Source organism: Variovorax sp. SG517, from assembly GCF_013376045.1.
Lineage (GTDB): Bacteria > Pseudomonadota > Gammaproteobacteria > Burkholderiales > Burkholderiaceae_C > Variovorax.
This window is the reverse complement of record NZ_JABMJG010000008.1, coordinates 54,607-383,821: the sequence shown is the minus strand read 5'-3', so window position 1 is coordinate 383,821 and position 329,215 is coordinate 54,607. Positions and strand designations below refer to the sequence as shown.

Genomic DNA, 329,215 nt, shown 5'->3' with positions numbered 1-329,215 from the left:
GCGGGCTCGGGCGGCGGCCCGCCCCCCCCCGCCCCCCCCCCCGCCCCCCCCCCCCCCCCCCCCCCGCCCCGCCCCCCCCCCCCCCCCCCCCCCCCCCCCTGGGCGCTGGAACTGGAAGCCTCGTTGCGTTGAAAGCCGATGTGCCCCCACCCCGACCCTCCCCCAGCGGGGGAGGGAGGCATGCGACGAAGCGCGCGGAGCAGGGCGAAACCTTGGCCAAGCAGCTGGCACTGGTCATCGACCTCAACGTCTGCGTCGGCTGCCACGCCTGCGTCACCTCGTGCAAGCAATGGAACACCTCCGGCAGCGCAGGCCCGCTGGCCGACGAGCGGCCCTATGCGGCCAACCCCACCGGCACCTTCTTCAACCGCGTGCAGACCTACGAGGCCGGCGCCTTCCCGGCCACCGAGACCATCCACTTCCCCAAGAGCTGCCTGCACTGCGAAGACCCGCCCTGCGTGCCCGTGTGCCCCACGGGCGCGAGCTACAAGCGCAAGGAGGACGGCATCGTGCTCGTCGACTACGACAAGTGCATCGGCTGCAAATACTGCGCATGGGCCTGCCCCTACGGCGCGCGCGAGCTCGACGAGGAGCGCCAGGTCATGACCAAGTGCACGCTGTGCGTGGACCGCATCCATGACGAGCAGCTGCCCAAGGAAGACCGCAAGCCCGCCTGCGTGAAGGCCTGCCCGACCGGCGCGCGGCTCTTCGGTGACGTGAAGGACCCCGAGTCGGAAGTGTCGAAGGCGATCCGCGAGCGCGGCGGCTACCAGCTGATGCCCGAGTGGGAGACCAACCCGGCCAACCGCTACCTGCCGCGGCGCATCACATCGTCGACGCAAGGGCTGGAGTAGGCCGCACCATGCATCCCGCGTTCTCGATTCTTTTCTTCACCACGCTGGCCGGCGCTGCGCAGGGGCTGGTGGTCGCGCTCGCGCTGGCCGTGCTCTTCGGGCTCGAACTCGCGCCGGGCTTCCTGGGCCTTGCGCTGGGCGTGGCCGAGGTGCTGCTGGTGGCGGGCCTCGCCGCATCCTTCATGCACCTGGGCCACAAGACGCGCGCGTGGCGCGCGGTGCGGATGTGGCGCACCTCGTGGATGTCGCGCGAGGTGATCGTGCTGCCGGCCTTCATCGCGCTGGTGGCGCTGTGGTGGCTGTCGCTGCGGGCCGGCATGGGCGCGCCGTGGTCGTGGCTGCTGCCCTTGCTCACGCTGTGCGGCGCAGTGCTGCTCTGGTACTGCACCGCGATGATCTACGCCTGCCTGCGCTTCATCGAGGAATGGGCGCATCCGTTGACCATCGTCAACTTCACGCTGATCGGGCTGTCGTCGGGGCTGGTGTTGGCCTGCGCGATGGCGGCGCTGGCCGGCGAAGCGCGCTTCGTGCAGGTGTTCGGGCCTTGTGCGCTCGTCGCCACCCTGGCGGCGTGGGCTGCACGCGGCACTGCGCTGCGGCGCAACGCAGGCATCCGGCACAAGTCGACGCTGCAGTCGGCCACTGGCATCCGCGCGCAGAAGCTGGTGCAGAAGTCGATGGGTATGTCGGCCGGCTCGTTCAACACCCGCGAGTTCTTCCATGGCGCTTCGCTCGCCGTGCTGGGCAACATGAAACTCGGCTTCCTGCTGCTGGCCTTCGTGCTGCCCGCGTTGCTGCTGGCGTGGGGCATGGCGGGTGCGGGCGCACTGCCGTGGGTGCTGGCGGTGCTGGTGCAGGCGCCGGGGCTGCTGGCCGAGCGCTGGTTCTTCTTCGCGCAGGCCCGGCATCCGCAGAACCTGTACTACCAGGTCGTTTCCTAGGCCTCGAAGTTCAGCGCGAGGCCGGGCGTGGGCCAGTCGTCGATGGCGATCAGCCTTCCGCTGCCCGAGAGCGTGACGTAGGCCGTGCGCCGCTCGCGTCCGCCGAAGCAGATGTTGGTGGTGTAGCGGTCGGGCAGCGGCACGTGTTCGACCGTGCTCCCGTCGGGCGCCACGATGCTGATGCCTCCGTGCAGCAGCGTCGCCACGCAGAGGTTGCCCAGCGCGTCGACCGCCATCGAGTCGAAGCGCTGGTAGTGCCCGCCTGGCGAGGCGCAGAGCATGCGGCCGCCGTGCGGCGAGGGCCAGCCGTCCTTGCGCACGCGGCCCGGCGCGGTGATGTCGAAGGCCCAGACGCGGGCGCCCTCGGTCTCGGCGTAGTAGAGCGTGCCGTCGTCGGGCGAGAGGGCGATGCCGTTGGGCGTCATCACCGGCCGCGCGATCACGCTGGCGGCGCTGCCGTCGGCGTGGCCGTAGAAAAGGCCGCCGCGGTCCATGTCGCGCTCGCGCACCTTGCCCAGGTCGGTGAAGTAAAAGCCGCCATGTGCGTCGAACACGATGTCGTTAGGGCCGCACAGCGCGCCGCCGTCGATCGTGTCGTACAGACGCTCGACGCCGCCAGTGGCGAGGTTCACGCGTTCGATGCGGCCGCCCGAATAGTCTTCTGCCTGGCCAACCGGCCGCAGGCAGCCGTCGGCCTCGGTGTGCCACCTGAAGCCGCCGTTGTTGCAGACGTAGACCGCGCCGTCGGGCCCGATGGCCGCGCCGTTCGGCCCGCCGCCCAGCTCGGCAACCACCTGCACGAGCCCGTCGGCGCGCACGCGGGTGAGCGTGCCGCGCGCGATCTCGACCAGCAGCACGGAGCCATCGTCCATGGCGATCGGACCTTCTGGAAACTGCAGGCCGGTGGCGAGTTCGCGGATGCGCATCGGGGGCTCCTCGGGGATCGGGCGGCCTCCAGTTTGCGCCAGATCGGTTTGATGCGTGCCGGTCGGGGATGCGCGTTCACCGTCTCGTCATCCCCGGCGGACAGCCGGCCGCGGCTGGAGCCGTCGATGCTACTTTTTTGCGCCCTGCATGCGCGCGATGATCTTCGAAGTCTCGTTGCCTTCCCGGCGGCCATCCGGATAGATGCGCATGTAGTCGAAGACCTTGGCCTGCGAGACCTTCACCATCTGGCCGGCGCGCAGGTCCGGAACATCGACCGGGTCGTTCTTCAGCAGGCCCTCGATGGCGTCGCCGTTCCAGCGGGCGACCTCGACCCACATCCATTCGTTGCCGCCGCCGGTCGTGGTGAACGGGGCCTTCACCAGGATGTACTCGCCCGGCTGCAGGCCCTTGGCAAAAGCCTCACGCAGTTTGGGCAGCTGCGCATTCGCAGCCTTGCTGGCGGCAAGCAGTTCGTCGTTGTGCTTGAGGCGGGTGACCGAATCTTCGTCGGCGCCGAACACCGAGACCAGCATGGCGGTCTGCTGCGCGTAGCGGTCGGGACCCTTGTAGCGGTCGAAGCGGATCTCGTAGAGCCTGTTCTGCGGATCGCCGCTTTCCCAGGTGCCATTGACCAGCGAGAGCCTTGCCACAGTGGCAGCGTTGGACTTCAGTCCTGTGAGCAACGGGTCGCGCGCACCGGCATGCCTGAGCGCGCGCAGGTCCATGTCGAACTGGCCGGGCTTCGCCAGCGTGATGCCCTCGGCCATCGCCTGCGAGAAGGCGTTGACGAGGCTGCCCATGGGCCGGTTGCTCGACCACGAGAAATCGCTCACCACCACTTCGGGCAGGCCGAACTTGCCCATGCCGAGCGTGATGGCCCGCACCATTTCGCCGCTGCGGTAGGCGTGGATGGTCATGTGCTGCGAAACGTCGGGCAGGCCGCCGGCCCAGGTGTCGATGCGCCGCTTCTGCCATTCGTCGGGCGAGAAGACTTCGCGCGTTTCCTCGTCCCACAGAAGGCCGCCGGTGTCGCGTGCGACCTGCAGGACGACCTGCAGCGCCTTCTGCATGGCGGCGGAAGACTGCTGCGCGGGGTGCGCGAAATCGAGGATCAGCGCCTTGTCGGCCTTCTGCAGCGCTTCCGCCTGCTCGCGCGAGATGCCGCGGCCGAAGCGCTGCAGCGATTCCATGTCGGGTGCGCGGTAGTCCTTCAGCACCGTGGTGGTGTTCCAGTTCGCGAAGACCAGGGGCGCGGTGACCGAGGAGGGTGTCGGAATGGACGCCAGAAGCTTCGGGCTGCCGCCGGTCTTGCCGAGCGCGCCGCGCAGCGCGGCCATCGGGTCGGTGGCTGGGGCCTTTGCGTAGTAGATGGCGAACTGGAAGCGGATGGGGCCGGTCTGTTGCGGCGAACCTGCGGCCACCGGCGTGCCGGGGACGGGTTTGGCGGCGGCCTGCGTTGCGGCCGGCGGCGTGGCCGACGTCGCGGCGAAGGGGGCGGTGCTCATCGAGAGAACGAGCGCGGTGAGTGCGAGGCGAAACGGCAGGTTCATGTTCGTGTTGTTGTCGTCGTCGTTATCGTCGGGAGCGCTAGCCCCGCCGCGAACCCGCGGCGCGCGGCGTGCCCGGAAGCAGGTGGTCCAGCGGCAGCGCGGTTTCCGACTTGATCTCGCGCAGCACGATGCTCGAGCGCACGTGCGTCACGCCGGGCAGGCTGAACAGCACCTCGTGCAGGAAGCGCTCGTAGTGCTTCATGTCGGGCACGGTCACGTTGAGGATGTAGTCGGCCGGGCCGGTGGCCGACACGCAGCGGATGATCTGCGGGCTGGCGGCCACGGCCTCCTCGAAGCGCTGCACCATCGTTTCGCTGTGGCGGTCGAGGTTCACCTCGGCCACGGCAGATACGTGCAGGCCGACGAGTTCGGGGTCGACCAGCGTGGTGTAGCCGCGGATGACGCCGGCGGCTTCCATGTCCTTGATGCGCTTCCAGCAGGGCGTGGGCGAGAGGCCGACGGCCTCGGAGATCTGCTGCACGGTCTGGCGGCCGTCGTGCTGCAGCGCGGAGAGGATCTTGAGGCAGTGCTCGTCGAGGGAAACAGGGCCGGCATTCATCGCGGGTAGTGGGGTTCGGGGGATCGGATGCCGATCCCGGCCGTCGTCGCGATTCTCCTTGATCGATGCGGCAGCGCAATGTCGCGCCCCGGCCACCGGCGGCGCTCCTGCTATGCGTCGGAGGTGCGCGCGAATTCCACCGGCAGGTCCTTGAACTGCTTCTTCAGCGAGGCTTCGGGCGAGCCGCCGACCACGATGCGCGCGAAGGCATCGAGCGGGCTGAAGAAGGCGGGGCGCAGCGTGCCGAGCTTGCTCTCGTCGACGATCAGGAAGCTCTGCGACGCGCTGCGGATGGCCGCCTGCTTCACCGGCACTTCGTGGAAGTTGGAGCAGCTCGCGCCGCGTTCCACGTCGATGCCGCCCGCCGAGATGAAGGCCTTGTTCACGCCGAGCCTGGCGAGGTATTGAAGGCCCTCGTCGGAGAAGAAGGTGGCGGAGGAGGGGTGGTACAGGCCGCCGAGCAGCATCAACTGCGTATTCGGGCGGCGGCTGAGCACCTGCGCGATGTTCGTGGAGTAACACACCACGCTCAGCGGCATCTCGGGCGGCAGCGCCTCCGCGAAATGGACCATGGTGGTGCCGCAGTCGATGAACAGGCTGTCGTGCGGCTGCACGAGTTCGGCGGCGCGCTCGCAGGCCAGGCGCTTGTTGGCCGCGTGCTGGTCGCTGGCCTCGTCGAGCGAGTAGCGCTCGGCGCCCGGCAGCGTGGTCGCGAGCACGTAGCCTCCCAGAGCGGAAAGTGGCGATTCGGCCGACGCCAGGTCGCGGCGGATCGTCATCTCCGTCACCTCGAGCTGCTGCGCCGCCTGCTTGATGGGCAGCGGGCCGCCGGCTTCCACGAGTTCCTGCATCCTGGCCAGGCGCACAGCCCGGGCCTCCGCTCCGGCGGTTCTTCTCATGTTCGGTTTCCTCAGGTCCACCTGCCGGAGTATCGGGCATTGCATGCCGTTTAAATGTTGTTTGAAAAACAAATTGCGCGTATAAATGTTGTTGTAATAACATTTACGCCAACACGAACACCAAGGCCCGCCGCGATGCGATGCGACGGGCCCCGGAGACAAAAGACATGCCCCTTGCCGTCCCGCCGCACTCGCGGCACTTGCGCGCCACGGCGCCCGCCCATCCATGACCTCCACTTCCCTCGTTCGCCCCAGCGGCGCGGTGCGCTCGCGTCCGGCTTCGCCTGCGGCCGCGCCCCAGGCGCCCGCCGAGACGCCTGCGCAGACCCACACCGCTGCCGCGCGCAACACCGCCCAGCCATTCGACCTCGGCTGGATCGACGGCATCCGCTTCAACCTTTCCGCCGCCGAGCGCCGCGTGGCCACGCTGCCCGGCCGCCGCTCGGTCAAGAAGGATGCGCAGGCCGGCTGGCTGCTCAAGGCCATCACCTGCATCGACCTGACAACGCTCAGCGGCGACGACACTGCCGAGCGCGTGAAGCGGCTCTGCGCCAAGGCCGCGATGCCGGTGCGCCCCGACCTGCTGGCCGCGCTGGGTTTTGCCGACCGCAAGCTGCACACCGGCGCGGTGTGCGTGTACCACCGCTTCGTGTCGACGGCCGTCGAGGCGCTGGCGGGCACCGGCATTCCGGTGGCGGCGGTGTCCACGGGCTTTCCGGCGGGGCTGATCCCGCACGAGCTGAAGCTCAAGGAGATCGAGGCCTCGGTGCGCGACGGCGCCTCGGAGATCGACATCGTCATCACCCGCGAGCACGTGCTCGCGGGCCAGTGGAAGAAGCTCTACGACGAGATGCTCGACTTCCGCCGCGCGGCAGGCGAGGCGCACGTGAAGGCGATCCTCGCGACGGGCGAGCTCAAGACGCTGCGCAACGTCGCGAAGGCCTCGATGGTCTGCATGATGGCCGGGGCCGATTTCATCAAGACCTCCACCGGCAAGGAGGGCGTGAACGCCACGCCGCTGGTCACGCTGGCAATGCTGCGGATGATCCGCCAGTACGAGGCCCGCACCGGCCTGCGCGTGGGCTACAAGCCCGCTGGCGGCGTCTCCACCGCGAAGACCGCGCTCGACTACCAGGTGCTCATGAAGGAAGAGCTGGGCCGCGACTGGCTCGAACCCGACCTGTTCCGCATCGGCGCCTCCACGCTGCTGGCCGACATCGAGCGCCAGCTGGAGCACCACGTCACCGGCCGCTACTCGGCCTACAACCGCCACCCGATCGGATGAGCCCGATGAGCAACAACAGCAGCAGCAGCAGCGTCGCACGCTATTTCGACACCATGGACTACGGCCCCGCGCCCGAGAGCGACACCGACGCGCGCGAATGGCTCGCGCGCCATGCCGAAGGCTTCGGCCACTTCATCGACGGGCGCTTCACGTCCGCTGTCGAGGGCGCGCATTTCGACACGGCCGAGCCGGCCACCGGCCAGCGCCTCGCGCGCATCGCACAAGGTTCGGCGAAGGACGTCGACGCCGCAGTGGCGGCCGCGCGCGCAGCGCAGCCCGGCTGGTTCGCGCTCGGCGGCCATGGCCGCGCACGGCATCTGTATGCGCTCGCCCGCATGGTTCAGCGCCATGCGCGCCTGCTCGCGGTGGTGGAGGCGCTGGACAACGGCAAGCCGGTCCGCGAGACGCGCGACCTCGACGTGCCGCTGGCCGCGCGCCACTTCTATCACCACGCCGGCTGGGCGCAGCTGCAGGAGCGCGAGTTCGCCGACCAGGTGCCGCTGGGCGTGGTCGGCCAGATCATTCCGTGGAACTTCCCGCTGCTGATGCTCGCGTGGAAGATCGCGCCTGCGCTCGCACTGGGCAATACCGTGGTGCTCAAGCCCGCCGAGTTCACGCCGTTGAGCGCCTTGCTCTTCGCCGAACTCGCTGCGCAGGCCGGCCTGCCGCGCGGTGTGCTCAACGTGGTGACGGGCGATGGCGCCACCGGCGCTGCGCTGGTCGCGCACGAGGGCGTGGACAAGATCGCGTTCACCGGCTCGACGGAAGTGGGGCGGATCATCCGCACTGCCACGGCGGGCACTGGCAAATCACTCACGCTGGAGCTGGGCGGCAAGTCGCCGTTCATCGTGTTCGACGACGCGGACATCGATGCGGCGGTGGAAGGCGTGGTCGATGCGATCTGGTTCAACCAGGGCCAGGTGTGCTGCGCCGGTTCGCGGCTGCTGCTGCAGGAAGGCATTGCGGACGATTTCATCGCGCGGCTCAAGCGCCGCATGCAGACCCTGCGCGTGGGCTCGCCGCTGGACAAGGCGATCGACATGGGCAGCCTGATCGACCCCACGCAGCTGGAGCGCGTGCGTTCGCTCGTGGCCACCGGCGTGCGCGAGGGCGCGAGCTGCTACCAGGCGCCGGGCGCGCTGCCGCCGGGCGGCAGCTTCTTCCCGCCGACGCTGCTGACGGGCGTGCAGCCGGCATCCACCGTTGCGACCGAAGAGATCTTCGGTCCCGTGCTGGTGACGATGACCTTCCGCACGCCCGACGAAGCCGTCGCGCTGGCCAACAACACGCGCTACGGCCTCGCGGCCAGCGTGTGGAGCGAGACCATCGGCCTCGCGCTGGGCATCGCGCCGCAGCTGCAGGCTGGCGTGGTGTGGGTCAATGCGACCAACCTGTTCGACGCTGGCGTGGGCTTCGGCGGCTTCCGCGAATCGGGCTACGGCCGCGAGGGCGGGAGAGAGGGCTGCTACGAATACCTGAAGCCGCGCGCGTGGGCCGAGCGCAAGCCGCGTTCGTCTGCAGTGGCTGGTGCAGCCACTGCAGCGAACGAAGCGGCAGCGGACGCGAAGAACGAGCCTGTGCTCGCGCTGCCTGCCATCGACCGCACCGCCAAGCTCTTCATCGGCGGCAAGCAGGTGCGGCCCGATGGCGAGCTCTCGCGCCCGGTCTTCGCCGCAAACGGGCAGCGCGTGGGCGAGGTGGGCGTCGGTAACCGCAAGGACATCCGCAACGCAGTCGCCGCCGCGCGTTCGGCTGCAGCCTGGTCGAGCGCAACGCCGCATCGCCGCGCGCAGGCGCTGTACTACCTCGCGGAGAACCTCTCGGCGCGCGCAGGCGAGTTCGCCGCGCGCATCGCTAGTCTCACCGGCGTTGCGGCGAAGGCCGCGCAGTCCGAGGTCGATGCATCGGTGAGCCGCCTCTTCGCCTACGGCGCCTGGGCGGACAAGTACGAAGGCACGGTGCATGTGCCGCCATTGCGCGGCGTGGCGCTGGCCACGGTCGAGCCGATCGGCGTGGTGGGCGTGGTGTGCCCCGACGAGGCGCCGCTGCTGTCCTTCGTGAGCCTGCTGGCGCCCAACCTCGCCATGGGCAACCGCACGGTGATCGTGCCGGGCGAGAAGCACGCGCTGGTCGCCACCGACTTCTACCAGGTGCTCGAAACCTCCGACCTGCCGGGCGGCGTCGTCAATATCGTGACCGGCCCGGCCGCGAGCCTCGTGCGCACGCTGGCGGAGCACGACGACGTCGATGCGCTCTGGGTCTTCGGCGCGAAGGAACTGTCGCGCGATGCCGAGCGGCTGTCGGTGGGCAACCTGAAGCGCACGCTCGTCGACCACGGCCTGGCCACCGACTGGCACGACCCTGCATCGGCCGAAGGCCCGGCGTTCCTGCGGCATGCCACACAGGTCAAGAACATCTGGATTCCCTATGGCGAATGAGCGTGCAGCCCTCGTTCCTGTTATCGAAACCAAGGGAAATCCCCGAGAAGCAAACGTTTGCGCAAACGTTTTCTTTATCTAAGATCGCAACCGCGAAAGCCATACCAATTCAGGAGACCGAATGCTGAAGTCCATCCATCCGCTGCTCAATGCAGACGTGCTCTACGCCCTGCGCGCGATGGGCCACGGCGACGAGCTGGTCCTGTGCGACGCCAATTTCCCGGCCGATTCGGTCGCCCGCCAGACCTCGCTGGGCCGGCTGCTGCGCATCGACGGCGTGGGCACCACCGAGGCGGCGCGCGCCATTCTGTCGGTGCTGCCGCTGGACAACGCGGTGGACGATCCGGCGCGGCGCATGGAGGTCATGGGCGCGCCCAATGAGATCCCGCCCGTGCAGCAGGAGATGCAGCGCGAGATCGACGCGGCCGAAGGGCGCCCGCGTCCGATGGGCTCCATCGAGCGCTTCGCCTTCTACGAGGCCGCGCGCCGCGCGTACTGTGTGATCGCCACCGGTGAGCGCCGCTTCTACGGCTGCTTCGTGTTCAAGAAGGGCGTGATCGCCCCCGAGGCCTGATCGCGATGAGCGCCGTTTCCTCGTATCAGCACCAGCAGCGCGGCGTCGCCGTGCTCGGCATCTTCGTGGCCGACCTTGCCTTCCGCGCGGCCGACCTTCCGGGCGTGGGCCAGACCATCGCGGGCTCCGGCTTCGCGATGGGGCCCGGCGGCAAGGGCTCGAACCAGTCCGTGGCCGCCGCGCGCGCCGGGGCGCAGGTGACCTTCATCTCCAAGCTCGGGCAGGACGCCTTCGGCGCCGACGCGCTCGCACTGTGGGCGCAGGAGGGCATCACGCCGCGCGTGCCACAGGTGACGACGCAGCCGACTGGCGCTGCCTTCATCTACGTACACGAAGTCACGGGCGACAACGCCATCATCGTGGTGCCCGGCGCGGCGGCGCTCATCGATTCGGCCGACGTGGATGCGGCCGCCGACGCCATCCGCGGCGCGCGCGTGTTCGTCACGCAGCTGGAACAGCCCGCGGGCGCCGCGCAGCGCGGCCTGGAACTCGCACGCGCCGCAGGCACGGTGACGGTGTTCAACCCCGCGCCCGCGTTGCCCTTCGACGATGCCGTGTACCCACTGTGCGACTTCATCACGCCGAACGAGCACGAGGCCGCGGCGCTCAGCGGCATCGTCATCGAGACCGTCGAGGACGCGCGGCGTGCAGGCGACTTCTTCCTTTCCAAGGGAGTGGGCTGCGCGCTCATCACGCTCGGCGAGAAGGGCGCGTTGCTGCATAGCGCGAAGGAGTCGGTGCACCTTCCCGTGTTCCATGCGGGCGCGGTGAAGGAAACGGCCGGTGCGGGCGATGCCTTCAACGGCGGCTTCGCGGCTGCGCTGGCCGAGGGCGCGTCGCCGCTGGAGGCCGCGCGCTTCGGCTCGGCCGTGGCCGCCATTTCCGTCACGCGCGCCGGCACCGCGCCCTCGATGCCCAAGCGCATCGAGGTCGATGCGCTGCTGAACCGCGCGGCAGCCTGAGACGCGAGCCGCAAAGGAGCCTTCCGTGAAATTCAGGTTTTCAGACCGCGAGCTCAACTTCCTGGTCGGCATCAACGTCGCGATCCTCGTCGTCGCCACGGTGCTGTCGAAGGGCGACTTCCTCGACGTCTACAACTTCCAGTCGATGGGCGGCCAGCTGCCCGAGCTCGGCCTGCTGGCCATGGGCGTGGCGCTGTCGATGATCTCCGGCAACGGCGGCATCGACCTCTCGGGCGTGGCGCTGGCCAATCTCTCGGGCGTGGTGGCGGCCACGCTGGCGCCGATGCTGGTCGATGCCGATGCTGCGCCGTGGGCCTACACCGGAGCCTTCGCCGCGGTCGCGCTCGCGACGGGGCTGGTGGGCGGGCTGCTCAACGGCGTGCTGATCGCGCGCGCCGGCCTCACGCCCATTCTGTGCACGCTGGGCACGCAACTGCTCTACACCGGCCTGGCCGTGGTGCTCACCGGCGGCTCCAGCCTGCGCGTGGGCAACGCGGAGCCGCTCTCGGCCATCGGCAACGAGAACGTGCTGGGCGTGCCCATTCCCTTCGCGATCTTCATCGCGATGCTGCTGGCCGTGGGCTGGCTGCTCAAGCAGAGCCCGTTCGGCATCCGGCTCTTCCTGCTGGGCACCAACGCCAAGGCGGCGCGCTACGCGGGCATTCCGCAGGGCCGCATGCTGATCGCCACCTATGCGCTGTGCGGCGTGCTGGCGGCGGTGGCGGGCGTGATCATTGCGGGCCGTACGGCCAGCGTGAAGTCGGACTACGGCAACTCCTACCTGCTCATCGCCATCCTCATCACCGTGATGGCGGGCGTGCGGCCGCAGGGCGGCTACGGGCGCATGGTGTGCCTGTTCTTCTCGGCCGTGGCGCTGCAGCTGCTGTCGAGCACCTTCAACCTGCTGGGCATTTCCAACTTCTTCCGCGACTGCGCCTGGGGCCTGCTGCTGCTGTTCTTCCTGGCATCGGCACGCTTCAGCCTGAGCGACCTTCGCAGCTTCATTCCCGCTTCGCGCAACAGCGCACCGCCGCATCAGCCCCCTCCTGGCGCGACGCAGAGAACCACCGAGGGCTAGGAGACAAAACGAACATGCTGAAGAAAACCAAGATCGCCTGCACCGTGCTGGCACTGGGCACCGTGGCCTTCGCCTCGGCGCTCCATGCGCAGGGCAAGCCGCAGGACATCGTCACAGTGGTGAAGATCACCGGCATCAGCTGGTTCAACCGCATGGAAGTGGGCGTGAAGGAGTTCGGCAGCAGCACGCCGGGCGTGACCACGCGCCAGATCGGCCCGGCCCAGTCCGACGCCGCCCAGCAGCAGCGCCTGGTGGAAGACCTGGTGGCCAAGAAGGTCGACGCGATCGCCATCGTGTCGATGGACCCGCCCACGCTGGAGCCGGTGCTCAAGCGCGCGATGGAGCGCGGCATCAAGGTCGTCACGCACGAGGCCGACAACCAGAAGAACACCATGGTCGACATCGAGGCCTTCGACAACACGGCCTACGGCGCGCGCATCAACGAGCGCCTGGCCGCCTGCATGGGCCAGCAGGGCAAGTGGACGTCGCTCGTGGGTTCGCTGGGCAGCCAGTCGCAGGTGCAGTGGGCCGACGGCGGCGCGGCCAACGCGAAGAAGTACCCCAAGATGCAGCTTGTCGATGCCAAGAACGAGTCGCTCAACGACGCCGAGAAGGCCTACGGCAAGGCCAAGGAAATGCTGCGCAAGCACCCGGACCTGAAGGGCTTCCAGGGTTCGTCGTCGCTGGACGTGCTGGGCATCGGCCGCGCGGTGGAAGAGGCCGGCCTGGCGGGCAAGATCTGCGTCTTCGGCACCGGCCTGCCGAGCGAGGCGGCCAAGTTCCTCGAGTCGGGCGCGGTCGGCGGCATCGCCTTCTGGGACCCGAAGGACGCCGGCCTCGCCATGAACAAGGCGGCCAAGATGCTGCTCGACGGCAAGACCATCACCGAAGGCACCGACATGGGCGTGCCGGGCTACAACAAGGTTTCCGTGAAGAAGGGGCCGGGCGCCGGCATCGTCGTCACGGGCCAGGCCTGGGTCGAGGTCGACAAGAAGAACTACAAGAACTACTCGTTCTGACGCTACGCAAGCCATGACCTTGACCGCGCCTTCCACGCAAGCAAGTCCGGCCGGCTCCGCGAGCCCGGCCGGGCGCCGGGTGTTCCTCGAGGTGCAGGACGTGCACAAGCGCTTCGCGGGCGTGCACGCGCTGCGCGGCATCGACCTGCGCATCGAGGCCGGCGAGATCTACCACCTGCTCGGCGAGAACGGCTGCGGCAAGAGCACGCTGATCAAGATCATCTCGGGCGCGCAGCCGCCGAGCCAGGGGCGCATTGTGATCGACGGGCAACCGTACGACTCGCTGTCGCCGCTGCAGGCGCTCAGCCTGGGCATCGAGACGGTCTACCAGGACCTGTCCCTGCTGCCGAACATGAGCGTGGCCGAGAACGTCGCGCTCAGCGAGCAGCTCGTCGCCACCGGCGGCAGGCTGGCTCGCCGCTTCGACCGCAAGGCGCTGGCGGCCACGGCTGCGCGGGCGCTGGAGGCGGTGAAGCTGCCGACCGACGCGGCCTTCCTTGCGCGGCGCGTGGACGAGATGCCCATCGCCACCCGCCAGCTCGTGGCCATCGCGCGCGCGGTGGCCACCCGAGCGCGCATGGTCATCATGGACGAGCCCACCACCTCGCTCACGCAGAAGGAAGTGGACAACCTCGTGCACGTGGTCGAAGTGCTCCGCGAGCAGGGCGTGGCCGTGCTCTTCGTGAGCCACAAGCTCGACGAGTGCATGGCCATGGGCGGCCAGGCCATCGTGTTCCGCGACGGCACGAAAGTGGCGCAGGGCCCGATCCGCGATTTCACCAAGGCGCAGATCGCGCACTGGATGACCGGCAAGCACCTCGGCGGCGAGCGCTATCGCCACGGCACGCACGGCGGCGACGAGCTGCTGAAGGTCGAAGGCCTGGGCCGCGGCCACCAGTTCAGTGACGTGAGCTTCGCGCTGCGCAAGGGCGAGATCCTCGGCGTGACCGGGCTGCTGGACTCCGGCCGCAACGAACTCGCGCTGGCGCTGGCCGGCGTGCAGGGCGCCGACCGCGGGCGCGTGCTGCTCGACGCGAAGGAGATCGTGCTGAAGACGCCCACCGACGGCATCCGCCAGGGCATCGGCTACGTGCCCGAAGATCGGCTCAGCGAGGGTCTGTTCCTCGACAAGCCGATCCGCGACAACATCGTGACCGCGGTGCTCAACCGGCTGCGCGGGCGTTTCGGCGCGCTCGACGCCAATCAGTGCCAGGCACTGGCCGAGCGCACCGTGAGCGACCTGCAGATCGCCACCCCCGACGTCGACCGGCCCGTGCAGTCGCTCTCGGGCGGCAACCAGCAGCGCGTGCTCATCGGGCGCTGGCTGGCCATCGGGCCGCGCGTGCTGATATTGCACGGCCCCACCGTGGGCGTGGACGTGGGCTCCAAGGACACCATCTACCGCATCGTGCAGCGGCTGGCCGAGCAGGGCCTTGGCGTGATCCTGGTGAGCGACGACCTGCAGGAGCTGCTGCAGAACTGCGACCGCATCCTGCTGATGCGCAAGGGCCGCATCGCCAACGACTTCGACGCGCAGGGGCTCGCCGAGAGCGACCTCTACCACGCGCTGGTTTCCGACACACCTTCCCCCGCATTCTCATGACGGCTTCCACCATGCAAGCGCAGTCCGCACCGGCCGCGCCGGAATCGGCTCCGCACCCGCCGCAGGCGCGGGTCTCGCTGCGCGCCTGGCTCGCGCAGCGCCCCTCGGTTTTCACGCTCGCACTGATCGTGCTGGCGAGCCTGGCCGTGGGCGCCATCAACCCGAGCTTCTTCCAGCTGCCGGTGCTGTTCGACATCGTGCGCGCCTGCACGGTGCTGGGCCTGTTCGCACTGGGCGTGCTGATCGTGCTGGCCGCCGGCGGCATCGACGTGTCGTTCGCGGCCATTGCCGCGCTCACGATGTACAGCATCACCAAGCTGGTGCTGAACTACTTTCCGGAAGCGCCCATCGCGCTGCTGCTGGTCGCGGGTGCCGCCAGCGGCGCGCTGCTGGGCGTGATCAACGGGCTGCTGGTGCACTGGCTCAAGGCTCCTTCGCTGATCGTCACCATCGGCACGCAGTACCTCTACCGCGGCATCCTGCTGACCTTCGTGGGCACCGTGTTCTTCATGAACGTGCCCGCGCCGATGGACGCCTTCGGCAAGCTGGCGCTCTGGCGCTTCGACACGCCGCAGGGCCTGCACGTGGTGCTGCCGGCCACGGTGCTGGTGCTGGCGTTCGCGGCGGTGCTGACCTGGTGGCTGCTGAACCGGACGCTGATCGGCCGGGCGGTGTACGCCATCGGCGGCAGCCTGGCCATTGCCGAGCGGCTGGGCTACAACCTGCGCACGGTGCACGTCTTCGTGTTCGCGTACGCGGGCTTCCTCTCTGGTCTCGCGGGCATCGTGCACGTGTCGAGCACGCGGCTGGCGAACCCCTTCGACCTGGTAGGCAACGAGCTGGACGTGATCGCTGCGGTGATCCTCGGCGGCGCGCGCATCACCGGCGGCAGCGGCACCGTGGGCGGCACGCTGCTGGGCGTGGTGCTGGTCACGCTGATCAACAACGTGCTGATCCTGGCCGGGGTGCCGAGCACCTGGCAGAAGGTGATCATCGGGGCGTTCATCCTCGTGGCCGGCGGCTTCTTCGCGATGCGCTCGCGGGACTGACCCTGCGGATATGCGGCCGCTTGGTCTTGTGGATCGCAATCGAATGTCCGACGCCAATGCCACCGTTCTCTGCGAGGAGCCGAGCCCGTTCGCGGGGCGAAGCTTCGACTCCCGGAGCTGCCTCCACGACCACGAACTGCACCTGATCGGAAGCGCTCCGGCATGCCTGCGCGTCGGCAGCGGCGCGAGCGAAGAGACGCACGCGCTTGCGCCGGGCGCGGTCGTTCTGCTCGGGCCGCTGCTGCCGCACACGCTGAGGTTTGCGCAGTGCGTGGAGCCGGACGACGGGCTGGTGCTGCGCTTCAGCGACGAGCCGCTGCGGCGCGGCGCGGCGATATTTCCGGAGCTGTCGGACGTCGGGCCGCTTCTTTCGCGCGCGCGCCAGGGCGTGCATTTCGTCGGCCTGGGGGCCGAGACCCTGTCCAAGCTGCGGCGCGTTTCGACGCTGCACGGGCTGGCGCGATTCTCGGCATTCACCGCCGTGCTGAACGAGCTCTCGCAGTGGACCGACTTCCGGCTGCTGGCCCGAACCCCCGTGCACGCCGATGCCGCCGGCCCGGGCCGCACGCTGCACGTGCAAAGAGCGCTGCATCACATCCGGAACAACTATGCGGAGCCGCTGTCGCTTTCGGAGGTCAGCGCGCTCGTGGGCACGAGCAGGACTTCGCTCTCGCGCAGCTTCCGCCGCGCGACCGGCAAGACCTTCACCGACTTCATCATCGGCCTGCGCCTGGCGAAGGCCTGCCGCCTGCTGACCTCCACGCGCCAGCACGTGAGCAGCATCTGCTACGAGGTGGGCTTCAACAACCTCTCGAACTTCAACCGCCACTTCCGGCGGCTGGAAGGCATGACGCCGGGCGAGTTCCGGGCCCGGCACGCGGGTGCGGGAAGATGAGGTAGCGCCGGGAGACAGGTGTTTTCTCCGGATTAGACGAATTAAAAAAGAAAATCTTCTTTTTGGCCGATTTGGAAGTGGATTCTTCTCGAAACAAGGGTCTGCGCTAGTGCATTGAAGAAGCACTTACCTGCGCCGCGGCAGAACAATCCCGGGCATGAATGCCCCACTCGATGCCACCGCGATCAGACGGCCCGGCTACCAACTCTCCGACAACATCTGGGCCGAGTCCGGCTCGGTTTTCCTGACCGGCACGCAGGCGCTGATCCGCGTGCTCGTGATGCAGGGCCGGCGCGATGCGCAGCGCGGCCTGCACACCCAGGGCTTCGTCAGCGGCTACCGCGGCTCGCCGCTGGGCATGGTCGACCAGGCGATCTGGAAGGCCGGCGAGCGCTTCAAGCAGACGGGCATCCGCTTCGTGCCGGCCGTCAACGAGGAGCTCGCGGCCACGCAGGTGCTGGGCACGCAGCGCGTGGAATCGGACCCCGAGCGCACCGTCGATGGCGTCTTTGCCATGTGGTACGGCAAGGGCCCGGGCGTGGACCGCGCGGGCGACGCGCTCAAGCACGGCAATGCGTACGGCTCCTCGCCGCACGGCGGCGTGCTGGTGGTGGCGGGCGACGACCACGGCTGCGTGTCGTCGTCGATGCCGCACCAGAGCGACCACGCTTTCATGGCCTGGCGCATGCCCATCCTGCAGCCCTCCAGCGTGGCCGAGTACCTGGAGTTCGGCCTGTACGGCTACGAGCTCTCGCGCTATTCGGGCGCGTGGGTCGGCATGGCGGCGCTGTCCGAAGTGGTGGAGAGCGCGGGCACCGTGGACCTTGACGCGATCAACGCCCGCGTCGAGGCCTGGGAAGACGCCGACGCGGTGAGCGCCGCCACCGGCCATCGCCCGCCGCCCGACGGCCTGCATTACCGCTGGCCCGACCTGCCTTCGCTGCGCATCGAGTCGCGCCTGGAAGACAAGCTCGCGGCGGTAGCCGCATTCACCAGGCGCAATAGCATCGACCGCCACGTGATCGTCAGCGAGCACGCGAAGGTCGGCATCGTCACCTGCGGCAAGGCGCACCACGATTTGATGGAAGTGCTGCGCCGGCTCGAGCTTTCGCCCGAGCAGCTGGCCCGCGCTGGCGTGCGGCTCTACAAGATCGGCCTGAGCTTCCCGGTCGAGCAGACGCGCATCAAGGCCTTTGCGCAGGGGCTGGAAGAGATCCTCATCGTCGAGGAGAAGGGCGCGGTGGTGGAGACGCAGCTGCGCGACATCTTCTACAACGCGCCGCCCGAAGCGCGCCCCGTGCTCGTGGGCAAGCACGACCGCGACGGCCAGCCGCTGGTGTCGGCGCTGGGCGAGCTGCGGCCCTCGCGGCTCATCGAGCTGGTCGCGCACTGGCTGGCCGTTCACTTCCCCGAGAACCACGACCTGGGCGATCACCTGCAGCACGTGCGCGACTTCACGCCGCCCGAGCTGCTGGCCAACGCGAGCGACGCGGTCAAGCGCCTGCCGTACTTCTGCGCCGGCTGCCCGCACAACACCAGCACCAAGGTGCCCGAGGGCTCGACCGCGCGCGCCGGCATCGGCTGCCACTTCATGGCGAACTGGATGGACCGCAGCACCGCGGGCCTCATCCAGATGGGCGGCGAGGGCGTGGACTGGATCTCGCACGCCATGTTCACGAAGACGCCGCACGTCTTCCAGAACCTGGGCGACGGCACCTACTACCACTCGGGCTACCTTGCGATCCGCCAGGCCGTGGCGGCCAAGGCCACGCTCACCTACAAGATCCTCTTCAACGATGCGGTCGCCATGACCGGCGGGCAGCCGGTCGACGGCGTCATCAGCGTGGACGCCATCGCGCGGCAGGTCGAATCGGAAGGGGTGAGCAAGGTGGTGGTGGTGAGCGATGCCATCGGCAAGTACGACGCCATCAAGGACCGCTTTCCCAGTGGCACCGAGTTCCACGACCGTGCCGCGCTCGACGACGTGCAGCGCCGGCTGCGCGAGATGGCGGGCGTGACGGTGCTCATCTACGAACAGACCTGCGCCGCCGAGAAGCGCCGCCGCCGCAAGAAGGGCGAACTTGCCGATCCGCCCAAGCGCCTGTTCATCAACGAGGCCGTGTGCGAAGGCTGCGGCGACTGCACCGTGCAGAGCAACTGCGTGGCCGTGCTGCCGCACGAGACGCCGATGGGCCGCAAGCGCAAGATCGACCAGACCAGCTGCAACAAGGACTACTCCTGCGCCAAGGGCTTCTGCCCCAGCTTCGTGGGCGTGACGGGCGGCAAGCTGCGCCGCAAGAGCGGGGCGCTCGCCGCGGGGCGAGATGCCTTCCTGCACCGCGTGGCCGCGCTGCCGCATCCGGCCGAACATGCATGGACCGGCCCGTACGACCTGCTCGTGACCGGCGTGGGCGGCACCGGCGTGGTGACCGTGGGCGCGGTGATCGCGATGGCCGCGCACCTCGAAGGCAAGGCCGCGAGCGTGCTCGACTTCATGGGCTTCGCGCAGAAGGGCGGCTCGGTGCTGAGCTTCGTGCGGCTGGCCGATTCGCGCGATCGCCTGCACCAGGTGCGCATCGACACGCAGCAGGCCGATGCCATCCTCGCCTGCGACGTGGTGGTGGGCGCATCGGCCGACGCGCTGCAGACCGTGCGCCACGGACGCACGCGGGTGCTCGCGAACGTGCACGAGATTCCGGTGGCCGAATCGCTGCGCAACCCCGATGCGGACCTGCACGTCGACCTGTTGCTGGAGAAGATGCGCTTCGTGGCCGGCGAGGAGCAGGTCGAGACCTTCGACGCGCAGAGTCTGGCGGAAGAGTTCCTCGGCGACACGCTGGCAGCCAACATCGTCGCGGCCGGCTATGCGTGGCAGCGCGGGCTGGTGCCGCTGAGCCTGGAGGCGCTGATGCATGCGATCGAGCTCAATGGCGTGGCGGTGGCCGCGAACCAGTCGGCCTTCTCGCTGGGGCGGCTTGCGGCCGGCAACCCCGAGGCGCTGGACTCGCTGCGCGCGGCGCCTGCCGATGCGCAGGCTGCTTCCGTCGACGAGCGACCGCTCGACGTGCTGATCGCCGAGGCGCGCCGGCACCTCACGGGCTACCAGAACGCCGCATGGGCGGACCGCTTCGAGGCGCGCATCCGCAGCCTTCGCGAGCGCGAGGCTGCACTGCAGGGCGGCGATGCGAGCCTGCCCTTCACGCGCAATGCGGCGCGCAGCCTGCTGAAGCTCATGAGCTACAAGGACGAATACGAAGTGGCGCGGCTCTACACCGACGGCGCCTTCCTGCAGAAGCTCAACGAGCAGTTCGAAGGCGACCTGAAGCTCGAATTCCACATGGCCCCGCCGGTGCTCTCGCGCGCCGCGCACGGCAAGGCGCCCGCCAAGATCCGCATCGGAAGCTGGATGCTGCCTGCGATGCGCTGGCTGGCGCATGGCAAGCGGCTGCGCGGCACGGCGTTCGACATCTTCGGGCGCACCGCGGAGCGGCGCATGGAGCGCGAGCTGATCTCGCACTTCGACGGCCTGCTCGAAGCGATGGCGGGCGAACTCTCGGCGGGCAACCAGGCGACGGCTGCGCGCATCGCGGCGCTGCCGCTGTCCATTCGCGGCTTCGGCCACGTCAAGCTCGTGAACTTCGAGGCCGCGAAGATGCAGGAGGCCGAGCTGCTGCACCGCTTCGCGCCGGCGCGCTATCCGAAGCCGGAGCGGGCGCCCTCGGCGGGGCAGATCAGGGGAATCGCGATCGTGGCCGGCGCGCGCTGAGCTCCGGGCTCAGCCCACCGCCTTGATGAGCTTGTCGCGCCCCGCCTTCGCGAGCATGGAGGCGACGGCACACGAGGCGAGCCGCGCCGGTTCCGAATCGGCCCGGCTCGTGAGGATCACCGGCACCTTCGTGCCCAGCACGATGCCCGCCGCATAGGCGCCGCCGAGGAAGGTCAGGCTTTTCGCGAGCATGTTGCCCGCGTCGAGGTCGGGCACGATGAGCACGTTGGCGCGCCCCGCCACCGGCGAGACGATGCCCTTGATGCGCGCGGCCTCGGCGTCGATGGCGTTGTCCATCGCGAGCGGGCCGTCGAGCACCGCGCCGGTGATCTGGCCGCGATCGGCCATCTTGCAAAGTACTGCGGCGTCGAGCGTGGAAGGCACCTTGGCGTTGACCGTCTCCGTCGCGGAAAGAATGGCGACGCGCACCGCCGGCATGTGCAGCGCGTGCGCAAGATCGATCGCGTTCTGCACGATGTCGGCCTTCTCCTCGAGCGTGGGCGCGATGTTGATCGCCGCGTCGGAAATGATCAGCGGCTGCGCGTGGCCCGGGATGTCCATCACGAAGCAATGGCTGATGCGCCGCGAGGTGCGCAGCCCGCCTTCGCGGCGCACGACGGCACCCATGAGCTCGTCGGTGTGCAGGCTGCCCTTCATCAGCGCATCGACCTCGCCGCGCAGCGCCATGGCCACGGCCGCGTCGGCCGCGGCGTGGCTGTGGGGCGCATCGACGATCGCGATCCTGGAGAGATCGATGCCGGCCTCTTGCGCGGCCGCCTCGATCTTCGCGCGCGGGCCCACGAGCGTCGGCACGATCAGGCCCAGCGATGCCGATGCCAGCGCAGCTTCCAGCGACGCCGCGTTGGCAGGGTGTACCACCGCGACCCGCAGCGAGGGCAGGCCGCGTGCGGCGGCGATCAGGCGGTCGTAGTGCGGGTGGGCAGCGGGTGTGGAAGACGCCATGCGGGCTCCTGGATGAATGGGACGGTGCGCCTGCAACAGTACAGGATGTGATTCCGGGAGCCAAACGCCGGCTCTGGTAGTTCTTTTTACGCATGCCGTTCGGCACTGGTTGCGCACGAACCCCTCGATTAAGGTGCGTGCGCTGAAGCGTTGTGCTCCAGAAAAAAGGCCGCCGCCACTGTGTCACCAGCGCCGGCACCGCCTGACCGTGATTCGTTGCCGTCCTCCAGCAGGGAGGGCGGCTGGTTCCAATGTGCCCCGGCGGGCACGCAATTTTCGAGGGAGTTGATCTCATGGCAGTAGACATGTTCATGCGCGTCGAGGGCGCGAACGGCGAATCGAAGGACTCGAACCACAAGGAGTGGACCGACATCAAGTCGTTCGCATGGGGCGCCACGCAGCCCGGCAACATGGTCAGCGGCGGTGGCGGCGGTGTCGGCAAGGCCAGCTTCAACGACCTGCAGGTTCTGGCGCGCATCGACAAGGCGGCACCCTCGGTGCTGAAGAACTGCGCGAGCGGCAAGCACCTGAGCAAGGTGGAAGTGTCGGTGTGCAAGGCCGGCGGCTCGCAGATCGAGTACACGCGCGTGACGCTCGAAGAGGTGCTGGTGACCTCGGTGCAGTACACGGCCGAGCAGGGCTCCGACGCGGTGTTCGTGCAGTACGCCTTCCAGGCCGCGAAGGTGAAGCAGCAGTACTGGGAACAGACCGACAAGGGCGGCAAGGGCGCCGAGACGGTGCTGGGCTGGAACATCAAGGAAAACAAGGAGGCCTGAGCTCCCTTTGCCCGGCGCGGTTTGCCGCTTGCGCGGCACGCGCCGGGATCGCATTGACCAGGGAGCTTTACAGGAATGACCCGCAGTTTCATCGCCCACAGTGCGCTGGGCGAGCGCCTGAAGTTCCGCTCGATGACGGGACAGGAGCGCATTTCCACGCTGTTCGAGCACCGCGTGCGGCTCATCAGCGACATGCCCAACATCCAGCCCCGGAGCATGCTGGGGGAGGACATGAGCATCGAGGTGAACCTCGCCACCGAACTCGGCGGCGCCGGCAGCCGCTTCCTGAGCGGACAGGTCACGCGCTTCGCCTACATCGGCAAGGACGACGGCGACATGTGTGTGTACGAGGCCACGCTGCGCCCCTGGCTGTGGTACGCCACCCGTCGCTCCGATTTCAGGATATTCCAGTTCAAGACCGCCCCGCAGATCCTGCAGGAGGTGCTCGCGCCCTACGGCTTCGCCATCGACGCGCGTCTGAGCGGCAGCTACCGCACCTGGGACTACTGCGTGCAGTATTCGGAGAGCGACTTCGACTTCGTCAGCCGGCTCATGGAGCAGGAGGGCATCTACTACTTCTTCTCGCACGCGCAGGGCAGCCATCAGCTGGTGCTGTGCGACGGCGCCGACTCGCACACCGACCTGCCCGCCGGTCCGGTGAGGGTGCCTTATCACGCGGGCGTGCTCGCCGCGCAGATCCTCGAGCAGGACTTCATCGACAGCTGGAGCCATTCGGAGGACATCGCATCGGGCAACTTCGCGGCCGACGACTACGACTTCAGGAAGCCGAACGCCGAGATAGACACCGTGCGCCAGCAACCGGCCGGCCACAGCCGCGACAGCTTCGAGATATTCGACTGGCCCGGCGGCTACACCGAGCTGGCCGACGGCGAGAACTACGCGCGCCTGCGGCTGGAGCAACTCGCTGGGCGCCGCGAGCTGGTGAGCGCCGAGGGCAACCTGCGCCACATGGCGCCCGGCTACCTGTTCGAGCTGGCGCGCCACCCCAACGCACAGGAGAACCGCCGCTACCTGATCGAGGCTGTGACCTACGACTTCCAGGAGAACGCGCTGCGCGTGGTCGGCGCGCCGGACGCGGCCTACAGCGAGTCGACCAGCAGCACCAGCTATCGCCAGAGCTTCGAGGTGCTGCCCGACAGCGCGCCGTACCGCCCCGCGCGCGTCACGCCGAAGCCGCGTACCACCGGGCCGCAGACCGCGGTGGTGGTCGGCCCGGCGGGCGAGGAGATCCACACCGACCAGTACGGCCGCATCAAGGTGCAGTTCCACTGGGACCGCTACGGCAAGCGCGATGAGAACTCGTCGTGCTGGATCCGCGTTTCGCAGACCTGGGCCGGCAGCAACTACGGCGCGATGCACATCCCGCGCATCGGCCAGGAGGTGATCGTCGACTTTCTCAACGGCGACCCCGACCATCCGATCGTCACCGGCTGCGTCTACAACGCCGCACAGATGCCGCCGTGGGAACTGCCGCGCCACAAGACCCAGACCGGCTTCCAGACCCACTGGAGCAAGGGTGGCGGCGGCAAGCACATGCTGCGCTTCGAGGACAGCCGCGGCACCGAGCACATCGAGCTGTCGACCGACCACGGCAACACCCACCTGCACATGGGCTACCTGATGAACCAGGGCTCGGGCGTGCAGCGCAGCTACGGCTTCGAGCTGCGCACCAACGAGTGGGGCTCCATCCGCGCCGACAAGGGCCTGCTGCTGACCACCTACACGCAGGACTTCGCGCAGAAGACCTCGCGCGACAACCCCGACGGGCACGAGCAGATGGGCGCCACGCTCGCGCAGAGCAATGCGCTCATGCAGGCGGCTGGCCAGGCCGTGGCTGCCACCAAATCGCTCGTGAGCGCCATGGCCCAGGGCAAGAACCAGACGCTCTCGGGGCTGGTGCAGGGCGTGCAGTCCCTCGGCGGCATGTCGCAGGCCGTTGCCGCGCTGGCGGCCGGCGGATCTCCCGAGGCCGGCGTGTCGGACGACCCCGATCCGGCCATGGCCGACGCGCAGCAGATGCTCGACCTCTCGCGCAAGATCGACAAGCCCGTGGTCTCCATCGTGAGCCCCGAGGGCCAGACGATGATCAGCCCCCGGCCGATCGTGGTGAGTTCGGGGCAGAGCGTGTCGATGCGCTCCGTCTCCGCGCTGACCATGACCACCGGCGCCCAGCTCACGCAACTCGCCGCCAAGGGCATGCTCACGCAGGTGAGCGAGGGCGGGCAGATCAACGTGGTGTCAGACGGCGACATCGTCTCGCACGCCAGTGCCGGTGCGATCAACCTCGTGTCGAAGACCGACGCCTCCGTCACCTCCACCGCGGCCAATGCGAACCTCATCGGGCAGAAGTCGGTGGTGATCCAGGCGGCGGAGCAGGACGTGTTCGTCACCGCCAAGACCAGCATCTCGCTGATCTGCGGCAAGTCGTCGATCGTGCTGCTGGCCGATGGCACGGTGAAGATCAACGGAGTGAAGGGGCTGGTGAACTTCACGGACAACCTCGACCAGCGGGGCGGGAAGATCTTCCTGAACTGCGATGCGCCCATCGGCAGCCAGGCCGAAGAAGCCGTGGCGGAGGAGGACGTGCCAGTGGCGCCCGCGGCCGCTGCCACGTCTGCGCAAGCCTCGGAGCATGCCCTGCCCGCGGCGTCGCCGCCGGGCTATGTGACCACCGGCCTCGGCAAGGGCGTCGATGCGATTGCAGCGCGGTCACCCACGCTGCAGCGGCAGCTCAAGTTCCTGCAGGGCGACAAGTGGTCCATCAGCTACGGGCCTGCGGGCGGGGGCACCTATGCCAATACCAATTCGGGCATCAAGAAGATCGTGATCGACGGTGCCTATCAGAAAGACCCGTACAAGACCGCCGCGTCGCTGTCGCACGAGGTCGGGCACGCGATGTATTCGTACAGCTTCAAGCCCGATATTTCCTCGAAGACCGCGTACGTCAACGGCATGCTCGGTTCCGAGGGCGAGGCTGCGCTGAACCAGATCCAGGTGCGGCGCGAGGTCTGGCGCGCGGCCAAGGTCGACATCCTCAAGGGGGCCGACCCCGCGAACGTGGAAGCCTTCAACGATGCCTACAACATCTGGGCGAAGGGGGGCACCCGCGAGGCTGCGAGGGCCGCGGCCGGCAAGTACTACGGCACGCTCACCACATCGACCACCGGCGAGCAGTACACGCAGTACTACGGCAAAGGCTATGACAAGAAATATGCCGGCAAGCACTGAACCATGAATCAACAAGCTACGACGACCCTCACGCTCTGGCAGGCCATCGGGACGCTTGCTGCGCAGTTGCCGTTCTCCACGCAGAACGTGGGCCGCACGTTGTCGACCACCCTGGCCGACACGCATGCCGCTGGCGGCAACGTGTTCCAGTTCTTCGAAGGCACGCCGGTGCACCTTGCGGATGGCGCCGAGCTGGCGCGCATCGACCTGCGCATCAAGCGTGAAGACGCAAGCCAGGGCTTTCTGGTGCTGGAGCTGAAAGGGCGCTGCGTGCCGCTGGCCGAAGTGCGCCAGCACTACGCCGCGCTCGAAATCACCGACGTGCCGCGCGGCCGTTCGCTCGACGAGGCGACCACTTTCACGGCAACGCCCGACTGGGGCCGGCTGTCTTTCGGCTTCACCGAGCGCAACCCGGACTGCCTGGCTTTCGTGGCCTTCGATCCCGCATAGAACACCCGCATGGAACACTGCAAGAAAGCAGCCCGATGAAGTACCACATCCAGGAAGGCCAGTTCGACATCCCCGAAGACGGCCGCATCGACCGCTCGATGAACATCCTCGCGATGCCCGACGGCTCGGGCACCACGCTCATCGTGAGCCGCGACGCGCTGCGGGCGCAGGAAACCCTGCCGCAGTTCGTCGCGCGGCAGATGAACGACCTGACGCGCCAGGTGAGCCAGCTCAAGGAGGTGTCGCGCACCGACATCGCCGTGGGCCCGGCCATCGCGAGCCTGCATGCCATCGAGCTCGTGACGCAGTTCAAGCAGAACGGCCAGGCGCTGCATCAACGCCAGGCCGTGTTCCTGCTGCCGCAGAACCCTGGCGGCAGGAGCGTGCTGATCCTCACGGCCAGCAGCCCCGTGCCTTTCGATGCCGAGGCGATCGCGCTGTGGCGGCGCGTGCTCGAAAGTTTCCAGCCGAGGGCCTGAGGCGCCATGGCCGGCCAACCAGCTGCACGCCTGCACGACCCCATTGCCCACACCAACGCGCACGCGCGCTTCTGGGCCAAGTTCGCGGGCGGGCTGATCGGCGGCATCGCCGTGGGCTTCGCGGTGGGCGTGGCGGCGGCCGCGGTAGTCGGCACCGGCGGGCTTGCCGGGCCGCTGGTGGCGGGCGCGGTGGTCGTGGGCGCGCGCATGGCCGGCGGCTACGTCGGCGCGAGCCTGGGCGAGTCGATCGCCGATGCGCTGGTGCCCGAGACGCTCACCGTGACCGGGATCATCACCAGCGGATCGTCGGACGTGTTCATCGGCGGCAAGGCCCTGGGCGCGGCCCGGGCCTCGCCCGATGCTCCCATGGACACGGTGAGTTGCAAGAACGACTCGCCGCAGATTCTTCTTGCCGAGGGCGCGGAGACCGTGTTCATCAACATGGGCGTGGCCTCGCGCAAGGACGACCACACAGAGTGCGGCGCGAAGGTCTGCGAAGGGGCGCCCACGGTCTTCATCGGCGGCCCGACGGCGCGCGTGCGCGATGTGGCCGACGAGGTGCCGCTCATCTCCAAGGTGCTGGTGACCATCTTCAACGTGGTCATGATCTACCGCGGCCTGCGCTGCCTGCCCAAGCTTGCACGGCAGGGCAAGAACGCGCTGCCTTGCCTGATCGAAGGGGCGGTGGGGCTTGGCATGGGCATCCACGGCATGGTCAGCTCCTTCGGCAACCCGGTGCATGCGGCCACGGGCGGCAAGTTCCTGGGCGGCGAGAGCGAACTCGACTTCAGCCTGCCGGGGCCGCTGCCCATCGCATGGCAGCGCTTCTACAGCAGCCACGACCTGCGCCGCGACGGCCCGTTGGGGCAGGGCTGGAACCTGCCCTATTCGATGGAACTGCGGCTGGGCAGCGACGACGAAGGCAAGCCCATCGTCACGCTCATCGACGAGCAGGGCCGGCCGATGGTGCTGCCCGACATCGAACCCGGCGCGCGGCAATACAGCCTGCGCGACGGGCTCGACCTGTGCCGCAGCGAAGGCGGCCACTACTTCATCCATGTGCCGGGCGGGCTGTTCTTCCTGTTCGAGCCGCCGGTCGATGGCGAGCCGCGCGCCCGGACGCTGAAGCTCGCGCGGCTGGAAGACCGCAACGGCAATTTCATCGACCTGCGCCACGACGCGCTGGGCCGGCTGGTCGAGCTGACCGACAGCACTGGCCGGCTGCTGGCGCTCGAGTACGCGGGCGAGAGGCGCCGGCTGGGTGCAGTGCGACTGGCCGCCGGCGCACCCGGCGAGCTGCCGGGTCTGCTGGTGGCCTACAGGCACGACGCCGAGGGCCGGCTCCTCGACGTGACCGATCGCAACGGCGTGGTGGTGCGCCGATTCGGCTACGACGCCCAGGGCCTCATGAACTTCCATGCCGACGCGGCAGGGCTGGAGTGCCGCTACGAGTGGCGTGGCGAAAGTGGCGAAGCGTACGTGGTCCGCCACTGGACCAATGACGGCGAGAGCTACACCGTCCAACGCATCCCGCCTGCCGCCGATGACGCACTGGGCGAAACACTGGTCGTCGATCAGGTCGGCCGCGAGTACGCCTGGCACTGGAATGCCGACCATCAGGTCACCGACTACATCGACGCGGCGGGTCGTCAATGGCATGCGCAATACAACGAGCTGCGCCAGCTCGTCGCCATCACCGAGCCCGGCGGTGCCACCACGCGCTGCACCTACGACCCCATGGGCTTCATCGCCAGCCGCACCGATGCGCTGGGCCGCACGCAGAGCACCGGCTGGACCGAATCCGGCGAGCCCTGGCGCCAGACCCTCGCGGACGGCAGCACCTGGACCTACGCCTACAACGACCAGGGCAACCTGGTGCGCGAGACCGACCCGCTGGGCCACACCACCGAGTACGCCTATGACAGGCGGGGCCTGCCGATCGTGGTGACCGACGGCAAGGGCGGCACCAACCGCATGACGTGGAACGATTGCGCGCAGCTGCTTTCGCTGATCGACTGCTCCGGCAAGACCACGCGCTACACATACGACGGCTGGTGCCACCTGCAGACCGTGACCGACGCCATGGGTCAGCGCACGCGATTGACGCACGACGCCATGGGGCGCCTGCTGTCGGTGTCGCAGCCCGACCAGAGCCACCAGTCGTTCCGCCGCGATGCGGTCGGCCGCATCGTCGCCGCCACCGATGCGCTGAGCCGCAGCACGCAGTTCGCGCTCGGCCTGCGCGGCCAGCCGCTGGTGCGGCAGGACGCCGAGGGTCGCCGCATCGCCTGGCACTACGACAGCGCCCAGCGCCTGCAGGCGCTCGTCAACGAGAACGGCCTGCATTTCGAGTTCGTACGCGACGCCGCCGACCGCGTGGTTGAAGAGCGCCGCGTGGGCGGCACGCGCGTGCAGGTGGAATACGACGCCAACGGCTGGCCGGTGTGCATCACCCATGTACCGGGCATCGGTGACGACGACCTGGCACTGCATGACGGCGCCGAGCCTCATCGGCCGGCCGGACCCCTGCGCACCGAACTGCTGCGCGACGCCGTGGGCCGCCTCGTCGAGAAACGCACCGGGAGCCACCGCTACCGCTACAGCTATGACCAGCTGGATCGCCTGACCGAAGCAACGAAGCTGGAAGCGCCGCAACCCGGTAGGGGCGGCGAGCCGCGTGCGCTGCACCGCACCGTGTTCGTCTACGACAAGCTCGGGCGGCTCGTCGAGGAGACGGCCATCGACGAGCTCACCGGCGAGACCCACATCCTGCGCCACGCGCACGACGAACTCGGCAACCGCACGCAGACCGTGCTTCCCGCCATCGCGTCGCAGCCGGGCGTGCAGCGCGCATTGAACTACCTGTACTACGGCTCCGGGCATCTGCACCAGGTCAATCTGTCGCGGCAGCATGGCGACGCGCCCGTGGTGCACCAGCTGATCAGCGACATCGAGCGCGACGATCTGCACCGCGAAGTGGCGCGAAGCCAGGGTGCGCTGCACACGCGCTTTGCGCTGGACCCACAGGGCCGGCGAACCGCGTCGTGGTGCCGGCCCGGCGGGCTGGATGCGGCATTCACCACGCAAGACCCGAGCTGGCGCCAGGCCATCGACGCCGCGGGCACCCCTGGGGCTCGCCTGCTCGACGGGCTGATGAAGGAATACAGCTACGACCCCGTGGGCGAACTGCGGCAGAGCCGGCATTCGCTGCAGGGCACGACGGGGCACAGATACGACGCCACCGGCCGCATCGAAGAGAGCGTGCGCAGCGCGGCTGCCGCTAACAGCGAGCGCTTTGCCTACGACCCAGCAGGCAACCTGCTCGACGCATCAACCGCGCCCGGCTACGTGCGCGACAACCTCGTGCGCGTGTTCGAGGACAAGCGCTACAGCTACGACGGCCACGGGCGGCTGGTGCGCAAGCTGTCGGGCAGGCACACCGACCAGCGCTTCGAATGGGACGACGAAAGCCGCCTCGTGGCCGTGCACACCACGCGGCGCCCGGGCACGCCCGAAGCCACCACGCAGGTCACGCGCTTCGACTACGACGCGATCGGGCGACGCGTGGCCAAGCACGATGCGTTCGGCAGTACGCGGTTCATCTGGGAGGGGATGCGGCTGATCGAGGAGCGCAGGGGCTCGCATGTTGTGAGCTATGTGTACGAGCCAGATAGCTACGTACCGGTGGCGCGGCTGGATGCGAAGGCTGAGCCCGCCCAGGCATCGGCCGGGGCGCAGGTCCTTCACTTTCACAACGACACCGCTGGCCTGCCGGAAGAACTGAGCACCAACGAAGGCCAGCTATGCTGGCGCGCGAGCTACAGGACATGGGGCGCGACCGTTGCCGAGCAATGGGAAGTCACGGCCTTGGACGGCCGGCCGACACCCGGCGCGCACAGCGCAACAGAAGCCATTGCGCAGAACCTTCGCTTCCAGGGCCAGTACCTGGACCGCGATACAGGCTTGCACTACAACACGTTCCGCTTCTACGACCCGGATATAGGGCGCTTCATCAGCCCTGACCCGATCGGGCTTGCGGGTGGCGATAACCTGCATAGCTACTCGCCAAATCCCGTTGGCTGGATCGATCCGCTCGGGCTGTCGCCAGATTATCCGGTCTCAGCGAACACCGCACTTCCTGACGTGCAGACCCGTGGCATTCACGTCAACGTCGGCGTTCCCAACAGCAAACCCATTCACGTGGGGTTGCGGCCCGACCATACTGGCGGCATCGGTCTGGTGCCGGCCGACCCGAGAGCGAGGGCCATTGCGCAAAAGAACCCGGCGCAGTGGTCGAAAATCCAGCAGTCCGTCAACTCTTGGCTCCAGAATCCTTCGAACGCCAAGAAAATGGCGGACACCGCGGGCGCGGCAAAGTCGGCATTCACGCGCCAGGGGGCCGAGTTCGCGCACCTGGAGCGCAATCTCAAGAAAGGCATCGGATGTTGAAGCAAACCATTGCGGGGCAACTCGACCTGATGCGCTACCTCGAACGGGGCGCCGTGCATCTGGCTGCCGGCATGAGCATTCCGCAGGAGGCCGCTTGCGAGCAAGAGGCAGACGAGCAATGGCGAACGGGCTCGGGGGTCGTCTACACCTTCGACTTCGACGGCTGGAGCGTCAACCTTCACTTCGACAGTGACGGACGCTTTTCGCACGACACTATCGACTTTTTCGGCGATTGCGACTTGCCCGGCTTCGCGGACATCGCTGGACCGTCGCAAGTCGCGTTCGCCGTCGAGGGTGCGGCAAGCTTCGACCTGGGCGATGAGCAGGTGGTTCTGCTTCCATCTGGCGTCACGGCTCATTTCCGCAAAGGGGAGGGCGACGTGCTGGTGCTGACGAAGCTTGCTGGTGTTCTGCTTCCATACATTGCGCTCGCGGACTATTACCGCTCGATGCTGCAGCGTTGAGCGTGGCCCCCGATGCACCCATGGAGAAGAGCTCTTTGAAGAACACGCTGCCGTCGATGCTTCCACCGTTCATCATGGACGCGATTGCACAGCCCATCGGCTGCGTGCATGAGCACGCGCTGTTGGTCGCCGGCTTGGGTGCTGCGCTGTCGAACGGCTTGGGCATTGCATTCGTTCTGGACGACGACATGAACTACAACCCCGCGCAGTCGCTGACGTGCAAGCTGTCGGGCCGGGATGCGGTGTTGAAGAAGCGTTTCGAATTCGATGTTCGCTTCTACATCTCGTCGAAGGCGCCACTGTTTGCCGTCTACTGCTTCGACAGGAAGTGGGGCATGGTTGACCGAGGCGATGCCAATCATCCGATCGATTCGGCGAGGTTGCCTGAAGTGGCGAGGGCTTCGATCGACAAGGGCCGGGCCGTGCTTGCGGCGCAGGGGCTGCAGGAAGTGACCCACCCGTATTTCTTTCTGCCTTCACCGGGCTGTACCACGCAGCTCGACGGCTTGCCGGCGAATGTGCTTGAGAGCCTGTTCGCCGAGATCGTTTGATGAACCTCTGAACTTGCCATGGCGGCGCGTTCTGCGACTGACATTCAACTCCATGAGCGCACGACCCCTGCACTGCCGTCATTGATTGCGGACGCCCTGTTGAAGCCCACAGACAGTGCGCAGGGCTACGCGGCACTCGTCATCGCATTGAAGGCATCGTTGTCCGCCGCTTGCTGCAACAGTGCTTGAAAAAAGTTTAACCAGGCAGTTGACGATTGTGTAAAGACTATTTACAGTCCATCCCACTCAACGCCAACAGGACCCAACGTGAACGCCGCAACGATCCGCATCTACAGCACTTGCCCCGCATCCGGCAACGTGTTCGTGCGCGTCGCTTCGCACGATGGCCTCGGCCTGCAGCCGCTGCTGCAGCAGCAACTCAATCAACTCCCGTATCCGATGTCCAACCCGCAGGCCGACCTGTGGCCGTGCGATTACCAGGATCAGGTGCAACCGGGTGGAGGACGCGCATAGGCGCAGACCTCCCAAGCTCTCTTTCTCTCGAACAGAAGAGGCCCGGACACCGCGAGGTTCCGGGCCTCTTCGTTTTCATGTCATTCGTTCACGAGCAGCGATCGTGCTGCCCGCGCAAGGTTCGAACCTTGTGAGTGCTCCTTAAAAATTCGCAGCAGCCACAAACATTTTCTTTTCAGCCCCGGTGACGCAACTGGTAGACGTGTCCGCCTTAGAAGCGGAATTCTGGGAGTTCGAGTCTCCCCTGGGGCACCAATTTCTCTGGGTGTAGTGTCAATCTGGTAGACGGCCTGCCTTGGAAGCAGGAGGCTGCAGGTTCAAATCCTGCCACCCAGACCATCTTTTCTCTTTCGCTTTTTCTTGTGCGTGTGTAGCTCAACTGGCAGAGCACTGGACTCCAAACCCAACGGTTGAAGGTTCGAATCCTTCCGCGCGCGCCAACCAATTTTTGCCGGCCCTTCGCCTAGTGGTCCAAGGCACCGGGTTTTGATCTCGGGATCCAAGGTTCGAATCCTTGAGGGCTTGCCAGCTTTTCTTCTCTTTCTCTTTTTTCGTTCCGCTAACTCAGTGGCCAGAGTGCCTCCCTGTCCAGGAGGAAGCCAGGGGTTCGACTCCCCTGCGGAACGCCATTCATCGATCGACTTTTCCTTTCGATGGATCGTGAGCAGCACTGGCGACTGCAGCGGGCCGTAACCCCGTCTCCTTCGGGAATACTTCGTTCGACTCGAAGACGATCCACCACCAACGCCATCAGCAAGCTCGATCTCGGCGCGATAGCAAAGCGGCAGTGCAGCGGATTGCAAATCCGTCCAGCCCGGTTCGACTCCGGGTCGCGCCTCCATCCATAGATATCCTTCAACCCATTTTTCCCCGGTAGCTCAGCTGGTAGATGCGGCGTACTGTTAATGCGCAGGTCACACGTTCGATTCGTGTTCGGGGAGCCAACCAACAACTCAACGACAGCAACGCAGAAGGAGCGCCGAAGCATGAAACCCCAGGTTCAGCCGAACAAGATCGTCGTGCTTTCGGGCTCCGGCGTCAGCGCCGAGAGCGGCCTGCCCACCTTCCGCGATGCCAAAGGCCTGTGGAACAGCTACTCGTGGCAGGAACTCGCCAGCCCCGAAGGCTGGCAGCGGCACCCGGAGGCGGTGCTGGCCTTCTACAACGAGCGGCGCGAGAAGGCATGGCAGGCGCAGCCCAACGCGGCCCACATGGCCATCGCGTCGCTCGAGGCGGCATACGAAGTCGTGATCGTCACGCAGAACGTCGATGCGCTGCACGAGCGTGCCGGGTCGCGCAACGTGGTGCACCTGCACGGGCAACTCGCCTACGCGCGGGGCACCTCGGAGCCCGAGCCGAAGCGCTATCGCATCGATGACAATCCCATTGCCATGGGGCAACTCTGCGAAGACGGCACCCAGCTGCGGCCCGACATCGTGTGGTTCGGCGAGGCGGTGCAGCACTTCGAGGAAGCCGAGGAGCACGTGGCGACTGCGGCGCGCGTGTTGGTGGTGGGCACCTCGCTCACGGTCTATCCGGCAGCGTCGCTCGTGCGGTACGCGGACCGCGGCGCCGAGAAAGTGCTTGTCGCGCTCGACATCGAAGAGGTGCCGCGTGGCTTCACCTTCCTGCAGGGCAGGGCGACGGACATGGTGCCTGCGCTGGCTGCCAGGTGGTTGAGCGAAGCGGGCTCGTAGTTCATTTGGATGCCTGCAATCAAAGGCCCGTCATCGTTTCGATGGCGGGCTTTTTGCGTTTGGCGGGAAATGGGCGAGGGACCATTGCATTTCCATTCGTCGGACTGCAGCAACCAGTTCGTCGCTCGCACTTTCTTGTGTTGATCCGAGTTTCAGGGGGCGCGCCTGATAGGCGCAGCGCCGTGATTTGCCTCCTGACCGTCGCTACCGAAATTCTTGTGCTGATTCCGTGAATGGGTTCACGACGCTGCACGATTAGAATATACGCCAATGGCGTACTCTTGCGCGCATGCTCACCGTCGTTGAAACCCCAACCTTCCAGAAGCTATGGCCGAACTACTGGACAGAGGAAGAGCGAGATGAGTTTGCAGCCTACATCTCCGAGAACCCTGATGCCGGAGATCCCGTCCAGAGGTCGGGGGGCGTGCGCAAGGTCCGATGGAGCCGAGCCGGATCGGGCAAAAGCGGCGGAGTGCGGGTTGTGTACTTCAACCGCAAGAAGCCCGGTGAAGTGGTCCTGTTGTTGATCTACGCCAAAGCGAATCTCGATTCGATCTCCGGCGAAACCTTGAAGGAGTTGCGCGATGCCGCAGAAAAAGCCAATGAGTGATGCCGAGCTGGCCGCTTTCGAAGCGAGCCAGGACTTGGAGGCATTGCTTGTGCAGTCGGCACGCGAAATGGGTGCCGGGAAGACGCGCAAGGTATATACGCCTGTCGTTGCTGCACGCGAGAACACTGGCCTGTCGCAAGCCGGCTTTGCCAAATTGCTCGGCGTGTCGGTGCGCACTCTGCAGCAGTGGGAGCAGGGTCGCCGCGAACCGACAGGCGCCGCAAAGACGCTGATCGCCATTGCAGAGAAGATGCCTGAGGCACTCAGGGCGGTCGATCCGGACTACAAGGCGCCGAGACGTGCACTTGGCCGTGCGAAGGCCAGGCAGATCAAGGCCTGAGCGCCAACCCCGCGACGATCGCAGTCATGCGCAAAGTCGGCGCGATCCCCAATTTGTTCACTGCATGGAGCCGTCCGCCAGCACGGTTCTCCCATACATTTGAACGACCGCCGCGCCTCACGGCGGGACATCGATGCACACCGCAGCGATGTCGATGTGAGGCACAAAAGGCGACGGCCAAGGTGCGCTAACACCATGGCCGTCTGACCAATCAACGTGCATAACCTTCGAAAGAGAGCACATCAAGTGGCTGATCAAATTATCGCCGGGCAAGACGCGCCCACCTCCCACGGCGCAATCGCCTCATCCGACGCGGCAGATCTTCTTGAGAAAAAGTTGTCCCAATTGCAATCTCTGCTGAAGTGTTGCTACGGGGACGGATGCGATTGGTTCGACGCGATCGGAGCGACGCACCGAGACCGCGTCATGTGGATCGCCGCAGACTTGGCTGACGATGCGGCGCAGCTCTCTCAGGAGCTGCTGAAGCAGATCAATGCAGGCGACCCGCCCGGGGCCATGAGCGCATCTGCGGCTTCGGCCTGATCTCCGATATGCGGCCCGGCTTGAGGGCTGCAAACAAAAAGCCCCGCTATCGAAAAAATAGCGGGGCTTTTGATTTGGTGCCGGAGAGATGAATCGAACACCCGACCTTCTCATTACGAATGAGCTGCTCTACCGACTGAGCTACACCGGCGAAGCCTCAGATTATAGCCAAGAAATCAGGCCTTCTCTGCGTGGTACTGCGTCAAACGCTCAACTTCGTTTCTAGAACCCAACATCACGCTCACCCGCTCGTGCAGTTTGGTGGGCTGCAGGTCCAGGATTCGCTGCTTGCCGTTGGTGGCGGCGCCGCCGGCCTGCTCGACCAGCCAGCTCATCGGGTTGGCCTCGTACATCAGGCGCAGCTTGCCGGCCTTTTCGGGCTCGCGCTTGTCCCAGGGGTACATGAAGACGCCGCCGCGCATCAGGATGCGGTGCACGTCGGCCACCATGCTGGCGATCCAGCGCATGTTGAAGTCCTTGCCGCGCGGGCCTTCCTTGCCGGCCAGGCATTCGTCGATGTAGCGCTTCACGGGCTCGTCCCAGTGGCGCATGTTGCTCATGTTGATCGCGAATTCCTTGGTGTCGGGCGGAATCTGGATGTCTTCCTGCGTCAGCACGAAGCTGCCCTGCTCGCGGTCGAGGGTGAACATGGCCACGCCGTTGCCCACGGTCAGCACCAGGGTGGTCTGGGGGCCGTAGATGCAGTAGCCGGCGGCCACCTGCTGGGTGCCTGCCTGCAGGAAGTCGCTTTCCTGCACGCCGGGGTGGTCGTCGGGCTTCTTCAGCACGCTGAAGATGGTGCCGATGCTGACGTTCACGTCGATGTTGCTGCTGCCGTCGAGCGGGTCGAACATGAGCAGGTATTCGCCCTGCGGGTAGCGGTTGGGCACCACGTGGATGGATTCCATTTCCTCGCTGGCCATGGCCGCGAGGTGGCCGCCCCATTCGTTGGCCTCGATGAGCACTTCGTTGGCGATGATGTCCAGCTTCTTCTGGATCTCGCCCTGCACGTTCTCACTCTCGGCCGTGCCGAGCACGCCGCCCAGTGCGCCCTTGTTGACGGCCTGGCTGATGCTCTTGCAGGCGCGCGCGACCACTTCGAGCAGCAGGCGCAACTGGCCGGGAATGAGGCCGTCGGCGCGCTGCTGTTCGACGAGGTAGCGGGTGAGGGAAATCTTCTGGGCCATGGGATATGTCCTATGCAATGTTGAGGGTCTGTTCGCGAAACACCGCGGAACCGGCTTTGCCGGGCCGCAGGTGTTGCCCCCTGCAAGGGGGTTGGCGAAGCGACACGAAGTGCGCGAAGCCTGGGGGTGTGCTCAATTTCCTGCAAGAGCGCGGGTCACCACTTCGTGCGTGTCCTTGCTCAGGTCCGGCTTGGCCGCCACACGGGCAATCGCCTCGCGCGCGGCGCTGCGGTAGGGCTCGGCCAGCTTGCTCCAGCGGTCGAGCGCGCGCGCGAGGCGGGCGGCGACCTGGGGGTTGATGGCGTCGAGCTCGATCACGCGCTCGCTCCAGAACACGTAGCCGGCCGCGTCCGGGCGGTGGAAGGCGCCGGGATTGGCGCTGCAATAGCTGAAGATCACGCTGCGTGCGCGGTTCGGGTTCTTCAGCGAGAAGTCGGGGTGCTTCATCAGCTGCTTCACCAGCGGCAGGATGTCGCCGCCGCGGTCGGGGGCGCCGGCCTGCAGCGAGAACCACTTGTCGATGACCAGCGCCTCGTCCTTGAAGATGGCGTGGAAGCGCGCGAGCGCCTGTGCCGCCAGCGTGTGGCCCGACGACACCAGCGCGTTGAGCGCGTTGAAGCGGTCGGTCATGTTGCCCGCGTCCTTGAAGCGCTGCAGCGTCTTGCCCGGCCACACGACGTCGCCCGAGGAGCGCGCCGCCAGGCACAGGAAGTTGAGCGCCATGCCGGCCAGCGCGCGGCGGCCGGAAGAGGTCGGATCGGGGCTGTAGGCGCCGGTGTCGTGGTTTTGCTCGTAGGCCCACTCCCAGTCGGCAAAAAGGGCCGTGGCCAGCTGGGCGCGCATGGCTTCGCGCACGAGGTGCACGCGCTGCGGGTCGACCACGTCGAGCTGCTCGGCGATGTAGGTTTCCGAAGGCAGCGTGAGCACCAGTTCCTTGAAGGCGGCGTCGAGCTGCGGGTTGCGCAGCACGCTGCGCATGGCGTCGATGTAGGCGTCGTTCAGCACCGGCGTGGTGTCGGTGGCGAGCGCGGCAATGCCTTGCAGCGCGGCGCGCAGGCCCAGGCGCTGGCCGGCTTCCCAGCGGTTGAACGGATCGGGGTCGTTGGCCAGCAGGGTGAGCAGCTGGGCGTCGGTGTACTCGAAGTCGAGGATCACCGGTGCGCTGAAACCGCGCAGGATGGAGGGCACCGGCTCGGCATCGAGGCCCGTGAAGGTGATCTGCTCGCCAGCGCGGGACAGCACCACGGTGCGGGTGCCGTGCGTCGCTTCGCTCTCGCCTTCGAGCTGTAGCGGCAGCTCGCGCCCGCTGGCGTCGAGCAGGCCGATGTTCACCGGAATGACGAAGGGCTCCTTGGTCGGCTGGCCCGGCGTGGGCGGGCAGCTCTGCACCACGCTCAGGGTGTAGCTGCGGTTCTGCGCGTCGTACACGCCGTGGGCGGCGAGGCGCGGCGTGCCGGCCTGGCTGTACCAGCGCTTGAACTGGGGCAGCAGGCGGGCCAGCTCAGATTCAGGGTTGGCGTCGGCGATCGCCTGCGCGAAGTCGTCGCAGGTCACGGCCTGGCCGTCGTGGCGCTCGAAATAGAGCGTGATGCCCTTCTCGAAGCCCTTGCGGCCGACCAGCGTCTGCATCATGCGCACCACCTCGGCACCCTTCTCGTAGATGGTGACGGTGTAGAAGTTGCTGATCTCGATGTAGCTGTCGGGCCGCACCGGGTGGGCCATGGGGCCGGCGTCCTCGGGGAACTGGGCGGTGCGCAGCACGCGGACGTCCTCGATGCGCTTGACGGCGCGCGCCGACGCGTCGGCGCACAGGTCCTGGCTGAACTCCTGGTCGCGGAAGACGGTGAGGCCCTCCTTCAGCGAGAGCTGGAACCAGTCGCGGCAGGTCACGCGGTCGCCGCTCCAGTTGTGGAAGTACTCGTGGCCGACCACGCTTTCAATGTTGCTGTAGTCGGCGTCGGTGGCGGTGGCCTGGTTGGCCAGAACGTACTTCGTGTTGAAGATGTTCAGGCCCTTGTTCTCCATGGCACCCATGTTGAAGTCGCTGGTGGCGACGATCATGAAGCGGTCGAGGTCCAGCGGCAGGCCGAAGCGGGCCTCGTCCCACAGCACCGAGTTGATGAGCGAGTTCATCGCGTGCTCGGTCTTGTCGAGGTCGCCGGCGCGCACGTACACCTGCAGCAGGTGTTCCTTGCCGCTGCGCGCCTTGATGCGCTGCTCGCGCGCCACCAGCTTGCCCGCCACCAGGGCGAACAGGTAGCTGGGCTTCTTGAACGGGTCGACCCACTTGGCGAAGTGGCGGCCCTCGGGCAGCTCGCCCTGCTCGACCAGGTTGCCGTTCGACAGCAGCACCGGGTAGGCCGCCTTCGAGGCACGCAGCGTGACGGTGTACATCGCCATCACGTCCGGACGGTCGAGGAAATAGGTGATGCGGCGGAAGCCCTCGGCCTCGCACTGCGTGAAGAAGGTGTCCTCGCTCACGAACAGGCCCATCAGCTTGGTGTTCTTGATGGGGCAGCAGGTGGTGAAGATCTCGAGCTCGAAGCTGTCGGGCAGGCCGTCGATGACGAGCTGCTCGCCCTCCATGCGGAACGATGCGCCCTGGCCATTGACCAGCACGCGCGCCAGGTTGAGCTCGTCGCCGTCCAGGCGCAGCGGCTGCACCGGCACCTCGGGGTTGCGGCGCATCTGCATGCGGTTGAGCACGCGGGTCTTGGCGGGGTCGAGGTCGAAGGTCAGGTCGACGGTGTCGATCCAGTAGGCCGGAGCGGCGTAGTCTTCGCGGCGGATGGCGATCGGTTGGCCTTGGGCACCGCGAACATCAGGTAGCAGCATCGAGGGTCTCCAGAAATTTCGAATGGGCGAGTTCGTCGTAGTCGCGAACCGCGGCGATCACATGGGGGCCGGCCAGCTCGGCGGCGGTATGGGTGCTGCAGACGGCCACGGCGCGCATGCCGCCGCGGCGGGCGGCCTCGATGCCGAAGGGGGCGTCCTCGAAGACGATGCAGCGCTCGGGCGCAATGCCGATGCGGCGCGCGGCTTCCAGGAAGATGGCGGGCGTGGGCTTGCCGGAGAAGCCTTCGTCGCCGCCCACGATGGCCAGCGGCAGCGGGTCCATCTTCAGGCGCGACATGGCGAACTCGATGTTGTGCCGGTCGCCGGCCGTGCCGACGGCCACCTTCAGGCCACGCGCAACAGCTGCCTTGGCGAAGGCCGTGAAGCCAGCCACCTCGGTGAAGTTGTCGCTGAACATGGCGCGGTAGATCTCTTCCTTCTCGTGCACCAGCGTCAGGCACTCATCGTCGGAGAGCTCGCGCTGGAACAGCTCGCGCATGCACTCGGCGCCGGTGCGGCCCGTGGTGCGCGCCAGGATGTCGCTCACGTCGAGCTTCAGGCCGTGGCGCGCCACGAATTCGACCCACGACCGCGCATGCCAGGGCATGGAGTCGATCATGGTGCCGTCCATGTCGAAGATGAAGGCTTCGACCTTGCCACCCTTCAGGCCTTGCAGGCTCATCGGTATCACACGCCCTGCTTGAGGGAGGCCTCGATGAACACGTCGAGGTCGCCGTCGAGCACCTTCTGCGTGGCCGAGACCTCGACGTTGGTGCGCAGGTCCTTGATGCGGCTGTTGTCCAGCACGTAGCTGCGGATCTGGTGGCCCCAGCCCACGTCGGTCTTGCTGTCTTCCAGCTTCTGCTGTTCTTCCTGGCGCTTGCGCATCTCGTGGTCGTACAGGCGCGAGCGCAGGCGCTTCCAGGCCACGTCGCGGTTGCTGTGCTGGCTGCGGCCGTCCTGGCACTGCACCACGATGCCGGTCGGGATGTGCGTCAGGCGCACGGCCGAGTCGGTCTTGTTGATGTGCTGGCCGCCGGCGCCGCTGGCGCGGAAGGTGTCGGTGCGTACGTCGGCCGGGTTGATCTCGATCTCGATGGAGTCGTCGATCTCCGGGTACACGAAGATGCTGGCGAAGCTGGTGTGGCGACCGCCCGAGGAGTCGAAGGGCGACTTGCGCACCAGGCGGTGCACGCCGGTTTCGGTGCGCAGCAGGCCGAAGGCGTAGTCGCCTTCCACCTTGATGGTGGCGCTCTTGATGCCGGCGGTGTCGCCGGGGGTTTCGTCCTCGAGCTGGGCCTTGAAGCCCTTGCGCTCGGCGTACTTCGTGTACTGGCGCAGCAGCATGCTGGCCCAGTCGCAGGCCTCGGTGCCGCCGGCGCCGGCCTGGATGTCGATGAAGGCGTTCAGCGGGTCGGCCGGGTTGTTGAACATCCGGCGGAATTCGAGCTGCTTGATGTCGGCTTCGAGCGTGGCGGCGTCATCGGCGATGGCCTGCAGGCCGGCGATGTCGCCGTCTTCCTTCGACATCTCGTAGAGCTCGGTGTTGTCCGACAGGCCGCTGGTGAGCCGGTCGAGCGTGACGACCACGTCGTCGAGCGCCTTCTTTTCCTTGCCCAGCTCCTGGGCCTTCTTCGGGTCGTTCCAGACGTTGGGATCTTCGAGCGATGCGTTGACCGTCCTCAGACGTTCGGCTTTTGCATCGTAGTCAAAGATACCTCCGTAAATCGACCGTGCGGGCGCTCAGGTCCGCGAGCATTGCGCCGATTTGGTTGATTTGTTCTGCGTCCATGGGGTGTCCTGACTGTCTTGCTATGTAGGGGAGGGTGTCCCGGGGGAACCCGCCATTTTCTCACGGGTGACAGATGACCCCGGAAGCAGCGTTATTCAAGCTGGAAGTCGACGCTGATCGTGGCCGTGATGCTGATCTGGCCGACCGACAGGTCGCCTTCTGCGCTTTCTCCGCCTTCGCCCTGGCCGCCGGAGCGCGGGGCGACCTGCATCACGTTCTGCTGCATCAGCTGGCCCTCGTTTCGGTAGCGGCCGGCCCAGCCGCCCCAGTTCCAGCCGGAGCTCTCGCTGATGCGCATCGCGCGGCCGCGCTTCACGCCCAGCTGGGAGGTCAGAGCGTCGGCCTTCTCGCGCGCCGCGATCACCGCCAGCTCGCGGGCCTTGTCGCGGTGCTTGCGCATGTCGGTGTTGCGGAATTCGATGTTCTCGACCTGGTTGACGCCCACCGCGTACAGGTCGGTCAGCAGCGGCTCGAAGGTGTCGAGCTTCGTCACCTTGATGCCGATGCTCTTGTGGGCCACGTAGGCCTTCGGGACGGTATAGCTGCTCTGGTAGTCGTACGTGGGCTGGACGTCGATGTAGTTGACCTGCACGCTCTTCTCGGGGATGCCGTAGCGCTTGATGACCGCCAGCGCCTTGGCGATGCGCTCCCGGTTGTCGGTCGTGGCGACCTGCAGGTTCTTGTCCCGGCTCTCGACGCCGACCGTGAGGTAGACCTCGTCCGGCGCCACGCGCACGGCGGCCGAGCCGCTCACGCTGATCTGGCCGGGCGCCAGGTTGCCGGCTTCTCTGAGCGCGGGCTGCGCCGGAGCGGTGGTCGCGGCGGCCAGCGCGAGGGCGCCCAGGCCGGCGGAAAAGGTGCGTCGAGAGAACATGGAAAGGACCCTCCGGGTTGATGAAGCCCGAAAGATACCTTCAGACACATGTCAAGCGTAAAAAGAAAAGCCCCCGGGGCGCGGCGCGGGCGCACAGGGGGCAAGGGGGACAACCGGGGTGCGTGTCAGAACGCCGGAACCAGCGAGCCCTTGAACTGGGTCTCGATGAAGCTCTTCACCTCCGGCGACTGGTAGGCCGCGACGAGGCGCTTGGCCCAGGGCTTGTCCTTGTCGGCGCGGCGCACGGCGATCAGGTTGGCGTAGGGGCTCTTGGGCGATTCCTTGATCACCGCGTCCTTGTTCAGCGACAGGCCGGCCTTCTCGGCGTAGTCGTTGTTGATGGAGGCGATGGTCAGGTCGTCCAGCGAGCGCGGCAGCTGGGCGGCGTCGAGCGCGACCAGCTTCAGCTTCTTGGGGTTGGTGACCACGTCCAGCGGGGTGGCGTTGTTGTTCTTCACCGCCTCGGGCTTCAGCGTGATGAGGCCGGCCGACTGCAGCAGCAGCAGGGCGCGGTTGCCGTTGGACGGGTCGTTCTGGATGCCGACCGAGGCGCCGTCGGGCAACTGGTCGATGGACTTGATCTTGCGCGAATAGAAGCCCAGCGGGGCGGTGATGGTCAGGCCCACGGGCACGATGTCGAAGCCGCGCGCCTTGTTCTGGTTGTCCAGGAAGGGCTGGTGCTGGAAGGCGTTGGCGTCGAGGTCGCCAGAGGCCAGGGCGGCGTTGGGCAGCTGGTAGTCGTTGAACACCACGACCTGGATGTTCAGGCCGTCCTTGGCGGCGACCTTCTTGACCACCTCGAAGATCTGCTCGCCGTTGCCGACGGAGACGCCGACCTTGAGCGTGTTCTTGTCCTGCGCGAAGGCGGTGTTGCCGGCGAGGAGGGCGGCAGCCAGGGTGGCGAGGGCGAGGGTACGGCGGCGGAAATTGGTATGCATGTGCTTGCGCGAATCGAAAAAAACGAAGGCGCGAATGTGGCATTGCCCGGGGCGGAAGGGAACGAACCAATCTGCATATCGATATGGCATGTCGCGCTCGCCACAGACTTCTCTTATGTGCATATTCGTATAAACAGCATCCTTTTTGTTCGTTCCCTTTCGCTGCGTTTCTTTTCATACTCGGCACCTTTTTGCGAACCTACGCGACCTGCGCCACCCGCGCGGGCCGCGCTTCTTCTCCATGACCCACCCTACGCCTGACCAGGGCCGCGGCGATCACGCGGCGCCAGTCATCCGTCTCCAATCGGTGCAGAAATCCTTCGCCTTGCCCAACGGCGAGGTGTTCGACGCCGTGCAGTCGCTGTCGCTCGACATCCAGCAGGGCGACGTGTTCGGCCTGATCGGCAAGAGCGGCGCCGGCAAGTCCACGCTGCTGCGCCTCATCAACCTGCTGGAGCGGCCCGACGCGGGCCGCGTCTTCGTCGGCGGGCGCGACCTCACCACGCTCTCGCGCAGCGAACTGCGCGACACGCGCCAGAACATCGGCATGATCTTCCAGCAGTTCAACCTGCTGCAGAACGCCACGGTGTTCGACAACGTGGCCTTCCCGCTGAAGATCCACGGCCGCCACTCCAAGGCCGAGATCGACGCGCGCGTGCGCGAGTGCCTGGCCCTGGTCGGCCTGGCCGAGAAGATCGACACCTACCCGGCCCAGCTTTCCGGCGGCCAGAAGCAGCGCGTGGCCATCGCCCGCGCGCTGGCGCCGCGCCCGCAGGTGCTGCTGTGCGACGAGCCCACCTCGGCGCTCGACTCCGAAACCACACGCTCGCTGCTGGAGACGCTGCGCGACATCAACCAGAAGATCGGCGTGACCATCGTGATCGTCACGCACGAGCTGTCGGTGGTCGAGGTGCTGTGCCGCAACGTGGCCATCCTCGAAAAGGGCCGGCTGGTGGAGCAGTTCGCGGTCGACGCGGCCGGCGAGGCCGAACGCAAGACCGCGCTGGGCCGCGAGATCGACGAGCTGGTGCGCCGCCGCGAGCGCGAGGCGCGCGAATCGCGTTCCGCGCAGCCGTCTGCCCAGGTTGGCGCACAGGAGCTGGCCTATGTTTGAGAACATCGCCCCCATCCTTCCCGAGCTGTGGGTCGCCACCGGCCAGACCTTCATGATGCTGGCCATCGGCCTGTCGGCTGCCGTGCTGATCGGCGGTCCGCTGGGCATCCTGCTGTTCCTGCTGGGCCCAGGCCAGTCGCTGGAGAACAAGCCGGCGTTCCTGGTGCTCAACTGGCTGGTGAACACGGTGCGCTCGTTCCCCTTCATCATCCTGCTGGTGGCGCTGGTGCCGTTCACGCGAGTGATCGCGGGCACTTCCATCGGGCCGCTGGCGGCCGCGGTGCCGCTGTCGTTCGCGGCCATTCCCTACCTGGCGCGGCTGGTCGACCAGTGCCTGCGCGAAGTGCCGCGCGGCGTGATCGAGGCGGCCCACGCCATGGGCGCCACCGAGCTGCAGATCGTCTGGCGCGTGCTGCTGGTGGAGGCCCGCTCTGGCCTGGTGCTGGCGCTGACCGTGCTGGCCGTGAGCTTCCTCTCGTACTCGGCCGTGGCCGGCGTGGTGGGCGGCGGCGGCATCGGCGACCTGGCCATCCGCTACGGCTACTACCGTTTCCAGACCGATGTGATGGTGCTCACCGTGGCGCTGCTCGTGGTGCTGGTACAGATCCTGCAATTCGCCGGCAACGCCACGGCACGCAGGCTCGACAAGCGTTGATTCCTCTCTTTTTCCTTCCAGCTTTTCCAATCTCATGAAGACCGTTTTCCTGCGCCGTTCCGTTCTCGCCCTGTCGCTGGCAGCCCTTTCCCTGGGCGGCCTCTCGCTGCAGGCCCATGCGCAAGACCCCGCCAAGAAGAACCTGGTGATCGGTGGCACCGCCGGCTCCAACACCGACCAGCTCAAGGCCGGCATCGTGCCCATCCTCGAGAAGAAGGGCTACAAGGTGAAGCTGGTCGAGTTCAACGACTACGTGCAGCCCAACCTCGCGCTGGCCCAGGGTTCGCTCGACGCCAATTTCTTCCAGCATCAGGTCTACCTGAAGAAGTTCGCGGCCGACCAGAAGCTCGACCTCGCCGAACTGGTGCAGGGCCCGATCGCGCCCATGGGCGTGTACTCGACCAAGCGCAAGACGCTGGCCGACGTGAAGGAAGGCGACCGCGTGACGCTGCCGAACGACCCCAGCAACCTGGCCCGCGCGCTGGTGCTGCTGGAGCAGAACAAGCTGCTCACGCTGAAGACCGGCATCGACCCGCTGCGCGCCACCGAGAAGGACGTGGCCGAGAACCCGAAGAAGCTGAAGTTCATTCCGCTCGAAGCCGCCCAGCTGCCGCGCTCGCTCGGCGACACCGAGTACGCCATCGTCAACGGCAACTTCGCGATCTCCTCGGGCCTGAAACTCACCGAGGCCGTGGTGCTCGAAAAGACGCCCGACTACTACCTGAATGTGGTCGCCGTGAAGACCGCCGACAAGAACACCCAGTGGGCCAAGGACATCGCCGATGCCTACCGCTCGAAGGAGTTCAAGGCGGTGGTCGACAGCAAGTTCCAGGGCTACGCCAAGCCCAGCTTCCTGCAGTAATCCTCCTTTCAAGAAAGGCTCCCCATGCCCGTTCTGGCCGTATTCGATGCTCAGGGAAGCTGGCGCGACACGCACGTGTGCGACGGCTGGATCACCGAACACCTGGCCGGGCAGGGCGTGAGCTGGGGGCGCGGCAGGAAGAAAGGGCAGCGCGTGCTCGACAGCGCGGGGCTCTTCTATCTGCCGACCGCCGACGGCTACATCGGGCTGCTGCTCGAGGCCGGCGAGTGGGCTTCCATTCCAGCGGGCAAGACGCATTTCTTCGATGCGGGTGAAGCCGAATCGCTCGAAGGATTGCCGGCCTCGCTGCCGCTGTTCGAAGGCTTCGTCGAAGAAGTCCTGGCTCTGACTGGGAACGACGCCGACGAAGAGTGAGGCGGGTGGTTTCCGGGGCGCATGCACAGGCCGCCGGGTACTCCCCTCCGCGAATGTCCCCCGGGCCTGCGGCCCTCCTCCTTTATTTCGCTGCGGGGAGCACCCGACGCCCTGTGCACATGGGCGCTCTGCTTGTTACGGCCGCATGAGCGCTGCGTCCATCGATCACGACGATGGGGTGCCTTGCGCAGCGAAATAAAGGAGGAGGCCGAAGGCCGGGGGACATTCGCGGAGCAAGGTACCCCGTCGGCGTGATCGCACCCCTGAACCGCAATGCTCCCTATGCCGCCAGCCGCTGTGCTGCTCGCCCGCCTGGCCGTGCCAAGCCAAGGTGATCGCGCAGCGTGCGCCCCTCGTACTCCGTGCGAAAGATCCCGCGCTTCTGCAGGATCGGCACCACCCCGTCGACAAAATCCTGCAGCCCATGCGGCAGCGCGTCGGGCATCAGGTTGAAGCCGTCGGCGGCGCCGGCCCTGAACCAGCGCTCGATGTCGTCCGCGATCTGCTCCGGCGTGCCCACGATCACGCGGTGCCCGCCGCCGCCCGCGAGTTCACGGATCAGCTGGCGTACCGTGTAGCCGTGCGTGCGGCCGGCTGCGACCACTGCGTTGAAGAAGGTGTGGTTGCCGTTGCCATTGGCGGGCAGCGGCAGGTTGTCGGGCAGGCGCTCGTCGAGCTTCAGGCGGTCGGGCGTGATGCCCAAGGTGCCGGCGATGCGCGTGAGGCTGTAGTCCCAGGGAATCAGGTCCACCAGCTCGTCGCGCCGGCGGATGGCTTCGGCCTCGGTGGCGCCGACGATGGTGGTCAGGCCCGCGAGCACCTTCACCGCGTCGGGGCCGCGGCCCAGTTCGGCGGCGCGGGTCTTGAGCGCTCGGGCGTATGCCAGCGATTCCTCGAAGGACTGCGAGGCGGAGAACACCGCCTCCGCATGGCGCGACGCCAGCTCGCGCCCGTCGGCCGAAGCTCCGGCCTGCACCAGCACCGGGTGCCCCTGCGGCGAGCGCGGCAGGTTCAGCGGGCCCTGCACCGCGAAGTGTTCGCCGCGATGCGCAATGGCTTGCACCTTCGCCGTGTCGATGAAGCTGCCGCCGGCCTTGTCGCCGACGAAGGCGTCGTCCTCCCAGCTGTCCCACAGCGCTTTCACGATGTCGGTGAACTCCGAGGCGCGCGCGTAGCGCTTCGCGTGGTCGGGCACGGCGTCGAGGCCGAAGTTGCGCGCCGAGGGCAGGTCGGCCGTGGTCACCACGTTCCAGCCCGCGCGGCCGCCGCTCACATGGTCTAGCGTCGCGAAGCGGCGGGCGATGTTGTAGGGCTCGTTGTAGCTGGTCGAGGCGGTGGCGATCAGTCCGATGTGCGTGGTGGCTGCGGCCACGCAGGCCAGCAGCACCGTGGGCTCCAGCGCGGTGATCGGGCGGAAGTGGATCTGGTCGACGATGGCCGCGTTGTCCGCGAGGAACACCGCGTCGAGCTTGCCCGCCTCGGCGATCTGCGCGGTGCGGATGTAGTGCTGGACGTCGGCGAAGGCCCACGGATCGCTCTCCGGCAGGCGCCACGCCGAGGGCACGAAGCCCGAATGCAGGATGTTGACGTTGAGGTGCAGCTGCCGCGGCGCGGTCTTGTTGTTCGAAAGGCTCATTGGGAGAAGTAGTCGGGCAGCCGGTAGCCGGCCCATGCCGGGTTGGCCCTGAAGAAGCGCTGGAATTCGGCCGACTGGTAGGCGGCCGCGATGTCCTGCGCGAACTTCGCGTTCTCGTTGCTGCGCTTGACGGCCACCACGTTCACGTAGGGCAGCGTCATGTTCTCCAGCTTCAGCGCCTCGGTGAGCTTCAGGCCCGAGGCGATGGCGAAGTTGCCCTGCACGGCGGCGATGTCGGCGTCGGCCAGCGAGCGCGGCGCCTGCGCCGCCTCCAGCGGCACCAGCTTCAGGCGCTTGGGATTGGCCACGATGTCGCGTTCCGACACCGAGAGCGGGCTCACGCCCGGCTTGAGCGTCACCCAGCCGATGCCCGCGAGGATGTTGAGCGCGCGCGCCGCGTTCACCGGGTCCGAAGGCAGCGTGACCGTGGCGCCGTCGGGCACGGTGTCGAGCGACTTGTGGCGCTGCGAGTAAAGGCCCATCGGCGGCGTCGGCACATGCACCACCGGCACCAGGTCGAAGCCCTGCTGCTTGTTGGTGGCGTTGAGGTACAGCGTGTGCTGGAAGATGTTGGCGTCGATCTGGCCGCGCTCCACCGCGTCGTTGGGCTGCACGCCCTGGCTGAATTCGACGTACTTGACGGTGTAGCCCAGCTTCTTCAGCTGGGGCTCGATGCCGTTGGTGAAGGCATCGCGGTAGGGGCCGGGCATGAAGCCCACGCGCAGGTCGGCGGCGTGGGCGGAAAGCTGCACCGCCAGGCTCAGGGCGAAGCCGCCGAGCAGCGGTGCAAAGCGGCGCAGCCACGACGGCGCGCGCGAAGGGGAAGACATGACGACAACTCCAGGGGACGGCGAAAAGGAGTTGGGCACTCTAGGGCGCGATGCCTGTGCGGCGAACGAAGATTTGCGCGCTTCCTTATCCGCTGGCCGGATATGGGATGCCGGCCCGGCTCCGGCGGCCCCCCGGTTTCAGGGCGAGAGGATCATCACCTTGCACTGGCTGGGCACGATCCGCATGCCCACCATGTTGCCCCGGTTCTGCGTGCTCAGGCTGGTCATGCGCGTGGCCGGCGTGCCCTTGACCAGCACGGTGAACGCGCCGGTCACGTGCCGCGACTGGCTCATGAAGGTCTGCGAGACGATGCCGCCGCCCGCGCCGGTGGTGTCGCCCAGCGTGATCGGCGTGGTGGTTGCCATGTTGTGCGCGGGCATGCACATGAAGAGGATGTTCCAGGCATTCGGCACGGCCGTGGGGCCGAACGCCATGTTGGGATATGGAATGGGCGCCATCGCGGCGGGCGGCGTCTTGCAGACGTCGGGAAAGGCGAGGTCCATTCCCATCAGCTGGCAGTTGGCGAACATGGCGGTGCTCCTTTGGGTGGGGGTCAGCCCATGTGGATCTGTGCGCCATCGACCTTGACGAGGTCGCTGGCCGTGACCACGGTGTGCTTGGCGTGCATGCGCGCCGTGCCGCCGGCCTCGCAGTCGAGATGGCCGACGCGGACCTGCTCGGTCTCGTCCACCACGCGCAGCACTCTGCGCGCCATCTGCACCACGCGGTCCGCCACCGATTCGAAGACCTGGCCGACCAGCCGCAGCCGGCCCACCGTGGCGTCGAGCGCCTGGCCGGTGAAGCGCATGTCGTCGACGCGGCACTGGCCGCTGTCGGCCTGCAGGTTCCATCGAGCGGCCCGCATCTGCAGCTCCGCGCCGCTGCTCAGCCGCAGGCTGGCCGGGCTTTCGATCGACAGCGCGCCGGCCGCATCGAGCCGGCTGACCGAACTGTCGGCCTGTTCGAGCACGGCGATCAGGTACACCCGCGCGCTGTCGGGGCCCGAGAGCAGCACGGTGTCGCCCGCTTCGGGCCGCAGCAGGCAGCTGGCCGCCCGGCGGCAGCGCCAGGTTTCGCCGTGGTCGTCTTCCACCTCGAAGTTCGAATCGGGCAGCGAGGCCGTCAGCCGGCCGACGAAATGGACCGGCACGGCGGTCGTCGCGAGGCCGGGGCGCAGTGGAACGACATTCATGGCTGATTCCTTCTCGATGTGGGTTGGTGTGTTTCTCGGAAAAGCTGGCTGTCGGAGGCGGGGCTTAGTGCGGCCCGGACCAGGCCTGCGCCTGGAAGAGTTCGGGCTCGTTCTCGATGATTCCGGCGCGGCTGGAAAACCGGGCGCCTTGCTGCTGCGCGCGATGCAGGCGGGTGCGCAGGAAGTGCGCGCCGCCGAGGTCGGCGCCGCTGAGATCGGCATACGAAAGGTCGGCGTCCTGCATCGCGGCGTCGCGGAAGCTCGCGCCGGTGCAGCGTGCGCGGTGGAACACGCATAGCGGCAGGCGGGCTCCCGAGAAGTCGGTGTGCTCCAGCAGGGCCTCCGCCCAGATCGACTGGTCGAAGCGTCCGCCGCTGCAGTCGGCGTCGCCTAGGTCGGCCTCGGGGAACAAGGCCTGGCATGCATCGGCGTTCGAGAAGTTCGCCCGCTTCAGCGTTGCGCCCTTGAAGTTGGCCTGGGTGAGCGTGGCGCCGCCGAAGTCGGCGTCGTCCAGGCGGCTGTCGGTGAACTGGCACATGGGCAGCGAAAGGCCGGCAAAGCGCTGGCCGCTCAGGTCGCACTCCAGGAACATCGCGTTCATGGCCGACGCGCCCCGGAAGACGGCAGTCCTCAGGTCGAGCCGATGGAAGGTCACGTAGGCCAGCACCGCGCCGCTGAAATCGGCCTGCCCGAGCTGCGACTCCATGAAGCTCGCCCGTTCGAAGCGGGACGACCCCAGCCGGCTTTCGGTCAGTTCGCAGCGAAAGAACCTCGCGAGGTCGAGCCCGGCCTGCGCGAAGCTGGCCCGCGCCGCATGGCATTCGGCGAAAGAGGCTCCTTCGAGCTCGGCGGCCTCGAAGCGCGCGGCATCCATGCGGCTGCGGAAGAACTGCACTTCCTTCAGGCGGGCGAAGGAGAAGTCGCAGCCCGAGAGCGTGCAATGCGACAGCGAGCTGCCCTCGAGGTTGGCGTGCGAGAAGTTCGCGCCGCTGAAGTCGACGTCGTCAATCATCGCGCCCGAGAGGTCGAGGCCGCTCAAGTCCCACCCCCTGCAGTCGGCGCTGCCGACCTGGATGCCGTGGCGGACCTTGTCGACCAGTTCATCGCGGGTCATTCGGCGGCGGGGGCGCGTCGCGCGGGCAAGGTTCGGGCGTGCCGCGTGTAGGCGCCGAGCAGATGCGTGGTGCCGTCGATCAGGCTTTGCGACACGTCGGTGCGGAACAGGTTGGCACCGCTCAGGTCGGCCTGCGTGAAGACGGCCTTGGAGAAGTTGGCATCGATGAGGTTGGCGCCGCGCAGGATGGCGCCGGTGAGGTCGGCGCGCACGAAGAGGCTTTCGCCGGCGATGAGCCGCTCCAGGTTGGCTTCCTGCAGCGCGCATTCGGAGAAGTCGCAGTTGTCCAGCCGCGCATGCGCCAGGTCCGCGCGCGTCAGGGGCGTGGTGCGCAGCCCGCAATGCTTGAGCACGCAGCGGCGCAGCACGGCTGTGGCGAGCGTGCTGCCGTGCGCGAAGCTGCAGGCGTCGAGCCGCGCGTCGGAGAAGTCGGCCGACTGGCTGCAGTCGGTGGTGACGAAGCCGCAGCGCACCAGCGACGCGTTGACGAAGCGCACGTCCGCCAGCGTGCATTCGAGCCACACCACCTGCCGGAACGAGGCGCCGTCGAAGGCGATGCCGTTCATGTGCAGCTTCGTCAGGAACACCTGGTGCCAATCGGAGCCGCGGAAGTCGCACCGGCTGATCACGCTCTCGCCCAGGCGCGTCTGGTCGAACGTGGTGTTGGCCATGTTGCACGACACGAAGCGCGTCTTCTCGCAGTTGGCTTCGCTCAGATCGGCGCCCGAGAAGTCCGCGAACTCGCATTGCGCGCCGCCGAGGTTGGCGCCGCGCAGGGTCGCATCGGCCAGCGAGGCGCGAGACAGCCTGGCGCGCGCCAGCACCGCGCCATTGAAGTTGGCGTTTGCGAGCAGGGTTCCCTCGAGGTTGGCGTCTTCGAGGGCGGCACCGGAAAAGTCTGCGCCGCTCAGGTCCATGCCTGAGAGGTCGGCGCCGACGAGCCGCATGCCGCGGAAATCGCGCGCGCCGGGAGCCGCCGCCTCCAACTGCCGGCGCAGCTTCGCCGAGCGGAACGAAGGCATGGGCGGCGCGGGGTCGAAGAGGTGGGCGCCGTGGAGGTAGCCCTGCCTGATCTGCACCGTCATCCGCTCCCTGGTTCCGGCGGGCAAGAGCACGGGGGCGGGGCTCGTGGTGGCCGACGAGGGGGCGGGCGGGGCGGCGAGCTGTTCGAGCTGCCGGATGAGCGCATCCGGGTCGAAGCGCTGCGGCTGCTCGCGGCTCTTGTTGAGCAGGGCGGGGTCGATCTCGTCTTCCTGCCTGCGGCGCATCTGCGCGCTTTTCGCCTCGAGTCTGCTTCGGGCTTCCATCATTTCTCCCTGCATGCGCTCGAAATGCTCGGGCACGTCGTCGAAGGCCAGCGGCGCGGCCGGGGGCTGGGGCGCTGGCAGGTATTTGTCGGGGTCCACGCCCAGTGCGATGAGCTCGGCGCGCCGTTTCTCGTGGTCGCGCAGCTGTCCGGCGCGGAGGTTGCGCACCAGCGGCCGCTGCATCGGGTCGGGTGCGTCGAGGACGCTCCAGTTGCCCAGGACCTCCTTCGGCGCGAGATCGCTGTCGCGAAAGGCGAGCAGGCCGCCGCGGGCGGTGTCCAGCCGCTGGAGCAGCACGGACTGGTAGTGCTCGGGCGTGCGCGGCTGCCGGGGCAGCTCCAGCGCCGGCATGATGTGCCGCACGTCCGCCGCGTCGTCCTCGCGCACCGGCAGCACGCCGTGCCAGACGAGCGCCACGCGCTCGCGATGCGGAAAGAACCAGGCGGTGGTCAGCCGCAGGCCGATTTCGCGCAGCCCGTTGCCGTCCTTGTCGAAGCTCGCGAAGCAGCGTGCGCGCCAGTCGGGCAGGGTGCCGGCGAGCACCGGCTTCTCGGGGTGCATGTTGAGGATCTCGTAAGGGGCGCCGGGCGGCAGCTCCTGCAGGGCGGGCCAGCGCTGGTCTTCGGGCGCGGCGTTGAAGAAGCGCCAGTCCATGTCCGCAGCGAAGCCGGGGAAGTGACTGTCCAGCCAGTGCTGCCCGAAGCTGCTGCCCATCAGGGCCATGCGCCGGGGGCTGTCGATGGGCACCGGGCCGAAGCTGGCGGGCGCCACCTCCTGCCCGCGCGAGCGCACGCGCCCGTGAACGGCTTCCACGTTGGGCGCACGGCGGGTGTGCACGCCGTTGACCGTCTCGTCGAACGCGCCGATGCCGCCCGGGTTTTCCGGCACGTTCGGGCCGCCGTAGGCATGCGCCCAGTCCAGCGGCATCGCGTCGAAGGGCTGCGGTGCGCTCAGGCGGCCGTCGAGCCAGTAGCGGTCGCCGGATACGTGCAGGGACTTTTCCAGCCCGGCCACGCGCAGGCGCACGGCGCATTCGGTCTTGTCCTGCTGGTGGCGGGTGTAGGCGTGGCCGCTCGCGAGCACTTCGGGCATGGACTTGGGTACGCCCATGTCGAACACGCCCATGCCGCCGACTTCCTCGCCGACGGTCTGCCACAGCTCCTGGTCGGCCATGAGCTTCGGTTCCGCTTCCAGGCTGGCGAGCGCCGTGACGGCCACGCCGAGCTGGTCGGCGCCCTGCCAGCGATACGGCCGGGTGAGGATGCCCAGGCGCAAGGGCTTGACGGTCTTCATCGGCCGGGGGCCTCCGTGGACGGGCGAAGGCGGGTGAGGTCATCGCCGTGGTGGGCCGGGAAGTCGCCGCTGCGCTCCAGCACGACTTCATGGCTCGCCGGGTCGAAGCGCACAGCTAGGGTCTTTCCGGCCGCGTGGCCTGGCAGTTCGGGCAGGGCGATGGCGGCGGTCTGATCGACCTCGAAGGCTTCGCTGCCCGCCGTGGCCTGCACGCGAAGGTGCAGCTTCGCGATCGCCCAGGTGGCGCTTTCGCCCGAGCGGCGCTGGCCGGTGTCGGACAAGGAGATCACCAGCGCCATGGCGGGCGTCCCGTTCGCGAGGATGTCGGCGGCCCTGCGCGTGCGCGCGAGTCCTGCCGCGTGCTTGCGGCGTTCGCGCACGAGCGTGACGCACAGGGTGAACGCCAGCCACGCAAGCAGCGGTGCCAGCACCCACCAGATCGAGAAGGAGACATCCGGCATCCGGCCTTGCGCTCAACCGAAGAGCACGAAACCCTTGAGCGCGCCCCAGAAGCCGCCGGCGTGCTCCTCGGCCACCACGTTCGAGAAGCTCACCGAACCGAAGTTGGCCTGGTGCGCGTACATGTTCATGATCTGCGCGGTGGCGTCCATCTTCTTGATGTTGCTCGTGAGCGTGAGGCCGGCGTTGCTGTTGTTCACGCCGTAGGTCGCGCTCGACAGGCCGGTGGCCGTCACCGCGGTCGGCGACCAGTCCCACAGCAGCACGCGGTTCACGCGCTTGACGTGGTTGCCCTCGAAGGTGAAGTCGCCGCTGGCCTTGATGTCGACGTCGCCCGCCGTGGCCTCGATGGTCACTTTCTTCGCCTTGCCGTAATAGTTGCCCGCCGAAACCGTCGAGTTGTGGTCGCCCGTCTCGATGGTTTCCTCCAGGCCGCCCTTGATGTTGTCCTTGCCGCCGCCGCCCACCACGGTGCGCTGCCAGCCGGTCTGGTAGGTTTCCTGCCGGTTGCCGGCGAGCGTCTTCAGTATCGAGTTGCCGGTGTGGACCTCCTCGTCCATGCCTTCCTTCACGTCGACCAGCAGCCCCTTGTCGAAGGTCTCGTGGCGCAAGCCCGCGTTGACGACGACCTCCGACTGGCCGCTGAGCACCGTCTCCTTCGAACCGAGCTTGGTGGTGGTCTCGATGCGGTTGTCGAAGAAATGCTCGGTGAGCGCGCCCGAGACGGTGAGCTTCGAGCCGTTGCGGTACTCGGCGGTGTCCTTCTGCTTGACGATGGTGTCGCGGGTGCGGTCGACGGTGAGCGTGTCGGTCTTCAGCACGTGGGTGTTGCGGTGGCCGTCGATGGTCTCGGTCTCGTCGTTCTCGACGTGGATCCGCAGGTCGTTCTCCACGTCGATCTCGAAGTCTTTCTCGGCGTGGATGCGCACCAGCTCGCAGCCTGGCGCGTCGTCCAGGATGAACTCGTTGGCGTTGGCGGCCGAGCCGTCCCTGCTGCGGCTGACGAAGCCGCTGACCGTGACCTTGGCCGGCAGCTCCAGCGGCGGCATCTGGTCGGCGTTGTAGACGCGGCCGATGATGATCGGCCGGTCGGGGTGTCCCCCGATGAAGTCGACCACCACCTCCTGGCCCCTGCGCGGATGGTTCACGGCGCCGTAGTTCGAGCCGGCCCATGCGCTGGATACGCGCACCCAGCACGAGCTGTTCTCGTCGCTCTTGCCGTAGCGGTCCCAGCGGAACTGCACCTTCACGCGGCCGTACTGGTCGACCCAGAACTCCTGCCCCGCCTTGCCCACCACCGTGGCCGTCTGTGGGCCGTTGGCGCGCGGCATGGGCGTTACGCGCGGCGCGCGGAAGGCGCAGCTGGCGGGCTGCACCGCGAAGTCGAAGCTGTAGGAGCCCGGCTCGCTGCCGCTCGCATAGCCTCCCTCGCGCAGCGCGTAGGAGACCGACACTACGAGGTACTCGCGGTTGTCGTCTTCGCGCGGGCAGTTCTGCATGGTGAAGCGGTAGCCGGGCGCCATGCCGCGCACGTTGGTATGGCCGGTGTCGCGTTCGGCCTGGGCCTGCGCCTCCTCGAGGCGGATGCGCGCGTAGTGCTCGCCCTGCTCGGACTCGCTGAAGCCGCCGAGCCATTCGTACATCTCGTACTGGCCGTGGTCGCCGCCGCGCGGCTGGTTTCGCACGTTCATGAGGTCGGCGCGCGGCTTCTTGAAGTCGAAGTCGTCCACCACGTAGCTGCCGGGGCGGATCTCCTCCGTGACCTGCCATTGGTCGATCACTTCCTGGAAGGGGGCCAGGTCGCGGTCGGTGGCGAGGTAGCTGATCTTCGGATAGGCCGGCAGCGGCTCGTGCGCGCCGATGTCGTCGGCCAGCACCAGCGTGTGCTGGCTCTTGCCGTGCTCGAAGAAGTAGTAGATGCCTTCGTGCTCCATCAGCCGGCTGACGAAGGCGAAGTCGGTTTCCTGGTACTGCACGCAGTACTCCCACTGCCGGTAGCTGCCGCCGAGCCTTTTCTCGAAGGCGAAGCCGTAGTCGGCGAACACCTCCTCGAGGATCTCGACCACCGACTTGTTCTGGAAGATCTTGCAGTCGCTGCTGCGCGTGAGATACCAGAGCCAGGGCCGCACGCTCGCGCGGTAGACGATGTGGCGCGAGGTGTCGCCTTCCTTGCCGATCATCGTGAAGCGGACGATCTGGCCGTTGAGGAAGCGGGGCTCCCCGGCCGTCCGTATCTCGAGCGCGAGAGGCTTGCCGAGCACGGCCTTCATGTCGATCGACATGCTCGGGCTCAGCAGGTCGACCTCGAACTCGAACAGTTGCGACAGCCCTTCCACGCCGCGCATGGAACGGAACATGAGCTGCTCTTCGCCCAGCGGCGTGTGGGCGCGTACGACTCTGGTCATTCGAGGACTCCCTTTCGCTCAAGATCACCCAGGACGTGCTGGCTGCACCAGCATCGACCACCGCGCGTGCACCCGCAGGCCGTGTTTGCGAACTTAGGTGTGAAACGTTTGCTCGCCTGGGCGCGCACGCGCACCACGGTCTGCCTCATCGTTGTGCCAACGAAGCGGCGTGAGGCTTTCTTTGCAAGTAGCAGGCCAAGGAGCCGCGCCGGCCGCACCGGCCGCACCGGCCGCACCGGTCGCACCGGTCGCGATGTCGTGCCGCGCGTGCGGAAGGAAGGGAGCGGAGGAGTACCGGGCCGCGGCCGGCTTCTTCAGGCGATGAACTCTTCGATCATCCGCGCGACGATCCGCGGCTGGTCGTGATGAAGCATGTGGCCCGCATCCTCCAGCCTCTCGATGCGCACGTTGCCCACCGACTTCAGCCGCTCGTGGAATTCGTCGAGCGTGTAGCGGTTCTTCCACCAGCCGTGCAGGCTGTCGTCCGAGGCTTCCACCATCAGCAGCGGCGCGGTGATGCGCGCATAGAGCGCCAGCGTCTCGTCGACGCGGAAGATGTGCGCGTTGACGATCTTGTGCGCCGCCTCGCCCAGGATCTGCCAGCGCTCGCTGCCGTCGGGCTGAGCTTGGCTTGCCGACCAGTGGCTGGCGAGCCAGGCGGCCTTGTCGGGCGTGAGGCGCGGGTTGGTCTTCATGAGGCGGCGGGCCACGCCGTCCACGGCCGAGTAGCCGGCCAGCGCCATCTCGCCGCGGTGCAGGCGCTTGAGCTCGTCGATCCACTGGCCGTAGCGCGCGGGCGCCTCGTCGGGCTGGCGCGCGGGCATGCCGAAGCCTTCGAGGTTGACGAGCCGGCGGATGCGCTGCGGCCGCACGCCGGCGTAGTGCATGGCGACGTTGCCGCCCATGCTGTGGCCGACCAGGTCGACCTGCCGCTCGTTCTCGCCTTCGCCCGCGTAGTGGTCGAGCAGCCATTCGAGGTCCGCCAGGTAGTCGGCCATCCAGTAGTTGTCGACGCCGCCGCCGTCGGTGAGCCCGAAGCCGCGCCAGTCGGGGGCGATGATGAAGCGCTCTTCCTCCATCGCATCGACCACGAACTGCCACGACGCAGCCACGTCCATCCAGCCATGCGCCAGCACCAGCGGCGGGCGCTCATCGGAAGGTTGACCCCACAGGCGCACGTGGTAGCTGAGGTTGCGCACGGGCACGAATTCGCTGCGGGAGGGGCGGAGGGCTTGGTACATGGGCGCCGATGATAAGGAGGCCTTTGTACTGACGCAGTCCGGCACAGGACAGCTCCCGCCCGCGCGGCGCTCGGGTTTTGGCGCGTCGGCCGGCGGGCCGCGGACCGGGGCGGTAGCATCCCGCGCATGAAAAAGATCCAACTCGGTCAAAGCGACCTGCACGTCACCCCGATCTGCCTCGGCACGATGACTTTCGGCGAACAGGTCGACGAGCCCACTTCCCACGCCATCCTGAGTCGCTCGCTGGAGCGGGGCGTCGATTTCATCGACACCGCCGAGATGTACTCGGTGCCCGCGCGCAAGGAAACCTATTCCGTCACCGAGACCATCATCGGCAACTGGTTCGCCGCCAACCCCGGCGCGCGCCAGAAGCTGGTGGTCGCGACCAAGGTGGCCGGCCCCTCGCGCGGCATGCCCTGGGTGCGCGAAGGCAGCGGCATGACGGCCGCAGACATCGAGGCCTCGTGCAACGCCAGCCTGAAGCGGCTGCGCACCGACGTCATCGACCTCTACCAGATCCACTGGCCCGAGCGCCACGTGCCCGCCTTCGGCAACATCTACTACGACCCGGCCAAGGAAACCTCGAAGACCTCCATCCACGAGCAGCTGGAGGCGCTGGGCAAGCTGGTGAAGGCGGGCAAGGTGCGCGCCATTGGCCTGTCGAACGAAACCCCCTACGGCGTGCACGAGTTCGTGCGGCTTGCCGAGCAGCACGGCCTGCCGCGCGTGGCGACGGTGCAGAACGTCTACAGCCTCATCAGCCGCGGCCACGAGAACGGCCTGGACGAAACCATGCACCGGCTGGGCGTGTCGCTGCTGGCTTACTCGCCGCTGGCCTTCGGCCTGCTGACCGGCAAGTACGACCAGAGCGGCATCGAAGGGCCCGATGCGCCGAAGGGCGCGCGTATCTCCAGCTACGAATCGGTGCGCAAGCAGCGCTGGGGCCGCCCCGATTCGCTGCGCGCCGCGAAGCGCTACAACCAGCTCGCCCGCGACAACGGCCTGACGCCCACGCAGCTGGCGCTGGCCTTCTGCTACACCAAGTGGCAGGTGGCGAGCACGATCATCGGCGTGACCTCGCTGGCGCAGCTGGAAGAAGACCTGGACGTGTACGGCACCACGCTGTCGCCCGAAATCCTGGCCGAGATCGACAAGATCCGCTGGGACATCCGCGATCCGGCGGCCTGATTCGTCAGCGCCCGCATTCGCCGTTCGCGGCGGCCAGGGCGAGCGCGGGCAGGCTCAGCAGGCCCATGCCGCCGCCCTTGAACTCGCCCTTGGCGCAGTCGCCGCGCGCGGCACCCGAGATGCCGGCGCTCAGCCTGGAATCGAAGGCTGAGCGCGAATTGCCGTTGATTTCCTGACCGGCTCGCTCGGCGAAAGAGTGTTCGCGGCCGATGTCGCGCAGGGCGCGGCGGGTGCTTTCCGAGTGGAGGATCAGCGGCGGCGCGGGTGCATCGCTTGCGGCTTGCGATGGTGCAGCGGTGGCGGCGGGTGCTTCGGGCGCGGCGATCGATCTGGCGCGAACGGATTGCGGCGGGCGCCTGACGGCAGGGCGCGGCGACGGTGCGGAGGGCGGCGATGCCGCTTCCGTTTTCGCTGTCGCTTTCGCGGGAGGCTCCGCTCGCACCATTTCAACGACGATGCGTTTCGCAGCACCGGCAATGCGCCCATGCGGCTTCGTCGCGATCACCAGCAGCCAGAGCACCGCCGCGTGCATTGCCGCGACCGCCAGCACGATCGCCGCGAGAGCCGGGCGGCGCAACGGGGGGAACGGAATCGCGCCCACCGGGGCTGGCGTATGCTGCATGGCTCGACCGGAATTCAAGTGGTGCGGCAGATTCTTGCTGCAGAGCACCAGGTTTTCTGAAGTGATCCTGAATCCGAAATTGCCACCGAGATGGCCAAGAAAAGCACCCACACCTCCGAGACACCCGCCACGCAACTGCTGCGCGCGCACAAGATCGCCTTCACCGAGCACCCCTACGAATACGTCGAGCACGGCGGCGCACAGCGCGGCGCCGAGATGCTGGGGCTGGACCCGTTCACCGTCATCAAGACGCTGGTGATGCAGGACCAGGACGCCAAGCCGCTGATCGTGCTGATGCACGGCAACCGCACGGTATCGACGAAGAATCTCGCGCGCCAGATCGGCGCCAAGTCGGTCGAGCCCTGCAAGCCCGAGGTGGCGCAGCGGCACAGCGGCTACATGGTGGGCGGCACCTCGCCCTTCGGCACGCGGCGCGAGATGCCGGTGTACATGGAATCGACCGTGCTCGAGCTGCCGCGCATCGTGCTCAACGGCGGGCGGCGCGGCTACCTGATCGGCATCGACCCGCAGGTGTGCGTGGCGCTGCTGGGCGCGAAGCCCGTGCAATGCGCGCTGGCAGAATAGCCGCCGCCATGGCGACATCACCGACTTGCGATCCCGATCGCTCTTTCGGGCGGTGATCGCGCAACAGAACAACAACCGTCCCACGCGGAGTGCCGTCTTGAGCTTCACCTTGCCTTCCATCATTGCCATCGTGGCGTCTTACCTGATCGGCTCGCTTTCCTTCGCGGTCATCGTGAGCAAGGCGCTCGGCATGGCCGATCCGCGCAGCTACGGCAGCAAGAACCCCGGCGCCACCAACGTGCTGCGCTCGGGCAACAAGGGCGCGGCGCTCGCTACGCTGCTGCTCGATGCGCTCAAGGGCTGGGTGCCGGTGTTCCTGATCCACCAGTTCGGCACTCAGTGGGGGCTGGGGGAGGGCGTTGCCGCGGTGGCCGGCGTGGCCGCGTTCCTCGGGCACCTGTACCCGGTGTTCTTCGGCTTCCAGGGCGGCAAGGGCGTGGCGACGGCCGCCGGCGTGCTGGTGGGCATCGCGCCGTGGCTGGGGCTGGCCACCGGTGCTACCTGGCTGATCATCGCGATCTTCTTTCGCTACTCGTCGCTGTCGTCGCTGGTGGCCGCCTTCTTCGCGCCGGCCTACTACCTGATCGGCGGCGGCATCGCCTGGCCGCTGGACCGCACGGCGCTGGTTGCGATCATCGTCATGAGCCTGCTGCTGATCTGGCGGCACCGCGAGAACATCCGCCGGCTGGCTGCCGGCACGGAGTCGAAGCTCGGCTCCAAGAAGAAACCAACCTGAACCCAAGAAAGAACACGCTCCATGGCTTCCATCACCCGCTACCACGTCGGCCCCCGCCTGTCGGAGACGGCCGTGCACAACGGCACCATCTACCTCGCGGGCCAGGTGCCCGACGACACCACGCAGGACATCCGCGGCCAGACCACGCAGGTGCTCGGCATGGTCGACCGCCTGCTGGCCGAGGCCGGCAGCGACAAGTCGCGCATCCTCATGACGCAGATCTTCCTGGCCGACATCGACGACATCACCGCCATGAACGAGGTGTGGGACGCCTGGATCCCGGCCGGCAACACGCCGCCGCGCGCCACCGTGCAGGCCAAGATGGCCAATGCGGCCTACAAGATCGAGATCGTCGTCACGGCCGCGCAGGCCTGAGGCTCAATAGCGTTTCTCAAGGACCATCTGGTCCGCGTCGCGCCGCATCGAGAAGCGGTTGATGAAGCTGTTGCCCAGCAGCACGAAGGGCATGGCCTGCTGCGAGACGATGGCGTCGATGTCGTAGACCTCCACGTCGCCCACGCGCACCGACTGCAGGCGCAGCTTGTAGCCGGTGGCCGTGCCGTTGGCGGTGTTCATCAGCACGCGCTGGCCCTTGCTGTAGTCCAGGCCGATGCGCTGGGCATCGTCGGCCGACAGCGCGATGGCCGTCGCGCCCGTGTCGAGCATGAAGGTGACCGGCCGGCCGTTGATGGCGCCCTGCGTCATGAAGTGCCCGCGGCTGTCGGCCGACAGCACCACGCGGCTCCCGCCCCCGCCCGACCCGCCACCGCCGCCGATGCTCACCGGCGTGTCCATGCGCAGGTTGACGCGCTTGCCCTCCATCTCGACCACGGCCTGCTCTGCCTGCAGCGAGATCAGCTTCACGCCCTGGTAGCTCTCGCCGACCGCCACCGTCTTGGGCGGATTGCCGTTCACGATCAGGATCGCGCGGCTGCCGATGCTGCCCGTCAGGGTGACCGAGCCGGCCGCGTGCGCCACGGCGGCGGCAGCAAACAGCTGCGCTGCGACGAGAAGATGTTTCATACGAGGCTTGCTGCTCCAAGTGCCAAATATCGGTCGTGCGACCCGAATAGACCAGGAATACTGCGGAACCGGCTCCGCCGGTCCGCCGGTATTGCCCCCGGCGAGGGGGTTGGCGGCCACACGAAGTGGGCAAGCCTGGGGGAGTACCTGTTTCAGTCCCTGAAGTTGTTGAACGTGAGCGGCATGTCCGGCACGTCCTTCTTGATCAGGGCCATGGCCGCCTGCAGGTCGTCGCGCTTGGCGCCGGTGATGCGCACCGCGTCGCCCTGGATCGCGGCCTGCACCTTGAGCTTGCTGTCCTTGACGATGCGGGTGATTTTCTTGGCCTGCTCGCTCTCGATGCCGCTCTTGATCTTGATGACCTGCTTGACCTTGTCGCCGCCCATCTTCTGGACGTCGCCCTTGTCGAGGAAGCGCACGTCGACGCTGCGCTTGGTGAGCTTGTTGCGAAGGATGTCTTCGACCTGAACGAGCTGAAACTCCGCGTCGCCGATCATGGTGATTTCCTTGTCCTTGAGCTCGACGGCGGCGGCCGTGCCCTTGAAATCGAAGCGCGTTGCGATTTCCTTGGCGGTGTTCTCGACCGCGTTCTTCACCTCGGGAAGGTTGGGTTCGCAGACGGTATCGAAGGACGGCATGGACTCTCTCCTGAATTCTTCACGGGTGCAGATGCGACAATTCTCCCATGATCGTGGAGTCCAACGTCCCGCTGCAGCCCTACAACAGCTTCGGCATCGTCGCGCGCGCGCAGAACCTCGCGCGCATTGCCGGCGAGGCTGATCTGGCCGCGCTGCATGCCGATCCGGCATGGCGCGACGCGCCCCGTTTCGTGCTGGGCGGCGGCAGCAACATCGTGCTGACGGGCGACGTGAAATCGCTGGTGCTGAAGGTCGAGATCAAGGGCCTGCGGCTGCTCGAGGAAACCCCGCGCGCCTGGATCGTGGAGGCTGGAGCCGGCGAAACCTGGCACGACGCCGTCGAATGGATGGTGCGCAGCGGCTATCCGGGGCTGGAAAACCTGGCGCTCATTCCGGGCACGGTCGGCGGCTCGCCGGTGCAGAACATCGGTGCCTACGGCGTCGAGCTGCAGGACCGCTTCGATTCGCTCGACGCCTTCGACCTCGAAACCGGCCGCAGCTTCACCCTCGATGCCGCCCAGTGCGCCTTCGGCTATCGCGACTCGGTCTTCAAGCACGTGCGCAGCGGCCCGAACGACTTCGGGCTGGCGGGCAGGGCGGTGATCACCCGGGTGCGCTTTCGTCTGCCCAAGCCCTGGAAACCGGTGGTCGGCTACCTCGATCTCGAGCGCAAGATGGAGGAAACCGGCAATTTCACGCCGAGCGCGCAGGACATCTTCGACTGGATCTGCGCCATCCGCCGCGCCAAGCTGCCCGACTGGCGCGTGCTGGGCAATGCCGGCAGCTTCTTCAAGAACCCGACGGTCACGCCCGAGCAGTGCGCCGACATCATCGCGCGCGACCCGAAGATCGTTCATTACCCCATGGACGACGGCAGCATCAAGCTGGCGGCCGGCTGGCTCATCGACGCCTGCGGCTGGAAGGGCAAGTCGGTGGGCAATGCCGGCGTGTACGAGCGGCAGGCGCTGGTGCTGGTCAATCGCGGCGGCCGCGAGAACCCGGTGACCGGCGGCGAGGTGATGACGCTGGCCAAGGCCATCCAGACCAGCGTGTACGAACGCTTCGGCATCCGGCTGGAGCCGGAGCCGGTGGTGGTCTGACGGACCGTCGGGCGACATGGACCTCGACTTCCTCCACCTGAATTTCCGCCGCCGCATCGGCGCCCTCGTCTGGGCTCGCCGGGCCGTGCCCGTGGTCGCGCTGCTGGCGCTCTTCCTCGGAACGCGGCGCTGGGGCTCGATGGTGGCGGTGATCGTGTTCGCGCTGCTGTTCGCGGCGGTGCTCAAGTTCCTCGAGACCAGCCTGCGGCGCCAGTTCATCCGCGAAGCGCGGCTGCCGCCCTTCCTGGTGGGCAAGCTGTGCCAGGCACATCCGCAGCTCAGCCGGCGCGATGCCGAACTGGTGCTGCGCGGCCTGCGCCAGTTCTTCATGGCGCACCTGCGCAGCGACCGAAAGTTCGTGGCCATGCCTTCGAAGGTGGTCGACACGGCCTGGCACGAGTTCATCCTGCACACGCAGGGCTACCAGAACTGGTGCAAGGCGGCCTTCGGCGGCATGCTGCACCACAGCCCGGCGGAGGTGCTGGGCAGGGACGCCAAGCGCAACGACGGCCTGCGCCGCACTTGGTACTGGGCCTGCAAGGAAGAGAGCATCGACCCGCGCAAGCCGGCGCGGCTGCCGCTGCTGTTCGCGCTGGACATCAAGTTCGCCGTTGAAGGCGGCTTTCACTACGTGCCCGACTGCCGTGCGGTGGAGCGGCACATCGGCTCGGATGCCCATTGCGGCACGAGCTTCGGGGAATCGTCTTCGTCGGACGGCGGCAGCTCGGGCGACGCAGGCGGCTTCGGCGGCAGCGAGTCGAGCAGCAGCGGCGGTGGTGACGGCGGCTCCGGCGACGGTGGTTCGTCCGATGGCGGCGGTGGTTGCGGGGGCGGCTGCGGCGGAGGTGGCGGAGACTGATCTTCTCCGCGCGCTTCACCCATGAAAAACGGGCCCCGAGGGGCCCGTTGTCATTGGAGCGGGCCGTTGCCGATCAGCTAGCGTCGCCGTCGTTCGCCAGCTTCGGCAGCGAGGCGCCTTCGCTCGACGACAGCAGGCCGACCTGCGTGTAGATGCCCAGCTTTTCGCGCGTGTCGGCGATGTCGAGGTTGCGCATCGTGAGCTGGCCGATGCGGTCCAGCGGCGTGAACGCGCCCTCGACCTTCTCCATGCTCAGGCGCTCGGGCTTGTACGTGAGGTTGGCCGACTCGGTGTTCATGATCGAGTAGTCGTTGCCGCGGCGCAGCTCGACCGTCACCTCGCCGGTGATGGCGCGCGCCACCCAGCGCTGGGCCGTCTCGCGCAGCATGATGGCCTGCGGGTCGAACCAGCGGCCCTGGTAGAGCAGGCGGCCGAGCTTGCGGCCGTTCTCGCGGTACTGCTCGATCGTGTCTTCGTTGTGGATGCCGGTGACCAGGCGCTCGTAGGCGATGAACAGCAGCGCCAGGCCGGGAGCCTCGTAGATGCCGCGGCTCTTGGCCTCGATGATGCGGTTCTCGATCTGGTCGCTCATGCCCAGGCCGTGGCGGCCGCCGATGCGGTTGGCTTCGAGGATCAGCTCGACCAGGTTCGAATAGCGCACGCCGTTCAGCGCGACCGGCACGCCCTCCTCGAAGCGCACCGACACGGTCTCGCGCTTGACTTCGACCTCGTCCTTCCAGAAAGCCACGCCCATGATGGGCTGCACGATCTGGATGCCGCTGTTCAGGTGCTCGAGGTCCTTGGCCTCGTGCGTGGCGCCGAGCATGTTCGAGTCTGTCGAGTAGGCCTTCTCGGCCGACATCTTGTAGGCGAAGCCGGCCTTCTGCATGAACGCCGACATCTCGGCGCGGCCGCCCAGCTCGTCGATGAAGACCTGGTCGAGCCAGGGCTTGTAGATCTTGAGGGCGGGGTTGGTCAGCAGGCCGTAGCGGTAGAAGCGCTCGATGTCGTTGCCCTTGTAGGTGCTGCCGTCGCCCCAGATGTGGACGTCGTCTTCCTTCATGGCCGACACGAGCATCGTGCCGGTGACCGCGCGGCCCAGCGGGGTGGTGTTGAAGTAGGTGACGCCGGCGGTGGTCACGTGGAAGGCGCCTGCCTGCAGGGCGGCGATGCCTTCGTTGGCCAGCTGCGCGCGGCAGTCGATCAGGCGGGCGTTCTCGGCGCCGTAGAGCATCGCCTTGCGGGGGATCTCGTCGTAGTCGGGCTCGTCGGGCTGGCCGAGGTTGGCGGTGTAGGCGTAGGGAATCGCGCCCTTGTTGCGCATCCAGTGGAGCGCCGCGCTGGTGTCCAGGCCGCCGGAGAAGGCGATGCCGACCTTCTGGCCGGCGGGAACGTTTTGGAGGATGGTCGACATGTCTGGGTAGTCCGGTTGGCGTTGTTTCGGGCGGCTCAGCCGAAATGACAGATGTAGCTGTAGGGCTCGCCCGCTACGCGGATCTTGAAGCTGGAGTTGCCGGGCACGTTGAACTTCTGGCCGGGGCCCGAGGCGATCCATTCGTCGGAGCCCGCGAGCTGGTATTCGCAGCTGCCGGCGGTGCCTTCCATGATCTCGGGGGCGCCGGTGTTGAAGGTGAGGGTGGACGGCAGGATCACGCCGACCGATTTCTTGGTGCCGTCCGCCAGGGTGAGGCTGTGGCTCACGCACTTGCCGTCGAAATACACATTGGCCTTGGTGGCCACTGCGGCGCTGTTCAGAGTGTCGGTAGTCGTCGTCATTGGGTGGCGCCGGCGCCTTGGCGGCCAGCGAATCGAGGACGCACCGCACCAGCGGCGCACCCGTCAAGGGTTGGAAAAGCCCTCGATTTTAGGGGCTCGGGCGCTGCAGCCCGCCAGCCGGCGCCTCAGCGGTGCCAGCCGCCGCGGTAGCCACCCCAGCCGCGATAGCCGTAGCCGCGGTAGTAGCCGCCGCCCCAGCCGCGCGAATAGCCCAGATTCAGCGAGACACCGACCGGCGGGTAGACGTAGGGGTAGGCATAGGGGTACGCGTAGGCAGGCGCCACGTAGACGGGTGCGGGAGCGGCGTAAACCGGGGCCGGCTGGTAGACCGGTGCGGGGGCGCTGGAAACGACGACTCCCGGCTCGGGCACCACGTTGTCCCACGGCGAGCCGCCGGACTGAGGGGCATAGCCGCCGCCGTTGTTGGCCTCGACCGGATAGGGCTGCAGCTGCGGCTGCGGCGCCACCGGGGAGGTCGTGGCGCCCGTCACGCCCGTGACCCCGTAAGCGCCGGCCTGGATCGGGATCGTCGCGCCGGGCCGGCTGTTCATGCGGGTGGTGTACTGGCGGCCGTTGTATTCGTAGGTGACGTTGTAGTTGACGTCGCTGCCGGTCGTCTCGCGGATCGGGGTGGCGGAGATCACCCGGGCCTGGACCACCTGGTTCTGCTGGGCATGAACGAGGCCGGTGCCGGCGGCCAGCATGCCGGCGACCGAAATGCCGGCGAGAAAGCGAAAACTGCGATTTTTCATGGTGTGTCTCTCATGCGGATCGAAGTTCGACGCCGGGTGGCAGGTCGGGTTCCGCGGTTTACACGGCGTTGACAGCCCAGGTTTCGGCGTCGAACCCCGTCGTAACGGGCTTTTTCGGGCCCCAGTTGACCACCGGCCGCTTGATCAGGCTGGGGTTGGCCAGCAGCACGGCACGCGCCGACGCGGCGTCGACCACGCCCTCGCGGGTGGCGTCGTCGAGCTTGCGCCAGGTGGTGCCCTTGCGGTTGACCAGTGCCTCCCAACCGGGCTTCTTCAGCCAGTGGTCGAGCTCGGCCTCCGGCACGCCCTGTTTCTTGAAATCGTGGAAGGTGTATTCCACGCCGTGTTCGTCGAGCCAGGCGCGGGCGCGCTTGACGGTGTCGCAGTTCGGGATGCCGTATAGGGTTGTCATGGCCGCGATGATGCCCCGGTCGACGGGTCGGCGACAATGCCCGCCTCCATGGAAACCCTGAACGACTGGCTCGAGCGCGCCGAGCGACTCCATCCCAAGAACATCGAGCTCGGACTCGAGCGCGCCAAGGAAATGGCGCAGCGTCTCGGCCTGCGTTTCGGCTGCCCGGTGATCACTGTGGCTGGCACGAATGGCAAGGGCTCGACCTGCGCCATGCTCGAATCGATCCTGACGCACGCGGGCTACCGCACGGCGGTGTTCACCTCTCCGCACCTGGTGCGCTTCGAGGAGCGGCTGCGGCTCCTGGGCGAGGCCGTCGATGCTTCCAAACTGATAGCAAGCTTCGAAGTGGTGGAAAAGGCGCGCGGCGAGATGCCCCTGACCTATTTCGAGTTCACCACGCTCGGCATCCTGCACTGCATGAGCGAGCAGAAGCCCGACGTGGCGATCCTCGAGGTCGGCCTGGGTGGCCGGCTCGACGCGGTCAACATCATCGACACCGACTGCGCGGTCATCACCAGCATCGACCTCGACCACATGGAATACCTCGGTCCCGACCGCGAGAGCATCGGCTTCGAGAAGGCCGGGATCATGCGCCCGGGCAAGCCCGCCATTGTGAGCGACCCGGTGCCGCCGCAGAGCGTGGTCGACCACGCCAATGCGATCGGCGCCGACCTGTGGCGCTTCGGAACCGACTTCAACGTCTCCGGCGACAAGCAGCAGTGGGGCTGGTCGGGCCGCGGGCGGCGCTACAGCGGGCTGGCCTATCCGGCGCTGCGCGGCGCCAACCAGCTCATCAATGCGGCCGGCGTGCTGGCGGCGCTCGAGGCGCTGCGGCCGCAGTTGCCGATCACCGCGCAGGCCGTGCGCAACGGGCTCGCAATGGTCGAACTGCCGGGCCGCTTCCAGATCGTGCCGGGCGAGCCGGCACTGGTGCTCGACGTGGCGCACAACGCGCACGCGGTGGCCGCGCTGGCCGAGAACCTCGACGCGATGGGCTTCTACCCCACCACGCATGGCGTCTTCGGCGTGATGGCGGACAAGGACCTGGCGCCGATCCTCGCGCGCATCGGACCGCTGATCGACCGCTGGTACTTCACCGACCTGCCCACGCCGCGCGCCGCCAAGGCGCCGGATCTGCTGGCCGCCTGGCAGGCGCAGAACAAGCGCACCGACGCCTCCGGCAGCGTGCACGCGAGCCCCATGGAGGCGCTGGACGCGGCCATCGGGCAGGCAGGGGCCGCTGATAGAATCGTGGTCTTCGGATCGTTCTTCACCGTGGGTGGCGTGCTCGAAAACGGCACCCCCCGGCTGCAAGCCAAACACCTGTCGCCGGGCGGCTGACCGTCGGGCCGTACACACCTTCTGGCGCAAGCTCGCTGCACTCCTTCAGGGATCGAACTTCATGGCGTTTTTCAAGTTCCGCACGCGCGGCCCGCAAGGCAACGAAGGACGAGGCGCCCCGGCAGCCGTCCCCGCGGAAAGTGTCGAAACCATGCGTCGACGTGCGCGCCACCGGCTGCTCGGCGCGGCTGTGCTGGTGCTGCTCGGCGTGATCGGCTTCCCCCTGCTGTTCGATACCCAGCCGCGGCCCGTGTCGGTCGACATCCCCATCGAGATTCCCGACCGCAACAAGGTCAAGCCGCTGCCCGTTCCCGCGACGCCCGCGCCTGCCGCGAGCACCTCGCCGGCGGCGGCGCCCGACAACAGCGGCAGCTCGCGCGTTGCCTCTTCCTCGTCCAGCGGCATGATCACCGAGACCGCCGACGGCACCGTGATCGACCCCGGCAAGCCCGTGCCCGCCAAGCCGCCCGTCGCGGCCGTGGAGCCCAAGCCCGAACCGAAGCCGAAGCCCGAGCCCAAACCGGAGCCGAAGCCGGAACCAAAACCCGAACACAAGCCGGAACCCAAGCCCGAGGCCAAGCCGAAGCCGGAAGCCAAGCCCGAAGCGAAACCCAAGCCCGCTGCCGTCGACGATGGCGCTCGTGCCCGCGCGCTGCTCGAGGGCAAGCCCGCCACCGCTGCCGCGGCCAAGCCTGCCGCAGCCGACGATGCCGGCCGTTTCGTGGTGCAGGTCGGCGCCTTCGCCGATGCCGACAAGGCGCGCGAGGTGCGCCAGAAGCTCGAGAAGGCCGGTCTCAAGACCTATGTGCACGTTGCGAAGACGGCCGACGGTGAGCGCACGCGTGTGCGTGTCGGTCCCTTCAGCTCGCGTGCCGAGGCCGACCGCGCTGCCGAGAAGGTCAAGGGCTTGTCTTTGTCGGCCGCGATCCTCACGTTGTAAGAGTCGTCGCCTTCCGTTGCCGTGGCCTTGCTCGACTGGATCGCCGTCGCGCTCATCGGGGTGTCGATGCTTTTCGGCCTGGTGCGCGGGCTGGTGTTCGAGGTGATTTCGCTGATCGGATGGGTGGCCGCCTTCATTGCAGCCCAGTGGCTGGCGTCGGGCGTGGCGGCATGGCTGCCGTTCGGCGACCCGCAGGGAGCGTGGCGCTACCCGCTGGCCTTTGTGCTGGTGTTCGTGGCGGTAGTGTTCGGCGTGGGGCTGGTGGCAGCGCTCACGCGCAAGTTGATCACGGTCGTGGGTTTGCGGCCGGTGGACCGGATTCTGGGCGCGGCGTTTGGTGCGGCGCGGGGCGTGGTGGCCCTGCTCGTGTTCGCCGTCGTTGTCCATTTGCTGGTGTTGAGCGACAGTGCCTGGTGGCACGAATCGCGCAGCGCCGTTGTTCTCGATGCGGCATTGCAGGGCCTCAAGCCCTCCCTGCCTGAAAAGTTGGCCAGCTACCTGCCCTAAGGGGAATCGTTCATGTGTGGAATCGTCGGCGTTGTCAGCAACGCACCCGTCAATCAGCTGCTCTATGACGCGCTGCTGCTCCTGCAGCACCGCGGCCAGGACGCCGCAGGCATCGTCACGCTGCAGGAACGCAAGTTCTTCATGCACAAGGCCAAGGGGATGGTCCGCGACGTGTTCCGCACGCGCAACATGCGCGCGCTGCCGGGCAGCGTGGGCCTGGGCCAGGTGCGCTACCCGACCGCCGGCAACGCCTACAGCGAGGAAGAGGCCCAGCCCTTCTACGTGAACGCGCCCTTCGGCATCGTGCTGGTGCACAACGGCAACCTGACCAATGCCCACGCGCTGCGTTCGGAGCTGTTCTCCACCGACCATCGCCACACCAACACCGAGAGCGACTCCGAAGTGCTGCTCAACGTGCTGGCGCACGAACTCGAGCGCGCCTCGCGGGGCGTGCCGCTGCATCCGGCCGAAGTGTTCGCTGCCGTGAAGAGCATGCACAAGCGCCTGCGCGGCTCGTATGCCGTGGTGTCGCTGATCGCCGGCCATGGCCTGCTGGCCTTCCGCGATCCGTACGGCATCCGGCCGCTGTGCATGGGCCGCAGCGCCGACGGCACCGTGATGGTGGCGAGCGAATCGGTCGCGCTGGAAGGCTCGGGCCATACCTTCGAGCGCAACATCAATCCGGGCGAGGCGGTGTTCATCGACCTCGAGGGCAACGTCCATTCGATGCAGTGCGCCGAGTCGCCGACGCTCAACCCCTGCATCTTCGAATTCGTCTACCTGGCCCGTCCGGACTCGGTGCTCGACGGCATCTCGGTCTACCAGGCACGCCTGAACCTGGGCGAGACGCTGGCCAAGCGCGTGGTGTCGACGGTGCCGCCGAACCAGATCGACGTGATCATCCCGATTCCCGAGTCGAGCCGCCCGAGCGCCACGCAGCTGGCACACCTGCTGGGCGTGCCGTACCGCGAGGGCTTCGTGAAGAACCGCTACGTCGGCCGCACCTTCATCATGCCGGGGCAGGGCGTGCGCAAGAAATCGGTGCGCCAGAAGCTCAACGTGATCGGCAGCGAGTTCAAGGGCCGCAACGTGTTGCTGGTCGACGACTCCATCGTGCGCGGCACCACCAGTCGCGAAATCGTGCAGATGGCGCGCGACGCGGGCGCCCGCAAGGTCTACCTGGCCAGTGCCGCGCCGCCGGTGCGCTACCCCAACGTCTACGGCATCGACATGCCGACCAAGGACGAACTGGTGGCACACGATCGCAGCGTCGAGGAAATCCGTGAACTGATCGGCTGCGACGCGCTGATCTATCAGGACGTCGACGCCATGAAGCGCGCCATCGGCTCGCTCAACGGCAAGCTCGACGGCTTCGACGCATCGTGCTTCGACGGCGTGTACGTGACCGGCGATATCGACACCGAAGCCATCTCGCGCATGAACGGCAACCGCCCGCGCATCGAAGAGACCGAAGAGGACTCTTCGCGCCTCGCGCTCCCCAATCACAGCGAGTGAGGGCAGCCGAAGTGACCGACGACGATCGAACACTGCCGCCCGGGCTGCACCCCGAGACGCTCGCGCTGCGCACCGGCCTCGCACCGAGCCAGTACGGTGAGCATTCCGACGCGCTCTTCCTGACCAGCGGCTTCGTGCAGCCCGATGCCGAGACCTCGATGCGCCGCTTCGCCGGCACCGAGCCGGGTTTCACCTATTCGCGCACCTCGAACCCGACCGTGACCAGCTTCGAGCAGCGCATCGCGGCGCTCGAGGGCACGGAAGCGGCCATCGGCGCATCGACCGGCATGGGCGCGATCCTCATGATGTGCATGGGCCTGCTGAAGGCCGGCGACCATGTGGTCTGCTCGCGCTCGGTGTTCGGCTCCACGCTGAACCTGTTCGGCAAGGAGTTCGCCAAATTCGGCGTCGAGACCACCTTCGTGTCGCAGACCGACGTGGCCGAATGGCGCGCGGCCGTGAAGCCCAACACGAAGCTGCTGTTCGCCGAGACGCCGACCAATCCGCTCACCGAGGTCTGCGACATCCGCGCGCTGGCCGACGTGGCGCACGCCGCGGGCGCGCTGCTGGCGGTCGACAACTGCTTCTGTACGCCGATCCTGCAGCGTCCGGCGGCACTGGGCGCGGACCTCGTCATTCATTCCGGCACCAAGCATCTCGACGGCCAGGGCCGCGTGATGGCGGGCGCGATCTGCGGTCCCTCGAAGCTCATCGTCGACGTGTTCGGGCCCATCGTGCGCACCGCCGGCATGGCGCTGGCGCCGTTCAACGCGTGGGTGGTGCTCAAGGGCATCGAGACGCTGGGCATCCGCATGAAGGCGCATTGCACCAATGCGATGGAGATCGCGCAGTGGCTCGAGAAGCAGCCGGGCGTCTCGCGCGTGTACTACCCCGGGCTCGCATCGCATGCACAGCATGAGCTGGCCATGCAGCAGCAGTCGGGGCAGGGCGGCGCGGTGGTGTCGTTCGACGTGGTCGGCGACTCGCCCGAGACGGCGCGCGCCAATGCCTTCCACGTCATGAACAGCACGCGCGTGGTGAGCCTGGCCACCAACCTCGGCGACGTGAAGACCATCATCACGCACCCCGGCACCACTTCGCATGGCCGGCTGACCGAAGCGCAGCGCCAGGCCGCGGGCATCGGCCAGGGGCTGATCCGCCTCGCGGTGGGCCTCGAGCACGTCGAAGACATCAAGGCCGACATCGCGCGCGGCCTGAGCACACTGAATCCACGATAACGAAATGACCGGCAAAGTACGCACCCGCATCGCACCATCCCCCACGGGTTTTCTTCACCTGGGCACGGCTCGCACGGCCCTCTACTCGTGGGCCTATGCGCGCCACTACGGCGGCGAGTTCGTGCTGCGCATCGAGGACACCGACGTGGCGCGTTCCACGCAGGACTCGACCGACCAGATCCTCGCGTCGATGCACTGGCTCGGCCTCGAATACGACGAAGGCCCGATCTACCAGATGCAGCGCCTCGAGCGCTATCGCGAAGTGATCGCGCAGATGATCGCGGCGGGCACCGCCTACTACTGCTACTGCACCCCTGCGGAACTCGAGGAGATGCGCGAGGCGCAACGTGCACGTGGCGAGAAGACGCTGTACGACCGCCGCTGGCGCCCCGAGCCGGGCAAGGTGCTGCCGCCCGTGCCTGAAGGCGTGCCGCCAGTGGTGCGCTTCTGCAACCCGCCCGAAGGCGACGTGACGTGGAACGACCTCGTGAAGGGCGAGATCACCATCAACAACCGCGAAATCGACGACCTGATCATCCTGCGGCCCGACGGTGTGCCGACCTATAACTTCGCCGTGGTGGTCGACGACTGGGACATGAACATCACGCACGTGTTCCGCGGCGACGAGCACATCAACAACACGCCGTGGCAGATCAACATCTTCCGCGCGCTGGGTGCGCCGCTGCCCGAGTTCGGCCACGTGCCGGTGATCCTCGGCGACGATGGGCAGAAGCTCTCGAAGCGCCGCGGCGCGGTGAGCGTCACTGCCTACGAGGACAACGGCTACCTGCCCGAAGCGATGTTGAACTACCTCGCGCGCCTCGGCTGGAGCCATGGCGACGACGAGCTATTCACGCGCGAGCAGATGGTGAGCTGGTTCGACGGTTCGCACCTGTCGAAGAGCCCCGCGCAGTGGGATGCGGCCAAGCTCGCGTGGGTCAACGCGCAGTACATCAAGGCGAAGAGCGGCGATGAACTCGCGCCGCTCGTTGCAGCACAGCTGCAGAAGCGCGGCATCGTTGCAGATGAGCGTCTGCCAGCGATCTGCGCGCTCTTCAAGGATCGCTGCGAGACCACGGTCGCGCTGGCCGACTGGGCTTCTGCGTTCTATGCGGACATCACCGTGTCCGAAGCCGATCGCGCGCAGCACATCACCGATGCAGTGAAGCCCGCAATCGCAACGCTCGCAGAAAAAATGATGACGGTCGCGTGGGATAAGGTCTCGATCGCAGTTATGATCAAGGAAGTCCTCGCGACACACGCATTGAAGATGCCAGTGTTAGCGATGCCAGTACGAGTGCTTGTGATGGGAACACCGCAAACACCGTCCTTGGATTCAGTCCTCGAAATTTTTTCCCGCGAAAAAGTTATCGAACGATTGAGAAAGGCCTGAAATTCGGGCTATAATCTGAGGCTCGACACCCACACGGGGGTATAGCTCAGCTGGGAGAGCGCTTGCATGGCATGCAAGAGGTCAGCGGTTCGATCCCGCTTACCTCCACCAGAGTGTCGAGATGGTTTGAGATGCTGATCGCAGCACGTCCAAGGTTTTGACCCTATCGTCTAGAGGCCTAGGACACCACCCTTTCACGGTGGCTACCGGGGTTCGAATCCCCGTAGGGTCGCCAGTTTCACTTCGGTGAAGCCGGCACGAGTCGTCAACACTCGGTTCCGCAAGGAGCGAACGTTGTCTACCAGGAGTGGTAGTTCAGTTGGTTAGAATACCGGCCTGTCACGCCGGGGGTCGCGGGTTCGAGTCCCGTCCACTCCGCCAGTCAGAAGCCCCTGCAGTCAAAAGCTGCAGGGGCTTTTCACTTTCTGGCTTCTTCCTTTTCTTTGCTCTCCCGATTCATTCATTGGTCTGCGTGCGCCTGTTGCATCACGGCTACGGGCGCCGTGCGCTCGTCGCATGGCAAGTGCGGCGTATCGAATGAATGCGTGATCAGGTTCCGGGGGCGAGCTCACGATGCGCTTGCTCACGAAGAGCATCGGTAGAGACGCCCGATGCTTGGCCCGCCGATGCTGTTGGAGAACACCGTAGCGGACGCGCGCTCGATACGTAGTTTTGTAGCGACGGTAGTGTCGCCATCACAGCAGCATCGATGAACCGCAGCAGCCCTTGCAAGCACGGTGTCATCAAATCTCATCGGAGAACTTCGTCATGGCTCGGCGTCCTTGTCATTACACCGAGTTCGATCTTTCTCGCCGATAGATGGTCATCCGTGAGCTGGATCGCCCGCGCGATGCCCCGCAGCGCACGCCGACATGCGAGCACAAGACCTCCTCGAAGACCGAATGAGGCAAATCAACGACAGCCCGAAGCGACCGCGTTACATCCGGGCTCTCGCAGTCGAATAAACTCCCGCCCGCTTGCAGCGTGATTCGTGCTGCGCCGCCATAGGCAACATGGCGAAATCAAACCTACTAGGAACTCAGTTGAACCGCATCGAACTCGTCGAAAAAATCGCCGTCGCCCACAACCTCAGCAAGGCAGAAGCCGCGCGCGTTCTCGAGACCATCACCAGCTCGATCGTCGCCGCCGTGAAGAAGGACGATCCCGTCCAGATCGTCGGCTTCGGCACTTTCAAGCAAGTGGCGCGCGCCGCACGCTCGGGCTTCAACCCCAGCGCCGGCACCAAGATCAAGATCGCCGCACAGAAGGTGCCGAAGTTCGTGCCGGGCGCAGCCTTCAAGGCCGCCGTGGACCCCAAGGCTGCAAAGCGCAAGGCCGACAGCAAGGCTGCGACTGCCAAGCCCGCAGCGAAGAAGGCCGCCGCACCCGCCAAGAAGGCCGTGGCTGCCAAGAAGAAGTAAGAACGGTGACGCATGCATTGCAGTAGCCGCAGGCTGCGGATGCAGAGCAAACGAAAAACGGCCCTTCGGGGCCGTTTTTCATGGGCGGCGCAACTGCCGCCGGCAAACAAAGTGAGTCTTCAGTCGGGCTGGATTACGCCCTCGTTCAGGTAGCGCTGGTATTCGGCGATCGGGATCGCCGTCGTCTGCATGGTGCCGGCATCGCCCCAGCTCAGCACGGCGCTGTCGGGCGCCAGCTGGATCTCGATGGGGCCCTGGGGAATGAGGATCAGGGGGCCGTCGCCGGCCCGGTATTCGACATTTCCTGTGACTTTCGCATTGGCTGCCATGTTCGTTCCTCGGGGTGTTGGGGAATGCGGGGGACGGAACTCAAGCGTATAGGAATCCGGTGCTCAGCGGGTGCGCCGGCATGCGTTTATCCGTGTAGGCCGAATGGCTGTCGGCCGGCTGCAGGCGGGCGTCACACCGGCGTCATGCCTGGCGTGGCACGCTCATGCCTCCAATGCCAAAGCGGATCAAGATTCTCGCGGCGTCGATCGCCTGCGTCGCCATCCTGGCGGCGGGCATCGCGTGGCACCTGATCGCTGCGGGCGAGGCGCAGGCCAGCGCCGCCAGGGCAAGCCCTTCGCTCGAAATCCGCTGGCACGGTGGCGGCATCGTGTTGCAGGGCATGGTGCGCGATGCCGCCACGCAGCAGGCCCTCGCCGCGAGCGCGGCCGCACGCCTGGGCGGCGAGAGCGAGCAGGTGATCGACTGGCTCGACATCACGCCCGCCGCGCCGCCGGTGGCAGATCCAGCCGCGCTCGCCCGGCTCATCCTCCTCGGACAGGAGGGCTGGCATCTGCAGCGCCGGCCGACCGAAGGCTGGCTCGCAGTGCAGTTCCCAGCCGACGAGCGCAGCCTGCAGGGCAGGGCGCTCCTGCAGGCCGCCTTCGGCCCTGGTGTCGCGATTCGCCTCGTTCAGTTGCCCTGAGCCCGCGACCGATCTCCTTGCGAAGCGATCGGGCCTTCATGGCTTCGTCATGTGCCATGTCCAGCATCCGCTGCATTCCAAACAAAGGAGAGAGGTTCCCATGCGCTCATCGTTGAAGCACTTCGCCCTTGCCGGCGTGGTGGCGGCTGCCCTGACTGCCTGCGGTGGCAGCGACAGTTCGAACAATTTCATTCCGTTCGTGCCGCCTCCCACGGCCGCCAATCCGCCGGCACCCGCACCGGCACCTGCAGTACCGGGCACCATCGACGTGAAGCTCATCGCCTTCAACGACCTGCACGGCAACCTCGAGCCGCCGAAGCTGTCGATCACCGCGCCTGCCAAGGCGGGCGGCACGGTGCCGGTGCCCGCCGGCGGCGCTGCCTACATGGCATCGGCCATTGCCTCGCTGAAGGAAAAGAATCCGAACAACGCAGTCGTCTCTGCCGGCGACATGATCGGCGCGTCGCCGCTGGTCTCCGCGCTCTTTCTCGACGAATCGACCATCGAAGCCGTCAACGCGATGAAGATCGACTTCAACGCGGTCGGCAACCACGAGTTCGACAAGGGCCAGACCGAACTGCTGCGCATGAAGAACGGTGGGTGCGCGAAGAACACCGCGCTCGAGCCCTGCCGCGTGAACAAGAGCTTCCCGGGCGCCAACTTCGGCTTCCTCGCCGCCAACACGGTGAAGGGCGACGGCAACACGCTGTTTCCCGCCACCGGCATGAAGACCTTCACGAAAGATGGCGCCACGGTGAAGGTGGCCTTCATCGGCATGACGCTGAAGGGCACGCCGAACATCGTGACGCCGGCTGGCGTCGCGGGCCTGAGCTTCAAGGACGAGGCGGACACGGCAAACGCGCTGATTCCGCAGCTGAAGTCGCAGGGCGCGGACGCCATCGTCGTCGTCATCCATGAAGGCGGCACCACAACCGTGGGCTACAACGACAAGAGCTGCACGGGCCTGAGCGGCGACATCCTGCCGATCCTCAACAAGCTCGACACGGCGGTCGACGTCGTGATCTCGGGCCACACGCACCGCTCCTACGTGTGCGACTACGGCAAGACCAATCCGGCCAAGCCCTTCCTGCTGACCAGCGCCGGTCAGTACGGCACGCTGCTGACCGACATCAACCTCACCATCGACACGCGCACGCGCAAGGTGACGGCCAAGGCCGCCGACAACGTGATCGTGCAGGGCGAGGCCTACACCAGCGGCTCGACCACCGTCGCGCTGACCGACCAGTACCCCGTCTTCGGCAAGAACCAGGAAGTGGCCGCGCTCATCAGCCAGTACCTCGCCATCGCGGGTCCGCTGGTACAGCGCGTGGTGGGCTCGCTGACGGCAACGGCCACACGCACGCAGACTGCGTCCAAGGAAAGCGTGCTGGGCAACCTGATCGCCGATGCGCAACTGGCCGCAACAAAGCCCGCCGGCAAGGGCGAAGCGCAGATCGCCTTCATGAACCCGGGCGGCGTTCGCGCCGACCTCGCGCCTGCCGGCGACGGCAGCGTGACCTACGGCCAGATCTTCGCCGTGCAGCCCTTCGGCAACAGCCTGGTGGTGAAGACCATGACCGGCGCGCAGATCAAGGCGGTGCTGGAGCAGCAGTTCAACAGCGGCTCCAACAGCACGACTTCGCCGAAGGTGCTGCTGCCTTCGGCAAGCTTCACCTACAGCTACAGCCTCTCGGCGCCCGCCGGTTCTCGCATCAGCAACATGTCGCTCAACGGCACCGCGATGGCCGACGGCACCAGCTACCGCGTGACCATGAACAGCTTCCTGGCCACAGGCGGCGACAACTTCACCGTCTTCAACCAGGGCACCGATGCGCTCGGCGGCGACCAGGACGTGGATGCCCTGGAGGCCTACATCAAGGCGAACAGCCCGCTGACGCCGCCGGCCACCAACCGCATCACGGTTCTTCCCTGAGCAGGTGACGGCGAACGGGGCGGGCCGCTTTCAGCCGGCTTGCCCGCCGAGACGAACCCGCTCGAGCGCCGCGGGGCGGGATCTCGCCAGCCACATGCAGCTGAACACGGCCTGCAGCACGGCGATCGCGACACTAGGCACGGCAACCCCCAGCAGGAGCCCGAAGCGCGGCTCCAGCACATGGAAAAGGCCAAGTACGAATAGCACCTGCACAAGGTAGTTCGCCGACCAGATGCACCCCATCGGGGAGAGCTTGCGCAGCCATCGGCGCCAGCGCAGCTGCTGGAACATCAGAACGAATGCTGCGATGCAGATCGCGAACAGGGCCAGTACGAGCGGCGCGCCGCCTTGCGGCAGTGCGACCGCGACAAGGCCGGCGGCAAGTGACGCCTGCAGCAGGCGAACCCACAGGTGCCGATATGCGACGGACTCCTTCAGCATGCGTCGCGCGATCAGGCGTACGGCCCCGGGCTTCTCGCCGGGGCCGTCGACACGCGTCGCGAAGCTCACGCCCAGGAGCAACGCGAGCAGGGCGGCTGACATCACCGCGAACTCGAGCGCCGAAGTGCAAAGCAGGTCGAGCACGGGCGCGCAAAGCAGTGCGAAGCCGCGCAGAGCGTCGGGCAGTTCGAGGCGGCGGACGCTCCCGGCGCGTGATTGGCGCGGGAGCCTTGCGAGATCGAGTGTCATGGGAGGGCGCGAAGTCGGTTCGATGCCAGATCGCGGACGGCCGCGTGCAGCCGCCCGCTCCTGAGCCGCGATGCTACGAACCAGCATTGCACGAACATTGCGCTAGATGCGGTAGGACGAACGGCCATCGGTTCATCGAGGCCGTGACCTTGCGTAGGCCGATGCCTTCAACCGGTTTTGCCTGGTTTTTGCGGAATTAGCATGGGTCGATCCATGTTCTCTGCAAGGAAAGGATTCCGTCATGAAAGCCATGAACTTCCGAACGCTGGCGTTCTCGTCCATCGTGGCGGCGTGCAGCCTGGCATTCGTCGGGTGCACCACCACGCGGCCGCAGGACCAGGCCAGCAGCGCGTCTTCGCGCACTTCCATCGACGCTCAGGTCGATGCCTCGCTGTCAAAGCTGTACGACTCCGTGAAGGGCTCGCGTGAGCTGGTCGCCAGGTCGAGCGGCGTGCTGGTGTTCCCCGCCGTGGTTGGCGCCAGCATGGGCGTGGGTGCCGAATACGGGCGAGGTGCCCTGCGCGTGAACGGCCGCACGCAGGCCTACTACAGCACGACCGCCGGCTCGGTGGGATTCCAGGCCGGCGCGCAGTCGAAGGCGGTGATCTATCTCTTCACTACGCAGGCGGCGCTCGACCAGTTCCGCAACAGCAAGGGCTGGACGGCCGGCGCGGATGCCACCGTGGCGCTCGCGACCATCGGAGCCAACGGCAGCATCGACACGAACACCCTTCGCCAGCCCGTGGTGGGATTCGTGATGACCAACGTGGGGCTGGAGGCCGGCGTTTCGCTGTCGGGCGCCAAGATCAGCGCGATCCAGCCCTAACTAGTCAGTCTTGATAAAGAAAACCCGTCGGTCCTGAGCGGACCGGCGGAGATTTCAATGCGCGAGCTGCGCCTGCAGTTCGGCGACCTGCCTGCGCAGCGATTCGTTCTCGGCCGTGAGCTCTGCCACGCGCTGCTGCAGCGCCTGCACTGTGTCCGTGCTGCCCTCGTCGTCCGGCGAGGCTTCGGCGGATTCCACGCGCGGTTTCTTCTTCGACTCGCGAACGCGCTTGGCCGCTTGCTTGAGTTCGTCCTTGCCAGCGTTCGCGGCCGACACTTGCTCTTCAGCCGGCAATGTGGCCACGGCCGCCGCGGTGTTGATCGAGATCACGCCCGATTTCACGGCTGCCACCAGTTCCGGCGCAGCCTGCTTCTGGATCTTCTCGATCATCACGACTTGGCTGCTGCTCAGGCGCGCGGCCCGGGCGATGGCTTCGCGGCTGTTGAGCGGTGCGGGCGGCGGCAGGGGCGCCGTAGCCGCATCGTCTTCGGGCGTCGCGTCGGCGGGCGGATCTGCGTCGAACGGCGCGTCCGACGAGGAGGCTGCCGACTCCGCCGGTGCCGTTGCGGAACGGCTGCGCTGCTGGTCGACGATGTCCTTCTTCCTTAGCGCGAGCACGCCGCGCAGATAGTCCGAAATGCTGCGCCTGCCCAGGTGCTGGTCGATCATCCAGAGGTGCACGTCCTCGATGGTCTTGAAGCGCGGGTTCTGCACGGTCTTGAACGGCAGGCCGTGCTTCTGGCAGATGCCGTAGCGGTTGTGGCCGTCCACCAGCACGTCGCCCCAAAGCACGAGCGCATCGCGGCAACCCTCGGCCAGGATGCTCCGCTCCAGCGCCTCGTGTTCCTCCGGTGTCATGGGGTCGATATAGGCTTTGAGTTCTTCGTTGACGACGATGTTCATGGGGCGGGGATCGGGGAGAGGGCGGGATTCTAGATGGGCGGGCGTAGCGCGATGGCACCGACCGCACCGGCGCTTGCGTCTGCAGGCAACTATGCCGGTCGCGTGCGAAGTGGAAGGGGTCTGTTTCGCGGCCCCGTGCAAGTTCACGGACGATTACATCGCGCGAAGTGGACTATCATCGCGGTCCCCACCTGAGCGATGCCGGTCTCCGCGTTTCTGCAGAGCTTCCGGACCAAGCGATTCGCCGCGCCGAATGCTTCTGGGGCCCCACACATTGTTTTGAACGTTGACGCGATAGGTCAACAGGGCGCCTCGAAGTTTGTATATAAATAGAAATGATTCTTGTTTAGATTTGTGCATCAAAAGTAGTAAATCGGACTTGCGGCCCCTTGGGGCTCGCTCACAGGAGGAAGAGGTGTTCAACATGCCAGTGCATTCGTCCGAGTCTCCGCTCGGGGAGGTCTTCATTGCCAATCGCGCGCAGCTTTGGCGCGTGGCCCGCAAGATCGTCAATACGTCGGATCTGGCCGACGACGTGGTGCAGGACGCCTACCTGAAGATCGTGGACGGCCCTTGCGTGCGGCATGCCGAGCGGCCCATCGGCTACTGCTGCCAGGTGGTACGCAACATGGCCCTGGACTACTGCCGCCGCCACCGCGTCGAAGCGAGCTATCGCACCTTCGATGTCGACGTGGAACTGCTCGACGTGCAAGCCGTCGGCACGCCCGACCGCGTGATGTGCGAGCGTCAGGTCATCAGCGCGATCGACAGGGTTCTTTCCGGACTCGCGCCGAGAACGCGCCTCGTGTTTGAGCTCTATCGGTTGGAAGGCCTGACACAGCGCGAGATCGCGGCGCGCCTGGGCTGTGCGCTGGGGCTGGTGAACGGCCTGATCGCCGAGGCTGCGACGGCCATCAAGTCGTGCGGCCACCTGCTGCTCGAAAGAGACGTGATCTAGAGGCACGCACCACAGCTTGCGGGAAGGGGCCGGCCCGTTTCCCGCGAGAATGCGCGGATGGGTGCATCGGCAGGGGCGCTCGAGACCCGGCCTGCACGGAAAACGCGAGCGGCTTCAATGACTCAAGAAAAGAACGATCCCATCTGGAACACCGCATGGGAATGGGTACAGCGTGAACACGACCGCGAAAATTTCGACGACGCGGCGCGCTCCGAAATGACGGCTTGGCTCCTGGCGCAGCCCTCGCATCGCCATGCCTATGACAAGGCCGCGCAGCTCTGGCTGCTCGCGGGCTTCGTCCCGCCGGTCAATGACCTCGGCGACGGTGACGAGCCGTCCGACACCTCGCCCCGGGCCGACAGCTAACTCCCGCTCCTTTACGAGCCCGTGAACGCGCGCCGCGCCGCGCGTTCCTGCGGTTGCCTCGTCGATAACAGCCCGACGAATGCGACAGTGCCGGCAGGTGCATCGTGAAATGAACAGATTCGGCCGCCAAGCGTCCTGTCAGCAAGGGCGCCGCGATTCGATCCGGTCCACGACCGGACATCGGGCGCTCCTTCTGTTCAATCACACGAGGATGCACCGATGTCGACCAGCTGCTTCGACCGCGAAGACGAAACCTTCATCGTTCTGGTCAATCACGAAGACCAGTATTCCATCTGGCCGCACTGGAAGGCCGTTCCTGGCGGATGGTCTGCCATCGAGGGCGTGCGCGGAGACAAGAAAACCGTGCTTGCCTACGTCGAGAGCCACTGGATCGACATGCGCCCGCGCTCGCTGCGCGAATGGATGCAGCAGCAGGAAAGAGAAAACGCACAGGCAACGCAGCGCGCGGCCGGCTGATGTCCACGCACGCGCCTCTCTCGCTTCTGTGCCTGCCTTGTGCCGGCGCGAGCGCTGCCATGTACCTGCGCTGGCGTCGCTTCCTTCCGCCGTGGATTCGCGTCGTGCCGGTGGAGTTGCCGGGGCGCGGCGCGCGGATGGGCGAGGCCTTCGTCGAAGACTTCGACGCCCTGGTCGAGCGCATCTGCGTCGAGCAGGGCGAAGCGATGCGCGGCGGCTTCGCGATCTTCGGCCACAGCATGGGCGGGTTGCTGGCCCATGGCCTGGCCCGGCGGCTCCAGGCATCTAGGCGGCCGTTGCCGCGCGCGCTGCTGGTGTCGGGTTGCGCAGCCCCTTCGCGGCGCGACCCCTCGCGCTTTGACGGCGGAGAAGACGACGCCTCGCTGATTGCCGAGTTGCGCAAGCAGGGCGGCACGCCCGAGGAAGTGTTTGCCAGCGACGAGCTCATGCGCATCACGCTTGACACCTTGCGCGCCGACCGCCGCGTCTGCCGCAGCCATGTCGACGACACCGCGGGCATGCTGCCACTGCCGTTGCCCATCCATGCCTTCGCGGGACGTCAGGACGACATCGAGGCCTCGGCCATGGCGGCCTGGTCTAAAGAAACCGCTGGCGCTTTCACGCTCGACTGGTTCGATGGCGGGCACTTCTTCCTGCGGCAGCACGAGACCGGATTCCTCGCGGCGCTCGCGAGGTGCCTGTCCGCGCAGACGCATCTTCACGCGCACTAAAGGCTCGATATGAATCAATTGCTCGCGACGGAATCCGCCGGGCGGCAACCGCGCAACTTCGTGGCGCACCTGCGCGCACTCGCCGAACAGCGCGCAAACGACGTCTGGCTCACCGTGGTCGACGAGGTCGATGGCGTCTACAGCGAGCAGACTTTTACCTACGCCGTCTTCGAGCGCCGCGTGCGCGCGCTCGCGGCGCGCCTGCAGCAGCAGTTCGCCAAGGGCGAGCGCGCGCTCGTCATGCTCGATAACGGAGACCACTATGCCGTGAGCATGCTGGCCTGCTTCTATTGCGGCGTGATCGCCGTGCCCGTGTTCCCGCCCGAATCCACGCGGCCCCAGCACCTGGCCCGGCTCACGGGCGTGGCGGCCGATTCGCAGGCGCGCTGCGTGCTGACCTCGACCGCGTTCGGCAATGCGATGGCCGGGGCCGGCAGCCAGTTCGGAAACCTGACGGTCATCGCCGTGGATGCGGTGGATGCGGCGCTCGCCGATGCGTGGCAGCCCTTCGAGCCGGCGGACGAAGACGTCGCCTTCCTGCAATACACCTCTGGCTCGACCTCGGCGCCCAAGGGTGTCATCGTCACGCATGGCAACCTGATGGCCAACGAGCACGCCATCCAGGTCGGCATGGGCATCGGCCCCGACGACAAGTTCGTCTCGTGGGCGCCGCTGTACCACGACATGGGCCTTATCGGCGGCCTGATGCAGCCGCTGTACAGCGGCATCCCGCTGGTGCTGACCTCGCCGCGCTACTTTCTCCAGCGGCCCGTGCGTTGGCTCGAACTGATCTCGCGCCATCGCGCCACGCTCAGCGGCGGCCCCGACTTCTCGTTCCGCCTGTGCCTGGAGCGCGTGAAAGATGCGCAGATCGCGCAACTCGACCTCTCGAGCTGGCGCGTGGCCTACACGGGTGCCGAGCCGGTGCGCGCCGACACCGAACTCGACTTCATCGAACGCTTTGCCGCCGCCGGTTTCGATCCCGCAGCGGTCTACGCCTGCTATGGCCTCGCCGAAGCCACCCTCTTCGTGACGGGTGGCCGGCGCGGCGGCGGCATGGTCGCGCGCTGCTTCAGCGCCGAGGGCCTGGCCAGCGGGCAGGGCATGCCGAGCGAAGGCGGCACATTGCTGGTCGGCTGTGGCGCGGTGGCTGTTCATCACGACGTCGAGATCGTCGACCCTGCGACCTTGTCGGTGGGGGCTCCTGGCCGCATCGGCGAAATCTGGGTCCACGGACCCAGCGTCGGCGCTGGCTACTGGGGCAAGGAGCGCGAATCGCGCGAGACCTTCGTCGAGCGGGAAGGACGCCGCTGGCTGCGCACCGGCGATCTCGGTTTCGTCTGCGACGGCGAACTCTATGTGACGGGCCGCATCAAGGACCTGATCATCGTTCGCGGCCACAACATCTATCCGCAGGACATCGAGCGTGTCATCGAAGCCGAGGTCGATGCGGTGCGCAAGGGCCGCGTCGCGGTGTTTGCGGCCAGCGGGCCCGATGGCGAAGGCATTGGCGCCGCGGCCGAAGTGTCGCGCAGCATGCAGAAGCTGGTGCCTCCGCAGGTGCTGGTCGAAGCGCTCGGTGCCGCAGTCAGCGAAGTGTTCGGCGAGCCGCTGTCGGCCGTGCTGCTGCTCAACCCGGGCGGCATGCCCAAGACCACCAGCGGCAAGCTGCAGCGCAGTGCGTGCCGCGCAGGCTGGCTGGACCGCAGCGCCGACGCCTATGCCATCTACGAGCGCGGCGCTTTCGTCAAGGGCGGCCCGGTGGAGGCGAAAGCCGAAGCGCCCGCGCTCGACGACACCGAACGCGCGGTCGATGCCATCTGGCGCGAAGTGCTCAGGCCCGCCGACGCGAAGCCCTTTGCGCGCGATGCTCACTTCTTCACGCGTGGCGGCAGCTCGCTCACGGCCACGCAGGTGGCGGCTCGCATATCGGGCCACTGGAACATCGACTATCCGGTGCGCCTGATGTTCGAACACCCGCGGCTGCACGAGAGCGCGGCTGCCATCCGGGAGCGGCTGGCGCAAGGTGCGCGCGCACGGCCCGCGCCCATCGCGGTGTTGCCGGCCGAGCGTCGGGTGTATGCGCTGCCGCTGTCGCATGCGCAGGAGCGCCAGTGGTTCCTCTGGCAACTCGACCCGGGCAGCGCGGCGTACCACATGAGCGGCGCGCTGCGCCTCACCGGGGCACTGCAGGCCGATGCGCTGCAGGCCGCGCTGAACGATCTCGTCGCGCGCCACGAATCGCTGCGCACCGTGTTCCACGCTGGCAGCGACGGCGTTGCCGCGCAGTGGATCAATCCGACCGGCACTCTGGCGCTGGAAGTGCTCGACCTGCGTGCCGTGCCCGACGGCCAGCGCGACGAACAGCTGCAAAAGGAAACCCGCCGCATCAAGGCCGCTCCATTCGACCTCTCCCAGGGCGGGCTGCTGCGCACAGCACTGTGCCGCCTGGCGGACGACACGCATGTGCTCGTCGTGGTGATGCATCACATCGTGTCCGACGGCGCCTCGATGCAAGTGCTGATCGACGAGCTCGCCGCTGGCTACGCCGCGCGCCTGTATGGGCGTGCGGCGGCGCTGCCCGTGCCGCGCGTGCAGTACGCCGACTTCGCCGCATGGCAGCGCGATTGGCTCGCCGCCGGCGAGGCGGAGCGCCAGCTTGGCTGGTGGCGAGCGCAACTCGGCGAAGAGCACCCGGTGCTCGAACTGCGCACCGATCACCCACGCAAGCCGCAAGCCAGCTACCGCGCGGCCCGCCATGCCTTCGAGTTGCCCGCGCCCTTGCTCGGCCGGTTGCGAGGCGTGGCCCAGGCCGAAGGCGGCACGCTGTTCATGGTGCTGCTCGCGGGCCTGCAGGTGCTGCTGCACCGCTACACCGGTCAGGAAGATATCCGTGTCGGCGCTGCCGTTGCGAACCGCAACCGCGTGGAGTTCGAGAACGTCATCGGTCTGTTCGTCAACACGTTGGTGCTGCGCAATTCGATCGAAGGCCGCAAGCCGCTGTCGCGCGTGCTGGCGCAGGCCAGGGAAACCGTGCTTGGTGCGCAGGCCCACCAGGACCTGCCCTTCGAGCAGCTGGTGCAGCGCCTGCAGCCCGAGCGCAGCATCAGCCACAGTCCGCTGTTCCAGGTGATGTTCAATCACCTGTTCGAAGACCACCGGGCGCTCCAGCGCCTGGACGGCATCGAGGTGAGCGACCACGCGCTGCCCGATCTCCAGACCCAGTTCGACTGGGTGCTCGAGGCCCGCGAGCGGCCCGATGGTCGCCTGATGCTCGACGTGATCTACGCCGAAGACCTGTTCGAGCGCGAGACCATCGCGCGCATGGCGCAGCACTACGTGGCGGTGCTGTCCACGCTCTGCGCAGACGCAAGCCGCGCAGTGGGAGACATCGACCTGCTGGGTGCCACCGAGAAATCGCAGCTTGCGCAGTGGAGCGTGAACACCCGGCGCGAACCGCAGCCGCAGCCCGTGCACCAGCAGATCGCCCGGCACGCACGGCAGCAGCCCGAAGCCATCGCGCTGATGTTCGCAGACGAGGCCTTGAGCTTCGCCGAGCTCGACCGCCGCGCCAATCGGCTTGCGCACCGGCTGATGGCGCTGGGCGTCAAGCCCGACATGCCCGTGGGCATCGCCATGGAGCGCTCAGTCGAGATGGTCGTGGGCATCCTGGCAATCCTGAAGGCCGGTGGCGCCTATCTGCCGCTGGACCCCGACTACCCGGTGCAGCGCCTCGCCTACATGGTCGAGGACAGCGGCATCGAACTGCTGCTCGTGCACCGGGCCACGCGCGGCCACATTACCGGGCGCAGCGGCCTGGTGGTGCTCGACATCGACACCATCGACCTGTCGGGCGAACCCGTCACCGACCCGTGCGTCGCGCTGCATGGCGAGAACCTGGCCTACGTCATCTACACCTCCGGCTCCACCGGCAAGCCCAAGGGCTCTGCAGTGCGCCACGATGCGCTGCACAGCTGCATGGCATGGATGCAGCAGACCTACCGCCTGACCCGTGCCGACACCGTGCTGCACAAGGCGCCGTTCGGCTTCGACGTGTCGGTGTGGGAAATGTTCTGGCCCATGACCGCGGGCGCGCGGCTGGTCGTCGCCAACCCTGGCGATCACCGCGATCCCGCTCGGCTGGTCGAGCTGATCCAGCGCCACCAGGTCACCACGCTCAACTTCGTGCCTTCGATGCTGCAGGCCTTCCTGGCGCACAAGGACATCGAGGCCAGCACGCGGCTCAAGCACATCATCGTGGGCGGCGAAGCCATGCCGGCCGAGACGCAGAGGGAAACGCTGCGGCGCCTGAGCGGCGCCACCTTGCAGAACCTGTACGGCCCGACCGAGACCACCATCCACGTCACCCGCTGGACCTGCTGCGACGACGGGCAAAGCCTGGTGCCCATCGGCCAGCCGATCAGTGAGACCAGCGCCCGCGTGCTCGACGCCGAGCTGAACGAGGTGCCGCGCGGCGTGGCCGGCGAGCTCTACCTTGGCGGCGTGAGCCTGGCGCGGGGCTACCTCAACAAGCCGGGCCTGAGTGCCGAGCGCTTCGTGGCCGACCCTTTCGGCAACGGCGACAGGCTCTACCGCACTGGCGACCTGGTTCGCTGGAACGCCGAAGGCCAGCTCGAGTACCTGGGCCGCATCGACCACCAGGTGAAGATTCGCGGCTTTCGTATCGAGCTCGGAGAGATCGAGGCGCAGATCCTTGCGCAGCCCGAGGTGCGCGAAGCCGTCGTCGTGGCACGCGAGGGTGTCGCCGGGGCCTCGCTGCTGGCGTACGTCAGCGCCCATGCCGGCCGGTCTGTAGATGGCGCCGCGCTGCGCGAACGCCTGGCGCAGGTGCTGCCCGACTACATGGTGCCACGCGCCATCGTCACCTTGCCCGCGCTGCCGCTGAACGCCAACGGCAAGGTCGACCGCAAGGCGTTGCCCGAGCCCGAGGGGCTGGGCCGTGCGACGGCCTACGAAGCGCCGCAAGGCCATGTGGCGCGCACGCTCGCAGCCATCTGGTCGGAGGTGCTGAGGGTCGAACAGGTCGGCCTGCACGACAACTTCTTCGACCTGGGCGGGCATTCGCTGCTGCTCATCCGTGCGCACCGGCTACTGGAAGACCGGCTACAGGCCACGTTCCCGCTGGTCAGCCTTTTCAAGTACCCCACCGTCGAATCGCTGGCCCGCTGGATCGAGCAGGGCGGCGCGCAGGCCGCTGCCGCATCTGCCGCGGGCGGTGACGAGCGCGCGCTGCGCCAACGCGCCGCGATGCTTCAACGCCGCAAAGCGGCAGAGAGAGTCAGCTGATGTCCATCTACAACGAACCTGCAGAGCCAACCGGTCTGGAGATCGCCATCGTCGGCATGGCCGGCCGCTTTCCCGGCGCCGATGACGTCGATGCATTCTGGCGAAACATTCGCGACGGCGTGGAGTCGGTGTCGACCTTCACCGACGACCAGTTGCGCGAGCGCGGCGTGCCGCAGGCTCAGCTGAACGACCCCGACTACGTGAAGGCCGGCGTGCTGTTCGACGGCTTCGACCAGTTCGATGCCGGCTTCTTCGGCTACACGCCGCGCGAAGCCGAGAACCTCGACCCGCAGCAACGCATCTTCCTGGAATGCGCCTGGGCCTCGCTGGAGCATGCGGGCTGCGACCCCGAGCGCTGGCCCGGCAAGGTCGGCGTGTATGCGGGCGAAGGCACCAACGTCTACCTGATCCGCAACCTGCTGCCGTCCTTCGGCCTGGGCGCACATACCGGCATCGCCGACCTGCTGGGCCTGATGAGCGGCAACGCCGCCGGCTCGCTGTGTACGCGCGTGGCCTACAAGCTCAACCTGCGCGGCCCGGCCGTCACCGTGCAGACCGCCTGCTCGACATCGCTCACGGCCGTGCACACCGCTTGCCAGGCCCTCCTGAGCCACGATTGCGACATGGCGCTGGCCGGCGGCGTGTGGCTCAACCTCCTGCAGGAAGGCGGCTACCGCTACCAGACCGGCGCGATCCTTTCGCGCGACGGCCATTGCCGCGCCTTCGATGCCGATGCCAACGGCACCGTGATCGGCAGCGGAGCGGGCGTGGTCGTGCTCAAGCGCCTCGACGAGGCACTGCGCGACGGCGACACCATCCACGCCGTCATCAAGGGCAGCGCGGCCAACAACGATGGATCGGCCAAGGTGGGGTTTACTGCGCCCAGCATCAACGGGCAGGCCGAAGTGATCCGCGCAGCGCAGCTGATCGCGGGCGTCTCGGCCGACACCATCGGCTATGTCGAGGCGCATGGCACCGGCACCACGCTGGGCGACCCCATCGAGATCGCGGCGCTCACGCAGGCCTTCCGGGCCGACACCGAGCGGCGCGGCTTCTGTGCCGTGGGCTCGGTCAAGACCAACGTCGGCCACCTCGATGCCGCGGCCGGCGTCGCGGGCCTGATCAAGGCCGTGATGGCGCTCAAGCACCGCACGCTGCCGCCGAGCCTGCACTTCACCAAACCCAATCCGCAGATCGACTTTGCCGGCAGCCCGTTCTACGTGAATGCGCAGTGCCAGCCCTGGCCGGAAGGCAGCACGCCGCGCCGCGCGGGGGTGAGCTCGTTCGGCATCGGCGGGACCAACGTGCACGTGGTGCTCGAAGAGGCGCCTGCGGCGCAGGAGACGGCGAAGACCTCGCAATGGCAGGTGCTGCCGCTGTCGGCCAAGGACGAAGCAGCACTCCGCCAGGGCCGCGTGCAACTGGCGGCGCATTTGCAATCGCACGGCGAGCAGCCGCTCGAAGACGTGGTCCACACGCTGCAGAGCGGGCGGCGTGCCTTCGCGTGGCGCAGCGCCGTGGTGGCCAACCAGACTGCGCTGGCCGCGGAGATGCTCGCTTCGCCGGCGGCCGCTGCGATCCGCGCGCCGGCTTCTGCGCCCAGCGTGGTGTTCCTGTTCCCGGGCGGCGGCACGCAGCATGCGCTGATGGGGCAGGCCCTCTATCGCAACAGCGCCGTCTTCCGCGAAACGCTCGACCGCTGCGCCGCATTGCTGAAGCAGGATGTGGGCATCGATCTGCCCGGCCTGCTGTTCCCGGCCGATGGCGACGAGCAGACGGCCAACGAGCGCCTGGCCCGCATCGAGTTCGCGCAGCCCGCGCTGTTCGCCATCGAGTACGCGATGGCGCGCTGGTGGATGCACCGCGGCGTGACGCCGTCGATGATGCTGGGCCACAGCCTCGGTGAGTACGTCGCCGCCTGCGTGGCGGGCGTGTTCTCGCTGGAGGACGCGTTGCGCATCGCCGCCGCGCGTGGCCGCCTGATGCAGACCATGGCGCCCGGCGCCATGACTGCCGTGTCGCTGACCGAAGCTGGGCTCGCGCCCTATCTCTCGGACGGCTGTGACCTGGCGGCAGTGAACGCCGAGCAACTGTGCGTGCTCGCGGGCCCGCTCGATGCCATTGCGCGCGCCGAAGACGCGCTGCGCGCCCTCGGACACCAGCCGCGCCGGCTGCATGTGTCCATCGCCTCGCACTCGCGCCTGGCCGACCCTATCGTCGCCGAGCTCGAAAGCCTGGTCGCCTCCGTGCCGCGCCACGCACCGAGCATTCCGTTCATGTCGAACCTCACCGGTCAGCCGATCACAGCGGAAGAAGCGACCAGCCCCGCCTATTGGGGGCGGCACCTGCGTGGCACGGTGCGTTTTGTTGACGGCCTGCGCGGTCTCTTCGCCACGCCGGGGCGCGTGCTGCTCGAAGTCGGGCCTGGCGAAACGCTCGCCGGCCTTGCGCGCCAGCACCCGGGCAGCCCATCGGCCGCCGGCATCTGGGCCAGCCAGGCCCATCCGCAGCAGCATGCGCGAAATGAGCAGCAGCTTGCGAACGCGGTCGCGGGCCTGTGGACCGCTGGCGTGTCGATCGACTGGGACGCCGCTCGCGAAGGCACAGTGCGCCGCCGCGTGCCGCTACCCACCTACGCCTTCCAGCGGCAACGCTACTGGATCGAAGCCGGCGAGGCTGCTCGATCGTCTTCTTCGTTGGGGCTCTTCTATGCGCCGACGTGGCGGCGCGCTTCGGCCGCACCGCCATCCGAAGCCAAGGCCGCGCCCCAGGGCTGCACGCTGATCCTCGGCGATGCCGACAGCTTCACCGACAGGCTGGCTCGCGTGCTGCGTGCCCGGGGCGACCAGGTCGTGCTGGCGTTGCGCGGCAAGAAGTTCGCGCGCACGGCAGAGCTGCAATACGCAATGCGGACGGCCGAGCGCGCCGACCACGAAGCCCTGCTGCGCGAAGTCGAAGCCGAGGCTGGCCCTGTCGCGCGCGTTTTCCATCTCTGGAGCCTCGACGGCGACAAGCCGGCTCCGGCGACGCACGCTGCGACCTTCGAGGCGTGCTACTTCAGCCTGCTCGCTCTGGCTCAGGCGCTCGATGCCGCCGGTGCGGCAAGCCGCCCACCGCTGGCACTCACCGTGGTCACCGATCGCGTCGAGGACGTGGCGGGCACCGAACCTTTCGCGCCCGAAAAAGCCACCGTGCTCGGCATCGCCAAGGTGTTGGGCCAGGAGTCGCCTTCCGTGATATGCCGTGTCGTCGACGTGGTGCTGCCCGCGCCGGAAAGCACGGCCGAAGCCGACCTGGTGCGCCGCGTCGTGGAAGAGGCGGGTTCTTCGGCCGACGATTTCGTCGTCGCCTACCGGGGGCCACACCGCTGGACCAAGCACTACGAACCGGTGCCCGCGCAGGCGGCGGGCACGCAGCGCCTGCGCCAGGGCGGCGTCTATCTCATCACCGGTGGGCTGGGCGGCGTTGGCCTGGCGATGGCACGCCATCTCTGCAAGCACTGGCAAGCGAAGCTCGTGCTGATGGGCCGCACGCCGCTGCCCGCGCGCGCCGACTGGGAACGCCTTGCCGCGGCCGCGGACCAGCCTGCGTCGCTGCGGCGCAGGCTGCAGCAGCTGATTGATCTCGAAGCCGATGGCGCGCAGGTGCTGGCGGTGGCGGCCGATGTCACCGACCCGGCGCAACTGCGCAATGCGCTGGCCGAGGTGCATGCGCGCTTCGGTCCGGTGAACGGCGTGATCCACGCGGTCGTGCAGCCCGACCGCGGAATGATCGCGCAGCGCACGCGGGCGCAGGTCGAAGCCGCGTTCGCACCCAAGGTCGCGGGAACGATCACGCTGCTCGATGCACTGCGCGCCGAGCCACTGGACTTCGTGCTGTTCTGCTCCTCGGTCGCCAGCCTGATCGGCGGCCTTGGCCGCAGCGACTATGCCGCGGCCAACGCCTACCTCGACGCTTTCGCGCATGCGCACCGGCGCCACTCCGTATTGCCGGTGTTCTCGGTGAACTGGGACGCGTGGCGCGACGTGGGCGTGGCCGTCGACATGGACATGCCCGAGGGCGTCGGCCTGGACGAACGCACCGGCGTGCTGGCTTTCGAGCGCATCGCCAACGGCCCCGACCTGCCGCAGACCGTGGTGTCGATCACGCCGCTGGCGCCGCGCCTGCGCCCGCTCGAAGGCCTGCTCGACGCGCTGGACGACGATGCCGCCAAACCCATCGCCGAAAACCGTACCAGCCATTCGCGCCCGGTGCTGTCGACCGCCTACCGCGCGCCCGAGGGAGACCTCGAAGAGGGGCTGGCCGAGTTGTGGCGCGAAGCGCTGGGCGTCGCACCCATGGGCGTGGATGACAACCTGTTCGAACTCGGCGGCGATTCGCTGCTCGCGATCCGGCTGCTGGCGCGTGTGCGCAAGGCCTTCGGCGTCGAGCTGCATCCGGCCGCCTTCTTCAAGGCACCCACCATCGCCGAACTGGCGGTGTTGGTCGAGATGCGGCTGATCGAGGAGATCGAGCGCGAAGCCGAATCCGAGGCTGCGAAGGCCGATGTCGCCGACGTCACCGATGCCGCAAGTTCCACCACGAGTTTTCCGTCATGAGCCAAAGCAAGGATCTTTTCGAGCGCCGCGCAAAGCTGTCCCCGGCGCAATTGAGCGCACTGCAGCAGCGGTTGCGCGGCAGCGGTGACGCCGCCGCCGCGCCTGCGCGCCCACAGCGCGATGCCATCGTGCACAGTGTGGACGACGGTGCTGCCATGCCTGTGTCCTTCGCCCAGCAGGGGCAGTGGTTCCTGTGGCAGCTCGATCCGGGCAATACCGCCTATCACGTCGGCGGCGGCCTGGGCTTCTCCGGGCCGCTGGACGTTGCCGCACTGCAGGATGCGGTGCACGCGCTGGCGATGCGCCACGACACGCTGCGCACCGTCTTCAGGGCAGGCCCTCACGGTGTACCCGAGCAGCGCGTCGAGCCGACGAGCACGCTCGCGATTCCCTTCGTCGATCTGAGCACGCTGGACGCTCAGGTCCGCGAAATGCGCTACGGCGAGATCGTGCGCGAGGTCTGCCGCACTCCCTTCGATCTCACGATCGGTCCGTTGCTGCGCGGCACCTTGCTGAAGATGGGCGATGGGGACCATCAACTTCTGCTCACCATGCATCACATCGGTTCCGACGCGTGGTCGGTCGAGTTGATCCTCGATGATCTGGCTCGCCTCTACGCGCAGCGGGTTGGGGCGGCACAAACCGTCGCAGTGCCCGAGCCCGAAGTCCGCTACGTCGACTTCGCTTCGTGGCAGCGCAAGTGGATCGAAGGCGCCGAGGGTGAGCGGCAGATGGCCTACTGGCAGCGGCGGCTCGGGGGCAGCCAGCCGGTGCTGGAGCTCACGACGGATCGGCCGCGTTCGGCCGATGCGAAGTACAGCGCAGCGCAGCATCTGCTCGAAGTACCGGCGGAGTTGGCGCGCGAACTGAAGCGACAGGCCCGGGAGCAGGGCGGCACCTTGTTTCAGGTGCTGCTTGCGGCCTTCCACGCCTTGCTCTTCCGCTATACCGGGCAGGACGAGATCCGTATCGGCGTGCCTGTGGCAGGCCGCAACCGGCCCGAGACGGCAGGTGTGGTGGGCGCCTTCATCAACACCGTGGTGATGGATGCGCGCCTGGATGGACATATGCGCCTGTCCGAGCTGCTGGCACAGGTGCGCGACACTTCGCTAGAAGCGCAGGCGAACCAGGAGCTGCCCTTCGAGCGGCTTGTCCAGGCGCTGCGACCGGACCGCACACACGGCGGATCGCCGCTGTTCCAGGTCATGTTCAACCATCTGGGCGAGGGCGACAGGCCGCTGCGCGGATGGCCCGGCCTGCAGGTCCGGCGCATCGATCTGGCGGAACGCGCCGCGCCGTTCGAGCTGATCCTGGAGACCATCGAGTGCGAAGACGGCGGCATCCGTGCAGCGTTTCGCTACGCGGCGGAACTGTTCGAGCCTGAGACGATCGGGCGGCTGGCGGGCCATTACCAGCGCGTGCTCCGCGCCTTCGTGGCCGAGCCGGTATGCGCGCTGGGGGATCTGCCGCTGCTCGACGAGACGGAGCACGCGCAGCTCGCCAGATGGGGCGCCCGTGCGCAAGGCCGGGCAGAAGCCGCCACCGTGCACGGCCTGATCGAATTGCAGGCGGCAGCGCGCCCCGACACCATCGCGGTGGTTTTCGAGAACGAAGCGCTCAGCTATCGCGAACTCAACCAGCGAGCCAACCGGCTGGCACATCGGCTGATCGAGAACGGTGTGCGTGCCGAGACCAAGGTCGGCGTGATGCTGGAACGTGGCGTCGAGCTGGTGGTGGCGCTTCTTGCAGTCATGAAGGTGGGTGGCGCCTATGTGCCGCTGGACCCGGAGTACCCGGTCGACCGGATCGCCTACATGGTGGAAGACAGCCGGCTTGCGCTGGTTCTCACGCGGGCTCATCTGCAGGATCGCATGCAGCTGCCTGCGGGCATCTCCACGCTGGCTGTCGATGCGACGGATGCTGGCGAATACACGGCGACCAATCCCGAGGTTCCGTTGAGCGGCGACAACCTGGCCTACGTGATCTACACCTCAGGCTCCACCGGCAAGCCCAAGGGTGCGCAACTGTGCCATCGCAACGTGACCCGGTTGCTCTCCGCCACCGAGTCATGGTTCCAGTTCGGGCCGCAGGACGTGTGGACCATGTTCCATTCGTACGCCTTCGACTTCTCGGTCTGGGAGATTTTCGGAGCGCTGTGCACGGGTGGCAGGCTGGTCGTGGTGCCTTTCTGGGTGAGCCGCTCGCCCGCCGACTTCCTTCAACTGCTACGCGATCAGCGTGTGACGGTGCTCAACCAGACGCCGTCGGCGTTCGGCCAGTTGGTTGCGTTGCCTCAGGCCCATGAAGGAGGCCTGTCGCTTCGCACCGTGATCTTCGGCGGAGAGGCATTGGAGCCGCAACGCTTGCGCACGTGGATCGAGCATCACGGCGACGAGCAGCCTCAACTGATCAACATGTACGGCATCACCGAAACCACGGTTCATGTGACCTGCCGCCGGATCACGGCGGCGGACCTGGGGCAACAGCGAAGCCCCGTCGGCACCGCCATTCCCGATCTGGGCCTGCAGGTGCTCGATGCGCGGCTCGATCCTGTGCCAGTCGGCGTGGCTGGAGAACTGCATGTGTCGGGGGCCGGCCTGGCGCGCGGCTACCTCGACCGCGCGGCCCTCACGGCGGAGCGTTTCATCGCGATGGAAGGCGGCGACCGGCTCTACCGCACCGGTGACCTGGTGCGCTGGACCGCGCAAGGCCAACTGGAGTACCTCGGGCGCATCGACCAGCAGGTGAAGCTACGGGGTTTCCGCATCGAACTGGGGGAGGTCGAGGCGCAACTGCTTGCGCAGCCGGAGATTCGCGAGGCCACCGTCGTGGCCAGGGAGCACGCAGGCGCGACGATGCTCGTGGCTTATCTGTCCGCGCGGGCGGGGCAGGCGATCGACACCGCCCAGGTGCGTTGGCGACTGGGCCGCGTGTTGCCAGAGTACATGGTGCCCGGCGCCATGGTGGTTCTGGATGCGCTGCCGTTGAACGCGAACGGCAAGGTCGACCGAAAGGCGTTGCCCATGCCCGGCATCGACAGCGAACGCGCCTATGCCCCGCCGCAAGGCGATGTGGAGAGTGCACTGACGCGAATCTGGTCCGAAGTGTTGGGTGTGGAGCGCATCGGCCGCAACGATCATTTCTTCGAGCTTGGCGGCCATTCGCTCATGTCGATGCAGGTCGTGGCCCGCGTGCAGGCCGCGATGCATGCAGACCTCACGGTCAAGAACATTTTTCAGCACCCCGTCCTGATGGACATGGCCCGGTCGATCTCGCAGGCTCGCGCACGCAAGCCGCATGCGCAAGCCTTGTCCGAGATTGACTCCTTCATTGACAGCCTCGAGACCACCTGATGGAAATCACGGCCACCCACGACCATATCGGCCGGCGCTTCCTGCGCCTGACCCCGGCGCAGCGCCGCGCGGTGTATCAGAAAATCCGCGCCGAGGGCCTCACGATCGGGCAGTTTCCGATCATTGCGCGCGACGAGGCTGCGCGGGCCGCGTGCCCGCCTTCGTATGCGCAGATGCGGCAGTGGTTTCTGTGGCAGCTGGAGCCCGGCAGCTCGGCGTATCACATCTTGGGTGGATTGCGGCTCGACGGGCGGCTCGGCATCGAGGCGCTCAAGGAGAGCTTCGACGCGCTGGTTGCGCGCCACGAGTCGCTGCGGACCGTGTTCGGCGTGAATGCCGAAGGAGAGGTCGAGCAGCGCGTGCAGGCGCATGCGGCGCTGGACATTCCGATCGTCGACCTGACCCACCTGCCGGACACTGAGCGCGAGGCCTCCGCGCGCGAGGAGGCGCTGCGCATTGCGGACGCGCCTTTCGACCTGACCACTGGCCCGCTGCTTCGCGTCGTGCTCATCCGCATGGGCACCGAGGCGCACATGCTGGCGGTTGTGATGCATCACATCGTCTCCGACGGATGGTCGATGCGGATCGTCGTGGACGAGTTCGTGGCTGGATACCAGGCACGGGTGCAGGGCCAGGCGCCCGTGCGCGATGCGTTGCCAGTCCAGTACGCCGACTACGCGATCTGGCAGCGCCACTGGCTCGAGGCGGGCGAACAGGAGCGGCAGCTCGACTACTGGAAGAAGCAGTTGGGCACCGAGCACCCGGTGCTGCAACTGCCGGTGGATCGCATGCGGCGTGCCGACGGAAAGTACCGTGCGGCGCGCCATGAGACGGCGCTGTCGCCGTCGCTGGTCGAGTCGCTGCGCCGGCGCGCGCAGGCACAGGGCGCGACGCTGTTCATGATGCTGCTCACCGGCTTCCAGGTGCTCCTGAACCGCCATACCGGGCTGCAGGATGTGCGCGTCGGCGTACCGATTGCCAACCGGCACCGCGTGGAGTCTGAACGTGTCGTCGGATTCTTCGTGAACACGCAGGTGATGCGCAATGTGATCGGCAGCCGGACCCGCCTGCACGAGGCGCTGGCCGCCACGCGCGAGGCAGCGCTGGGTGCGCAGGCGCATCAGGACCTGCCGTTCGAACAGCTGGTCGAAGCCCTGAAGCCCGAGCGCAGCCTGAGCACCGCTGCGCTGTTCCAGGTGATGTTCAATCATCTGCAGCAGGACCACAGTGCGCTGGACAATCTGCCCGGCCTCGCATTGCGGACCTGGGAGTTCGGCGAGCAGGCGGCACAGTTCGAGCTGACGCTGGGTGTGGTCGAGGATGGCCGTGGCCAGGTGCAGCTGAACTTCCACTACGCGCGAGAGCTCTTCGATCCGCAGACCATCGAGCGCATGGCGGGCCACTACGCGGCGATCCTCGATGCGCTGGCTGGCGATGCCGATCGCATGATCGGCGAGATCGATCTGCTCGGAGCGACAGAGAAGGCGCAGCTCGCTGGCTGGAGCGAGAACACGCAGCTGGAGCCGGATGCGCAGCCGGTGCATCAGAGCATCGCGCGCCACGCACGGCTGCGACCCGATGCGACGGCCATGCTGTTCGACGAATCGTCGCTGAGCTACGCCGAACTCGACGGCCGCGCCAATCGCCTGGCACACCGCCTGATTGCGCTGGGCGTTCGCCCCGATATGCGCGTGGGCATTGTGATGGAGCGCTCCCTCGAGATGATGGTGGGCATCCTGGGAATCCTGAAGGCCGGCGGCGCCTACCTGCCGCTGGACCCGGAGTACCCGGCACAGCGCCTGGCCTACATGGTGGAAGACAGCGGCATCGAACTGCTGTTGACGCACCGCGCCACGCGCGAGCACATCGCGCCGAACGCAGGACTCGTGCAACTGCAACTGGACACCCTGGACATCTCGGGCGAGCCCGACACCGACCCGCAGGTCCCGCTGCACGGCGAGAACCTGGCCTACGTCATCTACACCTCCGGCTCCACCGGCAAGCCCAAGGGCGCTGCAGTGCGCCACCAGGCGCTGCACAGCTGCATGGCATGGATGCAAAGGGCCTATGGCCTGGAGCACGACGACACCGTGCTGCACAAGGCACCCTTCGGCTTCGACGTGTCGGTGTGGGAGATGTTCTGGCCCCTGACCACCGGCGCGAGGCTGGTGATCGCCAACCCCGGCGACCACCGCGACCCCGAGCGGCTGGTGCAGCTGATCCAGCGCCACCAGGTCACCACGCTGAACTTCGTGCCCTCCATGCTGCAGGCCTTCCTGGCGCATCCGGGCATCGAGGCCAGCACGCGACTCAAGCACATCATCGTGGGCGGGGAGGCCATGCCCGCGCAGACGCAGAAGGAGGCGTTGCAGCGCCTGGGCGGCGCCACCTTGCAGAACCTGTACGGCCCGACCGAGACCACCATCCACGTCACGCGCTGGACCTGCAGGGACGACGGGCGAAGCCTGGTGCCCATCGGCCAGCCCATCAGCGGCACGCGCACCTACATCCTGGATGCAGAGCTGAACCTGGTGCCGCGCGGCGTGGCCGGCGAGCTGTACCTCGGCGGCGTGAGCCTGGCGCGCGGCTACCTCAACAAGCCTGGCCTGAGCGCGGAGCGCTTCGTGGCCGACCCCTTCGGCAACGGCGACAGGCTCTACCGCACCGGCGACCTCGTGCGCTGGAACGCCGAAGGCCAGATCGAATACCTGGGGCGCATCGACCACCAGGTGAAGATCCGCGGCCTGCGCATCGAACTGGGGGAGATCGAGGCCCAGCTGCTGGCGCAGCCGGAGATCAGGGAGGCGGTGGTCGTGGCCCGGGAGATCGCGGGCGCGATGGCCCTGATCGGCTATGTGGCCGCCCACGCGGGGCAGGCCATCGACGCGGAAGTGCTGCGCGAGCGCCTGGGCAGGCAGCTGCCCGACTACATGGTGCCGCGCGCGGTCATGGTGCTGCAGGCGTTGCCGCTGAATGCCAACGGCAAGGTGGAGCGCAAGGCGCTGCCCGAGCCGGAGCTGGTGCAGGGCCGGGGCTACGAGGCACCGCAAGGCGAGCTGGAAGAAACCCTGGCAGCCATCTGGGCCGAGGTGCTGGGGCTGCAGAGGGTGGGGCGCGGGGACAACTTCTTCGAGCTGGGCGGGCACTCGCTGCTGGCGCTGCGGCTGCTGGAGCGCATGCGAGCGCGGGGCCTGCAGGCGCAGGTGCGCACGCTGTTCGAGCACCCGGGGTTCGCGGCGTTTGCAAAGGCGCTGGCGCAAGACCAGGGGCGCGCGCAGGTGCAGGTGCCGCCCAATGGCATTCCGGCGGGGTGCGAGGCGATCAGCGCGCAGATGGTGACGCTGGTCTCGCTCGACGAGCAGGAGATACGGCGCATCGAGGCGGCGGTGCCGGGGGGAGCGGCCAACATCCAGGACATCTATCCGCTGGCTCCATTGCAGGAAGGCATCCTCTTCCATCACCTGATGCAGGCCGATGGAGACGTCTACGTGACGCCGCAACTCCTTGCCTTCGAATCGAAGGCACGGCTGGAGGCGTTCATCGGGAACCTGAACCAGGTGATCGCGCGCCACGACATCCTGCGCACGGCAGTGCTGTGGGAGTCGTTGTCGGAGCCCGTGCAGGTCGTCTGGCGAGAAGCCCGACTGCAACTCGAATGGCTGGACGTGGCCGCTGGCGACGACGTGCTTGCTAGCCTGAATGCCGCCGCGAGCCGCCGCCGCATCGACGTGCGCCATGCCCCGATGATCCGTGCCATCGCGGCCGAGGATGCCGATCGGCAGCGCTGGCTGCTGCAACTGCCGAGCCATCATCTGGTGCTCGACCACGCCACGCTGCAGCTGATCGTCGAAGAAATCGCCTTGCTTGCGAACAACCGGCATGAGGCGCTGCCAGTACCCGTGCCGTTCCGGCGCTTCGTGGCACAGGCCCGGCTGGGCGTGAGCCAGGCGGAGCACGAGGCCTTTTTCACCCGGATGCTAGGCGACGTGGACGAACCCACGACGCCCTTCGGTTTGCTGGACGTGCGAAGCGATGGCGCTCGCGCCCAGAAGGCTGTCCTGCCGTTGGAGGCGGACCTTGCCGCCTCGTTGCGGCACGAGGCTCGGCGGCACGGCGTGAGTGCGGCCTCGCTGTTCCACCTGGCCTGGGCGCTGGTGCTGGCTCGGGCCACGGGCAAGGACGACGTGGTGTTCGGCACGGTGCTCTTCGGCCGCATGCAGGGCGGTGCGGAAGCGGATCGGGCTCTGGGCCTGTTCATCAACACGCTGCCGCTGCTCATTCGCCTTGGTACTCTCGGCGTCGAGCAGTGCGTGCGGGAAACGCATGCGGCGCTGACACAGCTGCTGCACCACGAGCATGCAAGCCTGTCGCTGGCGCAACGCTGCAGCGCGCTGCCGGGAAGCACGCCGCTGTTTTCGGCGCTGCTGAACTATCGCTACAGCGCCGCGATCGAGAAGCAGGATTTCGCCGCCTGGCAAGGCATCGAGTTCCTGGGCGGGCAGGAGCACAGCAACTATCCGTTCGACATGTCGGTGGACGATCTGGGCGAAGGCTTCCAGCTGACCGCACAGGTGCATGAGTCGGTCAATGCCCGGCGCGTGTGCGGCTTCATGCATGTGGCGGTGCGCGCCATCGTGGAGGCATTGGCCGCGCAATCGCAGCAGCGCGTGTGCGAACTGGATCTTCTGTCAGACGAGGAAAGGTGCTGGCTCGCACGCTGGAGCGAGAACACGCAGCTGGAGCCGGATGCGCAGCCGGTGCATCAGAGCATCGCGCGCCACGCACGGCTGCGACCCGATGCGACGGCCATGCTGTTCGACGAATCGTCGCTGAGCTACGCCGAACTCGACGGCCGCGCCAATCGCCTGGCACACCGCCTGATTGCGCTGGGCGTTCGCCCCGATATGCGCGTGGGCATTGTGATGGAGCGCTCCCTCGAGATGATGGTGGGCATCCTGGGAATCCTGAAGGCCGGCGGCGCCTACCTGCCGCTGGACCCGGAGTACCCGGCACAGCGCCTGGCCTACATGGTGGAAGACAGCGGCATCGAACTGCTGTTGACGCACCGCGCCACGCGCGAGCACATCGCGCCGAACGCAGGACTCGTGCAACTGCAACTGGACACCCTGGACATCTCGGGCGAGCCCGACACCGACCCGCAGGTCCCGCTGCACGGCGAGAACCTGGCCTACGTCATCTACACCTCCGGCTCCACCGGCAAGCCCAAGGGCGCTGCAGTGCGCCACCAGGCGCTGCACAGCTGCATGGCATGGATGCAAAGGGCCTATGGCCTGGAGCACGACGACACCGTGCTGCACAAGGCACCCTTCGGCTTCGACGTGTCGGTGTGGGAGATGTTCTGGCCCCTGACCACCGGCGCGAGGCTGGTGATCGCCAACCCCGGCGACCACCGCGACCCCGAGCGGCTGGTGCAGCTGATCCAGCGCCACCAGGTCACCACGCTGAACTTCGTGCCCTCCATGCTGCAGGCCTTCCTGGCGCATCCGGGCATCGAGGCCAGCACGCGACTCAAGCACATCATCGTGGGCGGGGAGGCCATGCCCGCGCAGACGCAGAAGGAGGCGTTGCAGCGCCTGGGCGGCGCCACCTTGCAGAACCTGTACGGCCCGACCGAGACCACCATCCACGTCACGCGCTGGACCTGCAGGGACGACGGGCGAAGCCTGGTGCCCATCGGCCAGCCCATCAGCGGCACGCGCACCTACATCCTGGATGCAGAGCTGAACCTGGTGCCGCGCGGCGTGGCCGGCGAGCTGTACCTCGGCGGCGTGAGCCTGGCGCGCGGCTACCTCAACAAGCCTGGCCTGAGCGCGGAGCGCTTCGTGGCCGACCCCTTCGGCAACGGCGACAGGCTCTACCGCACCGGCGACCTCGTGCGCTGGAACGCCGAAGGCCAGATCGAATACCTGGGGCGCATCGACCACCAGGTGAAGATCCGCGGCCTGCGCATCGAACTGGGGGAGATCGAGGCCCAGCTGCTGGCGCAGCCGGAGATCAGGGAGGCGGTGGTCGTGGCCCGGGAGATCGCGGGCGCGATGGCCCTGATCGGCTATGTGGCCGCCCACGCGGGGCAGGCCATCGACGCGGAAGTGCTGCGCGAGCGCCTGGGCAGGCAGCTGCCCGACTACATGGTGCCGCGCGCGGTCATGGTGCTGCAGGCGTTGCCGCTGAATGCCAACGGCAAGGTGGAGCGCAAGGCGCTGCCCGAGCCGGAGCTGGTGCAGGGCCGGGGCTACGAGGCACCGCAAGGCGAGCTGGAAGAAACCCTGGCAGCCATCTGGGCCGAGGTGCTGGGGCTGCAGAGGGTGGGGCGCGGGGACAACTTCTTCGAGCTGGGCGGGCACTCGCTGCTGGCGCTGCGGCTGCTGGAGCGCATGCGAGCGCGGGGCCTGCAGGCGCAGGTGCGCACGCTGTTCGAGCACCCGGGGTTCGCGGCGTTTGCAAAGGCGCTGGCGCAAGACCAGGGGCGCGCGCAGGTGCAGGTGCCGCCCAATGGCATTCCGGCGGGGTGCGAGGCGATCAGCGCGCAGATGGTGACGCTGGTCTCGCTCGACGAGCAGGAGATACGGCGCATCGAGGCGGCGGTGCCGGGGGGAGCGGCCAACATCCAGGACATCTATCCGCTGGCTCCATTGCAGGAAGGCATCCTCTTCCATCACCTGATGCAGGCCGATGGAGACGTCTACGTCTACCCGCTGCTGCTGAGCTTCGACAGCCGCGATCGCCTGGCGCGTTTCATCGAAAGCTTCGACCGGGTGATCGCGAGGCACGACATCTTGCGCACCGCGATCGCATGGGAAGGGCTCAGGGAGCCGGTGCAGGTGGTGTGGCGGGAAGCCAGGCTGCAACTGCAATGGCTCGAAGACGACGCGGCATCGGCGGGCATGGACGTGGCCGAACGGCTGAACGCCCGCGTCGACCCCATCGGCTACCGCATCGACGTGCGGCGCGCGCCGATGGTCGAGGCGGTGGCGGCGCACGATGCGGCAAACCGGCGCTGGCTGCTGCAGCTGCCCTGCCATCATTTGATCTCGGACCACACGACGCTGGAGTTGCTGATGGACGAGATCGCATCGATCCAGCAGAACCCGGAAATCGAACTGCCTTCGCCCGTGCCGTTCCGTGATTTCGTGGCTCACGCGAGGCTGGGCTTGGGCGCGGACGAGCACGAGGCCTTCTTCAGACGGATGCTGGGCGATGTGACGGAGCCCACCACGCCCTTCGGACTGACCGACGTGCGGGGCGATGGCTCCGACGTCGACGATGCCCGGCTGGCGCTGGACTCGGCGTTGGCCTCGCAGCTTCGACGCCAGGCACAGCGCCATGGGGTGAGCCCGGCGACGCTGTTCCATCTCGCGTGGGCGCTGGTGCTGGCCAGGGCCACGGGCAAGGATGACCTCGTGTTCGGCACTGTGCTTTTCGGCCGCATGCAGGGCGGCGAGGGCGCCGAACGTGCGATGGGCCTGTGCATGAACATGCTGCCGTTGCGCATCCGGCTGGGCGCGCTCAGCGTCGAGCAATGCGTGCGGGAAACGCATGCCGCACTGACGCAGCTCATGCATCACGAGCACGCGAGCCTGTCTTTGGCCCAACGCTGCAGCGGGCTGCCGAAGGGCGCGCCGCTGTTCTCTTCGCTGCTGAACTATCGCCACAGCCCCAGGCGCGCATCCTCGGGCGGCTCCGATTGGGAGGGCATCGAGTTTCTCGCGGGGCAGGAGCGCAGCAACTACCCGCTCGGCCTGTCGGTGAGCGATCTGGGCGATGGCTTCGCATTGACGGTGCAGGTCAGCACGTCCGTGGGCGCCGAGCGTGTCTGCGAGTACATGCGTGCAGCAGTCGCCGAAGTGGTCGACGCCTTGGTCCATCGCCCCGGGCAACTGGCGCTCGAGATCGATGTGATGGCAGGGCTGCAGGTGCGATCCCCTGCTGCATTGCCTCCAGTGGCGCCTGTTGGCCCCAAGGCGCATGAGGCGCCGCGAGACGACGCGGAGCGGACGCTGGCGGCAATCTGGGCACAGTTGCTGGGCGTGCGGCGCGTCGGCCGCCATGACAACTTCTTCCAGCTGGGCGGTGACTCGCTGCTCAGCCTCAAGATGATGCTCGCCCTTCGGCAGCAGCGGCCCGGCAGCCGGCGGCTGGCCCTTTCGGAGGTGATGCAGGCCGATACCCTGAAGGAGCTCGCGGCGCTGTGTTGACGGGCGCAGCCCGATCCGTTGGCGAGCTGGCGAGTAGACAAAAACAAAGGCCCGGCGCAGTGAATGCGGCGGGCCTTTCGTTTCAGCGGCTCGTTTCATCGAGCCGATGGCGCATCGGCGCCACGTTCCTTACCAGCGGTACGTTCCCGTCGCGATGATCGAGCGCGGAGCGCCGTAGTAGCACTTGCCGTACTGGTCGCAATTGGCGATGAAATTCTTGTTGGTCAGGTTGCGCAGGTTGAGCGCGAGGCTCCAGCGCTCGAAGTCGTAGCCGACCATGGCGTCGTACACCGTGGAGGCCGGTACCTTGTTGGGCGCGAGTTTTTCTCCGTCGCCGTAGCTCGAGCCGGTGTAGCGAGCGCCCAGGCCGACCTTCAAGCCGTTGCTGAAGCGGTAGTCCGCCCAGACCGACAAACGGTTCCTTGGCACCGCATTGGCCTGCTTGCCGATTTCAGCCGGGTTGGCGCTGGCGGTGACGATGGCGCGTGGCGTGTAGCCGTAGGCGGCCGTGATGTTCAGGCGCGGCATGATTTCGGCCGTGGCTTCCAGCTCGAGCCCGCGAACCTGGATCTCGCCCGTCTGCTTGGGCATGAAGTTGGCGTCGTTCGAGATGTAGTTCTGGCGCCGCAGATCGAAGATGGCCGCGCTGTAGCTCTGCTTGGTTCCCGGCGGTTGATAGCGGATGCCCGCCTCGTACTGGCGTCCCGTCTCAGGCTTGAACGGCGCGCGGGTGATCGGGTCGACCTGGCCCGTGGGCGCGAACGACTCCGAGTAGCTCAGGTAGGGCGCCAGGCCGTTCGGGGCCAGGTAGACGAGACCGGCTCGCTTGGTGAACTTGTTCTGGGATATCTCCGTGCTTTTGCCCGTCAGCCTGTCGAACACGTCGCTCTCGGCTTTGTCGTAGCGGCCACCCAGCGTGAGGGACCAGCGGTCGCCCCACTTGATCTGGTCCTGGATGTACAGGCCGGTCTGGGCCAGGCGCATGTTGGAGTTCATCCATGGCGCGCCTTCGACGATCGGGCCGCTGTAAACCGGTGCGTAGATGTTGATCGTCGGCGCGGTGCCGGTCGAGAAGCTGTACTGGTCGATGCGATTGCGCTGGTAGTCCAGGCCGATCAGTAGCTTGTGCTGCCAGTCGCCCGCGCGCAGGTCGGCCTGCACCTGGTTGTCGATGCTGAGCGTCGAGACTTTCTCGCGGCTTCCGGTGGGATAGCGGCCGAGGAACATGAAGTTGAGCGGGTTCGACGGATTCTTGCTGTCCACCGTGGTGAGGCGGCGCAGGGGCCAGACACCTGCGTAGTCGACCTTCAGCTCCCCATAGCGGGCGTTCTGGCGCAGCGTGACGGTGTCGTTCAGCCGATGCTCGAATTCGTAGCCCAGCATCCACTGGTCGTTGTTGAAGTGGTCGTAGTTCGGGTCGCCGGTTTCCAGCGTGGCTGGGATGCGGGTGCCGATCGAGGTCGGGATCACGGAGCCGACTTGCGGCCGGATGCGGTTGTAGACGCCGGCACGCGTGCGGTCGACTTGCGCATACATCGTCAGCTTGGTGTCCCCCGACATGCGCCAGGTCAGGGAAGGTGCGAGATAGAGGCGGCGGTCGGGCATCTTGCCGGCTGGCAGGTCGCCATCGCGCAGCAGGCCGACCACGCGGTAGAGGACCTTGCCGTCGGCGTCGAGCGGACCCGAGAAGTCGCCGGCGATCTGCTTGCGGTTGTGGTCGCCGATCTGCATCTGAAGCTCATGCAGCGGCTCGGCCGTGGGCCGCTTGCTAACGACGTTGACCACGCCACCCGGGCCGGCCTGGCCGTAGAGCACCGAGGCAGGGCCGCGCAGGAGCTCGATGCGCTCGGCGCCGTAGTTCTCGGTGCGCCAGACGCCCCAGTTGCCGTTGTTGCGCAGTGGCAGGCCGTCCAGGTAGAAGCCCGGTGCATAGGCATCGAAGCCGCGCAGCGTGAGCCAGTCGTAGCGGGAGTCGGCGCCGAAGGTGGTGATCGCCACGCCGGGGGTGTAGCTCAAGGCGTCCTTGAGCGTGACCGCTCCGGTCGCCTGCATACGATCGGAGGTGATCACCGAGATCGACTGCGGTGTCTCGATGATCGGCGTGTCTGTCTTGGTACCCGTTGCGCTGCGCTTGGCCACATAGCCGGTCACGTGGCCGGTGCCGCTTTCCTCCGCATCGGCATTTACCGTTACCGCGGGCAGCGTCGCGCTCGTTGCCTGGTCTGTGGCGGTTGCCGGCGCCGTGACCGACGTTTGCGCATGGCTACCGAGGCTCGAGAGAACGGCGGTGGTTCCGAAGGCCGCCACGAGCGATGCATGCAGCAAGCGTTGGCGAGGGAGGGGGGATGTGTGCATGAAAGGACTTTGAAAGTATTAGAGGCGTCCGAATCTTAATGAGAATTGCTCTCATTACAAAGTTGTAAACGTCAAACGGACCCACCGCTACCTGATTTGCGGACCCAGGACGTGGGGTGCCAGCAACGCCATGCCTTTGTGCATGGCCGGAAAGAGGCTCCGGTTGAAGTTGTTCCAGCGCAGCTCGAGGATGGTGTCGTCCGGCCCGATGGGGGTGTCGAGCACGTCGAAGATGACTTCGCCCGAATCGATCCCGTTGTCCACGTAATGCAGTGAGGCGCCGGTCTTGTCGATCACCGGAACACGCTGCTTGGCCATCGTCGTCCAGTCCACCACCTTGTTGCCCTGCGCGCCATGCAGCGCATCGAGCGTGGCGTAGGCCCCGCGGCGCTGGTAGGGCGACTCCAGCCGGGTGATGCCGGGATGGATGTTGACGATTTTCCGGTAGTAGCGGCTTCCAGGCCGCACGAGTTCGTCGAGGATGACGAGCAGCCCATCGAGCAGCACGACGTCGGCACCCAGCGTGAGCAGCTTGTCGAGCAGCGCGCGCTCGAATGCGCTCTTGCCCGCGACGCGCCCGGGCTCATCCATGGGCATTCGGCGGTAGGCCGAGGGCACCGGATGCAGCATGTCCCTAAGCAGCCTGCCCTGCGCGCGCAGGTCCGCGGGAAAAATCCATTTGCGATCGGGATGCCATCCGAAGCCGTAATCCCGGAGGGCGGCCTGGTCCCGCGGCGACTGCGCGTCGTCGTCGTAGACGATGCCTTCGAGCGAATAGGCGTCGCCCAGCGGCGTGGTGTCGAGCGCCTCGGCCAGGTATTCGAGCGGCGACTTCATGTAGCGCTGCTCGCCCTTGTAGTCGATGTGCTGGCCGGCTCTGTCGGCTGCGGCGTTTCTCAAGGACAGGATGTAGACGAGCTTTGCCTTGGACATGGTGTGCGATGGATGAGTGGGCTTCATTGGAGGGGCGGCGCGGAGCGCGACGATGCGGGCATCCTCGATGCGCCTCCACCACAGACGCAATGCGGCGCGATCTGTTCATCGGCGCCCTCAGGTGCCGGCGTTGCGATGCTGCGGCGCGAGAGGGCATGCGCCGCAATAGCCTTCCTCGGGCAGCAGGTAGTGGAGACAGCATTGCCGGTGCAGCCTCATCACGACCCGTCCGTCGCCGTCGACGCGATGCACCTTGCGCTGCCGGCCGAAGAGCGGGTTGGGCTCCGGCGCGCTGCCGTGGCCGCTTGGCCAATCGGGACTGTGCAGCAGACGTGCCTGATCTTCGGCGATCGACGCCGAGCCACCGGTCAGTGCCAGGGCCTGGCCTAGGATCGGGTCGAGTTGGCGCGCGGCATTGCCCCAGAGGATCTTGGGCGCGAGCCGGGTGAGCTCGGAAAGGGTTGCGAACAACGGCCGAAGATGCCGGCCCAACAGTGGCCCATAGCGCTGCGCGGTGCCGGTGCCATGCATTGCCTCGCCGATCTCGCGGATGTGGAAGCTCGCGGGAAAGCCGTCGTCGTCCAGCCGCACCCAGACCTGCTCGGCGGCCATCGGAAAGACATGCTGCAGCACGCTCGCCGCCGCGGCGACCGGCGGCAACAGCGCGGCCACGTAGCCGAGACACCATGCCGAGGCGACGGGCCGCAGGTCGTGTCCGGTGCTCTTCCTGAATCTCGCGTGGCGCTGCAGCACCTCGGTCAGCAACTCGTGCGAACGCAGCAGGTCGGCAACGTGTACGGCATCGGGCGGGACTGTGTTCGCGAGCTGGAGTTTCTCTCCCAGCGGGGCCAGCTCGCCCTGGAAGATCGGCTCCAGCAGCGGAATCATGGCCCTGCCCGCCGCGAGGCGATGGAACGGTGCGCAGGGTGCATCCACAGGAGACGCGCTAGCACCCTCGATGTTCATTCGCGGCGTGCTGGCCCCGGCCGATGAACATCGGCGACGCCCGGCCGTCTATGCAGAAGGGTGGCACGGTGCCGCCGGGCCGTGCACATGGGGCAAGGCCGTTCTCCAGCCGTTTCACGGCTCGGCCGCGGATGTTTCGCGCCCGGGTCGCAGTCGCCCTTCGGGGCGGAAAGAGTTCGTGCATGACATCCACCAAAGACGCCACCGGCCACCGCGGAGAAATCAGGCGCCTGCTGAAGCCATTCTTTCCGTGGATCGTGCTGTCCGCGGTCGCTGGTGTCGGCGCGGGCGCCGCCACGGTCGCGCTGCTGCGCACCATCAACCAGGTGCTCAATCAGGAGGGCGGCATGGCGGGCGGCCTGCTGCTGACCTTCATCGCGTTGTGCGCGGTCGCGTTGTTCGGCCGGATGGCCTCGGATGCGTCGACCAACTTCGTCGGCCAGCGCCTGGTGGCGCAGGTGCGCAAGAGCCTGGCGCAGAAGATTCTCTCGGCACCCATCGATGCGCTGGAGCGCTACCGCACGCACCGCCTGATGCCGGTACTGTCGCAGGACGTAGACATGATCAGCGACGCCGCCTTCGTTTTGTCCTCGACGCTGATCGCGGTGGCCGTCGCCTTCGGCTGCCTGGCCTACCTGGCGTTCCTGTCGCTGCCGTTGTTCTGCCTGCTGGTGGTGGCGCTGGCGCTCGGCGCGACGATACAGACCATGGCGCAGACCCGCGCCCAGGCCGGCTTCTGGAAGGCGCGCGAGCACGAGGACCAACTGCACAAGGCCTACCGCGCGATCAGCGAAGGCGCGAAGGAACTGCGCATGCATCGCGACCGACGCACGCGCATGTTCGGAGGCCAGGTCGAGCGCATCGTCGACGACATCCGCCGCGTCAACAGCCGCGCGATCAACACCTACGTGATGGCGACCGCCTTCGGCTCGGCGCTGTTCTTCCTGCTGATCGCGCTGATCCTCGGTTGGGCGGCATTCCGCAGCACCGAGCCCGTGGTGCTCAGCGGATTCGTGCTGGTGCTGCTGTTCCTGAAGGGGCCGATCGACGTCATCGCCGGCGCGTTGCCCAACGTGGGCCGTGCCAGGGTCGCGTTCGAGCGCATCGGCGATCTCTCCGCGCGCTTTGCCACGCCGGAGCCGCACCTGCACCTGGAGCGCCCGTCGAGCATCGCCACGCTCGAGCGCGGCATCGGCATGCGCGGCGTGCGCTACGCCTTCGCCGCGCCGGACGGCGCAGAGCCCTTTGTGCTGGGGCCGATCGACCTGCAACTGCGTCGCGGCGAGATGGTGTTCGTGGTGGGCGACAACGGCTCCGGCAAGACAACCCTCATCAAGCTGCTGCTCGGCCTCTATGCGCCCCAGGAGGGCGAAGTGCTGCGCGACGATGCGGTCGTGACGCCCGAGGCGCGAGACGACTACCGCCAGCTGTTCACCACCGTGTTCTCCGACTTCTACCTGTTCGAGGACCTGGCGGCCGGCGAGAAAGGCGAGAGCGCGCTGCCGCAGGCGGCCTTGCCATACCTGCAGCGCCTGGAGATCGCCCACAAGGTGAGCATCAAGGACGGCTCCTTCAGCACCGTCGACCTCTCGACCGGCCAGCGCAAGCGGCTGGCGCTGGTGCATGCCTACCTCGAAGGCCGCCCGGTGCTGGTTTTCGACGAATGGGCGGCGGACCAGGACCCGACCTTCCGTCATCTCTTCTACACCGAGCTTCTGCCGGAGCTGCGTGCCAAGGGCCACCTGCTGGTGGTGATCTCGCACGACGACCGCTATTTCCACCTGGCCGACCGCGTGATCACCATGAATGCCGGACGTATCCAGGAAGACCGCGCGCGCGCCCCGCAAGGGCTGGCCGCGTGAGGCACCGCCCGTTCATCCGCATCCAACACACAGAGCACCGAGGAGTTGAAATCGCATGCAGCACATCCATGACCTGATCGGGATCGGCTTCGGCCCGTCGAACGTCGCGCTGGCCATCGCAATCGATGAGAAGCGCCACGGCGCCAAGCCGCTGGACGCCCTGTTCATCGAACGGCAGCCCAGCTTTGCCTGGCATCCGCACATGCTGCTGGACCAGGCGCACATGCAGATCTCGTTCCTGAAAGATCTGGCGACGCTGCGCAACCCGACCAGCCGCTTCACTTTCGTGAACTACCTGTACGAGAAGGGGCGGTTGACGGACTTCATCAACCTCAAGAGCTTCTTCCCGAGCCGCCATGAGTTCAACGACTACCTGGGCTGGGCCGCGGGCCAGTTCGAGGACGCCTGCCGCTACGGCGAGGAAGTGTTCGAGGTGCTGCCCGAGAAGCAGGGCGGCGAGGTGTCGCTGCTGCGCGTGCGCTCGCGCGACGGAAGCGGCCGGGTGCAGGAGCGGCTCGCGCGCAACCTGGTGGTCGGCATCGGTGGCGTGCCCAACATTCCAGAGTGCTTCCGCGCGCTTCGCGACGACCCGCGTGTCTTCCATTCGAGCAGCTACCTGAAGGACATGGCGGGGCATCCGCAGGCCCGCAGGGTGGCCATCGTGGGCGCTGGCCAGAGCGCGGCGGAGATCTTCATGGACTTGCAGGGCCGCCCGGGCGCGCCGCAGGTCGACCTGATCATGCGCGCGCGTTCCATCCGGCCTTCGGACGACAGCCCGTTCGTGAACGAGGTGTTCAACGCCGACTACACCGACTACATGTACAGCCGCGACAGCGACGAGCGCGCCGCGTTGCTCGACGAGTTCTCGCAGACCAACTACGCGGTGGCGGACCTCGACCTGATCCAGCAGATCTACAAGGTCTTCTACGACCAGAAGGTGGCGCGCGGAACTCGCCTGCGCATGCTGCGCCAGCACGAGGTGCGCTCGGTACGCGCCTCCGCGGACGGCGTTCACCTGACGCTGCTCGACCGCGACCTGCAGCGCGAGAGCACCGTGCGCTACGACGCGGTGGTGCTGGCCACCGGCTACGCGCGCGACCAGCACAAGGACTTGCTGCTGCCGCTCACCCCCTACCTCGGCGGCTACGAGGTTGATCGCTACTACCGCCTGAAGGCATCGCCCGACTTCCATCCGGGCATTTACCTGCAGGGCGCGTGCGAAGACAGCCACGGCCTGAGCGACACACTGCTTTCGGTCACTTCCGTGCGTACCGGGGAAATCGGCAACGCGCTGCTTGCCGCCCAATCGCGCACGCGCAACACCGCGCGGGACGACGCCCAGGCGGTCCGGGTCTAGCCGGCCACGGGTGAGGCGGCCGACGATGGCGATGGTCGAGAGGACCCCGGCTTGCACGAAGACGGCCGTCGACACCGCGTGGGCGCTTTTTTGTCGGCTGCATGACACGCCTTCGCGTGACCATGCAAGCCAGCTGATCCACTGGCTGGGCGAAGATCCCCGCCATGTGCGTGCGTTCGACGAGGCGCTCACGCTGTGGGCACTGGCGGGCGCTGCCCTGGTCAGGCCCGTGCTCGAAGATGTGCGGCGCAGCGGCCCCGATCTGCAGTAGGCCGATCCTCCTGGCGGGCTGACCCTGGATTGGTCCTAAACCCGGATCACCCGCCCCGGATTCAGTATGTTCTTCGGATCAAGCCCCCGCTTGATCGCCCGCATCATCTCCAGCGCCACCGGCGACTTGTGCTTCTCGAGCTTGTCGACTTTGAGCGAGCCGACGCCGTGCTCGGCAGAGAACGAGCCGCCGAACTTCTCGACCGCGTCGTACACCAGCGTGTTGATGCGCTCCTCCTCGTTCTTCAGGAAGGCCTTGGTATCGACGTTCTCCGGCGCCTGCACGTTGTAGTGCAGGTTGCCGTCGCCCAGGTGGCCGAAGTTGACCAGCCGCACGCCGGCGATCTCGCGCGCCAGCAGTGCATCGGTTTCCTGAACGAAGGCCGGGATGCGCGAGACAGGGATCGAGATGTCGTGCTTGATGTTCAGGCCTTCCTCGGCCTGTGCGAGCGGAATGCTCTCGCGGATGTACCACAGCTGGTGCGCCTGCGTGAGGTTCTCGGCAACCACCGCGTCGGTCACGCAGCCGTCTTCGAAGGCGGTTTCGAGCAGCGCTTCGAAGCGCGCGCGGGCGTGGTCTTCGGATTCGCTGTCGGAGTTCTCCAGCAGCACGCAGTAGGGCACTGCATCGTCGGAAATGAAGGGCACGCGCAGCTGGGGCATGTGCTTGTCGACCAGGCTCAGCGCGAACTTGCCCATCACCTCGAAGCCGGTGAGGCCCGAGCCCAGGTGCTTGTGGGCGAGGCCCAACAGGGTCACCGCATGGTCGAGCGATGGCACCGCGGCCCAGGCGGTGAGCTGCGCGGCGGGCAGCGGGTAGAGCTTCATGGTCGCCGCGGTGATGATGCCCAGCGTGCCCTCGCTGCCGACGAACAGGTCGCGCAGGTCGTAGCCGGTGTTGTCCTTGCGCAGGCCGCTGGTGCCTTCCCAGATCTCGCCCTGCGGCGTGACCACCTCCAGGCCCAGGCACAGCTCGCGCGTGTTGCCGTAGCGCACGACCTGCGTGCCGCCCGCGTTGGTCGCGAGGTTGCCGCCGATGGTGCAACTGCCCTCGGCCGCGAGGCTCAGCGGGAACAGGTAGCCGGCTTTCTCGGCCGTCTCCTGCAGCGTTTGAAGAATGCAGCCGGCTTCGACCGTCATGGTGAGGTTGGCGGCGTCGATGGTGCGGATCGCGTTCAGCCGCTGCAGGCTCAGCACCACCTGCGTGCCGCTGTCGTCCGGAATGGAGCCGACCGCGAGGCCGGTGTTGCCGCCCTGCGGAATCACCGCCGTGCCGGCCGCGGCGCAGGCCTTGACCACGTCGGCCACCTGCTGCGTGTTGGCCGGGCGCACCACGGCCAGCGACTTGCCGCGCGAGCGCTTGCGCCAGTCCTGCTCGTAGGCGGTGAGGTCGCCCTCGTTCAGCACATGCGATGCGCCGACGATGGCGCGCAGTTGTTCGATCAGGTCGGTGGAAGAAGTCATTGGGCGGAAGCCTCCAGTTGGCGGGCAGCGTTCTTGGCGTGGCGCAGGCGAAGCCGCACATGCCAGGCGCAGGCGGCGAAGAGCACGAGGCACAGCAGCACCTCGACGAGCGCGAGCACCTGGCTCACGCCGCTGGTGTCGCTCCAGACGCGCACCACGCCCTCGGTGAAATAGAGCCAGATCATCAGGCTGACCCAGCGGTAGGTGTACATGCGGTTCTTCCACAGGCCCGCGAGCGGAACGACCAGCGGCAGCACCTTCAGCGCCATCAGCGAACCGCCGGGCCGCAGAGGCGCAAGCCACAGTTCCCAGGCCAGGCCCAGCACGATCAGGCCGACGACGCTGCCCACGGCGGCCCAGCGGGTGGCGCGGACGGAAGATGGAGTAAGCGGGTTGTCGGACACGGTGGGCGGCGGGCGCTGCGAAAAGGGCGGATGGCATGATACCGGCCATGAATCGCAGGCAACTCTGGAGGGATCTTTCTCGCTTTCCGTGGCGCAACACCGCAGCGGTGCTGGGCGAGCGCTTCCGCGAAGACCGGCTCGGCCTCACGGCCAGCAGCCTGACCTTCACGACCACCATCGCGATGGTGCCCTTCTTCACGGTGGCACTGGCTCTCTTCACGGTGTTCCCGATGTTCGCGAAGATGCAGGGCCGCCTGCAGCGCTGGCTCATCGAGAGCCTGATTCCCGACAACATCGCGCGGCAGGTGCTGGGCTACCTGAACCAGTTCGCGAGCAAGGCCAGCGGGCTGGGCATCGCGGGCCTGATCGTGCTGCTGATCACCGCCATCGCGCTGATCCTCACCATCGACAAGACGCTCAACAATATCTGGCGCGTGCGCTCGCCGCGGCCGTTCGCGCAGCGGGTGCTGATCTACTGGGCGGCCATCACGCTGGGGCCGATCATCCTCGCGGTGAGTCTCTCGACCACTTCCTACGTGGTCTCGGCCACCAGCGACGTGGTGGGGCGCGGCATGGTGAAGCTGTTTTTCGACACCTTCGAGTTCATGCTGCTCGCGGTCGGCATGGCGTCGCTCTACCACTACGTGCCCAACACCAACGTGCGCTGGTCGCATGCGTGGGCCGGAGGCATCTTCGTGGCCGCGGCCATCGAGATCGCTAAGCGCGTGCTGGGCTACTACCTGAGCCTGGTGCCGACCTACTCGGTGTTGTATGGCGCCTTCGCCACGGTGCCGATCCTGCTGGTGTGGATCTACGTGGCCTGGGTGATCGTGCTGCTGGGCGCGGTCATCGCGGCTTACCTGCCCAGTCTGCTGACCGGTGTCGCGCGGCGCGGAGGCTCCGCCGGATGGCCCATGCAACTTGCCATGGAAACGCTGCAGCACCTGGCCCGCGCGCAGGCCACGCCGGCCAAAGGCATGGGCGCGACCGAACTGGTGACGCGCATGCGCGTCGATGCACTGCAACTGGCGCCGGTGCTCGAGACGCTGGTGGCGCTCGACTGGATCGCGCCGCTGGCGGAAGAGCCCGCCAATGAAGACCCGCGCTACGTGCTGCTGGCCGATCCCTCGACGCCGATCGAACCGCTGTTGAAGGAACTGCTGATGCCCCGGGCCGAGCCGCTCGAGGACCTCTGGCAGAAGGGGCCGCTGCGCTCCCTGAGGCTGGGCGACGTGCTCTTGATCTAGATCTTCACCCGCCCCAGCCAGACATCGCGGTACATCGCCCAGTCCCCCATGAAGGAATAGAGCGGCCGCTTGAACGAGGCCGGCTTGTTCTTCTCGAAGCCGAAGTGCCCGACCCAGGCGAAGCCGTAACCCGCCACGAGGCCCGCCAGCAGCCACCACGGATTGAGCGTGACTATCAGCGCCAGCAGGCACAGCAGCGAGATGGTCGAGCCGGTGAAGTGCAGCCGCCGGCAGGTGAGATTGGCGTGCTCGGTCAGGTAGAAGGGATAGAACTCCGCGAAGCTCTTGAACTGGCGCGGATCGACGGCAGATGCGGGGGCGGTCGTGGTGTTCATCGTGCGAGTCTCCTGTACCCTGCGGGAGGGCTTTGTCCATAATAGCCACGACCTCCCGGCCGCACCATCCGGCCTTCCGATCACACCACCGACGCATCAGCCTTGAGCGCTCTTCCAAGCCTTCCAAGCACTCCATCCGCCGATCCGGCCGGCGACGCGCCCTGGGTCGTCTGCCTCTGCGCCGAATGGTGCGGCACCTGCCGCGACTACCGGCCGCTGCTCCAGGAAGTGGCGCGCGCGCATCCGCAGTTCCGCTTCGCCTGGGTCGACATCGAGGACCACGCCGACATCGCCGACGCCTTCGACGTCGAGACCTTCCCCACGCTGCTGGTCGCCGGCGCCGACGGCACGCGCTTCCTGGGGCCGCTCTTGCCGCATGCCGAAACGCTCTCGCGCATGCTCTCGGCGCTGCAGGCGCCGCAGCCCTCCAGCCTCGACGTCGACCTGCTGCTGGCCGTGCTGAACAAGAAGCCCGCAGTCTTCGCGGTCTGACCGGCCGGAGTCCTTCCCATGAAAGTCCTGATCTTCGGCGCCACCGGCATGGTGGGGCAGGGCGTGCTGCGCGAGTGCCTGCTGGCGCCCGACGTGGAAAGCGTCGTCGCAATCGGCCGCAACCCCACGGGGCAGCAGAACCCGAAGCTGCGCGACCTGGTCCACAGGAACATGTACGACTACGGCGACATCGAATCGCAGTTGCAAGGCTTCGATGCGTGCTTCTTCTGCCTCGGCGTGTCGTCGGTGGGCATGAAGGAGCCCGAGTACAGGCGCATCACCTACGACCTGACGCTGGCGGCAGCCACCGTGCTCGCGCGGCTCAACCCGGGAATGACCTTCACCTATGTGACGGGCGCCGGCACCGACAGCAGCGAGCGCGGCAGCAGCATGTGGGCGCGCGTGAAGGGCGCGACCGAGAACGCGCTGCTGCGCCTGCCGTTCAAGGCGGCCTACATGTTCCGCCCCGGCATGATCCAGCCGCTGCACGGCATCCGCTCGAAGACGCCGCTGTACGACGCGGCCATCGTCGTGCTCAAGCCGGTGCTCGGGCTGGCCTTCCGCCTCTGGCCGAACCGTGTGACGACCACCGAGAAGGTGGGGCGCGCGATGCTGGCGGTGGCGCGCAACGGCGCGCCGAAGCCGGTCCTCGATCCGGCCGACATCAACGCCCTGGGCTGAACTCTTTCTTCGTTGCGCCGGAAGCCTGCGGGCGTCCCAGCTTGCGGCGCCCCGCGCCGGCGATGGCTGAGACCAGGTGCCGAACGAAGTCCTGCGCCAGCGGCGGCAGCGTGCGGCCTTCGAGCGCCAGCACCTGCAGTTGGCGCTGCTGCAGCGGCGCTTCCGCGAACGGCCGGGCCACCAATGTGCCCTCGTCGATCAGGTGCATCACCGTGACCAGGCCCGACAGCATCACGTCGGGCGTGCGCAGCAGCGGCAGCAGTACCGACGAGAAGTTGCTCACGAAGAGCGCGCGGTACTGCAGCCCCTGCAGGCTGCAGGCCTGGTCGAAGAGCTGGCGGGCGGTCACGCCCTTGTCGCCCACGGCCAGCGGATAGCGCACCGCCTCGGCCACCGACACCACGCGCTGGCGCGCCAGCGGATGGTCGGGTCGCAGCACCGCATACACCGGCGCGGTGGCCGAGTGCTCGATCTTCAGGCCGGGCTCGGGCGCGACCACGTACTTGAGCGCGATGTCGGTCTCTCCGCGTGCCAGCAGCGCGCTCACGCCGTCGGGCGAGCCCACGTGCAGCTCCAGCTGGCAGCCGGGGTTGGCCGATTCGAAGCTGCGCATCACCAGCGGCATGAAGTGCCCCGCGAAGCCTTCGGTGCAGGCCATGCGGATGCGCCGCGCGCTCTGGCCGCCGAGGTCGCGCACCTGTTCGATCACCTGCTCGATGTCGATCTGCGCATTGCGCAGGTGCGCCGCCAGCCGCTCGCCGGCGGCCGTGAGCGCCATGCCGCGTGCATGCCGTTCGAAGAGCGGTGTGCCAAGGCTGGCCTCCAGCTTGGCGATCTGCCGGCTGACCGCCGACGAGGCCACGAAGAGGCGCGCCGCCGCCTGGTTGACCGAGCCGCTGCGCGCCACTTCGAGGAAGTGCCGCATCGGGATGCTGAGGAGCGGTAGCGTCATGGCGAAGCCCTGGGTGTTGCCTTCAAGGCAATGGTAGCTTGCCAAAACGATGCTGGAAGCATCGGCCTTCAGGCCTTGTACTTGCTCCACCCGATGGACAGACAGACAAGGACCTCCTTCATGCCACGCAAAGACAGCCTCGCCGCTGCAGCCGCCTATTTCGACGCAGGCGGCTTCTTCGCCGACCTTCAGCGCCGCGTCGCCTTCCGCACCGAGAGCGACACCGGCGCCGCCACGCCCGCACTCGAGGCCTACCTGCGCGAGGAGATGATTCCGCCGCTCGTGGCACTCGGCTTCGCCTGCGAGGTGGTCGCCAACCCGGTGCCCGGCGGCGGTCCCTTCCTCATCGCACGCCGCGTCGAGGATCCGTCCCTGCCCACGGTGATGACCTACGGCCACGGCGATGTGGTCAGCGGGCAGGACGCGCACTGGGAAGAGGGCCTCGCCCCCTGGGCGCTGACGGCGCGCGGCGAACGCTGGTACGGGCGCGGCACGGCCGACAACAAGGGCCAGCACAGCATCAACCTCGGCGGCCTCGCGGCCGCGCTGGAGGCGCGCGGCGGCAGGCTTGGCTACAACGTGACCTGGCTCGTCGAGATGGGCGAGGAAGCCGCCTCGCCCGGCCTGCACGCAGTGTGCGAGCAGCAGCGCGACAAGCTGCGCGCCGACCTGTTCATCGCCAGCGACGGCCCGCGCGTGAGCGCCGCTCGGCCCACGTTGTTCCTCGGTTCGCGGGGTGCGGTCAACTTCAGCCTGAGGCTGCGCGCCCGGCCGCGCGGCTACCACTCGGGCAACTGGGGCGGCGTGCTGGTCAACCCCGGCACGGTCGTCAGCCATGCGGTGGCATCGCTGGTCGATGCGCGCGGGCGCATCCTCGTCGAGGCGCTGCGCCCGCCGCCGGTGACACAGGCGGTGCGCAATGCGCTGGCCAGCATCGCCATCGGCGGCGGCGCGGACGACCCCGAGGTCGACGAAAGCTGGGGCGAGCCCGGCCTGAGCCCTGCCGAACGGCTGGTGGCCTGGAACACCATCGAGGTGCTGGCGCTCGGCGCGGGCTCGCCGCAGCGGCCCGTCAACGCGATTCCCTCGGAAGCCGTGGCGCACTGCCAGCTGCGCTTCGTGGTCGGCACGCCGTGGCAGGACCTGCGGAAGATCGTGCGCGCGCACCTCGATGCGCACGGCTTCGGCCAGGTCGAGGTGGAGGTCACGCTGACCGGTGCCGCGACACGGCTCGACGTGGAGAACCCCTGGGTGGGCTGGGCACGCCGGTCCATCGAGGAAAGCAGCGGCCAGCGCCTGGACCTGCTGCCTAATCTCGCCGGCTCGCTGCCCAACGACGTCTTCGCCGACCTGCTCGGGCTGCCCACGCTGTGGGTGCCGCATTCGTACCCCGCATGCGCGCAGCACGCGCCCAACGAGCACCTGCTCGCGCCGCTGGCGCGCGAGGGCCTGCAGATCATGGCCGGCCTGTACTGGGACCTGGGCGAGCCGGGCCTCGCACCCTGGGCCGCCGGCCGGCTTGCGCAATCCGCTTCCACTCTCTCCTGACACGCACCATGGACAACGCCATCTCCCGCCGCCGCTTCGGCCTGCTGCTTTCCGCCGCCGCCGTCCTGGGCGCCCATTCGCCCGTCTTCGCGCAGGGGGCCTGGCCCGAGCGTCCGATCAGGCTGGTCGTGCCGTTCCCTCCGGGCGGCGGTACCGACCTGGTCGCGCGGGCGATGGGGCAGACGCTGTCGGAGCAGCTCGGCCAGCCCGTCGTGATCGACAACAAGCCGGGCGCCTCCACCATCATCGGCACCGACGCGGTCGCCAAGGCCGCGCCCGACGGCTACACGCTGCTGCTGTCGGGCTCGACCAGCTTCAGCGTGAACCCGGCCCTGCGCGCCAAGCTGCCCTACGACACGGTGCGCGACCTCGCGCCCATCGCCATCGTGGCGCGCACGCCTCTGGTGCTGGTGGTGGGCAAGGGCCAGCCCTGGCAGTCGCTGCCCGAACTCGTCGCGGCGGCCAAGGCGAAACCGAAGAGCATCCGCTACGCCACCTTCGGCTCGGGCTCGGGGCCGCACCTGTCGGGCGAGTTGTTCGCTTTGGCCGCGGGCATCCAGCTGCAGGACATTCCGTACAAGGGCAGCAGCCAGAGCGCGCTGGCGGTGATCAGCGGCGAGGTCGAGATCGCCATCGACACCGTGGCAGCCGTGGCGCCGCACGTGCGCGCGGGCAAGCTGCGCGCGCTGGGCATCGCGGGCGCGACGCGCTCCAGCATGCTGCCGGAAGTGCGCACGCTGGCCGAGCAGGGCCTGCCCGAAGCCACCTTCGACGCCTGGTACGGCTTTGCCGCCCCTGCGCGCACGCCGGCACCGGTGATCGACAAGCTCGCCCGCACGGTCGTCGCGACCATGGGCCACTCGGCGCTGCAGGCCCAGCTGCGCGCGCAGGGCATGGAGCCGGTGGCCATCGGCGCGGCGGCCTTCCGCACGCAGATGGAAGGCGAGATCTCGCGCTACCGCGCGCTCGCCCACCGGGCGGGCATCGCGGCGGAGTAGGTCAGGTCGACACGAAGTCGCGCAGCGCGAACAGCACCGCGTCGGGCGCCTCGCTCATCAGCGAATGGCCCGCATGCACCGTCACCACCTTCGCGTTGCGGGCCTTGCCGACCAGCGCCCTGGTCGCGCGCGGCGGCGTCATCTGGTCGGCATCGCCGAGCAGGAAAAGCACCGGGCACTGCACCTTCTCCATGGCCGCCTCGCCGTTCGCGTAGTCGTTGCAGGCCTTGAAGCCGATGTGGAACACGTTCGCCTCGCGGTTGCTCGCGAGCACGCGGCGCATCAGCGCGCGCGAGCTGCCGTAGAGCCAGGTGCCCGGGCCGAGCGAGGAGGGCGGCGGCGCCAGCAGCGAATGCGAGAAGGTGTTGACCATGGCAATGGCGCGCTGCGGGTCGCTCACCGAGCTTTCGAGCAGCGCGGGCGAAACCACCATCGGGTAGGCCGTGCCGACCATCGCGAGCTGCGTGATGCGCTCCGGCGCACGCGAGGCCGCCTCCAGCGCGATCAGCGAGCCGAAGCTGTGGCCGACCAGCGCGGCCTTCTGCACGCCGGCCGCGTCGAGCAGCGCGATCACGAACTGCGCCGCCTCTTCCACGCTGGCCGGCGGCGGGCCTTCGCTCTTGCAGTGGCCGGGCAGGTCCACCGCGAGCACGTTCCAGCCGTGGTTGGCGAACCAGCGGCTCTGCAGGATCCACACGCTGTGGTCGTTGAGCACGCCGTGGATGAAGACGACCGTGGGCTTGGCCGCATCGAAGGGCTTGCCGCCGGTGTAGCAGTAGGTGGTGTGGCCGTTGACGGTGTAGTTCATCTCAGGCACCCGCCTTTTCCGCGGCCTTCAGGGCGCGCTTCAGGTCGTCGATCAGGTCGGCCGGGTCTTCCAGGCCGATCGAGAGGCGGATCGTGCCCTGAGAAATGCCCGCGCCCGCCAGCGCCTCGTCGGTCATGCGGAAGTGCGTGGTGCTCGCGGGGTGGATCACCAGGCTGCGGCAGTCGCCCACGTTGGCCAGGTGGCTGAAGATCTTCAGCGTCTCGATGAAGGCCTTGCCCTGCGCGCGGCTGCCCTTGATGTCGAAGCTGAACACGGCTCCGGCGCCGCGCGCGCCATGGCGCAGCAGCTTCTGCGCGAGCGCGTGGCTCGGATGCGATTCGATCAGCGGATGTCCCACGCGCGACACGAAGGGATGGCTCGCGAGGAACTCGACCACCTTCTGCGTGCTGTCGATGTGGCGTTCCATGCGCAGCGGCAGCGTCTCGATGCCCTGCAATATCAGCCAGGCCGTGTGCGGGCTCATCGAGGCGCCGAAGTCGCGCAGGCCCTCGCGGCGGGCGCGCAGCAGGAAGGCGCCGACCGTGCTTTCCTCGCTGAAGACCATGTTGTGGAAGCCGTCGTAGGCCTGGGTCAGCTCGGCGAACTTGCCCGACTTTTCCCAGTCGAAGCTGCCGCCGTCGACCACCACGCCGCCGATGACGGTGCCATGGCCCGAGAGGAACTTGGTGGCCGAGTGGTAGACCAGGTCGGCGCCCCAGTCGAAGGGCTTGATGAGGTAGGGCGAGGTCAGCGTGGAATCGACCAGCAGCGGCACGCCGGCCTCGTGGGCGATGTCGGCCACGGCCGGGATGTCGAGCACGTCGAGTCCGGGGTTGCCCACCGTCTCGCCGAAGAAGAGCTTGGTCTCGGGGCGTACCGCGGCGCGCCAGCCGTCGAGGTCGCCGGGCTTGACGAAGGTGGTCTCGATGCCGAAGCGGCGCATCGTGTAGTGCAGCAGGTTCTGCGAGCCGCCGTACAGGGCCGTGCTGGCCACGATGTGCGAGCCCGCGCCCATCAGCGTGGCCACCGACAGGTGCAGCGCCGCCTGCCCGCTGGCGGTGGCGATGGCGCCGATGCCGCCTTCGAGCGCCGACACGCGCTGCTCCAGCACCGCGTTGGTCGGGTTGCTGATGCGTGAATACACGTGGCCGGCGCGCTCCAGGTTGAAAAGGGCGGCGGCGTGGTCGCTGGATTCGAAGACGAAGGAGGTGGTCAGGTGGATCGGCACCGCCCGCGCGCCGGTGGCGGGGTCTGGTGCGGCGCCGGCGTGCAGCGCGAGGGTGTCGAAACCGGGGTCGGAATATCCGGGCATGAGGGCCTTTCTGGGTCTGAGCTGTTGTCTCCTGGCAAAGCCCCGTTACGTCTGCAATTCATGCGTGCGCGACAGGGGCGCTCAGGTCGGCGTCGATTGTGGGCTATATTCAAAAACGTAACCCCCGCCCAGATAGCCGGGATCGAGTTCGAGAGGAGCACACGATGAAAGTCAGCGACATCCTTCGCGTCAAGGGCAATACGCTCTTCACCATCACGCCAGACGACCTGCTGGCAGAAGCCGCCAAGACGATGGCGGAAAAGGACATCGGCTCGCTGGTGGTCATGGAGCACGGCGACCTGGTCGGCATGCTCACCTTCCGCGAAGTGATCGTCACCATCGTCGCCAACGGCGGCCAGGTCGGCACCACGCAGGTCCGCAAGGCCATGGACGACGCCCCCGTCACCTGCACGCTGGAAACCGACCTCGACGAGATCCGCCGCATCATGCTGGAGCGCCACGCGCGCTACATGCCCGTGATGGACAAGCGCATGCTGATGGGCGTGATCAGCTTCTACGACGTGGCCAAGGCCGTGGTGGACAGCCAGAACTTCGAGAACAAGATGCTCAAGGCCTACATCCGCGACTGGCCCGAAGAAGACGAAAAGGCCGGCTGAGCTGCCGGCCTCCCCCAGCGCGGCGGGCCCTGCTCAGGGCAGCCGCGCGATCTGCGCCTGCAGCAGCGCGTAGAAACCCTCGGCATCGGCCTCGCTGATCCACAGCGTATTGGGCGTGCGGCGGTTGTAGCCGCGAAAATCGACCACCGTCGCGCCGGTCGTGAATTCCCCCTTCGTCTCCACATCCACGCTCACCTTCGCGCCCTTGAAGAGCTCGGGCTTGAGCAGGTAGGCGATCACGCACGGGTCGTAGATCGGGCCGACGGCCACGCCCCGGCGGCGCAAGCCATAGGCCATCATCGAATCGAAGATATCCGCCACCACCTTGCCGGCGTTGTTGCCCATGGTGCGGAAGGGCGCGATGCGCTCGGGCGTCAGCAGCACGCGGCGCGCTGCGTCGTGCGACATGGCCGTGACCGGCACGCCGCTGCGGAACACGATCGACGCGGCCTCGGGGTCGGCATACACGTTGAAGGTGGCGGCCGGCGTGATGTTGCCGCCCACGCCCCAGGAGCCGTCCATCACCACGATCTCGGCAATGGCCGGCTTGATGTCGGGCGCCGAGTTGAGCGCGGCCGCGAAGTTGGTGAGCGGCCCCAGGCCCACGAGCGTGATGCTCTTCGGCGGCGCGGCGCGCAGCGTCTCGATGATGTACTGCACCGCGTGGGTGGGCATCAGCGGGCCGCGCGGCTCGTGCAGCGTCGGGCCCTCCATGCCGGTCTTGCCATGCACGTCGTCGGCGAAGATGGGTTCGCGCACCAGCGGGCGCGGATAGCCGGCGTAGACCGGGATCTCGGGCCGGTTGGCCCAGTCGCGCACGATGCGCGCGTTCTTCTCGGTCACCGCCAGCGGCAGGTTGCCTACGCTCACCGTCAGCGCCTTGATGTCGAGCCGGTCGGTGGCGGCCATGGCCATCAGCAGGGCGATGGCGTCGTCCTGGCCGGGGTCGGTGTCGATGATGACCTGGCGCCTGCCCGTTGTCGGAGGCAGCCGGGTGGCCGGGGTGCCTGCGAGCGCCTGCGCCAGTTCGGCGGGGCTCGGGCTCTGGGCCCATGCCATGCCCGCGAGGCCGGCGGCGGATGCGCCCAGCAGCAGGGCGCGGCGGGACAGCAAAGGCCTGGTCATGCGCTCACTCCTTGATGTTGGCGGTCTGCACGATCTTCTGGTTGCGCGCGTACTCGGCCTGCACGAACTTCGCGAACGACTCCGGCGTGCCGCTGCCCGGCAGCGCGCCCTGTTCCACGAGCTTGCTGCGCACGCTTTCTTCCTGCAGCACCGCATTGAGCTCCTGGTTGATCTGCGCGACCACGGCCGGCGGCGTCTTGGCGGGCGCGAAGATGCCGGTCCAGCTCACCATGTCGAAGCCCTTGAGGCCGGGCATCTCGTCGAAGGTGGGCACGTTGGGCAGCGCGGCCAGCCGCTTGCTGCCGGTGATGCCCAGCGCCTTCAGCCGCTTGCCGTTCACGTGCGGAATCGCGCTGGTGCTCACCAGCATCGCCAGGTCGACCTGCTCGCCGATCACGTCGGTGGCGATCTGCGCGCCGCCGCGGTAGGGCACGTGCGTGACGAAGATGCCGCTGCGCTCCTTCAGCAGCTCCATCGCCAGCTGCAGCACGGTCCCCACGCCCGAGGTCGCGTAGTTGTATTTGCCGGGCTTGGCCTTGGCCAGCTTCACGAAGTCGGAGAAGGTCTGGGCCTCGAGGCCGGGCCGTGCCACCAGCACCATCGGCGCCGTGTTGAGCATGCCCACCGGCGCCAGGTCCTTCAGCGGATCGAAGCGGAAGGCCGAGGGGTTCACCAGCTTGCCGATGGCGATGGCGCTGTCGGGGCCCGCCACCAGCGTGTAGCCGTCGGGCGCCGCGTTCACGGCCTTGGCCACGCCGATCGCGCCGCCCGCGCCGGCCACGTTCTCGACCACCACCGACTGCTTGAGCCGTTCGCCCAGGCGCTGGGCCACCAGGCGGGCGTTCACGTCCACGCTGCCGCCGGCGGTGAAGGGCACGATCAGCGTGATGGGCTTGGCCGAGGGCCAGGCCTGCTGCGCGAGGGCCATGGTGGGCAGGGCGGCGCAGAGCCCAGTGGCTAGCAGCAGGCGGCGGGGCGTGTTCATGGCGTGGTTCATTCGTGGTTGGCGGGGGAGGGCTCGCTGTCGAGCCGGGCGCGCAGGGCGTCGAACTCGGCGCTCCATTGCGTGCGCCATTCGCGGCGCTGGGCGTCGTCGATCCATGCGCCGTCGAGGCCGTTGAGCATGAAGCCGCGCAGGTCGTCCAGGCCGAAGCCGAAGTCGCGCACCATCATCAGCCAGGCCTGCGTGGGCGTGACCTTGTGCAGCGTCGGGTCGTCGGTGTTGGGGTGGATGCGCAGGCCCAGGCCGGGCATGCGGCGGATGGGGTGGTCGATTGCCCAGCGCTCGGGCGGCAGGGTGCGCAGGTAGTAGGAATTGGTGGGCACCACGGTGAAGATCACGCCGCGCTCGGCGCACTGGCGCGCGTAGTCGGGCTGGTCGACCACCGTGTAGCCGTGGTCGATGCGGTCGACCTGCAGTTCGTCGAGCGCCGTGCGCACGTTGGTCCACGGCATGCCGAACTCGCCCGCGTGTGCGGTGGTCTTCAGGCCGGCCTTCCTCGCATCGGCATAGGCCCGGGCGAACATCTCGGGCGGGCGGTCGACCTCGCGGTAGTCGATGCCGATGCCGATCACTTCGTCACAGCGGTGGGCCTTCACCCACTCGACCATCTCCACGGCCGCCTCGGGGCTGGCCTCGCGGTCGATGGCGGCGATGAGGCGGCCGGAGATGCCGAACTCCTGCTTCGCGTCCTGTATCGCTCTCACGATGGCACCCTGCGCGAGCGGGTAGGCGATGCCCGACTCATGCACCGTGCCGGTCGGGTTCCAGAAGAACTCCGCGTGGCGCACGTTGTGCGAAGCCGCGTCCTGCAGGTATTCGAGCGCGAGCTGGTACAGGTCGCCAGGGCTGCGCACCAGCTGGGCGTCGAGCGCGCGCAGCACCCGCAGCACGCCGACGGGCTTCTCGCCGCGCGTGTAGAAGCCTTCGATCTCGTCGTCGGCCAGCGGAGAGCCGGCGCGGCGGTTGAGCTGCTTGAACGTCTCGTGGCGCACGGTGCCGAACAGGTGGCAGTGCAGCTCGGCCTTGGGCATCGCATGCAGCATCGCCTCCAGCGTGAGGGGCGCTGCGGAGGCAACGGGCGCGGACGTGGGGCTGATCATGGCGGGCAGTCTAGTAATGGCGTGCCTATAAGGAAAATTTTGAATTTCTATAATTTGATTCACTGAATCAATAACCAGGGATTCGCCATGGCCGCCTTGCCCCTGCGCGCGCTCACGCTGCGCCAGCTGCAGTTCTTCTCGGTGCTGGTGGAAGAAGGCCAGTTCGGCAGGGCCGCGCGGCGGCTGGCCATCACGCAGCCGGCCCTGAGCAACGCCATCAAGCAGATGGAAAAGCTGCTCGGCGCCGAGCTGCTCACCCGCTCCACCCACCGGCTGGAGCTCACGCCCGTCGGCGCCGAGGTGCTCGCGCGTACCGACTTCCTGGTCAACACCTTCGAGGTGGCGCTGCGCGACATCGAGAGCACGGTGCAGCGCGGCCGGGCCTATGTGCGCATCGGCGTGATCCCCTCGGCCAGCGCGCGGGTGGCGGCTGCGGCGAGCGAGTTCCTTCAGGACGGCCATCGCGAGGTGGAGCTGTCCTGGCGCGATGCCCCGTCGAACACCCTGCTGGCCGAATTGCGCAGCGGCCAGATCGACATGGCGGTGGCCGCCATCACCGAGCCGCCGGGCGGCCTCACCTGCATCGACCTCTTCCGTGACCCGTTGGTGCTGGTGGTGCGGCGCGACCACCCGCTGGCGGCGGCCGGCGACGCGAGCTGGGAAGCCATCGGCAAGGAGCGGCTGGTGCTCTTCGAGAGCGGCAGCATGCCGGCGCTGGGCAATCCGGCGCGCGCGCAGTTCGCGCAGGGGCCGCAGCCCTATCGCGTGAGCTATTCAGAAACGCTCTATGCGCTGGTGCGCGGCGGGCAGGCGCTGGGTCTGATGCCGCGCCTTTACACCTCGTCGCTGCGCGACCCCGAACTGGCCGTGGTGCCGCTGCTGAAGCCGCGCGTCGAGCGCCGCGTGGTGCTGGCCTACCTGCCGGGCCCGATGCGCAACGTGGTGGCGCAGGAGCTCATCGCGTTCCTGCGCGAGCGCCTGCCGCAGGCCGGCGAGGCGACGGTGCGGCGCGTGAGTGGCAAGGGGGCGCGGGGGCGGCGGTCGTCTTAGACCTGGCTCTAGCCCAGTTCCGCGGCAGCGTGGATCGTCTCGCGCACGCGCGGATAGATCTGCGCGTTCCACTTGCTGCCGCTGAACACGCCGTAGTGCCCCACGCCGGCCTGCAGGTGATGCGCCTTCAGGTAGGGCCGGATGCCGGTGCAGAGGTCTTGCGCCGCGACCGTCTGGCCCACGGCGCAGATGTCGTCGCGCTCGCCTTCCACGGTGAGCAGCGCGGTGCGGCGGATGGCGGCCGGGTTCACGGTGCGCCCGCCCACGGTGAGCTTGCCCAGCGGCAGGTCGTAGGTCTGGAACACGCGCTCGACCGTCTCCAGGTAGAACTCGGCCGGCAGGTCGTTCACCGCCAGGTACTCGTCGTAGAAGGTGCCGATGGTGCGGGCCTTCTCGACGTCGCCTTCGACCAGGTGGGTGTACATGTCCTCGAACTGCTTCTTGTGCCGCTCCGGGTTCATGCTCATGAAGGCCGACAGCTGCAGGAAGCCGGGGTACACGCGCCGCATCATGCCGGCGTGCGGCCATGGCACGTGGCTGATGAGGTTGCGCCGGAACCAGTCGATGGGGCGGTCGGTCGCGAGCTTGTTCACCGCCGTGGGGTTGATGCGGCAATCGACCGGGCCCGCCATCAGCGTCAGGCTGCGCGGCGTGGCGGGGTTGCCGTCCTCGGCCATCAGTGCGGTGGCGGCCAGCGCGGCCACGCAGGGCTGGCACACGGCCACCATGTGCACGCCCGGGCCCACGGCCTCCAGGAAGCTGATGAGCTGCAGCGTGTAGTCGTCCAGGCCGAAGCCGCCGTGCCACAGCGGCACGTCGCGCGCGTTGTGCCAGTCGGTCAGGTAGACGTCGTGGTCGCGCAGCAGGGTGCGCACCGTTTCGCGCAGCAGCGTGGCGAAATGGCCCGACAACGGTGCGGCCAGCAGCACGGGCGGATGCACCGCATCGGTGTTCTTGCGGAAGTGCAGCAGGGTGCCGAAGGGCGAGACGAGGGTTTTCTCCTCGTGCACGGCCACCTCGACGCCGTCGGACACCACGCTGTGGATGCCGTAGTCGGGCCGGGTGTGGGTCAGGCGCATGCGCGAGAACACCTCGAACTGGGCGGCCATGCGCCGCAAGATGGTGCGCTCGGTGCCTTCCTGCCACAGGGCCTTGGCGAGGTACTGCGCCGCAAGCCGCGCCGGGGAGAGCAGGTCGGCTTGGTTCTGGTAGGCCCGGTACAGCATGAATCTCGCGCAGGCAAGTTGCGGGCCAGCCGCATGGCATGGGGCTTGCACGCGGCACGGGCAAAGGCGCAACGCCCAAGGAGAGTTCCGAGATGGCCAAACCCGTACTCACCATCAGCAGCAAGAACTACGGCGCCTGGGCGCTGCGCGGCTGGCTGATGTGCAGGCTGGCGGGGCTGGACTTCAGCGAGAAGGTGATCCCGCCCGACGATCCGGCCATGAAGGCCGAGATGCTGCTGCTGTCGTCGTCGATGCTGGTGCCCTCGCTGCAGCACGGCAGCGTGAAGGTGTGGGACACGCTGGCCATCGGCGAATACCTCAACGAGATCAAGCCCAAGGCCGGCCTGCTGCCCGAGGACATCGCCGCCCGCGCCCATTGCCGCGCCATCTGCGGCGAGATGCATTCCGGCTTTGCCTCGATGCGCGGCGCGCTGCCGATGAACATCAAGGCCCATTTCAAGAACTTCAAGGTGTGGTCGCGCGCGCAGGCGGACATCGACCGCATCGTCGCCATCTGGCGCGAGTGCCTGAAGGCCTATGGCGGCCCCTTCCTGTTCGGCAAGCAGCCGGGCATGGCGGACGCGATGTACGCGCCGGTGGTCACGCGCTTCCTGAGCTACGACGTGGCGCTGGACGCGGTGTGCGCGGCCTACTGCAAGCGCGTGATGGAACTGCCCGCCATGAAGGAATGGGTGGCGGCCGCGAAGCAGGAGCCCGACGAGATCGACGAGCTCGACGCGGAGTTCTGAGCCGCGCGCTTCATGAACTTGCAGGGGGCGGTCCGAAGCCTGCCTGCGTCAGCTTGCGCTCGATGCTCTGCGCGGCCTGCTGCAGGTCCCCCAGGTGGGCCGACACGATCTCGCGCTCGCTCTTCACTGCCGGCAGCCAGGCGCAGCTGAGGCAGCCCACCACCCGCTGGCCCTGGCGCAGGGGCACCGAGATCGCGCCGAAGCGGTCGGGCGAATCCATGCTGGTCGAGGTCGGGTCGCGCGCCACGTAGCCGAGGTCGCGCGCATGCGCCACCATGCGGCGGATGTTCTCGGGGCGCCGCGCGCTGCGGTCGAAGTCGTTGGGCGAGCGCGCCAGCGCGGAGAGGATCTCGCGGCGCTCGTCTTCCGGGCAGAACGAGAGATAGCAGCGCCCCAGCGAGGACAGCAGCATCGGCGGTCTGAAGCCCAGCGCCCGGTAGTTGACCGCCAGCCCGTTGCGCGGCCTGTCGGTGTCGAGGATGAGCATGGCCGAGCCGTCGCGCACGCCCAGATCGATGGGCCATGGCACCACGCGCTGCAGCGTGGCGCGCGCCGGCGCCGCCAGTGCCGACAGTCGCGTGCGCCATGCCGCCGCAGCGCCCGACTGCCCCGTGGCCGAGGTGGGCACGTAGCGCCGGTCGTGCTCGCTGCGCTCGGCCCAGCCCGCCTGCTGCAGCGTCTTGAGAATGCGCAGCAGCGTGGCCTTCGACAGGCCGGTCTGCCGGTGCAGCTCCTGCAGCGTCACGGCCGAGGAGCGCTGGATGGCCAGCATCACGTCGAGCCCGCGGCGCAATGCGTCGATCGATTTCACGCTCTGCGCGCCCGCGGTGTCCGACATGCCGGTCTCCGAAAAAAGGTTCACTGCGTGAAACTATATCTTCTGGCTTCGCGGCCCCGTTCCTACAGTGCGGACGACACCAACGTCGTCCCACCGAGAAGGAAAAGAGCATGTTGTTTCACCCGCGAAACGCGGCCCGAGCCGCTGCAGCAGCCGTTCTTTCGCTATGCGCCGCCGCCGCGGCCATGGCGCAGTCCTGGCCGTCGAAGCCGATCACCATCGTCGTGGCCTATCCGGCCGGCGGCGACACCGACGCCATCGCGCGCACCTATGCGGAGAAGCTCTCGCAGCGCACCGGCCAGCCGGTGCTGATCGACAACAGGCCCGGCGCGAGCGGGATGATCGGCAACGCCTGGGTCGCGAAGGCGTCGGCCGACGGCTACACGCTGCTGTTCACGCCCAGCACCTTTCCCATCGCGCAGCACGTGCTGAAGGCCGGCCCCGGCGTGGCGCACGACGTGGTGAAGGACTTCACCCCCATCGTCAAGACCGGCAACATCCCGCTGCTGCTGGTGACCGCGCCGGTGACCGGCATCCGCAGCGTCGCACAGCTCGTGGCCGGCGCGAAGGCGGGCAAGGCGCTGAGCTACGGCACGCCGGGCGCGGGCTCGCCGATGCACATCGCGGGCGAACTCTTCAACAAGGACGCGGGCATCGCGGCCACGCACGCGCCGTACCGCGGCGTGGCGCCGGTGGTCAACGACGTGCTGGGCGGCCACGTGGCCGTGGGCTGGATCACGCCGGGCGCGGTGGCGAGCCACATCGCCGCGGGCAAGCTGGTACCGCTGGGCGTCGCGGAGCGCCAGCGCACGAAGCTGATGCCCGAGGTGCCCACCTTCGTCGAGCTGGGCTTCAAGGACGTGGACGTGAGCGCATGGATGGGCCTGCTCGGCCCGAAGGCGATGCCGCCCGATGTTGTGCAGGCGCTCAACAAACATTTCAACGAGATCCTGAAGATGCCCGACGTGCAGGCAAGGATGGCCGCGCTCGGCATCGAACCCGTGGGCGGTGCGCCCTCGGCGCTGGCGCAGCAGATCGCGGACGACGACCAGCGCTTCGGCAGGCTGGTGCGCGAGTTCGGCATCCGCGCCGACTGACCGATGAAGAACACGAGCGACAAGCAACGACAAGGAGACTGCGCATGTTGAGCGAAGAAAAGAACCGCCTGCTGACCGAAGTGGGCCCCGGCAAGCCGATGGGCGACTACCTGCGCCGCTACTGGCACCCGATCGCGGGCGCCAGCGAGTTCGACGACAAGGCGGTGAAGCCGCTGCGCATCCTGGGCGAGGATCTGGTGCTCTACAAGGACCTGAGCGGCAACTACGGCCTGGTCGACCGCCGCTGCCCGCACCGCAACGCCGACATGTCGTACGGCTACGTCGAGCAGTGCGGCCTGCGCTGCAGCTACCACGGCTGGCAGTACGACCAGAGCGGCCAATGCGTGCACCAGCCCTTCGAGGAAACGCTGGACCCCGGCGCGCGCATGCGCAGGAACACGAGGATCAAGGCCTACCCGGTGCAGGAGAAGGCCGGCCTGCTGTGGACGTACATGGGCCCGCAGCCCGCGCCTCTTTTGCCCGACTGGGAACTCTTCAACTGCGCGAACGGCTTCGCGCAGGCGGTGTTCGCCGAGATCCCGTGCAACTGGTTCCAGTGCCAGGAGAACTCCATCGACCCGGTGCACTTCGAGTGGACACACAACAACTGGACCACGCGCCTGCAGGGCGAGGAAGGGCCGTACGTGCCGACGCACCTGAAGCTGGCCTTCGAGGAGTTCGAGCACGGCTTCGTCTACAAGCGCCTGCGCGGCGGCGAGCGCGAGGACAACGTGATGTGGACCACCGGCCGCGTCACGCTGTGGCCCAACGGCTTCTTCCTGGGCCATCACTTCGAATGGCGCGTGCCCATCGACGACCACAACACGCTGAGCGTGCTCTGGGTGCTGAGCCGCGTGCCCAGCGAGCAGGAGCCCTACGTGCAGGAGCGAATCCCGTCGTGGTACGGACCCATCAAGGACCCGGCGACGGGCCGCTGGATCACCAGCCACGTCGCCAACCAGGACTTCGTGGTGTGGGTGGGGCAGGGCGCCATCACCGACCGCACGCGCGAGAAGCTGGGCCAGAGCGACAAGGGCATCGTGATGATGCGGCGCCGCTTCTTCGAGGAGCTCGAGGCGATGCAGGCCGACCCGGCCCACGAGCCCAAGGGGCTGATCCGCGATCCGGAGAAGAACCGCAACGTGTTCCTGCCCTCGGCCTGCCGCGACGAGATGATCAACGGCCTGCCGCGCAGGGAGCTGGCGGCGCATCCGCTGCTGGGGCCGTACCTGAAGGACTTCTTCGGCCAGGCCGGGCAGCCTGACGAGGTGCGCGTGGCCTACGAGAAGGCCATCGGCCAGAAGGTGGAGGGCGCCACCTTCTTCAAGGTGCACGGCGCCGGCATCGAGGAAGAGGCCCGGAAAGAGGCCCGGGAAGAGGTCTAGCGCCGGAACATCCGCAGGTCGAGCTCGCTTTCCTCGCCCAGCCACATCGCGTGCGTCGTGTGGTCGGCGAGATCGTCGCCCGTCACGCCGTGCACGAACACGTCGAGCCCGTCGCGGTTGGCCTCGAGCCAGCCGATGACCTGGTAGAACTCGGCGGCGTCGAAGGCAAGCTGGCAGCTCCAGTGCGGATGCGGGCCCACCAGCCGCTCGTGCACGCGGCCGACCACCACCATCAGCTCGCGGCCCGCGCGTTCGCAGAGGGCCTTGGCCTGCGCGAGCGTGTCGGGGCCGAAATAGACGTGGGCGTGGTACTGGGCGTAGAGGTTTTCTGGGCGGCGCGGCATGGTGCGCTCATTGTGATCCCGTTCGCGCTCCGAGGCGGAAGCGCCCGCTGTAGCGGAATACGTCGCCGAACCAGCGGTGGCGCAGCAGCATCCTCATGGTGAAGCGGTCTGCATCGGCGGGATCGGGGCGCTCCTCCACGTAGGCCGCGCCCATGAAGAGCCCGAGCGGCAGCGGAATGCGCAGCCCCGCGACCCGCCAGACATAGCCCAGGTCGCGGAACACCAGCGCGCCTTCTTCGGCGCTCACCGCGAGGCGCATGCCGATGCCGAAGCGCACGTACTCGATCACCTCGCCGGCATGGCCTTCCGCAAGCTCCATGTGCGAGCGGAAATGGAAGGGCGGCCTGCCCGGGAAACTGAAGATGCGGTCCCAGTGGAGCGTGGCGTTGCCGGGGCGGCAGCGGTAGTGCACTTCGATCGGCACGTCCTTGCCCTGGTGCGGCACCAGCGCGCCGAAGAGCCGCCCGAAGGGCATCAGCAGCGCGGCCCACGGAGCATGCCAGACCTCGCTCATGGTGCCGCGCACGCAGACGTGGTCGTCGGAGAACGGCCGCATCGCATAGTGGCGCCGGATGACGCCGCCCAGCCGGTCCCAGGCGGGGCCGAGCGCCTGCTGGAAGACGGGCTGCATCGTCATTGGGCTTCAGCTACCGCCGCCGTCACGGCCGCCTCGCTGCGCGCCTTGTAGAAGCGCAGGATGTTCTGCGAGGCATCCGCCAGCATGAGATGCATGACGCGGTCGGCATACCAGTTGAAGCTGGTGCTCATGCGCCACGAGACAGCCACGCGCAGCTCGGTGCCGCCATCGCGCGGCGTCAGCGTGTAGGTGGCGTCGCGCAGGTCGAAATACTGGCCGCCGATCATCACGTGGTCGTCGAGCGCACCGGCCGGGAAGGAGTCGGGCGAGAAGCGGAAGCGCCACTTCAGCAGGCGGTCGGGCTGCCACTCGGTGATGACTTCCTCGAAGTGCACGTTCTTCTGCCACTGCACCTGGCGCACGCGGCCCTCGGGCGTATCGACCGTCACGCCCGACACCGGCATCGGCACGCCGATGCGGTAGGCCCAGGCGTCGCCGACTTCGGAGGGTCGGATGTCGTACGCGGCGTTGAGTTCGTGCCACACGCGCTCGGGCGGCGCGGCGATGAAGAGCGAGCGCGAGGTGTCGGAGTAGCGGTCGGGGTTGGGCAGCTGGGGCTCGATGGCGCCCAGCACCAGCGGCAGCATCGCGAAGCTGTAGACGGCCTGCTTCGGCCAGTTGGTGATGCGGCACACGATGCCCATCGCCAGCCCGCCGACGCTGCCCATGGTGGCGAACAGCGGCACGATGACGATGGCGCAGATCAGCCCTTCGATGAACACCAGCAGCGTGCCGCCGACGAAGAGCGAGGTCGCCACCCACGGCGCCCAGATGTAGTAGCCCCAACTGCGCCGCTCGACGCGCTCGGCCATGTAGACGGTGACCGCGCCGCACACCGCCGGCACGAAGTACACGAAGGAGCCCAGCATGGCCGAGTAGGGCTTGCCGGGTGCACTGCTGAAGACGATGCGCAGCACGAGCGCAATCGCGGCGCCGGACGCCATGGGCCAGAACCAGCCGAACGGCATGCCGCGAACGGGCTTGGGCCGCGCTTCTTCATGTGCGGGCTGCTCGATGGGGGCGAGTTCGGAAAACCTGCTTTCTTCGGAGTCTTTTTGCATGCGGGAACCTCTTCTTCTCCTCGTTGTGTCGTTTCGGGGGCTGCCTGTTCAGTCGCAACGGCGCGTGGCGGTGACCATGCAGTAGTCGAAGTCGCGCCAGAACATGCCCAGCGCCAGTGCGCAGTAGCTGGCCACGATGTGCTTGCGCCGCCACGGGCTGAGCCTGCCGCGTGCCTTCCACAGCTCGGCCAGTGTGAAGCGCGTGGCCAGCACGGGAATGTGCAGCGCGCTGGGTGCGACGCGCCAGCGCAGCGACTTCACTTCCACGCTGTCGAAGCCATTTGCCCGCAGTGCCGCGACGAAGTCGTCGCGCACGGCCAGCGTGGGCACGGCCCAGCTGTCGGCCCACAGGCGGTGCAGCCAGTTCGCCACGCGGCCGGGCCGGTGCCGCAGCAGGAAGCCGTCGACCACGGCCAGCCGCGCGCCGGGCTTCAGCAGCCGTGCGGCTTCGCGGACGAAGTCGGCCTTGTCGGTGCCGCCGGCATAGCAGGCGCTTTCCAGGGCCCAGGCGCCGTCCGCCTGCGCGGCGGGCAGTCCGGTGCGGGTGTAGTCGGCTTCGATGTGCGCCATGCGGTCGGCCACGCCGGCGGCGGCGTCGAGCTTCGCGGCGATGCGGTTCTGCACGGCGACGTTGGTCACGGTGACGGCGTAGAGCGATGCGTCGTCGCCGACCAGCGTGCGCGCGGTGGCGCCGGCGCCGCAGCCCATGTCGATCACGCAGCGGCGCCTGTCGCTGGCCTGGGGCGCCTCGCCGAGACGCAGCGCGCGGCCGACCATGCGGTTCATCTCGACGAGCATGCCCTCGCGCCGCAGCGGGTTCAGGCCCGCGCGCCAGAAGCCGAAGTGCATGTTGTAGCTGGGGCTCCAGGCGCTGTAGTCGGTCGCGACCTCGGTGAAGTAGTCCTGCGTGTCTTCAGTTGTGACGGTGTTCTCGGACTGGCTGCGCGCGAGCGTCTCGTGCGGCACGCGGAAGTCGGGCTGGAAGACGGTCGGCATGGCGGTTCCCTCGTTGGTTTGTTCGTCGGTTTCTTTTCGGGTCAGATGCGGCAGTTGTCGTCGCATGAGGGCGCGACGCGCCCGGCGAGCCTCGTGGCCAGCCAGCGCGGAATGCGGTAGCGGTTGCGCGCCAGCAGTGCATAGGCGCGGTCGGCCAGCGGAGCGACGACCGGCAGGTCGAGCAGGAAGCTGCCGCTGGAGAGGCCCACCGCCGTGCGGCAGATGCGGATGGCCGGCACGCCGACGCGCAAGCGGCCCTCGGCGTCCGACACATGGATGGCCGCCATCAGCGCCTCGCGCGGTGCCGGGCCGCCGCTGAACGTGGCCGGCGAGCAATCGACCATCCGCAACCGGCCCGCCGTGTCGCGCGCCTTGAGGCTGCCCATCTCGGCCGAGCAGATCGCGCAGCTCGCGTCGAAATAGACCGTGAGTGGATAGGCTGGGGTGGGGATACGGCTCATGGTGTTCTTTGTTATCGATATTTCTGTCAAAACAGAAACTAATGGGGAAAAAAAGAGACCTTCAGATCATTGGGAGGCTGGCGTGGTGTGCATCCGGGTCTTCGCCCTTGCCTGTGCCCTTGCCGCCCTGCGACGAATCGCCGCGCACGAACTTCTGCACGCTCGCGCCCAGCGTCATCACCTTGTCGAGCGTGCCGGGAGACAGCCTCAGCATTTCGTCGGCCCAGGTGGCGAGCTTTTCCATGAGCTCCATCGTGGAGCGGATCCGGTCCTGCGCGTCGGCAGGCTCCTTCTGGAAGTCGGGGCTGGAGACCAGTTCGCGCAGCACGCGTACGGTGGGGTCGAACTCGCGCTCCTTGCGCTCGCGCACCACCGTGCGGAACAGCTCCCACACGTCGACGCTGGTCTCGAAGTAGTCGCGCCGGTCGCCCAGCGTATGGGTCACGCGCACCAGGTTCCAGGCCTGGAGCTCCTTCAGACTGTTGCTGATGTTGGAGCGGGCCACGCCGAGCGTGTCGCACAGCTCCTCGGCGTTCATGGGCTTGCCGTGGGCGAAGAGCAGGGCGTGGATCTGCGAGACGGTGCGGTTCACGCCCCAGAGGGACCCCATTTCGCCCCAGTGCAGGACGAACTTGCGTTGGATGTCGGTGAGTTCCATGGCGCCGAGTTTAGGATTCTCGAAATTTCTGTCAAGAAAGAAATTAAAAATTCGGCAGTGACGGTGAATCGGTGGAATACTGTATGAATAAACAGTAAATTGAACAGCAAACCGAGTTGCCAAGGAGTCGCCGACCATGCCAGCCGCCTTCATTCCCATCCACGCCATCAAGGGCCGCGGCGCGGCCACGCACATCGCGCACCGGTTCTCCAAGGACGAGCGCAACGCCTTCGACGACGGCTGGGGCACGCTCGAGGAAGGCGCGGCCGAGGCCGAGGAACTGCAGCCCCTCGCCACCGAAGTGCGCTTCGAGGACGTGAAGTCGGCCCTCAACGAGAACGACTCGCCCGACATCTCCTTCGACCGCTCGATCAACCCGTACCGCGGCTGCGAGCATGGCTGCATCTACTGCTTCGCGCGGCCCACGCACAGCTATCTCAACCTGTCGCCGGGGCTCGACTTCGAGACCAAGCTGATCGCCAAGCGCAACATCGTCGAGGTGCTGCGCACGGAGCTCGGGCGCCGCAGCTACCGGCCGAGCCACATCGCCATCGGTACCGCCACCGATTGCTACCAGCCCATCGAGCGCGAGCTGCGGCTCACGCGCTCGGTCATCGAGCTGCTGCGGGAAGCGCGTCATCCGTTCGCGCTGGTCACCAAGTCGAGCGCCGTCGAGCGCGACCTCGACCTGATCGCGCCCATGGCCGCCGACCGCCTGGCGGCCGTGTACGTCACCGTGACCACGCTCGACGGCGACCTCGCCCGCAAGCTGGAGCCGCGCGCCGCCGCGCCGCATCGCCGGCTGCGCACCATCCGCACGCTCACGGAGGCCGGCGTGCCGGTCGGCGTGAGCGTGGCGCCGCAGATTCCCTTCGTGACCGAAGACATGGAACAGGTGCTCGAGGCCGCATGGGAGGCCGGCGCGCGCAGCGCCTTCTACACGGTGGTGCGCCTGCCTTGGGAGGTGGCGCCGCTCTTCAAGGAGTGGCTCGCGCTGCACTACCCGCAGCGCGCCGACCGCATCATGGCGCGCATCCACGACATGCGAGGCGGCAAGGACTACGACGCCGACTTCGCCACGCGCATGAAGGGCTCGGGCCTCTGGGCCGACCTGATCCACCAGCGCTTCCAGAAGGCCACGAACCGCCTGGGCTACAACCGCGAGCGCATTCCGCTCGATGTGTCGGCGTTCCGCCCGCCGGGTGCCGTGGGGCAGGGCAGCCTGTTCTGACGAGTCGAGGGCCGTCGGGCCTTCTCTCTTTCTTTTTTTCTTCTAGACGTAGCTCAACGGTAGCGCCGTCGTCTGCTTCAGCTCCTGCATCGCGAAGCTCGAGCTGACGTCGTGCAGGTTGGTGCCCGCGATCAGGCGCTTGTAGACCGCGTCGTAGGCCGCGATGTCTGGCACTACCACGCGCAGCAGGTAGTCGACGTCGCCGCTCATCCGGTAGAACTCGACCACTTCCGGAATGGCATGCACCGTGGCCGTGAAGCGGTCGAACCACTCCTGCGAGTGCGTGCTGGTGCGCACCGACACGAACACCGTCACCGCCACGTTGACCTTGCGCGGATCGAGCAGCGCCACCGAGCGCGTGATGACGCCGGCTTCCTTCAGGCGCTGGATGCGCCGCCAGCACGGCGTGGCGGAGAGGCCGACCTGCTCGGCGATCTGGGCCACCTGCAGCTCGGCATCGCGCTGCAGGAGATCAAGAATTCGGATATCTATGGAATCCAATTTCACTAATTATTCAGAAAAGAGCATCAGATTCCAATCTTATAGATATCGCCTGTGCAAAAGGCAAGCCGATTCCCAAGCCCGGCCGGCAGACTCCTTCAGGAGCGCGGCACCCCGCCGCGCCGCCCCTTTCGCCGGAATCACCTCAATGGACATCTACCTCGACGCCAACGCCACCACGCCCGTGCTGCCCCGCGCACGGGCCGCGGCACTCGCAGCCATGGCCGACGACTTCGGCAATCCCAGCAGCGTCCACAGCACCGGGCTGAAGGCGCGCGCGCTGATGGATTCGGTGCGCTCCCGCGCGCGCCGCCTGCTCGGCGCTCCTACCGGCGACCTGCTCTTTCTGAGTGGCGCCACCGAAGGCATCCAGACGGCGGTGCTGTCGGCACTGAGCTCGCTGCGCGGCCGCACGGACGTGGACTGCATCCTGTACGGCGCGACCGAGCACAAGGCGGTGCCGGAGGCGATCAGGCACTGGAACCGGCTGCTGGGCCTGGACCTGCGCGTGCTGCCGATCCCGGTCGGCCGCGACGGCCGCCACGACCTGCAATGGCTGCGCGCGCATGCCGGCCGGGCCGGCCTGGTCTGCACCATGGCCGCCAACAACGAGACCGGCGTCATCAGCGACCTGGACGGCATCGAGCAGGCATTGGCCGGCAGCCCGGCCCTGTGGATGGTGGACAGCGTGCAGGCGCTGGGCAAGCTCGAACTGCGGCTCGCGGCCCACCGCATCGACTACGCGCCGTTCTCGGGGCACAAGCTCTACGCCCCCAAGGGCATCGGCCTGCTCTACGTCCGCGAGGGCGCGCCGTTCACGCCGCTGATGGCAGGCGGCGGCCAGGAAGGCGCGCTGCGCTCCGGAACCGAGAACATGTCCGGCATCGCCGCGCTCGGCACCGTGCTGGAGGCGCTCGAGGACGGCCAGACCTTCATGGGCAGGCGCACGCTGGAGGCGTACCGCGAACGCATCGCCGCCGCGCTGAAGAGCGCGTTCCCCGGCGTGGTGTTCAACGCCCCCTTCGATCTGAGCCTGCCGACCACCCTCAATTTCTCGGTGCCCGGCCTGGACTCCAAGCTGCTGCAGGACCTGTTCGACGCGGCCGACGTGCGGGTGAGCGGGGGCTCGGCCTGCGGCGCGGCCAAGGCGCTGCCCAGCCACGTGCTGCAGGCAATGGGCCTGCCCGCCTGGCAGGCGGCATCGGCCGTGCGCCTGTCCTTCGGCCCGGCGAGCGATCCGGCCTTCATCGACGAAGCCTGCGCGCGCATCGGCTCCTGCGGCGCTTCGCTGCGCGCCAGCTGCCTCAGTACCTCGGAAGAAGCGCCGCGCCCGGGCAGCGCGCTCGATGGCCTGACACGGTTCGTGGTGGGCGGTGCCTGCTGCTACCTCGTGGCCGACGCCGAGAGCCGGCGCTGCGTCGTCATCGATCCGCTGCCGGAGCTTACCGGGCGCATCTCGCAGCTGCTTCGCTGCCAGGAGTACACGCTGGTCGCCGTACTCGACACGCACAGCCATGGCGATCACGTGTCCTCGGGCGGCGAACTGCGTGCGGCGCTTCCCGTGCGGCTCCTGGCCCAGGGCGGGGTCGATGCGCTCGGCTGGCCGCTGGGCGTCGATGCGATCTGCCTCGGTGCGCAAATGCTGACCCGGCTGGCGACGCCCGGGCACACCGCCGACTCGACCGCCTACCTGCTGCACGACGCGCAGATGAACATCCGCCTGGCTTTCGTGGGCGACACCGTGATGCCCGGCGCGCTGGGCCGCAGCGACTTCGCGCAGAGCGCGCCGCTGGCATTCGGCTCTTCGCTGAAGAGGCTGCAGCAGGCCGTGGGCCCGCACACGCTGCTGCTGTCGGCGCACGACTACGACGAGCGCTTCGCGAGCACCCTGGCCCGCGAGTGCGCCGCCCAGCCGCTGCTCGCGCAGGTGCTCGCCGGCAGCATCGACGACGCGCACTTCGCGGCGGCGAAGGCCGAGCTCGAAGAAGGGCTCGCGCTGACCGAATACCAGACCCTGGCATGCGGCGCGCGCGTCGACGGCGGCTGCGCCGGTTCGGGCCATGAGGCTGGCCATGAGATGGGCGCCGCCGAAGCGCAGCGGCTGCTGCGCGAAAACCCGGGCCTGCTGCTGGTGGACGTGCGCGAGCCCTACGAGCAGCGCCTGAGCGAATCGCTGCCCTTCGGCGCCGGCGCGCATTGCGAGGCCGTGCCGCTGTCGGGCCTGCTCAATGCCTTGCCCGCATGGCTGGCGCTGCCGGCTGCGACGCCGGTGCTTTTCTACTGCCGAAGCGGCAACCGCAGCGCGCAGGCCGCCAAGGCGCTTCGTCGCCTCGGCCATGCGCAGGCATGGAGCCTCTCGGGCGGCCTCGCGTTGTGGCCTGCGCGCGGCGTTGCCGAAGAGCCGGGCGCCGTAGTGCATTGATGTGCCTGGCCGGCTGCAGCCGAGGGTGAGGCAGCCGGCGCCGTGCACAATCCTGCGCATGTCGATCACCGTCCCGCAAGCATGCGGGCGCTTTCCTGCCCCAGGCGGCACATGCGAATCCACGAACTGAAACAGCGGCTGAGAAAGGCCGGAGCCGGCCCCAGCCACGAGCAGCGCATCCTGCGCCTGTGGTCACACGCGCTGCCCAGGAACAGCGGCAGGCGGCTGCCCGCGAGCTTCTTCCCCGCCTCGCTGATGGAGGAGCTACCGTCCATCGAGGCCGAGCTGGCCGGGCTCGCGCGCGTCGTCGCGGCGCATCCGGGCGCCGACGGTTCCGAGCGGCTGCTGGTCGCTCTCGCCGACGGCCAGACCGTGGAGAGCGTGCTGCTGCCGCGCGACGGCCTCTGCGTCTCTTCGCAGGTGGGCTGCGCCGTCGGTTGTCAGTTCTGCATGACGGGCCGCGACGGCCTGCTGCGGCAGGTTGGAAGCGCCGAGATCATTGCGCAGGTCGCTCTCGCGCGCATGCGCCGGCCGGTGCGCAAGGTGGTGTTCATGGGCATGGGCGAGCCGGCGCACAACATGGACAACGTGCTCGAAGCCATCGAGCTGCTGGGCACGGTTGGCAACGTCGGCCACAAGAACCTGGTGTTCTCCACCGTGGGCGATCCGCGCGTGTTCGAGCGGCTGATGAAGGAGCGCGTGAGGCCCGCGCTGGCGCTCTCGCTGCACACCACCAAGGCCGAGCTGCGCAGGAAGCTGCTTCCACGCGCGCCCGGCATGACGCCCGAAGAACTGGTAGAGGCGGGCGAACGCTATGCGCGCGCCAGCGGCTACCCCATCCAGTACCAGTGGACGCTGCTGGAGGGCGTGAACGACGGACAGGACGAGATCGACGGCATCGTGCGGCTGCTCTCGGGCAAGTGGGGCGTGCTGAACATGATTCCCTTCAACGCGGTGGACGGCGTCGGCTTCAGCCGCCCGTCGCTGGAGCGCTGCGAAGAGATGGCCCGCACGCTGCACCAGCGCGGCATCCTGACGAAGCTGCGCCACTCGGCCGGGCAGGACGTCGATGGCGGATGCGGCCAGCTCAGGGCACGCACCGCCGAAGCGGCGATACCGATCCGCAGGATCGAAGAACTGCGCGTCAGCTGAAGGAAGCCATCCAGTCCAGGACCTGGGCGGGCGCCTCGACCATCACGTTGTGCCCATGAGGGCCGAGGTCGCGCGCATCGGCGTCTAGCGAGCGGGTCTGCTCCAGCGTCACCATCGCGTCGTTGCCTCCGCGCGCGAGATGGACCGGGCAGCGCGCCAACGCCATCAGTTCGGACAGCGGCGGCTTGCCGACCGCATTGGCGCGCGGATCCATCGCCAGGCGCCAGCCGTCGCCTTCACGGGCGACGCCTCGCGCGGCCACCGGTGATGCCGCGCCGGCAACCGCCGCGAGGCCCGACACCTTCAGGTAGCGCTCCTGCGCCTGCGTTTCCGTCGGGAACAGCTTCGCGGGCTGCAGCGCGAGCGAGTCCATGCGCTGCACTTCCTCGTCGCTCCACGCGATCTTGATGCCCGCCGCGAACACGCGATGCGGCACGAGGCCGAACCAGCCGGTGGCGAGCGCGAGGGCGATCACGCCGCCGAGCGAATGCCCGAGCACCACGAGGCGTCCCCCAGGCTGTATGTGCGGCAGCACCGCGCGCGCCACGCTCGCGGCGTGCTGGCCGATGGCATAGGAGTCCTGTGCGGCGGAGCGGCCGTGGCCGGGCAGGTCCGGCGCCAGCCAGCGGCCTTGCCAGCGAGCGCTGGCGCCGGTGCGCATGTCCGCGCACAGAGGCGACCACACCGCGCCGGTCGCGCCCATGCCGTGCAGCATGAGAAGCAGGTCGGGGCCTTCGCCGCCTTGTTCCATGAAGATATCCACCGCCTTGTCTCCGTCGGGTCTTCGATGGCCCGGGAGGATACCCGCGCAGCCGCCGCCCCTTGCATGGGCGGTTGCTGCGCGCCGGCACGGGGTCAGCCGGCGTCCACCAGCTCCCAGTGATTCGCCAGGTGCATGAGATGCGCCCGGGTGTACTCCGGCTTGCTCAGCGCGCCGTAGGCGAAGTGCGACGCGAGCGCCAGGCCGTGCCGCCCGAAGCGGCCCAGTGCGCTCATCAGGTGCTCCACGGCCGCATCGAGGGGCTGGCCCGAGGCGATCGCCGGTGCGCCGGGGATGGGCTCTTCGAGCCCGTGGCTCATCTTCCCGCGTGCCGAGAACACCGCGAACGCCATGCTGCCTACAGAGGCTCGGAACCACGCGGGCTTGAGCTGCGGAAAGCCGTCCAGCGAGTACTCGATGCTCTGCGCGCTGTGGTGCAGCACCTGCGCCAGGTCCCAGCCGGAGCGGGTGCGCAGCGGCGTGGTTCGCAGGCGTTCGAGAGTGCGCATGGCGCGGGGAAGGTCGGAGAAATCGGCCATGGCGATGGGCTGGTCGGAGTGGGTGAGGACGTAGCCGGCACCCGCGGCCGCCGCGCCCGCGAGCAGCGCGCCGCCGGTCAGCAGGGCGCGCCGGGTGCGGCGGACGGGATGGTCATTCTTGGTGTCGGTGTTCATGTGGTGCCGGATGGTAGGCACCGGGCAGCGCCGGAACTGTCAAATTTCCGACGATCTCCGAACGATCGCGCTTCGGGCCCGCTCAAGCGCTGCGGCCCGGCCACCTGTGGCGGGTGCCGCCCGAGCGCCGGTCGGCCTTCTCGGGCACCGCGCCCAGCGCGCTCAGTTCCTTGCCTCGCAGCTCGAGCCGGTGCAGGCACATGAGGAAGACGTCGAGGTGCTCTTCGTCGATGACGTCGAGCAGGTCCATGTTGAGGCGCGCGATCCGCGGAAACACCGTATCGCACAGCTCCCGGCCCGCGGCGCTCAGCCGCACGTGCACCTCGCGGCCGTCGTCGGCATCGCGCCTGCGCTCCACCAGCTTCTTCTCGGCCAGGCTGCGCAGGCCGCGCGAGGTGCGCACGCGGTCGAGTTGCAGGCGCTCGGCGAATGCCGAGGAGGTGATCTCGCCGATCTGCGCGAGCATGCCGATCATTCCCCACTCGCGGTGCGTGATGCCGAAGCCGCCTTCGACGAGGCGCGTCGCCATGCCGCTGCCCGGGCGCATGGCACGGTGGAGGCGGTACAGGAGCAGGTCGTCCAGGGAGCGCGGGGCGCGCAGTGCCTGGGTATCGGTGAAAACTTGCATGGGTAATCCGAAGGCGAGGTCGTCTGTCGGCCAACCGACCTCGATGGTGGGTGATGGATTAGATCAATCGTTTGTCGAAATTTATAAACAGCCGGGCAATGAATATTGCCGCAATGTCATTGAGATTCGCGGCATTTTTCGATAGGGCGTCCGCCAATTGCGGAAAGTCAGCCAGTGCTCAGTGTTGGCCGCCGTGCTTCTGCGCGGGATCGGCATATCGCCCCGCTATTCGCTCTGAATTGATCTCGATTTGAATATCGATCGATAGCAATAAAGGAATTGAGCAGGCTTTTTGCAGCAGTCATCCAAGAAAGGAATCTCTTGCTCGATCTGAACGAAGTCGCCATGTTTGTCCAGGTGGCGCGCCTGGGCAGCTTCGCCGAGGCCGCGCGGCACCTGCGCATGCCCTCGGCCACGGTGAGCCGGCGCATCCAGCAGCTCGAGGCACGCCTGGGCACCCGCCTGATGCAGCGCTCCACCCGCAAGCTCACGCTGACGAGCGCCGGCCAGACATTCCACGAGCGCTGCGGCCCCGCGGTCGAGGAGCTGATAGAGGCCGGGCAGTCGCACGTGGCGGTCAGCAAGGAACCCAGCGGCGCGATCCGGGTGGCGGCTTCGACCTGCTTCTTCGAGTATTTCGACATAGGCTGGGTGTCGGCCTTCATGGCTGCGCACCCGCTGGTGCAGATCGACTTCGTGCTCAGCGACCTGCCGGCCGACCTCATCGCCGATCGCATCGACGTGGCGTTCCACATCGGGGCCCTGGAGGATTCGAGCTACGTGGCGCGCCGCATCTTCACGAGCTACGGCGGCCTCCTGGCCAGCCCCGCCTACATCGCGGCGAATGGCGCGCCGCGCGACCTGCGCGAACTGGGCGAGCACGAATGCGTGACGCAGCCCCCGGCCACAGGCAGCTTCGCCACCTGGCGCCTGCAGGGGCCAGACGGCTCCGAGGAGGACGTGCGCGTGCGGGGCCGCTTCAGCAGCAACACGCACGTGGCGCTGCGCGATGCGGCCTGTGCCGGACTGGGCATCGTCGCCCTGCCGGCGGTCCTGACCTCGGCCGAGGTGGCGTCGGGCCGGCTGGTGCCGGTGCTGCCTCGATACGTGCGGGCAGGGCGCGGCATGAGCGTGGTCTACCCGAGCCGCCAGCAGCGCCCGCTGGCCGTCACGGCGTTCGTCGACATGGCCATCGAAAAGCTCAGCCAGCGGGAGTGGACGCCTCCTCCGGCCGAGGCGATGTGCGAGAGCCAATTGGAGCGGCAACTCGATTCCCTGGTCTGCCGTTGAGCGCCAGGGCGTAATTTCCTCCGATCCCGCTCCCTATTCGTTTGCACCACATGAGGGCTATTTGCCTTTATTTGGTGCAAATCATTCGACAGGGCTGTGCGGATTGCATCGAAAGCTGATCGGCTGAAACTCATTTTGTGCGCTAGTCGAGTGCGACAAAACTCGTAAACAATTGTCACGAGCAGTCTTTTGATGGACATGCAAATTCGGCATGTCTGCATCGAGCTTCAAGCAAAGAATTCATTCATTTTCATGATTCCCGGACAAGGGAATGGATCTTGTGGATCACAGGCAAGGGGAACGGGTTGAAAACACGGCGGCCGAGTGCGGCGAAACAACACGCAGGACAACGACTTTCGCGTCGCGCCAAGGGCGTCACTCTGGTCGAAACAGTGGTCCTCCTGGCTTGCATGGCCGTGGCCGCATCCGCTGCGTTGTCCAACTGCAGGTACGACGTGCCGAGTGGACGACCGCTTGGCGGTTCGGACGGACTCCTGGCAGTCCATATCGGGATGGACCGCTTTCATCGAGCCGCCGTCGCGATGGTGGATCGCATCTTTGTGCCGCGCCTGCAAGGCCTGCGCGACGTAGCCGCGCTGGACTGACCGGGTACGCCCGCGGCGGAAAGGACACATCCATGCTGAGGCTCGGCGTCCACAAGCTGCCCATGGCAGAGGTGGTCTTGATCAGCACGATCATGAGGCTCTCGGCGAGCCAGCCCGGCTTCGCCTGGCAGCTGGTCGATGCGCCGCCTTACGACGCGCTGCTGGTCGACAACTCTTCGGCGGAACATGAATATCCCGGGGTGGTCGGCAGCATGGCCGCCGCAGTGCTCAGGCTCACGCGCATGAACACGGGCGGGCAGCCCGGCACCATGGAGCGGCCGATCCGTGCCGACAGGCTGCAGCAGTGGCTTTGCAGCATCGAGCAGGCGCTGCGCGAAGCGCAGCCCGGCGGCCTCATGCCGCACGAGCAGACGGCGCTGGAAGTCGAGGTGTCCGACGCGGAGTACTTCATGTTGCGCCGCTGGCCGCCGACCCTGCTGCTGCGCAACGACCTCGACAACATCCGCATGGCGAGCCTGCTGTCGCGCCGCGCATTGAACGCGACCGAGCTGTCGGACATCAGCCAGCTGCCTTTTTCCCAGTGCGTGGCCTTCCTGCTCGAACTGCGCAAGGCCGGCGTGCTGGAGCTGCACGTGGCACAGGCCCTGCCGCCCGTCATGCCCCGGAGCGACAAGACGGGGGGCGGTGGCGATTTCGCGCGCAGCTTCATCAACGGCATTCGCCGCCGGCTGGGCCTGCGCGTGCCATGAGGGAATACAAGATCCTCGTCACGGGCACCGTGGGTGCCGGCAAGACGACGGCCATCGGCCTCGTGAGCGAGACCGCGCCGGTCGTGACCGACGTGCGCAACTCCGACACGACCATCGACAAGGCCCGCACCACCGTCGGCCTGGACTTCGGCCAGCTCACGCTGGACAACGGCGACATCGTCCGCCTGTTCGGCACGCCCGGGCAGACCCGCTTCGACTTTCTCTGGAAGATCCTCGCGAGGAACGCGCTGGGCCTGATCGTGCTGATGGACAACTCGCGGAGCGATCCGCTGGCCGACCTGTCCGTCTACCTCGAGGGCTTCGCCGAGCACCTTCGGACGCTGCCCTGCGTCGTGGGCGTGGGACGGATGCAGTCCCACCCCGTGCCCACCCTCGACGACTATGCCGACCGGCTTGCATCCACCGGCCGGGTGTTTCCCATTCTCGAAGTGGACGTGCGCCGCAGGAACGACGTGCTCCTGCTGATCGACACGCTGCTCATGCAACTCGAAGCCGACATGCGGGGAGACAAAGAGTGAATTCAAGACACGGCCTTTCCAGGACAGCCACGGCGCACGCGCAGCGCGAAGTGCGCAAGCTCGTCGAGGAGCTGACCGGCGTGACGGCGGCGGTGGTCGCCACCGCGGACGGCTTCGACGTGGCCTCCGCCTCCGCCGGCGATGCAGATCCGGCGCGCGTGGCCGCCATGGGCAGCTCCATCGTGGCGATCGGCGACGTGGTCTCGCAGGAGGCCCGCCTCGGCCGCCGTGAGAGCGTGATGGTGCTCACGGACTCGGGCTTCGCGGTGTTCCACAGCGTGCATCGCCGCGACGCGGAGCTCGTCATCAACGTCCTGGCGCGCGACAGCGCCGTGCCCGCGATGGTGGCCTACCGCGCCGCACAACTCGCCAGGACCCTCGCCGAGGCATGACCACCGATCTTCCCGCGCGCGGCTGCGTGGCGCGGGTGCATTCCTGTACGCAGCAACCTCAACTTTCAACTGTTCCACTGGAGAAAAACTTGGCTTCCATCAAGCAGACGCTCGAAGACATCCTCACCATCGACGGCGCCATGTGCGCGGCCGTCGTCGACGCCGGCAGCGGCATGATCCTCGGCAGCGTGGGGTCGGGCGTGGACATGGAGATCGCCGCGGCCGGCAACACGGAAGTGGTGCGCGCCAAGCTCAAGACCATGCGCGCGCTGGGCCTGAACGACGTGATCGAGGACATGCTCATCACGCTCGGCAAGCAGTACCACATCCTCCGGCCCTCGGCCGCGAAGGAGGGGCTCTTCCTATACGTGGTGCTCGACAAGCAGCGCGCCAACCTCGCGCTGGCACGCCGCAAGACGATGGAAGTCGACAAGCTGATGGACTTCTGAAAAAGCACAGGCAGGCAGTTCCCGGTGCTGGATCTCAACGAAGTCGCCATGTTCGTGCAGGTGGCGCGGCTCGGCAGTTTTGCCGAAGCCGCGAGGCACCTGCGCATGCCCTCCGCGACCCTGAGCCGGCGAGTGCGGCAGCTGGAGGCGCACCTGGGCACCCGCTTGCTGCAGCGCTCGACCCGCAAGCTGGCGCTGACGAGCGCCGGGCAGGCTTTTCTGGAGCGCTGCCTGCCCGCGGTCGAGGAGCTCATGGGTGCCGGGAAGCTGCAGCTCGCGGGCGGCCAGGAGCCGAGCGGCCCGGTGCGGGTGGCCGCGCCGGCCAATTTCTTCGATTTCTTCCCGATGGAGTGGGTGTCCGCCTTTCTGTCGGCGAATCCGCGCGTGCGGCTCGACTTCGTCCTCAGCGACGCGGTGGCCGACCTCGTCGCGGAGCGCATCGACGTGGCTTTCCGCGGTGGTCCGCTGCGGGATGCGAGCGATGCGAAGCGCCGGATATTCGCCAGCTACGGCGGCCTCTTCGCGAGCCCCGGCTACGTGGCTGCGCACGGCCAGCCCGCCAGCCTGGATGAACTCGGCGAACACCATTGCGTGACGCCGCCGCCGGACACGGGCCGACTGTCGACCTGGCTCCTGCAGGACGCCGAAGGCGTGGAGCACGACGTGCACGTGTGCGGCCGCTTCGTGAGCAACATGGAGGACGTGCGGCGCAAGGCCGCGTGCGCCGGCCTGGGCATCGCGGCGCTGCCCTCGATCGTGGTGGCTTCCGACCTGGCCGCCGGCCGGCTGGTGCGCGTGCTGCCGCAGTACAGGCGCGCCGGACGCGGGCTGAGCGTGATCTACGCCAGCCGCCATCACATTCCGCACGCGGTCTCGGCCTTCGTCGAGATGGCGATGGAGAAGCTTGCCGCCAGCCCGGACTGGAGTCCGGCTTCTCCGGGGATGCCCGCCGGCTGAAACGCCGGCCGGCGACGATCAGTCGGCCTTGGCGGTGCGGTCGGCGCCGGGCGCGAGGCAGTTCGCGGGCGCACCGGACACATCGGCGCCGCACCAGTCTCCTCCCAGCGCCTTCACGAGGAACACCGATGTCAGCAGCCGCTGCCCCTGCAGCTGCGCGGCCTGCCGCTCCACCGTCAGCAGCGACTGCTGCGCGGTGATCACGTCGAGGTACGTCGAGGCACCGCCTTCGTAGCGGCTGGTCGCCATGTCGAGCACGCGCCGAGCCGCCGTCACGGCCGACTGTGCCTGCGTGGTGGCGCTGTCGAGCGCCGAGAGGCCGGTGATGCCGTCTTCCACCTCCTGCATCGCCGTCAGCACGGTGCGGCGGTAGTTGCCGACGGTGGCGTCGTAGCCGGCCTTCGCGAAGTCGACGTTCGCGCGGACCCGCCCGCCATCGAACAGCACCTGCGTGGCCGACACGCCCACCGACCACAGCAGGCTGGGGCCGTTGAAGAGCGTCTCGATCATGCGGCTGTCCACACCCACGGTGGGCGAGATGACGAAGCTCGGGTAGAAGGCGGCCGTGGCCACGCCGATCTGCGCGTTGGCAGCGGCCATCGCGCGTTCGGCCGAGGCCACGTCGGGGCGGCGCTGCAGGATCTCGGACGGCACGCCCAGCGGCACCGCGGGCGGCCGGATCTCGCGCAGGTCCACCGGCAGCGAGAAGTTGGGCGCCGGTGTGCCGGTGAGCGTGGCCAATGCGTGCTCGTACTGTGCGCGCTGCTTCTTCAGCACGTCGACCTGCGTGAGCGTGGTCTCGAGCAGCGCCTGCTGCTGCGCCACGTCCAGCCCTGACACCGCGCCCAGGTCGTGGCGCGCCGTGACCAGCTCCAGCGCGCGGCGCTGCAGGCCGATGGAGCGCGAGAGCACGTCGAGTTCGATATCCGTGGAGCGCAGGTTGAAGTAGTTGCTGGCGAGTTCGGCGCTCAGAAGCAGCCGGGTGTTCGCGAGATCGGCGGCCGATTGCTCGGCGGAGGCGGCCGCGCCCTCGACGGTGCGCTGCACGCGGCCCGCGAGGTCGATCTCGTAGCTCGCGTTCAGCGAGAGGGCGAAGTCGTTCTGCACCGTCGACGAATTGGCGGTGGCGTAGTTGGTGAGAGGCCGGTTGGCCGAGATCTTCAGGCGCGAGGCTCGCGCGCCCAGGCCCAGTTGCGGATAGCGGCTCGCCGACGTGGCCGCCAGCGTGGCGCGCGCCTGTGCCAGCCGCGCGTTGGCGATGGCCAGCGTGGGACTGCCGGCCAGAGCCTGCGCCTGCAGCGTGTCGAGCGTGGCGTCGTCGAAGCGCTTCCACCACGGGCCCTTGTCGGCGCCGTCGCTGGGCGCGCTCAGGCGCCAGGGCTCCTCGAGCTTCCAGCTGACGGGCAGGGGTGTATCGGGCGTCTTGTAGTCGGGGCCGACGGCGCAGCCGGCTGCGAGTGCCAGCAGCGCGGCCGCGCAGGGCAGTCGAAGGAGCTTCACGCCGGCTCCTTCTTTGCCCCGGCAGGCGCCGCCTTGGCAGGAGGCTGGTCAGGCGCGACAGCCACGACGTCGCCGTCGGCCAGCGAGTCGGACGGGTTCAGCACCATGCGGTCGCTGCCCTGGAGCCCGTCGATCACTTCCACGTTCTCGCCGTAGTTGCGCCCCAGCGTCACCGCACGCAGGGCGACGCGGCCCTGCGCATCGACCACCGCGATGCGCGTGCCCTCGGCGCGGAACAGCAGCGCGTTCGCCGGCACGGTGAGCGTGCGGCTCGCGGCCAGCGGCAGCGACACCTGCACGTAGGCGCCGGGCAGCAGCGCGCCGTCCTTGTTGGGCAGCGAGACCTCGACCTGCATCATCCGCGTGGTCGTGTCGATGGCGCCGGAGGTGCGCGCCACCTCGCCCTTGAAGCTCTGGCCGCGCAGCTCGGCCTGCGTCACCACCACCGGCTGGCCGGCCTTCACCAGCTGCGCGTAGGCCTGCGGCACGTTGACGTACACGCGCAGCGGATCGGTCTGCGCCAGCATGAAGAGCGCACGCCCGGCGCCGCCGCCCGCGCCGGCGTCGATCAGGTCGCCTACGTCGACGTTGCGCCGTGTGATCACGCCCGCGAACGGCGCCACCACGCGCTTGAAGCCCTCGGTCTGCTTCAGGCGCTGCACGTTGGCATCGGCCGCGGCCACGTTGGAGGTGGCTTGCGCGACGGCGCTGCGGCGCTCGTCCAGGTCCTGCTGCGAAACCACGTCCTTCTTGCGCAGTGCCTCCCAGCGCTCGGCGGTGCTGCGCGCCAGCTCCAGCCCCGAGGCGGCCTGCGCGCGCGCGGCCACGGCCTGCGAGAGCTGCTGGTCGATCTCGGGCGTCTCGATCTCGGCGAGCAGCTCGCCCTTCTCGACGCGGCTGCCGATGTCCCTGGTCCAGCGCTTGAGGTAGCCGCTGGCGCGCGCCGAGATGGGCGACTGCACGAAGCCCTGCAGCGTGCCGGGCAGAGAGAGCGTCTGGCCCGCGGTGGGCACGCGGGGCAGGGCGGTCTGCACGTACTGCTTTGCGCGCTCGGCGGTGCCGGCTTCCAGCGCGCGGGCGTTGGCGATGCGCACGATGACGGTGCGCGCCGCGCCCAGCGCCAGCAGCACCAGCACGACCAGCACCAGCCAGCGCGTGCGCCGCACGATCTGCCGGCGGCGCAGCAACTGCTCGCCGTCGCCTTCCTCGGCGGCGATGGGGTGGATGGCCAATGCCGAATGGCGTTGCTCCGTCATGGAATCAGTTCTCCTGGGGGGCGACCGTGCCCGCTGGCGGTTGATGCTGGTGCTGCGCGGCCTCGCGCGCCGCCCGGCGGTGCGCAAGCCGACTGTGCACTCCCGCGAACACGGCAGGCACGAAAAACAATGTCGACACCGTGGCAAAGACCAGGCCGCCGATCACCGCGCGGCCCAGCGGCGCGTTCTGCTCTGCGCCTTCGCCCAGGCCCAGCGCCATCGGGATCATGCCGATGATCATCGCCAGCGCCGTCATCAGCACCGGGCGGATGCGGGTGGCGCCCGCTTCCAGTGCGGCCGACAGCGGCGGAATGCCCGCGGCCAGCCGCTCGCGCGCGAACGACACCAGCAGGATGGAGTTGGCCGTGGCCACGCCCATGGTCATGATCGCGCCCGTCAGCGCCGGCACGCTCAGCGTGGTGCCGGTGATGAACAGCATCCACGCGATGCCCGCAAGCGCGGCCGGCAGGGCCGTGATGATGATGGCCGCGTCCAGCCACGACTGGAAGGTGACCACGATCAGCAGGTACACCAGCACGATGGCCATCGCCAGCCCCACGCCCAGGCCGATGAAGGACGACTGCATCGTCTGCACCTGCCCGCGGATCTCGACGCGGCTGCCGCGCGGCAACGTGGGCCGCATCTCGTCGACCAGCTTCTGCACCTTCGATGCCACGCTGGCGAGGTCGGTGCCCTGCACGCTCACGTAGACGTCGATCACCGGCGCGATGTTGTAGCGCGACATCACGGCCGGCTGGCGCGCGGCCTGCGCGTCGACCAGGTTGCCCAGCAGCTGCTGCGAGCCACCACCCGCTGTCGCCGCCGCCGGCGTGCCGCCCGCGCCCACCGGGATGTTGAGCAGCGAGTCCAGCGAGTCGACCACGTACTGCGGCGACTGCACCGCGATGCTGTAGACCACGCCGTTGGCCGGGTTCAGCCAGAAGGCCGGCGCCGTCTGCGAGCTGCCCGACAGCGCGATGAGCACGTTCTGCCCCACGTTGGAGGCGGTCAGGCCGTACTGCTGCAGCCGGGTGCGGTCCATCTGCAGGCTCAGCGCGGGGCCGTCCAGGCGCTGGTGCACGTGGGCGTCGACCGCGCCGGGGATCTTGCGGATCGCCTTGGTCAGCTCGGCCGCGCGCGCCGCGTTGCCGGCCATGTCGTTGCCGCTGAACTGCACGTCGATGGCCGCGGGCAGGCCGAAGTTCAGGATCTGCGTGACGATGTCCGCCGGCTGGAAGAAGAACTCCGTGCCCGGAAAGCGCTTGGGCAGCTCGGCCCGCAGCAGCGACACGAACTGTTCGGTGGGCTTGTGGCCCTCCTTCAGCGACAGCAGCAGCTCGCCGTCGAAAGTGCCGATGGTGCCGGCGTTGCTGTACGACAGGTTGATGCCGCTGTTGGGCACGCCCAGGTTGTCGAGAATGGTCTCGAGCTGGTCGGGCGGCACCAGCTCGCGGATCGCGGCCTCTACGCGGTCGGTGAGGCGCGCTGTCTCCTCGATGCGCGTGCCGGTGGGCGCGCGCAGGTGCAGGCGGATCTGGCCGGCATCCACCGTCGGGAAGAAGTCGCGGCCCAGCGCGGGGTAGAGCAGGCACGACAGCAGGCAGAAGCCGAGGAAGAGGCCGATGAAGCCGGCACGCTTGGAAAGCACCGCCGACAGCACCAGCGTGTAGGCACGGCGCACGCGCTCGAAGCGGCGGTCGAAGGCGCGGTAGAGGCGCTGCAGGGCGCTCTGCTTCGCGCCTTCGGCCTGTTGAGCGGTCTGCGCCGAATGCGAACCGCCCATCAGCAGCATCACCAGCGTCGGCACCAGCGTGCGCGACAGCAGGTAGGACGCGATCATCGCGAACACCACCGCTTCGGCCAGCGGCACGAACAGGAATCGCGCCACGCCCGAGAGGAAGAACATCGGCACGAACACGATGCAGATGCACAGCGTGGACACGAAGGCCGCCGAGCCGATCTCGCCCGCGCCGATCTCGATGGCCTCCTTCAGCGGCGTGCCCATGTGCAGGTGCCGCTCGATGTTCTCGATGGTCACGATCGCCTGGTCGACCAGGATGCCCACCGAGAGCGCGAGGCCGCCCAGCGTCATGAGGTTGAGCGTTTCGCCCAGCGCGTAGAGCACCAGGATGGACGCCAGGATCGACAGCGGAATCGTCAGCCCGATGATCAGCGTGCTGCGCCAGTTGCCCAGGAAGAGCAGCACCATCGCGGCCGTGAGGGCGGCCGCCAGGATGGCCTCGAACACCACGCCCTTGACGGCGGCCTTCACGAACACCGACTGGTCGAACAGCGGCGTGATCTTGATGTCTTCCGGCATCGTCTGGGCGGCGATGGGCAGCATCGCGCGGATGTTGGAGACGATGTCCAGCGTGGAGGCGCCGCCGTTCTTCAGCACCGACAGCAGCACGCCGCGCACGCCGTCCTGGCGCACCACGTTGGTCTGCGGCGAGAAACCGTCGCGCACATAGGCCACGTCGCGCAGGTAGGTGGTGGCGCCGTTGACCGTGCGGACCGGCAGATCGTTCAGGCCCGCGATGGCATCGGGCGAGCCGTTCATGCGCACGTTGTATTCGGTGGCGCCGAACTTGGCCGTGCCCGAAGGCAGGATCAGGTTCTGCGTGTTCACCGCATTCACTACGTCAGCCGGCGAGAGGCCGCGCGCCTGCAGCGCCTGGGTGTCGAGGTCGACCGAGATCAGCCGGTTCTTGCCGCCGTAGGGAAAGGGAATGGCCGCGCCCGGCACGGTGATGAGCTGCGGGCGCAGCTGGTTGACGGTGGCGTCGAAGAGGGAGTTCTCAGAACGGGTGGGGCTGGAGAGTGCCAGCTGGACCACCGGCACGCTGGAGGCCGAGTACTTGATGACCAGCGGCGGCGTGATGCCCGGCGGCAGCTGCCGCACCTGCGCCTGCATCGAGGCCACCACCTGCGAGATGGCCATCTCGATGTTGGCCGTGGGCTGGAAGAACACCTTGATGATGGCCACGCCCGCCAGCGACTGCGACTCGATGTGCTCGATGTCGCTCACCGTGGTGGTCAGCCCGCGCTCCACCTGGCCCGAGATCCGCTGCCCCATCTCCTGGGCCGGCAGGCCGTTGTAGTTCCAGATGATGCTGACCACCGGGATGTTGATCTCCGGGAAGATGTCGGTCGCCATGCGCGCCAGCACGAAGGGCGTGGCCAGCACGATCAGCATCGCCATGACGATGAAGGTGTACGGACGACGCAATGCGAGCTGGACCATGGCGAAGGCTCTCTGCTTCCGGCGGAAAAAGGTTTTGCATCATAAGGAAGTAGATTTAGGTTTGCAGGGGCCTGCGAACGAGGTGTGGCGCTTTACCAAAAGGCTGCGTGCGGGCTTGCAGCGGCGGACCGGCGCAGGGCGCACCAGGTAACGGAATGGCGGAATGGTTCGGCCGCTGGCCGGCCGAAGCTCAGGCGGCCGGGTCCAGCGCGAGCCTCAGCCGTGTCACGTTCGGGTTGCCCGGATCGCGCTGCACGCTGAAGGCCAGCTTGCGCGCCAGCGCGAGCATGGCGGTGTTGTCGTAGAGGGTGATGTCGGCCAGCTGCCTCACGCCGGCTGCCCTGGCGGCGTCGATCAGCTTGCGCATGAGCTTCAGGGCCAGGCCGTGGTGCTGCCAGGCGTCGGCGATGACGATGGCGAATTCGGCGACCTGCGCCGTTTGGGGCGTGTCGCCGCGCACGTAGCGCGCCACGCCCATCTGCCGTTCGGCGCCGTCGATCGCCGTGGTCGCGATCAACGCCAGTTCCCGGTCGTAGTCGATGTGAGTCATACGCCACAGCTCGTCTGGCTGCGGCGTTCGCGGCGACAGCAGGCGCCGATAGCCGGTTTCCTTCGAGAGGCCGTTCACGAAGGCGGTGTGCATCGCGAGATCTTCTGCGCGGATCGGGCGGATGCGCACCGGGGTGCCGTCGCGCAGTTGCCAGTCCTCGACCAGGTGGTTGGGGTAGTCGAGGGCCGGCATGGCATCACACGGGGTCTAGCCGATCACTTCGGGCCAGTCCGTGTGGAAGAACTGGCCTTCGGGCTTGTCCACGCGCTCGTAGGTGTGGGCGCCGAAGAAGTCGCGCTGCGCCTGCAGCAGGTTCGCGGGCAGGCGCTCGGTGCGGTAGCTGTCGTAGTAGGCCAGCGATGCGCTGAATGCCGGCACCGGGATGCCGTTGCTCACGGCCAGCGCCACCACTTCGCGCCAGTTCTGCTGGGTGCGGTTGAGCAGGTCCTTGAAGAACGGGTCGAGCATCAGGTTGGCCAGCGCCGGGTCGGTGCGGAAGGCGTCGGTGATGCGGTTGAGGAAGCGCGCGCGGATGATGCAGCCGCCGCGCCAGATCGAGGCGATGCCGCCCAGGTCGAGCTTCCACTCCTTCTTGTCGCCCATGGTCTTGATGAGATCGAAGCCCTGCGTGTAGCTGATGACCTTCGAGGCGTAGAGCGCGTCGTGCACCTTGGCCACCAGCGCCTTCTTCTCCACCGAGAGTTCGATCTTCGGCCCCTGCAGCTGCTTGCTGGCCGCCACGCGCGCCTTCTTCTGCGAGGAGAGCACGCGCGCTTCCACCGCGGCGTTGATGGTGCTGATGACCACCGCGTTCTCGGCCGCGTTGATCAGCGTCCACTGGCCCGTGCCCTTTTGGCCGGCCTTGTCGAGGATCACGTCGACGATCGGCTTGCCCGTTTCCGGGTCTTTCTGCTCGAGCGCCTTGGCGGTGATCTGGATCAGGTAGCTCTGCAGCTCGCCCTCGTTCCATTCGTTGAAGATGGCGGCCATCTCGTCGGTGCTGAAGCCGGCTGCCTTGAACAGGCTGTAGGCCTCGCAGATGAGCTGCATGTCGCCGTACTCGATGCCGTTGTGCACCATCTTCACGTAGTGGCCCGCGCCGCCGGGGCCGATGTGAATCACGCAGGGCTCGCCGTCCACCTTGGCCGAGATGCTCTCGAAGATCGGCTTCATCACCTCCCAGGTGGAAAGCGGCCCGCCCGGCATGATCGAAGGCCCCTTGCGCGCGCCTTCCTCGCCGCCCGACACGCCCGCGCCGATGAAGCGCAGGCCCTTGGAGGCGAGGTACGCGTCGCGGCGTTCGGTGTCGGTGTAGAGGCTGTTGCCGCCGTCGATGACGATGTCGTCCTTGTCCAGCAGGGGAATGAGCTGCTCGATCACCTGGTCGACCGGGGCGCCGGCCTTCACCATGATCTGGATCTTGCGCGGCTTCGCCAGGCTCTGCACGAACTCCTCCAGCGTCTTCGCGCCGACCAGCTTCTTGCCGGGGTTGGCTGCGATGAAGGCCTCGGTGGTGGCCTCTGTGCGGTTGTAGACGCTGACCTGGAAGCCGCGGCTTTCCACGTTCAGCACGAGGTTCTGGCCCATCACGGCCAGGCCGATCAGTCCGAAGTCGCTTTGCTTGTTGCTCATGGCCTGTGTTGTCCTTCCTTCGTGTGTGTATGCATGCGGGGCGGCGCTCGACGCACCGGTTTGATTCGAGGGCCATTGTGCCGATGTGGCGCCAGGCGGGCGTCGGAGGTGGTCTAAACCCGATTGGCAAGCGGGTCCGCCTTGGCTATGTTCATGCCCCCATGAGCCACGACGCCATCCACCGCTGGTCCACCGACGCCGTGCCGCTCGCGCAGCGGCTCGACTACTGGGTGGGCGCGGTCTGCGAGGGCTTCCTGGAGATGGACGTGACCAGCCCCGCGGCCGGCAGCTTCGGCGCCACGCTCGAATCGGCGCCGCTGGGGCCCATCGTGGTCAACCAGGTGCGCGGCAGCGCGCAGGACGTCTACCGCACGCGCCGGGCCATCGCCCACAGCCGCAGCAACTACTTCTACCTGCTGTGCAAGGCCGATTCGGCCTGGGTGGCGGTGCAGGACGGCCGCTCAGCGCGCCTGCTTCCGGGCGACGCGGTGCTGGTCGATTCGCGCCGGCTCTACGAATTCCACCTGCTGCAGTCGGCCGACACCGTCTCCATCGAGCTGCCCACTGCCTGGGTCGATGCCTGGATTCCCGATGCCGGCGACCAGGTGGCGCGGCGCATCGACGGGCACTCGGGCTGGGGCGGCGTGCTCAGCGGCTTCGTGCGGCAGCTGACGCCCGAGCTGGCGGCGAAGCCCCCTATGCCCGCCGAGCTGCTGAGCGACCAGCTCGGCAGCCTGCTCGCCCTGGCCACGGGAAGCGGCGCCGCGGATGCGCCGGACAAGGGCAGGGCGGCGCTGCGCCGCCGCGTGCTCGATGCCACGCGCGAGCGGCACGCCGAGTGCGGGCTCACCGCGGCGAGCGTGGCGCGCGGGCTGGGAATCAGCGAACGCAGCCTGCACCGCTGCCTGGCCGCCGGCGAAGGCAGCGCGGAGGGGCCCACTACCTTCGCCGCCGCGCTTGCTGGTTTCCGCATGGCAGCCGCGCGCCGCATGCTGGCCGATGCACGTTTCGACCGTCTGGGCATCGCCCAAATCGGGTATCGCGTGGGCCTGGCCGATGCTTCACACTTTGTTCGCCAATGCCGTGCGCACCTGGGCGCCACACCCGGCGAACTGCGGCGCCGGCGCTGAACTGGCGCGAACCGGCCATCCGCGTGGCAGGCATCGGCCATTCGCGGCATCGCCCCGTTCCTAAAGTCCCTCTGCATCGAAACCACGAAAGAGACTTCCCATGTCCGATACCTATGTCCTGGTCCACGGCGCGTGGCACACCGGCGCCGAGATCGAAGCCGTGGCCGACGGCGTGCGCGCGGCCGGCCACACCGTGTACTGCCCCACGCTGGCGGGCAACAACCCCGGCGACGACCGCTCCAGCACCGGCCTGGAAGACGCCATTGCCTCCGCGGTGCGCTACATAGAGGAGAAAGACCTCACGCAGGTGCGCCTCGTGGGCCACAGCTACGGCGGCATGGTGATCTCGGGCGTGGCCGACCGCATCGCCCACCGGCTCAAGCGGCTGGTCTACATCAACGCCTTCGTGCCGCTGGACGGCGAATCGCTCAACGACATGGTGCCGCCGCACTACGTGACCATGTTCGACGCCGTGGCCGCAGGCAACGGCAACGCGGTGACGCTGCCCTTCGAGATCTGGCGCGAGGCCTTCATCAACGACGCCGACCTGGCAACTGCGCAGGCCGCCTACGAGAAGCTCAACCCCCATCCGTATCGCACCTTCACGGACAAGATCCGCCTGAGCCAGCCGCTGGCCGCGCTGGCGCTGGGCAAGTCGTACCTGAACTGCCAGCAGGACACCGCGATGCCGCACGGCCTGCCGTGGCATCCGCGCCTGTCGGAGCGGCTGGGCCTGTTCCGGCTGGTGGAGTGCCCGGGCAGTCACGAGATGTTCTTCTCGAACCCCAAGCGGCTCGCCCAGGCCATCATCGAGGCCGGGCGCGACTGAGCCCTTCAGTTCAGGCGCCGGCGCCGCCGAAGAGCGCGTCGTACACGCGGATCGACGCCCAGGCGTCGTTCGCGGCGTAGCGGACCTGTGCCTCGGTGAGCTGCCGGTTGGCCCAGTTCGAGGTGGTCGCCTTGCGCGACTTGACGAAGCGGCGGCCGAACACCAGCGCCACCGCGGCCTTCACGCCCACCGACCTGCGGTAGCCGCGGCGGCGGAACTCGTCGTCGATGTCGAACACGGCCTTCGGCTCGATGTTCAGCCGGTTGCGGATCAGCGTGAGGTCGCCCGACAGGCCGAAGCCGACCTTGCGCAACTCGGTCGAGGCGATCAACGCGGCCACCACCGGGTTGCACTCGGTGCGGTGCAGCTGGAACAGCCAGGCTGCATCGCGCGTGGCGAACTGCACCACGTGCGGCCCGCCCGACACCTCGTTCTTCGCGAAGGTGGGCTTCGATTCGGTGTCGAAGCCCGCGATGCCGACCGCCAGCAGCGTGGCGGCGGCGCGCTCGGCCTCCTGCAGGGTGGAGACGACCACGACTTTCGCCGTGGCCAGGCTTTCGAAGGGATCGAGCAGCGCGATCTGTTCGCGCTCGAGCAGGGGCGGGAGCGCGGGGTTGGTGCGGCGCTCGTTCACCGGGAGGCTGCTTTCGTCGTCGTCTTTTTCTTCTTCACGGGTGCTTTCTTGGCCGCCGCCTTCTTTGCAGCTGGCGCTTTTTTCGGTTTCTTCGGCTTGGGCGGCTGGCCCGAGCGCAGCGCCGCTTCATAGGCGAGCCGGCCCCAGCGCGCGGCCTCCTCGCGGTCCTCGAAGAGGTCCGCCGGGGCGAGCCGGTAGGACATCGGCATCGCCTTGCCCTGGCGCATGTAGGTGAAGGGCTGCAGGTTCAGCCTGTCGAAGTGCGCGGCGCTTTCCGCGTCGGACTTGAGGTAGAGCGTCTCGCCAGCGACCAGCGCGATCATGCGGCCCTCGTGCCAGACGCCGTGGCCGCCGAACATGCGCTTCGTCTCGATGCGGCCCAGGCGCTCGAAGACCTCGTGAAGGCTTTGGACAAACTCGCTCATCGCGCAGCGCCCGCAACGCCCGCTGCGGGCCGCACCGGTGTCGACGCCTGCGCGCCGACCACCGTATTCCAGGCCTTCACCTGCCAGCCGGTGACGATGCCGTTGAGCACGTACGGGTCGAGCTTCGCGAAGGCGGCGGGCACGTCGGGCGAATCGGCTTCGAAGAGCAGCAGCGCGCCGTCGGGCGGATTGCCGGTGGCGCCACCGAGCAGCAGTTCGCCGCGCTCCACGGCCTGCCAAGCGAGCGCCAGGTGCGCGTCGCGGAACTCGCCGCGGCGTTCGAGGTAGTCGGGGGCGGTGTCGTAGATCAGCAGGTAGTGCACGGTGAAGTCCTGGAAAAGATGGCCGCGCGGCGCGCTCAGGCGGTGATCTCGATGCGGTTGCCGTCCGGGTCGAGCACCACGCTCTCGTAGTAGCCGTCGCCGGTGCGGCGCGGGCCGTCGAGCAGCGGGTAGCCGTCGGCCTTCAGGCGCTGCGTAAGCGCATCCACGGCGGCGTCGGAGCCCACGCTGATCGCCAGGTGCGTCCAGCCCATGCGCTGCGCGCCGGGTTCGGCAGGCACGGGCGCGAGCGTGGTGGTGGTCATGGCCTCGATGCGCGCGCCGTCGCCCAGGCTCAGGAAGCAGGAGGCGAAGCCCTTGGCCGGGTTGACGTAGCCTGCGCCGGCGGTGGCGCCGAAGTAGTCGACGTAGAAGCGCTTGCAGCGTTCGAGATCGGTGGTCCAGAGTGCGATGTGGTCGATGCGCATGGGGCGGCGAAGAATGAAGGATGTTCAGCCGATGCGCCACGGCGGGCGCGAGGGCGACCAATGGTAGGCGATGCGTTCGCGGCCGCTCGTGGGGTGGAAATCGGTCGCGCCGCGCTCCAGTCCGTAGCGTTCGTAGAAGCGCTGGGCCGATGTGTTGGTGGCCGCCACATGCAGCCGCCAGCCGTTGGGAATGCGCACGCAGGCCTCGTCGAGCAGCGCCTTGCCCAGGCCCTGGTTGCGCAGGTGCGGCTCGACGAAGAGCTGGGCCACGTACTCGCGCCGCGCCAGCAGCACCATGAAGGCCAGCACCTGGCCTTCGCGCTCGGCCACCACCACCTCGGCGGGCGGGCCGAACTCGGTGTGCACGCGATGCAGCCAGTGGGCGATGGGCTCGACGTGCGGAACGTCGCGGTTGGCGGCGATCCACGCGCGGCGCCAGATGCCCGCCAGCACCATGTTCTCCTCGGCGCCGCCTTTGCGCGACCGCAGGTGGAAAGCCGGAATCTGGGCGGCGGACATGATGCGTTTCATCATACGGCGCGGTGGCGCCGAGGTCGATGAGGCGGCCTGCGAACGCTCAGGCGCGCAAGGTCTGTGCGTGGTGGGCGATGTGGTCGGCCATGAAGCTCTGGATGAAGTAGTAGCCGTGGTCGTAGCCCGCATGGCGGCGCAGCGTGAGCGGCTGGCCGGCGGCGAAGCAGGCGGCCTCGAAGGCTTCGGGGTGCAGCTGCTCGGCCAGGAATTTGTCGTCCAGTCCCTGGTCGATGAGGATGCCCTGCGGATACGGCGCCGTGACCTGCGACTTCATCAGCGCGCTGGCGTCGTGCGCCAGCCACTGCGCGCGGTCGGCGCCGGGCTCGCCCAGGTAGCCCCCGAAGGCCTTCTCGCCCCACGGACACTGCGTCGGCGCGCAGATCGGCGCGAAGGCCGACAGCGATTTGAAGCGCCCCGGATGCCGCAGTGCCAGCGTCAGCGCCCCATGGCCGCCCATCGAGTGGCCGAAGATGCCGATGCGCTCGCCGTCGATGGGAAAGTGCCTGGCCACCAGCGGCAGCAGCTCGTGCACGATCCAGCTTTCCATGCGCCAGTGCGTGGCCCATGGCTCGGCCAGCGCGTCGAGATAGAAGCCGGCGCCGATGCCGAAGTCCCAGTTGTCCTTGGCGCCGGGGATGCCGTCCACCTCGGGGCCGCGCGGGCTGGTGTCGGGTGCGATCAGCGCGATGCCCAGGCTGGCCGCCATGCGCTGCGCGCCGGCCTTGATGGCGAAGGTTTCCTCGTTGCAGGTCAGGCCCGCGAGGTAGAGCAGGGCCGGTACGCGCTCGTGCGCGACCTGCGGCGGCAGGTAGATCGAAAAGCGCATCGGCAGGCCGATCTCCAGCGAGCGGTGCTCGAGGAAGCGCTGCGTACCGCCGAAGGCACGGTGCTCGGAAAGAATCTTCGGTGTGTTGTCGGTCATTGCTGGGTATTCTTGCCGCGCAGGGCGGGCACGAGTTCGAGCACGGCGTCGGCGAAGGCGCGCGGCGCTTCCTGCGGCAGGTTGTGGCCGGCGCCGGGCACGAGCCGGTGCGAGCGCGGGCCGCCGAAGCGGTGGGCGTGGGCGGAGGCATCGGCCGGCAAACGCACGCCGTCGTCGATGCCGTCGAAGGTGATGGCGGGCACGGTGATCGTGGGCTGGGCCGCGAGGCTGCGCTCGATGTCGGCGTAGGCCGGATCGCCCGGCACCAGGCCGAAGCGGTGGCAGTACGACTGGATCACCACGTCCACGAAGTCGGGATGGTCGAAGGCGGCGGCGCTGCGCTCGAAGGTGGCGTCGTCGAACTTCCAGGTGGGCGACCAGAGCTTCCACAGCAACTTCGTGAACGCCTTGCGGTCCTTGTGCAGGCCGGCGCGCCCACGCTCGCTATGGAAGTAGTACTGGTACCAGAGGCTGTATTCGTTCTCGGGCGTGTCGGGCTCCATCGCCTTGGCGATGTTCTGGATGTTGTAGCTGTTGAGGGACACCAGCCCCGCGCAGCGCTCGGGCCACAGCGCCGCGACCACGCAGGCCGCGCGGCCGCCCCAGTCGTAGCCGGCGAGCACGGCACGCTCGATCTTCAGCGCGTCGAGCAGCGCAAGCAGGTCGGCGCCCAGCGCAGCCTGCTCGCCCGAGCGCGGCGTCGCCTCGCTCTGGAAGCGTGTGGCGCCGTAGCCGCGCAGGTACGGCACGATCACGCGGCAGCCCTCATCGGCCAGCATCGGCGCGACTTCGGCATAGCTGTGGATGTCGTACGGAAAGCCGTGCATCAGCAGCACCGGCGGACCGTCGGCGGGGCCGGCCTCGTAGTAGGCGACTTCGAGGACGCCCGCCTCGATCCTGCGCAGGGGTTCCATTCTTTCCATCACGAGATCATCTCCAGTGAATGAGTAGATGCCTTTGCCAGGAACACCGCGGAAGTGCGCGTAGCCTGGGGGTTAGTAGATGACCACGCCGCGGATGGATTCGCCGCGCTTCATCAGGTCGAAGCCGTCGTTGATCTTCTCCAGCGGCATCGTGTGCGTGATCAGGCTGTCGATGTCGATCTTGCCTTCCATGTACCAGTCGACGATCTTCGGCACGTCGGTGCGCCCGCGCGCGCCGCCGAAGGCCGAGCCTTCCCACTTGCGGCCCGTGACCAGCTGGAACGGGCGCGTGCTGATCTCGGCGCCGGCTTCGGCCACGCCGATGATGATGCTGCGTCCCCAGCCCTTGTGCGTGCACTCCAGCGCCTGGCGCATCACCTTGGTGTTGCCGATGCACTCGAAGCTGTAGTCGGCGCCGCCGTCGGTCAGCTGCACGATGGCGTCGACGATGTTCTCGTGGTCCTTCGGGTTCAGGAAGTGCGTCATGCCGAACTTGCGCGCCATGGCTTCGCGCGCGGGGTTCAGGTCGATGCCGATGATCTTGTCGGCGCCCACCATCTTCGCGCCCTGGATCACGTTCAGGCCGATGCCGCCCAGGCCGAACACCACCACGTTGGCGCCGGCTTCCACCTTGGCTGTGAAGATCACCGCGCCGATGCCGGTGGTCACGCCGCAGCCGATGTAGCAGACCTTGTCGAAAGGCGCGTCCTCGCGGATCTTGGCCAGCGAGATCTCGGGCGCGACGGTGTAGTTGCTGAAGGTGCTGGTGCCCATGTAGTGGGCGATGGGATTGCCGTCGAGGCTGAAGCGGCTGGTGCCGTCGGGCATCAGGCCCTTGCCCTGCGTGCCGCGGATGAGCTGGCACAGGTTGGTCTTGCGGCTCAGGCAGAACTTGCACTGGCGGCATTCAGGCGTGTACAGCGGAATGACGTGGTCGCCCTTCTTGAGCGTGGTGACGCCGGGGCCGACGTCCACCACGATGCCCGCGCCCTCATGGCCCAGGATGGCGGGGAAGATGCCCTCGGGGTCGGCTCCGGAGAGGGTGTAGTAGTCGGTGTGGCAGATGCCGGTGGCCTTGATCTCGACGAGCACTTCGCCGAACTTCGGGCCTTCGAGGTCCACGGTTTCGATGGTGAGCGGGGCGCCGGATTTCCAGGCGACGGCGGCTTTGGTCTTCATGATGTTCGATCTCGGAAGCGGGGATGGAAAAGGATTCTCAGGCAGGGCCAGCAGGGAAGATACCCGACATGCCGATGAACCCCGGCAGGTGGCGGAAATCCCAGACCCAGTTTCGCAGCGCGGGAAACTCGTCGAGCGAGATGCCGCCTTCGCCCGCGAGCGCCACGTAGGGAAAGCAGGCGAGGTCGGCGATGGTCGGCTCGGGCGCCGACGCGAGCCAGCGCAGGCCTTCGGTGGCTCGCTCGGCGAGGTGGTCGTCGAGGACGCGGAACACAGCGCGCGCGCCCGTGCGGCAGGCATCGATGTCGAGGTGGTGATAGCCCAGGGCGTCGTGCAGCCGCGCGGCCGAGGCGGTGCGGGTGAGCTCGTCAGCGGTGGCGAGCCATTGGGCGACCTCGCCGCGCAGGCTCGGCTCGTCGGGATACCAGCGGCCCTGCGGGTCGTAGCGGCTCGCGAGATAGACCAGGATGGCCTGCGCGTCCCGCAGCACGAAGCCGTCGTCGTCGATCACCGGCAATTGGCCCAGCGGATTGACGCTGGCGAGGAACGCGGCCGATTTGTGCTCGCGGCCGGGAAAGAAATCGACCGGCACCGTCTGGTACGCCACGCCCAGCCAGGCCAGCATCTGCCGCACCTTGAAGCAGTTGCCCGAGAGCGGGTAGTCGTAGAGCTTCAGCGTCGCCGTCGTCATGCCGCAGCCCTCACGCCGAAGCGCATGCCGCGCTCGCGCAGCCATCGCCGGTAGGTGACGGAGGATGTGTCGCCGCGCGTGGGCGTCTCAGCGCGGCCTTCGAGCGGCATGCGCTTGAAGGCGTGGTTCTCCAGGATGGGCTTGTCCTGCCCGAAGATGGTGTGCTGGAAGGCGATGAGCTCGGCGTCGGTGGAATGGTCGTCGTAGCAGGCCAGCAGCGTGTGGGCGATCACGTGTTCCTCGTCGACGGGCTGCAGGAAGATGCCGATCGCATCGAGCTCGCCTGCGCGGAAGCTGCTCTTGTAGAGCATGGCCGAGAAGGGCTGCATCACGCGGTATTTGTAGATGACCTCGCTGCCCGACGAGTCGTGGGCCGCGGAGGCGCGCGGCTGCCAGAAGCGGCAGTCGGTGGCCCAGATCTCGCCGGTGGCGGGCTCCACCTGTACCTGGTACTGCGCCACCTCGGTGTGCGGCACCTTGCCGAGGTAGTCGGCATGCACGAACGGAAAGTGCGCCATGTCCAGGAAGTTCTCGATCACGCGCAGGCCCGACACCGCGACGCCGATGCCGCCGCAGTCGACGCGGCGGCGGCCCGGTTCGCCGTATTCGGGAAAGTCGAAGAGCGAGCGCGCCGGGCGTCCGCTCGGGCAGATCCAGAGATAGCCGTAGCGCTGCTGCACGGCAAGCGGCGTGTCGCTGAGGCTGCAGCGGGGCGTGCCGTCGGTGTCGGTCGACAGCCGCACGGTCTCGCCGAGCAGGCGGGTGGTGCGCGAGGCCGATGGCGCCGGCGCGGGGCCGACGACCAGCCAGTCGTCGAGCATGTTGGGATCGTCGGTGGCGAAGGGCATGGATCTCTCTTTCTTTCTTCAGCCGCGGGGCAGGGCTTCGATGTCGGTGCGCAACTGGCGGGCTGCCGCGTGCACGGCCTTCATGGCGGACGAGCCGGGCGCCGCTTCGGTCCACAGGTGGATGAAGGCGAGGCCGGGCTGGGCGTCGAGGACGAGGGCGAGGGTTTCCGCGCCGCCGAGCCGGCCGCGCCAGCCTGGCGAGGCGGCCGTCATGCCGTGCTGCACGAGCGCCGCCCGCGCAGTGGCGGCGGGCGCGCGCACGGTCAGCGTGCGGCAGAAATGCCAGCCGCCAGGGACGGCATCGCGCAGTTCGTCTGGAACCGGGGGAGCCTCGGGCGAAAGGTTCACCCACAGTATCCCGGCCGCCTCCGCCGTGCCGAAGGTCTTCGCGCAGACGTTGCGCGGCGCCTGCATGGCGGGGTGCGCCGGAATGCTGGTGCACTGCCCGCTGCCGGCCTCGTACTGCCAGCCGTGGTACGCGCAGGCCAGCCGGTTGTCGATGACCTGCCCGAGCGTGAAGCGCACGCTGCGGTGGGGGCAGCGGTTCTCCCAGGCCTGGGCGGTGCCGTCGGCCGCGCGCCAGAGGGCGAGTTCCTGGCCTTCGGCGAAGCCGGCGACGATGTTGGCGCCCGGGCGCAGCTCGGCCGAGCGCGCGACGGGGTGCCACGTGGCCGTGTCTTGTGGAGTGTTCATGAATGGATCGTGGGAAGCGAACTGTTCGCCGGTGATACCGTACCGTTTCCGCCGCACCGATGAAAGTCACATGAAGAGACGCTGCTTTTCATTCCTGCAACGCTGGGCCGCATGAGCCGCATCGATCTCGCCCTGGTCGAGGCTTTCGTGCTGATCGCCCGCAGCGGCAGCCTCACCAAGGCCGAAAGCCTCTCCGGCGTCTCCAAGGCCACCCTGAGCCGGCAGCTCACGCGGCTGGAGGAGTTGCTGGGCGCGCAACTGCTGCTGCGCAGCCCGCGTCGCATCTCGCTCACCGAGGCCGGACACGCCTTTCTTGCGCGCGGCGAAGGGCTGCTCGACGAGGTGAAGGGCCGGCTCGAGGAGGCCAGCACCGAGATCCACGCGCTGACCACGGGCGTGTCGGGCAGCCTCTCGCTGCTGTCGGACACGCAGTTCAGCACCTCCTTCGTCTGCCACGTGGTCAAGCTGTTCCTGGAGGCGCATCCGGACGTGCGCTGCCAGCTCGACGTGGCCAACGGCTTCCATGCGCCGCGCATCGCCGATGTCGACTGCTACGTGTGTTCCGAACCGCCCGATGCGCCGAACCTGGTGGCGCGGCTGCTCGGGCGGCTGAACTACGGGCTGTACGCGAGCCCGCAATACCTGGCGCGGCACGGCGTGCCGTCGTCGCCCGATGAGCTGGCCGCGCACCAGTCCATCGTGATGAAGGAATCGGCGGGGCGCTCGCAGGTGCTGCTGGTCTCGGGCTCGGCCAGCTTCGCCTTCCGGCCCGAGCCGGCCTTCGAGACCAACGACCACTGGGTGATGAAGACCTTCTGCATCGACGGCCTGGGCATCGCGCTGCTGCCCGCCTTCTTCGTGCGGCCCGAGCTGGAGCAGGGCGTGCTGGTGCCTGTGCTGCCGCAGTGGCAGCCGGAGCCGCGGCGCATCTACTGCGCCTACCAGCGCCAGCGCTACGTGGGGCAGAAGCTGCGCTCCTTCGTCGACCTGATGGCGCGCTGCGTGGTCGACATCGATTCGTACAACTACTACGTCGGCTCGACCGCCGCGCGCAGGCGCAGGACGGCCGCGAGAACATAATCGGCCTCCGTTCGCCAGATTCCGCCAGACAACCATCATGAAGAAGATCCTCGTCCTCAACGGCCCCAACCTCAACCTGCTCGGCACGCGCGAGCCCGAACAGTACGGACGCGACACGCTGGCCGACGTCGAGCGCCTGTGCAAGGAAACGGGCGCGAAGTTCGGCGTCGAGATCGAATGCCGTCAGTCGAACCATGAAGGCGTGCTGATCGACTGGATCCAGGAGGCCGGCCGCGAGGTTGCGGCGGGCAACATGATCGGCGTGGTGATGAACCCCGGCGCCTACACCCACACCTCCATCGCGCTGCACGACGCCATCAAGGGCGCGAGCGTGCCGCTGATCGAACTGCACATCTCGAACGTGCACGCGCGCGAGGAGTTCCGCCACCACTCGTACATCTCGCCCGCGGCGAAGGGCATCATCGTTGGGCTGGGCGTGAAGGGCTACATCCTCGCCATCACGGCGCTGGCGACCTGACCCGAGCCTTCGGCTCGATCAATAGAGTTGCTTCGGCGCTGAGGCCTTCCAGCTGCGGCTGATCCGGCCCTGGCTGTCGATGCTCTCCAGGTGCACGTCGAAGCCCCAGAGCCGCGCGACGTGCTTGAGCACCTCTTCCGCCGTGTCGTGCAGCGGCAGGTTGTTGCGCTGCGTGTGGCGCAGCGTCAGCGAACGGTCGCCGCGCATGGCGACGTTCCATACCTGGATGTCGGGCTCGCGGCTGCCCATGTCGTACTGGCGTGACAGCGATTCGCGCAGCGCGTGGTAGCCGCTGTCGTCGTGGATGGCAGACACCTCCAGTTCCGACTCGCTCTGGAAGTCGCGGATCGAGAACAGGCGGAAGTCCCGCATCGTTTTCGGGCTCAGGAACTGGCCGATGAAGCTCTCGTCCTTGAAGTTGCGCATCGCGTAGTCGAGCGTGCGCAGCCAGTCGGTGCCGGCGAAGTCGGGGAACCAGCGGCGGTCTTCCTCGGTGGGCTTCTCGCAGATGCGGCGCAGGTCGGTGTACATCGCGAAGCCCAGCGCATACGGGTTGATGCCGCTGTAGGCGCGGTGGCCCACCGGCGGCTGGAAGATCACGCCCGTGTGCGAGCTCAGCCACTCCATCATGAAGCCGTCGGCGAGCTGGCCGCGGTCGTACATGGTGTTGAGCAGCGTGTAGTGCCAGAAGGTGGCCCAGCCTTCGTTCATGACCTGGGTCTGGCGCTGCGGGTAGAAGTACTGAGCGATCTTGCGCACGATGCGCACCACCTCGCGCTGCCACGGTTCCAGCAGTGCGGCGTTCTTCTCGATGAAGTAGAGCAGGTTCTCCTGCGGTTCCGCCGGAAAGCGCTTGGCCGCATCGGCCTCGGCCGCCTGCTCGCTCTTGCGCGGCAGCGTGCGCCAGAGGTCGTTCACCTGCTGCTGCATGTGGCGCTCGCGCTCGGCGCGCTGGGCGGCCTCCTGCGCCAGGGAGCGCTTCTGCGGGCGGCGATAGCGGTCGACGCCGTAGTTCATCAGCGCATGGCATGAATCGAGGAGCTCCTCGACCGCATCGAGTCCGTGGCGCTCCTCGCACTCGGCGATGTAGTGCCGCGCGTAGACCAGGTAGTCGATGATGGACGAGGCATCCGTCCACATCCGGAACAGGTAGTTGCCCTTGAAGAAGCTGTTGTGGCCGTAGGCCGCATGCGCGATCACCAGGGCCTGCATGGCCATGGTGTTCTCCTCCATCAGGTAGGCGATGCAGGGGTCGGAGTTGATGACGATCTCGTAGGCGAGGCCCATGTGGCCGCGCTTGTAGTTCTTCTCGGTCGAGATGAACTGCTTTCCGTACGACCAGTGGCGATAGATCATGGGCATGCCCACGCTCGCGTAGGCGTCCATCATCTGCTCGGCCGTGATGACTTCGAGCTGGTTCGCGTAAACGTCCAGGCCGTAGCCGCGGGCGGTCTTGGCGATCTCGGTGTGGTAGGTCTCGATGAGCTCGAAGGTCCAGTCCGACGGGCTGGGCAGGCGCTCCAGCCGCGGCAGGCTGGTGGCAGGAGGAGGGGCGGAGATGGCGGTGTTCATGACGTGACCCCTTCCTTCTTGAACAGGTCGCGGAAGACCGGGTAGATGTCCTGCGCGTCGGACACCTTGCGCATCGCGAAGTTGGGCTCCACGCCCTCGAGCTGCTGGTATTCCTGCCACAGGTTCTGCTCGGTCTCGGCCACCTGCACGTAGGCGTAGTAGCGAACCACCGGCAGGATGTTCTCGACCAGCAGCTCGCGGCAGCGGCCACTGTCCTGGTGCCAGTTGTCGCCGTCGCTGGCCTGCGCGCCGTAGACGTTCCATTCGCCGCTGGGGTAGCGCGCCTTGATGATCTCGTCCATCAGCACCAGCGCGCTCGACACCACCGTGCCGCCGGTCTCGGTGGCGTGGAAGAACTCTTCCTCCGTTACCTCCTGCGCCTGCGTGTGGTGGCGCAGGAAGACCAGGTCGATCTTCTCGTAGTGCCGCGTGAGAAACATGTACAGCAGCATGAAGAAGCGCTTGGCCATGTCCTTGCGCGCCTCGTCCATCGAGCCCGAGACGTCCATCAGGCAGAACATCACGGCCTTGGCGCTGGGCACCGGCGTCTTCACGCGGTTGCGGTAGCGCAGGTCGATGGGGTCGATGTAGGGCACGTGCCGCATGGTTCGGCGCACCTCGGCGATGCGCTCTTCCGTCTCGCGGATTTCCTTCTGGATGAAGGGCTGCTCGAACTGCGGATGCTTGCGCAGGCTTTCGAGGTGCGCCTCCAGCCGCTTGAGCTCCTTGCGCGGTTCGCCGCCCAGCGCGATGCGGCGGGCGAGGGCACCGCGCATCGAGCGCACCACGTGCAGGTTGTTGGGCGAGCCGTCGCTGGTGAAGCCGGCCCGGTGGCTCTTCCACTCGGGCACGTCGGCGATCTGGGTGCGGATGAGGTGCGGCAGCGCCAGGTCGTCGAAGAAGACGCGCATGAACTCCTCGCGCGTGAGGCGGAAGACGAAGTCGTCCTCGCCTTCGCCGCTGTCGCTGGCTTCCCCGCTGCCCGAGCCGCCTCCGCCGCCGCCTTCGGGGCGCTTGATGCGGTCGCCCTTCAGGTATTCCTGGTTGCCCGGGTGCACGTATTCGCGGTCGCCGCCGCGAGCGTGGCCGAACACGGGCTCGGACACGTCGTGGCGCGGCAGGGTCACGTCTTCGCCTTGCTCCAGTTCGCGGATGTTGCGGCCGCTGACGGCGCGCCTCACCGCTTCCTGGATCTGCCCCTTGTAGCGCCTGAGGAAGCGCTCGCGGTTGCCAATGGACTTGTTCTTGCCCGATAGCCGGCGGTCGATGATCTGCTGCAGGATGGCCACGATGTTGTCAACGCTCCTTGCAAAGAGAGAACGATCGGAAGGGCCGTTTTTCTATGAGCTCTTGCGCACCCGCAGGTACCACTCGCACAGCAGGCGAACCTGCTTGGCCGTATAGCCCTTCTCGACCATGCGGGTCACGAAGTCTTCGTGCTTCTTCTGCTCGTCGGCGCTGCTCTTGGTGTTGAAGCTGATCACCGGCAGCAGCTCCTCGGTGTTGGAGAACATCTTCTTCTCGATCACCGAGCGCAGCTTCTCGTAGCTGGTCCACGCCGGGTTGCGCCCCGCGTTGCCGGCCCGCGCGCGCAGCACGAAGTTGACGATCTCGTTGCGGAAATCCTTCGGGTTGCCGATGCCGGCGGGCCGCTCGATCTTCTCGAGCTCGGCGTTGAGCGAGGCGCGGTCGAAGACTTCGCCGGTGTCCACGTCCCGGAACTCCTGGTCCTGGATCCAGTAGTCGGCGTAGGTGACGTAGCGGTCGAAGATGTTCTGGCCGTACTCGCTGTAGCTCTCGAGGTAGGCGGTCTGGATCTCCTTGCCGATGAACTCCGCATAGCGCGGCGCCAGCAACTCCTTGATGTAGCTGATGTACTTCTGCTCGACTTCCGGCGGGAACTGCTCGCGCTCGATCTGCTGTTCGAGCACATACATCAGGTGCACCGGGTTGGCGGCGACCTCGGAACTGTCGAAGTTGAAGACCTTCGAGATGATCTTGAAGGCGAAGCGGGTGGAAACGCCGCTCATGCCCTCGTCCACGCCCGCGTAGTCGCGGTACTCCTGGATGGACTTGGCCTTCGGGTCGGTGTCCTTGAGGTTCTCGCCGTCGTACACCTGCATCTTGCTGAAGGTGCTGGAGTTCTCGGGCTCCTTCAGGCGCGTGAGCACCGAGAGCTGGGCCATCATGCGCAGCGTTCCGGGAGCACAGGGCGCCTTCGCCAGCGAAGAGTTGCGCACCAGCTTCTCGTAGATCTTGATCTCTTCCGAGGCGCGCAGGCAGTAGGGCACCTTGACGATGTAGATCCGGTCGAGGAAGGCCTCGTTGTTCTTGTTGTTGCGGAAGGCCTTCCATTCGCTCTCGTTGCTGTGCGCGAGCACGATGCCGTCGAAGGGAATGGCGCCGAAGCCTTCGGTGCCCTTGAAGTTGCTTTCCTGCGTGGCGGTCAGCAGCGGGTGCAGCACCTTGATCGGCGCCTTGAACATTTCCACGAACTCCAGCAGGCCCTGGTTGGCCAGGCACAGGCCACCGGAGTAGGAGTAGGCGTCGGGGTCGTCCTGGGCGAAGGTCTCGAGCTTGCGGATGTCGACCTTGCCGACCAGCGAGGAGATGTCCTGGTTGTTCTCGTCGCCCGGCTCGGTCTTGGCGACCGCGATCTGCCGAAGCACCGACGGGTAGCGCTTGACCACCTTGAACTGGCGGATGTCGCCCCCGTACTCCTCGAGCCGCTTGACGGCCCAGGGCGAGAGAATTCGATTCAGGTAGCGGCTCGGGATGCCGTATTCCTTTTCAAGGATCTCGCCGTCTTCGACCGTATCGAAGAGGCCCAGCGGCGATTCGTTCACCGGCGAGCCCTGGATCGCGTAGAAGGGAACGTGCTCCATGAGCTGCTTCAGGCGCTCGGCGATCGAGCTCTTGCCGCCGCCCACCGGGCCCAGCAGGTAAAGGATTTGCTTCTTTTCTTCCAGCCCCTGCGCGGCGTGGCGGAAATAGGACACCACTTGCTCTATGGCGTCTTCCATGCCATAGAACTCCTTGAACGCCGGATAGATCTTGATGACCTTGTTGGCGAAGATCCGCGAAAGCCGGGGATCGTTGCGGGTGTCGACCAGCTGGGGCTCCCCGATGGCCTTGAGCATGCGCTCGGAAGCCGTGGCGTAAGCCATGGGATCGCGCTTGCAGATGTCCAGGTAGTCCTGCAGCGAGATGACTTCCTCGCGGGTGCGCTCGTAGCGGGCGGCAAAGTTGCTGATCACATCCATGGTCACGCCTCCTTCAGGTCGATGGGCTTTATGCCCGATGGCGTGCAGCAGGGGCCTTGCGCAACATTAAAAGGTGTGCCTGCCCATGGCTGCATGCCGCGGAAAACTCCCTTACCACAATCTGCTAACAATCAGCATAAAGCAAAGATTGAACCCGGCAAATCATTTGTTAATTCAGAACCACGACGCCAAGTAAAGTTCAACAAAAAACAAGGAACAAATTTCCGGATTTCAGGTAAATTCAAAGGCTCGCTTTCCTAATTCTCTCCGGGTGAAACACCTATGCCGAATGGCCATCGTCCGCCTTTGGCTTTTCTCCGGGAAAAAATCGCCTATTGAGCTTCGCAGCTCAAAAAAGAGCGTCTCCTGTTGCAATAACGCGCGATCTGCCGTTCGGTTTATTGTTCAGCTCAAAAAAATATAAAAGCAATCCTCGCGCCACTTTGCGATGGGTCGCTTGCGCGAACCTGTGTGGGAGGCCGGCTCGCCCGGGAGTGAGCCGGCATGTTCTGCGACGTGGGAAGGTGCGAAGCGCACTGGCGGCGTGCCTGCCTGAAGGCTGGAAGGCCCGCATGCACCAACGTGGAGGCCCTGAAACGGCAAAGGGCCGCAGTGCGGCCCTTGCTGGAAGCGGGTGGTCCCGCGAGGAGTGAAGTCTCAGGTGCTACATGCCCGACGCGGAGAAGGATCCGCGCATCTCGCCAGCACCGTATGGCGCACTGGAACGGCCCCTGGGCTGCCCCTCCTTGCACGCCTTTGGTGCTTTCCGATTCGTTAGCTGAAGAATTCCTTCGCCTTGTCGAACCAGCCCTTGTCGGTCGGGCTGTGCTTCTCGCCGCCCTTCTTGAGCGACTCGTCGAGTTCCTTGAGCAGCTTGCGCTGGAACTCGGTGAGCTTCACCGGCGTCTCGACGCGCACGTGGCAGTACAGGTCGCCCGGGTAGCTCGAGTTCACGCCCTTGATGCCCTTGCCGCGCAGGCGGAACTGCTTGCCGCTCTGCGTGCCTTCGGGAATGTCGATGGCCGCCGCGCCCTTGAGCGTGGGCACGTTGATCTCGCCCCCCAGTGCAGCGGTGGTCACGCTCACGGGCACCACGCAGTGCAGGTTGTCGCCGTCGCGCTCGAAGATGTCGTGCTTCTTGAGCCGGATCTCGATGTACAGGTCGCCCGGCGGGCCGCCGTTGACGCCGGGCTCGCCGCTGCCCGTCACGCGCATGCGCTGGCCGTCGTCGATGCCGGCGCGGATCTTCACTTCGAGCGTCTTGTTGCGCTTGATCTTGCCCTGGCCGTGGCATGCGGTGCAGGGCTCGGGAATGATCTTGCCGCTGCCGTGGCATGTGGGGCAGGTCTGCTGCACGCTGAAGAAGCCCTGGCGCATCTGCACCGCGCCCGCGCCGTGGCAGGTGGTGCAGGTGATGGGCTTGGTGCCGGGCTTCGCGCCCGAGCCGTGGCAGGTCTCGCATTCGTCCCAGGTGGGAATGCGGATCTCGGTGGTCTTGCCCTCTGCGGCTTCCTCGAGCGTGATCTCCATCGCGTAGCTCAGGTCGCTGCCGCGGAAGACCTGCCGGCCGCCTCCGCGGCCCCGGCCGCCGCCGAACACGTCGCCGAAGATGTCGCCGAAGGCTTCCGCGAAGCCGCCGAAGCCTTCAGCGCCCGGGCCGCCGCGCATGTTGGGGTCGACGCCGGCATGGCCGTACTGGTCGTAGGCCGCGCGCTTCTGCCCGTCGGACAGCATTTCGTAGGCTTCCTTCACCTCCTTGAACTTGGCCTCGGCCTCCTTCGAGGTATCGCCGTGGTTGCGGTCAGGGTGGTGCTTCATCGCGAGCTTGCGATAAGCCTTCTTGATTTCTTCCTCGCTGGCGTTCTTGGGGACGCCGAGGGTTTCGTAGTAGTCGCGTTTGGTGGCCATGGCAGGTCGATCGGGAGATCAGGGGAAGCAGCTGGAACTCGGGTAACTTGAAGCGAGAAAGGCTGGAGCACCCTTTCAGGTGTTCCAGCCTTGGTCGGCGGGCTGGAGATCAGCCCTTCTTGACTTCCTTCACTTCGGCGTCGACCACGTTGTCGTCTGCCTGTGCGTGCGATGCAGCTTCCGCGCCAGCGGCACCGGCAGCGGCCGAGGCGCCGGCTGCGGCCTGCGATTCGGCATACATCTTCTCGCCGAGCTTCTGGCTCGCGGTCATCAGCGCGTTGGTCTTTTCCTCGATCGCGGTCTTGTCTTCACCCTTGAGGGCTTCTTCCAGGTCCTTGATCGCGGTCTCGATCGCTTCCTTCTCGGCGGCTTCGAGGCTGGCACCATGTTCGCCCAGCGACTTCTTCACGCTGTGGACCATGGCTTCGCCCTGGTTGCGCGCCTGCACGATCTCGAGCTTCTTCTTGTCGTCGGCCGCGTTGAGCTCCGCGTCCTTCACCATCTTCTGGATCTCGTCCTCCGACAGGCCCGAGCTCGCCTTGATGGTGATCTTGTTTTCCTTGCCGGTGCCCTTGTCCTTCGCGCCGACGTGCAGGATGCCGTTGGCGTCGATGTCGAAGCTCACCTCGATCTGCGGCGTGCCGCGCGCTGCCGGCGGAATGCCTTCGAGGTTGAATTCGCCCAGCAGCTTGTTGCCCGCGGCGATGTCGCGTTCACCCTGGAACACCTTGATGGTCACGGCCGGCTGGTTGTCTTCCGCGGTCGAGAAGGTCTGCGCGAACTTCGTCGGGATCGTGGTGTTCTTGGCGATCATCTTGGTCATGACGCCGCCCATGGTCTCGATGCCCAGCGACAGCGGGGTCACGTCCAGCAGCAGCACGTCCTTGCGGTCGCCCGAGAGCACCTGGCCCTGGATGGCGGCGCCGACGGCCACGGCTTCGTCGGGGTTCACGTCCTTGCGCGGCTCCTTGCCGAAGAAGGCCTTCACTTTTTCCTGCACCTTGGGCATGCGGGTCATGCCGCCGACCAGGATCACGTCGTTGATGTCGCCCACGCTGATGCCGGCGTCCTTGATGGCCAGGCGGCAGGGAGCGATGGTGCGCTCGATCAGCTCGTCGACCAGGCTTTCCAGCTTGGCGCGGGTCAGCTTGATGTTCAGGTGCTTCGGGCCCGATGCATCGGCCGTGATGTACGGCAGGTTGATGTCGGTCTGTGCGCTGTTCGACAGCTCGATCTTGGCCTTTTCAGCGGCTTCCTTCAGGCGCTGCAGGGCCAGCACGTCCTTGCTCAGGTCGACGCCCTGTTCCTTTTTGAACTCGCCGATGATGTAGTCGATGATGCGCTGGTCGAAGTCTTCGCCGCCCAGGAAGGTGTCGCCGTTGGTCGACAGCACTTCGAACTGCTTCTCGCCGTCCACGTCGGCAATTTCGATGATCGACACGTCGAAGGTACCGCCGCCGAGGTCGTACACGGCGATCTTGCGGTCGGCCTTGTCCTGCTTGTCGAGGCCGAAGGCCAGGGCAGCAGCGGTGGGCTCGTTGATGATGCGCTTGACGTCGAGGCCCGCGATGCGGCCGGCGTCCTTGGTGGCCTGGCGCTGGGCGTCGTTGAAGTAGGCCGGCACCGTGATCACGGCTTCGGTCACGGTCTCGCCGAGGTAGTCTTCGGCGGTCTTCTTCATCTTGCGCAGGATGTCGGCGCTGACCTGCTGCGGGGCCATCTTCTTGCCGCGCACTTCCACCCATGCGTCGCCGTTGTCGGCCTTGGCGATGGTGTAGGGCATCAGGTCGATGTCCTTCTGGACTTCCTTTTCCTCGAACTTGCGCCCGATCAGGCGCTTGATCGCGTACAGCGTGTTCTTGGGGTTGGTGACGGCCTGGCGCTTGGCCGAGGCGCCGACCAGCACTTCGCCGTCTTCCTGGTACGCGACGATCGACGGCGTGGTGCGCGCACCTTCCGAGTTCTCGATCACACGCGTGGTGTTGCCTTCCATGATCGCCACGCACGAGTTGGTGGTGCCGAGGTCGATGCCGATGATCTTTGCCATGTTCTTACTCCTGAAAGCCTGAAAAATATGTTGTTATGAACTTGTGGATAACCCGTCGCGATTCAAGGTATGAAGCGGGGATTTCCTGTGGGAATCTTGTGTGCCGCGGTGCCGTTCACTTCGGCGCGCTGACCGTGACCAGCGCGGGGCGCAGCACGCGGTCGTTGATGGTGTAGCCCTTCTGCAGCACGCTCACCACGGTGTTCGGCTCCTGGTCGGCGGGCACCATCGAGATGGCCTGGTGCTGGTGCGGGTCGAACTTGGTGCCGGGGGCGGGGGCCACCTCGATCACCTTGTTGCGTTCGAGCGCGCTCTTGAGCTGGCGCAGCGTGGCTTCGGCGCCTTCGCGGATCTGCTCGGGCGTGGCGTCCTTGACGGCCAGGCCGGCTTCCAGGCTGTCGGTCACCGGCAGCAGGCTTTCGGCGAAGGCCTCGACGGCGAACTTGCGGGCCTTGCTGACTTCCTCGTCGGCGCGGCGGCGGGCGTTCTGCACGTCTGCCTGGGCGCGCAGGTACTGGTCGGCGAGCTCGGCATTCTTGGTCTGCAGCGCGGCGAGTTCGCCCTGGGCGACGGCCAGCGCGTCCAGCGCCTCGGCTTCATTGGCGGCTTGCGCTGCCTCCAGTTCTTCGGGGCTTGGCTCGCCTTGCAGCATTTGAGAATTCTGTGCGGATTGTTGCGGGTCAGACATTTTTCAAAGAACCGGCACGTGCCGGAAAACAAACGATAGCCAGCCACTTGGGGCTGGCCAGAGGCATTTCAAGCGAAAAAATGGGGTCGAAACGACCTCCGAGACAGAAAAAGGCCCGGAACCGGGCCTTGGAGCCGTCAGCTGGGAGGCTCAGTGCGCGTCGAGCAGCTCGACGTCGAACTTCAGGGTCGCGTTCGGGGGGATCACGCCGCCCGCGCCGCGAGCGCCGTAGCCCAGCGATGCGGGAATGATCAGCGTGCGCTTGCCGCCGATCTTCATGCCGGCCACGCCTTCGTCCCAGCCCTTGATGACCTGACCAGCGCCCAGCGAGAACGCGAAGGGGTCGTTGCGGTCGCGGCTGGAGTCGAACTTGGCGCCTTGCACGCCGTCGTTGTAGAGCCAGCCGGTGTAGTGCACGTGCACGTGGTGGCCAGCCTTGGCTTCGGCGCCGGTGCCGACTTCGGTGTCTTCGTATTGCAGGCCGGAGGGAGTGGTGGGCATGGGAAACGCTCCTTGCGTCGATGTGAGATCCGTGGATCGAAGGCGCGGAGTTTACCGAGGCCCGGCAGGCGGCCCTGCCGTCCGTCAGCCGTGGCTGGTGTCGTCGCCGGGCGCCGCGGGCGTAGGCGCAGGCGCCGCGAGGGGATCGGGAGAGGGGGCCGCAGCCGGCGCGACCGGGGTTGCGGCGGGGGCGGCCGAGGTGGCCGTGGCGGCAGCGGTGGGTGCGGCGGCGGGTGCAGCGGGCGTGGTGGCCGCGGCCTTCTTCATCTGGCCGAGCTGCCATTTGCCGGCAAAGGCCTGCAGGTCCGACAGGCGCTTGAGCAGGTCCTGCCCGCTGAGCGTGAGGCTGTAGCCGTCGCTGCCGTGGCCGACGAGGCCGGCCTCGCGCAGTTCCTTGATGCGGGTGTTGAGCGTGTTGGGAGTGATGCCGCCGACGCTGTCCTGCAGCAGGCGGAAAGTCTGCGCGTGGCCGTCGCGCAGCGCCCAGAGCACGCGCAGTGCGTAGCGGGCTTCGAGCAGGGCGAGCAACTGGCTGACGGCTGCGGTTTCCTTGGTACTCATCGACATCATCTCCTCGAAGCTGGGCGGGCCGTCGGCCTGTGGGGCAGCGCGACGCCTCGCGTTCTTGTGGTTGGTACGAACCGTCTCGTTGGCCGGCGACTATAGCTCAATCGATGAGAATGCTACTAGTTTTGTAGCTGTGAAGGCAATCTGGGTGCGGGTTGTGAGACAAAGCCTCACAAATTGGCGTAGTCGGCCATGGCTTCGCCCAGCCGGATCGCGCGGCCTGGAGACCACTGCGGGTTGAAGGCCAGCGCGGGCGCCGGGAAAAGCATGACGACGGTGGAGCCCAGCAAGAACCGGCCCATCTCGTCGCCCTTGCGGATGTCGATCTGCTGGTCGGTGTAGTGCCACTCGCGCAGTTCGCCCACGCGCGGCGGGTTGACCACGCCGTGCCACACGGTGGCCATGCTCCCGACGATGGTGGCGCCCACCAGCACCAGCACGAAGGGCCCGCGCGCCGATTCGAAGACGCAGACCACGCGCTCGTTGCGCGCGAAGAGGCCGGGCACGCCGCGCGCCGTCGTCGGATTCACCGAGAACAGGTCGCCCGGCACGTGGATCATGCGCACCAGCCGGCCGTCGCAGGGCATGTGGATGCGGTGGTAGTCCTTCGGGCTCAGGTAGAGCGTGGCGAAGCTGCCGTGCGCGAACTTGGCGGCCAGCGTGGCGTCGCCGCCCACCAGCGCCGTGGTCGTGTAGTTGTGGCCCTTGGCCTGGAAGATCTGGTCGCCCTCGATGGCGCCGAACTGGCTGATCGCGCCGTCCACCGGGCAGATCAGGTCGGCCTGCGCGATGGGCCGCGCACCGGGTTTGAGCTCGCGCGTGAAGAACTGGTTGAAGCTCTTGTAGTGGCGGATGTCCGACTCGAGCGCCTCGCCCATGTCCACGCCGTACTTGGCCACGAAGCGCCGGATGATCCACGTCGTCACGGCGCCCCGCTCCTTGCCCGCGACCCAGCCGGCGAAATTGGTCAGGGCCTGCTTGGGAAACAGGTATTGGGGCAGTACGGCGGAGCGGTCGGACACGTGGGAAGGATCTGGAAAGCGGATCGGAGGGGCATTCTATAAAGGGCTTTTCGCCCGGGGCGTAGGAAGCTTCCCTTGGTTCGGCCCGCCTTCCACGGGGGCGTCAGTCCGGCTTGATGCCCGCCGCCTTGATCACCTGCGCCCACTTCTCCACCTCGGCCTTCTGGAAGGCCGCGATCTGCGTGGTGCTCAGGTCGGCCGGCTCCATGCCGAAGCCCTTGAGCTTGTCCTGCATCTCGGGCGTCGCGAGGATCTTGCGGATCTCGGTGTGCAGCCGGTCGACCACCGGCGCGGGCGTGTTCGCGGGCACGAAGATCGCCTGCCACGACACCACCTCGAAGTCCTGCAGCCCCGGCACGCCCGACTCCGCCACCGTCGGCACGTCCAGCATCGAGGCCAGCCGCTTCGCCGATGTGACGGCGATCGCGCGCAGCTTGCCGCTCTGGATGTGCGGTCCGGCCACCACGGTGGTGTCGAACATCATGTCGACCTGTCCGCCGATCACGTCCTGGATCGCCGGGCCGCTGCCCTTGTAAGGGATGTGCGTGAATTTCACGCCCGACTTGTAGGCCAGCAACTCCAGCGCCAGGTGCTGCGAGGTGCCCGTGCCCGCCGAGGCCGACGAGAGCCCGCCCGCCTTGCCCTTGCTGGCTGCGATCACGTCCTTCAGCGTCTTGTACGGGCTCGCCTGGTTCACCACCAGCACCACCGGATTGGTGCCGATCAGCGTCACCGGCGCGAACGACTTCTGCGGGTCGTAGCCGAGCTTGGGATACAGGCTGATGTTGATCGCGTGCGAGCTGATCGTGCCGCCCACCAGCGTGAAGCCGTCGGGTGCGGCGCGCGCGCCGATCTCGGAGCCCACGCTGCCGCCCGCGCCGCCCTTGTTGTCGATGATCACGGTGGTGCCCAGCACGGGGCCCAGCTTCTGCCCGATCAGCCGGCCCAGCACGTCGGTGGTGCCGCCGGCCGGAAAGGGCACGAGATAGGTGATGGGCTTGCCCGTAGGCCAGTTGCCGCTTTGCGCGAAGGCTGCCGGAAGCGTGGCGGCCACCGAAGAGGCGAGGGCGGTGCGGATGAGTGTGCGGCGTTGCATGAAAGTCTCCTTGGTTGTCGGATGGTTCGAATGCGTCGGGGGCGTGTCAGGGCACGTCGACGATCTCGATCCAGTTCGGGTTCTTGCCCACGTCCAGGCGTTGGGGCTTGCCCAGCGCGCCGGTGTCGCCGTCGATGGCGTAGAGCGAGATGCCGTTCGATTCCTGTCCCGCCGCGATCAGGTAGCGGCCGGTGGAGTCGATGGCGAAGCCGCGTGGTCCCTTCTCGGTCGGCGTCTGGCCCAGGGGCTGCAGCTGCCCGGTGGCGGCATCGACCTTGAACGCGGAAAGCGTGCTCGACGTGCGCTCCGACGCGTAGAGGAAGCGCCCGTCGGGCGTGAGGTGCAGGTCGGCGGCCCAGGGCTTGCCGGTGAAGCCGGCGGGCAGCGTGGTCGTGCTCTGTTCGAGCTTGAGCGTGCCGCGCGCGGCGTCCCAGGCGAACACGTGCAGCGCGGCGTCGAGCTCGTCGAGCAGGTAGACGTGGCGCTGCGCCTTGTCCCACACGAAGTGGCGCGGGCCCGACTTCGCGGCGGTCTTGGTCAGCGGCGGATCGTTGGGCGAGAGCAGGCCTTTTTCGGCGTCGAAGCGCCAGCTCGACACGTTGTCGCCGCCCAGGCTGGTGGCGAGCACGAAGCGGTTGCTCGCGTCCGCGTGGATGGCGTGAGCGTTGGGCTCGGTCTGGATCAGCTGGTGGATGGGGCCCACGGCGCCGTCCTTGCCGATGCCGTTCACCGTGATCTTGCCGCCCTGGTACGAAGCCGCGAACAGCCATTTGCCGCTCGCGTCGAGGTCGATGTTGGCCATGCTGTCGGCCAGCGGCGCCTCGCCGAGCTTCTGCAGCTTGCCGCTGGCGCCGTCGATGGAAAGCGCTGTCACGCGGAAAGGCTGCGAGCGCAGCGCGGCGTACAGCACGCGCTTGTCGCGGCTCACCACCATCGGCATCACCGTGCCGCCCACGTTCAGCGTCTGCACCGGTTTGAGCGCGCCCTGCGTGCGGTCGAGCTCGAGCACCGAGATTTCCTGACTGTCGGCGTTCGACACGTAGACCCAGGTGGCGGCCGATGCGGGCACCGCCGCGGCCAGCCACAGCAGCGATGCGATGGTCGTCTTCTTCATGGCCGGGGGCTCAGGGCTTGATGTTGAGCTTGGTGATGAGCTGCTTGAAGTACACGTTGTCCTTCGCCAGCGTCTCCTTGAACACCGCGCCGTCGGTGTAGACATAGCCCAGGTTCTGCTTGTCCATCACCTCGTGCATCAGCGGTTCGGCGGCGGTCTTCGCGGTGATCTCGCGCAGCTTCGCCATCACTTCGGGCGGCGTGTTCTTCGGCGCGCCCAGGCCGCGCCAGGTGCCGATCGACAGGTCGATGCCGCGCTCCTTGGCGGTGGGCACCTTCTCGAAGCCCTTCACGCGCTTGTCGGCCATCACCATCAGCACCTTGAGCTTGCCGCCCTGCACGTGCGTCGTCACCTCGGCCGGGCTCACGGCCACGGCTTCGATGTGGCCGCCCAGCAGCGCGAGCACCGCGGGGGCCGCACCCTGGAACGGGATGTGGCCGAACTTGGCGCCGGTCTTGTCTTCCAGCGCGGCGGCGGCAAGGTGCCAGATCGAGCCGTTGCCCGAGTTGCCCACGCGCACGCTCTCCGGCGATTTCTTCGCGGCGGCCAGGAACTCCTCGATGGTGTTCCACGGCGCGTCGGCCTTCACGGTGATGGCGGCCGGGTCGGCGTTGAGCTGTGCGATGGGCTGGAAGTCGTCGTAGTTGAACTTGGCCAGCCCCAGGTGCGGCAGCGTCAGCAGTTCGACCGTGAGCACGGCGAGCTTGTAGCCGTCGGGCTTGGCGTTGATCACCTCCGTCCAGCCGATGGCACCGCCCGCGCCGGGGCGATTGATGATCACGATGCTCTGCGAGATGTGCTTGCGGCTCGCCTCCGAGAAGGCGCGCGCCAGGCCGTCGGTGCCGCCGCCGGGCTGGTAGGGCACCAGCAGCTCGATGGTGTGGTTCGGAAAATCAGCCTGCGCGGCAGCCGGTGCCGCCAGACCGAGCGAGAGCGCGGCCGTGGCCGAGAGGGCGGCGATGCCGCGAATGAACTGCTTGCGTTTCATGATGTCGTTGTCTCCGTTGTTGTGGGTGAGCGTTGAAGTGTTGAAAGGCGTGGGTGCGCGTCAGGGCATGTACTGCCCGCCGTTCACCTCGATCACCTGCCCGGTGACATAGCCCGAAAGCTGTTCCGAGGCGAGATAGAGGAATGCGCCCACGCATTCGTCCGGCGTGCCGATGCGGCCCATCGGAATGCCGGCGCGGAAGTTCTCCAGCATCGCGGGCGTGGAAAAGCGGTCCTGGAAGGGCGTCTGGATGACGCCCGGCGCCACCGCGTTCACGCGGATGCGGTCGCCCACCAGCTCCTTCGCCAGCCCGTGCGTCGCCGTGCTCACGAAGCCCTTCGATCCCGCGTAGAGGTAGGCCGAAGGGCCGCCGCCGGTGCGCGCCGCGACCGAGGTCACGTTGATGATGTTGCCGCCGCCGCTCTTGCGCATCAGCGGAACCACCTCGCGGCAGAAAGCGAGCACCGAGCGCGCGTTGATGTGCAGCACCTCGTCGAAGAGCGCGTCGTCGAACTCGGCGATGGGCACGCGCTTGACCAGGCTGCCCGCGTTGTTCACCAGCACGTCGATGCGGCCGCCGAATTGCGCCGAGGCCTGCTTCACGCACTCGCGGATCGCGCCCGTGTCGCGCACGTCGGCCTTCAGCGCGAAGGCGGTGCCACCGGCCGCGCGGATCGTGTCGACCACCTGGTTCGCCGCGTCGGCGGAGCTGTTGTAGTGCACCGCCACGCGCATGCCGCGCGCAGCGAAGGCGATGGCCACCGCCGCGCCGATGCCGGTGCTGGCGCCGGTGACGAGGGCTGTCTTGTCCTTGAGGTCTTCCATGAGGGGCTCCGTTGATGAAGAGACAGGTCTGAGAAAGGAAATCGGAAAGACGTGAACCCGCGCGTCGCGCAGCGCCTTGCTCAGGTCACGGGCGCGGGGTTGAACAGCACCAGCGCGTTGTGCAGCTTCCAGTGCTCGGCCCAGGTCTTTTTCCGTCCGCTGGCCACGTCGAGCATCAGGCGGAACATTTCCCAGCCGATGTCCTCGATGGTGGCCTCGCCGTCGGCGATGCGGCCCGCGTTCACGTCCATCAGGTCGTGCCAGCGGCGCGCGAGGTCGCTGCGCGTGGCGACCTTGATCACCGGCACCTCGGCCAGCCCGTAGGGTGTGCCGCGGCCGGTGGTGAACACGTGCAGGTTGATGCCGGCGGCCAGCTGCAGCGTGCCGCAGATGAAGTCGCTGGCGGGCGTGGCGGTGTAGATCAGGCCCTTCTGCTTCGCCTTCTCGCCGGGCGCGAGCACGCCGGTGATGGGCGCCGAGCCCGACTTGACGATGGAGCCCATCGCCTTCTCGACGATGTTGGAGAGCCCGCCCTTCTTGTTGCCCGGCGTGGTGTTGGCGCTGCGGTCGACCATCCCCTTCTTCAGGTAGGCGTCGTACCAGGCCATCTCGCGGATCATGGCCTCGGCCACCTCGGGCGTGGACGCGCGCGAGGTGAGCTGGTCGATGCCGTCGCGCACCTCGGTGGTTTCGGAGAACATCACGGTGGCGCCCGCGCGCACCAGCAGGTCGGTGCAGAAGCCCACGGCCGGGTTGGCGGTGACGCCCGAGAAGGCGTCGCTGCCGCCGCACTGCACGCCCACCACCAGCTCGCTGGCAGGCACGGTCTCGCGTTTGCGGGCATTGAGCCGGGCGAGGTGTTCCTCGGCCTGGCGCATCACCGAATCGATCATCGACATGAACCCGACGTGCGCGTCGTCCTGCAGGCAGACCACGTCGAGCGCAGCATCGGGCGTGGTGCCTCCGCGCTGGTCGGCGATGGGAATGCTGCCCGGCGGCAGCAGGCGCTCGGGCTGCAGCTTCTCGCAGCCCAGGCTCACCACCATCACCTCGCCGCCGAAGTTGGGGTTGAGGCTGATGTTGCGCAGCGTGCGGATGGGCACGACGGCGTCGGGCGCGTCGATGGCCACGCCGCAGCCGTAGCTGTGCTCCAGCGCCACCACGTCGTCGACGTTGGGGTACTTCGGCAGCAGCTCGGCCTTGATGCGCTGCACCGCGAACTCGGTGACGCCCGCCACGCACTGCACCGTCTGCGTGATGGCCAGGATGTTGCGCGTGCCCACCGAGCCGTCGGCGTTGCGGTAGCCCTCGAAGGTGTAGCCCTCCAGTGGCGGCAGGGCAGGGGGCTTGACCGTGGCGATGGGCAGGCCGTCGAGCTCGGGCGCGGTCGGCATGCGCATCACGCGCTCGTGCACCCAGCTGCCGCGCGGCAGCGCCTTCAGCGCGTAGCCGATCACCACGTCGTAGCGGCGGATGGCGTCGCCTTCGGCAAGGTCGACCAGCGCGACCTTGTGGCCCTGCGGCACGTTGTCCACCAGCCGCAGGCCGTCGGCGAACTCCGCACCGGCCTTCAGACCGCCGTCGTTGGCGACGATGGCCACGTTGTCGGCCGCGTGGATGCGGATGTAGAGCGGAGGTCTTGCGGCGTCGGGCATATCAGGCTTCGAAGGCGGCAGAAAAAGCGCGGTCTTTTCGTGGAACACCGCGGAACCGGCTCTGCCGGGCCGCAGGTGTTGCCCCCTGCAAGGGGGTTGGCGAAGCGACACGAAGTGCGCGAAGACTGGGGGTGTGCGTCATTTCACCACCATGAACATGCTGGGCAGCCAGGTCGAGAAGGCCGGCACGAAGGTGACTACGCCGAGCGCGAAGATCAGCGCTCCGTAGAACGGCCAGATGGTGCGCATCACCGTGCCCACCGACACCCCGCCGATCGCGCAGCCCACGAACTGCGTCGTGCCCACCGGCGGCGTGTTCAGGCCCAGCGCGCAGTTGATGAGCATCACGATGCCGAACTGCACCGAGGTCATGCCGTACTGCTGCGCGATGGGCAGGAAGATCGGCGTGCACAGCAGGATGGTGGCGGCCATGTCCAGGAAGGTGCCCAGCACGAACAGGATGATGTTGATGAGCAGGAAGATCACCCACGGCGTGCTCGTCACCTGAGACAGCATCTGGCCCGTGAGCTCGGCCACGCCGTACAGGCTGATGAGATAGCCGAAGGTGCTGGAGATGCCGATCAGCAGCAGGATCACGCCGGTGGTGCGCACTGCCTTCGAGGCCGCCTTGATGAAGTGCTCCCACTTCAGCGTGCGGTACACGAAGATGGTGAGCGCCAGGGCATAGAGCACCGCCACCGCCGCCGACTCGGTGGCCGTGAAGACGCCCGACAGGATGCCGCCCAGGATCAGCAGCACCACGAACAGGCCCGGCAGCGCCGCCGCGAACGAGCGCCCCACGATGGCCCAGCCGGGGAAGGTGCCCGCGGGGTAGCCGCGCTTCACCGCCACCAGGTAGGCGGCCGCGAGGTTGCTGAGGGTGAGCACCGCGGCCGGCAGCAGCGCCGCCAGGATCAGCGCCGCGATCGACACCTTTCCGCCCGCCGCGAGCGAATAGATGATGAGGTTGTGGCTGGTCGGCATCAGCGCGCCCACCAGGGCCGCGTGCGTGGTCACGTTGACTGCGTAGTCGGCGTGATAGCCCTCTTTCTTCATCATCGGGATCATCACCGCGCCCATGGCCGAGACGTCCGCCACGGGCGAACCCGATACGCCGCCGAACAGCGTGCAGGCCACCACGTTCGACATGCCGAGGCCGCCGCGCACGTGGCCCACCAGGTCGCGCGCCAGGTTGACGATGCGGTCCGCGATGCCGCCGTAGAGCATCAGCTCGCCCGCGAAGATGAAGAACGGGATGGCCAGGAACGAGAAGATGCCCATGCCCGAGGTCATCTGCTGGAAGCCGACCGCCAGCGGCAGGCCTTCATACAGCAGCGTGGCCAGGGCCGACAGGCCGATGGAGAAAGCCACCGGCACGCCCAGCAACAGGAAGAGCGTGAACGAGAGGCAGAGAATCAAAAGGGGAATGGTCATGATCTGGCCGCCTCGCCGGTGGTGGGGGCGCTATGGACTGTTCGGGGAATGCCGCGGAACCGGCCTTGCCGGGCCGCAGGCATTGCCCCCTGCAAGGGGGTTGGAGAAGCGACACGAAGTGCGCGAAGCCTGGGGGTGTGCATTCGTTATCCCCAGGCGGGTTCTACTTCGCGGCCTTGGGCGAGCGCGATGATGTGTTCGATGGAGAAGAGGACGATCAGCAAGCCCGAGACGGCGGCCGGCACGTACTTCCAGCCTTCGGAGATCCACAGCGTGGGCAGCCGGTAGTCCCAGACCGAACCGGCCAGCTCGGCGCAGTTCCAGGCCATGGCCAGGCCGAACAGCAGGATCAGCGCGTGGATGAGGTATTCCATCTTCAGCCGCAGCCAGTCGGGTGCGAGGACGAGGAAGGATTCGAGCCCGATGTGGCCCGCGTCGCGCACGCCCACGGCCACGCCGAGCATGGTGACGTAGAGCACCAGCAGCAGCGCGAGGCTTTCGGCCCAGGTGGGTGTGTTGTTGAGCACGTAGCGGCCGAACACCTGCCAGCTCACGGCGCAGATCACCGCGACGAGGCCGAGGATGCCCAACCACATGCAGGCACGCGCGAGGGTGCGGCAGAGTTTGGTGTACATGAAGGTTTTTCTCTGTTTTCTCCCTCCCCCTCTGGGGGAGGGCAGGGGTGGGGGCTAGCGGCGTCCCTATGCCAGCGCCGTCGTGCCCCCATCCCGGCCTTCCCCCCAGAGGGGGAAGGAGTTGGTTCAGCAGGGCGGTTCGCTTACTTCGTCTCTTGCACGCGCTTGACCAGGTCCTTGAGCTTCGCGTCGGTGATGAACTTGTCGTACACCGGCTTCATCGCTGCCTGGAACGGCGCCTTGTCCACTTCGATGATCTCGGCGCCGCCGGCCTTCACCGTGGCCAGCGACTTCACTTCGCGCTCTTCCCACTGCTTGCGCATGTAGGGCACCGATTCCTTTGCGGCCTGGCGGATCCAGCCCTGTTCCTCGGCGGAGAGCTTGTCCCACGCGCGCTTGGAGAACAGCAGCATCTCGGGCGCCATCGAGTGCTCGGTCTTGCTGTAGTACTTGGCCACCTCGAAGGCGCGGGCGCTTTCATAGGTGGGGTAGTTGTTCTCGGCGGCGTCGATCAGGCCGGTCTTCAGGCCCGTGTACACCTCGCCCATGGGCATGGGCGTGGCGTTGGCGCCCATGGCTTCGAGCATCGACACCCACAGGTCGGACTGCTGCACGCGCACCTTCAGGCCCTTCATGTCGGCGAAGCTGCGCACCGGCTTCTTGGCGGTGAACATCGAGCGCGCGCCGCTGTCGTAGTAGGCCAGGCCCACGAAGCCCTGCTTCTCGCACGACTTCAGGATTTCTTCGCCGATCGGGCCGTCGAGCACCTTGTGCAGGTGGTCGACCGAGCGGAACAGGAAGGGCATGGTCGGCACCTGCGTCTCGGGGCAGATGTTGTTCATCGGCGCGATGTTCACGCGCACCATCTGCAGCGCGCCGATCTTGGTCTGCTCGATCGTGTCCTTCTCGCTGCCGAGCGCACTGTTGTTGAACACCTTGATGCTGTGCTTGCCGCCCGACAGCGCCTTCAGGCGCTCGCTCATGAACTTCACCGCGGTCACGGTGGGGTAGTCGTCGGGGTGGATGTCGGCCGAACGGAACTCGGTGGCGTGTGCAGCCATGGTGGTCAGCGCGGCTGCTGCGCACGCGGAAAGTGCGATCAGGGTCTTCTTGGCGAATTTCATTTGTCTCGTCCTCTTGCTTGGTGGTTGTTGAAAAAGGGGTCAGCTGCCGAAGGCCGGTTCCGCAACGCCCTGCGCGCCAGGCCGCAGCGCGAAGACGCCGCCAGCGAGCGGCTGGTCCGACAGGTCGATGCCGCCGGGGCGGATCGAGGTGACGAACAGGGTGTCGAGGCCTGCGCCGCCGAAGGCGCACATGGCAGGTTTCTTCACCGGCACTTCGAGCGATCGGTCGAGCCGGCCGTCGGGCGTGAAGCGGTGCACCAGACCGGCGTCGTTGCCGCAGATCCAGTAGCAGCCGTCGGTGTCCATGGCGGCGCCGTCGGGGCGGCCGGGCAGGGGCTTCATGTCGACGAACAGGCGGCGGTTGTTGGGCGTGCCGGTGGCGGTGTCGTAGTCGAAGGCCCAGACGGCCTGCACAGTGGGGTGCGAATCCGAGAGGTACATCGTGCGGCCGTCGGGGCTGAAGGCCAGGCCATTGGGCACGATGAGGTCGTCGAGGCGAAGGGCGGCGTTGCCGTCGCCCTTGCCGTCGCCCTTGCCGTAGCTGTAGAGGCGGCCGACGCGGGCGCCTGCGGCCATGTCGAGCAGCATGGTGCCGGCCCAGAAGCGGCCCTGGCGGTCGCAGCGGCCGTCGTTGAAGCGCATGGCGGGTGCCGCGTGCTCGACGGGTGCGAGCGGGGTGGCGGGCAGCGTGCCGTCGGCCTGCGGCTTCAGCGAGAAGAGGCCGCTTTCCATGCCGGCGATCCACTCGCCGGGCACGTCGGCGCGCGGCGCGACGCAGGCGATCATCTCGTCGGCCTTCCACTGCGCGTGGCCTTCGCTCGCATGCCAGCGGTTCAGTGTCCGCGCCGGAATGTCGACCCAGTACAGCGCCTGCTGCGCGGCATGCCACACCGGGCTTTCGCCGGTGCCGTTGCGCGCGTCGAGGACGAGTTCAGCTTGCATCGCCTGACTCGCCTCAATCGCCGAACGGGCCCTGCGCGGTGAAGGCGCCGCCCTGGTAGATGGCGTTCGGATCGGTCGGCGCCACCGGAGGCTGCTGCTCGACCTTGTCGCGGAACACTTCGGAGCTGTCCTGTGGCACGAAGCCCAGGTGCGCGGCCGCGCTGTTGTCCCACCACACGTCGCGGTTGTTCGACATGCCGTAGACCACGGTGTGCTTCACGTCGGGCGTGAAGAGCGACTTCTCGATCAGCGAAGTCAGGTCGCGGTAGCTGAGCCAGGTGCTCATCATCCGGCGGTTGGCGGGCTCGGGGAAAGATGAGCCGATGCGGATGCTCACCGTCTCGATGCCCCAGCGGTCGAAGTAGAACTGTGCGACGTCTTCTCCGAAGGACTTCGACAGGCCGTAGTAGCCGTCGGGCCGGCGCGCGGCGTGGGCGTCGATGCGTTCGCTCTGCTTGTAGAAGCCGATCACGTGGTTGGAGCTCGCGAACACCACGCGCTTCACGCCGTGGCGGCGCGCGGCTTCGTAGATGTGGAACACGCCCTTGATGTTGGCCTCGAGGATCTCCTCGAACGGCCGCTCCACCGACACGCCGCCCAGGTGGACGATGGCGTCGCAGCCTTCCACCAGCGCGTGCACGGCGGCCTTGTCGGCGAGGTCGCAGGGCACGACTTCCTCGTCGGCACCGGCTGCGGGCGCCAGCGAGGCGATGTCGGACAGCCGCAGCACGTTCGCAAAAGGCTTGAGCCGCTCGCGCAGCACCTTGCCGAGGCCGCCGGCAGCGCCGGTCAGCAGCAGGCGATTCATCTTGTTGTTGTCTGTCATGGTTGCCAGTCCTTGAATGCCGGAGTCATGGTTTCCGAGGGGCAGCCGCTGCGGCGGTTTCGCTGGAGCGGCCGGTACGATGCCGTGGAAGCAAGGTCGAGGTCGCGAGGTCGAAAAGGCGCTGCATTTCGGTGCCGTGGAAACCGCAGGCCGCCGGCGGATTCGCCCGCGACACTTGGAAGTTGAGTGATAAGTTATCTGTTGTCGTACAACTAGTTTGGGGATTATCATCGTGGCCATGGTTCAGACGACTGCGGGTAATCCCTTGGTGTCGGATGCTCCGGCGGAGGCGGCCTCTTCGGCGCCGTCTTTCGTGGGGCGTCCGCGCCAGCGCGCGCGCGGACTCGCGCACGGGCTGGTGGAAGACCTGGGCGAGAAGATCCGCAGCCAGTCGCTGCGGCCGGGCGACAAGCTGCCGACCGAGTCGGCCATCATGCAGGCCTATGGCGTGAGCCGCACCGTGGTGCGCGAGGCGCTGTCGAAGCTGCAGGCCGCGGGGCTGGTCGAGACGCTGCACGGTGTGGGCACCTTCGTGCTGCAGCCGCGCACCGGCGGCGTGTTCCGCCTCGATCCGGGCGAGATCGCCGCCTCGGTCGACGTGCTCGCCGTGCTGGAGCTTCGCATCAGCCTGGAGACCGAATCGGCCGGCCTCGCCGCCAGTCGCCGCACCGACGAGCAGCTGGTCGCCATGCGCCAGGCGCTCGACGACTTCGAGCGCAACGTGGTGGTGGCGGGCGACACGGTGGGGCCGGACTTCCGCTTCCACCTGCAGATCGCCGAGTCGACCGGCAACCCGTACTTCGCGGACATCATGCGGCACCTGGGCACCACGCTCATCCCGCGCACCCGCATCAGCGCCATCCGCACGCACGAGGGCGGGGCGCCTTACCTGAGCCGCGTCAACCGCGAGCACGAAGAGATCTACGCGGCCATCGCGCGGCGCGACCCCGAGTCGGCGCGCGCCGCCATGCGCATCCACCTGACCAACAGCCGCGAGCGGCTGCGCATGGCGCAGGAAGCCGCGCAGCAGAAGGCGAAGGCCGATGCCGCCGCGGCAGGGGTCGGTGGGGCCGATGCGTCCTCGCCGTCTTCCGACGCCGCTTCGTCCCACTGATATTTTTCTTGTCCGGCCTGCTGGACAAGTCGTCTTGCTAGTTGTACGATGACTGATAACTTGTGCGGCTCGTTGCGCACAAGGCCGTGACGACCATCGAACAACAGGAGGCAGCATGACCATCTCCCGACGCGGCGCACTGGGCGCCGCGCTGGCCACGACCCTGGCCGCCAGCCTGCCGGCGCGCTCTTTCGCGCAAGCCGCGGCGGGCGCGCAGGGCGGCACCGGCAACTGGCCCTCGAAGCCGATCCGGATCATCGTTCCGTACCCGCCGGGCGGCTCGTCCGACATCATTGCGCGCGCCATCAGCCAGCCGCTGTCGGAGGCGCTGGGCCAGCCCGTCGTCATCGACAACAAGGCCGGTGCGAACGGCAACCTCGGCGCCGACCTGCTGGCCAAGGCCCCGGCCGACGGCTACACGCTGATGCTGTGCGACCTGGGCGCGCTGGCCATCAGCCCGTCGCTGTACCCCAAGCTGCCTTTCGATCCGTCGAAGGACCTGCGCAGCGTTTCCATGCTGGCCTATTCGCCGCACCTGCTGGTGGTGCATCCCTCGGTGCAGGCGAACACGCTGAAGGAGCTGGTCGAGCTCTCGAAGAAGAGCGATCTCAACTTCGCCGTCACCGCCAGCGGCAGCACCGCGCACCTCGCGGGCATCGAGCTGCAGCGCCGCATCGGCGCCAAGTGGGAATACGTGCCCTACAAGGGCGGCGTGCAGGCCGTGCTCGACACCGTCTCGGGCCAGACGCAGGTTCTGATGAACGGCATGCTCGCCACCTACCCGCAGGTGCAGGCCGGCAAGCTCAAGCTGATTGCCGTGTCCAAGGCCACGCGCATGCCGCTGATCGGCAGCGTGCCGACCATCGCGGAGCAGGGCGCTCCCGGCTACGAGTCGGGCACCTGGCAGGGTATGGTCGCCGCGCGCGGCGTGCCCGACGCGATCGTCGCCCGGCTCAACCGCGAGCTGGTGCGCATCATCCGCACCGCCGACATCCGCGCCCGCCTCGCGGGGCAGGGGGCCGAGGTCGTGACCATGACCGCGCCCGAGCAGGACCAGTTCTTCGCCAAGGAGCGCGCGCGCTGGGCCCAGGTCATCAAGGAAGCCAACGTCAGGCTCGACTAGTCATGCCCGCCCCCCGGCTTTTCACTCGCTGCGCTCCGTGTAATTCGCCACCCCCCGAGGGGGAGGCGCGGCTCGCCTTGGGGCGGCCCGGCGGCGGCCGCATCGCCCGCAGCATTTCCTTCTCCTTTTCCTCATCTTCACTGGACTCTTCCCGATGAACCCGCAAGAACTCAAGACCATCATGGGCTCCGGCCTGCTCTCGTTTCCGCTGACCGACTTCGACAGCAACGGCGACTTCAACAAGAAGGGCTACGAGCAGCGCCTCGAATGGCTCGCCCCGTACGGCGCGAGCGCGCTGTTCGCGGCCGGCGGCACGGGCGAGTTCTTCTCGCTCACCGGCGACGAGTACCCCGGCATCATCAAGACCGCGGTCGACACCTGCCGCGGCGTGGTGCCGATCATCGCGGGCGCGGGCGGTCCCACGCGCTTCGCCATCCAGTGCGCGCAGGCGGCTGAGAAGGCCGGCGCGCACGGCATCCTGCTGCTGCCGCACTACCTCACCGAAGCCGGCCAGGAAGGCCTGGCCGCGCACGTCGAGGCCGTGTGCAAGAGCGTGAAGTTCGGCGTGATCGTCTACAACCGCGCCACCAGCCGCCTCAAGCCCGACACGCTGGCCGCGCTGGCCGAGCGCAACCCCAACCTCGTCGGCTTCAAGGACGGCGTGGGCGACATCGAGGCGATGGTCGCCATCTACCAGAAGATGGGCGACCGCTTCGCCTACCTGGGCGGCCTGCCCACCGCCGAGGTCTACGCCGCCGCCTACAAGGCGATGGGCACGCCGGTGTATTCGTCGGCCGTCTTCAACTTCATTCCGAAGACCGCCATGGACTTCTACAGGGCCGTCGCCGCCGACGACCTGCCGACGCAGCACCGCCTGCTGAAGAACTTCTTCATGCCCTACCTCGAGCTGCGCAACCGCGTGCCGGGCTACGCAGTGAGCATCGTGAAGGCCGGCGCCAAGATCGTCGGCCACGATGCCGGCCCCGTGCGCGCGCCGCTCACCGACCTCACGCCCGCCGAGATGGAGCAGCTCAAGGCGCTGATCGACTCGCTCGGCCCGCAATAAGCCGGCCCCTGGCGGAAGACCCATCACAACAACGGAGACAAGACGCCATGTTCCTCAAGAAGCTCTTCCTGGTCGCCGCTTCGGCGGCCCTGTTCTCGGCCTGCTCGGTGATGCCCTCGGGCAATGCCGCGTCGGCCGCGCCCGAGGTTGCCGCGGCCGCCGAGCGGCTGCGCATCGCAATGATCGACCCCACCGCGCCCGCCCTCGGCGCGCTGGTGGCCGACGACCTCAGCTACGGCCACTCCGGCGGCAAGGTAGACACCAAGGCCAGCTTCATCGCCGACCTGCTCGACGGCAAGTCCGACTTCGTGGCCATCGCCATCACCGACCAGACCGTGAAGGTGGTCGACGGCAATACCGCCATCGTGCGCCACACGCTCACCGCCGACACCAATGATTCGGGCAAGCCCGGCAAGGTGGCGCTGAAGATCCTCGGCGTGTGGCAGAAGCAGGGCGGCAGCTGGAAGCTGCTGGCCCGCCAGGCCGTGAGGATCTAGTCCGAATGAAGAAGAGAGTCCTTCTCGGGGCCGCCCTCGCGGCCGCCTCGGCCGCGTTTTTGCCCCTGCCTGCCTCGGCGCAGGCCGACGCATGGCCCCAGCAGAAACCGGTGACCATCGTCGTGCCGTTCCCGGCCGGCGGTTCCACCGACATGGTTGCCCGCACCATTGCGCTGCAGCTGCAGAACAAGCTCGGCGGCAGCTTCGTCGTCGACAACCGGCCCGGCGCCACGGGCACCATCGGCACCGGCCAGGTCAAGCGCGCGGCGCCCGACGGCTACACGCTGCTGGTGTCCTCGCTCGGCGCCTTCGTCGTCACGCCGCACCTGCAAAAGAGCGTGCCTTACGACGCGACGAAAGACTTCGACTACATCAGCGTGCCCGTGCAGGCGCCCAACGTGCTCGTCGCGAATGTCGCGCGGCCGGAGCGCACGGTGGACGACGTGCTGGCGCTGCTGCGCAAGACGCCGGGCAAGGTCTCGTTCGCGAGCTCGGGCAACGGCTCGTCCGACCATCTCTCGGCCGAACTCTTCTGGCAGCAGACGAAGACCGAAGGCGTGCATGTGCCCTACAAGGGCGGCGCGCCCGCGGTCAACGACCTGCTCGGCAACCAGGTCGACTTTTCGTTCCAGAACGTCAATGCAGTGCTGCCGCACATCCGCGGCGGCAAGCTGCGCGCCATTGCCGTCACGGGCGACAAGCGCTCGCCGGTGCTGCCCGACGTGCCCACGTTGGCAGAGGCCGGTGTGAAGGGGGCCGAGGTCTATTCATGGCAGGGCATGGCCGCGCCGAAAGGATTGCTGCCGGCGACCAAGAAGAAGCTGAGCGACGCCGTGATTGCCGCGATGCAGGACCCCGAGACAAAGAAACGCATGCTCGACCAAGGCCTGGAGATCGTCGCCAGCACGCCCGAGGATTTCACCGCCTTCCAGTTGCGCGAATGGACGCGATGGAAGACATTGATCGACGCCCGCCACATTACTGCAGACTGAAGCACGCAGCCCGAAGATGACAAGCCCTGAATCCGTTGTTTCCGAAGCCATGACGGGCGCTCCCGTCGTCACCGGCATGCGCGTGGTCCCCGTTGCGGGCCATGACAGCATGCTGATGAACCTGAGCGGCGCTCACGGCCCGTTCTTCACGCGCAACCTGCTGATCCTGACCGACAGCGCCGGCCATACCGGCGTGGGCGAAGTGCCCGGCGGCGAGAAGATCCGCCAGACGTTGGAGGATGCGCGCGACCTGATCGTCGGCCAGCCCATCGGCCGGCACAACGCGATCCTCAACAGCATGCGCGGCGCCTTCGCCGGCCGCGACAGCGGCGGGCGCGGCCTGCAGACCTTCGACCTGCGCGTGACCATCCACGCGGTCACGGCCGTCGAAGCCGCGCTGCTCGACCTGCTGGGCCAGTTCCTCGAAGTGCCCGTGGCGGCCCTGCTCGGCGAAGGCCAGCAGCGCGACGCGGTGCAGATGCTCGGCTATCTCTTCTACGTGGGCGACCGCAGCAAGACCGATCTGCCGTACGAGAGCGACCCCGGCGCCGACAACGACTGGTTCCGCCTTCGCCACGAGGAGGCGATGACGCCCGAGGCCATCGTGCGCCTGGCCGAGGCCACGCATGCGCGCTACGGCTTCACCGACTTCAAGCTCAAGGGCGGCGTGCTGCGCGGCGAGGAAGAGGTCGAGGCGATCCGTGCGCTGCACGAGCGCTTTCCGAATGCCCGCGTCACGCTAGACCCCAACGGCGGCTGGCTGCTGCAGGACGCGATCCGCCTGTGCCGCGACCTGCACGGCGTGATGGCCTACGCCGAAGACCCGTGCGGCGCCGAGGGCGTGTTCTCGGGCCGCGAGGTGATGGCCGAGTTCCGCCGCGCCACCGGCCTGCCAACCGCTACCAACATGGTCGCCACCGACTGGCGCGAGATGGTGCACAGCCTCTCGCTGCAGTCGGTCGACATCCCGCTGGCCGATCCGCATTTCTGGACCCTGCAGGGCTCGGTGCGCGTGGCGCAGCTGTGCCAGGCGTGGGGCCTGACCTGGGGTTCGCACTCCAACAACCACTTCGACGTGTCGCTCGCGATGTTCACGCACGTGGCAGCGGCCGCGCCGGGCAAGGTGACGGCCATCGACACGCACTGGATCTGGCAGGACGGCCAGCATCTGACCAAGGCACCGCTGAAGATCGAAGACGGCTTCGTGAAGGTGCCGACGCGCGGCGGCCTGGGCGTGGAGCTCGACATGGATGCCGTGGAGAAGGCGCACCAGCTGTACCTGAAGCACGGCCTTGGGGCGCGCAACGATGCGCAGGCGATGCAGTACCTGATCCCGGGATGGACTTTCGACAACAAGAAACCCTGCATGATCAGGTAGAGGCGTAGGCTCCGTTTCTCACATCCCGCAGCCGGAGCCGTCGCTCCGGCTTCTTTCTTTCTTTTTTCATCCATCGAGCAGCAAGGAACCCAAGATGCAGAACTTCGACAACCTCATCGGCGGCGAATGGCGTGCAGGCGCCGGCTACAGCCCCAACGTCAATCCGAGCAACCTGTCCGACGTGATCGGCCAGTACACGCAGGGCGATGCCTCGCACGTCGATGCGGCCGTGGCCGCCGCCACCGCGGCCTTCCCGGCCTGGGCCACCGGCAGCGTGCAGGCGCGCTCCGACGCGCTCGACAAGATCGGCAACGAGATCCTCGCGCGCAAGGAAGAGCTGGGCACACTGCTCTCGCGTGAAGAGGGCAAGACCAAGGCCGAGGGCATCGGCGAGGCCGCGCGCGCGGGCTACATCTTCAAGTTCTTCGCGGGCGAGTGCCTGCGCCTGTCGGGCGAGGTGCTGCCTTCGGTGCGGCCGAACATCGGCGTGGAGATCACGCGCGAGCCGGTGGGCGTGGTGGGCCTCATCACGCCGTGGAACTTCCCGATCGCCATTCCGGCCTGGAAGATCGCGCCCGCGCTGGCCTTCGGCAACTGCGTGGTGCTCAAGCCCGCCGACCTCGTGCCGGGCTGCGCCTGGGCGATCGCGGAGATCATCAGCCGCTCGGGCATTCCGGCCGGCGTGTTCAACCTGGTGATGGGGCGCGGCAGTGTGATCGGCAATGCGCTGGTCAACCACCCGGGCATCCATGCGATCAGCTTCACCGGCTCGGTGGGCGTGGGCCGCAACATCGCGGTGCAGTGCGTGACCAACCACAAGAAGGTGCAGCTCGAGATGGGCGGCAAGAACCCGCAGGTGATTCTTGACGACGCCGACCTCGCGCAGGCCGTGGAGCTGAGCGTGCAGAGCGCCTTCTATTCGACCGGCCAGCGCTGCACCGCGTCGAGCCGGCTCATCGTGACCGAGGGCATCTATCCGAAGTTCATCGAAGCCATGAAGGAACGCATGGCGAAGATCAAGGTGGGTGACGCGCTCGCGCAGGGCACCGACATGGGCCCGGTCTCGTCGAAGTCGCAGCTCGACCAGGACATGGAATACGTCGCCATCGGCAAGAGCGAAGGCGCCACGCTGGCGGCCGGCGGCGAGCTGCTGAAGCTGGAAACCGACGGCTACTACATGTCGCCGGCCCTCTTCAGCGAATCGGCCGCCTCGATGCGCATCAACAAGGAAGAGATCTTCGGCCCTGTGGCCAGCGTGATTCGCGTGAAGAACTACGAGGAGGCACTGGCCACGGCGAACGACACCGAGTTCGGCCTCTCGGCCGGCATCGCCACCACCTCGCTGAAGTACGCCACGCACTTCAAGCGCCACAGCCAGGCCGGCATGGTGATGGTCAACCTGCCGACGGCGGGTGTCGACTACCACGTGCCATTCGGCGGCCGCAAGGGCTCGAGCTACGGTCCGCGCGAGCAGGGGCACTATGCGCAGGAGTTCTTCACGACGGTGAAGACGGCCTACACGCTGGCCTGAGGCCGATCTTCAGGCGGGCGGAAGCGAAGACGGCGGCGCGCGGCGGCGTCTTCGCATGAGGTATTCGACGAGTTCGAACACGCCTTCGCTCAGCAGCGCCAGCGCGGCGGCCGGCAGCGCGCCCGCCACCAGCAGCTCGCGGTCGTTGAGCGCCAGCCCCGTCACGATGCGCTCGCCGAAGCCGCCTGCGCCGATGAAGGCAGCGATGGTTGCCGTGCCGATGGCGATCGCCGTGGCGGTGCGCACGCCCGCCAGCAGCGTGGGCAGCGCCAGCGGCAGCAGCACCAGCTGGAGGCTCTGCGGCGGCGTCATGCCGAGGGCAGTGCCGGCCAGGCGCAGGCCGTTGGGCACTTCGGCCAGGCCCGTCACCGTGTTGCGCATGATCGGCAGCAGCGAGTAGAGCGTGAGCGCGATCAGCGCCGGCAGCGCGCCGATGGCGCCCAGCATCGAGATCAGCACGGCCAGCAGCGCCAGCGAGGGCACGGTCTGCAGCAGGCTCGCGAAGCCCAGCACAAGGGCGCGCAGCCGCACGTGCGGAAACACCAGGATCGCGATCGGCACGCCCACTAGGATCGCGATGCCCACCGACAGCGCCACCAGCAGCAGGTGCTGGCGCGCGAGCTTCCACAGGTCGGGTCCGAACAGCTTGGCCGTGAAGCCGCGGCGTTCTTCCTTCGGTTGCGCCTTTGCATCCTTGCTGCCCGTGCTCGCGAGAAAGTCGCGCGCTATCACGTCGAAGGGCACGCTCTGCAGTTCGGCGCGCGCGTTCATCGCGATCATGGCGTGCTCGTCGACCTTGCCTTCCAGCGCCTGCAGCGCGGCCCAGGCCTTGGGAAGCCGCTTGGGCAGGTCGAGCTTGTAGAGCACCACGGCGTCGTAGCGCGGGAAGTACTTCTTGTCGTCCTCCAGCACGCGCAGGCCGAGGTGGTCGATCTTGGCGTCGGTCGTGTAGATGTCGATCACGTCGATCTGCTTGGCGGCCACCGCGTCGTAGGCCAGGCCGTGGTCGAGGCCGGTGGGCGCCTGCGTGAAGCCGTAGCGCCCGGCCAGGCCCTTCCAGCCGTCGGCGCGGCCGATGAATTCGTTGGACAGGCCGAACTTCAGCTCGGGGTGCTTCGCGAGATCGCTCAGCGTGCGCAGGCCCAGCCGGTCGGCGTCGGCGGCGCGCACCGCGAGCGCGTAGCCGTCGTTGAAGCCCAGCGGAATCGCCACGCCCAGGCCCATCGGCGCGAGTGCGGCGTTCATCGCCTCGCGCGTATCGGCCGGTGCGCCCTTGAGGATCTCGAGCGCGATGGTGCCGGTGTATTCGGCGTAGAGGTCGATGGCGCCCGAGCGCAGGGCCTCGTAGACGATGGCCGTGTTGCCCAGCCCTTGCCGCACGACGGGAGGCGTGGCCGTGTGCGGAGCGGCGGTCTGCGCCAGCAGCTCGGCCAGGATGTACGACTCGGTGAAGCGCTTGGAGCCGACGCGCAGCGTCTCGTCCGCCGCCTTCGCGGCGCCGCACAAGGCAAGCCAGGCGAGGGCGAGGAGCAGGGTGGCGCGCGCGAGGATGCGAAGGCTGCGGGGCAGTTGCATCCGGGCCAGTGTATAGACAACGCCCCGTCCCGCGTACCCGTCGATCTCCTACAAACCCTGGCGTGCGGTGCCGATGGGGCCGGCTGCCGTTCGGGGCCAAAGTAGGTCGCGATGAAGAAAAAGACCCCACCCGCGAGCGACGACCACGACCTCCCCGGCCCCAACGTCCACGGCCTGCGCGAACTGCCCGGCCTGCAGGTGGACGGCTACAGCCTCCAGCTGCGCGACAAGGACGGCTTCGTCGGCGATCAGGCCAGCCAGACGGCATTTCGCGAACTGCTCGAGCACTGGCGCAAGCGCCGCCGCAGGAAGGGCAAGGACCCGCTGGGCAAATCGCACTCGCGCGACCTCGCCAAGAAGGAACTCGACCGCGTGCTGCAGGAGAAGAAGGCGTCCGAAGCCACCGACCTGATGCACGTGGCCATCGAGGAGTTCGCGCAGGAGCTGGCGTCGGTGATCCAGCGCTTCATGCGCCAGCCCTCATGGAAGAAGGTGGAGCGCATCGTGATCGGCGGCGGCTTTCCCGAAAGCGACGTGGGCGAGCGCGCGATCCTGCAGACCGCCGCCATCCTGGAGGAGCTCGGCCCGCACGTGCAGATCGCCCGCCTTTCGCACGACGTGGACGACGGCGGGCTGATCGGCTGGGTGCACCTGGTGCCGCGCCACATGCTCAAGGGGCACGACGCGATCCTCGCCGTCGACATAGGCGGCACCAACGTGCGCTGCGGCATCGTCAAGACACGCCACCGCAAGGCGCCCGACTTCTCGCTTGCGAAGGTGGTGCGCCGCGAGAAGTGGCGCCATGCGGACGAAGGCCCCAATCGCGGCGACATGGTCGACCACATCGCCGGCATGCTGGAAGACATGGTGCGCTACAGCGAGCGCAAGAAGATCCGGCTCGCGCCCTTTATCGGCATCGGCTGCCCGGGGCTCATTCGGCCCGACGGCTCCATCGCGCGCGGCGCGCAGAACCTGCCCGGCGACTGGGAAAGCCACGCCTTCCACCTGCCCAGCCAGCTGTGGCGCCGCATGCCGATGATGGGCTCGGGCCCGACGCTGGTGCTGATGCACAACGACGCCGTGGTGCAGGGCCTGAGCGAACTGCCCTTCATGCGCGACGTGCGCCACTGGGGCGTGCTGACCATCGGCACGGGGCTGGGCAACGCCAGCTTCACCAACAGGCCCTAGTCAAAGGTCCTCGGGCCGCGGGCCCTCGACGCGCATGCTGGCGGAGGCGCTGGCGACGTTGCCGGCGGCATCCATCGCGCGCACTTCCACGTTCGCAGAGCCGGGCCGCTTCGGCGTCCATGCGCAGACGTACGGCGCGGCGCGCAGCGTGCAGGCGGTCCTGCCGTCGACGATGAACTTCAGCTCGGCCACGCCGACGTTGTCGGATGCGGTGGCGGAGAACCTCGCGGCCGCCCCCGCGGGCATGCTCTGGGGCGCGGCCAGCGAAACGGCCGGCGGCACGGTGTCGGAAGGTGGGTTGACGATCACGTTGGCGGAAGCCACCGCCGAGTTGCCCGCCGCGTCGAGCGCGACGATGCGGATCGTCTGCATGCCGGGCGTGCCCGGCGTCCAGCTGCAGGTGTAGGGCGGGGCGGTGAAGGTGCAGATCGGGATGCTGTCGCGGCCCATCACCTTCACGCCGACGACGCCGACGTTGTCCACCACCGCAGGCGCGATCACGGTGAGCTGCCCCACCGTGGCCATGGAGGGCGCGGCCACCGACACGGTGGGCGGCGTCGCGTCGGGGCTGCCGAGCGCCAGGTCGATGGTGAACATCTGCTGGCCGTGCACCGCCTTCTGCTCGAAGGCATCGAAGATGGTGAACCACGTGGCGCCGGGCGCGCGGCTGGCGGCGCGCGCCTTGACCAGCAGCGTGGTCTTGCCGGTGGCGAAGCAGCTGAAGCCGCAGTCCCAGTCGAACACGAAGCGGCCGGAGGCGTCGGCCACGCCGGTGACCAGCATCGCCAGCGGCTTGCCGGCGCCCGGGTTGCGCCACACCGACACCTGCGCGCCGGGCAGGGCGGCACCGGTGTCGCGGTCGGTCACGCGCACCTGGGTGGCGGTGGTGCCGGCCATGAACTTCGAGCTGCCGAGCTTGGGCCAGTCGGTCCAGTCGGTATTGATGTTGGCCCTGGTGCCTTCGGTGAAGCGGGTCAGCTCCAGCGTGGCGACGCGATTGGCCGCCGGATCGCGGCGCTGCTCGAAGACGGTGCCCAGCAGCGGGTCGAGCCGCCAGTGCTGGCGGCTCCACCAGTAGCGGTCGCTTTCGCTGGCCAGCGAGAGATCGGTGACGGGCGCGACGCCGGTGGTGTCGGTGACGGCGATGCCGTTGTAGTACTCGCCCGCGCCGGCGCCGAACACGTGCTCCAGCTCGTGCATCAGCGTCTTGAGCTGGCGGCCCAGGTAGTCCTTCTCGGTGGATTCGGGGGCGCCCGGCGTGGGCGCGCGCGAAAGTCGCAGCGGGTCGTGGATGGCGATCCAGTTGAGGTTCCAGGCCACGCCCTTCTGAGGAAAGGTCCAGCTCATGGAAAGCCCGCCGTGGCTGTAGCCGCGCGTCGACTTCGAGACGCACACCACCACCTCGCCATTGACCAGGCCGCTGTAAGCGCACTGCGGCGCGTTCGCGGGCGCGACCAGCTGCAGGTCGGCGGCGGGGTCGAAGGCGAAGCTGCGCACCGTCTCGCGCGTGAACACGGTGTTGACGTCGGCCACGTACTGGGCGAGCCGGCGGCCGGCCTCGGCGGGGCCGATGTCGGCGGCCAACTCGGGATCGACGATGAACTTCAGGCGATGGGTGCTCGGGGGAGCCCGGCCGATCTCGTCCATGGCGGCGAAAGCGGGCGTTGCAATTCCAGACAGCGCGAACACTGTTGGAAGGACCGCAAACGCCAGGTTCGCCAGGGCACGCAGCGAGAAGAAAGCTCGCATCGGTTTTCCCCGGGGATCGGGGCGCAAGACTCCAACGAACGGCGCCCGGGCCGGCCCCTTGAAAGGCCGCGTCCGAGCGGGCTACCCCGCCAGGCAGGGGGTGCCGGGAGATCCGTCAGCGTCCGTCCGGGGGGTGACCGGTGCGGCAGGAAGGGTTGTCAATCCCCGAAACCGGTGGGTATTTTAGTGTGCTTGTTCAATTGGTTTCAGTTTTGTTGCATTTGTACATCTGGATTACAGACCCCGCTCCGGCCCCCTGGGCACTTAGAGCTGGAAAGCAACAGTGAGCAGCAGCCCCTCGGCCACGTCGCGCAGCAGCCCTGGCCGCCGCGCGCGATAGGGCTCGCCGGCCGAGGCGGTGGTCTCGATCCACTCGGCCAGCCATTCGATGTGGTCCTGCCCGTAGAACACCACGGCCGCCTCGTGGTTCAGCAGCAGGCTGCGCAGGTCGAGGTTGATCGATCCGCAGATGGCCAGCTCCTCGTCCACCACCACCGCCTTGGCGTGCGCCATGAAGGGCAGCATGCGAAAGCTCACGCCCGCGCGCGCCAGGTCGCGCATGGCGCGTGCGCGCACGAAGTCGGCCAGCCGGTGGTTGGATTGCGCGGGCATCGCGATGGTCACCTGCACGCCGCGCCGCGCGGCCAGCCGCAGCGCGTCGCGCAGGCCGTCGCCGGGCACGAAGTAGGGCGTGATGGCGAGGATGCGGTGCTCGGCGCGGAAGCAGGCGTCGATCAGCAGCGCATGCGCCGTGTCTTCGGTCTGGTCGGGTCCGCTCGGCAGGAACTGGGCCATGGCGGTGCCGGGGCCTTCGGCATCGGGTGCGGTGATGGCGCGCGCCTTGCGGCTGCGCACCGAGGCCCAGTCATGGTCGAACTGGCGCGCCGCGGCGGCCGCCACGCTGCCGCGCAGGTCGAAGGAGAGATCGCGCCAGGCTTGCGGATGCTTGTCGTTGCCGGTGAAGTATTCGCCAGCGAGGTTGCGCCCGCCGGACCAGAGCCAGCCGTCGTCGGCAATGGTGAACTTGCGGTGGTTGCGCAGGTTGCGCGGGCCGATGCGCCGCAGGCTGAAGAAGGGGCGGAACACCGCCACCTCGCCGCCCGCCGCGCGCAGCCGGTCGAAGTGGTGGCGCGGCAGCGAGAGCGCGCCGAAGCCGTCGAGCAAAACCCGCACCTTGATGCCCTCGCGCGCCCGCTGGGCCAGCCGGTCGAGCACCGAATGGCCCAGCGGGTCGTCGCCGATGATGAAGGTGCACACGTCGATGCGCTCGCGCGCGCCGTCGATCACCTGCCACAGCGCGTCGCGCGCGGCCTCGCCGTCGGCATGCAGGCGGATCGCGCAGCGCCCCGGCGGCGCAAGGCCGAAGCTCTCGATCAGGTCGGCGGCCCAGTGGCCCGGCGGCACCGAGCGCGGCGGCCGCGGCGAACCCGCCGGGCGCAGCTTGCGCTGCCCGAACAGCAGGTACATCGGCAGGATGAAGTAGGGCATCAGCACCAGCCCCATGACCCATGCGATGGCGGTGGTGGGCGCGCGCTGCTCGCGGCGCGCGCGCGTGGTCAGCACGTAGACCAGCAGCGCGAAAGTGACGACGAGGAAGTGCTGCGAGGGAGAAGGCAGCCAGTCGAACTCTTTGGTCGGCATGAATCGATGATGCCTCAGCGCTGAGGGCGGCGCCTTCAGTGTCCCTTCAGCGTTGCAGGAAGGCCGGCACCTCGCGTCCCTCCGAGGCGAGGAAACGCATCATCGGATCGACCACCGCGCGCACCGCGGGCCGGTCGCCCACGCGCGTGCGCCAGGCCAGCAGCCGCGGCGTGGCGCCGGTCATGCCCGCGCCCTTGCGGTCGGCGAAGATGCAGGCCATGTAGAAGGCGATGTCGGCGAAGGAGTAGGGCCCCGCCAGGTAGTCGCGCGTGGCGAGCAGGCCTTCCATCTCGTCGTAGAAGCGCGCGCAGCCGGCGCAGGCCGCGATCGCCGGGGCGCTCTGCATGGCCTCCTGCAGGCCGAAGAGCTTGATCACGTTCGGGAAGAAGACCTCGTCCGACTTCTGCTCCAGCTGCCGCGCGCGGGCCCGTTCAGCAACGCCTTCGGGCCACAGCGCGGGGCTGGGATAACGGTCTTCCAGGTACTCGAAGATCTGCGTGGAGTCGAAGAGCGAGACCTCGTCGTCGACCAGCACCGGCACCTGCTGCTTGACGGGGTTGACCCGAAGCACCTCGGGGTGCTTGGGCTCGTACACGTCGCCCTTGGCGAAGGGCACCATGACCAGTTCGAAGGGCACGCCTTTCTCGCGTGCCGCGATCTCGACCTTGGCGCCGAACATGCTGAGGGGACCTGAGTAGATGTGAGTCGTCATGTCCCCGACTTCAACAGAAACGGCGTGTCAGGTCGAGCCCCAGACCTCCTGCGCCGTCTCGACCACCAGGCGCAGCTTGTTGCGCTGCGCTTCCACCGCGATGTTGTTGCCGTGCACCGTGCTGGAGAAGCCGCACTGCGGCGACAGCGCGAGCTGGTCGAGCGAGGCGTACTTGGCGGCGTCCTCGATGCGGCGCTTGAGCTCGTCCTTGTCTTCCATCTCGCCGAACTTGGTGGTCACGAGGCCGAGCACCACCGTCTTGCCCTTGGGCAGGTAGCGCAGCGGCTTGAAGTCGCCCGAGCGGGCGTCGTCGTATTCCATGAAGTAGGCGTCGAGGTCCATCTCCTTGAGCAGCGCCTCGGCCACCGGCTCGTAGTTGCCGGCGGCGGCGTGCGTGCTCTTGAAGTTGCCGCGGCACAGGTGCATGGCCAGCAGCATGCCCGGCGGCTTCTGCGCCACCACCTTGTTGATGAAGGCGGCGTAGCGGTGCGGCAGTTCGTTGGGGTCGTCGCCGCGCTTGCGGGCGGCCTCGCGCATGTGCTCGTCGCACAGGTAGGCGAGGTTGGTGTCGTCCATCTGCACGTAGGTGCAGCCGGCGGCGGCCAGCGAGCGCAGCTCGTCGCCGTACGCCTTGGCCACGTCGTCGTAGAAGGTGGGGTCGAGCTCGGGGTAGGCGTCCTTGCTGATGCCGGCGCGGCCGCCGCGGAAGTGCAGCATGGTCGGCGAGGGGATCGTCACCTTCGGCGTGCGGCCGGCCGAGACCTGGCTCTTGAGGTACTGGAAGTCGGCGAGCTGGATGTCCTTGACGTGGCGGACCTTGTCGATCACGCGCATCGCCGGCGGGGCCAGCTCTTCCGTGCCGTCGGGCTTGCGGATGGTGACCGGGATGTCGGTCTTCACGCCGCCGAGCTGGTCGAGGAAGTCGATGTGGAAGTACGTGCGGCGGAACTCGCCGTCGGTGATGCTCTTCAGGCCGATGTCTTCCTGGAACTTGACGATCTCGGTGATCGCCTTGTCCTCGACGAGGCGAAGCTGCTCGGGCGTGATTTCGCCCTTGGCTTTCTGCTCGCGGGCTTCGAGCAGGTACTTGGGGCGCAGGAAGCTGCCCACGTGGTCGTAGCGGGCAGGCAAGGCGGCGTGCTGTGTCATGGATGGCTCCGTCGTGATCGTGATCGGGGGAAACGAACGGAGCATCGTATCGCCATCGAAACGGCGATGACTGTATACAGTGATCTCGGTGTTTACCCTCGAATTGGCGGAAAACGCTGGAAATTTTGCTGTTTCTGTATACATTGAGTATTCATGAAAACGCCCACGCCCGCCTTCCCCCTGAACGCCTGGTACGCCGCCGCCTATGACGTCGAAGTGCGACACGCGCTGCTGCCACGCACCATCTGCAACCAGAAAGTGGTGCTGTTCCGTCGCACCGACGGGCAGGTCGCCGTGCTCGAGGACGCCTGCTGGCATCGGCTGATGCCGCTGTCGCTCGGGCGCCTCGAAGGCGACGAGGTGGTCTGCGGCTACCACGGCCTCGTCTACAACAGCCAGGGCCGCTGCACGCACATGCCCAGCCAGGAGACGCTGAACCCCTCGGCCTGCGTGCGCAGCTTTCCGGTGGCGGAGAAGCACCGCTTCGTGTGGATCTGGCCCGGCGACCCGGCCAAGGCCGACCCGGCGCTCATCCCCGACATGCACTGGAACGACGACCCGGCCTGGGCCGGCGACGGCAAGATGATCCGCGTCCACTGCGACTACCGCCTGGTCGTCGACAACCTCATGGACCTGACGCACGAGACCTTCGTGCACGGCTCCTCCATCGGCAACCGAGAGGTGGCCGAGGCGCCCTTCGTCGCCACGCACGGCGACCGTTCGGCCACCGTCACGCGCTGGATGGAGAACATCGATCCGCCGCCGTTCTGGGGCGGCCAGATCCGCCATGCGCGCGGCTACACCGGCAAGGTCGACCGCTGGCAGATCATCCGCTTCGAAGGCCCTTGCACGGTGAACATCGACGTCGGCGTGGCCGAGGCCGGCAGCGGCGCGGTGCCCTCCAACGGAAACCCGGGCGACCGCAGCAAGGGCGTCAACGGCTACGTGCTCAACACCATCACGCCCGAGACCGACAAGACCTGCCTCTACTTCTGGGCCTTCGCGCGCAACTACTGCCTGGGCGAGCAGCGCCTCACGCACGAGCTGCGCGAGGGCGTCGCCGGCATCTTCCGCGAGGACGAGCTCGTGCTCGAGGCGCAGCAGAAGGCCATGGACGAGCACCCCGACCACAAGTTCTACAACCTCAACATCGACGCCGGCTCGATGTGGGCGCGCAAGCTCATCGACCGCATGATCGATAAGGAGAAGCCCGTGCGCGCGGCGATCCCGATCCGGCCGGCCGAGAAGGAGGCCGCGTGAGCCGTGCGAAGGTCGCGGCCGTCTCCGCCGCCGCCGAGCCCGGCGACAGCGGCAGCTCGCAGGCCGTGAAGGCGCAGCTGCGGCTGCGCGAGATGATCCTCGCGGGCGAGCTGCCCGGCGGCGCACGCATCGCCGAGGTGGCGATCTCCGAGCAGCTCGGCGTGTCGCGCACGCCGGTGCGTACCGCGCTGATGCGCCTCGAACAGGAAGGCCTGCTGGAGGCGCTGCCCAACGGCGGCTATGCGGTGCGCACCTTCTCCGAGCGCGACGTGGCCGATGCCATCGAGCTGCGCGGCACGCTCGAAGGCCTGGTGGCCCGGCTCGCCGCCGAGCGCGGCGCGGCCCCGGTGGTGCTGCGCGAGGCGCGCGCCTGCCTGCAGCGCATCGACGAACTGCTGCGCGAACCCGCGCTCGACGACGCCGCCTTCTCGCGCTACGTCACGCACAACGAGCGCTTCCACGCGCTGCTGTGCGAAATGGCGGCCAGCCCCGTCATCGCGCAGCAGCTGGAGCGCGTGATCAACCTGCCTTTCGCCTCGCCCTCGGGCTTCGTCGTGGTGCAGGCCAACTCGCCGGCCGCGCGCGACATGCTCGTGGTCGCGCAGGACCAGCACGTGCAGGTGCTCGATGCCATCGAGTCCGGCGAAGGCTCGCGCGCTGAGGCGCTGATGCGCGAGCACAGCCGCATCGCGCGGCGCAACCTGCGCGAGGCGCTGCACGGCACGCCCACCGCCGAGCAGCGTCCGCTGCCGGGCGTGCAGCTGATCCGCCGTCGCGGCTGATTTCCCTTCCTCTTCCTGCTTCTTTCTTTTTCTCCCTTGGTGTTCCCCCGATGAAAAGCGATCTTCAATGGATGCAGGCGCAGGTCGTCGCGCTGCGCGACGTGACGCCCACCGTGCGCGAGTTCGAGCTGCGCCCCGAGAGCGGATTCGCCGCCCCCCATGAGCCCGGCGCCCACCTCCAGGTGCAGGTGCTGACCGCGCAGGGCAGGGTGCAGACGCGCTCCTATTCGCTGGTGGGCGAGGGCGACGGCAGCTGCTGGTGCATCGCCGTCAAGCGCCTGGACGACGGCCGCGGAGGCTCGCTCGCGATGTGGCGGCTCGCGGTGGGCGACCGACTGCAGGTGAGCGCGCCGCAGAACCACTTTCCGCTCGATCTTTCAGCGCCGGGCTACCTGCTGGTGGCCGGCGGCATCGGCATCACGCCGCTGGTGCTGATGGCGCAGCGTCTGGCCGCGCACGCGAAGCGCACCGGCGTGCCGGTGAAGATGCTCTACGGCGCGCGCAACGCCGACGAGTTCGGCTACCTGCCGCACCTGCGCGAGGCGCTGGGACACGAGGGCGTCGAAGCCCACGAGGGCGCCGCGCCCATCGACTTCGCCGCCGCCATCGCCGCGCTGCCGCCCGGCGGCCAGCTCTACACCTGCGGCCCGGTGCCGATGCTCGAAGCCCTCAAGCGCGCCTGGCAGGCAGCGGGCCGTCCCATCGCGGACCTGCGCTTCGAGACTTTCGGCAGCAGCGGCCGGCTGGCCACGCAGTCCTTCGAGGTGCGCATTCCGCGGCACGACCTGACCATCACCGTGCCGGCCGACTGCACGCTGCTCGATGCGCTCGACGCGGCAGGCGTGCAGACGCTGTCGGACTGCAGGCGCGGCGAATGCGGCCTGTGCGCGATGGACGTGATCGCCATCGACGGCGAAGTCGACCACCGCGACGTGTTCCTCAGCGAGCACGAGAAGAAGTCGGTCACGCGCATCTGCGCCTGCGTGTCACGCGCCGTGGGTACGCTCACGCTCGACTCCGCCTATCGCGCAGAGAGCTGATCGGGGTCGTTCCTGGAATGCACCCTGCGCGATGATCGCGCAGTTCATTTGTCAATCGCGCAACAAAGGTCAGCGACTGTGGCCGGCTAGGTGATTGCCTGCAGCGCCGGATGTTGCAAAGTGTTCAAAATAGCGCCGGTTCGCGTTCCGTCCTCAAAGGAAAAAACATGCAAAGACGCCATCTCATCCAGACCGCCGCCCTGTCGGCTCTTGCACTTTCGATGTCGCTGGCCAGTGCCCAGGACAACAAGTTCAAGATCGGCCTGATCCTTCCGATGACGGGCCAGTCGGCCTCCACCGGCCGCCAGATCGAAGCCGCAGCCCGCCTGTACATGGCCCAGAACGGAGACACCGTGGCCGGCAAGAAGGTGGAACTCATCATCAAGGACGACACCGGCCTGCCCGACGTGACCAAGCGCCTCGCGCAGGAACTGGTGGTGAACGACAAGGTCAACGTGCTCGCCGGCTTCGGCCTGACGCCCCTGGCCCTCGCGGTGGCGCCCATCGCCACCCAGTCGAAGACGCCGCAGCTGGTGATGGCCGCCGCCACGTCGAGCATTACCGAGGCGTCGCCCTACATCGTCCGCTCGAGCTTCACGCTGCCGCAGGTGTCGGTGGCCATGGGCGACTGGGCGCCGAAGAACGGCGTGAAGACGGTCGTGACACTGGTGGCCGACTACGGCCCGGGCAACGACGCCGAGAAGTTCTTCACCGAGCGCTTCCAGCTCAACGGCGGCAAGGTGCTCGACAAGCTGCGCGTGCCGCTGCGCAACCCCGACTTCGCGCCCTTCCTGCAGAAGGTTCGCGACGTGAAGCCCGACGCGCTCTTCGTCTTCGTGCCCTCGGGCGCAGGCGCCGCGGTGATGAAGCAGTTCCTGGAGCGCGGCATGGACAAGGCCGGCATCAAGATGATCGCGACCGGCGACGTGACCGACGACGACCAGCTCAACGACATGGGCGACGGCGCGCTGGGCGTGGTCACCTCGCACCACTACTCGACGGCGCACCCCTCGGCACTGAACAAGAAGTTCGTCGAGGCCTTCGAGAAGGCCAACCCCAAGATGCGCCCCAACTTCATGGCCGTGGGCGGCTATGACGGCATGCGCATCATCTACGAGGCGCTCAAGGCCACCAAGGGCCAGGGCGGCGGCGAGGCGCTGCTGGGCGCCATGAAGGGCCAGGTCTTCGAGAGCCCGCGCGGCCAGGTGCTGATCGACGCGCAGACCCGCGACATCGTGCAGGACGTGTACCTGCGCAAGGTCGAGAAGAAGGACGGGCAGCTCTACAACGTCGAGTTCGACGTGATCAAGGGCGTGAAGGACCCCGGCAAAGCAAAATAAAGGCTCGCCCCCAGGCTGCGCGCACTTCGTGTCGCTTCGCCAACCCCCTACCGGGGGCAACACCGCAGGCCCGGCAAAGCCGGTTCCTGGGTGTTTCCCGAAGGCGTCGCGCCGTGCGGCAAGCTGCTGAGTCGCTCATATGTTGACCATCCTTTTCGACGGCATCGCCTACGGCATGCTGCTCTTCGTGCTAGCCGTGGGGCTGGCCGTGACGCTGGGGCTGATGAACTTCATCAACCTCGCGCACGGCGCCTTCGCCATGGCGGGCGGCTATCTCACCGTGTTCGCGATGCAGAAGCTGGGCGTGCCATTCCTGGCTTGCCTGCCGCTCGCGTTCATCGTCGTCGCGCTGGCCGGCGCGGTGCTGGAGCGCACGCTCTACCGGCCGATGTACGGCAAGCCGCACCTCGACCAGGTGCTGTTTTCCATCGGCCTCGCCTTCATGGCGGTGGCGGCGGTCGACTACTTCGTGGGCTCGTCGCAGCAGAACGTGCAGCTGCCCGAGTGGCTGCGCGGCCGCACAGAGATCGGCGACGGCGCGCTGCTGCTGGGCATGGGGCACTACCGGCTCTTCATCATCGGCGTGTGCGCGGTGCTCACGGTGGTGCTGCAGCTCATTCTTTCGAAGACGCGCTTCGGCAGCCGGCTGCGCGCGGCCGTCGATGACCCGCGCGTGGCGGCGGGGCTGGGCATCAACGTGAACGTGGTGTTCCTGCTGACCTTCGCGGTGGGCTCGGGGCTCGCGGGCCTCGGCGGCGCGCTGGGCGCGGAGATCCTGGGGCTCGATCCGACCTTCCCGCTCAAGTACATGATCTATTTCCTGATCGTGGTGTCCGTCGGCGGCACCTCGTCGATCACCGGGCCGCTCGCAGCGGCGCTGCTGCTGGGTATCGCCGACGTGGCGGGCAAGTACTTCATTCCGAAGATGGGCGCGTTCACCGTCTACCTGCTGATGATCCTGATCCTGATGTGGCGCCCGCAGGGCCTGTTCACGCGCAAAGGGGGCCGCTGAATGAGCACGCCTTCTCCCGTCGTCGCCGACTTCCAGTCGGCTCTGCTGCGCAAGGCGCGCTGGCGCCCGCTCGAATTCGTCGTCTGGGCGGCTGCCTTCGCGCTGCCGCTGCTGATGCCCTCGCACTCGCTGCTGGTCAACGAGATCGCCATCGTCGCGCTGTTCGCGATGTCGCTCGACCTGATCCTGGGCTACACCGGCATCGTGTCGCTGGGCCATGCCGCCTTCTTCGGCTTCGGCGCGTATGCGGCGGCGCTGTTCGCCAAGCTGGTGATGCCCGATCCGACCGTGGGCCTGCTGTTCGCGACCGTGCTGTCCGCGCTGCTGGGCATGGTGGCGAGCGTGACGATCCTGCGCGGCAGCGACCTCACGCGGCTGATGGTCACGCTGGGCACGGCGCTGCTGCTGCTCGAACTCGCCAACAAGCTCGACTGGCTCACCGGCGGCGCCGACGGCCTGCAGGGCGTGGTGATGGGGCCGGTGCTCGGCATGTTCGAGTTCGACCTCTTCGGCCGCACGGCCGCCTGGTACTCGCTGGCGGTGATGCTGGTCCTGTTCCTGCTGATGCGCCGCCTCGTGCACTCGCCCTTCGGCGCCACGCTGAAGGCGATTCGCGACAACCGGCTGCGCGCCATGGCCATCGGCATCCCGGTGGTGTCGCGGCTGGTGGTGATCTATACCGTGGCTGCAGGCATCGCCGGTGCGGCCGGTGCGCTGCTGGCGCAGACCACCGGCTTCGCCTCGCTCGACGTGCTGGCCTTCGACCGCTCTGCCGACGTGCTGCTGATGCTGGTCATCGGCGGCGTGGGCTGGCTCTATGGCGGCGTGGCGGGCGCCATCGTCTTCAAGCTGCTGCAGACATGGCTGTCGGCCGTGACGCCGCAGTACTGGATGTTCTGGATCGGCCTGATCCTGGTGCTGCTGGTGCTTGTCGGGCGCGACCGGCTGCTCAAGCCCTGGGCATGGTTCGGCGCCGGCAAGAAGAAAGGCGGCGCGGCATGAGCGCGGACACCGTTCTTTCCACCCACGGCCTCGTGATGCGCTTCGGCGGCATCACGGCCACCAACAATGTGTCGATGGAGCTCAAGCGCGGCGCTCGCCATGCGCTCATCGGCCCGAACGGCGCGGGCAAGACCACGCTCATCAACCAGCTCACCGGCGTGCTCACGCCCACCGAGGGCCGCATCACCCTGATGGGCGAGGACATCACCCGGCTCGCGCCGCACAAGCGCGTGGCGCGCGGGCTGGTGCGCACCTTCCAGATCAACCAGCTGTTCGACTCCATGACGCCGCTGGAGACGCTGGCGCTGGTGGTGTCGCAGCATCAGGGCGCGGGCGCGCAATGGTGGAAGCCGCTGGGTTCGAGCAAGGCCATCGCCGAGCGCGCGGCGCAGCTGCTGGAGCAGTTCCACCTGAGCGACGTGGCGCAGCAGCAGGTGAAGCACCTGGCCTACGGCAAGCGCCGGCTGCTCGAGATCGCGATCGCGCTGGCCTGCGAGCCGCGCGTGCTGCTGCTCGACGAGCCTGTGGCGGGCGTGCCCGCCGGCGAGCGCGAGGAATTGCTGCAGACCGTGGCCGCGCTGCCGGCCGATGTGTCGGTGCTGCTGATCGAGCACGACATGGACCTGGTGTTCAGCTTCGCCGACCGCATGACCGTGCTGGTCAACGGCACCCTGCTGACCGAGGGCGACCCCGAGACCATCGCCAACGATCCGAAGGTGAAAGAGGTCTATCTGGGCCATGGAGAGGCTGCCCATGTCTGAGCTGCTGAGAATAGAAAACCTGAGCGCCGGATACGGCGAGGCCGTGGTGCTGCACGACGTGGCCTTCACGCTCGGCGAGGGCCAGACGCTGGCGCTGCTGGGCCGCAACGGCACGGGCAAGACCACGCTGATCAACACGCTCGCGGGCGCGACGCGCCAGCACGGCGGCAGCATCTCGCTGGGCGGGCAGGCACTGCACAAGATCGCGCCGCACCTGCGCGCGGCGGCCGGCATCGGCTGGGTGCCGCAGGAGCGCAACATCTTCAAGTCGCTCACCGTGCACGAGAACCTCACGGCGGTGGAGCGGCCGGGCAAGTGGAATCCGCAGCGCGTGTACGAGATGTTCCCGCGCCTTGCCGAGCGCAAGACCAACCTGGGCACGCAGCTCTCTGGCGGCGAGCAGCAGATGCTGGCCGTGGGCCGTGCGCTGGTGCTCAACCCCAAGCTGCTGCTGCTCGACGAGCCGCTCGAGGGCCTGGCGCCGATCATCGTGGAAGAGCTGCTGCGCGCCATTCGCCGCATCACGCAGGACGAGGGCCTGGCCGCGATCATCGTGGAACAGCACCCGCAGGCGATCCTCGCGATCTCCGACGAAGCGGTGGTGCTCGACCACGGCACCATCGTGCACACCGACAGCGCGGCGGCGCTGCGCAGCCAGCCGCAGGTGCTTGACCGCCTGCTGGGCGTGGCGCGGTAGCAGACAGACACTACAAGCGAAAAAGGAGACAGACAGATGGCGACCCCGAAGACAGTGTTCAGCGGGGGCGCCACGCTGGCGACCGCCGCGTTGTTGCTCGCGGCTTGCGGCACCCCCACCGGCCCGCAGAGCCTTTCACTCGGCGGCAATCCGGCGACGGCCTGCGCGGCGCTGGTCGCACCCGTCGCTTCATCGGCGATAGGCCTGCCCAGCGGCGCGGCGACCATCGATTCCGCGACGCTGGTTCCGGCTTCCGCGCTCGCGGTGGCAGAGCGCGGGCCCACGCCCCCGTCGCGCATCACGCCGGCTATGCCCTCTTTCTGCAAGGTGCTGGGCCGCATCGCACCGATCGATGCCAGCGCGCCGCCCATCATGTTCCAGGTCAACCTGCCGCTCGCATGGAACGGGCGCAGCGTGCAATACGGCGGCGGAGGCTTCAACGGCGTGCTGATCACCGGCCTCTCGCTGGTGCCGGCCGCGCGCTTCGACCTGCCCACGCCGCTGGCGCAGGGCTATGTGACCTACGGCACCGACTCCGGCCACCAGAACGTGGCCGGCCAGCCGCCGCAGGCCTTTGCGCTCAACGACGAGGCGCTGACCAACTTCGCGCATGCCTCGTACAAGAAGGTGCGCGACGTGGCCGTGGCGCTGATGCAGCGCGCGTACGGGCAGGCGCCGCAGAAGCTGTATTTCATGGGCAGCTCCGAGGGCGGACGCGAGGCGCTCACGATGGCGCAGCGCTACCCGCAGGACTTCGACGGCATCTTCAGCCGCGTGCCGGTGATCAACTGGACGGGCCTGCAGCATGCCGGCGCGCGCAACGGTATCGCCACTTTCGGCGAGGGCTGGCTGCGGCCGGCGCAGGTGCAGCTGGTGCATGACGCGGTGCTCGCGTCGTGCGATGCGGCCGATGGCGTGGCCGATCGCATCGTCTCGAACCCGGTGGCCTGCCTGCAGCGCTTCGATCCGGCCAGCCTGCGCTGCGCGGCGGGCACGAGCGGCGACAACTGCCTCAACGACGCGCAGGTGCAGGCGGTGCGCACGCTGCGCTCCCCGTGGCGCGCGCCGGTGCCGCTGGCCAACGGCATCAACGAGTACCCCGGCTGGGGCATCGGCGGCGAGGCGACGCCGGCCTTCGCCTCGACAGGCGGCTGGAACGCATGGTGGACCGGCACCGCCGCGCCGACCGTGCCGCCGCAGCCCAGCAACGGCATCGCGTGGTTCTACGGCAGCGGCGCGCTGCAGTATTTCTACGCGCGCAATCCCTCGCTCGACGTGCGCAACTACCGCGCGGAAGACTACGCCGCGCGCATCGCCACCGTGTCGCAGCTCATGGATTCGACCAACCCCGACCTGAGCGCATTCAACGCGCGCGGCGGCAAGCTGCTCATGCTCGAGCACATGGCCGACTACGCGCAGAGCCCCTTCGCGGGCATCCGCTACTACGAATCGGTGGTCGTGCGCCTGGGCCGCGACAACGTGGACCGCTTCATGCGCCTGTACACCGCGCCCGGCGTCGATCACGTGGGAAGCGGTGCGCCGGCCAATGTCGACATGCTCGGCGCGCTGGCCGACTGGGTCGAGCGCGGCAAGGCACCGGGCGGGCTGCAGCTGGTGGAGCAGGAGGTGCAGCCGCCGTTCAAGGTCACGCGCGCGCGTCCGCTGTGCGAGTGGCCGCTGTGGCCGCGCTACGTGGGCGGCGATGCCTCGCAGGCGGCTAGCTTCCAGTGCAGCAGGTAGCGCGGGGGCAAGGGCGAAGCTTCTGACGCGTCAGATCGCGCAGCCGTCCGGCCCGCATGCGTTGGGCTCCGCGGAGGGCGACTGCGGCGGCGCGACGAACGCGCCGAGCTGGGCCTTCCACTCTTCCGCACGGCCGAGCCATGGGCCGATGTCGATGCGGCCGGCGCTACCGTCGGGCTGCACGAGCACGAAGGTCGGAAAGCCTTGGCCGCCCGCGCGCTGCAGGAACTGGCGGCTCTCGGCGATGTGGCGCGAGGTGGCTTCGCCCGACTGGCGCTCGAAGGCCGATGCGAAGGCTTGCGCATCGAAGCCGAGCTCGGCGGCGATCGCCTTCAGCACTTCCACGTCGGCGATGCGGCGGCCGTCGACATAGTGCGCGCGCTGCAGGGCGTGGATCATGTCCAGCCCGCCGCCGGGGCGCAACGACTCGGCCGCCAGGACGGCGGTGGTCGGCGGCTCGGAATCCATCACCGCGCCGGTGTCGCGCAGCAGCCCCTCGAAGTAGCGCTCGCCGAAGGGCTGGCCGGTCATCTCGGCGATGCGGTGGTCGTGCGGCATCACGTAGTCGCGCCACTGAGGCGTGATGGCGCGGCGGTTGGCGCCGGTCATCATGCCGCCGCCGTGGAACTCGACCTTCAGGCCCGGCACCTCGCGCGCCGCGTCGACCAGGGACGCGGCGGCGTAGCACCAGCCGCACAGCGGGTCGAAGATGTAGTGCAGCGTCGTGCCATTGCTCACGGCGTCGTTCATTGCGGCCATTTCATTTCTCCTTTGATCACCTTCGCGCCGAGTTCCAGCGACGATGCATCTTCCAGTTTCGGATAGCGCTTCTTCATAGCGGCGATGAGCGCGGTCGAGTCCTTGGCCTTCGCAGCCTCGGCCTCGAAGGCCTTGAGGTAGTCGCGCGTGAACTTCACCGACGCGAGCGAGTAAGGGTCACTGCCGTTCGCGTTCGGCAGGTAGTGGCCGGGCACCACGGTCTTCGGATGCAGCGCCTCGATGCGGCCCAGCGTCCTGATCCAGTCGCGGCGCGATTCGGGCGTCTGCGTGTCGGCCACCCACACGTGGATGTTGGCCGACACCGGAATGCCGCCGACGACCGCCTTCAGCGAGGGAATCCACGCGAAGCTGCGTTCGGGCGTGGGGCCGTCGAGGCCGACGACCTGGATCTTGCGGCCCTCGAGCTCGATGCTGTCGCCGGCCAGCGGCTGCGGCACCACCAGCGCCTTGGGCGCGTTGTCCTTCAGGATCGGGCCCCAGTGCGCGAGCTTGCCGTCCTTGGAGGCCTGGATGGCGGCCACGGTCTGCGGCGTCGCGACGATCTTCGCGTCGGGGAAGGCGGCCTGGATCACGTCGAGGCCGAAGTAGTAGTCGGGGTCGCTGTGGCTGATGTAGACGGTGGTGAGCTTCTTGCCCGTGGCCTTGATCTTCTGCACCAGCGCCTCGGCGTCGTTGCGCTGGAACTGGGCGTCGATCAGCACCGCGTCGGCCTGGCCGGTGACGATCTCGGAGGAGACGGGGAACATCGACTTCGCGCCGGGGTTGTACACGTCGAGCTTGAGCGCCGGGGCAGTCTCGGCAGCTTGGGCGGAGAGGCTGAAACCGAGGGCGAGAGCGGAAGCGATGAGGGTTCTGCGGAACATGGTGGCGGGCTTTCTCTGTGTGATTCGACTGGGTGGATGGGTGACAGCGCTGAATGCCACGAATGTTAGGTTGCGCGAATAGAAACAAAAACCTGACGATCCACAACGAATAGTTTCCGAATCCGGTCGAATCAGTCGGTGGCACGCCGCTCCAGATGCGCCACCAGCAACTGCGCCGAGGGCGACAGCTCCGTGCCGCCCCGGAAGCAGATCGCGAAGCGCCGCCGCGCCCACGGGTCGGTCAGCGGCATCAGCCGCAGCCCGAAGGTCTGGGCGAACGGGCGCGCCACCTCCGCCGGCACCACGCTGATCGCCAGCCCGGCGCGCACCACGCGCAGCGCCGCGTCGAAGTTCGACACCAGCACCCGGTAGACCAGCGGCTTGCCCGCCACCGCCGCCTCGCGCGCGAGCATCAGCTGCACGGCGCTGAGAGCCGGCATGCCGACGAATTCGTGGTCGAGCACCTGCTCGAAGCGCACGCTCTCGCGCTGCGCCACCGGATGCGAAGGGTGCGCCACGATGGCGAGGTGGTCGCTGCGGTAGTCCCGCCGCTCCAGGCCCTCGAGGTCGGCTGCGTCCCAGCACAGGCCGATGGAGGCGCTGCCCTCGCGGATGCCGCGCACGATCTCGGGGCTCACGCGCTCTTCCATGTCGACGCGGATGTTGCGGTGCGCCGGGTCCTGCAGGAAGTCGGCCACGTCCTCGGCCAGCGACTCTGCCATGACCGAGGCCGAGGCCAGGATGCGCACGTGCCCGCGCACGCCGCCGGCATACGCGGCCATGTCGCGCTCGATGCGGTTCACGCTGCCGAGCATTGCGCGGGCGTGCTCCAGCAGCGTTTCTCCAGCCGGGGTGGGCACCACGCCCCGGCGCTTGCGCAGCAGCAGCGGCGTGCCGACGGTTTCCTCCAGCTGGGCCAGCCGCTTGCTGATGGCCGAGCCGACGATGCTGGCCTGCTCGCCGGCGCGCGCGATGCTGCGCGTTTCGCAGACGGCGACGAAGAGGCGCAGGGTGGTGAGGTCGAGATCTCGCATGATGTTCCGTTCTGGAATCAGATGGCTTCCAAAATATACCTTCTGAGTCGAATTGGAACTCCTACCATCGATGCCCTGGCCCACATCACCCAGCATCACCACGGAGACAAGACTTGATTCACGCCTTCCTGCCGCCGCGCGCGGTCGTCCGCGAAGTGGGCCTGCGCGACGGCCTCCAGAGCATCGCGCGCGTGCTCTCCACCGAACACAAGCTCGAATGGATCCGTGACGCGCACGCCGCCGGCCAGCACGAGATCGAGGTCGGCTCCTTCGTGCCGGCGCGCCTGCTGCCGCAGCTGGCCGACACGGCCGAACTGCTGGCGTATGCGAAGACGCTGCCCGGGCTCTTCGCCTCGGTGCTCGTGCCCAACCTCAAGGGGGCCGAACGTGCCATCGAGGGCGGCGCCGACCTCGTGATGGTGCCGCTGTCGGCCAGCCACGCACACAGCCTGGCCAACCTGCGCAAGACGCCTGACGAGGTGGTCGCCGAGGTCGGCCGCATCCGCGCGGCGCGCGATGCCGCGGGCTCGAAGACGCTGATCGACGGCGGCGTGGGCACGGCCTTCGGCTGCACGCTTCAGGGCCACGTCGATCCCGACGAGGTGCTGCGGCTGATGCAGGCGCTGCTCGACGCCGGCGCCGACCGCGTGAGCCTCGCCGACACCGTGGGCTATGCCGATCCGGCGATGGTGCGCAGCCTGTTCGAGCGCGCGCTGCGCATCGCGGGCGACCGGCTGTGGTGCGGCCACTTCCACGACACGCGCGGCATGGGGCTCGCGAACGCGTATGCCGCGCTCGAAGTCGGCATCACCCGCTTCGACGCCTGCCTCGCCGGCATCGGCGGCTGCCCGCATGCGCCCGGCGCCAGCGGCAACGTCGACACCGAAGACCTGGTCTTCATGCTCGAGAGCATGGGCGTGGCGACCGGTGTCGACCTGCCGAAGCTGCTCGACCTGCGCAGCCGCGTGGCCGGCTGGCTCGAAGGCGAGACGCTGCAGGGCACCGTGTGGCGCGCGGGCTTTCCGAAGACTTTCACGCCCACGGAAGGCATCGCGGCATGAGCACGAGCGATACGCAAGCCAGGCGCCTGCCGCTCGCGGGCATCCGCGTGGTCGAGTTCACGCACATGGTGATGGGGCCGACCTGCGGCATGGTGCTGGCCGACCTGGGCGCGGAGGTCATCAAGGTCGAGCCCATCGATGGTGACCGCACGCGGCACCTGCTGGGCGCGGGCGCGGGCTTCTTCCCGATGTTCAACCGAAACAAGAAGAGCATCGCGCTCGACCTGCGCAATCCGCAGGGGCTCGAAGCCGCGCTGCGCCTGTGCGTGAGCGCCGACGTGGTGGCGCAGAACTTCAAGCCCGGCACCATGGACAAGTACGGCCTGGGCTACGCCGCGCTGGGCAAGCTCAATCCGCGTCTCGTGTACGTGGACCACGCGGGCTTCCTGCCCGGCCCCTACGAGCACCGCACCGCTCTCGACGAGGTGGTGCAGATGATGGGCGGCCTCGCCTACATGACGGGCCGCCCCGGCGATCCGCTGCGGGCCGGCACCAGCGTGAACGACATCATGGGCGGCATGTTCGGCGCCATCGGCGCGATCGCCGCGCTGATGCAGCGCATGCAGACCGGCAAGGGGCAGGAGGTGAAGTCGGCGCTTTTCGAGAACAACGTGTTCCTCGTCGGCCAGCACATGCTGCAGTACGCCATCACCGGCCAGGCGGCCGCGCCGATGCCCGAGCGCATCTCGGCCTGGGCGCTGTACGACGTGTTCACAGTGAAGGACGGCGAGCAGATCTTCCTGGCCGCAGTGAGCGACGCGCAGTGGAAGACCTTCTGCGACGCGCTCGGCTTCGACGACCTCAAGTCCGACCCGGCGCTGGCCACCAACAACGACCGCGTGCGCATGCGCCCCACGCTGCTGGCCGACCTGCGCCAGCGCCTCGCGCAGCGCCCGGCGGCGGAGCTGTCGGCGATCTTCGAGGCGAAGGGCCTGCCGTTCGCGCCGATCACGCGGCCCGAGGACCTCTACGCCGATCCGCACCTCAAGGCCACGGGCGGCCTCGCCGACATCCGCCTGCCCGACGGTGACCGCGCCGGGGAGATGGCGCAGACCACGCTGTTCCCGATCACGCTGGGCGGCGAGCGCCTGGGCGTGCGGCTGCATCCGCCGACGCTGGGCGAGCACACCCGCGAGCTGCTGGCGGAACTGGGCTATGGGCGTGAGCAGATCGACGAACTGCATGCGAGGTCGGCCGTGGCCTAGCGAGACGCCTGCCGCCTTTTCCAGAAACATAAAGAAGAGAGACAAGACCATGACGAACGACACGCTTTCCCTGAAGATGAACCGCCGCACGCTGCTCGGCCTCGGCGCCAGCGCTGCCGCGGTGGCCGCATGCCCCGCGCTCGCGCAGGGCTCCGACAAGCCCATCCGCCTGATCCTGCCGATCAGCGCCGGCTCGGGCGTGGACACCATCGCGCGCGCCGCGGCGCCTGCGCTGGGCAAGGCCTTCGGCCAGCCGGTGGTGATCGAGAACCTGCCAGGCGCCGGCGGCATCACCGGCGCGGCGGCCATCGTCAAGGCGGCGCCGGACGGGCTCACGCTGGGCATGGTGTCGAACAACCACGTCATCAACCCGGCGGTGTTCAGGAAGATGCCGTTCGACGCGATCAACGACATCACGCCGATCAGCGTGGTGGGCGCGACGCCCCTGGTGCTGCTGGCCAACCCGAAGCTGCCGGCGAAGAACGTGCCCGAGCTGGTCGCGCTGCTGCGCGCGAAGCCGGGCGCCTACAACTACGCCTCGTCGGGCAACGGCACCATCCTCCATCTCGCGGGCGAGATGTTCATGGACGAGGCCGGCGTGAAGGCGCGGCACATCCCGTACAAGGGCACCGGGCCGATGGTGACCGACATGATCGGCGGGCAGGTCGAGCTGGGTGTGGTGGCGCTGCCGGCGGTGCAGCAGCACATCAGGAGCGGCACGCTGCGCGCCATCGGCCTGTGCGGTGCGCAGCGCTCGCCGGCCGCGCCGGACGTTGCGACCATCGCCGAGCAGGGCCTGCCCAACTACGCGGTGGAAGGCTGGTTCGCCGTGATCGGCCCGGCGAAGATGCAGCCGGCCGATGTGCTTCGCGTGCACGACGCGGTAGTCGCCGCGTTCAACAGCGCCGAGGTGCGCGAGGCGATGGACAAGCAGGGCAACGTCGTCAGGCCGACGACGTCGGAGCAGGCCGCGAGCTACTTCCGCAGCGAGGCCGCGCGCTATGCGGCGCTGGTGAAGAAGGCGAACGTCGTCGTGGAATGAAGGATCGGCTCCTTCCCCCGGGAGGGGAGGGAGAAAACGCGCGTTCTATGCCGGCGCCACCGCGCGGTAGAGCGCACGCACGAAGTCCGACTGCGTGATCATTCCCGCGAGGCGTTTTTCGCCGTCGATGATCGGAATGTGGTGGTGCCCGCCCTCGGAGAACAGCGGCACCAGGTCGACCACGGGCCGGTCGGCGCTGGCCACGCGCACCTGGCGCGTCATGATCTGGCCGACCACCTCGGGCTTGTTCGACATCACCGTGCGGGTGGCGCGGATCAGGTCGCGCAGCTTGGCCGCGATGCCCTCGTGGTGCTGCAGGTCGAGCTGGCGGAAGAAGTCGGCCTGCGTGACGATGCCCACCACGCGGCGCGTGCGGTCGGTGACGGGCAGGGCCTTGATGCGGCGCTCGTGCATCAGCGCCCAGGCCTCCTGCAGCGGCGTGCCGAACTCCACCGAGATGGGTTGCTTCGACATGATGTCTGCGCAGCTCAGCGTGCCCAGGCGCCGCTTGTACGACTCCAGCTCGGTCTCGCGGATCAGCGATTCGAGGTCGTCGCGGCTGATGTCGAGCACCTGGTTGTAGCGCGCAAGCACGGCGTCGATGTCGGCCTGGCTGAAGCGCGCGTCCGAGCCCGGCGGGCGCGGCGCCACCTGCACGTGCGGGTAGCGCCGTCCGGTCAGCGTGTTGTAGGCCACGCCCGCAAGCACCAGCAGCAGCGAGTTGGTGAAGAAGGGAAAGAGCGCCGACGAGAAATGCGTGGTGTGCGTCAGCACCGCCAGCAGCGCCGCGGCGCCGCCGGGCGGATGCAGGCAGCGCGCGCTGAACATCAGGCCGATGGCGCCCGCCACGGCGACGGCTGCGGCCAGCTCGGGACTCGGAATCCAGTTGGCCGCCGCGATGCCCACCACCGCCGACAGCGTGTTGCCGCCGATCACCGACCAGGGCTGCGCCAGCGGACTCGCCGGCACCGCGAACACCAGCACGGCGCTCGCGCCCAGCGGCGCGATCAGCCAGACCGATGCATGCAGGGGACCAGCCAGCCAGTGCGACAGCAGCGCAGCGAGCAGCAGGCCGATGCCCGCGCCCACCACGGCGCGCAGCCGCTCGCGCGCATCGACGGTGGTGCGGCCCGGCAGCCAGGCCCGCGCGTGGGTGAGGAGGGCGTCGAAGCGCATGCTCGTTCTCAGCCCTCGTGCGCCACCTTCCGGCCGATGTCGGGCCAGCGGTCATGCAGCCACACCCAGGCGACCAGGCCGATGCCCAGCATGCCCATGGAGGTCAGCGCCAGCGCGAGCGTGGAATGCATCACCAGCGGCGCCACCGCGCCGGCCACGATGCCGTTGGCCGTGGAGCCGATCACCGCCTGCAGCGACGAGGCCATGCCGCGGCGCTCGGGGTGCAGGTCGAGCACCAGCAGCGTGACCACCGGCACCATCAGCGCCCAGCCGAAGGCGAACACCGCCAGCGGCCACAGCGCCCACGCCACGTGCGCCTGGAAGAAGGTGTTGGCCACCACGTTGACCACCGAGGTGGTCAGCATGATCACGAAGCCGTCGCGGATCTGCCGCTTGGGCGCCACCTTGCCGGCCATGCGCCCGCTGGCGCGCGCGCCGAGCATGATGCCGCCGATCGTCAGCAGGAAGAACCAGAAGAACTGCTGCGGCTGCAGCGCCAGGTGATCGCCCAGGAATGCCGGCGCGGCCAGCACGTAGAGGAACATGCCGTTAAAGGGCACGCCGCTGGCAAAGGCAAGCAGCAGGAAGCGCGGGTCGGAGCACAGGTCCCAGTAGCCGCGCATCAGGTGCCGCACCTGGAAGGGCTGGCGGTGGTCCTTGTGCAGCGTCTCGGGCAGCAGCTTGTAGTTGGCCGCGAACAGCACCACGCCCACAGCCACCAGGAACCAGAACACCGCGTGCCAGCCCGCATGCACGAACAGGAAGCCGCCCACGATGGGCGCGATGGCCGGCGCCACGCCGAAGTAGATCGTCACCTGGCTCATCACCCGCTGCGCCTCGGCCGGCGGGAACATGTCGCGGATCACCGCGCGCGAGACCACGATGCCCGCGCCGGTCGACAGGCCCTGCAGCCCGCGGAACAGCACCAGCTGCGTGATGTTCTGCGAGAGCGCGCAGCCCAGCGAGGCCAGCGTGAACACCGCCAGCCCCCACAGCACCACGGGGCGGCGGCCGAAGCTGTCGGACAGCGCACCGTGGAACAGGTTCATGAACGCAAAGCCGAAGAGGTAGGCCGAGAGCGTCTGCTGCATCTCGGCCGGCGTCGCGCCGATGGAGCGCGCAATGCCCGAGAAGGCCGGGATGTAGGTGTCGATGGAGAAGGGCCCGAGCATGCCCAGCACGGCGAGCAGCACGGCAAGCGCCCAGCGCGGGGCCTGCCAGAGTTTGTCTGCGTCGGGATTCATGGTGAGGGTTGCTCCATTCTTCTTATTGCAAGTACCGCAGGTATTGCGAGTACCAAAAAAGAAAGCGCCCTTGCGGGCGCCTCCTCGTCGGGGAAATACCGGGAGACCGGATCAGAGCGTATCAATAAAGCTGCGCAGCTTGTCCGAACGCGACGGATGCTTGAGCTTGCGCAGGGCCTTCGCCTCGATCTGGCGGATGCGCTCGCGGGTCACGTCGAACTGCTTGCCGACTTCTTCCAGCGTGTGGTCCGTGCTCATCTCGATGCCGAAGCGCATGCGCAGCACCTTGGCCTCGCGCGGCGTGAGGGAGTCGAGGATGTCCTTGACCACGTCGCGCAGGCCGGCCTGCATCGCGGCCTCGATGGGGGCCGTGTTGCTGCTGTCCTCGATGAAGTCGCCCAGGTGCGAATCGTCGTCGTCGCCGATGGGGGTTTCCATCGAGATCGGCTCCTTCGCGATCTTCATGATCTTGCGGATCTTGTCTTCCGGGATCTCCATCTTCGCGGCCAGGATGCCGGCGTCGGGCTCGAAGCCGAACTCCTGCAGATGCTGGCGCGAGATGCGGTTCATCTTGTTGATCGTCTCGATCATGTGCACCGGGATGCGGATGGTGCGCGCCTGGTCGGCGATCGAGCGGGTGATGGCCTGGCGGATCCACCACGTCGCGTAGGTCGAGAATTTGTAGCCGCGACGGTATTCGAACTTGTCGACAGCCTTCATCAGGCCGATGTTGCCTTCCTGGATCAGGTCGAGGAACTGCAGGCCGCGGTTCGTGTACTTCTTGGCGATGGAGATCACGAGGCGCAGGTTGGCCTCGATCATTTCCTTCTTGGCGTCGCGCGAGGACGATTCGCCCTCGTTCATGCGCTTGTTGATGTCCTTCAGCTCCGACAGCGGCACCACCACGCGCGACTGGATGTCGGCGAGCTTCTGCTGCAGTTCCTGCACCGGCGGAATGTTGCGCGCGAGCACGGCGCTCCACGGCTTGCCGGCGGCGGCCTGCTTCTCGACCCACTTCAGGTTCAGCAGGTTGGAGGCGACGCGGTTGCCGTTCTTGTCGAAGCCGCTGAAGTCGCGGATGAACTCGTCCTGCGGGAAGCCGCACTTGTCCACGATGATGCGGCGCAGCTCGCGTTCCTTCTTGCGCACGTCGTCCACCTGCGTGCGCACCAGGTCGCACAGCTTCTCGATGGTGCGGGCGGTGAAGCGGATGGTCATCAGCTCGTCCGACAGGGCCTGCTGGGCCTTGGCGTAGGCGGGCGTGCCGTAGCCTTCCTTGTCGTAGATCTTGTGGACCTTCTCGAACAGCTCGGCGATGCGGTCGAAGCGCGAGAGGGCCTCGTTCTTGAGCTCTTCCAGCTTCTTGGTCAGGGCCTTGGAGCCGCCCTTGCCGTCGTCGTCGTCTTCCTCGTCGAATTCGTCGAAGTCTTCCTCGGCCACGTAGTCGTCGGCCTCGTTGGGGTTGGAGAAGCCGTCGACGATGGTCGAGATGACGACCTTGCCTTCACGGATCTCGCCGGCCAGGCGCAGGATCTCGGCGATGGTGGCGGGGGAGGCCGAGATGGCCTCCATCATGGCCATCAGGCCGCCTTCGATGCGCTTGGCGATCTCGATTTCGCCTTCGCGCGTCAGCAGCTCGACCGTGCCCATCTCGCGCATGTACATGCGCACCGGGTCGGTGGTGCGGCCGAATTCGCTGTCCACCGTGGAGAGAGCCGCTTCGGCTTCTTCCTCTGCTTCTTCCACCGTGGTGGCGGTGGGCGCGGTGTTGTTCAGCAGCAGGGTCTCGGCGTCGGGCGTCTGCTCGTACACCGCCACGCCCATGTCGTTGAGCATGGTGACCACGACTTCCATGGTCTCGGCGTCGACCAGCTTGTCGGGCAGGTGGTCGGAGATTTCGCCGTGCGTGAGGTAGCCGCGGGTCTTGCCCAGCGTGATCAGGGTCTTCAGGCGAGAGCGGCGCTTGGCCAGGTCTTCCTCGGAGAGCACGGTCTCGTCGAGGCCGAACTCCTTCATCAAGGCGCGTTCCTTCGCCTTGCTGATCTTCATGCGAAGCGGCTTGACCTTCTCTTCGGTTGCCGTGGCAGCCGCGGGCTCGTCACCCGCCAGATCGTCCTCGATGTCCGACAGGTCGACGTCGCTCTCGGGGGCTTCCTTGTCGGCCTTGGGCTTGCGGCCACGCTTGGCGCCGGTGGTGGACGAGGCGGCGCCGGCGGCCTTGGGCGGGCGGCCGACCTTCTTGGCGGCCGGAGCGGCTGCCTTCTTGGGATCTTCGAGGGAGGTCGATTTCGTGGGCACGGTTTTCACTTTCGTAGCGGCGGCCGATTTGGATGCGGCGGCGGCCGTCTTGGTTGCCGGTTTCGCACCGGCTTTCAACGGTTTTTCTGTTGCGGGCTTGGTGGCGACGCTTTTGGCAAGTGAAGGAGCAGGCTTCTTTGAACTGGGCATACGACCTCGTTACGACAAGAAAAGACAAGCGGAATCACAGGCGCACCGCCACGCGGACGGCGCCACCGAGCCCGTGCACAGGCACGGACTGGAAACAAATGGGAAAGAGGAAGTGATTCCTCAACAGGCAAGATGTCGGGCGAACATTTGGTGTGCAGTCCTTGCGGTTATTGGCCCTTTCCGCCGGAATCTACCGTTGGAGTGCGTTGCGCTAGGGGCCGGCCCGGAGGTGCTGCTGTCGCTCTTGCCTAATTTCGCCAGTTGCGAAGCCCTACATTATAGCGTGTTGCGCAAATTTCAAGCAGTTTCTGATCCCGATGCGCGCAACCGGGCGCGCAATTCGAGCCGTCTTGCCTGAATTGCCCTGAAACGGTCCGGTGCATCCGGGTCTTTCCCGAAAGCAGCAATTGCCTCGCTTTCCTGCTTTTTCAAGAGTTCCTCGAGCATGAAGTCGAGCACGCTGGCGAGTTCGCGGGCGGCATCGGCGAGGTGTTGCGCTTCTTCGCCTTCCGGAATCGGTCCGGCTTCGGCCACGGACATCAGCCGCTCGGCCAGCGGTTCGAATTCGAGCCCGCGCATGCCTTCGCGCAAGGCCGCCCAGGGCTGGACGCCGTGCTCGTGCAACTGGCTGTCGAGCCAGGTGAAGAGGGCGCCGTGCTGGCCCGGCAGGTCGCACAGCATCACGTGGAGCTCATGCGAGAGCGCCTCCCACTGGGCCATGTTCGATAGCAGCAGCCGCACCGCCACGTCGGGACGGCTCGGCGGCGCGCCGCGCCCGCGCAGGGGCTCGATGGGTTCCTCGAACTTGCCGCCCCAGCGCTTGCCGCCCTTGCCCGTGAACTTGCGCTGCTGGAACTTGGGCTTGCTATCGCTTTCATAGCGTGGCGGCTCATAGTCCTGCGGCGGAGGCATGTCCGGGTAGTAGTCGTCTGCGCCAGCGTCGCCGTAGCCCGGGGGCTCGTCATGGCGCCGCTGCTGCGCGGGCGCGCCGCCGGCCTTGCGCGGACCGGGCGTGGAGGCCCACAGCTCCGACAGCGCGGACGCGTCGAGTTGGACCAGCGTCGCGATCTCGCTCAGCAGCTGCCGCTTGAGCGCGCCGTCGGGCATCGCGCTCCAGAGCGGGCGCACGTTGCTCGTCATGTGTGCGCGGCCCTCGGCGGTGGTCAGGTCGCAGCCTTCGCGGGCGGCCTCGATCATGAAGCGCGACAGCGGCGTGGCCTCGGCGACGAAGCGCGCGAAGGCCTCGGCGCCGTGCTCGCGGATGAAGCTGTCGGGGTCGTGCTCCGCCGGCAGGAACAGGAACTTGATGCTGCGCACGTCGGTGGCATAGGGCAGGGCCCCGTCGAGCGCCTTGCGCGCGGCGCGGCGGCCGGCGGCGTCGCCGTCGAAGCTGAACACCACCGATTCGGTGAAGCGGAAGAGCTTCTGCACGTGTTCCGTGGTGCAGGCCGTGCCCAGCGTGGCCACCGCGTTCGGAAAGCCGAGCTGCGCCAGCGCCACCACGTCCATGTAGCCCTCGGTGACCAGCGCGTAGCCCTTGTCGCGGAAGGCCGCGCGGGCCTCGTAGAGGCCGTAGAGCTCGCGGCCCTTGCTGAAAACCGGCGTCTCGGGCGAATTCAGGTACTTGGGCTTTTCGTCGCCCAGCACGCGGCCGCCGAAGCCGATGCATTCGCCCTTCACGTTGCGGATGGGGAACATCACGCGGTCGCGGAAGCGGTCGTAGCGCTTGGCTTCCTCGTCGCTGAGCTTGCCTTCCTCGTTGTTGACGATCACCAGGCCGCTCTCGGCGAGCAGGGGGTCGTCGTAGTCGGGGAACACGCTCGCCAGGGCGCGCCAGCCGGCCGGCGCATAGCCGATGCCGAACTGCTTGGCCACCTCGCCCGAGACGCCCCGGCCCTTCAGGTATTCGATGGCACCGGGGGCCTGCCGCAAGTGCTTGCGATAGGCGTCGCCGGCCTTTTCGAGCACGTCGGTCAGTGTGGCCTGCTTCTGGCGCTGGCTTGCGGCACGGGCGCGCTCGGCGGGGGAGACGTCATCTTCGGGCACCTGCATGCCGTATTGGCCGGCAAGATCGTGCACCGCCTCGACGAAGCCCATGCCCGCGTGTTCCATCAGGAAGCCGATGGCGTTGCCATGCACCCCGCAGCCGAAGCAGTGATAGAACTGCTTGGTCGGGCTGACGGAGAAGGAGGGCGATTTCTCGCCGTGGAACGGGCACAGCCCCATGAAATTGGCGCCGGCCTTCTTGAGCTGCACATAGCGGCCGACGATCTCGACCACATCGGCGCGCGCGATGAGTTCCTGGATGAATGAAGCGGGGATAGTCATGTAGGCGAAGAGCGGCAAATCATACGCAAGCAGCCGAAGGTTCACCGCTGGGCGGCATACTGAAAGCGACCGGAATCCACGCATGACGACGCCCAAACCGCTGCAACACGTCGCGCCGCTGCTGCGCCACCCCCTCAGATTCTTCTGGGATGCCCTCAAGGAATTCCGCGCCAACCAGGGCCTGCTGCTCGCGGGCGCGGTGGCGTACTACGCGCTGCTGTCCATCGTGCCGCTGCTGATCGTGAGCGTGATCGCGCTGTCGCACGTCATCGAACAGGCCGAGCTGCTGCGCACCATCGGGCGGTACCTCGAATGGCTGCTGCCGGGGCAGTCGAAGGCGATCGTGGCGGAGCTGTCGAGCTTCCTGGACCACCGCGACGTGCTCGGGCCGGTGCTGCTGGTGACGATGATCTTCTTCAGCTCGCTGGCCTTCAGCGTGCTCGAAAGCGCGATGGCGGTGATCTTTCATCACCGCAAGGCCGATCACAAGCGGCACTTCCTGGTGTCCGTGGCCATGCCCTACGTCTATATCCTGTGCCTGTGCGTGGGGCTGCTGCTGGTCACGCTGGTGTCGGGGGCGCTGCAGCTGGTGGGGCAGGAAAGCGTCGACCTGCTGGGGCGCAGCTGGTCGTTGTCGGGCGTCTCGGGGCTGCTGCTGTACCTGCTGGGGCTGGGCGGCGAGATCTTCATGCTGACCTCGCTCTACCTCGTGATGCCGGCCGGGCGCATGTCGCTGCGGCATGCGCTGCTGGGCGGCGTGACGGCCGCGCTGCTTTGGGAGGCCACGCGGCGCGTGCTGATCTGGTACTTCTCGACGCTGTCGCAGGTGAACGTGGTCTACGGTTCGCTCACCACCGCCATCGTCGTGCTGCTGAGCCTGGAGATCGCGGCCACGCTGGTGCTGCTCGGGGCCCAGGTGATCGCGAACTACGAGCGTCTGGACCGCACCGGCAGCACGAAGCTGCCGGAATCCGAAAAAGTCAGCGGGGAGCCAGTCGAATCGCTCCGTCCAGGCGGATCACCTCGCCGTTGAGCATGTCGTTCTCGATGATGTGCTTCGCCAGCTTGGCGTAGTCCTCGGGCGTGCCCAGGCGGGAAGGGAAGGGCACGCTGGCGGCCAGCGCGTCCTGCACTTCCTGCGGCATGCCGAAGAGCATGGGCGTGCCGAAGATGCCGGGGGCGATGGTCATGTTGCGGATGCCGCTGCGCGCGAGGTCGCGGGCGATGGGCAGGGTCATGCCGACCACGCCGCCCTTCGAGGCGCTGTAGGCCGCCTGCCCGATCTGGCCGTCGTAGGCGGCTACGGAGGCGGTGGAAATCAGCACGCCGCGCTCGCCGGTGGATTCGGGCTCGTTTTTGCTCATGGCGTCGGAGGCCAGGCGGATCATGTTGAAGCTGCCGATCAGGTTGACCGTGACGGTCTTGCTGAAGGTAGCCAGCGCGTGCGGGCCGTTCTTGCCCACCGTCTTCTCGGCTGGCGCGATGCCGGCGCAGTTGACGAGGCCGACCAGCTTGCCGAGCTTGAGGGCTGCCGCCACGGCCGCCTGGCCGTCGGCTTCCTGGCTCACGTCGCACTTGACGAACACGCCGCCGATTTCCTTGGCAACGGCCTCGCCCTTTTCAGCCTGCATGTCGGCGATCACCACCTTGGCGCCATTGGCGGCCAGCATGCGCGCCGTGCCTTCGCCGAGGCCCGAAGCGCCGCCGGTCACGATAAAAACCTTGCCATCGATCTGCATTGAAGTCTCCTGAGATGAGCCCTTCATTATCGAAGACGCGAAGCACAGGCCAGGAACACCGCGGAACCGGCTTCGCCGGGCCGCAGGTGTTGCCCCCGGCAGGGGGTGGGCGAAGCGACACGAAGTGCGCGCAGCGTGGGGGCGAGCAACAGGTATAAAAAAAGGCCTCATCCGAGGATGAGGCCCTGAATTGGATCCGTGAGGACCCAAGGAGACAACTGGTGGTGGTCGGTTGCTTAGCGCTTGCGCGAAGCGGTAGCGGTCTTGGCAGCGGCGACGGCTTGGGTCGACACGGCGTTGAAGTTGGCTTCGGCGACGTCCGATGCCTGCTTGACGGCCTTTTGCACCGATTCGAAAGCGTTGTTGGCGGCAGCCACGGCGCTCTTCAGGACGGCAACGGCGGTTTCCGAACCGGCGGGAGCGTTCTTGGAAGCGCTGTCGACCAGGCCGACAAAGGCTTGCTGGGCTTCGGTCGCCTTGGCTTCGAAAGCCTTGGTGAATTCGGCGCCGGTGCCTTGGGCGATGTCGTACAGGTGACGGCTGTAGGCGGCGGTCTTCTCGGCCAGGGGCTGGAACAGGCTGGCTTGCAGCGTCAGCAGTTCTTGTGCGTCCTTCACGCTCAGGGCGGCCTGGGCGGTGTTCTGGGCTTCGGTCAGGGCGGCCTTCGAAGCGGTCACGTTCAGTTCGACGAGCTTCTCGACGCCTTCGAAAGCCTTGGTGGTCAGGCCGAAGAGGGTTTCGAGGTTTGCTTTTTGAGCGGCGAGGATTTGGTCAGCGGTCAGGGCCATTTGGGATCTCCAGAAGGGATGATTGAGTGGTCGGTTCACGTTGCGCTGTCTCGCCGTCAATGTTGCGGTGCAGCATGGGCTCAAGTATAGGCAGCTGAGATTTGCGATCAAGCGGTTTTTGTTGCTCTGCAGCAATTTAGAAGCCGCCTTCTAAATTCGGCTGCGGGCGGGTCTCCAAGGTGGCTTTCCGCCTCGGAAGCCGCTGGCAAAATGCCGCGCGATGAGCGCCCCGACCCCCAAGCCCACCCCCCACGCGCGCAGCGGCTATCGCGCATTCCGCAGCATTCCGACGCGCTGGGCCGACAACGACATGTACGGCCACGTCAACAACGTCGTCTACTACAGCTGGTTCGACACGGCGGTGAATGCGCTTCTGATCGAGCGCGGCGCGCTGGACATCCACCAGGGCCAGATCATCGGCTTCGTGGTGGAGACGCAGTGCAACTACTTCGCGCCGATCGCCTTCCCCCAGACGGTGGAGGCGGGGGTGCGGGTCGCCCAGGCGGGGCGCTCGAGCGTGAGATACGAGATCGCGCTCTTCGCCGAGGGCTCCGATACCGCGGCGGCGCAGGGCCATTTCATCCACGTCTACGTGGACCGTGCCACTCAGCGCCCGGTGCCGCTGCCGCAGGCGCTGCAGCAGGTGGTCGATTCGCTCAAGGCCTGAGAGCGCAACGAAACGGTCAACGAAAGACGGCGCCCGAGGGCGCCGTCGATTACGTAAAAGCCCGGAGGGGCGTTACATGGTTTTCTTCATGGCCTTGATCTCGGCCTTGCCCTGGGCTTCGTCAGCCTTGGCCTGCTTCTCGCAGGCGGTCTTGGCCTCGCCCTTCTGGTCGTCGCACTTTTCCTTCGCGACTTCGTAGGCGGCCTTCACCTTTTCCTCGGCCACCTTGCGGGCGTGGCTGTCGCTGGGCTGGTATTGCTGCTCCAGCTCGGCCTTGGCAACGTCTTCCTTGCCCTTGGCTTCCTTCATGCAGACGTCCTTGGCGTTGTCCTTCATCGTGTCGCACTGGGTCTTGGCGACCTTGTAGTCGGCTTCGATCTTTTCCTTGGCGACCTTGTATTCGTCCTTGGTCATGGCACTGGCCTGGGTAGCGACGAAACAGGTGGATGCGAGGGCCAGCATGAGAAGGTGCTTTTTCATGGGATGTTCTCCTTCGAGGATTGGATGGATCGGATTGGCAGGGGAGTCAGGGGATGTCCGACAGCGCTCAGTTGCGCTCGAACCAGAGCGCGTCCGGCGAGCGGCCGTCACGCGATTCCCAGTCCTTGACCTGCTTCTCGGCTTCGTCGCGGCTGATGCCGTGGCGTTCCTGGATGCGGCCGAGCAGCTGGTCGCGCTTGCCGGCGATGACGTCGAAGTCGTCGTCGGTCAGCTTGCCCCACTGCTCCTTGACCTTGCCCTTGAGCTGCTTCCAGTTGCCTTCGATGGTGTCCTTGTTCATGCGAATCTCCTTTGGGACTGTTGATCCGGCGGGCTGTGTCCGCCGCCGTGAAAGCAATGTGGCTTCAACGATTCGCCCTGCCGGTAGGACGTGCTGTTCGGCCCCCGTAGGCAGAGGCCGACGCGCGCCGTGATAATCGAACGGCCGCCGAAAGATTGAGACAACGCGCCCAGCACCATGATCATTCACAGCCTGCTCGACACCGACCTCTACAAGTTCACGATGATGCAGGTGGTCCTGCACCACTTCCCGGGGGCCAGGGTCGAGTACCGCTTCAAGTGCCGCAACCCCGGCGTCGACCTCGCCCAGTTCGCCGGGCAGATTCGCGAAGAGGTGCGCGGGCTGTGCTCGCTGCAGTTCCGCGACGCCGAACTGGCCTACCTGCGCTCCATGCGCTTCATCAAGAGCGACTTCGTCGACTTCCTCGGGCTCTTCAGGCTCAACGAGAAGTACATCAACATCATTCCCCAGCCCTCGGGCGAGCTCGAGATCCGCATCAAGGGGCCGTGGCTGCACACCATCCTGTTCGAGATTCCGGTGCTGGCCATCGTCAACGAGGTCTACTTCCGCAACACGCAGAAGAACCCCAATTTCCAGGAAGGCCGCCGCCGGCTCGAGACCAAGATCGCCCAGCTGCAGGAAGCCGGCCTCGGCGACCTGAAGATCGCCGACTACGGCACGCGCCGGCGCTTCTCCAAGGACTGGCACGAAGAGGTGCTGCGAACCGCCGCCGCGCGCCTGGGCGCCGTCACCTCGCCGCCGGTGCAGGCGCCGCCCGGCGCGCGGCTGCCGCAGCTGGCGGGCACCAGCAACGTGCTGTACGCCATGAAGCTCGGCATGATCCCGCTGGGCACCATGGCGCACGAATACCTGCAGGCCTGCCAGGCGCTCGGCCCGCGGCTGCGCGACAGCCAGATCTTCGGCTTCGAGAGCTGGGCGCGCGAGTACCGCGGCGACCTGGGCATCGCGCTGTCCGACGTGTACGGCATGAGCGCCTTCCTGCGCGACTTCGACCTGTACTTCTGCAAGCTCTTCGATGGCGCCCGCCACGACAGCGGCGACCCCTTCGTCTGGGGCGAGCGCATGCTGGCGCACTACATCGCCAACCGGGTCGACCCGCGCACCAAGACGCTGATCTTCAGCGACGGCCTCACGGTGCCGCGCACCATCGAGCTCTACCAGCAGTTCCGCGGCCGCTGCCAGCTGGCCTTCGGCATCGGCACCAACCTCACCAACGACCTGGGCTACGAGCCGCTGCAGATCGTCATCAAGATGATCGAGTGCAACGGCCAGCCGGTGGCCAAGCTGTCGGACACGCCTTCCAAGAACATGTGCGAGGACGAGAAGTACCTGGCCTACCTGCGCCAGGTCTTCGAGATCGAACAACCCCCGGCGTGAAGGCTGTACTGACCTGTCTGGTACGGTACGGCCTCCCCATGCAGAAAAAGACCCGACCGAAGGCGGCCGCGCTGCCGCTGCTGTTCCTGTTTCCCGCCCTGGCCTCGGCCGCCGAATTCGACGGCGGCAGCCTCTCGCCGCTGTGGGGCGTGCCCTTCGCGGGCATCCTGCTGTCGATCGCGCTGCTGCCGCTGCTTGCGCCGGCCTTCTGGCACCACCACTACGGCAAGGTCTCGGCCGCCTGGGCGCTGGCTTTCCTGCTGCCCTTCGCGGCGAACTTCGGCGTGGGCTTTGCGGGCGTGCAGTTCGTGCATGCGCTGGTGGCCGAGTACATCCCGTTCATCATCCTGCTGACCGCGCTCTTCACCGTGGCCGGAGGCATCCACATCCGCGGCAACCTGCGCGGCGCGCCGGGGCTGAACACGGCCATTCTTGCCATCGGCGCGGTGCTGGCGAGCTTCATGGGCACCACGGGCGCCTCGATGCTGCTGATCCGGCCGCTGATCCGCGCCAACGACGACCGCGTGCACAAGGTGCACGTGATAGTGTTCTTCATCTTCATCGTGTCGAACGCGGGCGGTGCGCTCACGCCGCTGGGCGACCCGCCGCTGTTCCTGGGCTTCCTGAAGGGCGTGGGCTTTTTCTGGACGGCGCAGAACATCCTTTGGGAAACGCTCTTCATCCTGGCCGTGCTGCTCGTGCTCTTCTACGCGATCGACCGCCACTACTACCGCAAGGAAGGCGTGCTGCCGGTCGACCCCACGCCCGACACGCCGGGCGGCATCGGCTTCGACGGCGCCGCCAACTTCTGGCTGCTGGGCGGCGTGGTCGCGCTGGTGCTGCTCAGCGGCTTCTGGAAGTCGCCGGTGGTCTTCGACGTCTTCGGCACCGAGGTCGGCCTGCCGGGGCTGGTGCGCGACGTCGGGCTGCTGCTGATCGCCGTGGTCTCGTACAAGCTCACCTCGCCCAAGGTGCACGCCGACAACCAGTTCGAATGGGGCCCGATGGCCGAGGTGGCCAAGCTCTTCGCGGGCATCTTCCTGACCATCATCCCTGTGATCGCGATGCTGAAGGCGGGCACGCAGGGGCCGTTCGGCGCCGTCGTCTCGGCCGTGACCCGCGCCGACGGCCAGCCCGATCCGGCGATGTACTTCTGGGCCACCGGCGTGCTGAGCTCCTTCCTGGACAACGCGCCGACCTACCTCGTGTTCTTCAACACCGCGGGCGGCGATCCGGCGGCGCTCATGACCACCTACGCGAGCACGCTCGCCGCCATCTCCGCCGGCGCCGTGTTCATGGGCGCCAACACCTACATCGGCAACGCGCCGAACCTCATGGTCAAGGCCATCGCCGAGAGCCGCGGCGTGCGCATGCCGAGCTTCTTCGGCTACATGGCGTGGTCGTGCGCGATCCTGGTTCCGCTGTTCGTCCTGTCCACCTTCCTCTTCTTCCGCTGAGAGACAAACCCACCATGAGCAAGCCCAAGATCCTGGTCGCGCGCGCGATCTTTCCCGAGACCATCGAACGCCTGTCGCAGCATTTCGAGGTCGAGTCGAACCAGTCGGACGAGAGCTGGACCAAGGAGCAGCTGATCGCCAAGCTGCAGGGCAAGCAGGGCGCCTTCACCACCGGCAGCGAGCGCATCGACGCCGCGGTGCTCGACGCCTGCCCCGACCTGAAGATCTGCGCCAACATGGCCGTGGGCTACAACAACTTCGACGTCGACGCCATGGCCGCGCGCGGCGTGCTCGGCACCAACGCGCCCGACGTGCTGACCGAGACCACGGCCGACTTCGGCTTCGCGCTGCTCATGGCCACGGCCCGCCGCATCGCCGAGAGCGAGCATTTCCTGCGCGCCGGCAAGTGGCAGAAGTGGAGCTACGACATGTTCGCGGGCTCCGACATCCACGGCTCCACGCTCGGCATCATCGGCATGGGCCGCATCGGCCAGGGCATCGCCAAGCGCGGCGCGCACGGCTTCGGCATGAAGGTGGTCTATCACAACCGCTCCAGGCTCGACGCGGCGCTCGAGGCCGAATGCAAGGCCAGCTACGTGGGCAAGGAAGAGCTGCTGAAGACGGCCGACCACGTGGTGCTGGTGGTGCCTTACTCGCCGGCCTCGCACCACACCATCGGCGCGGCCGAGATCGCGCTGATGAAGCCGACCGCCACGCTCGTCAACATCGCCCGCGGCGGCATCGTCGACGATGCGGCGCTGGCCGTGGCGCTGCGCGAGAAGCGCATTGCAGCCGCCGGCCTCGACGTGTTCGAGGGCGAGCCCAAGGTGCATCCCGACCTGCTGACCGTGCCCAACGTGGTGCTCACGCCGCACATCGCCAGCGCCACCGTGCCCACGCGCCGCGCCATGGCCGATCTCGCGGCGGACAACCTCATCGCGTACTTCGGCGGCCAGGGCCCGCTGACGCCCGTTACGCCGGTTCCGGCGGCCGGCAAGTAAGTAGCAAGCAGAACAAGAGGGCGCACGCGGACCTTGGACCCATCGCTGATCCTCGTCGGACTCGGAGTACTCGCACTCATCCAGCTCGTGCTGGTGATCTGGCTGCTCGCGCGCCGCCCACCTCCACCCGACAACGCCGACCTGACCCGCATGCTGGCCACCCTGGGTGCGGCCAACGAGCGCACCGAGCGCGAACTGCGCCGCGAGATCGCGGAAAGCTCGCGCGGCGCGCGCCAGGAGACCGCGCAGGCCTTCGCCACCTTCCAGCAGGCGCTGGTGCAGCAGGGCGCCGAGGCCACGCGCACGCAGAACGCGCAGCTCGACGCCTTCGCGCTGCAGCTCGCCTCGCTGCAGAAGACGCTGGCCGACACGCTCAACAACCAGCTGCAGGGGCTGAGCGAGTCGAACGCGCGGCGCCTGTCGGAAGTGCGCGCCACCATGGAAGCGCAGCTCGCGCAGCTGCAGCAGACCAACGCCGCCAAGCTCGACGAGATGCGCAAGACCGTCGACGAGAAGCTGCAGACCACGCTGGAGGCGCGCCTCGGCGAGAGCTTCAGGCAGGTGGCCGAGCGGCTCGAGCAGGTGCACAAGGGCCTGGGCGAGATGCAGACGCTGGCCGTGGGCGTCGGCAGCCTGCAGCGCGTGCTGACCAACGTGAAGACGCGCGGCATGTTCGGCGAGGTGCAGCTCGAGGCGCTGCTCGAGCAGGTGCTCACGTCCGAGCAGTACGCCAGGCAGATCGAGACCAAGCCGCGCAGCGGGCAGCGCGTGGATTTCGCCATCCGCTTCCCGGGCCGCGGCGACGACGGCGCGCCGGTGTGGCTGCCGATCGATGCCAAGTTTCCGCGCGACGACTACGAGCGGCTCATCGACGCGCACGAACGCGCCGACGCCGCGGGCGTCGAGCTTGCGGCGAAGGCGCTGGAGGCGCGCATCCGCACCGAGGCCAAGTCGATCGCCGACAACTACCTCGCGGCGCCGCACACCACCGATTTCGCGATCCTGTTCCTGCCGGTGGAAAGCCTCTACGCCGAAGTGCTGCGCCGTCCCGGCCTGATGGACGCGCTGCAGCGCCAGCACCGGGTGACGCTGGCTGGCCCGACCACCTTGCTCGCCATGCTGAATAGCCTGCACATGGGCTTCCGCACGCTGGCGCTGGAGCGGCAGGCGTCGGAGGTCTGGAAGGTGCTGGGCGCGGTGAAGACCGAGTTCGAGCGCTACGGCGAATGGGTCGCCCGCATCAAGGAGCAGGTGGCCAAGGCCTCCGACACCATCGACAAGGCCGACACGCGTGCCCGGCAGATGCGCCTGGCGCTGCGCAAGGTCGAGGCACTGCCCGAGGCGCAGGCCCAGGCGCTGCTGCCGCCCACCACCTCCGGCGCTGATGCCGACAACAGCGAGAAAGAAGAGGGCGAGAACTCCCCGTGAAAGGTTCCGAACTGCTGCGTGTGATCGGCGCCCAGGTGTGCCTGCACGCGACCATGGCCGGCATGCGGCTCGCCACGCCGCTGCTGGCGCTTCAACAGGGCTACAGCGCAGCCGCGGTCGGCGTGCTGATCTCGCTGTTCGCGCTCACCCAGGTCTTTCTGGCCCTGCCGGCGGGGCGCTTCGCTGACAGGTACGGCTTCAAGCGGCCGCTGTGGCTTTCCGTGATCGCAGCGGTCGTCGGCGCGGGGCTGGTGGTGATCTTCCCGGTGTTTCCGGTGATGTGCCTCGCGGCGCTGCTGACCGGCGGCGCCACCGGCGCGACGGTGATCGCGCTGCAGCGGCACGTGGGCCGCTCAGCCACCAACCCGACGCAGCTCAAGCGCGTGTTCAGCTGGCTGGCCATCGCGCCGGCCGTGGCCAACTTCGTCGGGCCCTTCCTGGCGGGCATGCTGATCGACCACGCGGGCCGTGCGCCTGCCGACATGCTGGCCTTTCGCATCTCCTTCGGCGTGATGGCGGCGCTGCCCATTCTTTGCTGGCTGCTCGCGCGCGGCGCGCACGAGCAGCCGCCCGCGCCGCCGCTGGCGGGTGCCAAGCCGACGCGCGCCTGGGACCTGCTGCGCGAACCGATGTTCCGGCGCCTGCTGTTCGTGAACTGGCTGCAGTCGTCGAGCTGGGACGTACATGCGTTCGTGCTGCCGATCCTGGGCCACGACCGGGGCATCAGCGCCTCGGTGATCGGCTCGATCCTCGGCGCCTTCGCCATCGCGGCGGCGGCGATCCGCGTGATCCTGCCGGTGATCGCCTCTCGTGCATCAGAGCGCAACGTGATCCTCGCGTCGACGGCGGTCACGGCGCTGGTCTTCGCGGTCTATCCGCTGCTGGATTCGGCCTGGACCATGGGCATCTGTTCGGTGGTGCTCGGCTTCGCGCTGGGTGCGGTGCAGCCGATGGTGATGAGCATGCTGCACCAGATCACGCCGCACGCCCGCCACGGCGAGGCGCTGGGCCTGCGGCTCATGACCATCAACGCGTCGAGCGTGGCGATGCCGATGCTGTTCGGCTCTCTCGGCGCGCTGATCGGCATCGCCGGCGTGTTCTGGGTGGTGGGCGGCGTGGTGGCGATAGGGGCGAGGGCGACCTGGGGGCTGAAGGTCTGATCCGGCGGGCGCGGGGCGCGTAATCCACATCCGGGACACGAGTACTTCCCGTCTCTTTGACAATTTACTGACTCGAAGTCAGTATCCAGCCCTTCATCAATGACCCGAAGGCGAAGATAGATGACCCCGAGCGGCGACATCGCCACGAATCCCCCCGGTGCCGATGGCGAGCTCTCTCAGCGCCGGCGCACCAAGGCCCCCGAGACGCGCGCAGCCGCGCTGATGGAGGCGGCCCAGCGCCTCTTCATCGACAAGGGCATCGCGGCCACGAGCATCGACGACATCGCCGCCGGCGCGCAGGTGGCCAAGGGCACCTTCTATTTGTACTTTCCGTCGAAGGAGGCGCTGCTCGGCGCCCTGCAGCAGCGCTTCGTCGACATCTTCTGCGAGCGCCTGCAGGAGGCCATGGACCGCCAGCGGCCCGGCAACTATCACGCCCGCCTGAAGGCCTGGGTGGAGACGGGGCTCGAGATCTACCTCGACAACGTCGCGCTGCACGACGTCGTCTTCCACGAATACCGCCCCGAAGACCGCCGCATGCGCAACGACAACGCGGTCATCGCTCAGCTGACGGGCTTGCTGAAGCAGGGCGATGGCGCCGGCTTCTGGGACGTGGAGGACGCGACGCTCACGGCCGTGATCCTCTTCAATGCGCTGCACGGCGTGGCCGACGATGCCGTGGCGACGGGGCAGACCGGCGCTTCGGAGCGCAAGCGCCGCGCGCGGGCGCTCACGAGGTTCTTCGAGCAGGCGCTGCATCCCGCGGAGGATGAGGACGACAGCGCCGACTGATGCGACGGACCCCGTCGCGGGCCCGGTTCAGAGCTTGTAGAAGCGCTTGATCGCGCTCCAGGCATCCTCGGGCGCGTCCACGTACTCGAAGAGCTTCACGTCGCCCGGCGAGATCACGCCCTCGTCGACCAGGAAGTCGAAGTCGATCAGGCGCTTCCAGTAGTCGGAGCCGAAGAGCACGATCGGCACCGGCTTCGACTTCTTGGTCTGCACCAGCGTGATCACCTCGAACAGCTCGTCGAGCGTGCCGAAGCCGCCGGGGAATGCCACCAGCGCCTTCGCACGCATCATGAAATGCATCTTGCGGATGGCGAAGTAGTGGAACTTGAAGCTCAGCGCGGGCGTGACGTAGGGGTTGGCTTCCTCTTCCATCGGCAGCGCGATGGCCAGGCCCACCGAAAGCCCGCCGCCCTCGTGCGCGCCGCGGTTGGCCGCCTGCATGATGCCGGGGCCGCCGCCGGTGCAGATGAAGAGCTTGTCCTGCGGTTCCTTGTCGTTGCTGTACTGGGCCACCAGCTTGCCGAATGCGCGGGCCTTCTCGTAGTAGTGCGAGTTGCGCGCCAGACGGCGCCAGCGCTCCGATGCGGCGGTGTCGCCGCTGAGTTCGGCCTGCGCGATCATGGCCGCGGCGTCTTCCTCGCTGCGAAAGCGCGCGCTGCCGAAGACCACCACGGTGTTCTCGATGCCGTGGGCACGCTGCTCGATGTCGGGCTTCATCAGCTCGAGCTGCATGCGGATGCCGCGCGTTTCGCGGCGCAGCAGGAATTCGGGGTCAGCGAAGGCGATGCGCGAGGGATCGGGATCGAGCGGAAGGCCCTGGTCCGCATGGGCCTGGAGCGTGGCCCAGGCATCGGCCAGGCGCTTGTCATGAAGGTTGTGCGTGTTGTTCATGGAGAAAACGGACAGGTTGTCCCGAGTGATTGTGCAGCGTCGCAACCATCATGCCCGGAAACGAAAAAGGCTCCTTGCGGAGCCTTCGTCGGGGTGGTGGTCAGCCGGGAAACCGGGACTCAGACGCGCTTGCGGTATTCGCCGGTGCGCGTGTCGATTTCGATCTTGTCGCCTTGCGAGACGAAGAGCGGAACCGGCACTTCGAAGCCGGTGGCGATCTTGGCGGGCTTCATGACCTTGCCCGAGGTGTCGCCCTTGACGGCCGGCTCGGTCCAGGTGATTTCGCGTTCGACGCTGGTGGGCAGTTCGACCGAGATGGCCTTGCCTTCGTAGAACACCACTTCGACGGCCATGCCGTCTTCGAGGTAGTTCAGGGCGTCGCCCATGTTCTCGGCTTCGACTTCGTACTGGTTGTATTCGGTGTCCATGCAGACGTACATGGGGTCTGCGAAGTAGGAGTAGGTGCACTCCTTCTTGTCGAGCACGATCTGGTCGATCTTGTCGTCGGCCTTGAAGACCACTTCGGTGTTGAAGTTGGCGATCAGGCTCTTCATCTTCATGCGCACGGTGGCGGAGTTGCGGCCGCCGCGGCTGTATTCGGTCTTGAGGACGACCATCGGGTCCTTGCCGTGCATGATGACGTTGCCGGCGCGGATTTCTTGAGCGATTTTCATAACAGGGTCTCTGGATGTTGGCCGCTCGGTGCGCGGGGCTTTCGTCTGCCGTTCGGCTGGCCCCGCGGTACATGTCCCGCGGCAGGTTTAGCGGAAGACATTCCGGATCGATGAAATCCGGGTCGAAATCCGCAAAGCCCGCTATTTTAGCTTTTTTGGGTGACGAATTTCCGCAACTGGGTAACCAGGTCGTCCTGCGCGAGCAGCCGCGCGCGGGCGTCCAGGGCTGTTTCCAGCCATGGGCCGTGCATTTCCGGCTCGGGCAGGGCAGCGTCGCCGAAGCCGTTCCACGCGTGGTGAAAAAGCCTCAGCGAGGCCGGCGCGCCGAGCCAGTCGAGCCAGGCGTTCAGCTTCTCGTGGTGGGCGTCGTCGTCCTGCGGGTAGATCTGCCAGACCAGCGGCGCGCCGGCCCAGAGGGCGCGCACCAGCGAATCCTCGCCGCGCACGAAGTTCAGGTCGCAGGCCCACAGCAGGTGGTCGAAATCCGGCTGCGTGAGATAGGGCAGGTATGAAATTGATAGCGCGCCGCTTCCATGAGGCAAAGGGGCGTTGGTGAAAAGAGCCTGGACTGCCCGCGCGGCGCGGCCCGCCGTCACCAGCAGGCGCGTGGGCTGGCCGCTTTCGGCGAGGCGCGCCAGCAGCCCGGCCAGCGCCGGGGGTTCGTAGCAGAAGAGGGAGACGAGGCGCTCGTCCTGCCGCCAAGGGATCTGTCGTGCCGACAGCCAGGATGCGCGATCGAAGCCCGACCTTCGCTCCATCAGGTCGGGCTCGCGAAGCAGGCCGCCGGTGGCACTCGTGAAGCCGGGGTAGAAGAAGCGCTTGGTCAGTCCGGCGCCGGGGCCCTTGAACACCGGCGAGGGCAGGCCGTGCAGCCGCTCCACGTACGGCTCCGCAGACAGGTATTCGAGGTTGATCCAGGCAATGCCCGGCCGCTCGGCGAAACGGGCGACCAGCTCCGGCGCCGGGTCGCAGCCGAAGCCTTCGATCAGCACGTCGGGCGCCGGCTGCGCCACGGCCGCCCGCAGGGCCGAGGGATCGAGCCAGTCGACCACTTCCACGCCGTCATGGCCCGACGGCGCCATCCAGCCCAGCGCCGTCGCGTCGTCGACCCACAGCCGCACCCGTTCGCCGAGCCCGGCCAGCTGGGAGGCCAGCCGCCAGCACACGCCGAGGTCGCCGTGGTTGTCGATGACCTTGCAGAAGATGTCCCATCGCATGGATTGCATGGTCGCGAGTGTGCCCGCGTTCGCGGATGGCGCTTGCTATGCTGTCCGGCACAACCACCACCGGAGAGAGAGAACCCATGAGGACGAAGACCTTCCGCGCCGCGAAAACCGTGCTCGCCGTCTCCCTGGCGCTTTGCGGCATGGCCGCCGCCGTGGCGCAGACGCAGACTCCGCCGTCGCTCACGCCGCAGCAGCAGCGTTTCCACGACATCTACAAGGAGCTGATCGAGATCAACACCACCCATTCGGTGGGCGACAACACCGCGGCGGCGCGGGCCATGGAAAAGCGGCTGGTCGAGTACGGCTTCGCCCCGGGGGACATCCAGATCTTCGAACCGTTCCCGAAGAAGGGCAATCTGGTGCTCCGCTTCAAGGGCGACGGCAGCAAGAAGCCGCTGCTGCTGCTGGCCCACATCGACGTGGTCGAGGCCCGCCGCGAAGACTGGAAGACCGATCCCTTCAAGCTGCAGGAAACCGGCGGCTACTTCACCGCCCGTGGCGCCATCGACGACAAGGCGATGGCCGCGTCGCTGGTCTCCGTGGTGGGGCAGCTCAAGCAGGAAGGCTTCAAGCCCAAGCGCGACCTGATCCTGGTGCTGACCGCCGACGAGGAACGAGGCGACGCGCTGAGCAACGGCGCCTTCTGGCTCATCAACAACAAGCCCGAACTGCTGCAGGCCGAGTTCGGCATCAACGAAGGCGGCGGCGGCGAGCTGCGCGGCGGCAAGCCCAACCTGCACCGCATGCAGGTGGCGGAGAAGATGTACACCACCTACATGCTGGAGGCGCGCGACGTGGGCGGCCACAGCTCGGTGCCGACCAAGACCAACCCCATCTATGCGCTCTCGGCGGCGCTGGAGCGGCTGGGCAACTACAGCTTCCCGGTGAAGCTCGCCGACGTCACCAGGACCTACTTCGCGCGCAGCGCACCGTTTGCCACCGGCCAGCTCGCCGACGACATGCGCGCCGTGGGCAACGGCAACCCCGATCCGTCGGTGATCGAGCGCATGTCGGCCAACCCGGCCTACAGCGCCCAGTTCCGCACCACCTGCGTCGCGACGATGGTGCAGGCCGGCCATGCCGAGAACGCACTGCCGCAGTCGGCCAAGGCCACGGTCAACTGCCGCATCCTGCCGCACGACGACCCGGACGAGGTGGAGCGCCTGCTGACCCAGGCCGTCGGCAACGACAAGATCGTGGTGCGCAACCTGGGCAAGCCGCTGCGCAGCCCGGCGTCGCCGCTGAACGGCGACCTGGTGAAGACGGTGGAGTCGATCACGCAGCAGATGTGGCCCGGCGTGCCGGTGGTGCCCGCCATGAGCACCGGAGCCACCGACAGCCGCTTCATGCGCAACGCCGGCATCCCGATGTACGGCGTGACCGGCATGTTCCTCGAGCCGTCCGACGCCCGTGCGCACGGGCTGGACGAGCGCATCGAGATCCAGCGGCTGTACGACGGGCGGGAGTTCCTGTACCGGCTGGTGAGCGAGCTGGCGAAGTAGTTTCTCGCCGGAATCCTTGGGTGCCCGGCTCGGGCACCCAAGGGTTTGAGCGCAGGCGGCTGCCGGGCCCCGCGCGCCACAATAGCCGCCATGTCAGACGTGCATTCCGAACAACTGCTCAGCGAAGTCGCGGCCCTGCCGCAACTGCCCGGCGTGTACCGCTATTTCGACGCGGCCGGGGCGGTGCTCTACGTGGGCAAGGCGCGCAACCTGAAGAAGCGGGTCGCCAACTACTTCCAGAAGAACCACGGGGGCACACGCATCGGGCACATGATCTCGAAGATCGTGCGCATGGAGACCACGGTGGTGCGCTCGGAGGCAGAGGCGCTGCTGCTCGAGAACAACCTCATCAAGACGCTCAAGCCGCGCTACAACATCCTGTTTCGCGACGACAAGAGCTATCCCTACCTCAAGATCGCCTCGCACCAGTTTCCGCGGCTGGCCTACTACCGCGGCGCGGTCGACAAGAAGCACCGCTACTTCGGGCCCTACCCGAGCGCCTGGGCGGTGAAGGAATCGATCCAGCTGCTGCAGAAGGTGTTCCGCCTGCGCACCTGCGAGGACACCGTCTATGCCAACCGCACGCGGCCCTGCCTGCTCTACCAGATCAAGCGCTGCAGCGGGCCGTGCGTGGGCCACATCGCGCCCGAGGCCTACGCCCAGGACGTCGCCAGCGCCGAGGCCTTCCTGATGGGCGACACGCAACTTGTGCTCTCCAAGCTCGAGCAGCGCATGACGGCGCACGCAGAGAAGCTCGAGTTCGAGCAGGCGGCCGAGCTGCGCAACCAGATGTCGGCGATCTCGCGCGTGCTGCACCAGCAGTCCATCGAGATCGCATCCGACAAGGACGTGGACATCCTCGCGGTGAAGGTGCAGGGCGGCAAGGCCTGCGTGAACCTCGCGATGGTGCGCGGCGGCCGGCACCTGGGCGACCGGCCGTACTTCCCGGTGCACGTGGAAGACGCGGCGCAGATCCATCACGGCGAGCTCGACGACGAGGAGGGCGCGCCGCCCGCGGTCGCTGATCCGGTCGAGGTGCAGGTACTGGAGGCCTTCATCGCCCAGCACTACATCGACGTGCCCGTGCCCGCCACGCTGGTGCTGAGCGAACAGGTGAGCCGCGAGCTGATCGAGGCGATCTCGCAGCAGGCCGGCTCGCGCGTGACGGCGGTGTTCCAGCCGCGCGAGCAGCGCCGCCACTGGCTGGAGATGGCCGAGACCAACGCCAAGCTGCAGCTGGCCCGGCTGCTGGCCGAAGAGGGCTCGCAGCAAGCGCGCACCCGTGCGCTGGCCGACGCGCTGGAACTGGCCTCGGACGACCTCGACAACTTCCGCGTCGAGTGCTTCGACATCTCGCACACCGCGGGCGAGGCGACGCAGGCTTCGTGCGTGGTGTTCGAGCACCACGCCATGCAGAACAAGGAATACCGCCGCTACAACATCGAGGGCATCACGCCCGGCGACGACTACGCCGCGATGCGCCAGGTGCTGCACCGCCGCTACGGCAAGCTGGCCGAAGCGATGGCCGCCGAGACCGACGCCCTGCCGCCGGGCGATGCCGAGAGCGACGGCAGCGCGGCGCCGCCCAAGCCGCGCACCGCGCGCATGCCCGACCTGGTGCTGGTGGACGGCGGCAAGGGGCAGGTGTCGATGGCGCGCGAGGTGTTCGGCGAGCTGGGGTTGCCGCTGTCGTTGATCGTCGGGGTCGAGAAGGGCGAGGGGCGCAAGGTCGGCCTCGAGGAACTGGTGTTCGCCGACGGCCGCGAGAAGGTCTACCTCGGCAAGGACTCGGCCGCGCTGATGCTGGTAGCCCAGATACGCGACGAGGCGCACCGCTTCGCCATCACCGGCATGCGGGCCAAGCGCGCCAAGGTACGGGTGGGCGGCAGCCAGCTGGAGGACATCCCGGGCATCGGACCGAAGCGGCGCGCGCGCTTGCTGCAGCGCTTCGGCGGCATCCGGGGCGTGGCGGCGGCGAGCATCGAGGACATCGCCTCGGTCGAGGGCATCGCCGCCGACCTGGCGGAAGAAATCTACAAGGCGCTGCACTGACCGCTCGATCGCGCGACCCCCGCAGGGGGTTACCGCGGCCATGACACAATCAAGCGATGTTCTGGACCCTGCCGACCATCATGACCTGGACGCGCATCGTCGCGATCCCTTTGATCGTCGGTGTGTTCTACCTGCCGATGGCCGAGCCGATGCGCAACCTGATCGCCACGGTCATGTTCATCGTCTTCGCCGCGACCGACTGGCTCGACGGCTTCCTGGCACGCCGGCTCAACCAGACCTCGGCCTTCGGGGCCTTTCTCGATCCGGTGGCCGACAAGTTCCTGGTGTGTGCCTCGCTGCTGGTGCTGGTGCACCTGAACCGGGCCGACGTGTTCGTGGCGCTCATCATCATCGGCCGCGAGATCGCCATCTCGGCGCTGCGCGAGTGGATGGCGCAGATCGGCGCCAGCAAGAGCGTGGCGGTGCACATGATCGGCAAGGTCAAGACGACCGTGCAGATGATCGCCATTCCCTTCCTGCTCTATGACGGGCGCCTGTTCGGCGTGATCGACACCGGCGCCTGGGGCCAGTGGCTGATCTGGATCTCGGCCGTGCTCACCATCTGGTCGATGGTGTACTACCTTCAGAAGGCCATTCCGGAAATCCGGGCCCGAACCAAATGACGGCCGTGACCCCGGCCGGTGGCTCGGGCTGGCTCCGGGCGATGCCCGCGGTCTTCGTGCTGATCTGGAGCACGGGCTTCATCGTCGCGCGCTACGGCATGCCGTACGCGCCGCCCCTCAAGTTCCTCGCCGTGCGCTTCGCGCTGTCGCTTGCGTGTTTTGCCGCATGGGTCGCGCTGGCGCGGGTCGAGTGGCCGAAGCAGCGGACCCAGTGGGCGCACCTGGCCGTCACCGGCGTCCTGATGCACGCGGGGTATCTTGGCGGCGTCTGGGCTGCGGTGCGCGAGGGCATGGGCGCAGGGCTGGTGGCGCTGCTGGTCGGCATCCAGCCTGTGCTGACGGCCGTCTGGCTCTCGTTCACCGGCGGGCGCATCACGGGGCGCCAGTGGGTCGGGCTGGGGCTGGGTTTCGCCGGCCTCGTGCTGGTGGTGCTGCGCAAGCTGGGGCAGGGCGGCGAGGTCAGCGTGCAGACGATGGCGCTCGCGCTGATGGCGCTGGTGTCGATCACCGCGGGCACGCTCTACCAGAAGCGCTTCGTCGCGCCCTGCGACGTGCGCAGCGCGAGCGCGGTGCAGATGGCGGCTGCCGTGCTCGTCACCTTGCCGTTCGCGGCGCTGGAGACGGACAGCATCCAGTGGAACCTGTATTCGGGCGGGGCGATGGCCTGGTCGGTGCTGGCGCTGTCGCTGGGTGGCAGCTCGCTGCTCTACATGCTGATCCAGCGCGGAACCGCCACCGCCGTCACCAGCCTGCTCTACCTGGTGCCGCCCTGCACGGCGGTGATGGCCTGGCTGCTGTTCTCGGAGCCGATTACGCTGATGACGGTGCTGGGCATCGGGCTCACGGCCGTGGGCGTGAGCCTCGTGGTGCGCAGCGGCGGCCGCTGAACTGCCTTCTTATATATATCTAGCGCGATCCGTTCCTGCCCGGCTTCCAGGGCTCCCCGCGGAACTGCTCGACGAGGTGATCGACCAGCAGGCGCACCCGGCGCGGCGTCTTCGGGCGCCAGGGCGCGATCCAGTGGATGTCGGCTTCCGCCATCGCGTACTGCGGCAGCAGGCGCACCAACTCGCCGCTGGCGAGTTGCGGTGCGATGTCCCAGAGGCTGCGCAGCATGATCCCGTGCCCGGCCAGGCACCAGTCGCGCACCATCTCGCCCGAGTTGCTGGCCAGCGGCCCCTGCACGCGCACGCGCGCCGTGCTGCCGTCGCGCGTGTGGCGCAGGGTCCACACCGCGTGCTGGCGCTGGCCGGCCTCGCCGTTCTCGCGTGCGACCAGGCAGTCGTGCGAGGCCAGTGCCTCGACGGTTGCCGGTGTGCCTCGGCGCTTCAGGTAGCCGGGTGAGGCGGCGAGCACGCGCTGGTTGCGCGCGATACGGCGCGAGACCCAGTCGGCCGCGTGGCGCTGCTGCACGGCCCAGAGCCACACCGCGCCGTCGTAGCCCTCGGCGCCGAGATCGGGCAGTTGCTCGGTGAGCGACAGCTCGATCCGCAGCGCCGGGTGCCGGGCCTGGAAGGCGGCCAGCGCCGGGCCGAGCCAGAGCCGGCCGAAGCCGAAGGTGGCGGCCAGCCGGACCGTGCCGGTCAGTTCGTTCTGGCGCTCGCCCAATTCGCTTTCCAGCGCCGCGAAGCCGTCGAGCAATGTCCTTGCGTGGAGGCAGACCGCCTCGCCCTCGGCCGTGGCGCTGAGGCGCCGGGTGGTGCGCTCGAACAGGCGCTGGCCCAGGCGGGCCTCCAGCGCGCCGAGCCGCTTGGTGACGACGGAGGGCACCACGTCGAGCGTGGCTGCCGCGCCCGCGAGGCTGCCCTGGTCGCGGATCGCGAGCACGAGTGCCAGATCGCTGCGTTCCATCGAAGCTTGATTCATGCCGGATCGGAAAGTATGAATTGGCTGATTGTTGCTTGATGGACGGCAGGGCGCAACGCACAATCGGCGCCGTGACGGCATCATTCCTATCCTTTCCCACCTTCGACATCGAGCGAGACGGCGTGCGCATCCATGGGCGCATCGGCGGACAGGGGGCTCCCCTGTTGCTGCTGCACGGCCATCCGCAGACGCATGCGATCTGGCATCGCGTGGCGCCCGCCCTGGCCGAGAAGTTCACGGTTGTTGCGCTCGACCTGCGCGGCTACGGCGATTCGGGCCGACCGGCACCCGATGCCGGACACGTTGTCTACAGCAAGCGCGAGATGGCGCTCGACGCGCTCGCCGCCATGCGGCACCACGGCTTCGAGCGCTTCGGCGTGCTGGCGCATGACCGGGGCGCGCGCGTCGCGCACAGGCTCGCGGCGGATCATCCCGGGGCCGTCGAGCGCATGCTGCTGCTCGACATCGCTCCCACGCTCGCGATGTACGAGCAGACTTCCGAAGCCTTCGCGAAAGCCTACTGGCACTGGTTCTTTCTCATCCAGCCGCCGCCGCTGCCCGAGGCGCTGATCGCGTCCGACCCCGTGCGCTACGTGCGCAGCGTGATGGGCGGTCGGCACGCGGGCCTCGCGCCCTTCGCACCCGAGGTGCTGGCCGAATACGAGCGCTGCGCCGCCATCGCGGGCACGGCCGAATCCATCTGCGAAGACTACCGCGCCTCCGCCACCATCGACCTCGATCACGACCGAGCCGACATCGCCGCGGGCCGGCGGCTTGCGCTGCCGCTGCGCGTGCTGTGGGGTGAGCATGGCGCCGTCGGCAAGGCCTTCGACGTACTGGCGCTGTGGCGCGAGCGTGCCGCCGAGGTGTCGGGACGCGCGCTGCCGTGCGGCCACTATGTTCCCGAAGAGGCTCCGGACGAGCTGCTCGCCGAAGCCCAGGCCTTCTTTTCACCTTTGCAACAAGTACACGCAGGAGCCAATCCATGAGCACCCAGAGAATCGCAGTCATCGCCGGCGACGGCATCGGCAAGGAAACCATGCCAGAAGGGCTGCGCGTGCTGGATGCCGCGGCGCGCAAGTTCGGAATCGACCTGAAGTTCGACCACTTCGACTTCTCGAGCTGGGACTACTACGAGAAGCACGGCCAGATGCTGCCCGACAACTGGAAGGACCAGATCGGCGGGCACGACGCCATCTTCTTCGGCGCGGTGGGCTGGCCCGAGAAGATCCCCGACCACGTGTCGCTGTGGGGCTCGCTGCTGATGTTCCGCCGCGAGTTCGACCAGTACATCAACCTGCGTCCCGCGCGCCTGATGCCCGGCATCATCGCGCCGGTGGTGCGCCGCGACGGCACGCCGCGCGAGCCCGGCGAGATCGACATGTACATCGTGCGCGAGAACACCGAGGGCGAATACTCCAGCATCGGCGGGCGCATGTACCAGGGCACGCCGCGCGAGATCGTGGTGCAGGAAACCGTGATGTCGCGCGTGGGCGTCGACCGGGTGCTGAAGTTCGCGTTCGAGCTCGCGCAGTCGCGTCCGAAGAAGCACCTCACGAGCGCCACCAAGTCGAATGGCATCTCCATCACCATGCCGTACTGGGACGAGCGCGTGGCCGAGATGGGCAAGAGCTACCCGGACATCAGGCTCGACAAGTTCCACATCGACATCCTCACCGCCCACTTCGTGCAGCGGCCCGACTTCTTCGACGTGGTGGTGGCGAGCAACCTGTTCGGCGACATCCTCTCCGACCTGGGGCCGGCCTGCACGGGCACCATCGGCATCGCGCCCAGCGCCAATCTCAACCCCGAGCGCACCATGCCGTCGCTCTTCGAGCCGGTGCACGGCTCGGCGCCCGACATCGCCGGCAAGGGCATCGCCAACCCGATCGGGCAGATCTGGTGCGGCGCGATGATGCTGGAGTTCCTGGGCCACAAGCAGGCGCACGACGCCATCCTGTCGACCATCGAGAAGGTGCTCGCGCCCCAAAGCGGAGCACCGCGCACGCCCGACATCGGCGGCAAGGCCAGCACCGCCGACCTGGGCAAGGCCATCGCCGATGCGCTTTGAGCCGCGACGAAAAAGGACTTCACGAAACGCCCCTAAAATCGCGCGCTCCGCTGCTCGGCATGGCCTCGTGTCTTATTGACACCCTGCAGACCAGTGGTTGTAATCCTCGCTGGCAGCGCGCTGCCGGGGCGTCAGGCCTGCCGGGTTCTTGTGTCGCACCGTTTGCGGCCAGGTCGCAGCTGACGAAAGCCGACCAACATTTTTTTCTACAAGGGGCCCTTGTGAACAAGACCGAACTGATTGAGCACATCGCAAAGAACGCCGACATTTCCAAAGCCGCAGCGACCCGCGCGCTCGAATCCACCATCGGCGCCATTCGTACCACGCTCAAGAAGGGCGGCTCCGTTTCGCTCGTCGGTTTCGGCACTTTCGCAGTAGGCAAACGCGCGGCCCGCACCGGCCGAAATCCCCGCACGGGCGACGCGATTAAAATCAAGGCAGCCAAGATTCCGAAGTTCCGTCCCGGCAAGGCGCTGAAAGACGCGCTGAACTGAGGCGTTAGACTCGGAGAGTATTTCCGGTGGGGTGCTTAGCTCAGTTGGTAGAGCGGCGCCCTTACAAGGCGTAGGTCGGGGGTTCGAGCCCCTCAGCACCCACCACCACCCGATGCAAAGGCGAACCGCAAGTTCGCCTTTTTTATTGCCGTCCGACTGCTGTCGAAAAAGAGTGTTCAAGCATGTTTGATACCTTCCGCAAGTACAACAAAGTCGTGATGATTTTCTTGTTCTTGCTGATCATTCCCTCGTTCGTGTTCTTCGGTGTCGAGCGCTATCAGGGCTTCGGCCGCGACGAGAAGGTCGCACGCGTCGAAGGGCATGACATCACGAAGCCCGAGTGGGATCAGCAGCACCGCGTCGAGACGGATCGCATCCGCCAGCAGTCGCCCAACGTCGACCCGACGCTCCTCGAGTCCGACGCATTGCGCTATGCCACGCTGGAGCGCATGGTGCGCGACCGCGTGCTGGCCGCAGCGGCTGCCAAGGCCAACATGACAGTGTCCGAAGACCGCCTGTCGCGCATCTTCGCGCAGGACCAGGGCCTGGCCAGCTTCCGCACGCCCGACGGCAAGTTCGACCGCGAGACCTTCCAGCGCGTGACCGGCCGCACGCCGGAGCAGTACGAAGCCTCCGTCCGCGCCGAGATGGCGACGCAGCAGGTGCTGCTGGGCATCTCGAGCACGGCCTTCACGCCGCCCGCTCTGGCCGCCACCACCATCAACGCCTTCTACGACACGCGCGAGATCCAGGTCGCCCGCTTCACTCCCGACAGCTTTGCCTCGAAGGTGACGGTGAGCGATGCCGACATCGAGGCCTACTACAAGGACCACACCGCGCAGTTCCAGGCGCCCGAGCAGGCCAGCATCGAATACCTGGTGCTCGACCTCGATGCGGCGAAGAAGAACGTCGTCGTGAACGAGGCAGACCTCAAGACCTACTACGAGCAGAACGCCTCGCGCTTCGGCACCAAGGAAGAGCGTCGCGCGAGCCACATACTGATCACCGCGCCGGCCAGCGCGCCTGCCGCCGAGCGCGAGAAGGCCAAGGCCAAGGCCGAGCAGCTGCTGGCCGAAGTGAAGAAGGCCCCCAATACCTTCGCCGACGTTGCTCGCAAGAATTCGCAGGATCCGGGTTCGGCGGAGAAGGGCGGCGACCTCGACTTCGTGACCAAGGGCGCGATGGTCAAGCCTTTCGAGGATGCGATGTTCGCGCTCAAGAAGGGCGAGATCAGCAACGTCGTCGAGACCGAATTCGGCTATCACATCATCCACCTGACCGACATCAAGCCGGCGGTGGTGCCTCCGTTCGAGCAGGTGCGCGCGACCATCGAGAACGACATGCGCTCGCAGCAGGCGACGCAGGAATTCGCGAAGGCTGCCGAGACCTTCACCGATGCGGTCTACCAGACGCCCGACAGCCTCAAGCCCGCGGCCGAGAAGCTCAAGCTCACGATCAAGACAGCCGACAACGTCGCGCGTACCGCGGCGCCGGGCGCCACCGGCCCGCTGGCGAACCGCAACTTTCTGAATGCGCTGTTCGCTGCCGACTCCCTCGAACGCAAGCAGAACACCGAGGCGATCGAAGTCGGCCCCAGCCAGCTCGCGTCGGGCCGCGTGACGAAGTACTCGCCGGCACATCCGGTGCCGCTGGCCGACGTGAAGGACAAGATCCGCGCCCAACTGGTTGCGGAGCGTGCCGCAGTGCTGGCCAAGACCGAAGGCGAGGCCAAGCTCGCTGCCTGGACCGCGAAGGCCGATGGCGCGACCTTCGGTGCGCCCGTGACGGTGTCGCGTCGCGACCTGCAATCGCAGCCGCTGCCGGTCATCGACGCCGCGCTGCGTGCCGACCCCGCCAAGCTGCCCGTGCTCGTCGGCGTGGACCTGGGCGCCCAGGGCTACACGGTGGTGCGCGTGACCAAGGTCGTGCCGCGCACGCCGCCTCCGGCCGAACTCGCCAAGCAGGAGCAGTCGCAGGTCGGCCAGTCCATCGCGGCTGCCGAGGATGCCGCTTACTACGCCCTCCTGAAGGACCGCTTCAAGGCAGAGATCCTGGTGCCGAAGCCTGCGGAGACGCTGCCTCCCGCTGCGCGCTGAGACGCACGCACCGTACGTCGCCAGACGCAAGGCCCGAGCCGATGGCTCGGGCTTTTTTCATGGGGCACAGGCAGGTCGCACGAGGGACAACTTGCGCGTTGGCTTCTTGCCAGAATTCCGCCCATGGGAACCCTCTACCTCGTGCGCCACGGGCAGGCCAGCTTCGGTGCCGCCGACTATGACAACCTGAGCGAACTCGGACACCGCCAGTCCGTTCGCCTCGGCGAGTACTGGCGCGAGCGCGGCATGAAGTTCGATGCCGTCATCACCGGCACGCTGAAGCGCCATCGGCAGACCTGGGAAGGCATCGCCAAGGGGCTCGGTCTCGAACGCGACGACGTGCTGCCGTGGCCCGGGCTCAACGAGTACGACAGCGAGGCGGTCATTGCCACCATCCACCAGGGCAAGCTGGAGAAGCCCGATTCACCCGAGATGTACAGGCACCACTTCCGCTTGCTGCGCGAAGGACTGGGCGCCTGGATGCAGGGAAAGACGGCGCCGGCGGGAATGCCGAGCTACGTCGACTTTCTGGCCGGAGTGACGACGGCGCTGGACCATGTGCGAGACAGGCATCACGGCGCGAAGGTACTGGTGGTGTCCAGCGGAGGGCCCATCAGCACGGCGGTGGGGCATGTGCTCGGCACGAGCGCCGAGACGACGATCGAGCTCAACCTGCGCATCCGCAACACATCGGTGACCGAGTTCGCCTTCACGCCCAAGCGGCACATGCTCGTGACGTACAACACGCTGCCGCACCTGGACGGTCCGGCCTACGAGGACTGGATCACCTACTCCTGAAGAAAGACGGCGGCATCCGGCGTCAGGCCTGCCAGACGCCGTAGCCGGCCTTGCGCAGCGCGATGCCGAGGTCGACCTCCATCAGGCGCGCGTCCTCGTAGGTCATGGGGTTGTAGCGTTCGTAGAGTGCGGGCAGCAGCCGCAGGCCGAACTCCTGCACGAAGCTGTTGGCCTGGATGCCGGCCTTGTGCTTGTCGAAACGAATGTCGGGGTCCAGGCCGGTCATGCCGACATAGACGAAAGGCTTGCCGAGCTGGTAGTCGGGGTTGGCGCGCCTGAAGCGGCCGTTGTTCCATACGCGGTCGTCCAGCTCGACCACATAGACATGATGCTTGGCGCGTGCCTTGCGGGGCATCACAGCAGCGGCCATGTGCGCGCAGCGGCACGCGGCACGGCCTTTTCTCTATTCTTCTATTTCGATCAGCTCTTGCGCTTGATCAGGCCGTAGACGAAGAACAGCACGATCGCGCCCAGCACCGAGGCGATGAAGCCCGCGCCCTGTCCGGCGGTGTACCAGCCCAGCGACTGGCCGACGTACGTGACGATCAGCGAGCCTGCGATGCCGATGAGGGTGGTGACGATGAAGCCTGCCGAGTCGTCGCCCGGCTTGACCGCCCGTGCCACAAGACCTACGACGAACCCGATCAGGATGGTCCAGACGATGCTCATGAAGAATTCCTTTGGTGTGGTGAAGGGGGAGTTGGCCGGAAGCCACGCCCCGTCTGTGCAGGGCGCATTCATGATAGCGGAGCGATGCGCGTGTCAGCGAAGGCTGCGAACATCGAGCGGGCGCGCGGGAATTTGTGCCTGACTTCGTGGCGTGTGCATTGCCTGGTGTCCTACAAATACGTCGCCAGTGACGCTGGGCGGCCAGGTGTTGGCAGGGCGAAATGTGGCTTTCGAGCTGTTTGATCGATGCGGCCAACCAAAACAGCGATTTTTGACGCTACAATCGTAGGCTCTGCGGTGGCTGTAGCTCAGCTGGTAGAGTCCCAGATTGTGATTCTGGTCGTCGTGGGTTCGAGTCCCATCAGCCACCCCATCTAATTCGCCATATCCTGCTATCAACACGATAGCAAGAGGGCCCTAAAATTCCCAAAATGGGAATTCAAAGGGACTTCCGGCGCACCTCCCGGCTCCGCTCATATACCCCAGCCGTGGTCTTCGGATCAGCGTGCAATTCGGGCAGTTCGCCAAACTTCAATTTGAAATACGTTGTGTAGTGGCCGCGCAGGTCATGAAACGTGAAGCGCTCCGCAATTACCCTTGCGTCGAGCGCTTTTTGCATTAGGCGCTGCCACATGGCCTTAAAGCCCGGCTCCGAATAGGCATTGTTGGTGCGCGGCGCGCGGAACACCGCGCCCATTGGCGAATAACCTTCCATCGCCTTCATCCGGTCGAGCACCTCTTGCAAGGCGGCGCTCACCCCAATTAGTTCGCGCTTCGATTTCTTCCCTCGCTGCTTCGCGCGCTGCAGCCGAATAATTTCCTCGTCGACCTGCGGCCAGTGAAGCTTTAAAAACTCTGCTCGCCGATTTCCAGTAAGCGCGGCGAATTGCGCCATGCTCACCAGGACAACGTTGCTGGGCCCTTGCTGTAGCGCCCATGCAACGAAGGCATCCAACTCTTTTGCCTCCACCAGACGGTCGCGCGATTCCTCGGGATTTCGGCGCACGTCCTTGCAGGGATTGCGGTCGATCTCACCGAGCTCGACTGCGAGGTTGAACAGGTTCGACAACAAGGCCACCTCACGGTTTGCGACCACAGGGGCGTTGGCGCGCTCGACGCGCAGGTAGCGGGCAATGTCTTTCGGCTTCGTGGAAGCAACCACCCCCTTGGCGAAGACTTTTTCCAGCTCCTTCCAGTTGTCGCGGTATTGATCCTTCGTGCTGTCGGCCAGACGTTTGAAGTCGGGCCGCTCCTGGTAAAGGCGCCATAGGCGTGCGAACTGGCCCTGGTCTGTCGCCTTGTTGCTCATGTCCAACACTTTTTGAATCGCGGCGCCCTTGTCTCGGCCGAGATTGATCGGCTTGCCCTCGATCGGATGGAAGCGATATGTGAAGCCTCCGTCTTTGCGAGGACGAGCTTCCATTCGGGGCAGCAACCCCATTTGCGACTGCCGATCACGCTGCCTCATGCCCTCTTACTCCAGTTCAGTCCGTTTGATGCTTCTTCCCGGCCGTCGCCGGGCTGGTTGGTGGCCTTGGCCAGGGCCGCGCGCGCGGCGTCGCGGCTGACGATGGCCATGCCGTCGATGGGGTGCCGGTGATGTGGAATCCCGAGGTGCTCAAGCACGCGCGCCTGGGCGGCGTACCGACTGCGCCTTGTGAGGCGCTTCAGCTCATCAGCGGTGAGCTCGAGTGGTTCATTGGCTGCGGAGGGCATACTTGTTGTGGCCTACGAAGGAGAAGAAATGTCAGGATCGAACGTCAAGACCTGGACCGCTGGCGAGCTGATGCAGCACGTGGAGTGCGAGATCGCTGAAGCGGAACAAGCTATCGCGACGCTGGGCGCTACCGCGTCAAAAGACGCTCTTGTGGCAGCGGTTCGGGCTATTCGCCGGCGGAAAGCTGAAGCTCTCTTCGACCGGGAGGAAGCGGCTCGCATCGCGGAGGCCCCTGAGGAGCTAGACGACGAAGCGGGGGAGAGCCCTCGTCCGTGAGCAAGGCAACGCGCACGGCGCGCCAGCTCCAGCAGATCCTGATCGAACGCATTGAAGCGCTTCCCGGCATGGCCGGCCAGGTCACTGACGTGCACCTGGCCGGCGTGCGGTGGATGGACGGGGGAGAGGGCGGCGCCAACTGGACGGTGCCGATTCTGCGAAACCGTGACCTTCACACCCCTGCTGTCGCGCGGGTGATCCGCCAGGCCCAGATGGAATTCGACCTCGAAGAGGACTGATCTCTTCACGTGTCGCTCTTGGCTGGGGCGCTGGAGGGCGAGGAGGCGAGGGCACGACGCACATGTTCAAGCGCTTCGGTGTAGCCAGTGGCGTAGTCCGCGGGCACAATCCCAATCACGGACTTCTGAAAGACCCGCGCTACTCGCTCAATGGCCGCCTGCCGACCGTTGCAAGCGCGGCCAGTTCCATCGCAAGCGCCGCACGCAATATCGATGGTCCGGCCGTAGTCGTCTACATCGCCATCGACGCCGCTGCCATTGCAGTCGGGACACTTGGCTCTTTGCTCGTTCGCCTCAACAGCGGCTGGGGCGCAGGGAACGGAGGGGGCGGTGTAGAGCGGCTTCCATTCGCTGGACTTCTCGGCGCGCAGCAATTTGCCTTCGGCCGAGTTTGTGTGATGCGGACCCTCGTAGAGACCGCCGCGGCACGGCCGGTACCAGAAAAGCGGCTGCTGCTCGGCGTTTCGGGCCGCGACGATCTCGTTGACGTGCCGGCCCCACGCCGCCGCCCAGTCGGGGTCGGCGAACAGGCCGGCGATGGCATCGCGGATCAGAAAGCGCTCGTGCTCGGTAGGGTCGTAGCGAACGTCGAAGCCCGCCGCGTTCTCGCCGTGCAGCTCGTAGCCGTCGACGTGGGCGTCGATGATCTTCTCGAGCTGCGGCCACTCCGGCTTTGGCGAGGCCGCGCAAGGCCCCTCGTGGCCCTCCGCGAGGGTGCAGTGCCAGCCGGCCGGCGGCTTGGTACAGGTGGTGTTAGCCATGAGAATTCTCCGAGGGAACAGGTGAGTGATTCGCAGCAGAGGCGAGATGTCGCGCGTAGACCCCAGCGGCCTTCAACGTGACGGCCAGATCCAACGCGATGTCCGCGTTGCGGCGCTGATAGCGAGCCATCGGAGCCTTGTGGCGCTCCCAGGTCTGCTGGGCTTTGATACGCCAAGACTTGCTGAGCCGCATCAGCATTCGCTGGAGCGCAGCCGCGGCCTCTGGATGGCTGGAGCGCAGTTCGAGCCACTCTTTCATCAGGTTGGGCTCTGCGAGCAGCGGGTTGCGCACCTCGATGCGGTTGCTGCGCTCATTCATACAGGTACCTCACCGGAGGGCGTAGTGCAGCGGCCCGGACAGCCTCCGCCGGAGTAGTCGAAGCCGGTGCAGCCAGCACCGGCGTGCTTGCAGGGGTTGCTGCACTCGCTGGAGCAGGGAATGACTTTGTGGCCCTTGGCCTTCTCGGTCATCAGGAACGTCAGGGCTTCGGCCGGCGTCAGCGGTGTGCCGTCGTCGTTCTGGAAGATGTCGTAGCCGCGCGGGTAGCGGTTGTTCCGCATGAAGCCTTCGACGTTCATGCAGAGGCTGAAGGTGCGGGGGCCGTTCTGGCTCATTTGTCTCGCTCGGTGCAGATGCCCGCGCCGCGAGGGCGCGGGCAGGGGATCAGCTCGGAGAGCCGACCAGGATGGGCAGGCCGGTTTCGGTGGCGATCGTGGTGCGCAGCTCCTTCACGGCGGCCTCGATGACCTTGTGCGGGCGCACCAGCTCGTACCAGATGGTCAGCTTGCCGCCGTCGGCGATGCGGTAGCGCAGCTGCGCTTCCACCCGCCACAGGTCACCGTTCTCGAACACTGGGATCGCGAGTACGAACACCTCGGGCACCTTGAGCTGGCCCTTCTGCGCGCTGCCCTGTACGTCTTCCTCGTAGGTGAACTGGGTAGAGCCGTCCGACAGGCGCAGGCTCGATGCGAAGTTGACCTTCTTCTTCGCTTCGAGGGTGCGTGCGACTTCCAGTACCGTCGCCCCGACCGGTTCGGCGATGTCGGGCAGATTGGTTTCGATGAACTGCGCGAAGTCCGCCTGGCTTTGCTGGCGGCCGGACGCGGCGACCCAGGTTTTCCACTCGGGCGAGAGCGGCGCGTTGTACTTCGCCGTGTGATCGCGCCAGCCTGGCTGCGCCGCCACGTCGTTGAAGACGGCGGTGAACGTCGGCGGGCTGATGGTGGAGTACAGGCGCGTGGCCTCGCCCTTCTGGTCGTTGACCACCGCAATGAAGCTGGCCGCATCGTTCAGCGTGGTGCCGCCGCGCTTGCGCAGCGGTGCGGGCAGGATGTCTTCCTTGCCTTCGTAGCGGTAGCCCTCGGGCAGGAGCACGTAGGGGAAGGAGTTGTTCAGGTTGCCCAGCTCGGCCGCCTTCATGGCGCTCAGACCGGCGCCCGCGTCCAGCGCGGACTGGATGTTGTTGAGTTGAATGTCGTCGCTCATGGGTTCTCTCGTTGAGGAGGTTGAAAAAGGAATGGGGTTGGGGAGAGAGGCGAGGTCAGGTCACCGCGCGCACTTGGCGCGATTCCTCAGCCACCGTGCGTACGCCGTCGAGCGTTTGCTGGCGCGGGTTCTCGCGTTGCAGGTTGTTGTCGGGCGTGGCGAACATCAGCGTCTTGCCGCGGACGGGCTTCGGCTTCTTCACCTTGAGTTCGTTGGCGAGCTCGACCTGGCCGGCGCCGACCGGCTTGATCTTGATGGCGAGCACGATCTCGCCGACCTTGCCGGTTTCGGTGCAGGCGTGTACCAGCTCGTTGAGCTCGTACGTGGCCTCTTCGGCCAAGGCGCCGTAGTCGAGCGCTTCCAGGAGCTCCTGGAAGCTCTGCCGCTTGGCCTGCGGCGTTGGGGACTTCAATACTTCGGGCATGTTCACCTTTCTGGTGGTTGAGGGAAATGAAAGAGGGCGCCGCTCGCGCGGGTCGGTCGGAAAGGGAGGAGGGATGGAGGAGGGGAGTCCAACCGACGGGTCGCCCGAAACTGGTCAGGCCGCCAGGCGCTGGGCGTGCTCGGCCTTGGCTTCGGCCGCGCGGTGGATGAGCGCGTCGCAGATGTCAGCGAACTGGTGCTCGTGGTACAGCGTGGCGCCGCGCTCGCGGGCGGCGGGCTCAATGCCCAGGCCGCGCAGCTGCTCTGCGGTCAGCGTGAAGCCCAGGCGCGCGGCGATGTCGCCGATGCGCAGGGTGGGAGCGCCCGCCGCTGTCGATTCGTTGGCTGCGAGGGCGCCGGCCTCGAACTGGCGAACAGGCGCGGGTGCGGGAGCGGGGTCAGTCGCGCGTGTAACGCGGCTGGTGGAGTAGCTGACGGTGTTGGGGGCGGGGCGCGCGGGGGCGGACTCTGGTTCGGCCACCTGTTCCTGTGGTGCGACAGCGGCGGCCGGCGCGGGCGCCTGCTTGCTCTGCAGCTCGGCCAGCTGTGCCCGCAGGCGTTCGTTTTCGAGCCGTTGTGCTTCCGCCGCAGCGCGCTCGCGGGTTTCGGCGATCATCTTCTCGAGGGCCCGGATGGTCGCGTCCTTCTGCGCCGCGGCGCGCACGGCGAACTCCTCGAAGACATCCGCGCCCACGTTGATGTTGCGCACGTACTCCAGGCCGGCTTCGATGCGTTCGATAGGCAGGCCTGCGGCCTTCGTCACGTAGCTTTCGATCACGGCGATGGCGTCGGTGTGCTTCTGCTTGCGCTCCGCTTCGATGCGGTCGCGCTCGGCCTTCTCGTCGGCGAGCTTCTTCTCGTGGACCTTGATTTGCTCGTCCACGAACGTTTCGACGGGCTCCACGATGGCGATCAGGCGGGCGGCCTCGCCGTCGATGACCTTCTTGCAGTCGTTGAGCTGGTCTTTCGTCTTGTCGCGCAGGCGCTGGATGGCGAAGCGGCCGGACTCGCGGAGTTCGAGGCGCGCGTCCTTGGCGGCTTTGAAGCCCTTCGGCGTGCTCATGTCGAAGACGACATTGCGGTGCCGCGTGGCGAGGGCCTCCATATCGCTCTCCAGCGGAGAGAACACGGCGAGCGCCGCCTGGGCGATGCTGGTGGGTTGGGTGCTGACTTCAGCAGCGGAGGTGGTTGCGAGATCGGACATGGGGCCTCTCAGAACGGGTTTTCGACAACTGCATGGCCGCCGCGCGCGGGCGTGGCGGGCTCGGGGAACAGGGGGGCGGTGGGGGCCGGCGCGGCGGTGGCGCGCCGAGGCGCGGGTGGAGCGTTCTTGGGCGCGCCGGACATCTTGGTCGGCGCGCGCAGGATCTCCAGGTAGCTGTCGACCAGTCGGCTGAAGTCGATCAGGTCCGCTTCGAGAGCCTCGATGGCGTCCTCGTTGCGGTAGATGCGCTTCACGAACAGGTCTTTGCCGACGGGTTCCAGCCACGGGCAGTAAACGACCAGATCGCACCACTTCCGGCCGGTGATCCACAGGCCGCCGTTGATCTGGTCGATGTATTCAAGGTGCGCCGTCTCCGGGCTTGCCCAGACCTGGCCCAGCTTGTCGCAGGCCATCGGGCACTTGATTTCGACCATGCCGTCGTCGTCGATCAAGCCGTCCGAGGAGTACCCGAAGCGCTCGTCATCGGTCAGGATCAGGCTGACCTCTTCCACCAGCGCGCCAGTGCGCGTCTCGTAGGCCACGCGGGCCCGGGGTTCGAGGTCGCGGCCGCGGCGCATCGCGTACGTGACGAAGGTGTCGTCGAGCGGCTCGCGACTGATCGTCTCGAACGCGACGAGCCATGCGTACTTGATTGCGGCCGCGCCGGGCTCCGTCGTCGGCTCGCCGTTGAGGGCCTTCGTGATGGCTCCGGCGGACGGCTTCAACTTGTAGCCCGCCTTCGCGCGTGCGTCCGGCTCCTCCATGCCCAGCTGCAGGGCCTCGACGTAGATGCGCTGCTGGTCAGTGAGCCCGCCAACTTTCTCTCTCGCGTCGGAGAAGCGCGATGCTGTGGGCACACCGCATCGCGCGCGCAGCCAGTCTTCGCTCCCTTGGGGGTAGGTCAGCAGTATCACGGGCGGCCTCCCGCCTTGAGCTTGCGGCGGTGGGCGAGCACTGCATCCTTGAACTCGGTGTAGAGGTCGCGACGCTTCGTCTCTGCCAGCGCCTTCGATCCCTCCGCCCACAATGCAGCGGCATCGCCGTCGGTCTTGATCCCGCGGAGGCGATGAAACAGCGAGTCGGCGAGCCGGTCGGCATCGGTGGCTTGCCTGATGTCGCCCGAATCGGCGCCAGCGCCGTTTCCGTCATCGTCGTTCTCGCCGATGGACACGTTGAAGATCAGCTTCAGCAGGTAGCGCTGGGAGTACGTCATCGCCGAGCCCTGGGCGTGGGTCTTCGTCATGACATCGCCGCCCTTTGCGCCCTTGCCATCGGCCGGCATGTCGCACTTGTAGGTGCGCACGTGGCCGGCGGCATGCGACACGTAACACAGCACGCGGATGTGGTTCTCCTTTGGGCAGTCGTCGGTGTCGAAACTGAGCGCGAAGCCGTTCTTCGTGTAGATGGGGCGCAGCGCGCGATCAAGCTGCGCGTAACTGGCGTAGGTGCTGCGGGTCTGCGGGTTGACTGCGTCGGCCGAGATCGGGGCCATCGCGGCTTGCGCCTTCGTCATCGCCGCGTTGAACTTCTGTTCGTTGGCCCGGGCGTGCATGCGCTCGTGCATGCCAAGCAGCCGCTCCATCTTGTCGATGTCGACGTTCGGGTCGTTGGCGGCGGCCGTGATGGCGTGCAGCACGGTGGAGATCTCGTTGCGCGCCGGCAGCACCAGCGTGGCCTTGGGAGTGAGAACCTCGGGCTCGGTGGGGGCGAGTGCGGCGCTCACTTCGCGATCCCCCACAGAGCGAACCAAGAGTCACGCGGCTCGGCGCCGTACAGGGTGAGCAGCACGGCCGCGAGGAGCAGCAGGATGAGGGCGCTGACCACGAGGTAGTCGCGCGCGGTAGACGGGAACCAGAGGCTCGCGTTGCCCATGTAGTCGTCGTTGGCAGCAGTCGGCATGCCGACGGAGGTGTCGCCAGCGCTGGCGCGCGGCGGATGCACGAGGCGGACGCTCACGATGCGATCCTTTCGTAGATGAGGAGGGCGATGACGAAGAGGCCGGCGAGCGCGGACACGGCGGTTGCCACCGCCTCACCGATGCGTTGGCGGCGCGGGAGTGCGACGTAGAGCCGCGTGGTGCTCGAGCGCTGGCCGGGGCCGAAGGCGTCTTCGAGCGAGCGAGGCATGCGGCCGGGGCGGTGGTCGTCCGCGTTGACCGAGCCCACCAGCGTGGGCTGGTCAGCGGGTGCGGGCACCAGGGGGAAGGAGTAGCCGAGGCGCTTCATCGCGCGGCTCCCAGTGCAGCAGCAGAGCGGGCCTCGCGGCGCCGGGCGTGCAGATCCCGCGCATCGCTGTTGAAGCGCGCGGCGAGCGTGATCGCCAGGACGAGCGCCTGGAGCGTGGCGGGTTGGTGTCCGGTGCTCATGCTGGGCTCCGGGTTCTCAGCGGGTGATCGACCACATAGCAGTGCTCGCCGGTGTGCCCAGCCTCGTAGGCGCAACGAAGCGGATCGAACTCGCCACACTTCGCCGCGGTGCAGCGAAGCGGCGTGTGTTGTGCAGCCTCCTGGGCCTTGGCGAGGGCGGCTTTGGCGCTCTTGCTCGTGAGCGGCACCCTGCGGAAGCCCATGCGGGTATGGGTTGCAGCCGTCGTGACCTCGGTCACACCGGTGGGCCCACCCCAGACGGTGAACTGCTTCCCGTCGACAGTCACTACCGATTTTTGCTGCGCGGTCATGCTGCGCACCAACCGAACGAGGCCATGGCGCGCACGCGGCGTGCATCGGCGTAGCGCTGGCGCAGCGCGGCGATCTGCTGCTGGATTTCCAGCAGTTGTGCGTGCAGCGCGGCCTTCATGCCAACCCCCAGGCGCGGGGGGTATCGATGCGCATGGCGGCCTCGGTTTCGAGGCGGATCAGCGCGCCGGTCTGCTTGGCCTGCGCATACGCGCGGTCGAAAGCCTGGAGCTCTTCATCCGTGAACTCGGGGCGGGGGGCCGGCTTCGCCGCCGGTTTGGCTTGGGCAGTTCGCCCGGGGTTGTTCTGCATTTGCGCTCCTCGCGGGCCGTTCCTTGGCCGCGGGACGCATTGAATCATGATTCAGTTTGGCAAGTCAACTATGATTCACTTCAGTTGAACAAAAAACCCGCTCGCGGCGGGTTTTGTTGAATCGGAGGTCAGGTTAGAACTGTTCGCTTTTCCAGACCGTGAGGATCTTGCCAATGATGTGTAGGTGCGGGTTCTTGGGTGAGATGTCGTACGGGGGGAAGTCCTCGTTCTTGGAGATCACCCGGATGATGAAGCCGGGCCCATTGAACTCCGGCACCCGCTGGAGGATTTTGATGTAGCCCTCGTCTCCCACGCGGAAGAAGTACACGCCCTCGTGGTCAACGCGATTCACGCCGAGGTCCATCAGCAAGGGGTCACCTGGATTGAACATACCCTTCATCGACGGCCCAAAGCCGGTGACGATGCACAAGTTCTGAATGCTGGTGTAGGAGCGCACGTTGAGCTGCAACCACTCACGGTCAACGCGCCAGCTCTTGATGATGCCCGGTGGCTCAGCCTCAAGCGATAGCTTCCCGCGCGTATCCATGCCACCGCTCACGTCGTATTGAACGATGGTGAGGTCGCCCGTTGCGCTGTCCACGCCGGGAGGCGCGGCGGTCTTCGCGGATGCCTCCGCCTCCGACTCGTCGAGGTTCATCGAACCCTTCCCGGTCGCGAGCCATCGCGATGAGACTTTGAGGAAGCGCGCGGCTTCCTCGTTGTTCTGGGCGTTGAAGGTCTTTGACTTGCCCTCAAGCAGGCGCTTCACGGCTTGGTAGCTGATGTCGAGCGCCTTTGCCAGTTGCGCGATTTCGACGCCTCGCGCGGTCATCGCGCTCTGTAGTCGTTCTGGGTATTCAACCATGATTCAAAAATAATGCCAGCTACCCGCTGAATCATGGTTGCATTGTTGGTGTGAATTATGATTCAATGCCGGCATGAAAAAGACCGAAGCGATTGAACTGCTAGGTGGGTCCATCACCGCCACCGCGGCAGCAATTGGTGTTTCCTACCAGGCGGTGAACCAGTGGCCGGAAGACTTGCCCGCGCGGATCGAGGACCGCGTGCTCGCGGCGCTCGCCCGCCAGCGCGGATTGGTTGCCAGCATCCGCGCGGCCAAGCGTAAGCAGAAGGAGGCCGCGTGATGCACATCAAGCCTCTCGCTTCACTGAGCCATGCCGAGGTCGCCGACCTGGCTGCGCACGCCGCCGAGCGCGGTGAAGAGCTCCCCCTGGCCAACCCATTCCCGGCTGACGGCTCCGACTGCTGGCGGCACCGCGTCTTCCGCGATGTCTTCACGGCGCGCGTCGCTGACCTCCAGCCGGTTGGCTGACCACTTCACCCCAACGACCAATTCGAGATGTCCACCATCGACCAAGACCAAGAGCCGGCGTTCGCCCGCGGCATCGCCGGGCCGCTCGGGAAGCTCACCGAAGACCTGAAGACCAAGGTTGACGAGGCGACTGACAAGGTATTCCGGCAGCACTGCGCCCTGAGCGGTACCGACGCGAGCACGCTGCTGCGCGACTTCGTGTACCTGACCTGCTACGGCAAGACGTGGCGTGCGATGGCGGCTGAGAAGCTGTTGCATGAGGAGGAGCGTATCGGTGCGATGCGCAAACTGACAGGGCCTTTTGAGGGCCCCGAATTCGCGCAGCGGGGAGGGCACCACTGATGAGCGCAGCATCCACCGGCCCCGCAGTGTCCCGACCACTGCTGATGGCCCAGCAGCACGCCGACCAGTTCACGCCGCGGTTCCTGGCATACCTGCCCGAGAACCTGCACGTCTACGACGCCTTCGAGCGCGAGGCCATGCGCATCGTGCGCCGCGGCTTCGAGCACTACAGCGCCCGCACCATCATCGAGGTGCTGCGCCACAACTCGGCGCTGGCCGAGCGCGGCGGGCCGTGGAAGCTCAATGACTGGCACACCCCGTACCTGGCGCGCCTGTTCGCGCTGCTGAACCCGGCCTTCGCGGGCCTGTTCGAGTTCCGCATCACCAAGGCTGTCGGCCGTGGCCGCGCTGCGGCGGCGAACGATCCCTCGATGGAAGGAGGCGCCGCATGAAGGAAGCTCTGTGGCGAGCTCTCGCTTTCGTCGTTTCGCGGCGCCCGGTCGCGGACTACCTGATCCGCCGCGCGCAGCGCACACCGTACTCGCCGATCACCGGCCGCAACAGCGACGACCTCTACATGGATCGCTGGTGGCTGTTCAACGCCTACGGCAAGGACGAGGAGGGCAACCAACTGCCCGCGCGCTGGACCAGCTTGCCCAGCGTCCGCGTGCAACACATCGTTCGGCCGGACGACGATGACCACGAGCACAACCACCCGTGGCCGGCGCGCTCGATCATCCTGCGCAGCGGCTACATGGAGGAGCGCCGGGAGGAGTACCGCGGCGCCAAGCTGCGCCTGCGTGGCTTCACCCAGCGCATCGACCCCAGCGTCTTCCATCGAATCACCGAGGTGTCCGATGGCGGTGCCTACACGCTGTTCATCACCTGGGGTGAGTCGAAGGGCTGGGGGTTCAAGGTCGACGGGAGCGTCGTGCCCTGGCGCAAGTACCTGGGGATCGAAGTCTGATGCGCGACCCCTTCAAACTCACCGGCCCCACTTGCTTGAGCTTCAGCGGCGGGCGCACCAGCGCCTACATGCTGTGGCGCGTCCTGCAGGCGAACACGCGCGAGAACATCGCGCGCTGGCTGATTGTCTGTTTCGCGAACACGGGCCTGGAGGCCGAAGAGACGTTGCAGTTTGTTGCGCGCTGCTCGTACGAGTGGGACGTGCGCATCGTGTGGCTGGAGTACCTGGGCGAGGAAGGCCGCATGTTCCGCGCCTTTACCGATCCAAGGTGGGCGGCCCGAGACGGCGAACCGTTCACGGCGCTGATCCGGCGCCGACAGTTCTTGCCCAACCCAGTCAGCCGCTTCTGCACCAGCGAACTGAAGATCCGCACGATGCACCGCTACCTGCGCGCGTTCCAAGCGTGGCCGGAGTGGGACCAGTTCATCGGCATTCGTGCTGACGAGCAGCGCCGAGTCGCCAAGATCCGCGCCCGCGGGACCAGCACGGAGACGCCAGACGAAACCATGTGCATGCCGCTGGCCGATGCCGGCGTGAGCGTTCAGGAGGTGGGGGCCTTCTGGAAGTCGCAACCGTTCGACCTTGAACTGGTGACGCACAACGGGCGCACGCTCGAAGGTAACTGTGTCTACTGCTTCAACAAGCCGCCGGCTCAGCGCCTTTCTATCGCGCGAGCGGGCCGCTACTCCATCACCTGGTGGGTTCGAGCGGAAGACGGCTCGCTCATTCCCGGCGCGACCGGCCGAGGCGCCCGCTTCACGAAGGACGGACCGAGCTACGCCGAGATCGCCCAGTACGCCGCCGACCAGGTGGACATGTTCGACCACGACCAGGAAGCCCTCGCGTGCTTTTGCGGGGACTGACCAGATGAGCGAAAAGAAAACCGACATCTGGATGCCCTTGTACATCGGCGAGTACGTGGCCGACACCATGACCTTCACGACCGAGCAGCACGGCGCCTACATGCTGCTGTTGATGGCGTGCTGGAAGGCCAAGGGCACGCTGCCGACCGACGACGAATCGCTGGTGTCCATCACCAAGCTGCCGGCGGCGAGGTGGCGCGCCATGAAGGTCAAGGTGATGGCGAAGTTCGATCTGAGTGCTGACGGCCTGACGATGGTCCAGAAGCGCTCGTCGAAGGAAATCGCGAAGGCCGAAAAGGTTAGCGCAGCGCGTAGCAGCGCAGGCAAAGCCGGCGCGGCAAAGCGTTGGCAGGGCGATAGCAAACCGATGGCAAATGCCATGGCAAACGAATCGCAAACCGATGGACAACAACAACAACAGTCACATCTACCTACCCAAGTAGAACCCCCACACACCAGTTCCGAACCCGGAGCGGTGGGGGGTGGGGAGCAAAGCCCGACGAAGGCAGGGGAGGTGTGCAAGGCGATCAGGGCGAAGAAGGTGGCCGACGTGAACCCGTCGAGTCCCGAGTTGCGGGCTCTCATCGACAAGGGTGTGCCCGTCGAAACCTTCGAGGCCGCCGCCGACATCTGCGCGAAGTCAAAACCGCCCAAGGGCTTTGCCTACCTGCTGGGCATCGTGAAGCGCCAGCTCGGCGAGGCCGCAGCCATCGCGTCGGGCGCCGGCATGCCCGAGAAACCTTGGGACGAGAACCGCTCGACCATCGAAGCCAAGGCCGAGGAGCTCGGATTGGGCCGGTGGAACGAGCACGACCTGAGCGTCGACCGCGAGACGTTCCCGCAATTCACGGCCCGCGTCCGCCGGGCTGTGGAGCAACGACAAGGAGTACCCGCATGACCAGTGCCCTCACCATCGTTCAGGTGGCGGTGTCCGCGCAGCGCAACCTGCAAGCCCTCGCCACGCACGAACGCTTCCTCCGTCAGCGAGGGGAGCTGACCCCGACGGCCATCGGTGGAATCCGAGCCTACAGCGCAGTCGAAAACGCGCGCCTGGACGTGTGCGCCGAGCACTTCGCTGCACTGCAGCCCGCCAACGACCTCGCGTTCGAGCAGAGCCCGGAGCACGCATGATCCCTTCGATCAATCCTTGGGACGCCGAAATCGAGGTGTTCGAGCAGTTGACGCTGGACCGGCTGCTGAAGCACGCCGAGCCGTGCGGAAACTGCCTCGAATGGACCGGCCATGCCGCGGGCGGTCTGCATCCGCAGGTGAAGCTCGGCGGGAGGGAGGGCCGGGTCTACAACGTGCGCCGCGTGCTGTGGGTTCTCACGCGCGGGTTCGTGCCATCCAACCGCCAGGTGGGCGTGAAGTGCGACTGCGAGCTCTGCGTGCACCCGGACTGTCTGGTGCTGCGCACGCGCGCCGCTGCGATGAAGGGCGTCAAGAAGTCCCTGCTGTCCGCTCGGCGGATGGCGGCCACGAAGCGCGCCAAGTCCAAGCTCACCGAGGAAATGGTGCGCGAGATTCGCTCGAGCGAAAAGCCTGCGATCTGGTTCGACCGCAACTGGCACCTCGGCAACGGGACCGCTTCCAACATCCGGCGCGGGCGCAGCCGCCGCGACTTCAGCGCCGACATGCTGGGAGGAATGCGCTGATGGCCCGCCGCCGCACCGCCGCGCTCGGGCTGATCGCTCGGGCCCTCATCGAGAAGCAGTGGCACGCAACCGCCGTGCGCGCGCAGATCCACGCCATTCTGGGCGACGACAGCGACCAGTTCGTAGCCGCCGCCGGCCGGGTGCTGTTCGTGGTGCTGGGCGCTCTCATGACCGAAGACATCGACCACGACCTGCCGGACGTGCGCATCGTGCGCGGTGCCTGCAATGCCCTGTACGAGCAGGCGGGCGTGCCGGTCATCGACCCGACGCGCCGCGCTTCGCTGCGGTCAGGGCTGGAGGCCTGTGACCGCCTGGTCGACGGGCTGCAGCGCAAGTCGCTGATCGATGCCGCGTGCGATCTGGAGCTGAAGTTGCAGAACGCGCACCTCGACTGGGCTGCCTTCGAGGCGCTGTTGGAGGGCATCGCAGCATGAAGTGCCCGAACTGCGACAAGGCCGCCGTCCGCGCCGACTGGCCGGGCTACACCGCCAACTGCCGGGAATGTCTGGCACGTGGCATCGCCAACGGCCCCGAATACTGGCGCTCGCGCCAAGACGGCACGCTGCGTGACGAGTACAAGGCCGCGCTCCGGACCATCTGGGGCGAGGACTGGAAGGGCGGGCACGAGGCGGTGAAGTCCGCCGCGGCTCGGCTGGACCAACTGCGGACCTCGCCGCAAGGGGCGCTGCTGTGACGGTTCACATCCTCGGCATCGACCCGGGCGCGAGCACGGGCCTGGCCGCCTTTGAGGGCGGCGCGCTGCAGTTCCTTCGCACCGTGGAGCCGCACACCATCGAGCACATGCTGCGCAGCTACATGCCCGCGCGCGTGGTGTTCGAGGACAGCCGCCTGGAGTCCAAGGTGTGGACGACCGCGGGCAGCCGCGCGGCCGCGCTGAAGATCGCCCGCAACGTCGGGCAGATCGACGCCTGGTGCAGCCTCATCACGTCGGTCTGTGCCGACCTCGGCATCCCGGCCCACGGCATCAGCCCGACCGCAAAGGGCGCCAAGCTCGATGCGGAGGCCTTCGCGCTCGTGACGCACTGGGCGGCGCGCAGCAATCAGCACGAGCGCGACGCCGCAATGGTGGCGTGGCCGTACCGAAGGGCCGTGAAGTCATGACGGTCACCCCCACCGAGCAATCCCGCCGCATGTCTTTCGGGCGCGGCGTCATGGAAGGCCTGCGCATGGCAGGCGTACAGAACCCAGGAGACGTGATGAACGCAGCGAAGTTGGCCCGCATCGAGAGCGGCCTGAACAGCATGGCCAAGAAGGTGCTCGCCGCCGTGCCCATCCAGACGCCTTGGTCGAAGGAACAGATCGTCAGCGAGCTACGCCGCGCCGGCGCAACCGTAGACCGCGCCGTCGTCGACGGCTGCCTCATCACCCTCTGCGAGCGCGGCGTGGTGAAGGAGCCCGCCCGGGGCACCTTCGTCCGGGTCATCGCTCGCCTCATCACCCAAGCTACCGAGGAGTTCAACGAAGTGTCCATCAACGCCCGACCCGCTGCTGCAGCGTTGCAGCCCCAGCCCCCCGCCCCCGAAAGGGAGGACTCGCTCTCTCGGCTGGCGAACGTCGCCGCACTGTTGCGCCGAGCGGCCGACGAGATCGACGGCATCGCGCTCGACGTGGAGGCGAGGGTACAGGCCGCGGGCAAGGAAGGTGAGACGCTGCGCCAGCTCAAGGCGCTGCTCACCGGTGCCTGACGAGAGGACCACATGGCAGACATCGCCCTGCAAGTCATCTGGCCCGACCAGGAACACGCACGCACCAGCCTGCTGGAGCGTGTTGCGCCCTGGTGCAAGGAACAGTGGGCCGCTGGCCGGCGCCTCGAGCTGGAGATCCGCTTGCACGAGGACGCAAAGACCGACCGGCAGCGCAAGTACTACCACGGCGTGGTGCTCAAGACCATCGCGGCGCAGGCCCGGCCGCACGGCGCGCAGTTCCCGCTGGCAGTGTGGAAGGAGCACTTCCGCGCCGAGTATTTGGGCTGGAAGACCATCACAAGCCGCAACCCGCTCACGGGCAAGAAGGTGCGCCGGCGCGAGCGCGTCAGCACCGAGCGTCTGGGCGTGAAAGGCTACAGTCAGCTCATCGACCGTGTGAGCGCCTTCGCCGCCACCGAGCTCGGCGTGACGTTCCCCGCCAGCTTCGAGCAGTGGGAGCGCATGCAAGTTGACCCGGACACCGGCGAAATCATCGGGGGAGTTCTGGGATGAAGTGGTTCATGGACTTCTACTGGCAGCTGCGCGTCCTGCCTTACGCGGTGAAGCACCTGCTGGGCCGCTGGTATGTCCTGAGGGACGCGCCCGACGGCGTGGTCTTCTGGCTGGCCAAGGCGCACCGGGAAGCGCTGCGGGATGAGCTCGCCCAAGACGATGATGTGATGTCCTTCCTTGCGGAGGGCACGCGGGAGCTGGAGGTGCGGGTGCAGCGCCTACGCCGAAAGATCGAGCGACTTGGGGGTAAGCAGTGAAGCGGAGTGCGCCCATGCTGCGCACCGGCTTCAAGCGCCGGCAGCCGAAGCTGATCGGCGTAGACCTGGCGCGCGAGCCGAGCGTGACGGTGCTCGCGCGCGTGGAGCCCGTCCCTGGGCGGATCGTTCGCATGGCGGCGATCAACGACGCGGATTTCCGCGGGGCGGTGCCGAAGACCGAGCCGCAACGCAATCCAGCGCTGCTGGCGATGGCGCGCGGTCAGCGCTGCCTGCTGTTGGTGCCCGGCGTGTGCCAGCCGGACCCGGCCACCACGGTGGCCTGCCACAGCAACCAGTCCGCGCACGGCAAGGCCGGCGCGCGCAAGGCTGATGACCAATGGCACGTGCACGGGTGCGCGGCATGCCACTGGTGGCTCGACCAGGGCCCGGCGCCGGCCGCCGAGAAGGTGGAGCGCTTCGGCGCCGCCCACCGTTGGATGGTTTCCATCTGGCAAGACATCGTGGCGGGCGTTCAGCCGGCCACACCGAAGGAGCGCCGGGCCGCCGCATGGGCCCTGGCCAGGATTTAAAACGAGGAGAACGAATGGCTGAAGCCCAGAAATCAACCCTGCTGGTGGTGCTGGAGGCTGTGCAGGATCTGCACGCCCAGGAGCAGGTGGTAACCCGCGAGACGCTGGCCGAGCTCACCGGCCTGAAGCTCACGACCATCGATGACCGCCTCGGCGTCCTGGTGGACGAGGGCGACATCGTGCGCGTGCAGCGCGGCGTCTTCGTGCCGGCGGTGCGACACGCGCCCGCGCGGCCCATGTCCAAGACCGTCATGCCCGACGGCACCGTAAAGATCGAGATCGGCGACGAGGTGCTCACGCTCACGCCGCGCGAGGACCGGGCGCTGGCGAACCTGATGGCCGGCGCCGCCGCGCAGGCCGCAGCCATCGAGACGGGCAGGAACACCGCGCTGCTCGCGGCCGAGCTGGGCGAGGAGGTCAAGCGCCTCCGCCGCCAGGTCACGGCGCTGGAGGTGCGCGTCGATCCGAACCAGGGCCAGCTGTTCGCCACCCCCTGTAGGGCGGGCGCCTCGGCGGCCAACGGGGCAAAGTTCGAACGCGCGGTGTAGCTCAGCCAGGTAGAGCGGCAGGTTCATACCCTGTGTGTCGTCGGATCGAAGCCGACCACCGCAACCAGATAACCACCCCGAAGGGGCTCAACCGTGATTCGAGCACGGGCCGGAAGGCATGGTGCCGGGAAGCTGCGCAAGGCAACCCGGACGAGGCGAAATGTCGCACCCGCTTGCGCCCGGCGCCCCGCTACTACGCATCTGAAGACCGATCAGAAATCGCCCCCAGACGGGGGCATCCGCGTAGCGCTGATTAGTCGTTCTCGGTCCGGTACTTCTCCATCGCAGACGACAGGAAGCGCGCCTGGCCTGCCCTGAGCACGCAGGAGTCGAGGTCAAGGTCAACGGTGAAGGCATCCGCCGCGGGCTTGAAGGTCGCGGAAACACCATGCTCTTCGAAATACTGCGTATAGTCGCTGATGACAGAGTCATGCAGGCGGGAGCGCCCGGTTTCATCCTTCACCTCGGCGGCAGTGATCTTGTACGTGTAACGCATGACACCACTTTCCGCCACTCGGTTGATGCTGGACTCGATGAACGCATCGAGAGTCGATTCTGCAAATTTGAGATCTTCGGCCTTCACGGCAAGCTCCTGTAAAAATCCCTAGCACACCTGCAAGGTGCTGTAAGACTATCACAAGAATCTGGAGTGCGCTCGGTTCTTTGTGGTTCTGAGGGCGCCGGGAGCTTCAGATCGGTTGAGCAAACACAGCAGCCCAATGCATGTGGCTGCTCTTGTGGTGCCGCATTTCCCTTAGCTGGAATGTGATGCGAACGCGCCCGATGCGCGCTACATCGACCTCGGCCTCCCGAATCTCCGGCTCTCCTTGCGCGGGAGGCGGCAGCTGATTCGACGCAGCGGACAGTTCCTCGACCGACACTGCGGCGAGCACCCCATTCGGGTGGAACGGGTCTTTGAGGTCGGGCATCTTCCCATCGCCGTACTGCACCAGCATCTTCAGCGCCGTCATGCCGTTGCGCACGCCTTTGTCTTCATCGCAGTTGTTGAAGATCATGTGGGCGTGCCGCGCCTTGTAGGCCAGCCGCACCGTCTCGGCGATGATGCCCTTGAGCTCGGAGTCGGAGTACTCGTAGGAGAACCTCTCCGCTGGCGACGACACTGCGGCGTTGTAGGTCTCGGTGTTTCGCCCGTGCAGGCGCACCAGCATGTAGTTGGGGTTCGTCACCTCCCAGATCGGCGGCACGCTGTTGTCGAACCCCCGCGGCCCGTCGACGACGGTGTGCACGGCGTTCAGGCCGCGCAGCATCGCGAGCGTCTCGACGGTCCGGCTCGTGCCATCCCACCAGCTGCTGTGCCGAAACTCCACGCTGATGGTGTCGCGCGGCAGCTTCTGGCGGATGGATTCCAGGTGCGCAACCACCCGTGGGCTCGGCACCACCGAGGGGGGGAACTGGAAGTGGATCAGGCCCAGCTTCCCATTCAGGCGCAGCGGCTCCAGCGATTGGCTGAAGGCGTCCCAAAGGGCATCCTTCACCTCGTCGGCGGTGTCGCGGTAGAGCAGCCGCTTCCGGCCGGGCAGCAGCTCCTTCACGCCGCGCGGCAGCACCTGCACGTCGGTCTGGTGCCCGGTGAAGAACCGGAAGGCCTTCACGTTGAAGACGAACCCCTCAGGCGTGCGCGCCGCCCAGTTGTGCGTGTTGGTCTGGGAGGGGATGGCGTAGTAGCTGCTGTCCACCTCGACAAGCGGGAAGATGCTGGCGTAGTAGCGCAGGCGCGCCTCCGGCGTCTTGCAGTCCGGAGGGTAGAAGCGGCCGCAGTCGATCAGTGTCTTCTCGGCCCAGGAAGCATGCCCGACGAGAGTCATGCCCCATTATGGGCACCAGCCGCCGCCCCCCTGTAGGGATTCGCCGCGTCGGAGCTCCGCGTGAACATCACCTCACCGTTCACCGGAACCCCGAACTTGGCATCAGCCCTGGTGCTGGAGTGGGGGGCAAGCCACTCCGCTAGACCCCTTGCACGTCCCAGGGGATTCAGGGCGGGACGAGAACCGCACGGTCCAGCGTGTACCTCCCCACGCAGTCGGATGGACCGAACCCCCGGCGCTTTCGCCGGCCAGTTGTCTCCTCGCGCGGCCTCGGCCGCACGTTCGCCCGCCAGAACCACCCTGGCGGGCTATTTTTTCCCATCCAGTAAGGCGGGAATTGGAACACCCAGGTCGCTCAGCACGAGGTAGTGCCACTTATCTTTGAACTTGTTGGCGAACGCATCGCGGGCGGATCTGTCAGGCAGGATGACGGTTACTTTCGCTGGGTCAAGCGTAAGCGCGTCGGTTCTCAGTCGCCACTCACGCTCCCACGTGAAATCGACGTCACCCGGTTTATCAAGATGAAATCGCACGTGCCGGTACTTCATGTCCTCAGGCAGCGCGTTGTAATCGTCTTCGGGGCCGTAAATTACAGGCCTTCCGCCTAGCTGGAACAACCAGCGTTTATCGACCATCACTCCATATGGCTCGTACTTGAAGTGGTGTGTCGTCGGGTGCGCAAGGATGTACGGCAACTTCGAAACAGGCACCTCGCTGAAGCAGGTGCATACGTACTTGCCTTTAATGAACCCATCGCCGCCCTTTAGCGTACTGTCATCAAGGATCGACTCCAGGTTTTTGATCGCTTCTTCGCGATTCTGACCTGCCTCCGTGCTGGTGCCCCGTGTCAGGTGGATTAAGCGATCGCTCAAATCGTCTCGGACCATAGACCTTCTCCTCATGTGACGCGGCACTCGTTCGGTCCCGCTGCCGCGATTTTGCCGTAGTACATCTCCCCCTCTAGGGTTAGACGGTCACCGCGGTGCCGTGAAGACTCGCGCGCATGGCAACACGCAAGCCGGCCAAGAAGCAGGCACCCGCATCGAAGAAGACCACCACCAAGCCCGCCGCCCCCAAGAAGGCTGCGGGCGCACCTGCGCGCAAGAAGGCGCCGCCCCCCGTCAAGGCGAAGAAGCCGGCGCGACCGGCCCGCGCAGCACCGGCGCCAGCCGCGGAGCCCGCGCAGCTCGGCCTGACCGACCTCCAGCAGCGCTTCGTCGATGAGTACCTGGTGGACCTGAACGGCACACAGGCAGCCATCCGAGCCGGCTACAGCCCGGACACCGCCCGGCAGATGGCATCGGAGAACCTGTCAAAACCGTACATCCAGATTGCCATCGCTGACGCCCGAAAGCTCCAGCAGGCGCGCACGCACATCGAAGCCGACCGCGTGGTGGTGGAGGCCTGGAACATCGTCTTCGCAGACCCCCGCGAGCTGGTGCAGGTCAAGGTGGGCTGCTGCCGGCACTGCTGGGGCGAGGGCTTCAAGTTCCAGCGCACCGTGGGCGAGTTCAACCATGACCGCGAGCAGCACGCCCTGAAGGCTGGCAACCTGGCCGACTTCGACGAGAAGGGCGGCATCGGGTTCGACCCGCTCAAGCCGCCGCATCCCTCCTGCCCGGACTGCGGCGGCGACGGATATGCCCGCACGGTGCTGGCAGACACCCGGCACCTCTCTCCCGCGGCGCGCGCCCTGTATGCCGGCGCCAAGATGACGAAGTACGGCATCGAGATCGCCATGCACGACAAGGCAGCCTTCGCCGAGAAGCTGTTCAAGCACCTGGGCCTCTACGAGAAGGACAACCAGCAGAAGACCGACCCGCTGGCTTCGCTGCTGAGCCGCATCACGACGGGCAATGCCAATGGATTCCGGCCCGTGGCGGACGATCCGGAGGCACCCAACGCCGGTGCGTCGTCTTCGAGCGCACTGCAGCCGCGCCAGGACGTGGACGGCGAGGACTGAGCATGGCGAAGAAGGTGCAGGACGACGAGCGCGAGGACTGGCTGCCCGAGGTGGCCGGCGCTTCCGCGCTCGACGGCCAGCTCTGGCCCGACAAGCCGCGCGAACCGAGCCGCATCAAGGTCATTCCGCCCACCCAGGCGCCGCAGGACGCAGCGGAGCTCGAGCGCTGCCTGCAAGACCCCGAGTGGCGCCTGTTCAGCGGCTGCCTGTACCAGATCATCGTGAAGGGCAAGAACGAGGGCGATGACGACCTGGTGCAGCCCTTCATTCCGAACCGAGCCCAGAAGCGCTTCATACGCCGGCTCTGGCACCGCAACATCATCCTGAAGGCCCGCCAGCTCGGCTTCACGACCCTCATCGCCATTCTCTGGCTGGACCACGCCCTGTTCAACGGGAACCAGCGCTGCGGCATGATCGCCCAGGACCGCGAGACGGCCGAGGCCATCTTCCGCGACAAGGTGGTCTTCGCCTACGACCACATGCCGGAGGAGCTGCGCGAGCGCTTCCCGCTGGCCAGGGCCAGCACGAAGGAACTGCTGTTCGGCCACAACAACAGCAGCATCCGCGTGGCGACCAGCGTGCGCGGCGGCACGATCCACCGCCTGCACGTCTCCGAGTTCGGGAAGATCTGCGCCAAGTTTCCCGCGAAGGCGAACGAAGTGGTCACCGGCTCGATACAGGCGGTGCCGCTGTCCGGCATCCTGGTGATCGAGAGCACGGCCGAGGGCACGGAGGGCGAGTTCTACGACATGTGCCAGCGCGCCCAGGCGCTGGTGGCTGGCAAGGCCAAGCTCACCGCCAGCCAGTACCGCTTCCACTTCTACGCCTGGTGGCAAGACCCCGCGTACACGATGGACCCGGCGGGCGTGGCCATCAGCAACGAGCAGCACGACTACTTCAACGAGATCGAGCAGGCGTGCGACTGCAAGATCGACACGGGCCAGCGGGCCTGGTACGTTGAGAAGCTACGCAACGACTTCTCGGGCAAAGAGGAGCGGATGTGGCAGGAGTACCCCTCGACCCCCGAGGAGGCATTCCAGCAGTCCACCGCCGGCCACTACTACGCCAAGGACATGGTGCTGCTGCGCAAGCGCGGCGCCATCTCCCAGGTGCCCGTGCTCGACCTGCCGGTCTACACCTTCTGGGACATCGGCAACAGCGACGGCACGGCCATCTGGTTCATGCAGGTGCTGCGCGGCGAGGACCGCTTCATCGGCTACTACGAAGAGCACGAGGAAGACCTGCGCCACTTCGCCCGACATCTCCAGGACAGGGGCTTCCTGTACGGCGGCCACTTCCTGCCCCACGACGCGGACCACAAGCGCCTGGGCGACTACAACCGCAGCACCCGCGAGCAACTGCAGCTCCTGCTGCCCGGCCAGAGCTTCTTCATCGTGCCGCGCGTCACCGAGCTGATGACCGGCATCTACGCCGTGCGCAAGCACCTGAAGAGCGCCTACTTCGACATCGACGGCACGAAGGAGGGCATCCAACGCATCCAGGGCTACCGCAAGAAGTACAGCCAGTCGGAGAACCGCTTCCTCGACCAGCCCGACAAGAGCAACGGCTGCACCGAGGGCGCCGACGGCCTGCGCCAGTGGGCCCAGGCCAAGGAACTTGGGCTCCTCGAAAGCCTGACCGAGAACAGCAGCTACGTGGAGGCCCCGGAGCCTGCCTGCGTGTGAGGACCACCACCATGACGAACCAGACCAACGACCTCGACCCTGTAGACACGCCCGACGGCGATGTGCCGCTCTCGCTCGCCGAGTACCGCCAGATCATCGACGAGATCGATAACCAGCCGCGCACCTGGCGCCGCACGGCCGACCGCGAGATGGACTATGCCGACGGCAACCAGCTCGACACCGAGCTCATCCGCCACATGAAGTCGCAGGGCATCCCGACCACGATGGAGAACCTGATCGGCGCATCGCTCGAAGGCATCCGGGGCTATGAGGAGGCCACGCGCACCGATTGGCGCGTCACCCCCAACGGGCAGCTCGGCGGGCAGGACGTGGCCGACGCGATCAACTTCAAGCTGAACGAGGCCGAGCGCAAGAGCAAGGCGGATGACGCATGCAGCGGCGCCTTCTACCCACAGATCGCCGTGGGCATCGGCTGGGTGGAGGTGACGCGCAACTCCGATCCATTCGACTATCCCTACCAGTGCAACCCGGTCCACCGCAACGAGATGCACTGGGACTGGACCAGCACGAAGGCTGACCTGAGCGACGCACGTTGGCTCCGGCGCCAGCGCTGGATGCACCCCTCGCGCCTGGCGCGAGTCTTCCCCGACCAGAAGGAGCTGATCCGCCGCTACGGGCGCGCCGGCATCAACTGGTGGTCGGAGTACGACGACACGCAGTACGGCGGCGGAAGCACCGGCCTGAACAGGGCTTGGGACATCGCGCGCGAGTGGACCCGGCTGGAAGACCGCTGGTTCAACCCGATGAACCGGGAGGTGTGCGCTTCGGAGCTCTGGTACCGCCGGTGGTCCGATGTCATCGTGCTCAAGAGCCCGGACGGGCGCGTGGTGGAGTACGACGAGAACAACCCGGCGCACGTCGTTGCGCTGGCGCAGCGGCGCGTGCGGTTCATGCGCGCCACGGTCGCCAAGGTCCGGCGCAGCTACTGGCTCGGCCCGCACGTGCTCTTCGACGGGCCCTCGCCCTATGCGCACCGCTACTTTCCGTACGTGCCATTCTGGGGATTCCGCGAGGACGGCACCGGGGTGCCGTTCGGCTACGTGCGCAACCTGATGGACCAGCAGGACACGCTGAACAACGGCAACGCGCGGCTGCGCTGGGGTATGAGCTCCTACCGCACCGAGCGCACCAAGGGCGCCGTGGACATGCCCGACGATGTGTTCCGTCGGACCATCAACCGGCCCGACGCCGACATCGTGCTCAACGCGGCCCACATGGCGCAGCAGGGTGCGCGGTTCGAGGTGAAGCGCGACTTCCAGGCCAACGCGCAGCAGCTCGAGCAGCTCCAGAACGCGCGCAACGCCATCGAGCGCATCAACCCGGCGGCCGCGGGAGCGTTCTCCGGCCGGCGCGGCACCGCGAACAGCGGCATCCAGGAACAGACCCAGGTGGAGCAGGCCAACCAGTCGCTCGCACACATGATGGGCAATCAGAAGCGCGGGCGCACGCAGGTGGGCGAGATGCTTGTGTCGATGATCGTGCAGGACATCGGGTCGAGTGAGCATGCCGTCGTGATCGAGGGCGATGCCATGACGCCGGAACGGATGATCGTGCTCAACAAGCCCGAGACGGACCCGGCCACCGGCATCCCTTACCTGTCGAACGACCTGCAGCGCACCATGCTGCTGGTCGGGCTGGAGGACGTGCCGAGCACGAAGACCTTCCGCGCCCAGCAGCAGCAGTCGATGGCCGATTCGCTCAAGGGCCTGCCGCCGCAGTACCAGGCCGCGGCCATGCCGTTCCTCGCCTCGCTCATGGACGTGCCGTTCAAGCGCCAGCTCGTGGAGGCGCTGCGGACGGCTTCCGCTCAGGAGTCGCCCGAGCAGGTGGAGAAGCGTATCCAGCAGGCGGTGCAGGATGCGCTCGTCAAGGCTGGCAACGACCTGAAGGCGCGCGAGCTCGATATGAAGGAGCGCAAGACCGAGGCCGAGATCCGCAAGCTCATGGCCGACGCGGTGCAGGTGGGCGTGCAGGCTGCCTTCGCTGCGATGCAGGGCGGCGCGCAGGTAGCGCAGATGCCAATGATCGCGCCCATCGCGGACGCCATCATGCAGGGCGCAGGCTACCAGCGGCCCACGCCGGCCGGTGACGATCCGAACTTCCCGACGCCAGCACAGACGGCGGCCATGAACATCAAAGACCCCTACATCCAGGGGCAGGGCCCCGCGGGGATGGCCGCCCAGGAGGAAGCTGCTGCTGCAGATCCCGTGCGCGAGAACACCAGCCCGACGTTCCCGGCACGAGCGGCGGAGGGGGCTACAGGGATGGACGGGATCGAGACTGCGCGGACCACCGACAACGTACCCGCATAGATCGCGTTCAGCCTGTCAAGCCAGGGCGCCGGCCAACACCCGGCACGCCCTCGAACGGCGCATCTGGCAGAAAGTGTTCGTAGCCCGGGACCGCCCTTGTGGGGTCCGCGGCAAAGGCCCAGCGCTCATGCGTCGGATCAGATGCGGAATGTAGGGAGCCCGCCGCCCATTGGGCAAAGCTCAGCACTATCTCCAGGGGCGTTGCAACCGCGAGATCGATACTCCCTGAGAAGCCCACGAGCGTGGTGTATGGATCGACGTTGACGATGGCCTGTACATCATCCTTCGAGATTTGGACCCTCCGCACGTGAGCCAGTCGGTTGCGAATCGTCCCAAGGGCATTCAGCCCGGGAACCATCGCACTGAGCATGCTGCGGTCGGTCGGCAACATGCGCACCTTCTGACCGTATCGCAGGCCAAGCTTGTCCATGTCCAGGCCGGGGAACAGATGCTTGAGGTATTCGGTCAGGAAGAACTCCACGACCAGATGTGCATGCAAGACTTGCCCCAGCTCAACAGAGTCCTGTCCCCACACGGACTGAAATTCGGCATGGCGCGCTTGAACGTGGCGCATCAACCCGTCGGGACCTCCGAACTGCGCAACAACTCGCGCGTACAGCACGTCCTGGCCTATGGGCGGGAGAGGAGGGAGATTGTTGTCGGTCATGCATTCGAGACTAGCAAATCGACACCCCCTGTAGGGATAGGTGCATGCCCGACGGTCCGGGACGATCACTGCGTCAACGGGTAGCGGCCAAGACGACAAACCACAGAGCCCTGTGCTCTGGCATCCCATCCCCGCAAGGGGAACGGCCGCTACCGGGGATGCCAGACCACAGGGCTTTTGCCTTCTCAGGAGCCTCATGTCCAACCCGAACCCCATCATCATCCCGACCGTCGGCCGCGTCGTCTGGTTCTATCCGGCGCCGAAGAGCGGCGAATCGGGCTTCGCCTGCAACGAGAGCGGTGGTCCCTATGCGGCGATCATCGCCCGCGTCTGGAACGACAGCATGGTCAACCTCGGCGTCTTCGATGCGAACGGCACTGTGCACAGCAGGACCAGCGTGCGCTTGGTGCAGGGAGACGAGGCACCGCCCGACAGCGCGTTCTGCGGATGGATGCCCTTCCAGAAGGGGCAGGCGGCCAAACAGGACACCCAGACCAAGGAGGCGAACGGCGGGCCGCGCAGCTTTCGCTCCCATCGCGACGAGCTCGAGCAGTCGGCCGCGCACGCAATCGCCACGCGCGTCGCAGAGCTGGGCAACAGCGGGGCCCGGATCGGCCACGAGGTGCGGCAGGCGCTGGATGCGCTGATGAGCTACGGTGCAAAGCCCGTGGAGCCGGCCGGCGGGAACCACGCCTCGCGCGTGCTCTATCCGGCGATCCGCAATGCCATGGGGGAGCTGCGGGCGTTGCACCCTGGCTTCAACGAACACGTCAACCGGGCATGGAACTACCTGCACAGCGCCTTCTACAGCGAGTCGCCGGCACCAGCTTCCGAGCCCGGCCTGAGGGTGACGTTGACATGCCTGCCTGTGCACGACGATCACCGGAAGGAGACGGCGGCTGCCAGCGCGGTCAATGCCCTTCGCGAGAGCGTCCACGAGGCATTGGACGAAGGGCTGATGCGTCACATGACGGGCGCGACCACGGCTGATTGCGCTGTAGCTGGCTACGCGCCCCCGCACTGCGATTTTGGCGACGCCATCCGCCATCTCAAGGCCGGCCGCCGCGTGGCGCGTGTGGGCTGGAACGGCAAGGGCATGTTCCTGTTGCGAGTGAAACCCGACGACGACACCATGGTCCCCAGCTTGCCCGCCTATTCGGTCCTCGGCGTCAGCGACATGGTGAGCCACTGTCTGCCGTGGATCGGCATGAAGACCGCCGACAACAAGCTCGTGCCGTGGCTGGCCTCGCAGACCGACATGCTGGCTGTGGACTGGGTGCTGGTCGAATGAACGCCATGACGGAGCAAGAGCTGGCCACCAAGGCGGTGGCGCCGCGCATCACACCTGCCGACATCGAGGCAGCCATTGCCAGCGAGCACTACTTCACGGCTGCGCAGGGGCTGCTCGGCGTGCAGTGGGATGCGGTGCCGCGCAAGACCATCATCGACACGTCGCCCGCCGCCCTGCGGATGGTCACGATTTGTGTGCTGGTGCTGCGCAACGGCACCAAGATCGTCGGCGTGAACGAAGGACCGGTTTCCCCGGAGAACTTCGACCCCGAGATCGGCAAACGCTATGCGCGCGAGAAGGCCATCGACCAAATCTGGCCCCTGCTGGGCTATGAGCTGCGCAGCCGCCTTTCCGGCGCTGGTGCCTGAGGAGCACGCGATGGCGGTACCTCGCATCTCAGCATTGCCTCCCGCGCGCCCGGCATTGCGGAGCTTCCGCCTGTTGGACGGCTCCATCCGGGAGCCTGTGGCAGGGCTGGTGGAGTTTGTCTTGGCCCAGGACGATTTCGGCATGGGGCTGCGCGGGCGTGCCGTATACCGAGTGGAGTACGCAATGGTGTTTCGAGCCGATCACCATGTCGATACGTCGCGCCTGCTTGCCTCCGAGGCCCGACGGGCGGACTTCGACCTCTGCAGGACGTGCTTGCTCGACCTGGTTGCGCAGGTCCGCGAATACAACGCGGTGGTGCTCCCCGTGCCCAACGACTGAGATAGCCCATGGACATGTTCACTGCTACCACAGCTACCACCAAGGGAGAGCCACCCCCGACGATGGATCAGATCCTTGCCTCGATGGAGCTTCTGCTGCGTGACCCGCTGCCGCTGGAGCCGCTCGGCGAGTTCATGCGGTCGAAGGGCATGCCGCCCGAGCTGGGCTACATCTTCGTCCTGCCGGAGAGCATGCGGGGTGAGCTGATGTTCCCGCCGCGCTACGTGCGCTTCAGCCCGAGCACCGCGGCGCCGTTCATCTTTCTGCGGCCGGAGCTCGTCGCCCCCCTGTAGGGTTTCACGAGAGGGCAGGCCCTCGGCAAAGTCGCACCCAAGCGTGACGCGAAAGCTGATCGTGAAGCAGCCCGCTCGTGAGAGCCGGCACCTCCCTCGAAAGAGCGCGAGGTAACTCCCCCAGCTGGAGGTGTACGGGGTGGGGCTTCGGCCTCACCCAGTGCTCCGAATGCGGATGTCCCTAGCGGCCACGGCGATATGTGGCGGACGAGCATGACGGCAACAACCGACAACTTCTTTGACAGCATCAACGGCGCACTGACGCCGGAGCAGGCTCTCCAGGCATTGCGCTTGGAAGAGCAGGGCGATACCGGCGGCAAGCCGGAAATCGGTGGCGCGCCCACGACCACCACTGCGACCGACGACAAGCCCGGTGCCGCTGAGCCCACGAAGGGCAACGAGCAAACCGACGAGACCAAGGGCAAGCCCGATGGCGCGCAGCCCATCCCGGAAGACCAGCAGACCGCGGACAACACCGTGATCCTGGCGAAGGATGGCAAGCACACCATCGACTTCAGCCACCTGGACAAGGCACGCCAGCAGCGCGACACGTACAAGGCGGAAGCCGAGGATGCGAAGCGCCAGTTGGCGGACCTGCAGGCGCAGGCGAAGGCCCGCGAGAACGAAGGGCAGGCCCCGACCAAGACCGACAACATGGTCGCCACCGCAGAGGCGGCCATCGAGAAGGGCGTGGACCCGGGCCTGTTCGGCGACTTCTCGGAGGAGGCGCTGGCGGCCGGCATCGCCAAGCTGGTGCAACAGCAGGTAGAGGAGCGCGTCGGCAAGGCCGTCGTACCGCTGCAGGCCAAGCAACAGCAGGACGCTGCCACCGCGCACTACGAGGCCATCTACAAGGCGCACCCCAACGCTGACTCCATCGTGGAGAGCGCCGAGTTCAAGGCCTGGGTGGATGCCCACCCAAGCGCGGTCCGCAATGCGTACTGGCAGCTGTTCGATCCGAAGACGGGCGGGACGGCTGAGCAGATCGTCGAGGTGTTCGATGCCTTCACGAAAGGCAACAAGGAAGCTCCTACGCCCGCAGCCCCTGACAAGGCTGCGGCCACGGCCGCCGCTGCTTCCGCGCGGACGGAACCCCCTGCAAGCCTGTCCGGCATCCCCGGCGGGCGCGCAGACGGGCTCTCTCCGCACGAGCGCATGGCAGGCATGGGTGGCGTCGACATGTACGCGGCCATGGAAAACATGAGCCCCGCGCAGATCGAGGCCTTCTTGAACAAGCAACTCTGATTGCACCAGGCATCGCCGGGAGGCGAAGCCCATCCCATTGAAGGAGGACACCGTGTCCGAAAGCAAAACCAACGTCCCATCTGGCGCCACCGGCGCCATGATCCAGCAGGCGGTAGGGGTCTTCCACACCTGCATGCAGCGCAATACGACGCTGAACCGCCTGACGGGCAAGATGCCCACCATCGAGAACGCCATCGCGGGTGCGAAGCGCCAATCGAAGCCCACGATGCCCATCGTGCGTGCCGACGACCTGGGCAAGAACAAGGGTGACGAGATCACCTTCCACCTCGACAACCCCATCGGCGGCTACCCGATCATGGGTAGCGAGTACGCCGAGGGCAAGGGCGTGGGCATGTCGTTCTCGGAAGACCGGCTGCGCATCAACCAGGCGCGCTTCCCGGTGGACATGGGCAACACCATGACCCAGATCCGCAGCCCCTACGACCTGCGCCGCCTGGGTCGGCCGAAGGCCCAGCAGCTGATGAACGACTACATCGACCAGTCGATCCTCGTTCACCTCGCTGGCGCACGCGGCTACCACGACAACAAGATCGAATGGCGCGTGCCGGTCGCGGCGCACCCGAAGTTCAAGGAAATCATGGTTAACCGGGTGAAGGCGCCAACGCGCAACCGGCACCTGGTGGCCGGCGGCGGTGCGGTGGGCGAGGTGAAGGCGAACGCCGGCGAGCTGGTCATCGCCACGACCGACCAGTTCACCATGGACGCGGTGGACTCGCTGCGCTCGTGGATGGACCAGATCCCGCTGCCGCCGCCCCCGGTGGAGTTCGAGGGTGACCTCGCCGCCACCGACAGCCCGATCCGCGTCGCGCTGGTGTCGCCGGCCCAGTACAGCGGTTTCGCCACGAACCCGGACTTCCGCAGCTTCCAGGCCAACGCCTACGCGCGCGCCCGGCTGGCGAAGGACCACCCGCTGTTCCTCGGCGACGTGGGCCTCTGGAACGGCATCCTCATCGTGAAGATGCCCAAGGCGATCCGCTTCTACGCGGGCGACGACCTGGCTTACTGCGCAGCCTACGACAGCGAGGTGGAATCCACCGTGAAGGTGCCGGCTGCGTTCGGTACCACCTTCGCGGTGGACCGCGCGCTGCTGCTTGGCGGCCAGGCGCTGGCGCAGGCCTTCGGTAGCTCCGAGAAGAGCGGTATCCCGTTCTTCTGGAGCGAGAAGGACGGCGATCACGGCGACAAGATGGAAATCTTGATCGGCGCGATCCTGGGCATGTCGAAGATCCGCTTCGCGGTGGACCACGGCGACACCACCCAGTTCACCGACCACGGCGTGACGGTGCTCGACACCGCTGTCCGCATCATCAAGCCGCGCGGCTGATGCCCTCGGAGGCTGGCCCCGGCCGGCCTCCCTCTCCACTTTCAACGACACCCACAGGAGGCCATCCATGGCAACCATCAAGAAACTGGGGCTGGGCCTGCAGCAGTTCGGCGGCTTCACCCCCTACGGCAACCTCACCACGCTGCGCGCCGTCCTGCTCACGGCAGCCGACGGCGGTGCGGTCAACGCCGATAGCGCCGCGCCGCTCGGCGTGGGCGATGTCGTCGTGCTCGACAAGCTGCCCGAGGGCTTCGTGCTCGAAGACGCCCAGGTCATCGTGTCGACGGCGATGACGGCGGCCGTGACCGGCTCGCTCGGCTTCATCTATGCCGACGGCGTGGACAGCGCCGACGTGCCGCAGGACGCCGCGTACTTCGGCGCGGGCCTGGCGCTCAACGCGACGGGCCGCCTGCGCGCCGCCACCGCCAAGGCCCCGGTGAAGCTGCCCAAGCCCGCGCTGCTGGTGCTGACCATCGCCGGTGCGGCCAACGCGAAGGCTTCGCGCCTGGACGTGATCGTGCACGGCGAACGCACCGGCCCGAAGTAATCGACGCTGATGCGTAGCGGGGCGGGGCCATCGGTTCCGCCCCTTCGTCACATTCAAGAGGAGCATCCAATGTCCGCAAGCCAACTCGTCGCCATCACTTACATCGGTACCGAGACGCCTTTTCAGGACCGCATCTACCGCTCGCGCCTGACGTTCGACCCGGACCAGACGCGCGAAGTCCCGGCGGAGCTCGCTACCAAGTTCCTGCTGCACGCCGACGTGTTCAAGGCGGCCGACGTGAAGGCGGCCGATGCCACCTCGAAGTCCAAGAAGGTCGAAACGCCGAAGGACGACACGCAGGAGACGCTCGAAGCCGCCCAGAAGGCCGAAGAGGAGCGCCGCCAGAAGGAGAACCAGCGCTTCGAGCTGCACCAGCAGATCGACAAGATGGACAAGCAGGCGCTGCGCGACTGGACGAAGACCAAGTTCCAGCAGGAGCTGCCCGGCAACCTCGGCATCGAGAAGATGCGTGATCGCGTCAAGGGCTTCGTGGACCAGTTCGGAGCCCCATGACCCTGCAGGACTTGATCCGACGCTTCCGCGTCCTGTCCAACGACAAGCTGCAGCCCTATTTCTGGGCGGATGCCGATGTCGTTGACTGGCTGAACGACGCAGAGCAGCAGGCCGCCGTGCGCGGCCGGCTGCTGCGCGAGGATGCGAACCCTGCTGTGTGCCGCATCACCCTCGCGGGCGGCCAGGCCGTGTATCCGCTGCATGCGGCGGTGTTCGAGATCATCAGCCTGCACCTACAGCCTGCCAACGGCGACCGACCGCGCCCGCTCAAGCTCGTTTCGCGGGAATGGCTGGATGCCGAGATGCCTGGCTGGCGCGAACGTGCGGACCCGACGTGCTTCGTGATTCAGGACGACACCTCTTTGCGGGTGGTCGGCACCATCGAGGTTGGCGACGTAATCGTGCTCGAGTGCTATCGGACGCCGCTGGAGCCGATGGCGCTGCCGCCGGCCGGCTCGCCGCCGCCGGTGGTCCGTGGCTCCCCCGAGATCCACAAGACACACCATGAGCACCTGCTGCTGTGGGCGCTGCACAAGGCTTTCAGCATCCCCGACACCGAGGCATTCGACCCTGCGCGCTCGGACAGGGCAGAGGCCGGGTTCACCGCCTACTTCGGGCCGATGCCGGACAGCGACCTGCGCCGCATCACGCGCGAGGATGTTCCACACCACAACGTGCTGATCCTCCCATGAGCACGACCCTGGTCCACGTTGAGCTCCGCGTCGGCGAGACAGTGCGCATCGGCAACACGCTGGTGACGCTCTCGCACAAGTCGGGGCAGCGCGCGCGTCTCGCCATCTGCGCCGACGCGAGCACCTCCATCCAGCGCCCAGCCGGGCGCGCAACCACCGGCGCGCAGGAGTGCGCTTCTTCCGCTGAAGAGGCCGCAAATGGCAAACACCCTGTATGACGCTGCGCGGCAGCGCTTCCTGGAAGCCCAGCTCAACTGGGCAACCGACACCATCAAGGTTCTGTTGGTCGACACCGGCGCATACACGCCGCAGACGGCCATCCACCAGTACCTCGCGGACATCCCGATCTCGGCACGCATCGCGGGACCGGTTACGCTGACCGCGAAGACCACCACCGGCGGAGCGGCCGATGGCGCCGACGTGACGTTCACGGCCGTCTCGGGCGCGAGCATCGAGGCCATCGTGATCTACCGCGACACGGGCACCGAGGCCACGTCGCCGCTGATCGCCTACATCGACACGGCCACGGGCCTGCCGATCACCCCCAACGGCGGCGACATCATCGTCACCTGGGACAACGGCACGAACAAGATCTTCAAGGTCTGACCGTGGGGAGCGCAGGAGTGCAAGACATGCAATCGCCCGCGGCCGCGCCGCAGAAACCGCCGCCGCTCATCATCGGCGTGGAAGGCATCGCTCCGAAGCCCATCGAGCTGACGCCGGCGGCGGTGCCGGTCATCAACTGGCGCATGGTGGGCGCGCTGCCGCCATTCCAAATGTTCGTGCACGAGCTGGCGCCGTGCCCGCCCGGCTGCGACAGCCAGGAATGGGCCATCGACTACGCGCTGCGCTTCACTGGCCAGCGCGGCGACGATGTGCTCATGGGCGAGTACAGCGCCTGGCACGAGGCAAAGGGCTACTGGTCGAACGAGACGCCGCTGGGCGTGCTGAAGGACTGAGGGAGGACGGCGATGGGGCATCGAATGGCCGGCATCATCTATGGTGAGAACGTCGCTGGCCGCATTCTCGAACTGCGACAGGGACTGGACCCGTTGCTGGTATCTTCGGACCTGATCAGCTATCCCGGTAGCATCGGGAGTAGCGGTGCATTTGCCGCGCTGGCTCCGGACCTGAAGGCCGGGGTGGTGACCTTCAACAGCAGCACGTCGGGGCAGAACTTTCGGTACTACCCGGACATGAACACCATGGCGAACCCTGTAGCGCCGGCCGCCGGCTTTGCCGCTGCCACCACGGTCTGCGCCATCTCGAATGACTACTACGCGATCGGTGGCACAGGTTCGCCGTTCTTGTACGTCTTCAAGCGTAGTGATCACTCCCTGGCCTCAGTTGCCACCACCGGACTCAGTTCCATCTATGCATTGGATTTCTCGCCGGACGGTACGAAGCTGGTCGTGACGCACGGGAATTCGCCCTACATCCGCGTCTACAACACTTCGACCTGGGGGTACACGGACGCGGTGACGGTGCCAGCCGGCGGCTCGAACTATGGGGTGGCATTTACATCCGACAGCACGCGCTTCGTCGTGATGTGCAATTCGTCGCCTTACGTGTCGATCTACAACGCGACGACCATGGTGCGGAGCTATGGCTACACCGCGAACAGCAAGTACACGCCTGCGACGAACTATATTCGGCCGCTCGTGCGGCATCCGACCACGGCGAACTCGTTCTTGATGGCGATCAGTGGTTCGCCGTACATCGCTGAGTTCAACGCTGACACGCAGGTCTTGACGGACTTCACAGCTCTGACGACCGGAGGGGTCATCGGCGCGGGCTACAGCCTAATCGTTGATCCAGACCCCTCAGAGGACGCGGTGTACCTCCGACACAACGTGGGTTCAACATTTCCCTCGCGGACCTTGTCGAAGTTCAAGCTCTCGACTCGGGCCCCATATGCTTCGCAGGCGGCGATCTACAGAAACGCCATGTGGGGCAACGTCGGCGGGCTGACCCCTTTCGTCATCACCTACGACACGCCCTACAAGATCACCGGGACGGTGCGCGACATCAGCAACAACCCCGTGGCGCGCGTGGTGCGCGCGCACCGGCGAGACACCGGTGAGCTCGCCGCACAGACCACCTCGAGCGCGAGCACCGGCAACTACGACTTGCGCGTGCCGGACATCGGACCGTACGACGTGCAGTTCATGACGGCCGCCGGCGAGCTGCTGAACGACCTGTTCTACGCGCAGACGGAGCCGCAGCCGGTCTAGCGATGCCGTACACGCCCCCGACCAGCCCGCTGAACGCTTCGTGGGTCGGGGCACCGACCTACCGAGGGCCCGCGCGCGTCATCCTCGGCACCTGGGTCACGCCCACCCAGTGGATCTATCAGCCGGCCAGCGCCGAGGGCGGCGTGGGCACGCCAGCGGTCATCGGGCAGCAGCTTGTTGCCGGCGCGGGCGCTGGCGAACAGACCGCCTGGGGCACGACCTTCGCTCTGACGAAGGTTCTCTACTACCGGCCGCCGCAGTACAACATCGCGGCCTCGTGGGTCGGCAAGCCGGTCTACATCCGTACCATCGGCGCATCCCTGCCGGTCACCTGGGACCAGCAGCGCGCCTATGTCAATCCGCCGGGCTTTCTGTCCGAGGCGATGGGCACGCCCTTCGTCACGCAGCAGCAGTTCATACACCCGCAGGGCTTCACGCCGCTGGCCTTCGGCGACACGTACGCGATCTTTCCCTATCAGTACGCGCCCCCACGCTGGACGATCAGTGCGAGCTGGGTGGGCAAGCCGGCGTACACGCCCGCGGTGGGCGTGCGCGACGGGCTCTGGACGCTGCCGTCCGAGGACAAGTACATCCCGCTCACGGGCTGGGACTCGTGCAGCTTCGGCGCCGCCACGATCCAGAACTACCTGACCTACGCGGCGCCCGGCGGCTTCGACAGCCTCGCCATGGGGGCGCCCCAGGTGCGCAACTCGGCGGGCGCGCTGCGGCCCACGGGTGTTCCCAGTCAGCTAGCGTTCGGTGCGGCGCTTGTGGCTTACGGCCGGCGGGCTCTCGCGCCAGCTGGGTTGGACCAGTCTGCCTTCGGCGCCGCCGCGGTGGTGCTGAAGAACCGACGCCTCTTTCCTGGCGGGTTCGACGCCATGGCTGGTGGCAACCCCACCATCATCAACCGCAACCGCTACATCGCCGCCGGAAACATCGTGCCGCCGGTGCTGGGCACGAGCTCGACGGTGTGGCTCTACACGCGCTACCTGCTGCCTACCGGGCTGGTGGCCACGGGCTTCGCCGGCACGAACCGCGTCAGCCACGACCGGCAGTACGCGCAGCTCAACGCGGGTATCCCGACGCCCGGCTTCGGCACGCCGTGGATCAGCCAAGGCACTCGGTTGCTGGCGCCGGCCGGCGCGTTCCTCGATGCGGTCGGGCGCCCGAACGTGGGCGGCACGCGCTACATCACGCCCACCGGCTGGGACTCGGCTGCCTACGGCACGCGGATCATCCCCGAGTCGCAGACCGTCGCACCGCAGGGCTTCCGGGAGGTGTGGGGGAGCACGAGCGTCAAGAACCAGCTGACGTTCGTGCGGCCGCCAGGGTTCGAGACGAACGTGCAGGAACAGTACCGCTGGGGCAGGGCGCAGGTCTTCAACCTCCGGCAGTTCGTGGTGCAGAACTACGACCCCACCGACGGGCTCAACCCGCCGGCCTGGCCGCAGTGGACGGCCATCGAGAACCGCAACCGCGTGGTGGGGGCCATTGGCATCGCTCCGCCGCGCGTGGGCGAGCCGCTGGTGTTCAACAACGCCCGCGTGATCGCACCGGCAGGCATGACGCCGCCGGGCTACCCGGGCACCACGCCGGCGGGCCTGGTGGCCTACGGCGTGCGCCTGCTGCCGCTCGAGGGGATCGAGCCGCCGCCGCTGCTCAACTGGAACGCCGTCTACAACGCGGCGCGCGTGGTGGCCCCGGCGGGCGCTGACGCGCAGCTCTTCGGCGTGGCCACGGTGGAGAACACGCGGCGCTACTACCCGCGAATTGGGAACATCGACTCGGCGGCCTATGGCACAGCCTTCATCGACTTCGCGACTCGGACGCTGGACATCGAGTCCCGCTACGCGATCCAGCCGCCCGACGTGCCGCTTCCCGAGGTCAAGCTGTACACGCGCTACGTCGATCCGAGAGGCGACGACATGTCGCGCATCGGGTTGGCCGCGCTCTCGATCCACTTCAACCTCCTCCTGCCCAGGTGGACGCATCGGGACTTCTTCGGCGAGCCGCGCGTGCACAACGTCACCCCCGAGGTGCGCGGGTATGGCTGGAACGCCGAGGAGTTCGGCAATGCCTTCGTCCGGCAGCAGTACCGGCCCGTGGCACCCGACGGCGCGGCCACACAGCTCTTCGGCCAGCCCAAGATCGCTGACCGAAGGCAGACTATCGCGGTGCCGGGCAACAACTTCATGCGCGTGGGCGACAAGCTGGTGGTCACGCGGGCGGGCGCGCCACCATATGCCACGCAGTGGATCATTCAGGACCAGGAAGTGGCGTCCGAGAGTGAGGTCGGCAAGCCTGGGCTGAATCAGTACGTCCTCTACGTGCCGGGCATCGCTGCGCCGCCTCTGGGCGATGCAACGGTGCGCAGCAATGGCGTCATGGTCGACGCAGGCATCAAGATCGATGGCTACGGCGAGCCGATGGTGGCCCTCAAGAGGCGCTTTCTGACGGTGGCCGAGTGGCCGGACGTACAGGTGTTCGAGCCTTCGCCGGCGCGCATCACGCCGCACACCATCTACGCGGTGGTCGAGGCACCGGCGCAGGCCATCCGCAATCACCCAGTCGGCAACCTGCACTACGTGGGCCAGACGCTTGAATACGGGCCTGGCGCCCGGTTCGGGCAGCACTCGGTGCGCACCTATCGCGGCATCCTTTTCCCCACCACGGTAGGCAACACCGGGATGCTCGGCGTGCCCTCGGTACAGCTGCACCGCCGCTACCTGGAGCCGGCCGGCATTCAGGCCTACCGCATGGGCTGGGTGGTGTTGGGCGACGGCACGCAGTTCGTGAAGCAGTTCGGCGGGGCCGACATGCAGCTTTTCGGGCAGCCAGCGGTGGCGCGCGGCCCGTACCTCGGCCCGCAGACCGTACGGCCGGTGGGCATTGCGCCGCCAGATTTCGGCGTGGCGTGGGCATCGCTGCTGCACCGGACGTTCCAGCTCACGGGCTTCAACGCCCTGGCGATGGGCGGGTCGCGCGGCGAGCCGCCGTACCAGTGGCAGTCGCTGCACGTCGGGCCTCCCATGCCGACCTTGCCGCCCGGCATAGATGCGGTCGCATTCGGCACCGCGTGGATCTCGCTGCGCATCCGGGGCCTGGAGCCTCAAGGCTTCGAGGCGTTTGCGAGCGAGTACGACCCCGAGAACTTCGCGGCGCGCATGCACGTGCGCAATGTCTACGTTCCGCCCGGCCCGGCCGCGCGCACGGTGGCGCCTGTGGGGATCGACGCGACGCAGGCCGGGGTGCCCAATGTCAAGCTGGCCGTGCACTTCATCCGGCCCGACGGCAATGCCGATCAGTACCGAAAAGGAGCCTTCTAATGTCCGACACCTCCCTCATGCCACTCGCGGGCATCAACAACGTCTCGGAGGATGCGGCCATGCAGCGGGGCGGCGATGCCGCGCAGCTGTACGTGCGTGATGCCGTGAACGTGGACATCACTCCGGCCGGCAAGGCATCGGTGCGCATGGGCGAGCGCCTGGTGAGCTCGGCGCGGTTTCGCGATGTGTGGCAGAGCCCGCTGCATCACGACACCTTCGGCACCCTCGCGGGGAAGTGGGTCAAGATCAAGCCGACGGACTGGTCGCACGAGGAGCTCGCTACCGTGGGTGAGGGGGCAGAGCACGTGGTGCTGAATAACCTCGTCTGCGTGGCCGGGCCTGCTGGGCTATTCACGTTCGACGGCAGCGCGGCGCAGCGTCTGACGTTGGACACGCCGCCCGCGCCACTGCTGACGGCCGGCGCGGGCTCGCTGGAGCCTGGCACCTACGGGGCGGCCGTTGCGTGGCTTCGCGGCGCGCAGGAATCTGCCCCTTCCGAGCTCTCCACCATCGAGGTGAGCTCGAGCGGAGCGCTTGGGGTGGCCCTGCCCATCTGGCTCGACCCGACCCTCACCGGCGTGCGGCTGTACCTGACAAGGCGCGATGGCGGCGAGCTGCTGCGCGCCGGGGACTGGCCGGCTGGTACCGCGTCCATCCACCTGCCGCTGCTGCCCCAGCTTGGCGCCGCAGCCCAGTTCCGGCACCTGTCGCCCATGCCCACTGGGCGGTTTCTCTCGTACTGGCGCGGCCGGCTGCTAACCGCCCGCGGCAATGTGCTGCGTTGGTCCGAGGCGCTGGCCTATCACCTTCACGACGAGCGGCACGGCTTCGTGCAGATGCCGCAGCGCATCACCTTCGTGCAGCCCGTCGACGGCGGCGTATGGGTCGGGCAGGTCGATCACGTCGTCTTCCTGCGCGGCAGCGCCCCTGCCGAGTTTTCGGTGGAGCGCAAGGGCGGCCGCGCGCCGGTGCCTGGCAGCGCCGTCCTTGCGTCGCCCGACGCCTTGGGCGGCGATCTCACCGCAGGCGGCAGCGATGCGGCGGTCTGGCTGGCGGAGAACGGCTACGTCGCCGGCACCGCCTCGGGAGCGCTTGTGGAGCTTCATGCGGGCGTGCTGAAGGGCATCACGGGGCGCGCCGGCACCTCTGTAGTGTTTGGCCGACGCCTGCTGACCGCTGTAGTCTGAGGGCTTCCACCCCCGGGGAATCCGGGAATCATCGCTGCGCAGGAGTGCGGCATAGGACTACTGGAGCTTCCTATGACGACGCTGCGCAAAGAGCTGGCTGCGGACCTGAACCGCGAAACCTATGATGTCACCGAGCAGGGCATTTACTTCCCCCGGCAGGGCGTGCTCGCACAAGGCGAGTACTTCGACCGCATCAACGGCGGCGAGTGGAGCCGTACCAAGAACAAGATCGTCATCGAAGGGCTGGCTCACATCCTGAACGTGGCGCTGGGCAGCACGGCCAAGCCGGCGGGCTACTTCCTGGCCCTGTTCAGCGGCGCGGCGGCGCCGGCCGACAACTGGACGGCCGCCAACTTCGCGGCCTCGGCATCTGAAATCGTCAGCCTCACCGAGGGCTACACCAGCCCCACCCGGCCGGCCTGGACCTCGGCAAACACGAGTACCGGCTCCATCGACAACATGGCGGCTGTCGCCACGGTCACCATCGCCACCGCCGGCCAGCTCAACGTGACCGGCGCGGCCATGCTCACGAACAACACGCGCGGCGGCACCACCGGTGCGCTGGTGTCGGCGACGAAGTACGCTGCCGCGCGCGTGTTCCAGAACGGTGACACCTACGACATCGGCTACCGCCTGAGCCTGACCGTCTGATCCATGCACGCACCGCGCCCCTATGGGCGCTTTGCCGAGCAGGCGGAGCTGTCCCCGGAAGATGCCGCCGCCGTTGAGCGGCTGGCCAGGACCGCGACCAACTTCAAGCAGCTGTCCGCCCTGGACAGCTTGAAGCGCGTCGCGGAGCTGCCCAGCGGCCGGCAGGCTGTGGCAATCGACATGGGGGGAATCTTCCGCATCCTGGTGCTCGAGCGGCACGAGAACCCCGAGCACGAGATCACCGGCCTGGCCGAGACGAACCTGCCCATGCTGTTCTCTGGCGTCATCACGCGCGCCCAGGTGCTGGAAGGCGAGGGCGTTGGCATCAAGCTGACCGAACAGACCCGCCGCCGGCTGACGGGCTACCGAGAGGACGCGGACCTGCCGCCCAAGGACGTGGCGCTGCAGCGGTTCCGCATCGACTACCACGACCGGTTTTCCTACTTCCGTCCCCAGTACAGCGGCATCTACACCTTCACGCAGTACGTGAAGCAGCGTCCGACCTGGTACAGCGGCGCCATGGCCGAGGTGGCGCAGGTGGTCGGTGGCTACGGCCGGCAGGTGCTGGCAGACCTGCCGGACGATCCTGTTGAGCGGGCCCGCATGCGAGTGCCAGAACGCTTCATGCGTGAGATCCGGCGCGAGGTTGCAGGCCTGCGGCTGCCCGGTTACACGGGCTTCCCAGATCGCGAGGGGCAGTTCCAGTACCGCTACCAGCATGGCGAGGGCAATGCGGTGTCGTTCGGCACCGACGGCAAGCCTTGGCTGCTGCGCATCAACGCCCGGGGCGTCTTCGCGATGCCCCTTCCGCTGGTGCCAGCCACGACTGCTGCCGCATTCCGGGCCTACGTCGAGGAGGTTGGCGATGGCGAGCTGCTGAAGGTGCTGGATCGCTTCGGAGGGCTCCCCTCGGGCGAGACTTTCCCCGAAAACGAGCAGGACTTCGAGGCGTGGCGGCGCGCTGGGGTGTTCATCAAGGTCTGTGACTGCGCAGACTTCTACGCGCGACAGGCGTTCTATGCGGCTGGCGGCTGGTCCTTGAACAGCCGCGGCAGCGAGGGCTTCAATACCTGCTGGGACCGTGATGAGGCCGGCTTGCTGCACGCCCACGCCTACAAGATGAAGCTGCGACTGGGCGCGACAGCCAACGGCGGGCGGCTGAAGGCCTCGTGGCAGTTCGACGGCGAGGACGAGGCGGCGCGTGCACATGTCTACCTGGATCGGGTCTTCGAGAAGTTGCGCGACGGCTCGCACCGCTCGCGCGCAGCGGCCTACAAGATTCGCCGCGCCACGGCCGCGCAGATCCTCGCGCGCGCATCGGCATCGAACGGGCCCGACAACGACTATTGGGACGCGCTCGAACTCGAACCCATCGCAGTGCATCAGGGGAACGTGGCCCGCGTGGGCACTGGTCCCATGTACTGGCCGGGCAAGAACCCGAAGTCGATGGGGCGGTTGAAGTTTCCCGAGCTGCGTGGTCTGGGCTGCGAGTCGTTCGTGATGGTGTCCGAAGACTACGCCGGGCCGGCCGTGCGGTGCGACACCATCGTCTTTGGCTGCTACGTCGATGACGAGCTGCAGGTGGTCAAGTACTTCTACGACGAGCGCAAGCTTCAGGAGAAGGAACAGAGCACCTTCGAGAAATACATGATCGTTGGCCAGTGGGAGAAGACGGTCACCACCGGGCTTTCTGGTCTGATGGGCTACTTCTACACCTCGTCGTTCGATGACCGCCAGGTGGCGCCGCCGGTCAGCACCACCACGCACGTCACCGGTGTCGATATGGGCTACGGCCAGCCCGCATTCGCAACGCCGCCGATCCTGTATTGCGTAGGCTCGCTGTCCCGCGCCCGCTACTACTACCACCGCACCAAGGTGAAGAGCACCTCAGGCTTCGGCATCGACGTGGCCGCCTGCGTGCCCGTCTTCGAGCGCGACTGCATCCTGTACCCCTATATGGACAGCACCTCGGGCCGGTCGGAGTCGGAGAAGACCGAGCAGTTCGCGATGGCGGACCCCACCTCCTATCAGCTTTGGTGCTACGACAACCTGTTCCACTGGATGGGGCAGACCGACAACCACAACAAGGGCGACCCGCCGTCGAAAGACGGCGTGCCGGTCTACATCGACACGCTGGTCTACTCGCCCACCGAGGTGAGCGACTACGCCGACAGCGGCAACTGGTACAACCTGCCGCCCGGCGGCTTCCTTGACATCACGGCCATCTGCGGGCCGTACACCTCGCGCTCGTCTGGCACCCAGCACGCGAACGGCGTGGTCATCGGCGGCGAGGCCCCGGGCTTCGAGCCGTTCTCCAGCGAGAAGCTGTTCCCGGCCGAGCAGTCGGGGCGGCTCAGCGTGTCGATGAAGGGCGCCGGCTCTGTCGTCGCCCACAAGGACATTCCGCATTCCTGGTACTTCGGCTTCTCGCCGGAAGAGCAGACCTACTTCTATCGCGACGCGGTGCACGTCGCCATTGGCGACAGCAGCTACGCCAGCATCTACGAACAGGACCAGAACGGGCTGCGCCGCCGCTGGGGGCACACAGCCCTGGCCGACAACCGCAGCGCGCACCACTTCATCGGAGTCATCAATGAGTAGCTACCGCGACGACGTTCAGGAAACCGCTGTTGCCAGCAGCTCCATATGGCTCGGGCTGACCAGCGTGACCGAGGAAATCGCGCGCGCGTCGAGCGTGCTGTTGTTCGGGCTCATGGTGCTGCACGCCGACGCGGCCGTGGCCAGCGATGCCGTGTTCGACCGGCCTGGCGGCATCGTGGTCGAGCGGGCGACTCTGAGCGATCAAGTCATCGATGCGCGGGCCAGCCGCGAGGTGATCGTGGAGCACGCAGTTGCCGCTGACATGGCGATGGGGCGCCTGCGTGTCCTGCATACCGACAGCGCGCAGATCAGTGACCAGGTGGCCGACCGCACGCGCTCGCTGCTGGTCGAGTCGGCCGCGGCGAGCGATCAGGTGCTGGCGCTGCGCCGAGTCAGGAGCGTGGTGCAGGAGCAAGCCCAGATCTCCGATTCAGCGCCCAGTTTCGCCGCCTCCCTGGTGGTGGAGCTGGCGCACGCCGAGGACTTCACGGGCGGAACGCTGCACGCGGCGGCCCTGACCATCGAAACGGGCGTGGCGGTCGATGAGGTGATCGACGCGCGCCAGGCCGCGGCACCGGTGATCGAGGTGGCGAGAGTCGCTGATGAGGTGCTCGGCCGGCTGCACGCCGCGGACCTGGTGCTCGACGGCGCAATAGCCGAAGACCAGATGGTCGGCGAACCCGTGCAGGGGCAGGCTTGGACCACGAACACCGAGTCGTGGGCCATGTCCCGCCACGATCCGGTGCCTTTCACCGCTCTGGTGGTCATCGACGGTGCGCTCTACGGCCTGGCCGCAGAGGGGGTGTACGCGCTGGACATGCCGACCACGCAGGCGGCTGCCATCCGCACGGCGCCAGTGGACATTGGAAAGGGAGTGCTGGTCCACCCCCTGCAGGCCTTCCTGGAATACGAGCTGGACGGCACGGCCACCATGGACGTGACCACCACGCAGGACGGCGCTGCCGAGACCTACAGCTACCCCCTGGAGCCAGAGCCTGCCGCCGCGCTCACGAACGGGCGATTCATCTTCGGCCGCGGGCTGCGGGGCAGGCACTTCAGCTTCACGCTTCGCCTGGATGCGAAGCGTGGCGAGATCAACGACTTGAGCGTCAACGCGGCGCCGACGAAAAGGAAAGTGTGATGGGCATTCAACCAGACAGCATCCTCGGTGTGGCGGTGGAAACCGTCACGGACAAGATGGCACACCTGGAGGTGCTGGCCGATCGCTACAACGCGCTGCTGAGCAGTGCGCTCGCGCAGATTGGCGCGGTGCAGGTGGCCGACGTGCCGGTGCCCACGCGGCCGGTTGCGCCGGTGGCGAATCCGCCCGCGATCAACCTGGGCGACGCGCCAGGCTACTCGCCGCCCAACCTGGCCATGCCCTCGTCTCCTGTGGACATCGACATCGATGCACTGCTGACCGGCCTGGACCTGGGCGACCTCGGCGACCTGCCGGACCCACCGACCGCGATCCCGATCAACATCCCCGACGCGCCGGGCATGGCGGACATTCCCGCGCCGCAACGCCCGCAGATCGACACCACGGTGGACTTGCCGTCGGCGCCGAGCATCGTCATGCCGGAAATGGAGGCGCTCGAGCAAATCAACCTGCCGGTGTTCGAGTTCCCGCAATTGCCGACCTTCGACGCCACGCCGCCCAATGCAGACGGCATCACCGTGCCGAACGTCTTCATCAACTGGGCCGAGCCGGTCTACGAGTCCGAGGTGCTGGACGAGCTGCAGGCCAAGGTGAAGGGGATGATGGCCGGCGGAACCGGACTGCCGCCTGCCATCGAGGATGCCCTGTTCGCCCGCGCCCGCGAGCGGGACAGCGCGGAAACCGAGCGCGCGGTGCAGGAGGCCGTGGACACGTGGGCGGCGCGCGGCTTCTCCATGCCGCCCGGCATGCTGGCGAAGCAGACAGCAGTTGTTCGCGAGCAGGGGCGCCTGAAGGCGGCCGAGCTGAATCGTGACATCCTGATCCAGGCGGCGCAGTGGGAGATCGAGAACATCCGCTTTGCCGTGCAGCAGGGCATGGCGCTGGAGCAGTTGACCACCAACCTCTACGAGAACATGGCGAAGCGCCTCTTCGAGGTGGCGCGCTTCCAGGCGGAGAGCCAGATCAATGTGTTCAATGCGCGCATCGCGCTGTTCAACTCGCAGAACGCGGCTTTCGAGACGCTGGCGCAGGTGTATCGGACCAGGCTGGATGCGGCGCTGTCGAAGCTGACCGCCTACAAGACGGCCGTGGAGGGGCAGGTTGCGCTCGGCCAGATCAACCAGCAGCGCGTCGAGGTGTTCAAGGCCAAGATCGAGGCGGTGCAGTCGAACGTCGAGGTCTACAAGGCCCTCATGCAGGGCGCGTCCGTGCGCGCCGACACGATCAAGGCTCAGTTCGACGCCTATCGAGCCGACGTGCAGGCCTTCGCCGAGCAGGTGGGCGCGGAGAAGGCGAAGTTCGATGCCTACGAGGCCCGCGTGAAGGGCGAGGCCGCGAAGGCGGGCGTGCTGGAATCGCAGTCGCGCGCCTATGCGGCCACGGTACAGGCAGTCACCAACAAGGCCGAGATCAAGGTCAAGGGCGCGCAGATCAAGATGGAGGCCGCGCGCACGAAGGTCTCGAAGTTCCTGGCCGACGTAGACGGGTTCAAGGCGCGCATCGATGCCAGCATGCGCGAGGTGCTCTACAGCACGCAGGTCTACCAGGCGCAGGTCGAGGGCTGGCGCGCGAAGACCAATGCGGTGGTGGCCGACGCCGAAATGCAGTCGCGCTTTGCCGACATGAACAGCCGGACGAACATCGCGTACGCGCAGATGCAGATCAGCGAGTACACCGCTCGGATGCAGAACGCGGTGCAGCAGGCCCAGATCGCGCTGGAGGCCGCGAAGGCGCTGGGGCAGTACACCGCGCAGCTTGCGGCTGGTGCGATGTCGGCGATGCACGTCTCGGCTGGCATTAGCGGTTCGGGCAGCGCCAGTTCGTCGGACAGCCGTAGCGAGAGCAAGTCCACCACATACAACTATCAATACTGAAAATAAAAAAAGCCCCGCCGCAGCGGAGCTTTTTCGGGGGGTGGAACGCTTAGGAAGCGTCGGCGCAAGCAGCCGCGCGATACTTCGCATCAACAGTGGCGGTGCACTTCCAAGTGCCTTCGAGGCTCCTCGTCCAAGTCAACGTGTTCGTGCCGGCAGTCTTAAGCGCAGCGGCAGCACCATTGCCGAACGTTGCAACGATCGTCACGGGTGCGGTGGTCGAAAGCGTAACTTGCGGATAGCCCGTACCGGTCGCCGCAGCTACACCGCTACCTTGCTTCGGGCCATCTTGAATCGACGACGCCGTGGCTTGCAGATTGCATTCGTCAGCAGCTTGCGCGGTGCCCGTCGGGATATTGGAGGAAACCGAACCCGTGCGGCCTTCCAGCATGCAGGTTTCGACAGCCGTCTTGAGGTTGCCAGCTTCGCCCATAACGCGCGTGACTTGCGACTTGGCGATATAGGTTTGGTATTGGGGGATTGCGATTGCAGCCAAGATACCGATGATCGCCACAACGATCATCAGTTCGATAAGGGTGAAGCCAGCTTGTGCGCGGCGAGCGATGGTGCGACGGTTCATTTGAATCCTCGGGGTTAGTTGAGTCACCGAGGGCCTTTCCCCCGGAGCGCATGTCTAACTGCAGGAGGTGTGCCATCCGCCTGTGCAGCCGCGGATGGCGAAAAAGAGTGAAAAAGTTCGCGTTTTTGGCCACCCGGACGCGCGCTTTTCGGCGTTTGAACCGCGTTTGTGCGACAAATTGTGTTTCTGGGTAACAAAAATGTCAGACGTCTGGCCACTTAGGTCATGATCCGTTCGCCCAGGGTAGCGATCAGATAGGCGCGCATAGCCGCCTCAAGATGATTCCGCCCCCAAGCGGCGGTTGGATGAGCCGCCGGACGCGCGATGACACCCTTCTCCATGCGGAGAACCCCGTCAAAGGGGATGCCTGATGGCGTCGGGGTGAAATGCATGTCGTACTCGCTCAGGATCGGCCCAGCGTGGCTCCAGTTGCTGCAGTAGGCCAGAACTGGGCGAGGGTTCTGCCCGGGAACCACGATCACCGGCTCACCATCCAGCATTTCTGGAGAGTCGCCTTGGGCTGTGGCGACCCAGAAGTCCAGCTCCCGGCCTGACAGATCGGACATCTTGGGCAACGCGCCAAGGTCCCGGTCGGGGAGCAGTTCGCCCACGAGCTGATCGATGCTTACGCCGAAATAGCGCGCCAAGGTCAGCAGATCATCGATGCCAGGCTCCCCCTCGCCTTGCTCCCAACGGATGATGGTTCGGTGAGTAACTCCTATCGCCTCTGCCAACCGCTTCTGGGTCAGTTCGCGATCGTTTCTCAGTTTTTTGATGTTGGGGACGCGCGTCACAGGCATTTGGCGAGGATACCTCTGTGGGGTTGGACGCCGAGCGGCTCGCTTCGAAGAATCGAACCCATGACTTCCCAGACGCAGCCCATGCTTGGCTTTCAACCCCAAACGAAGCGCGCCCCGGCGCAACACCTTGCCGAGGGAGGCCTCGTGCGCGGCTTGGTGCGCAAAGTGATGGGCATTCCCGAGCCCGCTGACACGGGCGCCGCTCCGCCGGACGCCGCACCCACTGCGCCGCCTCCCGCTCCAGCACCGGCACCCGAAAAGGCAATCACCCAGTACGCGGGTATGGGGGCGACCGAGCGCCGCATGAAGGCCATGGGCCTGAAAGACGGCGGGCCGGTGCGTGGGCCTGGCACTGGCACCTCGGACAGCATCGAAACTGAGGTGCGGCCGGGCAGCTACATCATGCCGGCGGACTCTACCGAGCAGCTCGGCGAAGACGGCGTGGCTGCGCTAGGTTTCAGCCCGGAGAAGGTGCCGGTGAATCTGAGCAACGGCGAATATCAGTTGCCGCCCGAGCAGGTGCATGCGGTGGGCGTACAGGCGCTCGACGCAATCAAGGGGGCAACCCATGCGCCGGCCGTGGAGGCGCGTGGCTTCGCGCCCGAAACAGTCGAGCCGCCGATCTTCTTCGCCGATGGTGGGCTGGTCGACGACGAGGCACGCAAGCCGCGCCCGACGACGCCTGCGGCGGCGCTGGACGTTAGCCCCAGCATCCCGGCCCCCCTGCCAATGCTCTCGGCCTCGCTGCCGCCAAGCCCGCAGGCCCTGCAGATGGCTGCGAACGAGAGGGCCGCTGCCACGCCTGCGCCAGCGCCCGCACCACAGACGAGCCCGCTGGCCCAGACGCAAGGGGCTGCATTCGGCGTATTCCGACGCGAGCAGACGGCGGGAACGCGCGGCGGCATGATGCAGCCGTACGTTGCGACCGGACCTGCATCGTTCGAGCCGGCGAAGGTGCAGGAGGGCACAGGCCGGCTCGATGCGTTCAGCGACCCGCGCTCGATGCTGTTCAAGGGCGATGCCAATGCTGCACCGGCGCCGACCAGCCGAGGATTCGCCGGTGTGGGCGAGGGGTGGGGAAGTGGCGCAAAGCCGGCGGCAACGGCCGCCGCTCCTGTGGCGACGCCTGCTGTTCGCCCAGCGGCTGCGCCGGTCGTCGCGCCGACTGTGGCTCCTGTCTCGAACGAAGCGTCCGTGAGCTCGGCGGCACCGGCCGCGAGCCAGGTCATGCCGGGCGTGTTCCGACAGGGCAACAGCTACGGCGACTCGCCGGCTGCCGCCGCGGCAGGATTTGCGCCGCGCTCCGCCCCAAGCGCACAGAACATGGCGGCAGCCGATGCGCTCGAGGCACGCGGCATCGCCGAGCGCGCTGGCGAGAGAGCCGTCGCCGCTGCAGTGCCGGCCGTCGGATTCGCGCCCGGGAATGGCTTGACGGTGATCGGAGACGAGACTCACGCGGATCGCGTGCGCCGAAGCGCCTTCGGCGCGGCGAGCACTCCGTACAGGGGATCGCCGAACGGTCAGCTCACCGCCAACCAGGTCCGCGTGCTGGCCGGCATGGACGAGGCCAACGGGCGGAATGCACTGGCCCGCGAAACCACCACCGCAAACAACGCCGCTTCCCTGGAGCGTGAAGCCATCCAGCAGGCTGGCGCATCCGGCCGGACAGCGGTGCAGGAGGCGGGCGCCAATGCTCGCGCGGGCGCGACCAACGACGTACAGCGCGGCGAGCTTGCCCTGCGGCAGGAGGCGCAAGGGTTCCAAACCCGTGGCGCGCTGCGCGTGGAGAAGCTGTACGAGCAGTACGAGAAGGCGAAGCCGGAAGACCGTGCGGCCATCGCAGAGCAGATCCGCACGATGACGGGCAAGGAGCACCCGAGCCGCTTCACCGTGGTGCCGGGCGGGCAGGAGATCGATCCGACGACCCAGCAGTCCGTTACCAGGCCGGCGCGCGTCTTCAACAACCAGACCGGCCAGTTCGTAGAGCAGGGCCAGGCGCAGCGCCCCGGCCTGCCGCCTGGAATGACGCGCCAAGTTGGCACGTCGGGCGGCAAGCCTGTCTACGAGGATGCCCAGGGGAAGAGATTCGTCGGTAGCTGAAACGAGCGCTTTGCCGCTTGAATTTCGCAACGGCAGAACGAAATAGTCTCCGTAGACGCATCGAAGTTACAACTTTCAGCTCGCCGAATCCGTACGACGAACGCTCGAAGTTGAATCGGTTGAAAAGCGTAGCGTTACACGCTACAATTAACGCATGATAAGAACGTGGCGCCACAAGGGGCTCGAAGAGTTCTACCTTACGGGCAGCAAGAAGGGCATTCAGCCCCACCATGCCAAAAAACTCGGCCGTCTTTTGGCTGTGTTGAATGCAGCAGCGAATCCAGAGGCCATGAACCTACCAGGGTTTGGGTGGCATCCACTGAGCGACGACCTTGAGGGGCATTGGGCAGTATCAGTCAATGGAAACTGGCGCTTGACCTACAGCTTTGAGGGTGGAGACGCAATCCTGGTCGATTACCAGGACTACCACTGAAAGGAATTGAGATGGCTCTCATGTTTAACCCCCCGCATCCTGGTTCGATTCTTCGAGAGGATGTTCTACCGGCGCTTGGGCTGAGCGTGACCGATGCGGCGCTCCAGCTGAAGATTTCGCGTCCGGCTCTGTCGCGTGTGCTGAATGAGCACGCGGCGATCAGTGCTGAGATGGCACTCCGTCTGGCCGCGTGGCTTGGCGGTGACGCTGGGACTTGGGTGCGTATGCAGGCGGACTACGATTTGTGGGAAGCCAAGAAGGCACACAAGGTCAAGATCAAGAAGGTCGAAGTAGCGGCTGCGGAAGACGAGCACTTTGCACTTGCTGCTTGAGCCCACTTCTCTGTGACTGATAAACGGCCCCTCTGGGGCCGTTTTCATTGGTGCAGTAGGTAGCCCCCCGTAGGGTTCGACGCCGCACAGGCTGGTCGGAAGACTGGCGCAATGGCTGGCGAAACCCTTAAGCCCTTCGACGGGCAACTCGATACCCCACCCCACAACCTGACCCCGTTTTCGGGTGAGCTCGATGCGCCCGATGCGAAGCGCACCGTGCTCGGCACCGCAAAGGATGTCGGGGTCACGGCGCTTAAGGGCGCGGTCGGCTTGCCGCAGAGCGTCGTCGGCTTGGCCGGCATTGTGACCGGCGGTCGGGCCGGCAAAGCCCTGGAGCAAGCCGGTGTTGGCTTCGAGGAGACGCAGAAGTTCCTCGACGACCAGTACTCCGATGCCCAGAAGGCCGCCAACCGCAAGGTGCAGGCGGCCGACGGCTTCGTCGACACGGCCAAGACCATGCTGGAGAACCCCAGCACCATCGCGACCAGCGTGGGCGAGTCGATTCCGCAAATGCTCGGTGGCGCAGGCGTCGCGCGCGGGTTGCTGAAGCTGGCGCCCAAGGTGGCACCCGCCATAGCTGGTGCCATCGGCGAAGGCGTGCTGGGTGCCGGCTCGCAGGCCGAGCAGATCCGCCAAGAGACGCAAGACGGGTTGCTCACCCCGAAGCAGGCGGCCCTGTCCGCTGCCACCGGCGCCGCTACTGCCGGCTTCGGAGCGCTCGGCGGCCGCCTCGCGCAGCGCCTCGGCATCGGCGATGCCGACACGATGCTGGCGCAGGGCGCAATCCATGGCGCCGGGCCCGCCTCGCAGCGCTCACTCGCACGCCAGGTCGGCGCCGGCATGCTCTCCGAGGGCGTGCTTGAAGAGCTGCCGCAGTCGATGTCCGAGCAGGCGCTGCAGAACCTCGCGCTGGACAAGCCCGTCGGAGAGGGTGTCGGCAAGGCCGCCGCCGCGGGCTTGCTCGCGGGCGGCGCCATGGGCGGCGGCGCGGCGCTGCTGCACGGTGCCACCGGCCAGCATGCTCCGAACCCGGCTGAGCCCGGTGGCGCAGAGCGAGTGCCAGGCGAACAGCTCTCGCTGCTGCCGGCGACCGAGGCCCCGTCTACTGCTGTGGCGAGCGAACTGCCCGCCGTTGCGGGCGGCCTGGCCAGCGTGCAGCGCACGTTCGATCCGCGCGACCCGGCCAGCCGGCCTCCGCTCGATGTGATGCCCACGGCTCCTACCGATGGCGTGGACTTCGAGGCGCCGGCACCAGGCGCGCGCGAGTTCAGCACGGGCAACCTCGCGCTCGCTGATGAAGCGAAGTCCGTGCGTCCCTCCGAAGCGATGGGGCTGGACCCCGCTGCAGGTCCGCTGTCCACCGCCGCCGCGCTGGCGGTGGATGGTGGCGCACACGACGTGATGAACGCGGCGGCCCAGCTCGCCGCTCAAGCGGAGGCTGCCGATGGCAAGGGCACGAAGCAGGCTGCTGCTTCGCCGGCACCCGCCGCTGCGCCTGTGGCGAAGGTCAATGCCGAAACCGGAGAGATCTCCGAGCAGCCGCAGGACCGGGAGGCCGAACTGCGCGCACGGTTGGAGTTCGTGCGCCAACAGGCCGCGTCGAACGGCTGGGATCAGCGCCTGATCGCCGAGCGCGACAGCGCCCGAGCCGAACTTGCTGCCTTCGCGCCCGCGGCACCGACCGCCCCCAACAGCGTGCAGGAGGGCATCGCGCAAGCACGCGACCGCCGCGCCCCGCCCGAATCCGCACCGCAACCCAAAGGAGAAACCCTTGGCACTCAAGCCGATCAAGCCCAGCAAGCAGTCGCGCAACAAGCGTCGGCAGGAGCAGAAGCGACTGCAGCAGCGCCAGTCGCAACCGCAGCAGCGCTGACACCCACGCCGGCAGCACCGGCAGTCCCGAACGCGAAGCGCGAGAAGGCGATTCGCCGGGTGGAAGAGGGGCGCGCATGGTTCCTGTCCCGCGACAAGGCGCAATCCTTCGTGGACACGTCAGGAATCGCGGACACGCACGAGGTGGTGGCGGACAACCGGCGCTTCATTGTGCAGGCCAAGGACGCCCAGCCGGCACAAGCTGCGCAGCCGCAAGCCGCTGCGCCGGCCGATCAACTGGCGGACCTGCGCCGCCGGCGCGCCGAGGCTGTGCCTGGCACGCCTCTGCGGCGCGATATCGACAACGACATCGCGCAGATCGAGCGCGAGCAGGGCAGCGCCGCCCGTCGGCCGGAAGCGGCAGCGCCGGTCGACGCCGCGGCGAACGAAGCCGCGACCAGCCCGCAAAACGACCTGCCCGAGCCCAGCCAGGCCCAGAAGGAGGCCGGCAACTACAAGATGGGCCACTTGTCTGGCGACGAGGTGCAGGGCCTGCGCATCAGCGTGGAGAACCCGCAGGGCAGCACGCGCCGCGGCACGTCGCCGAACGGCACCGAATGGAGCAACACGATGGCCGCGCACTACGGCTATGTGAAGGGCTCCGAGGCTGCTGACGGCGACCACGTGGACGTGTTCGTCGGCCCGGACGCGGCGTCTGCGCCGACGGTCTATGTGGTGGACCAGATCAACGCGGACGGTACCTACGACGAGGCGAAGGCCCTCTTCGGCTTCAACAGCGAAGCGGAGGCCGTGGCCGCATACAAGGGCAGCTACGACGCGGACTGGAAGGTCGGGCCGGTCACCGCCATGTCTGTGGACGACTTCAAGGCTGGCTTGGCCTCGGGGCGGTTCAAGAAACCGCTGTCGCCGACCCTGACCCGCGGCGCCGCAGCCGCACCGCGTGCGACCACCATGGAGACGGCGCGCACCGCAGTGGCGTCGTACTTCGATTGGTACCTCGGCCGCAATCCACGGGCATCCCGTCCGATGGGCGGCATCTACCAGGGCAACACCTTCACGCTGGATGCGGGCGGGGCACCGTTCACGAAAGATGGGCAGGTGCAGGTGAACGGGTTCAAGCACCTGACCTTCAACTACACCGCTGCATGGAAGGAGGCCCAATCGCGAGCTCGCGCCTCGGCGGCCGGCCCGATTGCCGCTTCTACCCCAGGAGACGAAAATGGACGAAATGCAGGAGCTGTACAGACCGAACGACTACCCGCCGCCGATCAAGGAGGCGATGCGCGCGATGCCGGCGCTGGCGACCGAGATCGCCAACCGGTGGATGCTCGGGTGGCCGAAGCGGGTGAAAGCGCTGATCGAGGCGAACGAGTTTCTGCCGGCGCTGAAGGAGCAGGAGGAGGCCGAGCGCAGGGCGTACAGCGATCCGGGGAACCGGCACCTAGCGCGCCACGAGATAGCGGAGATGTACGGTCTGAGCGACAGCCCGCCGACGCTGTAGCCGACCCGGCGACCGCCCAGGCATCGCCGAAGCCCGAGCTCGATCAGCCCAGCGACCACACCCTGGATGCCGAGGACATCGGCAAGGGCGGGCTCACCAAGAAGTACCGCGACAACATTGCGGCCATCCGCATCCTCAAGGCGCTGGCCGGCGAGAGCCGCAAGGCCACGCCCGAGGAACGCAAGCAGATCGCGCGCTATGTCGGCTGGGGCGCGCTCAAGGGTGTCTTCGATCCCCAGAACAAGCAGTGGGCCAAGGAGTTCGCCGAGCTGCGCGAACTGCTGACCGATGCTGAATACAAGGCCGCCCGCGCATCGATGCTGAATGCGCACTACACGTCGCCGGTGGTGGTCGATGGCATCTACCAGGCGCTCGAGCGCATGGGATTCTCCGCAGGCCGCGTGCTCGAACCGGCTGTGGGTACCGGCAACTTCTTCGGGCTGATGCCCGCGAGCATGCGCAAGCGCTCGCAGTTGCACGGCGTGGAGCTCGACCCGATCACCAGCCAGATCGCCGCCGCGCTGTATCCCAGCGCGAAGGTGGCGCAGGCCACCGGCTTCCAGGACTTCCAGGCGCCGGCCGAGTACTTCGACCTGGCCGTGGGCAACCCGCCGTTCGGGTCCGAGCCCATCGTGGATGACGACCGCTCGCCATACTCGGGCTTCTCGATCCACAACTACTTCTTCGCCAAGAGCATCGACAAGCTGCGCCCCGGTGGCTTGCTGGCGATGGTGGTGTCGCACAACTTCCTCGACGCCAAGAACGAGGCGACCCGCCAATGGATCGCGGACCGCGCGAACCTGGTGGCGGCTGTCCGCTTGCCGAACACCGCGTTCAAGGCGAACGCCGGCACCGACGTGGTGACCGACATCGTGGTGTTCCAGAAGAAGACTGAATCCGAGCGTGCGAACGGCCTGGGCGACGCTGCCTGGGTGAAGGTCGGCCAGCAGACCCTCGCCAACCCGAAGACGGGCGAAGCCACGCAGCACAACGTCAGCAGCTACTTCCTGAGCAACCCTGACGCGGTGCTCGGCAGGCCGACGGCCGCAGGGTCGATGTACCGCGTGGGCGAATACACGGTGGAACCTTCCGGCGACCTGGCGCAGCAGCTGAAGACGTGGGCCGACGCGCTCCCGGAAGACCTCTATCAGCCCGTGGAGCGCACGCACGAGCAGGAGGCCGCCGACGTGGTGGTGCCCGACGGCGTGAAGGTCGGTTCGTTCTACGTAGACGACAGTGGCCGCGTGTTGATGCGCGGCCCTGATTCGCTGGGCAACCGGACGGCCGAGCCGTGGACGCCGCCCAATGTGAAAGCGGCAGAGCGCATGAAGGGAATGGTCGGGTTGCGCGATGCGCTGCGCGCACAGATGCGCCTGGAGCGATCCCCCGACTCGACCGACGGGCAGATCGAGCAGCATCGCCGCGAACTGAACCGCCTCTACGACGGGTTCCAGAGCAAGTACGGCTACCTGAACGATCCCACCAACCGCCGCATCTTTCTGGACGACACCGAATCTGCCCTTGTGCTGGCACTGGAGTTCGACTACGACCGCGGTGTGAGCAAGGCGGTGGCCGAGCGCGAGGACATCGAGCCGCGCGCGCCCAAGGCGGTCAAGGCCGACATCTTCGCGCGCCGCGTGATGTTCCCGCCAGCGGACAACATCAAGGTGAGCAACGCCAAGGACGCGCTGCTGGCCAGCCTGAACTACAAGGGGCGGCTGGACGCCGACTACATGGCGACGCTGTACGACAAGCCGCCGGCCCAGATCGTTTCGGAGCTGGGCGACGTGGTATATGCCGACCCGGTGAACGGGCTCGTGATGGCCCACGAATACCTGTCCGGCGACGTGAAGACGAAGTTGGCCGAAGCAGAGGCTGCGGCGCGCGATGACCCGGCACTGCGCCGCAACGTGGAAGCCTTGCGCAAGGTCATCCCGGCCGACAAGCGGCCGAGCGAAATCCACGCGGCCATGGGTGCCGCTTTCATTCCCCAGGAGCTGTTCCAGCAGTTCGCCAAGGAAGTGACTGGCGCGGATGCGCGCGTCACCTACCTGCGAGCGACCGGGCAGTGGCTGGTGGACTACACCTCTCAGCCCAACCCGGCCCTCAACACCGCGAAGTGGGGCATCAGCCGGATGACGGCGCAGAACATCTTCATGCGCACGATGGCGGGGCAGGGCGTGGTGGTCACGGACACCATCCGCGACCCCAATGGCGGTACCCGCACGGTGGTGCTCGAGAAAGAGACAGAGGCGGCGCGCGAGAAGCAGACCGCCATGAAGGCCGAGTGGCAGCGCTGGCTGTGGAGCGATCCCGAGCGCGCCGACCGCGTGGCAGGCATCTACAACGACAAGATGAACCGCATCGTGGTGCGTCGCTTCGACGGCTCGCACATGACCTTCCCGGGCATGTCGCCCGCGATGGAGCTGCTGCCTCACCAGAAGGATGCGGTCTGGCGGGCCCTGCAGCAGCGCCAGATTCTGCTGGATCACGTCGTCGGCGCGGGCAAGACCTTCGAGGTGGTGGCTGCCATCATGGAAATGCGTCGGCTCGGCATCGCTCGGAAGCCCATCGTTACGGTGCCCAACCACCTGACCCTGCAGTGGCGCAGCGAGTTCTCCCGCCTGTACCCGGCGGCCAACGTGCTGGCGGCCACGCCGGACGACTTCACCAAGGGCAACCGGGAGAAGTTCTTCTCCAAGATCGTCACCGGCGACTGGGATGCCGTCATCATCGGCCACTCCAGCCTGAAGCGGATTGCTCTGCCGGCCGAGACGGAAAAGGCGGTGCTCGAAGAGCAGATTACCGAGCTGGCCGACAGCATCGGCGAGATGAAGCGCGCCCGCGGCGACCGCAACATCGTGCGCGACATGGAGAGCATCAAGGCCCGCCTGGAAGCGCGCATGAAGCAGCGCGTACAGGCCCTCGGGGAGCGTGACAAGGTGGTGACGTTCGATGAGCTCGGCGTCGATGCCTTCGCCATCGACGAGCTGCACGAGTTCAAGAACCTCTTCTACAACTCCACCATGGAGCGCGTGCCGGGCATGGGCAACCCGGGCGGATCGGACAAGGCGTTCGACCTGTTCGTGAAGGCCCAGTACCTCTTCGACGCGCTGGGCGACAAGGCCCCGCTGATGGGGGCGACCGGCACGCCGGTTTCCAACAGCCTGGTGGAAATGTTCAACATGCAGCGGTTCCTGCAGTACCCGACGCTCAAGGCGCAGGGCCTGCACGTCTTCGACGCCTGGGCCAAGCAATTCGGCAGCGTGGAGTCGCTGTACGAGGTTTCGCCGTCGGGCACGGGATACCGACAGGCCTCGCGGTTCGCCAAGTTCAAGAACCTGCCTGCACTGATGGGCATGTACCAGACCTTCGCTGACACGGTGACGCTGGACGACCTGAAGGCGCAGGAGGAGGCCCGGGGCCGCACGTTCCCGGTGCCGCAGGTGGCCGGCGGCCGGCCGGTCAACGTGGTGGCGAAGCGCTCGCCGGAGGTGGCCAACTTCATGGGCGTGCCCCAACTGGACATCCAGGGCGGGCGAGTGCAGTTCGGGTTCAACCCGGCCGCGGGCGAGCGCGCGGTTGTCGAGAAGGCCGAGGACGGCAACAGCTGGCGCGCCGAAACCCGCGTGCCGCAGCCGGACGAGAAGGAAATTCGGCAGCTCATCGGCTCCGCGAAGACTGAAGAGGATGCCAGGCTGCTGGTGGTCGAGGCGGCGTTGTCGCCCAAGATCAAGGTGGACCCGAAATCGATCCTCGGCCAGTTCGCAGACCTGAAGCGCCTGACGAAGGAGACGAAGGGAAAGGTCAACGCGCTGTCGCTGACCGGCCAGGCCAACAAGGCGGGCTTGGACTTCCGCCTGATCGACCCGACCGCTTCAGACTTCGCGGGCTCGAAGATCAACCTCGCCGTCGACCGCATGCTGGGCACGTACCAGAAGTGGGCGGCTGACCGCGGAACGCAACTGGTCTTCTGCGACCTCTCGGTGCCCCTGTCGGCGCGCAGCGGCTTCGGAAGCAAGGAGCGGCGCGTCTACGTGCGCGAAGATGGCGCGCTGGCGCACAAGAAGGGCACCATGCACACTGTGCGTGGTCACGAAGACCTGCCGTTCTTCGTGGTGAAGGAGGGGGGCAAGGATGCCAAGGCCTTCACCATCTACGACGCGGCCACCGGCCTGCGCGTGCACGCAGGCCTGCCAGCCAAGGGCATTGCGACGGACTGGGCGGCTCAGGCGCTGAACGATGACAGCCGCCGTCAACGCTGGATCGACGCTCGCGACCGCATCGGCGACCTCCAGCAGGACGAGATCGACGACTACAACAACGCCAACGAGATCGACACCGAGGAAACCGAATCGATCTCGCTGTCCGACATCGCAGGCATGTCGGGGGCCACCGCGTTCTCCGTCTACGACGACATCAAGGGCAAGCTGGTGGCCCGCGGCGTGCCGGAGCGCGAGATTGCGTTCATCCACGACTACAACACGCCCGCAGCGAAGGACAAGCTGTTCAAGGCGGTGAATCGGGGCGACATCCGTTTCTTGCTCGGCTCCACCCCGAAGATGGGTGCCGGCACCAACGTGCAGGAGCGTCTCGTGGGGCTGCACCACATCGACGCGCCATGGCGGCCGAGCGACCTGGAGCAGCGCGAGGGCCGCATCATCCGCCGCGGCAACGCGCTCTACGCACGCGACCCGGACGGCTTCGAGGTGGAGATCTACCGTTACGCCACCGAGCAGACTTACGACACCCGCCGCTGGCAGATCCTGGAGCACAAGGCGCGCGGCATCGAGCAACTGCGCAAGTACGATGGCACGCTCAACGAGATCGACGACATCGAGGGCGAGGCCGCCAACGCGGCCGACATGAAGGCCGCTGCATCAGGCGATCCGCTCATCCTGGAGGAAACCCGGCTGCGCAACGACGTGCGCCGGCTGGAGTCTCTGCAGGCCTCCCACGCTGACGAAACTGCGGCCATGGTCCGTCAAGCGCGCGACCAGCAGCGCTTCGCGGAAGACTGGGGCCCGAAGGAGCTGGACACGTTCCGCGCGCTCCAGACCGCAGCAGAAGCGAACCCGGTGCCCAAGGATGGGTTCGCCGGCCTGACCGTCGCCGGGAAGACGATCACCGACCGCGAAGCGGCGATCAAGGCCGTCAAGCGCGGCATCGACCGTGTGTTCGTGAGCGGTGGGCAGGAGGAATTCCAGTACCGCGGCGTGACCTTCATGCTGGAAGGAACCCCCGACCACGTGGAGCTCAACTCGCCCACGGGTGGCCTGGACTCCTACCGGCCGGCCCGGGACGTGCTGCCGTCGGCGGCAGGCATCCTGACGCGCTTCGGCAACTACGTCAATCGCCTCCCGGCGCACATCGCCGATCTGGAAGCCAAGATCGCTGGGGCGAAGCAATCGGCGGTCCAACTGCGCGAGCAGGCCGGCAAGCCGTTCGCCCAGGCGACGGAGCTGGAAGCAGCGCGCGAGGCCCACCGCCGCGTGCAGCGACGGCTGGTGGCCAAGGGACCGGACATCCCGCTGAACCAGCGCCCCGCTCTGCAAAAGGCCATGGCTGAGCAGCGCCAGCAGCTCACCGAGCAAGGATTCGGCGATGCGCTCGAGGAGTTCGGCGGCCCGACGGACGATGCGCAGTTCCGGCGGGATGGGACCGAAATGCTCTCGCCCGAAGCGGCGAGGGCGATGCGTGCGCTGCTGCCGAACTACTCGCCCGAGGCGCGTGCACAGGCTGTAGCGTCGGTGAGCAAGACCGTGGAGGCGATTCGCGCGGGCTGGGGCAACGGCCCTGAGGTGATCGTGGCCTTCGACATGGGCGATCCGGTCGTTCCGGAGGCGGCCCGCCGCGCAGACCTCAAACAGCGCAGCGGCGGCGCGCGCGGCGCTCCCGAGGGCTTCTACTATCGCGGCAAGGCCTATCTGATGGCCTCGCGGCTGCCCACGGCCAACGACGCGGCGCGCGTGCTCTTTCACGAGGTGTTGGGCCACCACGGGCTGCGCGGCCAGTTCGGCAAGGGGCTGGATGACGTGCTGAACCAGATCGGCACCATGCGTCGCGCCGACGTGGACGCGAAGATCGAGGAATACGGGCTGCGAGGTGTCAACAAGCTCGACCGGCGCGCCGCGGCGGAGGAAGTTTTGGCCGAAATGGCGCAGACCCACCCCGAGCTGCACTTCGTGCGCCGTGCGATCGCTGCGATCCGGACCTGGCTGCGCCAGCACGTGCCGGGCTTCAGCAACCTGCGGATGACGGACGACGAGATCGTGCGCAACTTCATCCTGCCGGCGCGGCGCTTCGTTGAGCAGGGCGGCCCCGACGGCGGGCCCGGCGACGGGCTGCGCTTCAGCCGTGGCGATGCGGGCCCCGCCTCGACCAACAGCCTGGATGCCCCCATCGCCACCAACGACGAGGGTGTGGCGAACTTCTGGCACTGGTACAGTGGGCAAGATGGAAGCCTCAAAGACACCCGAAGCGGCACGCAAGGATCTGGAGGAACTGCTGGCGGAGCTGCCGCCGGTGGGCCCGGCCGAGATGGCGGCGCACCTGGGCGACTCGGACCCGTTGATGCGCAAGGCCGCCCGCTCGTATTTTTCCACGGCACGCGCGACGACTTCGCCGCCTTCGATACCGAGCATCCAAACCGAAAAGACGTAGGCTGGCTCGGCCGCGGCGTCTACGGTGCGAGCGACGCGGCGGACGCCAACTACTACGCCGGCGCGAAGCGCGGCCAGGGCGGACAGCGCGTCATGCCCCTGTACTTCGCGGTCACGAACCCCTACGTTGCCACCCCGGAGATCAAGGCTCGGCTCAAGCGGGCGACGCAGGCGCAGGTGGACCGGTTCACGTCGAACCTGCGCGCGATGGGGCACGACGGCGTGACCCTCACGGCTGAGGATGGCTCGGTAGAGATCGTGGCCTTCGAGCCCACCCAGGTGAAGTCGGCCATCGGCAACAGCGGGGCCTTCGACGGCGGCAACCCGGACATCCGGTTCAGCCGATCCACGGTGCAGGACTTCGCGAAGAAGGCCACCGCCGAGCTCAACAAGACCTTTAACGCGCCCGGCAAGCTGTCGTGGTGGCACAAGACGGTCGGCACCATGTACAACCTCGCGGAGCGCTCGCCGGCCTTCAAGGCGGTGTTCGATTCGGCGCAGGGCTTCGTGGACGACGTGAGCTTCTACGCCAACGACGCGGCCGAACTGGCACCCAAGCTTCTGCCGAAGCTGGAGACGTGGCGCGACATCAAGAAGGCACCGGTGGCGGCAGCTGACAACGCGGCGGTGGCGAAGCCGGTCTTCGAGGGCACGCTGACCTGGGCGCGAGACGAACAGGGCAAGCCGGTACCGGTGCAGTCGCTCATCGATGCCGCGGCAGAGCTGACGGCCGACCAAAAGGCGCAGCGCCTGCTGCGAAACGGGCAGATCGATGAGCGCATGCTGAAGGCATGGCAGGGCATGCCCCTGGAGTCCTATGAGAAGGCCATCAACACGCGCTTCGAGTCACGCATGCTGCAGCCGGGCGTCGTCTGGACCGATGCGGAGCTGCGCTCGATGTTCAAGCTCTCGGACGACCAGATCGCGCTCTACCACGAGTTCCGCGAGACGACCGACCGGAGCCTGGACACGATGGCGCGCGCCGACATGCTGCGGTTCGTGGGCGACGATGCCAAGGTTATGCGTGGCATGGTGATGGATGCGCCAGACGCGCAGGCGGCCGCCGTGCTGCTGCGCGATCACCTGGTGCAACTGGCCAACGAGCAGCCTGACCGCGCGACGCAGATCCTGAACACCGCCAACGGCATCATCGACCGGGCCGACAAGGTGCGCGACCTGCAGGCCCGCGGGTATGCGCCGCTGTCGCGCTTCGGGCGCTACTCGGTCGATGTTGTGGATGCTGCCGGCGAGCGGCAGTACTTCGGCCTGTTCGAGACGGCGCGCGAGGCCAACAACATGGCTACGAAGATGCGGGAGGAGTTCGGCGATGCCACTGTCACCCAGGGCACGCTCTCGGAGGAGGCCTTCAAGCTCTTCGCTGGCGTGACGCCCGAGACGCTGGAGCTGTTCGGCAATGCCCTCGGTCTCGACTCGACCGGCGACAGTGCGCAAGACCAAGCTTTCCAGGAATATCTGCGGCTGACGAAGACCAACCGCAGCGCGATGCGCCGGCTGATCCACCGCAAGGGCATCGCAGGCTTCAGCGAGGACGTGGGCCGCGTGCTGGCCTCCTTCATCTACTCGAACGCGCGCCAGACGGCCGCCGGCCTGCACATGGGCGACCTCGGCGAGGCGGTGCAGGCCATCCCGAAGGAACAGGGCGAACTGAAAGACGCTGCCGTGCGCCTGGCCGACTATGTGAAGAACCCGCAGGAGGAGGCGCAGGCAGTGCGCGGGCTGCTGTTCGCACAGTATCTGGGCGGCTCCGTGGCGTCGGCGTTCGTGAACATGACCCAGCCTATCGCCGTGACCATGCCGTGGCTGAGCCAGTACGGCGGCGCGCGCGCGGCGGCTGCGCAGATCGGCCGGGCTGCGAAGAACATCGCTACGCGCGGTTTCGAATACGAGCCGGATCTCGCTGCCGCGCTCAAGCGCGCCGAGGACGAGGGCACCGTGAGCCCGCAGGAGGTGCACCAGTTGATGGCGCAGGCGCGCGGCGCGAGCTCGCTGCGCTCCGGCGATGGAACGCGCGGCGGCGAGCTGCGCGCGATGGGCCAGAACGCACTGTCGCGCCTGTCGCTGGCATGGGGAAAGCTCTTCGGCGCCGCCGAACAGGTGAACCGCCGCATCACCTTCGTCGCGGCCTATCGGACTGCGAAGGCACAGGGCATCGAAGACCCGGCAGGATTCGCGCGGAAGGCGATCACGGAAACGCAGTTCCTCTACAGCAAGGCGAACAAGATGGAGTGGGGGCGCGGAGCCATGGGCGGCACGCTGATGACCTTCAAAACCTACAGCGTCGCCTACCTCGAGCTGCTGCACCGCATGTACACGCAAGGCGGGCCGGAGGGCAAGCGCGCCGCGCTGCTGGCGCTGGGCATGCTGATGCTGATGGGCGGCGCCGGCGGCCTGCCATTCGAGGAAGACCTGGAGGATGCGGTCGACGCGCTGGCGCAGATGCTGGGCTACAACTTCTCGACGAAGAAGGCCCGCCAGGAATTCCTGGAGAGCCTGCTGCCGAAGCCGATTGCGCAGTTCGTCGACAAGGGCGTGAGCGGCCTGCCTGGCGCACCCCTGGATGTGTCGGGCCGCCTCGGGATGGGGAACCTGATCCCGGGCACCGGTCTCTTGCTGGAGAAGACCAGCCACGCGCGCGACCTGCTGGAGATCGCGGGCCCGGCCGGTGACTTCGTCAGCCGCATCCTCTCCGGCGGCCGCAGCGTGCTGACGGGCGATGTGGGGGCCGGGCTGTTGGAAATGTCGCCGGCAGCAGTGCGCAACGCGGCCAAGGGCGCTGATATGGCCGCGACCGGGATGTACCGGGACGCCAAGGGCTACAAGGTGCTGGACACGAACACGCTGGAGGCGGCGCTGAAGACCATCGGTTTCCAGCCCAACAGCGTTGCCACCATCCAGGAAGCGAACGGCATCAACCAGGGCGCGAAGGCCTTCTACAACCTGCGCGCGCAGGAAATCCGAGCGACGTGGGCGCAAGGCATCTTCGAGGGCGATCAGCAGAAGGTGCAGGATGCTCGCGACCAGGTGGCCGCATGGAACCGGAAGAACCTCGAGCAGCCGATGCTGGTGCGCATCCCCGACGTGATGCGTCGGGTGCGCGAGATGCGCAAATCCAAGGATGAGCGGATCGCCGATACCGCGCCGCGGGCGATGCGGGCCCAGATGCGGGAAGACCTGGCGCGGACGCGCGCCGATCTGTAGCGCTCCCCTGTAGGGTTTCTCTGTGAGGGGCGTGCCCGGAATCATGCGGGCATGAACGAAGACCCGACCACCATCAGTGCCCCGGCCATCAAGGCCGGGGCCGCAATCGCATCAGCCGCCGGGGCGCAGGTAGTGGAAAGCGCTTCGAAGGCGACCTCAATCTTCTCCGACCTGTTCGTGCTGAACTGGCCGAACATCGCGTCCGCCGCAGCCGCCATCTATACCCTCGCGCTCCTCGCCGAGTTCTGCTGGAAGAAATTCTGGCGACCGTTTTTCGAGCGCATGGGCTGGATCAAGCCGAAGCCGCGCCTGGTGCTCACGCCGAGTGAATGGGCGGCCCTCCGCCCCACCGAGAGCGACTGATGGCCGCCCCGAATCGTGTGCGCGTCGCGGTGGCAGCGCTCACGCTGTCTATCGCAGGCTTTGGCGCCTGGAAGGCCCACGAGGGCGACGGGCCGGTCACCGTGCGCGGAGACGGAGTGGAAGTACTGCACCCCTACATTCCGACGCAAGGTGACGTGCCGACCATCGGGCACGGCTCGACCCGCTACGAAGACGGCACTCGCGTGACGTTGGCCGACCCACCCATTACCCGCCGACGCGCTGAAGAGCTCGCGCGCAACCTGAACCGCTCCGAAGAGCGACGCTTCGCCGCGTCCTTGCCCGGTGTCACCCTGACGCAGGACGAGTTCGACCTCTACATGGACTTCGTGGGCCAGTACGGCATGCCCAACTGGTCGGGCTCCAGCATGCGGCGCGAGCTCCTCGCCGGGCGGCCGCGCGCGGCGTGCGATGCGCTGCTCAGATGGCGCTTCCAGGCCGGCCGGGATTGCAAGCAGCCGCAAAACTGGGGGCCGAAGGGCTGCAAAGGCGTGTGGTTGCGGCAGCAGGCGCGGCACAGCGCCTGCATCGCCGCCCAGTAGGAGAGGCGATGCTGCCCGACCTCAAAACGCCCCTGCTGTGGATTCTTGGCTTGGCCTTCGTCGCCGCCCTGGCAACGGCCGGCGTCGAGCGCACCCGCGCGGCAGGTGCGCGCGCCGACGCGGCCACCGCGCGCAAGGAACTGGCGGATCTGCGCGCTACGAACGCCGAGTCTGGCCGCCAGGCGGAGCGCGCGGCTCGAACCCAAGAACAGACTTGGCGTGAACGCCTGGAAGGAGTCACCCAAAATGGCCGAAATCAAATCGCTGCCGCGCGCGTTGATGCTGAGCGTGCTGGTGCTGCTGAGCGCCTGCTGCGCGACCAGCTCGCCTCCTATCGCGCCGCCGTCCGTGCAGCCACCGCAGCGGCCGGCCCTGCCGGCGGAAGCCCGCCAGCCGAAGCCGCCCTCGATCTGCTTGCCGACCTGCTCGGCCGGAGTGGCGCAGCTCTTGGAGAGCTTGGGCGATTCGCTGACGCTGCCCACGCCGCTGGCACCATCTGCGAGCGGGCAGCAGACGCCACAGCGCCCTGAAAACTAGCGCTTGGAGGCGATGGCGCGGGCGATGGCCTGCAACGCCTCTTCGGCGGAAGGTGCGAACTTCACTGAGCAGGCGAGCATGAGGTTCAACGGGAGCCCGAGGTCTTCAACGATCAGATCATTGGCATCTCGAAGCGGTCCCAGGTCTTCGCGGCTTGTTTGCTGGCTAGCTTTCACCCGATCCGCGTAGCTGCCTTGGGGCACGCCATAGGCGACGACAGGAAGGCCTCGCGCTGTAGCGACGCCCACCTCGAAAACCGTGCCCGAGTCCGGTTCCACGCCGCGAAAGGGTGCGAGGTTGGCTACAACTCCATCTGCTTGTTGGAGCAGCCCCATGTTGATCTCATAGATCCGTTGAGCGATCTCTGCTTCGTTCACAGCCGATGGGATCATTCCGTCTGATGGGGGGAGCGCTTCCAGCCCCAGCTTGTCGCACACAGTTTTCAGCTGGGCAAAGTGCTGCCTTGCGTCGCGACGGAACACATCAGGGCCGGCGAGATAGATGCGCGGACGGTGAGTCATTGTGAACGTGGAGAAGGGCGGGACCGATTCTGCCGGAAGCGCGCTAAAAATTTTCGCTCACGCGCCGCGACGGCATTTGCAATCCAGACCGCATCAATTTCATTAGTTGAAGTGCCAGCTGACGTATGTCGGATACCAGCCGCCTTCCTGCGAAGGGGTCGCTTCGGAGTACACCAGCGTCGCGGAATGCGTCTTGGTTTTTTCGTTGGGCAAGATGAGCACGTATTCCACATCGCCAACGATCTTCCCGTCGCGGCGCCGCTCAACCTTGAAACTGGGAGACACCATTTCGACTTGGCGCGCACCTGACGCCTCCCATCGCTCTAAGTCTTTGGCAAACCTTCGCTGAGCCTCATCGCGTAGAGACTCCAGGTATCGGTGTTCGGTAATTTCGTTCATAGAGGCCCCAAAACTCGGGCAATCCGCGGGAACGGAGGAGCGCTGGGCCGCGCCGAACCGTCATGCGAGGTGTGTACAATATTCCCACCGACGCTCGCGCAACCCGCATGGATGTTGGCTCGACGCCACAGATTGTGATTCTGGTCGTCGTGGGTTCGAGTCCCATCAGCCACCCCAAAAAATATCTCCTTGCCGCTATTGCGCAATAGCGGCGTTCAAAGGATCTCGACGCCGGGCTTGTCCCGGCGTTGTCATTTCCGGCCGCCGCATCTCCTGTTGCCTGCGTGCCGAAGACTCTTTTTCCATCCTGCCTGCATATAAGACGTCAACCGCGGCGTGCACTTTACGTTGCGAGTTGTTGCACTAATGCAATGCGCCGCCAATTTTTTCGCGTGGTAAGGCACTTGTGGCAAATGTAAACTGAATTAAAATCGCCCCGTTTTCAATTCCAGGAGTCCAACAATGGCTTCGACCCTCGCCGATATCAATTCCCAGATCAAGAAGCATGACGAGCAGATTGCGCAATTGCGCAAGCAGGCCGAAGACCTGCGCAACCAGGAGCGCGCTGGTGTGATCGAGGAGTTGCGCAGGAAGATTGCCGAATATGGTTTGACCGCTTCCGACCTGAAGCTGACCGGCCGCGTGGGCTCCGCCAAGCGCAGCGCAACTGCTGCGCCGGCCAAGGCGGCCGCTAAATATCGCAGCCCGAACGGCGAAACCTGGTCTGGCGGCCGCGGCCGCAAGCCGCGCTGGGTGACCGAGGCATTGGCCGCGGGCAAGTCGCTTTCCGATTACGAGATCAAGTAAGTGCCCTGTTTCCCCTGGGCAGGCGCCCAATAAAAAAGCCCGCATGAGCGGGCTTTTTTATTGGGCGCTGGAGATGAAACGGCGCGGCGCGCTCAGTTCACCATCACCAGTTTTCCTTTGACGCCGCGCGAACCCATGTGGGCGTACGCGGCCTTCAATTCCGCCATCGGCATCGTGCTGTCGATCACCGGTTTGATCTTTCCCTGGCCATACCACTGTGCCAATTCCGCCATCATCTGCGCATTGGCCTTGGGCTCGCGTTTCGCGAAATCGCCCCAGAACACGCCGACGAGCGAGGCGCCTTTCAGCAGCATCAGATTCAATGGCAGGGACGGAATCGGGCCCGATGCGAAACCGACGACCAAATAACGGCCGCGCCACCCGATGGAGCGAAAGGCGGGATCCGCAAAATCGCCGCCTACCGGGTCGTAAATGACATCGGGTCCCTTGCCGTCGGTGGCGGCCTTGATGGCGTCGCGAAAACCGTTGGGCAGTGCGTGAGTCGTGTAGTTGATCGTCGCGTCAGCGCCAATGGAGCGGCAGAGCTCGCATTTCTCGTCGGTGGAGGCGGCCGCGATCACCTTGGCTCCGGCGGCCTTGGCGATCTGGATGGCCGCAGTGCCCACCCCGCCCGCCGCACCGAGCACCAGCACGGTTTCGCCGGCCTTGAGCTGTGCGCGGTCCATCAGCGCGTGCCACGAAGTGGCGTAGATCATGATGAAGGCTGCCGCGTCGACATGACCGAAGCCTTCCGGCAGCGGCATGCACAGGGCCGCTGGCGCCAGCGTATGGGTGCCGAAGCCGCCGGTGCCGGAAAGGCAGGCCACGTTCTGTCCCACCTTGAGGTGCGTCACGCCTTCGCCGACCGCCTGGACGACGCCCGCGTACTCGGAGCCGGGCACGAAGGGCAGCGGCGGCTTCATCTGGTATTTGTTCTGCACGATCAGCAGATCGGGGAAATTCAGGCTGGCCGCCTTGATCTCGATGAGCACCTGGCCCGGCCCGGGCGTGGGGGTGGGCAATTCCTTCCAGGTCAGCGCGTCGACGCCAACGGGGTTCTCGCAAAGCCATGCGTGCATGCCAGGGTCTCCTTCAGACAGGTAATGTTGGGGCAATGAAGCGGGCGATGATAGGGGCCGCGGCGGGGTGGCCTTGTCCCTGCTGCGACGCACCCGAAGCCTACAATCCGGTGCATCCAGAAGCACCATGAAGATACTTATTTCCAACGACGACGGCTTCCAGGCGCCGGGCATCGTCGCTCTGCACGACGCACTCAAGGACATCGCCGAAGTCGAGGTGGTCGCACCCGAGCACAACAACAGCGCCAAGTCGAACGCGCTGACCCTGGCGGCGCCGCTCTACGTGCGCGAGGCGCACAACGGTTTCCGCTATGTGACCGGCACGCCGGCCGACTGCGTGCACATCGCGCTCAAGGGCCTGCTCGACTATCGGCCCGACCTGGTGGTTTCCGGCATCAACAATGGTGCCAACATGGGTGACGACACCATCTATTCGGGCACCGTGGGCGCGGCAATGGAAGCCTACCTGTTCGGCATTCCGGCCATTGCCTTCTCGCAGATCGAAAAGGGCTGGGCGCACGTGGATGCCGCGGCCCAGGTGGCGCGGCGGCTTGTGCAGCAGATCGAGCGCGAGCGCATGCATGAAGGCGGCGCTTTCCTGCTGAATGTGAACGTGCCGAATCTGCCTTTCGACGAGCTGAAGCCCGTCAAGGTCTGCCGGCTCGGCCGGCGCCATGCGGCGGAGAAGGTGATCACGCAGGACAGCCCGCGCGGCGAGACCATGTACTGGATCGCCGGTGCCGGCGGCGCCAAGGACAGCGGCGAAGGCACCGACTTCCACGCCACCGCGGCCGGCCACATCGCGCTGACGCCCTTGCAGATCGACCTGACAGACCACGCCAACCTTGGCCAATGGCGCGAGACGGTGGCCCGTCTCGGCAACTGACATGGCCACGCAGCGGCCCGGTTTCCCCGTTCGCCTGACACCCACCGCCTCGGCCGCCACGCGCGGGCGCATGCCTGCCGCGCCGGTCAAGCCCGTGGTGGCGTCCACGCCCTCGATGGCCTCCGACGCCGTGCGCGCGCGCATGGTGCAGAAGCTGGCGGCGCAGGGTATTTCCGATGCCCGTGTGCTGCGCGCAATGGGCGCCGTGGAGCGGCATCGCTTCGTCGACAGCGCCCTGGTCAACCAGGCCTACGAAGACACCAGCCTGCCGATCGGCCTGGGGCAGACCATTTCCAAGCCCAACGTGGTGGCCCGCATGATCGAGCTGCTGATGGGCGCTCCCGCCCTCGTGGGAAAGCCCGAGGCCAAGCTGGGCCGGGTGCTCGAGATCGGCACGGGCTGCGGCTACCAGGCGGCCGTGCTGAATCACGTGGCGACCGAGGTCTACAGCATCGAGCGCCTGCGCGGCCTGCACGAGCGGGCCCGGGCCAATCTGAGGCATTTCCGGCTCGCGACCGTGCACCTGATATTGGGCGACGGGATGATCGGCTACGCCAAGGGCGCGCCCTATGCCGGCATCATCGCCGCGGCAGGCGGCGAGGCGGTGCCGCAGGCATGGATCGAGCAACTCGCGGTGGGTGGACGCATCGTCGCGCCGACCCATTCCGCGAAGGGTGGCCAGGCCCTCGTCGTCATCGACAAGACCCCCCGCGGACTGGAGCGGCTCATTCTTGAGGCCGTTCACTTTGTCCCCCTAAAATCCGGAATCGCTTGAAGGAATAACAAATGCAGGGTTTTGGCAATCGGAGTTGGTTCGCTGGCGTCACGTTGGCCTTTGTGCTCGTGATCGCGGGCTGTTCCACACCTCGCGGGCCGGCACCAGTCGAAGACCGCGGCACCATGACGCGCGCGCCAGGCGCGACCGTGCCCGGCGGCCCGCCCATCACTACCGACGCCAATGGCAAGCCGCTTGCCGGCATCGAGAACTATGGCAAGCCCGGCTACTACGCCGTGCGCCCCGGCGACACCATCCGCCGCATCGGCATCGAGACCGGCCAGCGCTGGCAGGATATCGTCCGCTGGAACAACCTCGACAACCCGGACCTGATCGAAGTCGGCCAGGTGCTGCGCGTGATTCCGCCCGCCGGCTCGGGAACTGCCGTTGCGGCGGCTCCCGCGGCATCGGCGCCCGGCGCTTCTTCTCCCGACGGTGCCGTCACGAAGCCGGTAACGCCGCAGCCCGTGGTGGTGCCTTCGACGTCCAGCGGCGCGACCAAGCCGCCGCCGGTCACGGCTTCGCCGGCCAGTCCCGGCAGCGGCGGTTCGGGTGACGAAGACCTCGGATGGATCTGGCCCGCGAGCGGTTCGCTGATCGCAGGCTTCGACGAGGCCAAGAACAAGGGCTACGACATCAGCGGCAAGGCGGGCGATCCCGTGCTGGCTGCCGCCGATGGCCGTGTGGTCTATGCGGGCGCGGGCCTGCGCGGCTACGGCAACCTGATCATCCTGAAGCACAACAACACCTACCTCACGGCGTATGCGCACAACCAGGCGCTGCTCGTGAAGGAAGACCAGTCGGTTCAGAAGGGCCAGAAGATCGCCGAAATGGGCAACAGCGATGCAGATCGCGTGAAGCTGCATTTCGAGATCCGCCGCCAGGGCAAGCCCGTCGATCCCTCGCGCTACCTGCCCAGCCGGTGATGCCATGGCTGCCTCCCGCTCCCGCCGCACGCTGTTGCCTGCGCGCGGGTCGGCGGACAGGGGCAGCATGTCTTCGAGCAACGGCCATCCGGAGCTTGCCGGCGAGAGTGCGCACGCTCCCGAAGAAGACGTAGACGCCGTAGACGCATCAGCGGCAGACGTTCCGCTGCCCGCGAACAACGCCGTGGGCGCCGCAGGTGAGCTGGTCGGGGGCGAAGGCGCCGATGCGCTGACCATCTACCTGCGCCAGGTCCGCCGCACCGAGCTCTTCACGCCTGCCGAGGAATACCAGACCGCATGCGCCGCACGCGCGGGCGACTTCGCCGCGCGGCAGTCGATGATCGAGCACAACCTGCGGCTGGTGGTCAACATCGCCAAGGGCTACCTGGGGCGGGGCGTGCCGCTGTCCGACCTCATCGAGGAGGGCAATCTCGGGCTGATGCACGCGATCACCAAGTTCGAGCCCGAGCGCGGCTTCCGCTTTTCCACGTATGCGACCTGGTGGATCCGCCAGTCCGTCGAGCGCGCGGTCATGACGCAGGCGCGCGCCATCCGGCTGCCGGTGCACGTGGTGCGCGAGTTGCAGCAGGTGCTGAAGGCCCGCCGCACCCTCGAGAGCGACGCCGAATTCATCGCACAGCGGCCCGACGGCGTACGCGTGGAAGACATTGCCGCGCTGCTGGGCCGCGACGTGCAGGCGGTAGCCGATCTGCTGGCCCTCTCCGAGGCCCCGCGCTCGCTGGACGCGGGCGATTCCCGGGGCGACGAGGGCTTCACGCTGGCTGACACCGTGGCGTCCGAGGACGAGCACGGCAGCCCGACCGACGTGGCGCACACGCGCGAGGTGGAGCGCCTGCTCGACCAGTGGGTGCATGCCCTCGACGCACGCGAGCGCGAAGTGCTGGAGGGCCGCTACGGCCTGCACGACCGCGAGCCCGAAACGCTGGAGGTGCTGAGCGTGCGCCTGGGGCTCACGCGGGAGCGCGTGCGGCAGATCCAGAACGAGGCGCTGGCCAAGATGCGGCGCCAGTTGGCTCGCTCCGGCGTGGGGCGCGACGCGCTGTTCTAGGGGCACCCGGCCACGCTGAGACAATCGGGGGATGACGGAATCCATCGAAGAAAAGAAAGTCCCCGCGATCCCCGCGTATCCCGGTGAAGAATGGCTGAAGGTCGAGTCCCTCGACCTCGACGCGCAGGGCGTGGCGCACAAGGCCGACGGCATGGTCGTGTTCATCGAAGGCGCGCTGCCTTTCGAGGAAGTGCGGTTCAACGTCCATCGCCGCAAGAACAACTGGGAGCAGGGCACGGTCACCACCATCCGCCGCGAATCGTCGCAGCGGGTGCGCCCGGGCTGCCCCCATTTCGGCCTGCACACGGGCGCGTGCGGCGGCTGCAAGATGCAGCACCTCGATGCGGCCGCACAGGTGGCGGTGAAGCAGCGTGCGCTGGAAGACAACCTCTGGCACCTCGGCAAGGTCAAGCCGGAGAACCTGCTGCGGCCGCTCGAAGGCCCGGCCTGGCATTACCGCTACCGTGCGCGCCTCTCGGTGCGCCACGTGGTCAAGAAGGGCACGGTGCTGATCGGCTTTCACGAGCGCAAGAGCCGCTACCTGGCCGACATGCAGGTCTGCCCGGTGCTGCCGAAGCAGGTCAGCGAAATGCTCATGCCGCTGCGCGAGCTGATCGGCTCGATGGACGCGCGCGACACCTGCCCGCAGATCGAACTGGCCTGCGGCGACGCGCCCGATTCCACGCGGCTCGGCACGATCGCCCTGGTGCTGCGCCACCTGGAACCGCTCTCGCGCGCCGACATCGACCGGCTGAAGGCATTTGCGGCCAGGAACGAAGGCGTGCAATGGTGGCTGCAGCCCAAGGGGCCGGACACCGTGAAGCTGCTGGAAGAGGGCGGCACGCCGCTGGCGTACCGGCTGCCGGAATTCGGCGTCACGATGCCGTTCAAGCCCACCGACTTCACGCAGGTCAACCCGCACATCAACCGGGCGCTGGTGGGCAAGGCGCTGCGCCTGCTCGACGTGCAGCCCGACGAGCGCGTGATCGACTGGTTCTGCGGCCTTGGCAACTTCACCTTGCCATTGGCCAGCAGGGCGCGCGAGGTGCTGGGCATCGAAGGCAGCGACACGCTGGTGACGCGTGCGACCGACAACTTCAAGAGGAATCAGCCGGCCACGTCGGCTCGCCGCGAGCTGTCGCCCGCGGCCTTCGTGGCGCGCAACCTGTTCGAGATGACGCCGGAGATGCTGGTGGCCGATGGCAGCGCCGACAAGTGGCTGGTCGACCCGCCGCGCGAAGGTGCATTCGCGCTGGCCAAAGCCATTGCCGATCTTCACCAGCAACCCGAATTGCGCGCCGACGGCTGGACGCCGCCGAAGCGCATCGTCTACGTCAGCTGCAACCCGTCGACGCTCGCGCGCGATGCGGGCCTGCTGGTGCATCAGGCGGGTTATCGCTGCACCCATGCGGGGGTGGTCAACATGTTTCCGCACACGGCGCACGTCGAGTCGATTGCGGTTTTCGAACTGGAATGAAAAAAGGGCCCTTCGGGGCCCTTTTTGTTGGTGATCGGTTCGCTCGTTCAGTCGCGCTCGCCGCCGAAGATGCCCAGCAGGGCCAGCAGGCTCTGGAACACGTTGAACAGGTCGAGGTACAGGGCCAGCGTGGCGCTGATGTAGTTGGTCTCGCCGCCGTCCATGATCTGCTTCAGGTCATAGAGCATGTAGGCCGAGAAGATGCCGATGGCGGCCACCGAGATGACCAGCATGCCGGTGGTCGAGCCGACGAACACGTTGATGATGCCGCCGACCATCAGCACCATGGCGCCGACGAACAGGAACTTGCCCATGCCCGACAGGTCGCGCTTGATGACGGTGGCCAGCGAGGCCATCACGAAGAACACGCCGGCGGTGCCGCCGAAGGCCGTCATGATGAGTTCGGAGCCGTTCTTGAAACCGAGCACCATCGCGATCAGGCGCGACAGCATCAGGCCCATGAAGAAGGTGAAACCCAGCAGCACCGGCACGCCTGCCGCGGAGTTCTTGGTCTTCTCGATGGCGAACATGAAGCCGAAGGCGCCGCCGAGGAAGACGATGAGGCCCAGGCCGCCGGTCAGCGAGCGGGTGATGCCGGTGCTGACGCCGACCCATGCGCCCAGCACGGTGGGCAGCAGGCTCAGTGCGAGCAGCCAGTAGGTGTTGCGCAGCACGCGCTGGCGTTC

Annotated in this window: 306 protein-coding genes, 14 tRNA genes and 2 pseudogenes (1 of these 322 cut by a window edge); 183 read left to right on the top strand and 139 right to left on the bottom strand. The window is 67.2% G+C overall.

Annotated elements, in window-relative coordinates; genetic code table 11:
* The first annotated feature begins 212 nt into the window (after positions 1-212).
* Together FHT32_RS25005 and FHT32_RS25000 are read left to right on the top strand one after the other, a co-directional pair.
* Positions 213-854, top strand: a complete 642-nt coding sequence (locus tag FHT32_RS25005; protein ID WP_176667279.1) for a 4Fe-4S dicluster domain-containing protein — start codon at positions 213-215, stop codon at positions 852-854.
* A gap of 8 nt (positions 855-862) precedes the next feature.
* Positions 863-1,795, top strand: coding sequence for a DmsC/YnfH family molybdoenzyme membrane anchor subunit (locus FHT32_RS25000; protein ID WP_176667278.1), 933 nt, complete (start codon positions 863-865; stop codon positions 1,793-1,795).
* Here the strand turns inward: FHT32_RS25000 and FHT32_RS24995 are convergent.
* The 4 genes from FHT32_RS24995 to FHT32_RS24980 all read right to left on the bottom strand — a co-directional run bounded on the left by FHT32_RS24995 (position 1,792) and on the right by FHT32_RS24980 (position 5,730).
* Positions 1,792-2,721, bottom strand: a complete 930-nt coding sequence (locus FHT32_RS24995) for an SMP-30/gluconolactonase/LRE family protein (protein WP_176667277.1) — start codon at positions 2,719-2,721, stop codon at positions 1,792-1,794. The genes FHT32_RS25000 and FHT32_RS24995 overlap by 4 nt on opposite strands.
* 129 nt (positions 2,722-2,850) lie before the next feature.
* Entirely contained in the window at positions 2,851-4,272 is a 1,422-nt protein-coding gene (locus tag FHT32_RS24990; RefSeq protein WP_176667276.1) for a DUF2314 domain-containing protein, read from the bottom strand.
* Between the two features lie 37 nt (positions 4,273-4,309).
* Positions 4,310-4,831, bottom strand: coding sequence for an Lrp/AsnC family transcriptional regulator (locus tag FHT32_RS24985; protein ID WP_176667275.1), 522 nt, complete (start codon positions 4,829-4,831; stop codon positions 4,310-4,312).
* Positions 4,832-4,941: 110 nt separating this feature from the next.
* Positions 4,942-5,730, bottom strand: coding sequence for a DeoR/GlpR family DNA-binding transcription regulator (locus FHT32_RS24980; RefSeq protein WP_176667274.1), 789 nt, complete (start codon positions 5,728-5,730; stop codon positions 4,942-4,944).
* Between the two features lie 226 nt (positions 5,731-5,956).
* On the opposite strand from FHT32_RS24980, the gene deoC reads away from it, so the two are divergent.
* The 10 genes from deoC to FHT32_RS24930 all read left to right on the top strand — a co-directional run bounded on the left by deoC (position 5,957) and on the right by FHT32_RS24930 (position 20,399).
* Entirely contained in the window at positions 5,957-7,015 is a 1,059-nt protein-coding gene (gene deoC / locus FHT32_RS24975) for a deoxyribose-phosphate aldolase (protein ID WP_176667273.1), read from the top strand.
* Between the two features lie 5 nt (positions 7,016-7,020).
* Positions 7,021-9,453, top strand: a complete 2,433-nt coding sequence (locus FHT32_RS24970; protein ID WP_176667272.1) for an aldehyde dehydrogenase family protein — start codon at positions 7,021-7,023, stop codon at positions 9,451-9,453.
* 121 nt (positions 9,454-9,574) lie between these two features.
* The gene (locus tag FHT32_RS24965; protein ID WP_176667271.1) at positions 9,575-10,027 is read left to right on the top strand and encodes an RbsD/FucU family protein; all 453 of its coding nucleotides are present in this window, start codon (positions 9,575-9,577) and stop codon (positions 10,025-10,027) included.
* 5 nt (positions 10,028-10,032) lie between these two features.
* The gene (locus tag FHT32_RS24960) at positions 10,033-10,989 is read left to right on the top strand and encodes a ribokinase (protein ID WP_176667270.1); all 957 of its coding nucleotides are present in this window, start codon (positions 10,033-10,035) and stop codon (positions 10,987-10,989) included.
* 25 nt (positions 10,990-11,014) lie between these two features.
* Positions 11,015-12,067 (top strand): ABC transporter permease, encoded by a 1,053-nt coding sequence (locus FHT32_RS24955; protein ID WP_176667269.1) that lies wholly within the window; start codon positions 11,015-11,017, stop codon positions 12,065-12,067.
* A gap of 17 nt (positions 12,068-12,084) precedes the next feature.
* Positions 12,085-13,086 carry a substrate-binding domain-containing protein gene (locus tag FHT32_RS24950; RefSeq protein WP_371132251.1) on the top strand — a complete coding sequence of 334 codons (1,002 nt, stop codon included), beginning with the start codon at positions 12,085-12,087 and terminating at the stop codon, positions 13,084-13,086.
* Positions 13,087-13,099: 13 nt separating this feature from the next.
* Positions 13,100-14,689, top strand: coding sequence for a sugar ABC transporter ATP-binding protein (locus FHT32_RS24945; protein WP_176667267.1), 1,590 nt, complete (start codon positions 13,100-13,102; stop codon positions 14,687-14,689).
* Positions 14,686-15,738 carry an ABC transporter permease gene (locus FHT32_RS24940; RefSeq protein WP_176667266.1) on the top strand — a complete coding sequence of 351 codons (1,053 nt, stop codon included), beginning with the start codon at positions 14,686-14,688 and terminating at the stop codon, positions 15,736-15,738. Before FHT32_RS24945 ends, FHT32_RS24940 begins: the two co-directional genes overlap by 4 nt.
* Before the next feature lie 43 nt (positions 15,739-15,781).
* Complete coding sequence (locus FHT32_RS24935) at positions 15,782-16,633, top strand: AraC family transcriptional regulator (RefSeq protein WP_176667265.1); 852 nt, start codon at positions 15,782-15,784, stop codon at positions 16,631-16,633.
* 157 nt (positions 16,634-16,790) lie between these two features.
* Positions 16,791-20,399, top strand: a complete 3,609-nt coding sequence (locus tag FHT32_RS24930) for an indolepyruvate ferredoxin oxidoreductase family protein (protein WP_176667264.1) — start codon at positions 16,791-16,793, stop codon at positions 20,397-20,399.
* Between the two features lie 9 nt (positions 20,400-20,408).
* On the opposite strand, the gene FHT32_RS24925 is transcribed toward FHT32_RS24930, so the two are convergent.
* A complete protein-coding gene (locus FHT32_RS24925; protein ID WP_176667263.1) occupies positions 20,409-21,362 on the bottom strand; it encodes a phosphate acetyltransferase in 954 nt (317 codons plus the stop codon).
* A 293-nt stretch (positions 21,363-21,655) separates the two neighbouring features.
* Here FHT32_RS24925 and FHT32_RS24920 point away from each other — a divergent pair, with 293 nt between their 5' ends.
* From FHT32_RS24920 to FHT32_RS24830, 19 genes are all read left to right on the top strand, one after another.
* The gene (locus tag FHT32_RS24920) at positions 21,656-22,138 is read left to right on the top strand and encodes a type VI secretion system tube protein Hcp (RefSeq protein WP_097198611.1); all 483 of its coding nucleotides are present in this window, start codon (positions 21,656-21,658) and stop codon (positions 22,136-22,138) included.
* Between the two features lie 75 nt (positions 22,139-22,213).
* Positions 22,214-25,387: a type VI secretion system Vgr family protein gene (locus tag FHT32_RS24915; RefSeq protein WP_176667262.1), complete on the top strand. Its 3,174-nt coding sequence runs from the start codon at positions 22,214-22,216 to the stop codon at positions 25,385-25,387.
* Between the two features lie 3 nt (positions 25,388-25,390).
* Complete coding sequence (locus FHT32_RS24910; protein ID WP_176667261.1) at positions 25,391-25,837, top strand: hypothetical protein; 447 nt, start codon at positions 25,391-25,393, stop codon at positions 25,835-25,837.
* Between the two features lie 35 nt (positions 25,838-25,872).
* Positions 25,873-26,316, top strand: coding sequence for a DcrB-related protein (locus FHT32_RS24905; protein WP_176667260.1), 444 nt, complete (start codon positions 25,873-25,875; stop codon positions 26,314-26,316).
* A 6-nt stretch (positions 26,317-26,322) separates the two neighbouring features.
* Positions 26,323-30,765, top strand: a complete 4,443-nt coding sequence (locus FHT32_RS24900) for an RHS repeat-associated core domain-containing protein (protein WP_176667259.1) — start codon at positions 26,323-26,325, stop codon at positions 30,763-30,765.
* Positions 30,759-31,229, top strand: coding sequence for a hypothetical protein (locus FHT32_RS24895; protein ID WP_176667258.1), 471 nt, complete (start codon positions 30,759-30,761; stop codon positions 31,227-31,229). Before FHT32_RS24900 ends, FHT32_RS24895 begins: the two co-directional genes overlap by 7 nt.
* A gap of 35 nt (positions 31,230-31,264) precedes the next feature.
* Positions 31,265-31,780, top strand: a complete 516-nt coding sequence (locus tag FHT32_RS24890; protein ID WP_218088390.1) for a hypothetical protein — start codon at positions 31,265-31,267, stop codon at positions 31,778-31,780.
* A gap of 267 nt (positions 31,781-32,047) precedes the next feature.
* Positions 32,048-32,254: a hypothetical protein gene (locus tag FHT32_RS24885; RefSeq protein WP_176667257.1), complete on the top strand. Its 207-nt coding sequence runs from the start codon at positions 32,048-32,050 to the stop codon at positions 32,252-32,254.
* A 178-nt stretch (positions 32,255-32,432) separates the two neighbouring features.
* Positions 32,433-32,509 (top strand) — tRNA-Leu (locus tag FHT32_RS24880).
* A 6-nt stretch (positions 32,510-32,515) separates the two neighbouring features.
* A tRNA-Pro gene (locus FHT32_RS24875) sits at positions 32,516-32,593 on the top strand.
* A 25-nt stretch (positions 32,594-32,618) separates the two neighbouring features.
* Positions 32,619-32,694, top strand: a tRNA-Trp gene (locus tag FHT32_RS24870).
* Positions 32,695-32,706: 12 nt separating this feature from the next.
* Positions 32,707-32,782, top strand: a tRNA-Gln gene (locus FHT32_RS24865).
* A 25-nt stretch (positions 32,783-32,807) separates the two neighbouring features.
* A tRNA-Asp gene (locus FHT32_RS24860) sits at positions 32,808-32,883 on the top strand.
* 138 nt (positions 32,884-33,021) lie between these two features.
* Positions 33,022-33,095, top strand: a tRNA-Cys gene (locus tag FHT32_RS24855).
* Between the two features lie 26 nt (positions 33,096-33,121).
* A tRNA-Asn gene (locus FHT32_RS24850) sits at positions 33,122-33,198 on the top strand.
* Positions 33,199-33,240: 42 nt separating this feature from the next.
* The gene (locus FHT32_RS24845) at positions 33,241-33,951 is read left to right on the top strand and encodes a Sir2 family NAD-dependent protein deacetylase (protein WP_176667256.1); all 711 of its coding nucleotides are present in this window, start codon (positions 33,241-33,243) and stop codon (positions 33,949-33,951) included.
* 289 nt (positions 33,952-34,240) lie between these two features.
* Positions 34,241-34,561, top strand: a complete 321-nt coding sequence (locus tag FHT32_RS24840) for a type II toxin-antitoxin system RelE/ParE family toxin (RefSeq protein ID WP_176667255.1) — start codon at positions 34,241-34,243, stop codon at positions 34,559-34,561.
* Positions 34,536-34,901: a helix-turn-helix domain-containing protein gene (locus FHT32_RS24835; protein ID WP_176667254.1), complete on the top strand. Its 366-nt coding sequence runs from the start codon at positions 34,536-34,538 to the stop codon at positions 34,899-34,901. Before FHT32_RS24840 ends, FHT32_RS24835 begins: the two co-directional genes overlap by 26 nt.
* Before the next feature lie 246 nt (positions 34,902-35,147).
* Positions 35,148-35,444, top strand: coding sequence for a hypothetical protein (locus FHT32_RS24830; protein ID WP_371132250.1), 297 nt, complete (start codon positions 35,148-35,150; stop codon positions 35,442-35,444).
* A 75-nt stretch (positions 35,445-35,519) separates the two neighbouring features.
* On the opposite strand, the gene FHT32_RS24825 is transcribed toward FHT32_RS24830, so the two are convergent.
* The 7 genes from FHT32_RS24825 to FHT32_RS24795 all read right to left on the bottom strand — a co-directional run bounded on the left by FHT32_RS24825 (position 35,520) and on the right by FHT32_RS24795 (position 43,070).
* Positions 35,520-35,595 (bottom strand) — tRNA-Thr (locus FHT32_RS24825).
* 25 nt (positions 35,596-35,620) lie between these two features.
* A complete protein-coding gene (locus FHT32_RS24820) occupies positions 35,621-36,631 on the bottom strand; it encodes a class 1 fructose-bisphosphatase (RefSeq protein ID WP_176667253.1) in 1,011 nt (336 codons plus the stop codon).
* A 132-nt stretch (positions 36,632-36,763) separates the two neighbouring features.
* Positions 36,764-39,466 carry an aminopeptidase N gene (pepN, locus tag FHT32_RS24815; RefSeq protein WP_176667252.1) on the bottom strand — a complete coding sequence of 901 codons (2,703 nt, stop codon included), beginning with the start codon at positions 39,464-39,466 and terminating at the stop codon, positions 36,764-36,766.
* On the bottom strand, positions 39,453-40,148 hold the full coding sequence (locus FHT32_RS24810) for an HAD family phosphatase (RefSeq protein WP_176667251.1): 696 nt from the start codon (positions 40,146-40,148) through the stop codon (positions 39,453-39,455). Before FHT32_RS24810 ends, pepN begins: the two co-directional genes overlap by 14 nt.
* Before the next feature lie 5 nt (positions 40,149-40,153).
* Positions 40,154-41,258, bottom strand: a protein-coding gene (gene prfB, locus FHT32_RS24805; protein WP_176667250.1) for a peptide chain release factor 2 whose coding sequence is annotated in 2 segments (ribosomal slippage) — positions 40,154-41,176 and positions 41,178-41,258 — 1,104 coding nt in all. Because the reading frame shifts where the segments join, the coding sequence is not laid out codon by codon here.
* Positions 41,259-41,349: 91 nt separating this feature from the next.
* On the bottom strand, positions 41,350-42,132 hold the full coding sequence (locus FHT32_RS24800) for an SIMPL domain-containing protein (RefSeq protein ID WP_176667249.1): 783 nt from the start codon (positions 42,130-42,132) through the stop codon (positions 41,350-41,352).
* 125 nt (positions 42,133-42,257) lie between these two features.
* Positions 42,258-43,070, bottom strand: a complete 813-nt coding sequence (locus FHT32_RS24795; RefSeq protein WP_176667248.1) for a MetQ/NlpA family ABC transporter substrate-binding protein — start codon at positions 43,068-43,070, stop codon at positions 42,258-42,260.
* 241 nt (positions 43,071-43,311) lie between these two features.
* Here FHT32_RS24795 and FHT32_RS24790 point away from each other — a divergent pair, with 241 nt between their 5' ends.
* Genes FHT32_RS24790 through FHT32_RS24775 form a run of 4 tightly spaced genes read left to right on the top strand, consistent with a single transcriptional unit; the run spans position 43,312 to position 46,076 of the window.
* A complete protein-coding gene (locus FHT32_RS24790) occupies positions 43,312-44,184 on the top strand; it encodes a methionine ABC transporter ATP-binding protein (protein WP_176667247.1) in 873 nt (290 codons plus the stop codon).
* Complete coding sequence (locus tag FHT32_RS24785; RefSeq protein WP_093200265.1) at positions 44,177-44,839, top strand: methionine ABC transporter permease; 663 nt, start codon at positions 44,177-44,179, stop codon at positions 44,837-44,839. The genes FHT32_RS24790 and FHT32_RS24785 overlap by 8 nt, the downstream gene beginning before the upstream one ends.
* Positions 44,840-44,873: 34 nt before the next feature.
* Complete coding sequence (locus FHT32_RS24780; protein ID WP_176667246.1) at positions 44,874-45,701, top strand: MetQ/NlpA family ABC transporter substrate-binding protein; 828 nt, start codon at positions 44,874-44,876, stop codon at positions 45,699-45,701.
* Positions 45,702-45,725: 24 nt separating this feature from the next.
* On the top strand, positions 45,726-46,076 hold the full coding sequence (locus FHT32_RS24775; RefSeq protein WP_176667245.1) for a hypothetical protein: 351 nt from the start codon (positions 45,726-45,728) through the stop codon (positions 46,074-46,076).
* Positions 46,077-46,356: 280 nt separating this feature from the next.
* On the opposite strand, the gene FHT32_RS24770 is transcribed toward FHT32_RS24775, so the two are convergent.
* The 9 genes from FHT32_RS24770 to FHT32_RS24730 form a co-directional block, all read right to left on the bottom strand.
* Positions 46,357-47,712, bottom strand: a complete 1,356-nt coding sequence (locus FHT32_RS24770) for an LLM class flavin-dependent oxidoreductase (RefSeq protein WP_176667244.1) — start codon at positions 47,710-47,712, stop codon at positions 46,357-46,359.
* Positions 47,709-48,542 (bottom strand): MetQ/NlpA family ABC transporter substrate-binding protein, encoded by an 834-nt coding sequence (locus tag FHT32_RS24765; protein WP_176667243.1) that lies wholly within the window; start codon positions 48,540-48,542, stop codon positions 47,709-47,711. The genes FHT32_RS24770 and FHT32_RS24765 overlap by 4 nt, the downstream gene beginning before the upstream one ends.
* Before the next feature lie 138 nt (positions 48,543-48,680).
* Positions 48,681-49,073, bottom strand: coding sequence for a DUF4150 domain-containing protein (locus FHT32_RS24760; protein WP_019658249.1), 393 nt, complete (start codon positions 49,071-49,073; stop codon positions 48,681-48,683).
* Positions 49,074-49,096: 23 nt separating this feature from the next.
* Entirely contained in the window at positions 49,097-49,735 is a 639-nt protein-coding gene (locus FHT32_RS24755) for a DUF3540 domain-containing protein (RefSeq protein WP_176667242.1), read from the bottom strand.
* Between the two features lie 64 nt (positions 49,736-49,799).
* Positions 49,800-50,849 carry a pentapeptide repeat-containing protein gene (locus FHT32_RS24750; RefSeq protein ID WP_176667241.1) on the bottom strand — a complete coding sequence of 350 codons (1,050 nt, stop codon included), beginning with the start codon at positions 50,847-50,849 and terminating at the stop codon, positions 49,800-49,802.
* Complete coding sequence (locus tag FHT32_RS24745) at positions 50,846-53,449, bottom strand: DUF2169 domain-containing protein (protein WP_176667240.1); 2,604 nt, start codon at positions 53,447-53,449, stop codon at positions 50,846-50,848. Before FHT32_RS24745 ends, FHT32_RS24750 begins: the two co-directional genes overlap by 4 nt.
* Complete coding sequence (locus FHT32_RS24740; RefSeq protein ID WP_176667239.1) at positions 53,446-53,910, bottom strand: hypothetical protein; 465 nt, start codon at positions 53,908-53,910, stop codon at positions 53,446-53,448. Before FHT32_RS24740 ends, FHT32_RS24745 begins: the two co-directional genes overlap by 4 nt.
* Before the next feature lie 12 nt (positions 53,911-53,922).
* Positions 53,923-56,313 carry a type VI secretion system Vgr family protein gene (locus FHT32_RS24735; protein WP_176667238.1) on the bottom strand — a complete coding sequence of 797 codons (2,391 nt, stop codon included), beginning with the start codon at positions 56,311-56,313 and terminating at the stop codon, positions 53,923-53,925.
* Between the two features lie 314 nt (positions 56,314-56,627).
* Positions 56,628-57,554, bottom strand: a complete 927-nt coding sequence (locus tag FHT32_RS24730; RefSeq protein WP_176667237.1) for an alpha/beta fold hydrolase — start codon at positions 57,552-57,554, stop codon at positions 56,628-56,630.
* 126 nt (positions 57,555-57,680) lie between these two features.
* Here FHT32_RS24730 and FHT32_RS24725 point away from each other — a divergent pair, with 126 nt between their 5' ends.
* Positions 57,681-58,742, top strand: a complete 1,062-nt coding sequence (locus tag FHT32_RS24725) for an aldo/keto reductase (protein ID WP_176667236.1) — start codon at positions 57,681-57,683, stop codon at positions 58,740-58,742.
* 4 nt (positions 58,743-58,746) lie between these two features.
* Here the strand turns inward: FHT32_RS24725 and FHT32_RS24720 are convergent, their stop codons facing one another.
* Positions 58,747-59,475 carry a hypothetical protein gene (locus FHT32_RS24720; RefSeq protein ID WP_176667235.1) on the bottom strand — a complete coding sequence of 243 codons (729 nt, stop codon included), beginning with the start codon at positions 59,473-59,475 and terminating at the stop codon, positions 58,747-58,749.
* On the opposite strand from FHT32_RS24720, the gene FHT32_RS24715 reads away from it, so the two are divergent.
* The 3 genes from FHT32_RS24715 to FHT32_RS24705 all read left to right on the top strand — a co-directional run bounded on the left by FHT32_RS24715 (position 59,455) and on the right by FHT32_RS24705 (position 61,060).
* Positions 59,455-59,949 (top strand): aminoacyl-tRNA deacylase, encoded by a 495-nt coding sequence (locus tag FHT32_RS24715; protein ID WP_176667234.1) that lies wholly within the window; start codon positions 59,455-59,457, stop codon positions 59,947-59,949. The two genes, FHT32_RS24720 and FHT32_RS24715, sit on opposite strands and share 21 nt — an antisense overlap.
* Before the next feature lie 97 nt (positions 59,950-60,046).
* Positions 60,047-60,685 (top strand): glycerol-3-phosphate 1-O-acyltransferase PlsY, encoded by a 639-nt coding sequence (gene plsY, locus FHT32_RS24710; protein ID WP_176667233.1) that lies wholly within the window; start codon positions 60,047-60,049, stop codon positions 60,683-60,685.
* 21 nt (positions 60,686-60,706) lie between these two features.
* The gene (locus FHT32_RS24705; RefSeq protein WP_176667232.1) at positions 60,707-61,060 is read left to right on the top strand and encodes a RidA family protein; all 354 of its coding nucleotides are present in this window, start codon (positions 60,707-60,709) and stop codon (positions 61,058-61,060) included.
* Positions 61,061-61,063: 3 nt separating this feature from the next.
* Here the strand turns inward: FHT32_RS24705 and FHT32_RS24700 are convergent, their stop codons facing one another.
* Together FHT32_RS24700 and FHT32_RS24695 are read right to left on the bottom strand one after the other, a co-directional pair.
* Positions 61,064-61,708: a TIGR02281 family clan AA aspartic protease gene (locus FHT32_RS24700; protein ID WP_176667231.1), complete on the bottom strand. Its 645-nt coding sequence runs from the start codon at positions 61,706-61,708 to the stop codon at positions 61,064-61,066.
* A gap of 152 nt (positions 61,709-61,860) precedes the next feature.
* On the bottom strand, positions 61,861-62,346 hold the full coding sequence (locus FHT32_RS24695) for a YajQ family cyclic di-GMP-binding protein (protein ID WP_176667230.1): 486 nt from the start codon (positions 62,344-62,346) through the stop codon (positions 61,861-61,863).
* Positions 62,347-62,393: 47 nt separating this feature from the next.
* On the opposite strand from FHT32_RS24695, the gene murB reads away from it, so the two are divergent.
* Together murB and FHT32_RS24685 are read left to right on the top strand one after the other, a co-directional pair.
* Complete coding sequence (gene murB / locus FHT32_RS24690; protein ID WP_176667229.1) at positions 62,394-63,446, top strand: UDP-N-acetylmuramate dehydrogenase; 1,053 nt, start codon at positions 62,394-62,396, stop codon at positions 63,444-63,446.
* 16 nt (positions 63,447-63,462) lie between these two features.
* Positions 63,463-64,305 (top strand): hypothetical protein, encoded by an 843-nt coding sequence (locus FHT32_RS24685; protein WP_176667228.1) that lies wholly within the window; start codon positions 63,463-63,465, stop codon positions 64,303-64,305.
* 73 nt (positions 64,306-64,378) lie between these two features.
* Here the strand turns inward: FHT32_RS24685 and argG are convergent, their stop codons facing one another.
* The 4 genes from argG to FHT32_RS24665 all read right to left on the bottom strand — a co-directional run bounded on the left by argG (position 64,379) and on the right by FHT32_RS24665 (position 67,245).
* A complete protein-coding gene (gene argG / locus FHT32_RS24680) occupies positions 64,379-65,719 on the bottom strand; it encodes an argininosuccinate synthase (protein ID WP_176667227.1) in 1,341 nt (446 codons plus the stop codon).
* 35 nt (positions 65,720-65,754) lie between these two features.
* The gene (locus FHT32_RS24675; protein WP_176667226.1) at positions 65,755-66,081 is read right to left on the bottom strand and encodes a pyrimidine/purine nucleoside phosphorylase; all 327 of its coding nucleotides are present in this window, start codon (positions 66,079-66,081) and stop codon (positions 65,755-65,757) included.
* A 125-nt stretch (positions 66,082-66,206) separates the two neighbouring features.
* Positions 66,207-66,833 (bottom strand): hypothetical protein, encoded by a 627-nt coding sequence (locus FHT32_RS24670; protein WP_176667225.1) that lies wholly within the window; start codon positions 66,831-66,833, stop codon positions 66,207-66,209.
* 58 nt (positions 66,834-66,891) lie between these two features.
* The gene (locus tag FHT32_RS24665; protein ID WP_176667224.1) at positions 66,892-67,245 is read right to left on the bottom strand and encodes an ArsC family reductase; all 354 of its coding nucleotides are present in this window, start codon (positions 67,243-67,245) and stop codon (positions 66,892-66,894) included.
* A gap of 36 nt (positions 67,246-67,281) precedes the next feature.
* Between FHT32_RS24665 and folC the strand changes: the two genes are divergently transcribed.
* The 10 genes from folC to FHT32_RS24615 all read left to right on the top strand — a co-directional run bounded on the left by folC (position 67,282) and on the right by FHT32_RS24615 (position 75,603).
* The gene (gene folC / locus FHT32_RS24660) at positions 67,282-68,589 is read left to right on the top strand and encodes a bifunctional tetrahydrofolate synthase/dihydrofolate synthase (RefSeq protein WP_176667223.1); all 1,308 of its coding nucleotides are present in this window, start codon (positions 67,282-67,284) and stop codon (positions 68,587-68,589) included.
* A gap of 61 nt (positions 68,590-68,650) precedes the next feature.
* Positions 68,651-69,529, top strand: coding sequence for an SPOR domain-containing protein (locus FHT32_RS24655; protein WP_176667222.1), 879 nt, complete (start codon positions 68,651-68,653; stop codon positions 69,527-69,529).
* A 21-nt stretch (positions 69,530-69,550) separates the two neighbouring features.
* The gene (locus FHT32_RS24650) at positions 69,551-70,036 is read left to right on the top strand and encodes a CvpA family protein (RefSeq protein WP_176667221.1); all 486 of its coding nucleotides are present in this window, start codon (positions 69,551-69,553) and stop codon (positions 70,034-70,036) included.
* A 12-nt stretch (positions 70,037-70,048) separates the two neighbouring features.
* The gene (gene purF, locus FHT32_RS24645) at positions 70,049-71,551 is read left to right on the top strand and encodes an amidophosphoribosyltransferase (RefSeq protein ID WP_176667220.1); all 1,503 of its coding nucleotides are present in this window, start codon (positions 70,049-70,051) and stop codon (positions 71,549-71,551) included.
* 11 nt (positions 71,552-71,562) lie between these two features.
* Entirely contained in the window at positions 71,563-72,789 is a 1,227-nt protein-coding gene (locus FHT32_RS24640) for an O-succinylhomoserine sulfhydrylase (protein WP_176667219.1), read from the top strand.
* Between the two features lie 4 nt (positions 72,790-72,793).
* Positions 72,794-74,182 carry a glutamate--tRNA ligase gene (gltX, locus tag FHT32_RS24635; protein WP_176667218.1) on the top strand — a complete coding sequence of 463 codons (1,389 nt, stop codon included), beginning with the start codon at positions 72,794-72,796 and terminating at the stop codon, positions 74,180-74,182.
* Positions 74,183-74,217: 35 nt separating this feature from the next.
* Positions 74,218-74,293, top strand: a tRNA-Ala gene (locus FHT32_RS24630).
* A gap of 48 nt (positions 74,294-74,341) precedes the next feature.
* Positions 74,342-74,417 (top strand) — tRNA-Glu (locus FHT32_RS24625).
* Between the two features lie 69 nt (positions 74,418-74,486).
* Positions 74,487-74,563 (top strand) — tRNA-Asp (locus tag FHT32_RS24620).
* A 662-nt stretch (positions 74,564-75,225) separates the two neighbouring features.
* Positions 75,226-75,603: an HU family DNA-binding protein gene (locus tag FHT32_RS24615; RefSeq protein WP_176667217.1), complete on the top strand. Its 378-nt coding sequence runs from the start codon at positions 75,226-75,228 to the stop codon at positions 75,601-75,603.
* 119 nt (positions 75,604-75,722) lie between these two features.
* Here the strand turns inward: FHT32_RS24615 and FHT32_RS24610 are convergent, their stop codons facing one another.
* Positions 75,723-75,932, bottom strand: coding sequence for a hypothetical protein (locus FHT32_RS24610; RefSeq protein ID WP_176667216.1), 210 nt, complete (start codon positions 75,930-75,932; stop codon positions 75,723-75,725).
* Between the two features lie 173 nt (positions 75,933-76,105).
* Here FHT32_RS24610 and FHT32_RS24605 point away from each other — a divergent pair, with 173 nt between their 5' ends.
* The gene (locus FHT32_RS24605; RefSeq protein ID WP_176667215.1) at positions 76,106-76,576 is read left to right on the top strand and encodes a hypothetical protein; all 471 of its coding nucleotides are present in this window, start codon (positions 76,106-76,108) and stop codon (positions 76,574-76,576) included.
* Between the two features lie 100 nt (positions 76,577-76,676).
* Entirely contained in the window at positions 76,677-78,509 is a 1,833-nt protein-coding gene (locus FHT32_RS24600) for a bifunctional UDP-sugar hydrolase/5'-nucleotidase (RefSeq protein ID WP_176667214.1), read from the top strand.
* Between the two features lie 30 nt (positions 78,510-78,539).
* On the opposite strand, the gene FHT32_RS24595 is transcribed toward FHT32_RS24600, so the two are convergent.
* Positions 78,540-79,199 carry a DUF418 domain-containing protein gene (locus FHT32_RS24595; RefSeq protein WP_176667213.1) on the bottom strand — a complete coding sequence of 220 codons (660 nt, stop codon included), beginning with the start codon at positions 79,197-79,199 and terminating at the stop codon, positions 78,540-78,542.
* A gap of 241 nt (positions 79,200-79,440) precedes the next feature.
* Between FHT32_RS24595 and FHT32_RS24590 the strand changes: the two genes are divergently transcribed.
* Positions 79,441-80,025, top strand: a complete 585-nt coding sequence (locus FHT32_RS24590) for a YSC84-related protein (protein WP_176667212.1) — start codon at positions 79,441-79,443, stop codon at positions 80,023-80,025.
* A gap of 54 nt (positions 80,026-80,079) precedes the next feature.
* Here the strand turns inward: FHT32_RS24590 and FHT32_RS24585 are convergent, their stop codons facing one another.
* Positions 80,080-80,928 (bottom strand): plasmid replication/partition related protein, encoded by an 849-nt coding sequence (locus FHT32_RS24585; RefSeq protein WP_176667211.1) that lies wholly within the window; start codon positions 80,926-80,928, stop codon positions 80,080-80,082.
* Positions 80,929-81,352: 424 nt separating this feature from the next.
* Between FHT32_RS24585 and FHT32_RS24580 the strand changes: the two genes are divergently transcribed.
* The 8 genes from FHT32_RS24580 (at position 81,353) to FHT32_RS24545 (ending at position 104,934) form a co-directional block, all read left to right on the top strand.
* Positions 81,353-81,886 (top strand): sigma-70 family RNA polymerase sigma factor, encoded by a 534-nt coding sequence (locus FHT32_RS24580; RefSeq protein WP_176667293.1) that lies wholly within the window; start codon positions 81,353-81,355, stop codon positions 81,884-81,886.
* A 117-nt stretch (positions 81,887-82,003) separates the two neighbouring features.
* A complete protein-coding gene (locus FHT32_RS24575; RefSeq protein WP_176667210.1) occupies positions 82,004-82,252 on the top strand; it encodes a DUF4880 domain-containing protein in 249 nt (82 codons plus the stop codon).
* 219 nt (positions 82,253-82,471) lie between these two features.
* Positions 82,472-82,729: an MbtH family NRPS accessory protein gene (locus FHT32_RS24570; protein ID WP_176667209.1), complete on the top strand. Its 258-nt coding sequence runs from the start codon at positions 82,472-82,474 to the stop codon at positions 82,727-82,729.
* The gene (locus FHT32_RS24565) at positions 82,729-83,460 is read left to right on the top strand and encodes a thioesterase II family protein (RefSeq protein ID WP_176667208.1); all 732 of its coding nucleotides are present in this window, start codon (positions 82,729-82,731) and stop codon (positions 83,458-83,460) included. The genes FHT32_RS24570 and FHT32_RS24565 overlap by 1 nt, the downstream gene beginning before the upstream one ends.
* Positions 83,461-83,469: 9 nt before the next feature.
* A complete protein-coding gene (locus tag FHT32_RS24560) occupies positions 83,470-88,767 on the top strand; it encodes a non-ribosomal peptide synthetase (protein WP_176667207.1) in 5,298 nt (1,765 codons plus the stop codon).
* Entirely contained in the window at positions 88,767-93,365 is a 4,599-nt protein-coding gene (locus FHT32_RS24555; protein WP_176667206.1) for an SDR family NAD(P)-dependent oxidoreductase, read from the top strand. Before FHT32_RS24560 ends, FHT32_RS24555 begins: the two co-directional genes overlap by 1 nt.
* On the top strand, positions 93,362-96,718 hold the full coding sequence (locus FHT32_RS24550; RefSeq protein WP_176667205.1) for a non-ribosomal peptide synthetase: 3,357 nt from the start codon (positions 93,362-93,364) through the stop codon (positions 96,716-96,718). The genes FHT32_RS24555 and FHT32_RS24550 overlap by 4 nt, the downstream gene beginning before the upstream one ends.
* Positions 96,718-104,934 carry a non-ribosomal peptide synthetase gene (locus tag FHT32_RS24545; protein ID WP_176667204.1) on the top strand — a complete coding sequence of 2,739 codons (8,217 nt, stop codon included), beginning with the start codon at positions 96,718-96,720 and terminating at the stop codon, positions 104,932-104,934. Before FHT32_RS24550 ends, FHT32_RS24545 begins: the two co-directional genes overlap by 1 nt.
* Positions 104,935-105,063: 129 nt before the next feature.
* Here the strand turns inward: FHT32_RS24545 and FHT32_RS24540 are convergent, their stop codons facing one another.
* From FHT32_RS24540 to fhuF, 3 genes are all read right to left on the bottom strand, one after another.
* Entirely contained in the window at positions 105,064-107,289 is a 2,226-nt protein-coding gene (locus FHT32_RS24540) for a TonB-dependent siderophore receptor (protein ID WP_176667203.1), read from the bottom strand.
* Positions 107,290-107,376: 87 nt separating this feature from the next.
* Entirely contained in the window at positions 107,377-108,222 is an 846-nt protein-coding gene (locus FHT32_RS24535; RefSeq protein WP_176667202.1) for a formyltransferase family protein, read from the bottom strand.
* 117 nt (positions 108,223-108,339) lie between these two features.
* Positions 108,340-109,110, bottom strand: coding sequence for a siderophore-iron reductase FhuF (gene fhuF, locus FHT32_RS24530; protein WP_176667201.1), 771 nt, complete (start codon positions 109,108-109,110; stop codon positions 108,340-108,342).
* 260 nt (positions 109,111-109,370) lie between these two features.
* Here fhuF and FHT32_RS24525 point away from each other — a divergent pair, with 260 nt between their 5' ends.
* Genes FHT32_RS24525 through FHT32_RS24515 form a run of 3 tightly spaced genes read left to right on the top strand, consistent with a single transcriptional unit; the run spans position 109,371 to position 112,678 of the window.
* On the top strand, positions 109,371-111,050 hold the full coding sequence (locus FHT32_RS24525) for a cyclic peptide export ABC transporter (protein WP_176667200.1): 1,680 nt from the start codon (positions 109,371-109,373) through the stop codon (positions 111,048-111,050).
* Positions 111,051-111,105: 55 nt separating this feature from the next.
* Entirely contained in the window at positions 111,106-112,407 is a 1,302-nt protein-coding gene (locus tag FHT32_RS24520) for a lysine N(6)-hydroxylase/L-ornithine N(5)-oxygenase family protein (protein ID WP_176667199.1), read from the top strand.
* A gap of 25 nt (positions 112,408-112,432) precedes the next feature.
* Positions 112,433-112,678 (top strand): DUF4880 domain-containing protein, encoded by a 246-nt coding sequence (locus FHT32_RS24515; RefSeq protein WP_256099141.1) that lies wholly within the window; start codon positions 112,433-112,435, stop codon positions 112,676-112,678.
* A 35-nt stretch (positions 112,679-112,713) separates the two neighbouring features.
* Here FHT32_RS24515 and FHT32_RS24510 read toward each other — a convergent pair whose 3' ends face one another.
* Together FHT32_RS24510 and FHT32_RS24505 are read right to left on the bottom strand one after the other, a co-directional pair.
* Positions 112,714-114,141, bottom strand: coding sequence for an FAD-binding oxidoreductase (locus FHT32_RS24510; RefSeq protein ID WP_176667198.1), 1,428 nt, complete (start codon positions 114,139-114,141; stop codon positions 112,714-112,716).
* A complete protein-coding gene (locus FHT32_RS24505; RefSeq protein WP_176667197.1) occupies positions 114,138-114,545 on the bottom strand; it encodes a DUF2069 domain-containing protein in 408 nt (135 codons plus the stop codon). The genes FHT32_RS24510 and FHT32_RS24505 overlap by 4 nt, the downstream gene beginning before the upstream one ends.
* A 35-nt stretch (positions 114,546-114,580) precedes the next feature.
* On the opposite strand from FHT32_RS24505, the gene FHT32_RS24500 reads away from it, so the two are divergent.
* Positions 114,581-115,792 (top strand): YihY family inner membrane protein, encoded by a 1,212-nt coding sequence (locus FHT32_RS24500; RefSeq protein WP_176667196.1) that lies wholly within the window; start codon positions 114,581-114,583, stop codon positions 115,790-115,792.
* Here FHT32_RS24500 and FHT32_RS24495 read toward each other — a convergent pair.
* Positions 115,789-116,127, bottom strand: a complete 339-nt coding sequence (locus FHT32_RS24495) for a DUF962 domain-containing protein (protein ID WP_176667195.1) — start codon at positions 116,125-116,127, stop codon at positions 115,789-115,791. The genes FHT32_RS24500 and FHT32_RS24495 overlap by 4 nt on opposite strands.
* Before the next feature lie 102 nt (positions 116,128-116,229).
* Between FHT32_RS24495 and FHT32_RS24490 the strand changes: the two genes are divergently transcribed.
* Positions 116,230-116,619: a thioredoxin family protein gene (locus FHT32_RS24490; protein WP_176667194.1), complete on the top strand. Its 390-nt coding sequence runs from the start codon at positions 116,230-116,232 to the stop codon at positions 116,617-116,619.
* An 18-nt stretch (positions 116,620-116,637) separates the two neighbouring features.
* On the top strand, positions 116,638-117,300 hold the full coding sequence (locus FHT32_RS24485) for an NAD-dependent epimerase/dehydratase family protein (protein ID WP_176667193.1): 663 nt from the start codon (positions 116,638-116,640) through the stop codon (positions 117,298-117,300).
* Here FHT32_RS24485 and FHT32_RS24480 read toward each other — a convergent pair.
* Positions 117,284-118,252, bottom strand: a complete 969-nt coding sequence (locus tag FHT32_RS24480; RefSeq protein WP_176667192.1) for a LysR family transcriptional regulator — start codon at positions 118,250-118,252, stop codon at positions 117,284-117,286. The two genes, FHT32_RS24485 and FHT32_RS24480, sit on opposite strands and share 17 nt — an antisense overlap.
* Before the next feature lie 120 nt (positions 118,253-118,372).
* Here FHT32_RS24480 and FHT32_RS24475 point away from each other — a divergent pair, with 120 nt between their 5' ends.
* A complete protein-coding gene (locus tag FHT32_RS24475) occupies positions 118,373-119,800 on the top strand; it encodes a M20 family metallopeptidase (protein WP_176667191.1) in 1,428 nt (475 codons plus the stop codon).
* An 8-nt stretch (positions 119,801-119,808) separates the two neighbouring features.
* Complete coding sequence (locus FHT32_RS24470; RefSeq protein WP_176667190.1) at positions 119,809-120,798, top strand: tripartite tricarboxylate transporter substrate binding protein; 990 nt, start codon at positions 119,809-119,811, stop codon at positions 120,796-120,798.
* A gap of 1 nt (position 120,799) precedes the next feature.
* Here FHT32_RS24470 and FHT32_RS24465 read toward each other — a convergent pair whose 3' ends face one another.
* Both FHT32_RS24465 and FHT32_RS24460 read right to left on the bottom strand, forming a co-directional pair.
* A complete protein-coding gene (locus FHT32_RS24465) occupies positions 120,800-121,606 on the bottom strand; it encodes an alpha/beta fold hydrolase (RefSeq protein ID WP_176667189.1) in 807 nt (268 codons plus the stop codon).
* A 1-nt stretch (position 121,607) separates the two neighbouring features.
* Positions 121,608-122,918 carry an O-acetylhomoserine aminocarboxypropyltransferase gene (locus FHT32_RS24460; protein ID WP_093209576.1) on the bottom strand — a complete coding sequence of 437 codons (1,311 nt, stop codon included), beginning with the start codon at positions 122,916-122,918 and terminating at the stop codon, positions 121,608-121,610.
* Positions 122,919-123,082: 164 nt separating this feature from the next.
* On the opposite strand from FHT32_RS24460, the gene FHT32_RS24455 reads away from it, so the two are divergent.
* A complete protein-coding gene (locus FHT32_RS24455; RefSeq protein ID WP_093209578.1) occupies positions 123,083-123,535 on the top strand; it encodes a CBS domain-containing protein in 453 nt (150 codons plus the stop codon).
* Between the two features lie 33 nt (positions 123,536-123,568).
* Here FHT32_RS24455 and FHT32_RS24450 read toward each other — a convergent pair whose 3' ends face one another.
* The 3 genes from FHT32_RS24450 to add are packed head-to-tail and all read right to left on the bottom strand — an operon-like array spanning position 123,569 to position 126,763.
* Positions 123,569-124,660 carry a nucleoside hydrolase gene (locus FHT32_RS24450; protein WP_176667188.1) on the bottom strand — a complete coding sequence of 364 codons (1,092 nt, stop codon included), beginning with the start codon at positions 124,658-124,660 and terminating at the stop codon, positions 123,569-123,571.
* 4 nt (positions 124,661-124,664) lie between these two features.
* Entirely contained in the window at positions 124,665-125,645 is a 981-nt protein-coding gene (locus FHT32_RS24445) for a tripartite tricarboxylate transporter substrate binding protein (RefSeq protein ID WP_176667187.1), read from the bottom strand.
* 8 nt (positions 125,646-125,653) lie between these two features.
* Complete coding sequence (gene add, locus FHT32_RS24440) at positions 125,654-126,763, bottom strand: adenosine deaminase (RefSeq protein WP_176667186.1); 1,110 nt, start codon at positions 126,761-126,763, stop codon at positions 125,654-125,656.
* Between the two features lie 87 nt (positions 126,764-126,850).
* On the opposite strand from add, the gene FHT32_RS24435 reads away from it, so the two are divergent.
* On the top strand, positions 126,851-127,813 hold the full coding sequence (locus FHT32_RS24435) for a LysR family transcriptional regulator (RefSeq protein ID WP_176667185.1): 963 nt from the start codon (positions 126,851-126,853) through the stop codon (positions 127,811-127,813).
* 8 nt (positions 127,814-127,821) lie between these two features.
* On the opposite strand, the gene FHT32_RS24430 is transcribed toward FHT32_RS24435, so the two are convergent.
* Positions 127,822-129,039 (bottom strand): polyhydroxyalkanoate depolymerase, encoded by a 1,218-nt coding sequence (locus FHT32_RS24430; protein ID WP_176667184.1) that lies wholly within the window; start codon positions 129,037-129,039, stop codon positions 127,822-127,824.
* 92 nt (positions 129,040-129,131) lie between these two features.
* On the opposite strand from FHT32_RS24430, the gene FHT32_RS24425 reads away from it, so the two are divergent.
* Positions 129,132-129,788: a glutathione S-transferase gene (locus tag FHT32_RS24425; protein WP_176667183.1), complete on the top strand. Its 657-nt coding sequence runs from the start codon at positions 129,132-129,134 to the stop codon at positions 129,786-129,788.
* A gap of 10 nt (positions 129,789-129,798) precedes the next feature.
* On the opposite strand, the gene FHT32_RS24420 is transcribed toward FHT32_RS24425, so the two are convergent.
* On the bottom strand, positions 129,799-130,650 hold the full coding sequence (locus tag FHT32_RS24420) for a helix-turn-helix domain-containing protein (protein WP_371132249.1): 852 nt from the start codon (positions 130,648-130,650) through the stop codon (positions 129,799-129,801).
* Between the two features lie 86 nt (positions 130,651-130,736).
* Here FHT32_RS24420 and FHT32_RS24415 point away from each other — a divergent pair, with 86 nt between their 5' ends.
* Both FHT32_RS24415 and FHT32_RS24410 read left to right on the top strand, forming a co-directional pair.
* Positions 130,737-131,723, top strand: a complete 987-nt coding sequence (locus FHT32_RS24415; RefSeq protein WP_176667182.1) for a tripartite tricarboxylate transporter substrate binding protein — start codon at positions 130,737-130,739, stop codon at positions 131,721-131,723.
* Positions 131,724-131,767: 44 nt separating this feature from the next.
* On the top strand, positions 131,768-133,108 hold the full coding sequence (locus tag FHT32_RS24410) for an aromatic ring-hydroxylating dioxygenase subunit alpha (protein WP_176667181.1): 1,341 nt from the start codon (positions 131,768-131,770) through the stop codon (positions 133,106-133,108).
* Here FHT32_RS24410 and FHT32_RS24405 read toward each other — a convergent pair.
* The 6 genes from FHT32_RS24405 to FHT32_RS24380 all read right to left on the bottom strand — a co-directional run bounded on the left by FHT32_RS24405 (position 133,105) and on the right by FHT32_RS24380 (position 137,265).
* Positions 133,105-133,452: a DOPA 4,5-dioxygenase family protein gene (locus FHT32_RS24405; RefSeq protein ID WP_176667180.1), complete on the bottom strand. Its 348-nt coding sequence runs from the start codon at positions 133,450-133,452 to the stop codon at positions 133,105-133,107. The two genes, FHT32_RS24410 and FHT32_RS24405, sit on opposite strands and share 4 nt — an antisense overlap.
* A 7-nt stretch (positions 133,453-133,459) precedes the next feature.
* Positions 133,460-134,089 carry a DUF4166 domain-containing protein gene (locus FHT32_RS24400; protein WP_176667179.1) on the bottom strand — a complete coding sequence of 210 codons (630 nt, stop codon included), beginning with the start codon at positions 134,087-134,089 and terminating at the stop codon, positions 133,460-133,462.
* Positions 134,086-135,150: an SRPBCC domain-containing protein gene (locus FHT32_RS24395; protein WP_176667178.1), complete on the bottom strand. Its 1,065-nt coding sequence runs from the start codon at positions 135,148-135,150 to the stop codon at positions 134,086-134,088. Before FHT32_RS24395 ends, FHT32_RS24400 begins: the two co-directional genes overlap by 4 nt.
* A 48-nt stretch (positions 135,151-135,198) precedes the next feature.
* Complete coding sequence (locus FHT32_RS24390) at positions 135,199-136,146, bottom strand: cyclopropane-fatty-acyl-phospholipid synthase family protein (RefSeq protein ID WP_176667177.1); 948 nt, start codon at positions 136,144-136,146, stop codon at positions 135,199-135,201.
* Between the two features lie 41 nt (positions 136,147-136,187).
* Positions 136,188-136,607, bottom strand: coding sequence for a thiol-disulfide oxidoreductase DCC family protein (locus FHT32_RS24385; protein WP_176667176.1), 420 nt, complete (start codon positions 136,605-136,607; stop codon positions 136,188-136,190).
* 61 nt (positions 136,608-136,668) lie between these two features.
* A complete protein-coding gene (locus FHT32_RS24380) occupies positions 136,669-137,265 on the bottom strand; it encodes a GbsR/MarR family transcriptional regulator (RefSeq protein WP_176667175.1) in 597 nt (198 codons plus the stop codon).
* Between the two features lie 136 nt (positions 137,266-137,401).
* On the opposite strand from FHT32_RS24380, the gene FHT32_RS24375 reads away from it, so the two are divergent.
* Positions 137,402-138,496 carry a PA0069 family radical SAM protein gene (locus FHT32_RS24375; protein ID WP_176667174.1) on the top strand — a complete coding sequence of 365 codons (1,095 nt, stop codon included), beginning with the start codon at positions 137,402-137,404 and terminating at the stop codon, positions 138,494-138,496.
* Positions 138,497-138,538: 42 nt separating this feature from the next.
* Here FHT32_RS24375 and FHT32_RS24370 read toward each other — a convergent pair whose 3' ends face one another.
* Entirely contained in the window at positions 138,539-138,997 is a 459-nt protein-coding gene (locus tag FHT32_RS24370) for an Lrp/AsnC family transcriptional regulator (RefSeq protein ID WP_176667173.1), read from the bottom strand.
* Between the two features lie 148 nt (positions 138,998-139,145).
* Here FHT32_RS24370 and FHT32_RS24365 point away from each other — a divergent pair, with 148 nt between their 5' ends.
* Together FHT32_RS24365 and FHT32_RS24360 are read left to right on the top strand one after the other, a co-directional pair.
* Positions 139,146-141,419 carry an aminotransferase class V-fold PLP-dependent enzyme gene (locus FHT32_RS24365; RefSeq protein ID WP_176667172.1) on the top strand — a complete coding sequence of 758 codons (2,274 nt, stop codon included), beginning with the start codon at positions 139,146-139,148 and terminating at the stop codon, positions 141,417-141,419.
* 111 nt (positions 141,420-141,530) lie between these two features.
* On the top strand, positions 141,531-142,571 hold the full coding sequence (locus FHT32_RS24360) for an RNA methyltransferase (protein WP_176667171.1): 1,041 nt from the start codon (positions 141,531-141,533) through the stop codon (positions 142,569-142,571).
* On the opposite strand, the gene FHT32_RS24355 is transcribed toward FHT32_RS24360, so the two are convergent.
* The 3 genes from FHT32_RS24355 to FHT32_RS24345 form a co-directional block, all read right to left on the bottom strand.
* The gene (locus FHT32_RS24355) at positions 142,564-143,334 is read right to left on the bottom strand and encodes an alpha/beta fold hydrolase (protein ID WP_371132248.1); all 771 of its coding nucleotides are present in this window, start codon (positions 143,332-143,334) and stop codon (positions 142,564-142,566) included. The two genes, FHT32_RS24360 and FHT32_RS24355, sit on opposite strands and share 8 nt — an antisense overlap.
* A 92-nt stretch (positions 143,335-143,426) precedes the next feature.
* Entirely contained in the window at positions 143,427-144,005 is a 579-nt protein-coding gene (locus tag FHT32_RS24350) for a DUF1569 domain-containing protein (RefSeq protein ID WP_176667170.1), read from the bottom strand.
* Between the two features lie 82 nt (positions 144,006-144,087).
* Positions 144,088-144,633: a MarR family winged helix-turn-helix transcriptional regulator gene (locus FHT32_RS24345; RefSeq protein WP_176667169.1), complete on the bottom strand. Its 546-nt coding sequence runs from the start codon at positions 144,631-144,633 to the stop codon at positions 144,088-144,090.
* A 321-nt stretch (positions 144,634-144,954) separates the two neighbouring features.
* On the opposite strand from FHT32_RS24345, the gene FHT32_RS24340 reads away from it, so the two are divergent.
* The 6 genes from FHT32_RS24340 to FHT32_RS24315 all read left to right on the top strand — a co-directional run bounded on the left by FHT32_RS24340 (position 144,955) and on the right by FHT32_RS24315 (position 149,575).
* Positions 144,955-145,923, top strand: coding sequence for a LysR family transcriptional regulator (locus tag FHT32_RS24340; RefSeq protein WP_176667168.1), 969 nt, complete (start codon positions 144,955-144,957; stop codon positions 145,921-145,923).
* 637 nt (positions 145,924-146,560) lie between these two features.
* Complete coding sequence (locus FHT32_RS24335; RefSeq protein ID WP_256099140.1) at positions 146,561-147,238, top strand: hypothetical protein; 678 nt, start codon at positions 146,561-146,563, stop codon at positions 147,236-147,238.
* The gene (locus FHT32_RS24330) at positions 147,235-147,777 is read left to right on the top strand and encodes an ATP/GTP-binding protein (RefSeq protein WP_176667167.1); all 543 of its coding nucleotides are present in this window, start codon (positions 147,235-147,237) and stop codon (positions 147,775-147,777) included. The genes FHT32_RS24335 and FHT32_RS24330 overlap by 4 nt, the downstream gene beginning before the upstream one ends.
* Positions 147,774-148,169 (top strand): roadblock/LC7 domain-containing protein, encoded by a 396-nt coding sequence (locus FHT32_RS24325; protein ID WP_176667166.1) that lies wholly within the window; start codon positions 147,774-147,776, stop codon positions 148,167-148,169. Before FHT32_RS24330 ends, FHT32_RS24325 begins: the two co-directional genes overlap by 4 nt.
* 89 nt (positions 148,170-148,258) lie before the next feature.
* Positions 148,259-148,618 carry a hypothetical protein gene (locus tag FHT32_RS24320; protein ID WP_176667165.1) on the top strand — a complete coding sequence of 120 codons (360 nt, stop codon included), beginning with the start codon at positions 148,259-148,261 and terminating at the stop codon, positions 148,616-148,618.
* A gap of 24 nt (positions 148,619-148,642) precedes the next feature.
* Positions 148,643-149,575 carry a LysR family transcriptional regulator gene (locus FHT32_RS24315; RefSeq protein WP_176667164.1) on the top strand — a complete coding sequence of 311 codons (933 nt, stop codon included), beginning with the start codon at positions 148,643-148,645 and terminating at the stop codon, positions 149,573-149,575.
* Between the two features lie 18 nt (positions 149,576-149,593).
* On the opposite strand, the gene FHT32_RS24310 is transcribed toward FHT32_RS24315, so the two are convergent.
* From FHT32_RS24310 to gnd, 5 genes are all read right to left on the bottom strand, one after another.
* Positions 149,594-151,075, bottom strand: a complete 1,482-nt coding sequence (locus tag FHT32_RS24310; RefSeq protein ID WP_176667163.1) for an efflux transporter outer membrane subunit — start codon at positions 151,073-151,075, stop codon at positions 149,594-149,596.
* Complete coding sequence (locus FHT32_RS24305; RefSeq protein WP_176667162.1) at positions 151,072-152,331, bottom strand: efflux RND transporter periplasmic adaptor subunit; 1,260 nt, start codon at positions 152,329-152,331, stop codon at positions 151,072-151,074. The genes FHT32_RS24310 and FHT32_RS24305 overlap by 4 nt, the downstream gene beginning before the upstream one ends.
* Positions 152,332-152,335: 4 nt before the next feature.
* Positions 152,336-155,575 (bottom strand): efflux RND transporter permease subunit, encoded by a 3,240-nt coding sequence (locus FHT32_RS24300; protein ID WP_176667161.1) that lies wholly within the window; start codon positions 155,573-155,575, stop codon positions 152,336-152,338.
* A 190-nt stretch (positions 155,576-155,765) separates the two neighbouring features.
* A complete protein-coding gene (locus FHT32_RS24295; protein ID WP_176667160.1) occupies positions 155,766-156,317 on the bottom strand; it encodes a GNAT family N-acetyltransferase in 552 nt (183 codons plus the stop codon).
* A gap of 15 nt (positions 156,318-156,332) precedes the next feature.
* Positions 156,333-157,757 carry a decarboxylating NADP(+)-dependent phosphogluconate dehydrogenase gene (gnd, locus tag FHT32_RS24290; RefSeq protein ID WP_176667159.1) on the bottom strand — a complete coding sequence of 475 codons (1,425 nt, stop codon included), beginning with the start codon at positions 157,755-157,757 and terminating at the stop codon, positions 156,333-156,335.
* 161 nt (positions 157,758-157,918) lie between these two features.
* Between gnd and FHT32_RS24285 the strand changes: the two genes are divergently transcribed.
* Positions 157,919-158,887 carry a helix-turn-helix domain-containing protein gene (locus tag FHT32_RS24285; protein WP_176667158.1) on the top strand — a complete coding sequence of 323 codons (969 nt, stop codon included), beginning with the start codon at positions 157,919-157,921 and terminating at the stop codon, positions 158,885-158,887.
* Positions 158,888-158,987: 100 nt separating this feature from the next.
* On the top strand, positions 158,988-159,716 hold the full coding sequence (locus FHT32_RS24280) for an alpha/beta fold hydrolase (RefSeq protein WP_176667157.1): 729 nt from the start codon (positions 158,988-158,990) through the stop codon (positions 159,714-159,716).
* A 10-nt stretch (positions 159,717-159,726) separates the two neighbouring features.
* On the opposite strand, the gene FHT32_RS24275 is transcribed toward FHT32_RS24280, so the two are convergent.
* The 11 genes from FHT32_RS24275 to FHT32_RS24225 form a co-directional block, all read right to left on the bottom strand.
* Positions 159,727-160,350 carry a 3'-5' exonuclease gene (locus FHT32_RS24275; RefSeq protein ID WP_176667156.1) on the bottom strand — a complete coding sequence of 208 codons (624 nt, stop codon included), beginning with the start codon at positions 160,348-160,350 and terminating at the stop codon, positions 159,727-159,729.
* Positions 160,347-160,775 (bottom strand): TfoX/Sxy family protein, encoded by a 429-nt coding sequence (locus FHT32_RS24270; protein WP_176667155.1) that lies wholly within the window; start codon positions 160,773-160,775, stop codon positions 160,347-160,349. Before FHT32_RS24270 ends, FHT32_RS24275 begins: the two co-directional genes overlap by 4 nt.
* Entirely contained in the window at positions 160,772-161,098 is a 327-nt protein-coding gene (locus tag FHT32_RS24265) for a YciI-like protein (RefSeq protein WP_176667154.1), read from the bottom strand. The genes FHT32_RS24270 and FHT32_RS24265 overlap by 4 nt, the downstream gene beginning before the upstream one ends.
* 35 nt (positions 161,099-161,133) lie before the next feature.
* Positions 161,134-161,523 (bottom strand): VOC family protein, encoded by a 390-nt coding sequence (locus FHT32_RS24260; RefSeq protein WP_176667153.1) that lies wholly within the window; start codon positions 161,521-161,523, stop codon positions 161,134-161,136.
* Between the two features lie 24 nt (positions 161,524-161,547).
* On the bottom strand, positions 161,548-162,042 hold the full coding sequence (locus FHT32_RS24255; protein ID WP_256099139.1) for a GNAT family N-acetyltransferase: 495 nt from the start codon (positions 162,040-162,042) through the stop codon (positions 161,548-161,550).
* Between the two features lie 58 nt (positions 162,043-162,100).
* Positions 162,101-162,979 (bottom strand): S-formylglutathione hydrolase, encoded by an 879-nt coding sequence (gene fghA, locus FHT32_RS24250; RefSeq protein ID WP_176667151.1) that lies wholly within the window; start codon positions 162,977-162,979, stop codon positions 162,101-162,103.
* Positions 162,976-163,902, bottom strand: coding sequence for an alpha/beta fold hydrolase (locus tag FHT32_RS24245; protein WP_176667150.1), 927 nt, complete (start codon positions 163,900-163,902; stop codon positions 162,976-162,978). The genes fghA and FHT32_RS24245 overlap by 4 nt, the downstream gene beginning before the upstream one ends.
* Positions 163,903-163,974: 72 nt before the next feature.
* Positions 163,975-165,081 carry an S-(hydroxymethyl)glutathione dehydrogenase/class III alcohol dehydrogenase gene (locus tag FHT32_RS24240; protein ID WP_176667149.1) on the bottom strand — a complete coding sequence of 369 codons (1,107 nt, stop codon included), beginning with the start codon at positions 165,079-165,081 and terminating at the stop codon, positions 163,975-163,977.
* Positions 165,082-165,118: 37 nt separating this feature from the next.
* The gene (locus tag FHT32_RS24235; protein ID WP_176667148.1) at positions 165,119-165,772 is read right to left on the bottom strand and encodes a glutathione S-transferase family protein; all 654 of its coding nucleotides are present in this window, start codon (positions 165,770-165,772) and stop codon (positions 165,119-165,121) included.
* On the bottom strand, positions 165,769-166,620 hold the full coding sequence (locus FHT32_RS24230) for an aromatic ring-hydroxylating dioxygenase subunit alpha (RefSeq protein WP_176667147.1): 852 nt from the start codon (positions 166,618-166,620) through the stop codon (positions 165,769-165,771). The genes FHT32_RS24235 and FHT32_RS24230 overlap by 4 nt, the downstream gene beginning before the upstream one ends.
* 18 nt (positions 166,621-166,638) lie before the next feature.
* A complete protein-coding gene (locus FHT32_RS24225; protein WP_176667146.1) occupies positions 166,639-167,313 on the bottom strand; it encodes a Rieske (2Fe-2S) protein in 675 nt (224 codons plus the stop codon).
* Between the two features lie 111 nt (positions 167,314-167,424).
* On the opposite strand from FHT32_RS24225, the gene FHT32_RS24220 reads away from it, so the two are divergent.
* Both FHT32_RS24220 and aroQ read left to right on the top strand, forming a co-directional pair.
* Positions 167,425-168,393, top strand: a complete 969-nt coding sequence (locus tag FHT32_RS24220; RefSeq protein ID WP_176667145.1) for a LysR family transcriptional regulator — start codon at positions 167,425-167,427, stop codon at positions 168,391-168,393.
* A 37-nt stretch (positions 168,394-168,430) separates the two neighbouring features.
* Positions 168,431-168,871: a type II 3-dehydroquinate dehydratase gene (aroQ, locus tag FHT32_RS24215; protein WP_176667144.1), complete on the top strand. Its 441-nt coding sequence runs from the start codon at positions 168,431-168,433 to the stop codon at positions 168,869-168,871.
* Between the two features lie 18 nt (positions 168,872-168,889).
* Here aroQ and FHT32_RS24210 read toward each other — a convergent pair whose 3' ends face one another.
* The 19 genes and pseudogenes from FHT32_RS24210 to FHT32_RS24120 all read right to left on the bottom strand — a co-directional run bounded on the left by FHT32_RS24210 (position 168,890) and on the right by FHT32_RS24120 (position 191,078).
* Entirely contained in the window at positions 168,890-170,443 is a 1,554-nt protein-coding gene (locus FHT32_RS24210) for a SpoVR family protein (RefSeq protein WP_176667143.1), read from the bottom strand.
* Positions 170,440-171,732 carry a YeaH/YhbH family protein gene (locus FHT32_RS24205; RefSeq protein WP_176667142.1) on the bottom strand — a complete coding sequence of 431 codons (1,293 nt, stop codon included), beginning with the start codon at positions 171,730-171,732 and terminating at the stop codon, positions 170,440-170,442. Before FHT32_RS24205 ends, FHT32_RS24210 begins: the two co-directional genes overlap by 4 nt.
* Before the next feature lie 51 nt (positions 171,733-171,783).
* Complete coding sequence (locus FHT32_RS24200; protein ID WP_093203555.1) at positions 171,784-173,706, bottom strand: PrkA family serine protein kinase; 1,923 nt, start codon at positions 173,704-173,706, stop codon at positions 171,784-171,786.
* Positions 173,707-174,480: 774 nt separating this feature from the next.
* Positions 174,481-175,614, bottom strand: coding sequence for a molecular chaperone DnaJ (gene dnaJ / locus FHT32_RS24195; RefSeq protein ID WP_176667141.1), 1,134 nt, complete (start codon positions 175,612-175,614; stop codon positions 174,481-174,483).
* Between the two features lie 109 nt (positions 175,615-175,723).
* Positions 175,724-177,661: a molecular chaperone DnaK gene (gene dnaK, locus FHT32_RS24190; RefSeq protein ID WP_176667140.1), complete on the bottom strand. Its 1,938-nt coding sequence runs from the start codon at positions 177,659-177,661 to the stop codon at positions 175,724-175,726.
* Between the two features lie 115 nt (positions 177,662-177,776).
* Entirely contained in the window at positions 177,777-178,349 is a 573-nt protein-coding gene (grpE, locus tag FHT32_RS24185; protein ID WP_176667139.1) for a nucleotide exchange factor GrpE, read from the bottom strand.
* A 150-nt stretch (positions 178,350-178,499) separates the two neighbouring features.
* Positions 178,500-178,850: an FKBP-type peptidyl-prolyl cis-trans isomerase gene (locus FHT32_RS24180; RefSeq protein ID WP_019655816.1), complete on the bottom strand. Its 351-nt coding sequence runs from the start codon at positions 178,848-178,850 to the stop codon at positions 178,500-178,502.
* A 258-nt stretch (positions 178,851-179,108) separates the two neighbouring features.
* Positions 179,109-179,411, bottom strand: a pseudogene (locus FHT32_RS35485) (winged helix-turn-helix transcriptional regulator); the annotation flags it as partial.
* 176 nt (positions 179,412-179,587) lie between these two features.
* Entirely contained in the window at positions 179,588-180,439 is an 852-nt protein-coding gene (gene asd, locus FHT32_RS24170; protein WP_176667137.1) for an archaetidylserine decarboxylase, read from the bottom strand.
* Between the two features lie 103 nt (positions 180,440-180,542).
* Complete coding sequence (locus FHT32_RS24165; RefSeq protein ID WP_176667136.1) at positions 180,543-181,535, bottom strand: tripartite tricarboxylate transporter substrate binding protein; 993 nt, start codon at positions 181,533-181,535, stop codon at positions 180,543-180,545.
* Between the two features lie 46 nt (positions 181,536-181,581).
* Positions 181,582-182,649 carry a beta-propeller fold lactonase family protein gene (locus FHT32_RS24160; protein WP_176667135.1) on the bottom strand — a complete coding sequence of 356 codons (1,068 nt, stop codon included), beginning with the start codon at positions 182,647-182,649 and terminating at the stop codon, positions 181,582-181,584.
* Positions 182,650-182,659: 10 nt separating this feature from the next.
* Positions 182,660-183,637 carry a tripartite tricarboxylate transporter substrate binding protein gene (locus tag FHT32_RS24155; RefSeq protein ID WP_176667134.1) on the bottom strand — a complete coding sequence of 326 codons (978 nt, stop codon included), beginning with the start codon at positions 183,635-183,637 and terminating at the stop codon, positions 182,660-182,662.
* Between the two features lie 60 nt (positions 183,638-183,697).
* Entirely contained in the window at positions 183,698-184,462 is a 765-nt protein-coding gene (locus tag FHT32_RS24150; RefSeq protein ID WP_176667133.1) for an SDR family NAD(P)-dependent oxidoreductase, read from the bottom strand.
* Between the two features lie 80 nt (positions 184,463-184,542).
* Positions 184,543-186,117, bottom strand: a complete 1,575-nt coding sequence (gene garD, locus FHT32_RS24145; RefSeq protein WP_176667132.1) for a galactarate dehydratase — start codon at positions 186,115-186,117, stop codon at positions 184,543-184,545.
* Between the two features lie 138 nt (positions 186,118-186,255).
* Positions 186,256-187,551, bottom strand: a complete 1,296-nt coding sequence (locus FHT32_RS24140) for a TRAP transporter large permease (protein ID WP_176667131.1) — start codon at positions 187,549-187,551, stop codon at positions 186,256-186,258.
* A gap of 146 nt (positions 187,552-187,697) precedes the next feature.
* Complete coding sequence (locus FHT32_RS24135) at positions 187,698-188,186, bottom strand: TRAP transporter small permease (protein ID WP_176667130.1); 489 nt, start codon at positions 188,184-188,186, stop codon at positions 187,698-187,700.
* 143 nt (positions 188,187-188,329) lie between these two features.
* Entirely contained in the window at positions 188,330-189,310 is a 981-nt protein-coding gene (locus FHT32_RS24130) for a TRAP transporter substrate-binding protein (RefSeq protein WP_176667129.1), read from the bottom strand.
* Between the two features lie 39 nt (positions 189,311-189,349).
* Positions 189,350-190,252 (bottom strand): SMP-30/gluconolactonase/LRE family protein, encoded by a 903-nt coding sequence (locus FHT32_RS24125; RefSeq protein ID WP_176667128.1) that lies wholly within the window; start codon positions 190,250-190,252, stop codon positions 189,350-189,352.
* Between the two features lie 13 nt (positions 190,253-190,265).
* Positions 190,266-191,078, bottom strand: a complete 813-nt coding sequence (locus FHT32_RS24120) for an NAD(P)-dependent oxidoreductase (RefSeq protein WP_176667127.1) — start codon at positions 191,076-191,078, stop codon at positions 190,266-190,268.
* A gap of 238 nt (positions 191,079-191,316) precedes the next feature.
* On the opposite strand from FHT32_RS24120, the gene FHT32_RS24115 reads away from it, so the two are divergent.
* The 7 genes from FHT32_RS24115 to FHT32_RS24085 all read left to right on the top strand — a co-directional run bounded on the left by FHT32_RS24115 (position 191,317) and on the right by FHT32_RS24085 (position 198,779).
* On the top strand, positions 191,317-192,192 hold the full coding sequence (locus tag FHT32_RS24115; RefSeq protein ID WP_176667126.1) for a FadR/GntR family transcriptional regulator: 876 nt from the start codon (positions 191,317-191,319) through the stop codon (positions 192,190-192,192).
* 115 nt (positions 192,193-192,307) lie between these two features.
* A complete protein-coding gene (locus FHT32_RS24110; protein ID WP_176667125.1) occupies positions 192,308-193,315 on the top strand; it encodes a tripartite tricarboxylate transporter substrate binding protein in 1,008 nt (335 codons plus the stop codon).
* A gap of 154 nt (positions 193,316-193,469) precedes the next feature.
* Complete coding sequence (kdgD, locus tag FHT32_RS24105; RefSeq protein ID WP_176667124.1) at positions 193,470-194,381, top strand: 5-dehydro-4-deoxyglucarate dehydratase; 912 nt, start codon at positions 193,470-193,472, stop codon at positions 194,379-194,381.
* Positions 194,382-194,428: 47 nt separating this feature from the next.
* Positions 194,429-194,878, top strand: coding sequence for a nuclear transport factor 2 family protein (locus FHT32_RS24100; protein WP_176667123.1), 450 nt, complete (start codon positions 194,429-194,431; stop codon positions 194,876-194,878).
* A 5-nt stretch (positions 194,879-194,883) separates the two neighbouring features.
* On the top strand, positions 194,884-195,870 hold the full coding sequence (locus FHT32_RS24095; RefSeq protein ID WP_176667122.1) for a tripartite tricarboxylate transporter substrate binding protein: 987 nt from the start codon (positions 194,884-194,886) through the stop codon (positions 195,868-195,870).
* 16 nt (positions 195,871-195,886) lie between these two features.
* On the top strand, positions 195,887-197,248 hold the full coding sequence (gene gudD, locus FHT32_RS24090; protein WP_176667121.1) for a glucarate dehydratase: 1,362 nt from the start codon (positions 195,887-195,889) through the stop codon (positions 197,246-197,248).
* A gap of 94 nt (positions 197,249-197,342) precedes the next feature.
* Entirely contained in the window at positions 197,343-198,779 is a 1,437-nt protein-coding gene (locus tag FHT32_RS24085) for an aldehyde dehydrogenase family protein (protein ID WP_176667120.1), read from the top strand.
* 9 nt (positions 198,780-198,788) lie between these two features.
* Here the strand turns inward: FHT32_RS24085 and FHT32_RS24080 are convergent, their stop codons facing one another.
* Positions 198,789-200,354, bottom strand: a complete 1,566-nt coding sequence (locus FHT32_RS24080; protein ID WP_176667119.1) for a glycine betaine ABC transporter substrate-binding protein — start codon at positions 200,352-200,354, stop codon at positions 198,789-198,791.
* Between the two features lie 111 nt (positions 200,355-200,465).
* Between FHT32_RS24080 and FHT32_RS24075 the strand changes: the two genes are divergently transcribed.
* Positions 200,466-201,542 carry an ROK family protein gene (locus FHT32_RS24075; RefSeq protein WP_176667118.1) on the top strand — a complete coding sequence of 359 codons (1,077 nt, stop codon included), beginning with the start codon at positions 200,466-200,468 and terminating at the stop codon, positions 201,540-201,542.
* On the opposite strand, the gene FHT32_RS24070 is transcribed toward FHT32_RS24075, so the two are convergent.
* The 4 genes from FHT32_RS24070 to FHT32_RS24055 all read right to left on the bottom strand — a co-directional run bounded on the left by FHT32_RS24070 (position 201,543) and on the right by FHT32_RS24055 (position 206,793).
* Positions 201,543-203,189 (bottom strand): Ig-like domain-containing protein, encoded by a 1,647-nt coding sequence (locus tag FHT32_RS24070; RefSeq protein ID WP_256099138.1) that lies wholly within the window; start codon positions 203,187-203,189, stop codon positions 201,543-201,545. It abuts the gene before it with no gap.
* Between the two features lie 366 nt (positions 203,190-203,555).
* Positions 203,556-204,932, bottom strand: coding sequence for a phospholipase D-like domain-containing protein (locus tag FHT32_RS24065; RefSeq protein ID WP_176667116.1), 1,377 nt, complete (start codon positions 204,930-204,932; stop codon positions 203,556-203,558).
* Between the two features lie 46 nt (positions 204,933-204,978).
* The gene (locus tag FHT32_RS24060) at positions 204,979-205,644 is read right to left on the bottom strand and encodes a glutathione S-transferase family protein (protein ID WP_176667115.1); all 666 of its coding nucleotides are present in this window, start codon (positions 205,642-205,644) and stop codon (positions 204,979-204,981) included.
* A 27-nt stretch (positions 205,645-205,671) separates the two neighbouring features.
* Positions 205,672-206,793 carry a 5-methyltetrahydropteroyltriglutamate--homocysteine S-methyltransferase gene (locus FHT32_RS24055; RefSeq protein ID WP_176667114.1) on the bottom strand — a complete coding sequence of 374 codons (1,122 nt, stop codon included), beginning with the start codon at positions 206,791-206,793 and terminating at the stop codon, positions 205,672-205,674.
* Between the two features lie 153 nt (positions 206,794-206,946).
* Between FHT32_RS24055 and FHT32_RS24050 the strand changes: the two genes are divergently transcribed.
* The 9 genes from FHT32_RS24050 to FHT32_RS24010 all read left to right on the top strand — a co-directional run bounded on the left by FHT32_RS24050 (position 206,947) and on the right by FHT32_RS24010 (position 216,427).
* The gene (locus FHT32_RS24050) at positions 206,947-208,053 is read left to right on the top strand and encodes an aromatic ring-hydroxylating dioxygenase subunit alpha (RefSeq protein WP_176667113.1); all 1,107 of its coding nucleotides are present in this window, start codon (positions 206,947-206,949) and stop codon (positions 208,051-208,053) included.
* Entirely contained in the window at positions 208,050-208,835 is a 786-nt protein-coding gene (locus tag FHT32_RS24045) for a GntR family transcriptional regulator (RefSeq protein ID WP_176667112.1), read from the top strand. Before FHT32_RS24050 ends, FHT32_RS24045 begins: the two co-directional genes overlap by 4 nt.
* A 50-nt stretch (positions 208,836-208,885) precedes the next feature.
* Positions 208,886-209,875, top strand: a complete 990-nt coding sequence (locus FHT32_RS24040) for a PDR/VanB family oxidoreductase (RefSeq protein WP_176667111.1) — start codon at positions 208,886-208,888, stop codon at positions 209,873-209,875.
* Between the two features lie 167 nt (positions 209,876-210,042).
* On the top strand, positions 210,043-211,215 hold the full coding sequence (locus FHT32_RS24035) for an ABC transporter substrate-binding protein (protein WP_176667110.1): 1,173 nt from the start codon (positions 210,043-210,045) through the stop codon (positions 211,213-211,215).
* A gap of 139 nt (positions 211,216-211,354) precedes the next feature.
* Positions 211,355-212,227: a branched-chain amino acid ABC transporter permease gene (locus FHT32_RS24030; RefSeq protein WP_126024905.1), complete on the top strand. Its 873-nt coding sequence runs from the start codon at positions 211,355-211,357 to the stop codon at positions 212,225-212,227.
* On the top strand, positions 212,228-213,229 hold the full coding sequence (locus tag FHT32_RS24025) for a branched-chain amino acid ABC transporter permease (protein WP_176667109.1): 1,002 nt from the start codon (positions 212,228-212,230) through the stop codon (positions 213,227-213,229).
* A complete protein-coding gene (locus FHT32_RS24020; RefSeq protein WP_176667108.1) occupies positions 213,226-213,990 on the top strand; it encodes an ABC transporter ATP-binding protein in 765 nt (254 codons plus the stop codon). Before FHT32_RS24025 ends, FHT32_RS24020 begins: the two co-directional genes overlap by 4 nt.
* On the top strand, positions 213,983-214,687 hold the full coding sequence (locus tag FHT32_RS24015; RefSeq protein ID WP_176667107.1) for an ABC transporter ATP-binding protein: 705 nt from the start codon (positions 213,983-213,985) through the stop codon (positions 214,685-214,687). Before FHT32_RS24020 ends, FHT32_RS24015 begins: the two co-directional genes overlap by 8 nt.
* A 36-nt stretch (positions 214,688-214,723) precedes the next feature.
* Complete coding sequence (locus FHT32_RS24010) at positions 214,724-216,427, top strand: tannase/feruloyl esterase family alpha/beta hydrolase (RefSeq protein ID WP_176667106.1); 1,704 nt, start codon at positions 214,724-214,726, stop codon at positions 216,425-216,427.
* 30 nt (positions 216,428-216,457) lie between these two features.
* On the opposite strand, the gene FHT32_RS24005 is transcribed toward FHT32_RS24010, so the two are convergent.
* The 3 genes and pseudogenes from FHT32_RS24005 to FHT32_RS23995 form a co-directional block, all read right to left on the bottom strand.
* Complete coding sequence (locus FHT32_RS24005; protein ID WP_176667105.1) at positions 216,458-217,186, bottom strand: DsbA family protein; 729 nt, start codon at positions 217,184-217,186, stop codon at positions 216,458-216,460.
* Positions 217,180-218,070: pseudogene (locus tag FHT32_RS24000) on the bottom strand (MBL fold metallo-hydrolase); the annotation flags it as partial. The pseudogene FHT32_RS24000 and the gene FHT32_RS24005, both read right to left, overlap by 7 nt.
* A gap of 131 nt (positions 218,071-218,201) precedes the next feature.
* Positions 218,202-219,104, bottom strand: a complete 903-nt coding sequence (locus tag FHT32_RS23995) for a LysR family transcriptional regulator (RefSeq protein ID WP_176667103.1) — start codon at positions 219,102-219,104, stop codon at positions 218,202-218,204.
* A gap of 113 nt (positions 219,105-219,217) precedes the next feature.
* Here FHT32_RS23995 and FHT32_RS23990 point away from each other — a divergent pair, with 113 nt between their 5' ends.
* From FHT32_RS23990 to FHT32_RS23980, 3 genes are read left to right on the top strand one after another with little or no spacing between them, the layout of a single operon-like run.
* On the top strand, positions 219,218-220,165 hold the full coding sequence (locus FHT32_RS23990) for a hydroxymethylglutaryl-CoA lyase (RefSeq protein WP_176667102.1): 948 nt from the start codon (positions 219,218-219,220) through the stop codon (positions 220,163-220,165).
* Positions 220,162-221,370 (top strand): CaiB/BaiF CoA-transferase family protein, encoded by a 1,209-nt coding sequence (locus tag FHT32_RS23985; protein WP_176667101.1) that lies wholly within the window; start codon positions 220,162-220,164, stop codon positions 221,368-221,370. The genes FHT32_RS23990 and FHT32_RS23985 overlap by 4 nt, the downstream gene beginning before the upstream one ends.
* Positions 221,371-221,419: 49 nt before the next feature.
* A complete protein-coding gene (locus tag FHT32_RS23980) occupies positions 221,420-222,412 on the top strand; it encodes a tripartite tricarboxylate transporter substrate binding protein (RefSeq protein WP_371132247.1) in 993 nt (330 codons plus the stop codon).
* Between the two features lie 45 nt (positions 222,413-222,457).
* Here FHT32_RS23980 and FHT32_RS23975 read toward each other — a convergent pair whose 3' ends face one another.
* The 3 genes from FHT32_RS23975 to rpoD form a co-directional block, all read right to left on the bottom strand.
* Positions 222,458-223,588 (bottom strand): HPP family protein, encoded by a 1,131-nt coding sequence (locus tag FHT32_RS23975; RefSeq protein ID WP_176667100.1) that lies wholly within the window; start codon positions 223,586-223,588, stop codon positions 222,458-222,460.
* Between the two features lie 8 nt (positions 223,589-223,596).
* Positions 223,597-224,832, bottom strand: a complete 1,236-nt coding sequence (locus tag FHT32_RS23970) for a multidrug effflux MFS transporter (RefSeq protein WP_176667099.1) — start codon at positions 224,830-224,832, stop codon at positions 223,597-223,599.
* A gap of 111 nt (positions 224,833-224,943) precedes the next feature.
* Complete coding sequence (gene rpoD / locus FHT32_RS23965; protein ID WP_371132246.1) at positions 224,944-227,130, bottom strand: RNA polymerase sigma factor RpoD; 2,187 nt, start codon at positions 227,128-227,130, stop codon at positions 224,944-224,946.
* On the opposite strand from rpoD, the gene FHT32_RS35480 reads away from it, so the two are divergent.
* Complete coding sequence (locus FHT32_RS35480; RefSeq protein WP_371132245.1) at positions 227,123-227,638, top strand: hypothetical protein; 516 nt, start codon at positions 227,123-227,125, stop codon at positions 227,636-227,638. The two genes, rpoD and FHT32_RS35480, sit on opposite strands and share 8 nt — an antisense overlap.
* Here FHT32_RS35480 and dnaG read toward each other — a convergent pair.
* Positions 227,578-229,608: a DNA primase gene (dnaG, locus tag FHT32_RS23960; RefSeq protein WP_176667097.1), complete on the bottom strand. Its 2,031-nt coding sequence runs from the start codon at positions 229,606-229,608 to the stop codon at positions 227,578-227,580. The two genes, FHT32_RS35480 and dnaG, sit on opposite strands and share 61 nt — an antisense overlap.
* An 82-nt stretch (positions 229,609-229,690) precedes the next feature.
* Here dnaG and FHT32_RS23955 point away from each other — a divergent pair, with 82 nt between their 5' ends.
* The gene (locus FHT32_RS23955; RefSeq protein WP_176667096.1) at positions 229,691-230,641 is read left to right on the top strand and encodes a YihY/virulence factor BrkB family protein; all 951 of its coding nucleotides are present in this window, start codon (positions 229,691-229,693) and stop codon (positions 230,639-230,641) included.
* On the opposite strand, the gene FHT32_RS23950 is transcribed toward FHT32_RS23955, so the two are convergent.
* Both FHT32_RS23950 and FHT32_RS23945 read right to left on the bottom strand, forming a co-directional pair.
* On the bottom strand, positions 230,589-231,347 hold the full coding sequence (locus tag FHT32_RS23950; RefSeq protein ID WP_176667095.1) for a 3-hydroxyacyl-CoA dehydrogenase: 759 nt from the start codon (positions 231,345-231,347) through the stop codon (positions 230,589-230,591). The two genes, FHT32_RS23955 and FHT32_RS23950, sit on opposite strands and share 53 nt — an antisense overlap.
* A 236-nt stretch (positions 231,348-231,583) precedes the next feature.
* A complete protein-coding gene (locus FHT32_RS23945; protein WP_176667094.1) occupies positions 231,584-232,135 on the bottom strand; it encodes a phasin family protein in 552 nt (183 codons plus the stop codon).
* Between the two features lie 220 nt (positions 232,136-232,355).
* Here FHT32_RS23945 and FHT32_RS23940 point away from each other — a divergent pair, with 220 nt between their 5' ends.
* On the top strand, positions 232,356-232,802 hold the full coding sequence (locus FHT32_RS23940) for a thioesterase family protein (protein ID WP_176667093.1): 447 nt from the start codon (positions 232,356-232,358) through the stop codon (positions 232,800-232,802).
* Positions 232,803-232,874: 72 nt separating this feature from the next.
* Here the strand turns inward: FHT32_RS23940 and FHT32_RS23935 are convergent, their stop codons facing one another.
* Both FHT32_RS23935 and FHT32_RS23930 read right to left on the bottom strand, forming a co-directional pair.
* A complete protein-coding gene (locus FHT32_RS23935) occupies positions 232,875-233,282 on the bottom strand; it encodes a hypothetical protein (RefSeq protein ID WP_176667092.1) in 408 nt (135 codons plus the stop codon).
* 67 nt (positions 233,283-233,349) lie between these two features.
* The gene (locus FHT32_RS23930) at positions 233,350-233,583 is read right to left on the bottom strand and encodes a CsbD family protein (RefSeq protein WP_126024924.1); all 234 of its coding nucleotides are present in this window, start codon (positions 233,581-233,583) and stop codon (positions 233,350-233,352) included.
* A 177-nt stretch (positions 233,584-233,760) separates the two neighbouring features.
* On the opposite strand from FHT32_RS23930, the gene pncB reads away from it, so the two are divergent.
* From pncB to FHT32_RS23900, 6 genes are all read left to right on the top strand, one after another.
* On the top strand, positions 233,761-234,981 hold the full coding sequence (gene pncB, locus FHT32_RS23925) for a nicotinate phosphoribosyltransferase (protein WP_093203434.1): 1,221 nt from the start codon (positions 233,761-233,763) through the stop codon (positions 234,979-234,981).
* A gap of 38 nt (positions 234,982-235,019) precedes the next feature.
* A complete protein-coding gene (locus tag FHT32_RS23920) occupies positions 235,020-236,438 on the top strand; it encodes a sodium:proton antiporter (RefSeq protein ID WP_176667091.1) in 1,419 nt (472 codons plus the stop codon).
* A 14-nt stretch (positions 236,439-236,452) separates the two neighbouring features.
* Positions 236,453-237,439: a D-glycerate dehydrogenase gene (locus FHT32_RS23915; RefSeq protein ID WP_176667090.1), complete on the top strand. Its 987-nt coding sequence runs from the start codon at positions 236,453-236,455 to the stop codon at positions 237,437-237,439.
* 33 nt (positions 237,440-237,472) lie between these two features.
* On the top strand, positions 237,473-238,867 hold the full coding sequence (locus tag FHT32_RS23910) for a DNA recombination protein RmuC (RefSeq protein WP_176667089.1): 1,395 nt from the start codon (positions 237,473-237,475) through the stop codon (positions 238,865-238,867).
* Positions 238,864-240,027, top strand: coding sequence for an MFS transporter (locus FHT32_RS23905; protein ID WP_176667088.1), 1,164 nt, complete (start codon positions 238,864-238,866; stop codon positions 240,025-240,027). Before FHT32_RS23910 ends, FHT32_RS23905 begins: the two co-directional genes overlap by 4 nt.
* A 120-nt stretch (positions 240,028-240,147) precedes the next feature.
* Complete coding sequence (locus FHT32_RS23900) at positions 240,148-240,819, top strand: TetR/AcrR family transcriptional regulator (RefSeq protein WP_176667087.1); 672 nt, start codon at positions 240,148-240,150, stop codon at positions 240,817-240,819.
* A 27-nt stretch (positions 240,820-240,846) separates the two neighbouring features.
* On the opposite strand, the gene FHT32_RS23895 is transcribed toward FHT32_RS23900, so the two are convergent.
* The 3 genes from FHT32_RS23895 to earP form a co-directional block, all read right to left on the bottom strand.
* Positions 240,847-241,710, bottom strand: a complete 864-nt coding sequence (locus FHT32_RS23895; protein ID WP_176667086.1) for a TIGR00730 family Rossman fold protein — start codon at positions 241,708-241,710, stop codon at positions 240,847-240,849.
* A gap of 119 nt (positions 241,711-241,829) precedes the next feature.
* Entirely contained in the window at positions 241,830-242,384 is a 555-nt protein-coding gene (gene efp / locus FHT32_RS23890; RefSeq protein WP_176667085.1) for an elongation factor P, read from the bottom strand.
* Positions 242,385-242,530: 146 nt separating this feature from the next.
* Positions 242,531-243,610: an elongation factor P maturation arginine rhamnosyltransferase EarP gene (earP, locus tag FHT32_RS23885; RefSeq protein ID WP_176667084.1), complete on the bottom strand. Its 1,080-nt coding sequence runs from the start codon at positions 243,608-243,610 to the stop codon at positions 242,531-242,533.
* Between the two features lie 77 nt (positions 243,611-243,687).
* Here earP and FHT32_RS23880 point away from each other — a divergent pair, with 77 nt between their 5' ends.
* The 4 genes from FHT32_RS23880 (at position 243,688) to FHT32_RS23865 (ending at position 248,674) form a co-directional block, all read left to right on the top strand.
* Complete coding sequence (locus FHT32_RS23880; protein WP_176667083.1) at positions 243,688-245,112, top strand: M20/M25/M40 family metallo-hydrolase; 1,425 nt, start codon at positions 243,688-243,690, stop codon at positions 245,110-245,112.
* 90 nt (positions 245,113-245,202) lie between these two features.
* Positions 245,203-247,164, top strand: coding sequence for an excinuclease ABC subunit UvrC (gene uvrC, locus FHT32_RS23875; RefSeq protein ID WP_176667082.1), 1,962 nt, complete (start codon positions 245,203-245,205; stop codon positions 247,162-247,164).
* 56 nt (positions 247,165-247,220) lie between these two features.
* On the top strand, positions 247,221-247,787 hold the full coding sequence (gene pgsA / locus FHT32_RS23870) for a CDP-diacylglycerol--glycerol-3-phosphate 3-phosphatidyltransferase (RefSeq protein ID WP_126184980.1): 567 nt from the start codon (positions 247,221-247,223) through the stop codon (positions 247,785-247,787).
* Positions 247,784-248,674, top strand: coding sequence for a DMT family transporter (locus FHT32_RS23865; protein ID WP_176667081.1), 891 nt, complete (start codon positions 247,784-247,786; stop codon positions 248,672-248,674). The genes pgsA and FHT32_RS23865 overlap by 4 nt, the downstream gene beginning before the upstream one ends.
* Positions 248,675-248,693: 19 nt before the next feature.
* Here FHT32_RS23865 and FHT32_RS23860 read toward each other — a convergent pair whose 3' ends face one another.
* Positions 248,694-249,638 (bottom strand): LysR substrate-binding domain-containing protein, encoded by a 945-nt coding sequence (locus tag FHT32_RS23860; RefSeq protein WP_176667080.1) that lies wholly within the window; start codon positions 249,636-249,638, stop codon positions 248,694-248,696.
* An 86-nt stretch (positions 249,639-249,724) separates the two neighbouring features.
* Between FHT32_RS23860 and FHT32_RS23855 the strand changes: the two genes are divergently transcribed.
* From FHT32_RS23855 to FHT32_RS23830, 6 genes are all read left to right on the top strand, one after another.
* Positions 249,725-250,642, top strand: coding sequence for an alpha/beta fold hydrolase (locus tag FHT32_RS23855; protein ID WP_176667079.1), 918 nt, complete (start codon positions 249,725-249,727; stop codon positions 250,640-250,642).
* Positions 250,639-251,724, top strand: a complete 1,086-nt coding sequence (locus FHT32_RS23850) for a tartrate dehydrogenase (protein ID WP_176667078.1) — start codon at positions 250,639-250,641, stop codon at positions 251,722-251,724. Before FHT32_RS23855 ends, FHT32_RS23850 begins: the two co-directional genes overlap by 4 nt.
* A 221-nt stretch (positions 251,725-251,945) precedes the next feature.
* On the top strand, positions 251,946-252,218 hold the full coding sequence (locus FHT32_RS23845; RefSeq protein WP_007830705.1) for an HU family DNA-binding protein: 273 nt from the start codon (positions 251,946-251,948) through the stop codon (positions 252,216-252,218).
* Between the two features lie 29 nt (positions 252,219-252,247).
* Positions 252,248-252,323 (top strand) — tRNA-Val (locus FHT32_RS23840).
* Between the two features lie 77 nt (positions 252,324-252,400).
* Complete coding sequence (locus FHT32_RS23835; RefSeq protein ID WP_176667077.1) at positions 252,401-254,314, top strand: SurA N-terminal domain-containing protein; 1,914 nt, start codon at positions 252,401-252,403, stop codon at positions 254,312-254,314.
* 123 nt (positions 254,315-254,437) lie between these two features.
* On the top strand, positions 254,438-255,112 hold the full coding sequence (locus tag FHT32_RS23830; protein ID WP_176667076.1) for a histidine phosphatase family protein: 675 nt from the start codon (positions 254,438-254,440) through the stop codon (positions 255,110-255,112).
* 22 nt (positions 255,113-255,134) lie between these two features.
* Here FHT32_RS23830 and FHT32_RS23825 read toward each other — a convergent pair whose 3' ends face one another.
* A complete protein-coding gene (locus FHT32_RS23825) occupies positions 255,135-255,467 on the bottom strand; it encodes a hypothetical protein (protein WP_093203403.1) in 333 nt (110 codons plus the stop codon).
* Positions 255,468-255,532: 65 nt separating this feature from the next.
* Positions 255,533-255,781 (bottom strand): GlsB/YeaQ/YmgE family stress response membrane protein, encoded by a 249-nt coding sequence (locus FHT32_RS23820; protein ID WP_176667075.1) that lies wholly within the window; start codon positions 255,779-255,781, stop codon positions 255,533-255,535.
* Positions 255,782-256,078: 297 nt separating this feature from the next.
* Here FHT32_RS23820 and FHT32_RS23815 point away from each other — a divergent pair.
* Positions 256,079-256,154, top strand: a tRNA-His gene (locus FHT32_RS23815).
* A 66-nt stretch (positions 256,155-256,220) separates the two neighbouring features.
* Here FHT32_RS23815 and FHT32_RS23810 read toward each other — a convergent pair.
* Positions 256,221-257,249, bottom strand: coding sequence for a site-specific integrase (locus FHT32_RS23810; protein WP_176667074.1), 1,029 nt, complete (start codon positions 257,247-257,249; stop codon positions 256,221-256,223).
* The gene (locus tag FHT32_RS23805; RefSeq protein ID WP_176667073.1) at positions 257,246-257,497 is read right to left on the bottom strand and encodes a DUF4224 domain-containing protein; all 252 of its coding nucleotides are present in this window, start codon (positions 257,495-257,497) and stop codon (positions 257,246-257,248) included. The genes FHT32_RS23810 and FHT32_RS23805 overlap by 4 nt, the downstream gene beginning before the upstream one ends.
* 28 nt (positions 257,498-257,525) lie before the next feature.
* Here FHT32_RS23805 and FHT32_RS23800 point away from each other — a divergent pair, with 28 nt between their 5' ends.
* Positions 257,526-257,774, top strand: coding sequence for a hypothetical protein (locus FHT32_RS23800; protein WP_176667072.1), 249 nt, complete (start codon positions 257,526-257,528; stop codon positions 257,772-257,774).
* Positions 257,771-258,013 (top strand): hypothetical protein, encoded by a 243-nt coding sequence (locus FHT32_RS23795; protein ID WP_176667071.1) that lies wholly within the window; start codon positions 257,771-257,773, stop codon positions 258,011-258,013. Before FHT32_RS23800 ends, FHT32_RS23795 begins: the two co-directional genes overlap by 4 nt.
* Before the next feature lie 5 nt (positions 258,014-258,018).
* On the opposite strand, the gene FHT32_RS23790 is transcribed toward FHT32_RS23795, so the two are convergent.
* From FHT32_RS23790 to FHT32_RS23725, 15 genes are all read right to left on the bottom strand, one after another.
* Positions 258,019-258,774 (bottom strand): hypothetical protein, encoded by a 756-nt coding sequence (locus FHT32_RS23790; protein WP_176667070.1) that lies wholly within the window; start codon positions 258,772-258,774, stop codon positions 258,019-258,021.
* Positions 258,767-259,093, bottom strand: coding sequence for a hypothetical protein (locus FHT32_RS23785; RefSeq protein ID WP_176667069.1), 327 nt, complete (start codon positions 259,091-259,093; stop codon positions 258,767-258,769). The genes FHT32_RS23790 and FHT32_RS23785 overlap by 8 nt, the downstream gene beginning before the upstream one ends.
* Positions 259,090-259,389: a hypothetical protein gene (locus FHT32_RS23780; RefSeq protein WP_176667068.1), complete on the bottom strand. Its 300-nt coding sequence runs from the start codon at positions 259,387-259,389 to the stop codon at positions 259,090-259,092. The genes FHT32_RS23785 and FHT32_RS23780 overlap by 4 nt, the downstream gene beginning before the upstream one ends.
* 49 nt (positions 259,390-259,438) lie before the next feature.
* Entirely contained in the window at positions 259,439-260,260 is an 822-nt protein-coding gene (locus FHT32_RS23775) for a DUF2303 family protein (protein WP_256099137.1), read from the bottom strand.
* A gap of 55 nt (positions 260,261-260,315) precedes the next feature.
* Positions 260,316-260,684 carry a hypothetical protein gene (locus FHT32_RS23770; RefSeq protein WP_176667067.1) on the bottom strand — a complete coding sequence of 123 codons (369 nt, stop codon included), beginning with the start codon at positions 260,682-260,684 and terminating at the stop codon, positions 260,316-260,318.
* Between the two features lie 114 nt (positions 260,685-260,798).
* Positions 260,799-261,887, bottom strand: coding sequence for a hypothetical protein (locus FHT32_RS23765; RefSeq protein ID WP_176667066.1), 1,089 nt, complete (start codon positions 261,885-261,887; stop codon positions 260,799-260,801).
* Between the two features lie 8 nt (positions 261,888-261,895).
* The gene (locus tag FHT32_RS23760; protein WP_176667065.1) at positions 261,896-262,801 is read right to left on the bottom strand and encodes a lambda exonuclease family protein; all 906 of its coding nucleotides are present in this window, start codon (positions 262,799-262,801) and stop codon (positions 261,896-261,898) included.
* Positions 262,798-263,610 (bottom strand): ERF family protein, encoded by an 813-nt coding sequence (locus FHT32_RS23755; protein WP_371132244.1) that lies wholly within the window; start codon positions 263,608-263,610, stop codon positions 262,798-262,800. Before FHT32_RS23755 ends, FHT32_RS23760 begins: the two co-directional genes overlap by 4 nt.
* On the bottom strand, positions 263,607-263,843 hold the full coding sequence (locus tag FHT32_RS23750; RefSeq protein ID WP_176667064.1) for a hypothetical protein: 237 nt from the start codon (positions 263,841-263,843) through the stop codon (positions 263,607-263,609). Before FHT32_RS23750 ends, FHT32_RS23755 begins: the two co-directional genes overlap by 4 nt.
* On the bottom strand, positions 263,840-264,112 hold the full coding sequence (locus FHT32_RS23745; RefSeq protein ID WP_176667063.1) for a hypothetical protein: 273 nt from the start codon (positions 264,110-264,112) through the stop codon (positions 263,840-263,842). Before FHT32_RS23745 ends, FHT32_RS23750 begins: the two co-directional genes overlap by 4 nt.
* Positions 264,109-264,252, bottom strand: coding sequence for a hypothetical protein (locus FHT32_RS23740; RefSeq protein ID WP_176667062.1), 144 nt, complete (start codon positions 264,250-264,252; stop codon positions 264,109-264,111). Before FHT32_RS23740 ends, FHT32_RS23745 begins: the two co-directional genes overlap by 4 nt.
* Positions 264,249-264,563 carry a hypothetical protein gene (locus FHT32_RS23735; RefSeq protein WP_176667061.1) on the bottom strand — a complete coding sequence of 105 codons (315 nt, stop codon included), beginning with the start codon at positions 264,561-264,563 and terminating at the stop codon, positions 264,249-264,251. The genes FHT32_RS23740 and FHT32_RS23735 overlap by 4 nt, the downstream gene beginning before the upstream one ends.
* Entirely contained in the window at positions 264,560-264,682 is a 123-nt protein-coding gene (locus FHT32_RS35115; RefSeq protein WP_256099136.1) for a hypothetical protein, read from the bottom strand. Before FHT32_RS35115 ends, FHT32_RS23735 begins: the two co-directional genes overlap by 4 nt.
* Positions 264,679-264,873: a hypothetical protein gene (locus FHT32_RS23730; protein ID WP_176667060.1), complete on the bottom strand. Its 195-nt coding sequence runs from the start codon at positions 264,871-264,873 to the stop codon at positions 264,679-264,681. The genes FHT32_RS35115 and FHT32_RS23730 overlap by 4 nt, the downstream gene beginning before the upstream one ends.
* Before the next feature lie 133 nt (positions 264,874-265,006).
* Positions 265,007-265,705 (bottom strand): helix-turn-helix transcriptional regulator, encoded by a 699-nt coding sequence (locus FHT32_RS23725; protein ID WP_176667059.1) that lies wholly within the window; start codon positions 265,703-265,705, stop codon positions 265,007-265,009.
* 106 nt (positions 265,706-265,811) lie between these two features.
* Between FHT32_RS23725 and FHT32_RS23720 the strand changes: the two genes are divergently transcribed.
* From FHT32_RS23720 to FHT32_RS23635, 18 genes are all read left to right on the top strand, one after another.
* On the top strand, positions 265,812-266,018 hold the full coding sequence (locus FHT32_RS23720; protein ID WP_176667058.1) for a hypothetical protein: 207 nt from the start codon (positions 265,812-265,814) through the stop codon (positions 266,016-266,018).
* The gene (locus tag FHT32_RS23715) at positions 266,018-266,206 is read left to right on the top strand and encodes a hypothetical protein (RefSeq protein WP_176667057.1); all 189 of its coding nucleotides are present in this window, start codon (positions 266,018-266,020) and stop codon (positions 266,204-266,206) included. The genes FHT32_RS23720 and FHT32_RS23715 overlap by 1 nt, the downstream gene beginning before the upstream one ends.
* A gap of 27 nt (positions 266,207-266,233) precedes the next feature.
* Entirely contained in the window at positions 266,234-266,548 is a 315-nt protein-coding gene (locus FHT32_RS23710; protein ID WP_132751658.1) for a hypothetical protein, read from the top strand.
* Positions 266,548-266,940: a hypothetical protein gene (locus FHT32_RS23705; RefSeq protein WP_176667056.1), complete on the top strand. Its 393-nt coding sequence runs from the start codon at positions 266,548-266,550 to the stop codon at positions 266,938-266,940. The genes FHT32_RS23710 and FHT32_RS23705 overlap by 1 nt, the downstream gene beginning before the upstream one ends.
* On the top strand, positions 266,937-267,455 hold the full coding sequence (locus tag FHT32_RS23700; protein ID WP_176667055.1) for a hypothetical protein: 519 nt from the start codon (positions 266,937-266,939) through the stop codon (positions 267,453-267,455). Before FHT32_RS23705 ends, FHT32_RS23700 begins: the two co-directional genes overlap by 4 nt.
* Entirely contained in the window at positions 267,455-268,318 is an 864-nt protein-coding gene (locus tag FHT32_RS23695) for a phosphoadenosine phosphosulfate reductase family protein (protein ID WP_176667054.1), read from the top strand. The genes FHT32_RS23700 and FHT32_RS23695 overlap by 1 nt, the downstream gene beginning before the upstream one ends.
* 4 nt (positions 268,319-268,322) lie before the next feature.
* Positions 268,323-269,216, top strand: a complete 894-nt coding sequence (locus tag FHT32_RS23690; protein ID WP_176667053.1) for a DUF1376 domain-containing protein — start codon at positions 268,323-268,325, stop codon at positions 269,214-269,216.
* The gene (locus tag FHT32_RS23685; protein WP_176667052.1) at positions 269,213-269,449 is read left to right on the top strand and encodes a hypothetical protein; all 237 of its coding nucleotides are present in this window, start codon (positions 269,213-269,215) and stop codon (positions 269,447-269,449) included. The genes FHT32_RS23690 and FHT32_RS23685 overlap by 4 nt, the downstream gene beginning before the upstream one ends.
* Positions 269,446-269,973 (top strand): hypothetical protein, encoded by a 528-nt coding sequence (locus FHT32_RS23680; protein WP_176667051.1) that lies wholly within the window; start codon positions 269,446-269,448, stop codon positions 269,971-269,973. The genes FHT32_RS23685 and FHT32_RS23680 overlap by 4 nt, the downstream gene beginning before the upstream one ends.
* Complete coding sequence (locus FHT32_RS23675; protein ID WP_176667050.1) at positions 269,973-270,407, top strand: hypothetical protein; 435 nt, start codon at positions 269,973-269,975, stop codon at positions 270,405-270,407. Before FHT32_RS23680 ends, FHT32_RS23675 begins: the two co-directional genes overlap by 1 nt.
* Entirely contained in the window at positions 270,404-270,667 is a 264-nt protein-coding gene (locus FHT32_RS23670) for a hypothetical protein (protein WP_176667049.1), read from the top strand. The genes FHT32_RS23675 and FHT32_RS23670 overlap by 4 nt, the downstream gene beginning before the upstream one ends.
* Positions 270,664-271,095 (top strand): hypothetical protein, encoded by a 432-nt coding sequence (locus tag FHT32_RS23665; protein ID WP_176667048.1) that lies wholly within the window; start codon positions 270,664-270,666, stop codon positions 271,093-271,095. Before FHT32_RS23670 ends, FHT32_RS23665 begins: the two co-directional genes overlap by 4 nt.
* Complete coding sequence (locus FHT32_RS23660; protein ID WP_176667047.1) at positions 271,092-271,679, top strand: hypothetical protein; 588 nt, start codon at positions 271,092-271,094, stop codon at positions 271,677-271,679. Before FHT32_RS23665 ends, FHT32_RS23660 begins: the two co-directional genes overlap by 4 nt.
* 12 nt (positions 271,680-271,691) lie before the next feature.
* Positions 271,692-272,192: a recombination protein NinB gene (locus FHT32_RS23655; protein WP_176667046.1), complete on the top strand. Its 501-nt coding sequence runs from the start codon at positions 271,692-271,694 to the stop codon at positions 272,190-272,192.
* Positions 272,193-272,200: 8 nt separating this feature from the next.
* Positions 272,201-272,449: a hypothetical protein gene (locus FHT32_RS23650; RefSeq protein WP_176667045.1), complete on the top strand. Its 249-nt coding sequence runs from the start codon at positions 272,201-272,203 to the stop codon at positions 272,447-272,449.
* 14 nt (positions 272,450-272,463) lie between these two features.
* Complete coding sequence (locus FHT32_RS23645; protein WP_256099135.1) at positions 272,464-272,979, top strand: nuclease domain-containing protein; 516 nt, start codon at positions 272,464-272,466, stop codon at positions 272,977-272,979.
* Between the two features lie 14 nt (positions 272,980-272,993).
* The gene (locus FHT32_RS23640) at positions 272,994-273,527 is read left to right on the top strand and encodes a hypothetical protein (RefSeq protein ID WP_176667044.1); all 534 of its coding nucleotides are present in this window, start codon (positions 272,994-272,996) and stop codon (positions 273,525-273,527) included.
* A tRNA-Met gene (locus tag FHT32_RS23635) sits at positions 273,518-273,594 on the top strand. Before FHT32_RS23640 ends, FHT32_RS23635 begins: the two co-directional genes overlap by 10 nt.
* A gap of 186 nt (positions 273,595-273,780) precedes the next feature.
* Here FHT32_RS23635 and FHT32_RS23630 read toward each other — a convergent pair.
* The 3 genes from FHT32_RS23630 to FHT32_RS23620 all read right to left on the bottom strand — a co-directional run bounded on the left by FHT32_RS23630 (position 273,781) and on the right by FHT32_RS23620 (position 276,240).
* Positions 273,781-274,110: a hypothetical protein gene (locus FHT32_RS23630; RefSeq protein ID WP_176667043.1), complete on the bottom strand. Its 330-nt coding sequence runs from the start codon at positions 274,108-274,110 to the stop codon at positions 273,781-273,783.
* Positions 274,111-274,216: 106 nt separating this feature from the next.
* Positions 274,217-275,353: a DUF72 domain-containing protein gene (locus FHT32_RS23625; protein WP_176667042.1), complete on the bottom strand. Its 1,137-nt coding sequence runs from the start codon at positions 275,351-275,353 to the stop codon at positions 274,217-274,219.
* A 308-nt stretch (positions 275,354-275,661) separates the two neighbouring features.
* Entirely contained in the window at positions 275,662-276,240 is a 579-nt protein-coding gene (locus tag FHT32_RS23620) for a hypothetical protein (protein ID WP_176667041.1), read from the bottom strand.
* A 116-nt stretch (positions 276,241-276,356) separates the two neighbouring features.
* On the opposite strand from FHT32_RS23620, the gene FHT32_RS23615 reads away from it, so the two are divergent.
* From FHT32_RS23615 to FHT32_RS23605, 3 genes are read left to right on the top strand one after another with little or no spacing between them, the layout of a single operon-like run.
* Positions 276,357-277,316, top strand: a complete 960-nt coding sequence (locus FHT32_RS23615; RefSeq protein WP_176667040.1) for a terminase small subunit — start codon at positions 276,357-276,359, stop codon at positions 277,314-277,316.
* A gap of 2 nt (positions 277,317-277,318) precedes the next feature.
* Complete coding sequence (locus FHT32_RS23610) at positions 277,319-279,001, top strand: terminase (protein ID WP_256099134.1); 1,683 nt, start codon at positions 277,319-277,321, stop codon at positions 278,999-279,001.
* Positions 279,002-279,012: 11 nt separating this feature from the next.
* On the top strand, positions 279,013-281,334 hold the full coding sequence (locus tag FHT32_RS23605) for a hypothetical protein (RefSeq protein WP_176667039.1): 2,322 nt from the start codon (positions 279,013-279,015) through the stop codon (positions 281,332-281,334).
* A 7-nt stretch (positions 281,335-281,341) separates the two neighbouring features.
* On the opposite strand, the gene FHT32_RS23600 is transcribed toward FHT32_RS23605, so the two are convergent.
* Positions 281,342-282,001, bottom strand: a complete 660-nt coding sequence (locus tag FHT32_RS23600; protein WP_176667038.1) for a hypothetical protein — start codon at positions 281,999-282,001, stop codon at positions 281,342-281,344.
* 196 nt (positions 282,002-282,197) lie between these two features.
* On the opposite strand from FHT32_RS23600, the gene FHT32_RS35110 reads away from it, so the two are divergent.
* The 19 genes from FHT32_RS35110 (at position 282,198) to FHT32_RS23505 (ending at position 301,670) form a co-directional block, all read left to right on the top strand.
* The gene (locus tag FHT32_RS35110) at positions 282,198-283,292 is read left to right on the top strand and encodes a DUF2829 domain-containing protein (protein WP_256099133.1); all 1,095 of its coding nucleotides are present in this window, start codon (positions 282,198-282,200) and stop codon (positions 283,290-283,292) included.
* 5 nt (positions 283,293-283,297) lie between these two features.
* Positions 283,298-283,660, top strand: coding sequence for a Gp49 family protein (locus tag FHT32_RS23590; protein WP_256099132.1), 363 nt, complete (start codon positions 283,298-283,300; stop codon positions 283,658-283,660).
* 73 nt (positions 283,661-283,733) lie between these two features.
* A complete protein-coding gene (locus tag FHT32_RS23585) occupies positions 283,734-284,000 on the top strand; it encodes a hypothetical protein (RefSeq protein ID WP_176667036.1) in 267 nt (88 codons plus the stop codon).
* An 8-nt stretch (positions 284,001-284,008) separates the two neighbouring features.
* Entirely contained in the window at positions 284,009-284,293 is a 285-nt protein-coding gene (locus FHT32_RS23580; RefSeq protein ID WP_176667035.1) for a hypothetical protein, read from the top strand.
* A 213-nt stretch (positions 284,294-284,506) separates the two neighbouring features.
* A complete protein-coding gene (locus tag FHT32_RS23575) occupies positions 284,507-285,538 on the top strand; it encodes a hypothetical protein (RefSeq protein ID WP_176667034.1) in 1,032 nt (343 codons plus the stop codon).
* A 52-nt stretch (positions 285,539-285,590) separates the two neighbouring features.
* Positions 285,591-286,883 (top strand): N4-gp56 family major capsid protein, encoded by a 1,293-nt coding sequence (locus tag FHT32_RS23570; protein ID WP_371132243.1) that lies wholly within the window; start codon positions 285,591-285,593, stop codon positions 286,881-286,883.
* Between the two features lie 67 nt (positions 286,884-286,950).
* Complete coding sequence (locus FHT32_RS23565; RefSeq protein WP_176667033.1) at positions 286,951-287,430, top strand: hypothetical protein; 480 nt, start codon at positions 286,951-286,953, stop codon at positions 287,428-287,430.
* A 69-nt stretch (positions 287,431-287,499) separates the two neighbouring features.
* Positions 287,500-287,943 carry a hypothetical protein gene (locus FHT32_RS23560; RefSeq protein WP_176667032.1) on the top strand — a complete coding sequence of 148 codons (444 nt, stop codon included), beginning with the start codon at positions 287,500-287,502 and terminating at the stop codon, positions 287,941-287,943.
* Complete coding sequence (locus FHT32_RS23555) at positions 287,940-288,635, top strand: DUF6682 family protein (protein ID WP_176667031.1); 696 nt, start codon at positions 287,940-287,942, stop codon at positions 288,633-288,635. Before FHT32_RS23560 ends, FHT32_RS23555 begins: the two co-directional genes overlap by 4 nt.
* A complete protein-coding gene (locus tag FHT32_RS23550; RefSeq protein ID WP_176667030.1) occupies positions 288,632-288,853 on the top strand; it encodes a carbon storage regulator in 222 nt (73 codons plus the stop codon). The genes FHT32_RS23555 and FHT32_RS23550 overlap by 4 nt, the downstream gene beginning before the upstream one ends.
* Complete coding sequence (locus FHT32_RS23545; RefSeq protein ID WP_132751636.1) at positions 288,834-289,241, top strand: hypothetical protein; 408 nt, start codon at positions 288,834-288,836, stop codon at positions 289,239-289,241. Before FHT32_RS23550 ends, FHT32_RS23545 begins: the two co-directional genes overlap by 20 nt.
* Positions 289,242-289,267: 26 nt before the next feature.
* Positions 289,268-289,594, top strand: coding sequence for a hypothetical protein (locus FHT32_RS23540; protein ID WP_176667029.1), 327 nt, complete (start codon positions 289,268-289,270; stop codon positions 289,592-289,594).
* Between the two features lie 24 nt (positions 289,595-289,618).
* Entirely contained in the window at positions 289,619-290,869 is a 1,251-nt protein-coding gene (locus tag FHT32_RS23535; RefSeq protein WP_176667028.1) for a hypothetical protein, read from the top strand.
* A gap of 2 nt (positions 290,870-290,871) precedes the next feature.
* A complete protein-coding gene (locus FHT32_RS23530) occupies positions 290,872-294,198 on the top strand; it encodes a hypothetical protein (protein ID WP_176667027.1) in 3,327 nt (1,108 codons plus the stop codon).
* Positions 294,198-295,385: a hypothetical protein gene (locus FHT32_RS23525; RefSeq protein WP_176667026.1), complete on the top strand. Its 1,188-nt coding sequence runs from the start codon at positions 294,198-294,200 to the stop codon at positions 295,383-295,385. The genes FHT32_RS23530 and FHT32_RS23525 overlap by 1 nt, the downstream gene beginning before the upstream one ends.
* 72 nt (positions 295,386-295,457) lie before the next feature.
* Entirely contained in the window at positions 295,458-296,036 is a 579-nt protein-coding gene (locus tag FHT32_RS23520; RefSeq protein WP_176667025.1) for a hypothetical protein, read from the top strand.
* Between the two features lie 3 nt (positions 296,037-296,039).
* On the top strand, positions 296,040-298,637 hold the full coding sequence (locus FHT32_RS23515) for a hypothetical protein (protein WP_176667024.1): 2,598 nt from the start codon (positions 296,040-296,042) through the stop codon (positions 298,635-298,637).
* The gene (locus FHT32_RS23510; RefSeq protein ID WP_176667023.1) at positions 298,630-299,778 is read left to right on the top strand and encodes a hypothetical protein; all 1,149 of its coding nucleotides are present in this window, start codon (positions 298,630-298,632) and stop codon (positions 299,776-299,778) included. The genes FHT32_RS23515 and FHT32_RS23510 overlap by 8 nt, the downstream gene beginning before the upstream one ends.
* Positions 299,778-301,670, top strand: a complete 1,893-nt coding sequence (locus FHT32_RS23505; RefSeq protein WP_176667022.1) for a hypothetical protein — start codon at positions 299,778-299,780, stop codon at positions 301,668-301,670. Before FHT32_RS23510 ends, FHT32_RS23505 begins: the two co-directional genes overlap by 1 nt.
* Before the next feature lie 49 nt (positions 301,671-301,719).
* Here the strand turns inward: FHT32_RS23505 and FHT32_RS23500 are convergent, their stop codons facing one another.
* Positions 301,720-302,250 carry a pilin gene (locus tag FHT32_RS23500; protein WP_176667021.1) on the bottom strand — a complete coding sequence of 177 codons (531 nt, stop codon included), beginning with the start codon at positions 302,248-302,250 and terminating at the stop codon, positions 301,720-301,722.
* Between the two features lie 218 nt (positions 302,251-302,468).
* Positions 302,469-303,050 (bottom strand): helix-turn-helix domain-containing protein, encoded by a 582-nt coding sequence (locus tag FHT32_RS23495; protein ID WP_176667020.1) that lies wholly within the window; start codon positions 303,048-303,050, stop codon positions 302,469-302,471.
* Positions 303,051-303,110: 60 nt separating this feature from the next.
* Between FHT32_RS23495 and FHT32_RS23490 the strand changes: the two genes are divergently transcribed.
* The 7 genes from FHT32_RS23490 to FHT32_RS23455 all read left to right on the top strand — a co-directional run bounded on the left by FHT32_RS23490 (position 303,111) and on the right by FHT32_RS23455 (position 320,583).
* A complete protein-coding gene (locus tag FHT32_RS23490) occupies positions 303,111-305,150 on the top strand; it encodes a hypothetical protein (RefSeq protein ID WP_176667019.1) in 2,040 nt (679 codons plus the stop codon).
* A 154-nt stretch (positions 305,151-305,304) separates the two neighbouring features.
* On the top strand, positions 305,305-305,583 hold the full coding sequence (locus FHT32_RS23485; RefSeq protein WP_176667018.1) for a type II toxin-antitoxin system RelE/ParE family toxin: 279 nt from the start codon (positions 305,305-305,307) through the stop codon (positions 305,581-305,583).
* 11 nt (positions 305,584-305,594) lie between these two features.
* Positions 305,595-305,915 (top strand): HigA family addiction module antitoxin, encoded by a 321-nt coding sequence (locus FHT32_RS23480; RefSeq protein WP_176667017.1) that lies wholly within the window; start codon positions 305,595-305,597, stop codon positions 305,913-305,915.
* A 111-nt stretch (positions 305,916-306,026) separates the two neighbouring features.
* Positions 306,027-319,130 (top strand): PLxRFG domain-containing protein, encoded by a 13,104-nt coding sequence (locus FHT32_RS34825; protein WP_218088388.1) that lies wholly within the window; start codon positions 306,027-306,029, stop codon positions 319,128-319,130.
* A gap of 51 nt (positions 319,131-319,181) precedes the next feature.
* The gene (locus FHT32_RS23465; protein ID WP_176667016.1) at positions 319,182-319,493 is read left to right on the top strand and encodes a hypothetical protein; all 312 of its coding nucleotides are present in this window, start codon (positions 319,182-319,184) and stop codon (positions 319,491-319,493) included.
* Entirely contained in the window at positions 319,493-320,053 is a 561-nt protein-coding gene (locus FHT32_RS23460) for a glycoside hydrolase family protein (RefSeq protein WP_176667015.1), read from the top strand. Before FHT32_RS23465 ends, FHT32_RS23460 begins: the two co-directional genes overlap by 1 nt.
* Before the next feature lie 8 nt (positions 320,054-320,061).
* On the top strand, positions 320,062-320,583 hold the full coding sequence (locus FHT32_RS23455; RefSeq protein ID WP_176667014.1) for a DUF2514 family protein: 522 nt from the start codon (positions 320,062-320,064) through the stop codon (positions 320,581-320,583).
* A 3-nt stretch (positions 320,584-320,586) separates the two neighbouring features.
* On the opposite strand, the gene FHT32_RS23450 is transcribed toward FHT32_RS23455, so the two are convergent.
* Both FHT32_RS23450 and FHT32_RS23445 read right to left on the bottom strand, forming a co-directional pair.
* The gene (locus FHT32_RS23450; protein WP_176667013.1) at positions 320,587-321,111 is read right to left on the bottom strand and encodes a nucleoside 2-deoxyribosyltransferase; all 525 of its coding nucleotides are present in this window, start codon (positions 321,109-321,111) and stop codon (positions 320,587-320,589) included.
* A gap of 102 nt (positions 321,112-321,213) precedes the next feature.
* Positions 321,214-321,510: a hypothetical protein gene (locus tag FHT32_RS23445; protein WP_176667012.1), complete on the bottom strand. Its 297-nt coding sequence runs from the start codon at positions 321,508-321,510 to the stop codon at positions 321,214-321,216.
* 462 nt (positions 321,511-321,972) lie between these two features.
* Between FHT32_RS23445 and FHT32_RS23440 the strand changes: the two genes are divergently transcribed.
* A complete protein-coding gene (locus FHT32_RS23440; RefSeq protein WP_176667011.1) occupies positions 321,973-322,317 on the top strand; it encodes an H-NS family nucleoid-associated regulatory protein in 345 nt (114 codons plus the stop codon).
* Positions 322,318-322,409: 92 nt separating this feature from the next.
* Here the strand turns inward: FHT32_RS23440 and FHT32_RS23435 are convergent, their stop codons facing one another.
* Positions 322,410-323,396: an NADPH:quinone oxidoreductase family protein gene (locus FHT32_RS23435; RefSeq protein WP_176667010.1), complete on the bottom strand. Its 987-nt coding sequence runs from the start codon at positions 323,394-323,396 to the stop codon at positions 322,410-322,412.
* A gap of 127 nt (positions 323,397-323,523) precedes the next feature.
* On the opposite strand from FHT32_RS23435, the gene surE reads away from it, so the two are divergent.
* From surE to rlmD, 5 genes are read left to right on the top strand one after another with little or no spacing between them, the layout of a single operon-like run.
* Positions 323,524-324,282, top strand: a complete 759-nt coding sequence (surE, locus tag FHT32_RS23430; RefSeq protein WP_019655892.1) for a 5'/3'-nucleotidase SurE — start codon at positions 323,524-323,526, stop codon at positions 324,280-324,282.
* A 1-nt stretch (position 324,283) separates the two neighbouring features.
* The gene (locus FHT32_RS23425; protein WP_176667009.1) at positions 324,284-325,057 is read left to right on the top strand and encodes a protein-L-isoaspartate(D-aspartate) O-methyltransferase; all 774 of its coding nucleotides are present in this window, start codon (positions 324,284-324,286) and stop codon (positions 325,055-325,057) included.
* 11 nt (positions 325,058-325,068) lie between these two features.
* Entirely contained in the window at positions 325,069-325,983 is a 915-nt protein-coding gene (locus FHT32_RS23420; protein ID WP_176667008.1) for a peptidoglycan DD-metalloendopeptidase family protein, read from the top strand.
* 4 nt (positions 325,984-325,987) lie between these two features.
* On the top strand, positions 325,988-327,052 hold the full coding sequence (locus FHT32_RS23415; protein WP_176667007.1) for a sigma-70 family RNA polymerase sigma factor: 1,065 nt from the start codon (positions 325,988-325,990) through the stop codon (positions 327,050-327,052).
* Between the two features lie 31 nt (positions 327,053-327,083).
* Positions 327,084-328,529, top strand: a complete 1,446-nt coding sequence (gene rlmD / locus FHT32_RS23410) for a 23S rRNA (uracil(1939)-C(5))-methyltransferase RlmD (RefSeq protein WP_176667006.1) — start codon at positions 327,084-327,086, stop codon at positions 328,527-328,529.
* A gap of 47 nt (positions 328,530-328,576) precedes the next feature.
* On the opposite strand, the gene FHT32_RS23405 is transcribed toward rlmD, so the two are convergent.
* Positions 328,577-329,215: the 3' portion of a Bax inhibitor-1/YccA family protein gene (locus tag FHT32_RS23405; RefSeq protein WP_176667005.1), read on the bottom strand. 63 nt of this gene lie beyond the right edge of the window; only the last 639 of its 702 coding nucleotides appear in the window; its start codon lies off the right edge, out of view; its stop codon occupies positions 328,577-328,579.

What these genes read in the sequence shown, in the direction of transcription:
- FHT32_RS25000 (WP_176667278.1), top strand. Translation starts at nt 863, where the DNA reads ATGCATCCCGCGTTCTCGATTCTTTTCTTCACCACGCTGGCCGGCGCT.
- FHT32_RS24995 (WP_176667277.1), bottom strand. Translation starts at nt 2,721, where the DNA reads ATGCGCATCCGCGAACTCGCCACCGGCCTGCAGTTTCCAGAAGGTCCG.
- FHT32_RS24990 (WP_176667276.1), bottom strand. Translation starts at nt 4,272, where the DNA reads ATGAACCTGCCGTTTCGCCTCGCACTCACCGCGCTCGTTCTCTCGATG.
- FHT32_RS24985 (WP_176667275.1), bottom strand. Translation starts at nt 4,831, where the DNA reads ATGAATGCCGGCCCTGTTTCCCTCGACGAGCACTGCCTCAAGATCCTC.
- FHT32_RS24980 (WP_176667274.1), bottom strand. Translation starts at nt 5,730, where the DNA reads ATGAGAAGAACCGCCGGAGCGGAGGCCCGGGCTGTGCGCCTGGCCAGG.
- deoC (WP_176667273.1), top strand. Translation starts at nt 5,957, where the DNA reads ATGACCTCCACTTCCCTCGTTCGCCCCAGCGGCGCGGTGCGCTCGCGT.
- FHT32_RS24970 (WP_176667272.1), top strand. Translation starts at nt 7,021, where the DNA reads ATGAGCAACAACAGCAGCAGCAGCAGCGTCGCACGCTATTTCGACACC.
- FHT32_RS24965 (WP_176667271.1), top strand. Translation starts at nt 9,575, where the DNA reads ATGCTGAAGTCCATCCATCCGCTGCTCAATGCAGACGTGCTCTACGCC.
- FHT32_RS24960 (WP_176667270.1), top strand. Translation starts at nt 10,033, where the DNA reads ATGAGCGCCGTTTCCTCGTATCAGCACCAGCAGCGCGGCGTCGCCGTG.
- FHT32_RS24945 (WP_176667267.1), top strand. Translation starts at nt 13,100, where the DNA reads ATGACCTTGACCGCGCCTTCCACGCAAGCAAGTCCGGCCGGCTCCGCG.
- FHT32_RS24940 (WP_176667266.1), top strand. Translation starts at nt 14,686, where the DNA reads ATGACGGCTTCCACCATGCAAGCGCAGTCCGCACCGGCCGCGCCGGAA.
- FHT32_RS24935 (WP_176667265.1), top strand. Translation starts at nt 15,782, where the DNA reads ATGTCCGACGCCAATGCCACCGTTCTCTGCGAGGAGCCGAGCCCGTTC.
- FHT32_RS24930 (WP_176667264.1), top strand. Translation starts at nt 16,791, where the DNA reads ATGAATGCCCCACTCGATGCCACCGCGATCAGACGGCCCGGCTACCAA.
- FHT32_RS24925 (WP_176667263.1), bottom strand. Translation starts at nt 21,362, where the DNA reads ATGGCGTCTTCCACACCCGCTGCCCACCCGCACTACGACCGCCTGATC.
- FHT32_RS24920 (WP_097198611.1), top strand. Translation starts at nt 21,656, where the DNA reads ATGGCAGTAGACATGTTCATGCGCGTCGAGGGCGCGAACGGCGAATCG.
- FHT32_RS24915 (WP_176667262.1), top strand. Translation starts at nt 22,214, where the DNA reads ATGACCCGCAGTTTCATCGCCCACAGTGCGCTGGGCGAGCGCCTGAAG.
- FHT32_RS24910 (WP_176667261.1), top strand. Translation starts at nt 25,391, where the DNA reads ATGAATCAACAAGCTACGACGACCCTCACGCTCTGGCAGGCCATCGGG.
- FHT32_RS24905 (WP_176667260.1), top strand. Translation starts at nt 25,873, where the DNA reads ATGAAGTACCACATCCAGGAAGGCCAGTTCGACATCCCCGAAGACGGC.
- FHT32_RS24900 (WP_176667259.1), top strand. Translation starts at nt 26,323, where the DNA reads ATGGCCGGCCAACCAGCTGCACGCCTGCACGACCCCATTGCCCACACC.
- FHT32_RS24895 (WP_176667258.1), top strand. Translation starts at nt 30,759, where the DNA reads ATGTTGAAGCAAACCATTGCGGGGCAACTCGACCTGATGCGCTACCTC.
- FHT32_RS24845 (WP_176667256.1), top strand. Translation starts at nt 33,241, where the DNA reads ATGAAACCCCAGGTTCAGCCGAACAAGATCGTCGTGCTTTCGGGCTCC.
- FHT32_RS24840 (WP_176667255.1), top strand. Translation starts at nt 34,241, where the DNA reads ATGCTCACCGTCGTTGAAACCCCAACCTTCCAGAAGCTATGGCCGAAC.
- FHT32_RS24835 (WP_176667254.1), top strand. Translation starts at nt 34,536, where the DNA reads ATGCCGCAGAAAAAGCCAATGAGTGATGCCGAGCTGGCCGCTTTCGAA.
- FHT32_RS24820 (WP_176667253.1), bottom strand. Translation starts at nt 36,631, where the DNA reads ATGGCCCAGAAGATTTCCCTCACCCGCTACCTCGTCGAACAGCAGCGC.
- pepN (WP_176667252.1), bottom strand. Translation starts at nt 39,466, where the DNA reads ATGCTGCTACCTGATGTTCGCGGTGCCCAAGGCCAACCGATCGCCATC.
- FHT32_RS24810 (WP_176667251.1), bottom strand. Translation starts at nt 40,148, where the DNA reads ATGAGCCTGCAAGGCCTGAAGGGTGGCAAGGTCGAAGCCTTCATCTTC.
- FHT32_RS24800 (WP_176667249.1), bottom strand. Translation starts at nt 42,132, where the DNA reads ATGTTCTCTCGACGCACCTTTTCCGCCGGCCTGGGCGCCCTCGCGCTG.
- FHT32_RS24795 (WP_176667248.1), bottom strand. Translation starts at nt 43,070, where the DNA reads ATGCATACCAATTTCCGCCGCCGTACCCTCGCCCTCGCCACCCTGGCT.
- FHT32_RS24790 (WP_176667247.1), top strand. Translation starts at nt 43,312, where the DNA reads ATGACCCACCCTACGCCTGACCAGGGCCGCGGCGATCACGCGGCGCCA.
- FHT32_RS24785 (WP_093200265.1), top strand. Translation starts at nt 44,177, where the DNA reads ATGTTTGAGAACATCGCCCCCATCCTTCCCGAGCTGTGGGTCGCCACC.
- FHT32_RS24780 (WP_176667246.1), top strand. Translation starts at nt 44,874, where the DNA reads ATGAAGACCGTTTTCCTGCGCCGTTCCGTTCTCGCCCTGTCGCTGGCA.
- FHT32_RS24775 (WP_176667245.1), top strand. Translation starts at nt 45,726, where the DNA reads ATGCCCGTTCTGGCCGTATTCGATGCTCAGGGAAGCTGGCGCGACACG.
- FHT32_RS24770 (WP_176667244.1), bottom strand. Translation starts at nt 47,712, where the DNA reads ATGAGCCTTTCGAACAACAAGACCGCGCCGCGGCAGCTGCACCTCAAC.
- FHT32_RS24765 (WP_176667243.1), bottom strand. Translation starts at nt 48,542, where the DNA reads ATGTCTTCCCCTTCGCGCGCGCCGTCGTGGCTGCGCCGCTTTGCACCG.
- FHT32_RS24760 (WP_019658249.1), bottom strand. Translation starts at nt 49,073, where the DNA reads ATGTTCGCCAACTGCCAGCTGATGGGAATGGACCTCGCCTTTCCCGAC.
- FHT32_RS24755 (WP_176667242.1), bottom strand. Translation starts at nt 49,735, where the DNA reads ATGAATGTCGTTCCACTGCGCCCCGGCCTCGCGACGACCGCCGTGCCG.
- FHT32_RS24750 (WP_176667241.1), bottom strand. Translation starts at nt 50,849, where the DNA reads ATGACCCGCGATGAACTGGTCGACAAGGTCCGCCACGGCATCCAGGTC.
- FHT32_RS24745 (WP_176667240.1), bottom strand. Translation starts at nt 53,449, where the DNA reads ATGAAGACCGTCAAGCCCTTGCGCCTGGGCATCCTCACCCGGCCGTAT.
- FHT32_RS24740 (WP_176667239.1), bottom strand. Translation starts at nt 53,910, where the DNA reads ATGCCGGATGTCTCCTTCTCGATCTGGTGGGTGCTGGCACCGCTGCTT.
- FHT32_RS24735 (WP_176667238.1), bottom strand. Translation starts at nt 56,313, where the DNA reads ATGACCAGAGTCGTACGCGCCCACACGCCGCTGGGCGAAGAGCAGCTC.
- FHT32_RS24730 (WP_176667237.1), bottom strand. Translation starts at nt 57,554, where the DNA reads ATGTACCAAGCCCTCCGCCCCTCCCGCAGCGAATTCGTGCCCGTGCGC.
- FHT32_RS24725 (WP_176667236.1), top strand. Translation starts at nt 57,681, where the DNA reads ATGAAAAAGATCCAACTCGGTCAAAGCGACCTGCACGTCACCCCGATC.
- FHT32_RS24715 (WP_176667234.1), top strand. Translation starts at nt 59,455, where the DNA reads ATGGCCAAGAAAAGCACCCACACCTCCGAGACACCCGCCACGCAACTG.
- FHT32_RS24705 (WP_176667232.1), top strand. Translation starts at nt 60,707, where the DNA reads ATGGCTTCCATCACCCGCTACCACGTCGGCCCCCGCCTGTCGGAGACG.
- FHT32_RS24700 (WP_176667231.1), bottom strand. Translation starts at nt 61,708, where the DNA reads ATGAAACATCTTCTCGTCGCAGCGCAGCTGTTTGCTGCCGCCGCCGTG.
- FHT32_RS24695 (WP_176667230.1), bottom strand. Translation starts at nt 62,346, where the DNA reads ATGCCGTCCTTCGATACCGTCTGCGAACCCAACCTTCCCGAGGTGAAG.
- murB (WP_176667229.1), top strand. Translation starts at nt 62,394, where the DNA reads ATGATCGTGGAGTCCAACGTCCCGCTGCAGCCCTACAACAGCTTCGGC.
- FHT32_RS24685 (WP_176667228.1), top strand. Translation starts at nt 63,463, where the DNA reads ATGGACCTCGACTTCCTCCACCTGAATTTCCGCCGCCGCATCGGCGCC.
- argG (WP_176667227.1), bottom strand. Translation starts at nt 65,719, where the DNA reads ATGTCGACCATCCTCCAAAACGTTCCCGCCGGCCAGAAGGTCGGCATC.
- FHT32_RS24675 (WP_176667226.1), bottom strand. Translation starts at nt 66,081, where the DNA reads ATGACGACGACTACCGACACTCTGAACAGCGCCGCAGTGGCCACCAAG.
- FHT32_RS24670 (WP_176667225.1), bottom strand. Translation starts at nt 66,833, where the DNA reads ATGAAAAATCGCAGTTTTCGCTTTCTCGCCGGCATTTCGGTCGCCGGC.
- FHT32_RS24665 (WP_176667224.1), bottom strand. Translation starts at nt 67,245, where the DNA reads ATGACAACCCTATACGGCATCCCGAACTGCGACACCGTCAAGCGCGCC.
- folC (WP_176667223.1), top strand. Translation starts at nt 67,282, where the DNA reads ATGCCCGCCTCCATGGAAACCCTGAACGACTGGCTCGAGCGCGCCGAG.
- FHT32_RS24655 (WP_176667222.1), top strand. Translation starts at nt 68,651, where the DNA reads ATGGCGTTTTTCAAGTTCCGCACGCGCGGCCCGCAAGGCAACGAAGGA.
- purF (WP_176667220.1), top strand. Translation starts at nt 70,049, where the DNA reads ATGTGTGGAATCGTCGGCGTTGTCAGCAACGCACCCGTCAATCAGCTG.
- gltX (WP_176667218.1), top strand. Translation starts at nt 72,794, where the DNA reads ATGACCGGCAAAGTACGCACCCGCATCGCACCATCCCCCACGGGTTTT.
- FHT32_RS24610 (WP_176667216.1), bottom strand. Translation starts at nt 75,932, where the DNA reads ATGGCAGCCAATGCGAAAGTCACAGGAAATGTCGAATACCGGGCCGGC.
- FHT32_RS24605 (WP_176667215.1), top strand. Translation starts at nt 76,106, where the DNA reads ATGCCAAAGCGGATCAAGATTCTCGCGGCGTCGATCGCCTGCGTCGCC.
- FHT32_RS24600 (WP_176667214.1), top strand. Translation starts at nt 76,677, where the DNA reads ATGCGCTCATCGTTGAAGCACTTCGCCCTTGCCGGCGTGGTGGCGGCT.
- FHT32_RS24595 (WP_176667213.1), bottom strand. Translation starts at nt 79,199, where the DNA reads ATGACACTCGATCTCGCAAGGCTCCCGCGCCAATCACGCGCCGGGAGC.
- FHT32_RS24590 (WP_176667212.1), top strand. Translation starts at nt 79,441, where the DNA reads ATGAAAGCCATGAACTTCCGAACGCTGGCGTTCTCGTCCATCGTGGCG.
- FHT32_RS24585 (WP_176667211.1), bottom strand. Translation starts at nt 80,928, where the DNA reads ATGAACATCGTCGTCAACGAAGAACTCAAAGCCTATATCGACCCCATG.
- FHT32_RS24580 (WP_176667293.1), top strand. Translation starts at nt 81,353, where the DNA reads ATGCCAGTGCATTCGTCCGAGTCTCCGCTCGGGGAGGTCTTCATTGCC.
- FHT32_RS24575 (WP_176667210.1), top strand. Translation starts at nt 82,004, where the DNA reads ATGACTCAAGAAAAGAACGATCCCATCTGGAACACCGCATGGGAATGG.
- FHT32_RS24570 (WP_176667209.1), top strand. Translation starts at nt 82,472, where the DNA reads ATGTCGACCAGCTGCTTCGACCGCGAAGACGAAACCTTCATCGTTCTG.
- FHT32_RS24565 (WP_176667208.1), top strand. Translation starts at nt 82,729, where the DNA reads ATGTCCACGCACGCGCCTCTCTCGCTTCTGTGCCTGCCTTGTGCCGGC.
- FHT32_RS24560 (WP_176667207.1), top strand. Translation starts at nt 83,470, where the DNA reads ATGAATCAATTGCTCGCGACGGAATCCGCCGGGCGGCAACCGCGCAAC.
- FHT32_RS24555 (WP_176667206.1), top strand. Translation starts at nt 88,767, where the DNA reads ATGTCCATCTACAACGAACCTGCAGAGCCAACCGGTCTGGAGATCGCC.
- FHT32_RS24550 (WP_176667205.1), top strand. Translation starts at nt 93,362, where the DNA reads ATGAGCCAAAGCAAGGATCTTTTCGAGCGCCGCGCAAAGCTGTCCCCG.
- FHT32_RS24545 (WP_176667204.1), top strand. Translation starts at nt 96,718, where the DNA reads ATGGAAATCACGGCCACCCACGACCATATCGGCCGGCGCTTCCTGCGC.
- FHT32_RS24540 (WP_176667203.1), bottom strand. Translation starts at nt 107,289, where the DNA reads ATGCACACATCCCCCCTCCCTCGCCAACGCTTGCTGCATGCATCGCTC.
- FHT32_RS24535 (WP_176667202.1), bottom strand. Translation starts at nt 108,222, where the DNA reads ATGTCCAAGGCAAAGCTCGTCTACATCCTGTCCTTGAGAAACGCCGCA.
- fhuF (WP_176667201.1), bottom strand. Translation starts at nt 109,110, where the DNA reads ATGATTCCGCTGCTGGAGCCGATCTTCCAGGGCGAGCTGGCCCCGCTG.
- FHT32_RS24525 (WP_176667200.1), top strand. Translation starts at nt 109,371, where the DNA reads ATGACATCCACCAAAGACGCCACCGGCCACCGCGGAGAAATCAGGCGC.
- FHT32_RS24520 (WP_176667199.1), top strand. Translation starts at nt 111,106, where the DNA reads ATGCAGCACATCCATGACCTGATCGGGATCGGCTTCGGCCCGTCGAAC.
- FHT32_RS24515 (WP_256099141.1), top strand. Translation starts at nt 112,433, where the DNA reads ATGGCGATGGTCGAGAGGACCCCGGCTTGCACGAAGACGGCCGTCGAC.
- FHT32_RS24510 (WP_176667198.1), bottom strand. Translation starts at nt 114,141, where the DNA reads ATGACTTCTTCCACCGACCTGATCGAACAACTGCGCGCCATCGTCGGC.
- FHT32_RS24500 (WP_176667196.1), top strand. Translation starts at nt 114,581, where the DNA reads ATGATACCGGCCATGAATCGCAGGCAACTCTGGAGGGATCTTTCTCGC.
- FHT32_RS24495 (WP_176667195.1), bottom strand. Translation starts at nt 116,127, where the DNA reads ATGAACACCACGACCGCCCCCGCATCTGCCGTCGATCCGCGCCAGTTC.
- FHT32_RS24485 (WP_176667193.1), top strand. Translation starts at nt 116,638, where the DNA reads ATGAAAGTCCTGATCTTCGGCGCCACCGGCATGGTGGGGCAGGGCGTG.
- FHT32_RS24480 (WP_176667192.1), bottom strand. Translation starts at nt 118,252, where the DNA reads ATGACGCTACCGCTCCTCAGCATCCCGATGCGGCACTTCCTCGAAGTG.
- FHT32_RS24475 (WP_176667191.1), top strand. Translation starts at nt 118,373, where the DNA reads ATGCCACGCAAAGACAGCCTCGCCGCTGCAGCCGCCTATTTCGACGCA.
- FHT32_RS24470 (WP_176667190.1), top strand. Translation starts at nt 119,809, where the DNA reads ATGGACAACGCCATCTCCCGCCGCCGCTTCGGCCTGCTGCTTTCCGCC.
- FHT32_RS24465 (WP_176667189.1), bottom strand. Translation starts at nt 121,606, where the DNA reads ATGAACTACACCGTCAACGGCCACACCACCTACTGCTACACCGGCGGC.
- FHT32_RS24460 (WP_093209576.1), bottom strand. Translation starts at nt 122,918, where the DNA reads ATGCCCGGATATTCCGACCCCGGTTTCGACACCCTCGCGCTGCACGCC.
- FHT32_RS24455 (WP_093209578.1), top strand. Translation starts at nt 123,083, where the DNA reads ATGAAAGTCAGCGACATCCTTCGCGTCAAGGGCAATACGCTCTTCACC.
- FHT32_RS24450 (WP_176667188.1), bottom strand. Translation starts at nt 124,660, where the DNA reads ATGACCAGGCCTTTGCTGTCCCGCCGCGCCCTGCTGCTGGGCGCATCC.
- FHT32_RS24445 (WP_176667187.1), bottom strand. Translation starts at nt 125,645, where the DNA reads ATGAACACGCCCCGCCGCCTGCTGCTAGCCACTGGGCTCTGCGCCGCC.
- add (WP_176667186.1), bottom strand. Translation starts at nt 126,763, where the DNA reads ATGATCAGCCCCACGTCCGCGCCCGTTGCCTCCGCAGCGCCCCTCACG.
- FHT32_RS24435 (WP_176667185.1), top strand. Translation starts at nt 126,851, where the DNA reads ATGGCCGCCTTGCCCCTGCGCGCGCTCACGCTGCGCCAGCTGCAGTTC.
- FHT32_RS24430 (WP_176667184.1), bottom strand. Translation starts at nt 129,039, where the DNA reads ATGCTGTACCGGGCCTACCAGAACCAAGCCGACCTGCTCTCCCCGGCG.
- FHT32_RS24425 (WP_176667183.1), top strand. Translation starts at nt 129,132, where the DNA reads ATGGCCAAACCCGTACTCACCATCAGCAGCAAGAACTACGGCGCCTGG.
- FHT32_RS24415 (WP_176667182.1), top strand. Translation starts at nt 130,737, where the DNA reads ATGTTGTTTCACCCGCGAAACGCGGCCCGAGCCGCTGCAGCAGCCGTT.
- FHT32_RS24410 (WP_176667181.1), top strand. Translation starts at nt 131,768, where the DNA reads ATGTTGAGCGAAGAAAAGAACCGCCTGCTGACCGAAGTGGGCCCCGGC.
- FHT32_RS24405 (WP_176667180.1), bottom strand. Translation starts at nt 133,452, where the DNA reads ATGCCGCGCCGCCCAGAAAACCTCTACGCCCAGTACCACGCCCACGTC.
- FHT32_RS24400 (WP_176667179.1), bottom strand. Translation starts at nt 134,089, where the DNA reads ATGACGATGCAGCCCGTCTTCCAGCAGGCGCTCGGCCCCGCCTGGGAC.
- FHT32_RS24395 (WP_176667178.1), bottom strand. Translation starts at nt 135,150, where the DNA reads ATGCAAAAAGACTCCGAAGAAAGCAGGTTTTCCGAACTCGCCCCCATC.
- FHT32_RS24390 (WP_176667177.1), bottom strand. Translation starts at nt 136,146, where the DNA reads ATGCCGACCGTCTTCCAGCCCGACTTCCGCGTGCCGCACGAGACGCTC.
- FHT32_RS24385 (WP_176667176.1), bottom strand. Translation starts at nt 136,607, where the DNA reads ATGAGCCGTATCCCCACCCCAGCCTATCCACTCACGGTCTATTTCGAC.
- FHT32_RS24380 (WP_176667175.1), bottom strand. Translation starts at nt 137,265, where the DNA reads ATGGAACTCACCGACATCCAACGCAAGTTCGTCCTGCACTGGGGCGAA.
- FHT32_RS24375 (WP_176667174.1), top strand. Translation starts at nt 137,402, where the DNA reads ATGCCAGCCGCCTTCATTCCCATCCACGCCATCAAGGGCCGCGGCGCG.
- FHT32_RS24365 (WP_176667172.1), top strand. Translation starts at nt 139,146, where the DNA reads ATGGACATCTACCTCGACGCCAACGCCACCACGCCCGTGCTGCCCCGC.
- FHT32_RS24360 (WP_176667171.1), top strand. Translation starts at nt 141,531, where the DNA reads ATGCGAATCCACGAACTGAAACAGCGGCTGAGAAAGGCCGGAGCCGGC.
- FHT32_RS24350 (WP_176667170.1), bottom strand. Translation starts at nt 144,005, where the DNA reads ATGAACACCGACACCAAGAATGACCATCCCGTCCGCCGCACCCGGCGC.
- FHT32_RS24345 (WP_176667169.1), bottom strand. Translation starts at nt 144,633, where the DNA reads ATGCAAGTTTTCACCGATACCCAGGCACTGCGCGCCCCGCGCTCCCTG.
- FHT32_RS24335 (WP_256099140.1), top strand. Translation starts at nt 146,561, where the DNA reads ATGCTGAGGCTCGGCGTCCACAAGCTGCCCATGGCAGAGGTGGTCTTG.
- FHT32_RS24330 (WP_176667167.1), top strand. Translation starts at nt 147,235, where the DNA reads ATGAGGGAATACAAGATCCTCGTCACGGGCACCGTGGGTGCCGGCAAG.
- FHT32_RS24305 (WP_176667162.1), bottom strand. Translation starts at nt 152,331, where the DNA reads ATGACGGAGCAACGCCATTCGGCATTGGCCATCCACCCCATCGCCGCC.
- FHT32_RS24300 (WP_176667161.1), bottom strand. Translation starts at nt 155,575, where the DNA reads ATGGTCCAGCTCGCATTGCGTCGTCCGTACACCTTCATCGTCATGGCG.
- FHT32_RS24295 (WP_176667160.1), bottom strand. Translation starts at nt 156,317, where the DNA reads ATGCCGGCCCTCGACTACCCCAACCACCTGGTCGAGGACTGGCAACTG.
- gnd (WP_176667159.1), bottom strand. Translation starts at nt 157,757, where the DNA reads ATGAGCAACAAGCAAAGCGACTTCGGACTGATCGGCCTGGCCGTGATG.
- FHT32_RS24285 (WP_176667158.1), top strand. Translation starts at nt 157,919, where the DNA reads ATGAGCCACGACGCCATCCACCGCTGGTCCACCGACGCCGTGCCGCTC.
- FHT32_RS24280 (WP_176667157.1), top strand. Translation starts at nt 158,988, where the DNA reads ATGTCCGATACCTATGTCCTGGTCCACGGCGCGTGGCACACCGGCGCC.
- FHT32_RS24270 (WP_176667155.1), bottom strand. Translation starts at nt 160,775, where the DNA reads ATGAGCGAGTTTGTCCAAAGCCTTCACGAGGTCTTCGAGCGCCTGGGC.
- FHT32_RS24260 (WP_176667153.1), bottom strand. Translation starts at nt 161,523, where the DNA reads ATGCGCATCGACCACATCGCACTCTGGACCACCGATCTCGAACGCTGC.
- FHT32_RS24255 (WP_256099139.1), bottom strand. Translation starts at nt 162,042, where the DNA reads ATGTCCGCCGCCCAGATTCCGGCTTTCCACCTGCGGTCGCGCAAAGGC.
- fghA (WP_176667151.1), bottom strand. Translation starts at nt 162,979, where the DNA reads ATGACCGACAACACACCGAAGATTCTTTCCGAGCACCGTGCCTTCGGC.
- FHT32_RS24245 (WP_176667150.1), bottom strand. Translation starts at nt 163,902, where the DNA reads ATGGAAAGAATGGAACCCCTGCGCAGGATCGAGGCGGGCGTCCTCGAA.
- FHT32_RS24240 (WP_176667149.1), bottom strand. Translation starts at nt 165,081, where the DNA reads ATGAAGACCAAAGCCGCCGTCGCCTGGAAATCCGGCGCCCCGCTCACC.
- FHT32_RS24235 (WP_176667148.1), bottom strand. Translation starts at nt 165,772, where the DNA reads ATGACGACGGCGACGCTGAAGCTCTACGACTACCCGCTCTCGGGCAAC.
- FHT32_RS24230 (WP_176667147.1), bottom strand. Translation starts at nt 166,620, where the DNA reads ATGCCCTTCGCCACCGACGATCCCAACATGCTCGACGACTGGCTGGTC.
- FHT32_RS24225 (WP_176667146.1), bottom strand. Translation starts at nt 167,313, where the DNA reads ATGAACACTCCACAAGACACGGCCACGTGGCACCCCGTCGCGCGCTCG.
- FHT32_RS24220 (WP_176667145.1), top strand. Translation starts at nt 167,425, where the DNA reads ATGAGCCGCATCGATCTCGCCCTGGTCGAGGCTTTCGTGCTGATCGCC.
- aroQ (WP_176667144.1), top strand. Translation starts at nt 168,431, where the DNA reads ATGAAGAAGATCCTCGTCCTCAACGGCCCCAACCTCAACCTGCTCGGC.
- FHT32_RS24210 (WP_176667143.1), bottom strand. Translation starts at nt 170,443, where the DNA reads ATGAACACCGCCATCTCCGCCCCTCCTCCTGCCACCAGCCTGCCGCGG.
- FHT32_RS24200 (WP_093203555.1), bottom strand. Translation starts at nt 173,706, where the DNA reads ATGGATGTGATCAGCAACTTTGCCGCCCGCTACGAGCGCACCCGCGAG.
- dnaJ (WP_176667141.1), bottom strand. Translation starts at nt 175,614, where the DNA reads ATGGCCACCAAACGCGACTACTACGAAACCCTCGGCGTCCCCAAGAAC.
- dnaK (WP_176667140.1), bottom strand. Translation starts at nt 177,661, where the DNA reads ATGGCAAAGATCATCGGCATCGACCTCGGCACCACCAACTCGTGCGTG.
- grpE (WP_176667139.1), bottom strand. Translation starts at nt 178,349, where the DNA reads ATGTCTGACCCGCAACAATCCGCACAGAATTCTCAAATGCTGCAAGGC.
- FHT32_RS24180 (WP_019655816.1), bottom strand. Translation starts at nt 178,850, where the DNA reads ATGCCCACCACTCCCTCCGGCCTGCAATACGAAGACACCGAAGTCGGC.
- FHT32_RS24165 (WP_176667136.1), bottom strand. Translation starts at nt 181,535, where the DNA reads ATGCAACGCCGCACACTCATCCGCACCGCCCTCGCCTCTTCGGTGGCC.
- FHT32_RS24160 (WP_176667135.1), bottom strand. Translation starts at nt 182,649, where the DNA reads ATGAAGAAGACGACCATCGCATCGCTGCTGTGGCTGGCCGCGGCGGTG.
- FHT32_RS24155 (WP_176667134.1), bottom strand. Translation starts at nt 183,637, where the DNA reads ATGAAACGCAAGCAGTTCATTCGCGGCATCGCCGCCCTCTCGGCCACG.
- FHT32_RS24150 (WP_176667133.1), bottom strand. Translation starts at nt 184,462, where the DNA reads ATGGAAGACCTCAAGGACAAGACAGCCCTCGTCACCGGCGCCAGCACC.
- garD (WP_176667132.1), bottom strand. Translation starts at nt 186,117, where the DNA reads ATGCCCGACGCCGCAAGACCTCCGCTCTACATCCGCATCCACGCGGCC.
- FHT32_RS24140 (WP_176667131.1), bottom strand. Translation starts at nt 187,551, where the DNA reads ATGACCATTCCCCTTTTGATTCTCTGCCTCTCGTTCACGCTCTTCCTG.
- FHT32_RS24135 (WP_176667130.1), bottom strand. Translation starts at nt 188,186, where the DNA reads ATGTACACCAAACTCTGCCGCACCCTCGCGCGTGCCTGCATGTGGTTG.
- FHT32_RS24130 (WP_176667129.1), bottom strand. Translation starts at nt 189,310, where the DNA reads ATGAAATTCGCCAAGAAGACCCTGATCGCACTTTCCGCGTGCGCAGCA.
- FHT32_RS24125 (WP_176667128.1), bottom strand. Translation starts at nt 190,252, where the DNA reads ATGCAAGCTGAACTCGTCCTCGACGCGCGCAACGGCACCGGCGAAAGC.
- FHT32_RS24120 (WP_176667127.1), bottom strand. Translation starts at nt 191,078, where the DNA reads ATGACAGACAACAACAAGATGAATCGCCTGCTGCTGACCGGCGCTGCC.
- FHT32_RS24115 (WP_176667126.1), top strand. Translation starts at nt 191,317, where the DNA reads ATGGTTCAGACGACTGCGGGTAATCCCTTGGTGTCGGATGCTCCGGCG.
- FHT32_RS24110 (WP_176667125.1), top strand. Translation starts at nt 192,308, where the DNA reads ATGACCATCTCCCGACGCGGCGCACTGGGCGCCGCGCTGGCCACGACC.
- kdgD (WP_176667124.1), top strand. Translation starts at nt 193,470, where the DNA reads ATGAACCCGCAAGAACTCAAGACCATCATGGGCTCCGGCCTGCTCTCG.
- FHT32_RS24100 (WP_176667123.1), top strand. Translation starts at nt 194,429, where the DNA reads ATGTTCCTCAAGAAGCTCTTCCTGGTCGCCGCTTCGGCGGCCCTGTTC.
- FHT32_RS24095 (WP_176667122.1), top strand. Translation starts at nt 194,884, where the DNA reads ATGAAGAAGAGAGTCCTTCTCGGGGCCGCCCTCGCGGCCGCCTCGGCC.
- gudD (WP_176667121.1), top strand. Translation starts at nt 195,887, where the DNA reads ATGACAAGCCCTGAATCCGTTGTTTCCGAAGCCATGACGGGCGCTCCC.
- FHT32_RS24085 (WP_176667120.1), top strand. Translation starts at nt 197,343, where the DNA reads ATGCAGAACTTCGACAACCTCATCGGCGGCGAATGGCGTGCAGGCGCC.
- FHT32_RS24080 (WP_176667119.1), bottom strand. Translation starts at nt 200,354, where the DNA reads ATGCAACTGCCCCGCAGCCTTCGCATCCTCGCGCGCGCCACCCTGCTC.
- FHT32_RS24075 (WP_176667118.1), top strand. Translation starts at nt 200,466, where the DNA reads ATGAAGAAAAAGACCCCACCCGCGAGCGACGACCACGACCTCCCCGGC.
- FHT32_RS24070 (WP_256099138.1), bottom strand. Translation starts at nt 203,189, where the DNA reads ATGGACGAGATCGGCCGGGCTCCCCCGAGCACCCATCGCCTGAAGTTC.
- FHT32_RS24065 (WP_176667116.1), bottom strand. Translation starts at nt 204,932, where the DNA reads ATGCCGACCAAAGAGTTCGACTGGCTGCCTTCTCCCTCGCAGCACTTC.
- FHT32_RS24060 (WP_176667115.1), bottom strand. Translation starts at nt 205,644, where the DNA reads ATGACGACTCACATCTACTCAGGTCCCCTCAGCATGTTCGGCGCCAAG.
- FHT32_RS24055 (WP_176667114.1), bottom strand. Translation starts at nt 206,793, where the DNA reads ATGACACAGCACGCCGCCTTGCCTGCCCGCTACGACCACGTGGGCAGC.
- FHT32_RS24050 (WP_176667113.1), top strand. Translation starts at nt 206,947, where the DNA reads ATGAAAACGCCCACGCCCGCCTTCCCCCTGAACGCCTGGTACGCCGCC.
- FHT32_RS24040 (WP_176667111.1), top strand. Translation starts at nt 208,886, where the DNA reads ATGAAAAGCGATCTTCAATGGATGCAGGCGCAGGTCGTCGCGCTGCGC.
- FHT32_RS24035 (WP_176667110.1), top strand. Translation starts at nt 210,043, where the DNA reads ATGCAAAGACGCCATCTCATCCAGACCGCCGCCCTGTCGGCTCTTGCA.
- FHT32_RS24030 (WP_126024905.1), top strand. Translation starts at nt 211,355, where the DNA reads ATGTTGACCATCCTTTTCGACGGCATCGCCTACGGCATGCTGCTCTTC.
- FHT32_RS24025 (WP_176667109.1), top strand. Translation starts at nt 212,228, where the DNA reads ATGAGCACGCCTTCTCCCGTCGTCGCCGACTTCCAGTCGGCTCTGCTG.
- FHT32_RS24020 (WP_176667108.1), top strand. Translation starts at nt 213,226, where the DNA reads ATGAGCGCGGACACCGTTCTTTCCACCCACGGCCTCGTGATGCGCTTC.
- FHT32_RS24015 (WP_176667107.1), top strand. Translation starts at nt 213,983, where the DNA reads ATGTCTGAGCTGCTGAGAATAGAAAACCTGAGCGCCGGATACGGCGAG.
- FHT32_RS24010 (WP_176667106.1), top strand. Translation starts at nt 214,724, where the DNA reads ATGGCGACCCCGAAGACAGTGTTCAGCGGGGGCGCCACGCTGGCGACC.
- FHT32_RS24005 (WP_176667105.1), bottom strand. Translation starts at nt 217,186, where the DNA reads ATGGCCGCAATGAACGACGCCGTGAGCAATGGCACGACGCTGCACTAC.
- FHT32_RS23995 (WP_176667103.1), bottom strand. Translation starts at nt 219,104, where the DNA reads ATGCGAGATCTCGACCTCACCACCCTGCGCCTCTTCGTCGCCGTCTGC.
- FHT32_RS23985 (WP_176667101.1), top strand. Translation starts at nt 220,162, where the DNA reads ATGAGCACGAGCGATACGCAAGCCAGGCGCCTGCCGCTCGCGGGCATC.
- FHT32_RS23980 (WP_371132247.1), top strand. Translation starts at nt 221,420, where the DNA reads ATGACGAACGACACGCTTTCCCTGAAGATGAACCGCCGCACGCTGCTC.
- FHT32_RS23975 (WP_176667100.1), bottom strand. Translation starts at nt 223,588, where the DNA reads ATGCGCTTCGACGCCCTCCTCACCCACGCGCGGGCCTGGCTGCCGGGC.
- FHT32_RS23970 (WP_176667099.1), bottom strand. Translation starts at nt 224,832, where the DNA reads ATGAATCCCGACGCAGACAAACTCTGGCAGGCCCCGCGCTGGGCGCTT.
- dnaG (WP_176667097.1), bottom strand. Translation starts at nt 229,608, where the DNA reads ATGACTATCCCCGCTTCATTCATCCAGGAACTCATCGCGCGCGCCGAT.
- FHT32_RS23955 (WP_176667096.1), top strand. Translation starts at nt 229,691, where the DNA reads ATGACGACGCCCAAACCGCTGCAACACGTCGCGCCGCTGCTGCGCCAC.
- FHT32_RS23950 (WP_176667095.1), bottom strand. Translation starts at nt 231,347, where the DNA reads ATGCAGATCGATGGCAAGGTTTTTATCGTGACCGGCGGCGCTTCGGGC.
- FHT32_RS23945 (WP_176667094.1), bottom strand. Translation starts at nt 232,135, where the DNA reads ATGGCCCTGACCGCTGACCAAATCCTCGCCGCTCAAAAAGCAAACCTC.
- FHT32_RS23940 (WP_176667093.1), top strand. Translation starts at nt 232,356, where the DNA reads ATGAGCGCCCCGACCCCCAAGCCCACCCCCCACGCGCGCAGCGGCTAT.
- FHT32_RS23935 (WP_176667092.1), bottom strand. Translation starts at nt 233,282, where the DNA reads ATGAAAAAGCACCTTCTCATGCTGGCCCTCGCATCCACCTGTTTCGTC.
- FHT32_RS23930 (WP_126024924.1), bottom strand. Translation starts at nt 233,583, where the DNA reads ATGAACAAGGACACCATCGAAGGCAACTGGAAGCAGCTCAAGGGCAAG.
- pncB (WP_093203434.1), top strand. Translation starts at nt 233,761, where the DNA reads ATGATCATTCACAGCCTGCTCGACACCGACCTCTACAAGTTCACGATG.
- FHT32_RS23920 (WP_176667091.1), top strand. Translation starts at nt 235,020, where the DNA reads ATGCAGAAAAAGACCCGACCGAAGGCGGCCGCGCTGCCGCTGCTGTTC.
- FHT32_RS23915 (WP_176667090.1), top strand. Translation starts at nt 236,453, where the DNA reads ATGAGCAAGCCCAAGATCCTGGTCGCGCGCGCGATCTTTCCCGAGACC.
- FHT32_RS23900 (WP_176667087.1), top strand. Translation starts at nt 240,148, where the DNA reads ATGACCCCGAGCGGCGACATCGCCACGAATCCCCCCGGTGCCGATGGC.
- FHT32_RS23895 (WP_176667086.1), bottom strand. Translation starts at nt 241,710, where the DNA reads ATGAACAACACGCACAACCTTCATGACAAGCGCCTGGCCGATGCCTGG.
- efp (WP_176667085.1), bottom strand. Translation starts at nt 242,384, where the DNA reads ATGAAAATCGCTCAAGAAATCCGCGCCGGCAACGTCATCATGCACGGC.
- earP (WP_176667084.1), bottom strand. Translation starts at nt 243,610, where the DNA reads ATGCAATCCATGCGATGGGACATCTTCTGCAAGGTCATCGACAACCAC.
- FHT32_RS23880 (WP_176667083.1), top strand. Translation starts at nt 243,688, where the DNA reads ATGAGGACGAAGACCTTCCGCGCCGCGAAAACCGTGCTCGCCGTCTCC.
- uvrC (WP_176667082.1), top strand. Translation starts at nt 245,203, where the DNA reads ATGTCAGACGTGCATTCCGAACAACTGCTCAGCGAAGTCGCGGCCCTG.
- pgsA (WP_126184980.1), top strand. Translation starts at nt 247,221, where the DNA reads ATGTTCTGGACCCTGCCGACCATCATGACCTGGACGCGCATCGTCGCG.
- FHT32_RS23865 (WP_176667081.1), top strand. Translation starts at nt 247,784, where the DNA reads ATGACGGCCGTGACCCCGGCCGGTGGCTCGGGCTGGCTCCGGGCGATG.
- FHT32_RS23860 (WP_176667080.1), bottom strand. Translation starts at nt 249,638, where the DNA reads ATGGAACGCAGCGATCTGGCACTCGTGCTCGCGATCCGCGACCAGGGC.
- FHT32_RS23850 (WP_176667078.1), top strand. Translation starts at nt 250,639, where the DNA reads ATGAGCACCCAGAGAATCGCAGTCATCGCCGGCGACGGCATCGGCAAG.
- FHT32_RS23835 (WP_176667077.1), top strand. Translation starts at nt 252,401, where the DNA reads ATGTTTGATACCTTCCGCAAGTACAACAAAGTCGTGATGATTTTCTTG.
- FHT32_RS23830 (WP_176667076.1), top strand. Translation starts at nt 254,438, where the DNA reads ATGGGAACCCTCTACCTCGTGCGCCACGGGCAGGCCAGCTTCGGTGCC.
- FHT32_RS23825 (WP_093203403.1), bottom strand. Translation starts at nt 255,467, where the DNA reads ATGCCCCGCAAGGCACGCGCCAAGCATCATGTCTATGTGGTCGAGCTG.
- FHT32_RS23820 (WP_176667075.1), bottom strand. Translation starts at nt 255,781, where the DNA reads ATGAGCATCGTCTGGACCATCCTGATCGGGTTCGTCGTAGGTCTTGTG.
- FHT32_RS23810 (WP_176667074.1), bottom strand. Translation starts at nt 257,249, where the DNA reads ATGAGGCAGCGTGATCGGCAGTCGCAAATGGGGTTGCTGCCCCGAATG.
- FHT32_RS23805 (WP_176667073.1), bottom strand. Translation starts at nt 257,497, where the DNA reads ATGCCCTCCGCAGCCAATGAACCACTCGAGCTCACCGCTGATGAGCTG.
- FHT32_RS23800 (WP_176667072.1), top strand. Translation starts at nt 257,526, where the DNA reads ATGTCAGGATCGAACGTCAAGACCTGGACCGCTGGCGAGCTGATGCAG.
- FHT32_RS23790 (WP_176667070.1), bottom strand. Translation starts at nt 258,774, where the DNA reads ATGGCTAACACCACCTGTACCAAGCCGCCGGCCGGCTGGCACTGCACC.
- FHT32_RS23785 (WP_176667069.1), bottom strand. Translation starts at nt 259,093, where the DNA reads ATGAATGAGCGCAGCAACCGCATCGAGGTGCGCAACCCGCTGCTCGCA.
- FHT32_RS23780 (WP_176667068.1), bottom strand. Translation starts at nt 259,389, where the DNA reads ATGAGCCAGAACGGCCCCCGCACCTTCAGCCTCTGCATGAACGTCGAA.
- FHT32_RS23775 (WP_256099137.1), bottom strand. Translation starts at nt 260,260, where the DNA reads ATGAGCGACGACATTCAACTCAACAACATCCAGTCCGCGCTGGACGCG.
- FHT32_RS23770 (WP_176667067.1), bottom strand. Translation starts at nt 260,684, where the DNA reads ATGCCCGAAGTATTGAAGTCCCCAACGCCGCAGGCCAAGCGGCAGAGC.
- FHT32_RS23765 (WP_176667066.1), bottom strand. Translation starts at nt 261,887, where the DNA reads ATGTCCGATCTCGCAACCACCTCCGCTGCTGAAGTCAGCACCCAACCC.
- FHT32_RS23745 (WP_176667063.1), bottom strand. Translation starts at nt 264,112, where the DNA reads ATGAAGCGCCTCGGCTACTCCTTCCCCCTGGTGCCCGCACCCGCTGAC.
- FHT32_RS23740 (WP_176667062.1), bottom strand. Translation starts at nt 264,252, where the DNA reads ATGAGCACCGGACACCAACCCGCCACGCTCCAGGCGCTCGTCCTGGCG.
- FHT32_RS23735 (WP_176667061.1), bottom strand. Translation starts at nt 264,563, where the DNA reads ATGACCGCGCAGCAAAAATCGGTAGTGACTGTCGACGGGAAGCAGTTC.
- FHT32_RS35115 (WP_256099136.1), bottom strand. Translation starts at nt 264,682, where the DNA reads ATGAAGGCCGCGCTGCACGCACAACTGCTGGAAATCCAGCAGCAGATC.
- FHT32_RS23730 (WP_176667060.1), bottom strand. Translation starts at nt 264,873, where the DNA reads ATGCAGAACAACCCCGGGCGAACTGCCCAAGCCAAACCGGCGGCGAAG.
- FHT32_RS23725 (WP_176667059.1), bottom strand. Translation starts at nt 265,705, where the DNA reads ATGACCGCGCGAGGCGTCGAAATCGCGCAACTGGCAAAGGCGCTCGAC.
- FHT32_RS23720 (WP_176667058.1), top strand. Translation starts at nt 265,812, where the DNA reads ATGAAAAAGACCGAAGCGATTGAACTGCTAGGTGGGTCCATCACCGCC.
- FHT32_RS23715 (WP_176667057.1), top strand. Translation starts at nt 266,018, where the DNA reads ATGCACATCAAGCCTCTCGCTTCACTGAGCCATGCCGAGGTCGCCGAC.
- FHT32_RS23710 (WP_132751658.1), top strand. Translation starts at nt 266,234, where the DNA reads ATGTCCACCATCGACCAAGACCAAGAGCCGGCGTTCGCCCGCGGCATC.
- FHT32_RS23705 (WP_176667056.1), top strand. Translation starts at nt 266,548, where the DNA reads ATGAGCGCAGCATCCACCGGCCCCGCAGTGTCCCGACCACTGCTGATG.
- FHT32_RS23700 (WP_176667055.1), top strand. Translation starts at nt 266,937, where the DNA reads ATGAAGGAAGCTCTGTGGCGAGCTCTCGCTTTCGTCGTTTCGCGGCGC.
- FHT32_RS23695 (WP_176667054.1), top strand. Translation starts at nt 267,455, where the DNA reads ATGCGCGACCCCTTCAAACTCACCGGCCCCACTTGCTTGAGCTTCAGC.
- FHT32_RS23690 (WP_176667053.1), top strand. Translation starts at nt 268,323, where the DNA reads ATGAGCGAAAAGAAAACCGACATCTGGATGCCCTTGTACATCGGCGAG.
- FHT32_RS23685 (WP_176667052.1), top strand. Translation starts at nt 269,213, where the DNA reads ATGACCAGTGCCCTCACCATCGTTCAGGTGGCGGTGTCCGCGCAGCGC.
- FHT32_RS23680 (WP_176667051.1), top strand. Translation starts at nt 269,446, where the DNA reads ATGATCCCTTCGATCAATCCTTGGGACGCCGAAATCGAGGTGTTCGAG.
- FHT32_RS23675 (WP_176667050.1), top strand. Translation starts at nt 269,973, where the DNA reads ATGGCCCGCCGCCGCACCGCCGCGCTCGGGCTGATCGCTCGGGCCCTC.
- FHT32_RS23670 (WP_176667049.1), top strand. Translation starts at nt 270,404, where the DNA reads ATGAAGTGCCCGAACTGCGACAAGGCCGCCGTCCGCGCCGACTGGCCG.
- FHT32_RS23660 (WP_176667047.1), top strand. Translation starts at nt 271,092, where the DNA reads ATGACGGTCACCCCCACCGAGCAATCCCGCCGCATGTCTTTCGGGCGC.
- FHT32_RS23655 (WP_176667046.1), top strand. Translation starts at nt 271,692, where the DNA reads ATGGCAGACATCGCCCTGCAAGTCATCTGGCCCGACCAGGAACACGCA.
- FHT32_RS23650 (WP_176667045.1), top strand. Translation starts at nt 272,201, where the DNA reads ATGGACTTCTACTGGCAGCTGCGCGTCCTGCCTTACGCGGTGAAGCAC.
- FHT32_RS23645 (WP_256099135.1), top strand. Translation starts at nt 272,464, where the DNA reads ATGCTGCGCACCGGCTTCAAGCGCCGGCAGCCGAAGCTGATCGGCGTA.
- FHT32_RS23640 (WP_176667044.1), top strand. Translation starts at nt 272,994, where the DNA reads ATGGCTGAAGCCCAGAAATCAACCCTGCTGGTGGTGCTGGAGGCTGTG.
- FHT32_RS23625 (WP_176667042.1), bottom strand. Translation starts at nt 275,353, where the DNA reads ATGACTCTCGTCGGGCATGCTTCCTGGGCCGAGAAGACACTGATCGAC.
- FHT32_RS23620 (WP_176667041.1), bottom strand. Translation starts at nt 276,240, where the DNA reads ATGGTCCGAGACGATTTGAGCGATCGCTTAATCCACCTGACACGGGGC.
- FHT32_RS23615 (WP_176667040.1), top strand. Translation starts at nt 276,357, where the DNA reads ATGGCAACACGCAAGCCGGCCAAGAAGCAGGCACCCGCATCGAAGAAG.
- FHT32_RS23610 (WP_256099134.1), top strand. Translation starts at nt 277,319, where the DNA reads ATGGCGAAGAAGGTGCAGGACGACGAGCGCGAGGACTGGCTGCCCGAG.
- FHT32_RS23605 (WP_176667039.1), top strand. Translation starts at nt 279,013, where the DNA reads ATGACGAACCAGACCAACGACCTCGACCCTGTAGACACGCCCGACGGC.
- FHT32_RS23600 (WP_176667038.1), bottom strand. Translation starts at nt 282,001, where the DNA reads ATGACCGACAACAATCTCCCTCCTCTCCCGCCCATAGGCCAGGACGTG.
- FHT32_RS35110 (WP_256099133.1), top strand. Translation starts at nt 282,198, where the DNA reads ATGTCCAACCCGAACCCCATCATCATCCCGACCGTCGGCCGCGTCGTC.
- FHT32_RS23590 (WP_256099132.1), top strand. Translation starts at nt 283,298, where the DNA reads ATGACGGAGCAAGAGCTGGCCACCAAGGCGGTGGCGCCGCGCATCACA.
- FHT32_RS23580 (WP_176667035.1), top strand. Translation starts at nt 284,009, where the DNA reads ATGGACATGTTCACTGCTACCACAGCTACCACCAAGGGAGAGCCACCC.
- FHT32_RS23575 (WP_176667034.1), top strand. Translation starts at nt 284,507, where the DNA reads ATGACGGCAACAACCGACAACTTCTTTGACAGCATCAACGGCGCACTG.
- FHT32_RS23565 (WP_176667033.1), top strand. Translation starts at nt 286,951, where the DNA reads ATGGCAACCATCAAGAAACTGGGGCTGGGCCTGCAGCAGTTCGGCGGC.
- FHT32_RS23560 (WP_176667032.1), top strand. Translation starts at nt 287,500, where the DNA reads ATGTCCGCAAGCCAACTCGTCGCCATCACTTACATCGGTACCGAGACG.
- FHT32_RS23555 (WP_176667031.1), top strand. Translation starts at nt 287,940, where the DNA reads ATGACCCTGCAGGACTTGATCCGACGCTTCCGCGTCCTGTCCAACGAC.
- FHT32_RS23550 (WP_176667030.1), top strand. Translation starts at nt 288,632, where the DNA reads ATGAGCACGACCCTGGTCCACGTTGAGCTCCGCGTCGGCGAGACAGTG.
- FHT32_RS23545 (WP_132751636.1), top strand. Translation starts at nt 288,834, where the DNA reads ATGGCAAACACCCTGTATGACGCTGCGCGGCAGCGCTTCCTGGAAGCC.
- FHT32_RS23540 (WP_176667029.1), top strand. Translation starts at nt 289,268, where the DNA reads ATGCAATCGCCCGCGGCCGCGCCGCAGAAACCGCCGCCGCTCATCATC.
- FHT32_RS23535 (WP_176667028.1), top strand. Translation starts at nt 289,619, where the DNA reads ATGGCCGGCATCATCTATGGTGAGAACGTCGCTGGCCGCATTCTCGAA.
- FHT32_RS23530 (WP_176667027.1), top strand. Translation starts at nt 290,872, where the DNA reads ATGCCGTACACGCCCCCGACCAGCCCGCTGAACGCTTCGTGGGTCGGG.
- FHT32_RS23525 (WP_176667026.1), top strand. Translation starts at nt 294,198, where the DNA reads ATGTCCGACACCTCCCTCATGCCACTCGCGGGCATCAACAACGTCTCG.
- FHT32_RS23520 (WP_176667025.1), top strand. Translation starts at nt 295,458, where the DNA reads ATGACGACGCTGCGCAAAGAGCTGGCTGCGGACCTGAACCGCGAAACC.
- FHT32_RS23515 (WP_176667024.1), top strand. Translation starts at nt 296,040, where the DNA reads ATGCACGCACCGCGCCCCTATGGGCGCTTTGCCGAGCAGGCGGAGCTG.
- FHT32_RS23510 (WP_176667023.1), top strand. Translation starts at nt 298,630, where the DNA reads ATGAGTAGCTACCGCGACGACGTTCAGGAAACCGCTGTTGCCAGCAGC.
- FHT32_RS23505 (WP_176667022.1), top strand. Translation starts at nt 299,778, where the DNA reads ATGGGCATTCAACCAGACAGCATCCTCGGTGTGGCGGTGGAAACCGTC.
- FHT32_RS23500 (WP_176667021.1), bottom strand. Translation starts at nt 302,250, where the DNA reads ATGAACCGTCGCACCATCGCTCGCCGCGCACAAGCTGGCTTCACCCTT.
- FHT32_RS23495 (WP_176667020.1), bottom strand. Translation starts at nt 303,050, where the DNA reads ATGCCTGTGACGCGCGTCCCCAACATCAAAAAACTGAGAAACGATCGC.
- FHT32_RS23490 (WP_176667019.1), top strand. Translation starts at nt 303,111, where the DNA reads ATGACTTCCCAGACGCAGCCCATGCTTGGCTTTCAACCCCAAACGAAG.
- FHT32_RS23485 (WP_176667018.1), top strand. Translation starts at nt 305,305, where the DNA reads ATGATAAGAACGTGGCGCCACAAGGGGCTCGAAGAGTTCTACCTTACG.
- FHT32_RS23480 (WP_176667017.1), top strand. Translation starts at nt 305,595, where the DNA reads ATGGCTCTCATGTTTAACCCCCCGCATCCTGGTTCGATTCTTCGAGAG.
- FHT32_RS34825 (WP_218088388.1), top strand. Translation starts at nt 306,027, where the DNA reads ATGGCTGGCGAAACCCTTAAGCCCTTCGACGGGCAACTCGATACCCCA.
- FHT32_RS23465 (WP_176667016.1), top strand. Translation starts at nt 319,182, where the DNA reads ATGAACGAAGACCCGACCACCATCAGTGCCCCGGCCATCAAGGCCGGG.
- FHT32_RS23460 (WP_176667015.1), top strand. Translation starts at nt 319,493, where the DNA reads ATGGCCGCCCCGAATCGTGTGCGCGTCGCGGTGGCAGCGCTCACGCTG.
- FHT32_RS23455 (WP_176667014.1), top strand. Translation starts at nt 320,062, where the DNA reads ATGCTGCCCGACCTCAAAACGCCCCTGCTGTGGATTCTTGGCTTGGCC.
- FHT32_RS23450 (WP_176667013.1), bottom strand. Translation starts at nt 321,111, where the DNA reads ATGACTCACCGTCCGCGCATCTATCTCGCCGGCCCTGATGTGTTCCGT.
- FHT32_RS23445 (WP_176667012.1), bottom strand. Translation starts at nt 321,510, where the DNA reads ATGAACGAAATTACCGAACACCGATACCTGGAGTCTCTACGCGATGAG.
- FHT32_RS23440 (WP_176667011.1), top strand. Translation starts at nt 321,973, where the DNA reads ATGGCTTCGACCCTCGCCGATATCAATTCCCAGATCAAGAAGCATGAC.
- FHT32_RS23435 (WP_176667010.1), bottom strand. Translation starts at nt 323,396, where the DNA reads ATGCACGCATGGCTTTGCGAGAACCCCGTTGGCGTCGACGCGCTGACC.
- surE (WP_019655892.1), top strand. Translation starts at nt 323,524, where the DNA reads ATGAAGATACTTATTTCCAACGACGACGGCTTCCAGGCGCCGGGCATC.
- FHT32_RS23425 (WP_176667009.1), top strand. Translation starts at nt 324,284, where the DNA reads ATGGCCACGCAGCGGCCCGGTTTCCCCGTTCGCCTGACACCCACCGCC.
- FHT32_RS23420 (WP_176667008.1), top strand. Translation starts at nt 325,069, where the DNA reads ATGCAGGGTTTTGGCAATCGGAGTTGGTTCGCTGGCGTCACGTTGGCC.
- FHT32_RS23415 (WP_176667007.1), top strand. Translation starts at nt 325,988, where the DNA reads ATGGCTGCCTCCCGCTCCCGCCGCACGCTGTTGCCTGCGCGCGGGTCG.
- rlmD (WP_176667006.1), top strand. Translation starts at nt 327,084, where the DNA reads ATGACGGAATCCATCGAAGAAAAGAAAGTCCCCGCGATCCCCGCGTAT.